Genomic DNA, 461,373 nt, shown 5'->3' with positions numbered 1-461,373 from the left:
GAGGGCGGGCTGGGTGACGTCGGGTGTGGTGAGCGCGTGCGTGCCGCGCAGGACGTCGAGGGGGTTGTGATCCAGGTGCGGGGTGAGGGCGTCGGCGCACTCTTCCATGCGGCGGGCGAACACCGGTGAGGTGTCGAGGAGTTCGCGGGCCATGCCGGGCCACTGTGAGCCGTGGCCGGGGAAGACGAAGACGGGTCCGCCGTCGCGGGCGGTGGGCCGGCCCTCGGTGACGTGGTCGGTGGGGGTGCCGTCGGCCAGGGCGTCCAGGGCCGCGGCGAGGTCGTCGGGGTCGGTCGCGGTGACGGCCGCGCGACAGGGGTGGGCCGGGTCGACGCCGTGCAGCAGGGCCGCCGCGATGCGGTCCGGCGCTCCGGCGCGTACGAGGGTCCGCAGGATGCGGGCCTGTTCCCGTACGGCTCGGGTGCCCTGCCCGGTGAGGAGCCAGGGGCGTGGGGTGCCCGCGAACGGGCGGGTGGCCGAGGTGGAGCGAGCTTGTTCGGACACGTTCTCTCCCGCGGATGACTCGTCGCCACGTCTTCGGATACTGGACCGGGGCCTGTGGGGGGCGTCGGCGTGCGGCGGCCGGGAACGTGGGGGTGGCCTGATCCGTTCGCCCAACTGGTTCGATTATTCGGACGGACGACTGGTGGAAACACAAGGAGATGGAGCGCGCGCCGGGATCATGACGGCGCCGACGGGCCCAGGGCCTGTTCTGAGTTCCCCGGTAGCAGCAGCCCGTGGCCCAGGTCGTCCGTGACGGGCACGCCCTGGCGGGCGAGCAGGTCACGGACGGCGCGCCGCGCCTGCGGCACCCCGGGGAACTCAGAACAGGCCCCTATGGGCCGCGTCGGCGTCGGTGCGGGTGTGCGGGAGGGACCGTCAGTTCGTGGACAGGCGTTCCAGGTGGGTGACGGCGGCGTCGATGGCGGGCAGGGCGAGCATCTCCTTCTGGGCGCTCCGGGCCTCGTCCAGGACGCCCGCGTCGGCCAGCAGACGGCGGCAGGCCTGAAGCATGGGTTCGGCGCCGCGGGTCGCGATGTGTTCGCCGAGGCCGAGGTCGGCGACGCGCAGCGCGTTGTACTGCTGGTCGCCGAACATGGGCCGCACCGCCATGGGGACGCCGGCGCGCACGGCCTCGCGGATGCTGTTGTAGCCGCCGTGAGTGAGGAACAACGCGGCGTGTTCGAGGAGGAGTTGCTGCGGGAAGCGGTCGACGACGCGGACGTGGGGCGCGGCCTTGGCGGTGTCCACGGGCATGCCGAGCGTGGAGACGACGGCGGCGCAGTCCAGCGCGGAGAGGGCCTCGACGACCGTGTCGAGGGGTTCGGCGGGGTCGTAGACGGGGATGGGGGCGCCGAACTCGCGGGCCTTGTCGAGGAATTCGAGCACCGTGCCGGGCAGTCCGGTGCCGAGTGAGGCGAGCACGAGGGGCCGGTCTGTGGGCAGTTCGGCGAACCAGTCGGGCAGGCGCTCACCGCGGGTGACGGTGCGGGGCTGGCGGTAGGCGACGGCGTCGGGGGCGAGGGGGCGGGCGAAGGAGTAGGGGGCGGGCATGCAGTCGAGGCGTCCGTGCCGGTAGACGGCGGCCGGGTCGTCGGTCTCGGGCAGGCCGAGTGCGCGGCGGTGGTCGTTCAGCAGCGGGAGCAGCAGTTCCGGGTCGAGGAACTGGCCCGAGCCGGAGGGCGCGGGCACATGGGGCACGCCGAGGGTCTCGGCGACGAGGAGCGCGGCGAACTCGTAGCCGTCGCGCAGGATCACGTGGGGGCGGAACTCGCGGGCGAGCGGCAGCAGTACGTCGTAGGCGTCAACGAGTTGAGGGCCGGCGCCGAGGGTGGCCCACAGGTCGTGGGCGAAGCGGCTGAACTCCTTGGGGATGGGCAGCTTGCCCTCGAACAGCAGCCGCATGCCCTGGGCGGTGATGTCGGTGTAGACGCCCTCGACACGGGCCCGCTCGCCGGCGAGGACGGGGGCGAGTTTGTCGGCGGTGACGACGAGGACGTCGTGTCCGGCCTCGCCGAGGGCCCGCACGAGCGGCAGGCAGGCGCGCGCGTGGGAGGGCGAGCCGGTGATGCTGCACAGCACCCGCATGGTGACGGACCTTTCCTTGTGGCTCTCTTTGTGTATGCGTCTATACGGCGGTGGGGGCGGGCTCCACCGGGCTGGTGCCGGTGCCGTGCCAGCTGAGGCCCGCGGCGCTGAGGGCGGCCGGGTCGAGGTGGTTGCGGGTGTCGACGACGACCGGGTGGTGCAGGTCGGCGGCGATCCGGGCCCAGTCGAGGCCGCGGTAGTGCGGCCACTCGGTGCACAGAACCAGCGCGGAGGCGCCCTTGGCGGCCTGGTGGGGGTCGTCGACGACGTTGATGTCGGCGGGGAGTTCGGTGTGCCGGGTGGCGGGGACGGCCGGGTCGTGGGCGGTGAGTTCGGCGCCGCGGCGGGCGAGTTCGGCGGCGAGGGCGAGGGCGGGCGAGTCGCGCAGGTCGTCGGTGCCGGCCGTGAAGGTGAGGCCGAGCAGCCCGATCCGGACTCCGGCGAGGGAGCCGTCGGTGTCGCCGCACAGGCGGGCGATCCTGTCGGCGATCCGGGTCCGCTGGTGGTCGTTGGTGCCGATGGCCGCCCGCACGAGCGGGAAGTCGACGCCGAGCGCGTCGGCCGTGCCGAGCAGGGCGCGGGTGTCCTTGGGCAGGCAGGAGCCGCCCCAGCCGGGTCCGGGGCGCAGGAACGCGCTGCCGATGCGGTGGTCCTGGCCGAGGGCGGTGGTGACCCGGCCGATGTCGGCTCCGACCTCCTCGCACAGCTCGGCGAGGGTGTTGACGTAGGACAGCTTGACGGCGAGGAAGCAGTTCGCGGCGTACTTGACGACCTCGGCGCTGGCGGCGTCGGCGATGACGACGGGCGCGTCCACGCCGGCGTACAGTTCGGCGACCTGGGCGGCGGCCCAGGGGCTGTCGGAGCCGATCACGACCCGGTCGGGCTGGAGGAAGTCGCTGACGGAGGTGCCCTCGCGCAGGAACTCCGGGTTGCTGACGACGCCGACGTCGGGTCGGCCGAGGGCGGCGGTGACGCGGGCGGCGGTGCCGACCGGCACGGTCGACTTGGTGACCAGGACGCTGTCGGGTTCCAGCAGGGTCCGGATCTCCTCGACGACCGCGTCGACGGCGGTGAGGTCGGCGCGCCCGTCGGGCCCGGTGGGGGTGCCGACGCAGATGAACACGGTGCGGGCGCCGCGGACGGCGTCGGCGGCGCCGACGACGAAACGCAGCCGGCCCGCGTCGAGCCCGGCCTGCACCAGCTCGGGCAGGCCCTCCTCCAGGATGCGTACGTCGCCGCGGCCCAGCTCCGCGACCTTGACCGGGTCCAGATCGGCGCAGACCACCCGGTGTCCGAGCGACGCCAGGCAGGCCCCGGCGGTGAGTCCGACATAGCCGGTGCCGATGACGGCGATGGTGTGGCGGTGCACGACGGCCACCTCGATTCTCGGTAACTTCGCTGCGGTCAGACGCCGATGAGCCGCGCGCTGATGGACGCCGCGGCACGGACGGCCAGGGCGACGCTGTACAGCGTCGGGTTGACGGCGGTGGCGGTCGGGATGACTCCGTTGCCGCCGACGTAGAGGTTGTCGAAGCCCCAGACGCGGCTGTCGGTGTCGCACACCGAGGTGCCGTCGTCGACGGGGCCCATGCGCACGGTGCCCTGGTAGTGCTTGGAGCTGCCGGCGGGGAACAGCTCGGGCCGTTCCAGGAACTCGCCGCTGAGGGCCTCGGCGACGGCCTCCTGGTCCGCGCGGGCCTGTTCGGCGCCCGCGAGGTCGCGTGGGGTGAGGTCGTAGTGGACGGTCATGTCGGGCATGTCGTAGGCGTCGGCCTCGCTGGTGGAGAACTCGATGCGGTCCTCGGCACGGATCTCCTTGGCGCCGTACCAGACCATGCCGACGAACAGCGCCGGGTCGACGCCTTCCAGGGGCGAGGTGTCGATGGTCATGACCTGGCCGTGGTTGCGGCGGCCGGGGTCGGCGAACGGCACCCAGAAGCGGCCGGTCTCCAGGTCGCGGATGTCGCCGCCGAACTCGACGGTGCCGCGCGCGGCGAGCCCCGCGGTGGGGCCGTCCTTGACGTGGACGGAACTGACGGTCTTGGGCTGGTCGTTGAGGTAGCGGCCGAGGGCGTCGGGGCGGATGCCGGAGGCCCACAGCAGCTGCGGGGTGCGCAGCGCGTCGGCGCAGACGGCTACGGCGGAGGCGCGCACGGCGAACTCGGTGCCCGTCGGGAGGTGTTCGAGGAGGGCGCCGGTGACCGTGCGCCCGCTGAACAGCAGGCGCCGGCACATGGTTTCGTCGGCGATGCGGAAGCGTCCGTCGCCCGCGGTGGCGCCGGCGTGGGCGAGCGGGCCGAGGACGGTGTCGGGGCCGGCCCACAGCGGCCGGCGGCCCGGGCGGGGGGTGCAGGCGAGCGGCATGGTGCCGACGCCGCGGCCGACCGGGTAGTCGCCGTCGAAGAGCCGGCCGAGCGTCTTGAGGACGAGGTCGCCGGCCTCGGTGGCCGGGTAGGCGTCGCGGGTGACACTCAGCAGGTGTTCGGCGACGGACAGGGCGGCGTCGAGGTCGTCGCCGGGCAGGAACGGCAGCCGTTCGCTGTCCAGCGGACGGGGGGCGGTGCAGGCCCAGTGCACGCCCATCCCGCCGATGTTGCTGGACATGACCGCGGCCGGCATGGCGAACTGCTCGGGCTCGTCGTCGCGGCGGGGCCGCAGCAGATGCGTGCCGCGGTCCGCGTACTTCTTCACCAGCGCGCCGTCCTCACCGGGCGCGGTCTCGGGATCGCGCCCCTGGGAACGGGCCTGGGCCGCGGCCCGTTCCGGTGCGGGCAGGTTGCCGAGGTGCAGCCCGGCCCGCCCGGTCAGGCGCGGCCCGAGGTCGGCCATCAGGATCCGTGCGTGCGGTACGGCGTCGTACACGCGGCGGGCGACGGCCGACCCCACCGGGCCGCTTCCGACGACGAGCAGGTCGACCGTCGGCGGAAGTTCGGGACAGCTCATGGTGACGCGACTCTCCTTCTGTACGGCGCATGGGGGGGGTGGCGGCGCCAAGCAGGGCGGACGGATCAGGCTGCGGTCCGGCAGCGCGCCCCGTAAGGTGCGCCGGGCCGTATCGATATGCGGCTACCGCCGCGTGGGCGCGACCAGCCACGACGCTGCCGCAGACGAACGGCGGCACGACGCGGCACTTTCCAGCGGAGCGCTCAGTGCGCCGCGCGGCTCGCGGCGTAGTACTGGCGGACCTGCTGGGCGAAGGCCGGGTTCATCTGGGCCTTGGCGAGGATCTCGGCGGGCGGGGTGTAGTCGTCGTCGAGTGCGTCGGCGAACTTGGCGAATCCGGCGCGCAGTTGGGCCTCGATGACGGCGGGCCAGGCGTTGGGGATCTTCCACTCGTCCTCGTAGCCGGTGGCGAGCAGGTGGGTGACGGCGGTCTCGACGACGTCGGTGCGGCTGTGGGCCTGGGTGGGCTTGCGGACGGGCTGGAACACGGACAGGTCGTGGCGGGTGTCATCGCCGAGGATGCGGCGGGCCATCTCGTCGGCGAGCAGCGGCGACAGGTGCAGGCCGTCGCGGTAGGTGCCGGTCATCATCCACAGGCCGTCGAGGCCGGCGCTGCCGACGAGCGGGAAGCCGTCGAAGGCGACGGGCCGGTTGCCGACCTGGATCTTCTCGATGCCGGCGGTGTCGAGGTCGCGACGCAGCTGGCGCAGGGCGCAGCCGAGCAGGAAGGTGGCGTCGCGGATGGAGGGCACGTCGGCGGGCTCGGGCTCGATGGCGTTGGTGGCGCCGAGGTAGACGTGGCCCTGGCCACGCGGCACGAGGTGCAGGCCGCAGGCGAAGGCGCGGTTGGGGGTGCGCAGCACGCTGGTGGGGCCGGGCACATCGGGGTTGACGCGCGCGACGACGGACACGCCGACCCCGGCGCACAGCCGCGGAATGGTGCCGCCCAGGGCGGGCACGGTGTCGAGGAGGGTCTGGGAGGCGGCGCCGGCGGCGAGGACGACCTGGCCGGCGGTGAGGGTGTCGCCGCTGGTGAGCCTGACGCCGGTGATGCGCTCGCCCTGGGTGGTCAGGCTCTCGCCGAAGCCGTCGAGGAGGGTGCCGCCGGCCTTCAGGAGCGCGCTCTGGAGACGGTCCAGCAGGCGGCCGGAGTCGACGGCGTGCTCGCCGGGGATGAACATGCCCATCAGGGGCCGGGCCAGCGGGTCGGGGTCGAGCCAGCCGAGCTCGGCCGGGTCGATGTCCTCGTACGGCTCCTTGTACTCGTCGAGGGTCTTGCGGATGGCGGTGTAGTTGGCGGAGTCGATGCCGGGTACGCCCACCGAGTTCAGCAGCATCACGGTGCCGTCGGCGCAGCGCAGGTCGTCGTGCTCGCCGGTCTCCTCGGACAGCTGGTCCAGCCAGTCGTCCCACAGTCGGGTGGCCCGGACTCCGAGGTCGAACTTGGCGCGGCCCTGCTCGCTGGCAACGAGGGTGGAGGTGACCTCGCCGAAGGTGCCGAGCATGGCGCCGGCTGCGGTGGAGGCGGCCCAGGGCCGGTCGGTGCGGCCGAGGACGGCCACCTTGGTGCCACGGCGGGCGAGGGTCAGGCCCAGGGACAGGCCGAGCACACCATTGCCGACGACGAGGACCTCGAAGGTCCGGCCGGCCGGGTTGTCGCTGGTCATCGCTTTCGTTCCCATCCTGTGAACCGCCGCGCCGGGCGCGGGGCGTGCGAAGTCGGTGTCGGGTGCGGTGTCGGGGTCGTCGGGTTCCGGGGGCGTCAGACAGCCGGAGGGGCGCCGTTGCGCGGCAGTTCGGCCAGGACCTTGGCGACCGCGGTCGCGACGTCGTCGACGTCCTGGCGGGTGCCGAGCAGGGCTTGGTGCGGAATGAGCACGCCGTCGCGGCCGACGCGTTCGGCGTTGGGGCAGCGGTCGGCGAGTTCCTCGGGCCGGACGCCGCCGGTGGCGCCGGTCCAGAAGGCGTCGGTGCGGTGCAGGGGCTGGTGGCTGCCGAAGGCGGGGATGCCCTCCATCAGCAGCGCGAGGGCGACGGTGTCGCGGTCGAGCCCGCCGAGCTCGTCCTGGTCGAGGACGAACGTCGTCATGTAGTGCGGGGTGCCGGTGCAGCGGGGGTCGCGGCCCTGGAGGCGGATGCCGGGGATCTCGCCGAGCACGGCGGCCAGTTCGGTGTGGCGGGCGGCGCGGCGGGCGTTCTGGTCGGCGAACCGGGCGAGTTGGGCGCGCAGCAGGGCGGCGGTAAGTTCGGAGATACGGAAGTTGGAGGAGGCGGTGGCGAGATGGAGTTCACGGGTGCGGCCGCAGTTGTGCCGTACCCAGGCGTCCTCGTAGGTGTCGTCGTCGGGCAGCAGCAGGGCGCCGCCCTCGCCCGCGGTGATCACCTTGGTGCTCTGGAAGGAGAAGGTGGCGATCGAGCCGAGAGCGCCGAGGCCCTTGCCGCGCCAGGTGGCGCCATGGGCCTGGGCCGCGTCCTGGATGACGGCGACACCGCGGGCCCCGGCCCAGGCGGTGATGGCGTCCATGTCGGCGACATGGCCGCCGACATGGACGGGGATCACCGCGCGGGTGCGGTCGGTGGCGGCGGCGTCGAGGCCGGCGGGGTCGAGACAGAAGGTGTCCGGGGTGACGTCGACGGGCACCGGGACACCGCCGCGCCGCTGGACGGCGGTGGAGGTCGCGACGAAGGTGTACGCGGGGACGATCACCTCGTCACCGGGCTCGATCCCGGCGAGTTCCAGGGCGAGTTCGAGGGCGTGGGAGCCGTTGGTGACGGCGAGCGCTGCGGGCGCCTGGCCGAACTCGGCGAACTCGCGCTCGAACGCCTGGACCTCCTTGCCGCCGTGCCGCCCCCATTCGCCCTGCTGGAGGGCGCGGGCGAGGGCGAGGTTCTCGGTCTCGTCGTACTCGGGCCAGCGCGGGAAGGGTTGTGTCCGCACCTTGGGCCCGCCGTTCAGGGCCAGCATGGGCCTCTCCTTCCGGGGGTGTTCGCCGCGGGGCTCGGCTTCGGCTGGGTGGGTACCGCGGGTCAGGCGGGGAAGTTGCCGAACGCGGTGCGGGTGCCGTAGGGGTCGAGCTGCATGGTGAGGCCGCACTCGTCCTCCCAGCGCTTGGTGATCTCCACGCCCTCGGAGCGGTTGACGTCGTCGAGCATCACGGTGGCTCCGGGCGCCAGGTGCTCCTTCAGGGCGGGTACGGCCGGGTAGCGGGCCAGCTTGCGGCCCTGCTCCCAGCCGGGCGGGCCGTCGACGAGCAGCAGGTCGATCTTGCCGTGCTTGTCGGTGAAGGCGCCGACCTCGTCCTCGACGGTCCCGGGCTCGTACCACTCGACGCGCTTGACGGCGGCCGGGTGCTCGGCGAGCGGGGCGTGCACGACGCGGGCGACCTCGCTCAGACCCTCCTGCGCCAGCTGGTCGTTCACCCACCGGGCCCACTTCTCGTCGTGCTCCAGGGAGAGCACGTTGCCGTGGCCGCGCTGGGCGAGATAGCGGGCGAAGACGATCGTGGAGGTGCCGCTGCCGCACTCGACGAGGACCTTGCGGTCGCCGAGGGCGATGTCGTCGAGCAGCTTGATCAGGGCGCCGGGGCGCAGCGACCACGCGGAGAACGGCAGGTAGGGGCCGTTCAGCAGCGGGGAGAGCCGGATCCACGAGGCCAGGTCGTAGAACGCCCGGAGGAACTGCGTGTCCATCTTCCTGCTCCTGTCTGGATTCCCGTTCAGTGCCCGGCGAGGGCGACGAGGTGGTCGACGGCGGCGGTGACCTGGGGCAGCGCGAGCATGTGGCGCTGAGCGGTGCGGGCCGCGTGGGTGTGACCGGGGTCGGCGAGCAGCCGGTCGACGGTCCCGGCGACGTCGTCGGCGCCCGCGCTGGGTACGCGCAGCCCGAGCCCGAGCTCCGTGACCCGGCTCGCGTTGTGCGCCTGGTCGCTCAGTTCGGGCAGGACGGCCATGGGGACGCCGGCGCGGACGGCCTCGCGGACGCTGTTGTAGCCGCCGTGGGTGAAGAGCAGCTGGGCGGTCTCCAGCAGCAGCGGCTGCGGGATGCTGTCGAAGAGGTGCACGTTGTCGCCGACTGCGGCCGGGTCGACGGGCATGCCGCGGGTGGCGACGACGGCGGTGCAGTCCACCTGGGACAGGCCCTTGACGATGGTGGTGAGCGGGTTGGCGTCACCGGGCATCAACGCGCCCACGACCAGCGCCGGGTCGGCCTCGATGTCCAGGCCCTCGAAGAGGTGTCCGGCGACCACGCCGTCGAAGAACAGGTCGAGGATGCGCGGGAAGACGGAGTGGTGCATCAGCGAGGCGAACACGTTGGTGCTGGAGACCACCACGAGCGGCTTGTCGCCGGGGACGTCGCGCAGCCACTCGGGACCGGTCTCGCTGCGCACGATGGCGGACGGCTGCTGGTAGGCGAAGGTGCCGCCCATCTCGTGCGCGGTGAAGGCGTACTCGGGCGGCATGCAGTCGAAGCGGCCGTGCGCGTGGATCGCCTCGGCCGAGTCGCTCTCGGGCAGGCCCAGTTCGGCGCGGCGCAGGTTCAGCTCGGTCAGGGCCAGTTTCGCGTCGAGGTACTGGCCGCCGCCGGAGGGCGCCGTGACGTGCGGGACGCCGAGGGTCTCGGCGACCAGGTAGCCGGCGAACTCGACGCCGCTGCGCAGGATCACGTCCGGCTTGAACTCCTGTGCCACGTCCAGGAGTTGACGGTATGCGTCGGTGACGTGCGGGCCGCAGGCGGTGGCGAGGAGGGTCCCCGGTGAGAACGGGTCGGAGGGGGCGAAGTCGATGCGCTTCTGCTGGAGCAGGCTGAGCACGATCTCGGCCATGTCGGTGAACAGCGGCAGGACGCGGATGTCCTCGCCCTCGAAGACACCGGCCATCTCCGGCGGGGATACCACGGTGACCTCATGGCCGGCCTCCGCCGCGGCGCGGGCCAGCGGCAGCAGGGCACGTGCGTTGGAGGGCGACAGCGCGAGACTGCAGAGAATGCGCACAACCATTCCTTTCCGTGCGGAAGCGACGTTCGGCCATGTCATGATGCGCCGCCGTTCTCGGTGTTTTCCCGAGTCTTCGGCACGCTTTCCGCGCCGCTCGGCACCGAACTTATGCGATGGGCGCACAAGGACCCAGTTGGGTGTTTCCATCGGCGGGTAATCCGTGGAATGGGCACACGAATTCCACGGCACTGTCGGTCGATTCGGATAATGACGTGCCGCGTATCACGGTCGGGCGGTCAGCTGGGCAGCCGTGCTTTCGGTCCAGGCCTCGGCGCGGCGCCTGCGGTCCTCGCGGACCGTGCGCGGCACCAGCGCGTCGACGGCCTCGCGGGTGGCCGGGTGCCGGAAGGCGTAGCGCAGGGCGCCGGTGGCGGAGGGGTGCCGGGAGCGGCGCAGGAAGTCCCGGCGTTCCAGGTGGTCGAGCCAGTGCGCGGCCTCGGCGCGGTCCACGCCACCGACCGCCGCGACACCGTCGGCGCAGCACACGCCGCCCAGGGCGGAGGCGCACACCAGGACAGCCTTGGCGAGCGGCGGCAGCGTGTCGAGGTGGGCGGCGACGACCTGACGCACATGGCGGGGCATCGCCGGCGGGCCCGCCGGGCGCCCGGGCCCTGCGACGGACAACTCCCGTGCGTACTCCACGGCGTAGAGGGGGTTGCCGCCGACGCGGGCGAGGACGTCGCGCCGCAGGTCGGCCGGCAACGCGCCGCCGCTGTCCGGGAGAAGGGCGTCGAGCAGTGCGGCCGAGGAGGGCTCGTCGAGCGGGTCGAGGGTGAGGGCGAGGGCGTCACGTCGGCCGCCGCCCCAGGTGGGCCTGCGATCGAGGAGTTCGGGGCGCGCGGTGACGGCGAGGAGCAGCGGTACGGGTCCGGCGGCGTCGGCGAGTTCGGTGACGAGGTCCAGGACCGGGTCGGGCGCGGTGTGCAGGTCCTCCAGGACGAGAAGCAGGGGGCGTTCGGCGGCGAGGCCGGTGAGCAGGAGCCGCCAGGCGGCGGCGAGGTCGGGCCAGTCGGCGGGGGCGGGCGGATCGTCGCGCAGCAGGGGGCCGAGCCGGTCGAGCAGCCAGGCTCCGCGGTCGCCGGTGCCGAAGAGGGCGTGGACCGTGCGGGCGAGGGCGTCGTGGGCACGGTCGTCCGTGCCGGTGGCCGAGGCGAGGGTGCGGTCCAGCAGGGCGAGCGGCCGGTCGCGGTCGCACCACGAGCTGTGCCCGGTCAAGACCCGGTACCCGTGCGGGGAACGTCGGGCGAGCCGTGCGAGTTCGGCCATGAGCCGGGTTTTCCCGGCGCCGGGTTCGCCCAGCACGGTGAGCAGGCAGGGGCGCTGCCGGCGCGGCACGTCACCGAGCGCTCCGCCCAGCTGCTCCACTTCACGGTCCCGGCCCACCAGGGCGGGCGGGGTGTCCGTGCGGGCCGTGCGGGCGCCGAGCGGCTCGGACGCGCCGTCGGGTCCCGCGGGACCGTAGACGAGGGAACGTTCGGTGCCGGAGCGGGTCGTGGCGCATACCCTGATGCCGCCGGGCGGCACGGTCTCCAGCAGGTCGGCACAGCTCTTCGGTACGGCGCCGTTCACGATCGGCACGGCACCGGTGCCGTCGGCGGAGCAGGTGACGACGACGACACCGGTGGCCACGGCCACGCGGGGTGCGGAGCCGCCGTGCACGGGGACGGGGCCGCCCGCGCCGTACTGGCGGAGTCTGCGCAGGATCGCTCGGCCGGCACTGACCGCGCGTTCGGCGTCGTCCTCTCGGGTGCGGACGACGCCGAACAGGGCGAAGGTGACCGGTCCGAGCACGCCGGAGACCTTTCCGCCGTGCCGGGCGACCTCGTCGCGGATGGCGACGGCCAGTTCGCCGGAGAGCCGGGCGGCGTCCTCCGGGTCGCCGCCGAGGCCCTTTCCGAGGGTGGTCCGCACGAGCAGCATCGACAGCTGCTTGTGCTGCTCGGTGAGGACGCCTGCCGGCGCGGCCGGATACGGGAAGGCTGCGGCGTGCGGCGGTGCGGGGAGCGCCGGTGGGGCCGGGGCCCCGGGCGCGGGGCGGGTGTCGAAGCCGACCAGGGCGGCCGGGGCGGCGAGGGTGGCCTGGGCGACGGCGGCCGGGCGGGGCGTGACCGGCGTACCGGCTGCGGGCCGGGGCCGGCGGGGTTCGCCGTCGAGGGCCATGATGGCGAGCGCGTCGGGCTGGCCGAGGACCGGGTCGTGGTCGAGGACGGCGCGTTCGACGGCACGCAGTACGCGGCCCGGTTCCAGGCCGAGCCGGGAGGCGAGCGCGGTCCTGGTGCGGCGGTAGGCGTCCAGGGCGTCGGCCTGACCGCCCCGGCGGTAGAGGGCGAGCATCAGCTGGGCGCACAGCCGCTCGCGTTCCGGTTCGCGCTGGGCGTGGGTCCGGAGTTCCTCCAGCACGTCCTGGTGCCGTCCGCAGGCGAGTTCGGCCTCGTACAGGTCCTCGCGGGTGGCCGAGCGGGCCTGGGCGAGGGTGCGCAGTTCGGGCCAGTCGGTTCCTGATTCGGCGAGGTCGGCGAGGACGGGACCGTGCCACAGGTCGAGGGCGGCGCGCAGTGTACGGGCGGCTGAGGACCAGGCGCCGGCGGCGAGGTCGGCGCGGCCACGGTCGGCGAGGGCCCGGTAGGTGGTGAGGTCGAGGTCGTCGCCGTCGACGCGCAGCAGATAGCCGGGGGCGTGGGTGAGGAGGACGGGGCCGCCGCGGGTGTCCTCGGTGTCCTCGGCGGCGAGGAGTCCACGCAGGGCGGAGACCGCGTTCTGGAGCATCTTGCGGGCGGTCGGCGGCGGTTCGCCCGCCCACAGGGCCCGCATCAGGGCGCTGGTCGCGACGACTTCGTTGGCGTGCAGCAGCAGATGGCCGAGTGTGGCGCGCTGTTTGACGCCGCTCAGCGCGACCGGGCCGCTGTCGCCGAGGACCGTCAGCGGGCCCAGCACCTGGAATTTCATGCCGGTGTCGCTCCCGTTCGCTCCGGCCCGGAAACAGACGGAGGACCCGAATGAGACGAAAGAGACGACGAAAAGGGACGGCTCCCTCTCCCGGTTTTCCCGTCCGGTTTCCCGAATGCGCCGAGCCGATTGTCCGGTGCCGTTCTTGCCGTTCTTGCCGTTCTCCGAGATGTTTCCGAGGGACCCGTCCGGCCGTTCTCCGGGTCTCGCACCAGGCCCGGAGAACGGCCGTCGGACATTCACCCTCTCGATCCGGAAAGAATGCTATCGGCGTCCCGATGGGGCGGTCACTGGGGAAAACACTGGTCCTGCGCCGGCGTCAGGATGCGCGCCAGCGCAGCGCCCGGTCGGCGATCCACAGCGACGCCACCGACGCCACGGCGAGGACGGCCACGTCGAGGGCGAACGTGCCGTCGACGTCCCCGGTGACGCTGTGCCGAATGGCGTCGGCGCCGTAGCTGGTCGGCATGACGTAGCTGATGACGCGCAGCACGATCGGCAGGGACTCCAGCGGAATGAGCAGAGGGGCGCCCAGCAGCAGAAGGAAGTTGAGCATGTAGGTGACGATGGAGATGAGCTCGATCTTGTCGATGAGGCTGCCGATGACGAGGCCGAGCGCGGCGAGCGGCAGGGCGGTCAGCGGATACACGAACAGCAGCGTCGGCGACAGTGTGAGTTCGATGTCGTAGAGCACCTCCACGGCGAGCAGGGAGGTGACCAGGCCGGGCGCGATGAGCAGCAGCCGGGCGGCGACGAACGCCGTCACGAAGGCCACCTTGCTGATGGGCAGCGAGGCGTAGTACATCATCGATCCCTCGGCCTTGATGGCTCCGATGCGCTGGGCGATGGCCGTGGTGCCGAGCGCGGCGATGGAGAACACGCCGGAGCCGCTGGCGATGTACAGCAGGCTGGACTGGTCGGTGAGCCCGCTGCCGATGCGGGAGAAGCCGAACACCATCGTCAGCGGCATGAAGATGCCGAAGACCATGTGGACGTGCCAGGACGTGCGCACGATCAGCATGTGTTCGAACCACAGGTACTTGAAGGACGTGCCGAAGGTGGCCAGGCGTGACCCGAGGGTACGCCGGGGGACCCGGGCGGGGGCCGGGGCGGGAGGGGGCGTCGGCCGGGGGTGCGGGCGGCGGGCAGCGGTGTGCGCCGGGCGCGGGCGGGAGGCGTGGCCGCGGGTGCCGTGGTCCCGGGCGGGGTGGCGTCGGGGGCGGCTTCGGGTTCGGCGCCGGCGGCACCGACCGTGGCGAGTTCCTTGACCGGGGGCGGCTGTTCGGGCGAGTCGGTGGTCTCGGGGGCCGCCCCGCTCCCGGACGCCGACTCGGGCTCGGGTGCCGGCTCGGCCCCGGCCGGTTTCCCCGGTTCGCCTACGGGTGCGGGCTTGAGGCTGAGGTAGACGTCCTCCAGCGTGGGCCGGGCGAAGCGGAAGTCGTCGACGCGGGTCACGCCGACGTCGGTGACCAGGACCTCCAGCAGGGGCTGGATCCGGTCGGGCGGCGCGGTCACGAGGTAGCTGCCGCTGCGGTCGCCGGGCGTGACGACGCCGATCCGGCCGAGCCGGGCGGCCTCCGCCTCGGTGAGGCTGCCGCCGTCGCGGACGAACAGCTCCAACCGCGCCTGGGCGCCGGTCTGTTCCTTGAGTTCGCCCGGGGTGCCCATGGCGGTGATACGGCCGCCGTGCATGACGGCGACGCGGTGGACCGCCTTCTCCGCCTCCAGCACGTTGTGGGTGACGAGGACGATCGTCGTGCCGTCCTCGGCGGCCCGACGCTGCACGATGTCCCAGATCAACCGCCGGTTGTGCGGGTCGAGTTCGTTGGTGGGCTCGTCCAGCACGATGAGCTCGGGCCGGCCCATCAGGGTCATGCCGAAGTTCACCAGCCGCATCAGGCCGCCGCTGAGCCGCTCCACCTGCCGGTCCGCGTACGGCCCGAGACCCAGTTCCTCGATCAGTTCGTCGGTCTGACGGCGGGCGTCCGCCTCGCTCTGGCCACGCAGCCGCCCCGTGTAGTGCAGGGCCCGGCGAGCCTCGATCAGCCGCATCGACAGACCGCGCTGCGGCAGGAAGCCGACGGTGGACTTCACCAGCTCGGGGTGGCGCACCACGTCGAAGCCGTTGACGGTGATGGAGCCGGACGTGGGGCGCACCAGCCCCAGCATCTGAAGGACGAGTGTCGTCTTTCCGGCGCCGTTGGCACCGAACAGGCCGAACACCTGCCCGCGCGGCACGCTGAGCGTCAACCCGTCGTTGGCTCTGATGAGTTCACCGCCCCGGCCGCGATAGGCGCGTACCAGATCACGCACCTCGATGGCCGGACCGTCGTCCGTCTTGACCATGCCCACGTCTCATCGCCTCTTCGGCTCAGGGACCCGGCCGTGCCGCTGGTCCGCCGTTCGTGTACCGGTTCGCCCACGCTAGGCGGGGCGCGGCTTGGGACATCAGTGGAAGCTCTCCACCCCTCGGTCACCCATCGCCGAGTTCGTCGTCGAGGAAGGCGAACATCTCGTCGTCCGACAGGTTGCCCATGTCGAACTCCGCCGCCTTCTCGGGGTCGTTCACGTCCACGTCCAGTGCGGCGGTCGCCGCCGTGGCGAGCGCCGACCAGCGTGTACGCAGGACGTCGAGCCGTCCCGCGATCTGCCGGTGCGCGGCGCCGTCGGCGGCCGGCTCCGGCAGTGCCGCGATCATCTGCTCGACGCGTTCCAGGGCGGCCAGCAGGCCGTCGGCCCCGGTCCGCTCGGTCTCGGGTGCGAGCAGCGTGTACAGGTGCCCGGCGACCGCCTCCGGCGTCGGGTGGTCCAGGGCCAGCGTGGCGGGCAGCCGCAGACCGGTGACGGTGCTCAGCGCGTTGCGCAGCTCCACCGACATCAGCGAGTCGAATCCGAGGTCACGGAAGGCCCGGGCCGCTCCCACCTCGGTCGTGCCGCCGGGCCGGTGGCCGAGGACGCGGGCGGCCTGCTCCCGCACCAACTCCATTACGGCCGCGTGTCCTTCGGCCTCGTCCAGCGTCGCGAGCCGTGCGACGAGTCCCGGGTCGGTGGACCGGGCCGCCGACCGGCGTACCGGGACGAGGCCGTGCAGGAGCGCGGGTACGTCGTCGCGGGCGCGCAGCGCGGCCACGTCGATCCGTACCGGCAGCAGGACGGGGTCGGCGGCGGAGGCCGCCCGGTCGAAGAGCGCCAGGCCCTCGTCGGTGCGCAGCGGCGGGAACCCGGCCGCACGCATCCGCTCGACGTCACGTGCGCTCAGCGCGCCGGCCATGCCGTCCGACTGCTGCCAGGGCCCCCAGGCCAGGGACCGGCCCGGTAGACCGGCGCGGTGACGGTGCCGTACGAGGGCGTCGAGGAAGGCGTTGGCCGCGGCGTACGCACCCTGACCGGCGTTGCCGAAAGTGCCGGCCGCGGAGGAGAACACCATGAACGAGCGTACGTCCGGCAGCAGTTCGTGCAGATGCCGGGCGGCGTCGGCCTTGGGCCGCAGGACGGCGGCGACGCGCTCGGGCGTCAGCTGCATGGCGGTGGCGTCGTCGAGTACGCCGGCCGCGTGCACGACATGGCCGACGTGGTGCCCGACGAGGGCGGCGCCGAGGGCGTCCCGGTCCGCGACATCGCAGGCCACAGCCTCGACGCGGGCGCCCTGCCCGGTGAGTTCCGCGACGAGATCCGCGGCGCCGGGCGCGTCGGCCCCGCGCCGGGACAGCAGAAGCAGGTCGCGCACGCCGTGCCGGGCGACGAGATGGCGGGCGAGGAGAGCACCGAGGCCTCCGGTGCCGCCGGTGACGAGTACGGCCCCCCCGTCGGCGAAGTGGGGGCCGACGTCCGACCGGCCATCGCTGACGTCGAGGGGCACGCGCTCCAGCCGTGGCACCAGCACCTCGCCGTCCACCACGGCCACTTCCGGCTCCATGACATTCAACGCACGGGCCAGGCCGGACGGATTCCCGGGCACGTCGAGCAGGCTGATCCGACCGGGATGCTCGCTCTGCGCCGACCGCAGCAGCCCCCATGCCGCGGCGGCACCCGGCTCCGCCCCGGTGGTGGCCCCGCGTGTCAGGACGACGAGCCGTGCCCCGGCGAGGCGTTCGTCGGCCGGCCAGCTCTGGGCGAGGGACAACGCCGCACACGCGTGGGCATGGGCGGAGTCGGCCGGATCGGCGCCGGTCTCCCGTACCGGAGCGAGCACCAGGCTGTGCTGCGTGGCTACGGCGGCGAGTTCGTCGTACGCCACCGCCTTGACGCCGGACGCGGCCAGTTCCCCGGCGAGATCCGCGGGCAGCTCTCCGAGTACGGCGATCTCGGCGGGCGCGTCGGCAGCGTACTCGCCGACCGGAGTCCACGCCGTCCGCAGCAGCGCGTCCGGAGCGGCGGCCGACCCGGCACCAGCCATCTGGTCGGCGTCGACGGGCCGTACGGTCAGCCCGCCGACGCTGAGGACGGCCCCGCCCTCGGTGTCGGCGACCGCGATACGCACGGTGCGCTCCCCCGTCCGCTCCAGCCGGGCGCGCACGGTCCTGGCACCCGACGCGAAGAGGGCCACGTCCTCCCACGAGAAGGGGAGCGCCGTGCCGTCGTCGCCGCCCGCGCCCGTGAAGCCGGCCGCGTGCAGTACGGCGTCGAGGAGGGCCGGGTGGACGCCGTATCCGTCGGTGTTCGTGGCCGTCTCCGTGTCGGCGTCCACGTTCACGCCCGTGTCCGCGTCCAAGGACACCTCCGCGAACACCTCGTCGCCCCGCCGCCAGGCTTGGCGCAGTGCGCGGAAGGACGGCCCGTAGTTGAAACCGGCGTCTGCCAACGTGTCGTAGTGCGCGGCGAGTTCAATGCTCTCAGCGCCCTTCGGAGGCCACGCGTCCGTGCCCGGAACCGCCCCCTCGGCAGGAGCGTGGGTGAGCATGCCGTGCGCGTACACCGTCCAGGAGCCATCGGTGCCGCGCTCGGGGCGTCCGTGCAGCGCGAAGGTGCGCCGCCCGTCATCGTCGGCGCCGCCGATCCGTACCTGCAGTCCGACGGGTGCGCCGTCGTCGGGCAGTACGAGCGGGGCGACCGTCGTCAGTTCCTCGATACGCCCGGCGCCGACTTCGTCACCGGCCCGGATCACCAGCTCGACCAGGGCCGCACCGGGCACCAAGGTGCGGCCGAGCACGGTGTGGTCGGCGAGCCAGGGCTGCGCCTGCGACGACAGGAGGCCGGTGAACACCGCGCCGCCGCCGTCCGCGAGCACCATCGCCGCACCCAGCACGGGATGCCCGGCCGGCACGAGACCGACGGAACGCACGTCACCGCTGCCCAGGCCGGTACGGGGCTCCGGCCAGAAGCGCTGGCGCTGGAAGGGGTAGGTGGGCAGGGCGTCGGTGAGCCGGGCACCGGTCCCGGCGAAGTACTCCGCCCAGTCGACTGGCGCACCCTGCACGAAGAGCCGGCCCAGCGCGACGGCCAGCGCCTCTTCTTCGGGACGGTTCTTACGGAGGGTGGGGACCGTGACGGACGCGTCCGCGGCCACCTGCTCGATGAGGGCGGTCAGGGTGCCGTCGGGGCCGAGTTCCAGGAAGCGCGTGACGCCGTGGTCGGTGAGGGTGCGGATGGCGTCGGCGAAGCGGACTGTGCCGCGGACGTGCTGGACCCAGTAGTCGGTCGTGTCCGGGGTGGTGAGGGCGCCGGTGAGGGTCGAGACAACAGGGATGTGGGGCTCGGCGAAGCGGAGACCGGAGATCGCGGCGCGGAAGTCGTCCAGCATCGGGGCCATGAGCGGGGAGTGGAAGGCGTGGGAGACGCGAAGGCGGGTGGTGCGGCGGCCGGGCAGGGCGCGGGCTACTGCGAGAACGGCCTCTTCCACGCCGGAGAGCACCAGGGACGTGGGGCCGTTGATCGCTGCGATGCTCACGTCGTCGGTGAGGTGCGGGGTGACTTCGGCTTCCGTGGCCTCGACCGCGAGCATCAGGCCGCCCTCGGGCAGGGCCTGCATCAACCGGGCGCGTGCCGACACCAGCGCACACGCGTCCGGCAGCGAGAGCACACTCGCGACATGGGCGGCGGCGATCTCCCCGACGGAGTGACCGGCCACGAAGTCCGGCCGTACGCCCAGGGATTCCGCCAACCGATACAGCGCCACCTCGACGGCGAACAGCCCGGGCTGAGTGAACTCCGTACGGCTCAGGTCGGTTTCGTCGTCGCCCCAGATGACGTCGCGTAGGCGCGGGTCCAGTTCGGTCAGGGTCTCGTCGAGGGCCTGGGCGAACACCGGGAAGCGGTCGTACAGTTCCCGGCCCATGCCGAGGCGTTGGGCGCCCTGGCCGGAGAACACGAATGCCGTCGGGCCCTCGGCCGCCACTCCCCTGGCCACCTCCGTCACCCCTTCCGCGGACGCCAGCAGCACCGCGCGGCGAGCGAAGGAAGCCCGGCCGGTCGCCGCCGTGAAACCGACGTGGACCGACGGCTCGCACGGCTGGAGTTGCCGTATTCGCGCGTCCAGTGCCGCTTCCGAACGTGCCGTGACGACCAGGGGGGCTGTGCGCTCGCTGTCGTCGCCGGCGGGCTCTTGTCCAGGGCCGGCTTCGAGGATGACGTGGGCGTTGGTGCCGCTGAGGCCGAAGGAGGAGACGGCGGCCCTGCGGGGGCGGTCACTGTCCGACCAAAGAACCGGTTCCCGCACCAGCTCCACCGCACCCGCCGACCAGTCCACATGCGACGACGGGGCATCCACGTGCAGCGTGCGCGGGACGACGCCATGCCGCATCGCCAGCACGCTCTTGATCACACCGGCAACACCGGCAGCAGCCTGGGTGTGACCGAGGTTGGATTTCACCGACCCCAGCAGCAGGGGCCGTTCACGATCCTGACCATAGGTGGCGAGAAGCGCCTGCGCCTCGATCGGATCGCCAAGCGTGGTGCCGGTGCCATGGGCCTCCACGACATCGACGTCCCCAGCGCTCAGCCCCGCGGACGCCAGCGCCTGCCGGATCACCCGCTGCTGGGACGGGCCGTTCGGTGCGGTCAGCCCATTGGAAGCACCGTCCTGATTGACGGCACTGCCGCGGACGACCGCCAGGACCCGATGCCCGTTCCGTACCGCATCCGACTGCCGCTCCAGCAGCAGCACACCCACACCCTCAGCCCAGCCGACACCGTCAGCGGAGTCGGAGAACGCCTTGCACCTTCCATCGGCTGAGAGTCCACCCTGTCGGGAGAACTCCACGAACGTCGTCGGCGTCGACATGACCGTCACACCACCGGCCACCGCCAACGAACACTCACCACCACGCAACGCCTGAGCAGCCAAATGCAGAGCCACCAACGACGACGAACACGCCGTATCGATCGTCACCGTCGGACCCTCAAGGCCCAGCGCATAAGCGACCCGGCCCGAAGCGATGCTCGGCGCACTGCCGTTGCCCCGGAAAGCCTCGAACTCCTCCCCCGGCAACAACTCCCGGTAGTCGTTGTACATCACCCCCGCGAAGACACCCGTCCGGCTGCCCCGCAACGACGACGGATCGATACCCGCCCGCTCGATCGCCTCCCACACCGACTCCAGCAACAACCGCTGCTGCGCATCCGTCGCCAACGCCTCCCGCGGACTCATCCCGAAGAAGTCCGCGTCGAAGTCGCCGGCGTCGTACAGGAATCCTCCTTGGCGGGTGGAGGAGGTGCCCGGGTTCTCGGGGTCGGGGTGGTAGAGGCGCTCCAGGTCCCAGCCACGGTCGGACGGGAACTCCCCCACCGCGTCCACACCTTCAGACACCAGCCGCCACAGGTCCTCCGGCGACTCCACGCCACCGGGGTAACGGCAGGCCATGCCCACAATCACCACCGGATCGTCAGCGAGGGGCATAGCGGCCGACGCCACCTCGGGCGCCGACTCGGGGTCTGTCAGCTGCTCACGCAGGTGGGAGGCCAGTTTCTCGGCCGACGGGTGGTCGAAGACCAGGGTGGCGGGCAGGCGAAGCCCCGTCGCCGCGGCGAGTGCGTTGCGCAGTTCCACCGCGGTCAGGGAGTCGAAGCCCAGGTCTCGGAAGGGGCGTCGGGGCTCAATGGAGCCGGAGCCGACGTCGTCGTGACCGAGTACGGCTGCGGCGCGGGCGCGCACCACGTCGAGGAGCAGGGCCCGCTGTTCCTCCATCGTCTTCCCGGCGAGGCGGCGGGCAAGGTCACCTGCGCCGGCAGGGGTCGTACGGCTCCGGAACAGGCCGCGGAGCAACGGTGGGACGTCGGCACGCCGCCGCGGCGCCGTGTGGTCGAGCCGTAGAGGCAGAAGGACCGGGTCCGTACCGGTCGTTGCCGCGTCGAACAGGGCCAGGCCCTCCTCGACCGTGAGGGGGCGGAAGCCGGAGCGTGCGAGGCGTTCACGGTCGGAGTGGTCGAGTTCACCGGTCATACCGTCGGTCATCGCCCACGGCCCGTAGGCGAGGGAGGTGGCGGGCAGGCCGAGGGCACGGCGGTGTGCGGCGAGGCCGTCCAGGTAGGCGTTGGCGGCGGCGTAGTTGGCCTGGCCCGTACCTCCGAAGGTGCCGGCTGCCGAGGAGAGCAGGACGAACGCCCGGACGTCCGGGAGGAGTGCGTGCAGGTGTCGGGCGGCGTCGGCCTTGGGATGGAGAACCGCGGAGAGCCGTTCGGGGGTGAGAGCGGTGAGGACGCCGTCGTCGAGGACGCCGGCCGCGTGGACGACGGCGCCGATGGTGCGGCCGGTGAGCAGGTCCGCCAGTGCGTCGCGGTCGGCCACGTCGCAGGCGGCGAATTCCACGTGGGCGCCGAACTCCGTGAGTTCCGTTCGCAGTTCGGCGGCCCCGGGGGCGCCCGTGCCTCGTCGGGACACGAGCAGCAGGTCTCGGACACCGTGGCGGGTGACGAGATGGCGTGCCACGGCCCTGCCGATGCCGCCCGTGCCACCCGTGATGAGCACGCTGCCCGGGCCCGTCCAGATGTCTCGGGCGTGCTCGTCCGGCGTGCCGGGCTCGTGGCGTGTCAGACGGGGTGCGAGCAGGTCCGCACCGCGTACGGCGACCTCCGTCTCGCCGTCTGTCTCGTAGGCGCTGAGGAGTCGGGCCGGGGAGGGAAGTGGGGACTCGCTCTCGTCGCGGGTGAGCAGGGCCAGGCGGCCGGGGTGTTCGTTCGCCGCCGAGCGGATCAGGCCCCGGACGGCTTCGAGCACCGGGGACTCCTCGCCGGCGGTCACGATGACCAGGCGCGACGTCGCGTACGGCATAGCGGTGAGCCACATGTGGAGGAGCTCCAGGGTGTGGCGGAGTGCGGTGTGCAGTTCCCCGGCGGTGATCTCGGTGAGGACGAGATCCGGTGCCGCCGTGGTGCCGTCGAGGGCGTCGTCCAGGCCGGGCAGGATCTCGGCGTCCTGTGGCGCCCAGGCCGGGACGGAACCTGTGCCGAGTACCGCGAGACGAGGAGTCGGCGACGCTTCGGAGTACGCCACCGGCGCCCAGGTGCGCCGGAACAGCGCGTTGGGGACCGTCGTACTGCTGGCAGGGGACGGCGGCCTGGTGACGAGGGACCCCACGGCGGCCACCGGTGTGCCCGAGGGGTCAGTGACCGTGAGGCGCACAGCGTTCGTATCCGCGTCCACGTCCGCGTCCGTGTCCGTGTCCGTGTCCGTGTCCGTGTCCGTGTCCGTGTCGCGGACGATGTGAGCGCGCAGCACGCGTGCGCCCGTGCTGCCGTGCAGGTCCACGTCACGCCAGGCGAACGGCAGCCCCGGAGTGCCGCCCGTGAAGGCGGCGGCGTGCAGCAGGGAGTCGAACAGGGCGGGGTGCAGGCCGAAGCCGTCGAGGTCCGTGTCGTCGGGGAGGGCGGCCTCGGCGAATACCTCGGCGCCGCGCCGCCAGACGGCGGTGAGCGCCCCGAACGGCGGGCCGTAGGTGAGGCCCGTGTGGGCCAGTTCGGCGTAGAAGGCGTCGAGGTCGACCGGCTCCACGTCGGCCGGTGGCCAGGAGACGGCCGCCGCTGCGGATCCCGACTCCGCTGCGGGTCCCGACTCGAAGCCGGGTGCGGCGGTGTCGGCGGCGAGCCTGCCGACGGCATGGCGCAGCCAGGACGCGTCGGGGTCACCGTCGTTCCGGGAGGAGACGGTGACGGGGCGGAGGCCGGTGTCGTCGGGCTCCGCGACGGACACCTGAAGGGTCAGGGCGTCGCTGTCGGGCAGGACCAGCGGCTGTGCGAGTGTGAGTTCGGTGATGTGTCCGTGGCCGAGTTCGGCGCCGGCTCGGGCGACGAGTTCGGTGAGCGCGGTGCCGGGCAGGACGACCTGGCCGGCGACCCGATGCCCCGTCGTCCAGGGATGGGTCGCCGTCGAGACGCGACCGGAGAACAGGACGGCGTCGGTGTCGGCGAGACGCACCGCCGCTCCCAGCAGCGGATGGTGCACGGCCGTCAGTCCGGTGCCGCGGACGTCACCGCGCGGGACTCCGGCGGCCGGCCAGTAGTGGCGGTGCTGGAAGGGGTAGCCGGGCAGCCGCGTACGGAGGGCGCCGGTCCCGGCGAAGAGCGCGGGCCAGTCGACGGGTACACCGGCCGTGAACACCCGGGCCAGCGCGGTGACCAGCGTGCTCTCCTCGGGGCGGCCGGACCGCAGCACCGGCACGGCGACAGCGTCCAGGTCGCCCTCGGGGCCCGGCCCCGTGCCCGTGCCCGTGCCCGTGTCCGTGTCCGAGTCGGCGTCCTCGGACAGAATCGACTCGACGAGTGCCGAGAGCGCGGCGGTGGGGCCGACCTCCACGTAGGTCCGTACCCCGGTGTCGGCCATGGCGCGGACGGCGTCCCCGAAGCGGACGGTCTCGCGCACCTGCCGTACCCAGTGGCCGGGGTCGGTCAACTCGCCCTCCCCTGCGACCGCTCCGGTCAAGGTCGACACGACCGGCAGGCTCGGCGCCTGGAACACCAGGGTGTCCAGTACGGCGCGGAAGTCCGACAGCATCGGGTCCATGTGCGGCGAGTGGAAGGCGTGGCTGACCGGAAGGCGGGTGGTGCGCCGGCCGGGGAGCGCGGCGAGGGTGGCCTCGACGGCGGCCGGGTCGCCGGAGACGACCACGGCTGCGGGCCCGTTGACGGCGGCGAGGGACGCTCCGGCGGCGAGGTGGGGCCGTACGTCGACCTCGTCGGCCTCGACGGCGACCATGACACCGCCCTCCGGCAGGGCGTCCATCAGGGTTGCCCGGGCCGTGACCAGGCGGCATGCGTCGGGCAGGGTCAGAACTCCGGCGACGTGCGCGGCGGCGATCTCGCCGACGGAGTGCCCGGCCACGACGTCGGGGCGCAGTCCGAGGGACTCCAGCAGCCGGTACAAAGCGACCTCTACGGCGAAGAGGGCGGGCTGGGCGGCGCCGGTCCGGTTGAGCGCCGCCTCGTCGGTGCCCCACAGCACGTCGCGCAGACCAGGGTCGAGCAGCGCCAGCGTCTCGTCGAGAGCGGCACGGAAGACCGGGAAGCGGTCGTACAACTCGCTTCCCGAGCCCAGACGTTGAGCACCCTGGCCCGAGAAGAGGAAGCCCGTCGGGCCGGGTTCGGAGGCGATTCCCCGGGCGAGCTCGACGGAGCTGCCGGTGCTCGTTGCGAGGGCCACGGCTCGGTGGGCGAAGGCGGTGCCGGCGGTGGCCGCCAGGGTGAAGCCGACGTCCAGGATGTCGTCGCGGTGCGCGAGTCGGGCCGTACGAGCGTCCAGGGCGGCGGCGGTGCGGGCCGACATCACCCACGGAACCACGGCCGGTGTCACGGCGGCGGGCTCCCGTTCGGGCTCCTGCCGCTGGGGCGGGGCGGCTTCCAGGATGAGGTGGGCGTTGGTGCCGCTGACGCCGAAGGAGGAGACGGCGGCCCGGCGCGGCCGGTCCGTGTCCGGCCACACGGTGTCCGCACGCACCGGGCGCACGGCACCCGACTCCCAGTCCACGTGCGTGGACGGCATGTCGGCATGCAGGGTGCGCGGCACGATCCCGTGGTGCAGGGCCAGCACCGTCTTGATGACGCCGGCGACTCCGGCGGCGGCCTGGGTGTGCCCGATGTTGGACTTCACCGAGCCCAGCAGCAGCGGGTGCGCGCGGTCCTGTCCGTACGTCGCGAGCAGGGCCTGCGCCTCGATGGGGTCGCCGAGCCGGGTACCGGTGCCGTGGCCCTCGACGGCGTCCACGTCGGCCGGTGAGAGCCCGGCGGCGGCCAGCGCCTGGCGGATGACGCGCTGTTGAGCGGGTCCGTTGGGCGCGGTGAGGCCGTTCGAGGCGCCGTCCTGGTTGACGGCGGAGCCGCGCAGGACCGCCAGCACACGGTGCCCGCCCCGGCGGGCGTCGGACAGCCGCTCCAGCACGACCAGGCCGACGCCCTCGCCCCAGCCGACGCCGTCGGCCGTGTCGGAGTACGCCTTGCAGCGGCCGTCGGCGGCGAGGCCGCCCTGGCGGTCGAACTCGACATAGGTCGAGGGGGTCGCCATCACGGTCACACCGCCGGCCAGCGCGAGGGAGCACTCGCCGCCGCGCAGCGCCTGGGCGGCCAGGTGCAGGGCCACGAGCGAGGAGGAGCACGCGGTGTCGACGGTGACGGCCGGTCCTTCCAGGCCGAGGGAGTACGCCACCCGGCCGGAGGCCACGCTGTGCGCGCTGCCGGCGCCGCGCAGGCCCGCGTACCGCTCGTCGCTGAGGAGCGTGCCGTAGTCGCCGTACATGACGCCGGCGAAGACTCCGGTACGGCTGCCGCGCAGCGTCACCGGGTCGATCCCCGCGTCCTCGACGGCCTGCCAGGAGACCTCCAGGAGCAGCCGCTGCTGCGCGTCCGTAGCGAGTGCCTCGCGCGGGCTCATCCCGAAGAAGTCGGCGTCGAAGTCGCCCGCGCGGCTGAGGAATCCGCCGCGCCTGGCCTCCTCCCAGCCGCGCTCCGCGGGAACGTCGCCGATCGCGTCGACGCCGTCGGTCACCAGCCGCCACAGGTCGTCCGGGGACGCGACGTCGCCGGGGAAACGGCAGGCCATGCCCACGATCGCCACGAGGTCGTCGTCGGTGGCGGTCCGCCGGGCGTCCGCTTCGGCCGCGTCCACGGCCGGGACCGGGCCGCCGGTGAGCCGCTCGTGCAGATGCGCGGCGAGGTCGGCGGCGGTCGGGTGGTCGAAGACAAGGGTCGCGGACAGCCGCAGACCGGTGGCGGTGGCGAGGCCGTTGCGCAGCTCGATGGCCGTGAGTGAGTCGAATCCCAGCTCGCGGAAGGGCCGTCGGGGGTCCACGGCGTCGGCGCGGCGGTGCCCGAGGACGCGGGCGATCTGCCCGCGCACCAGGCCGAGCAGCTCGCGCCGCTGTTCCTCGGGCCTGAGCGGCCCCAGTGTCGCGGCGAGCCCGGCATCGCCGGACGCGGACGGCGCGGCGGTACGGCGCCGGTCGCGATCACGATCGAGGGCACGGGCACTGTCTTTGACGAGTCCGCGCAGCACGGCCGGTGCGGCGGGCCCGGCGGCGACGAGCGCCCGGGTGTCGAGGCTCAGGGGCAGCACGACGGGTTCGTCGTGGGCCAGGGCGGCGTCGAAGAGGGCGAGCGCGGTCGCTGTGGAGAGGGGCAGCAGCCCGGTGCGTGTCATGCGGGCCCGGTCGATGTCGGTGAGCTGCCGAGTCATTCCGGCTGCGGCCTCCCACGGGCCCCAGGCCAGCGACAGCCCCGGCAGCCCCGCGCCACGCCGCTCGCGCATCAGCGCGTCCAGGGCGGCGTTGGCGGCGGCGTAGTTGCCCTGACCGGCGCTTGAGAGCACCCCGGCCGCCGACGAGAACACCACGAACGGCACATCGGCATCGACGAGTTCGTGCAGATGGCGGGCTGCGTCAACCTTCGGCCGCAGTACGGCCGCCACGCGCTCCTCGGTCAGCGCGGTGACCACACCGTCGTCGAGGATCCCGGCCGTGTGCACCAGACCACCGACGGTCCGCCCGACGAGTAGCCCTGCCAAGGCGTCACGGTCGCTCACGTCACAGGCCACGACCTCGGCTCGGGCACCGGCCTCCGACAGTTCGGCGACGAGATCGGCGGCCCCCGGCGCGTCCGGACCTCGACGCGAGACCAGTAGCAGATCCCGCACACCGTGCCGCGCGACGAGATGCCGTGCGACGGCAGCACCGAGCCCTCCGGTGCCACCGGTGACCAGGACACTGCCCCGGCCCCATGCCGGTGACTGCCCTTCACCGACTGGCGCCGGCAACCGCCCCAGCCGGGGCACCAGAACCTCCCCGCCCCGCACGGCGGCCTCGGGCTCGGCCCCGTCCAGGAGCAACCCGAGTGCGCCGCGCAGCGCCAGCGGTTCCGGCTCGGTGAGGGTGAGCACGGCCAGTCGACCGGGATGCTCGGCGGCGGCCGATCTCAACAGCCCGCGCACGGCGGCCCCGGCGGGATCGTCACCGTCCCGGGTGACCAGGACCATGCGGCGCTCGGACTCCTCAGCCAGGACTCCCTGCAACAGCGCCAGGGCATCCGCGACGGCGGACCGCACCTCCGGCACGGGCGTCGGCAGCACCAGGACATCCGCCTCCGCGCCGTCCTCGCGCACGACGAGGCCGGCCTCCCGCATCACCGCGGTGTGCGTGCCGTCACCGTCCCCGGAGACACACAGCGTGCCGGGGTCTCGGGCCACATCTGCGGCCGGCACCACCCACTCGACCCGGTAGAGCGGTCCGGCCGCGCCCCCCGCAGCCAACTGCCCCGCCGTGACGGCACGGACAGCCAGCGCGTCGGCACCGGCCACGGGCCGTCCCGTCGAGTCTGCGAGCGTCACCCGGACACGGTCCGGCGCGACGAGGGACAACCGGGCCCGGACCGCCGGGACCCCTTCGGCATGGAGCGCGACGCCCTCCCACGAGAACGGCACGACACCGTCCCCCACCAGCAGCGAAGTACCCTGCAGAGCGGCGTCGAACAGGGCCGGGTGCAGCACGAAGCCACCCGGCTCCGTACCGTCCGGCAGCTCGGCCTCGGCAAAGACCTCATCACCACGCAGCCAGGCGGCACGCAGCCCCTGGAAGGCAGGCCCGTACCCGAATCCCGTCAACGCCCGGTCGGCATAGAAGGTGTCGAGTGCGACCGGCTCGGCATCGGCCGGCGGCCACACCGCCAACTCCAGGTCGGGCTCCGGTACTTCCTCGCCACCAACCTCCAGCAGCCCGGAGGCGTTGACGGTCCAGGACGCTTCCGGATCACCTTCCGGACGGGACTGCACGGTCACCGGCCGACGCCCGTCGGCGCCCACGGGGCCGACGGTGACCTGAAGGCGTACGGCACCCCCGTCGGGGGTGACCAGTGGCGTGCCCAGCGTCAGTTCGGCGAGGCGTCGGCAGGCGTACTCCTCACCCGCGCGCAGGGCGAGTTCGGCCAGTGCGGCTCCGGGCAGCAGGGAGCGACCGTGCACCGTGTGGTCGGCGAGCCAGGGATGCGAGGCGAGCGACAGCCGACCGGTCAGCACGAGGCCATCCGAACCGGCCAGGGGCACGGCCGCGCCGAGCAGCGGATGTCCAACGGGCTCCACGCCCAGGGCGGTGGCGTCCTTCACCGACAGGGAGGGCTCCGGCCAGAAGCGCTGGCGCTGGAAGGGGTAGGTGGGCAGGGCGTCGGTGAGCCGGGCGCCGGTCCCGGCGAAGTACGCCGCCCAGTCCACGGGCGCACCCTGCACGAAGAGCCGGCCCAGCGCGACGGCCAGCGCCTCTTCTTCGGGACGGTTCTTACGGAGGGCGGAGACCGTGACGGCCGCGTCCGCGGCCACCTGCTCGATGAGGGCGGTCAGGGTGCCGTCGGGGCCGAGTTCCAGGAAGCGCGTGACGCCGTGGTCGGTGAGAGTGCGGACGGCGTCGGCGAAGCGGACTGTGCCGCGGACGTGCTGGACCCAGTAGTCGGTCGTGTCCGGGGTGGTGAGAGCGCCGGTGAGGGTCGAGACGAGAGAGGTGTGAGGCTCGGTGAAGTGGAGGTCCGAGATCGCGGCGCGGAAGTCGTCCAGCATCGGGGCCATGAGCGGGGAGTGGAAGGCGTGGGAGACGCGAAGGCGGGTGGTGCGGCGGCCGGGGAGCGTGGCGGCCACTGCGAGAACGGCCTCCTCCGTGCCGGAGAGCACCAGGGACGTGGGGCCGTTGATCGCTGCGATGCTCACGTCGTCGGTGAGGTGCGGGGTGACTTCGGCTTCCGTGGCCTCGACCGCGAGCATCAGGCCGCCCTCTGGCAGGGCCTGCATCAACCGGGCGCGTGCCGACACCAGCGCACACGCGTCCGGCAGCGAGAGCACACCCGCGACATGGGCGGCGGCGATCTCCCCGACGGAGTGACCGGCCACGAAGTCCGGCCGTACGCCCAGAGATTCCGCCAACCGATACAGCGCCACCTCGACGGCGAACAGCCCGGGCTGAGTGAACTCCGTACGGCTCAGAGCCTGCTCGTCATCACCCCACATAACGTCACGCAAACACGGATCGAGCTCGGCCAAGACCTCGTCCAGAGCCTGGGCGAACACCGGGAAGCGTGCACACAACTCCCGTCCCATGCCAAGACGTTGAGCGCCCTGCCCCGAGAACACGAACGCCAACGGCCCCTCGTCCGCCACTCCCCTGGCCACCTCGGTGACGCCCTCCGCGGACGCCAGCAACACTGCCCGGTGCGAGAACCGGGTCCGGCCGGTCGCGAGTACACGGCCGAGGTCGTGGGCGGAGCCCTCGATACCCGAGCGCAGAAGATCGAGTTGCGCATCGAGCGCTGACCCCGTCTTGCCGGACACGACCCAAGGGACGATCCCGGACGGGTCCGGGGCGCCCTCGGCCTGCGTCTCCACGGGACCCTGTTCAAGGATCAGGTGGGCATTGGTTCCGCTCACGCCGAAGGAGGACACGCCGATGCGGCGCGGGCGATCGATCTCCGGCCACGGAACCGGCTCCCGCACCAGCTCCACCGCACCCGCCGACCAGTCCACGTGCGACGACGGGGCATCCACGTGCAGCGTGCGCGGGACGACGCCATGCCGCATCGCCAGCACGCTCTTGATCACACCGGCAACACCGGCAGCGGCCTGCGTGTGACCGAGGTTCGACTTCACTGACCCCAACAGCAGCGGCCGTTCACGATCCTGACCATAGGTGGCGAGAAGCGCCTGCGCCTCGATCGGATCGCCCAGAGTCGTGCCCGTACCGTGCGCCTCGACTACATCCACCTCAGCAGCCGACAACCCGCCCGACGCCAGCGCCTGCCGGATCACCCGCTGCTGCGAAGGACCATTCGGCGCCGTCAACCCATTCGACGCACCATCCTGGTTCACCGCACTACCGCGAACGACCGCCAGAACCCGATGCCCGTTCCGCACCGCATCCGACTGCCGCTCCAACAGCAGCACACCCACACCCTCAGCCCAGCCAACCCCATCGGCCGCATCCGAGAACGCCTTGCACCGGCCATCCGGAGCCAGCCCACCCTGCCGCGAGAACTCCACAAACGTCGTCGGCGTCGACATCACCGTCACACCACCGGCCACCGCCAACGAACACTCACCACCACGCAACGCCTGCGCAGCCAAATGCACCGCCACCAACGACGACGAACACGCCGTGTCCACGGACACAGCAGGCCCCTCGAAGCCCAGCGCATAAGCGACCCGGCCCGAAGCGATGCTCGGCGCACTGCCGTTGCCCCGGAAAGCCTCGAACTCCTCCCCCGGCAACAACTCCCGGTAGTCGTTGTACATCACCCCCGCGAAGACACCCGTCCGGCTGCCGCGCAGCGAGGTCGGATCGATACCCGCCCGCTCGATCGCCTCCCACACCGACTCCAGCAACAACCGCTGCTGCGCATCCGTCGCCAACGCCTCCCGCGGACTCATCCCGAAGAAGTCCGCGTCGAAGTCGCCGGCGTCGTACAGGAATCCTCCTTGGCGGGTGGAGGAGGTGCCCGGGTTCTCGGGGTCGGGGTGGTAGAGGCGTCCCAGGTCCCAGCCACGGTCGGACGGGAACTCGCCCACCGCGTCCACGCCCTCCGACACCAGCCGCCACAAGTCCTCCGGCGACCGGACGCCACCTGGGTAGCGGCACGCCATCCCGACGACCACCACCGGGTCGTCTGGATGAGTCGTCGTGGATGGCGCTACCTGTGCCGTCGTTCCCGTGGCGGTGTCCGGGAACAGGTTCGGCAGCAGGTGCTCGGCCAGCGCCCGGGGTGTGGGGTGGTCGAAGATCAGGGTGGCGGGCAGGCGCAGGCCCGTCGCCGTGCCGAGGGCGTTGCGCAGCTCGACCGCCGTCAGGGAGTCGAAGCCCAGGTCCCGGAAGGCCCGGCTGGGCTCGACGCGTTGGGCGTCCTGGTGGCCGAGAACGGCGGCCACCTGCTCGCGGACCAGGTCGAGGAGCGCGGTCCTGCGGTCGGCGGGGTCGAGCGGGGCGAGCCGTCGCGCGAGGCCGTCCGTGGGAGCCGTGGCGGACGCGGCCGTGGGCAGCGTCGTGCGGCCTGGCGTGGGGCGGTGGGAGACCAGGCCGCTGAGGAGCGCGGGTACGTCGTCCCGGCGCGCAGCGCGGCGAGGTCGATCCGGATGGGGAGGACGGTGGTGTGTCCGGTGGCGGGGGCGGCGTCGAGGAGGGCCAGGCCGTCCTCGGGCGTGAGGAAGGGGAAACCGGAGCGGGCGAGGCGCGCCCGGTCGACGTCGGTGAGGTCGCCGGTCATGGCGCTGCCCGCGACGTCCCAGGGGCCCCAGGCGAGGGAGAGCGCGGGCAGGCCGAGGGCGTGGCGGTGTGCGGCGAGGGCGTCGAGGAAGGCGTTGGCGGCGGCGTAGTTGGCCTGGCCGGCGCCGCCCAGGGTGCCGGCGGCGGAGGAGAACAGGACGAACGTGCCGACGTCGGGGGCGAGTTCGTGGAGGTGCCAGGCGGCGTCGGCCTTGGGTCGCAACACGGTGTCGAGGCGTTCGGCGGTGAGGGCGCCGACCACGCCGTCGTCGACGGTGCCGGCGATGTGGACGACGGCCGTGAGGTGCTCGCCGTCGAGGAGTCGGGCGAGGGCGTCGCGGTCGCCGATGTCGCAGGCGGTGACGCGGACCCGGGCGCCGAGTTCGGTGAGGTCGGCGGTGAGCCCGTCGGCGCCGGGCGCGTCGGGGCCTCGGCGGGAGACGAGCAGGAGGTCGCGGGCGCCGTGCCGGGTAACGAGGTGGCGGGCGACGAGGGCGCCGAGGCCGCCGGTTCCGCCGGTGACGAGGACGGTGCCGGAGACGTCCCAGGCAGGCGGCTGTTCGGCGGCGCGCGGGGCTCGGACGAGCCTGGGGACGCGCAGGCCCCCGGCGTCGGCGCGTACTTCGGGCTCGGCCGTGGTCAGGGCACGGCGCAGCAGGTCGCCGTCGACGCGGCCGTCGAGGTGGAGGACGGTGATGCGGCCGGGGTTCTCGGTCTGTGCGGTGCGCAGGAGGCCGCGTGCGGCGGCGGCCGGGAGGTCACCGGTGGCCGGGGTGGCCACGACGAGGCGGGAGTCGGCGAAGCGGGGGTCCGCCAGCCACGACCGGACGAGGCCGAGGACGTGTTCGGTGGTGCCTCGCAGGGCGTTGGGGAGGGGCGCGTCGTCGGTCTCGCAGGTGATGCTGGTGAGGACTACGGGGGGTGCCGCTTCGAGCGTGGCGAGGTCGGGAGCGGCGGTGACGGTGATGTCGGTGGCGCGCAGGATGTCGGCCAGGTCGTCGGCGTCGGTGCCGATGACGGCGAGCTGGAGGTCCCTGGCCGTGACCTCGCCGAGGACGGACGGCCAGTCGATGGTGAACAGGGCGTCGGGGACGTTGGGGGAGGTCGCTGTCGCGGGGCGCGTGACCAGGGCGTCCACCGTGAGGACCGGGTTGCCCGCGGGGTCCGTGGCCGTCACGGTGACGGTGTCGTCGTCCAGGCGGGCGATGCGGGTGCGCAGGGCGGTGGCGCCGGTGGCGTGCAGGCGGACGCCCTCCCAGGAGAAGGGCAGGCCGCCCTCGCTGAGGGTGCCGAGGTCGCCGTGGGTGGCGGCGTGCTGGGCGGCGTCGGCCAGGGCCGGGTGGAGCAGGAAGGCCGTGGCGTCGCTGTGCGCAGGGCTCGGCAGGGTGGCCTCGGTGAAGAGTTCGGTGCCGCGTCGCCAGGCGGCGGTCAGGCCGCGGAAGACCGGCCCGAAGTCGAAGCCGAGCTCGGCCAGGTGGTCGTAGCAGTCGGTGAGATCGATGGGCTCGGCACCGGGCGGTGGCCACGCGGTGTCGGGGGACGGGTGGGCCGGGCTGTCCGACGCGGTGTCGAGTCGGCCGGAGGCGTGGACGGTCCACTCGGCCCGCGGTTCGGCGGTGTCGGGGCGGGAGTGGACACTGACGGGGCGGCGGCCGTCGGCGGCGGGTGGGCCGACGCGTACCTGGAGTTGGACGGCCTCGCGTTCCGCGATGTCGAGCGGGGCCGTGAGGGTGAGGTCGTGGACGCGGTCGCAGCCCGCCTCGTCGCCGGCCCGCAGGGCGAGTTCCAGGAAGGCGGTGCCGGGGAGCAGGACGCGGCCGTGGACGACATGGTCGGCGAGCCATGGTTGCCGGGCGGGGGTCAGCCGGCCGGTGAGGACGACGCCCTCGCCGTCGGCCAGGTCGACGGTGGCGGCCAGCAGCGGGTGGCCGGACGCGCCGAGGCCGAGTCCGGTGGCGTCTCGGGCGCGGCCGGTGCCGGTGGGCCAGTAGGGCTGCCGTTCGAAGGCGGTGGTGGGCAGGTCGACGCGGCGGGCACCGGTGTCCTGGTAGAGCGCGGCCCAGTCGACGGTTCCGGCAGCGCTGGCGGTGTGCAGCCGGGCCAGGCCGGTGACCAGGGACAGTTCCTCGCTGCGGTCGGCGCGCAGGAGCGGTACGGCGACCGTCTCGGGGTCGGCGAGGGTCTCCTCGACGAGGGCGCTCAGCACGCCGTCGGGGCCGAGTTCGAGGTGGGCGCGCACGCCTTGGGCGGCGAGGGTCCGTACGGCGTCGGCGAACCGCACGGTGGCGACGGTGTGCCGGGTCCAGTGGTCGGGGTCGCGCAGTTCGCGGGCGGTGGCGGTGCGGCCGGTGACGGTCGAGACGACGGGCAGCCGCGGGTCGTGGAAGGTGAGCCCGGCGACCACGGCGCGGAAGTCGTCGAGGACGGGCGTCATCAGCGGTGAGTGGAAGGCGTGCGAGACGGCGAGCCGGTGGGTGCGGTGCCCGGCGTCACGGAGCCGGTCGGCAGCCGCGAGTACGGCGCCCTCGGCACCGGACAGGACCAGGGAGGCCGGGCCGTTGACGGCGGCGAGCGCGACGTCGCCCCCGAGCAGCGGGCGCACCGCGTCCTCGGACGCCGCCACGGCGACCATGGCGCCGCCCTCGGGCAGCACCTGCATGAGGCGGCCGCGGGCGGTGACGAGGGCACAGGCGTCCTCGACGGACAGCACACCGGCGACATGCGCGGCGGTGATCTCGCCGATGGAGTGCCCGGCGACGAAGCCGGGGCGCACACCCAGCGATTCGGTGAGCCGGTACAGGGCGGTCTCGACGGCGAAGAGTGCGGGCTGGGCGTGTTCGGTGCGGTTGAGCGCGGCCTCGTCGCCGCCCCACATGACGTCCCGCAGGGCGGGGTCGAGGTGGCCGAGCAGCTCGTCGAGTGCTTCGGCGAACGCGGGGAAGCGGTCGTGCAACTCGCCTCCCATGCCGGGACGTTGGCTGCCCTGACCGGTGAAGAGGATCGCGAGGCCGCCCTCTGTGGCGGTGCCGCGGGCCAGTTCGCGCGGTCCGTCCTCGTGCGGCAGGAGTACGGCGCGGTGTTCCAGGTGGCCGCGTCCTGTGGCGAGGGAGTGACCGACGTCCGGTGCGGCCAGGCCGGAGGCGGCGGCCGTGACCCGGTGGAGCTGGGTGTCGAGGCCGGTGGCGGTGCGGGCGGACACCGGCCATGGCGTCAGGGCCGGGGTGGGTGTGACGTCGGGTTCCTCGGCGGGCGGGGCCTGTTCGAGGACGACGTGGGCGTTGGTGCCGCTGATGCCGAAGGAGGAGACGCCGGCGCGGCGTGGGGCGTCGGTGTGCGGCCAGGGCGTGTTGGCGGTGAGGAGCCGTACGGAGCCGGCGGTCCAGTCCACGTCGGGCGTGGGCTCCTGGGCGTGCAGGCTGCGTGGGAGCAGGCCGGCCCGCAGGGCCATGACGGTCTTGATGACGCCGGCGACTCCGGCGGCGCCCTGGGTGTGGCCGATGTTGGACTTCACCGAGCCCAGCAGCAGGGGTCGTTCGCGGTTCTGGCCGTATGCGGCGAGGAGGGCCTGGGCCTCGATGGGGTCGCCCAGTGTCGTGCCCGTGCCGTGTGCCTCGACGGCGTCGATCTGGTCGGGGGTGAGGCCGGCGTTGTCGAGGGCGGCGCGGATGACGCGTTGCTGTGCGGGCCCGTTGGGGGCGCTGATGCCGTTGGAGGCGCCGTCCTGGTTGAGGGCGGTACCGCGGACCACGGCGAGCACGGGGTGGCCGGCTCGCCGGGCGTCGCTGAGGCGTTCCAGTACGAGGACGCCGGCGCCCTCGCTCCAGCCGACCCCGTCGGCGGCGGCGGAGAAGGGCTTGCAGCGGCCGTCGGAGGCGAGGCCGCCCTGGGCGGTGAAGGACACGAAGGTGCCAGGGGTGCACATGACGGTGGCGCCGCAGGCGAGGGCGAGGGCGGACTCGCCGGTGCGCAGCGACTGCACGGCCCAGTGCAGGGCGACGAGGGAGGAGGAACAGCCGGTGTCGACGGTGACGGCGGGCCCCTCCAGGCCGAGGACGTACGAGATGCGCCCGGAGATCACGCCGGCGGCGTGGCCGGTGGTGGCGTAGACGTCCATGTTCTCGCGGGCTGCGGCGACGACCTTGCCGTAGTCCTGGATGGTGGTGCCGGCGAAGACGCCGGTGCGGCTGCCGCGCAGTGCGGTGGGGGCGATGCCGGCGCGTTCGAGGGCCTCCCAGGCGGTCTCCAGCAGGAGCCGCTGCTGGGGGTCCATGGCGAGGGCCTCGCGGGGGGCGATGCCGAAGAACGCCGGGTCGAACTCGGTCATCGCGTCGAGGAAGCCGCCTTCGCGCGCGCGGCTGCGGCCGGGTCCGTCGCCGGTGAGGCGGGCCAGGTCCCAGCCGCGGTCGGTGGGGAACGGGCCGATGGCGTCCCGTCCGTCGACGACGAGCTCCCACAGGTCCTCCGGGGAGGCGACGCCGCCGGGGTAGCGGCAGCCCATGCCGACGACGGCGATCGGTTCGACGGCCGCCGAGATGAGCTGCTGGTTGTGCCGCCGCAGCCGCTCGTTCTCCTTCAGGGAGGTCCGCAGCGCCTCGACGTAGGGGTTGGGTGTGTTCAATGCGGGCTCTCTCAAGTCGGGCGGGACGTCAGTCCGAGGTGGTCTCGGCCGCGAGCCGCAGCAGGCTCTCGCCGTCGAGGGCGTCCAGGTCATGAGGTTCGTGTAGGCCGGTGCCGCCGGCCGGGGTGCCGGTGGTCGCGGGGTCGCCGGCGGCGAGTTGCAGGATCAGGTCCAGCAGCCCGGCCTTGCGCAGCCGGGCGGGCGGGATGGCGGCGAGGGCGGCGCGGACCGTGGCGTCCGGGTCGTCGCCGACGGCGGCGGCCGGGGCGTCGGGGAAGAGTTCGGTGCGCAGGTGGGCGGCGACGGCCGTGGCGTTGGGGTGGTCGAAGACGAGGGAGGCGGGCAGGGCGAGGCCGGTGACGGCCCTGAGCCGGTTGCGCAGTTCGACGGCGCTGACGGAGTCGAAGCCGAGGTCGCGCAGGGCGCGTTCGGCGGGAACGGCGTCGGCGCCGGAGTGTCCGAGGGTGGCGGCGGCCTCGGTGCGGACGAGGTCGAGGAGCAGACGGGTGCGTTCGACGTCGGGCATTTCTGCGAGCCGGTCGCGCAGGCCGGGGCCGTCCTCGGGTTCGGGGGCGTCGGCGGACCCGGGTTCGGTGGCAGGCGCCAGTTCGGACAGCAGCGGGCTGGGCCGGGCCGCGGTGAAGGCGGGAAGGAACGCCGCCCAGTCGGTGGCCGTGACGGTCAGGCCTGTCACGTCCTCGTCGAGGGCGCGTTGCAGGGCGGCGAGCGCGGTGTCGGGGTCCATGGGGTGGACGCCGCGGCGCGCGAGTTCGGCGGCGAGGCCGGGTTCGGTGGCCATGCCGGTCTCGCCCCACGCGCCCCAGGCGATGGAGGTGGCGGGCAGGCCGGCGGCGCGGCGGTGCCGGGCGAGTGCGTCGAGGTAGGCGTTGGCGGCGGCGTAGGCGGGCTGGCCTCCGCTGCCCCAGGAGGCGGCGCCGGAGGAGAACAGCACGAACGCGTCGAGGTCGCGGTCCGCGGTGAGTTCGTGGAGGTGGCGGGCGCCCAGCAGTTTGGCGCTGAGCAGCGCCTGCAGGCTGTCCGGGGTGAGGGCGGTGGTGTCGCTGTCGCCGTCGGAGACGCCCGCGGCGTGGATGACGGTGGTCAGCGGCTGGTCGGCGGGCAGAGCGTCGAGGTGGGCGGCGAGGGCGGCCCGGTCGGCGACGTCGCAGGCGGCGACGGTGACCCGGGCGCCGAGTTCGGTGAGCTGTTTGATGAGGGTGTCGGCGCCGGGGGCGTCGGGGCCGCGTCGGCTGAGGAGCAGGACGTGGGCGGCGCCCCGGGCGACGGCCCAGTGGGCGAGGCGGCTGCCGAGGGCGCCGGTGCCGCCGGTGACGAGGGCGGTGCCGCCGGTACGCCAGGGCTGTGCCGCGGTGGGTTCCCCGGCGGGGACGAGACGGCGGGCGTGGGCGCCCGAGGGGCGCAGGGCCAGCTGGTCCTCGGTGGCGTCGGCGGTGAGCAGCGCGGCGAGCAGGGCGCCGGAGCGGGTGTCGACGGTGTCCGGCAGGTCGGCCAGGCCGCCCCACAGTGCGGGGTGTTCCAGGGCGGCGACCCGGCCGAGTCCCCACAGGGTGCCTTGGGCCGGGTGGCGGACGAGGTCGCCGGGTACGGCGGCGACGGCTTCCCGGGTGAGGCACCACAGCCGGGCTCCGGTGGGCCGGTCGGCGAGTGCCTGGAGCAGGGCGACGGTCGCGGCGAGCCCGGCGGGCACCGCCGGGTGACGGGTGTCGGTGGCGTCCTCGGCGAGGCCCAGCAGGGAGACCACGACCGTGAGGTGTGCGGGCAGCGCCGCGGCGAGGGTGGTGCGGTCGGCGGTTGCGGGGTCGATGTCCACGCGGGCGGTGCCGGGTCCGAGGGCGGCGACGACGGCGGCCACCCACGGGTCGGCGGTGTGCGTGTCCGGGACGACGACGAGGCGGTCGGCGGGCGGGGCCGTGGCCGTGATGGCCGTCGGGTGCCAGGTCTCCCGGTAGCTCCAGGACGCGGCGAGCGTCCGGCGCCGGGACCGCCGCCGCCAGTCGGCGAGGGCGGGCAGGACGGCGGCGAGCTCGGGCTCGGCGGCTCCGGTCTCGGCGGCGAGGCGGGCGGTGTCGGCGTCGTCGACGAGGTCCCAGAACGCGCTGTCCTCGCCGGCGCCGGCCTGCGCGGGGGCCGTGTCGGGGGTGGGCCAGTAACGGCGGCGCTGGAAGGGGTAGGTGGGCAGCTCGACGGCCGGCTCGGAGCGGGCGGCGGAGGGGAAGCAGGGCCGCCAGTCGACGGGCAGGCCCACCGTCCAGCCGGCCGCCGCCGACAGCAGGAAGGCGCGGGCGTCGGGGGCCTGACGGCGCACGGATCCGAGGACGACGGCGTCCTCGGCGCCCGCCGCTTCACAGGTCTCACCGATCGCGCCGGCCAGGACGGGGTGCGGGCTGCTCTCGACGAAGACCCGGTGGCCGGCGGCGAGCAGGGCGCGGGTGGCCGCCTCCATGCGCACGGTCTGCCGCAGGTTGCGGTACCAGTAGCCGGCGTCGAGGGCGGTGGTGTCGAGGCGTCCGCCGGTCACCGTGGAGTAGAACGGGACAGTGGCCGGGCGTGGGTTCAACTTCCCCAGGGCGGCCAGGAGTTGTTCCTTCACGGCCTCGGTCTGGGGGCCGTGCCCGGCGATGTCGGACTTGACGTCCTTGGTGCGCAGGTTCCTGCCCGCGCACATGTCGCGAAGTTCGTCGAGGGCGCCGTTCTCTCCGGAGACGACGACCATGGAGGGCCCGTTGAGGACGGCCACGCCGACCCGTCCGGGCCACGCCTGAAGAAGGGGTTCGACCTGGTCGACGGGCGCGAACACCGTCATCAGGCCGCCCAGTCCACCGAGTTCGAGCATGGTCCGGCCGCGCAGCGCCACCAGCCGGGCCGCCTCCTGAAGCGTGAAGGCGCCCGCCACATGGGCGGCGGCGATCTCACCCTGCGAGTGGCCGACGACGGCACCGGGTTCGATGCCGAGAGAGCGCCAGAGGGCGGCGAGCGCGACCATGGTGGAGAACAGCGCGGGCTGCACGACGTCGGCCCTGTGCAGTACGTCGGGGTCGTCGCCCTCGCCGCGCAGCAGGTCGACGGGCGAGAAGTCGACGTAGGGGGCGAGGGCGTCGGCGCAGTCGTCGACGGTGCTACGGAACACCTGTGAGGTGTCGTACAGTTCGCGGCCCATGCCCCACCACTGGGAGCCCTGGCCGGGGAAGACGAACACCGGGCCGGTGGCGGTGCCGGCGGTCGTGCCGCGGATGACGGCGGGGTCGGCAGTGCCGGTGGCCAGGGCGTCCAGCGAGTCGAGGAGCCGGGCGCGGTCGTGGCCGAGGACGACGGCACGGTGCTGGTGGGCGGCGCGGGTGGTGGCGAGCGACCAGCCGGCCGCCGCGGGCGCGGTCCCGGGCCGGGAGCGCAGGAAGGCACCTGCGCGGGCGGCCTGTTCGGCCAGCGCGGGAGCGGTCCGGGCGGACAGGAGCAGGGGCACGTCGGGGGTGTCGACCGGTGGCGTCACCTCCACGGTGGGCTCCGCCGCGGGCTGCGGGGGTGCTTGCTCCAGCACGAGATGGGCGTTGGTGCCGCTGATGCCGAACGCGGACACGGCGGCGCGGCGGGGCCTTCCGGTGTCGGGCCACTCCTCGGCGGACCGCAGCAGACGTACGGCGCCCGTGGTCCAGTCGACGCGAGTGGAGGGCGTGTCGGCGTGCAGGGTGCGCGGCGCGGTGCCGTGTTCGAGGGCCAGCACCGTCTTGATGACACCGACCGCGCCGGCCGCCGCCTGCGTGTGGCCGATGTTGGACTTCACCGACCCCAGCAGCAGCGGGTACGTGCGGTTGTGCCCGTAGGCAGCGAGGAGGGCCTCGGCCTCGATGGGGTCTCCGAGCCGGGTGCCGGTCCCGTGGGCCTCGACGACGTCCACGTCGGCCGGGCCGAGCCGGGCGGCGGCCAGGGCCTCGCGGATGACACGCTGCTGGGCGGGCCCGTTGGGCGCGGTGAGCCCGTTGGAGGCGCCGTCCTGGTTCACGGCCGAACCGCGGATCACGGCCCGTACCCGATGGCCCCGGCGTCGGGCCTCGCTGAGGCGTTCGACGACGAGGAGGGCGACGCCCTCGGAGTAGCCGGTGCCGTCGGCATCCTCGGAGAACGCCTTGGAGCGGCCGTCGCGGGCGATGGCTCCCAGCCGCTGGATACGGGCGAAGCTCGCCGAGTCGGTCATCACGGTGACGCCGCCGGCGAGGGCGAGAGCGCACTCACCCGCGCGGACGGCGCGCACCGCCTGGTGCAGGGCGACCAGCGAGGAGGAGCAGGCGGTGTCGACGGTGACCGCGGGGCCGTTCAGGCCGAGGGTGTAGGAGACGCGCCCGGACAGGGCGCTGGCGGCGAGGCCGGTGGCGGCGTGGCTCTCGGTGCGCTCGGCGGAGCCGCTGACCACATGGGCGTAGTCCTGTCCGTTGCTGCCGACGAAGACGCCGGTGCGGGTGGAGCGCAGGGTGTGCGGGTCGATGCCGGCCCGTTCCACGGCCTCCCAGGCGGTCTCCAGCAGGAGCCGCTGCTGCGGGTCCATGGTGACCGCCTCGCGCGGGGAGATCCCGAAGAAGGCCGCGTCGAAGTCGTGGGCGTCGTAGAGGAATCCGCCTTCGAGGCGCCCGCCGTCCGCGAACTCCGTCAGGTCCCAGCCGCGGTCGCCGGGGAAGGGCCCGATGGCGTCGCGTTCCTCGGCGAGCAGGTCCCACAGGAGCTGCGGGGAGTCGGCGCCGCCGGGCAGCCGGCAGGCCATGCCGACGATCACGACCGGGTCGTCCGCGTCATCGGCGTCGTCGCGGGATCCGGGCGGGCCGGCGGGTGCGGCTTCCACGGGGTCCTCGCCGGTGCCGGTCAGGGCGGCCAGCAGATGTTCGGCGAGTTCGCGCGGGGTGGGGTGGTCGAAGACGACTCCGGCGGCGAGTGACAGTCCCGTCGCGGCGACGAGCCGGTTGCGCAACTCCACGGCGCTCAGCGAGTCGAACCCGGAGGCCCGGAACGCCCGGTCGGGCGGTACGTCGGCGGACCGCCGGTGACCGAGGGCGCCGGCGGCCGCGGTGCGCACCGCGTCCAGGACGAGCATGGTGTGTTCGGCGGGCGGTGCCGTGCGCAGCCGGTCGGCCAGGGGCGTCGTGGCGGCGTCCGGTGTGTGGGAGGCGTCCGGGGTCGGTACGGCGGGGTGGTCGTCGAGGACCGGGCTGCGGCGCGGGCCGCCGCGCAGTGCGGCGGCGAGGGGGCGAGGTCGGCGACCAGGAGGGCGGGGTGGGGCTCGGTGGTGGCTTCCAGCAGGGCGGTCAGGGCCAGTTCGGGGTCGAGGCCGCCCAGGCCGGACCGTCGGCCCTGCGCGTCGTCGAGCACGGCGGCCATGCCGGCGCCGCGCCAGGCCGCCCAGGCGATCGACACCGCGGGCAGCCCCTCGGCACGGCGGCGGGCGGCGAGGGTGTCGAGGACGGTGTTGGCCGCCGCGTAGTTGGCCTGGCCGGGGTTGCCGAGGGCGCCGGACACCGATGAGAACAGCACGAACGCCGACAGGTCCTGGTTTCTGGTCAGTTCGTCGAGGTGGAGCGCGGCGGTGGTCTTGGCGCGGAACACGTCGGTGAACCGGTCCGGGGTGAGCCGGTCCAGCACGCCGTCGTCGAGGACTCCGGCGGCGTGCACGACGGCGGTCAGCGGCTGCTCGGCGGGGATCGCGGCGAGCAGGGCGGCGAGCGCGTCCCGGTCGGCGACGTCGCAGGCGGCGATGTCCACCTCGCAGCCGGCCTCGGCCAGTTCATGTCTCAGGTCGCCCGCGCCCGGCGCGTCCGGGCCGCGGCGCGAGACCAGCAACAGGCGCTCGGCACCCTCCTCGGCCAGCCGACGCGCGACCTGTGCGCCGAGGCCGCCGGTGCCGCCCGTGACGAGGGTGGTACCGGCGGGACGCCATCCGGTGGGCGTGCCGCCGGGCACTCCCCCGGGCGCCTCGGGCTCCCGTCGAGGCGCCGGCACGAGCCGCCGGACGAGGGCTCCGGTGGCACGTACGGCCACCTCGTCCTCGCCGCGCGAGGCCGTGAGGGCGGCCAGCGCGAGGGCGACGGTGTGCGCGGTGGGGTCGTCGGCCGGCAGGTCCAGCAGGCCGCCCCAGCGGTCGGGGATCTCACGGGCGGCGACCCGGCCGAGCCCCCGGAGAGCGGCCCCGGCGAGGCCACGGGCCCGGTCGCCCTCGGCGGCGGCCACGGCGTCACGCGTCGCACACCACAGGGGTGCCCGCAGCCCGGCGTCGCCGGTCGCCTGAACGGCGGTCAGCGCTGCGAGGAGCCCGGCCGGCACGTCCGCCACGTCGGAGTCTTCCAGTGCCCCGGCAGGCAACGTTCGCCCGTCAAGGAGCGGCGTCGTGGGGGTACCTCCCGCCCGAGGCGTGCGAAGCGCGGTTCGAGGGTGGGGGTGCGTGCTCTCGGCGTGCCGGCCGGAAGACCCCGTTGGTGGACCGGACGTACTTGGGCTTTCGGCCGGTGCGGCGAAGGGGTTCCCCCCGTCCGAGCCGTGCGAAGCCGGTTCGAGGAGGGGGGCGCGTGCCGGACGTCGCGACGAGGCGAACGTTGCCTGTTGGGGCACTAGCGCGGTGAGGCACAGGATGCCCGCCGGCTCGCTGTCGCCCGCCGCGTCCCGCAGCAGTGCGGCGAGCGTGGCGCGGTCGGCGCCGGCGGGGCAGCGGACCGGCACGGCCGCCGTACCGAGGGCGTGGGCCAGCGCGCCTGCCCAGGGGTCGTCGTGCTCGGGCAGGAGGAGCAGCCAGGGGCCGGTCGTCCCACCGGGCGACGGAAGGGTGTACGGCTGCCAGTGCTCGCGGTGGCGCAGGGCGTCCAGGACGGCCCGGCCGCGGTGCCGGGACCGCCAGGACAGCAGGGCGGGCACCACGGATCGGACGGCGTCCTCCGGGACGCCGAGCCGGCCCGCGAGCGCGGCGGGTTCGGTGCGGCCGAGCGCCGACCACAGGTCCGTGCCGTCCGCCTCCCGGTTGGCGTGGCGGAAGGGGAAACGGCTGCGGCGGAACGGGTAGGTGGGCAACGCGACCCGCTCGGCCCCGGTCCCGGCGAACAGGGCCGTGAAGTCGACCGGGACACCGTGGACGTACAGCCTGGCCAGGGCCGTGACGGCGGAGTGCTCCTCGTCCGGACCGCCGTGCAGCAGCGGTGTGACGACGGCGCCGGGCGGCAGGGTCTCCTGTGCGAGGGCCGCGAGGACGCCGCCGGGGCCCACCTCCAGCCAGGCGCCGACGCCGTGCTCGGCCAGGGTGCGCACACCGTCGGCGAAGCGGACGGTCTCGCGCAGCTGGCGTACCCAGTAGTCGGGGGTGGTCAGTTCGCCGGGCCCGGCGAGCCGTCCCGTGACGTTGGATACGACGGGCAGGGTGGGTTCGGCGAAGGACAGCTCCGCGACGGCCGCACGGAACGGGTCGAGGGCGGGCTCCATCAGCGGTGAGTGGAAGGCGTGCGACACCCGCAGCCGCGCGGTGCGGTACCCGGCCCCGGCCAGGCGGGTCGCGACCGCGTCCACGGCCTCGTCGGGGCCGGAGAGGACCACGGAACGCGGCCCGTTGACGGCGCCCAGGACGACGCCGTCGGTGAGCAGCGGGCGGACCTCGTCCTCACCGGCGGCCACGGCGACCATCGCGCCGCCGGCCGGCAGGTCCTGCATCAGGCGGGCCCGCGCGGACACCAGGCGGCAGGCGTCGGCCAGGGACAGCACTCCGGCGACGTGGGCGGCGGCGATCTCGCCGACGGAGTGGCCCATGACGTACTCGGGCCGTACGCCCCAGGAGACCACGAGCCGGTACAGGGCGACCTCGACGGCGAACAGCGCGGGCTGTGCGAACTCCGTGCGGTGCAGCGTCCCTTCGTCCTCGCCCCACATCGCCGACCGCACGCGGGGGTCGAGCCCGGCGAGGACCTCGTCCAGGGCTGCGGCGAACACGGGGAAGCGGGCGGCGAGTTCATGTCCCATGGCGAGGCGCTGGCTGCCCTGCCCGGAGAACAGGACGGCGACGGACGGCTCGTCGCCCGCCACGGCTTCGGCGAGCGGCGGGGCGTCCTCGGCGGAGCCGAGCAGCACGGCCCGGTGCTCGAAGGAGGACCGTCCGGCGGCCAGCGAGTGGCCGATGTCGAGCGGGTCGTGCCCGGTGGCCCGCTCGCGTACGCGGGCCATGTGGTCGGCGAGGGCCTCGGCGCTGCGGGCGGACAGCGGCCAGGGCACCGCGCGTATGGGCGACGGGGCCGGTTCGGGGGCCGGCCTCGACTCGGCTGCCGGTTGCGGGTCGGGGGCCGCCTCCAGGATGACGTGTGCGTTGGTGCCGCTGATGCCGAACGCGGACACGGCGGCCCGCCGGGGTCGGCCGGCGCGCGGCCAGTCGGTGGGCTGCCGCAGTAGTTCGACGCGGCCCGCCGCCCATTCGACGGCGCCCGTCGGCTCTTCCGCGTGCAGGGTGCGCGGCAGCCTGCCGTGCCGCATCGCCAGCACCGTCTTGATCACGCCGGCGACGCCCGCGGCGGCCTGGGTGTGTCCGATGTTGGACTTCAACGAACCCAGCAGCAGCGGCCGTTCGCGGTCCTGGCCGTAGGTGGCGAGCAGCGCGGACGCCTCGACGGGGTCGCCGAGCGTCGTGCCGGTGCCGTGCGCCTCGACGGCGTCCACGTCGGCGGGGCCGAGTCCGGCGGTGGCCAGGGCCTGCCGGATGACCTGCTGCTGGGCGCGACCGCTGGGGGCGGTCAGGCCGTTGGAGGCGCCGTCCGAGTTGACGGCGGTGCCGCGTACGAGCGCCAGGACGGGGTGCCCGTGGCGGCGGGCGTCGGACAGACGCTCCACGACGAGGACGGCGACGCCCTCGGACCAGCCGGTGCCGTCGGCATCCGCGGAGAACGCCTTGCAGCGGCCGTCGGGGGCGAGGCCGCCCTGCCGGCTGAACTCGGTGAGGACGGCAGGGTCGGACATCACCGTGACGCCGCCGACAACGGCCAGTTCGGTCTCTGAGGTCCGCAGGGCCCGGACGGCGGTGTGCAGGGCGACCAGCGAGGAGGAGCAGGCGGTGTCGACGGTCAGGGCCGGGCCTTCGAGGCCGAGGACGTAGGCGAGCCGGCCCGACAGGACGCTGGCGGCGGTGCCGGTCATGGCGTGTCCGGCGCCGTCGCCGGGGCCGGGCCGACCGGAGTCCCACTGGTAGGTGCCCGCGTACACGCCGGTGCGGCTGCCGCGCAGGGACTGCGGGTCGATACCGGCGTTCTCCAGGGCCTCCCAGGCGACTTCGAGGAACAGTCGCTGCTGCGGGTCCATCGTGGCCGCCTCGCGGGGCGAGATGCCGAAGAACTCCGCGTCGAAGGCGTCGGCGCCGCCGAGGAACCCACCGCCGCGCGCGGCGCTCTCGGCGAGCAGCGCGGTCAGGTCCCAGCCGCGGTCGGCGGGAAAGTCGGTGACGGCGTCCTCTCCGGTGTCGACGAGCCGCCACAGGTCGTCGGGCGAGGTCACGTTCCCGGGCAGGCGGCAGCCCATGCCGACGACGGCGACGGGGTCGTCGCCGGATGCTCCGGGGGCGCGGTCCGTCTCAAGTTCCTCGATGCGCCGGTGGGCACGGCGCAGCTCCGCGGTGACCCGTCGGAGGTAGTCGACGACTGTGTCCTGCTGCTCTTCCTGCACGGGATGTCCCATCGCGTCGGCGGAGGCGTACGTGGCCTGCGGGTGGGGGTTGGCCCGCTGGGGTCACTGGCTTCGAGAGGTGGGGGGTGCCGCCCTGGAGCGCCGGTCAGCGGACCGGGAACTCCTTGTCGATCGGGAACTCCTGGTCTATGAGGTCCAGGAGCCGGTCGACGGGGGCGGCGGCGATGTCGGCTGCGTCCGCCGTGGCGCGGCCTCCATGGCCTGCGCCGCCGTTGCTGCCGTGGCCGCCGTCGACGCGGCCTCCCGGCGCGGGCTGCGGGGCGCGTCGGCCGAGGTCGGCCAGCAGGTCTTCGAGGCGGTGTACGGCGCGGCGGCGTGCGGGGTGGTCCCCGGGCAGGTCGCGCAGGGCCTGTTCGAAGCCGGCGGGCCAGTCGGGCAGGGTGTGCGGCTGCTCGTCGAGGTGCTCGGCGAGCCGGGCGGCGAGCGCGGCCGGGGTGGGCTGGTCGTAGAACAGGGTGGCCGGAAGGTCGAGACCGGTGGCCTTGCCGAGGCGCACCCGCAGCTCGGTCTCGGCGTAGGAGTCGAGACCCAGGGAGCGCAGGGCGAGACGGGGTTCGACACGGCCGGGGTCGGCGTGCCCGAGGGCGGCGGCGGCCTCGGCGCGCACCAGGGTGAGCAGCGCGCGGACCCGGCGCGGGCCGGTGAGGGCCCGTAGTGCGTCGGGGTCGGCGGCGGGCAGGTCGTCGGTCCGGCCCAGGGCCTGTGCCGGAAGTGGCGTCGTCCGCCCGGAGGGCGGGCCGGGCGGCGGCGATGGGGGTGCCCCCGCGCGAGCCCGGGTTCGAGCGTGGGGGAGCGTGCTCTCGGCGTGCCGGGCGGAAGACCCCGTTGATGGACCGGACGTACTTGGGCTTTCGCCCGGTGCGGCGAGTGGGGGTACCTCCCACGCCCTTGAGGCAGAGGCGGAGCGTGCCAGGCGTCGCCCGGCAGGCGTCGCTTCCGGCACAGGCCCCAGGGCGGGCACGGGCAATGCGGCCGGGTCTGACGGAGTGGGCCAGTGGCGTTCGCGTTGGAAGGGGTACGTCGGCAGTTCGGTGCGGCGGGCGCCGGTGCCGGTGAACAGGGCGGGCCAGTGCACGTCGCTGCCGGTGACGTGCAACCGGGCGAGCGCGATGAGCAGCGCCGTCTCGGGGTCGGTGCCGGCGCGCTGGGCGGCGACGGTCACCACGCCGCTCCACGCGAGCAGTTCGACGGTGCTCGCGGTGAGGGTGGCGTCCGTGCCCACTTCGAGGAAGGTGTGGACGCCCGCGTCACGCAGGGCGGTGACGGCGTCGGCGAACCGTACGGTGCCGCTCACCTGGCCGCTCCAGTGGGCGGGCGAGGCGAGGTCGGTGCCGGTGACACGGGTGCCGGTCAGGGTGGACACGACCGGGATGCGAGGCGTGCGCGGTTCGAGGCCCGTCAGATCACGGCGGAACTCGTCGAGGGCGTCGGCCACGAGCGGGGAGTGCAGTCCGTGCGGGGCGGGGAGGGCGGTGGTGGCGCGTCCCTCGGCCGCGAGGGCGTCGGCGATACGGGCGACTTCCCGCGCCGCGCCGGAGAGCACGAGCCGGTCGGGGCCGTCGACGGCGGCGACGGCGACGTCCGGGGTGAGCAGCGGTGCCACCTCGGCCTCGGTGACGCGTACGGCCACGGTGGCGGCGGACGCGAGCCGCTCGGCCAGCCGGACCCGGGCGGCGACGACACGGCAGGCGTCGATGAGGGACAACGCGCCGGCGGCATGGGCGGCGGCTATCTCGCCGAGCCCGTGTCCCGCGAGGTGGGTGGGCGTCCGGCCGAGGGACTCCAGGAGCCGGTACAGGGCGATCTCGTAGGCGAACAGGAGGGGTTCGGCGGTACGGGAGGCGCTGGGCGTGCCAGCCGTACCGGACGGGGCGGTGCCAGCCGTACCGGACGGGGCGGTGCCAGCCGTACCGGACGGGGCGGGTGTTCCGTGCGTGCCCGGTGTGCCGGGTTCGTGGGTGGCGCCGCCCACGACGTCGGGCAGCGGTTCGGGCAGCAGCCCGTCGAACGCCTCGCGTACGGCGGCGAAGGCACGCGCGAACACCGGGAACCGTTCGGCGAGGGCACGGGTCTGTGCGGCGTGCGGGCCGCTGCGGCCGGCGAACAGCACGGCGGAGGGGCCGGGTTCGGCAACGCAGCGGGCCGCGGTGGGCGTGCCGTCGGCGGACGCCAGCAGCACGGTACGGTGCGGCAGCGCGGTGGCCCGTCCGGTGGCCAGCGAGTGGGCGATGTCGACGCGGGCCCGGTCGTCGGCGGGGTCCAGCCGGCGCAGCCGGGCGACCGCCGCGTCCAGGGCGTTCGCCGACCGCGCGGAGACGACCCAGGGCACGATGTGCGGGCTGCCGCCGGGCTCCTCGGCCGGGACGGGTGCGGGCGGTGCCTGTTCGAGGACGACATGGGCGTTGCTGCCGCCGATGCCGAAGGAGGAGACAGCGGCGCGGCGCGGCCTTCCGGTGGCGGGCCAGTCGGTGGACTCGCTCAGCAGCCGCGCCGAGCCGGCGGACCAGTCGACGGCCGGGGTCGGCTCGGACAGGTGCGGGGTGGCGGGCAGGATGCCGTGCCGCAGCGCGAGCACGGTCTTGATGAGGCCGGCGATGCCCGCGGCGGCCTGGGCGTGGCCGAGGTTGGCTTTCACGGAGCCGATGAGCAGCGGGTGTTCGCGCTCACGCCCGTAGGTGGCAAGGAGGGCCTCGGCCTCGACGGGGTCGCCGACGCGGGTTCCGGTGCCGTGCGCCTCCACGGCGTCGACGTCGCCGGTGCCGAGCCCGGCGTCGTCCAGGGCCAGGGCGATCAGCTCGCGCTGGGCGGAGCCGCTCGGCGCGGTCAGCCGGTCGGTGGCGCCGTCGGCGTTGACGGCTGTGCCGCGGATCAGGGCGAGGACGGGGTGGCCGTTCAGCCGGGCGTCGGAGAGGCGCTCCAGGACGAGGACGCCGACGCCCTCGGCCCAGGCGGTGCCGTCGGCGTCGGCGGAGAACGGCTTGCAGCGGCCGTCGGGGGCGAGTCCTCCCTGCCGGGCGTAACCGACGAGGCTGCGGGGCGTGGACAGCACGTTGGCCCCGCCGGCCAGGGCGAGCGTGCACTCCCCGGCGCGCAGGGCACGGACGGCACAGTGCAGTGCGGTCAGCGAGGAGGAGGACGCGGTGTCCAGGGTGAGCGCGGGGCCGCGCAGCCCGAGGACGTGGGCGAGGCGGCCGGAGGCGACGCCGGGCGCGGTGCCGGTGACGGCGCCCGCGGCGGCGTCACCGGCGGCGCGCGCGGTGACCAGGGCGTAGTCCTCGCCGCTGACGCCGACGTAGACGCCGGTGCGGGTGCCGTGCAGCGACAGCGGGTCGATGCCGGCCCGCTCCACGGCCTCCCAGGCGGTCTCCAGCAGCAGCCGCTGCTGGGGGTCGGTGGCGACGGCCTCACGGGGCGAGAGCCCGAAGAAGCCGGCGTCGAAGTCGGCGACGCCGTCGAGGAATCCGCCGCGCCGGGGCACGGCGGCCCGGTCCGGACCGTCGAGGGCGTCCGGATCCCAGCCCCGGTCGGCGGGCAGCGGGCCGATGGCGTCGCCGACCCCGAGGAGCAGCTCCCACAGCCCCTCGGGGTCGGTGATCCCGCCGGGCAGTCGGCAGGCCATGGCGACGACCGCGACCGGCTCGGCGGCGACCGGGTCGTGCAGGTCGAAGAACTCCAGTCCGGACAGGATGGTCATGCCGCACCGCCTCCGATGGTTCAAGCACTCAACGAGACTGCTGTGGACGGTAGGTCGGGGCGGTCTCGGTTTTCCTTAGACCTGCCGGGCCGCCGCTCGGGCCTGCGCGGCCTTGGCACGCCGCGCGTCCGCGCACGGCACGTGTCGTGCCGTGCGCGGGTGTGGATGCGGATCAGTGCCCCTCGGACTCCAGTGTCCGCAGCCACTCCTCCATCAGCCGGGCGGTCTCGTGGGACTTCTCGGCGATGAGGGTCTGGTGGGTGGCGTCGATCATGCGGGTGGTGTGGGCCGGCACGGGAGGGGCCTCGTCGCCGCGGTCGACCGCGGGCATGGAGGTGGTGCAGCGGATCAGGAGGCTCGGCACGCCGGTCTTGTAGCGTTCCGCGCCGCCCGTGGTCATCCGCAGGAACCACTGGGCCATCGCCGACAGCCGGGCGCTGTCGAGCTTCACCGCCGGCTTGTCCATGTCGGCGAGGTAGTTCTCGTGGAAGAGGTCCCAGTCGACGCCCTCTCCCGACTTGTACTCAAGGCTGAGCGTGTCGAGCATGATCACGCCCTCGGGCCGGATGCCCCAGGTCTCCTCCAGTACGCCCGCCGCGCGGTAGGCGAAGGTGCCGCCCATGGAGTAGCCGGCGAGGACGAACGGCTCGCCCTCGCTGGCCAGCAGGGCGCTCTCGGCGATGAGCCGTACCGCGGCCTCGCTGTCGGCGGGCAGGGCCTCGCCCTCCGCGAAGCCGAGCAGCGGTAGCGCGCTGACGTGCCGGCGGCCGCGGAACGGGGCCGCCATACGGGCGTACTGGTGCACGCCGCCGGTGGCGCCGGGCGCGCTGACGCAGATCAGTCGGGGCAGCACGGGTCCCTCGGCCAGGGCGACGGGCTGCGGCAGTTCCGGTACCTCGGCGGTCAGTCCGACCTGGGGACGGGTCGCCGCGACCGCCATCAGCAGCCTCATGGCCTCAAGGGTCTTTCCGTTCCTGACGGTGTCGAAGAACAGGTTGACCACCGAGTCGGGGGCACTGTCCCGGGCGTTCGCGGTGAGTGTTCCGGGTCCGGCCGCCGCGCGGTTCCCGAGGGCGGCCAACTGGCCCTGGAGCCACTGGGCGAGCCGGGCGGGGGTGCGGTGGTCGAAGACCGCGGACGTCGGCACCCGCAGGCCGAGGGCCTCGCCGAGCTGATTGCGCAGCTCCAGAGCGATGAGCGAGTCGAAGCCCAGGGTGAGGAATTCGCGGTTCGGGTCCAGGGGCCCTTCCTCGCGTCGGCCGAGCAGCACCGCGGAGGTCTCCACGACGAGGTCGGTGAGCGCCTTGAGCTGCTCGGCGGCGTCGAGCCGGGCGAGCCGGTCGCGGAGCGTGGCGAAGGACCGGGTGGCGGTGGCGGCGGTGCGCCTGGCACCGCCGAGCAGGCCGCGCAGCAGGGGCGGTACATCGCCGCCGGCGCGTGTCCGGTCGATCCGCAGCGGCACGAGGTGGGCCTCGTCGCGGGTGAGCGCGGCGTCGAACAGGGCGAGCCCGAAATCGAGGCCGAGCGGCGGGGTCCCGGAGCGTTCCATGCGCTGCACGTCTGTCTCGGTGAGCTGCGCGGTCATGCCGGTACGGCGGGCCCAGAACCCCCAGGACAGGGAGGTGGCGGGCAGCCCCTGTGCGCGGCGGTGGACGGCGAGGGCGTCGAGGTAGGCGTTGGCGGCGGAGTAGCCGGCCTGGGCCTGGCTGCCGAGGACACCGGACACCGAGGAGTACAGGACGAACGCGGCGAGGTCCGACTCGCGGGTGGCGCGGTGCAGATGCCAGGCGCCGTCGGCCTTGGGGCGCAGCACGGCGGAGACCCGCTCGGGGGTGAGCGAGGGCAGCACGCCGTCGTCCAGGGCACCCGCGGTGTGCACGACGGCGGTCAGCGGGTGTTCCGCGGGCACCGCGGCGAGCAGCGCATCGACGCTGTCGGCGTCGGCGACGTCGCAGGCGGCGACGGTCACCGAGGCGCCGGCGTCGGTGAGTTCGGCCCGCAGGGCGTCGGCACCGGGCGCGCCCTCACCGCTCCGGGACGCCAGCAGCAGGTGGCGTACGCCGTGCCGGGTGACCAGGTGCCGGGCGAGTTCGCCGCCCAGGCCGCCGGTGCCGCCGGTGACGAGGACGGTGCCGTCCGGGTTCCAGTCGGCGACGCCTCCGGTGCTCTCGGCCGGCTTCCGCGCGGTGGCCCGGGCGAGCCTGGGCACGCGCGGGCGGCCGTCGCGCACCGCCCACTGTTCCTCCTCGGCCACGAGCACGGCGGGCAGGGCCGTGGCGGAGGTCTCCGCCCCGTCGAGGTCGACCAGGACGAAGCGGCCCGGGTTCTCCGACTGGGCAGAGCGGACGAGGCCCCATACGGCGGCCGCGGCCGGGTCGGTCACGTCACCACCGTCGGACATGTCACCGCCGTCGGGGGCGACTGCGCCGCGCGTGACCAGGAGGAGCCGTGAGCGGTCGAGCCGTTCGTCGCCGAGCCAGTCCTGAAGCAGCGTCAGGGTCCGGGTGACGGTGTCGTGCACGGCGTCGGGGCCTTCGCCGCCCGTGATGGAGACGAGGAAGCCGTGCGGGACGGGGCCGTTGTCGCCGTCCTCGCCGATGGCGGCGGCGAAGGTCTCGGCGTAGGCGACCACGCTCTCCCCCGCCAGCGCCAGGGCCTGGCCGAGGCCGTGGGCGTCGTCGCCGACGACGGCCCAGCGGGCGCCCGCGGGTGCGGGCAGGTCGGCCGGCGCGGGTTCCCATGTGAGGTGCAGCAGGGCGTCGCCCGGGTCGTCGGCCGGGGTCGCGGTGGGCCGGTCGGTGCCCGCGCGCAGGGTGAGGGTGCCGACGGTGACGACGGGGTCGCCCTCGACGTCCGTCGCGGCGATCGTGAGGGTGTCGGGTCCGGTGCGGACGATGCGGGCGCGCAGCACGGTGGCGCCGGAGGCGTGCAGGGTGACGTCCTGCCAGCCGAACGGCAGCATCCGCTCGTGGTTCTCCTCGCCCGCGTGGACACCGGCGTGCAGTACGGCGTCCAGGAGCGCCGGGTGCAGTCCGAGGCCCTGGGTGGTGCCGGCCGGTTCGGGCAGGACGACCTCGGCGTAGGCGTCGTCGTCGAGCCGCCACACGCCGCGCAGCCCCTGGAAGGCGGGCCCGTAGTCGAGTCCGGCGCGGGCGTAGCGCTGGTAGATGTCGCTCACGTCGACCTCGGTGGCGCCGGCGGGCGGCCACTCGGTGGTGTCGGGCGGGGCCGGGGTGGCGGGGCCGCGGGAGAGGACGCCGGTGGCGTGCAGTTGCCAGGGAGCGTCGCCGCGGGCCGGCCGGGAGTGGAACCGTATGCCGCGCCGGCCCTCCTCGTCGGCCGCGTCGACCCGGACCTGCACCTGGACGGCACCGCGTTCGGGCAGGACGAGCGGGGCGGCGATGGTGAGTTCGTCGACCCGGCCGCAGCCGGCGGCGTCACCCGCGCGGACGGCGAGTTCGAGGAATCCGGTGCCGGGGAAGAACACGGCGCCGGACACACGGTGTTGTCCGAGCCAGGGCTGTGCGGACAGGGACAGTGTGCCGGTGAGGACCAGGTCGCCGGAGTCGGCGACGGTGACGGCGGCGCCGAGCAGCGGGTGCCCGGTCGCGTCGAGGCCGGCACCGGACACGTCGGTGGTCACGGCCCCGGCGGTGGGCCAGTACCGCTGCCGCTGGAAGGCGTACGTGGGCAGATCGACGACCCCGGAACGACCGGGGCCGGCCGCTGCCGCCCAGTCCACGGGGACGCCGCGGACGAAGGCTTCGGCGAGGGAGGTGAGCACCCGGTCCGTGCCGTCCTCGCCGCGCCGCAGCGTGCCGACGGCGACGGCGTCGGTGCCGGCCGCCTCGGCGCACGACTGGACGGCGCCGGTGAGCACGGGGTGCGGTCCGGACTCGACGAATCGTGTGCAGCCCTGTTCGAGCAGCGCGTGCACCGCGTCCGCGAACCGCACCGTCCGGCGCAGGTTGCGGTACCAGTACTCGGCGTCCATCGCGGCGGTGTCGAGGCGTTCGCCGGTGACCGTGGACAGCAGCGGGATCCGCGGGGCGCGGGGGGTGAGGGGCGCGAGGTCGGTGAGCAGGTCGGCGTGCAGGTCCGCGACGTGGGCGGAGTGGGAGGCGTAGTCGACGGCGATGCGCTTGACGCGGACGCCGTCGTCGGAGAGCCGGCCGAAGAACTCGTCGAGCGAGGCGGCGTCGCCGCTGACGACGACGGCGTCGGGGGCGTTGACCGCGGCGAGGGACAGCCGCCCGTCCCAGGCGGCGATGAGGGGTTCGACGTCGGCGGCGGGCAGCGGGACCGCGATCATGCCGCCGCGTCCTGCGAGCCGGCGGGCGATGGCCCGGCTGCGCAGGGCCACGACGCGGGCGCCGTCGGTCAGGGACAGCGCACCGGCGACGACGGCTGCGGCGATCTCGCCCTGGGAGTGTCCGACGACCGCGTCCGGGGTGACGCCGTGCGCCTCCCAGACCGCGGCGAGCGCGACCATGACCGCCCAGGTGGCCGGTTGGACGACGTCCACGCGCTCCAGCGCGGGGGCGCCGTCGGCGCCGCGCAGGACGTCGGTGAGGGACCAGTCGGTGAATTCGGCGAGCGCGGCGGCGCATTCGGCGATGCGCGCGGCGAACACCGGGGACTCCTCCAGCAGCCGGGCACCCATACCGGCCCACTGCGCGCCCTGCCCGGGGAAGACGAGCACGGTACGGCCCTCGCCGTCGGCGGTACCGCGCACGACGCCGGCAGTCACCGCGTCGCCCGCGGTGAGCACGTCCAGTCCGGCGAGGAGGGCGTCGCGGCCGCTGCCGACGACGACCGCGCGGTGCTCGAAGACGGCCCGGTCGGTGGCGAGGGCGTGGGCCACGTCCGCGAGGTCCAGGGCGGGGTCGTGGGTGATGCCGTCGGCGAGCGCGGCGGCCTGGCCGCGCAGTGCGGCGGGGGTGCGGGCGGACAGCACCCACGGCAGCGCACGCCCGACCGACGTCGCGGCGCCCCCGTCGTCATCCGATGCCGACGGGACGGACTGGGCAGCCTGTTCGAGGACGACATGCGCGTTGGTACCGCTGATGCCGAACGAGGACACGCCTGCCCGGCGGGGCCGCCCCGTGACCGGCCAGGGCCGGGCGCGGTCGAGCAGTTCCACCGGGCCCGTCGACCAGTCGACGTGCGACGACGGCGTCTCGACGTGCAGGGTGGGCGGCAGGGTGCCGTGGCGCAGGGCCATGACGGTCTTGATGACGCCGGCGACTCCGGCGGCTGCCTGCGTGTGCCCGATGTTGGACTTCACGGAGCCGAGGAGCAGGGGCCGGGCACGCTCGGGCCCTCCGAACACCGCCATCAGGGCCTCTGCCTCGATGGGGTCGCCGAGCGTCGTGCCGGTGCCGTGCGCCTCGACGGCGTCGATGTCCGCGGGCGTGAGTCCGGCGGCGCCGAGGGCCTGGCGGATGACGCGCTGCTGGGAAGGTCCGTTGGGGGCACTGAGCCCGTTGGAGGCGCCGTCCTGGTTGACGGCGGAGCCACGGACGACGGCGAGGACGCGGTGCCTGTGCCGTTCGGCGTCGGACAGCCGCTCCACGACGAGGACTCCGACGCCCTCGGACCAGCCGGTGCCGTCGGCCGCGTCGGAGAACGCCTTGCAGCGGCCGTCCCCGGCGAGGCCGCCCATGGCGGTGAAGCCGGAGAAGCTGGAGGAGCTGGTCATCACGGTGACGCCGCCGGCGAGGGCGAGTTCGCACTCGCCGCCGCGCAGCGCTTGGGCGGCCAGGTGCAGGGAGACCAGGGAGGAGGAACAGGCCGTGTCGACGGTGGCCGCGGGCCCCTCCAAGCCGAACACGTAGGCGATACGGCCGGAGATGACGCTCGCCGCGAGGCCGGTGCCGAGGTGGGTCGCCAAGTTCTCGGCGGTCCCGGCGGAGCGGGAGACGAGTTCGGCGTAGTCCTGCCCGTTGGTGCCGACGAAAACGCCGGTGCGGCTGCCGCGCAGGGTGTGCGGGTCGATGCCGGCCCGCTCGAACGCCTCCCAGGCCGTCTCCAGCAGGACGCGCTGCTGCGGGTCCATCGCAAGGGCCTCGCGCGGGCTGATGCCGAAGAACTCCGGGTCGAAGTCGGCGACGTCGCCGAGGAAACCGCCCTCCGCGGTGGCGCTGTGCCCGCGGCCCGCCCCGGCGAGGACGTCGAGGTCCCAGCCGCGGTCGGTGGGGAACGGGCCGATGGCGTCCCGGCCGCCCGCGACCAGCTCCCACAGGTCCTCCGGGGACCGGACGTCGCCGGGGAAGCGGCAGGCCATGCCGACGATCGCGAGGGGTTCGTCGGGGGCGGCCCGACCGGCCGGCGGCGGCGCGGCCGCGGCGACCGGCTCGCCGAGGAGCGTGTCGAGGAGATGCTCGGCGAGGGTGCGGGGCCGTGGATGGTCGAAGAGCAGACCGGCGGGCAGCGGCAGGCCGGTGACCCGGGCCAGCCGGGTGCGCAGCTCCATCGACGTCAGCGAGTCGAACCCGAGGTCCTGGAAGGGCTTGTCCGGCCGGATCGCGGCGGGGTCGGGGTGGGCGAGGACGGCGGCGGCCTGGGTGCGCACCAGGTCGAGCAGCAGGGGCAGCCGCTCACCGGGGGCCGTGGCGTGCAGCCGGTCCCGCAGCGCGCGGCGGGCTTCCTCACCGGCGGAGCGTGAGGTGCGGGCGGTGCGCAGGGCCTCCCGGCCGGCCGGGAGGGCGGCCAGGGCGGGCGACGGGCGGAGGCTGAACAGCGCCTGGAGGAACGGCGGATGCTGGAGGTCGGCGACAACGGTGACGGGGTGCGGTTCGGCGACCAGTTCGGCGAGCGCGGTGAGCGCCGCGACCGGATCGAGCAGTGCGGCGCCGGAAGGCCGCTCAGCGTCCTGGACTCCGGCGGCCATGCCTGCGCCGTCCCAGGCACCCCAGGCGACGGACGTGGCGGGCAGGCCCTCGGCCCGACGGCGCTGGGCGAGCGCGTCCAGCACCGTGTTGGCCGCGGCGTAGTTGCCCTGCCCCGGGTTGCCCACCGCGCCGGCCACCGACGAGAACAGCACGAAGGCCGACAGATCATGCTCGCGGGTCAACTCGTCCAGCAGAAGCGCGGGCCGGACCTTGGCGTGGAAGACGTCTGTGAACCTGTCGGGCGTCAGCCCGTCCAGCACGGCGTCGTCGAGGACGCCGGCGGCGTGAATGACGGCGGTGAGTGGCGCGTCGGCAGGGATCGCCTCCAGCGCGGCGGAGAGCTCCGCGCGGTCGGCCGAGTCGCACGCGGCGATGGTCACGCGTACCCCGAGCTCTGCCTCCAACTCCTGTGCGCCGGGCGCCTGTCGGCCACGCCGACTGAGCAGCAGCAGATGCTCGGCACCGTGCTCGGCGGCCCACCGGGCCACATGCCCGCCCAGCGCACCCGTGCCACCCGTGATCAACACCGTCCCGGACGGCTCCCACACCGGAGCCTCCTCCGCACCCGGCGCCGGCACGAAACGGCGACCGAAGACACCGGCGCCGCGCACGGCGGCCTCGTCCTCGTCACCGGGAGCGGCGAGGAAGGCGGTGAACCGGCGCAGTGCGGCGTCATCCGGCTGCACCGGCAGGTCGATCAACCCGCCCCACCGGTCCGGGTACTCCAGAGCGGCGACCCGCCCGAGCCCCCACAGGGCAGCCTGCGACGGATCGACGGGTCCCTCACCGGAACCGGCGGTGGTGACGGCGCCACTGGTCACCGACCACACGGGCGCGTTCAGACCGGCGTCGTCAAGGGCCTGGAGGAGCAGAACCGTCGCGGGCAGGCCGGCGGGCACGTCGCCGGAGAGCGTGACGGTGTCGGCGGCCAGCAGGGATACGACGCGGGTGACGCGGTCAGCCGTCGCGAACTGCCTTAGCTGCGCGGCGAGTTCGTCACGATCGGTGGTGTCCGCGACAAGCAGCGCGGTGTCCGGGCCGAGCGCGTCGGTGACGGCGCGGGCCCAGGGCGCGGCGGCGTGGTCGGCGGGCAGGACCGCGAGCCAGGTGCCTTCGCGGCGACCGGCTGCCGTGGCGGTCAGCGGCTGCCAGGTCTCGCGGTGACGCCAGGAGTCGACGGTCGTCCGTACTCGGCTGCGGCTTCGCCAGGAGGACAGCGCGGGGACGATCGCGTCGAGCGCGTCGGGAGCCACATCGAGGCGCCCGGCGAGGGCGGTGATGTCCGCGCGCTCCACGGCGGCCCAGAACTCGGCGTCCGCGCCGGAGCCCTGCGGTACCGGTTCGGCGGCCTCGGGCCAGTAACGGGCCCGCTGGAAGGCGTACGTGGGCAGGTCGACGCGGCGCGCACCGGTGCCGGTGAAGCAGGCGGGCCAGTCCACGGGAACGCCGGTGGTGTGGAGCCGGGCCAGCGCGGTCACGGCGGCCGTCTCCTCGTCCTGGTCCCGGCGCAGCAACGGCACGGCCTCGATGGCGTCCGGCACGCTCTCCGCAACCTGCGGGGTGAGAACGGCGTCCGGACCGATCTCCAGGTAGTGCCGCACACCCGCGTCCCCGAGCGCCCGCAGCCCGTCACCGAACCGCACGGTCTCACGAACGTGACGGACCCAGTGCTCGACGGAACGCGCGTCACCGCCGGCCAGGTGGGAGACCAGGCGCAGGGTGGGCTCGCCGAAGGTCAGCCCGGCGAGGGCGGTACGGAAGTCGTCGAGCATCGGGTCCATCAACGGCGAGTGGAAGGCGTGGCTGACCGAGAGACGCGTGTGCCGCCGCTCCCCCAGCGCCGCCAACGCCCGCTCTACGCCCTCCTCGGTACCCGAAAGCACCACGGAACGCGGCCCGTTGACCGCAGCCAACGCCACTTGCTCCGTCAGATACGGGAGCGCCTCGGCCTCCGTCGCCTCCACGGCGACCATCGCGCCGCCCTCCGGCAACGCCTCCATCAACCGCGCCCGCGCCGACACCAGCGCGCACGCGTCCGGCAGCGACAGCACCCCAGCAACGTGTGCGGCCGTGATCTCACCGACCGAATGTCCGGCAACGTACTTGGGCACGACACCCAGCGACTCGGCCAGCCGATACAGCGCCACCTCGACCGCGAACAACGCGGGCTGAGCCACACCCGTACGCTCCAACGCCTCCGGGCTCGAACCCCACATGGCCTCCCGCACCCCAGTCGGCAGCTGCCCCAACACCTCATCGAGGGCCTGCGCGAACACCGGGAACCGGCCGTACAACTCCCGTCCCATCCCCAGCCGTTGAGCACCCTGACCGGAGAAGAGGACGGCGACCGGGCCGGGTTCAGCAACCGCCCTCGCGGCCTCGGTGAGTCCGTCGGGGGTGGCGAGCAGGACGGCCCGGTGGGGGAAGGCGGAGCGGCCGACGGCCAGGGAGCGGCCGACGGCCAGGGAGTGGCCGACGTCCACGGGGGCGTGGTCGCCCGCATGGGCGCGGATCCGGGTGATCTGGGCGTCCAACGCGGCCTCGCTGACGGCGGTGACGGGCCACGGCACCGCGCTCGGGGTGACGGCGACCGTCTCCTGCTCCTCCGCCGCGGCCTGCGGGGCCTGCTCCAGCAGGACGTGGGCATTGGTGCCGCTGATGCCGAACGAAGACACGCCCATGCGGCGCGGGCGGCCGGTGTCGGGCCAGTCGGTGTTGGCCGTGGCGATCTCGACGGCCCCCACGGACCAGTCGACGTGGGACGAGGGCACATCGGCGTGCAGCGTGCGCGGGACCACGGCGTGGCGCAGGGCCATGACGGCCTTGATGAGTCCGGCGGCGCCGGCCGCGGCCTGGGTGTGCCCGATGTTGGACTTCACCGATCCCAGCAGCAGCGGCCGTTCACGATCCTGACCGTACGTCGCCAGCAGGGCCTGCGCCTCGATCGGGTCACCCAGCCGGGTGCCCGTACCATGCGCCTCGACGGCGTCCACCTCGGCCGGCCTCAACCCCGCCGACGCCAGCGCCTGCCGGATCACCCGCTGCTGTGACGGACCGTTCGGCGCCGTCAGCCCGTTCGACGCACCGTCCTGATTGACCGCCGAACCGCGCACGGTGGCGAGGACGGGGTGCCCGTGGCGCACAGCGTCCGACAGTCGTTCGAGTACGACCATGCCGACGCCCTCGGACCAGCCGGTGCCGTCGGCGTCGTCGCCGAAGGCCTTGCAGCGGCCGTCCTCGGCGAGGCCGCCGTGGTGACGGAAGCCCATGAAGGCGGCGGAGGTGGTCATGACCGTGACGCCGCCGGCCAGGGCGAGGGAGCACTCGCCGCTGCGCAGCGCCTGCGCCGCCAGATGCAGCGACACCAGCGACGACGAGCACGCCGTGTCCACGGTGACCGCCGGGCCCTCCAGGCCGAAGACATAGGAGAGCCGGCCGGAGATGACGCTGGCCGACAGCATGACGCCGCGGCCCTCCATGTCCTTGGCGCGGGCGATGAGGTGGTGGTAGTCGACGCCGTTGCTGCCGACGAAGACGCCGGTGCGGCTGCCGCGCAGGCTCTGCGGGTCGATGCCGGACCGCTCGAACGCCTCCCAGCCGGTCTCCAGCAGCAGCCGCTGCTGCGGATCCATGGCGACCGCCTCGCGCGGGCTGATGCCGAAGAACTCGGGGTCGAAGTCGGCGGCGTCGTGCAGGAAGCCGCCCTGGCCCTGGATCTCCCAGCCGCGGTCGGTGGGGAAGGCGGTGATGGCGTCGGTGCCGGAGGCGACCAGCTCCCACAGCTGCTCCGGCGTCCGCACCCCGCCGGGGAAACGGCAGGCCATGCCGACCACGACGACCGGGTCCTCGGTGGTGTCGGCCGGCTCGGCGGCGAGCAGCGGGCCGTCCGACTCGTCCTGGCTGCCGAGAAGTTCAGCGACAAGATGCTCGGCAAGGGTGCGCGGCCGGGTGAAGTCGAAGAGCAGGCTGGCGGGCAGGGCGAGGCCCGTGGCGCGGGCGAGCTGGTTGCGCAGTTCCATCGACGTCAGCGAGTCGAAGCCGATGTCGTGGAAGGCACGTTCGGCGTCCACGGCCTCCGGTCCGGCGTGGCCGAGGACACCGCCGGCGTGGGTGCGCACCAGTTCGAGCAGGAGCGGGACGCGCTCGTCCTCGGGGGCGGCGTACACCTTGCGACGCAGCACGGATGCGGCGGAGCGTGTGTCGTCGCGGAGCCTGCGGGCCGCGCTGCGGGCCTCCTCGGCGGTGGGCAGGGCGCTGAGGGCGGCGCACGGGCGGATACTGAACAGCATCCGCAGGGTGTCCTGCTGCTGGAGGTCGGCGACGACGGTCACTGGGGCGGCGTCGACGGAGAGTTCGGCGAGCACGCCGAGGGCGAGCCCGGGTTCGAGGGCGGTGGCGCCGGTTTCGCGCAGCGCATCGGTCAGCGCTGCGGCCATGCCTCCGCCGTCCCAGGCACCCCAGGCGACGGACGTGGCGGGCAGACCCTCGGCCCGACGGCGCTGGGCGAGCGCGTCCAACACCGTGTTGGCCGCCGCGTAGTTGCCCTGCCCCGGGTTGCCCACCGCGCCGGCCACCGACGAGAACAGCACGAAGGCCGACAGATCATGCTCGCGGGTGAGCTCGTCCAGCAGCAGCGCGGGGCTGACCTTGGCGCGGAACACGGCGCCGAAGCGCTGCGGGGTGAGGCCGTTGAGCACGGCGTCGTCGAGGACACCGGCGGCGTGGACGACGGCGGTGAGTGGCGCGTCGGCCGGGATCGCCTCCAGCGCGGCGGAGAGCTCGGCGCGGATCGCCGTGTCGCACGCGGCGATGGTCACCCGCGCGCCGAGCGCGGTCAGCTCGGCCTCCAGCTCCTCGGCCCCGGGCGTCTGTCGGCCACGGCGGCTGAGAAGCAGCAGATGCTCCGCACCGTGCTGTGCCGCCCAGCGGGCCACATGCCCGCCCAGCGCACCCGTACCCCCCGTGATCAACACGGTGCCCGACGGCTCCCACACCGGGGCCTCGTCGGCACCCGGCGCCGGAACGAGGCGACGCCCGAAGACACCACCGCCGCGCACGGCGACCTCGTCCTCCTCGCCTCCACCGGCGAGGTGAGTGGTGAACCGGCGCAGTGCGGCGTCGTCCAGGTGTCCGGGCAGATCGATCAATCCACCCCACCGGTCGGGGTACTCCAGAGCGGCGACCCTCCCCAGACCCCACAGTGCGGCTTGCAGCGGCTGCACGGTGTCGTCCGGCGAGGCGGCGACCGCGCCGCGGGTGGCGGCCCAGATCCGGGTGCGGATCCCGGCGTCGTCCATGGCCTGGAGCAGTACGGCGGTGTCGACGAGGCCGACCGGGACGCTGGTCCAGCGGGTGGCGTCGGTGCCGGCGAGCAGGGAGACCACGCCGGTGAAGCGGGTGCCGTCGGCGGTGAGCCGGGACAGTTCCTCGGCGAGTTCACCACGCGCGGGCCGCTTGCCGAGCCGGACGGACACGGTATCGGGGCCGAGCGCACCGGTCACGGCGTCGAGCCAGGCGCTGTCCGTGTCGGGCCCGTCGGCGGGCAGCACGACCAGCCAGGTGCCCGATGGTCCGGCAGCGGGTGCCGTGGGCAGCGGCTGCCAGGTCTCGCGGAAGCGCAGGGCGTCGGACAGCGACCGGGCGCGGCGTCTGCTGCGCCAGGCGGACAGCGCGGGGACCACGCCGCCGAGCGCCTCGGCGCCGATGTCCAGCCGGGCGGCGAGCGCCGCCAGGTCCTCGCGCTCCACGGCGGCCCAGAACTCGGCGTCCACGCCCGCACCGTCACCGGACACCACCATGGCATCGGCGGGCTCGGGCCAGTAACGCTCGTGCTGGAAGGGGTAGGTGGGCAGGTCGACGGTGCGGGCGCCGGTGCCGGCGAAGAGCGCCGGCCAGTCCACGGGGACGCCATGGGCGTGGAGTCGGGCGAGGGCCGTCACGGCGGCCGTCTCCTCGTCGCGGTCCCGGCGCAGCAGCGGTACCGCGGTCTCGACCAGGGGCGTGAGGACTGCGTCCGGGCCGATCTCCAGGAAGTGCCGCACACCCGCGTCCGCGAGCGCACGGACGCCGTCGGCGAATCGCACGGTCTGACGGGCATGCCGCACCCAGTGGTCGGGCGAGGCGAGGTCGGCCGGACGAACCGGCGCTCCGGTGACGGTGGAGACGACATCGATGTGCGCCTCGTGGGCGGTGAGCCCGGTGAGGGCGGTGCGGAAGTCGTCGAGCATCGGGTCCATCAGCGGCGAGTGGAAGGCGTGGCTGACCGAGAGACGCGTGTGCCCCCGCTCCCCCAGGGCCGCCAACACCCGCTCGACATCATCCTCGGAACCCGAAAGCACCACCGAACGCGTCCCGTTGACCGCAGCCAACGCCACGTCCTCCGTCAGATACCCCCGCACCTCCTCCTCGGCCGCCTCCACCGCGACCATCGCGCCGCCCTCCGGCAACGCCTCCATCAACCGCGCCCGCGCCGACACCAACACACACGCGTCCCGCAGCGACAACACCCCCGCCACATGCGCGGCCGTGATCTCACCCACCGAATGACCCGCAACGTACTTGGGCACGACTCCCAGCGACTCCACCAGGCGATACAGCGCGACCTCCACCGCGAACAACGCGGGCTGCGCCACACCCGTACGCTCCAACGCGTCCCGGCCCTCACCCCACATCGCCTCCCGCACACCAGAAGGCAACTGGGCCAACACCTCATCGAGAGCCCGCGCGAACACCGGGAAACGGCCGTACAACTCCCGCCCCATACCCAACCGCTGCGCACCCTGACCGGAGAACAGCACAGCGAGCGGACCGCCCTGGGCCTCGCCCCGGGCCACCTCGGCCGGCCGGTCCCCCGCGGCGACCAGCACCGCGCGGTGCTCGAAGGCCGAGCGGGCGGTGGCGAGTGAGTAGCCGACGTCCAGTGCCGGGTGCCCCTCCGCCTGCGCGCGGATCCGGTCGAGCTGTTCGTCCAGCGCGACCTCGGTGCGGGCGGAGACCGGCCAGGCGACGATGCCGGGGGTGATGGTGACCTGCTGCGGCTCGGGGGTGGCGGCCGGGGTGTGCTGCTCGACGATGACGTGGGCGTTGGTGCCGCTGATGCCGAAGGACGACACGCCGACGCGACGCGGGTGCCCGGTGTCGGGCCAGTCGGTGGTGGAGGTGAGGAGTTCGACGGCGCCCTCGGTCCAGTCGACATGGCCGGAGGGGCGGGCGACGTGCAGAGTGGGCGGCAGGACGCCGTGGCGCAGGGCCATGACGGCCTTGATGAGTCCGGCGGCACCGGCCGCGGCCTGCGTGTGCCCGATGTTGGACTTCACCGATCCCAGCAGCAGCGGCCGTTCACGGTCCTGACCGTACGTCGCGAGCAACGCCTGCGCCTCGATCGGGTCACCCAGCCGGGTGCCCGTACCATGCGCCTCGACGGCGTCCACCTCGGCCGGCCTCAACCCCGCCGACGCCAGCGCCTGCCGGATCACCCGCTGCTGCGACGGACCGTTCGGCGCCGTCAGCCCGTTCGACGCACCGTCCTGATTGACCGCGGAGCCCCTCACCACGGCGAGGATGCGGCGGCCGGCCCGCACCGCGTCCGAGAGTTTCTCCAGTACGACGACACCGATGCCCTCCGACCAGGTGGTGCCGTCGGCGTCGTCGGAGAACGCCTTGCAGCGCCCGTCGGACGCGAGGCCGCCCTGAACGTCGAAGCCGGCGAAGGCGGCCGGGGTGGTCATCACGGTGACGCCGCCGGCCAGGGCGAGGGAGCACTCGCCGCTGCGCAGCGCCTGCGCCGCCAGATGCAGCGACACCAGCGACGACGAGCACGCCGTGTCCACGGTGACCGCCGGGCCGACCAGGCCGAGGACGTAGGCGACGCGCCCGGATATCACGCTGGCGGCGAGGCCGGTGCCGGCGTGCCCGGACAGGTCCTCCTTCGCGGTGTGCACGAGGCGGACGTAGTCCTGGCCGTTGGTGCCGACGAAGACGCCGGTCTGGCTGCCGCGCAGGCTCTGCGGGTCAATGCCGGACCGCTCGAACGCCTCCCAGCCGGTCTCCAGCAGCAGCCGCTGCTGGGGGTCCATCGCGAGGGCCTCGCGGGGGCTGATGCCGAAGAAGCCCGCGTCGAAGCCGCCGGCGTCGTCCAGGAAGCCGCCGCGGCCCTGGAGGTCCCAGCCGCGGTCCGCGGGGAACGCGGTGATGGCGTCGGTGCCGGAGGCGACCAGCTCCCACAGCTGCTCCGGCGTCCGCACCCCGCCGGGGAAACGGCAGGCCATGCCGACCACCGCGACCGGCTCGTGGCGCCCCGACTCGGCCTCGTCGAGACGTCGCCGGGTCTCGTGCAGGTCAGCGGTGACGTACTTGAGGTACTCGACGAGTTTTGCTTCGTCCGGCATCGTCAATGCCCTTTCCTCGGTGGGAGACCGGTGGGGAGATGTGACCGGTTCAGCGGTCGGTGGGTCGGCCGATCTCGCTGTCGATGAAGGCGATGAGGTCTTCGGCCCCGGCGGCGTCGAGGCGCTTGCGCACGTCGTCGTCCGCCCCCCGCCGTTCGCCGCCGTCGTCGGTGATCCGGGCGAGCAGGGCCCGCAGACGGGCGGCGGCGCCGGTGCGGACGGCGGGGTCGAGGCTGTCGGCGTCGAGCACGCCGGCCAGGGCCGTGTCCAGGCGGTCGAGTTCGGCGTGCAGTGCGTCGGCGGGTGCCGTCGTACCGCGGCCGAGCCGCCGCGCGAGGTGCTCGGCGACGGCCAGCGGGGTGGGGTGGTCGAAGACGAGGGTGGCGGGGATACGCAGGCCGGTGACGGTGCCGAGCCGGTTGCGCATCTCCACGGAGGTCAGGGAGTCGAAGCCGAGTGCGGCGAACTCGTCCTCGGCGCCGATCTGTTCGGGTGTGTCGTGGCCGAGCACGGTCGCGGCCTCGGCGCGCACCAGGTCGGTGAGGTGCCGGGTGCGATCCTGCGGACGCAGTCCATCGAGGCGGGCGGCGAGTTCGGCGGCGCGGTTGCGGCCCGCGGCCGTGCGGCGTCCGCCGATCAGCCCGCGCAGGACGGGGGGCACCGGTCCGGCGAACGGCAGCGCCGCGCCGGTGCGGGCGGCCGTGCGCATCAGTACGGGCCGGGCGTCGTCGCGGGCGGTGGCCGCGTCGAACAGGGCGAGACCCAGTTCGGGTTCGAGGGGCGGAGTGCCGGAGCGGTTCATGCGCCGGATGTGGTCCTCGCTCAGTCCGCTGGTCATACCGGAGCTGTGCGCCCAGGGGCCCCAGGCCAGCGAGTGGCCGGGACGTCCCGTCGCGGCGCGGTGCTGGGCGAGGGCGTCGAGGAAGGCGTTGGCGGCGGCGTAGTTGGCCTGGCCGGCGCTGCCGACGACACCGGCGGTGGACGAGTACGTGACGAACGCGTCCAGGTCCAGATGGCCGGTGGCCCGGTGCAGATGCCAGGCGGCGTCGGCCTTGGGCCGCAGGACGGTGTCGAACCGGTCGGGGGTGAGAGCGTCCAGGACGCCGTCGTCGAGGATGCCGGCGGTGTGCACGACGGCGGTCAGCGGGTGCTCGGCGGGGACGCTCGCGACGAGGGCGGCCACGTCGTCCGGGTCGGCGACATCGGCGGCGGCCACGGTGACCCGGGCGCCGTGGGCTTCGAGTTCGTCGCGCAGTTCCGCGGCGCCGGGGGCGTCGGGGCCGCGCCGGCCGGCCAGTAGGAGGTGGCGCATTCCATGGGCGGTGACCAGGTGCCGGGCGAGGATGCGGGCCAGGCCACCGGTGCCGCCGGTGATGAGTACGGTGCCGTCGGTGCGCCAGCCGGCCGGACCGGCGGCGGATGTGGCGGCGACGTCGGGCACGCGGGCGAGCCGCGCCACGCGCAGGCAACCGTCGCGCACCATGAACTGCTCCTCATCCGTGTCCGGCAGGGCGGGCAGCACAGCCGCGGTGGACGCGCCGCCGTCGACGTCGACGAGGAGGAACCGGCCTGGGTGTTCCATCTGGGCGGACCGCACCAGGCCCCAGACCGCCGCCGCGGCCGGGTCGGTGACGTCCTCGCCGTCCGGTGCGACCGCGCCGCGGGTGAGGAACACCATGCGGGTACGGGCGAACCGGTCCTCGGCGAGGAACTCCTGCGTCAACGTCAGTGCGCGGTGCGTCAGTTCGTGGACGGCTCCGGCGGTGTCGTCGGGGCGGCCCGTGAGCGGGACGGCGAGCAGCCGCACCGGCGCGTCGTCACCTTCTCGTAGTTCGGCCAGGGACTTCACTGGTTCCGCGAGCGACCCGAGGGCGTGTTCCGGAACCCGCCCCAGGTCCGGGTCGGTGTCGTTGGTCGTGAGGGCGTACCAGGGGGCCGGCTCGGCGGGGGCGGCCGGGACGGGCCTCTCCTCCCAGTCCAGGCGGAACAGCGAGGTGCGCAGATCGGGTCCGGCGGCGGGGGCGTCGGCGCGGCGCTGCGCCGGGCGCAGGACGACGGCGCGGGCCGTGAGCACAGGCGCACCCGAGGGGTCGGCGGCGACGAGGTCACGTGTGTCGCCGCTGCCGGTCAGCCGTATGCGCAGTTCGGTGGCTGATACGGCGTGCAGGGACACCTCGCGCCACTGGACGGCGAGCAGCCGCTCGGGGTCGGTCTGCTCGGTCTCGGTGACGAGGTGCGCGGCATGCAGGGCGGCGTCGAGGAGCACCGGGTGCAGTCCGAACCCGGCGTGTTCGCCGGTCTCCTTGGGCAGGGCGAGTTCGGCGTACAGGTGGTCGCCGTGCCGCCAGGCGGCGCGCAGGGCGCGGGCGGCGGGGCCGTGCTCGACACCGGCGTCGGCGAGCCGGTCGTAGAGGTCGTCCAGGGCGAGTTCGGTGGCGTCGGGCGGGGGCCACTGGCCGGCGGCGTACCGGGTGGTGTCGGGTGCGGGGGCCGGTGGCTCGGGGGTGAGCCGGCCGTGGGCGTGCTCGGTCCAGTCGGCGTCCGGCTCCTGGGCGGGCCGGGTGTGGCACCACACGGGCCGGCCGCCGTCGTCGCCGGGGGCGCCGATACGGAGCTGGAGTTGGAGGGCGCCCTGGTCGGGCACGGTCACCGGCTCGGTCAGGGCGAGTTCGGCGACGTGCGGTGTGCCGGCCTGGTCGCCGGCGCGTACGGAGGCCTCCACCAGGGCGGCGCCGGGCAGTCGGCCCGCTCCGTCCACGGCCGACCCCTCCAGCCAGGGGTGGAGGGGTCGCGACAGGGTGCCGGTGAGCACCAGGTCCCCTGCCCCGGCGACGGGCAGTGCGGCGCCGAGCAGGGGGTGGTCGGTGGCGGCGAGGCCGAGTCCGGTCGCGTCGGCGGAGCGCAGGGAGGCGGTGGGCCACAGCCGGCGCCGCTGGAACGGATAGGTCGGCAGTTCGGGCAGGTGCCGGGCGCCCGTGCCGGCGTACAGGCCGGTCCAGTCGACCGTGACGCCCTCGACGTGCAGGGTGGCGAGCGCGGTCACCGCCGACGCCTCCTCGGGGCGGTCGCGGCGCAGCAGCGGTACGGCGACGGCAACATCGGGCGCGAGGCCGGCGACGAGGGAGGTGAGACCGCCGTCGGGGCCGATCTCAAGGAAGGCGTCGACGCCGGTGCCGGCGAGCGTGCGGACGGCGTCGGCGAAGCGGACCGGCTCGCGCAGGTGCCGCACCCAGTACTCGGGCGAGGCGAGGTCGTCACCGGCCGGGGCGCCCGTCGCGGCGGACACGAACGGGATGCGGGGCCGGTGGTGGGTCAGGGTGGCGGTGAAGTTCCGGAAGTCGTCGAGCATCGGGTCCATCAACGGGGAGTGGAAGGCGTGGGACACCCCCAGCCGGCGGGTGCGCCGGTCGCCGAGGCGGGCGAGGACGGCCTCGACGGCGGGCTCGGTGCCGGACAGCACCAGCGCTGAGGGGCCGTTGACGGCACCGATGGCGACCTTGCCGGTGAGGAGGGGCACCACCTCGTCCTCGGTGGCGGCGACGGCCACCATGACGCCGCCGGGCGGCAGTTCGCCCATCAGCCGGGCGCGAGCGCTGACCAGGGCGCAGGCTTCTTCGAGGGTGAGGATGCCCGCGACATGGGCGGCGGCGATCTCTCCGACGGAGTGCCCGGTGACGTACTCCGGCGTGACGCCGAGGGACGCGACGAGGCGGTGCAGGGCGATCTGGAGGGCGAACAGGGCGGGCTGTGCGTGCTCGGTGCGGCGCAGGGTGTCGGGGTCGTCGCCCCAGACGATGTCTCGCAGGCCGGGCGGGAGGTGGGTGAGCACCTCGTCGAAGGCGTCGGCGAACACCGGGAAGCGGTCGTGCAACTCCCGCCCCATGCCCGGCCGTTGTGTGCCCTGCCCGGAGAACACCAGGGCCGGGCTGCGCTCGGCGGCGGTGCCGCGCACGCTCTCGCCGTCGGCGAGGAGCACGGCGCGGTGGGCGAAGTGGGAGCGGGCGGCGAGGGAGCGGCCCACGTCGTGCGGGTCGCGGCCGCGCGCCCAGTCGGTCAGCGCGGCGATCCGGGCGTCGAGGGCCTCCTCGGTGCGGGCGGACACCGGCCACGGCGCTAGGGCCTGTGTCGAAAGTGGGGTCGTCCGCCCGAAGGGCGGGCCGGGCGGCGGCGATGGGGGTGCCCCCGCGCGAGCTCGGGTTCGAGCATGGGGGAGCGTGCTCTCGGCGTGCCGGGCGGAAGACCCCGTTGACGGACCGGACGTACTTGGGCTTTCGCCCGGTGCGGCGAGAGGGCGTGCCGGGCGTCGCCCGGCAGGCGCCACTTTCGACACAGGCCCTAGGGCGGCTGTCACGACGGACGTCGCCTGCTCCGGCTCGGGAGCGCCCTCGATGATGACGTGCGCGTTGGTGCCGCTGATCCCGAACGCGGACACGGCGATCCGCGGCGGCCTGCCCGTCTCGGGCCACTCGGTGGTGTCGGTGAGCAGGGACAGCGCGCCGGAGGACCAGTCGATACGGCTGGAGGGTGTGTCGGCGTGGAGGGTGCGGGGCAGTCGGCCGTGGCGCAGCGCGAGCACCGACTTGATGACGCCGGCGACTCCGGCGGCGGCCTGGGTGTGGCCGATGTTCGTCTTCACCGACCCGAGCAGCAGGGGCCGTTCGCGGTCGCGGCCGTAGGTGGCGAGCAGCGCCTGCGCCTCGATGGGGTCGCCGAGCCGCGTTCCGGTGCCGTGTGCCTCGACGGCGTCCACGTCGGCCGGGGTGAGGCGGGCGCTCGCGAGGGCCTGGTGGATGACGCGCTGCTGGGAGGGGCCGTTGGGGGCGCTGAGCCCGTTGGAGGCACCGTCCTGGTTGACGGCCGAGCCCCGCACGACGGCCAGCACGTCGTGCCCGTTGCGCACGGCGTCCGACAGCCGTTCCACGACCAGCATGCCGATGCCCTCGGACCACACCGTGCCGTCGGCGTCGTCGGAGAACGCCTTGCAGCGGCCGTCCGCCGCCAGGCCGCCCTGGATGCTGAAGCCGACGAAGCTGACCGAGGTGGTCATCACGGTGACGCCGCCGACCAGGGCGAGTTCGCACTCGCCGCCCCGCAGTGCCTGGGCGGCGAGGTGCAGCGAGACGAGGGACGAGGAGCAGGCCGTGTCGACGGTCATGGCCGGCCCTTCCAGGCCGAACACATACGCCAGCCGGCCGGAGATCACGCTGGCGGCGAGACCGGTGCCGAGGTGGCCACCGATGTCCTCGCGGGCGCGGGTGGCGAGGTGGACGTAGTCCTGGCCGTTGGTGCCGACGAACACGCCGGTGCGGCTGCCGCGCAGCGCCTCGGGGTCGAGTCCGGCACGTTCGAACGCCTCCCACGACGTCTCCAGCAGCAGCCTCTGCTGCGGGTCCATCGCGAGGGCCTCGCGGGGGCTGATGCCGAAGAAGCCCGGGTCGAAGTCGGCGACGTCGTACAGGAATCCGCCGCGGGTGGTGGCGCTGCTGCCGGGGCCGGTGCCGTGCAGGGTGTCGAGGTCCCAGCCGCGGTCGTCCGGGAAGGGTCCGGTGCCCTCGCGGCCGGCGAGCATCAGCTCCCAGAACTCCTCGGGGGTGCTGACGTCGCCGGGGAAGCGGCAGGCCATGCCGACGATGGCCAGCGGCTCGTCCTGGGCCACGGGCGCGGGGCGCTGGGTGCTCCGGTCGGCGGTGGCGGAGTCGTCGAGCAGTTCGGCGAGAAGGTGGGCGGCGAGGCGGCGCGGGCTCGGGTAGTCGTAGACCAAGGTCGCAGGAAGCTTGAGCCCGATGCCGGAAGAAAGACGTCTGCACAGCTCCACGGCGGTGAGCGAGTCCATGCCCAGCCTGCCGAACTCGTGGTCGGGGTCGATCCCGTCGCGGCCCCGGTGGCCGAGCACGACGGCCGTCTCGGTGCGCACCAGCCCCAGCAGGTGCCGCTTGCGCTCCTCGGGGCCGAGGGCGGTGAGCCGCGCGACGAGTTCGTCGCGGGAGGCGGAGCCGTCCGTGGCCGGTTCGGTGCGGGGAGCGGGCGGGGCGACGGGGCCGCCGTCGGGCCAGTACCGCTCCCGCTGGAAGGGGTACGTCGGCAACTCCACGCGGCGTGCTCCGGTGCCCGCGCCGACGGCACGCCAGTCGACGGAGACGCCCGCGACATGGAGCGTGGCCAGCGCGCCGATCACGGTTTCCTCCTCGCCCCGGTCGCGGCGCAGCATCGGGGTGGCGACGCCGTCGAAAGGGCCCACGGCGAGAACGATGCCGCTGAGCACACCGGCCGGGCCGGCCTCCAGGAAAGCCCCGGCTCCCGCCGTACGCAGGGCGTCCACCGCGTCGGCGAACCGTACGGTCTCCCGGGCGTGCCGCACCCAGTACTCCGCCGAACACAGCTCCTCCGGCTCGGCGATGCGCCCGGTGAGGGCCGACGCCACCGTGATCCGTGGCGGGCGGAACTCCAGCCCGGCCAGGGCCTGCCGGAAGTCGTCCAGCATCGGCTCCATGAGCGGCGAGTGGAAGGCGTGGCTCACGGCGAGGCGCGTGTGCCGCCGCTCGCCGAGGGCGGCCACGACGGCGGTCACCTGGTCCTCGGCGCCGGAGACGACCAGCGCGGTGGGGCCGTTGGCCGCGGCCAGGGACACACCGTCGGTGAGCAGCGGCCGTACCTCGTCCTCGGTCGCCTCGACCGCGACCATCACGCCGCCCGGCGGCAGCGCGGCCATCAGCCGGCCCCGGGCAGCCACCAGCGCGCAGGCGTCCGCGAGCGAGAGGACACCCGCGGCATGGGCGGCGGCCACCTCGCCGACGGAGTGCCCGGTGACGTGTCCGGCGGTGACGCCCCACGACTCCAGCAGCCGGAACAGCGCGACCTCCACGGCGAACACGGCGCACTGCGCGTGGTCGGTGCGGCCCAGCAGTGCCTCGTCCGTGCCCCACATCGCGTCCCGGACGCCGGCGTCGAAGTGGCCGAGTACCTCGTCGAGGGCTGAGGCGAACTCCGGGAAACGGGTGTGCAGTTCGCGGCCCATACCGAGCCGTTGGCTGCCCTGGCCGGGGAAGACGACGGCGAGGGGACGGTCGGCGCCGAGGCCACGGGCGAGTTCGGTCGTGCCGTCGGAGTGCAGGACGGCACGGTGTTCGAGGGCGGCACGACCGGCCAGCGTCCAGGCCACGTCCCGTGCGTCAAGCCCTTCGGCGGCCGACCTGATCCGGGCGATCTGGGCGTCGAGGGCGGCTTCGGTGCGGGCGGAGATCACCCACGGCAGCAGGGGGGTGGCGGGGGCGGCGCGGTCCGGATCGGGTGTCGTGGCCGAAGCGCGGCCCGACTCCGGCACGGTGGCCCGGGTGCGCTCCGATCCCGGGGCCTCGGCCGACGCGTGATCCGGCCCCGGCGCGGTGGCCGACGCGCGGTCCGGTTGCGTTGCGTTGGGCGGCGTCCGGTTCGGTTCCGGTGCGCCGAGGGGCGGCGGCCCTTCCAACCCGGTAGCGCTGGGCGGCTGTTCGAGCAGGACGTGTGCGTTGGTGCCGCTGATGCCGAAGGAGGACACGCCGGCGCGGCGGGGGCGGCCGGTGTCCGGCCACGGGTGGTTCTCGGTGAGCAGCCGTACGGCCCCGCTCGACCAGTCGACGTGCCGGGACGGCGGGTCGGCGTGCAGGGTGCGGGGCAGGACGCCGTGCCGCATCGCCATCACGGTCTTGATGAGCCCGGCGGCACCGGCGGCGGCCTGGGTGTGGCCGAGGTTGGACTTCACCGACCCGAGCAGCAGGGGCCGTTCGCGGTCCTGGCCGTAGGTGGCGAGCAGGGCCTGCGCCTCGATCGGGTCGCCGAGGCTGGTGCCGGTGCCGTGCGCCTCGACGGCGTCCACGTCGGCCGGGGTGAGCCCGGCATTGGCGAGGGCCTGGCGGATGACCTGCTGCTGGGAGGGGCCGTTGGGCGCGGTGAGCCCGTTGGAGGCACCGTCCTGGTTGACGGCCGAGCCCCGCACCACGGCGAGGACCTCGTGCCCGTTGCGCACGGCGTCCGACAGCCGCTCCACGACGAGGACGGCGACGCCCTCGGACCACCCGGTCCCGTCGGCGCCGTCCCCGAAAGCCTTGCAGCGGCCGTCGGTGGCGAGGCCGCCCATGCGGGAGAACCCGGCGAAGCCCACCGGAGTGGACATCACGGTGACCGCTCCGACGAGGGCGAGACCGCACTCACCGCCGCGCAGCGCCTGCCCGGCGAGGTGGAGGGCGACGAGGGAGGAGGAGCAGGCGGTGTCGACGGTCAGGGCCGGGCCCTCCAGGCCGAACACATACGCCAGCCGCCCGGAGGCGACGCTGGTGTTCAGGCCGGTGGTGGCGTGGGCCTCGACGTCGACGGAGGACTGCATGACGAGGCTGCCGTAGTCCTGGCCGCTGAGGCCGACGAAGACGCCGGTGCGGCTGCCGCGCAGGCTGTGCGGGTCGAGGTCGGCCCGTTCGAGCGCCTCCCAGGCTGTCTCCAGCAGGAGCCGCTGCTGCGGGTCGGTCGCCACCGCCTCGCGCGGGGAGATCTCGAAGAACGCGGCGTCGAACTCGCTCGCGCCGCGCAGGAATCCGCCGGCGACTCCGTCGGCCGAGGCGACGCCGGTGTGCTTCTCCCAGCCCCGGTCGTCGGGCATGCCGGAGATGGCGTCACCGCCGGCCGCCACGAACTCCCACAGCTCTTCGGGCGAGGTGATGCCGCCGGGGTAGCGGCAGGCCATGCCGACGACGGCGAGCGGTTCGTCCGCAAGGCCGGTGCCAGTGCCGGCTCGTGTGCCGGAGGCGGTCCGCGTCACGGGGCCGTCGCCGACGACACCCTCCTCGATGAGTTCGCCGAGCAGATGGATGGCGAGACGGCGTGGCGTGGGGTAGTCGAAGACCAGCGTGGCGGGCAGTTGGAGGCCGGTGGCGGTGGCCAGCCGGTTGCGCAGTTCGATCGCGGTCAGCGAGTCGACTCCGAGCCGGCGGAACTCGCTGTCGGCGTCGATCGCCTCGCTCGTGCCGTGGCCCAGCACACCGGCCGCCTCGGCCCGCACCAGCTCGACGAGGTGGCGGCGCCGTTCATCGGGCCGCTGTCCCGCGAGCCGGTCCACGAGCGTGCCGCGCGTGACGGTCCCGCTGCCGGCGGTGCGTCTCCCGGGGCGGACCAGGCCGCGCAGCAGCGCGGGGACGGGGACGCCCGGGGGGAGGAGCGTGCCGCCGACGGGCAGCGGGGCGAGGACGGCCGCGTCGGTGACGAGCGCGGCGTCGAAGAGGGCGAGGCCCTGCTCGGGGGTCAGCGGCGGGAGTCCGAGAGCCGAGATGCGCCGCTGGTCTCGGTCGGACAGCGCCGCGGTCATGCCGCCGCCGTCCTGCTCCCAGCCGGGCCAGCGCAGCGACAGCGCGGGCAGCCCGTGCGCGCGGCGGTGCTCGGCGAGCGCGTCGAGGAAGGCGTTGGCGGCGGCGTAGTTGGCCTGGCCGGGGCTGCCCATCAGACCCGCGGTGGACGAGTAGAGCACGAACGCGGCCAGGTCCAGGTCGCGGGTCTGCTCGTGCAGTTGCCAGGCCACATCGGCCTTGGGCCGCAGCACGGTGTCGAGCCGGTCCGGGGTGAGTGCGTCCAGCACGCCGTCGTCGAGGACGCCCGCCGTGTGGACGACGGCGGTGAGCGGGTGCGCGGCGGGGACGGCGTCCAGCACGGCGCCCACGGCGCCGGGCGCGGTGAGGTCGCAGGCGACAAGGCCGACCTCGGCGCCGTGCGCCGCGAGTTCCTGCTTGAGTTCGTGGGCGCCGGGCGCGTCGGGTCCGCGGCGGCCGGCGAGCAGCAGGTGCCGTACGCCGTGCCGGGTGACGAGGTGGCGGGCGAGGAGGCTGCCGAGGCCGCCGGTACCGCCGGTGATCAGGACCGTGCCGTCGGGGTCCAGGGCGGGCGGCAGGGTGAGGGCGAGTTTGCCGGTGTGCCGGGCGAGGCTCATGAAGCGGAACGCCTCGGCGGCCCGCCGCATGTCCCAGGAGCTCACCGGCAGGGGCCGCAGGGCGCCGTCGGCGAACAGCGCGTCGAGTGCCGTCAGCATCCGCCGGATGCCGTCGGGTTCCACCCAGCCCAGGTCGAAGGGCTCGTAGCGGATGCCGTCGGGGATGGTGTCCGCGGTGCGCAGATCGGTCTTGCCCATCTCCAGGAACCGGCCGCCGGGTCCGAGCAGTCGCAGTGAGGCGTCGACGAACTCGCCGGACAGCGCGTTGAGGACGACGTCGAAGTCCTCATCTGCCGCGGCGGCGAACCGGTCGGCGAAGCCGGTGTCGCGGGACGAGGCGATGTGGTCGTCCGCGACGCCGAGTTCGCGCAGCACGGGCCACTTGGTCTCACTGGCGGTGGCGAAGACCTCCGCGCCCAGGTGGCGTGCGAGTTGGATCGCGGCCATGCCGACACCGCCCGCGCCCGCGTGCACGAGGACCTTCTCGCCGGGCCTGACGTCAGCGAGTTCGACGAGCGCCCGGTAGGCGGTGAGGAACACCAGCGGCACCGAACCGGCCGTCTCCCAGGACCAGTCGGCGGGTACGGCGGTCAGCTGCCGTTCGTCCACGACGACGCTCGGCGCGAAGCCGCCGGCGACCATGCCCATGACTCGGTCGCCCGGCCGCCACAGCTCGGCCTCGGGACCCGCCTCGACGACGACACCGGCGGCCTCGGAGCCCAGCAGCCCGGCCTCACCCGGGTACATGCCGAGCGCGCTCAGCACATCGCGGAAGTTGATACCGGCAGCCCGCACCGCGATGCGCACCTGCCGCCCTGTCAGCTCTTCGTGCTCGCAGGGTGTCAGGGCGAGCCCGTCCAGGCTCCCGCGGTCGGTCACGTCCAGCCGCCACGGCCCGGTCACCGGTGGCACGAGCGCGGCACCCGCACCCCGCGCCAGCCGCCCGACCCGCAGTTCCCCGTCGCGCAGGACGGCCTGCGGTTCGGCGTCGTCGAGCAGGGCCGGCAGGGTCGGCAGCAGCGCGGCGGACGCGTCGTCGGCGTCCACCAGCAGCAGACGGCCGGGGTGTTCGGCCTGTGCGGACCGGGCGAGTCCCCATACGGCGGCGGCGCCCGGGTCGGGCACGTCCTCGGCGTCCGTCGCGGCGACGGCGCCCCGCGTCACCAGCAGCAGACGGGAGCGGCGGAAGCGGTCGTCGGTGAGGAAGTCCCGCAGCAGGGAGAGGACTTGGCGGGTGGCGGCACGGGCCGCCTCGGCGCCCCCGCCCGACCCGGCGACGGACACCACGAGGTGGCGCGGTGCCCGCTCGCCCGGCAGCGCGGCCGGCGTCGACACGTGCGCGGCGCCCTTCAGATGCGCCGCGAGCCCGAACGGGTCCTCGCCGACCAGGGCCCAGCCGCCCCGCGCGGCGGCCGGTACCTCGTGGTTGTGCCACTCCAGGCGGAACAGCGACCCGGCCGGGTCGGGCAGGGCAGTCGTGGCGGCGGCGTCGGGTGCGGCCCGCAGGGTGAGGCCGGCGATGGAGAGGACCGGGGCGCCCTGCGTGTCGGCGGCGTCGACCACGACGGTGTCCGGTCCGGTGCGCAGCAGCCGGGCGCGCAGCAGTGCGGGTCCCGAGGCGTGCAGGGTCACATCACGCCACTCGAACGGCAGCAGGCGCTCGGCGTCGTGGTCCAGGGCGGCCGCGTGCAGGACGGAGTCCAGCAGGCCGGGGTGCACGCCGTACTCGCCGGTGTCGCGGACCGAGGCGTCCAGGGCGATCTCCGCGAACAGTTCCTCACCGCGCCGCCACAGGGCGCGCAGTCCGCGGAAGGCGGGGCCGTACACCAGGCCGGCGGCGGCGTAGCGGTCGTAGCGGTCGGTGATGTCGACGGGCTGCGCGTCGCGCGGCGGCCACTCGGCGGCGTCGAACCGAGCCGGCTCGGCGGCGTCCGGGGCGAGCCGGCCGGTGGCGTGCAGGGTCCAGGGTGCCTCGGGCCGGTCGGCGGGCCGGGAGTGGAACCACAGCTCCCGGCGCCCCGTCCCGTCCGGTCCGCCGACCTTCAGCTGTACCTGTACGGCGCCCTCCTCGGGCAGCACGAGCGGTACGGCGAGGGTCAGTTCGGCGACGCGGGCGCAGCCCACCTGGTCCCCGGCGCGGATCGCCAGTTCCAGGAAGCCAGTGCCGGGGAAGAACAGCATGCCGCCGACGCGGTGGTGGGCCAGCCAGGGCTGCACGGCGGTGGAGAGGACGCCGGTGAGCACGAGGTCGTCGGAGCCGGCCACGACCATCGCGGCGCCGAGCAGCGGATGCCCGACCGCTTCGAGCCCGGCGCCGGTCACCTCCAGGGTGCGGGCGCCACCGGCGGGCCAGTACCGCTCGCGCTGGAAGGCGTACGTCGGCAGGTCCACGCGGCGTGCGCCGGTGCCGGCGAAGAACGCGGCCCAGTCGACGGCGACGCCGTGGACGTGCAACGCGGCGAGGCCGGTGACGAGCGCGGCCTCCTCGGCCCGGTCCCGGCGCAACAGCGGCTGCACGACGGCCCGTTCCGGCAGGCAGACACGGGCGGCGGCAGCGAGTACGGAGTCCGGGCCGACCTCCAGGAAGGTGGTGGTCCCGGCCTCCGCGAGGGCTGTCACACCGTCGGCGAAGCGCACGGTCTCGCGGACGTGCCGTACCCAGTACTCCGCCGAGCACAGCTCCTCCGGCTCGGCGATGAGGCCGGTCAGCCCGGAGACGACGGCGAGCTGCGGGGCGTGCCAGGTCAGTCCTTCGGCGACCTCGCGGAAGTCGTCCAGGATCGGGTCCATCAGCGGTGAGTGGAAGGCATGGCTCACCGCGAGCCGGGTGTGCCGCCGCTCCCCCAGCGCCGCGAGCAGATCCGCCACGTCCCCCTCGGCGCCCGAAAGCACCAGGGAGCGCGGCCCGTTGACGGCCGCCACCGCCACGCCGGGCGTCAGCAGCGGCCGTACCTCGGCCTCGGTCGCCTCGACGGCGGCCATCACGCCGCCCGGCGGAAGGGCGGTCATCAGCCGGCCGCGCGCCGCCACCAGCGTGCAGGCGTCCGCGAGGGACAGCACCCCCGCCACATGCGCCGCGGCGATCTCGCCGACCGAGTGCCCGGCGACGAACTCGGCTCGCACGCCCCAGGACTCCAGCAGCCGGTACAGCGCGACCTCCACGGCGAACAGCGCGGCCTGGGTGTGGTCCGTACGGTTCAGCAGCGCGTCGTCCGTGCCCCACATCACCGCGCGGAGCCCGGGGTCGAAACAGGCCAGCGCCTCGTCGAGCGCGTCGGCGAACACCGGGAACCGGGCGTGCAGTTCACGGCCCATGCCGAGCCGCTGGCTGCCCTGCCCGGAGAACAGCAGGGCGAGCTTGGGCCGGCCGGTGACCTGGCCGTGGACGGTGCCGGGGCCGGTGGGGTCGGTGAGGGCGGCCAGGCAGGGCGTGTGGTCGTCCGCGGCGGTGACCACGGCGGTGCGGTGGTCGAGGGCGGCGCGGGTGACGGCGAGGGAATAGGCGACGTCGAGGGGCCGCGGCCTCTCGTCACCGACGAGGAGGTCGCGCAGCCGCTCGGCCTGGTCGCGCAGGGCGGCCGGGGTGGCGGCGGACAGCAGCCAGGGCAGGGCGCCGGGCGTGCGGTCGGGGGCCGTCGGCTCGGGCTCCGATGAGGCGGGCGGGGCCTGTTCGAGGATGACATGGGTGTTGGTGCCGGTCACGCCGAAGGAGGAGACGCCGGCGCGGCGCGGGCGGCCGGTGTCGGGCCAGGGCCGCTCGGTGCCGAGGACCTCGACCGCGCCGGACGTCCAGTCGACGAGGCGGGTGGGTGTGTCGGCGTGCAGGGTGCGCGGCGCGATGCCGTGCCGGATCGCCATGACGGTCTTGATGACGCCGGCGACACCGGAGGCGGCCTGCGCATGGCCGAAGTTGGACTTCACCGACCCCAGCAGCAGAGGCCGGGCACGGTCCTGGCCGTAGGTCGCGAGCAGGCTCTGTGCCTCGATGGGATCGCCGAGCGGGGTGCCGGTGCCGTGTGCCTCGACGACGTCGATGTCGGCGGGGGTGAGCCGGCCGGCGGCGAGGGCGGCGCGGATGACGCGCTGCTGGGAGGGCCCGTTGGGGGCGGTGAAGCCGTTGGAGGCGCCGTCCTGGTTGACGGCGGAGCCCCGGACGACGGCCAGCACCTCGTGGCCGCGCCGTTCGGCGTCGGAGAGCCGCTCCAGCAGCAGCACTCCGGCGCCCTCGGCCCATCCGGTGCCGTCGGCGCCGTCTCCGAAGGCCTTGCACCGGCCGTCCCGGGCGAGTCCGCCCTGCCGGCTGAACTCGACGAGGGGTCCGGGCGTCGCCATCACGTTGACGCCGCCGGCCAGGGCCAGGGCGCTCTCGCCGCCCCGCAGCGACTGGCAGGCCAGATGCAGCGCGACGAGGGACGAGGAACACGCCGTGTCGACGGTCAGCGCGGGCCCCTCCAGACCCAGCGTGTAGGAGAGCCGCCCGGACAGGGCGCCGGCGCCGATGCCGCTGCCGACCTCGCCGTCGGCGTCGGCCAGAGAGCGCAGCACCAGGTGGGCGTAGTCCTGTCCGTTGGTGCCCATGAAGACGCCGGTGCGGCTGCCGCGCAGGGTGGTGGCGTCGAGGCCGGCGCGTTCGATCGCCTCCCAGGAGATCTCCAGCAGCAGGCGCTGCTGGGGGTCCATGCGCTGTGCCTCGCGCGGGGAGATGCCGAAGAAGGCGGCGTCGAAGTCGGTGACGCCGTCGAGGAAGCCGCCGCGGGTGCTGAGTTCGTGTCCGTGCTCGTCGACTCCGGCGGTGCTGAGCGCGGTGAGGTCCCAGCCGCGGTCGGCGGGCAGCGCGGACATCGCGTCGGTGCCATCGGCGACGAGCCGCCACAGGTCCTCCGGGGAGCGCACGCCGCCGGGGTACCGGCAGCCGATGCCGACGACGGCGATCGGCTCCGCGGCGGCGGCGGCCAGCTGCCGGTTCTTCCTGCGCAGACGGTCGACGTCCTTCACGGCGGCCCGCAGGGCCTGGACGACCTGCTCGCTGGGCATCGTGGTCATGGCTGGCTCCGTCGCTCGGCGGACTCGTCGGTCAGGCCGTACGGGTCATCGGGTTCGGTGGGGTCGTCGGGGCCGGCTTCGTGTCCCTGGAGTGCGGCGCGAACGAGGTCGTCGAGCGCCATGGCGTCGATGTCGGCGTCGGGTTCGGGATCCGCCGAGGTTTCGGGGGTGTCCGCGGTGCCGGCGGCGAGGGCGAGGAGTTCGTCGAGCAGTCCGGTGTCGCGTAGCCGGTCCAGGGGCAGTCGGGCGAGCGCCGAGCGGATCCTGGCGTCGTCGGGCGGCACGGTGGGTGTGGTGGCCGCCGCGGGTGTGGGTGACTCGGGGACGAGGCGTTCGGTCAGGTGCCGGGCGAGCGCCACTGGGGTGGGGTGGTCGAAGACGAGGGTGGCGGCCAGCGGCAGACCGGTGGCGGCGGTGAGCTGGTTGCGCAGCTCGACCGCGCCGAGGGAGTCGACGCCCAGGTCGCGGAAGAGTCGTTCGGCGCCGATGACGGCCGGGTCGCGGTGGCCGAGGGTGGCCGCGGAACGGGCCAGCACCAGGTCGAGGACGGCCTCGGCGCGGCGTGCGGGGGGCAGCTTGGCGAGCCGTTCCCGCAGCCCGGTGGCCGGTTCGGCCGTCCGCTCGGCGGCGCCCTGCGGCCGGTCGTGGCCGGGCAGGCCGCGCAGCAGGGCGCGGGGTCGTCCGGCGGCAGGTCCGGCGAACGCGCCCGGAGCCAGGCCCGCTACCAGAGCGGTCGGGTGGGGTTCCGTGACGAGCCGGCACAGCATCTCGGCGGCGAGCTCGGAGTCCATGGGCTCGATGCCGACGCGCCGCATGGCCTCCTCGGCGGCGGCACCCCCGGCCATGCCGCCGCCTCCCCAGACGCCCCAGGCGATGGACGTGGCGGGCAGGCCGTCGGCCCGGCGTCGTTCGGCGAGCGCGTCCAGGACGGCGTTGGCGGCGGCGTAGTTGGCCTGACCGGGGTTGCCGACGAGGGCGGTCGCCGAGGAGAACAGGGCGAAGACCTTCAGATCGCCGTCGCGGGTGAGTTCGTCGAGCAGCAGTGCGGAGGCCGCCTTGGCGCGGAAGACCGTGCCGAACCGCTCGGGGGTGAGCCGGTCCAGCACGCCGTCGTCGACGACGCCGGCGGTGTGCACGACGGCCGTCAGCGGCAGGTCGTCCGGTATCCGGGCGAGCAGGTCGGTGAGCTGCCCCCGGTCGGCGACGTCGCACGCGGCGAGCGTGACACGCGTGCCGAGGCCGGTCAGCTCGTCGCGCAGCGCGGCGGCTCCCGGCGCGTCGGGGCCGCGCCGTCCGGCGAGTACGAGGTGCGGGGCACCGGCCTTGGCGAGGCGCCGCGCCACATGGGCGGCCAGGGCTCCGGTGCCGCCGGTGATCAGTGTGGTGCCGGAGGGCTGCCAGACGGCGTCGGCGTCGGCGTCACGGTCGTCGGCGGGTGCCGGGACGATCCGGCCGGCGAAGACGGTGCCGCCGCGGACGGCGGCTTGGTCCTCACCGTACTCGCCGTTGTGCCCGGCGAGCACGGCGGCGAGGGCGTCGAGTTCGCGGCCGCCGGGCACGGCGGCCGGAAGGTCGACCAGGCCGCCCCAGCGGTCGGGGTACTCCAGCGCGGCGACCCGGCCCAGGCCCCAGACGGCGGCCTGCCGCGGGGCAGGCGCCGCATCCGCCGACCCGACCGCCACCGCACCGCGCGTGACGCACCACAGGGGCGCGGTCAGACCCGCGTCGCCGAGCGCCTGGACGAGGGCCGCGGTGCCGACGGTGCCCGAGGGCGCCCCGTCGCGGTCCGCACGGTCGTCCAGGGCGAGCAGCGACAGCACGCCGGCGAATCCGTTGCCGAACGTCCTTATGCGGGCGGCGAGTTCGGCCCTTTCCGTGCTGTCGACGCGCATCCGCACGACGCTCGTCCCTATCCCGTCGAGGATCGTGTCCGCCCACGTGTCGCCGTCCGTCCGGGCGTCGTCGGCGCGGGACGCGGGCAGCACCGCGAGCCAGGTTCCGGTGGGACGGCGGGCCGGGAGGCCGGACAGCGGCTGCCACGCGACGCGGTACCGCCAGCCGTCCATGCGGGCCTCGGTGTCACGGCCACGCCGCCAGTCGAGCAGCGCGGGCAGCACCTTGGCCAGGGCGTCGTCATCGACGTCGAGACGGGCGCCGAGCTCGGCGAAGTCCTCCTTCTCGACAGCCGTCCAGAAGTCACCGTCCCCGCCCTGCGCGGCCCGTCGGGGGGTGTGCTCGGGCCAGAACCGCTCGTGCTGGAACGGATACGTCGGCACGTCGACGCGGCGCGCCCCGGTGCCGGCGAAGTACGCGTCCCAGTCCACGCCCAGTCCGGCGAGCCGCAGCCGGGCCATCGCAGTGCTCAGCGACTCGACCTCGGCGTGGTCCCGGCGCAGCAGGGGCACGGCGAGCGCGGACGCGGCCTCACCGGCGCCGGCCAGGCCGAGCAGCACACCGCCCGGTCCGACCTCCACCAGCACCGACACCTGACGCTTGCTCAGGGTGCGGACACCGTCGGCGAACCGGACCGCCTCGCGCACGTGCCGGACCCAGTACTCGGGCGTCCCGAAGCCGTCGTCGGCTCCGGCGAGGCGTCCGGTCAGGTTGGAGACGACCGGGATCGCGGGCGCCATGACGGTGAGACCGGTGAGCTCGGCGCGGAAGTCGTCCAGCATCGGCTCCATGTGCGGGGAGTGGAAGGCGTGGCTGACACGGAGGCGGCCCGTGCGGCGGCCCAGGACGGCGAAGTGGGCGGCGATACGGAGCACTTCGTCCTCGTCGCCGGAGACGACGACCGCGTCGGGGCCGTTGACGGCCGCGAGCGACACCCGGTCGGTGAGCAGCGGCCGGACCTCGTCCTCGGTGGCCTGCACCGCGCTCATCGCGCCGCCCTCGGGCAGCCGGTCCATGAGGCGGGCCCGGGCGGCGACGAGCCGGCAGGCGTCGGCGAGCGGGAGCACGCCCGCGACATGGGCGGCGGCGATCTCGCCGACGGAGTGGCCGACGACGTAGTCCGGGGTGATCCCCCAGTGCTCCAGCAGCCGGAACAGCGCGACCTCGACGGCGAACAGCGCGGGCTGCGCCGTACGGGTGCGATCGAGGGCGGTCTCGTCGTCGCCCCACATCACGTCCCGCACCGCCGGGCCGAAGTGCCCGAGCACCTCGTCGAGGGCGGCGCGGAAGGCCGGGTGGGTGTCGTACAGCTCCCGGCCCGTGCCGAGGCGCTGGCTGCCCTGGCCGGGGAAGAGGAAGGCGACCCGGCCGGGGCGGGGTGCGTCCGCGCGCAGCACGCCGGGGGCGTCGGCGGTGCCGGACGGATCGGCGAGGGCGGTGAGGCCCGCCGTGAGGTCGTCGTGGCCGGTGACGGTGAGCGCGGCGCGGTGCTCGAACAGGGCTCGGCCGGCGGCCAGCGCGTACGCCAGGTCGGCGACGGCCGGGCGCGGCTCGGCGGTGACCCGGTGGAGCAGTCGGCGGGCCTGGTCACGCAGGGCGGCGGGGGTGCGGGCGGAGAGCACGACCGGCAGCGGGTGCGGGCCACCGAGGACGAGGTCCGGCGCGGGCTCCTCACTCGGCGCCGCGGGTGCCTGCTCCAGGACGACGTGGGCGTTGGTGCCGCTCGCGCCGAAGGAGGACACGCCGGCGCGGCGCGGTCGGCCTGTCTCCGGCCAGTCGGTGGCCTCGGTCAGCAGTTGTACGGCGCCGGATGCCCAGTCGATGTGCGGGGACGGTGTGTCGGCGTGCAGGGTGCGCGGCAGCAGTCCGTTGTGCATCGCCTGCACCATCTTGATCACGCCGGCGACACCGGATGCGGCCTGGGTGTGGCCGATGTTGGACTTCACCGAGCCGAGCAGCAGCGGCCGTTCGCGGTCCTGGCCGTAGGTGGCGAGCAGGGCCTGGGCCTCGATCGGGTCGCCGAGGCCGGTGCCGGTGCCGTGCGCCTCGACGGCGTCGACGCCGTCCGGGGTCAGTCCGGCGTTGGCCAGGGCCCGGCGGATGACGCGTTGCTGTGCGGGCCCGTTGGGCGCGGTGAGCCCGTTGGAGGCGCCGTCCTGGTTGATGGCCGTGCCGCGGACGACGGCGAGCACGGGGTGCCCGAGCCGTTCGGCGTCCGAGAGCCGTTCCACGACGAGCATGCCGACGCCCTCCGCCCAGCCGGTGCCGTCCGCGTCGGCGGAGAACGCCTTGCAGCGGCCGTCGGCGGACAGCGCACCCTGCGCGGTGAACTCGACGAAGCCGACCGGCGTCGACATCACGGTCACACCCCCGGCCAGCGCCACGGTGCACTCCCCCGCACGCAGCGCCTGCACGGCGAGGTGCAGCGCCGTCAGGGAGGAGGAGCAGGCGGTGTCGACGGAAACCGTGGGGCCCTGCAGCCCCAGCGTGTAGGCGACGCGGCCGGAGAGCAGGCTGCCGGACTGCGCGGTCTCCCAGCGGCCGAGGTCGTCCGGGAGCCGGTAGTCGCCGCTGGTGCCGCCGATGAACACGCCCGCGTCGCCGCCGCGCAGCCCGGTCGGGTCGATTCCGGCCCGCTCCAGCGCCTCCCAGGCGGCCTCCAGGACGAGCCGCTGCTGCGGGTCCATCACGAGGGCCTCGTTGGGCGAGATACCGAAGAAGCCCGGGTCGAAGTCGGCCGCGTCGGCGAGGAATCCACCGCGCCGGGTGATGCTGCCGCCCGGGCCGCCGGACAGCAGCCGGTCGAAGTCCCAACCACGGTCGAGCGGCATGTCACCGGTGGCGTCGACCCCGGCGACGACGAGCTGCCACAGGTCCTCCGGGGAGCGTACGCCGCCGGGGTAGCGGCAGCTCATACCGACGATGACGATCGGGTCGTCGGTCACCGGAACAGGGACCACGGGGGTGTCCGTCCGCTCGGACTGCCCGGTGCCGCCGAGGAGTTCGGTGAGCAGGTGGCGGGCGAGTTCGTCCGGGGTCGGGTGGTCGAACACGGCCGTGGCGGGCACCGTGAGGCCGGTGGCGCGGGCCAGCTGGTCGCGCAGGTCGACGGCGGCGAGCGAGTCGAAGCCGAGGTCGCGGAAGGGGCGGTCGGGTTCGATGGCATCGGCTGCCGCCGTGTCGCGGCCGTGCCCCAGGACCAGGGCACTCTTCTCCCGTACGAGGCACAGGAGTTGGTCGGCGCGTTCGGTCCCGGGAAGGGCGCGGAGTTCTTCGCGCAGGCGCGCGGCCGGGTCGTCGCCGGGTTCACTGCCGGCCGCGGCGGCCAGCGCGTCGCGGGCCTCGGGCAGGGCCGCGAACAGGGCGGTGGAGGGGCCGCTCGCGGTGTGCGCGGGGGCGAACGCCGCCCAGTCGACGTCGGCGACGGTCACGACGGGCAGGCCGAGGCCGACGGCCCGGTCGAGGGCGGCGAGCGCGGTGTCCGGGGTGAGGACGGGCAGCCCGCTGAGCCGCAGATGCCCGGCGAGGGAGGGCTCCACGGCGCCGGCCCAGGCGTTCCAGGCCACGGCCACGACGGCCCGGCCCCGCTCCCGGCCACGCTCGGCCACGGCCTCCAGAGCGGCACAGGCGGCGGCCTCGGCGGCACGGCCCCGGGCGCCCCAGGTGGCGGCGATCGAGCCGAACAGTACGAAGGCGTCCAGGTCGCGGTCGGCGAGGTGCTCGTCCAGGGCGAGCACACCGGCGAGCGCGTCGTCGAGGGTGGCCCCGGCGGGTTCCTCCGCGTGGACGACGGCGGTGAGCGCGGCGGCGTCCGGGCTGTCGAGGAGTGCGGTCAGGGCGGTGCGGTCGGCGATGTCGCAGGCGTGGACGGTGAGACGCGCCGTTTCCGTGGTGATGTCGGCGAGGACGCGTTCGGCGGTGTCCGGGGCGGGCGCGCGCCCGACGAGCAGTACGTGGTCGGCGCCGCCGAGCACGGCGCGGCGGGCGACGGCCACACCCATCGGGCCGGTGCCGACGACGAGCACGGTGCCGCGCTGCGTCCAGTCGACGCCGTGCGCGTCCGGGCGTACGCGGACGACGCGGCGAGCCCGCAAGCCGTCGGCGCGCAGGGTCAGTTCGCGTTCGCCTGACGCCTGTCCGGCCGCGTCCGCGGCGAGGGTGAGCAGCGCCCCCAGCCGTGCGTCGGGCGCGGTGTCCAGATCGAGCAGTCCGCCCCAGCGGCCGGCGTGCTCCAGGGCGGCGACGCGTCCGGCACCCCAGGCCGCGGCGGAGGCCACGTCCGGCGCGGGGTCGGTGACGTCGGCCTTGACGCCCTGGTGGGTCGCACACCACAGCGGTGCCGTGACGCCCGCCTCCTCCAGGAGGAGCAGGAGTCCGTCCGGGCCGTGGGCGCGCACCGCACCCGGCAGGGCGAGGACACCGGTCGCTTCGGCAGTGACGTCGGCGAGCGCGTCGATGTCGGCCCACTGAAGACGATGGGCACCCAGTGCCACCACGGCGGCGTCGGCCCATGCCTCGTCCCCTGCGCCGGCCAGCAGGAGCCAGCGCCCGGTACCGGAGTCGTCGGGCACCGGAATCGGCACCCACTCGGCGCGGTAGAGAAAGTCGTCCGCGGCGGCCCGGGCGCGGCGCCTGCGACGCCACGTCGCCAGGGCGGCCGTCGCTTCGGAGCCGAGGTCGGCACCCAGGGTGGCGGCGAGCGCCGCGGGGTCGGACGCCTCGACTGCTTGCCAGAACTCCGCCTCCACGGCGTCGGCCCGGGTCACGGGCGCGGTCTCGGGCCAGTAGCGGCGGTGCTGGAAGGCGTAGGTGGGCAGGTCGACGAGGCGGGCGCCGCTTCCGGCGAAGAAGCTCGCCCAGTCCACCGGGACACCGTCGGCGTGCAGCCGGGCGAGGGCGGTCAGCGCGGCGGTCGGTTCGTCGCCGTCCCGGCGCAGCAGCGGCACCACGTGCGTGGCGTCGTCGAGTTGGGAACGTACGGCGCCGGAGAGCGCTGCGTCCGGGCCCGCCTCGACGATCGCGCCGACGCCGGCGTCCCGCAGTGCGGCGACGCAGTCGGCGAACCGCACGGTCTCCCGGACGTGCCGCACCCAGTAGTCGGGGCTGCCCAGTTCGCCTCCCGTGGCGGCGCGGCCGGTGAGGTTGGAGACGACGGTGAGCGTCGGCGGGTGGAACTCCAGCCGGTCGAGCGCGGCCCGGAACTCGTCGAGCATCGGCTCCATCAGCGGCGAGTGGAAGGCGTGGCTGACGCGCAGGCGGGTGACCTGCGCGGCGTCGAGCCGGTCGAGGACGGCGTTCAGCGCGCTCTCCTCGCCGGACAGCACCACCGCGTCGGGCGCGTTGACGGCGGCGACCGCGACACCGTCGGCATCGGCTTCGCCGAGCAGCGGGCGTACGTCCTCCTCGCGGGCCCGTACGGCGGCCATGGCGCCGCCGGGCGGCAGGGCGTCCATGAGCCGGGCCCGGGCCGCGACCAGGGCGCAGGCGTCGTCGAGGGTGAGGACGCCCGCGACATGGGCGGCCGCGATCTCGCCGACGGAGTGGCCGGCGACGTACTCGGGTGTGACGCCCCAGGACTCCAGCAGCCTGAACAGCGCGACCTCGACTGCGAACAGGGCGGGCTGCGCCATGCCGGTGCGGTCGAGGGCGGCCGCGTCGTCACCCCACATCAGCGGGCGCAGCGGCCGGCCGAGTTCCAGGTCGAGGCGGGCCAGTACGGCGTCGAGGGCGTCGGCGAAAACCGGGAAGCGGGCGTGCAGTTCGCGGCCCATGCCGAGGCGCTGGCTGCCCTGGCCGGAGAACAGGACGGCGAGCGGGCCGCGGCTGCCCCGGGCCCGGCCGCGTGCGGCCTCGGTCGTGCCGTCGGGGCCGGCGAGCAGTACGGCACGGTGCGGGAGGGCGGCGCGAGCCGTGGCCAGGGTGAGGGCGACGTCGGCGGTGGTGGTCCCGTTCAGGTCCGCGGTCCGCAGCCGGTCGAGCTGGGCGTCGAGGGCGGCGGCCGTGCGGGCGGAGACGACCCACGGCCACGGGGCCGCGGACTCGGGGGCGCTCTCGCGCCTCTCCGCGACGCCCTCGCGCCCGCCCTCGGCACCGTCGGGCCCGCCCTCGGTCGGCGCGGCGCCCTCCGGCTCTTCGGGCGCCTGCTCCACGACGACGTGCGCGTTGGTGCCGCTCATGCCGAACGCGGAGACGCCGGCGCGGCGCGGGCCGTGGTCGGCGGGCCATGCGGTCGGCTCGGTGAGCAGGGTGAGGCCGCCGGGTGTCCAGCCGATGTGCGGGGAGGGCTCCTCGGCGTGCAGGGTGCGCGGCAGGACGCCGTGGCGCATGGCGAGGAGCATCTTGATGACGCCGGCGACACCGGCGGCGGCCTGGGTGTGGCCGAGATTGGACTTCACCGTGCCGAGCAGCAGGGGCCGTTCACGCTCTCGTCCGTAGGCGGCGAGCAGGGCCTCGGCCTCGATCGGGTCGCCGAGGGTCGTGCCGGTGCCGTGTGCCTCGACGGCCTGGACGTCGGTGGGCCGCAGTCCGGCATCCGCGAGGGCGTGCCGGATGACGCGCTGCTGGGAGGGGCCGTTGGGGGCGGTGAGCCCGTTGGAGGCTCCGTCCTGGTTGACGGCGGAGCCACGGATGAGGCCGAGGACGTGGTGTCCATGGCGGCGGGCGTCGGAGAGCCGTTCGAGGACGAGGACGCCAACGCCCTCGGACCAGGAGGTGCCATCGGCCGCGGCCGAGAACGCTTTGCAGCGGCCGTCGGAGGCGAGTCCGCCCTGGGTGCTGAACTCGACGAACGCGTCCGGTGCCGACATGACCGACACGCCACCGGCCAGGGCGAGGCCGCAGTCGCCGTCGCGCAGCGCCCGCACGGCCCAGTGCAGGGCGACGAGCGAGGCGGAGCAGGCGGTGTCGACGGTGACGGCCGGTCCTTCAAGGCCGAGGACGTAGGCCAGCCGGCCGGAGAGCACGCTGGCCGTGTTGCCGGTGGCGGCGTAGCCCTGGACGTCGGCGGTGCCGCGCCGCAGGACGGTGGCGTAGTCCTGGCCGTTGGTGCCGACGAACACGCCGGTGGGGGTGGCGCGCAGGCCGGTCGGGTCGATGCCGGCGCGCTCCAGGGCCTCCCAGGACGTTTCGAGCAGGAGCCGCTGTTGCGGGTCCATGGCGAGGGCCTCGCGCGGGCTGATGCCGAAGAAGTCGGCGTCGAAGTCGGCGACTTTGTCGAGGAATCCGCCCTCGCGGGTGGCGGAGGCGCCGTCGGCGAGCGCGGCGAGGTCCCAGCCGCGGTCGTCCGGGAACGGGCCGATGGCGTCGCGGCCGTCGGCGAGCAGCCGCCACAGGTCGTCGGGTCCGGTGACGCCGCCGGGGAAGCGGCAGCCGATGCCGACGACGGCGATCGGGTCGTCGGCGACCGCCCGCGCCTGCGGCACCGGGTCCCCGGGGGTGGACTCGGCGGTGCCGTCGAGGAGTTCGCGGAGCAGGAAGTCGGCGAGGTGCTGCGGGGTGGGGTGGTCGTAGACCAGGGAGGCGGGCAGTGTGAGGCCGGTGGCGGCGGCGATGCCGTTGCGCAGTTCGAGGGTGGTCAGCGAGTCGAAGCCGAGGTCGCGGAAGGTCCAGTCGGCCTCGACGGTCGCCGGGTCGGCGTGGCCGAGGACGGCGGCGACGCGGGCGCGCAGCAGGTCGAGCATTGTCCGGCCGCGTTCGGCGGGCGGCAGGGCGGCCAGTCGGGACCGCGGATCGTCCTCGCCCGGCTCACCCGGTCGTTCGTCGGCCGGTGCGGGCCCGGCGAGTTCGGTGAGCAGAGCAGCCGAGGCGGGCTGAAGGGCCGCGAGGCGGGGCCAGTCGACGTCGGCGACGGTGACGGCGGTGTCGCCCTGGGCGACGGCGTCCAGCAGGGCGTCGACGCCGGCTTCGGGGTCGAGTGGGGTGAGTCCGGCACGGCGCAGCCGGCGGTCGATGTCCTCCCCGGCCGCCATGCCGGATCCGGCCCACGGTCCCCAGGCGATGGACGTGGCGGGCAGTCCGTCGGCGCGACGGCGGGCGGCGAGGGCGTCGAGCCGGGCGTTGGCGGCGGCGTAGTTGCCCTGCCCGGCGGCGCCGAGGACACCGGCAGTCGAGGAGTACAGCACGAACGCGGTCAGCGGCAGATCGCGGGTCAGCGCGTCGAGGTTCTCCGCGGCGGTGACCTTGGCACTCAGTACGGCCGTGAAGTCGTCCGGCGTGAGGGTGTCCAGGACACGGTCCTCGACGACTCCGGCGGCGTGCAGTACGGCGGTCAGCGGCGCGTCGGCGGGCAGATCGGCCAGGACGGCGGCGAGCGCGTCGCGGTCGGCCGCGTCGCAGGCGGCCAGGGTGACGCGGGCGCCCAGTGCGGTCAGTTCGTCCCGCAACTCGACCGCACCGCGCGCGTCGGGGCCGCGACGGCTGAGCAGCAGCAGGTGCCCGGCTCCCTCGCGGGCGAGGCGGCGCGCGGCGTGGGCACCGAGGGCGCCGGTGCCGCCCGTGATGAGGACGGTGCCGTGCGGGTCGGCGAGACCATGGTCCGATGTCGCCGACGTCTCATGGTGCGGGGCCCGCACGAGCCTGCGGACGTACACGCCGGAGTCCCGTACGGCGGTTTCGGTGTCGCCGCCGGCCAGCACGGCCCGCAGTCGGCGCCCGGCAGCGGCGTCGACCTGATCTGGCAGGTCCACCAACCCGCCCAGGCGGCCGGGGTGTTCGAGGGCGACGACCCGGCCCAGTCCCCACACCCCGGCCTGGGCTGGGTCGCGCACGGGCTCGCCGGCACCGAGGACGGAGACGGCGCCCCGGGTCACGCACCACAAGGGGGCGCCGAGTTCGGCGTCGCCCAGGGCCTGGCAGGCGGTGGCGGTGAGCGCGGCGGCGTCCTCGCCCGCGAGCGCGAGCAGGGACAGTACGCCGCTGAACGGGCCGTCGAGAGAACGGAGTTGCACGGCCGCCTGCTCGCGCTCGCCCCTGACGGTGACGCGTACGACATCCGTGCCCAGCGCGGCGAGGATGCCCTCGGTCCACTCGGAGTCGCCCATGTCCTCGGGCAGCAGCGCCAGCCAGGTGCCGGTGAGGCCGGCCGTGGTGGGCTGGGCCGGCCGCCAGACGACGTGGTGGCGCAGGGCGTCGAGGCGGGCCCGGTCGTGGCGGCGGCGGCGCCAGGCGGCGAGGGCGGGTGTGAACGACCGGGCGGCGTCCGCGTCGAGGCCGAGTTGTACGGCGAGGGCGGTGGTGTCCTCGCGTTCGACGGCGGACCAGAAGGCGGCGTCGGCGGGGTCGGCGGTGACCGCCGGTGCGCCGGTGCCGGGTTCGGGCCAGTAGCGCTGCCGCTGGAAGGCGTAGGTGGGCAGGTCGAGGTGATGGCCGGTCACGTCCGCGGCGGCGAGGAAGGCCGCCCAGTCCACGGTCACGCCGTGCACATGGGCGCCCGCGACGGCGGTGGTGAGCTGCGGGACCTCGGCGCGGTCGCGGCGCAGCAGCGGTACGACGGCGGCGGACTCACCCGTGGCGGGATCGTCGTCGAGGACGGCGCGGGCCATGCCGCTGAGGACGGCGTCGGGCCCGATCTCCAGGAAGGTCCGCACACCACGTCCGGTCAGGGTCGTCACGGCGTCGGCGAACCGCACGGTGTCGCGGAGGTGCCGCACCCAGTGGTCGGGGGTGGCGAGTTCGCCGTCGGTGATGACGTCGCCGGTGCGGGTGGACACGAGCGGGAGCACGGCAGGTGCCGACCCGATCCCGGCGACGGCCTCGGCGAACGCGTCGAGTACGGCGTCCATGCGGGGCGAGTGGAAGGCGTGGCTGACGCGCAGCCGGCGGGTGCGACGGCCGCGGGCGGCGAGCGCGGCGGCGACGGCATCGACGGCGTCCTCGTCGCCGGACAGGACCAGCGAGGCGGGCCCGTTGACGGCGGCGACGGACACACGCTCGTCGAGCAGCGGGGTCACTTCGTCCTCGGTCGCCGCCACGGACACCATCGCGCCGCCCTCGGGCAGCCGGGCCATGAGGCGGGCGCGGGCGGCCACCAGGGCGCAGGCGTCGGCCAGTTCGAGGACTCCGGCCGTGTGGGCGGCGGCGATCTCGCCGACGGAGTGCCCGGCGACGTAGTCGGGCGTGACGCCCCAGGACTCGACGAGGCGGTACAGCGCGACCTCGAAGGCGAACAGGGCGGGCTGGGTGTATCCGGTGTGGTCCAGCAGCGCGGCCTCGGGAGTGCCCTCGGACGCGAACATCACGTCCCGCAGCGGCACGTCGAGCCCGGTGTCGAGGTGGGCGAGGGCGGCGTCGAGCGCGTCGGCGAACACCGGGTGGCGGTCGTACAGTTCACGTCCCATGCCCAGGCGCTGGCCGCCCTGCCCGGTGAAGAGGAAGGCGACCCGTCCGCGTCCGGCGCCGGGTGTGGCCGGGCGGACCACGGCGGGGTCGGGCTGCCCGGCGACGAGCGCGCGCAGGCCGCGCAGCAGGTCGTGCCGGTCGTGGGCGACCACGGCGGCGCGGCGCTCGAACGCCGAGCGGTGCAGGGCGAGGGCGGCGGCGAGGCGGCCGACGGGCAGGTCGGGCCGCTCCTCGGCGAAGGCGAGGAGGCGGGTGGCCTGGGCGCGCAGGGCGTCGTCACCGCGGGCGGAGAGCAGCACGGGCAGCGGACCGGCCGGCTCCAGATCCTCGGGGGCGCCAAGCTGTTCGGCATCGGGCGTGCCCGGACCCGGCTGCTCGTCCTGGAGCACGCCGGTTTGCTCCGGGGCCTGTTCCAGGACCATGTGGACGTTGGTGCCGCTGATGCCGAACGACGACACGGCGGCGCGCCGCGGTCGTCCCGTCTCCGGCCAGTCGGTGGCCTCGGTGAGGAGGCGCACGTCACCCGCGGACCAGTCGACGTGCGTGGACGGTGTGTCGGCGTGCAGGGTCGGCGGAAGGACGCCGTGCCGCAGCGCGGTGACCATCTTGATGACTCCGGCGACGCCGGAGGCGGCCTGGCTGTGCCCGATGTTGGACTTCACCGAGCCGAGCAGCAACGGCCGTTCGCGGTGCTGGCCGTAGGTGGCGAGCAGGGCCTGCGCCTCGATCGGGTCGCCGAGGGCGGTGCCGGTGCCGTGGCCCTCGACGGCGTCCACGTCGGCCGGCTCCAGGCGGGCGGTGGCGAGGGCGGCGCGGATGACGCGCTGCTGGGCGGGGCCGTTGGGCGCGGTGAGGCCGTTGGAGGCGCCGTCCTGGTTGACGGCGGAGCCGCGGACGACGGCGAGCACGGGGTGGCCGCTTCGGACGGCGTCGGAGAGCCGTTCCACGAGGACCATGCCGACGCCCTCGGCGAGCGCCATGCCGTCGGCGCCGTCGCCGTACGCCTTGCAGCGTCCGTCGGGGGCGAGGGCGCGCTGGCTGCTGAAACCGATGAAGGTGTTCGGGGTGGCCATGAGGCTGACGCCGCCCGCGAGGGCGAGGTCGCTCTCGCCGTTGCGCAGCGACTGGCAGGCCAGGTGCAGCGCGGTGAGGGAGGAGGAGCAGGCGGTGTCGAGGGTGACGGCCGGGCCCTCCAGGCCGAGCAGGTAGGAGACGCGGCCGGACAGGACGCTGGTGAGCGAGCCGGTCACGGCGTGGCCGTCGGCGCCCTCACCGTGGGCGGCGGGGTAGTCGTGGTAGCTGGCGCCGATGAACGCGCCGGTGCGGCTGCCGCGGATCGTCTCGGGCACGATTCCGGCGCGCTCGAAGGCCTCCCAGGATGTCTCCAGCAGCAGGCGCTGCTGCGGGTCCATGGCGAGGGCTTCACGGGGCGAGATGCCGAAGAACACCGGGTCGAAGCCGGCGGCGTCGCGCAGGAATCCGCCCTGGACGGCGTAGGTGCTGCCGGGGGTGTCGGGGTCGGGGTCGTACAGCGCGTCGACGGGCCAGCCTCGGTCGGCGGGGAAGCCGCTGATGGCGTCGGTGCCGGACATCACGAGGTCCCACAGGGCCTCGGGCGAGTCGACGCCGCCGGGGTAGCGGCAGCTCATGCCGATGACAGCGATCGGTTCGTCGGCGGTGACGGCGACGGGTGCGGCGGGTCCGGCCATTCCGGTGCGGGTGCCGGAGTCGTCGAGGAGGGTGCGCAGGAACGCCGCGAGGGCCGCGGGCGTCGGGTGGTCGAAGACGAGGGTGGCGGGCAGCGTGAGTCCGGTGGCGGAGGCGATCCGGTTGCGCAGGTCGACGGCGGTGATCGAGTCGAAGCCGATGTCGCGGAAGGCGCGCCGCTCGGACAGGTCGTCGGGGCCGGCGAGGCCGAGGACGGCGGCGGCCTGCCCGCGCACGGTGTCCAGCAGCAGCCGGTCGCGTTCGGCGGCCGGCAGCGCGGCGAGCCGGGCGGCGAACTCGCCGTCGGCGGAGCCCTGTTGCCGCTCGACGCTCTCGACGGCCCGCCGGGTCTCGGGCACCTCGTCGAAGAGCCGGGTCTCGCGAACGGAGGTGAAGACGGGGTAGTAGCGGTCCCAGTCGACGTCGGCGACGGCGAGGACGGCCTCGTCGCCGTCCAGGGCGCGGCGCATCCCGGCGAGCGCGAGGTCGGCGTTCATGAACACCAGGCCGCTGCGGCGTACCTGGTCCGGGGCGACACGGCCGACGCCGAGTTCGTTGGCCCAGATCCCCCAGTGCACGGAGGTCGCCTTCAGACCCCGGGCGCGGCGCTCGGCGGCGAGCGCGCCGAGGTGGGCGTTGCCGGCGACGTACGCGGCGTGCTGTCCGCTGCCCCACAGTCCGGCGACGGAGGAGAAGAACACGAATGCGTCGAGGTCGTCGTCGGCGAGCAGCGCGTCGAGGTTGCGGGCGCCGTCGACCTTGGCGTGCAGGACCCGGGAGACGGCGGCGAGGTCGGTGCCGGCGAGAGTGTGCAGCTCGATGACGGCGGCAGCGTGGATCACCGTGCGCAGGGTGTGCCCGTCGGCGCGCAGCCGGTCCAGGAGTGCGCCGAGGGCGGCACGGTCGGTGATGTCGCAGGCGGCGACGGTGACCTGGGTGCCCGACTCGGCCAGTTCGGCGACGAGTTCGCCGGCGCCGGGCGCCTCGGGGCCTCGCCGGCTGACGAGCACGATCCGCTCGGCGCCCTGGGCGGACAGCCAGCGGGCCACGTGCGGGCCGAGGGTGCCGGTGCCGCCGGTGACGAGGACGGTGCCGCGCGGGGTCCAGCCGTTCGCCGGGCGGTCACCGGTACGGTCGCCGGTGCGCTCACCGACGCGGTCGCGGACGACACGGCGGGCGAAGACGCCGGAGGCGCGCAGGGCGAGCTGGTCCTCGGCGCTGTGCGCGCCGCCCGCGAGCAGGGCGGCGAGCCTGCGCGCGGCCCGCTCGTCGAGGGTGTCGGGCAGGTCGACGGTGCCGCCCCAGAAACGGGGGTGCTCCAGCGCCGCGGTCCAGCCGATGCCCACCGACTGCGCCTGCGCGGGCCGGGTGACCCGGTCGGCGCGGCCAGTGGTGACGGCGCCCCGGGTCAGCAGCCACAGCGGACAGTCCGCGTCGAGGTCGCCGAGCACCTGGACGAGGACGACGTTGAGGGCGGTGCCGAGTACGGCACCCGGGTGGCCCGGGCAGTCCTCTTCGGCTGCGGCCAGCAGGGAGACGATGCCCGAGACACGGGTCGTATCGCCGTCGGACTCCCCCTCGGACTCTTCGTCGGCCGAAAGGCCCGCGTCCCGCAGCGACGCGGCGACGGCCTCGCGGTCCAGGTGAGTGTCGTCGAGTACGAGCCGCACGGGTTCGGCTCCCTGCGCGGCAAGGGCTTCGATGACGTCCGTGCCGTCGTTGCCGTCGTCCCCGGCGGCGGTGACGACGAGCCAGCGTCCGGTGACCGTACCGCTCGCCACGGACAGCGGCACCCAACGCACCTTGTACCGCCAGTCGTCCAGCGTGGACTGCTCGCTGCGGCGCCTGCGCCAGGCGGTGAGGCCGGGCAGTACGGCGGCCAGCGCGTCCTCGGCGACGTCGAGGTCCCGGGCGAGCCCCGGCAGGTCGGCCTCCTCCACGGCGCTCCAGAAAGCGACGTCCTCCGTGCCGGCCACCCCCTCACCCGCACCGGGCGTCACGGGCGGCACCCAGAGCCGCTGGTGCTGGAAGCGGTAGGTGGGCAGGTCCACCCGGCGCCGGGCGCCGTCGCCGTACGCGGCGGTCCAGTCGACGCGCACGCCGCGCACGAACGCCCCGGCGACAGAGGTCAGCACGCGTCGCGCGTCGTCCTCGCCACGCCGCAGCGTGCCGCCGGCGTACGCGGCGACGCCCGCCTCGTCGACGGCGCCCTGGATGCCCGGAGTGAGCACGGGGTGGGCGCTGATCTCGATGAACGCCCGGTGCTGTCCGGCGAGGAGTCGTTCGACGGCCGGTCCGAAGCGGACCGTCTGCCGCAGGTTGCGGTACCAGTACGCGGCGTTTGTGCCGCCACCGTCCTTGGCCGGGTCGCCCAGCCACTCCCCCGTCACCGTGGACAGCATCGGAATGCGCGGTTCGCGCGGGGTCACGGGGGCGAGCGCATCGAGGAGTTCGTCGTGCAGGTCCGTCACGTGCGCGGAGTGCGAGGCGTAGTCCACGGGGATCTTGCGGGCCCGCACGCCGTCGGCGGTGAGCACGTCGTGCAGGGCGTCCAGGGCCTCGGGGTCACCACAGACCACGACCGCGCCGGGCCCGTTGACGGCGGCGACGGTCAGCCGGTCGTCCCACGGCTCCAGGCGGGCGGTGGCCTCGGCGACGGGCAGCGGCACCGACATCATGCCGCCGCGCCCGGCGAGGGTGCGGCCGATGGCCTGGCTGCGCAGCGCCACGACCCTGGCGCCGTCCTCCAGGGAGAGCGCCCCCGCGACGACGGCTGCGGCGATCTCGCCCTGCGAGTGACCGATCACGGCGTCGGCGCGGACGCCGTACGCCTCCCACACGGCGGCCAGGGACACCATCACGGCCCAGGTGACGGGCTGGACGACGTCCACCCGGTCGAGTCCGGGCGCGCCGGACTCCTGGCGGAGCACGGCGGTCAGCGACCAGTCGACGAACGGATCGAGGGCGAGAGCGCAGGCGGCGATGCGTTCCGCGAACACGGGCGACTGTGCGAGCAGGCGCGCGCCCATGCCGTCCCACTGGGTGCCCTGGCCGGGGAAGACGAACACGGTGCGCCCGTCGACGTCGGCTTCGCCGTGCACGACGGGCGCGGCGGGCTCCTGCGCTGCGAACGCATCGAGCCCGGCGACGAGTTGGGCGGCATCGCCGCCGAGGACGACCGCGCGGTGGTCGAGCAGGGAGCGGGTGGTGACGAGGGCGTGCCCGGTGTCGGCCGGGTCGTCGCCGGGCCGCGCCGTGGCGTGGGCGGCGAGCGCGGTGGCCTGGTCCCGCAGGGCGGCCCGGGTACGGGCGGACAGCACCCAGGGCAGGGCACCGGTTACGGGGGGCGCGGTGATGACCGCGGGCACGGTGGTTACCGGGGCGGGCGCGGTAGTCACCGATGGCACGCCGGTCACCGGGGGCGCGGTGCCCGGCTCGACGGCCGTGGGCAGTTCCTCCGGCGCCTCCTCCAGGACCGCGTGCGCGTTGGTGCCGCTGATGCCGAAGGAGGACACGGCGCACCGGCGCGGACGCCCGTTCGCGGGCCACTGCCGCTCCTCGTCGAGCAGCCGGAGCACTCCCGAGGACCAGTCGATGTGCCGTGACGGCGTGTCGACGTGCAGGGTGGGCGGCAGGATACCGTGCCGCAGGGCCAGCACCATCTTGATGACGCCGGCGACACCGGCGGCGGACTGGGCGTGCCCGATGTTGGACTTCACCGAGCCGAGCCACACCGGACGCTCCGGGTCCCGGTCCCTCCCGTATGTCGCGACCAGTGCCTGCGCCTCGATGGGGTCGCCGAGCGCGGTGCCGGTGCCGTGTGCCTCGACGGCGTCGATGTCGTCCGGGGTGACGTGGGCGCTCGCGAGGGCCTGCCGGATGACGCGCTGCTGGGAGGGTCCGTTGGGGGCGGTCAGACCGTTGGAGGCGCCGTCCTGGTTGACGGCGGAGCCGCGGATCACGGCGAGCACGGGGTGGCCGCCCCGGACGGCGTCGGAGAGCCGTTCCACGAGCAGCAGCCCGACGCCCTCGCCGAGGGTCATGCCGTCGGCGCCGTCGCCGAACGCCTTGCAGCGGCCGTCGGCGGCGAGCGCCCGCTGCCGGCTGAACGCCACGAACGAGTCCGGCGTCGTCATGACCGTCGCACCACCGGCCAGCGCCAGGGTGCTCTCGCCGGCCCGCAGCGACTGGCAGGCCAGATGCAGGGCGACCAGGGAGGAGGAGCAGGCGGTGTCGACGGTGACGGCGGGCCCTTCGAGACCGAGGACGTACGACAGCCGGCCCGACAGCACACTGGGGCTGGACCCGGTGACCATGTGCCCCTCGGTGCCCTCCCCGGCACCACGCCCGTAGTCCTGGTAGCTGGAGCCGATGAACGCACCCGTGCGGCTGGCGCGCAGCGTGCCCGGGTCGATGCCGGCGCGCTCGACGGCCTCCCACGCGGTCTCCAGCAGCAACCGCTGCTGCGGATCCATGACGAGCGCCTCACGCGGGGAGATCCCGAAGAACCCGGGGTCGAAATCGCCCGCCCCGTCGAGGAATCCACCGTGCGTGGAGTACGTGGTCCCGCTGCGGTCGGCGTCCGGGTCGTACAGCCCGGACGCGTCCCACCCGCGATCGGCGGGGAACTCCCCGATGGCGTCCGTACCGGAGGCGATCAGCTCCCAGAAGGCCTCCGGGGAGTCGACGCCGCCTGGGAAGCGGCAGCTCATGCCGATGATGGCGATCGGTTCGTCGGACACGTCGGCGGCGGTGGCCACGACGTCGGCCCCGTCGTCCTCGGCGAGGATCTCCCCGAGCAGGTGACGGGCCAGGGCGAGCGGCGTCGGATGGTCGAAGACCATGGTGGCCGGCAGCGGCAGACCCACGGCCGCGGTGAGCCGCTTGCGCAGCTCGACGGCCATGAGCGAGTCGAACCCGTGTTCCTGGAAGGCCCGCTCGGGCTTGACGGCGTCCGGCCCGGGGTGCGCGAGCACGGCCGCCGCCTGTGTGCGGACCACATCGAGGACGAACGGCAACCGGTCGTCCGCACGGGCCGCCAGCAGGCGCGTACGCAACTCGGCCGCGGCACCGGCGCGTTCCTGCCGCGCCTGCTGGGCGGCGGCCGCGATCTGGCGGGCGCCCGGCAGTGAGGTGAGGGAGGCGGTGTGCCGGAGCGCGAACATGCCGTCGAGCAGTTCTGCGTCGGCGAGGTCCGCGACGACCGTGTCCGGCGCGCTCTCGGCGACCAGTTCGGCCATGGCCGTCAGCGCGAGCTCCGGTTCCAGGGAACGTCCGGAGGCGTGCCGGCCTAGCCGCCCCTCGGCAGCCATACCGGCTCCGCTCCACGCGCCCCAGGCGAGCGAGGTGGCGGGCAGCCCCGCCGCTACCCGCCGACGGGCCAGCGCATCCAACGCGGCGTTCGCGGCGGCGTAGTTGGCCTGGCCGGGGTTGCCGACGGCGCCGGCGAGCGACGAGAACAGCACGAAGGCGTCCAGGTCCGGGACCAGGTCCCGGGTCAGCTCGTCGAGGACCTGGGCGGCGGCCACCTTGGCCCGGAACACCGCGTCGAACCGCTCCGGCGTCAGACTGTGCAGCACGCCGTCGTCCAGGACACCGGCCGTGTGGACCACGGCCGTCAGCGGCGTCTCGTCCGGGACCGCGGCCATCAGTTCGCCGAGCCCGTCCCGGTCGGCGATGTCACAAGCCGCGACGGTGACGTCGACTCCAAGCGCCGTCAGCTCCGCCTCCAATGCCGCCGCACCGGGCGCCGCCGGCCCACGCCGGCTCACCAGCAGCAGCCGCTCGGCACCGTTTTCGGCGAGCCAGCGCGCGACGTGGGTGCCGAGGGCGCCGGTACCGCCGGTGACGAGTACGGTCCCGGAGGGGCGCCAGGGGACGCGGTGGGGTGCGTCGGGGTGGTTGCCGGTGGGGTGGGCGGCTGTGACGTCCTTGCCTGTGGCTGTGGCGTCCTTGCCCGTGGCCGCGACGTGCTGATCGGCGGGGTGCCCGTCAGAGGGGGCGACAACGAGCCGTCGCCCGTAGGTACCCGCTTCCCGTACGGCGACCTGGTCCTCGCCGTCGGTACGCGCAAGCACACCCAGGAACCGTCCCAGGGTCCGCTCGTCCAGCTCCTCGGGCAGATCGACGAGCCCGCCCCAGCGCTCCGGATGCTCCAGCGCGACCACCCGGCCGAGTCCCCACACGGCGGCGGCACGCGGCTCGGGCAGCCCGCGCACGGCGTCGTCCGCGACCGGCACACTCACCGCACCGCACGTCACCGCCCACACCCGGGCGTCGAGCCCGGCCTCCTCAAGGGCCTGGACCAGCGCTGCCGTGCCGGTCACGGCCACCGGAACTCCCGAGTCCCGTACGTCGGTTCCGGCGGCGAGCAGCGACACCACACCGGCGATCCCGGCACCGTCGTCGAGCCCGGCCAGGGTGTCCCGCAGACGCGGCGCGATGGCGCCCGGATCATCCTCAGCCCTGACCTCCAACGTCAGGGTCTGCGCGCCGAGCGCTGTCACAACGGACCGCACCCAGGCGTCCTCGCCCCACCCGGACGGAACCACGGCCAGCCACGGCCCGGCCTCACGGGCCCCGACCGCGACTCCGTCCCCGAGCGCCTGCCACGTCTCCCTGAACCGCAGTGCGTCCACGGCCGACCGCATCCGCCGCCGCCGGCGCCACGCCGACAGCGCGGGCACCACGTCGTTCAACGCCGCGCTGTCGACGTGCAGTTGGACCGCGAGACCGTCCACATCGGCGTCATCGACGGCCGCCCAGAACTCGGTCTCGGCGGGATCGGAGACTCGGCTGTCAGATGCCGACAGCGCGGCGATCGCGCCGGACTCGGGCCAGTAGTGCCGACGTTGGAAGGGGTAGGTGGGGGCGTCGGTGAGGCGGGCGCCGGTGCCAGCGAAGAGGGCAGACCAGTCCACCGGGACGCCGTGCGCGAAGAGCTGCGACAGGGCGGTGAGGGCGACTGCCTCTTCGGGACGGTTCTTGCGAAGTACCGGCGCGACGACCGCGTCTTCAGCTGTGTTGTGCTCGATCAGCGCGGTGAGAGTGCTGTCCGGGCCGAGTTCCAGGAAGCGGGTGACGCCTTGGTCGGTGAGGGTGCGGATGCCGTCGGCGAAGCGGACGGTCTCGCGGACGTGGCGGGTCCAGTAGGCGGGGTCGCTCAGGTCGTCGGGGGTGGCGAGGGTGCCGGTGAGGTTCGAGACGAGCGGGATGCGTGGGGGTGGAAGTCGATGCCGGACAGGGCCTGGGCGAAATCGGCCAGCATCGGGTCCATGAGCGGGGAGTGGAAGGCGTGGGAGACCCGTAGGCGGGTGGTGCGGCGGCCGGGCAGGGCGGCGGCTACCGCGAGAACGGCTTCCTCCACGCCCGAGAGCACGATCGACGTGGGGCCGTTGACCGCTGCGACGCTCACCTCGTCGGTGAGGTGCGGGACGACCTCGTCCTCGGTGGCCTCGACCGCCAGCATCAGGCCGCCCTCGGGCAGGGCCTGCATCAACCGTGCGCGCGCCGACACCAGCGCGCACGCGTCCGCGAGCGAGAGCACGCCCGCGACATGGGCGGCAGCGATCTCCCCGACGGAATGACCCGCGAGGTACTTCGGAGTGACCCCGAGGGAGGTGACCAGCCGGAACAGCGCGACCTCGATCGCGAAGAGGGCCGGCTGGGTGAACTCCGTACGGTTCAGAGCCTCCTCGTCCTCACCCCACATGACGTCACACAGAGCGGGGTCGAGCCCGGCAAGCACCTCGTCCAGGGCCTGGGCGAACACCGGGAAACGGCCGTACAGCTCCCGACCCATGCCCAGACGCTGGGCACCCTGACCCGAGAACACGAACGCCAACGGCCCCTCGACCACCACTCCCCTGGCAGCCTCAACGATGCCCTCCGCCGACGCCAGCAACACAGCCCGGTGCGCGAACCGCGCACGACCACCCGCCAGCGTGTAAGCGACATCCACCGACGGCTCAGCCGCCCGCACCACCTCGATCTGCGCATCCAGCGCCCGCCCCGACCGCGCCGACACCACAAGCGGCACCACCGACGGAACGGGAGAGTCGGCCGCCGGCTCGCTGTCGGCGTCCCGCCACTGCTCCAGGATGATGTGGGCGTTGGTGCCACTGAGCCCGAATGAGGACACACCGACGCGGCGCGGGCGGTCACTGTCCGGCCACGGAATCGACTCCCGGACCAGCTCCACCGCACCCGCCGACCAGTCCACGTGGGACGACGGAGCATCTATATGCAGGGTCGGCGCGACAGTGCCGTGCCGCATCGCCAGGATCGACTTGATCAGACCAGCGGCACCGGCGGCGGCCTGGGTGTGACCGAGGTTGGATTTCACCGACCCCAGCAGCAGGGGCCGTTCACGGTCCTGACCATAGGTGGCGAGAAGCGCCTGCGCCTCGATCGGATCGCCAAGCGTGGTGCCGGTGCCATGCGCCTCCACGACATCGACATCCCCAGCGCTCAGCCCCGCGGACGCCAGCGCCTGACGGATCACCCGCTGCTGGGACGGGCCGTTCGGTGCGGTCAGCCCATTGGAAGCACCGTCCTGATTGACCGCACTGCCGCGGACGACCGCCAGAACCCGATGCCCGTTCCGTACCGCATCCGACTGCCGCTCCAGCAGCAGCACACCCACACCCTCAGCCCAGCCGACACCGTCAGCCGAGTCGGAGAACGCCTTGCACCGCCCATCCGGAGCCAGCCCACCCTGCCGCGAGAACTCCACGAACGTGGTCGGCGTCGACATCACCGTCACACCACCGGCCACCGCCAACGAACACTCACCACCACGCAACGCCTGCGCAGCCAAATGCACCGCCACCAACGACGACGAGCAGGCCGTATCGATGGAGACGGAAGGGCCTTCCAGGCCGAGGGTGTACGCGACGCGGCCGGAAACGACGCTCTGGGAGCTGGCGTTGCCGCGGAAGCCCTCGAATTCGGGACCCGCCAGCAGGTTGGCGTAGTCGCTGTACATGACGCCCGCAAAGACGCCGGTCTGGCTGCCGCGCAGGGAGGTCGGATCGATGCCGGCCCGTTCGATGGCTTCCCACACCGACTCCAGCAGCAATCGCTGCTGGGCGTCCGTCGCCAACGCCTCCCGCGGACTCATCCCGAAGAACTCGGGATCGAAGCCGCCGACGCCGGTGAGGAAGCCGCCCTCGCGCGCGGATGAGGTGCCCGTGTGCTCGGGGTCGGGGTGGTAGAGCCGCTCCAGGTCCCAGCCACGGTCCTCCGGGAATCCCGACACGGCGTCCCCGCCCTGGGACACCAGCCGCCACAGATCCTCCGGCGACGCCACGTCACCCGGGAAGCGGCAGGCCATGCCCACGACGACCACCGGGTCGTCGGCCACCGCCGTCAACGGGGTCACCGGAGCGGCCGTACGCGAACCGAGCACCTCGTCCAGCAGGAATCCTGCGAGCGCGCTCACCGTCGGATAGTCGAACACCAACGTCGCCGGCAACCGCAGCCCGGTCACCGACTGCAAGCCGTTGCGCAGTTCGACGGCGAGCAGTGAGTCGAAACCCAGATCGCGGAAGGACCGCGAGTCGTCGAGGCCGACCGGGCTGTCGTGGCCCAGGACCAGCGCCACCTGCCCGCGCACGAGGTCAAGCAGCACCTCGCTCCGCTCCACCTCGTCCAGACTGGTGAGCCGCTGGAGCAGACCGCCCGCCGCGACAACCCGACGACGCGAGCGCACCAGCCCCCGCAGCACCGCGGGCACGTCACCGCGGTCACGGATCGTGCGCAGGTCGAGCGGGATGGGAAGGACGACGGGCGTGTCGTGGACCAGTGCGGTGTCGAACAGTGTGAGCCCTTGCTCCGGGGTCACGGCGGGGAAGCCGGTGCGTGCGAGGCGTTCGCGTTCGGTGGGGGTGAGGTCGCCGGTCATGCCGGTGCCGTCGAGGTCCCACGGTCCCCATACGAGGGACGTGGCGGGCAGGCCGAGGGTACGGCGGTGCTCCGCGAGGGCGTCGAGGAAGGCGTTGGCGGCGGCGTAGTTGGCCTGTCCGGTGCCGCCGAAGGTGCCGGCGGCGGAGGAGACAAGGACGAAGGCCCGGACGTCGGGGAGGAGTTCGTGGAGGTGCCAGGCTGCGTCTGCCTTGGGGCGCAGGACGGAGTGCAGGCGCTCGGGGGTCAGGCTGCCGACAAGCCCGTCGTCCAGGACGCCCGCGGCGTGGACGACGGCCGAGATGTGTCGCCCTGCCAGTGCGACGGTGAGGGCGTCGGCCAGCGCGTCACGATCGGAGACGTCGCAGGCCGTCACGTCCACCCGGTTCGCCCCCAACTCCGTCAGCTCGGAGATGAGTTCACCAGCGCCCGGTGCGTCCGTGCCCCGCCGCGACAGCAGCACCAGTTCGCGCACACCGTGAGAGCGCACGAGATGCCGGGCCAGGACCGCGCCGAGGCCGCCGGTACCGCCGGTCACGAGGACAGGGCCCGGGCCGGTCCAGGAGTTTGCCGCCGAGTCTGCGGGTGTGGTGGCCCGCACGACCCTCGGGGCTTCCAACCGGCCTTCGCGCACGGCGGTTTCGGGCTCGTCGAGGGCCAGGACCCGGCGCAGCAGGTCGGGGGCGACCTCGTCTCCCGCCGGCCAGGACAGCAGGCCGACGCGCCCGGGGTGTTCGTTCTGCACCGTGCGGAGCAGGCCGCGTACGGCACCGAGGACCGGCTCGGGCATGCCAACGGTGGTCACGACGAGGCGGGCATCGGGGTGCCTCTCCTGGTCGAGCCACTCCTGAACGAGCTGCAGTACGTGAGCTGTTGCGTCATGCAGGGCTGTGACGAGGTCATCAGCGGTGGGGTTGCCGTCGATGCGGGCGAGGACGACGCCGGGAGAGGTGTCGGTGAGGGACGCGAGATCGGGGTATGCGGTGGCGCCCCATGCCTGGGCCGACCGGGTGATGTCCTCGCCGACGACGGCGAGCGGGCCGCCGTAGGGCTCCGTGGCGGTGACCTGCGTCCACGCCATGCGGTAGAGGTCGCTGCCCGCGCGGCTCGCCCAGAGACGGTCGTCGGCCGGGCGGACGACGAGACGGTTCACCGATGCGATCGGGTTCCCGTCCTGGTCGGTCACGGTCACAGCGATGCTGCCGGTTCCGATTCCGGTGCCCGTGGCGGTGGCGGTACGCACCAGCTTGGCCCTCACCGTGGAGGCGCCGGTCGCGTGCAGGGACACGCCCTCCCAGGCGAACGGCAGCAGTCCGCCCGACTCCTCGGCCTCCTCACCGGAGAATGCGGCCGCGTGGAGCACGGCGTCGAGAAGAGCCGGGTGCAGACCGAATCCGCTGGTCGGAACGTGCTCGGGCAGCTCGGCCTCGACGAACACCTCGTCGCCGCGCCGCCAGGCAGCGCGCAAGCCCCGGAACACCGGGCCGTACGCGAATCCGTCCTCCGCCCGTCCCTCGTAGAAACCGTCGAGGTCCAGGGGCAGTGCCTCGGCGGGCGGCCACGTCGTGACGTCGAACGTCTGCGGAGAGCCGTCCTGCGCGGCGAGGGTGCCGGAGGCGTGCTGCGTCCAGGGCAGATCCTGGTCCGACGTGTCCGGGCGGGAGTGGACGCCGACGGAACGGCGGCCGTCTTCGTCCGGAGCGCCGACGGCGATCTGGATCCGCACGGCCTCACGCGGGCCGAGGATCAAGGGCACGCCGAGGGACAGCTCCTCGACCCGGCCGCATCCGACCTCGTCCCCCGCACACAGCACCAGTTCCAGGAACGCGGTCGCCGGCAGCAGCACATGGCCATGCACCGCGTGATCGGCGAGCCAGGTCTGCGTACCTGCCGAGAGGCGCCCGGCGAGAACCACCCCGTCGGACTCCACCAACGGCACGGCCGCGCCGAGCAGCGGGTGCTCGACGGGTTCCAGGCCCAGGGCCACGGCGTCCTGAAGGGAAGCGGTGACGGCGGGCCAGTAGTGCCGGCGTTGGAAGGGGTAGGTGGGGGCGTCGGTGAGGCGGGCACCAGTGCCGGCGAAGAGCGCCGGCCAGTCCACCGGGACGCCGTGCGTGAAGAGCCGGGACAGGGCCGTGAGGCAGCGGCTGCTTCCTCGGGCCGGTTCTTGCGCAACGTCGGGACGATGACCGCGCCTCGTCGGGCGCCACACTGCTCGATCAGCGCGGACAGCACGCCGTCCGGGCCGATCTCCAGGAAGCGCGTCACTCCCTGGTCGGTGAGAGTGCGAAGTCCGTCGGCGAAACGCACTGTGCCCCGCACATGCCGGACCCAGTAGTCGGATCGCTCAGGTCGTCGGGGTGGTGAGAGCGCCGGTGAGGTTCGAGACGAGCAGGATGCGTGGCTCGGTGGAAGTCGAGGCCGGACAGGGCCTGCGGCGAAATCGTCCAGCATCGGTTCCATCAGCGGCGAGTGGAAAGCGTGCGAGACCCGTAGGCGGGTGGTGCGGCGGCCGGGCAGCGCGGCGGCCACCGCGAGAACGGCCTCCTCCGTGCCCGAGAGCACCATGGGACGTGGGGCCGTTGACCGCTGCGATGCTCACCTCGTCGGTGAGGTGCGGAGCGATCTCGGCTTCCGTGGCCTCGACCGCGAGCATCAGGCCGCCCTCGGGCAGGGCCTGCATCAACCGGGCGCGCGCCGACACCAGCGCACACGCGTCCGCGCAGCGAGAGCACACCCGCGACATGGGCGGCAGCGATCTCCCCGACGGAATGACCGGCCACGAAGTCCGGCCGTACGCCCAGGAATTCGGCGAGGCGGAACAGCGCCACCTCGACGGCGAACAGCGCGGGCTGGGTGAACTCCGTACGGTTCAGAGCCTCCTCGTCCTCACCCCACATGACGTCACGCAGAGCGGGGTCGAGCTCGGCAAGCACCTCGTCCAGCGCCTGAGCGAACACAGGGAACCGGGCGTACAACTCCCGTCCCATCCCTACGCGTTGGGCACCCTGTCCGGAGAACACGAACGCCAGCGGCTCCTCGGCCGCCGTTCCTCTGGATACCTCGGCGACGCCGCCCTCGGACGCCAGCAACACAGCCCGGTGCCCGAACGAGGCCCGTCCCGCCGCCAGCGTGTACGCGACGTCCGCCGACGGCTCGACCGCCCGCAGCACCTCGATCTGCGCGTCCAGCGCCTGACCCCGACCGTGCCGGACACCACCCAACGGCACGATCACGGACGGGTCCGAGCGCGCCGCTCGGCTCTGCGTCGTCCACGGGCCCCTGCTCCAGAATGACGTGCGCGTTGGTACCGCTCAGCCCGAAGGAGGACACGCCGACACGACGCGGCCGCCCCGTCCGCGGCCACGCCACCCGCTCCCGCACCAGCTCCACCGCACCGGCCGACCAGTCCACGTGCGAGGACGGTGCGTCGACATGCAGGGTGCGCGGGACGACACCGTGCCGCATCGCCATGATCGACTTGATGACCCCGGCGACACCGGCAGCGGCCTGGGTGTGGCCGAGGTTGGACTTTACCGAGCCGAGCAGCAGGGGCCGTTCGCGATCCTGACCGTAGGTCGCCAGCAGCGCCTGTGCCTCGATCGGGTCACCCAAGGTCGTACCCGTTCCGTGCGCCTCGACCGCATCCACCTCACCGGCGGACAACCCAGCCGATGCCAGCGCCTGCCGGATCACCCGCTGCTGCGAAGGACCATTCGGCGCCGTCAGCCCATTCGACGCACCGTCCTGATTGACGGCACTGCCGCGGACGACCGCCAGAATCCGATGCCCGTTCCGCACGGCATCCGACTGCCGCTCCAGCAGCAGCACACCCACACCCTCGGCCCAGCCGACACCATCAGCCGAGTCGGAGAACGCCTTGCACCTTCCATCGGCTGAGAGCCCACCCTGCCGGGAGAACTCCACGAACGTCGTCGGCGTCGACATCACCGTCACACCACCGGCCACCGCCAACGAACACTCACCACCACGCAACGCCTGCGCAGCCAAATGCACCGCCACCAACGACGACGAACACGCCGTGTCGATCGTCACCGCCGGCCCCTCAAGGCCCAGCGCATAGGCGACTCGACCGGACGCGATGCTCGGTGAGCTGCCGCTCCCCCGGAAGCCCTCGAACTCGTCGCCGGACAGCAGCACTCCGTAGTCGTTGTACATGACACCGGCGAAGACACCGGTCTGGCTGCCGCGCAGCGAGGTCGGATCGATACCCGCCCGCTCGATCGCCTCCCACACCGACTCCAGCAACAACCGCTGCTGCGCATCCGTCGCCAACGCCTCCCGCGGACTCATCCCGAAGAAGTCCGCGTCGAAGCCACCGGTCTCCTGGAGGAAGCCACCGGACCGGGTGGAGGAGGTGCCCAGGTGCTCCGGGTCCGGGTGGTAGAGCCCCTCCAGGTCCCAGCCACGGTCGGACGGGAACTCCCCCACCGCGTCCACGCCCTCCGACACCAGCCGCCACAGGTCCTCCGGCGACCGGACGCCACCTGGGTAGCGGCACGCCATCCCGACGACCACCACCGGGTCGTCTGGATGAGTCGTCGTGGATGGCGCTACCTGTGCCGTCGTTCCCGTGGCGGTGTCCGGGAACAGGTTCGGCAGCAGGTGCTCGGCCAGCGCCCGGGGTGTGGGGTGGTCGAAGATCAGGGTGGCGGGCAGGCGCAGGCCCGTCGCCGTGCCGAGGGCGTTGCGCAGCTCGACCGCCGTCAGGGAGTCGAAGCCCAGGTCCCGGAAGGCCCGGCTGGGCTCGACGCGTTGGGCGTCCTGGTGGCCGAGAACGGCGGCCACCTGCTCGCGGACCAGGTCGAGGAGCGCGGTCCTGCGGTCGGCGGGGTCGAGCGGGGCGAGCCGTCGCGCGAGGCCGTCCGTGGGAGCCGTGGCGGACGCGGCCGTGGGCAGCGTCGTGCGGCCTGGCGTGGGGCGGTGGGAGACCAGGCCGCTGAGGAGCGCGGGTACGTCGTCCCGGGCGCGCAGCGCGGCGAGGTCGATCCGGATGGGGAGGACGGTGGTGTGTCCGGTGGCGGGGGCGGCGTCGAGGAGGGCCAGGCCGTCCTCGGGCGTGAGGAAGGGGAAACCGGAGCGGGCGAGGCGCGCCCGGTCGACGTCGGTGAGGTCGCCGGTCATGGCGCTGCCCGCGACGTCCCAGGGGCCCCAGGCGAGGGAGAGCGCGGGCAGGCCGAGGGCGTGGCGGTGTGCGGCGAGGGCGTCGAGGAAGGCGTTGGCGGCGGCGTAGTTGGCCTGGCCGGCGCCGCCCAGGGTGCCGGCGGCGGAGGAGAACAGGACGAACGTGCCGACGTCGGGGGCGAGTTCGTGGAGGTGCCAGGCGGCGTCGGCCTTGGGTCGCAACACGGTGTCGAGGCGTTCGGCGGTGAGGGCGCCGACCACGCCGTCGTCGACGGTGCCGGCGATGTGGACGACGGCCGTGAGGTGCTCGCCGTCGAGGAGTCGGGCGAGGGCGTCGCGGTCGCCGATGTCGCAGGCGGTGACGCGGACCCGGGCGCCGAGTTCGGTGAGGTCGGCGGTGAGCCCGTCGGCGCCGGGCGCGTCGGGGCCTCGGCGGGAGACGAGCAGGAGGTCGCGGGCGCCGTGCCGGGTAACGAGGTGGCGGGCGACGAGGGCGCCGAGGCCGCCGGTTCCGCCGGTGACGAGGACGGTGCCGGAGACGTCCCAGGCAGGCGGCTGTTCGGCGGCGCGCGGGGCTCGGACGAGCCTGGGGACGCGCAGGCCCCCGGCGTCGGCGCGTACTTCGGGCTCGGCCGTGGTCAGGGCACGGCGCAGCAGGTCGCCGTCGACGCGGCCGTCGAGGTGGAGGACGGTGATGCGGCCGGGGTTCTCGGTCTGTGCGGTGCGCAGGAGGCCGCGTGCGGCGGCGGCCGGGAGGTCACCGGTGGCCGGGGTGGCCACGACGAGGCGGGAGTCGGCGAAGCGGGGGTCCGCCAGCCACGACCGGACGAGGCCGAGGACGTGTTCGGTGGTGCCTCGCAGGGCGTTGGGGAGGGGCGCGTCGTCGGTCTCGCAGGTGATGCTGGTGAGGACTACGGGGGGTGCCGCTTCGAGCGTGGCGAGGTCGGGAGCGGCGGTGACGGTGATGTCGGTGGCGCGCAGGATGTCGGCCAGGTCGTCGGCGTCGGTGCCGATGACGGCGAGCTGGAGGTCCCTGGCCGTGACCTCGCCGAGGACGGACGGCCAGTCGATGGTGAACAGGGCGTCGGGGACGTTGGGGGAGGTCGCTGTCGCGGGGCGCGTGACCAGGGCGTCCACCGTGAGGACCGGGTTGCCCGCGGGGTCCGTGGCCGTCACGGTGACGGTGTCGTCGTCCAGGCGGGCGATGCGGGTGCGCAGGGCGGTGGCGCCGGTGGCGTGCAGGCGGACGCCCTCCCAGGAGAAGGGCAGGCCGCCCTCGCTGAGGGTGCCGAGGTCGCCGTGGGTGGCGGCGTGCTGGGCGGCGTCGGCCAGGGCCGGGTGGAGCAGGAAGGCCGTGGCGTCGCTGTGCGCAGGGCTCGGCAGGGTGGCCTCGGTGAAGAGTTCGGTGCCGCGTCGCCAGGCGGCGGTCAGGCCGCGGAAGACCGGCCCGAAGTCGAAGCCGAGCTCGGCCAGGTGGTCGTAGCAGTCGGTGAGATCGATGGGCTCGGCACCGGGCGGTGGCCACGCGGTGTCGGGGGACGGGTGGGCCGGGCTGTCCGACGCGGTGTCGAGTCGGCCGGAGGCGTGGACGGTCCACTCGGCCCGCGGTTCGGCGGTGTCGGGGCGGGAGTGGACACTGACGGGGCGGCGGCCGTCGGCGGCGGGTGGGCCGACGCGTACCTGGAGTTGGACGGCCTCGCGTTCCGCGATGTCGAGCGGGGCCGTGAGGGTGAGGTCGTGGACGCGGTCGCAGCCCGCCTCGTCGCCGGCCCGCAGGGCGAGTTCCAGGAAGGCGGTGCCGGGGAGCAGGACGCGGCCGTGGACGACATGGTCGGCGAGCCATGGTTGCCGGGCGGGGGTCAGCCGGCCGGTGAGGACGACGCCCTCGCCGTCGGCCAGGTCGACGGTGGCGGCCAGCAGCGGGTGGCCGGACGCGCCGAGGCCGAGTCCGGTGGCGTCTCGGGCGCGGCCGGTGCCGGTGGGCCAGTAGGGCTGCCGTTCGAAGGCGGTGGTGGGCAGGTCGACGCGGCGGGCACCGGTGTCCTGGTAGAGCGCGGCCCAGTCGACGGTTCCGGCAGCGCTGGCGGTGTGCAGCCGGGCCAGGCCGGTGACCAGGGACAGTTCCTCGCTGCGGTCGGCGCGCAGGAGCGGTACGGCGACCGTCTCGGGGTCGGCGAGGGTCTCCTCGACGAGGGCGCTCAGCACGCCGTCGGGGCCGAGTTCGAGGTGGGCGCGCACGCCTTGGGCGGCGAGGGTCCGTACGGCGTCGGCGAACCGCACGGTGGCGACGGTGTGCCGGGTCCAGTGGTCGGGGTCGCGCAGTTCGCGGGCGGTGGCGGTGCGGCCGGTGACGGTCGAGACGACGGGCAGCCGCGGGTCGTGGAAGGTGAGCCCGGCGACCACGGCGCGGAAGTCGTCGAGGACGGGCGTCATCAGCGGTGAGTGGAAGGCGTGCGAGACGGCGAGCCGGTGGGTGCGGTGCCCGGCGTCACGGAGCCGGTCGGCAGCCGCGAGTACGGCGCCCTCGGCACCGGACAGGACCAGGGAGGCCGGGCCGTTGACGGCGGCGAGCGCGACGTCGCCCCCGAGCAGCGGGCGCACCGCGTCCTCGGACGCCGCCACGGCGACCATGGCGCCGCCCTCGGGCAGCACCTGCATGAGGCGGCCGCGGGCGGTGACGAGGGCACAGGCGTCCTCGACGGACAGCACACCGGCGACATGCGCGGCGGTGATCTCGCCGATGGAGTGCCCGGCGACGAAGCCGGGGCGCACACCCAGCGATTCGGTGAGCCGGTACAGGGCGGTCTCGACGGCGAAGAGTGCGGGCTGGGCGTGTTCGGTGCGGTTGAGCGCGGCCTCGTCGCCGCCCCACATGACGTCCCGCAGGGCGGGGTCGAGGTGGCCGAGCAGCTCGTCGAGTGCTTCGGCGAACGCGGGGAAGCGGTCGTGCAACTCGCCTCCCATGCCGGGACGTTGGCTGCCCTGACCGGTGAAGAGGATCGCGAGGCCGCCCTCTGTGGCGGTGCCGCGGGCCAGTTCGCGCGGTCCGTCCTCGTGCGGCAGGAGTACGGCGCGGTGTTCCAGGTGGCCGCGTCCTGTGGCGAGGGAGTGACCGACGTCCGGTGCGGCCAGGCCGGAGGCGGCGGCCGTGACCCGGTGGAGCTGGGTGTCGAGGCCGGTGGCGGTGCGGGCGGACACCGGCCATGGCGTCAGGGCCGGGGTGGGTGTGACGTCGGGTTCCTCGGCGGGCGGGGCCTGTTCGAGGACGACGTGGGCGTTGGTGCCGCTGATGCCGAAGGAGGAGACGCCGGCGCGGCGTGGGGCGTCGGTGTGCGGCCAGGGCGTGTTGGCGGTGAGGAGCCGTACGGAGCCGGCGGTCCAGTCCACGTCGGGCGTGGGCTCCTGGGCGTGCAGGCTGCGTGGGAGCAGGCCGGCCCGCAGGGCCATGCACGGTCTTGATGACGCCGGCGACTCCGGCGGCGCCCTGGGTGTGGCCGATGTTGGACTTCACCGAGCCCAGCAGCAGGGGTCGTTCGCGGTTCTGGCCGTATGCGGCGAGGAGGGCCTGGGCCTCGATGGGGTCGCCCAGTGTCGTGCCCGTGCCGTGTGCCTCGACGGCGTCGATCTGGTCGGGGGTGAGGCCGGCGTTGTCGAGGGCGGCGCGGATGACGCGTTGCTGTGCGGGCCCGTTGGGGGCGCTGATGCCGTTGGAGGCGCCGTCCTGGTTGAGGGCGGTACCGCGGACCACGGCGAGCACGGGGTGGCCGGCTCGCCGGGCGTCGCTGAGGCGTTCCAGTACGAGGACGCCGGCGCCCTCGCTCCAGCCGACCCCGTCGGCGGCGGCGGAGAAGGGCTTGCAGCGGCCGTCGGAGGCGAGGCCGCCCTGGGCGGTGAAGGACACGAAGGTGCCAGGGGTGCACATGACGGTGGCGCCGCAGGCGAGGGCGAGGGCGGACTCGCCGGTGCGCAGCGACTGCACGGCCCAGTGCAGGGCGACGAGGAGGAGGAACAGCCGGTGTCGACGGTGACGGCGGGCCCCTCCAGGCCGAGGACGTACGAGATGCGCCCGGAGATCACGCCGGCGGCGTGGCCGGTGGTGGCGTAGACGTCCATGTTCTCGCGGGCTGCGGCGACGACCTTGCCGTAGTCCTGGATGGTGGTGCCGGCGAAGACGCCGGTGCGGCTGCCGCGCAGTGCGGTGGGGGCGATGCCGGCGCGTTCGAGGGCCTCCCAGGCGGATCTCCAGCAGGAGCCGCTGCTGGGGGTCCATGGCGAGGGCCTCGCGGGGGCGATGCCGAAGAACGCCGGCGTCGAACTCGGTCATCGCGTCGAGGAAGCCGCCTGCGCGCGCGGCTGCGGCCGGGTCCGTCGCCGGTGAGGCGGGCCAGGTCCCAGCCGCGGTCGTCGGGGAAGGGTCCGATGCCGTGTCTGCCGTCGATGAGCAGGTCCCACAGGCCGTCGGGGTCGGTCACCCCGCCCGGGTAGTGGCAGGCCATCCCGATGATGGCGATGGGCTCATGGGCGGCGGCCTCCAGTTCCTGGACGCGCTGCCGGCTGTGCCGCAGGTCGGCGGTGGCCCGCTTCAGGTAGTCCCTGAGCTTGTGTTCGTTGTCCATCTCACGTCACCTCGACAGCGGTTACCGATGCGGGTTGTGCTCGGCCGGGCCCGGGCCGGGGTGGTCACGGACCGAGCGTCTGCCCGGTGCGGAGGCACGGCGCGGCCACGCGAGTGCACGCAGAGGGCGGCCGCCCCGGGGGATGGGCGGCCGCCCCGTCGGAATGACCTGGGCCTGGACCCGGGTCGGGACGCGGGGCGTCGGCTCGGGTCAGACAGCGTGTTCTGCGGGTTCTCTCGGATGCGGCACGGTGAGAGTCTCGGTCGGCAAGGACGGGAAAAACCCTAGTAACGCCGCCGGAGCACACCGCGAGTCACGAGCCACCTCGGCCGGCTTCTCCAGCACCATCCAGTGAACAACTCCGTGTCATACGGGGTTGTGCAGGGTTGTGCGGGCATCGGCGCCGGAACGCCGCCATCGGCCGCAGGCGGCCCCGGGCGCTCAGCCATGTGCTCCGAGCGGGATGCCGTCGGCGTACCGGGGACACAACAGCAGCCCTGGGCAACCTGTCCAGGCCCTCATCCCCCTCCAGCCTCCTGCACCCTTCCCCGATCATACCCGGCCCGCCCCCACCCGCCCGAGGAGAAGAACCCTTACCCCTGAGACAGCGTCACCCACCATCAGATGACGCCCCACGACAGCGCCCCACCCACCGATGCCTCCATGCCAGTGCCCCCTCACCCCGCCACCCACTCCGACCTGCCCGGAGAACCCCTCGCCAGGCCGAGCCACCCACCGGACCGAACCCGACAAGCCGCAACCGGGTCACGTCGCGGCGGTGCCCGGCGCGGTGATCGCGCCGGGCGGCTGTCCGTCGTTTCGTCGCTGTCCGGGGGTCTACGACCAGGGCAGGACCAGGGCACCCCAGGCGACGACGGGGCCGAGGGCGACGATTCCGCCGGTGTAGCTGATGACCTGGCGGTAGAAGCGGCGGGCGTCGACGCCGCGCGCGTTGGCCAGGACGAGGGCACCGTTCGTGGAGAAGGGGGAGGTGTCGACGATCGTGGTGGACACCGCCAGGGCGGCGATCAGTCCGGCGGCGCTGAGGTGGCTGGAGAGCAGCAACGGCACGGCGATGGGGATGATCGCTGTGAGGATCGCGGTGGAGGAGGCGAAGGCAGAGGTGATGGCCACGGTGAAGCACAGCAGAAGGGCTACGACGATCGGGGCGCCCAGGCCCGCGGCGTGCTCGGAGATCGTCTCGATGATCCCGGCCTTCTCCAGCATCGCGATGTACGTCATCATGCCCGCGACCAGCAGCAGGGTGGACCAGCTGATACCGTCGGCCGCCTTCTCCTGTCGCTTCATGTCCACCAGGGCGAGCAGGGTACCCGCGCCCAGGGCGAGGAAGCCGATCTCCAGCTGGAAACCGAGCGCCCCGACGACGAGGGCGAGCAGGCAGGCGAGGGTCAGCCACTGCCGCCAGTCGGGCCTGCCGGAGACGGCGAGGTCTTCGTTGTCTCTCGTCGCGTCCTCTTGCTCCGCCAGCGGAACAGGACGCTTCGCCAGCAGTACGTAGGTGAGCAGCGACAGCACCAGATTGATCACGAAGCTGGCCGTGAACAGCGCCACGGGAGAGACATGCAGCTCGGTCTTGTCGACCAGGCCCAGCACCAGCGCACCGGAGACGGCGAGCGGCGAGAACGCGCCCGCGTGGCCGCCGCTGATCACCATCATGCCGACCACCAGCGGGTTCAGCTTGTAGCGGTGGGCGAAGTTCATGCCGATCGGTACGAGGATCGCGACGGCGGCGGGGGTAAAGGTTCCGAACGCCGTCAGCAGGGCGGCGACGAGGAAGAGCACCCAGGGGATGAGCGCGACCTTCCCCCGCACCAGCCGCACCCCCGCGGCGACGAGCAGGTCGATGGTGCCGTTGCGGCGGGCGACGGAGAACAGGTACGTGACTCCCACGATCGTCACGAACAGCTTCACCGGAAAGCCTTCGAAGATCTCGTCCTCGGTGAGGCCGAGCGAGGCAGTGCCGACCGCGAAGGTCGCTACGAAGGCAAGAATGCCCAGGTTGATCGGCAGCACGGTGCCGATCACGAACATCACCAGCAGCGCGCCTATGGAGATCACTTCAGGAGACATCTTTGTTCCTTGGTGCAGGAGGGGACAGGAGTGCGCGCCCCGAGGGCGCGAGGCCACCCCGGGGGCGGACGGCTGGGGACCGGCCGCCCGAGGTGAGATTCGTCCCGGTCAGGAAGCCTTGCGCGCTCCCGGATCCGGTACGTAGATGCGTGCGTCGGCGAGCAGCCGGGCGGCCCGCTGCACGGTGACCCGCTCGGGGACGCCTTGGTGGATGTCCGAGCAGCAGACCGCCACGACGCCTGCGGGGGTGCCGAGGCGCAGCCACTCGCCGCGCGGTCCGGCGGCGGCCCGGGAGACCACGGAGTCCTCCAGCAGCCCCGCAGCCGCGACGGCGACAGCGGAGGTGAGACCGATCGCCGGGTGGGGGGCGTTCATGGTGAGCATGCGGACCGAGACGTCGTAATCGCCGGCGGCGATCGGCTCGCCCAGAGTGGTGGTGTACGGCACCGGAGGGCCGATCAGGCCCACCTTGGGCACCGCGTCACCGGGGGTCTCACCCGGCCTGAGGAGTCCCATCAGCGGCGCGGCCGTATGACGGACCGCGCGCAGCCACGGCACGTCGGCACGCATCTGGTCCAGGGTCTCGGCGCCGGTGCGGTCGGCGTCGAGCGCGTCCACGAGAACAACGGGGGCACCCGCGTCCACCATGCTCACCCGCTGCGGCCTTGCTGCGGTACCGAGCCGCAACTCGTCGGCCGCCCGCCCGGTGGGCAGCAGCGAGCCCGTGGTGCCGCCGGCCGGGCGGAGGAAGGTGAGACCGACCGCCACCCCGCCGGCCCGGGTGCCCGGTACGGTCTGGTCGCCGAACTCGTGAACCCTGCCGCCCGTGGTGTCCACCACGCCTTCCAGCAGCGCACCGGTGTTGCTGTTCCGCATCACCACGCGGGTGCGGTCACCGGTGATGGGCACGAGCCCCTTTGCCACCGCGTACAGGGCGATGCCGGTGGCGCAGTTACCGCAGTTGCTGGTCCACTCCACCGTGCCGGTGCCGATACCGACCTGCCCGAACAGGTAGTCGACGTCCACACCGGGTTCGGGTGAGGCGCCGACGACGGCGGCCTTGGAGGTGGTCGGTGTCGCTCCGCCCACCCCGTCCAGCTCCACCGGATCGGTGGAGCCATAGGCGGCAACCAGCAGTTTCTCCAACTCACTGCGGTCGACGGGGACATGGACCTGACTGAACAACCAGCACTTGCTGGTGCCGCCACGTACCAGAGTCGCGGGAGTGTGCACAGCTTCAAGCTCTTCCTGGGTCGCATGGGGAAGGAGAGCGCCGGGCGGACGGTTACGGGCGTGTTGCGATCCGGTGAACCACTCGGCGAATGCGAAGACCTTCGCAGAAGCACGACTTGGGCACAATGACAGATTTCTTCAGGATGGTTTAGGTCAGCTAAACTCTCCTGCATGCTGAACGTGCGCCGTCTGCTGTTGCTCACCGAGGCCACCGAGCGCGGCTCGCTCACCGCCGCCGCGGATGCGATGGGAATGACCACCTCCGCAGCCTCCCAGCAGATGTCCCTGCTGGAACGGGAGGCCGGGCAGCCCTTGATCGAACGGCTGCCGCGCGGCATCCGCACCACCCCCGCGGGCGCCGCACTGGCCGAGCGCGGCCGGGTCATCCGCCGCGAACTGCGCGCCGCCGAGGCCGACTTGGAGGCCTACGCCGACCTCAACCAGGGCACCCTCAGGCTCGGCTCCTTCCCCACCGCCAGCGCCTCGCTGCTGCCGCTCGCCCTCACCCGGTTCAGCCACCGTCACCCCGGCGTGCAGATCGTGGTACGCGCCGGAGTCCTTGGCCATCTGCGCGAGATGCTGCACACGGGCGAGGTCGAGCAGGCGCTGCTGTGGGACTACGAATGGAACCGCGTCGACGACGGTGCCCTGACCCTCACACACCTCCTCGACGACCCGACCGTGCTGGTCGTCCCCACCGACTCCCCGCTGCGCACCCTTCCCGCCCTGCGCCTCGGCGACCTCGCCGATCAGGAATGGATCATCCGCGCCGACAACCATCCGGTCGCCGACGTCCTGCGCCGCAGCTGCCGCCAGGCCGGGTTCGAGCCGCGTATCGCCTATGCCTCGCACGACTACCAGGAGGCACAGGCCATGGTCGCCGCCGGTCTCGGCATCGCCCTCGCTCCCCGGCTCGCCCTCACCAGCCGCCGCAGCGACGTCCGTCTGCTGCCCTTCGGCTCCGACGTACCCGCCCCCACCCGCCGCATCCTGCTCGCCCGCGCCACGTCCCGCACCCCCACCCCACCCGCCCGTACCATGGCCCGCGTACTGCGCGCGGTGGCCCAGAAGTTCACCGATGCCGGCCTGGACCGCACACAGCTCGGTGCTGTGCGTAGAGGCGGGCAGGGGCGCACCTGAGGTTGATCCCTGGGAGTGGGCGGAAGACTTGGTCGCGTCTGGACTTTCGAAGTCCAGCGCCTTCCGTGGAGCAACTCCCGCTTGAGGCCCTGGAAGAACGACTCGGCCAGGGCATCGATACCCCCATGGAGCAGATCCCTTGGCCAGCTTGAACAGCCGCGGCATCTCCACCGGACCGTCGCTCGACTTTGCCGCTGCGGCAGCACGCCCCGACAGCACGGCTCGAGCGGCGGTTTCGGCGTCGAACGAGCGGGCCCAGGAGACGAGTTGGCGATAGCCTTCTGCAGTCGCCGGCAAGCTCCGGCCGTCCAAGGCGCGCTGAGCACGGTGATGACGGCCACGGTGTGGACATTCTTGTGGGTGTCCACACCGAGCAGGATCTCCTCGGCGACGCCTGCCGCCGCTCCGCAGTCACTGCCGCGCACGTGCACTTCCCACCGGCGGCTCGGTACTACGCGACGGCGTCCTTCCGAAACTCCTCCGGGTACGGAGACTGGCGTCCCACCTGGGTATCCCTTCCTGGACCTTCAAGATCCATTGTCAGGGCGTCCACTCCAAAGCCAGCCTCAACGCAACACCCGCCGCGCCCAGCTCACCGAGCCCCAGCGGGCACGCTCGCTGAGCTGGGCGTCGCATGGGCATAGAAGTCACGACCAGCTGGCCGATGAACCCGCCGGACACACCAGTACACAGACAGGCCCCGGGCTGTGACAGTGCTCGGCGTCTCGGGCTGCGTCCGGCTGCGCCCCTGGCCGGGTGGGCTCTTCATCCACTCCGGGAGCCGAGATCGATTGTCAGTGGTGGGTGAGACGGTAGGAGCATCGATTCGGGAAGAGGGGGAGCCGTCATGTCGGGAAACCAGAACTACATCAATCACGTTGCTCTTGTGCTGGATGCCAGTTCGTCCATGTCGCATCTGAGTCGCAAGGTCGTCGAAGTCGCCGATCAGCAGATTGCCTATCTTGCCCGCCGGTCGAGGGAGCTGGACCAGGAGACCCGTGTCACGGTGTACGTCTTCGCGGACAAGGTGGAGTGCGTCATCTACGACAAGGACGTGCTGCGGATGCCGTCGCTGAAGCAGCTGTACCGGGCGGGCGGAATGACGGCTCTGCTGGCGGCCGCGCTGAAGTCACAGCGGGAGCTGGCGCAGACAGCTCAACTGTACGGCGACCACAGTTTCCTGACGTTCGTACTCACCGACGGGCAGGAGAACGCGAGTCATCGCTGCCCGGATGCCCCGACCAGGAATCCGCGTGAACTGGTCGAGGCCGTGGCCAAGATGATCGAGACACAGAAGGACAACTGGACGCTGGCCGTCCTCGTGCCGGACCAGATGGGCAAGCGCGAGGCCATGCAGTGCGGGTTCCCGAAAGACAACATCGCCATATGGGACGCCACGAGCACACAGGGTCTGGAGGATGCCGGACAGGTCATCCAACAGGCCACCGAGAAATTCATGGTGGGCCGCACCCAGGGCATCCGCGGATCGCGGGCGGTGTTCTCCACGGGTGCGGAGACGGTCAACAAGGACACCATCAAGGCGGCCGGCCTCACCCCGGTGAATCCGTCGGAGTACCAGCTGATCCCGGTGGCTCGTGCTGCGGCGATCCGGGACTGGGTCATCGAATCCGGGCACACCTACCGTACCGGTGGTGCGTTCTACCAACTGAGCAAGTCGGAGAAGGTCCAGGCACAGAAGCAGATCGCGGTGCTGGAGAAGAAGACGGACCGGGTGTACACGGGGCCCGAGGCCCGAGCCCTGCTCGGCCTGCCGGACGTGGAAGTCCGCGTCAGGCCGGACCACAACGACGACTTCACGATCTTCGTGCAGAGCACCAGCGTGAACCGGAAGCTCGTACCGAACACGCGGCTACTGCTGATGCACTGACGCCCTGACAAACCCGCCGGGTCCCCGGACACTTCGTCGTTTCCTGTGGTCGCGGCCCGGCGGGGCCGACCCACATGGGCGAGCAGACCGAACAGGGCTGGGGCGTGCGGCTCGCCTTCCCCACCGTCAATGGCCTCAGCGAGGCCGAGACCGCACGCCTCGTGACCGGCCGGCCCTGCACCGGCCTGCAGACGTGTGGCAGCGGGCCCGCCCCTCTCTGCCCCTCGCGCAGCCCCTGGTCCGCATCGGCACGCTCGGTCCTCTCGCGGGCGACCTGACGCGACGGGACGTGTTGGTGCAGGCTGCTGAGCTCCACCGGCAGTCCCGCGCCCGAGCGGCCACCAACAGACAACTGCCGCCCGGTGGCGAGCTGGTGACCGCCAGCCCGAGCGGTCCGCCCGAGATGACCAGGTGGGACAAGCTCAGCGCGGATCTGGACACCCTCCAGATCGACGTCACTCACCATGTAGTGAAGCACCATTTCCGGCTGCTCACCGAGCTCGGCGCTGAGCGCGACTCCGGCCTGTGGGGTCCTGCGTCCGCCTCACACCTTGTCCACGCCCGCGGCACGGGAGCACCGGCTTGCCGAAGCCCAGGCGTGTCATGGGGGTTGACGTCCCGCGCCCGCCGTTGCTTTAAACGTATAAATGCAGCAACGGAGCCGCCCGACGGTGCGTGAAGTGGCGACCCGCGCCGGGGTGTCGGTGGCGACGGTCAGCTACGTGGTCAACGGACGTGACGGCCTGGTCGGCGCCGAGACCCGGGAGCGGGTGCCGGCCGCCGGTGCGGGAACTCGGATACGTCCACAGCAGCTCAGCACGGGGCCTGCGCACGCAGCGCACCTGGGGGCACCTCCCAGGCCCTTTAGGCACTGGGGGGAGGGTCTGCCTGGTCGTCGGCTCCATCGGCGGGCCGACGTACGACGAGGTGGCACGGGAACTGCACGCCGCGGCCGACAGGACCGGACACGGCGTGATCGTGCTCGTCGCCGATTCCCCCGCCCGTGCGGCTCACGCACACGCACTGCTGCGGCGGGGCATCGCCGACGGGGCGTTGATCTGGGCGGAGCGGTTCCTGCCCGCACTCGACCTGGACTCGCTGGTGCGCGGCCGCCAAGCGATGACCGTCATGGACAACAGCGTGGTCCCGAGGGGCTTCGACGTGGTACGCATACCGGCGCGACAGGCCTGCGGCGAGGCACTGGATCACATGATCACGAGCGGGCGGCGACGCGTGGCGTTCGTCGGCCACCGCACCGGCCGGGAGCCGGACGGCGAGGCGCACGAGCGGTACGTGGCCTGCCTGGATGCCCTGGCGCGGCACGGCCTCGCGCGCGACGAGGCGCTCATCGTCGCCGACGCGGACGACACCGTCGCCGGCTACCGCGCCGTCGAGGCCCTGTTGCGGTTGCCGGAGCCGCCGGACGCTGTCTTCGCCACCTCCGACCGGGCCGCGATCATCGCCATGTGGGCGATACGCGACTCCGGTCGCAGCGTGCCCGGCGACGCGGCCGTGGTCGGCGTGGGCAATCTGCCCGAGGGCCGGGTCGTCAAGCCCGCGCTGAGCACGGCCGGCCAGCCGCACCTGGACTACTCGGGCGTGGTCCAGGTGCTCTTCGACCGTCTGACGGCCGATCACCCGCCTACCGAGCGGGAGTTGGTCCTGTCCTGGTCATTCATCCCGCCGCGAGTCGGCATGAGTCACGAGACCGGCGGGAGAGGCGTCACGACCGCACGTTCCCCGTAACCCCCGAGAGGAGCACCACATGTCTGCCAGCAACGCTCCAGGAATCAGCCGCCGCCGTGTGCTCGGTCTGGCCGGGGCCGCTGCCGCGGCCACCGGGCTGACCGCCTGCGGTTCGGGCGCGCCCGAGTCGGACTCCGAGCAGGGCGGTGGCAAAAGCGGCACGTTCACCGCCTACTGGAACCCGGGCCACAACTACGAGGCGTACCAGAAGGTCATCAAGGAGTTCGAGAACGACCACGACGTCACCGTCCGGCTGCAGATGTACCAGTGGGAGGAGCTGGAGACCCGGCTGCTCGCCGATCTGCAGGCGGGCCGGGCACCGGACGTGCTGGAGGAGCCGGGCGGCTGGGCCCAGAGGTACGCGCTGAGCGGGGACGCGCTGTCGCTGCAGAAGTACCTCGACGAGGACGGGAAGGCGATGGGTTTCCCGGACGACTGGCAGCCGGCGGCGGTGAAGCACAACACGCACTCCGGCGAGGTGTACGGCATCCAACTGCACATGACCTGCCAACTTCTCGTCTACAACAAGGAGATGTTCGCTGACGCCGGTGTCCAGCCGCCGACGACCTGGGAGGAGGTGGTTGACGTGGCCACGGAGTTGACCCACGACGGCGTGTACGGACTGCAGCTCAACCAGGACCAGGCGTACGGCTGGCCGTGGATGCTGCAGAACGGGGTGCTGGAGTACGACAACAGGACCAAGAAGGTGATGCAGCCCCAGGACGCCGCGATCGAGGCGCTGCAGTTCCAGGCCGACCTGGTGCACAGGCACAAGGTGTCCCCGGTCCCCGTGCCCAGCAAGGACTACTCCGCTCCGCAGAAGGCGTTCTCGGCCGAGCGGGCCGCCATGATCGTCACCGGGCCGTGGGACCTGCCGGTGATCGAACAGAGCTCGCCGGACCTGCAATTCGGCATCGCGCAGATGCCCACCGGACGCCGTCGGGCCACCCTCCTCGCGGGCACCAGTCTCTTCATCCCGAAGAAAGCGCCCAGGCCGGATCTGTCCTGGGACTTCATCAGGCGCATGACCACCCTGGAAACCGAGTTGGCGGCCACGAAGGAGACCGGCATGCTGATGCCGCGCAAGTCCTGGAGCGGCAATCCCGAGGTGAAGCAGGACGCGGACATCGCCGCGTTCGCCCAGGGCCTGACCTACGCGCAGGACGCCCATCCCCAGACGTACCTCAGCGGCAAGGGCACCGAACTGGACCAGGCGTGGAAGACCCTCTACCAGAGCGTGCTCATGACGGGGAAAGCCGTGCCGACGGCGTACCGGGAATACGCCGAAGCCGCCCGCAAGCTCATCACGGACTGACGGGGGACGGCAGCGTATGCGATCCCGTGCGCCGCGAACCCCGATCACGCACCGGAAGGCCGGAAAGGCCCCGATCACCCACCGCGGGGCCCGGAAAACCTCCATCGCCCGCCGCGAGGCCCGGACCGCCTATCTGTTCCTGGCGCCCGCCCTCGTGTTCTTCGCGGTCTTCTTCTACACACCCATCGCCGACATCCTCAACACCAGCACCCTCACCGGTCCGCACGCCGACCGGTTCGACGGCCTCGGCAACTACGCCGACGCGTTCCGCGACCCGGACGCCCGCAACTCGTTCAAGATCACCCTGATCTTCGCCGCGGCCACCACCATCGGCGCGATCGTGCTCGGCCTGGCCCTCGCCCTGCTGGCCAACCGCCGGCTGCGCGGCCGCGCGCTCTTCCGGCTGGCGCTCCTCGTGCCCTACCTCACCTCGATCGCAGTCATCGGGCTGCTGTGGCAGAACATCCTCGACCCGCAGACCGGCATCCTGAACCGGGTCCTCACCGAACTCGGCCTGCCCACCCAGCAGTGGCTCATCACCCATCCGCTGGCGACCATCGTCGCGGTCACCCTCTGGATGATCACCGGCTACACGATGATGCTCTTCCTGGCCGGTCTCCAGGGCATCCCACAGGAGTACTACGAGGCCGCGACGGTGGACGGCGCCGGGGCGTGGCGCCGGTTCCGCTGCATCACCCTGCCACTGCTCGCGCCGACCACGCTGTTCGTCTCGGTCATGGCCGTCATCTCCGGGCTGCAGGCCTTCGGGCAGGCGTACATCATCACCGGCGGCGGCCCGGCGAAACAGACGGACCTGTACGTCTACCACGTCTACGAAACCGCCTTCCGGGACCGTGACTTCGGCTACTCCTCCGCCCTGTCCGTGCTCCTGATGCTCGTCATCGTGGCCTTCACTCTCGTCCAACTGCGGACCGGACGGCGCGGGGAGGTGCAGTACTGATGGCCCCGGTCACCGACAGGAGCCGGCCGTCCCGCGCGGCCGCCTACGTGCTGCTCACGCTGGCCTGCCTGCTCACCGTCACCCCGCTGCTGTACATGGTGTCGCTGTCGCTGCAGACCCAGGGCGAGACGTTGTCCGGCGGTGCCGTGCTGTGGCCGGACTCCCCGCAGTTCCAGAACTACACGCAGCTGTTCGAGCAGGCACCGTTCGGTCGCTTCATCGTCAACAGTGTGGTCGTGGCCGGCGCCATCACGCTGGCCCATCTGGCCTTCGACCCGCTGGTCGGCTACGTGTTCGCGAAGTTCCGCTTCCCGTTCCGCAACACCCTGTTCCTGGCGATCCTGGCCACCCTCATGATCCCGTTCTTCGTACGGATGATTCCGCTGTACGTGATGATGTCCGACCTCGGCTGGCTGGACAGTTACCAGGCACTCATCCTGCCGTTCCTGATGGACGGCTTCGGAATCTTCCTGATGCGCCAGTTCATCCAGCCGATCCCGGACGACCTCATCCAGGCGGCCCGGGTGGACGGTGCCGGGGAGTTCACCATCTACTGGCGGATCATCCTCCCGCAGACCAAGCCGGCGCTGGCGGTCCTCGGGCTGTTCACCTTCGTCTTCCAGTGGAACGAGTTCCTCTGGCCGCTCGTCACCACCAGCGACGAGGAAATGCGGACCATCCCGGTCGGACTGACGCGGTTCAGTGAAGAGCACTTCCAGCTCTGGCATCTCACCGCCGCCGGCTCGGTCATCGCCTTCCTCCCCACGGCCCTGCTGCTCATCCTCAGCCAGCGCTACTTCGTCCGCGGCATCACACTGACCGGTCTCAAATAACCGGATCACACACGGCACAACGCCCCGCGCCCCGCGTTTCTGCTGGGCGGGCTGCCCGTCGAGACCTTCGGTCGTCTGCGCTCGACCGCGTGACGCACCGGCCGGCACCACCGCGTGCCCACGATCCCCAAGGGCGGCCAACCGCCCAGGCACGGCAGCGAGTTCGGCTTCGACTCCCCGTCCACCGGTGGCGACAAGCAGGCCGTGACGGTCACTGACACCCGTCTCCATGGCAAGGGCCATCTCGCGGGCGTGGGACCGGGTTTCCGCGTCGCATCCCTTGACCACGGCCCGTGTGCTCCCTAAAGTCCTCGCACCTCACGAGGTACATCGATTAACCAATCGTTAACCGCTTGGTTGGAGACCACCGCTGTGCGCTCATCGCTGACCCGGCGCGGCCTGCTCGCCGCCGGCTCCGGTCTGGCTGCGGCCGCTGCCCTGCCTGCTGTGTCCGGCTGCTCGTCGTTGGCCGCGGCGGCCTCCGATCCGGACACCCTCGTCGTCCACACCCAGCTCGGCACCACCGCCCCGGGCTCGGCCACCTATCTGTCCGCCCTGGACCGCTTCCGCGCGCAGAACCCGGGGCTGAAGGTGAAGAACCTCATCAACGGCGACGACCTCGGGCAGGTCTACGAGACCTCGCGGCTGGCCCGCAAGGAGGCCGACGTCGTGATGGTCAACCTCTACGACAAGACCCTCGCGTGGACCGACGTGGACGCCACCGTCGACGTCGGCGGCTACCTCGACGACTGGGGGCTGCGTGAACGCGTCCTGCCCGCCGCGCTGTCGGCGTGGAAGGACGGCAAGGGCAGACTGCGTGCCTTTCCGTACTTCGCCACCAACTGGCCGGTCGCCTACAACCGGGCGCTGCTGGACCGGGCGGGCGTGGACGCGATACCCACCACGGGCGACCAGCTGATCGCCGCCGCCCGCAAGCTGCGCGCCAAGGGGATCGCCCCGGTGACGGTCGGCGGCAACGACTGGACGGGACAGAAGCTGCTGGCGCAGATCATCCAGACCTTCCTCACCCCGGACGAGGCCCGGCACGCCTACTCCACCGGCGACTTCGGCAGCCGGGGCGCCCGCGAGGGCATCGAGTACTTCACCACCCTGCGCGACGCCGGCGTCTTCGCCGACAAGGCACAGGGGCTCACCTCCGACACCATGAACACGCAGTTCAACACCCAGGCGGCGGCCGCGCAGTCGGCCATGTCCTCCGCGCTGGCCAAGGTGCCGGAGAACGTGGCCCGCCACACCGAGGTCGGCGGCTGGCCGCTGGCCGACGGCGCGGCGCACGACAAGCCGACGGTCATCCGCGCGTTCACGCTCATCGGCTTCTGGATCAGCCCGAACGGCGTCCGCAAGATCGAACACGTCGAGAAGTTCATCCGCTTCATGTACGGGCCGGACACCGTGGCGCGGTTCGTCCAGGAGAGCGGCCGTGACATGGCGTTGCACACCGACGCCGTGAGCGCGGACTTTCCGCTGGTCGCCGCCGCACAGCGGCTCGGCTCCGGCGTGAGCGAGGTCCTGCTGCCCGATGTGTACGTGCCACCGGCCGCCACCCAGCCGCTGATCACCGCCACCAGTACCTCGTTCACCCGCGGCACGAGTGCGGCCCGGGTCCGCGCGGCGCTCGAGTCCGCGTACCGGTCCGTATGAACCGGCCGTCCCTTCCCCCTCCCGCCGACTCGATTCCCGAAAGTCACCGCATGACGACGCTGACGACGACACCGGACGGCACCGCGGCCCGCCGGCCCAGTCCGCCCTCCTCCCCCGCCGGGGCGCGCCGCACGCCGCGGCAGGGCGACACCGTACTGGCCGTACCGGCCCTGGTCTGGTATCTGATCTTCATGGTCGGGCCGCTGCTCGCCATCTTCGTGATCGCCGCGCTGCACTGGCCGGGCATGCTCCAGCCGGTGTCGTTCGCCGGCCTCGGCAATATCCGAACGGTTCTGGACGACCCGGTGTTCTGGGACGCCGTACGCAACACGGCCGTCCAACTGTCCGTCGCGCTGCCGGTGATGATCGTGTGCGCGTACATGGTGGGCTACTACGTCGCCCAGCGGCCGCCGGGGCACCGGGTGATCCGCTATCTGCTGTTCATTCCCGGACTGATTTCCACGCCGGCGAAGGCGATGGTGTTCTATGCCGCGCTCTCGCCCGACGGGCTGGTCAACGGAGCACTGCAGAGCGCGGGTTGGGGCGCGTTGACCGATGCCTGGCTGGCGTCCCCGTCGACGGCGCTGGCCTGTCTGATCGCGCTGGACCTCTGGAGCGGCATCGGGTTCACCGCCGTGCTGTTCGCGGCGCGGCTGAGCAGTGTCCCGGACGAACTGGGCGAGGCCGCCCAACTGGACGGGGCCGGGCACTGGCGGACCATGTGGACGGTGCACTTCCCGGTGATCCGCGACTACGTGGGCGTGGTGACGATGCTGCAGTTCCTGTGGACGCTGTTCGGCTCCGCCCAGAACGTGCTGCTCCTGACCCAGGGCGGTCCCGGCACGTCGTCGACGACACTGTCGTTCCTCGTGTACCAGAAGGCGTTCATCGCCGCGGACCTCGGCTACAGCCAGACCGTCGGGGTGTTCCTCTTCCTGACCGGGCTCGCCGGTCTGCTGGTCATCCGCCGTGTCTTCCGCCAGACCTACTGATCGGACACCCTCACCATGAAGCTCGGCAGGCGCTGGCTCCCGGCGCACATCCTGGTGTGGACGTACGCGGTGCTGCTCGTCGTCCCCCTTTACTATTTCCTCGCCTCGGCCTTCAAGACCAACGACGAGATCTTCGCGCATCCCTTCGCGCCGCCCTCCTCGCTCGGTCTGCACAACTTCCGCACCGCGTTCGAGGGTGCCGACCTCGGTCTGGCCGTCGTCAACTCGGCGCTGGTGACGGTGTTCTCGCTGGCGCTGACCCTGCTGCTGGCGGTGCCCGCCGCGTTCGCCCTGGCGCGGTCCACCGGGCGTACCGCGGCCGTCGTCGAGAAGGTGTTCTCGCTGGGGTTCCTCATCCCCACCTTCGCCGCCCTGTTCCCGACGTTTCTGCTGGCGGCCGCCACCGGCCTGTTCCACACCCGCCTCTTCATGGTGCTGTTCCTGCCCGCGACCGCGCTGCCGCTGTCGGTGGTGATCCTCGTGCAGTTCATGCGCACCATCCCGGCCGAGATGGAGGAGGCGGCACGGCTGGACGGCGCCTCGACGTTCGCCGTGCTGCGGCATGTGTACACCCCGATGTGCCTGCCGGGCATCGCGACCGTGCTCCTGCTCAACTTCCTGACGTTCTGGAACGAGTACCTGTACTCCCTGGTGATCATCGGCCCCGACCCCGAGCAGCGCACCGTCCAGGTCGCCCTGCCCACCCTGAAGGCGATCACGGGCACGGACTACGGCGTCCTGACCGCGGGCACCGTGCTGACCCTGGTGCCGGTGTGGGTCGTGTACACCGTCCTGCAGAAACGCATGCAGCAGGCACTGGTCAGTGGCGCGGTGAAGATGTGAGCGCGGCCGCCGAGCGGGCGGGCCGCCGCCCGACCATCAAGGCCGTCGCCACGGCCGCCGGGGTGTCGACCGCCGCGGTCTCCCAGGCCTTCAACCACAAGGGCCGGCTGTCCGAGGCGACCCGTCGCCGGATCCTGGACGCGGCGGCCGACCTGGGCTGGTCGCCCAGCGCGCCGGCGGCGGCGCTGCGCCACGCCCGCACTCGCACCCTGGCCCTGGTGGTACGCCGCCCGACCGATGTGCTGGGTGCCGACCCGCACTTCAGCGAGCTGATCACCGGTATCGAGGGCGAACTGGCGCCGCGTGGCTACGGCCTGCTGCTGCACCTGGTCACCGGGATGCGCGAGGAGAACGCCCTGTACGAGCGGCTCGCCGCCGAGGGCCGCGTGGACGGCGCCGTGCTGACCGACGCCCGCGACGACGACGCCCGCCCTGCCCTGCTGGCCCGGCTCGGGCTGCCCGCCGTGCTGCTCGGCTCCCCCGACGGCAGGGCCGTCGTCCCGCGCGTCGGACTCGGCGACCAGGGCGCCGGCGTCGCGGAGGCCGTGACGCATCTGCTGGACCTGGGACACCGGCGCATCGCCTACATCGCAGGACCGCCCGAGCTCCAGCACACGCGGCTACGCCGAGGGGCCTTCGAGGAGGCCCTGCGAGCGGCCGGGCTGCGTCCGTTCGCGGTGTTGCACACCGACTTCAGCGAGCGCATGGCCGTCGGCGCCACCGAGGCCCTGCTGGCCGCGCCCGGCCGGCCGACCGCCCTCGTCTACGCCAACGACTCGATGGCCGTGTGCGGCATCGGCACCGTCCAGCGCGCCGGACACCGCGTGCCGCGGGACGTGTCCGTCGTCGGCTACGACAACCTCCCCCTCGGCAGCTGGCTGCACCCCCGCCTGACCACCGTCGACCAGCGTGTGCAGCAGGTCGGCGCGGCCGCCGCCCGGCTGTTGCTCGACCTGTGCGGCGAGGAGGTCGAGGACCTCCCGCTGACCGGACGGCCGCGGCTGGTCGTCCGCGAGTCCACCGGCCCGGCCCCGAACTGATCCCGAGCACCCTGCGCACCGCCCGTACCCGACCCCCACGAGAAGGACCATGCGACGCCACAGCGCCCAGCTCACCCACCAGCCCGACGTCCTGCCCTGGCTCGGCGCCAACTTCTGGTCCCGCGCCGGTGGTCCGCTGATGTGGCGGACCTACGAACCCAAGACCGTGCGCGACGAACTGCGCGTGCTGGCCGAGCACGGGCTGACCATGACCCGGTCGTTCTTCTACTGGCCGGACTTCCACCCCGAGCCGCACCGCGTCGACGACGAACTGTGCGACCGCTTCGAGGACTTCCTCGACGCACACACCGAGACCGGCATGGCAACCGTGCCCACGTTCATCGTCGGCCACATGTCCGGGGAGAACTGGGACCCCGCCTGGCGGGGCGGCCGTGACCTGTACGAGGACGTGTGGATGGTGGGCCGTCAGGCCTGGTTCGTGTCCCGGATGGCCCGGCGCTTCAAGGACCATCCGGCGGTCACCGGCTGGCTGGTCACCAACGAGATGCCCGGCTACGGCCGGATCCACCAGATCGACCCGCCCTCGTCCGACGTGGTGACGGCGTGGGCACAGGCCATGTGCAACGCGGTGCGCGCCACCGGCGCCAGCCAGCCGGTGTCGCTCGGCGACGGTGCCTGGGGCATCGAGGTGACCGGCCGCGACAACGGCTTCTCGCTGCGGGAGACGGCCGAGTACGTCGACTTCGTCGGCCCGCACGTCTACCGCTCGGACACCGACCGGCCCCGGCAGCACTACCGCGCCGCGTTCGAGTGCGAACTGGCCGCGGTGACCGGGCAGGCGGTTGTCCTGGAGGAGTTCGGCCTGTCCACCGACACCGTCTCCGCGGCGAACGCGGGTGTCTACTACCGCCAGACCCTGCACAACTCGCTGCTCGGCGGGGCGACCGGCTGGATCGCCTGGAACAACACCGACTACGACGACCTGTGGGACCGGTCGCCCTACGACCACCACCCGTTCGAGATGCACTTCGGCATCACCGACTCCACCGGGGCGCCGAAGGAACCGCTGCGCGAACTCGCCGCGTTCGCCGAGGTGCTGAAGGCGGTGGACTTCGCCCGCTGCCGGCGCGCGGACGCCGACGCCGCCTTCGTGGTGCCCGCCTTCCTCGAACGCGGCTACCCCTACAGCCGGCCGGCCGACCGGCCGCTCATCTTCACGTCCCTGCACCAGGGTTACGTCTCCGCGCGCGCCGCCGACCTCCCGGTGGGCTTCCTCCGCGAGGCCGACCTGCTCCCCGGGCAGGCCGCTCTGTACCTGCTGCCGGCCACCCGGCAGCTCACCACCCGCACCCGCCGGGAACTGGCCCGCCGGGCCGAGTCCGGCTCCACCGTGTACCTGTCGTTCTGCTCCGGCGAGCACCCCGGCACCCGCGGCCCCTGGTTCGACGACCTCGACGGGTTGTTCGGCGTCGAGTCGCAGTTGTCGTACGGCGTCGCCGAACCGATCGAGGACGACGTCCTGGAGATGACCTTCACCGAGGACTTCGGCGGACTCCTGGCCGGCGAGGTCCTGCGGTTCCCGGTCGCCGGGAACGAGGACAGCCGCGCCTATCTGCCCGTGGTGCCACGGGATGCCCGGGTGGTGGCCGTGGACGCGCACGGCCGGCCCGCGCTGACGGTCCGCGAGACGGGCTCGGGACGTACCGTCCTGGCCACCTATCCGCTGGAACACATGGCGGCCCGCACCCCACACGTCAACCCCGACGCCACGCACCGCCTGTACGCGGCGCTGGCCGAGGCCGCGGGGGTACGGCGCCCGGTCACCGTCGACGACCCGCACGTGGGCGCCGACGTCCTGATCCACAGCGACGGCCGCCGTTTCGTATGGCTGGTCAGCCAGAGCCCCGCACCGCTCACCGTCCGCCCCACCGCCGACGGCACCCTGCGCACCCTGCGCGACGGCGCTCCGGTGACCGAGGTGACGCTCGACGCGTATGCCGTCGCCGTACTGGAGCTGCGATGACCGCGACCGCCCTCCCGCGCTACCTCGACCCGGCCGCGCCCGTGCCCGAACGCGTCCGCGACCTGCTGGACAGGATGACCCTCGCCGAGAAGACCGGACAGGTCAACCAGCGCCTGTACGGCTGGCACGCCTACCAGCGCACCGCCGACGGCCACCGCCTGACCGACAGGTTCACGGACGAGGTCGCCGTGTTCGGCGGCATGGGCGCCCTGTACGGGCTGCAGCGCGCCGACGCCTGGTCCGGCGTCGGCTTCGACGACGGACTGAACGCCCACGACGGTGCCCGCATGGCCGCCCAGGTGCAACGACACGTCATGGAGAACACCCGGCTCGGCATCCCCGTCCTGCTGGTCGAGGAGATGCCCCACGGCCACCAGGCCCTGGACGGCACCGTACTGCCGGTCAACCTGTCGGTGGGCGCCACCTGGGATCCGGCGCTGTACACCGAGGCGGCGGCCGCGGCCGGCGCCGAACTGCGCGCCAGAGGAGCACACCTGGCCCTGGTGTCCGCCCTCGACCTGGTGCGCGATCCCCGCTGGGGGCGCGCCGAGGAGTGCTTCGGCGAGGATCCCTACCTGGCGGCCCGGCTCACCGAAGCCCTCGTCGCCGGAACCCGTCAGGCCGGGATGGGCGTCGTACTGAAGCACTTCGCGGGACAGGGCGCCACGGTCGGCGGCCGCAACAGCGCGGCGACCGACCTCGGGGCGCGTGAGCTGCACGAGATCCATCTCGTGGCGGCGCGGGCCGGGGTCGCTGCCGGGGCGAGCGGGGTGATGGCCGCCTACAACGAGTTCGACGGACTGCCCTGTGTCGCGAACCGTCATCTGCTCACGGAAGTGCTGCGCGAAAGGTGGGGGTTCGAAGGTCTCGTCATGGCCGACGGTGGCGCCATCGACCGTCTGACACGGCTGACCGGGGACCCGGTGGCGGCCGGGGCGCTGGCCCTGCGCGCCGGGTGCGATCTGAGCCTGTGGGACGACTGCTTCCCCAGGCTGGCCGAGGCCGTGGCCCGGGAGCCCTCCCTCGAAGCGGAACTCGACACGGCGGTGGCCCGGGTACTCGCCCTGAAGTTCCGCCTCGGGCTCTTCGACCAGGCCCCCGCGGCGGCCGGTGACGGGCGGTCCGGCCGCCGGGACACGGCCTCACTCGCGGAGACGGCCGAACTCGCGGAGCGTGTCGCCCGGGCGTCCGTCACCCTGCTCTCGCACGACGGCGAGGTGCTGCCACTGTCCCCGGCACTGCGCCGGATCGCCGTGATCGGCCCCAACGCCGACTCCGTCGAGCAGCAGACCGGCGACTACACCGCGCCCCAGCGGCCGGGCAGCGGCGTCACCGTCCTCCAAGGGGTGCGTGCGTCCATCCCGCCGGGCACCGAGGTCGTGCACGCGCGCGGCTGCGAGCTGGTCGGTGACGATCTCACGGGCGTGCCCGAGGCCGTCGCGGCGGCCTCCGGCGCCGACGTGGCGCTGCTGGTGCTGGGCGGCTCCAGCGCCCGTCGCCCCGACACCGTCTTCGACGCCAACGGAGCGGCGGTGGCCGGCACGGGCGCCTCCCCCGGCATGACCTGCGGCGAGGGCGTCGATCTGGCGGACATCGCCCTGCCGGCCGGCCAACGGGCCCTGCTCGACGCGGTGACGGCGACCGGCACACCGGTCGTCGTGGTCCTCGTCCAGGGCCGCCCGCATGCCCTGCCCGACCTGCACGGCACGGCGGCCGCGGTGCTGACCGCCTGGTACCCGGGGCCCAGCGGCGGCCGCGCGGTCGCCGAGGTACTGTTCGGCGTCCATGAACCCCGTGGCCGTCTCCCGGTGTCGGTACCGCGCTCGGCGGCCCAACTGCCCGTCTTCTACAACCGCAAGGACCACCGCTACCGGGGATACGTCGACCAGAGCCACCACCCACGTCACGCCTTCGGGCACGGCCTGTCGTACACCACCGTCGAGTACGGCCCGCCACGGCTGTCGCATGACAGCGTCAGCACGCGAGACCCCCGCCTGACCTGCCGGGTCACCGTCCGCAACACCGGAAGCCGGCCCGCCCACGAAACGGTCCAGCTCTACGTACGCCGCGTCTCGGGCACCACCTCATGGCCTCGCGTCCGCGAACTGCGCGGGTTCACCCACCTCCTCGTCGCCCCGGGCGCGCAGGCCGAGGCAGTCTTCAGCATCGACGGCGACACCCTGGCCTCACTGGACCGCGACCTGGCCTGGGCGGTGGAGCCAGGGGTGCTCGCCGTGGAAACGGGTCCCTCGTCGGACCGCACACAGCACGCCCACCTCGACATCACCATCCCAGAGTGAACAACCCCGCCACACAGCCCCGGCCGACCGTGGTCGTCGCCGCCGGACAGCCCGGCGCCGGGAAGACCCAGGTCGCCGACCTCGTGCAGGTAGTGCTGGACCGGCGTGGCGGCGCCGTACGGCTCGGCCGGGCCCTGTACGAGTCGGCACACCGGCACTACGCGGGCGCCCTGGCCGCCGACGTCCGGACAGCCGGAGTGCTGGTCCGTCCCGACACCGCCCGCCGGCAGACCGCCGTCGAAATCCGGGAGCGCATGACACAGCGGGCGGGTTTGGCCGGGCCGTCAGCAGCCCGGCAGCCCGCGGCTGTCGGCGGCCTCCCTGCGTTCAGGGGGCCGCCGACGGCGCTACGTTCTCAGCGGTTGGTCCACAGGTTCCACCGCCAGGGCCAGGTACCGTCGGCGCACTGGTAGGCGTCCCAGTGTCCGCGATCGATGCCCTGCTGGCCGGCCGTCTGGCAGCCGCTCAGGGTGAGGTACTTGCCCCGGTGGACGTTGAGGCCGTCGGCCGCCTGAACGGCCATCACGTGCGAGGAGGCCGCGGCAGGCGCCGCGACTGCGGGCGCCGCTGCGCTCAGGCCGAGCCCCGTCACAGCGATCGCTGCGAGGGCGGCGAACATGGTACGTACACGCATGGTGAAGCTTCCTTTCGGTAGGGGGTTCACAGTCGGCTCATGCGGCTTGTGCCGACACGGCCATGGCCACCGGCCCGCTCACCCTCGGGGGTGATCTGCGCAGCCGGTACGCCGAGTTTGCGGTGATAGATCGCCCTTCACCAGCGGGTCCCGTTTGCTTCACCGATGTCGGGATCAATACATTCCTGACCTGCTGGGACGTATCCGTCCCGGGACATGAAGCAGCCCATGGGACACGGTTGCGGCGCCTGCAGGGAGACCCTTGTCAATGAGTGGCCAACGTCCGCAGGACGCAGCGGCAGCACGGAGGCTGGGCGAGGCGCTGCGGGGACTGCAGCGAAGCTCGGGCCGCACGCTTCGCGCCCTGGAATCCCAGGTCCGCATCAGCGACTCGTCCCTCTCCCGCTACTTCCGCGGCGAGACCGTGCCTCCATGGCCCGTCGTCCGGGACCTGTGCCGGGCGCTGGGAGCAGACCCCAGCGTGTACCGGGCCTTATGGGAGGCCGCCGACCGCAGCCGGCCCGAGGAACCAGCCCCCGCCGCCCCGCCGCCCAAACCCTCCCCCACCAGGCGACGCCGTCTGCGCAAACACCTGTCCGGCCGATGGGGCTTCGCCGCGGCCGGCACCGCCATCGGCCTTGCGGCCGGTCTGACGCTGTTCGGCCTGCGGCACTCACCCACCGCGCCCCCCGCACAGGGCGCCGCCGGGGCGGAGGACACCAGGACCGGCTACGGGGACGCCGGCGTGCTCGTCCACAACGCCGAAGAGAAATGCCAGAAACCCCGTACGCACGAATGCGCGCTGCACCTGGCCTGGGACCCCTACCGTCCCTACACAACGGCCAACTCCGCCGACCGCGTCTGGCACCATGACCTGCTGCACGCCCGCTGCCGGATCGCCGACGGCGTCAGCGTCACCGACGAGAACGAGAAACACAGCAGCATCTGGATCCAGGTCGCACGGAACGGGCAGCGCCTATGGCTCCCCGGTATCCGCGTCGATCCCGACAGGCTGGTCCAGTTGAGCACCGTACTGCCCAAGTGCCCGCCATAAGCGAGCGGTGGCCCTGGATCACCGCTGGCATGGTGCGGAACCGGCCTGAGAGCGGAGGCGGACTCCCCCGCGAAGCCCGGCAGGCACAGGTTGGACTTCCAGTGATCATCTGATCGGGGTGGACGTGGCCGGCCGTGACCTGAGGGCCCTGTTCAGTACGAACGACCGCAGTCCGGAGACTGACGAGGCGTTCACGAACGGGTCCTCGCAATGAGAAACGGTCGCGGCCGCGCTCACCGGGCACCTGGAGCACATCAGCGCTCCCGGCGTCGATCCGGAGGACTTGAGGCGCCCCGTCACCACCTGCTCGTCTTCCACGGTATGGACGGGATCGGCAAAACGCCCCTGTCCCGGATGTTGGAGGCGGCGCTCGCCGACGCCGGACGGCGGCCCTCGCAGTGGGGCGAGCCCGGCTGGCCGACCGACCGGATCCTGCGCACGCATCGCGCTGTGCCGCTACTGGGAGGCCAACCAGCCCGGCGAGTCGCTGGAGCGGTACCTGCGCCGCCACGGGCTCGCCTCCCGGTTCAGGCAGGCACTGCCACAGCAGACGCAGTCCGCCCTCGCCGACATCGCCGAGACGCTCCTGCTGCCCGGCACCATCGGCTCAGCCATCGGCCAGGCCACCGGCGCCCTCATCAGTGCGCCACACGAACGCCGCCAGACCGTACGCGCCCTGGCCGGGTGCGCCGGGCTCGCGAACCTGCTGGAGGCCGAACCCGACCTGGACGTCCTGTCCGCGACCTCTCACCCGACGACTGCGACGACTGCCTCGCCCACCGCCTCAGCCGCGACGGCCAGCCCCTCATCAGCGAACCCATCCGGCAGGTCATCACCGCCCGCTCGCACGGACTGCCCCTCTACCTCGATCTGCCCGGTGCCCGGTTCCCGGAGCTGCGCCGCGCCGGCCGCAACCAGGCGACTCGACCACGGTTTCCCCGCCCTGATCGCCCGCACCCTGTCCGACCTCCCCCCCCTGACGAACGCCGCACTGCAGTACAGGACACAACTTGTCCTCTACCTCCGCCATGGTGGCGTACGAGCCGTTCGGGAGGCATCGCTCCTGGACACGGCAGCCGCCACCAGGACTTGGACGGTCGGCGGCGTATTCGTCACATCAAGGCAAGGAACAGGGCATGTCCATCACGACCACCACCCACCTGAACTTCCGGGGCACCGCACGTGAGGCGCTGGACTTCTACCGGTCCGTCTTCGGCGGACGTACTGTCGCGGTCACCTACAAGGACGCGGGCGCCGTGCAGAACGAGAGCGAGGCGGACTGGGTGATGTGGGGCGAGGTGGCCGGCGACAACGGCTTCCACGTCATGGCCTACGACGTGCCCTCGCAGCTGCCCTGGAACCAGGGAGAGAACCCGTTCTTCGTCTCCGTACGCGGTGACGACGCCGAGGAGATCAGCGTCCTGTGGGACAAGCTCGCCGACGGCTCGACCATCGTGCGTCCGCTGGAACCCGCGCAGTGGGCGCCGCTGTACGGCATGCTCACCGACCGCTTCGGTGTCACCTGGGTCCTGGACGTCACCGCCCCCTACAACGGCTGAACCGGCCGAACCGACATGCCTGCGCCGTCCGGGCCGCCGCAACCACACGGGCGGCCCGGACGGCACGGGCACCGACCACGCACAGCACCGAAAGGAAACGGATCACCGTGCGGATGCGGAAGCTGGGACGGACCGGCATCGAAGTCAGCGCCTACTGCCTGGGCACCATGGTGTTCGGCAAGATGGGCAATCCGGATCACGACGACTGCGTGCGCATGATCCACCGGGCGCTCGACGCGGGCATCAATTTCGTCGACACCGCCGACGTCTACGGCTACAGCGAGACCGAGGAGATCGTAGGAAAGGCCCTCAAAGGACGCCGCGACGAGGTCGTACTGGCGACCAAGTTCAACGGACCGATGGGCAAGAGCCCCAACCGCAGCGGCAGTTCCCGGCGCTGGATCGTCCAGGCGGTCGAAGGCTCGCTGAGGCGCCTACGGACCGACTACATCGACCTCTACCAGATCCACCACCCCGACCCCCACACCGACATCGAGGAGACCCTCTCCGCGCTCACCGACCTCGTGCGTGCCGGCAAGGTCCGCGCGATCGGCTCCTCCAACCTGCCGGCCTCGGAAATCGTCGAAGCCCAGTGGGTGTCCCAGCAGCGCGGCCTGCACCGCCTGCGAACCGAGCAGCCCACCTACTCCATGCTCAACCGCGGCATCGAGCGCGAGGTCCTGCCCACCTGCCGCCGCTACGGCCTGGGAGTTCTGGTGTGGAGCCCACTGGCCATGGGCCTGCTCACCAGCCGCTACCGCAAGAACACCCCGCAGCCCACAGGCGCCCGCATGCAGTGGGTCCCCGGGCACCTCACCGACGAACGCAAACTTGATGCCGTCGAGCAGCTGCTCACCCTCGCCGACGAAGCCGGCCACAGCCTCACCCACCTGGCCATGGCCTTCGCCACCGGCCACCCCGACGTCACCGCCGCCATCATCGGCCCACGCACCATGGACCAGCTCGACAACCTGCTCGCCGGCGCCACCCTCACCCTGGGCGACGACACCCTCGACAAGATCGACGCAATCGTCCCGCCCGGCACCGACATCAGCCCCCTGGACGTCTCCCACACGCCCTTCTCCCTCGCCCGCACGGACCTACGCCGACGCCCGCCCCACGAGCGGGCCGCAGCCTGAGAACGCCATGACCGTCCTCGACAGCCGCTCCCTCAACCGCGCCACCCTCGCCCGCCAGCACCTGCTCACCCGCACCGACACATCTGTGCCCGAGGCGGTGGCCCACCTGTGCGGCCTGCAGGCGCAAGAGCCCCAGGAACCGTTCATCGGGCTGTGGTCCCGCCTTGCCGACTTCAGGCCCGAGCAACTGGACGATGCTCTGACCGGCCGCACCATGGTGCGTACCCACCTGATGCGCCGCACCGTCCACCTCGTCACCTCCGACGACGCGCTCGCCTGGCGAGCCCGCCATGACGCCATGCTGCGCCAGCGAGTGCTGGGCACCTACCGGCGCGAACTGGCCGGCATCGACCTGGACCAGGTCGCCGCCGCCGGCCGCGCGGCCATGGCCGACCAGCAGCCCCGTACCATGCGCGAGCTCGTACAAGCCCTCGAAGACCGCTGGCCCGGCCCACCACGCCGTGTCCTGGGCGAATTGCTCGTCGCAGCCCTCATCCCCATGGCCCAACTCCCGCCCCGCGGCCTCTGGCACCAGAGGGCCGGCGTACGCAACCTGCCGTTGGCCACCTGGCTGGAACGGGACATCGACCCCCTGCCCGCCGGGGACAGCGATCCCGTCGGGCAGCAACTGCTGCGCCGCTACCTCGCCTCCTACGGGCCCGCCGCCAGCGCGGACCTACGCGCCTGGTGCGGCCTCGCCGGACTTCCCACCGCTGTCAGAGCCGCCCGGGAAGAACTCGTCGTCTTCCGCGACGAACGCGGCCGCGAACTGCTCGACCTGCCCGACGCACCCCGCCCCCACCCCGACACCCCGGCCCCCGTCCGGTTCCTACCGGCCTTCGACAATGCCATCCTCGGCTACCACGACCGCAGCCGTATCATCGACGCCCCCCACCTCGGTCTGTCCGTCGCAGGCCACCGCACGGTCCTTGTCGACGGACGCGTCACCGCCACCTGGACCGTGCGCAGCCACCACCTTCACATCAGTCCCCTCCGTCCCCTCACCCCCCTGGAACAAGAAGCCGTCCGCGCCGAAGCCCAGCACCTGACCACCTTCCTGGACGAAGACATCGATCAGGTCCAACTTGACACCGAAAACTGACGAGCACGCCCTCAGTTCCCGACTTGACAGGCTCGTGGTCCGAAGCGGCTGGACGCTCTCCCACGACACCGCAGCATCGCTGCCCACGCTGACTCTCGCCGCCGTCGGATGGATGGCGGCACGCGAGGTCCCACTGTGTGCCGGTGACTTCGTCGACGACCCACCCATCCGGCCCGGCGGATCCGTCATCGTGCACAGGGCGCGCCGATCGCTTCCGGCAAGGTCCAGCGGCTCGCGCCCATCACGGCGTACCGCACGCAGGGTCCGCGGCTCCTGCGCTCTTACGGGCTTCGCACGTTCCCCTGCAACGCCACCACGTTCCAGAGCTGGTACCGCACCTACGGCTGACGCGGCCGGGCCTGCCAAAAGGGAGCAGGCCCGCCGCGCACTCCTGTGCCTCGTGCACCTTTGAATCCTCGGAGAGGAGAAGGGCCCGGCCAGTGCCGGGCCCTCCTTGCTGCTCAGATCGCGACGCCGACGGATACGGAAATACGGGCCGCAGCCGAGTCCTCACAGCCTCACCCTCACACAACTCATCCCGCTCACCTGGGGAAACGGATCGTGAGGCTCACAAGTTCCGCGTCGTCAGGGGAGGGCCAGGCGCTGCTTGCGCGTGCGGGCTGCAGCCCGCACTGGCGGAGGACCTGGGCGCGGTCACCGCACCAAGGAGTGGTGGCGCGGACCGTCCCCTGTCGCGCACCTGGCCCGGGCTCATACAATCCGGTGCCTGGATACGTCCAACTCCCGTGCTCAGCAGGGGGATTTGTGATCGAGGGAAACGCCGCAGCCGCGCCGGGCGCCGGTACGGGCGGCGACCCGCGGCTGCACGCGCTGCGCGCCGAAGTCGAGAAGATCATCGCCGAGGCACAGATCGGCGCCCGCCGGGCGCAGCGCCGGGCCAAGCTCTGGCACGCCATGTACCTCAGCCTCGGTTTTCCAGCCGCCGTCCTGGCCGGCATCTCCGGCGCCGCCGGCCTTGCCTCCGCGGGGGCCCGCGTCCCCGCAGCCATCCTCGCCCTGCTGTCGGCGGGCTTCTCCGCCGGTTCGACTTTCCTGCGCTCCGACGCCCGCCACATGACCAACCTCCGCCGCTGCTACGCCTGGCAGAACCTCGAGACCCGCGCCCGCCTCGTCCTCGCGTACGACGCCTATGAAGGCCCGGAACGACTGCACACCGCCCTTCTCGTCCTGCACGAACTGCGCACCACAGTGCCCTCAAGCGCGCTGATCCTCTCCGAGCAGCAAGGGCCGTACCAGCTACCGACGGCTGGCCAGACCCCACCGGCCATCCAACCGACGACGCCGCCCCCGGGGCCGGGCGCATGAGAGGTGCCGAGCCTGGGTGATGAAATGCTCCGCTGCACCACGACGACCACCAGCGGGACCAGGAGCCCGAGCAGCACCACGGCGGCGAACAGCAGGACCAGGCGCTGCTCGCGCGGTCCAGGGAGCAGCGGGCGCGAGCCGCCGGGCAGCGGTCCGCGGCGGCGGAGGACCTGGGCACATCGCGGCCCCAGGCCTGCCTACAAGCAGCGTGAACAAGGGGATCAGGCCCAGGTGCTCAGGGTCTGTCTGGTGGGTGTGTGACCGCACGTCAACATGCGACTGCGGGAGACACCGATGAGTACGCGGATCGCGAACCTGAAACGCGGGCGACTGCAGAACAACGCGGTGGAGTTCATGCCCGGCACCCGGGACGTCTTCGTGTCGGTGGCCTACTGTCGTCTGCCGGTACGCGCGCCCCTCAAAGGTACAGCTGGACCTGCGTCACTGAAGGCGAACTCGAGTTCGCGCCCTGCCCACCACACATCGCGCACGACCCTGAACTCCGCACCGTCTGGAGCCGACAGAGGCACGGCCTCTGACACTGGCTCAAGCAGCCTGACACACGGGACGGCCTCCCCTACTACCGGGCCCTCAAGCCGCTACTCGACGCCCACGCCGAGCAGCTGGCCAAGGCGATCGACCGCAGCCCTTCGAGGTCGTTGACACCTGATCTTGGTGGTTGACACCACTCTGAGACACGCCGAAGCCATACCGGATTTCTGCTGTGCCTGTTCCCGCGACTCGCACGACGCTAACGTCGAGCTCATGATCGTATGGCTCAACGGCACCCATGGCGCAGGCAAAACGACGACCAGTGCGCTCGTGCAGCAGATGATCCCGGACTCACGGGTGTTCGACGCCGAGAAGGTCGGCGAGACACTCATGGACATCACGCCGGGGCTGCCCGCGACGGACAACTTCCAGCACTGGCCGCCGTGGCGGCCGCTCGTAGTCGAGACCGCCCGACGCGTCCTCGACTACACCGGCGGAACCCTGGTGATGCCCATGACGGTCCTGGTCGAGCAGTACTGGCGCGAGATCAGCTCGGGCCTTGCCCAGCATGCCATTCCGGTCCGGCACTTCGTCCTCCACGCCGACCAGGACACCCTCCGCGGGCGTATCGCGGGCGACACCGTTCTTGGCCCCAACTCCCCGTTCCGTCTCCAATACCTTGAGCCCTATGCCGAGGCTGCCCGCACGTGGTTGCACGCCGAGGCCGAGGTCGTCGACACCACGCACCTCACACCCGCCCAGGTCGCTCTACAGATCGCAGAGGCCGTCAAGACTTGAGAAAAACGGCCTGCCGGCGTCAAGCCTCGCAGGTGACAACGAACCTGCCTATGTACAACTAGCGGGCTTCGGCCCACCAATGCGCCCAGCTGGAATGCCAGGACAGAGCGCTTGCGGGTGCGCGCCTGGAGCTGAATCTCGATGTGCTCCACGTCGGTGAACCGCACGCCCAGGCACTGAGCGAGGGTGTTGTTGGCGCGGAAGTACGTCTCTGCCAGACCCTCCGCTGCGATGCGTTGCGTCGAGGGTCACGAGGTGTACACCGGGCAGCTCTACCTCCCGGAGGAGTACAACGAGGCCATCGAGGCATTCCCGCCCTGCAACCAGCACACCACGCTGCAAACGGCTCCCCAACAAGGACGACCTGGTCTACCGATCCGCCGGGGGGCGGACCTGCTCCTGGACGTGAGCCCGGTGGATTCCGACCGGCTGGAACGCGGACTCACTACATCATTCACCCTGACCGTCGCCCTCCCCTGATACCTGCCGTGCCGCCGCCGGGCGGGCCACATAGCGCATCAGGGGTCGTCCCACCCGTTGGGGCCTGCGGGACCGGCCCTGCCCCCAAGCGCCTGTGCTATCGGGCTGTCGTTCCCGATCCCGGCGAAGGTCCGGGCGGTGTGCTGGATGCCGGGCCCTGTGCGGACGTCGCAGTGAGCGCTGCGGTCGTCACAGCCGGGGCTTGTGCGCGAACATCCACCGGTTCCCCTCCAACGCGTCGTTCGGCTCGGGAAGGGGGCCGCGTCCGTGCTGGTGGGTGAAGTCGAAGGGGGTGTGTACCGAGGTGGACCAGCCCTTGGCCCTCAGGTCGCCCGCGGAGTCGGGGCGTGGTCCCTTGTCGAAGAGGTGGAGCAGGTCGATGCCGATCTGTTCTCGTGTCGCTGTGTAGATCGCGCTGTCGCGGTACTCCAGCAAGTCCTTCTCCAGCTTGGCTTCGAAGGCCAGTGCGCTGCCTTCGGTGGTCAGCCGGTCCACCGTGTCGATGAGGTACGTCTCTGCGGGGCTCGGCAGGTAGAAGAGCAGTCCCTCGGCCAGCCAGACGCTCGGTGCGACCGGGTCGAAGCTGGCGGTGGTCAGCGCCGTGACCCAGTCGCCGCGAAGGTCGACCGGTATGGGGACACGCCTCACCTTCGGGGTGGCCGGCAGGTCCGTGAGCACCTGGTGCTTGAACGCCAGCACTCCCACCCTGTCGATCTCGAAGACCACGCAGTCGGACGGCCAGTCCAGCCGGAAGGCACGGGTGTCCAAGCCCGCGCCCAGCAGGACCACTTGGCGGGCGCTCGTACGGACCGACCGGAGGAGGAAGTCGTCGAGGACCCTGGTCCGCAGGCCGAAGTAGCGGGCGAACCGCCCCCACAGCGGGTTGCCGTCCCCGTCCGGTACCTGCTGGATGCGCACCGGCCAGTCCGCGCACGCAGGGGCGGCGCGCACGAAGTGTTCCGCGTAGACGTCCTGGGCCAGGCTGTCGTGGCGGTGGGTCTCGATCGCCCGTGCCGCGGCGACCAGGAGGGCGGTCAGACCCACACCTCCGTCCACGCCTTCCACGTCCGTGTGCTGCGGCGCCGTGCCGACCATGTTTCCTCCGTTGGCGGGGAGTGGGGACTGCGGGGTGCCTGCTTGTCGGATGCGGTGAGTCTGCGGTAGCGCAGGCGTCGCTATCGGCTTCTTCCCTCCGGGAGCAGGACGGGTTTGACCACGCGGCCCGCGTCGCAGTCGCGTTCGGCCTCGTTGATGTCGGCCAGCGGGTAGGTGCGGATCAGTTGGTCGAAGGGGAAGCGTCCGGCCTGCCACAGCCCGGTCAGCCGGGGTATCAGCAGTCCAGGTACGGCGTCGCCTTCGCAGATGTGGCGGATGCTGCGGCCTCGGTCCAGCGTGCCCGGTTCGAGCGGCAGCGCGGTGTGGAGCCGTGCCACCAGGCCGAGGCTGCCGGTGGGGCGCAGTGCCCGGAGCGCGTCGTTGATGAGCGGGGACGAGGCCGTCGTGTCCAGCGCGTACTGCGCGCCGCCGTCGGTCAGCCGCCGGATCTGCTCGGGCAGCCCGGCCGTTCTTGCGGGCAGCGGGATCGCGCCGAACCGTTCGGCCAGGGCCAGCCGTTGGGGCTGCCGGTCGACGGCCACGGTCAGCGTGCCGGCGGCGGTGGCCGCCATCACCGCGGCCAGGCCCACCGCTCCCGCGCCGAAGACCACGAGGGTGTCGCCGGGGCCGGCGCCGAAGGCGTTCAGCACGGCTCCGGCGCCGGTGAGGAAGCCGCAGCCGAGCGGCCCGAGCAGTTCGACGGGCAGTGCGGGGTCGACCCGGACGGCGTTGCGGGCCGGGACGAGCGCGTACTCGGCGAACGAGGACTGGCCGAACCACCGGGGGGCCAGCGCTTCCCCGGTCGCGTCGGTGTGCCGCGGCGCGTCCTCCTTGCGGCCTCCGAAGAGGTTGAGGGAGGCGAAGGAGTCGCAGTAGGCGGGGGCCGCGCCGCGGCAGTTCCGGCAGTGTCCGCAGGAGTCGAAGCTCAGCACGACGTGGTCACCGACGCCGATCGCGGTGCCCGGGCCGCCGCCCGTACGCACCACGACCCCGGCCCCCTCGTGGCCGAGCACCGCCGGCAGCGGGCTGCGGCCGGCCGATCGCCGGACCGCGAGATCGGTCCGGCACATCCCGCAGCCCGCGATCTCGACCAGGATCTCGCCGTCGGCGGGTTCCGTGCGCAGGGTCACCTCCTCGACCCCGAACGGGGCCTCGTACGAGCGCAGTACGGCCGCCTGGAACCTCATCGTCATGCCTCCTGGGGACGGTGGACGACGAACGGCCGGAGGTTGCCGTAGAGCCCCCACGGTCCGCCCGCGACGCCGACACCGCTGTTCTTGACGCCTGCGAAGGGCTGGGCGAGGGACAGTTCGGCATGGTGGTTGATCCAGGCCGTGCCGCATTCGAGCCGGTCGGCCACCTCCTCGGCCCGGTCGAGATCGGTGCCCCATACGGAGCCACCCAGTCCGAAGCCGGTGCCGTTGGCCGCGTCGACGGCTTCGTCGAGGCTCCGGTACGGCAGCACCGGCAGGACCGGTCCGAACTGTTCCTCGGTCACCACCGGGCTGCCGGGCGGGACATCGGTGAGGATCGTGGGAGCGAAGAAGTAGCCCGGCCCGTCCAGCCGGTGGCCGCCTGCCGCCGCCCGGGCCCCGTCCGCCAGGGCCTGCTTCGCGACCTGCTCGACCCGGGCCAACTGGGGGGCGTTGTTGACCGGGCCCAGCCGGGTGTCCGGGTCGAGGCCGGCCCCGACGACGACGGTCTTCGCGCGCTGGGCGAGGGCTTCGACGACCTCGGCGTGTAGCCGGGCCGGGGCGTAGACGCGTTTGACCGCCATGCAGACCTGCCCGCAGTTGCGGAACGCGGCCCAGAACAGCCGGTCCGCGATCCGGTCCACCTCGATGTCGTCCAGCAGGACGGCGGCGTCGTTGCCGCCCAGTTCCAGGGTGACCCGGGCGAGCGAGGCCGCCGCCGCTTCGGCGACGGCCCGCCCGGTGGGCACCGAGCCGGTGAAGGTGACGTGGCGGATGCCCGGGTGAGAGGCGAGGCGGGCGCCGAGGGGTTCGCGGCCGGTGACGACGGTCAGTACGTCCTCGGGCAGGGCGGTGGCGAGGACGGAGCCGAGCAGTCGGGTGGTGAGGGGGGTGAACGGGGACGGTTTGAGGACCATGGTGTTGCCCGCCGCGAGCGCGGGCGCGAACTTCGCCGCCGCGAGTTGGAGGGGAAAGTTCCACGGCACGATCGCGGCGACGGGTCCGAGGGGTCGCCAGCGGATCTCGCTGCGCACGGGCCGGCCGTCGCTGATCCGCCGGGTTCTGGGGGCCAGGTCGGCAAAGTAGCGCAGGCGGGCCGCCGTACGGGCGATCTCCGCGTACGACTCGGCCAGGGGCTTACCCTGTTCCCGGGTGAGCAACCGGGCGAGGTCGTCGCCGGCCGTCTCCACGGCGTCGGCCGCCAAGCGCAACGCGGTGGTGCGGGCGGCGGGGTCGGCGCGCCAGCCGTGCCAGGCCCGGTGGGCCCGGTCGACCACGGCGTCCAACTCGTCCGGCTGCTGGTCGGGGGCCTCGTCGAAGGTCTCCCCGGTGGCCGGGTCGACGACGGCGAAACGCGCGGCCCGGCCACCGGGGCCGCGGTCGGGCTCACATATCGGCATGCCGGTGGTCAGTTCACGGCGGGGACGCCGGCCGCGTGCTCCCGGGCCTGCCGGTCCATCTCCGCCCGGAAGGCGGCCACCAGATGCGGCTGAATCCTTCCGGCATTGCGGTCGCCGCCCTCGCAGACCGCTCCGCGCACGCCCACAATGTCCGTGCCGATGCGGGTCAGCGGACCCAGGTCGGTCTGTTTGACACTGCCCGCGAGGGCGGCGAGCCGACCGGACGCGTGGGCCAACCGGACGAACTCGGCACAGACGTCAGGCGGAACATGGTCGAACAGCCGCGTCCCGTCCTTGATGGCGGTGTCGAGCATGGCAGCGTCGGCGCCGGAGCGGGCGGCGATGTCGGGCACGGCCAGCGGGTTGACGCAGCCGATGCGCTGGGCGTCGGCGTAACCGGAGGCGACGACGAGCGCTTCGGGGCGGTGGTCCTTCACCGCCCGGACGACGGCGCGCATGACCTCGATGCCCTGATCGGGCGTCGTGCATCCGTAGAGGCCGACCTTGATGTACGTGGCGCCGGAGACGACCGCGCCGAGCGCGGCCTGGGCCACCGTGCCGGGCTTGTACGGGACGTCTCCCACGGTGGCGGACACCGGTTTGTCCGCCGGGACCGCGTCGCGGATCTCTTTGATGACCCAGGGGAAGTTGGCGCCGAGCGAGCCCTCGTCGGGCTTCTTGACATCGACGATGTCGAGGTGCTCCGCCGCCTTCGCACAGTCGAGGGCCTCCTCGACACTGTCCGGGGAGATGAGAAGCAACACCATGGGCCCCTTCCGCCGCATGTCCGCCTGACCGAGGGACAGGGGTGCGGATCACCTGGTTCATGTGCGGTGTGCTCATCATTTCCGCCGCCCGCGGGCACCGGTAGAGCGTGCGGGGTTCCCAGGGGGCGCTCGTACCCACGCGCAGTGCGCCGCGTGCACCGGCCTTTCTGATCATTCCAACATGAGTTCGCCTCAGGCCCTCGGCGGTTGGGCCGGCCGGTCAGGTGGGTGGGTAAGGACAGGTCAGGGCGGTGAGGTCGACGGCGTCCGCCATCGCCTGCATGCCCTTGTCGTTGGGGTGGATGTGGTCGCCGCCGTCGAAGACGGGGAGGATGCGTTCGCGGTCGTAGGGGCTGCGCAGGATGCGGTCGAAGTCGGTCACCGCGTCGAACTCGCCGCCGGTCCGGACGAATTCGTTGACGTCCTGGCGTACGGCCTCGGCCGCGGGGTTCCATTCGGACCAGCCCTTGAACGGGGCGATCGTGGCGCCGACGACGCACTTGCCGGCCGCGTGGGCCCGGGCGATGACCTGCCGGTATCCGGCTATGAGGTCGTCGGCGGTGACGCCCGTGTGGGCCTTGAGGTCGTTGACGCCCTCGAAGAGGAACACGGTGCGCACGCCCGGCAGCGACAGCACGTCCCGGTCGAGCCGGTTCAGGGCGCTCTGCCCGGCGCCGTCGGCGAGGACCTTGTTGCCGGAGATCCCCTCGTTGGCGACTCCTTGGATGTCGGAGCCGGCTCGCTGGAGGCGGCGGGCGAGGTAGTCGGGCCAGCGGCGGTTCAGGTCGCCGCTGGACTGCCAGCCGTCGGTGATGGAGTCGCCGAGCGCGGCCACCGCACCGGTCCGGGCGGCGGTGCGGACCGTGACGGCGTCCAGGTAGAACCAGGAGCCGGTCCGGTCGGTCCAGTTGTCGGCGCGCTCCTCGGCGGTGTGGTCGCCCTGGGTGGTGTACGACGTCTGCATCGCCATGCCGTGGCCGGTGGCCGGGCCGACAGCGTCACGGCTGTGCAGGCTGACGACGAGGTTCGCCCCGGCGGGCCACTTACCGGGCAGCGCGTCGCTGAACACCGTCTGCCCGGCCGGGACGGTCACGGACCGGGCGCCGTCGAAGGTCAGGCGCCGGTTGCTGCCGGACACGAGCCGTGCGCCCGTGTCCTGTGTGCCGGCCCAGACGCTGTCGAGGGTCAGCGGCCGGTCGCCGAAGGCGTTGGAGAGACGGACCCGCAGATCGCTGCCGCCGACGCTGGTGCGCACGACCAGCCGGTAGGCGCGGTCGGGCACGCCGTCGCCGACCCGGTCGGCGCTTGCGGCCCAGGTGACGACGGAGTGTCTGCCGGTCGTGGCGGGGTGTGCGGGCGCGGCGGGTGTCAGGAGGACGGCGGTCAGGACGGCGGTGCTCGCCAGTTGGACCCTCATCACCCGAAGTCCTTCAGCGTGACGGACTCGCCCTGCTTCAGCGAGACCTTGCGGGAGGTCCCGGCGAAGGCGACCGTGGTGGTCCGGCCGCCGGTGGAGCGGACCCGGACCGATGTCGGGGCGCCGTCCTTCCAGGCCAGGTCGACGAGGAAGCCGCCGCGTGCCGCGAGGCCGGTGATCGAGCCGGAGGCCGCCCAGGCGGCGGGCAGGGCGGGGAGGAGTTCGAGGTGGCCGGGGCGGGAGTACAGCAGCATCTCGCTCATGGCGGCCGGGGTGCCGAAGTTGGCGTCGATCTGGAAGATGCCGCGGCCCGGCTCGGTCTGGTAGATGTCGAACAGGTTGAAGGCGGTGCCGTTCGCGCCGCCGGTCGAGGGGCGCAGGTTGTTGACGATGAGCTGGTAGGCGTTGTCGGCGTTCTTCAGGCGGGCCCAGCACAGGGCGCGCCAGGCGTTGGCCCAGCCGAAGCTCTCCATGCCGCGGGCGGTCAGCAGGGCAGTGGCACCCTCGACGGTCTCCTTCGAGGTGGAGCCGTCGGGGCGGATGCGGTCGCCGGGGAAGAGGCCGACCAGCGGGGACAAATGGCGGTGGGTGGTCTCGCCGAGGTTGTCGGGTGACATCCACTCCTGGAGCCAGCCGGTCTTCGGGCTGACCTCGGGCAGGTACAGCTTGTCGCGCAGCGCGGTGATCCGGGCGGCATGGGCACGGTCGCGGTTCAACTCGGCCGCCGCGGAAGCGTAGTTGCCGAACAGCGTCCAGACGAGTTCCTGGGCGTAGGTGATTCCCTTGGCGTCCAGCGGGCCGTGTTCGGGCGACCAGTCGCTGTCGGCGACGAGCACCTCCTTCGTGCCGCCGGGCGCGGTCGTGGTGACCAGTCGCGCCTCCCAGAACTCGCAGGCTCCCTTCAGCAGCGGGTGGATGCGTTCCAGGTGGGTGCGGGAGAGGGTGTACTCGTAGTGCTCGAAGAGGGTGTTGCACAGCCAGGCGTTGCCCGCCGGGTGCCACCACCAGCCGTTTCCGCCGTGGGGGTTGGTGGAGATGGCGACGGTCCAGCCGGCGGTCCTGCCGGAGGAGTTGCGGTAGCGGTTGCGAGGGTCGCCGAACAGCTGGTGGGTGAGGCTGGTCCAGTCGGGGAGCTGGGCGAGGCAGTAGTCGGTGAGGGCGTCGAAGCACGGGGACAGACCGGTGCGGTCGGCCATCCAGTAGTTCATCTGGATGTTGATGTCGGTGTGGTAGTCGCCCATCCAGTCCGGGTCGTTGCCGTCCAGCCACAGCCCTTGCAGGCCCATCGGGAGGCTGCCGCGGGAGCCGGAGATCATCAGGTAGCGGCCGAAGTGGAGGTAGGCGGCCTCCAGTTCCGGGTCGGGGTCGCCGCTGGTGTGGCGGAGGTTGACGCGCTCCCAGGTGTCCAGGTCGCGCTGCCGGTCCGTGGAGGCGCCCAGGTCGAGGTCGAACCGGCGGTAGAGGGCCTGGTGGTCGGCGATGTGTGTACGGCGGAGCACGGACGCGGAGTGGGCGCCCGCGGCCCGGACCTTGGTGCGGGCGAGCTCGGCGGGGTCGAGGGACGGGTCGCGGTACCCGGCCTCGGCGTCGGGCGCGTAGTTCGTGCCGCCGCTGACCACCACCGTGAGGTCCCGGCAGCCCGCGAAGTCGATCCGGTCGTCGTGCACGCTCACCCGGCCGCCGCTGCCGTACGCGGTCACGGCGGCACCGTAGCGCAGGCCGTTGGGGAAGGAGGCGCCGAAGGACACCGCCGGGTCCTCGCCGTGCGTGCCCTCCAGGGTGATCGTGCCGGTGTGGCGGCCCGGCCCGCTCTGCGTGAAGTGCACGACGATCACGTCGTCGGTGCGGCTGGCGAAGATCTCCCGCCGGTAGGTCACCCCGGAGCGGACGTAGGTGGTGGTGACGACGCCCCGGTCGAGGTCGAGGGTGCGGCGGTAGCCGGAGACGGAGCCCAGGTCGTGGTCGGGCAGGTCGACGGTGAGGCGGGCGAGGAGCGTGAGGGAGCCGAAGTCGTCGCGGCCGTAGGGGAACTGGCCGTCGGCGTCGAGGGTGTCGTTGAGGCCGCCGGTCCACATGGTGGCGTCGGTGATCAGGAGCAGTTCGCGGCCGGGGTCGTTGCCGGTGAGGGCGCCGAGGCGGCCGTTGCCGACGGGCAGGCCCTGTTCGATCATCGAGTGGGCGTCGCCGGGGGCCTGCCACCACAGCACGTGGCGGGCGTCGGCGCGCCGACCGGGGCCTCGGCGGGGCGTGCGGGGGCGGCGGAGGCGGTGAAGGCGGGCAGGCCGCCGAGGGCGCCGGCGAGTCCGGCGGTCGCGGCCAGGGAGAGCAGGGTTCTTCTGCTGGGTTCGGGGGCGGGGGTGGTCATGGCGACTCCTGGGCTCGGGGAAGAGGGGGCCCGGCGGGGAGGGGCCGGGCCCCGGAAAGGAGGGTCAGGACGTCTTGGGTACGTCGATCCGGTCGATGTCCGGTGCGTAGTCGGAGCCGCTGTCGATGGTGAGGGTGTTGGAGCCCGCCTTCAGCTGGACCGGGACGGTCGCGGTCGACACGGTCCCCCAGTCACCGGTGGAGGCGAAGGTGTGACGGACCGCGCCGCCGTTGTTCGCGGAGATGGACGCCGTCCGGGCGTCGCCGCTGATGTAGGAGATCCGCACCTGGTAGGTGCCCGCCTTGGGGACGACGACGTCGTTGAAGGTGAGCTTGCCACCCTGGTAGAGGTTGCCGACCTTCTTGCCGTCGGAGCAGGCCGAGCAGTCGCCGACGGAGGCGCTGCCGCCGAGGGTGTTGTCCCCGGACTCGGCCTCGTAGCCGGTCAGGGACACGGCGGCACCCTTCGGGGTGACGGTGAACAGGCGGGAGCCGTGGGCGGGCAGCGCCTGCGTGATCCTGCCGCTGTGGGTGCCGAGGTTCTCGTGGTTCCACAGGTCACGGACAGCCGCCTTGCCCGTGAAGCCGAGGGCCGAGAAGTCGGCGGTGACGGCGGCGGAGGTGTCGGCAAGGTTGAACAGCGCGACCGTGTAGGTGCCGTCGGGGTTCTTCGCGGCCCACACCTGCTGCGGGTCGGAGGCGGTGACCAGGTGTGCGGGCGGGGTGTCGCCCTGGTTGACCGCGATCACCTCCTTGTTCGTCAGCAGGGACATGCCGTAGGAGTCAAGGCGGGTGAGGTCGTCACCCGTGTACAGCGGGGACTTGGCGATGGCCCACAGGGTGGCGTAGCTCTGCCGTTCGGCCTTGGTGAGGCCGTCCATCTTCCCGTTGCCGACGTTCAGGGCGTCCAGGTCGTTCCAGCCGCCGGGGCCGGCGTGCCGGGTCCAGGCGGGGGTGTCGGCCCAGCGGTCGTCGACCGAGTTCTCCCAGCTGACGAGGGTGTTGCAGTAGCACTCGACGTCGGTGTCGATGCGCCAGCCCTGGGAGTACTTCTTCCAGTCGGCAGCATGTCCGATGTCCAGGGACCAGGACAGTTCGAGGTGGATCGGGCGTCCGGTGGCGGCGATGGCCTTCTGCCAGGCGGCGACGTCAGCGACGTTGTCGTAGTTCTCGCCGCTCTTGAAGGAGCCGGGGCCGACGCCGTCGAGCTTGAGGAAGTCGTAGCCCCAGTCGGCGAACATCCGTGCCTGGGAGTCGATGTACTTCTGCGCGCAGGGATCCGAGAAGTCGATCTTGTAGGCGCTGTCCCAGCCGTTGGTGGTGCGCAGGTCGTCGTAGACGATGTCGGCGGTGGTGCAGCCCTCGGCGTTCCAGATGGGCGACTTGCCGTCGTTGTACGCCTCCTTCTCCAGGCCGACGGGGAGGTAGATGCCGGCCTTGAGGCCCTTGGCATGGATGTCGTCGGCGACGGGCTTCATGCCGCGGGGGAAGCGGACCGGGTCGGCCTTCTGCCGGGCGTACTGGTCGAACTCCGGTTTCCAGGCTTGGTCGCGCCACCAGCCGGCGTCGATGTTGACGTACTCGTAGCCGTACTTCTTCAGCTTCGCGGCCAGGGCGTTCGTCTGCTTGAGGACGTTGGCCTCGGTGAGGTAGCTGTAGTCGCCGTCCGGGTTGAGGCCGGGGTACTTCGACGACTGCATGCTCCAGCTGGACCAGCCCATGTAGGGCTTGGCGGCCAGGGCCGGTGCGGCAGTGCTGGCGCTGGTGCTGGTGCTGGTGCTGGTGCCGGCACGCGCGGCCGGGGCGGCCGTCGCGAGGCCGGCGACGAGGGCCAGGACGACCGCGGCTCTCAGAGAGCGTGCGGGCAGGACGGAGTACGAGGATGACCGCATGGGCCGTGCCTCCTGGGGGTGGGTTTCCGGCGGGGAGGGGCGGCTCAGCCCCTCCCCGAGCCGAGGGTGAGTCCGCTGATGAACCGGCGCCGGAGCGCGAAGTGCACCAGCAGCGTGGGGATCGCGGTCATCAGGACGCCGACCGCGATCAGGTTGGAGTTGGTGAAGTACTGGCCCTGGAGGTTGGCCAGGGCGGAGGTGATGGGCTGTTTGTCACTGGTCTCGATGAGAGTGAGCGGCCAGAAGATGTCGTTGTAGATCCAGATCGATTCGAGGGTGGCGAGCGCGGCGAAGGCCGGCCGGCACAGCGGCAGGACGATCTGGAAGAACTGCCGCCACACGGGGGCGCCGTCGTCCGGGTGGCCGAGCCACTCGGTCAGGCCGGGCAGGAAGACGGTGGAGATGAAGCCGGGGTCGCTGTCGCGGTCGGCGCGGATCTCCTCGTCGGTGACCTGCCGGCCGAGGAAGAGCCCGATGACCGCCATGCCGGTCTTCTTGTCCAGCAGCGACCGGGCGGCGTCCTGCCGGGACCGGCCGTCGCCGCTCCTCTGGCAGCGGGGGGTCAGCTCGCGCCACGGGTCCAGGACCCGGGCGGTGCGCTTGTCGGTCCAGGAGGTCTCGCCGCGCAACATCGACGTGCGGAAGTCGTAGCCGTTGGCGCGCAGGTTCAGGTAGCCGAAGGCGCCGAGGACGGACCACCTGTCGCCGCCGCCGTAGCCGGAGGAGACCGGAGAGAGGCAGTCCTTCCGCATCCGCCGGGCCAGGCCGACGAACTCGTCCCAGGTTCTCGGAACTTGATAACCACGCTCGACAAAGAGCCCCTTGCGGTAGAAGACGGCCAACGGGTACTCGTACAGCGGCACGAAGCAGTACTTGCCGTCCTCGCCGCGGGAGAGCTGCTTGGCGGCGTCGTTGAAGCCGTCGCCCATGGTCTCCCACACCTCGTCGACCAGGCTGGCGAGGCCCTTCTTGGCGAAGTACCGGCGAAGTACCGGCGAGGGGTGGCTCTGCAGCGTCATGGCTGCTCCTCGTACGTGCGGGTTCGGTCCGGACACGGGTGTCGGGGCGCTCACTGGTTCGACCCCGAGCCGATGAAGGACTGGATGGCGGTGGCCGCGGCCCCGCGTGCCCACTCCTCGAAGGGCAGCGGGCGGGTCTGTACGTCGCACTGGGCGGCGGAGCCGAACGCCGCCGCCGCGAAGGAGTTGCGGATCTGCTCCGCGAACAGGTCGTAGGCGGCCAGGCCCTCACCGGAGATGATCACGCGTTCGGGTCCGAGGAGGTTGGCCACGGTGGCGATGCCCCGGCCGATTGCCTCGCCCGCCCTGGCGTACGCCTCCTGTGCCCCGGCGACACCCTCGTGGGCCAGTGCGGCGGCCTCGGCGGCGTCGGTGACCTCGGCGCCGGTGGCCGCGCGGACCCGGTCGACGAGTGCGGCGTCGCCCGCGATGGCCTCGACGCAGCCGCGGTTGCCGCAGTGGCACAGGGGACCGGCGGGGTCGACGGTGACGTGTCCGATCTCGCCGGCCACGCCGTGCGCCCCGGCGACCACCCGGCCGTGCACGACCAGGCCGCAGCCGATGCCGGCGCCGACGGTGACGAGGGCGAAGTCGGACAGGCCCACGCCTGCGCCGAACCACTGCTCGGCGACGGTCAGGGCACGGACATCGTTGTCGATGGTGACCGGAAGGCCCGTGATCATGGCGGCCAGTTCGGCGAGCGGCACCTCGCGCCACTCCAGGAACGGCGAGTACCGCACCATGCCCTCCGCGCGGTCCACATCACCGGAGACGGCGACGCCCGCGCCCACGACGTGGACGCCCAGTCCGTCCGCCTCGGCCAGCAGTTCCTGCGTCAGGCCGGCCAGCGTGGCCAGCACCGCCTGAGGTGCGCGGTCGGCCAGCGGCAGGCGCCGGGCGAGCAGCACCCGGCAGCACAGGTCGGTGAGGACCCCGATGACCTCGTCGCCGGTGACCTTGATCCCGACGAACAGGGCCCGTCCACTGTCGACGCGCACCAGGCTGGCGGGCCTGCCCAGCGCCGGGCGGGCGTCGTCGTCGGCGCTCTCCACCAGGTATCCGGCCTCGATGAGGGGCCGTACGGCCTTGGTGACGGCGGCCGGGGACAGCCCGGCCCGCCGGGCCAACTCAAGCCGGGTGAGCGGGCCCTGGGACAGGGCCGTGACGAAGATCTGCGAGACGGCCGGCGTGTTGGCCGGGAACGTCTCTACACGAGGGGGCGAGGACATGGCCGGGAACCTAGGCGGCTTATTTTCCGCTGTCAATGAAAGAAGCAAGATCCCCTTGATGGTTGACTCCGAGCCCGGCTCTACTTTCAAATGACGTGCATAGTCGGACTGTTGTCATGCAATCAAAGGCCGTACCTGATCTGCGACTTCTACACGTGAGGCACGATGCCGATGGTGGGTCAGCGGGGATCGGTGTCCCAGGCGATGTGGAGTTCGTGGGTGGTGTTGACGGGACCGGATGCCATGCGGGGGGGGGCGCCGGGCTTGATGGTGAAGTCCGGGATACGGGCGAGCCGTTCCTGGAGGAAGACCGTGAGTTCGAGCTTGGCGAGGAAGGAGCCGGGACGCCGGTGGGGGCCGTTGCCGAAGGCCGCGTAGTGCCGCTCGGGGTGGGGCCGGGTGAAGTCGGCGGCGAGCGGGTTGTCCACCTGCCGTTCGTGGAGTCCGTAGAGGTGGTTGGGGACGAGGATCTGCTCCCCCTGCTTGAGCCGCATGCCCTGGAACTCGGTGTCCTGGGTGATCAGCCGCGCGGTGTTGATGAGCCCGTGGCGGCGGATGAGTTCCCTGGCGGCGTTGGTCACGAGGGAGGGGTCGTCGATCAGCTGCTGCCGGTCGGGTTCAGTGACCTGGGCGCCACTTCGCCCAGGACCTCGCACGGGCGTACGACCACTGGGTGCATCGTGGGTGCGCCCGCGCGGGGTCCGCTCCTGGTCGGTCAGGGTCGTACATAGCGTCGGAACATGGTTCCTGAAGCGAGGGAACGGTGCTCGACCAGGCGCAGCCGCAGTTTGTCTCTCACGGGCAGGTACGGCTTGCCGCCCCCGACGATCACGGGGAATGCGTACACCCAGAACTCGTCGATCAGGTCCAGCAGGGAGACAGCCAGCTCGGGGCCGCCGAGTTGGAGGGTGCCGTCGATCTCCTGCTTGAGGCGCGTCACCACGGACACGGCGTCCTTGCGACGGACGATCGTAACCCCCTCGGGGACGGTCTGGAGGGTGTCGGAGAAGACGTACCGCGGCGTCTCCTTGTAGAACTGGGCGAACTCCCGCTCGACGGCCGGGGCGCCTTCCTTGCCGAGGTCCTGCGTCCAGGGCTTTTCCATCGCCTCATACAGCCGCCGCCCGAACAGGAACGCCGCGGTCCGGCGAACATGGTCGTTCGCCGTCTGGTGAAAGTCCTCGGCCGGGTCCATAAAGTCCATGCCACCGTCGGGGTCCTCGATGTAGCCATCGATCGAGGTGTTCATCCAGTAGATGACCTTGCCCATAAACTCCTCCTTGGTCGTAGAGGTCGTCCGGAGTGGAGACCCGATGGAACGCCGGAACTCATCGCAGGCAGGGCGGCCAAACGTCGCCATTCTGGATGGACCGGGGCCGTTGGGATACCGGACGGCCAGGCCGGTCAGTGCGGATTCCAGGCCGAGGTGAAGCGGCCTTCCAGGACGTCGGTGTCGTGGCCGGTGAAGTCCGCGTGAGCCAGGACGGTGATGAACACGGCAGTGATCAACGTCACCGGTGCCGGGGCCAACACGCGGCCCGCAAGCGGAGATCGCATCATGATCCTATTTCGTTCTGGTCGAGTAGGCGGCCCTCATGGACATGGTCGGGGGAGCGCAGTATCCGGGCGGGAGGCCGCAGGCGTCCAGGACATGGCTGACATAGGCGCTGGAGGCCGGGGATCGGCCGGCCTTGGTGCCTGGTGACCATCACGTGCGGGTTGCTGGTGCGCTGGGTTTCGCGATGAGCCAGGCACCGCTGCACGGCAGTCCAGCTGATCGGATCCAGGGGCACCGGGTGGAGGCGTTGCCCGGGGCGGACGGTGCGGCTGGTCGGCTGGTGCGGCTGATCGGCTGGTGCGGCTGATCGGATCAGCCGCAGGTGGCGGACCTCTCTGCCGGAGGCGCCGTGCAGGGAGAGAATGCCCAGCAATGCCTCGTGCGGGTGGACGGCGGGACCGCTGGCCCGCCGTCGGAAGAGGCGTCGCTGCTGGTCGAGGGTGAGGGTCTGGCCGATGAAACCCTTGAGCGCCTTCGCCGACAGTCCGCTGGTGGGGTCGATGAGGATCATCTTGTGGCTCTTGGCGAAGCGGAAGAACTGCCGGGCGATGTGCAGCCGCCGCGGCCGGTGCTTGGGCTGAGCGGCCCGGAACGTCTCGATGTCGTGCACGTCGACTAGCTGCGGACCACTTTCGCGACGCAGGCAGCTGGATGTGTTGCATTCCGATACCGCCAATGTGATGCGGACCACTCTCCGGGTGCTTCGGGTCAGGCATGCGCGATCATGATCGGAATGGACGCTGGTTTCCTTGGCATCGCTGAGCTGGTCGAAGCCCCATCCGTGGCGGTCGTAGTCGACGTTATGCGTGCTTTCACCGTGGCTGCCTGGGCCTTTGCCCAGGGGGCGGAAAAGATCGTTCTTGCTGAGTCCCTGGACGAAGCCCTCGCGCTCACGGCTCGCCACCCGGATTGGGTGGCGATCAAAGACGGTCCGCCCGCGCCCGGGTTCGACATGGTCAACTCGCCGGGCCTGCTGCGGTCTGTTGACCTTGGCGGACGGACCGTTGTGCAGAAGACCACGGCAGGGACGGTCGGCGCCCTCGCGGTCAAGGAGGCATCGCTGGTGCTGTGCGCCAGCTTCGTGGTGGCGAAGGCAACGGCTCGGCTCTTGCGGACACGCGAGTGTGACAGTGTCACGTTCGTGGTCACTGGCGACGACGGGCGCGCCGATGAAGATCTGGCGTGCGCTCAATACATCGCTCGGAGGGCCACCGAGGCTGGGACGGATGCAGCTGAATTCCTCCGCCGCGCCGGCGAGTCGCGCGCCGCCGCCGAGCTGAGGGAGGGGGTGCGTCAAGGAGTCCATCCTGATGACGTCGCGCTCTGTCTTGAGCTCGACCGGTTCCCCTTTGCCATGTGGGCGGCCTTGGAAGACTCGCTCATGGTCCTCCGTCCGTGCGCCGTGCCTTCGCTGACCGACGAGGCTTCGACCTGATCGCTGGTGAGGTCCAGCTCTCGCCATGCGAGAGCTGACCTTGCCGACGGCGGCTTCGGTACTGGGCGGCGAGGCGGGCCAGGGCCTAGGGGCAAAGCCCTGACGTCCACGCCGGGGGTTGGCGTCAGGACCGAAGCCCGCATCCTGGTCGAGGTCGGCGACGGCGGCACCTTTCCCACCGTCGGCCACCTCGCCGCCTACGTCGGCCTCGCCCCGGCGAGGCGCAGCTCGGGCTCCTCGAGCCGCGGCGAACAGCCCTCCAGGAGAGGAAACAACAGGAGAGGAAACAAGCAGCTCAAACGCTCCTTCTTCCACTCCGCGTTCGCCGCACTCGCCGCCCCGGACTCCCGTGCTTGCTACGACAAGAAGATCGCCCAGGGCAAACACCGCACCCAGGCACGGCTCTGCCTCGCCAGGCGCCGGGCCGACGTCCTCCTCGTCATGCTCCGAGACGGAACCTTCTACGAATCCCGGCCAGTGGCAGTCACGTGAGTTCCGGTTCGGCGAGCAGCACCACTCGGTCGGCCGCGACATCAAAGCCGAGAACCGGGTGAAGCGGATCCGACTCCGGGGTCACCAGCACCGGCTTGCCCAGCCGTCGCCCGATCGCCCGCAGCAGACGGCACAGCACATCGACTCCCATCTGGTCTTGCAACTCCCGCAGATCCACATCGAAGTCGATCCAGCCGCCCTCATAGGCCCGAAAGATCACCAGGAATCCGGGGACCGGCCGGACCCGCAGCAACGCGTCGGCGCCCTCGCTGCGGGCCAGCATGTCCGCAGCTCGCGGCAGCCGGACCGCGACGCCGTCCTCGGAGTACTCATACGACCACCCCTGCGACCGCACCAGATCAAGCACCGCCTGCCAGTCCTCCACCGAAGTGTCCGGGACACGCACGTCCGGCAGCGAACCCATCAGATCGGGTTCGAAGAAGTTCTTGACGTCATCCCACAACAGGTCAGGCATCAAGCCATGCTGCCCTGCACCTCGCCCGAACGCAGCCCGATTCCCTTGACGGAACCCATAGGGGCACCCCCGCTTCAGGTCCCAGAGCAGTCACTCGGCATCCGTCAGACAACACGTCACGTTCAACGCTCGCCCCGGCTCCCACGGGTAGCCCCGCGCGCTGCTTCCGTCCTCGGATACCGGACCCAGCTCATACGTCACCTGCCGCATCCTGGCCTTCACCCCGACATCCGGGTCCTCCGGCAACTCCCTCGCCAGATGCACCCGCGCCGGGAAGTCCTGGTCTCGCGTCGAGGAATAACCGCGGGCCCAAACCGTGTTGGCGCAAACATGACGACGAATGCGCCGCGGCCCGAGGTACTGCGATACACCGCCTTCTCCAGTGCCCCCGACGGCGGAAACCCCGCCGGCGTCGTTCTGGATGCCACCGCCCTCGACGACAGCGACATGCTGGCCATCGCCGCCGAGCTCGGATACTCCGAGTCCGCGTTCCTGACCGCGCCTCCGGAGGGTCTCGGCGGGCAGGAGGGACGGGCGTACAGCATCCGTTACTTCAGCCCCAAGGCCGAGGTGCCGTTCTGTGGGCACGCCACCGTTGCGACCGCCGTCGCGCTCGCCGAGCGGATGGGCCCCGGGGAGCTGGTATTCGCGACGCGCGCCGGCACCGTACCGGTGGAGGTGGCAGAGGAGGACGGGACGGTCCGGGCCACCCTCACCAGTGTCGAGCCGCACGTCAAGGAGATCGCCGAAGCCGGCCTCACGGAGGCGCTCGCCGCGCTCGGCTGGCCGATCACGGATCTCGACCCGGCCTTCCCGCCCCGTATCGCGTTCGCCGGTGCCCGCCATCTCGTTATCGGTGCTGCGACACGCGCGCGCCTCGCAGATCTCGCGTACGACTTCGCGCGCCTCGAAGCCCTGATGCACCGCCTGGACCTGACCACGGTCCAGTTGGTGTGGCGGGAGTCGGCCACCGTCTTCCATGTCCGTGACCCATTCCCCGTCGGCGGCGTCGTCGAGGACCCGGCAACCGGCGCCGCGGCGGCCGCGTTCGGTGCGTACGCCCGTGAGCTCGGCCTGGTCCCCGAGGACGCCGTCCTCACCCTGCATCAGGGCGAGGACCTGGGCCGCCCTGGCGAGCTCACGGTGACGCTGCGCGCGGGCGACCCGCGCGTCCGTGTCAGCGGCACGGGAACGCGCATCAGCTAAAGCTCCAGCCATGACGGCAGGGCAGACACAGGTCTCCCCGGTGATCACAGAGCGTCGCAACTCCGTGATCACCAGGACCGTGCCCGTCCTGCCGCCGAGGTAGCTAACCTCGCGCTTTCACGAGGTGGAGTGTCCGAGGCTTGATCAAATAAGTGGAGAGTGCCCCTGACCTGCAACGATGGGACTTGTCTAGGGTCCTGTTGGCTGCAGGGAAAGAAGCACTCTCCAGGTGAAGAAGCGTATCGGGTCGTACCCGCGTGTCCGCATCGAGGGCGGCGGCCGGGCGGTGGTCTCGCAGGCCGGGGGCGTGCTGCTGGTCGAGACCGTCCGCAAGGCCGGCCTGGACACCGCGATATCAGCGGCGCTGACGCCGTGGCGGAAGGCTCGGGCGGTGCACGACCCGGGCAAGGTCCTGCTGGACGTGGCCCTGGCGGTTGCGCTGGGCGGCGACTGCCTCGCGGATGTCGCCATGCTGCGGGCCGAGCCGGCCGTGTTCGGGCCGGTGGCCTCCGATCCGACGGTCTCCCGCCTCATCGACGCCCTTGCAGCCTCCGGGGAGAAGGCCCTGCGGGCCATCCGTGCCGCGCGGGCTGAAGTCCGCCGACGTGTCTGGCGGTTGGCCGACCGGGAAGCGCCTGATGCGGGCGGGACGGTGACCGTGGACCTCGACGGGGTGCTGGTGATCGCGCACTCGGACAAGGAGGACGCCGCACCCACGTGGAAGCGAACCTACGGCCACCACCCGCTGATGGGGTTCGTCGACCACGGACCGGGCGGCACGGGTGAACCGGTCGCAGCCCTGCTCAGACCGGGCAACGCGGGATCGAACACGGCCACCGATCACATCACCGCCGCTCAACTGGCCTTGGCCCAGCTGCCGAAGAAGTACCGGCGCGGGCGCCGGACCCTGATCCGCACCGACTCCGCGGGCGGCACCCACGACTTCGTCGCCTGGCTCGCTCAGCGGGGACGGTGGCTGTCCTACTCGGTCGGCATGGTGATCACCGAGGCGATCCACCAGCATGTGCTGAAGGTTCCGGCATCGGCCTGGACGGCGGCCGTCGAGGCGGACGGCGGGATCCGCGACGGCGCCTGGATCGCTGAACTCACCGGCGACGTTCTGGACGGCTGGCCGGAGGGTATGCGGCTGATCGTCAGAAAGGAACGACCGCACCCCGGGGCCCAGTTGCGGCTCACGGATGCGGACGGCATGCGGCTGACCTGTTTCGCCACCAACACCTCGGGCCGGCCGATCGCCGGGCTCGAGCTCCGTCACCGGCTGCGGGCCCGGGCCGAGGACCGCATCCGCGCCGCCCGGGCCAGCGGCCTGCGCAACCTGCCCCTGCACCGCACGGCCCAGAACCGGATCTGGCTGGAGATCGTGCAGATCGCTCTCGACCTGCTGGCCTGGATGTCGACGCTCGCCCTGACCGGCAAGGCCAGGCTCTGGGAGCCCCGCCGGCTACGGCTCCGCCTGTTCACCGCGGCCGGACAGCTCGTGACCACCGGCCGTCGGCGAACCCTCCGCCTGGCCCGGCACTGGCCCTGGACCGGTCACATCACCGCAGCCCTCGACCTGCTCACCCAACTGCCCGACCCTGGCTGACCAGCAGATTCCCCGTCCCTTCGACAGCACCCCAACACCCGGAGCAGTGGAATCCGGCGCCATCCCGAGGCGACACTCGGGCCTTCGGCCTGCACCGCCTCAGCCCACGGCACGAAAACGGTCCACCGACTCCGTCGGCGGACCGTCACGAAACTTCGAGGCTAACCGCGCCTGTCTAAGCGGCGTCTTATCCAGGAACGCTCCGATGCCGTGATCACACCAGTCACAGCGTGATCATTCCATTGCTTCAGGCTCTCCCGCAGCCAGTCGTTTTCCTGAACTGCGTTTCCGGAAGATGGCAGATTCGACTACCGCTTGGCGATGTCGCCGAGCGCGGCCAGAGTTGCCCCCGAGGGGCGGGCGCGGGAGATGGAGCTTCCGGCAGAGGAGCTGTCAACCGAGATCACCCCGTTCCCCCTGAGCGTCGCGTGCTTGTCCACTTCTGTTTGAGGGGTGTCGATGCGGTGGGTTCCGACGGGCGAGTGTGCGCGCACAGTATGAACAGAACTGAGTGATCCATGGTGCTCCGACAAGTGCATTCCTAGCATCGCCTCACTCGGCGTGATGCTGCGCCACTGAGTTCTGGAGCGTTGCCTTGCACAGCTCAAGCAGGAACATGCCTTCCCCTCCACGCCCCCAGTCCCGCATGCGACGGAGGGGGACACTGGTCGCCGGCATCGCCGGCATCGTCGCTGGGTCCTTGAGCGGCATCAGTCCGGTTCAAGCTGCCCAACCGCAGCCTGCATTGACGGCATGCCCCTCAAACGTGGAGAGCAAGGCCACCTGCTACAGGGGCCAGGACGCCAACGGAGCTTTCTACGCAATCGCCGTGCCCAAGCACTGGAACGGCTCACTGATCGTTCACGCTCACGGCGGCCCCGACTTGGGTGAAGGATCAGATCCGGAGAGGAGCACCAGCGACCTGGATCGTTGGTCTGTGATGGTGGACGAGGGCTATGCCTGGGCAGGTTCCTCCTACCGGCGCGGTGGTTATGGAACCCGAATGGCTGCTGCGGACACGGAGAATCTGCGTCGGCTGTTCGTGGACGAATTCGGCAAGCCGGAACGCACATACGTGCACGGTCAGTCCTGGGGCGGGAACGTCGCTGCCAAGGTCGTGGAGATGTACGGCAAGAAGCAGGGTCCCTACGACGGCGCCCTGCTCACCAACGGCGTGCTGGCCGGCGGCTCCCGCGGCTACGACTACCGCGTCGATCTTCGGGCGGTCTATCAGTACTACTGCCAAAACCTTCCCCTCCCCAGCGAGCCTCAGTACCCGCTGTGGCAGGGACTGCGTCCCACGTCGACCCTGACAACTACAGGCCTGCGGGCTCGCCTGCAGGAGTGCACCGGATATGCCTCAGCTCCACAGGAGCGCACCCCGCTGCAGCAACGCAACCTTGACGACATCCTCGCCGTCACAAACATCCCGGAGCGGACGCTGGAATCGCACCTGCGCTTTTCCGTGTTCACCTTCCGCGACATCGTGCACAATCGGCTTGGCGACCGAAACCCTTTCAGCAACGACGGCGTGTGGTACTCCGGTTCACATGACGACAAGGCACTGAACGCGGGGGTCGAGCGTTTTTCCGCCGACCCCGATGCCCAGCGCGATCTGTCCTATGACAGCGATCTCACCGGGCAGGTTTCGATCCCGGTGCTCACCATGCATGCCATCAACGACCCCACCGCATTCGTCGAGCATGAGGCTGCATACCGGGCGACTCTCAAGAACGCACATCGTGACAAGAACCTCGTGCAGACCTTTACCAACGAGAGCGAGCACAGCGAGCTGAGTAACGCTGAGTACGCCAACTCCGTTGCCGCACTGGCTGCCTGGGTACGCACGGGTAAAAAGCCGACGCCGCAGTCCATTGCGTCATCATGTGCCTCCTTCGATCGCACCTACGGCACGGGGTGCTTCTACGATGCAGACTTCCGACCTCTCCCGTACGACTCCCGGGTCCGACCTCGGCCAGGAGGACTGTCATGGCCGGCCATGACAGCCTCTCAGGAAAAGTCCTGGAGCCGGCTCGACGGTGTGGGCATCGTCCCGTAGTACGGGCGATCAGCACGGGCAGTGGTGAGATCGGTGCTCCGAGAAGATCGAGCAATGCTCAGTACCTGTGGATCACTCCTCACGGAAGGAGGCGTACCTTCCCGACGGATCGATCGATAGGTCATCGAGCAAGGCCGGCGTTGTCGCGTCGGCCGGGGAAGGCACGCCCGGGCTTACGGCAGTCAACGGGGGCGGCACCACGCCAAGCGGCAGTTCGCTGCTGGACGAGATTGTCCGGTACGGCGCGCGACGGATGTTGGGCGCCGCACCGGAGGACGAAGTTAACGCCTTAATGGCCGAGTTGGCCGATGAACGCGACGACAAGGGGCGCCGCTTGGTGGTCTGCAACGGCTATCACCAGCCCCGGCAGGTCACCACCGCGGCCGGCATGATCGAAGTGAAGTGCGCCCCGCGAGTGAACGACAAACGCGTCGACGAGGCCACGGGTGAGCGCAAGCGGTTCTCCTCCACCATCCTGCGCCCGTGGTGCCGCAAGTCGCCGAAGATCAGCGAGGTGCTGCCACTGCTCTACCTGCACGGCTTGTCATCTGGCGACTTCGTAGCCGCCCTGGAGCCGTTCCTCGGCTCCTCCACCGGGCTCTCGGCGGCGACGGTCACCCAATCTTCAACGCCGAGGACCTCGAACACTCGGCACAGGCGATCAAAACGTTCGCCAAGCTCTGTGGCGCGAAATTCCCCCAGGCCATCAAGAAGATCACCGGCGACCAGGACCAGCTGCTGGCGCTCTACGACTTCCCGGCCGAGCACTGGACCCACCTGCGGACGACGAATCCTATGCGCACTGGGCAAGGTGGGTTTAACGCATCACCCCGCATGGGAGCGCCGAGTCGGACGGGAGTGCCAAGGGTGGAAACCGCGGAACATGCCCGCTCTGCAGGACCGGGCGGTGACACTCTGCTGACGGGCGATCGGATCACTGCTGAGGTGACCGGATCAGCGCACTGAGCTGCGCTGATCCGGTGTGTTGCCCAGGTCGCTCAGGCGAAGACGTCACAGCGGGGGTTGAGGGGGAAGACGTGACAGCTGAGCAGGCCATCGGCGGTTCTGGCTCCTCCCCTGCCCCTCGTCTCCCAGATGCCCGGGGACCGCGCAGAGTGCCACGTCACGTGGCATGCGTGATGGACGGAAACGGCCGGTGGGCAGCACAGCGATCGCTGCCGCGTACGTCAGGTCACCGCGCTGCGGAGACGACGGTGATCGACATCATCGAGGCGGCGAGGGCGGCTGGAGTCGAATGGTTGAGCCTGTACGCGTTCTCCACCGAGAACTGGCGCCGGCCGAGCGCCGAGGTCGATTTCCTCATGCAGCTGGTGCGCCGCGTGGTACGCAAGCACGCCCCGCTCCTGCACGCGCGCGGGATCCGCTGCCGCTTCCTCGGCGCGACGAACCCACGGATTCCCCCGTCACTGGCCCGGGACTTCGCCGACCTGATGACGCTGACCAGCAACAGCCGGGGCATGACGCTGACCGTCGCGTTCGATCACGGGGGACGCAGGGACATCGTCGAGGCCGCACGGTCACTGATCCACAGCGGAATACCAGCCGACGCCGTAACCGAGGAGAGTTTCGCCGCCCACCTGCCCTTCCCTGACACGCCCGACGTCGACCTGGTCATCCGAACCTCGGGTGAACAGCGCATCTCCAACTTCATGCTCTGGCAGGTCGCCTACGCCGAATGGGTGTTCCCGCCGGTGCTCTGGCCCGACTTCCGCGCGCCGCACTTCCTTCAGTGCCTGCACGCCTATCAGCAACGCGAACGCCGCTTCGGCGGCGTGCTGCCGAAGCAGAACGGAGAACCCTGATCGTGAGCAACGCAGACGGTGGCCACCCCAGCAGCACCGGCGCCGGCGCCACTGATCGCGGCGGCAGCTCTCAACGGCCGGACATTTCTGAAGGAGCGAGGCCCATGTTCGGCCCCGGCTCGCAATTCGACGAACTCTTCAACGACCCGCGCTGGGCCCTGGCCATGATCCGGGCGACCGTACTGGAGGCCGCCTACCCGCAGATCGGCGCCGCCCTGATCGACAACTCCACATTCGTCGCCCATCCCTGGCGACGGCTGCGCAACACCCTCCTGAGCCTGCAGCGCATGTTCGGCGCCGACGACCACGTGCGGCTCAGGGAAGCGGCACGGCTCAACCGCCTGCACGCACGGCTGAACGGAACCGACGCACGAAACCGGCCGTACGACGCGATGGACCCGGGTGCGCGGGCCTGGGTGGTCGCGACGCTGTTCGAGAGCACCGTCACCATGTGCCGGCTGAGCGGACAGCCTCTCGAACAGGCCGTCATGGAGCGGCTGTACCTCGAATTCCAGGCGTTCCTCACCGCCTTGGGAGACGAACCCGGCCACCTGCCGTACACCCTCAACGAGTTCTGGGCCTACTACGACCGCGTGGTCGAGGAGGAGCTGGAGAACACGGAGGCCATGCGCATCATCCTCTACAAGCTCTTCGACCACCTCCCGGCTCCGCCTCTACTGAACGGCCTGCCCACCCTGTGGGCGACCGGCCGCGCCGTAGCCGGCCCGGTCATCGGAGCGATCACCGTGGCTTCCCTCCCGGAGCCCTTCCGCCGACGGGCCGGACTGCCGGAAGTGCCCGGCGCCCAAACTCTGATGCAAGGTGCCTACCTGGCCGTCGGCCTGACCCGCTTCCTCCCCGACAACTGGACCCGGGCAGAAGGCATCGCCGATCTGCTGGCCCTCTCCCCTGAAAGTGACGACCCGCGAGCAAGGACGGTCACTGCCCTGGCCGACCAGATGAAGCGAGCCGGAGCCCTGCTCAGGCTCATCACGCCCCTCCCCTCGTCACTGCAGCCCACAGCACAAACCGCGACGCATCGCAGCGCGCAGGAGTTCTTCCACGAGGTCCTGGACCAGACCGGCGACGGCTATCTGGACTGGCCGGACCTCGCCGCCATGGCCCGCGAGTTGTCCAGCCGCCTCGACCTGGACGAGCCCGAGGAAACCAGGCTCTACAACGCCTACGCCCACTGGTGGCGCGAACTCCAGGCAGACCTCGACACCGACGGCGACGGCCGCATCAGCGCGCAGGAGTACTCCACGGCTGTTCCGTCCCTGGCCGGACCCGCACTGATCAGAGTCGCCGAGGTCCTCTTCGACGTCACTGACAAAGACAGCAACCAGCGCATCGACGCAGACGAATACCGGGCGCTTTTCCGGACCGCGTTCCACCGCGACACCACCGGCGCCGACGGAACGTACACCCGCAGCGCATTCGTCAAAGACTTTCTGTCCTTCATGTCCGGCCGAAAGCGTTCGACTCCCTACGACCCACTGTTGACCGAAGCCTGACCACCCCCGTAGGCCCGCGGCGCTATGACCCACGGACAGTCCAGCAACGCATAACAGAGGTGGGACGGCTACCGCGCCCAGCTCACCGTGCACACGGACGGGGCGGGTACTGCTGCGCTCCCGGCAAGGGACGGACATGACCGGCTCTTTCCCCGAGATCCGGGCGGCGGCCCTCGCGCAACTGCCGGCGGACACCGGGCTGGACGGAAGTTGGTGGTGTGGGAGCGGGAACGGCTGGCGTTCGAGTCAACGTGACCAGCAGTTTCCCATAGCCATAGCCGTCAGCCCGTGGGCGTCGGCGGGTGACTGGCAGCTCGCAGGAGGCGGAGTTGGCCGATCTCCGCAGTGTTCTTCATCAGTTCGGCGTTCACCCAGGCGGTCATGTGTGCGACGGTGTGTCGGGGGTCGTTCTGCCACGGGAACAGGGCGGTTGAGTCCAGGTCAGCATCGGTGAACCGGTCCAGTGCCTCCAGCCAGTCCGCACGCAGACCGCGTAGCCACTCGACAGCCGGCTTGCCCGCGCCTGGCCAGGTGATGTCGCTCCGCTCCCGAGGTGCTCTGCCGTGAGCGTGGTCGATGGCCACGCTCCACCACCAGCCGATGTGCCAGCTCAGCCAGCCGATAGTCGGTACAGGAACGGGGTCGGGCTCACTCTCCGCCCAGTCCGGCACCCATGTCCCGTCGTCGGCCCGGTGTACTGTCCAGCAGTTTGCGGCGGGCTCCCACAGGAAGTCGTCGGGTTCGAGCCTCTCCAGGTGGTACTCGAACAGCGACCAGGTCAGGTCGAACTGCCAGCGCTGCAGGTCGAGTGCGTACCGTGGGGCGGATTCGTTTCGGGAGGCAGTCACTGGCCGACCCTCGCACACCATCGATGCGTTGGGAATCGAGTATCCGGCGGCACGACTGGTCGGGCGGTGTTTGCCTCGTGGCGGTGCCGGCTGTTCGTCAGCTCGTTACCCACCGCAGGGAGTGAGCGCCCACAATCAAGATCTACTTTCGCAACAGGCTCCAGCCGCAGGGCTCATCGACACCAACTTCGCCGTCGGCACCGGGCTCGGTATCGCCATCTGTTCAAGCGTCGCCGCCGCTGGAACGACCGGTGCAGATCCGCGGACATCCGCTCTCATCCCCGGGCAGCAGTCCGCGTTCACCACGGTCAACACCTGCGCCGCTCTCGGCCTGGTCATCGCGCTGACACTCCTCCGGAGGCGATCCCGCAACGCCCCAGCAGCCCTGCGTCCCCTCCGGTCCAGTCAGGACTGGCCTTACGTCCCTTGGCCAGGCGCCTTCCTCTGACCTGGGCAGACAGGCGCGGCAACCTGTTCCTGGTCCGGCATCTCACGGATAGGGGCGCACAGCTGCCAGCCCTCGTCACCCCGCTCGCAGCTCAGAGTGCGATCGGCCGGTATCTCAGGGCTTCGTCGATGATCTCCTCCGCGGAGGCATGCTGGAGGCCTTCCGGGGGACAGAAGATCAGGCCACTGACCCCAGGATGCGGCACATTCGTTTCGAGGAGCAGCAGGTAGTAGTCGCTCTCCGGAGAGGCGGCGAGGACTCTGCGCACGATCTCGACGAGCTCGTCCCGCGTGATGTCCGCAACCCGAGGGCGAGCCGGTCGGGCCGCCTCCCTGGCAAAGTCCTCCACGCTTCGGCTTCCGCCGTAATGGGCGAAATCGAAGGCTACGTAATCGTGGCCGGTCACTTCGTTGAAGGCCCGAATCGCTTCGTCTGCGCGCTCGGAACCGCCGGTCACCAGGTCAGCAATCCGATCGATCGCGCAGCTCAACTCATCCACCCGTTGCCGGCTGACGGGCGGGGGCAGCAACTCCGGTCTCAAGTCCACAGACCGAATTATGTCCACCAGCGCCGACACGCCGGAGCAAAGCCGCATCTGTGCTACCAGCTCTCATCAGAGCGAACGTGGCAGCCGACGGGCAGGCGCGGTGCCACCTTCAGCTGGAGGCCGCAAGGGTCGGTGTCGGGGTGGGCGCAGGAGACGATGACCTACCACTCCCCCACACAATCGAACAAAAGTGCCATCCGGGCAGTTGTCCTGCGGAAGAGGTTACGGGTGCTCGTCGCCCGGAACAGGACACCGATGCCTCGGAGCACCACGGTGCCCAGAGCTGTCAGTGAGGTCGAGCGGACCGGCCTTGCCCTCGTACCCTGTTTCCCGTGCCGTCCTCCCGCCTGCGTCGCGTCGCCGTCCTGGTGCTCGAAGGTGCAAAGCCGCTTGATGTCGGCATCCCCGCACAGGTGTTCACGACCCGGGCGAGTATGCCGTACGAGGTACGGGTGTGCGGCGCGGCACCCGGGCTTGTAACCGGCGGCGATGGCCTGGCCTACCACGTCGCCCACGGTCTCGCCGCGCTTGCGTGGGCCGACATTGTCTTCGTCCCCGGCTATCGGTTCCCGGACCGCGACGACCCGCCACAGGCCGTCGTCGATGCCCTGATCGCCGCACACGACCGAGGTGCACGGCTTGCCGCCATCTCGACGGGCGCCTTCGCTCTCGCCGCCACGGGCCTGCTCGACGGCAAGCGCGCCACGACGCACTGGCACTACACGCGGGCACTCGCGCAGAAGCATCCGCTCGTGCGGGTCGACGAGAACGTCCTGTTCGTCGATGAGGGAAGTGTGCTGACGTCGGCCGGCGCCGCCTCGGGCCTCGACCTGTGCCTGCACATCCTGCGCGGCGATCTCGGGGTGGCCGCGTCGAACCACGCGGCCCGGCGCCTGGTCGCGGCCCCCTACCGCAGCGGCGGCCAGGCACAGTACGTGCCGCGCAGTGTGCCTGAGCCGCTCGGTGAACGGTTCGCCGCCACCCGCGAATGGGCCCTGCACCGGCTCGACGAACAGCTCAGCCTCGAATCCCTCGCTCAGCACGCGGCGGTCTCGCCGCGCACGTTCTCGCGGCGCTTCGTCGAGGACACCGGGTACACGCCGATGCAGTGGGTCATGCGCGCCCGCATCGACCTGGCCCGTGAACTGCTGGAGCGTTCGAAGCGCAGCATCGAGCAGATCGCGAACGACGTCGGTCTCGGCACCGGCGCGAATCTGCGGATGCACTTCCAGCGCATCCTCGGCACCACCCCCAGCGAGTACCGGCGTACCTTCACCCGGGGCGAGTAGTCGACCGCCCGGCGTCTGGCGTCTGGCGTCTGGCGTCTGGCGTCTGGCGTCTGGCGTCTGGCGTCTGGCGCGATCCTTTCGAACCATGGCGCTGACGCCACGGCCGTGGTCGGATCGCGCACGCGAGGCTGGTGACGAACCGAAGGGACACCACACATGACTCGCATCGCCATCAACGGATTCGGCCGCATCGGACGCAACGTGCTGCGCGCCCTGCTGGAACGCGGCAGCGACTTCGAGGTCGTCGCCGTCAACGACCTCACCGAGCCCGTCACCCTCGCCCGGCTCCTCGCCTACGACAGCACAGCCGGACGGCTCGGCCGTCCCGTGACCGTCGAGGGGGACGCCCTTGTCGTCGACGGCCGACGCATCACGGTGCTCGCCGAGCGGGAGCCGGCACGGCTGCCGTGGGCCGAGCTCGGCGTCGACATCGTGCTGGAGGCGACGGGCCGCTTCACGTCGGCCAAGGCCGCCCGCGCCCACCTGGACGCGGGAGCGAAGAAGGTCCTCGTCAGTGCTCCGTCGGACGGCGCCGACGTCACGCTCGCGTACGGGGTCAACACGGCGGCGTACGACCCGGTCGTCCACACGATCGTCTCGAACGCCTCGTGCACGACCAACGCGCTGGCGCCGCTGGCCGCGGTGCTCGACGAACTCGCGGGCATCGAGCACGGTTTCATGACCACGGTGCACGCCTATACGCAGGAGCAGAACCTGCAGGACGGTCCGCACCGCGATGCCCGCCGCGCCCGCGCCGCCGCTGTCAACATCGTGCCGACCACCACGGGCGCCGCCAAGGCGATCGGCCTCGTGCTGCCCAACCTCGACGGCAAGCTGTCGGGCGACTCGATCCGCGTGCCGGTGCCGGTCGGCTCGATCGTCGAGCTCAACACCACCGTCACCCGCGATGTGACCCGCGACGACGTGCTGGCCGCGTACCGCGCCGCCGCGCAGGGCCCGCTCGCCGGCATCCTCGAGTACTCCGACGAACCACTCGTGTCGTCCGACATCGTCGGCAACCCCGCCTCGTCGATCTTCGACGCGGCCCTCACCCGCGTCGACGGCCGCCACGTCAAGGTGGTCGCCTGGTACGACAACGAGTGGGGCTTCTCCAACCGCGTGATCGACACGCTGGAACTCCTCGCCGCACGCTGACCGGTCCCCGATCGTGACCGGGTCTCGCGTGAGCCGGTTCGCTCGATTCAGTGATGGCACCACTCCTGATGCCTTTGTAACGACTCCGGTGGGGCCGGCTGGCCCTGCCAGGCGTTGTTCGAGTGGTGAGGTCTGTTGCATCCTCTACGGTCGGAGCTCCCGGCGTTGAGCTGCGTCAACTCGTCGCGCTTCGTCTCGCACAGCACTCTTCACCCAGAGAAGTGAAGACAGCCGGATCGCAGAGCCTTCGCGGGCGCCGGCGCGTGCTGCCGAACAGGAGGCTGATCGACGAAACGCATGTGGCGGAGCCGGGGCCGACCGTAGTGGAGATCGCGGCGTGCGACGACCACACCGCCTTCGCCGTACAGGAGTTGCGCGCCGCGCGGTGAGCGACCGCGACGCTGGACGTGCGTGCGCCAGGAAGCCACCCATAGGGCCACATCCTGGGGGGACGGCCTTACCTGAACGCGGGTCCGCTGCGGGATCTGCTTCATCGAGCTATTGGGTTCACCGTTCGGATCTGAAATGACGCTCTGCTGCCCGACATGCCGATGGCAGCGGCGACCACCGCCAGGTTCTGCGGCAAGAGGATCTTGCCGCTACGGTCACCCGGCGCCGGTCAGGCGCACGTTGGCCGGATGCATATGACAACACCCCGGGCCGGCCGGTCAGTTGTGGGGGCGGCTGACGGTTTCCTGCCGGGTCGGTCGATGGTGTCGACACATCCTCACCTCAGGAATTCCACATTCCATGAGCGGATTGTTTTTCAATTGCACCCGCCTCCCCCTTCCGCCCCTCAGGGATCTTCCGCCTTTCGTTCGAAAATTCGAGCAAGTTGAAATCGAGTCGCCCAGCCCTCTCGGCACTTTTTGGACTTTGTTCTCCAGGGTGCGCCGCAAAACCGTTTCGGCATATCTACGATCGCAGGCTATGACCGACATTCCACGGGACAACTCCGCCACCCGTGCCCGCTGGCAGACCTGTCTCAGGCTCGCCCGTGAACTTCTCCTCGTCGGACCGGACGGCAAGGACCTCAAGCTCGAATATCTGCACACCCTGATAGACACGGGCCATCTCGGGCCCACTCGTCACCCGCGCAAGAAGGTCCTCGTCATCGGCGCCGGCATCACCGGCCTCGTCGCGGGCCGGCTGCTCAAGGACGCCGGGCACGACGTCACCATCCTTGAGGCAAACGCCAACCGTGTCGGCGGACGCATCAAGACGTTCCGCACCACCAAGCACCACCGGCCCTTCGCCGACCCGGCCCAGTACGCCGAGGCCGGGGCCATGCGGCTGCCCGACTTCCACCCGCTCGTCCTCGCCCTGGTCGACAAACTGGGGCTCGGCCGGCGCCAGTTCTACAACGTGGACATCGACCCCCGCACCGGCAGCGGTCCCGACGTGCCCGTCCCTCCGGTGACGTACACCTCCTTCACCGGCCGGACGTGGACGTACGGCGACGACAGCCCGGACTTCCGCGAGCCCGACAAGCGCGGCAACTCCTGGATCCGCTCCAACCGCGTCCAGGTGCGGCGCGCCGAGTACGCCACCGGTCCCGAGCGGATCAACGAGGGCTTCCACCTCACCGACGACGAGGTCCGGGCCCCCGCCGTGAAGATGGTGGACGAGGCGCTGGAGAGCCTGCGCGACTACTACTCCGACGTCGTCGACGGCAAGCGCGTCAACAAACCCTTCGACGAGTGGGTCGAGGGCTGGGCACGGGTGATCCGCGACTTCGACGGCTACTCGATGGGCGCCTTCCTGCGCGACCACGCCGGGCTCAGCGACGAGGCGATCGAGGCGGTCGGCACCCTGGAGAACATGTCCTCGCGGCTCCACCTCTCCTTCTTCCACAGCTTCCTGAGCCGCAGCGACATCAACCCCGCCGTGCGCTACTGGGAGATACCCGGTGGCAGTTGGCGCCTCCCGCACGCCCTGTATCAGGGCCTGCGTGACGAGGTGCAGCTCGGCCGGCGCATGATCCGCCTCGAGTACCACGACCCCAGCCGCGACACCGACCCCGAGGGCACCGGGGCGGTCGGACCCGACGGGTGGGGCGTGGCCGTACAGACCGTCGACGAGGACGATCCGAAGGAGCTGCCGCGTCTGTGGACGGCGGACCTGGCGATCGTCACCATCCCGTTCTCCGCCCTGCGCTTCGTGGAGATCGTTCCCTCGATGTCGTACAAGAAGCGCCGCGCCGTCATGGAGACCCACTACGACCAGGCCACCAAGGTACTGCTCGAATTCAGCCACCGCTGGTGGGAGTTCACCGAGGACGACTGGCGCGACGCGCTGGAGGGCATCGCGCCCGGCCTGTACGAGTACTACCGGCGGGGGCTCGAAGCGGACGCCGAATCCGTGTCCGTGCCCACGCTGCCCGAGCCGGAGGCCGGGCTGCTCGGCGCCGCCGTCAAGGACAGTGGTGTCACCGAGGAGATGCGGCAGATCGACAGCAGCCTGCCGCTGCGCGGACCAGCCCTCCGGCCCGCCACCCACTGCTTCGGCGGGGGCTCCGCCACCGACAACCCCAACCGGTTCATGTACTACCCCTCGCACCCGATCGGGGACAGCACGGGCGGCGGCGTCGTCCTCGCCTCGTATTCCTGGTCCGACGACGCTGCACGCTGGGACTCCATGCCGAAGACGGAGCGCTACCTCTACGCCCTGCGCAACCTCCAGGCCCTGCACGGCCGGCGCATCGAGGTGTTCTTCACCGGCCGGGGCGCCACCCAGAGCTGGGCCCGCGACCCGTACGCCTTCGGCGAGGCCGCCATCTACGCCGCGCACCAGATGACCAGCTTCCATCTGGACGTCTCCCGGCCGGAGGGCCCGGTGCACTTCGCCGGCGAGCACACCTCCCTCAAGCACGCCTGGATCGAGGGCGCCCTGGAGAGCGCCGTTCGCGCCGCCCTCGCCGTCCACCAGGCCCCGCCGGTCACCGACAGGGAAGGCCCGGGCCCGGACCAGGACGCCTCGGGCGCGGACCGGAAGTGGGAGTCCTCGTGAGCGCGATCACCCCCACCTGCACGGTCGCCCGCTATCTCGCCCTGCGACTGGCCGAGTTGGGTATCACCCATCTGTTCGGCGTGCCCGGCAACCACCTCGGCCCGTTCCTGACCACCCTTCGGGCAGAAGGTGACATCGAGTGGGTCGGTACTCCGACCGAGGGCGGCGCGGGCCAGGCCGCCGACGCCTACGCCCGCATCCACGGCGTGGGCGCGGCGGCGGTGACGTACAGCGTCGGCGCGTTCAATCTGCTCAACTCCTGCGGCGGCGCGTACGTCGAGCAGATCCCGCTCATCGCGGTCAACGCCTGCCCGCCGTACGAACAGTGGCAGAACTTCCGCGCCGTCGGCCTGCTCACCTCGCACATGAGCCCCCGCGCGGAGAGCAACCTGGACGTCTACCGGCAGGTCACCGTGGACGCGCAGGTCATCTCCCACCCGGGCCTGGCACCCGCCCAGATCGACGCCGCGCTCACCGCGTGCATCTCGGAGCGTCGGCCGGTCTACCTGGAGGTCATGGAAGACCTGTGGGACGAGCCCTGCCCCGAGCCGACGGAGCCGATCGTCCGCCGCGAACGGCCGTTCAGCGCGCGCAACCAGGCCATGCTGGAAGACGCCGTGCACGCGATCCTGGCCCTGATCGAGGAGCACCCCGGCCCGTACGGCATGCCCCGCCCGATCGTGTGGGCCGGCGAGGAGATCGACCGGTACCGGCTCGGCGGGGAGCTCACCGATCTGGTGGAGGCCACCGGCGTGCCGTTCTGCACGACCGTCGGCGCCAAGGCCGTTGTGGACGAGGACCTGCCACAATTCCACGGCGTCTACAACGGCAAGGCCAGTCACCCGGACGTGTACGGCGTCTTCAAGGAGTGGGCCACCTGCCGTATCGGGCTCGGGGCCTGGTCCACGTCGAAGAACCTCGGCGGCGAGCAGAGCGTCGGCACGGACTGGGTGATGGCGGCGCACGGCGGCGTCAGCGTCGGCACCTCCTACTTCCCCGACGTCCAGCTCGCCCACCTCCTGCCCGCCCTCCAGGACGCGCTGGTGAAGGCCTACGGCTCCGGGGGCCTGTCCGCCGACTACTACGCCGAGTCCTACAGCCACCGGGGAGCGCCGGCCGACCGCCCCGCCGGCCTCGCGCAGTACCGCGCCTCGCTGAGTGTCAGCGGCGCGCGGTCCGGGCACGCCGAACGGCTCACGTACGACAGCGTGTTCGACCGACTCAACCACTTCCTGGGGCAGGAGAGCGAGGAGAAGTGGACGGTCGTCTCCGACGCCGCGTTCTCCCTCATCGGCTCGATGAACCTGTCCCTGTCCGCAGGCGGCTTCCTGTCCCAGATCAGCTGGCTGTCCATCGGCTGGTCGGTCGGCGCGGCCACCGGCGCCGCACTCGCCCCCGAACGCGCGAACGCCCGCCCGATGGTGTTCGTCGGCGACGGCGCCTTCCAGGAGACCTGCCAGGAGATCTCCACCCACACCCGGCTCGGGCTGCGCTCGGTGGTGTTCGTCATGGACAACGGGCACCTCTACGGCATCGAGCAGATGCTGGTACACCCGGCCTACTACGCAGGGCAGAACTCCGCCGACCCGGACTTCTACAACGTCCTCCACCCCTGGCAGTACCACCGCCTCGCGGAGGTCTTCGCCGGCGAGGACACTCCGGCGAACGGGGTGAGCATCGCGCACCCCTCGGAGCTGGACGGCCTGCTGTCACGCCTTACCAACCCGCACGACCCGCTCAACGCCGGACCACTCCTGGTCCGCGTCCGCCTGTCCCGGCACGACTACCCGCGAGCGATGGCATACAAGGTGCCGAGGGCCTCGTAACCGAAGCTCTCGTGATCGAAGGGGGAAAGAAATGGCAGATCTGAACGTAATGATCGCGTTCGACGCGGCCACGATCGTCGAGCAGAATCCCAACGCGTCGAGGAACCCGGACGCGCCGACCTACGTCGACCAGAGCCTCATCTACATGACGACGCGGCACGACCACATCATCGGCACATCGGGCGCGGAGCTGAACCTGCGGGCCGAGCCCGGGGACACCATCCGGTGGCGGGAGACGACGCTGTCGCTGGGCAGCGACTACAAGGCGCTGCTGTACCGGTACGTGAGCAGCGACCGCGACCACACGCTGATCAGGACGCCCGAGATCGAGGTGGTCGACGGCGTCTATCCGCTACCGAAGGAGGGAAGCGAGGGCAGTCCGGATTTCGTGACGCAGAAGTACGAGGACCACTACTGGCGCACAACGGTGAAAAGCGCCGGCAGCGTCGTGTACCACTTCTACTTCCAGATCCTGGACCGGCATCGGCAGTTGAAGGGGTACTTCCAGTGGGACCCCTTCATCACCATCGAGGACTCCTGACGGCCCGGCCGTGACGGGCGGCGGCGGTCACCACGGCCGCCGCCCCTCGCGGTGCCGGAGACCGCTCCGCTGACAGACCTCACCGGTACCGACGGATCACGGCTCACCGGGCTGGCCGTGGGCGGCTGTCTGCGGAGTGGATCGTCCGTCAGCGGTTGACTTCGAGGTTCGTCAGGCCGAGCAGGGCGCGCAGGAGGTGGGGACGCGGGCGGGGTCGGTGCGGAGTTTGGTAAGGGTCCGCTGGTTCTTGAGGTGGGCGCAGCCGCGTTCGACTCGCGCGCGTCCGGTGGCGAGTACGCGGTTTCGTCACCGAGTAGATGGACAGCGGCATCTATGGGCAGGTCCTGCGCTCCAAGGGATTCTTCGATCGACGGACACCTGCGCCCACGAACACCCCGAACTCGCGACGCGGCCCTGAGACTCCCGGCCGGGCGGTGGACGCAGCCACGGCACCGCTCGGCCCGGATCATCTCCCACGAGATCACCGGCGAGTTCATCAAGGAAGCCAAGGACGACCGGCGCCCCCTGCCCACCGAGACCTTCAGCGGCCGTCACAAGGAAATGGACATCGACGGGGTCAGGTTCGTCCTCGACTACACGGGAGACTGGCACCACGTCGGCAACCTGTTCATCCACCTCCTGGACCAGAAACTCATGGGGGCGATGGACAGCTTCACACCCGAGAGCGCACCGTTCTTCCACCTGTACTTCTCCGCGCACGTGCCCGCGTACGACACCATCGTGACCGGGCACATGGCCCTGCCCGGCACACCCGAGGACGTCGCGACGAACCGCGAGTACATACGCGACCTGCGCACCGCTGCCGCCGAGGCACTGCGGACAGTCGACCTGAAGGGTGAAACCCGCACACGAGGCCGACGCCCCACCGCCTGAGGTTCGACGTCAATGTCATCGGTGCAGTGCGTGTGATGACCGCGTTCCTGCCGTTGCTGCGCCGGTCGCCGGATCCGGTCATCGTCAACGTCAGCAGCGGTATGGGCTCAGTCGCCTACACCCACGACCCTTCGCGGTCTGAATCCAAGGTCATCGCACCGTTGTACACCGCCTCGAAGGCGGCCCTGACGATGCTGACCACCCAATACGCCAAGGCTCTGCCGGACGTCCGGATCAATGCCGCTGACCCCGGCTACACCGCCACCGACCTCACCGGCCACAGTGGCCAGCAGACCATCACCCAGGGCACCGACGCGATCGTCGCCCTCGCCACCGAGAAGCCCGGCGCCGGCTCCGGACGCTTCGTCGACCGGCACGGCGAGATCGCCTGGTCGTAGCAGCCCGGCCGCCAGCCACTGCTGCTACTCGTTCATCTCACCCAGCACCTGCATAGACCCTCGCCACAACAGATCCAACGTGATCACCGCAAAGCCAGCAGCGGCCTCGCCCGATCCACGACGCTTGTGTCCTCCCCTGCCCTGCCCTCACCGGTCCGTGTCCCGTCGGCGAAGGCCGTCGAGGATGACGTTCATCAGAGGCCGTGCCGTTGGTTCCCACTCATCCCGGTCCAGCCGGCCGAGGTAGGCGATGAGCAGGAGGACCCCGTGGGCGTCGACGTCCGTGCGGATGGAACCGGCCGCTTTCCCCGCGTCCAGCAGGTGACCGAGGGCGCCTTCGATGGGGTTCTGGCTGTGGGCCACAAGGTCCTGCCACGCCGCCGGCTCCAGCGCTGCCAGGACGCCGCGCTTGATCTCGGCGTAGTCGATCACCCGGTCGAGCCAGTGACGCAAGGCTTCCACGGGCTCGTGTTCCGCCAGCAGAGCGGAGGCGGCGGTCACGAGTTCTTCGACGTCGCGACGGTAGACCTCGGCGAGGAGCGCTTCGCGGTTGGGAAAGTTCCGGTAGAGCGTTCCCTGTCCTACACCGGCGCGCTTGGCGATCTCGTTGAGGTGGACGTGGTGGGACTCTGCGAGGGCTGCGCGGGCGGCCTCCACGATGCGGGTCCGGTTCTGCACCGCATCCGGACGACGTGCTGACGCGCTCATAGACCTCTCCCGATGGTCGCCTCCAACAAGTGGACACGTGTCCGGTAGGGTGAAACCATGCACCGGACACGTGTCCACTTTACTTGGAGGCAGCAGTGCTCTCTCTTCACAGCAAGATCGTCGCTATCACCGGAGCGAGTGGCGGCATCGGCGAAGCCACAGCCCGTCTGCTCGCCGAGCGCGGCGCCGCGGTCGTCCTCGCAGCGCGCCGCAGCGAGCGCATCGACGCCATAGCGCAGGACATCCGGGAGGAGGGAGGCCGTGCTGCCGCGTGCGTCGTCGACGTCACCAAGGCCGAGGACCTGCAGCGCCTGGTCTCCACCACCATCGAGCGGTACGGCCGTATCGACGTACTGGTGAACAACGCCGGCATCGCCCCGATCAGCCCGCTGGCCGACCTCGACACCGAAGGCTGGTCGGCCATGATCGATGTCAACCTTCGCGGCATGCTCAACGGCGTCGCCGCCACGCTGCCCGTCTTCCGCGAGCAAGGGTCGGGCCACCTGGTGAGCATCGTCTCCGTGGCCGGCCTGTCCGTGGTGTCCCCCTCGATGGCTGTCTACGCCGCGACCAAGAACGCGGTGCGCACCGTCCACGAGGGGCTGCGCTCGGAGTCCACCGACGGGGTGGTGCGCACGACAGCCATCTCGCCGGGATACGTCCGCACCGACCTCGCGGACTCCATGACAGACCCGCACATCCGCGAGCAGACCCGCAAGAACATGGACGCGGTAGGCATCCCCCCGGCGGCGGTCGCCCGAGCGGTGGCCTTCGCCATCGAGCAGCCCAGCGACGTCGAGATCGGCGAGATCAACGTCCGCCCCACTGCCCAGGCATGACACCCGCTGCCACCCGTCAAGCGAGACAGCCGCTCGCGCAACGCCACTGTCCGGGCCCCACATACCGACGAGCACAACACAGCACCGGGTCGCGGAGCTGGGCGGCGGTCACGGCGGTGGCGTCGCCAACCGAACCGAGCCGGACCGGACCGAGCCAAGCCGAGCCAGCCCGCGTCCAGGATCTGCGTCCAGACGGGCAGTCAATGCCCAGGTCAGTGACCCGGCTCGCATGAACATTTCGGCAACGGATGACCCTCGTGACACAGGCGCCGGACCAATGCCACTGGAGTTGAACTGAGCAAGGGCCAGTAGGGTAGTGCTCTTCGGGCTGCTCAACTCCCGGAGTCCCAGAGGCGACTAACAATGAATCTGCGCCCCATGACTGCTGGTTCCGATGCCGCGATACACGACGTGTGCCGGCTTCCGGCTGCTGATGCCGTGCGGGGGCACCGAGCCGGTGGAGCGTCGGGCCCACCGGGGAGCTTGCGGTCCTGTTGGTCCATCGGAGATACCTTGATCACACCCGCTACGTCAAAGGGTGGATCGGGTGGAGGCCGGAAGTCCCGTTCACGAGCGAGCTGGTCACCGTCACGGGACACGAGGAGCGACGCATGCTGGTGAAGGACATTCGGATTCGGCCCAGTCACTTGGCCCTGCTCCCGGATTCCCGATTCCTGCTGGTGAGTGGCCGTACGTTCCGGAAGGAGACCGAGGGCCCTTGGGCGCCCAACGCTGTGGTGTTCTCCTCATCAGGTACGTCTGAGGCCGAGTTCTGCGTCGGTGATGGCATTCCCGCCCTGGTCACCGACGTCCACGGAGGTATCTGGACGGCTTACGGCGACGAGGGCATCTACGGCGACCATACCGAGTCAGGAGCGGGCCTCGCGGGCTGGGACACCCAGGGCCAGACTTCCTGGACTCCCAAGGGGAGGCTGCCCGACCACCCACTGGAAGGTTGCACCGCCGCGACCGAGAACGAACAAGTATGGCTCGTCTGGTACTCCGGAAGCAGCAGCGGCGGCACCTTCCTGACACGGATCACTCCGTCCACCGGCGACGTTGCCAGCTTTCGCAGCCCCGTCCCCGCCCCGGACGGATTCGCGGTCCGCGGCAACAGGGCAGTACTCACCCGCCGACACCACAACAAGCGGTCCGTTGAGGTCATTCGTGCCGAGCTCAACGGCACCACCTGGGCAGTGACCAGCCGCCGTCGGCTGCGGGTACCCGGCCGAGTCGTCATGCACTGCGGCCAAGGCCGTGACGGTTCCCTCTGGCTCCGCACAGGCAACACCTGGGTGCGCATAGCAGCGTGAGCGCCCCGGCAACATCTCGGGCGGTCCAACTGCGATGGCCGTCACAGAGCACCGGAGGTTGAAGAACAAGCTCAGTCTCCGCCAGGTGTCAGATGTTCGCGGAAGAAGGCGGTGGTCGCGGCCGAGGCTTGAGCGAACTCGGTGGTGTACGGGGCGAAGTGTCCACCGGGGATCGTCACCAGCTGCTTCGGTTCCAGCGCTCGGTTGTACGCGGCGAGTCCGGTGTCAGTGAGGGTGACGGTGTCCTGCTCACCGACGATCATCAGCAGCGGCGTGGGAGAGACACGGTCGATGAGGACGCCCGGCTCGTACATGCGTGCCTTGTGGGTGGAGCGGACGGTGACGATGTTGCCCAGCGCGTTCCTTCGGGGAGTTCCTGCAGGTAGAAGTCGACGGCATCCTGGGCGCGGTAGGAGGCGGTGACGGCCGGGTCGGTGCTGGCCAGGGCCTGGGTGCGCGGTGCTTCGCCCGCCAGTTGGGCACGCTCGTCGGTGTCGAGGGCGGCCTCCAGGGCGGCGATGTTGTCGGGGGGGGCGACGCGGCGCCTGGACTGCTCGAAGTCGCTGATGGTGGGCACTTGAGCGACGACGGCCTTCAGGCGGCGCTCGGTGGCCCCGAGCACGATGGCGTGTCCGCCGGCATAGCTGGAGCCCCACAGGCCGATCCGGTCTGCGTCGACTTCGGGTCGCGATTCCAGGTAGGTGATGGCGCGCCGCCAGTCCTCGATCTGTTTCCAGGGGTCGATGTCCTGGCGTGGGGTGCCGTCGCTGGCGCCGAAGGTGCGGTGGTCGTGGACCAGGGCGGCGAAACCGGCCTCGGCGAACGTGCCGGCGAGGCGGAGGAGTGCCATTTCCTTCACCGCGCCGTACCCATGGGCCATGGTGATCGCCGGGTGCCGGCCGGGCCGGTCGGGAACGTACAGCGTCCCGCGCAAGGTCACGCCGTCGGGCGCCGCGAACTCGATGTCGAGGTGAGTGGACTGGCTCATAGCTGCTGCCTCCGGACTGCGCGTCGGCTCCTGGAAAGATCATCCGAGTATCAGCTAATGCCGCCCCGTGTCAGACCGTGCCGGAAAAGTAGAGGTCGCAGCCCTGATCACAGTACTCCGGCTCCAGCTTGGGACTTCTTGAAAATGCCATCGCGCTTCCGTGATGGCTACGCAGTAGGAGGGGAACCTCACTGCAAGCACCCCCCGCCGCTACTACGACAAGCGACGAGCCCGTGACGTCGACTACAACCCCGCCCTGCGGCAAGCCGGCAACCGCCTGGTCGGCATCCTCCACTGCTGCCTCAAAACACCAACCCGCTATGACGAAGCGACCGCATCATCACACCACGCCCAACCCCACGCCGCTTGACGTTCAACGCCATGGGGTGTCTGACACGTCGCCCGTCGGCTCGGTCTCGTCCCGGCACCGTCTTCGCCAAATGCCAGAGCCCTCTGATCCAGGCACTTTTTCCTTCCGCCGCACAACGGTCCGCCACGCCAGGGAGATGACGTGCATTCCACGACGGCCACGAATGCGTCCCGTTCGAACGCCTGCGGTTTCCGGTCGCGTGGGAGGCCGCCGGCGCGGGCTGGCAGATTCAGGCGGAAAGTGCGTGCAGCGGAGCGCCTTCCCAACGCGCCAAAGCCTCGCCCTGGATGACCCGGGGAGCCTCCGCGGCCGTTTTGACAGGCGGGGATGGCGGAGGGCGTTGGTCGACGGCGGAAAAAGGGACTGCCGAACGCGACGAGCTGGGCCGCCGGGTCATTCCCCGGGCCGCCCTCGCGGCCTACGCCCGCGAGACGCACCGGAGGGAGCGGCCCGTGTTCCTCCTGCTCGTCGCCCTGCCGGTCAGGTCCCACGTCGAGTTGCCGCTTCGGCGCACCCTGCTGCAGCCATGACTTAGGATCGGTCCGGCATTCGAAACATTCGTAACTCAGACGCCTGATTCTTCCCGAAAAGTTCCCTAGTCCGGATGGCCAGAACACATTTATTACGCCCTTGAAGCCATCGAAACGTTTCGTAACAGATACCGAAACTATTGACGCTTGACGCGGACGGGTCAACACTGCGGGCCATATCCCGGCCTCAGATGAGGAGGAACCCGCGCATGACCGCTGTACCCGCACACCCGACGTCCCGCAGGGCCGCCTGCGCCATGCTGCTGGGCGCCGCGTCGACGCTGGCCCTGCCCGGTACCGCCCGCGCCGCCACCGTCATCACCACGAACCAGACCGGCACCAACAACGGCTTCTACTACTCGTTCTGGACCGACTCGCAGGGAACGGTCTCCATGACCCTGGACTCCGGCGGCAACTACAGCACGAGCTGGAGAAACACAGGGAACTTCGTCGCCGGCAAGGGCTGGAGCAACGGCTCACGCAGGACCGTGAGGTACTCGGGCACCTTCAACCCGTCCGGCAACAGCTACCTGTGCCTCTACGGGTGGACGTCAAACCCTCTTGTCGAGTACTACGTCGTCGACAACTGGGGCACCTACCGGCCGACGGGCACGTACAAGGGCACCGTCACCAGCGACGGCGGCACGTACGACATCTACCAGACGACGCGGTACAACGCGCCGTCCGTCGAAGGCACCAAGACCTTCAACCAATACTGGAGCGTGCGGCAGTCGAAGCGGACGGGCGGCACCATCACCACCGGCAACCACTTCGACGCCTGGGCCCGCGCGGGAATGACACTCGGCAGCTTCAGCTACTACATGATCCTCGCGACCGAGGGTTACCAGAGCAGCGGGAGCTCCAACATCACGGTGGCGGCATGAGAACCACCGGACCACCTCGGACCGCACGCCCCCTGACGACGACCCTGGCCGCGCTGGCGCTGGCCGCCACCGGCACCCTGACCGCCCACACGGCCCCGGCCCAGGCCGCCGCCTGCAACGGATACGTCGGACTCACCTTCGACGACGGCCCGTCCGGGAACACGCCCGCTCTGCTGGGCGCGCTGCAACGGAACGGGCTGCGGGCGACCATGTTCAACGAGGGGCGGTACGCCGACGCCTACCCGGCCCAGGTCAAGGCCCAGGTCGCGGCCGGCATGTGGGTCGGCAACCACAGCTACACGCACCCGCATCTGCCCCAGCTCGGCCAGTCGCAGATCGACTCGGAGATCTCCCGCACCCAGCAGGCCATCGCGGTCGCGGGCGGCGGCACGCCGAAACTGTTGCGGCCGCCGTACGGCGAGACCAACTCGACGGTCAAGACGGTGGAGGCCAAGTACGGCCTAACCGAGATCATCTGGGACGTGGACTCGCAGGACTGGAACGGCGCCAGTACGGACGCGATCGTGCAGGCCGCCGGGCGACTCACCAACGGTCAGATCATCCTGATGCATGACTGGGCCGCCAACACGCTCGCCGCGATCCCGCGCATCGCACAAGGGCTGGCCGCCCACGGCCTGTGCGCCGGCGCGATCTCCCCTCAGACAGGCCGCGCGGTGGCACCCTGAGCGGACAGAGGGTGGTGGTGCCGCGCCGGGACCAGAGCCTGTCAGGGGCAAGAGCCGGATCAACACGATGCTGACCGCGGTCCGGATTCACCGCAGCCAGCACCGGGCCAGCCAGCTCCCGTTGGAGGAGTTCCTCCGCAGCCCGCGCGTCCGGCCGCTGCCCAGCTTCGACCCATGCGGAGCAGCGGCTTGCTCGAGAGCCCGGACCGGACCAGTTGGCCCTCACCGTCCCGAGTCCGGGAATGCCAGGCCCCCGAAAACGTCATACCCTTCCCCACCGCCAAGATGCTGACCTGAGTCACATTCACATCGGACGTCCACGTGATCCATGTAGATCGCGGTAAACCACCGTAAATCTAAAGCGTGTTGCACAAGGCCGTGAACCGGCAGGTGAATGGCGGCGTCGGCTCCGTTCTGGTCATGCGGCCAGGGCAAGGTTGTGCATGTGGGCGACGGCTTGGACCGCGTGGTGGAGGCCGTCGCCGTGCTGCCGGCCGTCGCGGAGGATCTTGTAGTTCTTCAGTCGACCGATGGCATGCTCGACCCGCGCGCGGACCCGGCGGTGCTCCGCATTGTCGGCTTCTTCTCCGGCCAGCAGGGGCCGGCCGGGTCGTTTGCGGTGAGGGACGACCAGGCCGGTGTTGATGTAGGCGCCGTCGCCGAGCGCGGTGACGCCCTGGCACCGGTCCGGCAGGCCGGAGTTGCGCCACACATGGCCGTCGGCCCTGTTGCCCGGTGCCGGGCGCGCGCTGGCCACGACCAGGCAGGTGTCGGCATCGATGATGACCTGCACGTCTGCGGAGAACCGGTAGTTGCGGCTCGAGGCACCGACCTTGCGGTCGCGGACCGGGACCAGCGTGCCGTCCACGATCCACAGCCGGTCCGCGGCGTCGACGGGATGTGAGGCCGGCTCGAGCGCGAGGAGGGGGCGTAGCCGCTGGATGACCCTGCACACCGTCGCCGGCGACACCCCGAACAACGGCGCGAGCTGTCGCATGGTGAGGTTCGTCCGGTAGTAGACCGCTACCACCAGCACCCGATCGGCAAGCGGCAGGCACCATGGACGGCCGATCCGCGGCCCGTTGCCACCCCGCTCCCGCACCACCTTCAACAACCGCTCGCACTGCTTCATCCGCAGCCCGGTGAACGTCTCCACCCACAACGGATCAGCCCTCAACACCCCACGCAGGCATGGGAGATGCCCAGATCACGGCCTTCTGCAACACGCTTTAGCCGCGATCGTCCGCGAGCGCCTGGGACAACCGGCCAATGCGGAAGCCGCGTCGTACAGGGCTCTTGCCGCCCTGCCCGAGGAGTACCGGCGCAACCGGGCGATGACCACGGTCCACCTTGCCGTCGCCCAGCTCCACCAGGGCGACGCCGAGCAAGCATGTGCGTCCACCGAGGGCGTCTTCGACCTGATGTCCGGCAGCCCGCTACCCGGCCGCCTCCGGGTCCTGCTCGGCGATTACTACCGTGAACTTCTCACCCATGCGCCATCTGCCAAGGTGGCGCGGGAGTGGGCCGACCGTTACCGATCCGAATGGAGCGCCCGTTGAGCACGGCAGTTCAGCTACGCCACTACGGCCATGCCGACTTTCCCGACATCCGGCAAACGCTGCTCGAAGTTCACGCCGACGCCTACGCCGACAGGCGCCATGAGGAGTTCGTACAGCGGTTCCCCTGGTTCGTGGACCACTGGGGCGGCCGGGAAGGGTTCGCATGCGTGGTTGCCTACGAGGACGGCGAACCCGTCGGGTTCACCTACGGGGCGCCGGGCGAGCCTCGCCGCGAATGGTGGCGTGAGTACCTGGACGAGGAACCGGCCGATACGTCCACGTTCTCCGTCTCGGAACTGATGCTCAGGCCGAAGTGGCGCAAGCAGGGTCTCGGGGAGCAGCTGCATGCCGCACTGCTCGCCGACCGGCCAGAGGCCCTTGCCGTGCTCACCGTCGACACCAAACGGCCACGCTTGCAGGCACTGTACGAGAGTTGGGAGTACCGGAAAGTCGGCGAGCGTCAGCCGTTCCCTGATTCCCCGCTGTACGCCGTGATGCTCAAGGAGCTCAAGGCCTCCTGACCACCAACACGACGGCCCGCGCCCCAGGGGTAAGCCGGCCGTCGGCATCCCGGCAACGATCACCACATGGCCGCCCCATGACGGCGCCCAAGCGACCTCCACAGCGCTCAGGCCTTGTAGCCGTTCTGCTTCACGACCGGCCCCCACTTCGCGGCCACCTCGGCGAAGCAGTGCCGCTAGGCAACTATGCAGCTGAGTCGGAAGTCGAGGTCCGAGTCCCAGCCTATGGAGCCTCGGACTCGCACTTGGCCGTCTTCTGGGACGACGTCGTCGACTGACAAGCTGGCGGCACCCTGGAACGGCGTCACAACGCCATTGATGTCACCGACTTCAGTGACCGACGCGACCACGACACTGAAGGGACCAACCGGAACGTTGGGGATCACCCTCTCGTACCCCCCGTGGCCACGGAAGTCTTGGGTGAACGAATCCATCACTACCTCCTGATAATGAGCGGCAGTAGAAAGTTCGGAGACCTCCAGTATCACATTTATGGTCAACTTCCGCATTTGGGGCGAGGAGTGGGCGCGTGCCGGCGGTGCGCGGGCGGCGCACCGCAACTTTGGGCATTCACGAACTCCTTCATTGCCCGCGCTGGAGCACTTGGCGCACACGCCTGCCTCGGCCTCCGTCCGGATCGGCGACGGGCACCGCGCAACTCGATCGCCGTAGATGGGGCTACGGACGGAATTCACTGGCCTGTGGAAACGCGGCCCGCGTTATGTGGATCTCCCCGCGCTGGGCTGTGAAGGCTCCCGGATGGACAGGCATCCGCTGGCGTCGTCGGCATTGACCGCATGTCGTCGGCAGCTCCGCCCGGGGCGCCGTTGTGTCCAGAAGTCACACGGCCGAGAGCGCCCGCTCCCCAACGGGGAACCGACCGCGCCGCGAACACCGCCGAACCCGAGCCGGGCCGCCCGGCTCGCTGGTCCCCCTCCAGACATTCGGTCAACTCACAAGCCGCATTTCGTCGGGAAGGCCGGGGTAGCAAAGTAGTCCGCTGCTGCCCGTGCGGGCAGCCCCCCAAGAGGTTTCTCCTCCTGGGGGGGCCTGGTACTACCTGCCCCGCCTCCGGCGAATCGTGAGCGGGTGCTGGGCCAGGAATCTGGCGGCATCCGCTCGGCGCTTCTCATCGTGGTGAAGCAAGTTGACAAGGACGCCCAACAGGTAGGCGATGGCGTAGATGGGCACGATGCTGATCACCATCAGCATCGGAGCTCGCACCACCATCTCGGAAAACACGGCGCTGGTCACGATCTCTCCTTCTTGACCAGACGCAGTCGGTGTGACCGGGCTGGAAGGCCGCCTAACCACCTGAGGCCCAGCGCAGACGTCGAGCAGGAGGTGGGTGGCGGACTCCACCCGGGCGCGGAAGTCGGGGTCCACCCACCAGAACCCGTTCAGCTCCGCGGTCAGCGGGTGCCCGGTCAGGGTCGGTTGCTTCGCTGCTGTCTTCGGCGAGGGTGCCGGCGGGGTGGGGAACCATAGGGTGAGGCGGCAGTGCTGGCGCGACGCAGCTTAGTGGCCACGGCTTGCCAAACCGTCCTCGTGACGCGGGAAGCGTCAGCGGTGGCTCAGGACGTTGACCACGCGGCCGTTGGGGTCGCGGACGAAGAATCGCCGTACTCCCCATTCCTCGTCCTGCAGGGGGTGAACGATCTCCGCGCCGCTGTCTTGCATGACCGCGTAAGCCGCCTCCACGTCATCGACTTCGACGCTCATGTCGGGGGTGACTGGGGCGGTTTTGTCGCTGGTCATAACGCTGACCTGCGCCGCCGGACTGGACGGCGAGGCCAGCGTCATGATCCAGCCGAGATTCATGACTTCCTCAAAGCCCAGCAGTCCGTAGAACTCCCGGCTCTCCTTCGCAGCCTCTGACTGGATGATGGGCATGACACGGCGAACGGCCATCGACGACTCCGGATGAGAACAGACACGGATCCAGGACTATCCAGGGGTACTACGGCCCGTCCGTCGCCGCACGCAATCTCGCAGCACACCCTTGGGCCGGTCGTCGCCCCTCGCATGTTGCCGTCCGTTCGCCGACGCCGTTCACGGGGTGCGTACAGGGCTGGCTGCGCGGGCGGCAGGCGTGGCGAAGGACGCGGCCACCACGAGTATCAGGACCAGGAACAGTGCGTTGCGGAGTCCGAACTGCTCGCCGAGATGGCCGAGTGAGGGCGGTCCCACGAGGAAGGCGACGTAGCCGACGGTGGCGGCGAGGGAGACCCTTGCGGCGGAGTTGTCGCCGGAGTCGCCGGCTGCGGAGAGTGCGACGGGGAAGCCCAGGGACGCGCCGATGCCCCACAGGACAGCGGCTGCCGCCGCGACGGCCTGGTTGTCCACCAGGATCACGAGTGCGATGCCGACGGCGCCGATGACCGCGCTGGCGCACAGGGCGGCCGCGCGTCCGTAGCGGTCGATGAACCGGCCGCCCGCGAAGCGGCCTACGGTCATCGAGGCCGCGAAGGCCGCGTACACGGCCGATCCGAGGGCGGGGTCGAAGCCATGGCCGTCCACCATGACCAGCGGCAGCCAGTCGTTCGCCGTTCCCTCGGCCATGGCAAGGGCGAGGATGATGCCGCCGATGAGAAGCAGTCTCGGCTCCCTCCACACCGCGGGGCGCGGGGAGGCCTGGGCGTGCATGTCGCTGCCGTTGCCGGTTCGTCGGCCCACCCCGGAAGGGACGTATCGGATCATCGGCACCAGTACGGCCAGTACCACGGCGGCGACGACGGCGAGATGCCACATGACGGGGAACGCGATGGCGGTCAGAATCATGCCGCCGACCGCGCCGACCACCGTGCCGAGACTGTAGAAGCCGTGCATCGCGGGGAGGGCGGAACGGCCGAGCAGCCGTTCCACCTCCGCTCCCTCGACGTTGAGGGCCACCTCGCCGCCGCCCATCCCGAGGCCGATGAGCCCGAGCCCGAGTGCCACCACCGCATCCGTACCCGCCGCAGCCCCCAGACCGATGACGCCGGAACCCGCGGCGGTCGCCAGCGTTCCGGCCGCGATGACAGGCCGGGCGCCCCAGCGGGCCACCAGCGGCCCCGAGCACAGGATGCCCGCCATGGACCCGACCGAGAGCCCGAACAGGACCAGGCCCATGCGTCCGGTGGAGGCTCCGAGCAGGTCGCGCACGTCGGGAGTGCGCGTCACCCAGGACGCCATGGCGAGGCCGGGCAGAAAGAACAGGGCGAACGCGGCGATCCGACGCTGGCCGAGGGTGACAGTCACAGGGAATGCCTCCAGTAGGTGACCGAACACAGAAGTCTGTACAAGCGTACACACTCGGGTGGAGTCGCCCCGTGACACATTGGGTGCGTGAGCGGCACACGGCGCGAGATCCCGAACGACCCCGGACGCAGAGACCGGATTCTCGATGCGGCCCTCGACGTCATCGCCGAGGGCGGCGTTCACAGGACGACCCATCGCAAGATCGCTGCACAGGCCGGCGTCCCTCTGGGCTCGCTGACCTACTACTTCGACGGCATGGACGATCTGCTGGCGCTGGCGTTCGCCCGTCTCTCCGACACGATGTCCCAGCTCTACCGCCGCACCCTGCACAGCGCCGGGTCGACCGCCGAGGCCGAGGCAGCCGTGGTCGAGCTGATCTGCGGGCCGGCCTACGCCACTGACCGCGACATGACGCTCATCTTCGAGATGTACGCCTACGCCAACCACAACACCGCGGTAGCCGCAACCACCCGCTCCTGGCTCGCCCGCAGCCGGGAGAGCCTCGCCCTGCACTTCACTCCCGGAGTGGCCCGAGCCCTCGATGCCCTGATCGAGGGCTGGCCCATGCACCGCCGCTTCGACGCCGCCCCCCTCAACCGGCAACTCGTCGCCGGAGTCGTGCACGCCGTCGTCAACGCCGCGCCTCACCTCCCCGACGAAGAGCTCTGATCTCTCCACCTTCCCCGCCGCATGCGGCTCCGCTCCGACGCCGGCACCCCTCTGGTCGACCAGGTGGCCGCCGCACGACGGGGCCACATCGCCGTACCTCATTTGTCGCGTCCCCGGCCGGGCAAAGCGCCCTGTGAGCGGAGTCATCCGGTCGTTACGGAGGCGCAGGGCACCGGCCTAGCGTCGTTGCTCGCCGCGCGTTTCGGCCGGCCCGCACAGCGAGGGACGATATGAGCTACACGGTCAGCAGCATGCGCACGCCTCCGGAGAGGTACGCCTGGAGCCGGTTCGGTCAGCCCGCCTACATCGCCGGCTCCTACGACGGCGCCGTGATCAGCGACTACTACCGGAGCCCCGTCGAGCGGCTTCATGTGGGCGGACAAGGTCTCAGCCGGCGGCGACCTCGTCGGCGTCGCCACCTCCCGCGGCTACAGCTACTACTACCGGCGGATGCTGTCGCTGTGCACCGTCGACGTCCGGCACAGCGAGCCGGGGACCGAGGTGACCGTCGACTGGGGAGAGCCCGGCGGGCCGCAGAAGGCGATCCGGGCGACCGTCGCCCCCGCGCCCTACAAGCCCGACCGGCGCCGCACCGACCTGCACCAGGCGTGACCACCCCGAAGAAGGACGGCAATCCCATGTCCCGTACGTTCACCCTGAAATTCGCCTGCGAGGACCGCCCCGGCATCGTCAGCCGGGTCACCACGGGTCTCGTCAGGATCGGCGGCAACATCCAGGAAGCCAGCCACTTCAACGACCCGCTTCCCGGCCGCTTCTTCTGCCGCCTCGCCTTCGCGGTCCCGGCCGGAGTGAACGAGACCGTCGTGCGGGAGAACGTGTCCGCCAGTCTCACCCCGCTGGACGCCTCATGGACCGTGACCGGGGACGACGCACGGATGCGGGTTCTCATCATGGCCTCGAAGCTCGACCACTGCCTCGCGGACCTGCTCTACCGCTGGCGCATCGGCGAACTTGCCATGGAGGTGGTCGGCATCGTGTCCAACCACCCGCGCGAGGTGTACCAGCACATCGACCTCGCCGGCATCCCCTTGCACCACCTGCCGGTCACCAGGGACAACAAGCCCGAGCAGGAGGCCAAGCTGCTCGCGCTCGTCGACGAGTACCAGGTCGACCTGGTCGTCCTCGCCCGGTACATGCAGATCCTGTCGAACGAGCTCTCCGCCAAGTTGGAGGGCCGCTGCATCAACATCCACCACTCGTTCCTGCCCGGATTCAAGGGCGCGAAGCCCTACCACCAGGCGTACGAGCGCGGGGTGAAGCTGATCGGCGCCACGGCGCACTACGTGACCGGCGACCTCGACGAGGGGCCGATCATCGCCCAGGACGTCGAGCCCGTCACGCACCGGGACACGCCTCAGCAGTTGGTCCGCAAGGGACGTGACATCGAGCGACGCGTGCTGGCGAGGGCCGTACGCCACCACCTGGAGAGCCGTGTGCTCCTCAACGGGCGCACCACCGTGGTCTTCGCGGACTGACAACCGCCTGTACGGCCGCCCCGGACACGTCCCCGGGGCGGCCCCACAGTCAGGCGGTTCTGCGGACGATCAGCAGGAGGCCAGGGACCGCTCGGCGGCCTCGACGACATTGGTCATGAGCATCGCCCGGGTCATGGGCCCCACCCCGCCGGGCATGGGAGCGAGCATACGGGCGGTACCCGCCACGTCGGCGGCCACGTCACCGACGATGCCGGCCTCGGTCCGCGTGATTCCGACGTCGAGGACGATCGCACCGGGTCTGACGTCGTCGGCGCGCACCAGTTCCGCGGCGCCGGCCGCCGCGACGACGATGTCGGCACCCCGGATGTGCGTTGACAAGTCACGCGTCTCCTCGTGGCACATCGTCACTGTCGCGCTCTCCGTGTGCCGGGTCAGCAACAGCGCGAGAGGACGGCCGACCGTCACCCCGCAGCCCACGATCACGACGTGGGCGCCGGTCAGCGGAACGCAGTACTGGCGCAGGATTTCCACGATGCCCCGCGGTGTGCACGGCAGCGGTCCGGGCGAGCCGATGACGAGTCGGCCGAGGTTTGTCGGGTGCAACCCGTCGGCGTCCTTCCCGGGGTCGATGCTCTCCAGGACCGCTCCGCGGTCGATCCCGACGGGCAACGGCAGTTGGACGATCAGCCCGGTGCACTGCGGATCGGCGTTCAGATCGGCGACCGCGGCGAGCACGTCGGCCCGGGTCGCGGACTCCGGCAGCTCGACACGCAGCGACCGGATGCCGATCTGCTCGCAGTCCCGGTGCTTGCCGGCCACGTACGCCGCACTGCCCGGGTCGCTGCCGACCAGCACTGTCCCGAGGCCGGGCCACACGCCCCGGGAGGCGAGTCGGGCCACCCGTTCCTTGAGTTCCGCCCTGATGGTGCGTGCGGTGGCCCGGCCGTCCAGGAGATGGGCAGTGGCCGGCCGCCCTGCTTGAATCGTCATCGCGCCCATGAGGGCCACCTTTCTGCAGGTGAAGAGGGGTCCGGGTACGGGTACGGGTACGGTGATGAACCGCCGGGAACACGTCGTCGCAGCAGCACGCGCCGCCACTCTCGTCCGTCGCTTTTTTCGTCGCTGCGGCGACGCACCGCGAGCGCCGTCTGTCCGACGGTTTCGACCGTAGAGAAGCGCCCTGGCCTGGTCATCGGGCGTACGACGCGAGGAGCCCGCTGATCGCGGTCTGCCCAGTGAGGACAAATGACGTATGCGTCCGGCGACCGCTAAGGAGCTGCGATGACGGCCAACGGATGGGAATCCGCGCTCGGCGGCGTACCGACGGGCGTGGCTCTGGTGGGCGGCGACGGGACGATCCAGTGGGTCAACCAGGGCGGCCATCCTGGGCGGCACCCGCGAGGAGGTGAACGCCGTCAGGGCTACTTCCGGCTGGAGGACGGTGCCGAGCCGGACGAGAGGATATGCACCTGGTCGGCCGACCCGAAGGCGCCGCGGTGGCTCGCCTGCACGCAAGGGGCGCGGGTCAGGCTCGGTGCCGATGGCACGCGGGTCGGGTTCCGGGACGTCACCGCTCAGCGGCAACAGCACCGGCACACCGCGGCACTGACCAGAGCCGCCGCCAACATGGCCTCGAACAGCTCACTCGAAGAGGTTCCTTCTTCGACCTGTTGATGGCGTCGCGGGACCGGGGCGCCGGCCTGGCCACGCTCCGCAGCATGGGCGAGCGGCGGCAGTGCGTCCTCCCCCACCGCCAGGCGCAGATGCGGCTACGCGACACTGATCCACGAGGAACGCGATGCTGTCCGCCGCGAGGAACGCAAACGGCTCGCCCGGGACCTGCACGACTCGGTGGTGCAGCATGTGTTCTCCGTCGGCATGCAGGCCAAGGCGCTCGGCGGGATGGCACCCCGGCTGACCGACCTGCTCGCGCCTCGCGTGGAGGCGGCCGCCACGGAGGTGACGGAACAGCGAACGGCACGCTGATCTGGGCGAGCGGCGGCCATGGGGTGGACGTGCCGACATGGGAGCCTTGGAAGATGGCCGCAGCGTCAGTGTGGGCGTCGATGCTTTCGTCGCACTGCCGCATCTCTCGCCGGGAAACGCCGAGTGCATCCAGTGCCCTGTCCCAGACGCGGCGGCCGCCGACCCGGCGTTTGCACAGAACGCCCATGGTGGTGTCGGTGCGACCCGAGAAGCCCTACGCAGCCTTCACCCGGCACCAAAGAGGATCTTGATGGGCCATAAGGTCGGATTGATACGGTCTCCAGCATGGCTATGTCGGGGGACACCAAACAGCCGAGCTTCCACCAACTGCAATTGTTTCTGCACCTGGCCGAGGAGTTGCACTTCGGCCGTGCTGCGCGCCGCGCCTTCATCTCCCAGCCCGCCCTCTCGCGCCAGATCTTCGCCCTGGAACGCAACCTCGGCGTGAAGCTGATCGACCGCGGCACCCGCACCGTCGCCCTCGCCCCTGCCGGGCAGGCTCTTCTGGATCAGATACGGCACGTCGTGGACGCCGCCCACGAACTGCGCCAGCAGGCCCGCTGTGCGGCGGAGACCGGGGTCGGCCGCATGGTCATCGGCTCGTTCGAAGCGATCACGTCGATTGACCCGATACCGGAGGTTCTGGATGAACTACGCCGGCGAACGCCCGGCGTGGACATACAGATTCGGCGTGTCGCGTTCGACGCCGCAACTTCTCTGCTCGAAGGGCCGGCGGACGCGACGTTCTGCCCCTGCCGGTCCCCGATGGCATCCAGTACCTGAAACTGGCCAGCGGGCCGCGGTGCGCTGCGATGTGCGCCTCGGACCCACTCGCCCAGCGCGGCAGGATCACCTTGGCCGATCTGTCCGATGGATTGCATCTGGGCTGGTCCCCACGGGTTCCGAAGGTGTTCCAGGACTTCTGGGCGTGTGATCCCCTCCCCGATGGCACCCCTGTCCAGTACAGCAATCATGCCGTCGCCGACTACGAGAGCGCTCTGCTGGCGATCGCGATGGGAGAGGGCATCCAGCTTCCTCCATCCGTGGCCCAGGTTCTCTACCCACGGCTGGGAGTCGCCTACGTCGAGGTGGAGGACGTACCGCCCTGGACGATTGCACTGGCGTGGCTGCCGTCAAAGCGCGACCATCCATTCGTCGAAGCATTGCGGGACACCACACTTCGCGTACTCGCAAGAGATGACGTGATGCCTGTCAGCAGCGGTTTGAGGGCGGCGTGGTCCCGGGCGAGGTAGCGGCAACTCCAGCAGGTGCGAGTGCCTACGCGCGGCCAGCCGTCGTCGATGTGCAGGACGAGGGGTGCCGGCTCTGCCTCGGCAACAACGGCTCCAGCCAAGCCCACTGGCCATTCGTCAGATCACCCACGCCCCTCAAGGCATGATCACCTGGGAGCCCGGCCCCGCAGCGGGCACGCTGAACACGGGGACCATCGGCGTGGCTGCCAGTCCTCGCCAAGTGATCACGAGACCCGTCTGACGAGTCCCGGTTCGGCTCTCGATGTCGCCGACTTCATCCCTGCCGCGGCGGCCGTGGCCCGGTTCTGATCAGTGCGCCCGCTGCCCTGCCCACCGCCGCCGATGCGAGGAACTGTCGAGCTGCGCGGCGGCGTCATTCGTCATGCGGCGCCGGATCAGGTCTGTTCGCTCTCGGTCCACGCCCAGAGCTTCTCCGGGTTGCGAACCGCCCAGATGCGGGTGATGCGGTCGTGGGCGAGCGCGAAGGCGGCCACGGTCACGGTGGTGCCGGTGTGCTGGGCGATCAGGCCGGGCCGGCCGTTGACCGTCCGTTCCCAGAGGGTCAGTCCGGAGGCCTTGTCGGCGATGTGAATCAGGTACTGGGCGATGTTCCGGCTGCCTTCGACCGGGCGCAGGACGGTGCCCACCAAGCCGCCTCCGTCGGCGACCATCACGGCGTCGGGATCGAGGAGGCGGACAAGGGCCTCGATGTCCTTGACCTCCCACGCCTCCTTGAAACGCCGCACCAGAGCGGCCTGCCCGGCCGCCGGAACCGCGGGAGCCTGCGTGGCGCGGATGCGCCGACGGGCCGAGGACGCCAGCTGCCGACAGGCCGCGGGCGTGCGGCAGACGATTTCGGCGATCTCGGTGAAGGGGTAGCGGAAGACGTCATGCAGGATGAACGTCACGCGTTCGGCAGGTGTCAGCGACTCCAGGACAACGAGGAAGGCCATGTTCACCGACTCGTCGAGGGTGATCTGGTCGGCGGGATCGGCCGGTTCGGCGCTGCCGCCGGCCCTCCCGCTGAGCCACTCCGTACGGTTGGGCAACGGCTCGGGTAGCCATGTGCCGACGTAGCGTTCCCGCCGGGCCCGCGCCGAGCCGAGCGTGTCCAGGCAGATGCGGCCGACCACCGTCGTCAGCCAGGCGCCGGGAGACTCGATGGTCTCCTGCTGCTGCCGTGACATCGCGTACCAGCGGGCGTAGGTCTCCTGCACGGCGTCCTCGGCCTCGGCCAGCGAACCGAGCAGCCGGTAGGCGAGATTGATCAGTTGGCGACGCTCGCCGACGATCGCGCTCAGTCCTGTCTTGGACTGATCGTGCGTCGACCCGGACGGTGACAGTGTGCTCATGACCGCGGCCGCCCCCCCCTGGCTCCCCCTGGTTCCCCTCGTCCGCTTTCGCCCTCCGAGCTACGGCGAAACTCCGTACCAGAAGGTGAGGTTGACGCCTCGCCTCACATTTCGCGGGCCTGCGTCGTCGGACTGCCGAGAGAGTACCGAGCACCGCCGCGAGGCAGAAGAGAGGACCACATCATGGCCGTTCAGACGACGACAGCACCGGGCAGATTCACGTTCCTGCACATCGCGATCGCCTTGCAGACCTTGGCCCTCTTCTTCCAGGCAGCCACCGCCGGCCTGCTGCTTTCCTCCTCTCACGGCGAGGTACTGCACAGCGTCGGAGCACGCGTGATGTACGGCGCGTCGATGCTGTACGTGCTCGCCGCGACCCTGGCGTGGCGTCCGGGCGGTGGATCACTCCGCCCCGTCCTGTACGCCTGCGGGTTCCTCGTACTCGCCTCGGTACAGGTGGTCCTGGGTATCGCACACATGCCGGCCCTCCATGTCCCCCTGGGCACCCTGATGTTCGGCCTGAGCGTTCTGGCACTGGTCCAGGTGCTGTCCACCGCCCCTGGCGTCAGCCCACTGCGACGCAGCCGGTGACGCTCACCGGGCATCGAGGCCCGCTGACCCTACAGTCGGCGGGCCCAACACCGACTTCCGCTCGACGTGCCGGCAGATCATCACGCCCGGGGCCGCGATAGCGCTGGTGCCACTCGGTCATCAGGTTCGAGGACCGGGAGCCGAACTTGCCGCTGCGCCTGAACCCTTGGCACAGGCATTCACCCTAGCCTGCGCGTTTCGCTCGTCACGATGTCCGGATCTTGATCAGAAACGCGAAAGTGCCTTCTGCGCTGGGAAGATGAGGCTTGTCGAAGGTCTCTGTCATCCCGGCAGGAAGGCACTTTCTACGTGCACACCACCGGGTCACGCCCCAGGCTCGTTGTCTCGGCCGACGGTCGTGGGGTGGTCAGCCACGCCGGATCCCGCCTGCTGGCCGATCTCGCCGATGCCACCGGCTGCACCGGCGCCTTCACCGACGCGTTGCACCGGCTTCGGTCCCGCGGAATCGGGCACGGCCCGGGACGGATCGCGATCGATCTGGCAGTGATGCTCGCCGACGGCGGCGAGAGCATCACCGACCTGGCGCTGCTGCGCGACCAGCGTGAGGTGTTCGGCCCGGTGGCCTCGACCCCGACCCCCTGGCGGCTGCTGGCCGGCATCGACCCCACCGCACTGGCGGCATGAGCTGACCAGCGCATTCGCCCGCCTCACAGCCCTGCCGCGACCGGCCACCTGAACCGCCGCACCGTCCCTGCCCACCCACGACAACCCCGGAGCACTCGACCCCCCGCTCTTGCGCCCGGGCCCCGCCCGGTTGTCAGGCCGACGCGGGCCGGGCGCTGAGCCGGGCCACGACATCGGCCGTGAAGCTCGCCGTGGTCGCGGTCCCCGCCAGGTCCGGAGTGGCGACGCCGTCGCGCAGCGCCGACTCGAATGCCGTGGTGAGCTGGTGCGCCGCCGCGTCCTCGCCGAGGTGTTCGAGCATCATGGACGCCGCCCAGAGCGCACCGACCGGGTTCGCGATGCCCTTCCCTGCGATGTCCGGCGCCGATCCGTGGACGGGTTCGAACATCGACGGGTGGGTGCGCGGGGGGTTGAGGTTCGCGCTCGGGGCGATCCCGATCGATCCGGCGATCCCCGCGACGAGATCGGAGAGGATGTCGCCGAACAGGTTGGAGGCGACGACGGTCCGCACGCTGAGCGGCTTCATGACGAGGCGTGCGGCGAGCGCGTCGATGAGCACCTTGTCGACGGCGACCTCGGGATGGTGCCGACGCACCGTCCGGGCGACCACCTCGTCCCAGAACGGCATGGTGTGGATGATGCCGTTCGACTTGGTCGCGGAGACGAGTCCTCCTCCCCGTGCCGCCGCGAGTCCGGCGGCGTAGCGGGCGACGCGTTCGATCCCGGGACGGGTGAACACGGCTTCCTGCACCGCAGTCTCGCCCGGAGTTCCCTGGCCAAAGCGACCGCCGATCTGCGAGTACTCCCCTTCGACGTTCTCCCGGACCACGACGATGTCCAGGTCGTCCAGGCCGGGCATCGACCCGGTGACCCCGGGCAGGAGGCGCATGGGGCGCAGAGGCGGCGAAGGTCCTCACCGCCGCCGAACACACCGAGAGGACCTGGTCCGAGTTCGAGGGCAGCACCCTCTCCGTCCTCACCCGGTCGCACCGCGAGGCGGCGGAGATCGTCACGGGCGTCCTCGGACCGCTCGCGGAATCGTCGCCCCGCACGGACGTCCTCCGGAGCACCCTGTTCGCGTATCTGAGGAACGACCGCCGCTGGACCGAGACGGCGGACGAGCTGGACATCCACCGGCAGACACTTTCCTACCGACTGAAGCGGATCGCCGCGGAGACGGGCGTCGACCTGAACCGGACCGCCGACCTCTCGGCACTGTGGATCGCGTCGCAGGCATGGGACTCCCTGCACCCGGACGCCCCGCGCTGATCACCCCGTCACGGGGAGCCTTGACCCGTTCATCAGCCTGATGAGGCTTGTCGAACGTCTCTGTCATCCCGGCAGGAAGGCACTTTCTGCGTGCACATCGCTCCGGAACACCGTCTCGAGCAGCATGTCCCTCCTCGCCGTTTGCGAGCCCTTGAACGGCTGTACATTTGGTGAATGCCCTGGCGGGTGCGGTCCGCCCCATTCGCCGGTTCGTATCTGACCGACCGGGGACACAACCAGGGTGCAGCCAAGCTCCAGGGTTCAAAACAAGCTCTTTACCTTGTCGCTGCCCCGTCGGCCGCGAGGAGGCTGTCCTGTGCCATCGACGTTTCGAGCGGGCAGCGCCGGTGCGTCCGTTCCGCTGGTCAAGGGCGGGGAACTTCAGCTGATCGCGACCGAGTGGTAGCGCAGGCTCATGGCCGCCGAGTGATCGTCGCCATTGAGCAGCCCAAGCCGGACCCGGCCGCGAAGCTGAGAGCCCGTATCAGCACTCGGACGGGTAGACAGCCTCAAGTCCGCACAGATCTGGGCAGTCGGACCTCCGTGCTCTCTCAGCCGGCGTGGAGGATCCGAAAGCGATCGGGTCCCGCCGGATCTCGATCAACGACTTGGATTGGTGTCCAAGCCCATTGCCAAACGCTGATGCCTGGCGTGCGGGAGAACTGGATCTGCCCGCGGGTGCCTTCGACCGCAACGCGCGGCCAGGATTCGGCGGTGCGCGCCCGGTCCGCGCCGTGAGAACGCAGCACATCGGCGAGGACGGCGACTGTGTCATAGCCCTCGAAGGCGACGAAGGAAGGCGCTTCGCCCAGCCGCTCACGGAGGGCCGTCTCGACGCGTGCACCGAGTGGGCTGAGGCGCTCGGGCAGGTAGCGCAAGAACGGGATCGCGGCGCCGTCGTCGCCCAGCAACCTCGCCCATTCGGCGAACTCCGGTTGCCCGGCCGGAGCACCCATCATGATCTCGGCGAGGCGCTGGTCGCGGCGGACCGACTTGACGATCGACACTGCCGGCTCCGGGTGGCCGACCAGAAGAAGGAGGGCTGTCGCGCGATTGCCGACGAGTTCGTCGCACACGGCCGTGGGGGTGAGCGCTCGCATGTCGAGTTCGATGACCGTGCCGCCGCGTGGAGCGAGGTAGTCCCGCAGAATGCGGGCCCCGGATGCCCAGTAGACACTCGACTCGGCCGCTACGGCGATTCGACTGTGGCCCGCGCTGAGGAGGAAGTCCGCGTAGATCTGCCAGCCGTGGGACTGCGCCGGGGCGAGGCGCGCGACCCATTCCGTTGGCTGTTCGGTGAGGGCGTCGAGAACCGCTGACGAGCAGAGGAACGGCAGGCCGAGGGCGTCGGCCCTGGCGGCAGCGGCGCGAGCGACGACGCTGTGATACTCCCCCGCCAAGGCAGCCACGCCCAGGCGAGCCAATTCATCTACGGCCGCCGCGGCCGTCTGCGGATCAGCGGCGGTGTCTCGGACCACCAACTCCAATGGCCTTCCGACGATCCCGCCGGCGTCGTTGACCTCACGAACGGCCAGCTCAAGTCCGGCAAGCAAGTGCTGGCCTGCCTCGACCCAGCCAGGCCGAGTCAGCGGAACGAGAGCGCCGATCTGAACCGATGATCCGTCAGTCCGCTCCGCTCCAGATGGCGATGGCGACGTATTCATGCGCCGCCGTCCCCCGAGCGACGATTCGGTTGCCGTTCGCCCGGATCGCAGAGTGGCAAGGCCCGCCGGTAGTAGGCGTTCATCTCAGCTCATCTCGCCGTGGCGGGCGCACCTGGTGATCATGCCGGACATTGCATCCACCACCATCGCCAACAAGCAACCGATTATTTGTTCGCTGAGCGTCCAGGCCGCCGCCGAACCCCTCGCCCGCACCGAAATCAAGATCGCATACGCCAGGGTCTCGACCGGCGGCCAGAAGCTCGAACGACAGATCGGCGCACTCACCACCGCCGGGTGCCGGAAGACCTTCGACTCCGTATGCACGCATCAAGGCCGGGTACGACGTCTGTCCGGGCATCACGGCGGATCGCCGCGTACAAGTCGACCTTGGATTTCGGCGGCGCCATCGCTGCCTCATCCCGCAGAGCGTTTCGTCCAACTCGGGTATGGCCTGCCTGGTTCTGACGACACCCCGGCACTCGCCAGGAGAGCCTGATCGTGTTCTTGGCGAGAGGTCGCACAACTCATGGAGTATATGTACTTTTCAGTAGCTTTTGATCCAAGTTCCTCCGTGAACGGGATGAGGTTGGGGCTGTGGCGTTCGCGGGGTCGGCCGGTGGCGGTGAGTCCATGCCGTCTCCTGAGGCGGCCCCGGAATCCGAGCGACGGTCCTGGGCACCACTGCTGGCGGTGTGCGCCGGGTATTTCATGGTGATCCTCGATGTGACGGTCATCAACGTCGCCGTGCCGGTGATCGGCCGGGAACTGTCGGCCTCGCTCACTGGCATCCAGTGGATCACCGACGGATACACCCTGGTCTTCGCCGGGTTTCTGCTGACCGGTGGCGCGCTGGGCGACCGGCTGGGCAACCGTCGGATCTTCTGCTCGGGCGTGGCCGTGTTCACTGCGTCCTCGGCCGCGTGCGCGCTCGCGCCGAACGCTCCTTTCCTCGTTGCGGCCCGGCTGGTCGAGGGGCTCGGTGCAGCGCTGATCGTGCCCGGTTCCCTGGCCCTGCTCCAGCAGGCCTACCCGTCGTCGGCCGTACGCTCGCGGGCCTTCGGGCTGTGGGGTTCGATGGCGGGCATCGCGGCCTCCGTCGGCCCGTTGCTGGGCGGGCTGCTCGTCTCCACGGTGGGTTGGCGCTGGGTGTTCCTCATCAACCTGCCCGTCGGTGCGGCCTGCCTGTGGCTGACGTTGCGGCATGTGGCGCGCTCCCCCCGGCGCACCACCCGGGCCCTGGACTGGCCGGCGCAGTGTGCGGTCGTGGCAGCGGTGGCGCTGCTGACCGCGGCACTCAACGAGGCCGGACGGCGGGGCTGGTCCGATCCGGTGTTTCTCGCCGGGGTGGGCCTGGCCGTGCTGGCCGCCGCGGCGTTCGCGGTGCGCGAGCGGCTGGCCCAGTCCCCTGTCCTTCCGCTGAGCCTGCTGGGCTCTCGTGCGATGAGCGGCGGATCCGTCATCGGCCTGCTGTTCAACTTCGCCTTCTACGGCATGCTGTTCACCGCCAGCGTGGAATTCCAGCACCAGCGCGGCTTCAGCGCTCTCGCCACCGGGCTGGCACTGTTCCCGGCGGTGGCGACGACCATGTTCGCCTCCGTCCTGTCCGGGCGGCTGACCCGCCGCACCGGCGATCGTCCGCTGGTGATCTCCGGCATGCTCCTGGCCGCTGTGGGGCTGGCCGGCTGGGCTGCGGCGGGAGCCGACCCCGCCTACCCGCTGCTGGTGGCCCCGATGATGGCGGCGGGATTCGGTACCTCTTTCGCCCTCACCGGTTCAACGGCCACCGTGATGGGTGCCGCACCCCCCGGTTACTCAGGGACAGCCTCAGCCCTGTTCAACACCACCCGCCAGATCGGCAGCGCCACCGGCGTTGCGCTCGGCGGCAGCCTGCTCGCCACAGCCACCGACTACAACACCGGGCTGCGCACCAGCATGGCCATCGGCGCGCTCGCCTACCTGACCGCCGCAGGCCTCGCGTGGCTGTGCGTACCGGCCAAGCCCGAATCAACCGCGCGGTGCCTTTGGGCTCCGGGAAGGCGTCTGCGAACTTCACTGCAGGCCATTCGCGACCTTTGGCCTTGTGAGCGCTGGAGACGGTGACGTCGGCGGTCGACTCGTCAGTCAGTTCATCGACGGCCACGAGGGCGGCGTCGGCCCCGTGAGTGTCGACGAGATCGACGAATGGCTGGACGTCACGGCCAGCCGGGTCGTAGGCAGCGCAGTCCTGCAGTTCGCCCCAGGAAGCGAACAGCACCTGCTCCCGGAGGTTTGTGCAGAGGCCGTCCTCCGGGTCGCGGGCGGCCGTGGCCAATGCGGCCGGTCGTTGTCCTCCCCGGTCAGGGCGACGCGTCGGCCGTCGGCGAGTAGTCGCATGGCTCCGCCACGGCGCCGATGTTGGTGCGGCACAGTACCGCGTCCGGGTACAACCACTCCCCGCACCTGACGACGAAACGGTGTCGGCGCGTCGCGGCCCGGAGGGAGGCGAACAATGTGGAGATCGCCTCCCCTCCCCCGCCCGACCAACAGCTCCTGGCCGACCGCTGCATCATCTGGCGGAACATGCACGCCCAGGACAATCGCCTACGAAAAGTCGTCACCAGGGCCCACGTTGCCTGATGCGGCTCAGGTGGCAGAGGTACGGCGGCCGCCTCGGCGGTCGGAACCACGGCCTCGGGTCCCGGCAGCGCCACCGGTGGCTCCGCCCGCCGCTACCCGTCGGCCGGATCCGCGGGCAGCCTTGCCGGAGGCAGCGCCGGTCGCCGCACCGGCCGCGGCCCGGCGGTCGGGACTGCGGCCGTCCGCGCCGACGGCACCGCCGGATCCCGTCCGGCGGGCAGAACCGCGCCCGCCGGTTGCGGAGGTGCCGCCAGACGGTGTCGCCTCGGCTGCGGCCCGGCGGTCGGAGCCCCGGCGCTGTGTCCTGGTGGTGGCGGCACCTGTCGCTGTTTTGGCCTCGGCGCCGTTTTGGCGTCGGCGGCCGGATCGCCTGCCGGGCTTGGTACCGGTCTTCCCGTCCAGGCGGGAGGCCGTCGGTGTCGCCGGCTGGGGGACCTCGATGGTGACGGCAATGCCGGAAGGCTCGCGGGCGCCGGTGATGGTGGCCAGTTCCGCGTCGCTCGACGTGACGCGGGCCGTACGGGGGCGGATGCCCGCGTCCGACATGAGGCGGGTGACGTCCCGTTTCTGGGCGGGCAGGACCAGCGTGACCACACTGCCGGAGCCGCCGGCGCGGGCCGTGCGGCCGCCCCGGTGGAGGTAGTCCTTGTGGTCGGCAGGGGGATCGACGTTCACGACGAGGTCGAGGTCGTCGACGTGTATGCCCCGGGCCGCGACGTTCGTCGCCACCAATGCGGTGACCTGGCCGTTCTTGAACTGTTCCAGGGTGCGGTTGCGCTGTGGCTGGGAGCGGCCTCCGTGCAGCGCCGCCGCGCGGACACCGACGGCCAGGAGCCGCTTGGCGAGCCGGTCGGCGGATCTCTTGGTGTCGAGGAAGAGGATGACCCGGCCGTCACGGGCCGCGATGCGCGTGGTGACGGCCTTCTTGTCGGTCTCGTCCAGGACGTGGAGCACATGGTGCTCCATGGTGGTCACCGCTCCCGCGGACGGGTCCACGGAGTGCACCACGGGGTCGCTCAGGAACCGCTGCACCAGGCGGTCGATGTTGCCGTCCAGGGTGGCCGAGAAGAGCATGCGCTGTCCGTCGGGCCGTACTTGTTGGATCAGCTTGGTGATCTGCGGCAGGAAGCCCATGTCGGTCATCTGGTCGGCTTCGTCCAGCACCGTGATGCGTACCTGGTCGAGCACGCAGTCCCCGCGTTCCACGAGGTCGTTGAGCCTGCCGGGACTCGCCACAACCACCTCGGCGCCGCGCCGGAGCACACCGGCCTGCTTGGTGATGGACAGCCCGCCGACCACGGTGGCCAGTCGGAGGTTCACTGCCGTCGCGTAGGGGGTCAGCGCGTCCGTGACCTGCTGGGCGAGTTCACGGGTGGGCACCAGCACGAGGGCAAGGGGTGCCTTGGGCTCCGCGCGCAGTCCGGCCGTACGGGCCAGGAGCGCCAGCCCGAACGCGAGGGTCTTGCCGGAGCCGGTGCGTCCCCGGCCCAGCAGATCACGGCCGGCGAGCGAGTTGGGCAGCGTGGCGGCCTGGATGGGGAAGGGGGTGGTCACGCCTTGCGCGGTGAGGGTCTTCAGCAGCCCCGCGGGCATGTCCAGACTGGCGAAGTCCTCGACGGCGGGGAGTGCGGGTGTCGTGCTTTCCGGCAGCCGGAACTCACGCGGTGACGACGCGGACGGCGGGGGTGACGAGGCGCGCCTGTTCGGCTTCTGGGGCCTGCGGGACATGCGGGACATGCAGTGATCTGCCTTCCTGGAAACAGCACAAACCGGGGTCCGCACCATGACGGTGCGGACCCCGGTAAGCGGATACGCGTCCGGCGATCAGGCGGGGACGATGTTCTCCGCCTGCGGGCCCTTCTGGCCCTGCGTGACGTCGAAGGAGACCCGCTGGCCCTCCTGCAGCTCACGGAAGCCCTGGGTCGCGATGTTCGAGTAGTGGGCGAAGACGTCGGGACCGCCGCCGTCCTGCTGGATGAAGCCGAAACCCTTTTCGGCGTTGAACCACTTCACGGTTCCCTGTGCCATGACCTTCTCCTTCTGTAGGCAGAGGCCCCATCCGGAGATGCCGGAAAACAAATAATGCGCCTGAAGGAGTTTCCCGTCAGGCGCACATAGTTTCATGGGTACCACAACTGCAACTACGGAAACCCTAGCACGGCTCGGCGGCCGAAGTGGATCAGCAAGGCGGGCGCCGGGGGTTCCTCATCAGAGCCTCTCGGTGATCGTCACGTTCGCCTGGCCGCCGCCTTCGTCCACAGCCTGGAGCCCGAACCGGCCGCCGGCGGCCCGCAACGGGTGGCCGAGGGCGATCGCTCCGCTGTTGACAACTGCATATGGATGCGACGTGCGGATGCAACGTGCGGGGTGAGGGCGAGCCCATGGTCAGGTCGTCCCGGCGAACGGAGTTCTTGATGGCCTGTCAGGTGATTGTTCCGTCGCGGTCGCCTTCGCCCGCTCCGGGCGGACGACGAGAGACGAAGATCCCCCATGGCACGACTCACCGCGCACGACTACGGTCGGACCGCGAAGCGCCTGCGCGTCCCTGATGCCGCCTTCCGATGGGCACGGCACACGGGCCTCGTCCCGGCTCCCGACTTGTCCTCCGGGCGGTGCCCGCAGGCCGCCGTGGAGGCGATGCACGCGGACGGGATCCAGGCCTCACTCCCCCACGAGCCGATCGCCGTTTCGCGTAGATCACGCCCGATGCCACGGGCAGCCGCACTGCTGCATGGCCGGTTCATGTGCGTGGCCGGTTCATGCGACGTCTGGCGTGGATGCGGTCCGCGAGACGCCGGTCAGCCGCTGTGGCCGAGGATGGCGGTGACGCGGATCTCGACGCGCATCCCGGGGGCACCGAGCGCCGACACCCCGACCTCCGTCCAGATGGGCGCGCGGTCGCCCATGCGTCGGCGGAACTGCTCGACCATGACCCGGTTGTGATCCTCGCCGATGGAGTCCGCGGCACTCGGGATGTGATACGAGTTCACGGCGATGACGTCGCGCCACGTGGCGCCGGCCAGCGCGAGGGTCCGCTCGACATTGTCGAACGCCTGGATGATCTCGCCCTCCAGGGCCTCAGGGAAGTTCCAGTCGTCGTCCCATCCGCCCTGCCCTGAGGTCTCGATACGGTCTCCGGTCCGCACCGCCTGGCTGTAGTGCATGGCGCCCAGTTGTGTCTCGCCGTAGCCGGGGGTGACGAAGAACTCCGGCGTGCTCGTGGCGGCGGCAGACATGGAAATTCCTCTCGATTGACTTCACGTGTGAAGTCAAAATATCACGGCTGCACTTCACGCGTGAAGTCAATCCCGCTTGGTAAGGTGTCCTCATGACCAGCCCCTCACCCCCGGACACCGGCGGTGGCACAGCGGACGAGCCACTGTGGCTCACCGCGGCCGAGAAGGAAGCCTGGACCGGGCTGGTCTCACTCGTCCTGCTGCTGCCGGGGCGACTGGAGTCGCCGCTGCAGCGTGAGGTCGGCCTGACGCTTTTCGAGTACCTGACGCTCAGTCATATCTCCGAGACCCCGGAGCGCCGTCTGCGGATGAGTGAACTGGCGTACCTCGCGAACGGCTCGCTCTCCCGCCTGTCCAACGTCGTCAAGCGCTTCGAGCAGCGGGGATGGGTGGAGCGCTTCCCCGATCCCGACGACGGCCGCTTCACCATCGCCGCTCTGACCGACACCGGCTACGAGGTGGTCGTCGCCGCGGCGCCGACGCATGTGCGCGCGGTGCGTCAGCTGGTGCTCGACCCGCTGACCGCCGCCGACCAGCGGACCCTGGCCCGCATCGCGGCCAAACTACGTACCCGCCCCGTCGACTTGGCATAGGGTCCCGCGGATCACGGCCGACGATACGAGCGGATCGCTTCGTGGCGAGTGCGCCATAAAGGATCGACCAGTCCGGCTGGCAGGGCACCGCTTGTCTCGTATGCGGCCGGCGGAATGTACCGCCTCGAAGGATTCGAACGCGTCGAGCCCAGCGTCGAGACCGGCACCGGAACCTACGCCCAGGAACAGTCCACCGGCCCGGGCAGCACCGCCCACAGCCGCCCCGACGGGCAGCGCGTCAACGTGATCAGCGCCCTCACGCCGCGGTCGGACGCCCTCCAGAGCCTGGTCGAGCAGGCGCGCGGTACACCCGCACCGGCCCGAGCCCCTGCCGCAGCCGCGCCTGCCCGAGGCATCACGGAGCCCCGGAAGAGTGCGGAATGCAGTTGGTGGGCTCGAAGTCGAGTACGCACAGCTTCCCTCCATCGAGCAGGGGTGGTCTGTCTGATCCGCGGCGATGACGAGTTGGCCCATCAGGCGTCCCCAAGGCACGGGCGTCGTCTCTGGCTGCCGGGACAGCTTCCACGCCAAGCTGGATCACCCGGACCGGCCTGGGCTGTGCGGTCTTGGTCGGGGCCGACGGTCAACTGGTACAAGGAACTGCCCGTGCCGTTGGGCTTCAAGGCCGTCCAGCCGATCGTCGGCTACCGGGTTCACCAATTGGTACCGCGGTCGGCGGCCGCGCGCAGGCTTGCCTCCAAGGTGGCGATCAGGTCCTCGGCCGGTTTCGGCTCCACGGGCTGGGTGAGGTCTTCCCCGGCCTGTTTCGCCGCCACCAGTTGTTCGAGGGCGGCGGTGTACTCGTCGTGCACAGTAGCGAGGTCGGGTTCGGGCAGCTGGGACAGCAGCAGGGAGGCGAGTTCCAGTTCCTCCCCGGTCACCGGGACAGCCTGTACCGGGCCGTGGGGTTCGCGTACTTCCTCCGGCCACAGCAGCGTCTGAACCACCAGCGTCTCCCGCCGCGGCCACACTGCCGCCAGACGCTCCCGGGTGCCCAGCGTCACCTTGGCCAGGGCAGCCCGCTCGGCCCGGGCCAGTGCCGCCACCAACAGCGCGTACGGCCGACGGGCCACCTCCTGCGCCGGGGCGGCATAGTAAGCGCGGGAGAACAAGATCGGATCCAGGCCGTCGACCGGCACGAACCCGATCACGTCGATCACCTGCCTGCTGGGCAGGGGCAGCCGCGCGAGGTCCTCCTCGCGCAGCACGACGGTGCGCCCGCCCGATGTCTGGTATCCCTTGACGACTTCCGCCCAGTCGACCTCACGGCCCTCGGCTTCGCACACCCCGCGGTGCCTGATACGGGAGCCATCCACAGCATGAACCTCGCGCAGCTCGACCCCGTGTTCCCTGGTCGCCGGGAACAGCCGCACCGGCATGCTGACCAGGCCGAAGGAGATCCAGCCCCTCCATACCGCCTGCACCGGCTCCTCCATACCTCCAGCGTCCTCCCCCAAGGACACCCGCGCACCATCTACGGCCGCACGCTCCGGCCGGTCGCCGATTCGTAGTACCGCGATGTGTTCACCCGACCGAGAAGTCATCTCATGTGGAAGGGCGACTTCTGCCGCGTCGACGCCCGAGCGTTTCCTCGATGGCCTGCTCAATGAGGCGGGTCTTCTGTGCCGGAGGGCTTCTCTTGATCAGGGCGCTCATCCGCTGGGCTTCTTCGATGGTCGGCAGGAGACCCACCAGGAGGTGTGGCAGCACAAGGCGGCGCCCAAGGATCTCGTTTTCGGAGGTGACCTGCGGCCGACGCACGACCGAGACGTTGACCCGGATGGCGTGTTCGTTGCCCGGCGGGACACCCGGCCGATCCGTCTCGATCGCGGCATAGCGGAAGCCGTGCGCAAGATCGCATGCCGAGCAGCCGACAGGACCGCGGCTGAGCCGGTCACCGCATTCGGAGCAGGCCAGCCTGTCGAGCGCGCCGTCCACCACCCGCCAGTCGTGACGGTCGGGTTCGGCCGCCACCATCTCACCAAGCACCGCAGCTTCTTGAGGGCTGCGAGCGCCCCACTGGTACACAAAGGACGACCACTCGTCTTCAACGATGCTGTCCACCAGCTCGCGGCAGGCAGTACAGGCAGGTGCACCGCTGTACTCGTATCCACCGCATTCGGCACAGCGGCGTAAAGCCGCCCCAACTGCGGGTCTTCCCATGGCCCTCCTCCCGTCGGCGCCGGTGCGTCATGGGAGACGACTGGCGAGCGAGTTGCTCAATGTCCTGGGCCAGTTTCTCCTACCGCGCCTGACGGGAGAAACGGTTGGCCCCCGACCGCCACTGGCCACCGACCACCGACACCACCGACCACGAGGAACAACACATGTGCGGAGGCGGGCGAGTTCTTCGTCGCGCATCAGCGTAAGCCTCGACAACGTCGCCGAACGGCCGGGGCAGGCAGCCGTCCTAATGGCGCGGGTCGTCGCCGAGTTCGCCGCCACCACGAGCAGTTCGAGAGAAAGGGAGATCCGTGCCAGGGGATGTCCGGGAATGTTCGACAGGGCGCCCGGGGCTCCGATCATGCGGAACCCTTCAGCGACTCCGCTGAGGTGCTCGAAGAACGGGGCGGGTCGGCCGTTCTCGGTGGACCGTCGGGTGACGCACGACGCTTCCAGGTTCGGGTCGATCAGGCGCGAGACGCGCTGGAGGTCTCCCAGCCCTTCGAGTGCGGCGATATTGGATCGCAAGTCACTGATTTCGGACATCAGTTGCTTACGTCTTTCACATTCGGATGGGCGCGACGCCCCGCCCCGGCGCTACGCCGATGGCACCTGGATGTCTGAAGTCCGCGGCTGCCGGGCGTCAGATGTCCGGGAAGGGGTCGGTGAGAGACGTGAGCACGTGATCGGCCTCGGCGGCACTCAACTCCTCGACGGTGTAGTGGCCGCTGGCAACGCCGACCGCGGTCGCCCGTGCCGCGTGCGCTGCCTGGATGTCACGAGGGGTGTCCCCGACCACGTAGACCTCGGCTCGGGTCAGATCGCGGCCGTGCAGACGAGCGGCCTTGGCCATCGCCAGGCGGGTGATCTCCGCCCTGTCCGGGGAGTCGGAGCCATAGGCACCGAAAACGAAGTAGCGGCCGAGCTTGCCCGGCTCCATTTTGATCCTGGCCGCGCCCTCCATCGCACCGGACAGCAACCCGAGGATGACCCCGGCGTCCGCAATCCGCTGCAGCGTTTCTTCGACGCCGTCCAGGACCCGGTACCCCTCAGAGGTCCAGATGTCCTCCGACAGGTGCCACAGATACGCGGCGTACAGGCGGGACATCTCGTCGTGACTGGGTTCGCGGCCGAGCACGGCGCGAAATGTTTCCCGGCCGACCTGGGGATCCGTTTCTCCGGATGATGTGTGCTTTCCGATATCGGCGGCTACACCGTGCAACCGATCGAATGCCCAGGCCCAACTGCGTCTTCCCGAGTCTCCCGTGTGGACCAGGGTTTCGTCGATATCGAACAGCACGGCTATCGGTGCGGCCATGACGCGTTCTCCTCCGGTTCGACAGTGATCGCCCGGGTATTGTTCGACGGGGCAGCGACTGTGCCCGCGATTGCGCGTTCCCACTCCCAGAGTGCGCGATGGCTCGCCCCTCGTCTCCTGCAAAACGCCACCCCGGCCGGGCGGAGCGGTCCCTCCACTGCTCGCATACGGGTGGCCAGTTGCGATGGCACGGTGTTGGTGGTGCTGTGGAGAATACGCACGTGGCAGACCCACACCTATGAACATTTGCAAACATCTGTTCGATGAGAATCGCTTGTCTGGTGACCCCTTTCATCTGGTTCATTCACCAGCTATTTCGAAGTGGGAGCGAATATGGGCACCACGGACCGAGACTTTCATGCCGATCTGCTCGTGATCGGATTCGGCAAGGGCGGGAAGACGGTGGCCGCGACGATGGGCCGGCTCGGCAAACGCGTCGTGCTGGTCGAACGGTCGGAGAGGATGTACGGCGGCACCTGCCCGAACGTCGGCTGTGTGCCGACCAAGGCCCTTGTCCACCATTCCCGCAAGCGCAGGCCGGAGGACGTGCCACAGGAGTGGTACGAGCGCTCCATCGGCGAGGTGCAGGCGCTGACCAAGCTGTTCCGCGGCAGCAACTACGACGACCTGAACGGCATGGACACCGTCACGGTGATCACCGGTACGGCCATGTTCACCGACCCGCACACCGTGAACATCGAGACCGGCGACGGCCGCCTGACGGTCACCGCCGAGACGATCTTGATCAACACCGGGTCCGAGCCGATCGTCCTGGACATCCCCGGTCTGCGGGCCAGCCAGTACACCGTGACCAGCACCGAGCTGATCGACACGACCATCCTGCCGGGACGGCTGGCGATCGTCGGAGGCGGGTATCTCGGCCTGGAATTCGCCTCGATCTACGGGCAGTTCGGATCCCGGATCACCGTGCTCGAAGCGGCCCCGAAGGTCTTCGGGCTCGTGGACGACGACGTTGCCGCCGTCGCCGAGAGAATCCTGGTGGACGAAGGCATCGAGATCGTCGTCGCAGCGCACGTCACGGAAGTCCGTGACGGCGAGACCTCCGCGACCGTCGTCTACGAGAAGGACGGCCGACAGCACACCCTGGAAGCCGACGCGATCCTGGCCGCCACCGGTCGCGCACCGGCCACCGGCGGCCTGGCGCTGGAGGCCGCCGGAGTGCGCACCACCGAGCGCGGGGCGGTCGAGGTCGATGAGCACCTGCGATCCAGCCAGCCGCACGTCTTCGCCCTCGGCGACGTCAACGGCGGGCCGCAGTTCACCTACATCTCCCTGGACGACAGCCGTATCGTCCTCGACCAGCTCATCGGCGAGGGCAAGCGCTCCACCGCCGACCGGGTCGCCATCCCCCACACCGTGTTCATCACCCCGCCACTGGCGACCGTCGGGCTCACCGAGGCCCAGGCCCGGGCGGCCGGGTATCGGGTGAAGATCGCCAGCCAGCCGGTCGCCGAGATCGTCGCCATGCCGCGTGCGTACATCGTCGAGGACACCCGCGGGGTGATGAAGTTCGTGATCGACGCCGAGACCGACGAGATCCTGGGCGCCGCCCTGCTCAGCGTCGACGCGCAGGAACTGATCAACACCGTCGCGCTGGCCATGCGATACGGCATCAGGGCGGCCGAGCTCCGCGACGCCGTCTACACCCACCCCACCTCCACCGAAGCCTTCAACGACGTTCTCGCCACGATCGTCCGAGCCGACACGTAACGCCGACACGTAACAAGGCCGCCGACGTACAGCCGTACCGCAGGCGTGCCGCCCGGAAAGTTGGAGGCCCGCGGAGATGCGTGTCTTCCAGCGGCTCCGCGATCACGACGGCGAACGCTCGGCACTGCGACGAGCGGGCCGGGCAGGAATCGTCGTGCCCGCAGTGGTCGCCATCGCCCTGGAGCTCATCGGGAACCCCGAGCTCACTCTCTTCGCGGCGTTCGGCGGATTCGCGACACTGCTGCTCGTCGACTTCTCCGGTCCCATGCGCGCACGGCTCTCGGCGCAGGTCGGCCTGATCCTGGCCGGAGCCGTCCTGATCTGTCTGGGAACCCTGGCGTCCCGGACGCTTTGGGCCGCTACGGCCGCCACCTTCGTCATCGCTTTCTGCGTGTTGTTCGCCGGCGTCGTCAGCTCCGTGCTGGCCAGTGCGACCACTGCGCTGCTGGTCAGTTTCATCCTGCCGGTCACCATGCCCGGCTCGGTGGGTTCGATCCCTGAACGACTGGGGGGCTGGCTGCTGGCCGGCGCGGCATCACTGCCGGCGATCAGCGCCCTGTGGCCCGCGCCTGTTCGAGAACCATTGCGGCTGTCGGCGGCTCGGGCCTGCGCGTTGCAGGCACGGCGCCTCCATGCGGAAGTCGGCTGCGTGCGCACCGACTTCGCATCGGCGAGCGGAACAACCCTCGACGCATCGGCCGACGACGCCACGGCGGCGGTGAAGGCCTTGCGTGCGTCGTTCTTCGGCATGTCCTACCGGCCCACTGGGCTCACCACGGCTGCGCGCGCCCTCGTCCGTCTGATCGACCAGGTGGTATGGCTTGACGTGATCCTGCGGCGAACGCCGCTGACGCCGCAGCCGAGATCGATCGCACTCGCGGTCTGTGACGTCAAAACGCAAGCCGCGACGCTGCTCGAACACGGCGCCGCGCTGCTGGAGGAGTCCGCTGCCGTCGATCCCCGCCTGCTGGACTCCGATCTGGTGCGGCTGCTCCAGGCACGGGAGCACATGGAGCACGCAGTCACCTCCGGGCTTCCGAAGCACCTCACCCGGGTACCGCGAGGGGTGTCCGACGGCGCGGTGACGGAGTTCGCGGGCTCGCTCGAACCGGGCTTTCGCGCGCAGGAGATGACCTGCGCGGTCTCCGCCATGGCGCGCCATATCGGACTCGTTGTCGCCGCCCGCCGACGCAGTTGGTGGCAGCAACTTCTGGGCCACCGCCCCGACGGAACGAGGTCCCCGCTCTCCTCTGCGTGGGAAGACCTCGGCGCACATGCCGAGCGGCATGCGGTGTGGCTCCACAACAGTGTGCGCGGGGCGGCCGCATTGGGCCTGGCCGTGCTCGTCGCGCAACTGACCGGCGTGCAGCATTCCTTCTGGGTTGTCTTCGGAGCCCTGGCCGTACTGCGCTCCACCGCGTTGAACACTGGCCAGAACGCCGTGCGCGGCCTCCTGGGAACCGGCATCGGGTTCCTCATCGGTGGCGGGCTCATCTTCGCTCTCGGCACCGACACCACCGTCTACTGGCTGCTGCTCCCGGTGGCCGTGGCCTGTGCCGGCCTGGCACCCGACACCGTTTCGTTCACCGTCGGCCAAGCCGGTTTCACCACGGCGCTGCTGATCCTTTACAACCTCAACAGTCCGGGAGGTTGGGAAATCGGTCTCGTCCGCGTCGAGGACGTGGCCATCGGCTGTGCGGTGAGCGTCCTGGTCGGGGCTCTGTTCTGGCCACGTGGGGCGAGCTCGGCACTGGGTGAGGCACTGGCCGAGGCCTTCAGCTGCAGCGCCCGCTATCTGCACAGCGCGATCGACTCCGTCCTGACCCGCGGGGACGCGCTCGTGCGGCCGGCTCCCGCTCCGCGCGACGACCGTCAACGGGCGGCCTCGGCGGCCAGCCGCCTCGACGACGCCTTCCGCGGCTTCCTCGCCGAGCGCGGGACGAAGCAGGTCCCCCTGGCAGGCGTGACCGCACTGGTCAACGCGGTCGTGGTGGTCCAGTTCACCGCAGACTCCGTCCTCTGGCTCTGGAAGGGTGCCGATCGTGCGCCTGCGGCGGATCACACCGCGGCGGGCGCGGAGATCCTCCACGCCGGCGGGCCGCTGCTGGAGTGGTACGAGAAGACCGCGCGGGCGCTTGAGGGGAAAGGCGCGGTTCCCGACCCACTCGGCAAGCCACTCGCAGCCGGCCGCCTCGTCGAAGCAGTGTGCCGCGACCTCACCGCGGCGGACGGACACGGAGCCGCGACGGCGGTCAGAACGATCTGGACAGCGGACCACATCGATGTCGTACGACGCCTCCAAGCACTGATCGTGAAGCCCGCACGAGCGGCCTCGGAGCAGTGCCGGCCCTGGTCATGGCTCACCGGGCGCCCACGCAGCACCGGGGCTCGCCGAGTTGAGGGGGATTCCGGGCGAACCTAGGCTGGTGAGTGTGGGTGAGTGGGATGACACGCTCGGCCGAGCGCCCCACACCTTGCCTGCCGAGGCGGCTCTTTCAGACACGGTGACCTGCCTCGTCACATGGTCGCGGCTCCACTTCACTCTTCTCGGCCAGGCTCCTCGACGCGGCGCACACGGTGCAGACATCCATCGAGAGCATGGAGGGCGGCGTAGCGATGACCGACCTGGACACACTGTCGGTGAACACGATTCGCGGTCTCTGCATGGACGCGGTCCAGAAGGCGAATTCGGGACACCCTGGAACACCCATGGGCATGGCGCCCGTGGCGTACACGCTGTGGCAGCGGTTCCTGCGCTTCGATCCCGCCAATCCCATCTGGCCGAACCGCGACCGTTTCGTGCTCTCCGAGGGCCACGCCTCCACCCTGCTGTGGTCGCTGCTGCACCTGACCGGTGTCCGCTCGGTCGACCCCGAGTACGAGGTGCTGGGCCGTCCGGCGGTGACTCTCGACGATCTCAAGTCCTTCCGGCAGCTCGATTCGCACTGCCCCGGCCACCCCGAGTACCGGTGGACGAGTGGCGTCGAGGCGACCACCGGCCCGCTCGGCCAGGGGGTCGCCACCTCCGTCGGCATGGCGATCGCCGGCCAGTGGCTGGCGGCGAGGTTCAACCGTGCGGACCTCACCCTCTTCGACTTCGACGTGTACGCGCTCGCCGGGGACGGCTGCATGATGGAGGGCATCTCCTCCGAGGCGGCCTCGCTGGCCGGGCACCTGCAGCTGTCCAACCTGTGCTGGATCTACGACTCCAACCGGGTCACCATCGAGGGCCACACCGACATCACCTTCACCGAGGACCCCGCCGCCCGTTTCCTGGCTTACGGCTGGAACGTGACCACCGTTGCCGATGCCAACGACCTCGACCAGGTCAGCCGCGCCTTCCACACCTTCCGGGCCGAGACCGAGCGTCCCACCCTGGTTCTCGTCCACAGCCACATCGGCTACGGCTCGCCGCTGGAGGACTCACCGCAAGCGCATGGAGCGCCGTTCGGGCCGGAGGGGGTCAGGGCCACCAAGCGCGTGCTCGGCATTCCGCCGGACGCCGACTTCCACATACCCGACGGTGTGCCCGACTGGTTCGCCCGGGGCATCGGTGCGCGGGGAGCCGAGTTGCGCACCGACTGGGAGAAGACGTTCGACGCCTACCGCGGCGCACACCCCGATCTCGCCGATGAGGTGGAGCGGATCCAGCGCCGGGAGCTCCCGGACGGCTGGGACGCTGCGCTGCCCGACTTCCCCGCCGATCCGAAAGGCCTGGCGACCCGCGATTCGTCGGGCCAGGTACTGGAGGCCGTGGCCAAGGCGGTGCCCTGGGTCCTTGGCGGGTCCGCCGACCTGGCACCGTCGACCAGGACCCGGCTCACATTCGGCGGAGCGGGCGACTTCCAGCCCGGCGACCGGTCCGGGCGCAATCTGCACCTCGGCATCCGGGAGCATGCGGCTGCCGCCGTCGCCAACGGACTGGCGCTGGCGAAGCTCCGCCCGTACTGGTCGGGGTTCCTGATCTTCTCCGACTACGCCAAGGCGGCCATACGCCTCTCGGCGTTGATGGAGATCCCCACCGTGCACATCTTCACCCACGACTCCATCGGAGTCGGCGAGGACGGACCCACTCACCAGCCCGTCGAGCAGCTCGCAGGGCTCCGCGCGACGCCCGGGTTGCTGGTCTTCCGCCCCGCCGACGCGAACGAGGTCGTCGAAACGTGGCGGGTGGTCACCGCCCTCCGCCGGGAACCCGCAGCGCTGGTCCTCTCCCGCCAGGCGCTTCCCACCCTCGACCGCAGCCGGCTCGCGCCGGCCGGCGGAGTCGCACGGGGCGCCTACGTGCTCGCGGACGCGCCCGGGGGCGAGCCCGACGTGATCCTGCTCGCCACCGGCTCCGAAGTGTCGTTGGCCTTGTCCGCGCATGACGAGCTCAGCGCCGAGGGGATCGCGTCGCGGGTGGTGAGCATGCCGTGCTGGGAGCTGTTCGACCGCCAGCCACGGGAGTACCGCGATCAGGTGCTGCCGCCGGCGGTGACGGCCAGGGTCGCGGTGGAAGAGGCGTCCACGTTCGGCTGGGACCGGTATGTCGGTGGCGGCGGGGCCGTCGTCGGTATGCACACCTTCGGCGCTTCCGCACCCCTCAAACAGCTGCTCACCAAGTTCGGATTCACCCCCGAGCGCGTTTCGGAGGTGGCACACGAACTGGTGGCCGCCGGCTGAGGGCGACGACATGAAAGCGACCCGGACCCGCTCTGCGAGCACAGCGTGTTCGCGTACGAAGCGATCCGCCCACAGCGCCGAACCGGACCTCTCGCACAACTGGTCGACCAACGCCCTCATCCGTCACCGCGCCCTGAGACCCCAGGGCCCCGTCCCCCAGGAGAGCAGCCATGGCCACCGACACTCCCATGCAGCTAGGCATGATCGGGCTCGGCCGGATGGGCGCGAACCTCGTGCGCCGGCTCATGCGCGACGGCCACCGCTGTGTGGTCTACGACGTCAACGAGAGCGCGGTGAGGGAGCTGGAGTCCGAGGGCGCCGTCGCCGCCGGCTCGCTCCGTGACCTGGTGGCGAAGCTGGAGCGGCCACGGGTCGTCTGGCTGATGCTGCCCGCCGCCGTCGTACAGCCCACCCTCGACCAGCTGACCGACCTCCTCGCCCCGGACGACGCGATCATCGACGGTGGCAACTCCTACTACCGCGACGACATCACGCGTGCGGCGCAGCTCGCCCCTCGCCGCATTCACTATCTGGACTGCGGAACATCGGGCGGTGTCTGGGGACTTGAGCGCGGCTACTGCCTCATGATCGGCGGCGAGCCCGAGTCCGTCGCCCGGCTCGATCCCCTCTTCCGGACCATCGCGCCCGGCGCCGGATCCGCCGAGCCGACACCGAGCAGACACGCCGACGGGACAGCGCCAGACGGGTATCTGCACTGCGGTCCGAGTGGGGCCGGGCACTTCGTGAAGATGGTCCACAACGGGGTCGAGTACGGGATGATGGCCGCGATCGCCGAGGGACTCAGCATCATCGAGCACGCGGACGCCGGGCTTCGCAAGCGCACCGCCGACGCGGAGACCGCCCCGCTGCGCGAGCCGGAGGCCTACCAGTACGAGATCGATGCCGGCGAGGTCGCCGAAGTATGGCGTCGCGGCTCGGTCGTGGGCTCCTGGCTCGTCGACCTCACCGCGGACGCACTGGCCCGGTCACCGAAGCTGGAGGAGTTCACCGGGCGCGTCTCGGACTCCGGCGAAGGCCGATGGACGGTACTGGCGGCAGTCGAGGAAGGCGTACCCGCCGCTGTGATCAGCACGGCGCTCACCGACCGGTTCCAGTCCCGGGGCCTTGGGGAGTTCGCCGACAGGGTGCTGTCCGCCATGCGCAGTGAGTTCGGCGGACACGCGGAGAAGAGGAGTCGGCCGTGACACGCCCGGACAACCATGTGATCGTGCTCTTCGGCGCCACCGGTGACCTCGCCAAGCGCAAGCTGCTCCCTGGGCTGTTCCACCTCGCCAGGGCAGGCCTCCTCCCGGACGGCTACCGCATCGTGGGCTCGTCCCGCAGTCGGCCCTCGCTGAGCGACGACGCGTTCCGCAAACACGCACAGGACGCGGTCGCCACCTTCGGGCGGTGCGAGCCGTCCGGGCCGGCGTGGCAGACCTTCGAGGAATCCCTGTCCTTCGGCGCGGCGGACGCCCAGGATCCCGGCCCGTTGCTCGCGGCCGTACGGTCGGCCGAGGACTCCCTCGGCGGGCGGCCACGCAGACTGTTCCATCTGGCCATTCCGCCCTCGGCGTTCGCATCCTTCATCGGAATGCTCGGCGACACGGGCCTGGCGGAGAACTCGAAGGTGATCGTGGAGAAACCCTTCGGCACCGATCTCGCTTCAGCACAAGCGCTCAACGAGACGATCCACACCGTCTTCGACGAGTCCCGGATCTTCCGCATCGATCACTTCCTCGGCAAGGAGTCGGTGGACAACATCCTCGCCCTCCGCTTCGCCAACGGCTTGCTCGAACCCATCTGGAACCGGGACCACATCAGCCATGTGCAGATCGACGTGCCCGAGACACTCGGTCTCGAAGGCCGCGGCCACTTCTACGAAGGCACCGGAGCCTTCCGGGACATGATCGTCACGCATCTGGTCCAGGTACTCGGCATCGTGGCGATGGAACCACCGGTCTCGCTCGCCGCCCAGCCGCTGCGCGACGAAAAGGCCAAGCTCTTCGAGGCTCTGCGCCCCATCGAACCCGGGCACGTCGTACGCGGCCAGTACGAGGGCTACCGCGACGAACCGGGTGTCGCGCCCGATTCACCGACCGAGACGTTCGTCGCGCTGCGGCTGGAGGTGGACAACTGGCGGTGGGCGGGAGTGCCGTTCTACCTGCGCTCCGGCAAGAACCTCGCACAGCAGCGCGAGGTCATCACCCTCGGCCTGCGCGAGCCGCCGCTGAGGATGTTCCGTACCGATCTCGGCCGGCAGGAGAAGGACCAGGGCAACAAGCTGGTGATCGACTTCGGGGATCCCGGTTGGATCGCCGCCCGGTTCCTCGCGAAGGAGCCCGGCCCCGCCATGCAGCTCACACCGGCATCGATGACCTTCCGCTACGCCCGCTCCTTCTGCCAGGACAACGGACTCGAAGGCTACGAACGACTGATTCTCGACGCCCTGCTGGGCGACCAGGCACTGTTCACCGGGGCGGACGGCATCGAGCGCATCTGGCAGGCCTCGACCCCTCTCCTGGAGAACCCACCTCCGCTACATCCGTACGCCCCCGGCACGTGGGGCCCCGACCCGGCCGTCAACGAACTCATCGCGCCCCACCAGTGGTATCTGCCGGCCGTTGGCGAAGATGCCATCGATCGGCTGCCCGCCGGTGGGTCGCCTCATGGGTGACCCCCGCTGCCCCTGGGCACTGGGCTCCGACCTGATGGCCGCTTACCACGACAGGGAGTGGGGTCGTCCCGCGCACGATGATCAGTACCTGTTCGAGATGCTGCTCCTGGAAGGCGCGCAAGCGGGGCTGTCCTGGTCGACCGTGCTGAACAAGCGCGAGAACTACCGGCGCGCCCTCGACGGGTTCGATCCCAGGAAAATCGCGTCCTACGACCAGTCAAAGCTCGACGAACTCCTGGCGGACGGCGGAATCATCCGCAATCGTCTGAAGATCGCATCAGCCGTGAGCAACGCCCACGCCTTCCTTCAGGCAAAGGAGGCCTTCGGTTCCTTCGACACCTACCTGTGGAACTGGGTGGAGGGGAAACCAGTCGTGCATCACCCGACGCCCGGTGACCCGCCGCCCGCGAGCACCGACCTCTCCGACCGCATCAGCAAGGACCTCAAGCGCCGTGGTTTCACCTTCGTGGGCACCTCGATCGTCTACGCCTACCTACAAGCAGTGGGAGTTGTCGACGACCACGTCGACGGCTGCCCCGCGAAGTCGAGTTGATACGCACGCGACGACCGGCGACGGCTTGGTGCGTTGCGGTGTGGCGGAGCCGGGGCGGTCCCGCTCTCACCCAAGGGCGGCAACGATGCGAGCCCGGGCTTCGTCAAGCTCCGATGCCGGCACGTCGCTGTGCGCACGGCGGAAGTCGAAGTCGTCCAGTCCCCACGCCGGAAAGACATGCAAGTGGCAGTGCGGGACTTCAAAACCGGCCACCACGAGACCGGCGCGTGGCGCGTCGAAGGCGCGCCGGACCGCGGCGCCGATCCTGGCGCCGACGGTCATCAGGTGGCCCATCAGGTCGGGGTCGATCGTTGTCCAGTCGTCGACCTCTTCGCGCGGAACCACGAGAGTGTGCCCCGTGGTGACGGGAGCGAGGGTCAGGAAGGCGACCGCCTGGTCATCGGTCCAGACGAACCGGCCGGGCAGCTCGCCGTTTATGATCTTGGTGAAGAGCGTGGGCATGATGACATTGTGGCGCGTGCCGGGCCATGTGGATCACAGGGTTCAACTGAGCCAGCAGTGGCTCAGTGGCGTGGTACGGGTTGTCTGCCCGGCGGTTGTGCGGGCTCGGGGAGAGCGGTCGGCCACTCGACGGGACGGGTCTGCGGCGCTCCTTTGGAGAGGCCGATCACTTCGCCGCCGTGGCTGATCTGTACGGGCTCGCCCTCCACCACCGTGTAGGTGACGTGTGAATGGGTGACGTCGATCCGCAGGCAGCGTTGCCGGAACCGCAGGGAGAACGCCAGCCGGCTGAGCTGTTCGGGAAGCCTGGGGGCGAAGTACGGGATGTCGCCGTGGTCGCGCATGCCGCCGAAGCCGGCGACCAGTCCGAACCAGGTCCCTGCGAGGGAGGCGATGTGCAGGCCGTCGCGGGTGTTCCTCTCCAGGTCCTCCAGGTCCATCAGCGCGGCCTCCCCCAGGTAGTCGTAGGCCAGACGCAGATGGCCCACGTCGGCGGCCAGAACGCACTGGACGCAGGCCGACAGCGAGGAGTCCCGGACGGTCAGCGGTTCGTAGTAGGCGAAGTTCCGCGCCTTCTGGTCCTCTTCGAAGGCATCACTGCACAGGAGCATCGCCAGGACCAGGTCCGCTTGTTTGACCACCTGCTTCCGGTACAGGTCGAAATAGGGGAAGTGCAGCATCAGGGGGTACTGCTCGGGCTGTGTGCCCTTGAAATCCCACATGTCGAGACGGGTGTAACCCGCGGACTGCTCGTGGACTCCCAGGGCTCGGTTGTAGGGCACGGACATCGACTTGGCCGCTTCACGCCAGGCCGCGGTCTCCGCCTCGTCGACGCCGAGCTCCGCGGCCCGCGCCGCGTGGCGCCCGGCCGCGTCGGCGGCGGCCCACAGATTCACCCGGGCCATGAGGTTGGTGTAGGCGTTGTCGTTGGCGAGCGCGCTGTACTCGTCGGGGCCGGTGACGCCGTCGATGTGGAAGCGGCCCCCTGAGTCGTGGTGGCCGAGGGAGTGCCACAGCCGGGCGGTCTCCACCAGGAGTTCCAGACCGGTCCGCCGTTCGAAGTCCTGGTCGCCGGTGCCCCGGACGTAGCGCACGACGGCTGCGGCGATGTCGGCGTTGATGTGGAACGCCGCGGTGCCGGCCGGCCAGTACCCGGAGCATTCCGCTCCCTCGATCGTCCGCCACGGGAAGGCCGCGCCCCGCAGTCCGAGCTGGCGGGCGCGGTCACGCGCCGCCGGCAGGGTGGTCTGCCGCCAGCCCAGGGCCTCGGCGACGCAGTTCGGCGAGGTGTATGTGAGTACCGGCAGGACGAACGTCTCTGTGTCCCAGAAGGCGTGTCCGTCGTATCCGGAGCCGGTGAGGCCCTTGGCCGGGATGGCACGGTGCTCGGCCCGGGCACCGGCCTGCAGGACGTGGAAGACGGCGAAGCGGACGGCTTGCTGGATCTCGGCGTCGCCTTCGACCTCGATGTCGGCATACCGCCAGAAGCCGTCGAGAAACTCTCGGTGCTGGTCGACCAGGCCCTGCCAGCCGGTGCTGCGGGCACCGGCGAGCGCGGCCTCGACCTGGTCCCGGACCGCCGGCAGCGATCGCTCCGCCGACCAGCCGTAAGAGACGAACTTCTCGATGCGCAGTGTCTCGCCGGGGTCCAGGACAGCGGTGACGGTGACACGGCCCACGTCGTGCGCGCTCTCGCCGGACGTCTGGGTGGATCCGGGGCCACGCACCACGTGGTCGGCCGCGGCCGCGACACGCTGATGACTGCGTTCCGTGTGGTGCACCAGGCGCAACCGCGTGTCGTGCGCGTAGTGCTCCTCGGGCCGCAGGGGCGACTCCAGGGCAGCGGCCGTCCGGGGATCGCCGGTGAGCGGGGGCAGTTGCTCGTTGGCGACGAGTTCCGACTGGACCACCACGTTCGTCCGGGCGTCCAGTGGCTCCACTTCGTAGGCGATCGCCGCGATGGCCCGATGGGTGAAGGAGACCAGCCGGGTGGAGCGCACACGTACCGTCCTGCCGACCGGCGATGTCCACTCGCACACGCGGTGGAGCAGTCCGCTGCGCAGGTCGAGCACGCGCTCATGGGAACGCAACTGTCCGTAGCGCAGATCGAACGGTTCGTCGTCGACCAGCAGCCGGATGACCTTGCCGTTGGTCACGTTGATCACCGTCTGGTCGGATTCCGGGAATCCGTAGCCCGCTTCCGCGTACGGCATCGGATGCTGCTCGTACACGCCGTTGAGGTAGCTGCCGGGCAGGCCGTGCGGCTCGCCCTCGTCGAGGTTGCCGCGCCAGCCGACATGCCCGTTGGACAGGGAGAAGACGGATTCGCTCTGGGCCAGCACGTCCAGGTTCAGCTCGGTCTCACGCAGGCACCATGGCTCGACTGCGTAGGCGGGGTGGCTGATCACGTCCCGCTCCCCAACAGTTCGGAGAGGTCCGACACCACGATGTCGGCGCCGTGCCGGCGCAGCGCGTCCGCCTGGCCGACGCGGTCGACGCCCACCACGGCCCCGAAGCCACCGGACCGTCCTGCGTCCATACCGGCCAGGGCGTCCTCGAACACGGCCGCAGCCCCGGGTTCGGCCCCCAGGTCGTGCGCGGCTTCCAGGAAGGTGTCCGGGTGCGGCTTGCCGGGGAGCCCGCGCTCGACTGCGACCCGGCCGTCGATCCGCACGTCGAAACGGTCTTCCATGCCGGCGGAGATCAGGATTTCACGGCAGTTGGCGCTGGAGGAGACGACGGCCGTGCCGAGCCCGGCTGCCCGTACGGCATCGACATAGCGGACCGACCCCGGATACGGCTCGACACCTTGCGTGCGGATCTTCTCCAGAAACAACGCGTTCTTGCGGTTGCCGAGCCCGCGCACCGTTTCCGCCTCCGGTGGATCGTCATCCTTTCCCTCCGGCAGCTCGATTCCGCGGGAGGCCAGGAAGACACGTACCCCGTCAACGCGGGGACGCCCGTCGACGTACCGCTCATAGTCGGCCGTCGCGTCGAAGGGACGGAAGTCGGGCCCCTCCCGCCGCCGCAGGAAGCCGTCGAAGGCTTCCTTCCACGCGGCGGCATGCACGACTGCGGTCTCGGTCAGTACGCCGTCGAGATCGAACAGGCACACTCGGACTTTGCCCGGAAGGCCCAGCTTTGTCATATTTGACCGACTACCCCCGCCGCTCTTCCCCATTCACGCCGACGCCGAGGGGAGGCGCGGGGTCGACTCTGGTCGCACCGGGTGCCGGGGCTACTGCTCCGTTCGGCCGACCGCACGAGCTGCTTGGCAGGAGCGTCTGGAGCACGCTGATACGAAGCACCGTGCAACTCGGTGTATCACCCGGCGAGCCGCCGTGCCGGAGCGGCGAGGACGGCGACCCCGTCATGGCGAGCACATCATGGGGACCGCGCAGCAAGGCCGAGCCCGGGCTTCGAGATGTCGATCTCGTCAGCAACGAAAGGATCCGGCCATGACATCTTCACCTGCACCCGCATCTGCATCTGCATCTGCATCTGCCTCCATGCAGGGAAAGGTCGCGCTCGTGACCGGGGCAACCAGCGGCATTGGCGCGGCCGTAGCAGAGGCCCTCGGCAGGCGCGGCGCGCATGTGCTGGTGGCCGGCCGCGACGCCGCTCGCGGTGACGCCGTCGTGGGGGCGATCAGGGAGCGCGGCGGGGAGGCGGACTTCGTGGGCGCCGAGCTGGGTGATGTCCAGGCAGTGCGACGGCTCGCCCATGACGCCCTGGAACTGGGCGGCGGCCGGGTCGACGTTGTGGTCAACAACGCCGGGATCTACCCCTTCGGACCGACGGACGACACGGAGGAGGGCCTCTTCGACGCGGTGTACGCGCTCAACGTCAAGGCCCCGTTCTACCTGGTGGCCGAACTCGCCCCGAGGATGGCCGACCGCGGCAGCGGAGTGATCGTGAACGTGAGCACCATCGCGGCAGCGCTCGGGTTCCCCGGCATGGCGCTGTACGGGTCGAGCAAGGCGGCGCTGAACCTGCTGACGAAGGCGTGGGCAGCCGAGTACGGCCCACGGGGAGTACGGGTCAACGCCGTACAGGTCGGTCCCACGCTGACCGAGACCACCGCTCAGGCCGAGGAGGACCTGCAGAGCCTGGCCGCCAAGGCGCCTGCCGGACGGCCGGCATCCGTGGCGGAGATCGCGGCGGCGATCGCGTACCTGGCCGACGACGAGGCGAGCTTCGTGCAGGGCGCGGTCCTGCCCGTCGACGGCGGTCGCACCGCCGTCTGACGGCACGCCTCAGCCCGCAAGCTTCGACCGTGACGTCGGCCAGACGTCCTCGGTCATGACGGCCGCCCGCCGAACTGCCAGTTGCGCACCTCAAGATCGGCGTACCGGTCCGGGGTCAGGATGGCGCGTGCCGTGTCCGGGTCCGGCGCCCGGACCAACGCCGCCGTGCCCAGCCAGGTGGCACCGTCGTCGGACAGCAGCGGCCCGTAGGCGATCAGCTCGTCCCGGTCGGGCGGCACCTCAAGGTCGGCGGCCTGCCCCGCGCCGAGGCCGAGCACCAGGTACCGGTTGCCGCCGGTCCGGCCGCCGGGGAAGTCCCACATGGTGCGCCCCAGTGTGTTGCGCCACCGTCGCAGCAGCACGTCCCGGTAGACGCCGGCCTGATAGTTCGGCTCATCGAAGGCGAAGGTGCGGGCAGCGGCGGGATCGGGCAGGTCGACGATGTGCACGCTTCCGGTGGGTGTCTCGCCGTCGGCGGCGAGAGTCGGACCCCGGGCGATCATCTCCTTCGCGTACCGGTCCATGTAGGCCCAATGCTCTGCGAGCAGCTCGTAGCGCTGTGGCAGGGAGTCGGTCCGGTCGCGGTGGTAACAGAGGAACTCCATACCCAAGGATCTCTTCACGGGGGTAACGAGGTCGAGCGGGTTTCACAGCGATGACTGCTCGACGGCATGCTTCAGCAGGACAGGGGCAGAGTGCGCGCGTAGCGCATCGCGCGCTGTTCGTCGAGCCCGAAAGCCTCGCGGGTGGGCGCGCGCGTCCACCATGGGCGGTCGACCGGTGAGCGTCCGGCGGCCTCGACGTCTGCTGGGGCCTCGGCGCCTCCGGCGGCCTTGGTGTCGGCAGTGCGAGTGCCCGGTCATGCAGGTCGGGCGGTAATCGGCCCGGTCGCTCCTCGGAGCGTTCCGGGCCGTTTACGCGCTTTGCCGGGCCTCGTGGTGACTCGATGTGCCCCTCCGCGGTGGGTGGATCGGCCCAATCACCCTCTCAGCAGGAGGCTCTGAGAGGACCAGCGCTGGTGCCAGGCCGGGACGTGTGGGAGCCGCCGTCCGCAGCCGCTGGTGCGAGGCGTCGTCACCGTACCTGGATGGTGACCTTGGCCGTGCTGGTCGCGGCCGGCAGCTTGGTGGTGTCCACGGCCAGGAACGCGCCGTCGTCCTGTCGGCCGTCGGGCAGGGTCTTGCGGTGCAGGGTGTAGGGCGCCGTGTCATTGGTGACGCCGTCGATGCCGAAGTCGTTGTCGTTGCTGATGATGACCGTGCGGCCACCGTCGGTGGTGGCGACGCCCTCGATCTTGTCGTGGCCGAAGAAACCGCCGGCCGGGTCGAGACCGGTGACCAGGGCTCCCAGGTCCAGGTACGTGGTCTTGGTGACCGGGGTGATGCCGGCCGTCTTCAGGGCAGCCTGGGCCGTGGCCGTGTCGCCCTCGCCGACGTACGCCTCGATCGTCCGGCGGTCCTGGCCGATGAGCAGCCCGCCCTCGGCTCCGTCGTACGCGCTCCCTTGTACGTTGGCCGAGGGCCCCACGTCGGTCGCGCCGCTGATGTCGATCTTGAACAGCTTCTTGTACCCGCCGGGCTGCATGTTGCCGTCCCGCTCGTCGACCAGGAAGGTCGTGTTGCTGAGCGCGGTGATCTCGCTGACCGCCCCGACGTTCGTCTTGGGGTTGTCGAGCAGGTAGACGTACTCGTGCGTGGCGCGGGTGCGCAGGTTGTACGTCACTATGCGCAGCGCGGTGACGTTCTTGGCCTTGACGCCGGTGGGCAGGCTGGGCTGCTGGAGCGCGGACTGCATCATGCCGACGAGCGTGCTGCCGTCGGGGGTGATGGTCAGGCCCTCCATGCCCCTGTTCGGCATCCGGTTGGCCAGTTCGGCCGGCAGCGAGCCGTCGAAGGGCGACAGGCGCTCGATCGCCCGGCCGTCGGCGGCGAAGTGCGTGATGTACGGCCCGTACTCGTCGGACACCCAGAAGGTGCCGTCGCGCAGGGCGACCAGGCCCTCCGGGTCGTAGCCGTACGGCGACGCCGGCAGCGCATTGCCGGCGAGGCCGATCAGGGATTCGCCGGTGTTCGCCTCGGTGCTGACATGCCCGTTGTACGGGGTGCCGTCGGCGGCGCGCAGCGGGATCGTCTTCACGACCTCCGCCTTGGTGCCGACCATGCGGATCCTGGCGATCGTGGGGGTGAAGTCCGGCAACGGCAGGACCTTCTTGCCGTCGGGGCTGTCCACGTTGGGGCCGCGGTCGGTGAGCCCGTAGAACTCGTTCTTCGAGCCGGGCACCGGGTAGAGCGACGATCCGTACGCCCCGCCCGCTACCTTCACCCCGTCGATCGTGGCGAGCGGCGGAAGATGGGTCTGGTACAGCCGGACGGCGTCACTGACCGTGTAGTCGAAGCTGTCGGTGCCCTTGAAACCGGTGTCCGGGGTGTAGCTGAACGAACCGTCCTGATGCACGGTCAGGGAACCGTGCGCGGTCCTCGTGTGCGAGACGAGGATCGCCGGCTTGCCGCTGTCGTTGCCCAGGAAACCCTGCCCGCGCACGGTCAGGGTCCGGCCCGCGTGGGCAGCGTAGGTGTCGGCGCGTGCCACGAGCGTGTGTTCTCCGCCGTGGTGGGCCGTCTCCACGGCACCCGCCAAGTTGCTGCCGACCATCGACAGCACCACAGCGGTGGCCGCGGCAGTCGCCATTCTCAGACGAGACATGTGTTCCTCCTGGTCCGTGCGTCTGTCCGTGCGTCTGTGCGTCTGTGCGTCTCCTTGCGGGACGCACGACTGGCGAGTTTCGCGAGCCCACATGTCCTTTGCGGCAAAGGGGACTTGCGGGCACCCGCTGATCAAGTGACGCAGAGTTGACCAACGGGTGGAACCCTTGTCATGCGGGACTGAACTGGCATCAGTTGTGTGCGAGCGGTGTCCGGCGCTGCGGGGGCGGTCGGCGGCGGTGAGACGGGCGCCGCGTTCTCACCCCGACATCCCGGGTTCAGGATGTCCTTTCCAGCCGCTCGCCTGATGACCACTCACCGAGCACACGATCTTGGCATGAACATAACCGCTTCGCGGGCCCGTCGCCTGCACGCCTCGTCGGCGATCGCCCTGGCCGCTTCCTTCACCGTCGCTGTCACCGTGCTCGCCCCCGCGCCGACGGCGTTCGCCGCGTCCAACGCTGTGCCGACGTACGAAGTCAAGATCAACCTGACCACTGCCGCGCTCGACTCGTCGCACAACCCGACGTCGGCCGTGAAATCGGCCTTCGGCATCACTGGCTCTGCCAAGGTGCGGTCGTACGAATACTTCGACACCGACGCGCTCGACCTCGACTCCGAGGGCTGGAGCGTCCGCCTCCGCCACAAGTCGGGCTCCTCCTTCGAGGAGACCTACAAGAAGCGGTTCCCCGTGGTCAACGGCGACATCAACGCCGCCCTGGACGAGGCGAACGACGCGGGCTTCGACAGCAGCGACACCAACTACGACGCCGAGGTGGACTGGGGTTACGCCAAGCAGACCCTCAGCTTCTCCAACGAGAAGAGCCACAGCGCCAGCGGCTACTCCGGCACCTCGATGCCACCGAGCAGCACCGGCCGCAACTGGCTGGTCAACGACACCCCCGGCAAGCTCGACGACTGGCTCTACAACAACTGGGGTTCGGACACGCTCAACGCCTCACGCGCCCATGGCCCGGTGACCTCGCAGGTCTGGTCGGGCGCGTGGAAGTCCTCGGACGATGCGAGCATCGAGGTACTTCCTGTCGTGAACGCGAGCGGGACCGGCACCGAGTACGTCATCGAGTTGTCCTTCAAGACCGACAAATACTCTGACGCCGCCCAACTGCACAGCGACGCCATCGCGGTCGCCGAGGCACGCGGCTGGCTGTACCGCGGCGACATCCTCAAGACCCAGCTGATCCTGGACCGTTACTGATCCGCTGTGCCGGCTGCCTTCACCCTGGCACAGCAGTAGCGGGCGTGCGTCCGCAGTAGGGGTCCTGTGTCCGATTGACTGGCGTGCGGCCCAGGGGTTCGGCCGCACGCCGGCCGGTCAGCCCCGCTGCGGGCAGCGGGAATGGGTGACGTCGACGGTCGGCTGACGTTGCCTCAACGCCCGCAAGTGAAGCAGGAAGGGGCCAGTCCGCGAGGACTGGCCCCCCTTCTCGTGTGGCCGGCCGGTCAGAGGCTGCCACCGGTCTTCCCGCGCGGGGTCGATGCCGCTGAGCCACACAGCGTCCCTCCGATCAGGCCGGGCTTGTCCCGTGTGGCCAGGGCCGGGGCGTCGAGCACGGTCGGCTTCCACACGGTGATCCGCTCGTCTTCGGGGCGGTCGACGTTAGGGTGTCCTGGTTGGTCTGGGCCTGGGAGTTCATCTTTCGGCCGGTAGGCGGCTGCCACGGCGTCCAGGGTCATCAGAGCCCGGTTCCCGGGCAGGCATCCCCAGCCGTTGGCCCTGTCGTCGCCGCTGTCCTGGTGCGGCCCGGTGCCCGACCGGCGACTCCGTGTACCGCTGCGCCGGACCGTGCCGTCGATGTGCCCATCCAGGCGGCGCGCTGCTGTGCGCCATCGGACGTGCGGACCATCACAGCCTTGTGGAGCGGGGTGTACGACTGGGCCCGCTTGCCCGGCCTCGCGGCCATGGTCTTTGTTGTTTGTCGCGACTCCGCTCCGCGTTCACGCCGCATTCGGTTCCTCGTTCGAGGCTCAACGACGGTAGTCCCACCCCAGTTGACTGAAGGGCCTAAGGCTGATGGACAAGGGTTTCGAAGGTTCCGAAGGCGCGGCGATCTCGCGCCGCCGGTTGGTCAAGTTCGCCGGCGTCGGGGCGACGCTGGCAGCAGCAAGCCCGTTGGTGGGCGGTGGCCCCGCGGCGGCGGCCGACGATGCCGAGCGCACGAACGGCAGCTCCAGCTCTCGTGGCAGGGTGTGGCGCGCCGGCGACCACCATGTGCACTCGGAATACAGCGGCACGTTCGACACGACGACGAATCCGCCGACGTTCCAGAAGGGCGGGGACGCCGTCTACCCGATCGTCACCAATGCGATCATGGCCAAGCACTTCGGTCTGACCTGGGTGATGTGCACCGACCACGGCGGACCGACGCACTCCAAGGTGAACCTTGAGCAGGCGTACCCCGACCTCCTGCGCTCACGCGTCCTGGTACCGGAGGTCCTTCAGTTCTGGGGAATGGAGTTCGACGCGCCCGCCCTGGACCACCACACGCTGATGATCCCTCACCACCGTGACGAGGCCCAGCAGCTCTTCGAGCTGGAGAGCCGCTTCGCCAAGCGCGACGCCTTCCCCAACGATCCGGGCCGTGACACCGAGGCCAAGATGATCGAGTTCCTGAAGGCCGCGAAGGACATGGGACGCCAGCCGCTGGTCATCGCACACCATGCCTCGCGTTCCGCGACGGGGCTGGGCGTGTACGGGCAGGACACTCCCCGGGAGTTCCGCAACGGCAACAATGTCGCACCGGACATCTACGTCGGTTTCGAGGGGGCTCCCGGTCACCAGGCGGGCCCGCTCATCGGCGAGGCACGCGGGGGTTACGGCAGCTACCCCACCCACGGTGGCTTCGACCAGATGACGGCTCGCGTCGGCGGCCTGTGGGACGCGCTGCTCGGCGAGGGGCGGCGCTGGTGGATCACCGCGACCTCGGATTCGCACGTGCACTGGACGCGCGGCGGCTCCGACTTCTGGCCCGGTGAGTACAGCAAGACCCATGTGCTGGCCCGGCAGGACTACGCCGACATCATGGACGGGCTCCGCAACGGGCGCGTGTGGGTCGGTACAGGGGATCTGATCACCAGCCTCGACCTCACGGCGAGCAACCAGGACCGGGAAGCAGCCATGGGCGAGACGCTCACCGTCAGTGCCCGCAACCGCACCGATGTCGACATAGAGATCAAGTTCCGGCCGCTGGACGGCAAGAACGCCAACGGAGACCGTCCGGAAGTCACGCGCGTCGACCTGATCGTCGGCGGCATCACCGGCCCGAGCGCCGACCTCGACGCGGACACCAACCCCACTACGAAGGTGGTCGCGAGGTTCGGCCCGCGCGACTGGCGCAAGCAGGGCAAGGACTACGTGATCCGCCACACCCTGCGCAATGTGGAAGGCGACCTCTACGCGCGCGTGCGTGGCACGAGCACCGACGAGATCGAGCCGCTCGCCGACGGGCTGGAAAGCCCCTGGGACGATCTGTGGTTCTACTCCAACCCCGTCTTCGTCCACGTCCGCTAGTCAGGATCGGGAACGGGAACAGGGGGGCTGGACACGGAGCGACAGCCATCACGCCAGTCCCCCCTGTTCAGCGGGTGCTTTCGCCGCATGCTCGAAGAGACCGCCATGAGCTATGTCCTGGCCGTCCCGAAGTCCCAGCAGGTGCCTCGCGCGGCCGCATTGACCATCTCTTCACGCAGGCGCCGAATGAGGCATGGGAGAAGCGCTCATGCGGCGGCGACGCCAAAGCCCCGCGCGTCTACCACTGGGCAGCCGTCCAGCTCTCCGTGATCGAGGAGTTCGACGGCGACCAGCCCACACATCAGCGCTGGGCGCTGGCCCGCCGCAGCGTCACCAGGCCCGATGAGATCGCCTACTACCTCGGATACGCGCCGGTGGGCACCGACGTGGACCGGCTCATGCGTGTCGCCGAGCGCCGGTGGGCCATTGAGGAGTGCTTCCAGGCCGCGAAGTACGAATGCGGCCTGGACCAGTACGAGGTCCGCCGATACGTCGGCTGGATGCGGCACGTCACCCTGGCCATGCTCGCCCACGCTTTTCTTGCGGCCACGGCGCCCAGGCGGCCACTTGGCAACTCGCCCAGCACCCCGCACCCGCCCACCACTTCGCATCCACACAGTGAGCTGGTCGCAATGGCGGCGCAGGCGCCAAGCCGTCGCCCGCCATTGCCACTACCGGCGGCGAGCCCACTCGTTGGTTGGGGATCTGGCAAGACCGCCCTGACCCGACATCAGCCAACTACACTCCGGCGTTGGCTCTGACCATGCCACACAGCGAACCGCTGCTGGAGTGGTAGGTAGTGTCTTCAAAGTCCCGTCTGCCTGGCGCTGTGTGGTGCGCACGCTCCCTAGGGCATTCCGGGAGGGACGGCCTCCGCGGTACCGCGCCGCGCCACGAACACAAACTCCCTGCCCGGCCGGTCGGGTGCGTCGCGTACGTCCTCGACGACGAAGCCGTGCTCGTGCAAGTCCCGCTCGATCTCCGGACGTTCGCGAAAGCGAAGTGTCGATTCCGAGGTCAGTACCTCCCCGTCCGCAGCGAACACGTGCGTACCCCGGAAGCTCACCAGCGGCAGGCTCACGTCCGTCAGCTCGGCCCAGGCCTCGACGTGGCCGACGCCCGGGATGTCCGTCATGCGGTAACTGGTCTCGCGCGTCCACTCCGCCCATTCCTCCCACTCGCGCCGCGCCGGATCGCGCGTCTCGAAGACAAGCCGCCCGTCGGGCCGCAGCGCCTCGTACGCGCCGCGCAGCGTCGTACGCCACGCCTGCGGATCGGCGATCGCCTGGGCGACGTTCCCGGTCATCGTCACCAGGTCGATCTGCATGGGCGGCAGGTCCCCCGCGTCGCCGTCGAGCCAGCGCACCCGCTCCGCGCCCGGCTTGCCACGCGCGACGTCGACGGACGCCCGCGCGGGATCGATCCCGGTGACCGTAATCCCGCGCTCGGCGAGCAGCAGCGCGAACACGCCCGTACCGCACCCGATGTCCAGCACGGACCGCGCGGCGAACTCCTGCGCCATCGCGAGATACGCGTCGAGATCGCTGCGGTCCGGATTGAGTGGGTCGTAGATGGCGGCAAGGCGCGGATGCCCGAAAGTTGCGTCAACCATGGAGGCGAACGTATGCGGCCCCGAGCCCGCGCGGCCACTGCTTTTTCGGGTTACGGCGCCAAGCGGGCGCGGCGAAGTGCGCCACTGATCCCGACGCCCCTGTCGGGCGCGGCCGTACCGAAGCGAACCTCGGCCAGGCCGCTCAGGAGTTGGCTTCAAATGTCACGCCCACATCAGGAGCGAGGTAAGGGTGACGGTCGCTTGGTAGGACCCGGCGGTCTTGTCGTAGCGGGTCGCGATGCCACGTCACGCTGAGCCGCATGGCGACTTCGTGGCGTAGCCCCGTGTGCGCGGACATCCCCGCTCGCGCAGGCTCGATTCGGGGGGCGTGATCCGGCCACTGCCCAGACCACTGCCTGGACCAGACATCCGTGTGGCATGCCGGTTCCTGATCGGGTATCGGCAGTCGGAGAGCAATAGAAGGAACGATTGTGAAAGCCGAAGGGGGCGGCTCCTGTCCTGCCGCGAATGCGCCCCCACTCCTGGGCGCCCAGGGATCTGGCGGAGAAACGTTCGCGTGTTGCGCCCCCGAGTGAGGCGAACCCTGATGGCCGGGAATCGCTGATTCGCGCTCTGAAGTCCGGCTCCTGTCGCTCTCGTCGAAGTGTTCGCCCCGCCGTCCGTCCGAGGTGAAAGGGATGGTTCGGTGCCGACGCACCGATTCGGCCCAGGACGATCGACTGCGGCGCAGCGTGGTTCGGCTTTGGGATCCGGTGGGCCCGCTCCGCGCCGTCGACATACGTTCGTCGCTGGATCCGAGAAGGGCACCATGCATTTCAGTCCCCATGAGCAGGAGCGCCTGCTGGTCCATGTGGCGGCCGGTGTGGCGCGGCAGCGCAGGGAGCAGGGAATCAAGCTGAACTACCCGGAGGCGGTGGCGCTGCTCACTGCCTACGTCTACGACCAGGCGCGGATCGGCCGGAGTGTCGGCGAGATCATGGACTCGGGTCGGGGGGTCCTGACCCGGGACGACGTCATGGACGGTGTCCCGGAGATGATCGACAACGTCCAGGTCGAGACGACGTTCCCGGACGGCACGAAGCTGGTGACGATCCACGACCCGTTCGACGCACCGCGCGGTGAGGTCGAACTCCACCCCGGCAAAGTCGACTTCGTCGACGAGTCGGTGCCTTTGAACCCGGAGTCGGGCGTCAGTGAGATCGAGGTGCACAACCCGACCGACCGGCCGGTGCAGGTCGGGTCGCACTACCACTTCTTTGAGGTCAACGAAGGGCTTGAGTTCGACCGGAAACAGGCGTACGGCAAGCGGCTCAACGTCGCGGCCGGCACGTCCGAACGGTTCGAGCCGGGTGATCGCCGCACGGTGGAGCTGGTCCGCATCGAGGGCGAGCGGAAGGTGCTGGGCCTGCGCGGGCAGGTCGGCGGGCCGCTGAAGAAGCGGAGCCCTGGACGAGTCGGACGGTGACGGAGCTGATGACCGTGGTTGAGCGGAAGAACACCAGGACGACCAGGCGCGAGGTGTACGTCGACCTCTTCGGCCCGACGACCGGGGACGAGATCCGGTTGGCGGACACCGCGCTGCGTATCAAGGTCACCGACGACTGGTCCGGCGGTCTGTCCGGAGACCGGCGGGCAGGCCTTCCCGTCGTTCCCGAGCCCGACGGCAAGGACACGCCCGACGGCAAGGACAACTGCCAGGGCGAGAACGAGGAAAAGGTCAGCCCGCTGGTGAGCAGAAGCGGGAACGAGATGGTCTTCGGCGGCGGCAAGGTGATCCGTGAGTCGATGGGCCAGTCGGCTACGCCACGCGGCGACGGGAAGGACGGCCCTCCGGACACGGTGATCACTGGCGTGGTGATCCTGGATCACTGGGGTGTGGTCAAGGCGGACGTCGCTATCCGCGAGGGGAGGATCATCTCCCTCGGCAAGGCGTACAACCCGGAGACCATGGACAAGATCCATGAGGGTCGGACGGACTGGCCGACGCGGGTCCGGCCGACGGACTTCGTGATCGGCCCGGAGACCGAGGTGATCTCTGGGAAAGGCCGCATCCTGACCGCGGGCGGGGTGGACACCCATGTCCATTTCATCTGCCCGGAGCAGGTCGTCGAGGCCCTCGCGTCCGGGGTGACGACCCTGATCGGCGGTGGCACCGGACCGGCCGAGGGGTCCACCGCGACCACGGTCACCCCGGGCAAATGGCACGTCGAGCGTCTCTTCAAGGCCCTCGACGGCTTCCCGGTGAACGTCGGGGTGCTGGGCAAGGGCAGCACCATGTCCCGCACGTCCATGCTCGACCAGGTGAAGGCCGGCGTGATCGGCTTCAAGATCCACGAGGACTGGGGCGCCACCCCGCAGGTCATCGACGCCTGCCTGAAGGTGTGCGAGTCCACCAACGTGCAACTGGCGCTGCACGCGGACTCGCTGAACGAGGCGGGCTTCGTGCAGAGCACCAAGGCGGCGTTCAAGGACCGTCCCCTGCACATCTTCCATATCGAGGGTGCGGGCGGCGGCCACGCCCCGGACATGATCACCCTGTGCGGGGAGAAGAACGTCCTGCCCGCGTCGACCAATCCGACGCGTCCCCTGACGGTCAACACCGTCAAGGAACACATCGACATGATGATGGTCTGCCACCATCTCAATCCGGAGCTGGAGGCCGACCGGGCGTTCGCCGACTCCCGGGTGCGGCCCTCGACGATGGCGGCCGAGGATCTGCTGCACGACATGGGCGCGATCTCGATCATGTCGTCCGACGCCCAGGCCATGGGCCGCATCGGTGAGATGATCATGCGGACCTGGCAGACCGCCCATGTGATGAGGACACGTTACGGCCAGCTGCGCGAAGGCCTCGACGCGCAGCAGAAGCAGCAGCGGGAAGAGGCGGACAACTTCCGCGCCCGCCGCTACGTCGCCAAGTACACGATCAACCCGGCCATCGCCCACGGCGTGGACGACCTGATCGGCTCCGTGGAGACAGGCAAGCTGGCGGATCTGGTGCTGTGGGAGCCGAAGTTCTTCGGCGTGAAGCCGCACCTCGTTCTCAAGGGCGGGCAGATCGCCTACGCGCAGGTCGGTGACGCCAACGCCTCCATCCCCACGCCGCAACCCGTCCTGCCCCGCCCGGTGTGGGGCGCGACGGGGAACGCGCCGGGTGCCAACTCGTTCAATTTCGTCAGCCCACAGGCCACGGTCACCGCGCGGAAACTCGGCATCAACAAGTCCCTGTACGAGATCAAGGACACCCGCCAAGTGTTCAAAGAGCACATGATCCTCAACAGCGCCACCCCGAACATCCGGGTCGACCCGGACACCTACGAGGTGTTCATCGAGGACACCTGCATCACCGAACTGCGCCGACGCAAGGTCAAACAGGCGCAGGCCGAGGAGGCGCGCTGCCCCCAGCGGCCGGCCCCCACGCACTACGCGTCGGAACTTCCCCTGGCCCAGCGCTACTTCATCTTCTGACCGCCTGGCGAGCGACGAGGCGGGCGGCCCGAGCAGGCCGGACGCCGCCCGCCCCGTCCCATCCGCCGCGCCCTCGAAAGGCATGGCCAGTCGTCCATGAGCCGTACCGCTCTCCTCGTCCTCGCCGACGGCCGCTTCCCCGCAGGAGGCCACGCGCATTCCGGCGGCGTCGAGGCCGCCGTCGCCGCCCAAGCTGTCCGTGATCCCGTCACCCTCGACTCGTTCTGCCGTGGCCGCCTGCGCACCGCGGGCCTCACCGCCGCCTCATTGGCCGCCGCGGCCGCCACCGGATGCGACCCGCTCGTCCTGGACGAGGCCGCCGACGCCCGTACTCCCGCCCCGGCGCTGCGGGCCACGTCCCGCAAGCTGGGCCGGCAGATGCTGCGGGCGGCCCGCGCGGCCTGGCCGTGCCCAGCGCTTGAGCGGCTCGCACGCGACCTGCCCGGCGGCGCCCACCAGCCCGTCGTGCTGGGCATCGCCGCCCACGCCGCAGGCCTCACCGCGCTGGACGCCGCACACGCCGCGGCCTTCGACAGCGTCACAACCCCCGCGACCGCGGCCGTACGGCTGCTCGGACTCGACCCGTTCGACGCCACCGCGGTCATCGCCCGTCTCTGCGACGACATCGACGCCGTTGCCTGCCAGGCCGCCGACGCCGCCGCTCGTGTCGCCGACGAGGGAGTCGGCGTCCTGCCGGCCGCCTCGTCTCCACTGCTCGACATCACCGCCGAACAGCACGCCGCCTGGCCGATGCGTCTCTTCGCCTCCTGAGCCTTTCCGTCCCAACATCACAAGGAACCAAGGAACTCACGCCCATGCACCTCGACCACACGCACGACGCCCCCGGCGCCGTCTCCGCCGACGCCCGCCGCGCCGACGGCACCCGCCGCGCCCTCAGGATCGGCCTCGGCGGTCCGGTCGGCTCCGGCAAGACCGCCACCGTCGCCGCACTGTGCCGCACCCTGCGCGACCGGTTTGCGCTGGCCGTCGTCACGAACGACATCTACACCTCTGAAGACGCCGAGTTCCTGCTCCGCGAAGCTGTCCTGCCGCCCGAACGAATTACCGCCGTGGAGACCGGAGCCTGCCCGCACACCGCGATCCGCGACGACATCTCCGCCAACCTGGAAGCCGTGGAAGCGCTCGAAGACCGCCTTGGCGCCGTCGACCTGATCCTCGTCGAGTCCGGAGGCGACAACCTCACCGCCACCTTCTCCAAGGGGCTGGTCGACACGCAGATCTTCGTCATCGACGTCTCCAGCGGCGACGACATCCCCCGCAAGGGCGGCCCCGGTATCACCACCGCCGACCTCCTCGTCGTCAACAAGACCGACCTCGCTCCGTACGTCGGCGCCGACCTGGGCACCATGGCCTCCGACGCGGCCCAGCGACGCGGCGCCCTCCCCGTCGTCTTCACCTCCCTCACCGCCGACGACGGTGTCCGGCCGGTCACCGACTGGGTACTCGAACGCCTCACCGCCTGGCGCGAGCCGACCGCACGGCCCGAACCCGCCGTCACCGCACACTGACCCACCCGGCAGGAGACATGAGCACGCTCGCCGAAGACCGCCCATCCCTCCCGGACACATCCGGCGTCGTGGCAACCGCCCGGGTGCGTGCCGACCACAACGGCCGCACCACCACCCTCCCGCTGCTCAGCAGCGACGGCCCCTTCCACCTTCAAAAGCTCCGCCCCCGCGGCGACCTGGCTCGCGTAGACGTCATCGGCGCCATGAGCGGCCCCCTCGGCGGCGACCAACTCGCCCTCCACGCCGACGTCGGCCCGCACGCCCGCCTCGAAATCACCGCAGCCACTTCCACCATCGCCCTGCGTGGCCCCAGCGATGACGCCGCCACCTACGACATCCGCCTCACCGTCGGCGACGACGCCGCCCTGCACTGGCTACCGCAGCCCCTGATCAGCACCGCCGGCAGCATCCTCCGCCAGACCTGCACCGTCGACCTCGCTCCCACCGCCCGCCTCGTCCTGAGAGACGAACAGGTCCTCGGCCGCACCGGTGAGACCTGCGGCCACCTGACCACCCGCCTCACCGTGCTCCGCGCCGGCCGCCCCCTTCTCGACCAGCACACCTCCTACGGTCATCCCCACCCCGCCTGGAACGGCCCGGCCGTCGTAGGCTCGCACCGCGCCTGCGGCCAACTCCTCGTCGTCGACCCGTCCCTCACCCCGGCCGCCAACCCACCGGTCCTCCTCGGCAATCCCGACACCCCGGCCCACGGTGCGCTGGTCCCCCTCGCCGGACCGGCTCTCCTCGCCACGGTGGTGGCCGACACCGCCACCCGGCTGCGGCACCTCCTGGACCAGGCACTGCACCGAGCGCTCACCCCGTAGGCGAGAGCCCTTGAGGCCATCAGCCCGTCAGCGGCCGCAACCCGCTGTCCGGAGATGAAGGGGTGGCAAGGAGTAACAGGTGGCAATGGATTCCACGGAATGAAGGGACGAACCGCCTGCGTGCCGGGATCGGCGGGGCGAGAAAGCACTCGCCGGCGTGGCTACGAAAGTGAAGCTGCAGGATCAGACGTTCTTCTGGGCTGCGGCGCGGCGCTGCCGTTTGCCCAGTGGCGCCTGGGAGAGGTCCTCGGCCTGGGACCTGAGGTTCTTGTAGCCGTAGCCACGCTCGGTCAGCCACGTCTTCGCCGCCTCCTCAGCGCGTTCGGAGGCCTCCAGGATGTCCTCCTCTTCCTCCCCGGAATCCTGGAAACGGAAGGTGAAGGCGGATCGCGCTGCCAGGTCGTAGCTGAGATGCCCCTCAGGTGTGAAGGCCGCGCGCAGGACATCGTGCTCTGCGGCGCGGGCCAGGAGTTCGGCCCGCTGATCGGCGCTGAGTCCGTCGAAGACACCGCGGACGGTGATACGGAAGGTACGAGTACTCATCCCACGACACTAACCAGCGAGATCGGTAGCGCTCCACCTGGTTTCCGGCGACGGACACGAGGGGACCACCTGTCCGTCGAGGCTCGTGATCGCAACCGGATCACAGCGCATGCAGCGTGGGCGGGCAGGGTCCGAACGGCCCGGCCATAGGTGGTGCCTTGAGTTCTGGGGGCCCTGCTGCCCTGCTGCCTTGCTGCCTTGCTGCCTTGCTGCCTACAGCCCAGCGGAGCCGGAGCCGGGAGCAGAGCGAAGGCCGGACGTGCGCAGGTGCTAGGTGGATGTGAGAGGTGGAACGCGGCTCAGCGCCCGGTGGTGCCGTCGATGAGTTCGCGGAGGATGTCTGCGTGACCTGCGTGGCGACCGGTTTCTTCGATCATGTGGGTGAGTGCCCAGCGAATGCTCGGCGACGGGCCTGAACGCCCGGGTCGGGGCAGAGGTGCGCCGAGATCGGTGCATTCGTCGAGGACCTTGTTCGCGCGGTCGACGGTGGCCTGGTAGCGAGCGACGACATCGGAGACGCTGTCCTGAGGGACAGGCTGGAGTGTCGCTTGCCAGTCAGTGACCTTTTCGCCGAGGAAGGTCGCGCTCTCGACGGCGATCAGATGGTTGAGCAGGCCGAGCAGGCTCGTGCCCGAGGGCACCGCCGGTGTTCGGACTTGAGGTTCCGCGGCTCCTTCGACTTTCGTGGCGATCGAGGCGCGCAGGTAGTCGAGGAATCCGCGCAGGACGTCGGCTTCGCTGTTCGCGGTGCGGGGCGGAGGGGTGTCATGGCGACGGGAGGCGGTGGGCACGGCGTTCTCCTCGGGGGGTGCTTGTTGGGCCGGTATCACTGAGTCCGGCGGATGAGCAGGACGTGGTCGACGACCTCGGCGGTGCGGCCGTCGGGGCCGACCGCAATCCGGTGTGGCGCATCCGCGCGTTCGACCGTCCACCCCGCAGGGGAAAGGCGCATCAGGGCTGCGACCTCTTGAGGACTCGGATACCTCACGTCCGGGTCCTGATTCCATGACCACGGCGCTGTTGATCCGTGATCGACAACCAGGATTCGTCCGCCCCGACGCAGCAGGTGGGCGGCGGAGCGGAGGATGGCTGTCCTGTCCTGCGCGTAGGGGGTGTGGAAGTAGTGGGCGGTAACCAGATCGAATTGCCGTTCGGGCAACGAGTCGCGTACGTCGTGCTGCTGGGCGGTGACCCGGTCGCTCAGGCCGCGTGAGCGGGCCAGCTGGGCGAGTCGTTTGGTCGCCACGGCCGAGACGTCGAGTGCTGTGACCTGCCAGCCGCGCCGCGCGAGCCACAGTGCGTCGCCGCCACCACCACATCCGAGGTCCAGCGCATCCCCTGGGGGCAATGCGGTGGCCGTCTCGACGAGGCGGTCGTTCGGCTGCGGATCAGCGGGCGCGGGCCGCTCCGCATACACCTTGTCCCAGTACCTCACCGCGTCAGCGCGCTCCATCGGGTTCCTTCCCTCGGTTTCGGTGTGGCCAGTCTCAGCCGAGGGGCACAAGGTGGCGAGGAATCTTGCGCTTTCGGCAAGCCGGCCCACATGGACCCTGCGATGGAAGACGTGCTTGGTGGTGCGGTCGGGCCGCGACTGCGTGCACGAGTACCGCCACTGCGCCCCGACCCGCCTCGGTGTGCAGGGCGCCTCGCAGCTGTTGCTCATGGCGAAGTCCCGGCACAAGAAGCCCTACTCGGGCCCGGCGGCAGCACCCGGTGACAACGCTCAATGCGTTTGGGTGAACTGCACCACGGCGTCACCACGTCCCAGGCTCACCGGCGCGTAGTAGTAGCCGAAGCGGAACCGCTTGGGCTGCTTGCCCCTGAGCACCCGGTCGATCGACAGCGCGGCGTGCACCCCGGTCGGCATTCCGCCCTGGCAGGTGCCGTGCATGACGCCGTAGCCCTGGCGGATCGCGGCCGCGTCGCCGATCGCGTCGGCGGCGATGCTCTCCCCGCCTGCCAGTTCGACCGCGTCGGGCCGCACCTTCACCACCTCGACCCCGGCGCGCACCTTCACGCCCAGCCGGTCGAGCGCGGCGTGCACGTACGCCTTGGCCTTGGGGTTCATGGCCGCACCGGGCTCGGCCCGGCCCAGCAGCACGACGTTCAACTCCGGGTGCCGCTCGGCGATCTCCGCGGCCGACTCGATGCCGGTCAGCCCGCTGCCGCCGACCACCACCGTGCCGGTGCCGAGCCGCCCCAGCCGGTCGGCCAACAGTTCGGCGTCCTGGGCACTGCTGAGGGTGTACGCGTGGTCCTCGACCCCCGGCACCGCCGACGTGTCGGCCACAGTGCCCAACTCGTACACCAACGTGTCGCAGGGCAGCACCCGGTCGTCGTCGATCCGCTTTGGCGTCCGCGTCCACCGCCGTCACCCAGCGTACCCAGCCCCCAGAACCACCACACGGTGCGCGGTCGCCGTGCCGTTCTCCTCGGCTCGCTTGCTGACACCCACCAGATGGGAGCAGGTGGCCTGGACGTGACACAGGCAGGATGCGATGCGCGCCACAGCCCGAATCGACGAACGCCGGACCGCAGCCGAAGGGGGCAGCGCGGATCTCGTCGTGGGCTACCCGCTGACGGAGTTGTGTCGGCTGTTCCGGCGACAGAAACCGTCACACAGACGGGACCGGAGTCTCCGGCGGGGCGGGAAGCGTCTGTCCCAGGCGGGCAAGTGGGGACAGGGCCATCAGCGCCGGCGACAGCAGCATGCCTGCGGCTGTTACCAGGAGGCTGGTGCGCGTCCCCCACACTTCCGCGAGAAAACCGCCGAGCAGCGAGCCGAGCGGGGTCAGCCCCATGCCGACAAAGTTGATCGTCGCGGCCACGCGGCCTTGCATCCCGTCCGGAGTAACGGTCTGCCGGACTGCCATGACCGTGACATTCACCAGCTGGCTGAAGATCCCGAAGACGAAGTTGACCGTAAGGAGCGCGGGAACCGTCACCACAGAGGAGCCGTGCAGCGCAGGCACAAACAGGAACACGCCGTCGCCGAGTGCTGCCGCGGACACGAGCACAACGCCATGTCCGAAGCGGCTCGGTAGGCGTGCGGCCAGCAACGAGCCCAGGAGCGCCCCCGGCCCCGTCGCCGCGAGTGCCAGCCCAACCGCGGTGCCCGACAGATGCAGGTCCCGTGGCAGGAACAGCAGATAGACGGTCATCACAGCCGCGAAGAAGAACTGGAAGGCGGCTGATGCGAGGCACACAGTCCGCAGGGAGGTGTCGCCGGCGACAAAGCGGAGGCCCTCATGGATCCGCCGCCAGACCCGAGGAGGACGTTCCGAGCGTTCCGGGATGGATTCGCGGCGACCGATCCGTCGGATCGACAGGAACGAGAGCGCGAAAAACACTGCGCTGGAGGCGGCAGCGATCGGCGCCGACAGCACAGACACCAACGCACCGCCGAGGGCGGGACCGCCGATCTGCGCAGCGGACCGACTGCCCTCGAGCGCGCTGTTGCCCCGCACCAACTGATCGCGTTTCACCAGCCGTACCAAAGACGCCTGGTATGCCACGTCGAAGAACACGGACAAAGCCCCGACGGCAAAGGCGACCACGAACAGCGCGGGCAGGCCCAGCCAACCGAGGAAGCCGGCCACGGCGGCAGCGCCCAGTGCCAGGGTCCGGCCGACGTCCGTCAGCACCATCACCGTGCCGGCCCGCCACCTGTCAACCCACGCGCCGACCAAGAGCGAGAGCAGCAGGATCGGCGCCTGCCCCACCGCGCGGAGGACGCCCAACTGGCCGGCACCGGCGTTGAGCGTCAGGACGGCGAAGAGCGGCAGAACCACCAGACTTGCATGTTCGCCCAGTTGGGAAGCCGTCTGACCCACCCAGAGCCTGCGGAAGTCGCCGTCCCGCCACAGGTTTGACGGAACAGGTCGACCGGAATCGGATACAGCGGAGGAAGAAGACGGCACAGGGACCCCTCGGATGGCCGAAGACGAGACCCGCCAACCGGCGCACGACAGGTGCGCCGACCGTTTCAGTCAGCGGGAAGGGAAGGCTCGCTGTGCCGCGCATCAAGGGCAGCACGCGATGACGGGCCGCTCACGGCCTCAAACGTCAACGCGTGCTCGAACGACCGACCATGTCTTCGCTCCTCGTGGTTCACTCGCTGAGCGAACGCTAGCTCCCGTTCGCCAGGGCACGAAAGGCAATTAAGGGCCGGGCAGACGGCGGGAGGAGTCCGGCTGTGCGCGCCGGGTCACGAGGGTGGGGCGGCTCAACTGGTCGAACAGGTTGCGGGCCTGACCGAGCCGCGGCGCCGTCCGCTACGTGGCGAACATACGCCGTCGAAGGCCACGTCAGCAGAATCAAGACGATCAAAAGGCAGATGTGCGGCCGAGCCTCGTTCGCCCTGCTCAGTGCCCGCATCCTCCTCCAGCCGGCGGCCCGTTGCCGGATCACCCGGGGGCGGGAGCACGGCGACCGGGCTGTCTGGGATAGCGTCCCTCTCACTCCGGACAAGTGAGAGGGACGTCGTGAAGGTTCAGGTACGTGGGCAGGGCGCTCGCCGGTGGATCACGATCGGGACGATCGCGTTCGGGGCGCTGTTCTTCGCCATCGGGCTGATCCTTGCCGGGGTGTCGGTCTCGTTCCTGACGGATGCGGAGCGCGCCCGGGGCGCGGTGGTGGCCCTGGAGTGGCGGAACGACGACTACAACGGCGCATCTCGCAAGACGCGGGGGAACGACAAGCCCTCGGCGTACCCGGTGGTCGAGTTCACGTCGGCGGATGGCACGCCGAGGGAGTTCCGGGACTCCACGGGTTCCAATCCACCGTCGTACGAGGTGGGTGAGCAGGTCGAGGTGCTCTACCGCGCAGACTCCCCCGAGGACGCGCGGATCAACGGGTTCGCCTCACTGTGGCTGCTGCCGCTGATCTTCGGTGGGCTCGGGCTGTTGATCGCGGGGATCGGGACAGGCGTTGCGTTGGCGATGCGAGGACGTTCCTAGGGACTGTCCGGCGGCCAGGCCGCGGGTTCCATGCAGGTGATGGCCACATCAGCGGATGTGGTCGGCCGTCATGGCACGGCGGACGCTCTCATGGAGCAGGGTTCGACGCTGCTCGTGCAGTTCGGGAAGCTCCTGCGCGGTCGCCGCGTAGACGTTGCTGACCGGTGACCACGCCATGGACATGGCGATCACCATGGCCATCACGTCGAACGGGTCTCCTTCGCGCACCAGACCGGCGGCCTGCGCCTCGGCGATGGCGCGCAGCTTGCGGTCGTCGAGGCGGTCGGAGTCGTCGACCAGGTGACCGGCCGGGCGTCGCTCCAGACGCGCCCAGGTGGCCAGTCGGATGAGGTCGGGGCGGCGGAGATACTCGTCGTAGAGGCGTACGGCCCAGTCCGCGAGGTCGGTGGCGTCGATCGGGACGACATTCACGATCCGCTCCAGCGAGCCGAAGAAGATGGCGTCGAAGAGCCCTTCCTTGCTGCCGAAGTAGGCGTAGAGCTGCGCCTTGTTCGTGCGCGCCGCGGCCACGATCCGCTCGACGCGCGCACCGGCGATCCCATGCTCGGCGAACTCCTGGGTCGCCACATCGAGGATGCGTTGGTACGTCGCGGCTCCACGCGAGGTCAGGGGCTGATCAGCCATGCCCCGACGCTATCAGACAGAACAGTCAGTTTGCCTGTACGGGCCGGATGCACTTACGGTCAATAGACCGAACAGTCTGTCTACGAGGAGGCGTCATGAGGAGCACGATTGGCTGGCAGGTGGAAGGTTCGTCGTCGACACTGCGGCGGACGCCACTGGAACGGCGCGACCTGCGCCCCGACGACATCGCGGTCCGGGTCGACTACTGCGGTGTCTGCCACACCGATGTCCACGCCGTCGGCGCCCGGGACGGCGAAGGAGGCCGGCCCCTGGTGCCGGGGCACGAGTTCACGGGCGTGGTGACCGAGGCCGGACCTGCGGTCACCCGCTTCACCGTCGGCGACCCGGTCGCGGTGGGCAACATCGTCGATTCGTGCGGCGAGTGCGCCATGTGCCGGGCCGGTCAGGAGAACTTCTGCCACGCGTTCCCGACCCTGACCTACGACGGCATCGACCGGCACGACGGATCGACCACCCTGGGGGGTTACTCCCGCGAGTACGTCGTCCGCGACCGCTTCGCCTACCCTCTTCCCGCCGGTCTGGATCCGGCCGCCGCCGCTCCTCTCCTCTGTGCCGGGATCACCGTCTGGGAACCGATGCACGCCCTCGGAGTGGGGCCGGGGACCCGCGTCGCCGTGGCGGGACTGGGCGGCCTGGGCCATCTCGCGGTCAAGATCGCCGTGGCGCTCGGCGCCGACACCTCGGTTGTCAGCCGCTCACCGGACAAGGTCGACGACGCTCGTCGTCTCGGCGCCCACGGTCTCATCATCTCCACGGACCCGGAACAGATGGCTGACGCCCGCGACCGGTTCGACGTCGTCATCGACACCATCTCCGCCCCGCACGACCTCGGCCCCTACCTGCGTCTGGTCGCCATGGACGGAACGCTCAGCCACCTCGGGCACCTCGGATCCATCACCGTGGAGACCACCGACCTGCTCGTGGGACGCAAGAAACTCAGCTCCGGAGGCAGCGGCGGCAGGCCCGCGACCGCCGCCATGCTCGACTTCTGCGCCGAACACGGCATCACCGCCGACATCGAGGTGCTCCCCTCGACGCAGGTGAACGAGGCCCTCGCCCGTCTCCGGCGCAACGAGGTCCGCTACCGCTTCGTACTCGACATGTCCGACCTGGACTGAACGGCGAGGACCAGAAACCGCGGCGCGTCCGGGGCTCCCACTGCCCCTCGGCGCGCTTGCGGTCGTCAAACGTCCGGAAGTTGGGTCGTAGCGAACGCTCATGAGGGCGGACATATAGAAGACACGCTCATATAGAAGACACACTGGAGACCCCGGCGGTGGCGACAGGGGAGGTGCAGGTCGCCGAGGTCGACCGCAGTGACTGCAAGGGGACACAGGGAGCGCGTGGCCGCCGCGGCCGCGCCCGTTGCGCGGACCTGTTTGTGCCGCCTAATCGGGGACGATGATGTCGATCCCGTACGCCGCCACCGCCAGGCACGCGGCAAAGCAGAGCACCGCGGCCACCCGCGCCGGTCCGCCACCCGCCGAGTCGTCGCTCGGGCCGCCGGCGCGGCTCCAGGCCGCGATACCGAGCGAGAACAGCACCACCACCACGATCGTGATGCCGAAGCTGGCGAGGGACACATCCACGAGGTCGCCCCATTTGATGCCCATCTCGCGCTCCTTCTGCGACTGCGGTGATCACACGGTGGACGGGCCGGCGAGCTCGCGCTCCCGGGACGGCACCTCGTTGACGTTGTCCGGGGTGACCGGCCGGCGCCGGGACAGGGCGTAGAAGCCGACCGCCGCGGCCACGGCCACGCCCGCCACTATGGCCACCCCCAGGTCGCCCTGGTCGGCCACCCAGGCCGAGACCGCGCCTGCCGCGGCGGCGGCCGGCAGTGTCAGAACCCAGGACACCGCGATCCGCCCGGCGATGCCCCACCGCACCTTGGCCAGCTTGCGGCCGAGCCCCGATCCCAGGATGCCGCCGGTGCAGACCTGCGTGGTGGACAGTGCGAACCCCAGGTGCGACGAGGCAAGGATGACCGCCGTCGCCGTCGTCTCCGCGGCGAATCCCTGCGGGGCCTGGATGTCGGTCAGGCCCTTGCCCATGGTCCGGATGATCCGCCATCCGCCGACGTAGGTACCCAGGGAGATCGCCAGCCCGGCGCTGAGCACCACCCACCACGGCGGTTGCGAGCCGTGGGCCAGCATGCCGGTGGAGATCAGCGCGAGGGTGATGACACCCATGGTCTTCTGCGCGTCGTTGGTGCCGTGGGCCAGGGCCACCAGGGAGGCCGATCCGACCTGGCCCGCACGGAAACCCTTGTTGACCTTGCGTTCGGCGGTGCGCTGGGTGATCTTGTAAGCCAGGTACGTCGCGACCAGGGCCACCCCACACGCCAGGATCGGTGAGGCGATCGCCGGGATCACGATCTTCTCCACCAACTGAGTGAAGCGGATCGCTGATCCGCCCGCTCCCACCCACACCGCACCGATCAGTCCGCCGAACAGCGCGTGCGACGAACTGGACGGCAATCCGAAGAGCCAGGTCGTGAGGTTCCACAGGATCGCGCCGACCAGACCGGCGAAAATCATCACCAGGGAGACCTTGGAGTCGTTGACGAGCCCGTTCGAGATCGTGGCGGCCACTTTTGTGGAGAGAAAGGCGCCGGCGAGGTTCAGTACGCCGGCGACGGCGACGGCCACCCGTGGTTTCAGTGCCCCGGTCGCGATGGAGGTCGCCATGGAATTGGCGGTGTCGTGGAAACCATTGGTGAAATCGAAGGCCAATGCCGTCAGAATGACCGCGATCAGGAGAAAGGAAATACTTTCCACCGCCGACGCCCTCCCGCTTGGCGCGTCGTGCGAATCGTGCGAATCGATGAACGTCCTTCGCCCGTCCCCACGCTGACGCCCGGCCAGAGCTGCCCTGGTACACGACGTGCTGGCCGCAGGGGAATCCGCACATGCGACAACGCCCCGCACGGCAACCTGTGACGAAATCTCTTTCGCTTTCCATCCTGACGGGGCCACCGCGATACGCAACCCGAGCGCCCGGGCCCTGCCTGAACAGGCCCCGGTGAGGCGGAACATGACACCCAGCTGTAGTCGCGCCAGCTCGTGATCTTGTTGGGCCGCCCCGGCGCGCGGTTCGGTGCGCATGTTGGTGGTGGGCTGCTCGTCGGACGAGCGGGGCTCAGGCGAGCGGGTTGAGGACGAGGTATCCGTCCAGGCGGGTGACCTGGCTGCTCTCCGGGTCGGGCGGAAGAACGTGACCGAGAGCCTCTGAGCGGACTTCCCCGATCCACTGGTCGTGCTGGTATTCGTGGTTGATCAGGGCGACCAGCAGGTGAGTCGCGACGACGCTGAGCTGGTCAGGGACCTTGACCCGTCCGCCGGCGATGTCGCCGATGCGTGCGTGGACGCGTTCGGCGACGGTGTCGCGGAAGGCGGTGAGCCGTTCGATGGTGGGTAGTCCTCCCCGGAACTGCTCGGGCTGTGCGGAGTCCATGATGGTGTCCAGCGCGGGGTCGGGGCTGGGCTCCGCCGCGGTCAGGTTGCGGATCATGAAGTGTGCGACGTGCGCCTGGTGGCCCAGGTGCCAGCCGATGGCGCTGGAGTTCTCGTGCGGGCGCCAGACGACCTCGTCCGGGCTGAGGTCCTTCCAGAGTTGGTCTGTGTAGGCGCGGGCTCGGTCGTACTCCCGCAGGAGTGCTTCTACTTCGTACATGGAGGTCACCTGTGTGTGATCGGAGTGGGAGTCTGGCGGGGGACGGTGGATTCGGAGGTGGCCGCGTTCAGGACGGCACGGGCCGCGCGCTCGCCGGCGGCCAGGGCACCTTCGATGTGACCGGCGTGTTCGGCGGCCGCGGTCTCTGTCGACGCCCAGTGCAAGCGTCCTCCGAGAGCCGGCTGCCGGTACAGCACATGCCCGAAGAGGCTGCAGTCGTTGAGGGGTTCCACCCCAGGCGGTGACCGTCCACTGCTCGGCGCTCCAGTCCGGGACGTACAACGCGTCGGGGTGCGACGCTGTCGGGCCGAACAACTCGGTGAGCTGGTCGGTCACGGCCAGGCGGAAGCCGGGGCCGCCGGCGCTCGCAGGGGCGAACCCGAACAGAGCCGCCGGCCTGCCATGCGGCCCCGACATGTCGTGCACCTCCTGCAGCGGTCCGGTCCGTGAGAACGCCGCACCGGCAACACCCTGAGCGCGCCAGAACGCCTCGCGATACACCGCGACGACCGACGACCTTGATCACAGCAATCACGGCACCCATCCATACGGGTGGCACGGGCAAGACCGACGAGCTCGGAGGGAAGCGCGCCACCGAAGTCGATGCGGGCACGGGTCAGAGCGAGCGGCACGGCGAGCACGACGTGCAGGCTGGGTGACCGGCGCGGTCTGGGACGTCGACGGCGGAGTCATGGCCGGCCGCAACTGACCCTCTCCTTCTCCTGGGCGACGGCTGTGCGCACCCATGGGGGCAGCCTGCGGCCCAAACAGCTGCGGCGGATGCCGACTGGCGTTGCCCTGAGGCACGAGTGGCGCTGCCGTGGCAGAGCAGTATCGTGGAGGGGACTCTTCGGCGCGCGCACCCCCACGGCAGGGGCTTCCACAACAACGCTGCTCCGGTGCTCCCGCAACCCCCACCAGGTGCTTCGTAGGCGCACCCTCACGCCCCGGAGCTCGGGACTCGTGGCCACAGGCGACGTGCACAACTGCCAGAAGGCACCGTGACCTGAACTGACCGCCCGCCGCCCTGGTACGCGCCATTCCATGAGGCACAGGCAGCTGAAGGGCACTGAGCGGTGATGGGAGGGATACGCATGACCGCGACTGTGGATCCGGACCGCTCAACGTGGGATGTCATCGTTCTGGGTGGTGCCGCCGCCGGTGAGAATGCCGCTCAGTACGCAAGCCAGTTCTCCGGCCTGTCCTCGGTGATTGTTGAGAACAGCCTGCTTGGGGGCGAATGCTCTTACTGGGCCTGCATGCCCAGCAAGGCACTGCTGCGGCCGGTCGAGATCGTGGACTCGGCTGAGCATCTGCCGGGGTTGTCAGCCCGCCTGGAGGCCGCCGGGGTTCTCGCACGGCGTGACCGTGTGATCAATCAACTGGACGACAGCTCGCAGATATCCTGGGCCCTTTCCACAGGTATCGACGTCGTCCGCGGTTACGGACGGCTGGCGGGCGAGCGCACCGTGGTTGTGGTCCGCCCGGACGGTTCAACCACGACGCTGACGGCCAACCATGCCGTGGTCATCGACACGGGCTCCCGCCCAGCCGTGCCCGACGTTCCCGGGTTACGTGCAGCTCTGCCATGGACGTCGCGCGACGTGACCACGATGCGGGAGGTGCCACGTCGGGTGATCGTCCAGGGCGGCGGCGTGGTCGCCTGTGAGTCGGCAACCTGGCTGCGCGGGCTGGGAGCGAGCGAGGTGTCGATCGTGTATCGCGACGACCGGCTGCTGGCCCGGCAGGAACCCTTCGCAGGCACACTCGTCGGCCAGGCCCTGCAGGACAGTGGCGTGCAGTTGTACCCGAGGCTCAACCTGTCTCAGGTCAAGCGGGCCGATCCCCGTGACACCGGGCACGGTCGCATTCATGGCGGGGAAGTCAGCGTGACGCTCGACGACGGCACGATCATGGTCGCCGACGAGGTCGTCGTAGCCACCGGGCGCATTCCGAACACCGACGACATCGGTCTCGACACCGTGGGCCTACACCCCGGCGGATATCTCGCTGTCGACGACCATCAGTGCCTGCGGCAGGTGAACGGCAGCTGGCTGTACGCCATCGGCGACGCGTGCGGCCGCGCACTGCTGACGCACATGGGCAAGTACCAGGCCCGTATCGCCGGAGAGGTGATCGCCGCACGCGCACAAGGCTCCGCCGAACTGCCCTCTTCCGCCGTCGGACACATCGGGCTTCCCCAAGTCGTCTTCACCAACCCTGAGGTCGGCAGCGCCGGAATGACCGAACAGCAGGCACGAGACGCCGGTATGGACGTGGAAACCGTCGAGTACGACCTCGCCGCACTCGCCGGAACCTACGTCATGCGCGCGGACTACCGAGGTCTTGCCAAGCTTGTCGTCGACCGCAACGACGACGTGGTGGTGGGAGCCACCTTCGTCGGCGCCGGCATCGCCGAACTCGTGCACTCGGCGACCACAGCGATCGTGGGCCGGATTCCTGTTTCCACTCTGTGGCACGTCGTTCCCAGCTATCCGACGGCCAGCGAGATCTGGCTCCGGCTTCTGGAGACCCTCCGCTCGAAGCGGCGTACGGGCGGCGGGAGATGAGTCGGCCCCCGAGCCCAGCATGAGCCGCGAGAGCCGTAGCACTTCTCACCACACAGGCCGGCCCACGCCTCACCCAGGGCACGAGGCCTAAGCGGAGCGCGGGGTGAGGCGGATGACGGGCAGCTCGCGGTCGGTCTTGTTCTGGTACGCGGCGAAGCGTGCCGACGAGTCGGCGATCTTCTGCCAGGCGCGTGCGCGTTCTTCGCCATGGAGTTGTTCGGCGGTGACGGGCACGGTTTGGCCGTCGATGGTGATCTGCGCCTTGTCGGGGTGGGCGGCCAGGTTGTAGTACCAGGCGGGGTTCTTCGGGGCTCCGTTGGCCGAGGCCACGATGAGCCAGCTTCCGTTGTCGCCGGGGAACCAGCACACCGGGGAGACACGTGGCTCTCCGCTCTTCTTCCCCAGGGTCGTCAGGACGAGAGCGTCCAGGCCTCCGAGCATCTTCCCCCCGCCCTTGCGGAGGATGCGCCGCATGGTCAGCTTGTTCAGCCAGCGCACTGCGGTTCCAGGCTGTCGGGCTCCGTAGGTGCCGGGTCGAGAGGTGAAGGTCATGGTGGCTCCGGATGTCACGCCGAGGGATTTACTTGTTCGGACAATTATGCGGGCCGCCTGCCGCGTAGAAGTGCGACGACGGGTCGGCACGGCGGGCTGCGGGGATGCCTGCGCGAGGGTGCACCACGGGTGCGGGTGCCCTTGTCCTGGGCACCCGCACCGGGTTGACCTCAGCGGAGGATGCGGTCAGCCGAGGGTCGGGTAGTCGGTGTAGCCGCGGTGATCGCCACCGAAGGAGGTGGCGCGGTCCGGGGTGTTGAAGGGGCCGCCGACGGCGAGGCGGGCGGGGAGGTCGGGGTTGGCCAGGAAGAGGGCCCCGTAGGCGATCAGGTCGGCGGTGCCGTCGTTGATGAGCGACAGGGCATCGGGGCCCGTGGGCTCCGTCCCCGTGAAGGGGTTGAGGACGAAGGTGCCCGGCCACGCCTTGCGCAGCCGCAGGACCAGGTCGCGAACGCCGGGGGCCTCCATCTGGTGCAGGTAGGCCAGAGAGAGCGGGGCGAGGTCCTCCACGAGGGCGGTGTAGGTGGCCTCGACGTCCGTCGGGTCACTCTCGTCGATGTCGTTGTAGGGGTTGCCGGGCGAGATGCGGAAGCCGACCTTGTCGGCACCGATGGCCTCGGCCACCGCCTTCGCGGTCTCGACGGCGAAGCGGATCCTCCGCTGGGGGCTGCCGCCCCAGGCGTCGGTGCGCTGGTTGGAGTTCGGGGCGAGGAACTGGTGGATGAGGTAGCCGTTCGCGCCGTGCAGTTCCACACCGTCGAAGCCGGCCTCGACTGCGTTGCGCGCCGCGGCGGCGAAGTCCGCGATCGTCTCCGTGATCTCCGCATCGGTCAGTTCGTACGGCGTGACGAAGTCCTGCGGCCCGTCCTGTGTGTACACCTGGCCCGCGGCCTTGACCGTGGAGGGGCCGACCGGCGTGAGGCCCATCAGGCTCGGGTGGCCGACGCGTCCGGTGTGCATCAACTGGAGGAAGATCTTGCCGCCTTCGGCGTGCACGCCGTCGGTGACCTTGCGCCAGGCCGCGACCTGCTCGGCGGAGTGGATACCGGGGGTGTCCGGGTAGCCCTGGCCGACAACAGACGGCTGCGTGCCCTCGGTGACGATCAGCCCGGCGCTCGCGCGCTGCGCATAGTAGGTGGCCATCAGATCGGTGGGGCTCTGCCCGGGGCCGTACGCGCGACTGCGGGTCATGGGAGCCATCACGATGCGGTTGGCCAGCCGGAGGCCGCCGAGGTCGTGGGGGTCGAAGACCGTGGTCATGATCGAGTCCTGTTCGAATCGGTTACGCGGCATCACACAATGCCATTACTTGCTCGAACAGGTAAATCGCTTCGACGATTCCCGAGCGAGTGTGAGCTGCGTCACTTCCGCACTCGTCGTTCCTGGTGAACGCGAACGAAAACGGCAAGAGGGTCGGCGGTAGAATCCACCTGTTCAGGCAGTGACTCCGGGAAGGGCGTGAGGCCACATGGCGAAGGCTTCGGGAGTCGAATCGGCCGCCGAGTCCCATACGGACCTCGCGTGCCCTCCGATGCCGCCCTCGGTTCAGGCCGGGGCCATGACCCACGCCATCTTCCGCGTGGCCCGCCTCCACCGGCTGCTCGCCGCACAGCTTCTGCGGCGCGTGGGACTGCATCCGGGACAGGAACTCGTGATGATGCAGTTGTGGGACCTCGGCCCACAACGGCAGACGGACCTCGTGCGTCTGCTCGGCTCGGACGCCGCCACCATGACCCGTACGGTCAAGCGGCTGGAGAACGCCGGCTTCGTCCGCCGCCGTCCCAGCGAGACCGACAAGCGCGCCACCATCATCGAACCGACCACCGCCAGCCTCGCCCTGCGTAAAGAAGTCGAGCGTGTGTGGGCGGAACTCGAAAACAGCGTCGCCGCCGGCCTGGCCGCAGAGGAACAGGGCTACATGATCCGCGTACTGGACCGGATCGAGGACAAGCTCAGCCAGGCGGTCGGACGCCAAACGCCCCTGGCGTAACACCGCGGCCCGCCAGGCGGGTTGGCATGCAGGTATGCCGCCGTCACGCCGTCGCAGCCCTCCGCGCCGGGGCAGACGAGCACGCGGAGGAAGAAAACGGTGGGTGCCCCGGCCGACGGCTGAGGATCTACGGACCGAGAACGAGGCTCCGCGAGGAGGCTACGAGCTCGCGGACGGTGCACCGCGGCGCTGGGACGGGTGCGCCGCCCCTTGGCGGCCATTGCCGTAGTGCGTTCGTGACGGCCCGAGGACTTTCCGGAGGCTCCGGCGAGGCGTCCGCTCAGTGATCACGCATCCCAGGCTGGGCGGCCTGGTGCATGTGCGTGCGGGGGGGGTTCTGTCAGTACCTGTAACGGCAGACCCTTCTCCACCTTATTGACCTGCGGTTTCCTCGACAGCGGCAGCAGCTGAGGCCATCGGGTGCCACTGGACTCGGGGCTGCGGCTGCCGCAAGCCCGGCTTGGCCACACAGTAGGCCTTACCGGTTCGTACCGTTTTGATCGAGGAGTTCCCATGCCCCAGCAATCCGCACCCCAGGAACTTGCCGAGATCGCGCCGAAGCTGGTCGAGGTAACCAACAACGTCCTCTTCGCCGATGTCTGGGAGCGCCCCGGGCTGTCCCCGCGGGACCGCAGCCTGGTCACGGTGAGCGTGCTGTCGGCCCTGTACCGCAGCGAGCAACTCGGCTACCACCTGGGTGTGGCCCTGGACAACGGCCTGAGTGTCGAGGAGCTGTCCGAGGCGATCACGCACCTGGCCTTCTATGCGGGCTGGCCCAACGCCATGACGGCGATCAACCAGCTCAAGAAGATCACCGACGAGCGCACCGCAGCCTGAACCCCTCTCCCCAGTTGCCTCACGGATCTCCCCAGTACCTCCGGCCAGTACCTCATGGAGCGATACCCCTCATGAGCAAGGTCTTCTTCATCACCGGCGCCGGGCACGGACTCGGCGTGGACATCGCCCGCCGGGCCCTCCAAGCAGGCGACCAGGTCGTGGCCACCGGCCGCCGCCCCCAGAAGGTCGTGGAAACCCTCGGTGGTGACCAGGACAGCCTCCTGGTCACCACCCTGGACATCACCGACCCGGACGCCGCCAAGAGCGCCGTCCAAGCCGCCGTGGACCGCTTCCGCCGTATCGACGTCCTGATCAACAACGCGGCCAAGTTCTACGCGGCTTCTTCGAAGAGCTCTCCGAGGCGCAGATTGGGGCCCAGAACGAACCGAACCTGTTCGGACCCATGAACATCACCCGCGCTGTCCTGCCCGTCATGCGCGCCCAGCGTTCCGAGCACGTCATCACCGTGTCCTCTCTGGCAGGAGCGGTCGGTGTCGCCTTCTGCGTTGCCCACTCGGCGGCCAAGTTCGGCGTGGAGGGCTTCATGGAGTCCCTGGACCACGATGTCGAACCGTTCGGCATCCACACCACGATCATCGAGCCGGGCTTCTTCCGCACCGAGCTGCTGGAGGATGCCTCCACCACCTACGCGGAGCTGAGCATCGACGACTACGCAGCAGCCGCCGCAGCGGTTCGTCGCCGACGACGACTGCCTCGAAGCCGTCGAGGCCAAGGCCAGGCAACTCCTCGCACAGGTTGATGCCTCACGCGAGCTGGGCTCGGACCTCGCCCACGCGAACGCCTCCTGACGCCGGTCCCGCCGTCCTCCGCCGGCCCACCGCCGCCGGCCCACCGCCGCCCACCGTCATCCAGCCCGTTCAAGGAAAAGAGCCATGGAACACATCACCGACACCCCCACCCTCAAGGCCCCGGCCGAACGCTTCACCGGCGATGTCTACCTCAACATGATCGAGGCACCCGCAGAGCCGTCCCGCCTGGCCGCCGGCCTGGTGCGCTTCACACCCGGCGCCCGCACCAACTGGCACTCCCACGCCCTGGGTCAGGTTCTGTACATCACCGACGGCGTCGGCCTGGTCGGCACCCGCGACGGCAAGGCCATCCGGGTCACCGCCGGTGAGATCGTCAAGTGCCCGGCGGGAGAAGAGCACTGGCACGGCGCCACCGACACCAACCTCATGGCCCACATCGCCCTCGTGGTCGGTGACGGCACCGGCGACGGCACCACCTGGCTGGAGCCGGTCACCGACGAGCAGTACAGCACCGCCCTCGCCACCACCGACGACTGACCACTACAGCGCAACGGCTCCCCGACCGAAGGGAGCCGCATCAGCCGGGCTTCGGCATGAACCAGCCTGAGCCCGACGCCTGGCTCCACACCGAAGGAACTGGGACGCCACCGGGCCCGACCCCTGTCAGGCAGTTGTCGTTGGGGCAGGCCCGGTCGAGCTGCGCACCTTCCGGGGACAGGCCTGCCGGGACCGAGAGGCCGAGCTCTACGGCGACGGAGAACGCGCCGACACGGGCCGGGTCGTTGGCGACGAACACCGCCGTCGGGCGAGGCCGCGAGCGGCCCAACAGGCGTACGGCGGGGAGGTATCCGCCGTTCTCGATGGTGTCGCGGGTCTCGACGAGGATGTCGTCCTCATGGCCGTGCTCGCACATGCTCGTCTGGTAGACCCGGTGGCGGATGTCGAAGACGGCTGCGTGGTTGCCGACGATGTGGGCGATCCGGCGGTGGCCGCCGCAGACGGCTTCTCCCCCCAGTATCATGCGCCGCGCGATGCGCGTAGCCAGTCCGCCAGTAGCGCGGCGAGCCCCAGCACCGCGGCGCAGCTACTGCTCACCGCTGGAGTGGCTGATGCATCGACCAGGAGATGGGCCCCCACCGATGCGCCCAGCCAGCCTGTGGCCGCACCCAGGCTGAGCAGAGACAGTTGATCGAACCAAGTCGCTTGGCGATTCCCGCCGTCGGCCCGTCTCCAGCGGAGCAATTGCACAGGCAGCAACAGGGCCAGTACAGAGAGCCAGGTGATCAGCGGCGCGTGCAGGGAACCGGGCAGCGGCAGACGGTAGTCCAGGGTCTGAACCGCGGCAAGCGCCATGAGCAGGGAGCCGAGCACCGCGCCCTGGATGACGGTCGTACGCTGCTGATGGAGGTGCAGACGCTGCTGCACGATCACTGCCGCGGTGCGGGTGATTTCGTCTGCTTCCTGCTTGACCGATTCCCCGTGGGAGATGTCGTCGTCGAGTAGGGCGATGAGGCCGCGGCCCAACTCTGGGTCGCCGCTCGTGTCGTTGACAGGATGAGGTGGGAGAAGGTCGGCCATCGTGTCGACTGTGATCCGTACCGAGTGCCGCATTTCGCGGAGGTCCCGCAGCGCCTGGTTGAGCCCTTGGTCGCCCACGTACAGCGCGCTGATGGCGGCTTCAGCGGTGAGCAGGTCGTCCGGTCCCGCCTCGTTGGCCAGTACTTCGCCGCACAGTTCCGCCAACCGCTGAGAGGCAGCTGACAGGTGCTGACACACGGCATGGAAGCTGTGTTGGTGTGCACGGTGTACCGAAGCCTGGTGGCGTAGGCGTGCCGCACCCTCCAGATAGCGGGTGAACGGAGCCGGAGCCCCGGTGCGGTGAACGTGCCAGGTCCAGGCGTCGAAGGCGTCCTCCCGTGCGGCGGGCCCCACCGCGACTGCCTCCCACACGAAGGGTGCCGGCCCGGGAGGGTCGGAGCAGAGGATCAGGTAGCTGTCGGAGGTCCGTCGCCATGTCCCGTCCAGCGATGCCGCCGGTGAGGGCACCGTGGAAAGGAGCCTCCTCAGACCGCCGGTGCCGTGCCCGGCGCGCCGACCGTCGAGGGCTCGGTAAATGTAGGCGGTCCCGAGGACCGTCTGTTCGGGAAGGGCCGGCGCTGCGGCTTCCCAACGGGAGCGCAGATCGCGCCAGGAGACGTTGGGGGTGGGGAACAGCACCACCGTGATGCCGATGACGTCATGGCGTACGTAGGCGAAAGCCTGCGCCGGACGCGACCCCGTGCACTGGCGGGCCGCGAGCAGTCGGCACCCGTTGGCAGGAAGCGACTGGGCGAGGGGCGCCAGTGCGGGCAGGTCGGCGGAGCCGTAGTGGGGTACCGGGTCACTCATGCCGAGCCGGTCGCACATCCGTGACCACATCTGCCCAACGGAGTTGATGCCACTCTCCTCATCCTCGGCGACACGGGCCAGGGATGCGAAGGTGTGGACGATCAGGGCTTGGCCTTCGAAGCGGTTACGTCGCATCGTCGTCCGCGGAGCCGGTCGAATCGGCAAGGGCGTTCGAGCCGGGTGAGGCGGAGGCACCTTCATCCCTCGCCCCGGGTACTCGGATCCGGTGGACCAGCCGGTCCAGCCGGTCTGCCAGCAGGGGCGGAGGCGGTGTCCGGGTGTCCGGCCCGCCGAGCATCCGCATCCTGTCACCCGCGAGCGAATCCTCCAGCGTGTACAGGGCGAGCCGGAGTCGGTCCGCATCCGCGTCGTCCAGAGCACTCTCCAGATCTGCGAGCGTCACCTCCAGCCGAGCCCAGACCGCAGGTTCCGCGAGGGCTGTCCCGGACAGCGTGCCCAGCAGGAAACGTGCGTCTCGCAGGGCGTCCGACCAGTCGCTCACGTGGGCACTCCTCACGCCTCCGGTTGCCGTGAACCGCGTGCAATCATAGGGAAATTACGCCAGACCGTGCACTTGAGTACCGGTGACAGGGGCTGTTGATGGCACACCCGCAGGGCGACCGGGCGACGGCACAACAGATGGTCAAGGAGGCGGTGGCGAGCTTTGAGAAATGGCAGAGACTGGGCGACCCCGACTCCCTGCGCACCTCCTTACGGCTGTGGTCCGTCCTCGTCGAGGCACTTCCGCCCGCCTCCCCCTTTCGGCCGGTCTGCCTCACGGAGCTGGGCCGGGCTCTGCGTGGATGGTTCCAGCTGACCGGAGACCACGCCGCGCTCGACCAGGCGGTCGAGGCGAGCGCGACCGCGGTGAGGGAGACCGAGGCGCTCGGCGACAAGTTCCTTGACGAGCAGCTGTCCAATCTCGCGCTGGCTCACTGGGAGCGCTTCCGGACAAGCCACCGGCTGCCCGACCTGGAAGCGGGTATCGCCGCGGGGCGCCGCAGCATCGCCGCCACTCCCCCAGGGCACGAACGCCGTCCCCTCCGCCGTAACAACCTCTCCCAGATGCTCATGCAGAGGCACGAGCGTACGGGCGATCCCGCGCACCTCAAGGAGGCCCTCGACGTCACGCGCGAAGCCGTGGCGGACACGCCCCCGGGCCATCCGAGCGGAGCCCTCACCCGCTTTCACCTCGGGGAGCTCCTGCGGGGGACGTACCTGGAAACGCACGCCTTCACCCTTCTCGACGAGTCGATCGACATGGCCCGCAGCGCCGTCGCATTGTCCCGGCCGGGGGATCCGTTGCGCGCCATGGCCTGGGGAGGGTTGGCCAAGGGGCTGTGGCACAGGGTCCAGTCGGCGGAGGAGAGCACCGTGGTCAGCGCCGACCTCGATGACCTGATCGAGTCGGCGCGGCACGCCATGGAACAGGGCGACCGGAACGACCCGGAGCGCGCCGACCATCTCCTCCGCCTCGCCGCTGGATTGCGCCGACGCGGTGAACTCACGGACGATCAGGCGAACCTCGACGAGGCGATCGCCTGCTACGAGAGCTTCCTCACGGAGTACCCCGAGCACGACCACCACAACTCCACGCACGAGGACCTCGCCATCTGCCTCATGCTCCGCCACCAGCGGTCGAACGACGCCCGCGACCTCCACACCGTCGTGGACCTGCTGCGTCTCGCAGCCCGCGACCTGCCGGACTCGTCACCGGCCCTCCCCAGGATGCTGCTCACCCAGGGGATGGCCCTTTACGCGCTCTACGACGAACACACCGCGCAAGCAACGGACCTGGACGAGGCGGCAGACGTCGTTCGCCGAGGCATCTCCCTCTCCACCGAGGGCAGTGAAACGATCTCCCTCCTGCGGTCGGCCCTCAGCGAGATCCTGCGCTGCCGCTTCGAGGACCGCAGTGTTGCCGCTGATCTGGAGGCCGCGGTGGCGGCGGCTCTGCGGGCGGAGCGGGACACCCCCGCCGGCGCGCCGTACCGCCCGCTGGTCGTCAACGCGGTCGGTGGCGTACTGCGGGTTCGTGCCGGACACACCGGAGCCGGGGCCGACTTCACCGCCGCGGTCGACTTCGCACGCGAAAGCGCGCGGGGCACCGGGCTGGGCCGACGTGACAGGGCCATCGCGCTGAACAACCTGGGCAGCGCCCTCCAGGCGCGCTACGAGCATGGCGGCGCGCTCGACGATCTGCACGCGGCCATCGACACCAAACGCGCGGCGACGCGATCCGGCGGGCTCTCCGCCACGCAACGGGCAATGCACCTCAGCGGACTCGGCAACTCGCTGAGAACCCGCTTCGAACACACCGGAGACGCGGCGGACCTGACGGCCGCGATCGACGTCTGCGCGGAGGCCGTACGAACCGTGCGCGCCGGTGACCCGCACCACGATCGGTACCTCGCGAACCTCAGCCTCTCCCTGGGGACCTCCTACCGCCGCCACGGGCAGCGCGATGATCTCCACAAGGCCGTCGAGACCGCGCGGCTCGCGGTCGAAGCGACACCGCGACGGTCTCATCGGCGACCGATGAACCTGTGCAATCTCGCGATCGTCACCCTCGGCCGCTTCTCGGAATCGCAGGACCATGACGATCTGGAAGGCGCGATCCGGGCCATCCGCGAAGCCATCGACGAGGCCTCCGACGACCACCCCGACCAGGCCAAGTTCCTCTCCAACCTCAGCGGGATGCTGCATCGGAGGTACCAACACGGGGCTCAGGACAGCGATCTCGACGAGGCCGTACGCGTGGGCCGGCTCTCCGTCGCACAATGCCCTGCCGATCACGAGAGCCGTGCCAGGTGTCTGGTGATCCTAGGGGATGTCCTCCACGACGCGCGGCGCGTCACTGAGACGATCGACGCCTTCCGGGAGGCCGCCCAGCTCCCCACGGGCCAGCTGAGCGTACGACTCCGTGCGGCACGGAGTTGGGGCGAGGTGGCCTCGGCGGACGAGCGGTGGGAGGAGGCGCAGCGCGGCTACGAGTACGCCATCGAGCTGCTGCCCCAGGCGGCCTGGCACGGTCTGGAACGCGACGACCGCGAGCACTTCCTGTCCATGGCCAACGGCCTCGCATCGGACGCCGCCGCTGTCGCCATCGAGCGTGGGGACCTCACACGGGCCGTGGAGCTCCTGGAGCAGGGACGTGGTGTCCTGCTGGCGCAGGCTTTCGATGCTCGCACGGACCTGGACGAACTCCGAGGCCTGGACGGTGACCTGGCACGGGCCATGGACGGCGTCCGGCGCCGACTCGACTCGGTGGGTGCCGCCGGAGCCGGTGGAGAGGCGCGTGACGTCTCGGCGGGCCAGGCGGCAGTGGAGTCCCAGCGTCGTCGGGAAGCGGCGGCCGAATGGGACCGCCTCCTTGAGCGGGCCAGGACCCTGGTGCCGGACTTCCTCCGTCCGCGCCCCTTTGCCCGCCTCCGTGAAGCAGCGCGCAACGGTCCGGTCGTCATCGTCAACATCGCTCGTTACCGCTGCGACGCCCTGCTGGTGACCGCCGACGCGGAAGAGTCCCCTCTCCTCGTCCGCTTGGAGCGGATCTCCCGCCCTGTGGTCAACGGCCGGGCCCGAGAGCTGATCGCCGCGTTGCGTGGTCCCGAGGTGACGGCCCCACAAGAGCGGAATAACATCCTCCGATCCATTCTCGCCTGGCTCTGGAACGACATCGCAGCCCCGGTCCTGAACAAGCTGGACCTGCCTGCTCAGCCGGCCGAGGGCCAGGAACCTCGCCTGTGGTGGTGCCCCACCGGCGCCCTGACTCTGCTCCCCCTGCACGCCGCAGGTCTCTACGCCGCACCGGACGACGGGCCAGACACACCGTCCCCTACCCCGAACAACAACCTGCTCGACCGCGCCATCTGCTCCTACGCGCCCACGCTTCGCGCGCTCTTGGAGGCCGACAGTCGCCCAACCTCCGTCACGACTGAACTGTTGGGTGTCGCCGTGCCCAGCGCTCCAGGAATGGCCGAGCTGCGTCACGCGGTATCGGAAATCGGTTCCCTGCGCGAGGAGTTCCCCACGATGACAGCCGTCCTCGGTCCTGAGGCGACTCGTGACACCGTTCTGGAACAGTTGCTTTCCCACAGCTGGCTGCACTTCGCCGGTCATGGATCGCAGTACTCCCTCGTCGGTGCCGCATTGCACTGCACGGACCACGTGATCAGCTTGCGTGAGGTGACCGCACTCCGACTGACCACGGCGGAACTCGCCTTCCTCTCCGCATGCGAAACAGCCAGCGGAGTCGCCCACCTGGCGGACGAGTTCGCCCACCTGGCCGGCGGGCTCCACATCGCCGGCTTCCGGCATGTGATCGCGACACAGTGGTCCATCAGCGATCTGCGGGCCCCTCAGGTCGCAAGGGACTTCTATCGAGCACTTCAGGCAACCCCGCGCACCACCGATGAAACACTCCACGCGGCCTCTGCCCTCCGCAAGGCGGTCCGCAGGCTCCGAGACGCCCGCCCCGAGGCTCCCACTCTGTGGGCGCCATACCTTCACACCGGTCCCTGACCAGCGCGCGGGCCAGCAGCCCGGGTGGTACGACGGGGATGTGGGTGAGAGACCGGCCGGACGGGCTGTGATGCGACGAGGATTTCGCCGACTGGCACCCGCGCGACGGACGCCCCAACCTCTCGCCATGGCCGGCGCGCCGGGGCGCGGATTTCGGCGCAGCTTTCGGTGCTCCGGCGGGACCCCACCCCGGCCAGGAGCCTGACGCTGCGGCCCGCCCCTTCTCGCGCGGCGCACTCCTGAACGGCAGCCGAGCGTGCTGCCACCTGCTAGGCGCTACTGAGTGCCTCCATGCGCCGGTTCACCACCTACGTAACCAACCAACGCATCCTTGAACTTCTGCCAGATGCCTTGCAGCGTCAATCAGCTGCCTCTACGCTCACGCGGTCTTTCTCATGAACTCCGTTCACATAGATGATTGGAGAGCTTGATGAGTGCAAGACCTCGATTGGTCGCGCTGCTGGTGGCGGTGGCCACCTTCACGGCGGTCCTCCTCCCCACCGCCTCGGCCCACCCGGCGCCGAGGGTCCCGAAGACGACGGTCCTCGACGGCGTGCGGCTCCAGCAGACGAAGCTCCGGCTCGACCGCGGCGACCACCGACTACGACGTACGCTCCAGCAGTTGACGACGCGCGCCGACACCTGGCTCGACAAGGGCCCCTGGACCGTCGTCGACAAGCCGCGGCCCGCGCCCAGCGGTGACGTCCACGACTACCTCAGCCAGGCCCCGTACTGGTGGCCCTCACAGCCCGGGACCACCGACAACCCCTGGGGCTGCCCGTACGTCCAGCGCGACGGCGAGCGCAACCCGGAGGTCGACACCGGAACCGACCGTCAGGACGTGGAGAAGGTCTTCGACTCCACGTACGACCTCTCCCTCGCCTGGTACTACACCGGGGAACGGAAGTACTCGGAGAAGGCCGCATCGGTGCTGCGCACCTGGTTCCTCGACCCGGCCACCCGGATGAACCCCAACCTGAACCACGCCCAGTTCATCCCCTGCAAGTACGACGGCCGGGCAATCGGCATCATCGACTTCTCGCAGTCCTTCACCAGCGTCCTCGACGCGATCGCGATCCTCAACACGGGGGCGCCGGGCTGGAGCCGTCGGGACCGTTCAGCGATGCACGCGTGGAACGTCGACTTCCGCGACTGGCTGGCGTACAGCGCCTTCGGCAAGGAGGAAGGCGCCGCGAAGAACAACCACGGCACCTTCTACGACATGCAACTCGCCGCCCTCGCCCATGCGACGGGCGACAAGGCGCTGACGCGCCGGATCGTCCTCGACGCCCGCGCCAAACGCATCGACGCGCAGATCGCCGCGGACGGCAGCCAGCCGCAGGAGCTCACCCGGACGCGGAGCTGGCACTACTCGACGTTCGCCCTGGTGGCGTACGTACGCTTGGCCGCCGTCGGACGGCACGTGGGAGTGGACCTGTGGTCGTACGAGGGGCCCGACGGGCAGAGCCTGTTCCAGGCAGTCGACTACCTGCTGCCCGCCGCCTCCGGGGCGGCGCCATGGCCGCATCCGGACCTGGAGTTCCGCCGGTACGCGGCCACCGACGTGGTGCACGCGGCAGCGGACGCCGGGGACCCCGAAGCGCGGGCAGTCGTGGCCCGATTGGAGCCGCCGCCCGGCGGTGACCTCTGGGAGCTGAGGCCCGCGGCGGAGCAGTTGGACTCGATCGCGGGGTGAGCGACCGCGTCGGTGACAGGTGAACGGGTATGTCGGTCGCGCGGCGGCGCTCTCCGAGCACCACCGAGCGACCGGGATACCGGCATACCGGCACATCGGAGGAACACCCGCGACCAAGATCAGCGCTGTCCATCACCAGCAGGACACCGCGCGCTTCGGGAGGAACGGGTCACTGGCTCGCCACAGATCCGCAGCCCTTGAGTGCCAGCGAGCGTGCGACGAGGGCGGCGCAGTGCGCCGGGTAGTGCGCGGCGGCCGCGGGTTCGAGGACCTTGGCGTGGTGGATGCCGCCTACATCGCGCGGCGCCGACCTGGCACCTCCGCACTGAGCAGGGGATTCAAGGTATGCCGCAGGTTTCCGCAAGGTCGACGCAGCAGGGTGGTCGGCATGGACGACGCAAGCACCGGGGGTGCGAAGGCTCAGCAACAGAGGGGCTGCCCCACCCGACCGATGTTCAAAGGAGTCAGCATGCCGAAAGTCACGCGACGCGTAGTGCAGATCCTCGGAGCCTCAGTGCTGGCGCTCGGCGGATCGGCCGCCGTAACGCAGCCCGCCTCGGCCGCAGCCCACACGTGCAACGGGTCGGAGGAATTCGTCTCCTCCACCTCCGGCTCACGGGTCTGCTTCTACGGTGACACGTGGTCATTCAAGATCTGCGACACGGCCTCCGGCAACCACCCGGCGGCCAGGGTCTACATGAGCGGGTCGGCCACGGTGTACCACGAGTACCCCGGCTACAACTCGTGCAGCGCGGAGATCGATCTTCCTTATGGGGTGCCCTTGAACTTCCAGGCCCGCACGTACAGCGGAAGTACACTCGTCAGCTCGGGCAACACCGTCTACGTCATCTAACGGGGCTTGCACGAAACGGCCGGCCTGTCCGACACGTCGCCTCCGCTGAGCCCGGCGAACCAGGCGTACAGCTGCGCTGTTTCCTGGACCTGTGCCAGGAGCGCTACGGGTGCGGGCCGGCCTTCCTGTGACCGGTCCGGGACAGGATTCGGACAACACGCCGAGTAGGCCGGACAAGCAAGGGGTGTCCGGGACAGCCGACTTGTATTGGTCTCCGTGGTCTGCGTCTCCACGCTCTGTGCATCCGCGCCCCTGTGCCCAGCTCGCTCCATGTCTGTGGTTCCCGAGCATCGACGTCCCGTTCAGCATCTCGGTTGGCCGGGAGTCGAGGCCGGCGCGCCTCGCACGGTCCAGACCACGGAACTGCGTCTGACTCAGAATGAAAGGCTCCCACTGTCATGGTTATCTCAAGAAGATCACTCCTGGGCGCAGGAGTCTCCGCACCGCTGGCGGCCACTGTGGGTGGACTTGCCTTACCGGCCCCGGCCGTCGCCCAGGTTCCTGAGGACTACCACCTCACGAAGCGGCTCACCACCAACATCCGCGGCAACCGCGCGCCGTACGCGGCCACGGTGAACGCCCTCACTTCCGTGCTGGGAACGGTCTCCATCGACGCCGTTCTGGCCGACGCGAACCGCTACGGGAGCAGGGTCGAGACCGCCGAGGGCCGGAATATCGCCGAGCAGTACGCTTTCGGCTTCCACTGGGACGTGTCCAGGGACCAACTGGTCCGCGACTGGCGCCCGCAGGGAGTCAGCACCACCTACGACTCCCTCGGCGCGCCGGTCAGCACCGTCATGGTGAGCTGGTACGACCTCCGCAGGCCCCGCGTCAACCAAGGGATGCGCCTGTCCCTTGTGGACTGGAGCTCCCCGCGCCCGGAGTACCGGCACGTCCTGATGGTGGAGCCGTACCGCACCGGTGGCGGCTTCCCCACCTTCGCCCCCATCCGCCGGCATGCGGGCGGTATCGCTTGGTACGGCAACACGCTCTACGTCGCCGACACCTACGCGGGCCTTCGCGTCTTCGACCTCACCCGCATCCTTCGAGTGCGCGACGACCGCCCGAACGTGATCGGTCTCATCGAGAACGGCAACGGCGACGCAGGCGACTACTACGGCTACGACTACAAGTACGTACTGCCGCAGATCGCTGCCTACGACAACACGGGACTGCGGTTCCGCTACTCGGCCGTCTCCGTCGACCGCACCAGTTCCCCGCACACCATGCTGGCCAGCGAGTACACCGCCAGCGAGCGCGCCCGCCCCAAAGTGCTGCGCCTTCCCCTGACGGGTCTGGGCAACGCCCCGAACAAGTTGGTCGGCAAAGACGTCAGGCCGATCACCCGCCGTCGCGGCGGCAGGACCGTGGGCCAGCGGAGCATTCAGGGCGCGGTCAGCGTCAACAACACGTACTACCTTTCGGTCAGCGCGGGCAACGCCCGAGGAAGGCTGTACTCCTGGACACCGGGCGCCGCCCGCCCGACTCCGCGAAGCACTCTGTCCGTCGGGCCCGAGGACCTCAGCTACGACAGGACTGAGAACGTCCTCTGGACCTGCGGTGAGTACGAGTCGTTCCGCTACGTCTACGCGGTGGACCCGACGTCAACACGCTGAGCCCGCATGTCCCGGCAGCGGGCTGACAAAGCGGGCCGTGATACGCACGTACCGTCGGCGTCGGCGTCGGCTGCGTCACCGCGCAGAACGGCTTGGAGTCGCCTGGCCCCCTACAAGCCGGTGAACAACCAGATACTGCGGCCAGGCCTCAGCGTTCGAGAGAGGTCTCCTTGGTGTCGAGGGCCGGCGAGCGGCGGCCCGGGGGCAGGGGCAGAGGTTGGCTCCCGGTCACCAGAAGCGTTCGGCCCACAGGAAAGCGAGTCCGATCAGGCCGGTGCCGATGGCGTAGCAGGCGCCGTGCAGGATCTGGTTGAGCGCCGCGCTCCTACGGCGGGAGCTCTTCGTGCGGCAGTCGGCGAGGCGGTTCGGGCCCCTGCGCGATGGTCGACGGCTAGGGTGCATGGAGGACGTTTCCTTCTGATGGCGTCGTGTTGGGGAGCCCTGTCCGGCCCATGGCCTCGGAACCGGTGGCTGGACACGGCTCCCCTCTCTGTCACTGCGTGTGGTGGGTGCCGTCTCAGCGGCCTGCGGCGAACTCCTGCAGACGAGCGACCAGTTGGCGGTCGGGCCGGGCGACTATCACGGAACAGCCCGGTGTGCGCGCGGCGAGCCGGTCGACCTCGCACTCCAGCAGGCCGGTCGGGGCTATCGCGCGGGAACCGTTGGTACGCACGTACCGGGCGAAGAGCTCCAGGCCCTCGATGAACGCGGCGTCCGGCGGGGCGGTGTCGGCCATGGAGTGGGTGAGCTGGTGGAACCAGTGCCACGCCCGCCGCGACTCGCCCATGGAGAGGTGGTACAGGTGCAGGCAGTAGGCGGCGGCCCGGCTGCCCGCGCCTGCGGCGAGCTGCCACCAGAACTGCGCGGACTCCGGATGCCCCGTCAGATACAGCAGGCAGGCGAAGACCAGGGCCCCCTCGACATCCATTTCCTCTCCGGTCAGCGGCCCGCGGTCCGGCCCTTCGGCGATCCTGTCGACGTGTTCGGCAGCGTCGGGCTCGTTCAGCACCCAGCGGCACACCACGCCCAGGCGCTGCCCGGCCTGCGCCGCGCGGGCGATCTCCACGGTGGGCGTACGGCGGGATGCGTCCGCGGCAAGACGGCGCAGCGCGGCGGCGACATCGAAGCGCCGCGGAGTGGAGACGGGAATCTGCGCGTCGGTCAGCAGGGCCTCGATGGTGGCAGTCACGTTCCTTCTCCCTTCTTCTTCGGCTTCTTTCGGTCGTCGGGCAGACCCAGCTTGATCCGCAGACGTTCCTTGCCGCGCCGCAGATGGTGGCCGACGGTGCGCTCGTCAATGCCCACGAACCAGGCGACTTTGGTGGTGGGGTAGCCCAGCAGGTAGCGCAGCACGATCACCTCGAACTGGCGGTTCGGCAGCTCCGCGATCGCCTCGTACAAGCCGCTGGTGGACTCCATCTTCTGCAGCTTGTCCCGGGTGGCGGCCAGGGCCTGGGCGATGGGGCCGTTGATGACGAACGCCGGTGCCCGCCCCTCCAGCTCCAGGCGGTCGTGCACGGCCCGCCGCACGATCGCCCACGCGCCCTGTTCGAGGTTGCCCGCGCTCAGCAGCTCCGTCCAGCCGGCGTGGATCTCCAGGAACACCTCGTGTATGACCTCTTCCGCGGCCGCGCGGGTGCCGAAGTGGACCTCCGCGTAAGCGTGGAAGGCCGTCTGGTGGCCGAGGTAGAAGGCCTCGAAGTCCAGCGGCAGATCCAGCGGCACGAACATCGACTGGGACAGCCCCAGGCCGTAATCCGAAGGCGGGTCGCCTTCCAGGGCGTCGTCGTGGCTCACGCCGGCCTCCCGTCGACAGGGGACATGGGCAGAGATCCTCTCCATTGAGGGTCAGCAGGGAACCGGCACCAACTCGCTTGCGCCGATGGCCCGTTGGGTCTGCCCACTACCTAAGTGATTCACGAGGCCGATCACTCATCCCTCCCTCAGAAAAATCACCGAGCGTCCCCAGTCGACAGCACTGTGCAATCTTCAACAAGCGCTGCTAGTGACCCTCCGTATCCCTCTGGCCAGGCGTAATCCGGCCGAGGGATGTGGCGAACAGCTCTCCACAACCCCGCCGTGTTCTGCGTCACACCCCCTGTACCCCCGGCGCACTTCCCTCACATACCAGCGCGCTCGCCACGCCACGCGCCCCCCTATCACGCCAATCCACCGAGTCAGCTGCATCTGGGCCCTGCCCGTACCTGGAGTTGTGGCCGTGATCAAGGCCAGTGGGAGGCCGGTGACAGGATGACCGTGTGATTGAGGATCTGGACGACGTACTCGCCAACCCTGTACGGCTGTTGACCGCTGATCGCGCGGCGGTGCGCGATCACATCGCCGCTGCGAACGGCGCGCAGAGTGTGGGGCCCGAAGTCTTCCTGCAAGCCGAAGCGATCTTCGGCGGCGCGGATGTGACGCGGGCCGAGTTCGCCTCCTGGCTGCACTTCGCGGCCAAGGCAACCGGCCATGAGGAGTACGCCGAGCGGATCGCGACGGCCGAACCGGGGATGCCGTGGCGAACCGTGTGGGCGTGGTGGCGGCCGGCCAACTGGTTCATGGCCCACCCGAGCCTGAACGGCGACTACTACCAGGTCCACCGTCGCCTGTACGAGGGGCGGGAGCTCGTCGAGGTGGTCGACCAGCGCGGCCCGCTCTGGCTCGACGCGGAGACGGGCCAGAGGGTGAAGGTCCGGGACGAAGGAGCGCTGGCTGAAGCGTCCACGCCGCCCGAGGCACTTGATGCGCCCGAGCTCTACGACTGGGAGCTGACCGCCCCGGAGAGCTGGGAAGGCGCCGTCGCATTCGCCGCCGAGGGTGGCAGGACCCGCTACCTCGTCGAGGACATGCACGGCATAGCGGTGCTTGAGACGGACGCGGAGGTGCTGCGGGACTGGCCGCGCGGCGAAGGGATCGACCCCACGTCGTCCGAAGATCCACCGCCGGGCTCCGAACCGGCGCGGCGGCGGCCGACGGGGCCGCTCAGCGCGGCCCGGGTCGACGACGCCTTCGGGGAGCGGCACGTCGTGCGCATACCCGGGAGCGCACTGCCAGAAGGGCTTGAACACCCGGGAAGCAGAGGGCACTTGCGGGACATCGGCCTGCCCGCGTGGTGGGTGTGCCACGGGGCCGAGTACCAGGCCTATTCGGCCGACGCCATGCGCCCCCCGGCCGACGGCGCCCTGTCCGAGCGCGGCCTGCCCAGCGGTGTGGCCGCCGAGGACCTGATCGCCTTCGCCGCGTGCGACCATGGCGAGCTGTATCTGCACCGCCACGACGGGACCGTGCACATCTGGAGCCGGCTGGACGGTCCGGCCAACCAGGTGCTGGTGCCGCTCGCGCCGGACCTCGATGTCTTCACTCGTGTCCTTGAGGCCGTCTACCGCTACAGCAATGCCTGCTGGCACCCCTATCCGGTCGAGGAGGACCAGGAGGCAGTGTCGCGAGTGTTCTGTGATGAGATCGACGAACTGGCCCCGGGCCTAATCGACCCGACCACGCCCGGCGGCATGGTGTGGAGCTGGCTCTACGCAGGCATCACCGAACTGGGCGTAGATGGCTTCTGACGCCTTCCACGCGTGACCCCACTGGTTCCCGGGCGCCGACGGCGCCGTACTCCTCTGGCGGAACGACCCCCGGCCCGTACTCCATCCCGCGTACTCCATCCCGCGTACTCCATCCCGAGCAAGCGATGCCCCTATCCAGGTGGCCGGTGCCGCTCCCGGCATGTGATTCCGGCGTCGTCCGGATACGGATGGTGTGCCCCTGCTGGTTCCGCCGGAGACAACCGTCTCCGCTGAGCCAGTCCGGATCGAAGCGCGATGCGAGCGCGGCTGCCGAGTGCGGTACAGGCACTCCACCGGCGGCTCGTTCGAAGCCTGTCAGCACCGAGGAGATGACGATGAGTGAACAGCACAGGGTGCTGGTGGGGAGCGCCCGCCCGGCCAAGGCCGACGCGACCCGGGTGAGGGACGCTGACCCTGAGGCACCGGTGAAAGTGACCGTCTCCCTGCGCGGGAAGGTGGCCACCGAGGGGGTCCCGAAGGAGCGGCGCGAGGACGCCGAGAAGACGAGGACGGTACTCGAGCGGTACGGCCTCACCGTCGACGACGTCAGGCTCCAGCCGGGCAGCATCGAGGCGAGCGGCCCGGTGTCCGCCATGAATGCTGCCTTCCACGCGGACCTCGGCATCTACCGCAGTGCCGAACAGGGCGAGTTCCGCGGCCGCGAGGGCGAGCTGAAGATCCCGACCGAGCTCGACGGAATCGTGACCGGTGTCTTCGGGCTGGATCAGCGGCGGGTGGCCCGGCGCGCCGTCACCAAGGGCTCGGGCTTCATGGGAACGTTCACACCGGACGATCTCGAAAAGCAGTACAACTTCCCGGCCGGCCACGGGAAGGGGCAGAAGATCGGCATCGCCGAGTTTCCCGGCGGCTACTTCGACGACGATCTGCGGGCCTTCTGCACCGGGCACAACCTGCCGACGCCCCAGGTCACCGTGGTGCCTCTGGACTACAACCCGCCGCGAAGCCTTCAGGCCCTCAGGCAGTTGCCGGCCCAGCAGATGCGGGACGCGGCAGAGGGCCTGCCCGAAGTGATGATGGATGTGCAGATCGTCGCCGGCCTCTGCCCGGAGGCCCAGATCTCGGTCTACTTCGCCCCGTTCAGCCAGAAGGGGTGGATCGATCTGCTCGACCAGGTCATCGCGGACAGGCCGGTGTGCCTCTCGGTCAGCTGGGGCTTCCCGGAGGACGACCCCGACTGGGCGCAGATCGGCCCGGCCGAGATCGACAAGCGCCTTGAAGGTGCGGCGAACCTCGGCATCACGGTCTGTGTCGCCTCCGGCGACGACGGATGCGGGGACGGGCTGGCGGACGGGCGGGCGCATGCCGACTTCCCAAGCGTCAGCGCGTTCGTACTGGGTGTCGGCGGCACGATGATCGACACGTCCGGCCAGGAGGTGGCCTGGTGGCAGGCGCCCGGTCACCGGACCAACACGGTCGGCGGCACCGGCGCGAGTGGAGGAGGCGTCAGCGCCCTGGTCCAACGCCCAGAGTGGCAACAGCAGATCCAGGTGGACTCCCTGAACCCGGACGGCATCAGAGGGCGGGTCGTGCCGGACGTGGCCGCCCTCGCCGGCCCACCCGGGTACGACCTGACGCTGCTGGGCAAGCCCGCCCCCAACGGCGGAACCAGCGCAGCCGCCCCAGTGTGGGCTTCCATGATCGCCCGCGTCAACGCCTCACTGCCGGCGGGCAAGCAGCAGCGTTTCCTCACCCCGTTGCTCTACCAGAGCGGCTCCAACGGCCGTCCTCTCGCCCTGGCCGCCTGTCGCGACATCGCGACCGGCCATGACAACCGCTCCCATCCGCCGGCGGTGGGCTACCCGGTGACAGCCGGGTACGACGCCGTCACCGGCTGGGGCGTACCCGACGGCGTGGCCCTGCTGAAGGCACTGCAGAACTCCTAGTACTCCAGTTGAAGTTGGCCGTCTGCGCTCGTCAGGATCCTGTTCCCGGGTGCCGGGAGCTGATGGGCCGTCATGGGGCGGGGACTTGTGTTCGTCGGCGCGCCGCTTGTAGCTGCGGCGTGCCGCGGTGGCGTGCCGCTGTGGCCTGTGACGGTGGCGTGTGGCGTTGGCCTGGTAGCGACGGGGCCCGCGCGGCACCGCCGCCGGGCTCCCCCAGACTCAGACGAACCCCTCGGTCACGCTGCGGGGCGCGGCGTCGTTGACCGTTGCGAGGAGCGGGCGCGCGTCATCGTGTACAACCCTTCGACCGCCCCACGGGTCTCATCACATGTCCGAAGCATTCCCGGTCATCCGGAAAGTGCCATTTCGCGCAACTTGGAACTGCGCCGACCACGCACGACGTCTTCGCGTGTCTCCCGCTACGGACGTTGTGCCTTGGTCAACACCACACCAGGGGGATCACACCATGCGTTACCTGAAGACCGCCGCCGTAGCCTTGAGCTGCGCCTTCGCGCTCATCCCGGCCGGAATCGCCTCCGCCGGGACCGGCCCCGCGCCCGCTCCGGGCGCACCCACCACCACAGCGGCCACGTCCACCGCGCCGTCCCCGGCCGGGAACCCGGCAAGCACGCGGGCGCAGACCGCCGGGGTGTGCGCGGACGCTTACCAGATCGGCACCACCGGCTACATCACGCGCAGCGGCAAAACCATCGCTTCCGTCAAGCAGTTCTACTCGCCGTCCTGCGCCGAGAACTACGGCTACGTCTGGGTCTGGCAGAGCTTCCGCGACATCGCCGGAGACTACGACGTCACCGCCGCCGTCTACAGCTACTCGCGGGACGAAATCCTGGGCAAGCGCTCCTGGACCAACACCACCGCCCAGGAGTTCTGGTCCAACGGCGCCAGCACAGTCACCGAGTGCACGGCCGCGACGGGCTCCGTACGGGCCGCCGGCGACCCCGCACCCGTCGCGGGCCACTCCGACAAGCGCTGCTGAGCCCACCCGGTGACAGCGGCGGCACGGCCCACGGGACCCGCACCGGCCCCCTCCCGCCGCCGCTGTTCACCGCCCACGACCCTCGTGGCCGTTGTTCTTCCAGGGTCCGGCCACGCGGCGCAGGGGCTGCGGAATCCAGGCACGCCCGGGCAGTGACCGCCCCGAGGCAGGCTGTCACCACATGTGGCTACTCCCGTACAGTCCGTGGTGCCAGCACTCCGTTACGGCCGAGCCCAGCGGTTGACCAGGAGAGAGCATGAACCCCGAAGCCACTCCCGACTCCTTTCGTGATGTTCCCGGAACAGAGCGGCCGGTCCCCGAAGCCGAGCCGGGGCTCGTGGAGCGGTGGCGTTCACAGGGAGGCGAACTGGTCGAGTTGCTGTCCCAGGTGCGCGAGCGGTTCGGCGGCGTCGTCTCGTTCCGCCTCGGGCCGGCCCCCACCGTTCTCGTCACCGAGCCGCAGGCGGTCCAGCATGTACTCGCCCGTCACCCGGAGCGGTACGTCAAGCGTTCCCACCGTGCCCGTCTGCTGATCGGCGACGGTGTCCTCGCTGCCAGCGGTGCGGCCTGGAAGCGGCAACGCCGCCTGTTGCAGTCCCAGTTCACCGGTACCGGGATGCGCCGCTACGAACAGCGGATCACCGAGGCTGCCCGGACCGCCGCCGGACGCTGGGGCGAGTACGCCCGTACCGGGGAGACCTTCGATGTCGGGCGGGAGATGCGCCGCTTCGCCCTGGACGCCATCTGGCGCGCTCTGACCGGGCACCCTCTCGACGACGAAACCGAGCGCGACGTGAGCGCCGTGGCAGCGGTGGCGGCGGCCCTTCCCACTCTGCCCGCTGATGTCACCGGCGCCCAGGACGCCGTCGCCGCCGATCTCGCCCGGATCGATGCGGTCGCCCGGCACGCCATCGAGGCCGCCCGCAGCGGGGCGGTCGGCCCCGACGGCCCCGGTCTGCTGCACATCCTGATCGACGCCGCCGACGAACGCCCCGAGTACACCGACCGGTTGATCCGTGATGAGCTGGTCACCCTGCTCGTGGCCGGGCACGAGACCACCGCCACCACCCTGACCTGGCTCTACCTGCTCATCGACCGGCACCCCGCCGCCCGCGAACACGCTCTCACCGCCGGTGACGAAGGCTCGGCGCAACGCCGCCAGGCGATCCAGGCCCTGGTCCACGAGACGCTCCGGCTCTATCCGTCCGCCTGGATCCTGCCCCGACACGCCACCGAGGACGACATCCTCGCCGGCGGCTACGCGGTCGAGGCGGGCACCGACATCCTGATCAGCCCGTACCTCACGCACCGCGATCCCGAACTGTGGCCAGACCCGGAGCACTTCGACCCCCGGCGCTTCATCGCCCCGGACGGCCGGCCCACCCAGCCGGACAGCCGACCCACCCACCCGGGCGCCTACTACCCCTTCGGCCTCGGTCCCCGCGCCTGCCTCGGTCTGCAATTCGCGCTCCGCGAATCGACCGTCCTGCTCGAACACCTGCTGCCGCTGCACACGGTGGCGTTCCGCTCCACGCCCACGAAAACGCTGTACGGCATCACCGTCCGCCCCGACGGCCCCACCCCCGCAACCCTGGAACCGCCACGCACCTGAACGGGCCGTGCCAGGCACGGCCCGGGGACGCCGGCGGCGCATACCCCAGGACAGGGTGCAGGGCCGGGGACTGAGCAGACGGCCGAGCCGCGGATGTTTTCGTGCACGGAGCCTGATGGGACCTCAAGCCCGCTGAGCCTGCTGATCCTGTTCGGCCCCGAATCCCATCGTCACCTCGCCGACGACTGCAACGGCGCCCGCTTCCGGTGGCGCTTCCCCGCCGAGCCCACCACTTGCGCACCCGACTCCCGCGCCACCTCACCTCCCTGCGCGGCAGCAGCCGTCCGGTAGCCGTACAACCCCTGGGCCATGTCGCCCGTCTTCACCACCGAAGGGAAGAATCCGACCTTCCATCCCAACTCACACCAACGGGGGACCACATGAGCTTGCCTCGCACACACGCCCGCCGCGGCGCGGCCGCAGCGCTCACCGTCCTGATGGCTGCTGTCCTCGGAGGCACCGGTGCCGGCGCCTCGAACGCGAACGCGAACACGGACGCGGACGCGCGGCAGACACGTCAGATCGCCTCTTCTGTCCTCGGAACCGACTACAAGATCACCCTGACCGCGCAGCGTTCGGCGGAGGACGAGTACGCCGCCTCTGTGCTCCTGCAGGTCTACACACGGGCCGGTGGCGCCTGGAAGGAGTCGGACCGCGTGACCGTGGGCGACGTGAACGGCTGGTTCTGGTATCCGCTCACGGGCACCGGTGCCGTCTGCCAGTTCTCGACCGCCGGCACCGAGCCCGCCCCGCTCACCGTGAGCCTGCTGCTCACACCGTCCCTCGGCTGCTCACAGCCGACAGACTTCGTCGTGAAGCAGGGCAGGGTGTACGCCGCCTGAGTCACCCGCCACGCAGCTCACCCCGAGGCCCCGGCCCCAGGCGGAGGGCCATGGCGATGCCCCTCCGCCTGGGCCGTGACTCAGCGGGATGCCCCCTTTGCAGGGCGAGCGTCACCGGCTGAAGGCGCCCATCACCACCGCCGCGCCGGGAGCGATCAGCGGAACAGGTGCAGCGGTACCGCCCGGGCCATCGCGGCCATGCCCGCGTCGTTCGGGTGGAGGTGGTCGCCGCTGTCGTACGCCGGGAGCAGTCGGCCGGGGTGCTCCGGGTCGCGTACCGCGGCGTCGAAGTCGACGACACCGTCGTAGGCGCCGCTGGTGCGGATCCACTGGTTCACGGTCTGCCGGGCCGCCTCCCGCTCGGGCGTGTAGAAGTTCAGGGTGTCGCCCTCGAAGGGGAGGATCGTGGCTCCGAAGATCTTCAGACCGTGGGCGTGGGCGCGCTGGATGAGCTTCCGGTACCCGGCGATGAGGTCCGCGGCCGTGACTTCCTCATCGGCGGGGGCGATGTTCCCCGGGTGGCCGAGGTCGTTGACGCCGATCAGGACGATCGCGTAGCGGGCGCCCGGCTGGGAGGTGACGTCGCGGTCGAAGCGCTTGAGACCGGCCTCGCCGAAGTACGCGGCGAACGTCTCGGCCGGATTGCCCGCGGGCGGGTTCGGGTCGTGCAGCAGGCGGTTGCCCCCGATGCCGGTGTTCAGGACGCCGATCCGGGCCAGTGCGGGGTCCTGGCGAAGGCGCTCGGCCAGCAGGTCCGGCCAGCGGTGGTTGGCGCCGGTCTCCGTGACGGCTCCGTCGGTGATCGAGTCCCCGAAGGCGACCAGGGAGGAGCGTGCGGCGCCGCCGGTCACGCTCACCCCGGACAGGAAGTACCAACTCGCCGTGGTCGCGGTCGGCTCCACGCTCGGCTTGCTCGTGACGTTGCCCGCGGCGACGTACGTTCGCTCGAAGGCGCTGGAGTGGACGGTCGTGGCGCGCGTCCGGTGCGGGAGGTGGAAGCTGACGACCAGATCCGCGACGGCTGGGGTGCGCAGGGCGACCGGGTCGCTCCAGCGCCGCTCGCCCGGTGCGAGGGTGACGGACGGGCGGCCGCCGAAGCGCAGGACGCGGTCGCTGTCCGGCACGATCTCGGTGCCCGTCGGTCCGTCGGCGCCGAGCGCGAGGCGTGCCTCGCCGACGACCAGAGGCTTCGTGCCGTACTCGTTGGTCAGTCGGACCCGGACCCTGTGTCCGGGGACGCTCGTGTGCACGATCTGACGGACGGTCTGGTCCGTGAAGACGGTGTCGGCACTGGCCGGAACTCCGCTCACCCCGGACGCCCAGGTGCCGGTCCAGGCCCCGCCCGAGCCCGGCGGCGCGGCGGTCGAGGGGTGCGTGGCCAACAGGGCGAGCAGTCCGGTGAGCAGAGCGGCGGTGAGGGCGAACAGAGTGCCTGGAGTGCGGCGGGGCATGCGTGCGAACACGGGCCGTCGTTCCTTCCGTGTGCGGGACGGGACTCGGAAACCAGGTACCAGGTGTGAGCATGTCAGCTTTGGTCGGCGCAAGGTGCCCGAACGTATGCTCTCGACCGTCGCCGTGGCCGGTTCTCGCACCGCTCCCGAGGCAGCCAGGCCGCCTCGGGAAAGATCGCCGGCTGACAGGATGAAGCCATGGCTCAAAGTCAATCGATCAACTACGTACGGGTTGCTGAAGTCCTCACCGAGCTTGGCATGATCACCCAGGAGAAAGCTCAAAGCGTCGTGGACCGTTTCGGTGACCTCGCACTCGAAGCACTGAGGCCGCGCCCTCATATAGCCGGCGCCCTCGAATCCTTCGGCGTGGCCGTCAAAATCCACGCCGATGACGTCGACCTCGCCGACGAGGAGTACGAATCGCTCCTGCGAGAAGCCGCATCCCTCACGGGAGGGAAGGTCATCGTCGAGAACTTCCGCTTCGAGAAGGACGACGAAGACGACGAGGATGACGAGGATGACGAGGATGACGACGACGATGGCGAGGAGAATGACGAGGACGACGGCTGCGGGACGCTGTACTTTGAGCGCAACGGCAAAGAGCTCTCCTTCGTCGTAGAGCAGATGTCGAACGACTACCTCGACATGTGCGCGGCCCAGGCCGCCATCGAAGCACTCAGCCCCGACGACGATCCCCGGTCCTTCCGCTGCGTCGACCACGGCCCCGATTACCGCCCCAAGTCCATCGACGATGTCATGATCCTGGCCACGGCCGAGCAGCGCGAAGGCCTCCTCCAGCACCTCGGCATCACCTTCGAAGAACCGTGGTGAGCGGTACCCTCCCTCGGTACTTCAAGCGGTCGATCGGTCAGTGCACCAGCAGGTCGATCACGCCCGTCAGGCCCTCCTCGCCGCTGCCTTCGGACAAGCGGCGGCGCATCAGCTCGAAGTAGGGGCTGAGCAGTTCCGGGCTCACACCCTGCTCCCGGGCAGTGCTCACGAAGGTCGGCATACCGGCCACCTGCATCGCGAGATGGGAGACGACGCCCTTGGTGTAGTCGCCGCTTCGCAGTTGGCCGGCGGTCTGGTGAACCGACGGGGCCATCGCGACGAGCCAATCGGCGAGCAGCGGAGCGAGCGAGGCGGGGTCGATGTCCTCCTTTCGGATCAGGGCGAAGGCGTGTGCGGCCCCGGCGAACATCCCGTACATGGCGCTGAGCAGGGCCACGTCGTACAGGGCCGCAAAGCCCGCGTCCTCGCCGACGTACCTGGTGCCGACCGGGACGCCCAGAGTGTCCTGGTGCCGCTCGAACAGCTCCCGAGATCCGCTGCAGAAGACGTACCCGCCGGCTTCAGGGACGCCGATCATCGGAGGGACCGCCATGATCCCGCCGTCCAGGTAGCGGGCGCCGCGCTCGCGGGCCCACTCTGCGCGGGCGCGGGCCTGAGCGGGGGTGCTGGTGGTCAGGTTGACCAGGTCCCTGCCGGCCAGGTCGGTGTCGGCCAGTGCCTCTGCGACCGAGGCGTCGTCCAGCAGGCAGGCGACGACGAGGCTGTTCGCTGCGACGGCTTCGGCGGCGCTGTCCGCGACCCTGGCGCCTTCGGCGGCGAGCGCCGCGGCGCGGGCCGGGGTGCGGTTCCAGACGGTGAGCGGATGGCCGGCGGCAAGCCAGGTACGGGCCAGCGCGGTGCCCATCGCGCCGAGGCCGAGGATCGTGACGGAGGTCCTGGTCTTCTCAACAGTGTTCTGTGTCATGCCGATCAGGCTGGTCACAGGCCCGGAGACGATCAAGTACGTACTTCGGAGTGGGTGGTTACCCTGGGGTTAGCGAGCACGTCGGAAGGCTGCCGAAGGATGCGGAAGGGTGGGGTATGACGACGCTGAACCGGCCGGGCGCACCGGACGGACACGTCTGCGGGATCGACATGGCGATGGAGGTCATCGGCGGCAAGTGGAAGGTGCTGATCCTCTGGGCGCTCCACGAGCAGCCTTTCCGCCGCTTCGGCGAGCTGCGTCGGCTGCTTCCCGGGATCACCGAGAAGGTGCTGGCCTCGCACCTGCGCGAGTTGGAGGCGGACGGAATCGTGCACCGCGTCTCCTACGACGAGGTGCCGCCCCGCGTCGAGTACTCGCTGACCGACGAGGGCAGGCGTCTCAACGACGCACTCCAGCCCCTGGCCACCTGGGGCCGTGAGCGGTCGATCGCTCACGGCATGGAGGAGAGGGCAGGCTAGGGCCTGTTGGGAACGTGCTGGTCACAGCCATTTGTTGAGGACTGAGGCTGATGCTGAGGCTGCGACCGGGAACGGTCGGCCCGGAGAGCCGTTGCCTCACTCACGACAGTATCGCCGCCGGTTCACCCTCCTGGGTGTCCGTCCCTGTCCTTCCTGCCGTCGCAGCGCCTGACGCCGGTGACAAGAGGGAAGACTGGTCGCTGAACACCGAACCAGGCACGCCGGAATGGCAGGGAAGCACCATGACCGCGACGACATCGGCACACAGGCGGCGAGGAGAGCGTTCGTATCAGTGGGGAACGGGCATCGTGGTCGCGGCACTGTTCGCCCTGACGATGACCGGCTGCAGCTCGGGCGAGGGAGACAAGGCGTCCTCACCCAGTTGGTGGACCTCCAAGTCCCCTTCCGGGCAGCCCTCTTCGGGGGAGCCGCCGGTGTCGGCGGGGGACGGGCCTGACGTCGGCACCTGTACGGATGGCAACTGCGAGATCGCGGTATCCGAGCCGGTGACGATCCGTTTCCAGGGCCCGACCGGTCCGGCGACGCTGTCCGTGACCGAGGTCGGCGCGAACAAGGTCGAATACACGGTGCGATCGGGCCACAGCCAGTCCAAGGGTGGAGCGACCGGACCGGGGCAAGGGTGCATCACGGTCCTCCGCAGCAACGGGGGCCGCCATTCCTGCGGTGGACTGGTGAACGCCACCCGGCCGAGCCCCCAGCCCGACGCGGTCGTGATCCAGGCGACGACCGGCGAGGACGGCACGGCGATCCTCCACGTTGTCTCCGACTGACGGCACGGGTGCTCGACACCAGGACGGGCCAGACGGCAGGACGGGCCAGACGGCAGGACGGGCCAGACGGCAGGACGGGCCAGACGGCAGGAAGGTCCAACGTCCGGGCTCGCCGGCGCGGCCCGAGGGTGGGTCCAGTACGTGACTCAGGACGACTGCGGTCGCTGTAGTCCTTGAAGGAGCAGTTCGACCAATCGGCGGGGGTCGTAGCGGGGATCACTGTCACGTCCGATACAGAGGTTGCCGATACCGCGCATCAGTTCGTAGGCGTGCGTTCCGGGCCTGACTTCACCGGCGTCGACCGCGGCGTCGAGCAACTGCTCACAGACGGGCACCAGGCGGTCGAGGAAGTAGGCGTGCAGCGCCTCGAAGCCGCTGCTGTCCGATTGCAGCGCGTTGGCGAGTCCGTGCTTCGTGACCAGGAAATCCACGAAGAGGTCGACCCACTGACGGAGTGCCGCGAGCGGGGAGCCGGCACTGTCCAGCAGGTTCGGGCCGGCCTCGGCGCATGCCTCGACCTGGTGGCGGTAGACGGCGACGACGAGATCAGCCCGAGTCGGGAAGTGGCGGTAGATCGTCCCCATCCCGACTCCCGCCCTGGCCGCGATCTCACGGATCGGCGCATCGACGCCGGAGGTGACGAACACCTCAGCGGCAGCGGCGAGCAGCGTCTGCTGGTTGCGCACCGCGTCGGCCCGCTTGCTTCGGGCCGGCACCTCCCCGGACTGGCTTTCAGGGGACACAGCGCTCTCCTTCCAACGGCCATTGACGAAACGGAACACCGTTCCGTATATTAATCGGAACAACGCTCCGGTTCAGCCTAGCTGAAGCCGGACGCTCCTGACCGCCTCCCCCACCGCCGGCCGAATGAGACCGACAGCTGAGGCAGAGGCCCTCGAAAAGGACACACGCACCATGACTGAACCGGCTTACACAGCCGACCCCTTCAGCTCGCCCACTCCCGTCCTCTCGGTCGGTCCGGTAGTGCTGCCGACCCCCGGCCGGGCCGTGGACCTGGAGCTACGAGTCTCCGCGCCCGTGACCGGGAACGATCTGCCGGTCATCCTCCTCTCACACGGCCAGGGCTACTCGAACCACCTCTCCTCACTGAACGGCTACACCCCCCTCGCCAACTTCTGGGCGGCGCACGGCTTCGTCGTGATCCAGCCCACCCATCTGAGCTCCAGGACCCTGAGCCTGGATCCCGATACCCCCGGAGCGCCTCTGTACTGGCGATCACGGGCCGAGGACATGCAGCACATCCTCGACCGCCTCGACGAGATCGAGGCCGCCGTCCCGCAACTCCCCGGGCGCCTGGACCCCAGCAGGGTCGCCGTGGCCGGGCACTCGATGGGCGGCCACACCGCGAGCCTGCTGCTGGGCGCCCGGCTCACCGATCCCGACGACGGAACGGAAGTGAACCTGGCCGACCCCCGGATCAAGGCGGGTGTACTGCTTGCAGCGCCCGGCCGGGGCGGCGATGCCGTCACCGAGTTCGTGGCCGAGAACTATTCGTTCTTCCTGACCACGGACTTCTCCACGATGACAACGCCCGCGCTCGTGGTCGCCGGCGACAAGGACAGCTCGGCCCACCTGACGGTCCGCGGCCCGGACTGGCACACCGACCCGTACTTCCTCTCCCCCGGCCCCAAGTCGCTGCTCACCCTGTTCGACGCGGAGCATGGACTCGGCGGGGTCGCGGGATACGACGTCGCCGAGACCACGGACGAGAACCCCGAACGAGTGTCCGCGGTCCAGCGGCTCACCTGCGCCTACCTCCGCTCCGAGCTCTACCCCGGGGATTCCGCCTGGCAGGCGGCGTGTGACGCGCTGATGGCCGACCCCAACCCGCTCGGACAAGTCGAGTCCAGGTAACCCGCAAGCCGCAAAAGCACCGTCTCGTGATCCCGGGTACCCCGGAAGGTTTCACGTTCGACGGAGACATGGAAACGCTCGCCAACTCCCCCGGCCTGCGCATGTGCCTGCGCCCGGATGCTGGAACCCTACGGCGGAGTGCCAGGAGCCGAGTGGGCTGCTGAGGCGCCGTCAGGCTCACAGGTTGTGCTCGTCCATCAGACGCATCAGGTTCCGCTTGCGTTTCTGGGCGGTGCGCAGGATGGTGACATACCCGGTGAAATCGTCCGGTGTGCCCAGGCGGCGGTGGCAGTCCCGAATGCTCAGCAGCAGGCCGACAAGCTGCTCGTAGACCGTGTTGCCGGTCTCCCTGGTCAGCGGCTCGGCCAGGCGCAGGTAGACGCCGAGCGCGTCGGCTGGACGAGTGACCCGGGCCTGGTCGGCGAGGGCGAGCCACTGCCGGTCGTGGGCGCCGGTGTCGGTGGCGGCCTGCCAGGCGGCATCGACGTCCTCGTCGTCGAGCAGGGCGTCCACCAGGACCGACCTGCCGTACGGGCCCTGTTGCCACCGCCCCGTGTCGGTCCGCAGCAGGGTCAGTGCGCCCTCGCGCTCGGCCGGCCAGCAGTCTGCGGCACGCGCGGCGGCGCGCAGTTGCTGGTACGTGAGCAGGGAGCGGCGGGCGCTGAAGTGGTCACGGCGCAGGGCGACGGCGTCGGGGTGCCGGGCCGCCTGTGCGTAGCGGTCGCAGAGATAGTCGATGAGCGCGGTGTCGACGGAGGAGAGTTCCCGGGCGCCCCTGGCCTCCCCGGTGCCGCGTTCCGCCCAGCTCAGGGCCTCGTCGGGGCGCCGGGCGGTGTCCAGCTCGCGGGCGATGAGCAGGTGCGTATGGCCGTTCGGCGAGAGGTCGGCCGCGTGCACCGCGATCACCGTGTCGACATCACCCCCCGCCTTGGCCAGACGCTCCATCAGGTACTTCTCCGCCCAGCCGCGGCGGTTGCCCTTCCATGCCTCGACCGCGAGCTTCCGCAGAACGGCCATTCCCTCTTCACCAAGGATGTCCTCGTAGTCGAGCGGATCGAGGTCGGTGAGGCCGTCGTCCATGTCGCCGAGCGCGTGGCCGACCAGCCAGCGGGCCAGTTCCTCCGGGTCGGGGCGCGCCGCGCGACACGCGTCGAGGTGTGCGACGACGAGGTCAGCGCCCACCTCGCCGAGCCGGCCGTCGGAGTCGTCGACGCTCTCGACCGCCTCGGCCAGCAGCCGCATCGCCTCACGCGCCAGAGTGATCGCGTCCGCGGCACGGCCGGAACCGGTGAACCCGCGGATCGCGGAAACCGCCTGCCCTGCCTGGTCGGCATAGGCGCGGGCATCGGCGTACTCGACGTACCCGTACTGTGCAAAGGGGCCGATGTCGAGCAGATCACGGATACGGGCCCGGACTGTGGCGAGATCCCCGCGGGCGCTCGCGACCCGCAGTTCCATACGGCGCCGCAACTGCCGGTCCTCGCCGATCTGTTCCCGCACCAGAGCGAGCAGTTCGTCCTTGGACAGCGCGGACAGCCACCCATCGAGGTCCTGTGCACGGTCCCGGGCCGCCTTCCGCTGCCGCGGCAGACTCTCCCGTTGGGCGAGCACGGTCAGGCCGAGGGCGACCAGATGCTTGCAGAAGTTGCCCTCCATGCCGTACGGGCAGTCGCACTCTCCGGACAACCCGCCGGCCCCCTCCAGCGTCAGCTCCACCTCGTACCGTTCCGAACCGTGGACGCTCGCGGTGACCCAGCCGTCGCCGACCTCGACCCCGGAGACAGCGTCGACGTATCCACGCCCACGCTCGAAGGAACGGGCACCGGCCAGCGTCTTGAGGTTCGCCTCGCTGAGGCCGCGCATATCTCCTATTCCGCCCTGATGTGGTTGTGCACCTGATGGTCCGCCAGCTTAGGGGAAAGCCACGCACCGGCGGCGTGGTACCTGACGGTGGTGCTCCAAGCCATCGAGGACCGTCTCCCGAACGCCGTCGTCGACCACGCATCTGGAGTGGACCCGATCAACCCCAGCGCCCAGGGCCCCGGTTACCGGTGATTGCCCTCGGGCGCCCTGACCGCCGCAGCACCGCGTCCGCCGACGTGGTGACGGTCGAGGTGACCGACGCAGCGGACGGCGGTCCCGCAGGTCCGACGAGCGCTGTCCTGATCGGTGAGGTCGAGTGCGCCTCTCCTGATCTCCCCGTCCGGGTGGCCGAACGCCATCTCAGCGTCCATCGTCTGAAGTGGGCTGCATATAGGACTAGTTGCCGCTGCGTGGCACGGAGCTGTGCAGCTCCCGAGCCCTCTGGTACGGTCCACAGCCTCGCCGACGGCCCGCGCGACCCCGCCCCACCCTCCCGTACAAGCTCCTCCCTCACACCGGCTCGACACCTCTCCGCGGGGCTGACGCCCCGATGCGCACGCCGAGACCACGCAAGGAGGCCGATGATGGACAGGACGCACCGGGTGTGCCGCCGCGTCGCGGCGATGGCCTGGGCCGTCGCGCTCGTGCTGCCGCTCACCGCCTGTGACGCCCTGACCCCCGGCAGCGCGGCCGTGGTGCCGGGGCCCCGCAGCGTGCCGTCCTCGACCGCCGTGCCGGACGGGGACATCACCTTGCGTCTGCAGTTCGCCGACGCTCCGGTGATGGTCGACGCGCTGATCGCCGCGTTCGAGAAGGACCATCCCTCCATCAGTGTCGAGCCGCACTACAAGACGTTCCCGGACTATGTGCAGAACCTGAAGCTCACCATGACCTCGGACACCGCGCCCGACATCGCGCAGTACGCGGTCGGGATGAACGACCTCGCGGCGGACGGCCAGATTCTCGATCTTGCGCCCTATCGGGAGGCGTACGGCTGGGACGACGCCATTCCCCCGGTCAGTCTCGACCAGCTCACCGCCGGGCGGAGGAGTGAGGCCACTGGCGGGCGTGCCCTGTTCGGCGTCCCGGCGGGCCTGTCGATAACGGGCATCTACTACAACAAGAAACTGGCCGAGCGGGCCGGGATCGGCTCTCCGCCCAGAACACTCGCGGAGTTCGAGGACCAGCTCGCCGCGGCCAGGGAAGCGGGCCTGACACCGCTCGGCGTCGGCGCGCTCGACTCCGGCGGCATTCACCTGTGGGCCGCGCTCCTCAACCAGACCATGCCCACGGACGACTACTGGGACTGGGTCAACGGCACCAAGGGCGCCACCATCGAGACACCCGCCGGGATCACCGCCAGCGAACTCGTCGTCGAGTGGGGCCGCAAGGGCTACTACGACGAGTCCGCCAACGGCACCGCGCAGATCGACTCCACCGCCCGGTTCACCGAGGGCGACAGCGTCTTCCTCATCAACGGCAACTGGGCGGCGGGGCAGTTGGCGACCGTCATGGGTGACAACGTCGGCTTCTTCCCGATGCCGGGCGTACAGGCCTCCGACCCCACGGTGGCCTCGGGCTTCAGCGTCTCCTACGCCGTCTCGTCCCGGACCGAACACCCTGAGGCGGCAGGCGCGTTCCTCGACTTCCTGACCTCGCCCGAGGCCGGGCAGATCATCAGCGACAACGGCTTCCTGCCGCCCAACCCCGAGGCCGTGGCGAAGCCGGACGGCGTTCTCGCCGACATCGCGGAGGGCCACCGGCAGGCCGTCGCCGACGACGGGATCACGACGTTTCCCGACTTCGCCGCCCCCGCCATGCTCGACCGGCTGCGCTCCGGCATCCAGAAGCTCATCGCGGACCGCGTGGAGCCGGCGGACTACCTCGACTCGCTTCAGGACCAGTGGGAGGAACACCATGCGCGGTAGGCCGCCGGTCCAGCCCGTGAGCTCCCGCAGGCGCAGTCCCTACCGCGGCTACGTGTACGTGCTGCCCGCCTTCGCCGTCTACCTTGCGTTCGCGGTGCTGCCCGCCCTGCACACGGCGTACCTGTCGCTCTTCGACTGGGACGGCGTCACGCTGGGCGACTGGGTCGGCCTCGGCAACTACCGGGAGATTCTCCAGGACTCCGTCTTGCGTCGCTCCGTGTTCAACGCTCTCGTGCTGGTGGTGTTCTTCTCCTTCGTGCCCATCGTGCTCGGGCTGACGATGACCGGCCTGCTGGGCCGTTACCGGCGGCCCGGTATGGGGGCGTACCGGTTCCTGTTCATGCTGCCGCAGGTCGTTCCGCTCGTCGCGGTGGGAGTGACCTGGCGCTGGCTGTACGGGGACGACGGGCTGGTGAACCAGGCGTTCCGCGTGGTCGGCCTCGACGGCGTGACGCGGGCGTGGCTGGGCGACTTCGGCGCCGCGCTGACCGCCGTGGGCCTCGTGGGTACGTGGGTGCTCAGCGGGCTGTGCATGATGCTCTTCCTGAGCGGTGTGCACAAGGTCGATCCCAGCCTGTACGAGGCGGCCCGGATCGACGGGGCGGGTCCCGTCCGGGAGTTCGTCTCCGTCACCCTGCCCCACCTGCGCGGTGAAATCGCCGTCGCCCTGACCGTGACCACGGTGGCCGCGCTCGCCAGCTTCGACATCGTGTACGTGACCACCAACGGCGGCCCCGGCGAGCAGACCACGGTTCCCGGCCTGCTCGTGTACCGGCTGGCGTTCTCCGAGGGCGAGGTCGGGCTCGCCGCGGCACTGGCGGTCGTCCTCGGCTGCGTGATACTCGCGATCGTCTTCCTCGTGAACCGTCTGTCGAGGTCGCAGTCATGAACACCACGACGAGATCGGAACGCTGGTCGGGTTACGCGCTTCTGACGGTCATGGCGATCGCCGTCGTGATCCCGTTCCTCAGCGTCTTCCTCGCTTCCCTGCAGCCCGCGGGCACACCGGTGGTGGGTCTGACCTGGCCGGAGCGGTGGAGCTGGGAGAACTATGAACAGGCGTGGTCGGTGGCCGGTTTCTCCGCCCTCATCCGCCACAGCCTCACCATCGCGGCCGGTGTCGTCCCCGCCTCCCTGGTCCTCGCCGCACTGGCCGGTTACGCGCTGGGGACCATGAGGCTCCCGGGCGGCAACGCGGTCGCGGCGTTCTTCATCGCCGGTCTGACCATCCCGGTCGAACTGATTGTGGTTCCCCTCTACTTCGACCTGCGGGGGTTCGGTCTGACCAACTCGTACCTGGGCGTGATCCTGGTGGAGATCGCGCTGTTCATGCCGTTCAGCGTGTTCTGGATGCGCACCCACTTCCGGTCCACGCCCGCGTCGCTGGTGGAGGCGGCGCGTATCGACGGCGCCTCGTCGGCCACGATCCTGCTGAGGATCCTGCTCCCGCTGGCCCGCCCGTCCCTGATGACGCTCGGTCTGCTGGTGTTCATGTGGTCGTGGAACCAGTTCCTGCTGGTGCTGGTCCTCATCCAGGACACCACCAAGCACACGGCACCCGCCGGGCTGGGCTTCTTCGTCGGTCAGAACAGCACGGACATCCCCACGCTGGCGGCGGGGACGATCATCGTGATGCTCCCCATCCTGATCCTCTTCGTGATCTTCCAGCGCAGCTTCATCGCGGGACTGCTCCAGGGGGCGATGAAGGGCTGACCCGCACGACGGCGTGCACGCCCGGCGGTGCGCCTGGATGTGCTCCTGGAGGTGGGCGGTGCTCACTTTTCGGTGGGGTTCCAGGGGCCGGTGAACTCGGCGAGGGCCCGGTTCAGGATCTCTGGGCGTCCGGAGGTGTGAGCCAGTTCGCGGAGGCCGTCGACGAGGCCGACGGGTGGTGTGAATCCGAGGTCCCGTCCGGCGGCGGTGATGTCGAACCAGTGCGGGTGCGTGAGTTCGTTCACCAGGAAGCGGCTGAGCATGTGCGTGCGGGTGGAACCGGTGAGACGGGCGGCCGTCTCCTGGACGGTGGCGGCGCCGTGCGCGAGGGCCGGCGGGACGGAGCGCCATGCGGCGCGGATTCCGGTCGCCGCCAGATAGAGGGTGGCCATGCCGGCGAGCGGGCAGGGCTCGCCCTGGGCGATGAAGTAGGCGCGCCCGTTGACGGGCTCTCTCCGGTGGAGGCGGTCGAGGGCGAGCAGGTGGGCGTGGGCGGCCGTGCGCAGGTGGGTGGTGTCGACGAGGTTCATTCCCCTCCCCGGCATGATCAGGTGGCGGCCGCGGGCCGCACGGGTCAGAGCGGGCAGGAAGTGGGGGTCGTCGGGCCCCCAGATGAGGTGGGGGCGAAGGGAGACGGTGGCCAGGTCGGAGCTGTCCGCCCGCAGGACGAGCGCTTCGGCGCGCGCTTTGCTCAGCGGATAGGCGGCCAGGTACCGCTCGGGGTAGGGGGTGCGTTCGTCGGCGTTCTCCAGGCCGCCGGTGCGGAAGACGACGCTGGCGGTCGAGGTGTACACAAGGCTGCGGACACCGTGGGCGCGGCACTGGTCGAGGACGTTGCGTGTGCCGTCCACGTTGGTCGCCCAGTACGGTCGCAGAGGGCCGCTGACCCCGGCGAGGGCGGCGTTGTGGATGACGGCGTCACAGCCGGTGACCGCCTTGCCGACCGCGTCCGCGTCGGCGAGGTCGCCCAGGTGCTGGCGGACGCCGAGCCGGTCCAGGGCGGTGCTGGGGCGGCGGCTGAGGGAGGTGGTCTCGGTGCCGCGCCCGACGAGTTGACGGCAGATCTCCGCGCCGAGGAACCCGCTGCCACCTGTGACGAGAACCCTTTGCGGTCGGGCTCCTTGTGGCCCACATCCTTGTGGGCCGGCTCCTTGTGGTCCAACTGGTCCGGTCATCGCACCCGCTTCAGTCGTCCGGCGGCCCACGCGGCGAGCCGCTCCCGGTTGATCTTGGAGTTGTGCCGGATGTCGGTCGGGAAGCCCGGGTGGACGAGTACGACTCCGACGTGGTGTCCGTCCGGATGCCGCCGCAGTGTCAGGTGCAGTTCGCGCAGAACGTCCTGTGGGTCGCCGCCGTCGCGCTCCAGTTCTACGCACAGTACGGCCTGTTGGTGCCCGGGGGCTCCGACACCCACCAGTGCCGTGCGCCGGACGCCCGGCGTGCTGTCGGTCGTCGTCTCGACGCCCTCGGTCGGCAAGGCGAATCCGGCGCCGGTCACCTGCTGGGACTTACGGCCGTGGAACCACAGCCGACCGTCCTCGTCGAGCCGGCCCAGATCTCCGGTGCGGTGCAGCAGAACCTCAGGGTCCTGGACCTTGGCTGCGGCGGTCGCCTCGGGGCGGGCGTGGTACGCGGGGCTGACGTTGGGGCCGGCGACGGCGATCTCGCCCACGCCGGAGTGATCCTCGTCCAGGATGCGCACCTGAACCGCGGGCAGCGGGTGGCCGAGGCAGGTCCCGGCTCGTACCGGCCGGCCGCCGGCGCCCGCCGCGCACCGCAGTTCGGGGGCGCTGATCGCGCTGACCGGCAGGCACTCCGTGGCTCCGTACACGCTGAGCACCTCGGCGTCCGGCCGCAGTACCGTGTGGAGGGCGTCGGCGAGCCCGGCGCGCAGTGGCGCTCCGAAGGAGACGACACGGTCGACCGAGGGCAGGGTCAGTCGACGGCGGACACAGTGCTGGGCGAGAAGCCCCAGTACGGCCGGCGACGCCGCGACCACCGAGGCGTGGTGCTCCAGCAGAGGGCTCAGCAGGCGTTCGGGCGGTGTGCTCGCCGGGGCACGGTGGCTGACGGCGGGCGCGAGTGTCGTCAGGCCCAGCGCCGGGCCGAGGAGGACGAAGGGCAGGAAGCCGGCGAGCAGTACGTCGCCCGGTCGTGGTGCGAGGACCGGGCCGAGGGCGTCGAGCTGGCCGGTCAGGGTGCTGTAGTGGTACTCCGCCCCCTTGGGCACCCCGGTGGAGCCGGAAGTGAAGGCGATCATCGCCAGGTCCCCCGGGGGCGGTTCCTCCAGCTCCCAGGCCGGTCCGTCCGTGTCCGGCACCGTCACGGGCAGCCCGCGTCCGAGCCCGGGAACAGCCCGGCCGGTGACCAGGGGAAGGCGTACGTGCCCACGGGCCCAGCCCAGCGCGCGGCGTGCCAGATGCGCGAGGGGCTCACCGACGAACGCCTCCGGCGCCACCTCGTCGAGGCATGCGCGCAGCTGGGGCCGGGGCAGCCCAGGATCCACCAGGACCGGCACGGCGCCGACGGCGAACAGCCCGTAGACGAGGGTGAGGAGCTCGTACGGGTCCCGCGTCATCGTCACGGCCTTGTGGCCGCGGCGCAGCCCGGCGTCATGGAACGCCTCGGCCGTGCGGCGGCAGCCTTCGTGGAGCTGAGCGAAGCTGATGACGTGGCCGGATCCGTCGCTACGGCCCCGCACCAGCGCCGTTTCTCGCGGCCGTTGCTCGACCAGGCGCGCCATGCGCGCGTAGAGGCCAGGACTGTCCACGGTGTCACGCCCGAAGCAGGAAGTCGCGGACGTGCCGGTCGAGTTCCCCGGCGGCGTCCTCCATCACGAAGTGGCCGGCGTTCCGGTAGCGGTGTACCCGGGCCTGTGGGAACCGGCGGGTCCATTCGTCCAGCACGGGGGGCGTGAACACGGGGTCACGCATACCCCAGCCGATGAACATCGGCAGACCGGTGAGGCCGCTGGCGACGAGGCCGCTGCCGACGTCAGCAGGTCCGGCGTCAGCGGGCCCGGCCTCGACGGGCCCGGCCTCGACAGGTTCGAGCAGTCGCCATGCCGGGTCGTCGTCGCCCCGTGGAATGCACCGGATGAACTCCACGACGGTGCGGCGGTTCTGTGCGTCGGCGAAGGGCAGCAGGTACGCCAGCCGCTCGGCCGCGCCGAGCCGTCGTACGACTCCGAACCGTACGGCGGCGCGAGGAAAGACGTTGGTGGCCTGCGCGAGGGCGGCGACAGGGGCACTGTCCCTGATCCACCTCAGATACACCGGTAGTCGGTAGCCGGCGGGCCACGGGAAGGCCACGCTGTTGAGGACGACCAGCCGTGCCACCACGCCGGGGTGGCGCAGCGCCCACGCGATGCCGATCGGGCCGCCCCAGTCGTGCACCACCAGGGTCCATCGGCGGGTGGGCGCGCCCTGGCTTCCGGTGAGGTGGTGGAAAAGGTGGTCCAGACACGCGATGTGCCGTTCAAGGCGGTCCACGGGCCCCCGCGCTCCCGGAGAGCCGGTCCCCTGCCGTACCCCCGAGCGGGGGGACAGTCCGAGTCCCGCGAGGTCGGGGGCGATACAGCGGAAGTCCGGTGACAGGGTGCCCAGCAGGCTCCGCCAGATGTAGCTCCAGGACGGGTTGCCGTGCAGGAACAGCACCGGGTCGCCGCTGCCGGTATCGACGTAGTGCTGGTCCGTGACGGGAACCTGGCACCAGTGGCGCGGCCCCGGGTAACCGGGAAGGGCTCGCGCCGGCCGCGTCGGCGGTGCGGCGCCGTGGCGGTGGGTTCCCCTGTCCCGTGTGCTCACAGCCGGATCACCGCCAGCCCCACGCTGAACCCGCTGGCCATGCCGATCAGCGCGACGGTGTCGCCCGGCTCGACGCGGTCGCTCTCCAGCGCGGTGACCAGTTGCAACGGCAGGGACGCGGACGCCGCGTTGCCGTGCTCGGCCACGGTCGGCAGACAGCGGTCGGGAGGCAGCCCGAGTTGCTCGATCGTCTCGTGGAACTGCGGCATGGAGATCTGGTGGAAGGCGACGAACGCGCTCCGGCGCACCAACTCCAGCTCCGCGGCGGCGCGTTCGAGCACCAGAGGCAGGATGCCGATGGCGGCGTCGCGCAACCGGTCGTCGTTGAGGCGCACATAGGTGGGTTCCGGGCTGGTGGGGCGGTAGTGCATGGTGCCGCCCGCCTCCACGACACAGCGGTCCCAAGCGGTGGAATCGGCGGTGAAGGCCGTGGTGAGCACCCCCGGCCCCTCGTCGGTGGCGGGGACCGCCGTCAGCAGTACGGCGGCGCCCGCGTCGGAGAGCGTGTATCCGGGCAGGGCCCGCAGGAAGGCGTCGTGATCGGGCACGGTCCAGCGGGTGGTCATGGTGGGCGCTTCACCGGAGGTGATCAGTACGGTTCGGTAGCGGCCGGATTCGATGAACGCGGCGGCGACCTCCAAGCCGTTGAGCACGCTGTTGCAGGCGTTCTTCACATCGAACACCGGGCAGCCGGCGCCCAGTTTGGCGGCGACGATGTGCGCGGTGGCCGGTTCGATGAGGTCCTGGGTGCAGGACGTGAACAGCACGAGATCGATGTCGTCAATGCCCAGCCCTGCGGCGGCCAGGGCTTTCGCGGCCGCCGCGACGGCGAGGTCGGAGGCCTGTTCCCGGTCACCTCTCTCGTGGACCCCGCGCACCCCGGTGAGGTCCTCCAGCAGGCCGGGCGGTGGCACATAAGGACTCCCCAGGGCGGCGATGCGCGCACGCGCGTCCTCCATGGTGCGGTACGCGGGGGGTAGATGGACGGCGGTGGTCACCAACTGGGCACGTACGGCGGAAAGCACGCGGATCACGGTAGGGCCGATGGTGCCAACTCGCCCCTCTTGCACGGCTTTTCACCTCAACGACGGAAGAGGTGATCAAAGAGGCGAATAGCTGCTTGCCTCCTGCTTGGGCACGCTTGGGGGGACCGGGCTTTTGACGAGGCATCTGACGGGCCTTCGACGGGGCTGTTGACCGGGCCTTTGAGGGGACTTTCACCTGGGGTTCGCGCCCGGTCGACCACTGCGTACGTGATCGAGCAAGAGGGGGAGTGTCCATGGGGCAGGGTGACGAGGCCGTCGCAATTGTCGGCGTGGGTTGTCGGCTGCCGGGCGGGCTGACGGACCTGGCCGGGCTGTGGGACGTGTTGTCGCGCGGCGAGGACATGATCGGCGAGATGCCGGAGGACCGTATGCAGCGGGCGCGCGTCGTGGACCCGGGACCCACGCGCGCCAACCGGAGTTACACGGCGGCCGGAGGGTTTCTCCCGGATGTCGCGGGCTTCGACGCGGGGTACTTCGGCATCGCGCCGGCGGAGGCCATCCGTATGGACCCACAGCAGCGGCTGCTGCTGGAGATGGCCGTCGAGGCGCTGGACGACGCCGGTCTTCCCGCACAGGCGCTGGCCGGTTCGTCGGCCTCGGTGTTCGTCGGCGTCTCCGAGGCTTCCTATCTGCGGCTCCAGGCCCAGGCGACGGCCGAGCTGAGCCCGTACGTGGTGAGCGGCGGCACCCTGTCGGTCATCGCCAACCGGCTGTCGTACTGTCTGGATCTGCGCGGACCGAGCATGGTGGTCGACACCGCCTGCTCGTCCGCGCTGGTGGCGCTGGACCGTGCCTGCCGGTCCCTGCTGGACGGCAGCAGCCGCCTCGCGTTCGCCGGCGGCGTGCACGTGCTCAGCGGGCCGGAGGGCTTCTACGGGTTCTCGGCCGCGTCGATGCTGTCGCGGCGCGGCCGGTGCGCGGCCTTCTCCGCCGACGCGGACGGTTTCGTGCGGGCCGAGGGCGGGGGCGTCGTGGTCCTCAAACGGCTGGCCGACGCGGTGGCCGACGGTGACCGTATCCACGCGGTGATCGCCGGCAGCGGCACCAACAGCGACGGCCGCACCATGGGCCTGGCGCTGCCCAACTCCCAGGCGCAGGAAGCGCTGCTGCGCGATGTGTACGAGCGCGCCGGGGTGGTCCCCGACGACCTGGTGTACTTCGAGGCGCACGGCACCGGGACCCCTGCCGGGGACCCGGCCGAGGCCCGGTCCGTAGGCCGGGCGCTGGGGCAGCGCCGCACCACCGGTCCGCTGCCGATCGGCTCGGTGAAGTCGAACCTCGGGCATCTGGAGCCGGCCTCCGGGATGGCGGGACTGTTCAAGGCACTGCTCGTGCTGCGGCACGGCACGGCCCCGGCGACCCTGCACGCCCTCCCCCTGAATCCGCAGATCGACTTCGGTGGGCTGGGGCTGGCCCCGACGGTCGAGCCCGTCAAACTCCCCCTGCGGCCCGGAGCCGCCGTCGGCATCAACTCCTTCGGCTTCGGCGGCGCGAACGCCCATGTGGTGCTGACCGCGCCGCCCACCCCGCCACTCGCCGGGCCGACACCCACCGGCAGGCTGCCCGTGCTGATCTCCGCGCGTTCGGCGAACGCGCTCAGGGAACTGGCGACGCGGATGTCCGCACGTCTCAGGGAAGCCGCCCCCGACGAGTTCTACGACCTGGCGCACACCTCCACCCGGCGCCGCAGCGCCCACCCGCACCGCGCCGCCGTCCTGGCCGACAGCCCGGACCGGGCGGCCGACGAACTGGACGCGCTGTTCACCGGTACACCGGCGGCCGGAGCGAGCGGCTCGGCAGCGGAACGCGGCGCCGTGGTGTACGCGTTCACCGGCAACGGCTCCCAGTGGCCCGGCATGGCCGCGGATCTGCCGGCCGCCGAACCCGCTTTCCGTGCCGCCGTCGAGGAGGCGGACGCCGCGCTCGCCCCGCACCTGGGCTGGTCGGTGGCCGGGGAACTCGCCCACCCCGATCCGGCTCGCTTCAGCCGTACCGAGGTCGCCCAGCCCGCCCTCTTCGCCGTCCAGGTGGGACTCGCCGCCCTGCTCCGCGCGAACGGGGTGCGTCCGGCGGCGGTCCTCGGACACAGTGTCGGTGAGGTCGCGGCCGCGTACGTCGCCGGAGCTCTCACTCTCGCGCAGGCCGCGCACGTGATCGCCGAGCGCAGCTCGGCCCAGGCCGCCACCGCGGGTACCGGCCGGATGGCGGCCGTCGGACTGCCCGAGCAGGCGGCCCGCGACGTACTGGCTCCCTACGACGGCGCCCTGGAGCTGGCGGCCGTCAACAGCGACCGGGACGTCACCGTCGCCGGGGACCCACGAGCGCTCGCCGCTCTCGGAGCCGAACTGAGCGCCAGGGACGTCTTCTTCCGCGAGTTGGACCTCGACCACGCCTTCCACAGCCGCGCGATGGATCCCCTCGCCGGGCCCCTGCGAACGGCCCTGGCCGGCCTCACGCCCTCGGCTGCCCGTATCCCCTTCGTCTCGACCGTCACCGGCGCCCCGCTCCCCGGCGAGCAACTGACGGCCGACTACTGGTGGCGCAACGTGCGCGAGCCGGTCCGCTTCGCCGAAGCGGCGGCCCATGCCCTCGGCGGGACACCCGGCGTGGTGGTGGAGATCGGCCCCCACCCGGTGCTCCGCCCGTACCTGCGCCGTACCGGCGCCGCTCATGTGCCCACCCTGCAGCGGGACTCCACCGGTCCCCGGGACATGGCCGCGGCCGTGACGGCGGTGATCTCGGCGGGCGCCGAGCTCGACTGGGCCACCCACTTCCCCCACCCCGCCCGGGTGGCCGACCTGCCCTCGTATCCCTGGCAGCGCCGACGGTACTGGTACGGCGAGGCCTGCGACTGGGAGCGGACCAGCGGCACCGGCCGGACGGAACACCCGCTGCTCGGCGAGCGGTTGCCCGGCCCGCATCCGACGTGGGAGAACACGGTCGAACCCCAGCTGGTGTCCTGGCTCGGCGACCATCACGTCGACGGGGCGGTGGTGATGCCCGCGGCCGGTTACGTCGAGATGGCCCTGGCCGCCGGGCGGCGGGCCCTGCACTCGCCCGTCGAGGTGCGCCATCTGGAGATCACCCGGCCACTGCCCCTGTCCTGGCCCGACCCCGGCGACACACGAGTACAGACCAGCGTCCAGCCGGACAGCGGCGCTCTGGCCATCAGTACCAGCGAGCGGCGAGGCGAGGAGTGCCACCCGGTCGCCCGCGCCCAGGTGCGTACCCTGCTCGGCCGTCCTCCGGCACGGGTCGACCTGGGCGCGGCCCGCCGTCGCTGTCCCGACCCTGTCGACGGCGCGGCCCACTACGAGGCGTGCCGACGAGCCGGGCTCGCCTACGGTCCGGCCTTCCAGCTCCTGCGGAATCTGCACGTCGGCGACGGTGAAGTGCTCGCCATGTACACCTACGACGACCCGGACGCGGCCTACGAGGTGTGGCCGGCAGTGCTGGACGCCGCCTTCCAGGCAGGCGCTCCCCTGCTGCGTAACCGGATCGCCACAGGTGATTCCTACTTGCCCTGCGGCCTGGGAAGCGTGCGCGTCTGGCGGGCGCCGGGCTCCTCGGGGGTCATCCGGGTGCGCCAGGGCGTCGTGATCGATCCCGAGGTCTGCTGGGACATCGTGATCACCGACGAGGACGGCACCGTCGTCGTCGAGATCGACCGCCTCCGCATGCGGCGGATGCCCGGCGGCCGTACGCCTCTCTGCGTCCAGCAGACCGTTCTGCGAGCCGCCCCCGGCCCCGGTGACCACGGCGACGCCGCCGCCGTTCCCGTACCCGCCGATCTCGTCGAAGCGGCGCGCGGTCGGATCGCACAGCTGCGACAGGCGTGGCAGGAATCCGGCTGCGACCACTTCGCCGCGGACGCCGACCGCACGATCGCGCACCACTGGGCAACGGCCCTGTCCGGCCTGCTGGGGGAGCCCGCCCGGCCGTTCACCACCGGGGATCTCGTCGAGGCGGGAATGCTGCACCGGCACCGCCGCCTGCTCAAGGTCATGCTTCCCCTGCTTGAGCAGCAGGGCCTGGTCAGCGGCCTTCCCGACGGAAGGTGGGAGTTGACCGGGACACCGCGACGCGACGCGGAACTGTCGGCCGCGCTGATCAACGATCACCCGGCCTTCGCGGCCGACGCGAGCCTGCTCACCCGCCAGCTGCACCACCTGCCCGGCCTACTGACGGGGGGCACAGGCCCCCTCCAGCTGCCGTCGGCCGACCCGACACGCCATCAGCAGTTCTACGACCTCAGCCCCCGGAGCCGCTTCGGCAACCTGATGGTCCGGTGCGTACTGGAGGAGATCATCCGGCACTGGCCGGCCGACCGACCGTTGCGTGTACTGGAGATCGGCGCGGGCACGGGTGGTCTCACCGCCGCCGTCCTCCCGGTGCTGCCGGCCGACCGTACCCGCTACACCTTCACCGACGTCTCGGCCGCCGTCCTCGGCTCCGCCGAACACCGGTTCAGCGCCTACGACTTCGTCGACTACCGCACGTTCGGCCTGGACACCGGGACCGACGGGAAGGAGCTGGCCGAGGCCGGGTTCGACGTCGTCCTGGCCGCAGGCGCCCTGCACACCGCCGCCGATCTGACCGAGGGCCTCCGCCGTGTCAGGCGGCTGCTGGCTCCCGGCGGCCGGCTGCTCGCCGTGGAGTCGCACGATCTGGCCCGCCTCGCCGCGGTCTTCGGGAGCCTCGACGGCTTCTGGCGCCGCAGCGACCACGCACTGCGCCCCGACGGTCTCCTGCTGCGGCGCGATCAGTGGCCGCCGCTACTGGAACGGTGCGGATTCACCGATGTGGTCCGTACCGGGCCCGACACCGATGCCGGGGCGGCCGACCTGTCCGTCCTGGTGGCCGGCGTGGACGACCATACGGCGCCGCCGCCCCCGGCCCTCGCGGCACCGGCCCCCGGAACCGTGTGGAGGGTCGGTGCCGAGGCCCCGTCCGAAGAGCCGCTGGCCCAAGCTCTGGCCGAACTGCTGGGCGGCGCCACGGTCACCGATCTGGAGGGGCTCAGCGGACCGGCCGAACCCGGAGCGGAGGAAGTAGCCACGGTGCTGGTGCTCGGGGAACCCGAGGAGCACCCCGACCGCATCGTCGGGCAGAGCACCCGCAGAGCTGCCGCACTGCGTGCTCTCGCCGCGAGCAGCGCACGTCTGCAGGGCGGTACACGCGCCTCCGTCTGGCTGGTCACCCGTCCCAGCGGTCTGCTGCCCGCCCCCGAGCGCCCGGCCCACCCCGGCGACGCTCCCGTCTGGGGCGCCGCCCGCACTCTGGCGAACGAATGGCCCGACCTGACGGTGCGCCGGATCAGCCTCGACCGCTGTGACGACCCGTCCGCCGACGCCCGGCGCCTCGCGCAGGAACTGCTCAGCCCCTGCGACGAGGACGAGATCGTGCTCACCCGCGGCGGCCGTTTCGTCGCCCGCGAAACCGGCCGCCCCGCGCACGAACCGGCAGCCACGGCCCAGGCGGTTCTTGCCCCGGCAGTCACTGCCCCGGCCTGCTCCTTCGCGTTGACAGTCCGGGACCCCGGACTGTCCTACCGGCTCCTCTGGCAGGAGCGCCCCGCTCCCCGCCCCGGTCCGGGACAGATCGTCATCGAGGTCAAGGCCGCGGCCCTGAACTACCGCGACACCATGCGGGCCAACGGCCTGCTGCCCGCCGAGGCCGTCGAGGGCACCCCCACCGAACATGGGCTGGGCATGGAGTGCGCGGGCGTCGTCACCGACATCGGACCGGGGACCACCACGTGGGCACCCGGCGACCGGGTCTTCGGCCTGGCGGCCGCGGCGCTCGCCTCGCACGCCGTCGCCGACGCGGGGGCGGTCGGCCGTGTCCCGGACGGCATGAGCTTCACGGAGGCGGCCACTCTGCCCGTCGTCTTCGCCACCGTCCACTACAGCCTCGCCCAGTTGGCGCGGCTCGCCCCCGGAGAGACCCTCCTGGTGCACGGCGGTGCCGGCGGTGTCGGCCTGGCCGCCCTGCAGTACGCCGGCCGGCACGGAGCCCACGTGATCGCCACGGCGGGCAGTGACGCCAAGCGTGATCTGCTGGCCGCTCTCGGCGTCGAACACGTCCTGGACTCCCGCTCCCTGGACTTCGTGCCCCGCGTACGCGAACTGACCGGCGGCCGGGGCGTCCACGTCGTGGTGAACTCGCTCAGCGGTGAAGCGGGCGACCGCAGTCTGGAACTGCTGCGCCCCGGCGGACGCTTCATCGAGCTCGGCAAGCGGGACATGTTCGAGAACCGGCCTCTGCCCCGGCGTCCCTTCCTGGACCACATCGCCTACTTCGGCGTCGACATCACCAGGCCCCTGGCCGACCCCGACGCCGCGAAGGAACTCCTGAGGGAGATCGTCGGCCTCGTACACGCCGAGGACTACCGGCCGTTGCCGCACGTCGTCCATCCCGCGGCCCGCGTGGAGGAGGCGTTCCGGCTGCTTCAGCACTCCCATCACACCGGCAAAGTCGTCGTCGCCTTCGATCCGTTGGACGAACCCGTCCCCGTGCGTCACACACCGGTACCCGCGGCACTGGACCCCGACGGTACGTATCTGGTCACCGGTGGTCTGGGCGGCTTCGGTGCGGCCACCGCCGACTGGCTGGCCGACCAAGGTGCCCGCCACCTGGCTCTGGTCGGCCGCCGCGGCGCCGAAGCTCCCGAAGCGGCCGCGGTCGTCGACCGGCTCACGCGGCGCGGCATCACCGCCACCCCCTACGCCGCCGACGTCACCGACGAGGCCGCCGTGCGCCGGGTGTTCGCTGCCGTGGACGCCACCGGGCATCCCCTGCGCGGGGTGGTCCACGGCGCCATGCACCTCGACGACGCCCCCCTCAGTGACCTGACCGACGACCGTTTCGCGGCCGTACTCGCCCCGAAGGCAGCCGGTGCCGCCGTCCTGCACCGGCTCACCGCCGATCGCGATCTGGACCTGTTCCTGCTCCACTCCTCCGTCACGGCGTGCGTGGGCAACGTGTACCAAGCCCCCTACGTCGCGGGCAACAGCTACCTGGAGGCCCTGGCCCGCGCCCGCCGGCACGCGGACCGCCCGGGCACGGCCATCGCCTGGGGTGCCATCGACGGAACCGGCTACGTCGCGCGCAACGATCTGGGCGATGCCGTGTCGGCCCTCGGAATCGACCCGGTGGCCCCCGATGTGCTGCTTCCCGCCGCTGCCGGCGTCCTGGCCGAGGGTGCCGCCGTCGCCGCGATCGGGCGCTTCCGCTGGAGCCGGGCCCGCCATTTGCTCCCCGCGATGGCCGCGCCACGCTTCACGCATCTCGTCCCCGCCCGGTCCGACGCCTCGGCCGACACCCCGGGCGATGTGCTGCGCGCGCTGAGCGCCTTGCCTCCTGACGAGGCCGCACACGCCATCACCGGCATCCTCGCCGGGTTCCTTGCCACGGTCCTGCGCACCGAAGTCGCCGAACTCACTCCGGACCGCCCACTGGCAGAGTTCGGCATCGACTCCCTCATGGGCGCCGAGTTCCTGGTGCGCGCCCGCGAGTACTTCGACGTCCGCCTCTCGCCGGCCGAACTCCTCGGCAACTCGGGCAACCTCACCCAGCTCGCCCGCCTCATCCGGCAGCGTCTGGAGCAGGCCGTACCGGCGCCACGGACGACGACAGAGACGCCGGAGCAGGGCGGCCGGCCGACGGCCGGTCTCACGACATCAGCCACCGCGTAAGCCGACGAGACCGAAGCCGAACACAGTCGCGTGCGGCCCTGGGCAGGGCATCCACCCGCCCAGGGCCGACAGACCGGCTTCCGTCGGCTCGCTCGGGGGTGGCTCATCCCGCCAGGACGACCGACAGGGCCGCGGCGACGATCGTGACGGCGGTCAGAGCGACCATGACCGTCCTCACCGCCCTCACCTGTCGGCCTGCGCAAGACGCCGGAACAGTCCCAGTGGCACCGTCCAGGGCACGGGCAGACGTTTCGCGACGGTCGGCACCTGTCGGGCCACGGCGTCGGCGTCCCGCAGTTGCACGCACCACGCGCAGGGGTCCTCATCGAGACCGGCAAGCCAGTGAGCGGGGCCCGTGTCGGGGCTGTCGCCGAAGAAGTCCATGACCGTTCAACGACCCAACCGCGGCCAGGCTGTCACAGGTCACCCGTTCGCCACACCGCTCGGACGTCACCGCGCTCCGGCACGGGGTTGTGGCCCACCCGAACGGCCCGCCCGTGGATGCCGCTCCCGGCCGTGCCGGTGACGATGACCGGTACGTGATCACGATGGGCCGGGCCGACCGGACGGGAGGTGCGGAACATGCCGGCAACCACGTCGAGGGCACGTCTCATGGGTGAACTCTCGGCCGAGTTCGCCGGCACCATGATCCTCATTCTCTTCGGATGCGGTGCCGTCGCGCAGGTCATCGCCGGCGGCGCACTGACCCACGGTGCACTGGGTGGCCACGACAGCATCGCCTGGGGCTGGGGACTCGGCGTCGTCATGGGCATCTATGTGGCGGCCCGGCTCAGCGGCGCCCACCTCAATCCCGCGGTCACCCTCGCGCTCGCGGCCTTCAAGGGCTTCCCCTGGTACAAGGTCCTGCCGTACTCCCTGGCCCAGACAGCGGGCGCTTTCGTGGCCGCCCTGCTGGTGCGCTGGAACTACACCGAGGTACTGGCGAAGGCCGACCCCCACCACACCGACAAGACACAGATCGTGTTCTCCACACTGCCGGGCAACGGTGTCCTCCCCATCAGCCAACTGGGCGCCCTGCGCGACCAGATCATCGGCACCGCCGTGCTGGTGCTGTTGATCTTCGCGGTCACCGATCTGCTGAACACGCCGCCGCAGGCGAATCTCGCCCCGTTCATCATCGGCCTGATCGTCGTCGTCATCGGCATGGGGTGGGGGACCGACGCCGGTTACGCGATCAACCCGGCCCGTGACCTCGGGCCCCGGCTGGCGTCGTTCCTGACGGGCTATGGAGGTGCCTGGCGTGACCAGTACGGCGACCTCTACTTCTGGGTGCCGATTGTCGGGCCCCTCATCGGGGGCCTGGTCGGTGCGCTGCTCTACCGCTTGCTGATCAGCCGTTACCTGCCGGTCACCGAGCAGGAACCGGGCCAAGTGCCCGCGCCGGACGAGTGAAAGGAAAGGGGCCGCCATGCCCGAGTTCGTCGGTGCGGTGGACCAAGGCACCACCAGCACCCGTTTCATGATCTTCGATCACGACGGCCGGGAGGTCGCACACCACCAACTCGAACACAAACAGATCTTCCCGCGCTCCGGCTGGGTCGAGCACGACCCCGTGGAGATCTGGGAACGCACGAACTCCACGATGCAGAACGCCGTCCGCCTGGGCGGCCTGTCCGCCGCCGACCTGGCGGCCGTCGGGATCACCAACCAGCGCGAGACCACGGTCATCTGGGATCCCACAACCGGTCAGCCGTACTACAACGCGATCGTCTGGCAGGACACCCGCACCGACTCCATAGCGGCCGCGCTGGAGCGGGAGCACGGCGACCTCATCCGGCGCAGGACGGGGCTCCCGCCGGCGACGTACTTCTCCGGCGGCAAGATCAAGTGGATCCTGGAGAACGTCGACGGTGTCCGGGAGGCCGCCGAGAGGGGGCGGGCCGTCTTCGGGAACACCGACGCCTGGGTCCTGTGGAACCTCACCGGCGGTCCGAACGGCGGCGTCCACGCCACGGACGTCACCAACGCCAGCCGCACCATGCTGATGAATCTCGAAACCCTCGACTGGGACGACGAACTGCTCGACGTCTTCGGCATTCCGCGCGCCATGCTCCCGGCCATCAACCCGTCCTCGCACCCGGAGGCGTTCGGGACCACCCGCACCAGCCGTCCGCTGCGCACCGCGGTACCCATCACCGGGGTCCTCGGGGACCAGCAGGCGGCCACGGTCGGCCAGGTCTGCTTCCGCCCGGGCGAGGCCAAGAACACCTACGGCACCGGCAACTTCCTGGTCCTCAACACGGGCACGGAGATCGTCCGGTCCACAAGCGGCCTGCTGACCACACTGGCGTACCAGTTCGCGGGCGCCCCCGCGGTGTACGCACTGGAGGGGTCGATGGCGGTAACCGGGTCCGCCGTGCAGTGGCTCCGTGACCAGTTGCGGATCATCTCCTCCGCCTCCGATGTCGAGGCTCTGGCCCGGCAGGTGGAGGACACCGGGGGCATCTACTTCGTACCGGCCTTCTCGGGTCTGTTCGCGCCGTACTGGCGCTCCGACGCCCGGGGCGCGATCGTCGGCCTTGCCCGGTACCACACCAACGCACACCTCGCCCGGGCGACCCTGGAGGCCATCTGCTACCAGAGCCGCGACGTCGCCGAAGCGATGGAGCGGGACTCCGGGGTGGCCCTCGACGTGCTGCACGTCGACGGCGGCGTCACCGCCAACGACCTGTGCATGCAGCTCCAGGCCGACATCCTCGGCGTACCGGTCAGCCGCCCGGTCGTCGCCGAGACCACCGCGCTCGGCGCCGCGTACGCGGCCGGACTCGCCACCGGTTTCTGGGAGGACACCGACGAACTCCGCTTGCACTGGCACGAGTCGAAGCGGTGGGAACCGCAATGGAACGACGATGAGCGGGAGAAGGGCTACGCGGGCTGGAAGAAGGCCGTGGAGCGCAGCCTCGACTGGGTTGACGTCGAGTAGCCCTCATGCGACCGGCCCACCGACGCTCGCAAGGGGCGTCGGTGGGCCGTGTGGGTGGGACCCGGCTCGAAGGACGACACTCAGCCCGCGGTGTCCCGTTCCCAGCGGTAGAAGCAGCGTGCCATCGCGTCCTTGGGGCTCCGCCACGTCTCCGGGTCGTAGGCGGAGACGAACGGGGCGAGCCGCTCGCTGACGCCGCGGAACTCCGGATGGCCGGCCAGCTTGGCGATGGTGGGTGCGGGGTCGCGCTCGCTCTCGATGAGGTGCAGGTACACGTCACCGAACTCGAAGAGGCTGCGTCGGGTGACTCCCACGAGGTGGGGCAGTTCGCCGCTGTCCGACTCGGAGAAGACCTCGGCGATGTCCGGTGCCGCGCCGGGCGCCATGCGGGCGACGATCAGGGTGTGGTGCATCGGGGTCCCCTTCAGTCGGTGAGGACCGCGGCGCTGCGGCGTTCGTCCGCGGCCCGTTCGATCCGGTCGCGGATGAGGGCCATCTGTTCGCGGGAGTTGCGGTTGATGATCTCTGTCATCCCGGTGTCGTCGACGGGTGCGTCCGGCTTCATCGTGAAGTCCTGGATCCAGTCCATCCGGGTGCCGTGGGGTGTCTCGGTGTACTCCCAGCGGATCTTCATGTACTCGAAGGGGCCGGTCTCGACGCGATGGGCCCAGACGGTCCGCGTCATACGGTCCGCGACGCGTTCGGACACCCAGCTCCACACCCGGCCCTGGTCGTCGGGGAACATGGTGAGCCGGAAGGTGGTGCGGTGGCCGTCGCGGCTGAGCACCTCGACGGAGGCGTACTCGCTGAACAGCCGCGGCCAGTTCTGGATGTCGTTGGTCATGTCCCAGACCAGGTCCAGGGGTGCCGCGATGGTGATCTCGTTCTCGGTGTGGGCTGCCATGTCATGCTCCCTTCATCAGGACGCCGTTCACCACGGCGAGGAAGTCCGCGGGCGTCTTGCAACGCTCCATCTGCTCGGGCAGGCCCATGCCGTGGCGCTTCTCCAGCTCGGCCACGATGCCCAGCAGGCCGAGGGAGTCCAGGCCGAAGGTGTCCCAGCCGGAGCCGGACTCCTCTTCGAGAATGAGGGGGTCGACGCTCACTCCGGCGGTGCGCTTCATCAGCTCGGCCAGATCGTCGATGGTCACCTGGTGGTCCACTTGGTCGGTCATACGGATGCACTCCTTCATTCGGGGGGCGGAACGGAGCCCTGGCGCAGGACGAGCGCCGAGTTGAAGCCCATGAGTCCGCGGCTGAGAACCAGTGCCGTGCGCAGCTCGGCAGGGCGTGCACGGCCGACCACGAGGTCCACGTGGTGGCAGATGTCGAAGACGTTGGGTGTGGGCGGGATCGTCCCGTGCTCCATGGCGAGCACCGCGGTCGCCACGTCGAGCACCGGTGCCGCGCAGTAGGCGCGCCCCATTCCCGTCTTGGGCGCGGTGACCGGCACGCGCCGTGCGTGCGGGCCGAGTGCGTCGGTGAGGGCCAGCGCCTCGGCCTCGTCGGCCTCGGGCACTCCGAGGGCGTCCGCGAACACGACGTCCACGTCCTCCGGGCGGCAGTCGGCCTCCGTCAGTGCGGTGCTGATCGCCCGGGCCAGCCCGGACCGGGAGTCCTCCCAGCGGGAGGCGCCGGTGAACGTCGCCGCGTGGCCGGCCAGTGTCGCTCGTGGGTCGGCCCCGCGTTCGCGCGCCGCCCGCTCCTCCTCCACCACGAGCATCGCTCCGCCCTCGGCGGGCACGAACCCGCAGGCGGCAGTGGTGAAGGGCCGGTAGGCGCGTTGCGGGTCGTCGTTCCGGCTCAGCTCTGGGTAACCCAGCTGGCAGACGATCGAGTACGGGGCCAGTGGGGCCTCGGTGGCCCCGACGACGATCGCGTCGGTGCCGCGCCGTACGGCCTGGGCGGCGTGTGCCAGGGCGTCCAGGCCGCCGGCCTCGTCGCCGGCCACGACACCGCAGGGGCCCTTGAAGCCGTTGCGGATCGAGATCTGACCGGTGCTGGCCGCGTAGAACCAGGCGATCGACTGGTAGGGGCCGACGTGGCGCGGTCCCTGCCCCCACAGTTTCTGGAGTTCGCGCTGGCCGAACTCGCCGCCGCCGGAGCCCGCGGCCGTGAACACGCCCACGGAGTACGGCGAGTCCATGTCGGCACGCCCGAAACCGGCGTCGTTCAGGGCGAGTTGGGTCGCGGCCATCGCGAAGTGCGTGAACCGGTCGGTCTGGACGAGGAAGGTCCCCTCGATCAGGGCGTCCGCGTCGAAGTCGCGCACCTCGCCCGCGATCCGCAGGGGGAGGTGTTCGCAGCCTTCCTTGCCGAGGGGCGCGAGGCTGCTTCCGCCTTCCTTGACCGTCTTCCAGAAGACGTCGGTACCGATTCCGTGCGGTGTCACCACACCGAGGCCGGTGACGACCGCTTGCCTGGGGCGTTGCCTGTTCACTGCCGCCTCCCCTCAGGCCCGGTCAGGACGACCGCGGACTGGAACCCGCCGAAGCCGCTGCCCACCGACAGCACATGGCGCAGCTTCCGCTCGCGTGCCACGCGGGGCACGTAGTCCAGGTCGCATTCGGGGTCCGGGGTCTCGTAGTTGGCCGTTGGCGGTACCACCTGGTGGGACAGGGCGAGTACGCAGGCCGCGACCTCGATGGAGCCGATCGCACCGAGCGAGTGGCCCACCATGGATTTGATCGAGCTCATGGGGATCGCGTAGGCGTGGTCGCCCAGTGACCGCTTGACCGCCGCGGTCTCGTGGCGGTCGTTCTGCTTGGTGCCCGAGCCGTGCGCGTTGACGTAATCGATGTCGGTGCCGTTGATGCCGGCCTGGGCGAGGGCGCCGTCGATCGCCCGCGACATCTCCAGGCCCTCCTTGGTGAGCCCGGTCATGTGGTAGGCGTTGCCGTACGTCGCGTAGCCGGCGATCTCGCAGTACACCTCCGCTCCTCGGGCACGCGCGTGTCCGAGTTCCTCCAGGACGAGTACGGCGCCGCCTTCCCCCATGACGAATCCGTCCCGGTGGGCGTCGAAGGGGCGGGAGGCGTGCGCGGCGTCGTCGTTGTTCGGAGAGGTCGCCTTGATGGCGTCGAAACACGCCATCGTGATCGGCGAGATCGGTGAGTCCGAGGCGCCCGCGAGGCATACGTCGGCACGGCCCTCGGCGATGGCGTGGTACGCGTATCCCACCGCGTCGAGTCCGGATGTGCACCCCGTGGAGACGGTCTGCACCGGGCCGTGGACGCCGAACTCCTCGGCGACGGCGGAGGCGAGGGTGCTCGGGGTGAAGGCCCGGTGCAGTGACGGCTCCGCCCGCCGGTCGTCGACGTCCCATCGCGCGCCGTTCGCGCTGACGAGGACGTAGTCGTGTTCGAGTCGCGTGGTGCCCCCCACCGCGCTCCCCAAGCTGGCTCCCATCCGCCAGGGGTCCGTCTGCTGGAGGTCGAGGCCCGCGTCGCGGACCGCCTCTCTGGCGGCGACCAGCGCGAACTGTATGTACCTGTCGCAGCGCCCGGTGGTCTCGTCGTCCAGTCCGTGTGCCGCCGGGTCGAAATCGCACTCGGCCGCGATCTGTGAGCGCAGACCCACCGGGTCGAAGAGGGAGATCCGGCGCGTCGCCGTACGCCCGTTGGAGAGCAGGTCCCAGAACTGGGATATGCCGATTCCGCCCGGGGCGACGACACCTACGCCGGTGACGGCGACCCGCCGGTTCATGACACCACCTCGGCCTGCGCGGTCCCTTCCGTCTCCTCCGTGTCGACATGACCGAGTTCCGGCCGAGGGGCCAGCGGGCCCAGGTGGAAGACCATGCGCGCCTCGCTGTCGCCGACGTTGCGGAAGCGGTGCCGCGTGTTCAGCGGGATCAGCAGCCCTTGGCCGGGCCGGAGGGCGTGGGGCTCGCCCTCCAGGTCCACTTCGAAGGTGCCGTGGGTGACGTACACGAACTCCTCGGAGTACGGGTGGTAGTGCTCGGCGATGCGTTCCCCGGGCTGCACGATGGCCACGCCCATGAATCCACTGGTCGACCCCACCGTGGTGGGTGTGAGGAGGGCGCGGATGTCGCCGCCGCGCCGGCGGTTGGGCGCGATGCCGCTGAGGTCGACGATGCGTGCGTGCTGTTCTGCCATGTCGGTCTCCGGAGCAGGATGCGAAGGTGGGGGCGAAGGTGGGGGACGGGATGCGGCGTTGGGACGGCAGCCGGGTCAGGAAGCCGACGCCCGGCGGTCGGTGACGTGCTTCATCCGGGCGTGCGTGAGGAGCCGCGGCAGCATCCGGTCGTCCGCCAGGGGCTCGTCGATACCGAGTGCTCCCGCATCCAGCATTCGCCCTGCCTCGGCGATGACGGCGGACGTGCGCAGAGCCAGCGCGGCGCCGGGCGCGTCCTCCGGTTCGCCTTCCATGTCGACGAGCCGGACGACGAGGTCGTCGCGGTGGAAGACGGTGCAGGCGAGGACCGGACCGGCCGGGTCGCCCGTGGCGGCCACGTCCTGCTGCGACAGGAGCAGGGCCAGTGCCTGGCCGGTCCCGGGCCTCGCCGGGTAGTAGAACGCGCACCGCTGCACGTCCGGGCCCACCCGGCGACCGGACTCCACGTGATGGACGGCCGGGACCGCGGCCCGGGTGAAGAACAGCCGGGCGGACTGCGGGTCGCGGAGGTCCCGTTCCTGTTCCAGATACGGGTCGAGGGCCTCCTCGACGGCGCGTACTTCGGGCTGCCGGGCGACGTGCCGCAGCGCGGCCTGCAGCTCGCCCTGTACCTCGACCGCTCTGACGACACGGTTGCCGTGCATGAACAGTGAGGTACGGAGAAGCCTGGTGGTCTCGTCCACCCGGGCCTCGGGCGACGCATAACCGGACAGGATCTCCGCGACCTTGGACTCACTGCCGGGTTTGACGGTGAAGGTCAGCGCCTGCCGGACCGTGTTGCCGCCCACACGCGGCGCGGACTGCAGCCGTTTCCGGGCCACCGCACGCGACTTGTGCTTCTTGCCGAAGGTCTCACGCAGGACGGTGTAACGCATCGACCGGGTGTCGCGGACACAGCCCTGCAGGGGCTTGACCATCTCCAGATGGCCCTCACTGTTGACCCACGCGAGGAAGGGCGGTGCGCTCTCCCACTCGCTGGTGATGAGCCACTGGGTGGGGTTCTCCAGTGACTGGCAGAGCTGGTCGCTGATGTGCCCGGGCACCGCGGCGACCTGCTCGCACATGTGCTCGTAGGCGTCGAGGAACTCCTGCTGTGTTCCGTCATGGATGTCCAGCATCAGCACGACCCGCACTCGGGACCCGTCGAACGCGGTGGTGGACACACCGTCCGGGATCATCGACACGGCTGGGGAGACTGCCATCCGGAGCACCTCTTCCTGTGGAACGGGGCGGACCGTCGCACCACGTGGGGGCGCGTATCGGCCGCATGGCAACGATCGTGTGTCGTGCCGTGCGGCACCGCGAACCAGGCGGGCCATGCGGGTGAACGTCCAGCCCCTCCGTCTCATGCGGCGCGGGTATGCCCCGGGCATCGCCCCCTACAGCCTGTCAGCCCACAGCCCGTCAGCCCCCAGCCCATCGGTCGATGCGCGTGGCGGCGCCGAACAGGTCCGCGCTACGCCACCACAGCCTGTTCTTCCCCTTGCCCGGTGATCGCCGCTGCCGCCTGCTGCTGACAGGGCTGTGGCGCAGGTTGCGGCTTGGGCTACCCTCGCGGGCCCGGACATGCTCAGCGGGCGCATATGCCGCGTCGAGCAGCGAGACGCGAACAAACCTGGCATCTCCGATCGCACGGCGACGGCCCTGGCATACCCTGCCGGGGCCGTCCCCTCATCCCCTGCCGAGGCCGTCACCGGTACCTAGCGGCCCAGGACGGCCATCCGGCACCCTCGCCGGCGAACATCCCTCGCATGCTGGCCGAGCGGCTGCCGAAGCAGGTGCGGGGCTGGCCCACCCACTTCCAGGAGAGGGACGAATCGCTGGATCCGGTCGGCCGCATGCAGTTGACCGATGGCCCGGTCAACCACCGCGTGGACGTGTACGACGTAAACGAATGGCTGGCCGAGCAGCTCGGACTGCGTACCGCCGAGTCGGATTTGACCGTTCGTGAATGGCTGGCCATGCCGCAGCAGCGGCTCGCCGAGACCACCGGTGGCGCGGTGTTCCACGATGAGCTCGGTACGCTCACCGACTGCCGGCGCAGGCTGGAGTGGTACCCGGAGCAGGTGTGGCGGTACCTGTTGGCGTGTCAGTGGCAGCGTGTTTCGCAGGAAGAGGCGTTCGTGGGGCGCTGCGCGGAAGTCGGTGACGACATCGGTTCGGCCCTCGTGGCCGCCCGCCTGGTGCGGGACATGATGCGCCTTTGCCTGCTGCTTGAGCGCCGCTACGCCCCTTACAGCAAGTGGCTCGGCAGCGCGTTCGGCCGACTGCCGGTGGCGGCGTCGCTCACCCCGGCGCTGCGCGGTGTGCTGACGGCGACGGACTACCCGACCCGGGAAGCGCACCTGTGCGATGCCTACGAGGCCGTCGCTTCGCTGCAGAACGCATCCGGACTGATCACACCGATGGACCCGAAACGTCGCCGCTACCACTCGCGCCCTTTCCTGGTCCTGCATGCCGAGCGCTTCGCACAGGCGCTCGCGCGCACCGTCACCGACCCGGACCTTTGCACGCTGCCGCTGGTGGGAAGCGTGGATCAGTGGGCGGACAGTACCGACCTGCTCGCCTTCGTGAGTGAGAAAGGGCAAGGGGCGCGTCATGGGGCTGTCCGGGATTGGTGGAGCGACCGTGGCTGAGGATTCCGGTGCGCGGGGCGGGTGTCTGGCGTGTGACCTCACGATGGGGAATGTTCCGCTGCCGGGCGGAAACGTGCTGCGGACCGAGTCCTGGGTTGTCGAGCACTGCGTCGGACCGCTCGGTCCGGGGACCATTGTGGTCAAGCCGACTCGGCATGTCGTGCACGTCGCCGAGTTGACGGCGCAGGAGTCCAGCGAGCTGGGGCCTCTGCTGCAGAGGGTGAGCGCTGCCGTCACCGAGGTGATGGCCCCGGAGCAGGTGTACGTGTGCCTGTGGTCGCATGCCGGCGGGGTTCCCGGCCACATCCACTTCGTCGTGCAGCCCGTCGGAAAGGACGACCTGGCCCGGTTCAACGCCTTCGGTCCCGCATTGCAGGTGGCGATGGGTGAAGCGGAGTATTTCCCCGGGGCGGCGGAGGTCGAGCGGGTGTGTGAACGGCTGAGGGAAGCCCTCGACTGAACAGGTCCCGCCGGGTCGTCCCTCGCGGCCGTCAACCCCTGTGCGAAGCCCGGTGGGTGAGTACCGGGGGCGGCCCGCGTGTGCGGCGACGCCGGTGGTGCCTCGTTGTCCCAGCCCTGCTCACGGCGGTGTCGGTTCGGTGGGATCAGCTGCCGTCTGCTTGCCGGTGGCCTGCTCCCCGGGGAGCCAGTGGAGGGCGAACCAGAGCTCCATCCGGACATCGAGGTCCTGAAGATCGGCGTCGAGCAGTTCGGCTGACTTGGCGATGCGTCGGCGCACGGTGTTGCGATGGAGTTGGAGAGCGGTGGCTGTGCGGTCCCAGTTGCCGTGGTGGGCAAGCCAGGTGCGCAGGGTTTCCAGCAGGACGGCGGGGCCGGGCGCGGGGGCTTCCGCGAAGGGGGCGAAGCGGGCCTGCGCGAGTGCCGCGGCGTCGCCCGGGCTGACCAGGGAGTGCATGGTCAGGTCCTGGGTGCGGTGCTGTGCCGAGGACGTGCCGGTGGCCACGGCATGGCGCAACATGCGATCGGCCTGTCTGTCGGCGATCGCCAGATCGGCGGCGGCGACGGGCGAGCTGATGCCGAGGGTCCAGCCGAGGCGTGCGACCGAGGCGAGGTCGGGCAGCGGGGAACCGGGGCTGCTGGGTACGAGTGCGCGCAGGCTGGTGCCGTCGATGTCGAGGTAGGGCGTGGTCAGGACCGTGCCGAGGGCGGCCAGTTGGACAGGGTCGCCGCCGAGGCGCGCCGTTGCCCCGGGGCCCGGTCTGGTGAGGCGACCGTGGACCACGACCCAGTTGTCCGCAGCCCGTGCGGCCGGCGACAGGAGCCGGGCCACGTCAACGGGGTGCTGGCCGAGCATCAGGCGGACCAGGGCCGCGGCGCTACGGGTGTCGGTACCCAGGGCGTGCCGGGGGGTGGTGAGCAGCGACAACAGGACCAGCGCGGTGCCGATCACGGAGCGGTGCACGGCGGTGGGCGTGGAGGCGGCTGCGACGCCGAGGACGAACGGGCCGTCGGCGATCTCTGCGGGGAGGCTGTGCACCGTGAGGTGGAACTCGGCGTGATGCTCGGCCGCCGCTGTCGGCGGCTGCGGCCGTCCATCGGCGGAGCGGGATCGCACGCGGGCCGTGGTACGCGCGGCGAGGGCGCGCAGTTGCACTGCGGCGGGCGCCTCCGGCCGGGTGCCGGCGGCGAGGAGTTCGCTGCCGAGCGGGTTCAGGAGGACGACCCAGGCACCGAGACGCGTGGCGAGCTGCTGCAGGACCGCCTTCAGTGCGTCGGGACGGGCCGCGGCCGTGGCGAGGGCGGCCTGCGCCTCGGCGATCTGGCGCAGTTCCTGGTGCCGTGCCTCGGCCATGGCCGCGTGGGCGGCATGGTTGACGGCGACGAACGGCGTCCCGGGCGGGATCCGCAGCAAGGGAAGCCCGTGCCGGTCGCAGGCCGTGACCAGGGCGGACGGGACCTCGTCGTGCACCGGGGCGACACCGAAGCCGAGCGCCGCGATGCCCGCCCGGACGACGCGCTGTACGTAGGTGTCGACGCCCTCGGTGGTCTCCGGGAGGCGGACGCCGGCGATGAGCAGGAGTTCGCCGCCGCGCAGGTAGGGGGCCGGGTCTTCCAGCTCCGTGGTGCCGATCGTGCCGACGAGGCGGTCTTCCGTGGGCCCTGCGACCTGCTGCAGGCCCAGGGCGGCGTCGGCGAGGAGGGTGCTCAGTGGGACGGCGGGGGTGTCTGACGGGGGTGGAGTGGGGCTGGTCGGCGCTGGGGGCGCGCTGGTCGGCGGCATGAGCGATTCCTCGGATCGACGCGTTCCACAGGCGGGATGATTCATCCCTTGGCGGTCACGATATGAGACAGATCCGACAGTGTGGTGTCAAGGCCCGGCGGCCTACGGTGGTCGAACCCCACCGGGCACCGGACACCGGTCACAAACCTTCCGCACCGGCACCAGCGTCACCACTCGTCCCCACCGTGGCCAAGCCCGCCTGTCACCCCCGAGTAGCAAGCCGCCGCCTTACCCGGTCCTGCGCGCAGCCGCTCCCCTCACACGAGTCACAGAGCACACGAGCATCCCGGTACCGCGTTCCCCGGCGCGGGCCGCCAAGGACCTAGGACCGGAGAACGTCATGAGCGTCGACTACGCGGTAATCATCGGATATCTGCTCGGTATCGCCGCCGTCGGATGGTGGGGCAAGAGACGCGCCCGTTCCACCAGCGACTTCCTCGTCGCCGGACGGCGCCTCGGCCCCGGCATGTACACCGGCACCATGGCCGCCGTGGTCATCGGCGGTGCCTCCACCATCGGCGGTGTGCGCCTCGGCTACACCTACGGGCTGTCCGGCGCCTGGATGGTCTTCGCCATCGGCTTCGGACTGCTGGCACTGAGCATCGGCTTCTCCGCGCGCATCGCCCGTCTGCGGGTCTACACCGTCGCCGACATGCTGTCCCTTCGCTACGGCGACTCGGCCAGCATCATCTCCGGCCTGGTGATGTGGATCTACACCCTGATGCTCGCCGTCACCTCCACCATCGCCTACGCCACCGTGTTCGACGTCCTCTTCGACGTGCCCCGCTGGGCCGCCGTCATCATCGGCGGCACCATCGTGGTCGGGTACTCCGCCCTCGGCGGCATGTGGTCGATCACCCTCACCGACATGGTGCAGTTCGTGGTCAAGAGCATCGGCGTGCTCGTGGTCCTGCTGCCGGCAGCGGTCGTCAAGGCGGGCGGCTTCGCGCAGCTCTCCGCCCAACTGCCCGACAGCTACCTGTCGTTCGGCTCCATCGGCGGCGAGAGCATCTTCACCTACGTACTGATCTACACGTTCGGCATGCTGATCGGTCAGGACATCTGGCAGCGCGTCTTCACTGCCCGCAGCGACAAGGTCGCTTCATGGGGCGGCACCGTCGCCGGCCTGTACTGCCTGGTCTACGCACTGGCCGGCGCCGTGATCGGCATGGCCACCAAAATCCTCCACCCCGACCTCGCCGACGCGGACAGCGCCTTCGCGACCATCGTCAAGAGCACCCTGCCCACCGGCGTCAAAGGCCTGGTGCTGGCCGCCGCCCTGTCCGCGATGATGTCCACCGCCAGCGGCGCCCTGATCGCCTCCGCCACGGTCGCCAACAACGACATCTGGCACCGACTGCGCGCCCTCGGCGGACTCACCGCACACCCGCGGACCGGTGACGGCCACGACGAGGTCGCCTCCAACCGGGTCGCCATCATCATCCTCGGCGTGGTGTCCATCGCTCTCGCCTGCCTGCTCGACGACGTTCTCGCAGCGCTCACCGTCGCCTACAACCTGTTGGTCGGCGGCCTGTTGGTGCCCATCCTCGGCGGCCTGCTCTGGAAGCGCGGCAACCTGCCCGGGGCGCTCGCGGCGATGACCGCCGGCAGCGTCACCGTCATCGCCCTGATGGCCGCCGAGGGCATGCTCGCCAACGAACCCATCTACTACGGCCTCGCCGTCAGCCTGGTCGCCTACGTCGCGGTCAGCCTCACCACCCGGCCCACCGAAACACATGTCCTGGGGCAGTGGCGTCGCCGCCTCGCCGGGCAGGCGACCACCGATCTCGACGACAGTCCGACCACGCAACCCAAGACAGCAGTCACCTCCCTCTGACACACCGACAGGAGCCGAGTTCCATGGCCACCAGCGCCACGACCGCTGACAACGCCCCAGCCCCCACCATCGCCGCGGCCAGGCCCGTCCCGGCCGAGCCCGCCCCGGCCGGACTACAGCACCACGGCGACGAAGAGCAACGCCTACGGCGCGAACTGGCAGCCGTCTACCGGCTCGTGGCGCACTTCCGTATGACCGATCTGATCTTCACCCACATCTCGCTGCGGCTGCCCGGCCCCGACCACCACTTCCTCATCAACCCCTACGGGCTGCTCTTCGAGGAAATCACCGCCTCGAAGCTCGTCAAGATCGACCTGAACGGCAACCCCGTCGAGCCGACCCCGTACCCGGTCAATCCCGCCGGGTTCGTCATCCACAGCGCGATCCACGCCGCCCGGTCCGATGCCCACTGCGTGCTGCACACCCACACCAAGGCCGGCTGTGCCGTCGCCGCCCAGCGGGACGGGCTCCTGCCGGTCAACCAGATGTCCATGGAGTTCCACAACCGAGTCGGCTACCACGACTACGAGGGCGTCGCCCTCAACCTCGACGAACAGCAGCGCCTCGTCGCCGACATCGGTGACCACCCCGCGCTCATCCTGCGCAACCACGGCCTGCTCACCGTCGGCGAGACCGCCGCCCAGGCCTTCCTGCGCATGTACTACCTGGAGAAGGCTTGCGAGATCCAGCTCGCCGCACAAGCCGGCGGTACCCCACTCACGCTGCCGCCCGGCGACGTGTGCGAGCTCACGGCTCGCCAACTGCGCGGCGAGGAACACGGATCCGACCTCCAGGACGACCAGGCATACGGCCTGGCCTGGCGGGCCCTGCTCCGTCTGGTGGAACGCATCGCCCCCGACTACGCAGACTGATCGAGGCGGGGTGACGGCGGGAACGTCCCGCACAACTGTCGGTCGCGAGGCCCCGTCCAGCCGAGGTCGAGACTCGTGGGTCGGGTCAGCCCGACGGCCACGGGATTGGATACTGGCCGTGTATACCGGTACGGATCAGGAGCACGGCCAGTGACCAGCGACAATCGCATAGGGCCACCCAGTTTTGGAAGCGAACGCGAGATGCTGCGGGCATTCCTCGACTTCCACCGAGCGACCCTCGCAATGAAGTGCGAAGGGCTGACCGACGAGGAGTTGCGGCAGCAGTCGATGCCACCGTCCACGCTTTCGCTGCTCGGGCTCGTGCGGCACATGGCGGAGGTGGAACGTGCCTGGTTCCGCCGGGTGTTCGAGGACAACGACGCGCCCATGGTCTGGTCCGAGGAGATCGACTTCCAGGCGGCGTACGACGCGAGCGCATCGACCAGGGCCGAGGCGTTCACGGCCTGGGAGGCCGAGGTGGCGTACTCGCGCCGTATCGAGCGGGAGGCCGAGTCCCTGGATCTGGCCGGGTATCAGCCGAGGTGGGCCGAGGAGGTGTCGCTGCGGATGGTCATGGTGCACGTGCTTCTGGAGTACGGCCGCCACAACGGGCACGCGGACTTTCTGCGTGAAGGGGTCGACGGGACCGTGGGCGCCTGATCCGCAGGGTCGTCCACCTCTCTCCTGAAGCGGGTGTCGCAGGTTCGAATCCTGCCGGGGGCGCTGTGCCTTGACCAGGCGCGGAGCATCGAACAGACCCCTCGGAGTGATCTCCGAAGGGCCTGCTTTCGTATCTGCCGGGACAGAACGGGGACACGCCGCTACACAGCCGAGTCGTCTGTCAGCCTGCTCCCCCTGACGCGCCGCCTTGCGCGGAACGAGCGTCACGGGTGCGTCCGCAGCCTCCAGTTCGAGCTGCGAAAGCAAGCTGGTGTACGTGTCGAAGGTGAGCTTGTACGAGGAGCGCTCGATCATGGTCTGGATGGTCTTCATGTGAATGCCGACGGCAAGGGACAGCGTCGCAGCGCAGTGACGCAGGTCGTGGAGTCGGATAGACGGCAGACCGAGCTTCTGGACGAGCCGCGCGCACCGCCGTTCCACACAACGCTCTGCAGGACGTCGACCTCGCTCTCGCTCGGTGGCGGAAGAGCTCGTACAGCGGGGGTGCGAACGACTGTGTGGAGATCGCCGAGTGGGGAGCGTCGGTGGCGGTGCGTGATTCCAAGGACGTGAGGCGTCAGCCGCTGGTGTTCTCGCGCGCGGCGATGCGTGCGCTGGTGAAAGAGCTCACAGGTCGGGCGATTTGAGACCAGCCACCTCATGGGGGTCATCTACGGCCCTCAGCGGCCCGGAAACCAGCCAATGCACTTTCGGGAGGACCGACTTACGATCACGGTGATGACCAGTCGTTTGTCACGCCAAAGGGGCTCTTATGGCCGAGCTTGTCCGGCAGCAACATCTTGATGCGGATGTGGAGTATCACGGCTTCGGGTTCCAGGAGTCCGATGACGGTGATCTGCCCGTCCCGTTCCCTGACGACTTCGCGGGCGGCGTGTTCCTGAACGCCTTCCCGGGTCGTCTCGACATCTACAGTGCCGGCCACACTCACACCGCTGCGGTCACCGTGGAGGTGTGGGACGGGGAGCCGCCCGTACAGGATCCTTCGCGGTGGGACGAACAGGCTGAGGCCGGCTTCGAGTCGACCAGCGGTGAAGTGGCGGTGTGGTCCATGGGCCTGGGGCGGGCCGATGACGTGATCACGCTAGCCGAGTCGGAGGGCTCTTGGCGGGTGCGGGTGAACTGCGCCGGGCGCAGCGAGGCCGCGGCACTCTCCGAGCAGGAAGGTACTGGCGAAGGCGTGGAGAAGTACCTCGTGCAGTTCTGGCCCGCAACGGCCTGAACACGGCAGGGCGGGGGCGCCGACAGCGCGGCACCCCCGCCCTGGGCGGCGTCAGGAGACGATCTTCACGATGAAGCCGTCCTCCATTCCGTCGATGACGCGATTCTTGGAATAGAAGCTGAGCAGCAGATTGCCGCCCGCACCGTTGTCTTCCTTTGCGATCGGTTTCACGGAGAAGTTGAACTTCTTCGCGTCGGCGTCGTAGTCGTGCTCCGCGGCGCCCTCATAGGTGGTGGCGAAGGGGTACTCGTCGCACTCCCGAGTGCCACCCTGTGTGTAGTTGGCGCCCCAGTATCGCTTGCACTGCTTGACCGCCGCCTTGCGGTTGTCGTCCTTGCGAGTCTTGTTGACCGTCCGGTGCAGCGGTTCGTCGGGCGTCCGACCGGGCACCTTCTTCGCCGACATGAACGGCTTCGTGTCCTCCGGCTTGGTGAACGCCGTCTTGATGTGCTGGGCCACCGCACGCTCCTCCGCACCGGTCTTCGTGCTGTAGCTCAGCATTCCGATGTAGGCGAATGAGGCCGCACCCCTCTTGTCGGGGTTGCCGCCGCCGGTGGAGTTCGCCAGGTATGTCGCGGCGTCCCAGCGCGGCGGCAGGAAGAACAGGTCACCCTTGAGATCGCCGCTGATCGTGGCGTTGGGCGGCGGTGTGATGGTGATGGAGGGCTGGTAGGTCGCGGCGATCAGGTCCGTGCTGCCGCCGCTGCCTTGGCCGGGCTTGGCGTTGACGGTTTCCTTGAACGTGCGCAGCGCCTTGAGCTCGGCGTAGGTCTTCGTTCCAGGCATGTCGCCGCCCCGGGTGTAGCGAACCGTGGACGGCCAACTGTGGGGAATCTTGCCCTTGGTGCCGATCTTCATCGCGGCTGCCTCGGTGGTGCCCTGCGATTCCATCTCGGTGAAGTAGTACTTGAAGTTGATCGTGCGGCTGTTCTTGGCAATCGTCCCCACGACTCGGACGTTGAACATGCTCACGCCTGAGGGCCTGCCGTTGACGAGCCAGGTCTGTACGAACGAAGCACCCGAACAGGCCGCGAACCGGGACGTGAAGAAGAACCTGTTGGTGGTACCCAGCCCCTTCTTGCACTCGTCGAGTGTCATCGTGCGGGCCGGTTCCGGTGCCGCGATCATTGGCGTTGGTGCGGCGGGTGAATCGACAGGCGCGGTCTGGGACGGCTGGCGTGCCAGCGGCGCGTACGATGCCGCAGGCCCCACCGTCTCGTACGGCAACTGCGCGATCGGCTCCGCGTTCCGGGCAATGTCCCGCAACCGTTCCATGCCATGCTCGCTCTGCAACTCCTCGAGCGATGGCGTCGCCGAGCCGAGCGGCAGGACGTACGACTCGACCTCGAGATCAGCCGACGCGTCTGCCTGCGCCATGGACGGCACCGACGACAGCAGAGCGACCGCGGTCGCCATGGTGAGCGCCTGTCTGCTGGCGCGCCTGAGCCACGGTATGTGCATCGAAAACCCCCGAACTCATGCGATTCGAATCGATGATCCGAACATTTGGTCGAGAAAAGTTCTACCGATCGAATGGTCGTGGGTATGGGCGACACGCCGCACATGGCGTGTTCATGACTGCTCGTTGGCCGAGATCGTCCGACTGCTCACGTATGCATGAGGGGTTCGGGCAGTCGAAGTTCACCGCCCATCAGGCTCCGCCGATGACGAGACCGAACCGTTTCCAACTGCGCTTCGACGGCTGTTCGTACGCAGTCCCCGTCAATGGACGAGATGTGAGTGAGCAACTCGCCGCCGAGCACCTCGCCGCTATGGAAGTGCACGCATCACCTCACGATCTTCCCCATGTCGTACTGCACTTGCGTCCGACCGGTTCGTGGCCGACTGAACTCGATCTCCGCGGACGGGTGGAAGTCGGGGTGGCTCCCGAGCCCGGCCCCTCGGCCACTGGCTTCCTGGAGGCTCTGGACCCGTTGAAGGTGGAGCGCGCGGCTCTTGGACGCACGGATCTGGAGAACGTGCCGGGTGGTGGCACAGCGGCCGTGCTGCGGCACCCCTGCCGGGTACCGGACTTACGGCCTACCTACCACCACCCCACTACACCTCTTGATGTAACAGGCGCTACATTTAATGATGTGTCGAACACAGAACAGAGCCGCTGGCTCGTCCTCGTGATCAAACTGCCGGCGGAGCCGTCCCGGCACCGGGTCGCGGTCTGGCGCGAGCTGCGCAAGACCGGGGCGCTCTCACTCGGCCAGGGCGTGTGGGCCGTACCGGACGTACCGGTCTTCGCCGACGGCGTCGCTCGGGCGATCACCCTGACCGAACAGGCCGAAGGTCAGGCCGTAGCCCTGAACGCCGCCGGGCGCAGCTCCGAGGACGCCGCCCGATTCCAGGCGCTGTTCACCGCCGCCCGTACCGCGGACTGGACGGAGTTCCTGGCCGACTGCGGCAAGTTCGAGGAGGAACTGGCCAAGGAGATCCGCATCGCCAAGTTCACCCTGGCCGAATTGGAGGAAGAGGAGCAGTCGCTGGAGCGGCTGCGACGCTGGCACCGCGACCTGACCGCGCGCGATGTGTTCGGTGCTCCGGAGGCGGCCGAAGCCGCACAGCGCCTCAAGCAGTGCACCGCCGCCTGCGAGGACTACGCCGAACGCGTCTTCCGCGCCCTGCACCAGGCCCCGGAGGGGGAGTAGTGAGCGCGCACACGGCACCGGCCCGGCAGATGTGGCCGCTGTACGCGGCCGGGTTCACCACCGCCTTCGGCGCCCACGGCATCGCCGCGAACCTCGGCGGCTTCTCCGAAGACGCCGTCACTTCCCTGCTCGTCCTCGGCGGACTGCTCGCCCTGTACGACGGGGCCGAGGTGATCCTCAAGCCGGTCTTCGGCACCCTCGCCGACAAGATCGGCGCCCGCCCGTTGCTGTTGGGCGGGCTGGCCGCCTTCGCCGCCGCCTCCGCCGTGTACGCCGTCGCGGACAGTCCCGGCTGGCTGTGGGCAGCCCGCCTCGGCCAGGGCGCCGCGGCCTCCGCCTTCTCCCCCTCGGCCTCCGCACTCGTCGCCCGGCTCAACCCAGCGGCCAAGCACGGCCGCGCGTTCGGCTCCTACGGCTTCTACAAATCCATCGGCTACACCCTCGGCCCGCTGCTCGGCGGAGTCCTGGTGTGGGCCGGTGGCCTGCGCCTGCTCTTCGCGGTCCTGGCCATGCTCGGTGCGGCGGTCGCCATCTGGGCCGCGCTCGCCGTCCCCGCCGTACCGCCACTGCCCAAAGCCCGGCAGACGGTGCTCGACCTGGCCCGGCGTCTGGCCGACCCGGCCTTCCTGGCCCCCACCGCCGCCCTGGCCGCGGCGACCGCCGCCCTGTCGGTCGGTGTCGGCTTCCTGCCCGTCTCCGGGCGGGCCACCGGACTGGGCACGGTAGCCACCGGGGCCGCCGTCTCGGTGCTCGCCGCCTGCGCGGCCCTCGTCCAGCCTCGGGCCGGACGCGCGCTGGACGACGGACGCCTCACCGCCCGCGGCGGCATCGCGGCGGGCCTGCTGCTCACCACCGCCGGGCTGGGGTGCGCCATGCTGCCCGGCCTCACCGGGGTGCTCCTGGGCGCCGCCCTGATCGGCGCCGGAACCGGCCTGATCACCCCGCTCGGCTTCGCCGCCCTCGCGGCCACCACCCCCCAAGAACGCCTCGGCCAGACCATGGGCGCCGCCGAACTCGGACGCGAACTCGGTGACGCGGGCGGCCCGCTGCTCGTGGCCGGCGTCGCCGCGTCGACCACCCTCACCCACGGCTACGCGGCGCTCGCCGTCCTCCTCGCGTCGGGCGCGGCACTCGCACTCGCCCACCGCCGCACCGCGCCTGCGACGCCCGAGACGGAGACGTGACCGGAAGAGAAACCGCGACGGCCGCTCCCCCGCCCCCCCTGCTTCCCTGCGTCCTGGCCGACATCGCCCCACTGCTGGACCACCGGGGCTACCTGGCCGTCGCCGCCCTGGTGTTCGCCGAGGATTTCGGGTCCCCGTCCCCGGCCAAACCGTCATGATCGCCGCCGCCGTCTTCGCGGGCGCCGGCCGTGAATATCGTCGCGGTGGGCCGCGATCGCCATCGTCTCCGCCGTCTCGGGCGGCAACGTCGGGGACGCCGCCGCCCTGGTCGACATCGACCAGGTGCAGCCAGGCAGACCCTGGAGATCATCGCTCGCCAGGGCCCTGCCCGCTCTCCCTGGCGATGTGCGCAGTTCCGGTCCGGGTAGAGACTCCCGCGCCCCGGCTCATTCCGGTTCGGCCGCCGTCAGGTCGCGTTGCAACAGCAGTGTGTCGATCCACCGTCCGTGCTTGCGACCGACGGCGGTCAGGCGACCTGCCTCCGTGAAGCCGCAGCGACGGTGCAGTGCGGCTGAGGCGTCGCTGCCCGTGTCGGCTATGACGGCGATCATCTGCCGCACTCCGGCCCGGGCGGCTCCGGCGATCACCTCGCGCAGTAGAGCTCTGCCCAGGCCTCGGCCGGTGGCACTCGGGGCGAGATAGATCGTGTCCTCCGCCGTGTGGCAGTAGGCGGGTTTGGGACGCCAGGGAGCCGCGTACGCGAAACCGGCCACCTGGCCGGAGAGTTCGACGACGACGAACGGCAGACCGCGGCCGGTGAGGTCGTCCAGTCGACGCTCCCAGTCGGCGACACCCGGAACGGTTGTCTCGAATGTCGCGACGGTGTGGAGAACGTAGTGCGCGTAGATGTCGGCCACTGCCTCCTGGTCCCGAGGAGTTGCCGGGCGGATGACCGCCTCGGCATCTGCCATATCTGCCACGACCAGCTCATTTCTCTATAGTGGAAGAAGATGCCATTATAGAGTAATGCTTGATCTGTTGGCGCTGGGCAGGCGCATCCAGGGACTGCGGCACGACCGGGGTCTGACCCTCCAGCAACTGGCGGACACCGCCGATGTGAGTGTGAGCATGCTGTCCTCGGTCGAGCGCGGGCAGAAGGCCCCGACGATCACGGTCCTCGCCCGCATCGCCGAAGGACTCCGAGTTCCTCTCCCCGAACTCGTCGCCCAGTCCGCAGACAGCCGCGCCATCGTGCGACGAGCGGCCGACCAGGACACGGTCCACGAGCCTGGCGGGTGGCACCGGACGGTCCTCTCCCCCGTCGTCCCCGGAGTGAACTTCGAATGGATCCGCACCACTCTGCCGCCCGGCTGCGACGCCGGCGCGTTCCCCGCCTACGCCCCGGGCTCCCACGAGTTCATCGCCGTGGAGTCCGGGACACTCCGGCTCACCCTCGGAGACGAGGCACTCGTTCTCGACGCGGGTGACTCCGCCTACTTCGCCGCCGACGTCACGCACGGTTACGCCAACCCTGGCCCGGAGCCGTGCACTTACCACGTTGCCGCGCTCATCATGCGGCCTCGCTCACCACAGCAGCGCAACCGCCAGTCACCGTGATGCCGGGTGCATGTCGTACGACCCGGTTACAGCTCGAACTCCAGGTGCTCCAGGTCGCTGAACTCCACCTCCAGGCCTTGGGCGCGGCGGCCGCTGTCGCGGAAGTACACCTCGCCCAGCGCCTCGGCGGCGATGTCGCGCAGCGCCTGCTCGCCGGCCCCGGCTTCCTGGGCCTCGAAGAGGCGGGCGGCGTGCTGCGGGGGCAGTGCCACGGTGAGGTGGCGGAGCCGGGGGTCGTCGGTGGTGCCCGGGGCGGCGGTGTAGCCGAAACGGGCGCGGGTGTCGATGACGATGCCGCCGGTCGTGGCCGCGGTCTGCTTGGCTTGCGCGCGGATCTGCGGCTGCCACCGCTTGTACACCTCGCGCTCCAGGCGCTCGGCGAGGTCCCGGCGCGGCTTTTTGATCTGGTCCTTCACATACCGCTCCACGGTCCGCTGGGAGACACGCAACAACTGGGCCACCTGCTTGGTGCCCTTGAGCTGTCTGACCAGGTACCGCATCCTGGCACCGGCCGACTTCGGAGCGGGGCGCGTGAACGCCGCCTGCACCGCCTTGTCGAGCCCATCCCCGACCGTGACCATCGGCTTTTCTCCCCTACTCCCCGTCGTCCTTGGCGGTGACCTCGCCCGTCTTGACGTAGCGCGCGAGGTTCAGGGCCCGGTCGTACTTCTCCCGTACTTCCTCGGCCCACAGGGTGGTCCGGGTGCCCTCGTGCTTGACCATCCCCGGCGACACCCCCAGGCGGAAGCTTCCGGGCACCGTCTTGCCGTCGGCGTCGTACGGGAGGACGTCCAGCGGGGAGGGCCCGTCGGCGGCGTACACGGCGCAGTCCGACAGGACCGCCACCGGATACCGGCCGGTGGCCGCGGCCAGGTTGAGCATCTTGCGGTGCATGTTGATCCGGGCCCGCGAGATGACGGCCGCGCGGATGTCGGGCCGCCACGTCGGCCTGGAGAGGGCCGGCCACGCCTGCCCGGGCTTCCAGCCGCCGCCGCGCGCCCGCTCCCGCAGCTTGCCGATACCGCCCTTCACGGTCGCCTTGATCGCGTCCAGGACGATCGCCATCTCCGGGTCGCGCTGCTTGTAGTCGTCCATCACCCGCAGGAACTCCGCCGGAGGCAGCTTCTCGCCCACGCCCAGGTCGCCCATGGTGTCGACGTAGGCGTTGCGCAGCCGCTTGTACCAGCCGTCCAGGAACTTGCCCTTGTCCTGGCGCACCCAGGCCTCGACCGGGGCGACGTCGTAGCCGAGTTCCACCGCGTACGCCACGGTCGGTGTCGCGTACCAGGCCGGCCCCTCCGGCCGCTCGCCGGTCGGTGTGAACGGACTGGGCAGCAGGTCCCCTTCGAGCTGCCTCCACTGTTTGCCGACCAGTACCCGGGAGAGGTCGACGTGTGAAAGGTCGACCAACCACGCCCCGGGCAGTGTCGGATCGAACGGCGGGTCGGTCACGTGAACCGGCGGCTGCGCGAGGCCCACGACAGCGCCGTTCGCCGCCGCGCCGAAGGCGAGGTTGACGTCGATGCCGACCACGAAGCGCATCATGCACTCGGTGTCGGTGAGCTCCCGCGCCCAGTCGTACGCCTCCTCGAACAGCATCTCCGCCGGGCCCCGCTGGTGGAACCGCGGCAGATCGCTCAGCAGCGGGTGCCCGTCCGGGGCCTCGCACGGCGCGCAGTCCATCGCCCGCTCGCCCAGCGATCCGGGACGGGTTTCCTTGTGCCGCCTTCCGTCCTCGTCGGGCCGGCTTGCCCGGGTGGGCGGGTTCAGCGCGGTCATCAGCTCCAGGCCGGTCACGGCGGTGGAGCCGCGCGGCGTCATCACCCGGGCCGCGTACGTGCCGAGCAGCCGGGCGAGCTCGGCCGGCGCAAGCTTCGCCGCGTCGCCCCAGGTCCGTGTGTCCAGCGCGGACCACGACGGGACGCACAGCTGCACGCAACTCCGCTCGCGTCCCTGCGCGGGCCGGTAGATCCGCGCCCACGGCCCCAGCCCTCGCTTCGTCAGCTGCCAGTCCGCGCGATCGAGCTGCTTGATGACCTTATGTCCGTCCGGGAGGCGCCCGGCGAGCCGCTCGGACTCCGACAGCGTGACTGGCAGCCCGTAGCGCTCCAACGCGGCCTCGGTGAGGACGAGGAGTGGGTCGCCGTCCTTCCCGGAGCCGTTCAGCCTCTCCGCCCCCAGCTGCGCCTCCGTCAGCGTCCACTCCACCAGTGCGGGAAGGGACTTGGCGGGCACGTCCAGGATCAGGCCGCCTACGCAGTACGCCACCACCTGGCGGTCGGCGTCGGCGTCGATGACGGCGAGCGGACCATTGGCGAACCGCGTGTCGAGGGCGGCCGCCGCGGTGGTCTGCTGAGGGGCGGCGCTCCTCGCCCGGGGGCGGCGCGATGTCGATGACGGCCTCGGCCCCGCCTCGGCACGCGACGCACTGTGCGGCACCGAGGCGGGGACGGAGACCGGGACCGGGTGCATGGCGCTGCAATGGGGATCGGACTTGACCGCGGCCTCATGTGCCCGGCCGGCGGACGGAGTTGGCGCTTCTGACGACGCCTCCGCAGACGGGGTGGGGCCGCTGACCGTCTCAGGCACCGGCGCCGTGTCCTGCGCGGAAGGGGTCGTGTCGGTGTCAGCGGGGTAGAGCGCCGCGAGTTGCTTCAACAAGCGCGCGTACGCGTCGCGCTCCGGGGGCCTCGGCTCGGTCCTGCCCGCCTCCCAGCCGCTGACGGTCGCTCGCCGTACCTTCAGGGCGGTGGCCACCTCGTCCAGCGTCAGCCCGTGTGCCTGACGCAGCCGTTTGCGCTCGGCCGGCGTCGGCAACGGGGATCGGGACGCGACCAGGGCGTCGACCGCGTCGAACAACTCGGACATGGAGCACCTCCTGGCTCACAGCCTACTCCATGAACCGTCCGGATTCCGTACGGTGGAACATTCATTCTGCGTACGAAACGCGGTCGTAACCGTCGCGGAGTCCGGGAGGACGAGGTCGCGATATGTGATGTACGAGCCGCTCGTCCGTTGCCGATCGACGTGCGGCAGGATGGGTTTATGAGCGTCGTCAAGATCAACGTACTCACCGTCCCCGCCGAGCAGCGGGAGACGCTGGAGAAGCGGTTCGCGTCCCGTGCCCACGCCGTGGAGAGCTCCGACGGCTTCGAGTGGTTCGAGCTCCTCCGTCCCGTCGAGGGCACCGACAATTACCTCGTCTACACACGGTGGCGTGACGAGGCATCCTTCCAGGCCTGGCTGGAGGGTCCGATGAAGGCGGCCCACCAGGGCGGTGACGCCGAGGCCGGCGAGCGGCCCAAGCCGGCGGCGAGCGGGTCCACCCTGTGGTCCTTCGAGGTCGTGCAGCAGGCGACTCCGACCAGCTCGTAGACAGGTCGTCGCGGGCGACAGGGCCAGAGGCCCTGTCGGCTCCGCGGGGACGGCACACGTTCGATCAGTTGGTCCGGTGGAAAACCACTTCCGGATACTCCGACGACGGCCCGTCCAGCAGGGGCCGGCTGCCGCCCTTGAGGTGAAGGTCGAAGAAGGCCGCCACATAACGCCGGGTGATCTGCTGCGACCTGTCGCCCGACAGGGGCTCCTCCGGCGGAAGGAGCCCCAACTGGTCGGCGAGGACCGGAATGTCGGTGAACGTGAAGTGCCCCGAACCGGCCACGGCCAGCCAGCGCTTCCAGCCGTCGAGGTTCGGCCAGTCACGTACCCAGGAGGTGTCCTCGACCCCGGTGCCCAGCACCATGAAGGGTCGGCCGCCGAGACCGCCCGCCGGCACCGGGTCGAAGAAGGAGCCGTCCAGGTTGGCCCCGGCACGCATCCGCTGGTCGCCCATCATGGCGGACGCGGCGGAGGCACCGCCGATGGAGTGGCCCGCCATGCCGATCCGCGCGGGGTCGATCATGCGGGCGTGCCGCCAGGCCGGGGAACGGTCGGTCAGCCGGTCGAGCACGAAGGAGACATCCCGAGCACGGCCGCGGGCGACGGCCCCGTACCCGAGTTCGGGAACCTTGTCGCAGGCGACGCAGGTGAGAAGCCGGTTGCCCGGGAATGTCGTGCCCACCGACTCGTAGGCGTGGTCCACGGCGGCCACCACGTACCCTCGGCCGGCCAGTTCCTCGGCGAGCGAGGTGAGTGTCGAGCGGTTGACGGTGAATCCGGGCGACAGCACGACCAGCGGAAACTTCCCCCGTAGAGGGTTGGCGCCGGGGCGGGCGTGGGTGCGAGTGCCGCTGAGGGTCTCGGCCGGCACCACCTCGGCCACATCCCGGTCCTCCAGGAAGGCGCGGGCCTCGCCAGTGGTCATGTACGGCGCCGTCGGGCCGCGGCCGGAGCGGGCGGGGTAGTACAGCGACACCATCAGCTCGCGAGCGCCGGCCTCGGGCACCCACGGGTCGGGGCGGTCGGTATCGACCAGATGCAGGGTGTCCCGCCCCACCGGCAGCGGCCCTGTGGGGCGCGGCAGTTCGAGGCGGACGCGGTCGCTCTCACTGGCAGTGGACACGTCGGCCGGCGCCGGTACGGGGTGGGCCGTCCCCGTACCGAGAAGCGCGAGGGACAGACCGAGTAACGCGGCGGTGGCGCCGCGGGGCAAACGATTCATGCAGGTGAGGCTAGGCAACAGGAACCCCAGTCACGTCCTGCGGCGAGCTGATCCATGATCAGCCCACGGGCCGATCCGGGGGGCGTGATGTCATGCGGTGGACTGACGGACTCCACGCGACGACGCCCACGCCGGCCGTCAGGAAACACGCCTGCAGCAGCCCAGCCCCCGAGGATGCGGGGACGTCCTGGTCTTCTTCGCGTCCGAGTGCGCGGTCGCCCACGCCTGCGGGCCTCGCGGCTCGTGCGTCACACGGTGCAGTCGACGTACAGGGCGTGCGGGATCTTGCGGTAGTTGGTCCAGTGGGCCTCGCCGTACGCGGCGACGCCCTCGGCGGAGACCCGGGGGTGGACCCAGGTGACGGTGGTGAAGCCCGCCTCGTGCAGGGCGTCCTCGTAGGCTCGCCGCGACCAGCGGTAAGGGAGGAGAGGGAACTCCTCGAATCCGGGCACTTTCATCACTGCCGGGGCCTCGTCGCCGTCCCGGGTGGCCGGGCCGATGGTGAAGTCGATTCCGTAGTGCGTGTACCAGCCGGGTTCGACGGCGACGTCGGGGTTGAGTGTGGCGAAGACGAACCGGCCGCCGTCCGGGCGGAGTGAACGGCGCGCGGTGCGGCAGAAGCCGGCCAGCGCCTGCCGGGTGGGTGCGTAGCACAGTACGTACACGGAGGACACCAGGTCGAAGCGGCCGTCGAGCTGGGGGTCACCCTCGGCGGGTGGGGCGGTGGCTTCCCGTGACAGGTAGGTGATGTCGAGGTCCGCCGCGGCCGCGCGGCGCCGGGCGAAGTCGAGCATGCCGTCGGAGCTGTCGATGCCGGTGACCGTCGAGGCACCGAGTTCTCGCAGCCTGCGGGTGTAGAGGCCGCTGCCGCAGCCCAGGTCCAGAACGGCCCTGCCCGTGATGTCGCCGAGGAGGGTGAACAGGGTGTGGGATTCGATGTGTTCGCGGAAGGGCAGGGCGGTGGCCATACGTTCGTAGGCCTCGGCGAGGCTGTCGAAGTCCGTGCCGTGGTCCTCGTCCATGGTGTGGTCCTCCTGCTCGCGGCCGACGGTCCGCCCCCAGGGGGCGTTGGGCAGGGTCATGGTAGCGCCGGAGGCCCGCCAACTTCCCTTGCAGGCAGGACAGTTGTCTGATGACCCGGAACCCGCTTCCGGGTCAGAGTGGGGCGCCGCCGAACTGGATCTCGTTCCCGTCGGGATCGACGTACGCGGCCTTGCGCACGCCGTTCGGGTAGGTCTCCCGCTTCGTGGGCTCCAGGCCACGATCGGCCGCCTGGGCGACGAAGGTGTCCAAGTCGTCGACGAATACGGTGTGCATGGCGTGGCCGGCGTGTTCCGGTCGTTGTTCGATGAACACCGACCGGTGTTCCGCGAGTTCCCACACGGCTTCCGTGTCGCTCGCGACGAACGTGGGCGGGGAGCCGAGCAGGACTTCGTACCACGCCAGCGCGGCCGCGTAGTCGGCGACGGGGATGCCTGCGTACAGGTCGAGGGCCATGCCGCCACGTTAGTCCCGCGGAGAGCGCGCCCGAGGTCCCGCGGACAGCGCGTCCGGCAGGAGAACGTCGATCAGTCGATGACCGCGGTGACTTCGACCTCGACCAGATGGTCGGGGATGTCCAGTGCCGCGACGCCCAGCAGCGTGGCCGGCGGGACCGGGGTACTCCCCAGCTTCTCGGCCGCCCGGGAGATCCCCTCCAGGAGGGCGGGCATCTTGTCGGGGGTCCAGTCGACGACGTAGGCGGTCAGTTTCGCCACGTCGTCGAAGGAGCCGCCGACCTCGGCCAGGGCGGTGGCAATGTTGAGGTAGCACTGCTCGACCTGAGCGGCAAGGTCACCTTCGCCGACCGTGACCCCTTCGGCATCCCAGGCGACCTGCCCGGCGACGAAGACCAGCTTCGAACCGGTCGCGATCGACACCTGCCGGTACACGTCGATCTTCGGCAGCCCGTCGGGGTTTACGAGGGTGATGGCCATGTTGCTCGCCTTCTTTCCAGGAGAGTCCATGGGCTCGTTTCCAGCGAACCAGGACTCCCGTGCTCTCTTGTAGTTACTGGGAAACCGTAGGAGAGTGAGCGCTGACATGGAAGAACGCACTTTTCAGTGACTGAGGAACCTTATGGTGACCAAGCAGTTCAGCGGCTCGCCCGAAGACGCGGACCTGAGGCGCGCGGACTCTCTGGCGCGGGAGATCTTCTCGGACGTCGCCAACAAGTGGGCGCTGCTGATCATCGAAGCCGTGGGGGAAGACACCCTGCGTTTCAGCGAGCTGCGCAATGAGATCGAGGGCATCAGCCACAAGATGCTCACCCAGAACCTGCGCATGCTGGAGCGCAACGGCCTGGTCGACCGGACCGTGCACCCCACCGTGCCGCCGCGGGTCGAGTACGCCCTCACCGAGGCGGGCCGAGGCCTGCGCCGGACGGTCGACAGCATGTGCGACTGGACCCACCAGTACCTCGGTGACATCGAGGACTCCCGCCGCCGTTTCGACACCTGACAGGGCCTGGCAGGACCTCACGGGGCCCAGGGAGGGAGCGCCACGGGCGGGCGGTGGGGGCGCGCTGCACGCCCACCGGATCGCCGGGCAACGCACGAGGGCCCGCCCCGCGCAATGCGGAGCGGGCCCTTGAATCGGAGCGCCGGGCAGGCCTTGCACCTGCATTTCCCCGCAGGAAGCGGGGCGTCTTTCCTTGGACCACCAACGCACGACCAGACACCGGGAGTTCCGGCGACCAGCTCATGATCCAGTCTAGCCCACGCCCGACAGTGCACCGCCCACGCCCGACAGTGCACCGCCCACGCCCGGCAGCGCCGAGGCCACCTCCCGTATGATCGATTGATCGGTATCATGAACGCATCGCGCGCAACCGATCGCGCGAGCCGCCGCGGGTGGCGCGGCAGGGGCGGACGAGAGCGGTGGGGACATGCGGGAGACGGCGCAGAAGCGACAGGCCCGGATCGCGGAAGTGGTGCGGGACAGGGGCGTCGCACGCATCACCGATCTCGCCGACGAACTCGGCGTCTCCATCGTGACCGTGCGCCGGGACGTCGAGGACCTGGCCCGGCGCGGGGAGGTGCGCCGCGGGCACGGGGTGGCCCGTTCGCTGCGGCCGGTGGCCGAGGAGGTCGCCGCCGGGGGTGACGCCGTCGCCATGATCGTTCGCGAGACCAACACCTACCTCACCGAGGCCGTGCAGGGCGCGCGGGAGGCCGCGGAGAAGGCCGGCCTGCGGCTGGCACTGCACATCGCTCCAGGTGACGACGGGGCCGAGCGCGAGGCGGTGCGCCAGGCACTGGACGCCGGGGCGCGCGGGCTGCTGCTGTCGCCGCACTGGCGCACCCGGGCCGAGGCCGAGGCGGACCACTCGTGGATGGCCGCCCTGGACGTCCCCACGGTGCTGGTGGAGCGGCGTCCCGCACGGACCAGCGGGATCTACTCGCTGGACTGTGTGCGCTCGGACCACGCGTACGGCGTGCATCTGGCGCTCGGACACCTGGTCGGGCTCGGGCACCGGCGGATCGTTCTGGCGGCGCGCGACGACAGCCCCACCGCGCGGGTCATCCGAGCCGAGTTCGCCGAGCAGACCGCCGCCCGGGGACTCTCCGACGGGTGCCGCACGATTCTCAGCTCGCGCACCGCGGGCCCCGACCCGCGCGTCCCCGACCCGCGGGCGGTCGACCTGGCAGAGGCCGTCGAGGAAAGCGGGGCCACGGCGGTGCTGATCCACAGCGACGTGGACGCACTGGTGCTCGTGCAACGGCTGCAGGCGGCGGGCATCGACGTGCCGGGACGCTGCTCCGTGGTCGCGTACAACGACGTGGTCGCCGACATGGGGCCGGTCCCTCTGACGGCCGTCGCCCCGCCCAAGGCTGAGCTCGGCCGGAGCGGGGTCGAGCTGCTGCTGCGCCGGCTCGACATGGGGCGTGGTGGACTGCGGCCCGGCCCCACCCGGCACATGGAGCTGCTGCCCGACCTCGTGATCAGGGAGTCCACGGTCCAGGCGGCCGTCTGATCCGTTGCGGCAGGGGTTCCAGGGGCTCAAGGGAATCCAAGGGCCTCGCAGAGTTTTGTTCGTTTGACCGCTTCAGTTTCTTCTGTTCGATCTATTGACGCTTTTTTCTGAGCCGCTCAGGATGCCCGTAACCCAGCAACGACGCGGGAGGGGCTCATGCGAAGTAGTCGCAAGGCCGGAGCGGCACTGTTCACGATTCTCGCCGTCCTGATGACGGGCTGCTCCGCCTCGGACAGCAGCACTAGCGCCAGGAACGGCCCGGTACATCTCACGTTCTGGTCGGCGCTGCGCGGCACCCAGGAGGTCGTCGACGAGTACAACCGCAGCCAGAACAAGGTGAGGGTCGACTACCAGCAGGTCCCCTCGGGTCCTCAGGGCGGCTGGGCCAAGCTCAGCAACGCCGCCCGCGCCGGCAACGCGCCCGACGTCGCCACCATGGAGTACCCCCAGCTGCCCGGCTACGCCATCGACGGCGTGCCCCGCGACATCACCGATCTCCTGCCCGACTCGGCACGCCGGAAGATCCTCCCTCAGGCGCTGGACCTCACCACCCTCGACGGACGCACGTACGCCGTGCCCGTGGACATCGAGCCGATGATGTTCTTCTACCGCAAGGACGTGTTCACCAAGTACGACATCCCGGTCCCGAAGACCTGGACCGAGTTCGAGAGCGCGGCGCGCCAGCTCAAGAAGGCCCAGCCCCGTTCCCGTATCGCCAGCTTCTTCACCAACGGCTCACAGCACATGGCCGGGTTCTCCTGGCAGGCCGGCGGCCAGTGGTTCAGGACCTCCGGCGACGCCTGGCAGATCTCCCTGGCCGACGCCCCGACCCGCAAGGTCGCCGCGTACTGGCAGGGCCTGGTCGACCAGGACCTGGTGCGGGTGGAGCCGGTGGACAGCCAGCAGTGGCGGGCGCATCTGCAGAGCGGAGAGACCGTCGGCTACATGGCGGGCGCCTGGGCGGCGGGCTCGCTGATGAACTCCACCCCCAGCGGCAAGGGCAAGTGGGCCATCGCGCCCCTCCCCCAGTGGGACCCGGCCAAGCCGTCCCTCGGTACCCAGGGCGGATCGACCTTCGCCGTCACCAAGGACAGCAACCATCCCAAGGAGGCGCTGGAGTTCATCACGTGGATGGTCACCAGCCCGGACGCCCTGCGCGCCAAGCTCTCCAGCGGCATCAGCAGCGCGTTCCCCGTGGTGCCCGAGCTGGTTCCCGTCGCCCGCCAGGAGATGGACACCAGCTACTACTCGGGCCAGGACATCTTCGGCCTCTTCCAGCAGTCCGCCCAGCTGATCTCCCCCCGGTGGAAGTGGGGGCCGCGCATGACCTCCACCATCACCTCCGTCGAGGACGGCTTCGCGAAGGCCGGAGCAGGCCGCGGCAGCATCGTCGAGGCGCTCCGTGAAGGGGAACGCAGGACGCTGCCCGACCTCAAGAGCCTCGGCCTGTCGGTCACTACCAACTGAGGTGCACCCGTGAGCACAGTGATCTCGCCAGGGCGACGCACGGCCACGACGGCGTCGTCCGCGAAACCCGCCCGTCCCCGTAGAGCCGGACGCCGACAGCAGGTACTCGCCTGCGTCACGCTCTTGGCCCCGTTCACGGCACTGCTCATCGCCGTGTTCCTCGTACCCGTCGGCTACGCCATCGGCCTCAGTCTCTTCGGTGAGGACCACAAGGGGCTGGGCTTCGGCGGCGGCACCACCGTCTTCACCGGGCTGCGCAGCTACCTCGCCGTGCTGCAAGACCCCAGCTTCGTGTCCGGGTTCGGCGCCATCGCCCTCTACTGCGTGATCTTCGTACCGGTCGTCGTGATCGGTGCGCTCGCGCTCGCCCTGCTCCTCGACTCCGGACTCGTCCGGCTGCGACGCACCGCGCAGATGTTGCTGTACCTGCCGCACGCCGTGCCCGGCATCATCGCCGCCGTCATCTGGCTGTACCTCTACACCCCCGGCCTCAGCCCGGTGATCAAGCTCCTCGCCCAGGGTGACATCACCGTCGACTTCCTGGGGATGAACACCGTGCTGCCGTCGATCGTCAACATCGCCCTGTGGAGCGGCCTCGGATACAACATGGTGATCTTCTACGCCGCACTCCAGGCAGTGCCGCGCGAGGTGATCGAGGCGGCACGGATCGACGGCGCCGGCGGCTTCCGCACCGCGCTCATGGTCAAGGTGCCCATCATCAAGGGATCCGTTCTGATGGTGTGCATGTTCGCCCTGATCGGCGCGCTCCAGCTGTTCACCGAGCCCATGCTGATGAACCAGGCCACGCCGATGGTCAACTCCCGCTTCACCCCGAACATGTACATCTACGACGCGGCCTTCCGCCGCAACAACTACGGACTGGCCTCCGCGGCCTCCGTCATCCTCCTCATCGTCACCTGCGCTCTGTCGTACGCCGTGACTCGCTGGACCGGCCGCAAGGAACGGAGCGCGCGATGACCACACACCAGCTGATGCCCACGAAGGGGCTGACGGCCACCAACAGATCGACGTTCGCGAGCAGGCTCACAAGCCGTGCCGCCGCCAACACCATCGTCCTCATCGCGGCGCTCTACACGCTGCTGCCCGGTCTGTGGCTGCTGCTGGCCGCCACCAAGAACTCCGACGCGCTCTTCAGCAGCGACATCCTGTCCTTCGGGGACTTCTCGCTCTGGCGCAACCTCACCGACCTGTTCGCCATGGAGGAGGGCATCTACGGGCGGTGGTACGTCAACAGCCTGCTGTACGCGGTCGTCGGCGCCCTCGTCGGCTCGCTGATCAGCGTCTCCGCCGGGTACGCCTTCGACAAGTACGAGTTCCGGCACAAGGAGAAGCTGTTCGGGCTCGTCCTCACCGGCGTCATGGTCCCGCAAACCGTGCTGGCCCTCCCGCTCTACCTGGTGGCCTCCGGGGTCGGCATGGTCAATACGTTCTGGGCGGTTTTCATCCCGGTCCTGTTCAACCCCTTCGGCGTGTACCTCGCCCGACTTCTCAGCAGCGGCTACGTGCCCAACGAGGTGCTGGAGGCCTCCCGGGTGGACGGCGCGGGCGAACTGCAGACGTATATCCGTGTCAGCCTGCGCATGCTCGGCCCCGGATTCGTCACCGTCTTCCTCTTCCAGCTCACCGCCATCTGGAACAACTTCTTCCTGCCCATGGTGATGCTCTCCGACCAGGACCTCTATCCGCTCAGCCTCGGGCTCTACACCTGGAACAGTTCCGCCACCGTCTCACCCGAGTACTACCCGCTCGTCGTCATCGGCTCACTGCTCGCCGTGGTGCCGCTGATCGTCGCGTTCATCACTCTGCAGCGCTACTGGAAGTCAGGTCTCACCGCAGGGAGCGTCAAGTGACCCACCCCGACCTCCGGCCCCACACACGCCCGCGCGCCGTGCTCGCCATGGCGCAGAAGACCGCGCACCAGGTCCTCGACACGGACGTACGGGCCCGGCTGGCCGCCCTCACCGACATCGACCCGAACCTCGTCCTGGACGATCTCACCACCCCCACCGCACACCGCGCGCTCGCCGACGCCGAACTGCTCATCACCGGCTGGGGCTGCCCGCCCATCGACGCGGCGGCACTGGACGCCGCGCCCCGGCTGCGCGCGGTCGTGCACACCGCCGGGACCGTACGCCACCACATCACCGCCGCGTGCTGGGATCGCGGACTCACAGTGTCCTCCGCGGCCGTGGCCAACGCCGTACCGGTCGCCGAGTACACCCTCGCCATGATCCTGCTCGCCAACAAACGGGTCCTCGACACCGCCCGTCTCTACCGCCTCGAACGCCGACGCACCGACTGGAACGAACGGCACCCGGACGCGGGCAACTACCGCAGGACCGTGGGCATTCTGAGCGCCTCGATCATCGGACGCCGCGTCATCGACCTGCTCCGCCCGCACGACCTGACGGTGCTGCTCCACGACCCCTACGTCAGTGACACCGAGGCACGTGACCTCGGGGCGCAGCCGGTTTCCCTTCCGGAGCTGTTCACGGCCGGCGACGTCGTGAGCGTCCACACACCGCTGCTGCCCGAGACGCGAGGCCTGGTCAGCCGCGAGTTCCTGGGCAAAATGCGTACGGGCAGCACGCTGATCAACACAGCGCGCGGGGCCGTCGTCGACCAGGCCGCACTCACCGACGAGGTGGTGTCCGGGCGGCTCCACGCGATCCTGGACGTCACCGAGCCGGAGGTACTGCCCGCCGACTCACCGCTGTGGGACTGCCCGGGTGCCCTCATCACCCCGCACATCGCCGGCTCGAAGGGCGGGGAACTGCGCCGCCTGGCCGACCTGGCGCTGGCCGAGGTCGAGTCGTACGCCCTCGGCCGCCCCTTCGCCCACCCCGTCCGGCCCGAACACCTGGCCCGCCTCGCCTGAGCCCCGACGAAACGAACAGGAGACGTGGCCCCACCCATGCTTGAACACCCCTCCCCACAGCCCCCGAGGAAGACCGCACCCTCAGCCCGCACACCGGATACACCCGCGCCCACTGGGAAGCCACCGCCGACCAGCTGCTGACCGCCGCCCTCCGCTACGCCACCCCCGGCCACGCCCTGATCGACCTGCCCGGACCGCCCTCGAAGTCGGGGGTGCGCTCCGACGGCCTGGAAGGGTTCGCGCGTACGTTCCTGCTCGCCGCGTTCCGCACGGCCGGTGCGTCCGGCAAGGACCCGCACGGCTTCCTGGAGCGCTACACCGCCGGCCTGGTGCGCGGCACCCGCTCCCCGGGCCGGGACGACGCCGAGTCCTGGCCGGAGATCGGGCACCACGGCATCCAGGGCCAGCCGATGGTGGAGTCCGCCTCCGTGGCACTGGCGCTGCGGCTGACCGCGCCCTGGACCTGGGACACCCTGCCCGCCGCCGACCAGGACCGTGTGGAACGGTGGCTGCGCGGCGCGCTCAGGCACACGCCCGCCCCCAACAACTGGTACCTCTTCCCGTTGACCGTCGCGGGCTTCCTGGAATCCGCCGGGCGCGGCGACGCCGAGACACGGCACGCGATCGAGCGCGGGCTCGACCTGCTGGACGGCTGGTACCAGGGGCAGGGCTGGTACTCCGACGGCGACGGCCGGTCCTTCGACCACTACAACGGCTGGGCCCTGCACTTCTACCCGCTGCTCCACGCCCACCTCGTGGGGGACCAGGCGCTGCTCGACCGGCTCGGCCCGCGGCTGCGGGAGTTCCTCGACGGCTTCGCGTTGCTCTTCGACGCGAACGGCGCCCCCATCCACCACGGGCGCTCGCTGACGTACCGCTTCGCCGCCGTCACCGCCGTGGCCCTCGGCGCCCTCACCGGCCAGAGCCCGCTCGCCCCCGGCGCCACGCGGCGCATCCTCAGCGGGGCGCTGCGCCACTTCCTCGACCGCGGGGCGCTGACCTCGGACGGCGTGCTCAGCCTCGGCTGGTACGGCCCGCACGAGGCGACCCTCCAGCGCTACTCCGGGCCCGGCTCCCCGTACTGGGCCTCCAAGGGCTTCCTCGCCCTGCTCCTCCCGCCCGAGGACCCGCTGTGGACCGCGACCGAGGAGAACGCACCCGTCGAGGGGCCCGACAGCACGCTCGCCCTCCCCGCTCCCGGGCTGCTGATCCAGACCACGGGCCGGGACGGCCTGGCGCGCCTGCACAACCACGGCAGCTTCAAGGTGGACCTCCGGGAACCGGAGCGCGCCCCCGGGAACCCGCTCTACTCCCGTCTCGCGTACTCCACGCGCACCGGCCCGACCAGCGCCGCCAACACCCCGGACAACGACATCGCGCTCCAGGCGCGTGGAACCCGCAGTGCCCGGCTGCGCATCAGTCCCCTCGCCGCCGGCCCCGACTGGCTCGCCTCATGGCACAGGCCGGTCTTCCCCGAGGGCGGTCCCGCCCTTCCCTCGGCCCGGATCGAGAGCCTCACACTGGCCCGCGGCCGTCTCGAACTGCGTGTGCACCGCACCGTGGGCGTACCGGCCGGAACGCCGATCCACCACAGCGGTTGGGCCGTCGCCCTCGCGCCGGGCGCGGCCGCCGAAACCGAACAGACCGCGGAGGTACGGCTCGACGGACCGGAGGTGACCAGTCAACTGCTCGGCCTGTACGGCTGGCAGACGCGGCGCGCGGTCCGCGCACCTCAGGGCACGGCCTACGGCCCCTGGGCCCTCGTTCCCGAACTCACCGGAACCGTGGGGGCGGACCCGGCCGGCACGGTGTTCGCCGCGCTGGCCTCCCTCACCGGCGAACCCGGCGCGTCCCCGCTCGCCGGGCAGGCCACCGCCGAGGTGAGCGGCCTCACCGTCGTCGTCCGCTGGGCCGACGGAGCCCGTACGGTCGTGGACTTCGGCACCGAGGTGCCCTCGGTCACCGAGGAGGCGGCGTGAGCGGCGTGATGCCACGCCTCGGCCTGTGCTCCGTCACGCTCCGTCACCTGGACGTGGCCGGGGTCCTCGCGGCGGCGGTCGAGGCGGGCCTGGACTGTGTCGAGTGGGGCGCCGACATCCACGTACCGGCGGGGGACGAGGCCGCCGCCTCCCGGGTCCGGGCCGCCACCGAGGAGGCGGGCCTCGCGGTCGCCTCATACGGTTCGTACTACCGGGCCGGGAGCACCGCCCCCGCGTCGTTCGACGGCGTCCTCCGTTCCGCCGTGCTCCTGGGGGCGCCCCGGATACGGATCTGGGCGGGGACGACGGGCACCGACGAGACGTCACCGGAGGGGCGGACGGCGGTCATCGAGGACACTCGCCGTGCGGCGAAACTCGCGGCCGAAGCGGGCGTCCAGCTCGCCTACGAGTTCCACCGCAACACCCTCACCGACGGAGCCGACCGCACCCTGCGGCTGCTCAACGCGGTGGACCACCCCGACGTCCGCACCTACTGGCAGCCACCGCTCGACCTGCCCGACGCGGAGGCCATCGCCGGTCTCGACACCGTGATCGACCGAGTGGCCGCCGTGCACGCCTTCTCCTGGTGGCCCGGCACCACCCGCCACCCGCTCTCCACCCGCGCCGAACTGTGGCGTACGGTTCTCGCCCGCCTGCGGGCGCGGCGCCGGCCGCTGGACGTCCTTCTGGAGTTCGTCCCCGAGAACGACGAGAAGGTCCTCGCCCGCGAGGCCCGGACCCTGAGGTCCCTCGCGGCCGGAGGCGGAGCGAGCGAGGGCTAGGCCCTGTCGTCAGACGCCGCGCGGCCCGCCCTCCGGGCGGACGACGGAAGTCCGACGACAGGACCTAGGGCGGAACGGGTGACGGAGCTTTCCGGCTCCGTCACCCGCACCGGCTACTCTCCGGCGCGCGGCACGTCCCAGCGGGCGAGGTCTCGCAGCCAGGCCTTCGCCGTACCGTCCGACGGTGCGCGCCAGTCGCCGCGGGGCGACAGGGAACCACCGGCCAGGACCTTCGGCCCGTTCGGCATGGCCGAGCGCTTGAACTGCGCGAACCCGAAGAAGCGGCGGCAGAAGTACTCCAGCCAGTGCCAGATCTCCGGCAGGTCGTACGCCACGCGCTCGGCCTCGGGGAACCCGGGCGGCCAGGCGCCGGCGTCCCGGTCGTGCCAGGCGTGCCAGGCCAGGAAGGCGATCTTCGACGGCCGCAGTCCGTGGCGCAGTACGTGGAAGAGGGTGAAGTCGTGCAGCGCGTACGGGCCGATCTTGGACTCGGTGGACTGCAGTTCCTCGCCCGGTACGAGCTCCGGGCTGATCTCGGTGTCGAGGATCGCGGCCAGTGTCTCGTTGGTCTCCTCGTCGAACTGGCCGCTGCTGATGACCCATCGGATGAGGTGCTGGATGAGCGTCTTCGGCACGCCGGAGTTGACGTTGTAGTGGCTCATCTGGTCGCCGACGCCGTAGGTGCACCAGCCGAGCGCCAGCTCGGACAGGTCACCGGTGCCGAGCACGATGCCCCCGCGCTGGTTGGCCAGCCGGAACAGGTAGTCGGTGCGCAGCCCGGCCTGCACGTTCTCGAAGGTCACGTCGTACACCGGCTCGCCGGACGAGAACGGGTGCTCCATCTCCTGGAGCATGAGCCGGGCGGTCGGCGTGATGTCCAGTTCGGCCGCGGTGACACCGAGCGCGCGCATCAGCTTGTGGGCGTTGCCCTTGGTGTGCTCGCCGGTCGCGAAACCGGGCAGCGTGAAGGCCAGGATGTCGCTGCGGGGGCGGCCCGCACGGTCCATGGCACGGGCGGCGACGATCAGCGCGTGCGTGGAGTCGAGGCCGCCCGACACTCCGATGACGATCTTCGGGCCGCCGATCGCCGCCAGGCGCTGCTGCAGGCCCGCGACCTGGATGTTGTAGGCCTCGTAGCAGTCCTGGGCGAGACGGGCGGGGTCGGCCGGCACGAACGGGAACCGCTCGATGCGGCGGCGCAGTCCGAGGTCGGTCGCGGGCGGGTCGAGCCGGAACGGCACCTGCCGGAAGCCGCTGGTGCGGGCGGCGTGGGCGCGGCGGTTGTCGTCGAAGGTTCCCATCCGCTGGCGGGCCTGCCGCAGCAGGTCGAGGTCGATGTCGGCCACGGCGTACTGATCGCCCTGCGGGAACCTGTCGGTCTCGGCCAGCAGGACGCCGTTCTCGTAGATCATGGTCTGGCCGTCCCAGGACAGGTCGGTGGTCGACTCGCCCAGACCGGCCGCCGCGTACACGTAGGCGCCGAGGTAGCGTGCGGACGCCGAGCGGCACAGCAGCCGCCGGTCCTCGGCCCGCCCGACCGTGATCGGGCTGCCCGAGAGGTTGGCGAGTACGGTCGCTCCGGCCAGCGCCGCCTCCGCGCTCGGGGGCACCGGCACCCACATGTCCTCGCAGATCTCCGCGTGCAGCACCAGGCCGGGGACGTCCTCGGCCGCGAAGAGCAGGTCTGTGCCGAACGGCACGGTCGCGCCGCCGACGCGGATCGTCCCGCCGCGCTCGTCGTCGCCTGCGGCGATCTGCCGCCGTTCGTAGAACTCGCGGTAGTTCGGCAGGTAGGACTTGGGCGCGACGCCGAGGATCCGCCCGCGGTGCACGATCACCGCACAGTTGTAGATGCGGTTGCGGTGGCGCAGCGGGGCGCCGACGACGAGTACCGGCAGCAGCTCGGCCGACCCGGCCACCACGGCCTGGACCGCCGCCTCGACCTCGTCGAGCAGCGCGTCCTGCAGCAGCAGGTCCTCGATCGAGTAGCCGGACAGGCAGAGCTCGGGGAACACCGCGACAGCGACCCCCTCCTGTGCGCACTGGCGCCCCTGCCTCAGGACCGCCTCCGCGTTGGCGGGCGCGTCAGCGATGGCCGCATGGCCTGTGCACGCGGCGATCCGCGCGAAGCCGTGCTGATAGATCGACCAGAAGTTCACGATGCGAAGTGCCCCTTCCCGGCAGCTCCATGTGGCTGAGCATGTCACTCAGCAACGTCAGTCGGCGCGGACCGGCCTTTCGAAGAAGGTCTCCAGTACGACCGTCGCCTGCGTCCCGCTCACGCCCTCGATCAGGTAGAGCCGCCGCAGGACGTCCTGCAACTGCTCCGTGGTGGCCGTGCGCACCTTCACGAGGACGGAGGCGGTGCCCGCGATGATGTGGGCTTCCTGAATCTCGGGGATGGCGGCGAAGGATTCGGTCGCGTCCCCCATCCAGGCCGATGAGTCGACCATGACGAAGGCGAGCACACCGCGCCCGAGGGCGGTCGGGTCGACGTCCACGGTCGTGCGGCGGATGACACCGCGTTCACGGAGCTTGCGTACGCGATCATGAGCCGCGCCGGCTGACAGGCCGACCACTTTTCCGAGCGTCGCGTAGGCCTGTGTGGCGTCACGCTGAAGCTCTGCGATCAGTGCTCTGTCGACGTCGTCCACGATCCCGTTGACCATCCCCATGCCTTCACGATATCCGGTTCGGACACACTAAGATCACACCGAATGAAATTCAGCTGCCCCGAGGGAGGGATAGTCCATGTCCGGCGATCTGGTCAAAAATCTGTACGAGGTTCTGGACGAGCGGTTTCTTACCGGGAGATGCGCCAACGGCGACGCACGGCTGGAGCGGCTGCACTCCGACTGCCGCTGGGCCGAGGGGCCGCTCTATCTGCCCGCCTGGCGGCAGCTGATCTGGAGCGACATTCCCAACGACCGCCTGCTGCGCTGGGACGAGACAACGGGCGTGATCGGGGTCTTCCGCTCCCCGGCCGGGCACGTCAACGGCAACACCCTCGACCGTGAGGGCCGGCTGGTGAGCTGCGAGCAGGGCAACCGCCGGGTCACCCGCACCGAGCACGACGGCCGCCTCACCGTGCTCGCCGACCGCTTCGAGGGCAGGCGTCTCAACAGCCCGAACGACGCCGCCGTACGCTCCGACGGGTCGGTCTGGTTCACGGACCCGGACTTCGGGATCACCAGCGACTACGAGGGGCACCGTGCCGAGAGTGAGATCGGCAGCTGTGACGTCTATCGGATCGACCCCGTGACGCGCGGGGTCGATCGGGTCGCGGACGGTTTCGGCGGACCGAACGGCCTGGTCTTCTCACCGGACGAGAAGCTGTTGTACGTCGCCGACACGAAAGCCGGACAGATCCGGGTCTTCGACGTGCAGGACGATCGCGCCCTCTCGCAGGGCAGGGTTTTCGCCGAGCGCGCCGACGACGGTTTCGACAACATCCGCTGCGACGACCAGGGGCGGCTGTGGGCCGCCGCGTTCGACGACGGGGTGCACTGCTACCACCCCGACGGCACCCTCATCGGAAAGCTGCATGTGCCCGAGCCGGTGTCCAACATCGCGTTCGGCGGCCCGAAGAACAACCGGCTGTTCATCACGGCGACGACCTCGCTGTACTCACTCATGATGTCCGTGACGGGCCTGCCCCGGGTGCTGTGACAGCCCTACGACCGTGCCGCCGGCGCCGTCCCGTCAGTGGGGGATCGAGTCGATCAACTCGCGGGCGCCCTGGCGCAGGAGGGTGACGGCGACCGCGGTGCCCAGGGTGGCCGGGTCGAGACGGCCGGCCCATTCGTGGGCGTTGAGGACGGTCTTGCCGTCGGGGGTGAACACGCAGGCGCGCAGGGACAGTTCGCCGCCCTGCCCGACCTTGGCGAAACCGGCGATCGGCGAGTTGCAGTGCCCCTGGAGGACGTGGAGGAACATGCGCTCGGCGGTGGCCTCGCGATGGGTGTCGGGATGGCCGAGGGCGCTGACGGTGTCAATGAGGCCGGTGTCGTCCTCGCGGCACTGGAGGGCGAGGATTCCGGCACCGATCGGGGGCATCATCACGTCGGCCGGCAGGACCTCGCTGATGACGTCCGGGCGGTTGATGCGTTCGAGGCCGGAGACGGCCAGCAGAAGGGCGTCGGCGTCACCGGCGGCGAGTTTGTCGAGGCGCCGGTTGGCATTGCCGCGCATGGGGACGCAACTCAAGTGGGGGTGGGAAGCGGCCAGTTGGGCGATGCGGCGCACGGAGGAGGTGCCGATGCGAGTGCCGTCCGGCAGCTCGTCGAGGGTGAGCCCGCCGGGGTGGACGAGGGCGTCGCGGATGTCGTCGCGTTTCAGGAACGCGGCGAAGACGGTTCCGGCGGGGAGCGGGCGGTCGGCGGGGATGTCCTTGACGCAGTGCACCGCGAGGTCCGCCTGCCCGGCGAGAAGGGCGGCGTCGACCTCCTTGGTGAACGCCCCCTTGCCCTCGACCTTGGCGAGGTCGCCCATCCACTTGTCGCCGGTCGTCTTCACCGGCACGACCTCGGTGCGGATGCCTGGGTGAAGCGCGGCCAGCTCGGCACGGACGCGCTCCACCTGGGCGAGCGCCATGGGCGAGTCACGGGAGACGATGCGGATCAGCTCGGAGGCGGTCATGCCGTCCACGTTAGGCCCTCACCCGCGGGCCCCGAGGAGCAATCCGGTGGTCCGGCTCGGGTGTGACCCAGAAGTCGGAGTTCTCGATCGGGTGTGCGCTCGACCTCGGAGGCACCCGGCTACTCCGCACCCTCCGTGTCGGCGCCGGCGCGACTGGCCAGTCGTTCGTACCGCTGCCTTGCGGCCTGCGGAGTGCCGAGCCCGAGCCCGAAGGCGATCTCCTGCCAGGTCATGCCGCGGCCGCGCGCCATCTGGAGCAGTCCGGCTTCCAGTTCGTCCATCTCTCCGCGAACCAGCGGGACGAGGCTCAACGCCGCGGTGATATCGGCCTGATCCACCTCCGGTTCGTCGTCATCCGGCTGTGCGGCCCCACTGAGCAGGAACGACACGAGCCGGACGGCTTCATGCGGTCCGAGGACCGAAGGGTGGACCTGGCGGCGGCGTTGCTCGTCTGTGGCCGCGTGCCGTTCGGCGATGCGGAACAGGGACGCGTACACGCGTTGCGCGCGCGCCTGCTCAGGCTGTGGCGGCGTGAAGGGGTCGGTGGGCGGATCAGGGGTGACGGTCATGACCTCAGGATGCGGCAACGAACGTACCGATGTCAACTGAACGTTGTGAACAACTTGTTCAATCGATGGCTGTTTCGCGACCGAGCGGCGCCCGTCCCTCCCAGGACGGACGCCGCTCGGTGATGTGGGGCTAACTGGCCATTGAGGGTGTGTAGGGGGACAGAGCCGGAGCGAGTTGCACTCCCGGGGCCAGGCCGAGGGCGACGAGGGCGTCGGGCATGCCGCGTCCCACGCGGGCCGCCTCCGTGGTTCCCGGGGTGGCCAGCCTGCGGCAACTGGCGGCGACGAGTTCGAACAGATGGTTGACCCGGCCCGGTCCACGGGGGAGCAGCTGCCCGTGGAGATCCTCGTGGTGGGCGAGCACGAGGGCAGCGAGGCCGGCGACATGGGCCGAGGCCGTGCCGGTGCCGTCGAGGGCCGCGTAGCCGCCCTGTGGGGAACACGACAGGACCGCCACGCCGGGGGCGGCCGCGTCGACTCCGGGGCCGTAGCAGCTGAACGGCGCGGCGAACAGTCCTTCCGGTGTCAGCTGCGAGCCCGAATGGGTGGCCTGTGACGTATCCGGCGGGTAGGAGCCGAAGACTCCGAGCGCACCCACGGCGAACACGGTGGGCAGCGAAGCGGGGAAGGCGACCGGCCCGCCCGTGTCGCCCGCCGGGGCGACGCAGGCGATACCCGCTGCATTGGCGTCGGCGAGTTTGCGTGAGACCAGGGCCGACGAGTACGAGGTGGCCAGCGCGATGTGGGCGATATCGATCTCGCGCTCGATGCAGTAGTCCAGGGCGGCGATCAGATCACTGAAACAGCCGTCCGGCAGCAGTTGGCACACCTCGATCTCGGCGTCGACCGCGATGCCGACCAGACCCGTGCCGGTGTCCGCTCCGGCGATGATGCCCGCCGCGTGCGTACCCGTACCCACCCGGTCGCGGGCCCAGCTCGGCTCCTTGCCCGGGCCGAGACCGATCCCGGAGCGCACCCGTTCCTTCAGATCGGGGTGGTCGGCGGCGACACCCGAACCGATGAGCGCGATCTTGACTCCGAAGGCGCGGAACGTGGGAGGCAGCCGGTCCAGCCGCATGGCCTTCTGGCCCCAGCCGTACTGCTGCCTCTCCTCCAGCCCCGGTGCCACCTTGCCCAGCGGTGTGAGGGTGACCAGGTTCTCCTGGCTCACCGACAGTTCCGGGCGATGGATCCAGCGGTCCAGGTAACCGCCCGTGGGCCGGACGTACAGGGACTGGATGGACTCCGGGGTCTCCGTGGCCAGTGCGACGGTGACCTTCCCGTCGGCCCCGGTGATCCCCTGCCCCGGCCATGTCGCTCCGATCAGGAACACCCCCGCTCCGGCCAGCGGTTCACCCTCCGGCCCGCACACCCGCAACGAGATCTCCACGGGTTCGTCCATCGGCATGACCAGCCCCGGGTCGCGAAGCGGCAGGATGCCCGCGGTCGCCGCGGCCGTGGGCCCGGTTCCGGACAGCGGCAGGTCCGGCTCGATGTGTACGTGCAGCGATCGCATCGCCGGCACCTGGGACTCGGCTGCCTCCACCACCGCGATGTCCGGGCAGGAGGGGTGCAGCCCGGCCGCCCGGAGCTTCTCCGACGGCTGGAGCTTGCGGATCACCTTGACCTCGGGCATCCGCTCCAGCCGGTCGCACACCTCGTCCACGCTGAGCTCGGACACTCCGGGTGGGAGCAGATGCTGGGGCAGCGGTGTCACCATGTACCGCTCCCGGCGCGGCTGCACGGAGACCGGTGACCGCGCGCCTTTCTCCCGTGGTTCCGCTTGTCTGCCCTCGGGTTCGCGCCCTCCCCCGGCGCCCCCCTCGGACCCGCTTGCGCGGCTGTTTCCGGGCCTTTCCTTGACCATCACGTCCACCTTCACCACGCTTACGTCGTACCTGGGCGTAACTGACCTTCTGATCGGGCGACGGGGCGGCTCGCGCTCACACGCTGATGCGGTGTGCCCGGTAACTCCGGGCACACCGCATCGCGCCGCCCTCAGGTCAGCCGATACCGAACGGCTGGCCCATCTGGCCGATGCCGAAGCCTGGCTGCTGGTACTGCCCGAACGGCTGCTGCTGGTGCTGCTGGCCCATCTGGCCGAACCCACCGCCCCACTGCTGCTGCCCCTGCTGCCCTTGCTGGCCCTGCTGGCTCTGCTGGAGCAGCGCCACGATCGCGTTCGGCAGCGCCTGCTGCACGGACTGCTCCACCGCGTGCCGCACGCCCGAGGCCAGCGAGCGGTGCAGCGCCAGGGCCAGGTACGGGTGCGCCTGCTGGGCCATGCCCTGCTGCTGGAGCTGCTGCTGGACCTGCTGGATCTGCTGGAACGTCTGCTGCACCTGCTGAGCGACCTGCTGGGCCGTCTGCTGGCACGCCTGCTGGATGGTCTGGTGGACCAGCTGGGCGATCTGCTGTCCCCCGGCCTGCTGCATGGGTTGGGTACCGGTCATGACCGACATGAATGCTCCGTTCAATGCCACCACGCGGAAAGCCGACATCGCATATATCGGCTTTGTCGTATACGACGACTTTCATGAAGCTAAGTCGGCCGCGACACAGCCGCAATCCGAGGACTGCGCTTGGAGGACCGTGCTTGGAGGGCTGCGCCTGCGCGCCCCCCGACCGCAGCGCCGTGACTCAACGGCTGCCGCGGGCGGCATAGGTGATCAGGCCTCCGACAGCCAGAACCGCGGCGACCACGGAGGCGGTCGTGCTGTCCGATGGCTGCATGGGCCAGGTGAGCACCCTCAGGAACGCCGGTTCCGTGAGAGGGGGAACGACCGCGGCGGCTCCCGCCCCTGCGGTCGGCAGGGTCCAGGCGAGTTGGTGGCCCAGCGCGGCAGCCGCCAGGGCGGTGAGTCCGACGAGGCCGGCCGTGGCACGCAGGACGATGGCCGTCGGTGCGTCACTCGAAGCGGCCGCGACCGCGAACACCACGAGGGCGACGGCCACGACATGAGCTGTGCGCCAGTAGGCCCAGCGGGTCGCCGCCGTACGTTCCAGCGCGGCGGCGGCACCGCCGAGGCCGTTGCCGAGCACGCCCAGACCGAGGCCCAGGGCCAGTACGGCGAAGACGCGTGTCTGGAGCGGGCGTTCGGGGGCGTTTCCGAGCAGGGCCACCACGGCGACTGCGACCGCCGCCACGCCCAAGGCGACGGGAACCTGACGTGACCTCAGGTACAGCGTGAGAAGGCGCATCAGGAAGCGTCCTCGGCCAGCGCCGCGGCGAGGTCTCCCCGGCAGGTCAGCCCTGCCTCGCGTACGGCGGTGATCCGGCGCGCCTGCTCCTGGGCGGGCAGCGCCCTCAACTCCCGCCACGCCGTGGCCCGGGCGTCCGCTTCCTCGCCGGGGAGAACGGTCTGGCCCGGCGCCGGATAGCGGCCGTACAGCCACGCGCCTGCGACAGCGCGCGCACCGCAGGCGACGGGTTCGCAGGGGCGGGTGCCCGCACCGGCGAGGATGCTCACGACCAGGGCGTCCTCGCTGTCGGCGGCCCAGCCGCGGCCGAGTACGTAGTTGTCGGAGTGCAGCCACACCTCGCGGGCAGGCTGTGGGCCGGGGCGGTCGCCGGTGACCTCGTGCACCGAGGTGGGTGCGTCGGGCAGCTTCGCCAGCAGTGTCAGCGCGCGGCGGGCCGGTCCGACCAGCTCGGGCAGGCCCCGCTCGTGCGCCTTGGTCACACAGACCGTGGGGCCGCCGTCGTGGGTGCAGACCTTGGCCGTCGCGCCCTCGTCGCGCTGCAGGCCGGCGGCCGGCGCGGCACCCAGCAGCGGCATCGCCAGGACGAGGCCGAGCAGCGCGGGCACCGGCGCGACGGCAGCAGCCGTGCGGCCCCGGGCGGCCATGAGCAGGAGCAGCCCGCTGCCCGCCAGGCCGGTGAACCAGAGCGACTGCGCCAGGCTCACCGAGCCGACGATCGTGGTGAACTCGTCGAAGTTCGTGGTGAGGTTGGGCGCCAGCAGGGAGACGGAGCCGGGCTCCGAGGACTTGGACAGCTGGACCGGAAGGAGCAGCGCCAGGAAGCCCGCCACCACCAGTACCGGAGGGGTGTAGACCGACGGGAGGAGCCGTCCGACACCCATGCCCAGCCATCCGGCCGCGACCAGGGTCAGTGCTCCCACGGCCGTGATGGGCAGCCAGTCACCGGACAGGTAGTCGGTTCGGCCGGCGACCCGGACCGCGCCCGCGGCGAGCGTCAGCAGGTAGCCGAGGATCAGGCAGAGCGCCAGTGCGACGGCGCCGGGCAGCGTTCGCCGCCAGGCCGGCAGCGCCGTGGTGCCGAGCAACTCCTCCATGCCGCAGCGCCGGTCACGCCGGGCCTGCCAGGCACCTGAGCCGAGGGCCAGCGGCCAGAGCAGGACCAGCATGATCCGTTGGAAGGCGGCCAGCATCGTCCACTGCGCGTCCCACAACTCCCCCTGGCTGGACAGGACCAGTGACCACAGTCCGGCGGCCCCGAGTGCGGCGATGAGCGCGCCGCTGACGGGCGCGGCGGAGCGGCGCAGCTCCGTGCCCAGGATCCGCATCGTCATCGGCCCGCCTCCCGCCGTGTACGGGGGCGAGCGAGGAGGGCGGTGTAGCCGCGCTCGATCGGGCTGTCCCCGACGTCCCGCGCGTCGCCGAGGGCGGCCACCTCCTCGGGTGTCCCCTGGAACACCATCCGGCCCTCGTCGACGAGCACGACGTTGGTGCAGGACGCGGCGACGTCCTCGACCAGATGGGTGGACACCAGCACACACGCCTGCTCGCCGAGATCACGCAGGAGCGTGCGGAACTCCAGGCGTTGCGCCGGATCCAGGCCCACGGTCGGCTCGTCCAGCAGCAGCACGTCCGGATCGTTCACGATCGCCTGCGCGATACCGGCACGGCGCAGCATGCCTCCGGACAGCGTCTTCATCCGGTCATGGGCGCGATCGGCGAGTCCGACGCGCTCGATCGCCCGCTGCACCGCGTCGGGAACCTGACGTGCGTCCATCTTCTTCAGCCAGGCCATGTACTCCACGAACTCGCGCAGGGTGAACCGCGGGTAGTAGCCGAACTCCTGCGGCAGGTACCCGATCCTCTTCCGCAGCGGACGCAGGTCGGTCCGGCCACCGATGCGCCGGCCCAGCAACTCCAGTTCGCCGCCTGTCGGTTGCAGCACGGTCGCCAGCGAGCGGATGAGTGTCGTCTTGCCGGCGCCGTTGGGGCCGAGCAGTCCGTGCACGCCTTGGCCCAGCCGTAGGTCGAGGCCGTCGACCGCCGTGCGGCGTCCGGCCCGCACGCGTAGGTCCCGGGCGTGTATGTGCCAGGCGTATGTGGTGGGCGCCAGGTCGGCGGAGGTCACCGCACGCACCATCGTGTCTCCTGTTCGTCGGTTGGTCGGGGGTCTCGTGTGTCTCAGGGCAGTTCGGTGCCGGGCAGGGTCGTGAAGGCACGGGCTCGTACGGTGATCGCGAGCGCGGACACCGTCAGCGCCAGTGCCCAGACAGGCAGGCTCTGCGGTGCCAGCAGCACGGACAGACGGGCGGTGAACAGACTGGGGATGATCGCCACGAACACCCACGCCGTGCCCAGCAGTTCCGCCGCGCGCCGCACGCCGGTCACCGTGCCCAGCGCGAGGGTGCCGACGGTGAAGGCGAGACAGGGCAGCAGGCACAGGGCCGGTGACACTCCGACGACGCCCCCGGCCACGGCCAGCACCGGGATCACCGCCCCCAGCACCACGGCCGTGCGCCGCAGCACCAGTCGCAGCCCCGCACGTGGTGTGGTCACGGTCAACTCGCTCATCGGGTCCAGCCGCTGTGTCCAGGCGGCCGCGACGCCGAGCAGCGGAACCACCGGAGAGAGCAGAAGGACCAGTGAGGGTACGGTCTTGCCTCGGGCGAGCATGTCGATGCCGAGCGCGGAGAGGATCACCAGCACGCTCATCAGCAGCCAGGGCAGCTGCGAGGGCGGCGCCCAGCGGCGTACCTTGTGCAGCAGTGGGGAACGCACCGGTGCGGGCCGGTCGAGTGCCGTCGCGTCCACTTCGACCCACACGTCGTCCAGGAGTGTGTTCACCGCGGGCGTGTGCGTCGTGACCGCCTCGGCCACGTGGCGTCTGCACCGGCCGCAGTTCTCCAGGTGCGCTTCCAGCGCCCACTCCGTGTCCGCGGACAGCGTGGTGTCCCCGGTGACGTAGGCGGTGATCAGGTCGCGCGCGGCGTGTGGTCCCGTGGTCCCGGTCATGACATCGCCTTCCGCATGGCCAACCGCGCGCGCCGGGCCCGCGTCTTGACTGTTCCTTCTGGTATGCCGAGCAGCGCCGACGTCTCCCGGACGCTCAGTCCGTCCAGGACCAACGCCTGGAGTACTTGGCGGAGTTCGGGTGCCAGGGCGGCGAGGGCGTCGCCGACGTCACCGGACAGGGTCGACTCCAGCAGCGTCTCTTCGGCGCTGGGGGTGTCCGCTTCGGCGGAGTCGGCGGAGGCTGCCGCCCGGACGCTGGTCCGGTGTCGCCCCTCGGAGCGGAAGGCGTCGACGAGTCGCCGGGCGGACACCGTCCACAGCCAGCCCAGCGCACTGCCGCCGGCCGCGCCACCGACGAACGAGCCCGCCGCTCGCCACACCACCAGATAGGTCTCCTGCAGCACCTCGCCCACGATCTGTTCGTCGGCGCAACGGCGGCGCAGCCGCACCGCGAGCCACGGTGAGGTACGGCGGTAGAACTCCTCGAACGCGGCGCGGTCGCCCCTGGCCACCCGGCGCAGCAGGCCTTCCTCGTCCAACCGCCCCATGACGGCCGTTCTTTTCCACACATCAGGGCGGTCGTTCAGCACGTCCCCGCGGGTTCACTCCTTGACTGTGATGCCCCTCACAGCGATTCCCCGGGGGCCAGATACCGGTAGCCGTGGTCGGTCTCCTGAGCGAGCCAGCCGTTGACGCTGCTGAGGCCGCGGTCGTTGATCTGGGCGTCGTGTATCGCGAACGCCCGCCGGGGTGCGACCGCCTTGACGAAGTCGATCGACTCGGCGGTCCTCATCCACGACCCCTGGGCCGGAACCAGGAGCGTCTCGATCGGCTGCTCGGGGACGTGCAGCGAGTCACCGGGGTGGTAGACCGCCTCGTCGATGACATAGCCGAGGTTCGGACAGTCCGGTTGGCCGCCGTAGATGAACGCGTGGCGCCCACCGACCGCCCGTACGCGGAAACCGGCGGCGGTGAACTCCTCGCCGGAGGACACCCCGGTGACCCGCAGTCCGGCGATGTCCGCGTCGGCCGGGGCGTGGACGGGCACGCCGAGCCCGGCCAGGCGAAGGACATCGATGTGATCGGCGTGTTCGTGCGTCACCAGTACGGCGTCCGCGCCGGTCAGGGCGCGTGGCTCGCTCCATGTGCCGGGATCGATGACCAGAACCCGGCCCTCGTGTTCGAGCCGTACGCATGCGTGGGTGTACTTCGTGATCCGCATGGCGTCCCAACGTACGCCCAGCGAACGGTATGCGGCCGTACCCTGGTGGCCGTGCGCAGCGAGAACCCGGGGTCAGCGGCGGAGCGGCTCACCGGGCGCCCGGTGAGGGGTGAGCGCCCGCTGTCGGCGACGCTCAGCGAAGTCACCCTCGACGGCGGCCAGGTCGTGATGGTCAAGTACGGGGACGGGCCCGGTGCGGTGCGTGCCGAGGCGGCGGGGTTGCGCTGGCTGGGCGACGCCGGGACGGTCCGTGTCCCGGCCGTGTACGGCCACGACGCCCACTGGCTGGTGACCGAGCGCGTCCCGCACGGCCGGCCCGACCGGCGGACGGCGGTCCGGTTCGGCGGTGATCTGGCCGCCCTGCACTCCGCCGGCGCGGCGGCGTTCGGTGCCGCGCCGCCGGACGGCCCCGGCGAGGCGTACATCGGGCTCGCTCCGATGCGGAACACTCCCGGAGACGACTGGCCCCGCTGGTACGCCGAGCACCGGGTGCTGCCCTACCTGCGCCGCGCGGTGGACGACGGCATCATGCGTGCCGGCGAGGCCGCCGTGGTGGAGCGTGTCTGCGAACGGCTGCCGGAGCTGGCCGGTCCCGCCGAGCCGCCCGCCCGGCTGCACGGCGACCTGTGGAACGGCAACCTGCTGTGGGGCGCCGACGGACATGCCTGGCTGATCGATCCGGCCGCCCACGGCGGACACCGCGAGACCGACCTGGCGATGCTCCACCTCTTCGGCTGTCCCCACCTGGACCTGATCCTGGAGGGCTACCAGGACGCGGCGCCGCTCGCCGACGGCTGGACCGACCGCATCCCACTGCACCAGTTGTTCCCCTTGCTGGTCCACACCGTGCTGTTCGGCCGCGGCTACGCCGAGCAGTCCCTGGCGGCGGCCCGAGCGACCCTGACCCGCTGACGCCGTCACGGCGGATGACAGACTGATCGCATGGATCAGCGTGTAATCGGCAGGTTGGGTCAGCAGGTGTCGGTCGTGGGGCTCGGCACCTGGCAGTTGGGGGCCGACTGGGGGGACATCGACGACAAGGACGCCCTGACGGTGCTGGAGGCGGCGGCCGAGGCGGGGGTGACCTTCTTCGACACGGCTGACGTGTACGGGGACGGGCGCAGCGAGCAGACCATCGCCGCGTTCCTGCGCGCCCGGCCCGATCTGCAGGTGCTGGTCGCGACGAAGATGGGCCGTCGCGTGGAGCAGATCCCGCAGAACTACGTCCTGGACAACTTCCGTGCCTGGAACGACCGGTCCCGGCGCAATCTCGGCGTCGACCGCATCGATCTGGTGCAGTTGCACTGCCCTCCGACGCCCGTCTACTCGTCGGACGAGGTGTTCGACGCCCTGGACACTCTCGTCGACGAGGGGCGCGTCGCCGCGTACGGCGTCAGCGTGGAGACCACCGCCGAGGCGCTGACAGCGATCGCGCGACCGAACGTGGCGAGCGTGCAGATCATATTCAACCCGTTCCGGATGAAGCCGCTGCGGGAGGTTCTCCCGGCGGCCGAGAAGGCGGGGGTGGGCATCATCGCCCGGGTGCCGCTCGCCTCCGGCCTGTTGTCGGGCAAGTACACGAAGGACACGGTCTTCGCCGCCGACGACCACCGGACGTTCAACCGGCACGGGGAGGCCTTCGACCAGGGCGAGACCTTCTCCGGCGTCGACTTCGAGGCGGGCGTCGAGGCGGCGGCCGAGTTCTCCGCCCTCGCGCCGGAGGGGTACACCCCGGCCCAGTCGGCGCTGCGCTGGATCATCCAGCAGCCGGGCGTCAGCACCGTGATCCCCGGGGCCCGTTCGCCCGAGCAGGTCCGGGCCAACGCGGCCGCCGCCGAGCTGGCGCCGCTCTCCGACGCAACGCTCACCGCGATCCAGGACCTGTACGACCGCAGGATCAAGGATCAGGTGGAAGGCCGCTGGTAGGCCACACAAGGGTTGACTCCGTCCGCCCGTGGAAAGGGCTGCTTCGGCCACTTCCGCGGGCGGACGACGTATCTCCGTGTTATCTCCGTGTTTCCCGAGCGCGGCAACAACCCCGCCACATCGACGAGATGACGTCGCGCCCTCTACTCCGAGGCCAGTACGCGCGGTTACTCCCGCCGTCAGACGTCCTCGGCGCTCCCGCCCGGCACCGTGAGCCGGGTGAAACTGAACCGACCCGCACGCCGGGCTCTCCTCGTTGTCCATGTGGCCGCCTCCGCCGGCTGGCTCGGGCTCACGCTCGGGCTGCTCGCGCTCGGGATCGCCGCGGCCACCACCGGGTCCGAGGTGACCGTGGAGTCCTCCGTCCGCGCCATGAAGCTCTTCGCCGACTGGCTCCTGCTCCCCGTCGCGTTCCTGACACTCCTCAGTGGTCTGGTGCTGTCCCTGGGCACCGTGTGGGGACTGGCCAGGCACCGGTGGGTCTACACGAAGTTCTGGCTGACCCTGGCCACGACCACCGCAACGGTCTTCGCGCTGCGCCCCGGGGTGAACTCCGCGGTCGCCGCCGTCGCCGCGGGCCGGCCCCTGCCCGACGCCGGCGACGTCCTGTACGGGCCGATCGTGTCCCTGTCCGCGTACGTCTTCATGACCGTGATCTCCGTCCTCAAACCCTGGGGGCTGACGCGAAGGGGCCGCAGGCTGCGCACGCCCGCCCGCAGGCAGAAAAACATAACAGCACTTATATAAGCACTGTTACGATCCCTTCATGACCGAACCCCAGGCAGCCGACCCCACCCAGCAGAGCCTCTGGCGGCCGTTGCGCCTCCTCCAGGCATCGATGGACGCGGACATCGCCCGGATCTACTCCGAAGGGCAGATCGAAGGGCTCAAGCCGAGCTTCGTGATGGAGTTGCTCCGACTCCATGCCTACGGGCCGATGTCCATCAGGGAACTGGCCGAGTCGGTCGACCGGACACACTCGGCACTCAGTCAGAAGGTGGCCGCGATGCGCGCGGCCGGCTGGGTTCAGACCGTCGCCGGTGACGACGCGCGCAGCAAGAAGGTGACGCTCACAGAGAAGGCCCGTAGTGTCGTCGGCCGACTGGCGGCGGAGTGGCGGGCCACCGAGGCCGCCCTCGCCGAGATCGAGGCGGAGATCCCTTATCCGCTCAGCCGGGTGGTCACCGACATCGAGCAAGCCCTGGAGCGCAAGAGCTTTCACGACCGGATCGCCGAGAAGCTGGCCCAGGACTCCGCGTGGCGCTGAGACACATATGGCTCGATGTGACACCGCTGCGGTCGTCGCCGCCGTTCCGGCGGCTGTGGATCGGTCAGACCCTTTCCGGGCTCGGCAGCCAGATGACGGCCGTCGCCGTGATGTTCCAGATCTGGCAGACGACCGGGAGCACCGCGTGGACCGGCGCGGTGGGCCTGGCACAGGCGATCCCGCTCGTCACGCTCGGCCTCTTCGCCGGATCGGTCGTCGACCGGGTCGACCGGCGGAAGTTCTACCTGTTCACGACCGGCGGGCAAGCCGTCTGCTCGCTTCTGCTCGCGCTTCAGGGCTTCCTCGGAAACGTGCCGGTCGGCGGAGTGCTGTTGCTGGTGGCGGCTCAGTCCTGCTTCACCGCCGGCGGCGGCCCGGCATCCCGTACCTTCATCCCGCACCTTCTGCCCGAGCACCAGCTGGCTGCCGGACTGGCCCTGCGGCGGATCGCCTTCCAGGGGGCCATGCTGGCGGGGCCCGCCCTGGGCGGGCTGATCACGGGTGGGCTGGGAGTCGGTACCTGCTATGTGATCGACGCGGTCACCTTTGCCGCGGCGTTCTACGGTGCGTTCGGTCTGCCACGGATGAAGCCCGGAGGCGAGCCCGCCCGGCCGGGCCTCCGCGGAGTCCTGGACGGCCTGGCCTTCCTGGTCAGGACTCCCGTCATCCGCGGCGCCCTGGTCACCGATCTGGCCACCACCGTGCTGTCCATGCCGATCAGCCTGTTCCCGCTCATCAACTCGGAACGGTTCGGCGGCAATCCGCGGACTCTCGGGCTCTACCTCACCGCCATAGCCGTCGGCGGCACCATCGCTTCCCTCCTCTCCGGAACCTTCACCCGGCTCCCCCGCCCCGGCCTGGTCATGCTCGGCGGCTCCGCCGCATGGGGCGCGGCACTCACGCTGTTCGGCATGTCACCGGATCCATGGACCGGGTTGGCCTTCCTCGTCCTGGCCGGCGCCGCCGACACCGTCTCCGTGGTGTCCCGCAGCACGATCGTCCAGATGCACACGCCGAACGAACTGCTCGGACGTGTCAGTGCCGCTGAGCAGGTCGTCGGGCAGGCCGGCCCCGACATCGGCAACCTGCGCGGCGGCCTCGTCGCGGACGCCACGACGGGAACAACTGCCCTCATCAGCGGCGGCCTGCTCTGCCTCGGCGCTGTCGCCATGGTGGGAGCCACCACCCCGGGGCTGCGCCGGACGCCTGCGACGCCCGCGCCCAGGTGATCGTCCATCGAGCGTCCGACACGCCGTCCTCGGAAACGGTCACCGGTCCGGGACTACCCTGAGGCATCCTCCGGTTGGCACGACTGGATCAGATGGATCAGCTGGGTCAGTTGTTACGACGCAGCATCGAGCGCGGAGGGATCGGAATCGATGTCGGAATCGATCGGGAACGTCACCGCTGTGGATCACGGCAGCGCGGCGAAGGAGGCCGTCGGGCGGTACGGCATCTGGAGCATGGGGCTGCGGGCTGAGGAGCCCGCACGGCGTGGTGAGCTCGCGGAGGCGGTGGCCGAGATCGAGGAGCTCGGCTTCGGGGCCGTGTGGCTGGGCGGCAGCCCCGGGGTGCGGCACGCCGTGCCGCTCGTCGAGGCGACCGAGCGGGTGACCGTCGCCACCGGCATCCAGAGCATCTGGGACTACGAGGCGGCCGACTCCGCCCGGCAGTTCGCCGATCTGGAGGCCGCCCACCCCGGCCGTTTCCTGCTCGGCCTCGGAGTGAGTCACGCGCGGCTGAGCGACCAGTACCGTCGCCCCTACTCCTCCATGGTGGGTTACCTGGACGCGCTGGACGCCGCCGGTGTGCCGGCCGGGCGACGGGTGCTGGCGGCGCTCGGGCCGAAGATGCTGAAGCTGTCCCGCGACCGGGCCGCCGGTTCGCACCCGTACCTGGTCACGCCCGAGCACACCGCGCAGGCCCGCGAGATCCTGGGGGACGGCCCGCTGCTGGCGCCGGAACTGAAGGTGGTCCTGGAGACGGACCCGGGCCGCGCCCGTGCGATCGCCCGCGACTACCTCGCCCTCTACCTGGGACTGCCGAACTACACCAACAGCTTCCTGCGGCTCGGATTCACCGAGGACGACTTCACGGGCGGCGGCAGCGACCGGCTCGTCGACGCCGTGTACGCCTGGGGCGACCAGGACCGTGTGAGGGCGAGCATCGACGCCCTCCACGCGGCGGGAGCCGACCACGTGGCCCTCCAGGTCGTCGACGACCAGCCGCGCGACGCCCTCCCCCGCGCTGCCTGGCGCCGCCTGGCGGATCTGCTGAACTAGACCGGTCCGGTCCCACGACCACGGAAGACCGATCCGGCGACCACGGACGAAGCAGCCGGGGCATGGACGTGATGCTCGCGTTCCGGGTCGCCGGTCACTCGTTCAGAGGACCGCACCGGCTCCTGTCACCCGCACGACCAGACGCCACCCGGATGAGCACACTGGTCCGGACCGGTTGACGCCGGGCCCGCTCCAGCGTCCGTTTCGTTGGCATTCCCGGGGTACTCGGCAGGCGCCGGTACCGAGTCAGGCCGGACACTGGTGTCCTGCCGGTGCGGGCCGGTCCACGAGACCAGGACGCTACTGCCATGAATCACGACACGACATGTACCAGCGGGGCAGCGGACGCCGTCTCCTCCCATTCCGTGTTCGGAGCTCCCTGCTGGGTGAGCCTGACCAGCCGGGACATGCGGGCCACGGAGGACTTCTACCACGCGGTACTCGGGTGGGAGTGGCGGACGGCGAAGCTCGGGGACCGGTTCCGCATCGCGCTGCAGGACGGTGCGCCGGTCGCGGGAATCGCCGGGGTGGCGACGATGTGGCAGGTGGCTGTCGCGTGGACGCCGTACTTCGCCGTGCCCAGTGCGGACGATGCCGTGTCCCGGGCGAGGGAGCGCGGGGGCACCGTGGCGGTCGGGCCGCTCTCCTTCCCACCGGGTCGGGCGGCTCTGCTGGCCGACCGCGACGGGGCCACCTTCGGGATCTGGGAGGGCGACCTCTTCACCGACTGGGAGGCCTGGCGCCGGGTCGCTCCGGCCTTCATCAAGCTGCACACCCGGGACGCCTTCGACGCCGCGATCTTCTACGGCCAGGTCCTGGACTGGGCCACGGAACGGCCGGGCTGCTGCGAGGTCCACTACGAGGGCAACGAGGTCGTGCTGCGCAGCCGGGGCACGGTCGTGGCCCGGATCAGCTCCGGGGCGCTGGAGGCGGCGCCCGACCCCACGATCCGGCCCCACTGGCAGGTCCACTTCGCGGTCTCCGACGTGGCGGCCTGCGCCAAGGCGGTGGAGAAGAACGGCGGCACCGTACTCCGGCAGAGCGAGGCCGAGGCCGTCCTCCGTGACCCGGACGGCGCCCAGTTCACGGTGACCGGGCAGATGGATCAGGACGACTGACCGCCCGCCCACGTTCCGCCCCGCTCCGGCACCCCTCGGTACTCCCCCGTCGTCGCGGCGCTGCTCACCGTCCCCGTACTGTCCTGGACGGCCGGGACAGCAGCACCAGGCCCCGGGCCTCGACGAGGATCTCCGTGTCCGCCTTGCGTTCCGTCTCGTCCGGGGTGCCCTGCGGGGCGGCGGTGTCGATCCGGGTCCTCCAGCGTTCGCCGTACGTGACGTCCGGCAGGCGGAAGGTCATGGGCTCCCAGTAGCCGTTCAGCAGGAGCAGGAAGGAGTCGTCCAGCACACGCCGACCGTACGGGTCGCGTTCCGCGATGGCGTCGCCGTTGAGGAAGACGGCGACGGAGTGGGCGTCGGAGCGCTGCCAGTCCGCGTCGGTCATCTCGCGGGAGTCCGGCAGCAGCCACACCAGGTCGGGCAGCGGCCGGCCGACACGGGTGGAGGTGTCGCCGTGGAAGAAGCGGCGGCGGCGCAGGACGGGGTGGGCCGCGCGCAGGGCGATGAGACCGCGGGTGAAGTCGACCAGCTCGCGCTGTTCGCCGGTCAGCCGCCAGTCGATCCAGGAGACCTCGTTGTCCTGGCAGTAGGCGTTGTTGTTGCCGCGCTGGGTGCGGCCCAGTTCGTCGCCGTGGGAGAGCATCGGGATGCCCTGGGACAGGAACAGGGTGGCGAGGAAGTTGCGTTGCTGGCGGGCGCGCAGGGTGAGGACACGGGGGTTGTTCGTGGGGCCCTCGGCTCCGCAGTTCCAGGAGCGGTTGGTGCTCTCGCCGTCCCGGTTGTTCTCGCCGTTGGCCTCGTTGTGTTTGTCGTTGTACGAGACGAGGTCACGCAGGGTGAACCCGTCGTGCGCGGTCACGAAGTTGATGCTGGCGCGCGGGCAGCGCCTGCTGTGCTCGTACAGGTCCGCCGAGCCGGTCAGACGGGAGGCGAACTCGCCGAGCGTGTGCTCCTCGCCGCGCCAGAAGTCCCGTACGGCGTCACGGTACTTGCCGTTCCACTCCGACCACAGGGGCGGGAAGTTCCCCACCTGATATCCGCCCTCGCCCACGTCCCAGGGCTCGGCGATGAGCTTGACCCTGCTGATCACCGGGTCCTGCTGGATCAGGTCGAAGAACGCCGACAGCCGGTCCACCTCGTGGAACTGGCGGGCCAGGGTCGCCGCGAGGTCGAATCGGAAGCCGTCGACGTGCATCTCGGTGACCCAGTACCGCAGCGAGTCCATGATCAGCTGGAGGACGTACGGGTGGCGCATGAGCAGGCTGTTGCCGGTGCCGGTGGTGTCGTAGTAGTGGGCCCAGTCGCCGTCCACCAGTCGGTAGTACGAGGCGTTGTCGATGCCGCGGAAGGAGAGCGTGGGGCCCTTCTCGTTGCCCTCGGCGGTGTGGTTGTAGACCACGTCGAGGATCACTTCGAGGCCGGCCGCGTGCAGGTCCTTGATCATGGACTTGAACTCTGTGACCTGTTCGCCGCGGGTGCCGTGGGCCGCGTAGGCGTTGTGCGGGGCGAAGAAGCCGATCGTGTTGTAGCCCCAGTGGTTCGACAGGCCGCGGCCCTGCAGGACGCCGTCCTGGACGTACTGGTGCACCGGCATCAGCTCGATCGCGGTCACGCCCAGTGAGGTCAGGTGGTCGAGGATCGCGGGGTGCGCGAGGCCCGCGTAGGTCCCGCGGAGTTCGGCGGGGACCTCCGGATGCGTGCGGGTCAGGCCCCGGACATGGGCCTCGTAGATCACCGTTTCGGCGTAACTCCGCCGGGGAGGCCGATCGTCGCCCCAGTCGAAGGCCGGGTCGGTCACCACACCCAGCATGGTGTGCCCGGCGCTGTCGCCGGGGGCGGGTCCGGCCGGGGCTCGCTCGTAGAGCGAGGGGTGGTCGTCGACCTGCCCGTCCACCGCTGTGGCGTACGGGTCGAGGAGCAGTTTCGCCGGATTGCAGCGGTGGCCCGCGGACGGGTGCCAGGGGCCGTGCACCCGGTAGCCGTAGCGTTGCCCGGGTCCGACGCCGGGCAGGTAGCAGTGCCACACGAAACCGTCGGCCTCGGTGACCGGGACGGAACGGGAGGTGCCGTCGTCGCCGACGAGGACGAGGTCGACCCCTTCGGCGACCTCACTGAACAGGGCGAAGTTGGTGCCCGCACCGTCGAAGGCGGCGCCCAGCGGGTAGGGGTGTCCGCTCCAGACGGGCACCCCTTTCCGGCCTGGTCGCACGGTCACCGCGCCTCGTCCCACTCGTCCGGCACAGCACCCTCGTGGCCGGTCAGGGCCGGAACCGGCACCCCGCCCTCCGGGCCGACGAGCACGGGGACCGGCATCTCGCGAGGCACCCGGAGGGCCTCGCGCTCCGTCGGGGTGGGTGCCGTCGGGACCAGAGGCGCCCGTTCGCCGGCGCGGGCCCGTTGCGAGAACCAGATGACCTTGCTGCCGGCGGCTGTGGCACAGCAGCCCCAGCCGTCGCTCAGCGCGGCGATGCCCACCAGGCACGCCCGCAGGTCCTGGTCGGGCCACAGCTCCCGGTCGTTCTGGCCGAAGGCGGTGATGACGTACTGGCGGTTCCACCACATCTCGATCGACGTGTTCTTGTCCGTGGCGTGCTCGTCGATGGCGCGCAGCAGCAGCTCCGCGCCCTGGCAGACGGGCTCGACGAGGGTTTCCAGATCCCAGTACCGGAGGTGGGCGGCCATGATGCGCCTCACCTGTCCGACCCGTTCCGGGCTCACTTCCACGTCGAGGTGGTAGTAGCAGGGCACTGCGGTCTTCATCGTCGTTGGCTCCTCACCTGCGCAGCTCTCGCCCGTCCTCGCCCTTGCGGACCGAACCCCGACACGGGGCGTGAGCGCCGATCGCTTCTGAGTTACTCCAGAGTGGGAGTGCTACGCCATTCGTGCAACACGAGCGACGAATGGGGTAGTTGAAGCTCCAACAAGACGCTGAGTCGTCAACCATGCACCATGAGTGAAGGTCTCGGCCCCCGTGACGGGCCGGCACCCCTGCCTGCACGGCCTCGGCCCGGTCATCCGGGAGACCGTGCCCGTCGAGAGCGTGGAAAGGTGACCGGCGCCATGCTGCTGCCCGCCAAAGCCGAGGTCGCCCGGCACCTGGAGCGGTACCGGGCGTGGGAACGCGTGATGCTCGCGGCCCCGACCGACCGGACGGCGAGGGCGAGTTTCGAGGACGCGGGCTACACCTTGTGCGTCCTGATGGGCAAGCGCTGCGCCCGGGAGGCCGTTGATGCCGCCGAGCTCTATCTGCGGTCCAACCTGGTCGCGTATCTGCGGGAGAACGGCCAGTCGCAGCAGCGGCACGTGGGCAGACGCGGCCCTCCTCCAGGCCGCCGTTCCCGGCCGGGAGGCAGCACATCAGGGAGGTAGGAACCGTCGGGCACGGCTTTCGGCTCAGAGCCCGGCTCGAACACGGCGGAGGTGAAACGCATGAGGTCGACTCCGGCCATCGGCCGCATCCCGGTACGGGGTGTCCGGCCGGCCGTCGAGTGCGGCAGACGCCCGGCGAAGGCCGTCGAGGGGGAGACCTTCCAGGTCTCGGCGACGGTGTTCCGTGAGGGTCATGACGCCGTCGCCGCCAATGTCGTCCTGAGGGACCCGAACGGCCGTACGGGCCCGTGGACGCCGATGCGTGAGCTGGCGCCCGGCACCGACCGCTGGGGCGCGGATGTCACGCCGCGTGAGGCCGGTCTGTGGACGTACCGCGTGGAGGCCTGGAGCGACCCGGTGACCACCTGGCGCCGAACCGCGGACATCAAGATTCCGGCCGGCATCGACACCGGCCTGGTACTCGAAGAAGGCGCCGAGCTGTACGAGCGGGCCGCCGCCCGAGTACCGAAGGGCGCGGCACGTGACGCGGTCCTGACCGCCGTGGACGTTCTGCGGGACGAGACGCGTCAGGCGGCTGTGCGTCTCGCGGGCGCGTTGACGCCCGAGGTCGATGAGGTCCTCGCGCGGCATCCGTTGCGGGAACTGGTCACCGCTTCGGAGGAGTTGACGCTGCTGGTGGAGCGGGAACGCGCCCTGTACGGGTCGTGGTACGAGTTCTTCCCGCGCTCCGAGGGCACGCCCGAGTGCCCGCACGGCACGTTCCGTACCGCCGCCCGGCGGCTGCCCGCGATCGCCGCCATGGGCTTCGACGTCGTCTACCTGCCCCCGATCCACCCCATCGGGCGCACCTTCCGCAAGGGCCGCAACAACACCCTCTCCCCCGAGCCCGGCGATGTCGGCGTGCCCTGGGCCATCGGCTCCCCCGAGGGCGGCCACGACACCGTCCACCCCGACCTGGGCACCCTCGACGACTTCGTCGACTTCGTGGAGGAGGCCCGGTCGCTGGGGATGGAGATCGCGCTGGACTTCGCCCTGCAGTGCTCCCCGGACCATCCCTGGGTGGACAAGCACCCCGAGTGGTTCCACCACCGCCCCGACGGCACCATCGCCCACGCCGAGAACCCGCCGAAGAAGTACCAGGACATCTACCCCATCGCCTTCGACGCCGACATGGACGGCCTGGTCACCGAGACGGTGCGCGTCCTGCGGCACTGGATGGCCCACGGGGTGCGGATCTTCCGCGTGGACAACCCCCACACCAAACCGGTCGTCTTCTGGGAACGCGTCATCGCCGACGTCAACCGCACCGACCCGGACGTGATCTTCCTGGCCGAGGCGTTCACCCGCCCCGCGATGATGCACACCCTGGCCCAGACCGGCTTCCAGCAGTCCTACACCTACTTCACCTGGCGCAACACCAAGCAGGAACTGACCGAGTACCTCACGGAACTGTCCGGGGACGCGGCCTCCTACATGCGGCCGAACTTCTTCGTCAACACCCCCGACATCCTCCACGCCTACCTCCAGCAGGGCGGCCGCCCCGCCTTCGAGGTACGCGCCGTACTGGCCGCCACACTGTCACCGGCCTGGGGCGTCTACAGCGGCTACGAACTGTGCGAGAACACCCCCCTCCGCCAGGGCAGCGAGGAATACCTCGACTCCGAGAAGTACCAACTCACGCCCCGCGACTGGGAAACCGCCGAACGCGAGGGACGCAGCATCGCACCCCTCATCACGTCCCTGAACCGCATCCGGCGACGCCACCCCGCCCTGCGCCGGCTCAGGAACCTGCGCTTCCACCGCACCGACAACGACGCCCTGATCGCGTACAGCAAGCGCACCGGCTCGGACACGGTCCTCGTGGTCACCAACCTCGACCCCCACCACACCCACGAGGCCACGGTCTCGTTGGACATGCCGCAACTCGGCCTGGACTGGCACGAGCCCATGCTGGTCCACGACGAGCTCACCGGCGAGATCCACCACTGGGGCAGAAACAACTACGTGCGCCTCGAACCCGGCCTGGCACCCGCACACGTCTTCCACGTGCGGCGGTCGTCATCGGCGCAGAGCGGAGGGTCAGGAACTCCATGACCGTGAACAAGCCAGTCCCGGACACTTTCGAGGACACTCCAGCCAAGGACCGGGACCCGGAGTGGTTCAAACGCGCCGTCTTCTACGAGGTCCTTGTCCGCTCCTTCCAGGACAGCAACGGCGACGGCGTCGGCGACCTCAAAGGACTGACCGCCAAACTCGACTACCTGCAATGGCTGGGCGTGGACTGCCTCTGGCTGCCCCCCTTCTTCAAATCCCCCCTCCGCGACGGCGGCTACGACGTCTCCGACTACACCGCCGTCCTCCCCGAATTCGGCGACCTCGCCGACTTCGTGGAATTCGTCGACGCCGCCCACCAACGCGGCATGCGCGTCATCATCGACTTCGTCATGAACCACACCAGCGACCAGCACCCCTGGTTCCAGGAATCAAGAAAAGACCCCACCGGACCCTACGGCGACTACTACGTATGGGCCGACGACGACAAACAGTTCCAGGACGCCCGCATCATCTTCGTCGACACCGAAGCCTCCAACTGGACCTTCGACCCCGTCCGCAAGCAGTACTACTGGCACCGCTTCTTCTCCCACCAACCCGACCTCAACTACGAAAACCCCGCCGTACAGCAGGAAATGCTCGCCGGACTCCGCTTCTGGCTGGACCTCGGCATCGACGGCTTCCGCCTCGACGCCGTCCCCTACCTCTACCAGGCAGAAGGCACCAACTGCGAAAACCTCCCAGCCACCCACGAATTCCTCAAACGAGTCCGCAAAGAAATCGACGCACACTACCCCGACACCGTCCTGCTCGCCGAAGCCAACCAATGGCCCGAAGACGTCGTCGACTACTTCGGCGACTACCAGACCGGCGGCGACGAATGCCACATGGCCTTCCACTTCCCCGTCATGCCCCGCATCTTCATGGCCGTCCGCCGCGAATCCCGCTACCCCGTCTCAGAAATCCTCGCCAAAACCCCCGCCATCCCCACCCACTGCCAATGGGGCATCTTCCTCCGCAACCACGACGAACTCACCCTCGAAATGGTCACCGACGAAGAACGCGACTACATGTGGGCCGAATACGCCAAAGACCCCCGCATGCGCGCCAACATCGGCATCCGCCGCCGCCTCGCCCCCCTCCTCGACAACGACCGCAACCAGATCGAACTCTTCACCGCCCTGCTCCTCTCCCTCCCCGGCAGCCCGATCCTCTACTACGGCGACGAAATCGGCATGGGCGACAACATCTGGCTCGGCGACCGCGACGCCGTCCGCACCCCCATGCAATGGACACCCGACCGCAACGCCGGCTTCTCCTCCTGCGACCCCGGCCGCCTCTACCTGCCCACCATCATGGACCCCGTCTACGGCTACCAGGTCACCAACGTCGAAGCCTCCATGTCCTCCCCCTCGTCACTGCTGCACTGGACCCGCCGCATGATCGAGATCCGCAAACAGAACCCCGCCTTCGGCCTCGGCTCCTACACCGAACTCCCCTCCACCAACCCCGCCGTCATCGCCTTCCTCCGCGAAGCCCCCGCCACCGACGACACCACCGACGACACCACCGACGACCTCGTCCTGTGCGTCCACAACTTCTCCCGCTTCGCCCAACCCACCGAACTCGACCTCAGCACCTACACCGGCCGCCACCCCGTCGAACTCATCGGAGGAGTCCGCTTCCCCGCCATCGGAGAACTCCCCTACCTCCTCACCCTCGCAGGCCACGGCTTCTACTGGTTCCGGCTCTCCCGAGTCGCTCCCCGCGCCCGCCAAGAAGTTTGAGCGAGCTCGCGAAAGGACGCGTCATCATGGCGAAGACCGAGACCGTTTCGCTCCTCCCGAGGGGCCCCGACCGCCTCCACCCGATGGCTTCGCTCAGCGGGTTGCTGCGGGAGTGGCTGCCCCGGCAGCGCTGGTTCGCGGGGAAGGACCGGCCGGTCACCGATGTGACGCTGCTGTCGATGACGGAGCTGTATCCGGGCTGTCTGCATCTGCTGGTCCACGCCGAGCACGCGGGGCCGCGCGCACCGGGTGACACCTCCCCCTCCGGCGACTGTTACCAACTGCTGCTGGGCGTACGCGAGTACCTGCCTCCCCGGCTCGCCGGTGCCTTCATCGGACGGGCGCAGGACGGTCCGCTGACGGGTCTGGCCGTGTACGACGCGTTCCATGACCCGCGCTCGGCGGCACTGCTCCTGGAGCGGCTGCGGCACCCGGGGACAGCGGGTCCGCTGGCCTTCGAGAGGGACCCGTCCGTGCCCCTGCCGGCCGCGCTCGCTCCGCGTCTGCTGGACGCGGAGCAGTCCAACTCCTCGATCGTCTACGGCGACGTGTTCATCCTGAAGGTGTTCCGCCGCATCCAGCCAGGCATCAACCCGGATCTGGAGGTGCCGGGGGCACTGGCCCGGCAGGGCTGCTCCCGTGTGCCCGCACCCGTGGCGTGGATCCGCACCACACGGCCGGACGCCACCCTCGGCGTGCTCCAGCCGTTCCTGCCCGGCGCGTCCGACGGCTGGGCCCTGGCGCTGCGCGCACTCGCCGAGGGCCGGGACTTCACGGCGGAGTCGTACGAGTTGGGGCAGGCCACGGCCGAGGTGCACCTGGCGCTGGCGACCTCCTTCCCCACCGACACCCGGAGCGAGAACGGGCCCCTCGCGGCCGCGATGGCCGAGCGGCTGGGCGAGGCCGCCCACTGTGTGCCCGCCCTCCAGCCGTACGTTCCCGGGCTGCGGACCGCCTTCGACACGTTCGGCGCCTGCGGTGCCGGTCGTACCGTGCAGCGGATCCACGGCGATCTGCACCTCGGTCAGGTGCTGCGGGCGGACCGTGAGTGGTTCGTCATCGACTTCGAGGGCGAACCGTCCCGCCCGCTCGCCGAACGCCGCAGCGCCCAGTCGCCGGTGCGCGACGTCGCCGGGATGCTCCGCTCCTTCGACTACGCGGCCCGCACACGGCGGCCGTGGCATCCCGAGTGGGCGGAACGCTGCCGCGAGGCCTACTGCGCGGGCTACGCGGACGGGGCGGGCTGGGACCCGCGGGCCGAGCCCCAGCTGTTGCGCGCCTACGAAACCGACCGAGCGGTGTACGAGGTCGTCTACGAGGCCCGGAACCGCCCCAGCTGGCTCCCTGTACCGATGGCGGCGATCCGTCGACTCGCCGCCCGAGGAGGCTGACATCGTGGCCCTGCGTGATCCCTCCCGCTCCCCACACGCCCAACGGGCCGAAGCCCTGCGGCCGGCCGGCAGGCCGAGCCCCGACCGCCGCAGGACGGCCGACAGGCACGGCTCCCCCGACCGCCGGGGGTCCACCGGCCGGTCCGACCCCGGCAGCCGGGGGCCGGCCGGGGCCGCTCCCCTGGACGAGGCCGACCGGGCGCGTCTGCTGTCGGGATCGCACCACGACCCGCACGCGCTGCTCGGCGCGCATCCCGGCCCGGACGGCGTGACGTTCCGGGCCCTGCGCCCGTTCGCGCACAAGGTGAGCGTCGTGGTCGACGGGTGTCACACACCGCTCGACAGCGAGGGTGACGGCCTGTTCTCCGCCGTCCTGCCGCTGGACACGGTCCCGGAGTACACGCTGCTGGTGTCGTACGATGACGCCGAGTACGAGGTCCACGACCCGTACCGCTTCCTGCCCGCGCTCGGTGAGTTCGACCTGCACCTCATCGGTGAGGGGCGGCACGAGGAACTGTGGAGGGCTCTGGGCGCGGAGCCGATGGTGCACCAGGGCGTGACCGGCACCCGCTTCACGGTGTGGGCACCGAACGCGCAGGGGGTCAGGGTCGCCGGGGACTTCACGTACTGGGACGGCACGGCGTTCCCGATGCGGTCGCTCGGCTCATCCGGGGTGTGGGAACTGTTCCTGCCCGGGATCGGCGAGGGCCGGCGGTACAAGTTCGAGATCACGACCCGGTACGGCGCCCGGTTCCTCAAGTCCGACCCGATGGCCCGGCGTACCGAGGCACCGCCGGCGACGGCGTCCGTCGTGACTGCGTCCCATCATGAGTGGAGCGACGCGGAGTGGATGACGCACCGGGCCGACCGCCCGGCCCATGAGGCGCCGTTCTCGGTGTACGAGGTCCACCTGCCCTCCTGGCGGCCCGGCCTGACGTACCGGGAGTTGGCGGAGCAACTGCCCGCGTACGTGAAGGACCTGGGCTTCACGCACGTGGAGCTGATGCCGGTCGCCGAGCACCCGTTCGGCGGCTCGTGGGGCTACCAGGTCACCGGCTACTACGCGCCCACGGCCCGGCTCGGCACCCCCGACGACTTCAAGTACCTCGTCGACCGGCTCCACCAGGCCGGCATCGGCGTGATCATGGACTGGGTGCCGGCGCACTTCCCGCGGGACGACTGGGCGCTGGCCCGGTTCGACGGCTACCCGCTGTACGAGCCCGGCGACACCCGCCGCGCCGAACACCCGGACTGGGGGACGTTCGAGTTCGACCTCGGGCGGACGGAGGTGCGGAACTTCCTGGTGGCCAACGCGGTGTACTGGTGCGAGGAGTTCCACATCGACGGGCTGCGCGTGGACGCGGTCGCCTCGATGCTGTACCTCGACTACTCGCGCGAGCCCGGGCAGTGGACGCCGAACGAGCACGGCGGGCGGGAGGACCTCGACGCGGTGCGGTTCCTGCAGGAGATGAACGCGACGCTGTACCGGCGGGTGCCGGGCGTGGTGACGATCGCGGAGGAGTCGACCGACTGGGGCGGGGTGACCTCGCCCACCGACCGGGGTGGTCTGGGGTTCGGGCTGAAGTGGAACATGGGCTGGATGCACGACTCGCTCGGCTACATGTCCAAGGACCCGGTGCACCGCAGGTACCACCACAACGAGATGACGTTCTCGATGGTGTACGCCTACAGCGAGAACTACGTACTCCCGATCTCCCACGACGAGGTCGTCCACGGCAAGGGATCACTGGTGTCGAAGATGCCGGGCGACTGGTGGCAGCAGCGTGCCAACCACCGCGCGTACCTCGGCTTCATGTGGGCCCACCCCGGCAAGCAACTGCTCTTCATGGGGCAGGAGTTCGCCCAGGGAGCGGAGTGGTCGGAAGGACACGGCCCGGACTGGTGGCTGCTGGACCCGGCATACGGGGCGGAGGCGGACCACCGGGGCGTACGGGACCTGGTCCGCGACCTCAACTCCGTCTACCGCGAGGCTCCGGCCCTGTGGGAACGGGACAGCGACCCCGGCGGGTTTCGGTGGGTGGCTGTGGATGCCGCCGAGGACAACGTGTTCGCGTTCCTGCGGTTCGCGGCGGACGGGGCGCCGCTGCTTTCGGTGTCGAACTTCTCGCCCGTGGTGCGGCACGACTACGGGCTCCGGGTGCCCGAGGGGTTCCCGGCCTGGGAGGAGGTGCTCAACACGGATGCCGCGCGTTATGGGGGCAGCGGTGTGCTCGGTCCCGGTCCGGTGCGGGTCGGTGCCGACGGTGCGTGTGCGCGGCTGACCGTGCCGCCGCTGGCTACGGTGTGGCTGCGGCCGGTGTAGGGGGCGATGTTCTCGCCCCCGCCGCACCTACCCGTCCCATCCCAGGGGCTCCGCCCCTTCGACCCCGCCGAGAGGGCTGCGCCCCCTGGAACCCCAGTCCGGGGCTGCGCCCCGGCCCAGTCCTTCGGGGCTCCGCCCCGGACCCCGTTCGGGGGCCAGCCCCCGGACCCCCGCTCCTCAAACGCCGGAGGGGCTGATTGCGAGCCAGTCCGTCGTTTTGAGGACGAGGCCGTCCCCTCAGGCCGGCCCCTGCTCGGCCTCCCGTTGCAGAAAGCTGCTGACCTGGCAGGCCAGGCCCTCTCCCGTCCCGTCCAGGGCGGAGTCACGGCCGAGAACGTCCCCGTGCGCTCCGATACCGCCCGCCCACAGATAGCGGTCGGCCCATTCCTCGTCCGTCCTCAGCTGGATCTGGATGTCCACACGTGCGAGGGAGGAATCGGCGGCCGCGGCATAGACGACGGCCGTGGCTCGCCGCAGGGGATAAAGATCGAAGCCTTCGATGAATTGCGAATTGCGCCAGTCGAGGAATGCGCTCTCGCCATCGGGCCCGGTCCGCACGTCGAACTGTCCGTCCTCCACATGGATACCGAAGGGCGTGCCGGCGCGGTTCTCCACCGTCACCCGGAACCGGAAATAGACGAGTCCTTCGGCGGCGTCGTCACGCCCCCGCGGAGGCTCCGCCCGCTCCACACCGTGGACGCGTACCCGCAGGCCCGCGTGCCCACCGTCGCACTCCTGCCAGTCCCCGATCACATTGGGCACGCGCACTCTCCACCTCCCGACCTCAGCGAAACGCTTCTTATCCACGCGCCGGACACACTGTCAAATGAGCCAGAGATCCCTTTGCCCGGGTAATTCCGCCGAGTGATCAGCGATCAAGCCGTGCCCAGCCACGATTCACGGCGCCAGGACTTCGGCCCCGCTTCCCCACGTGCCACACATCACACTCCGGAAGTAACCCCGGCAGCACCACGGCACTCCGTGCGCACACTGTTCCTGCGTGATCAGGTACGGAGAAACCGGTTGCTGGCAGACTGCACCGCATGGCTTCCATCGCTCCCGCACGCGCCCTGCTCCTGCTCACCACGGGACTGATCTGCCTCATGACCGCCACCGGGGCGATCGTCGGCGCCCTCCTCGGCGGCGCGTTCCTCGCGCTGATCGCGGCGACGAGCGCGGGGGCGGCCGGTCTCGTCGGCTCGGTCCTCGTCCGGAGGCGGGCGCTCACCGGTTTCGCCCTGGCACAGCGGGAGGCCGGACTGCGGGGATACGGGGAGGGGATCGCGCACGGGGTGCTGTTGCACATCAGCGTGTACGAGGCCGCCGTCTTCCCCCGGTCCGGACCTGTGGGCGTCACCCCTGAGGAGCGCCTCGCGCGGCGCACGATCGCCTACCGCATGGCGGCGCTGGAGGAGGTGCCCCGCAGGGTCAGGGAGGCCGCGGCCGACGCGCTCGCCGCGCTCGACGAGGCCGACCGCACACGCTCGGAGGAGACACTGGCCCAGCTCGCCGGCGTCGTGCGCCAGGAGTACGCCCGGCCCTGACGGTCGGCTCCTTGCCCATTCGCCCCACGGGCGGCAACCACATGCGCTACGTTTCGATCACTGCCAGTTCACCACCGGCGACACGCAGGAACGACACATGAAGGGCGCATGCAGACCATCCGGACCGCCGCCCCACCGGTCGCGCCCCTTCTGACGGGAGGGCTCGCCGACAGTCTCTTCGAGACAGCGAGCCGTGATCCCGGCCTCCCGCTGATCGCGCGCCGCCCCGACGGGGCCACCGACACATGGACCCAGGTCAGCGCGAGCGAGTTACGGGACGAAGTGACCGGTCTGGCCAAGGGGTTCGTCGCGAGCGGGATACAGCCGGGCAACCGGGTGGCCATCATGGCGCGCACCCGGTACGAGTGGACCGCGCTCAGCCTCGCCCTGTGGTCGGTGGGTGCCGAGGTCGTACCGATCTATCCGACGTCGTCGCGCGAGCAGGTGCGATGGATCCTCAGTGACGCGGACTGTGCCGGGGTCGTGGTCGAGGACGGGCAGGGGGCGATGACGGTCGGCTCGGTGTGCGCCGGGCTGCCCCGGCTGCGGCACGTCTGGCAGCTGGACGACGGAGGGCTGGAGCAGCTGGCCGAGCAGGGCTCGTCGGTGCCGGAGGCGACCGTCGACTCGTTGCGCCGGATCGTTCTGCCGGACTCGACCGCGGTCATCGCCTACACGTCCGGTACGAGCGGGCGTCCCCGGGGGTGCGCCCTGTCGCACCACGGTCTGGCGAGCCCCTGCGACACGCTGCTGGCCGGCTGGGCGCACACCACCGCGCCCGAGGGTGTCCAGCCCGCGGTTCTCGTCTTCCTGCCCTTCTCCCATGTGTACGGCCTGATGATCCAGGGCCTGTGTCTGCGGGGCGGGATGCTGATGGCGCACGAACCCGAGCTGCGGGAGGAGATTCTCGGCGACGATTTCCTGTCGTTCCGGCCGACGTTTCTCTACGGTGTCCCGTCCGTCTTCGAGAAGATCTACAAGAACTTCCTGATCCGCGCCCAGGAGGCGGGCCAGGGCGCTCTGTTCGAGCGTGCGGTGCGTACGGCTCGGGAGTACGCCCTGGCGGTCGAGCGGCACCGCCTGGAGCGGGGTCACGGCCCGGGAGTGGATCTGCGGCTGCGGCACGCCTTCTTCGAGAAGGCCGTGTACCGGAAACTGCGGGCCTCGCTGGGTGGCCGGGTGTGCGGGGCGGTGTCCGGCGGTTCTCCGCTGCATCGTGACCTCGCCCTTTTCTATGCGGGAATCGGAATTCTCGTCCACGACGGGTACGGGCTCACGGAGACCGGTGGCGGCATCACGGCACAGCCCGTGGGGCGGGAGAAGTCCGGCACCGTGGGGCGTCCGCTGCCGGGTGTGGACGTACGGGTCGCGGACGACGGGGAGATCCTGGTGCGCGGTCCGTCGGTGTTCCAGGGGTACGTCAACGACGAGCTCGGCACACGGACGGCTCTGCGCGACGGCTGGCTGGCCACCGGCGACATCGGGCGGCTCGACACCGAGGGCTATCTGTGGATCACGGGCCGCAGGAACGAAATCTTCGTCACCAACGGCGGGAAGATCGTCGCCCCGGCAGCGCTCGAGGAACTCCTGCGAGTGCATCCGCTGATCCAGCAGGCGGTGGTCGTCGGCGACAACCGGCCCTGCGTCGGGGTTCTGATCACGCTCGACCCCGACTTCGTGCGGCACTGGCGCCGGGGCCGGTTCGACCAGGGTGACGCGTCAGACCTGAGCGCGCGGGAGGAGAACGCCCTACGGGAGGAGGTGCAGCGCGCCATCGCCGCGGCCAACAGCAGGCTGTCACGCCCGGAGTCGATCCGGGTGTTCCGCATCCTGCCGGAGCCGTTCACCGTGGCGGGCGGACTGCTGACCCCGTCGATGAAGCTGCGCAGGGACGCCATCGCACAGCGGTACGAGGTCGAGATCGACGCCATGTACCAGTCGGCGCGCGCCGTCCGCAGGGGCCTTCCCGCGGTGGACACATCGATGAGCTGGGACGACGCGGACGACGTGTTCCGCCGCGTGCGGTGACGTTGCCGGGGCGCTACCGGAGAGGTGGCCGGCGTTGTTCTCGCGGCTGCGGGATGTGTCCGGATGCGCCGACGGGCCGCGGTGGCGCATTCTTGCTGTGTGGGTGGGCCTGTGTGGGTGGGCCGACGGCACGGGGACGAAGGCAGAGCGATGCATGGGAGCTCGGAGCGTGACGCACCGGCGCCCGGAAGGCCGCAGGCCGTGCTCATCGCTGCCGTGGTGGAGGCGATGCGTGCGCTGAGCGGCTGTGCGGGCGGCGTCTACCTGCGGTCGGGCGCGCCCGGACTGCTGCGGCTCGCCGTGCTCGCCGGAGTGCCCGGACTGCTGTTCCGCCCGTGGTGGCAGTTGCACGTGGACCGGCAGTTCCCCGCCGCCGACGCCTACAAGAGCGGCACTCACGTGGTGCTGCCCGACGCCACCGAGACGATGCGCCGTTACCCCCAGTTCGCGGCGGGCCTGCCGTTCCGGTTCGGGTCGGTGTACGTACCCGTGTCGGCGGGCTCGACGACGTACGGGGTGCTGACGGTGCTGCGGCCGGCGGCCCCGGACACCGCGGCCGTGCTGTCCGACGACGCCGTGGTCACCGGGATCGCGGACCGGCTGGGCGCCGGGCTGCGCTCGCTGGAGGTGGAGGGGGCCGAGATCGTCTGGGACGGGGATCCGCTGTGCGTGCGGCCCCCGGCCACAGGTTCGCCGGTCGGCCATGTCGGCCACTTCACCTGGGACGCGGCTGCCGGAACCGTCACGATGGACGACGCCCTGCGGGTGCTGGCGGGCTGCGCTCCTGAGGATCTCCCCGGGACCCCCGAGGCGTTCGCGGAGGCGGTGGCGCCCGACGACGCGCCGCTGGTGCTGGACGCCCTGCACGCCGTGGCCGCCGGACATCCGGCGGGCGGGCCGCTGAGGGTGCGGTCCGCGGACGGGGCGCTGCGCCTGCTGGAGTGCTGGATGCCCCAGGCGCCGCCCGTGGTGCGGGGGCTCGTCGTCGATCCGGGGCCGGGGCCCGCGGCGGACGGTGCAGCCGATCTGCTCCCGGACGGTGTGTTCGCGTTCGACCGGCTCGGCCTGATCACATACGTCAATCCGCGGGGTGCCGAGCTCCTCGGCCGGCCGAGGACGGAACTCGTCGGCCAGCCCCTGTCGCAGGCGGTGCCCTGGCTGCGGCGGCCGTCGTACGAGGACCATCTGCGCGGGGCGCTGCTGTCGCCTGACCCCGTGAACTTCCACGTCCGGCGTCCCCACCCGGTCGCTCCGGGGCCGGGGCGGCACGGGCACGACGGTGACTGGCTGACGCTCTCGGTGCATCCCGGCCCGGACCTCATGACGTGCCGGCTGGTTCCGCTGGGGCAGATCGCGGACGCCGCGGAGGCCGCCCCGGTGGACGAGGCACCACCGACGACGGCGGGGGTCGCCTCGATGGCACCGGTGTACCGGCCGATCTTCCTGGCCATCGCGCTGACCGAGGCTGTGACCGCCCAGCAGGTCTCCGAGGTCGTGATGCGCGAGCTGCTGCCCGCGTTCGGCGGTCGCCGGCTGGCCATCCACCTGCTGCACGAGCGGCACCTGTACCTGGCGTGGGAGACGGGCTACGCGCAGGGGTTCCTCTCCGAGTTCGAGGGGATGGGGCTGGACGCGCGGCTGCCGGCCGTGGATGCGCTCACCACCGGCAAGCCCCTGTTCTTCGAGTCGCTGGGGCAGCTGGAGGCCGTTTATCCCGGCATCCGGCTGGACGGCACCGAGGGCGCCCGGGCTTTCCTGCCGCTGATCGCGTCCGGGCGGCCGGTGGGCTCCTGCGTCCTCGGCTTCGACCGGCCGCGTGGCTTCAGCGGGCAGGAGCGCACGGTGCTCACGGCGCTGGCCGGGCTGATCGCCCAGGCACTGGAGAGGGCGCGGCGCTACGACACGGAGGCCACGATCGCGCGGGCGCTGCAGGAGGCACTGCTGCCGCGCCGGCTGTCGGCGCATCCGCGGCTGGAGACGGCAGGGTGCTATCTGCCGGGTACGCAGGGCATCGACGTCGGTGGTGACTGGTACGACGTGGTGGAGACCGGCGACGGGCTGGCCCTGGTCATCGGCGATGTGCAGGGCCGCGGGGTGCAGGCCGCGGCCACGATGGGCCAGCTGCGCAGTGCGGTACGGGCGTTCGCGGTCGGCGACCATCCGCCGGACGAGGTGATGCGCGGGACGAACCGGCTGCTCATCGATCTCGATCCGGGTCAGTTCGCCAGCTGTTGCTACATCCGGCTCGATCCGGTCACCGGAGTCGTCCGGGCCGCGCGCGCCGGACACCCGCAGCCCCTCCTGCGGCGCCCCGGTGGCCGTACCGACGTGCTGGACCTGCCCGGCGGTGTGGTGCTCGGCGTGGACCCGGAGGCCCGTTACCCGGTGACGGAGCTGTGTCTGGAACCGGGCGCCGTCCTGGCGCTGTACACCGACGGCCTCGTCGAGCGGCCGGGCAGGGACATCGACGAGGGCATCGAGGCGCTCCGTACGGCGCTGTCGCTCACGGCCGTGCCCGCCGAGAAACCGGACGGTGCCTCCCTGGGCGGAGTCGCCGAAGAGCTCACCGACGAGGCGCGCCACACCACCGACCGCCCCGACGACATCGCGCTCCTGCTCGCGACGCTCCACCAGGACGACGAGCGGCACCCGTAGGCCTGCCTGTGCGGCGGGTGAAGTCCACCCCCAGGTTGACGGGACGGGCGTCGAAGTGCGGAGATGCTCTGGGACACGGCACCGCGCCGTGCCCGGCCGGCACACGACCGTGAGGCGAGGGCAGGACACCGATGGCATTGCAGATCAGCGCCACGAACCCGGAGCACCCCGCGCTGCTGCTGGACCTGCCGTGGCACCTGCCCCTGGAGGAGTGGCCCGAGAACCGTCTCGTGCCGTTGCCGCGCGGTATCTCGCGGCACGTGGTGCGCTACGCCCGAGCCGGCTCGGAGGTCGTGGCCGTGAAGGAGCTCGCCGAGCGGCCCGCGGTGCGGGAGTTCGAGCTGCTGCGGGACCTGGACCGGCTGGGCATCCCCGCGGTGGACGCGCTGGCCGTCGTCACGGGCCGCACCGACGCGGAAGGTGACGACCTGGAGCCCGTACTGATCACGCGTCACCTGCGTGGCTCGATGCCGTACCGGTCGCTGTTCGAGACGACGATGCGGCCCGCGACCATGCACCGCCTCATGGACGCGCTGGCCGTGCTGCTGGTGCGGCTGCACCTGGCCGGGTTCGCGTGGGGGGACTGCTCGCTGTCCAACACCCTGTTCCGGCGGGACGCCGGTGCCTACGCCGCGTACCTGGTCGACGCCGAGACCGGCGAGCTGCATCCGAGGCTCAGCGACGGGCAGCGCGACTACGACCTCGACCTGGCGCGGGTGAACATCAGCGGGGAACTGCTCGACCTGGAGGCGTCGGGGGCGCTGCACCCGTCCGTGGACCCCATCGAGTTCGGTACGGAGATCTGCGCGCGGTACCAGGGCCTGTGGGGTGAGCTGACCCGCACGACGGTGTACCCGGCGGGCAAGCACCACTACATCGAGCACCGCATACGCCGTCTCAACGAGCTCGGTTTCGACGTGGCCGAGATGCAGATCACCCACTCGTCCAACGGGGACAGCGTCACGTTCGTGCCGAAGGTCGTCGACGCCGGTCACCACCAGCGGCAGCTGCTGCGGCTGACCGGCCTCGACACCGAGGAGAACCAGGCGCGCAGACTGCTCACGGACCTGGAGAGCTGGGTGGCCACCCAGGACGACTATGCGCCCGGCGATCCCCTCGCGGCCCGCCCGGAGGTGCTGGCCCACCGCTGGGTCCGCGACGTGTTCCGGCCGACCGTGCGAGGGATACCGCTACAGCTGCGCGGTTCCATGGACCCGGCCGAGCTGTACCACGAGTTGCTGGAACACCGCTGGTACCTGTCGGAGCGGGCCCAGCACGACATCGGTCTGGACACGGCCGTGAAGGACTACATCGAGAACGTCCTCCCCAAGGTCCGTGCGACGCTCCCCGAGGCCGCCGTGGCCGGGGCGGTTCAGGAGGGCGGTACGACGGCCACCGGGCAGGGCGCGTGATGCACGAGGGCGTGGGCGACCGAACCGATGCGTGAGCCGACCGCGCGGCGGTGGGCGCGCCGTCCGGCCACCATCAGCTGGGCCCGCCCGGCCACCGACAGCAGGACCTGGGCCGCGCTGCCGATCTCCACGTGCTCGGTCACGGGCACATCGGGGAACCGTTCGCGCCAGGGCCGCAGTGCCTCGCCGAGCGCCTCCTTCTCGTACGGCTCCAGACCCCCGGCCTGGTCCGCGAGCCTCAGCGAGCCGGGGCTGTAGGCGAACACCGGGGGCAGGTTCCAGGCCCGTACGGCGCGTAGTCCGGCGCCGCGGGCGGCGGCCGTCTCGAAGGCGAAGCCGAGGGCGGCGGAGCTGTCGTCGGGGCCGCCGTGCTGGCCGACGACGATCTCCCGGCCGCCCGCCTCGGCCTCGGGGTGGTCGTCGGAGCGGACGAGGACGACGGGCCGCTCGGCCTCGGCGAGGACCTGCTGGCCGACGGACCCGAGCAGGAAGCCGACGATCGCACCGTGCCCGCGCGTGCCCAGCACCAGCGTCTCGGCCTCCGCCGCCGCGGCCACCAGTGACTCGACCGCTCCCCCGTCGAGGATCTCGGCGGTCACGGTCAGGCCCGGGTGCCGTTCGGTGGCGGTCCGCCCGGCCTCCCGCACCAGGTCGCGGGCCCAGCCCGCCTGGGTGTCCTGGTCCGCGGCGACGGCGACGTCGGTCGGCTGCCACTGCCAGGCGTGCACGATCCGCAGGGGCAGGCCGCGGCGGACGGCCTCCCGTCCCGCCCAGGCCGCGGCGGCCCTGCTCTCGGGTGTTCCGTCCACTCCCACGGTGATCGGGCGGATCATTCGGCAGTCTCTCCCTCGACGGGTCGCTTGTCGTGCGCCTTCCTACGGGGCGTTCCTTCCCCGGCCCCCTGGGCGCATCCCCCTTCCGAAGCGAAAACGGGACGACCGACCTTACGATGGCCGAAGGGGAGCACCGGCACTCAGGGTGGGAGACAGATGGCACAGGCCGCAGGTCCGGCACGGAACGTCATTCTGACCGTGGACGACGATCCGGGGGTCTCGCGCGCCGTGGCCCGCGATCTGCGCCGCCGGTACGGCGAGTCGTACCGGATCGTGCGGGCCGAGTCCGGCGAGAGTGCCCTGGAGGCGCTGCGGGAGCTGAAGCTGCGCGGTGACCAGGTGGCGGTGCTGCTGGCCGACTACCGGATGCCGGAGATGAACGGGATCGAGTTCCTGGAGCAGGCGCTCGACATCTACCCCCGGGCCCGGCGGGTGCTGCTGACGGCGTACGCCGACACGAGCGCGGCGATCGACGCGATCAATGTGATCGACCTCGACCACTATCTGCTCAAGCCGTGGGACCCGCCCGAGGAGAAGCTGTACCCGGTCCTGGACGACCTGCTGGAGGCCTGGCGGGCCGCCGACCGGGCGTGCGTGGGCGTGACGAAGGTGGTCGGGCACCGCTGGTCGGCGAGATCGTCGGGCGTACGCGAGTTCCTCGCCCGCAACCAGGTGCCGTACCGCTGGTTCTCGTCCGACGAGCCGGAGGGACGCCGGCTGCTGGCGGCGGCCGGAGCCGACGGTGAGCGGCTGCCGCTGGTGGTCACGCCGGACGGTACGCCGCTGGTGGCGCCCGAGGACGCGGAGCTCGCGGACCGGGTCGGGCTCGCGACGACGCCGGAGGCCGAGTTCTACGACCTGGTCGTCATCGGCGGTGGGCCGGCCGGGCTCGGGGCCGCCGTGTACGGGGCCTCGGAGGGGCTGCGGACCGTGCTCGTGGAGCGGTCCGCGACCGGTGGACAGGCCGGGCAGAGCTCACGGATCGAGAACTACCTGGGGTTCCCCGACGGCGTGTCCGGCACACAGCTCACCGGGCGGGCGCGGCGGCAGGCCGCGAAGTTCGGTGCCGAGATCCTCACCGCGCGCGAGGTGACCGGTCTTGAGGTCGGCGGGGCGTCGCGCACGGTCCGGTTCTCCGACGGTTCCTCGATCGCCGCGCACAGCGTGATCCTGGCGACCGGCGTGTCGTACCGGCAGCTCGAGGCGCCGGGCTGCGGGGACCTGACGGGGTGCGGGGTGTTCTACGGCTCGGCGCTGACCGAGGCCACCGCCTGCCAGGGGCACGACGTGTACATCGTGGGCGGGGCGAACTCGGCGGGTCAGGCCGCGGTGTATCTGGCGCGCCACGCCAAGTCGGTGACGCTGCTGGTGCGCGGGGAGTCGCTGGAGGCGTCCATGTCGCACTACCTGATCCAGCAGATCGACGCGATACCCAACATCTCCGTGCGCACGGGCGCCGTCGTGGACGCCGCCCACGGCACCGAGCACCTGGAGCAGCTCACCCTGCGGGACCTGGCGAGCGGGCGCAGCGAACTCGTCGACGCGCAGTGGCTGTTCGTGTTCATCGGCGCCGCGCCGCTGACGGGCTGGCTGGAGGGCACCCTGCTGCGGGACGAGCGCGGGTTCGTCCTGGCCGGGCCCGATCTGACCGATGACGGGGGGCCGCCCCCAGGCTGGGAGCTGGACCGGCCGCCGTACCACCTGGAGACCAATGTGCCCGGCGTGTTCGTCGCCGGGGACGCGCGGGCGGAGTCCGCCAAGCGGGTCGCGTCCGCGGTCGGAGAGGGAGCGATGGCCGTGATGCTCGTGCACCGGTATCTGGAGCAGTCATGACCGGGCAGCCGCTGCCGTGCGACGCGGCGGAACTCGGCACGCTCTTCCTGTTCGAGAAGCTGAACGAGGAGCAGCTCGCGCGGCTGTGCCGGGAGGGCCGAGTGGAGAGGTTCGCCCCCGGCTACGTCTATCGGGAGGGCGAGCCGGCCACCTGCTTCTACGTCCTCCTCGAAGGCACCCTCGTGATGTCGCGGCGTGTCGGGAACGACGACGTGGAGACCAACCGCACCTCTCAGCGCGGGGTGTACGCGGGCGCCATGCAGGCCTACGTGACCGGTCCGGGCAAGACCACCAGCTACAAGGGTTCCGTACGCGTCACCGAGCCCTCACGGTTCTTCGTGCTGCCGGCCGAGACGTTCGCCGCGGTCCTGCGCGAGTGGTTCCCCATGGCCGTACACCTGCTGGAAGGGCTCTTCTTCGGCACCCAGACCACCCAGCGGACGATCGGGGAGCGCGAACGGCTGCTGGCGCTCGGTTCCCTGTCGGCGGGACTCACGCACGAGCTGAACAACCCGGCCGCGGCGGCGGTCCGGGCCACCTCGGCGCTGCGGGAACGCGTGGCGGGGATGCGGAACAAGCTCGGGGTCATCGCCTCGGGGTCGTACCGGCGCGAGACGCTGGCGACGCTCGTCGAGATCCAGGAGCGTACGGCCGAGCAGGTGTCCAAGGCGACGCCGCTCAGCCCGCTGGAGGCGTCCGACCGGGAGGACGCGCTGGAGGAGTGGCTCGACGACCACGGCATCGCGGGCGGCTGGCAGCTCGCGCCGACGTTCGTGCAGGCGGGCCTCGACACCGACTGGCTGGACCGGGTCGCGGCGGCCGTGGACGAGCAGACGCTCGAAGGCGCCGTGCGGTGGCTCAACTACACGGTGGAGACCGAACTCCTGATGAACGAGATCGAGGACTCCACCACCCGGGTCTCCACCCTCGTCGACGCGGCCAAGCAGTACTCGCAGCTCGACCGGGCGCCGTACCAGGTCGCGGACGTGCACGAACTCCTCGACAGCACGCTGCTGATGCTGTCGGGGAAGATCGGCTCGCGGATCGAGGTGGTCAAGGACTACGACCGCTCCCTGCCGCGCGTCCCGGCCTACCCGGGCGAGCTGAACCAGGTGTGGACCAACCTGATCGACAACGCCGTCGGAGCCATCAACAACGCGGGCGGGGAGGGCAAGCTGACCGTGCGCACGGCGCTCGACCGGGATCAGTTGCTGGTCGAGTTCCGCGACACGGGGCCCGGGATCGCGCCGGACATCCGCGGTCGCATCTTCGACCCGTTCTTCACCACCAAGCCGGTCGGACAGGGGACGGGGCTCGGGCTGGACATCTCGTGGCGCATCGTCGTCAACAAGCACCACGGGAGCCTCGAGGTGCAGTCCGTGCCGGGCGACACGCGGTTCCAGGTGCGGCTTCCGCTGACGGCGACGGAGTCCGACACGCCCGGGACACCCGGAACACCCGAGCCATCCACGGCCCCCGAGGAGGCGTCATGACCCTGCCCGCCGGAATCGACCCGAGCGTCCCGCCGAGCGGACCGGGCTGTACGGAGTGCGACGCAGCAGGCGGATGGTGGTTCCATCTGCGGCGCTGTGCCCAGTGCGGGCACGTCGGCTGCTGCGACAGCTCGCCCGCCCAGCACGCGAGCGCCCACGCCCGCGACGCCCACCATCCGTTCATCCGCAGCTACGAGCCCGGCGAGGCCTGGTTCTGGAACTACGACACCTCGCAGATGTACGAGTCCGGCCCCGACCTCGCTCCCCCGCTGGCCCACCCCGCCGACCAGCCGGTACCGGGACCGGAGGGGCGCGTGCCGCCGAACTGGCTGGAGTCGCTGAATCGGTGACCGGGGCGCCGGGAGGTCACCGCCCCCGCCGTTCCCAGGCATCGTGGACATGGCGCCCCAGCAAGGCGCCGCCGAACACCACGAACCCGACGCCGATGAGCCAGGACTGCACGACCAGAACGGTGCCGACGGCGCCGTAGGTGACCGCGTTGTTCACGATCAGCGGCGAGAACACCAGGTACGAGAACCAGCGCAGGCCCACCAGGCCCACCACGGTGGCCAGGGCGCCCGGCAGCAGCGCCCACCACGACTTCCGCTCACCGAGAAGGAAGTGCTGCCCCCACCAGAAGAACAGCAGGCCGAAGAACAGGGTGAGCGTGATACGGAGAGCGGACCCCACCAGTCCGGCCCGCAGCAGCGCGCCGCTCTGCGCCTCGGCGAACAGGTATCCCGTCAGCGCGGCGAGCCACACCACCTGGCGCCAGACGGCGTGCCACGGGCCCGCGGCGACTTCCCAGATCCTCTCGTAGCCGTTCTGGACGCTGGCCGCGAAGGCCACGCCGAACAGCGCCAGGACCAGCACACTGAACGCGCTGGTGGCGCTCAGGACGATCCGCGGAGCGGAGAACACCTCCCGCACGGCCTCCGCCGGGCGCCCCGACAGGCTCATCCCGTCGATCACCCACAGGGCGAATCCCCGTTCCTGGAAAGGGGCGGCCGCCGCGACGACGATCAGCAGCGGAGCCAGGGTGACCAGGCCGAGCGCCGCGAAACCCATGGACCGGTGCAGGAGTTCCAGGTCGCTGCCGTGCTGCCAGAGCCGTCCGGCGGCCGAGTCGTGCCAGCGGGCCCGCCGGCTTCGATGAGCCACCACACACGCACGGTAAGCAGACCCGGCGCCCGCCCCGGGCATGCCCGCACACCCGCCGCGACAGGCCACCCGACCGGAGTACCGCGGTACCGGGCCACTGGAGTGCGACGGCGAGTACAGCGTTCAGGGCATGGCCCCGTCAGCGCTGTCGCGGATCTCGGCGGCCAGATGAGAGGCGAGCGCGCGGGCCCGGGGCATGAGGGCGTGCCAGTCGTCCGGCTGCTCACCGCGGTAGGCCCCCTGGGGCCAGAGCCGGGCGGTGTTGGGGCGGGAGGAGGCCGAGCGCCCAAGCGGCCGCCGCGTCCTTGGACTTGATGGTGCCGGTCGCGAGGGTCGTCCAGATTCGGGCGAGGGTCAGGAGGACGTTGCGGGTGTCGGACTCCAGGTCGGCCAGGAGGTCCGGGACGCCCGCGACGATCGCGCGGCGCAGGTCCTCGTGCGGGACGGGCGCGAGGACCTCGGCCGCCGGCGGGCCGAGGAGTGCCGTGTCGCCGTTCAGCGTCATCGTGATGAGCGGCGCGAGATCGGGGGTGGCGGCGGGACCTGGCACCACGCCCCGCTCGAAGTCCTCGCGCAGCCATTCCCCGTACAGGAACTCACAGCGCGGCGGGTAGCGCCACGGGCTGATGTCGTCCCGGGCGACGACGGTCAGCTCCACGGGACGGGCCGGGCCGTCCACCGCCTGGGGGCCGGAGAGGCGCATGAGTCCGGCGGTCAGGGCCCGTCGCTCGTCCTCCGTCGTCCGGCGGCTCGTCACGACCAGCACATCCAGGTCGCTGCTCGGGCGCAGGCCGTCCAGCACGGCGGAACCGTGCAGATAGGCGCCGGTGAGGTCGTCGCCGAGTACGCGGCGCACCAGGTGCAGGACGTCGTCGAGCTGTGTCACGGGCGGGATGGTAGGCGGGCGGGGAGCGGACGGGCCACCGGATTTCCGCCGTGCGCGTACCGCCCTTCGGCCTTCGCGTGACCGCGACGTTCGGGATCAGACCACCGAGGTGCCGTACATCTCACCGAGCGGGTCGGCGATCAGTTCGAGGCGGGCGCCGTCGGGGTCGCGGAAGTAGATCGAGGTGCCGCTCTCCTCCTGGTGGTCCACGCCCGCCGCGACGATCTTGTCGCGCAGGCGGTGCCAGGTGGCGGGTTCGACGGAGATGGCGACGTGGTGGAGTCCGCCGAGGACCTCCGCGTAGGGGCCGAGGTCGAGTCCGGGGAAGTCGAAGAAGGCGAGCAGGTTGCCGTTGCCGAGGTCGAAGAAGAAGTGCGTGGAACCCTTGTAGTCGCGGTTCTCGATCATCTCGGTGAGGGGGAACTCCAGCAGGTCCTGGTAGAACCGCACCGTCCGCTCCACATCGGAGGAGAGCAGCGCCACGTGGTGCACTCCGCGGGCGCTGCTCGCCGGCCGGTCCGCCGTCAGGTGGCGGTCCCGGATGCGGGCGCGTTCCGCCTCGATCGCCGCGAGGTCCGCAGGTTCCACGTGAAACTCCTCAGCACAGGCAGTTTGGTTTTCAAGCAGTCGGCGCTCGTTCACTCTAGGGCCGCGCGGCGCGCGGTCAACCAGGCGCGCGGAGGCACACCGGGCAGTACGGGGGTCGTATCCCGGCCTGTTTGGTACAACGGCCCTGATAGTCACGGGACTTGAGGTCGCGGTCCGAGGGACGCCCGCATAATGGCCGGGTGACGACCCCCTCCTCCGTGCCGGTGCAGCATGTTCCCGTCGTGATCGTCGGTGCCGGGCCCGCCGGGCTGACCGTCGCCAACCTCCTGCGGGCCGCCTCCGTCGACTGTGTCGTCCTGGAGATCGAGAGCCGGGAGTTCATCGAGCAGCGACCACGCGCGGGCTTCCTGGAGGAGTGGGCGGTGCGCGCCCTGGAACGGCGCGGCCTGGCCGACCGCATCGTGGAACGGGCGCCCACACACACCGAGTTCGAGTTCCGTTTCGAGCGCATGCGGCAGCGCTTCCCGTACACGGAACTCACCGGCCACCACCACTACGTCTATCCGCAGCCGCTGCTGGTCACCGACCTGGTGCGTGAGTACGCCGACGTGCGGGGCGGCGACATCCGGTTCGGCGTACGCGACGTCGAGCTCCACGGCATCGACGGCGACGAGCCCGCCGTGTCGTACACCGACCCCGAGACCGGTGAGCGGCGGCGACTGCGCTGTGAGTTCGTCGCGGGCTGCGACGGTGCGCGCGGGGTGACACGCACCGCGATGCCGGACGCGTCCACGACCGTCGCCCGGCACGACCACGGCGTGGGCTGGCTGGCGCTGCTCGCCGAGGCACCGCCGTCCTCCGACTGCGTGATCCTCGGTATGCATCCGCGGGGCTTCGTCGGCCACATGGCGCGCAGCCCCGAAATAACCCGCTACTACCTGGAGTGCCCGCCCGGCGACGTCCCGGAGAACTGGCCGGACGACAGGGTCTGGTCCGAGCTGCACACCCGCCTGGCGGTGGACGGCGCGCCGCCGCTCACCGAGGGCCGGCTCATCGAGAAGCACGTGCTCGACATGCACGGCTACGTCACCGAACCGATGGCGTACGGACGGCTGTACCTCGCGGGTGACGCCGCCCACCTGGTGGCGCCGATCGCGGCGAAGGGCATGAACCTCGCACTGCACGACGCGCTGATCCTCGCCGACGCGCTCGCCGCGTACTGCGGCAAGGGCGACGACAGCGGGCTGCGCGACTACTCGGCGGCCTGCCTGCGCCGGGTGTGGCACTACCAGGAGTTCTCGCAGTGGCTGTCCGAGCTGCTGCACGGGCCGTCCTCGGGCGACCCCTTCCGCGCGGGCGCGGCATCCGCGCGCATGCGCCGGATCCTCGGCTCCCCCGCCGCCGCGACCAGCTTCGCGGAGCTGTACCTGGGCAAGGGGACGGATCACTAGGGGGCTTCTGATGGGTCTCCGCGGAGACCCATCAGAAGCCCCCTAGCTGCGTGAGCCGGTGTGCAGGACGGCGAACAGCCCGCGGGCGCGGGTGCCGTCCGGCAGCTGCCAGGTGCCGCCGACGTGACCCGTGGCTCCCTCGGGAAGGAGCGGTGAGCCGTCCGGGGCGGGCCGCAGGACCCGGTGCAGGCGGAGCGTCGTGCCCTGCGGTGCGGGCAGCTCGGTGCCCTCCTGGTCGTCGATGGCGGTGGTCGCGACATCCCAGCGACACCCCCGACCTGGAGGTCACCCGTTCCTACGCCGGTGCGGGCCTCACCTCGCCGGTCGACGCGGGCCCACGCCTCGCCGGGCACCCGGAGCGGTGGTGGCGCGAACTCGCCCGTGTCCTCACCGACGAGGGGCGCGCGGTTGCGCTACTGCCCGAGGCACGCGGACTGGGTCAGGCCCTGGCGCTCGGCCTGGCACCCGTCCACGTGCAGCAACTGAGCCTGTTCGGCAGCCGTCCGCTGCTGGTCCGCCTCGAACGCCCACGCACCCGCAGACGCTCCCCGGGCCGACGGGAGGCGGAGGCCGGCTAGACGCCCGTCCGTACCCGTGAGGGTCGGCCCGTCCGTACCCGTGAGGGTCCGCCCGTCAGTACCCGTGGGGGTCGCAGCAGCCGTCCCTGCGCATCCGCCGCGCCACCCCGAGCCAGTCGTCCTCCGCCGCCGTGGTCCGCCGGGCCGACGGTTCGAAGGCGGTGACCAACTCCTCGGTGGTGTACGGCACTCCGCCCCGCAGGACCGAGACGGTGCGGACGAGCGTGGCGAAGTCCGTGAACGGGTCGCCGTCGACGACGGTCAGGTCGGCGAGCCGGCCCTCCTCGACGGTGCCCAGGTCACGGTCGACGCCGAAGAGGCGGGCGGGCAGCACGGTCGCGGTGCGCAGTGCCTCGGCCGGGGACATGCCGCCCCGGTGGAGGGCGCGCAGGCCCAGGTGGAGGGCTAGGCCGACGGGGACGAGCGGCTGGTCCGTGCCTAGGGCGACAAGGCCGCCGGCGGCGAGGATCCGCCGGTAGATGTCGGTCTCCGTGCGCAGCGTGGCGAGTTGGGCGTCGGTGGGCGGGACGCCGGCCCCCTGCTGGACGGCGGCGGCGTCCCAGGGAGGCATCACGACGGTGACGCGGGGGTCGTCGGCGAGGGCGGGGTCCGCGCCGAGCAGAGGCGAGGACGTGAAGGGGGTGGCGATCAGGGAGAATCCGATCCCGCGTGCGCTGTAGACCTCGACGACGTCCTGATAGGCGCGGCCCGTGGCAGTGATGGCTCGGCCGAACTCGCCACGCTGGGTGGCCTGCAGATGGGTCGTCACATCCTGGCCGACCTGGACGCCCGGCGAGAGCATATGGCCTCCGCTCCGCACGCCGAGGCGCTCGTGTGCGAAGCGGGCGGCCTCCTCCATGACCCACGTGGGCGCCCGCACATAAGTCTTGACGAAGTCCCAGTCCAACGCGGCGGCCCGCTCCAGTGAGCGGCGCAGTCCCTCCCGGGTCCGGTGGGCGCGGCCCATGCTGTAGGCGACGCGTGCCCCGTCGAGGAGTTCGCCCGTGGTCAGCAGCCGGGGTCCGGCGAGCTGTCCGGCGGCCACGGCCTCGCGGATGCGGGCCTGTTCGTGGGCGAAGCCGCCGAGGGAGACGGCCGTGGTGATGCCGTAGGTGAGCTGGCCGGCACTCTGGCGTCCGCCGTAGGTGGTCTGCCAGGGGTGGGTGTGCGTGTCCCACAGTCCGGGGACGACGGTGCGTGTCGAGGCGTCGATCCGCCGGAGGGCGGCGCGCCGGCGGTGGGGCTCCACCGCGGCGATGCGTCCACCGCGTACGACGATGTCGACGTCGTCCCGGACGTCCTCGCCCGTGCCGTCCCACAGGCGTCCTGCGTGCACCACCGTGTCGGCGGGAGTGGGCCGGGAGCCGTCCAGGGGCACGCGGACGGTGCGGGCGGGGCCGCCGTCGACGTCGACGAGCCGCAGTCGGGAGCCTGACAGGTACAGCAGGGTGCGGGAGTCGCCGGACCAGGAGGGGTGGTCGGCCGGTTCGGTGGTGAGGGTGCGCAGGTCGCCTCGTGGGGTGCCGTCGGGTCCGACGGGCAGCAGGCACAGCGCGGACTCCACGATCACCGCCATCCAGCGGCCGTCGGGCGACCAGACGGGCCCGGAGTCGTATCGGTCGGCGATGGACGTGTGGGGCGCGACCGTGTGGAGGCGGTCGGTGCCGGTGGTGCTGTCCACGAGCCGGATGACGTTGTAGCCCTCCCGGAAGCGGGCGTTGAGCCGGTTGCGGTCGCACAGGGCGAGGTGGCGGCCGTCGGGCGACCAACTGGGGCGGCCGGGCACTCCCCCGCCGCCGAGGGGGGCGGCCAGGACGCGTTCCTCGCCGGACGCCAGGTCGCGGACGACGAGTTGCCCGGTGAGGTCGAGGGAGGCGAGGCGCTGCCCGTCGGGTGACAGCGCCGGAAACACCCGGCCGCCGGTCGCGAGGGCCGTCTCCTCGCCGGTGTCGAGATCGTGCCGGTACACGCCGAGGAGCCCGTCACGGTCGTCGGCGTAGACGAGCGACTGCCCGTCGGGTGCCCAGGACGGGGCGAGCAGATACCGCGTGGGCGCCGACCGCCGCAGCCGCCGGGGCGAACGACCGCCCGAACTGCCCGCGAGCCACAGCGAGTTCAGGGCCGCGAAGGCGATCTGCCGGCCGTCGGGCGACAACGCGGGCAGGTGGACGCCCCGCACGGGACGGACCCGGCCCTCCCCCAGGTCGTACTCCTTGGTGCGGTACCGCGGCCGCCGCACGGGGAGCACGCCCTCGAAGGGCACGGTCTCCGGCTCCCCGGGTCTGTCGGGTCGTACGAGGGTGAAGGTGCCGTCGACCGTGAGGAGCAGTTCGCCCTTCGGTGTCCAGCGCGGGGGCACCGGAGCGATGTCCCCGTCGACCGGGACGGGGCGGCCGTCGACGACGAGGGTGCAGGAGCCGTCCGGGGACGCCGTGGTGCGCAGATGGGCGAGACGGCCGTCGGAGGCGAGGGCGGGCGTCATGACCTGGGCGGCTTCGGTCTCGGTGTGCCGGACGGTGACCGGGCCGGTGCCGTCGGCGGGGACGGCGGCGATCGTACGGGCCTGAAGGCTCACGCCCTGGGCGGTGGTGAGCGTCCTCGCGCGGACGAACAGGATGCGGGTGCCGTCGGACGACCAGGTGGGGTCGAAGTCCTCCCACGGGCCGTCCTGCAGGGGCCCGTCCTGGCCGGGCAGTCCGGTGACGCGGGTGATCCGGCCGGTGCGCAGGTGGAGGACGTGGACGCGGTACGGGCTGCCGTCCACCGGGTCGCCGCCGCGCTCGGAGGCGAAGGCGATCCGGGTGCCGTCGGGTGACCAGGACGGGCCGCGGTCGTCCCAGGGGCCGTCCGTGCGCTGCCGCAAGGCGGAGCCGTCGGGGCGGACCGTCCAGATGTGGAATCCGCCGTCCCGGTAGGCGCAGAACGCGATGAGCGTGCCGTCCGGGGCGTGTGTGGGCCGGTTGGGTTCGAGGTCCGAGGGGGTCAGGGCGCGGGCCGTGCCGCCGGAGCGCGGCAGGGACCACAGGACGCTCTGGGCCTCGGCGACCAGGTGGTCGCCGGCGGGTGAGAGGGTCGCCGAGCCGTTGGTGGCGTGGGTGAAGGTCAGGGAGAGGCCGGTGCGCGGTCGTGCCGCCGCCGGGGCGGGGGCCGCGCCCACGAGGGGGACGGCACCTGCGGCGGCGAGGAGTTGACGGCGCGTCGGACGGAAGGCGGCGGTGCTCCGATCACGGTCCATGACAGTGCACGCTGGCGCATCACCCGGCCCACGAGCAACCGGGCTATTCACGCCATCCGGTGAGGCGTCAGTCGGTGGTGTGCCGCTGGCGCACCCACAGGGGCAGGACGAACCAGCACAGCAGATACCAGGCGACAACCCCCACCACCACCCACGGTACGTAGTCGCCGTGGGTGGCCACGCGCAGGATCAGCAGCAGCGCCGAAGTCATCGTGGCCAGCAGGAGCAGAAGGCCGGCCAGGGTCAGCCGGGAGGCCCAGGTCACCGCCTGGGGCTTGATCCGCCGTCCGGAGACGAGCCGGTGGAAGGAGACCGGGCCGATCAGGGCACCGGTGGCGGAGGCCCCGAGAACCACCGTCACGATGTAGATGGTCCGGTCCGTCTGCGACAGCTGCGGGTAGCGGGCCGTGAAGACGACGGTGAGCAGGAAGCCGAAGAGGATCTGCACGCCCGTCTGGGCCACGCGGACCTCCTGGATGAGCTCGCTCCACATGCGGTCGGCCCGCTCGTCCTGCGTCTCGTCGCGGCCCCGGGCCTGGCCCCTGCCCCTGCCCCTGCCCTGCCCCTGCCCTGCCCCTGGCCATGTCGTCTGCGCTGTCGGACACCGTGTCCCTCCCGGCTGCGTCGGTCTCCCTGTGTTGGATGGCGACGGGGTGTGCGTTGTGAAGCGCGTGTAGGGATCAGTTCACTCACACGAGTGAGGCCTTTTGACGGTACGGCTGGGCCTGTCCCTCCGCGCCCAGCGTGGCCGATGTGAACGAGCCTTCGAAGAGTGACGCTCGTGCCGCCTGGTCGCGTCGGGGATTCCTGCGGACGGCGGCGTCCCTGGCCGCCGGCCCGCCGTGCGTACTCCCGGACCGGGCCGCAGCGGCGGCCGGGCTCCCCGGGTTCCCCGAGGGGGTCGAGGTCTACCGGTCCGCCTACCGCAACTGGGACGGCGAGATCACATCGGACGGGCCGCTGTGGGCCTGCGCTCCCGCCGACAGCGACGAGGCCGTCGCCGTGGTCAACTGGGCCCGCGGGCAGGGCTGGACGGTCCGCGCGCGGGGCGCGTCCCACGGCTGGTCCCCGCTGACCGTCCCGGCCGGCACCGAGTCCGGCGCCCCGGTGCTGCTGGTCGACACGGCCAGGCATCTCACCGGTCTCAGGCTTGAGTCCACTGAGTCCACTGAGTCCACTGAGTCCACTGAGTCCACCGGCCCCGCCGCGGTCCGCTCGGGCGCCGGCGTGACGCTCGAAGCGCTGCTGGCCTTCCTGGAGAGCCATGGGCTCGGCGTCACGGCCGCCCCTGCCGTCGGCGTCCTCACCGTCGGCGGTGCCCTGGCGGTCGACGCGCACGGCACCGCCGTACCGGCCCGTGGGGAGCGGCGGCTGCCCGGGCACACGTACGGCTCGCTCAGCAACCTCGTGCTGTCGCTGACGGCAGTGGTGTGGGACGCCGGCAGTGACTCGTACGTCCTGCGCACGTACCGGCGCGACGACGCGGACGGCGCCGCCCTGCTCACCCATCTGGGCCGGGCGCTGGTCACCGAGGTGGTGCTGCGGGTGGGCACCGGCACGAACCTGCGGTGCGTCAGCCGGACCGACGTCTCCGCGGCCGAACTGTTCGCTGCACCCGGCGGCGAGGGGCGGACGTTCGCCAGCTTCCTGGACGAGTCCGGGCGGGCCGAGGCGCTCTGGTTCCCGTTCACCGAGTTCCCCTGGCTGAAGGTGTGGAGCGTCGCGCCCCGGCGTCCGCCCGCCTCGCGACGGGTGACGTCGCCGTACGACTATCCGTTCTCCGACAGCCTGCCGGCTCCCGTGGCGGATCTCGTCGGGCGGATGATGACGGAGGGCGCCTGGTATCTGGCGCCGGTGCTGGGCGAGGCACAGTTCGGGGTGGCCGTGCTCGGGCTGGCGGCGACGCGGACGGCCGACGTCTGGGGGCCGTCGAAGAACACGCTGCTCTATCTCAGGCCGACCACCCTGCGGATCACGACCACGGGTACGCCGTGCTCACGTCGCGGGGCCAGGTGCAGCGCGTCATCGCCGAGTTCACCGCCTTCTACCGGGAGCGGCTCGACGCGTACGCCACGCGCGGGAGCTTTCCCGTCAACGGCATGGTCGAGATCCGGGTGTGCGGGCTCGACGACCCTGCGGACACCGGAGTGGAGGGTGCGCGGGCGCCCCTGCTGTCCGCGCTGCGGCCGCGCGCCGACCGGCCCGAGTGGGACACGGCCGTGTGGCTGAACGTGCTGACCCTGCCGGGGACGCCGGACGCGGAGGCGTTCTACCAGGAGCTGGAGCGGTTCGCGCTCGACACGTACGACGGCGGGCACGCCCTCACACGTGTCGAGTGGTCCAAGGGCTGGGGCTACACGGACGCGGCCGCCTGGAGCGACGAGGACGTCCTGGGCAGGACCGTGCCCGCCTCCTTCGACGAAGGCGACGGTGGCGGTGGCGGTGGCGGTGGCGGTGGCGGTGAGGGGCGGTCGGCCTGGGAGGAGGCAGCGGCCATCCTGGAGCGGCTGGATCCGCATCGGCTGTACGCGAACGCCTTGCTCAGCCGGTTGTTCTCATGAAGGGAGTACGGGCGGCCCGGCCTTCCAGCACGAGCTGCACCTGGACCTCCTGGTCACCGGGGATGGCGCCGACCTCCTGGACGGTGAACGACTCCTCCAGGGCCTCCCGCAGATGCCGCACCGCGAGCGGGCTGCCCTGGACGTCGGCGAGCACGGGGCCGGACAGCGGCACGGGGTGCGGCTCGTGGGGGTGGCCGGTCGGGTGCGCGGGGTCGTCGAGCAGATCGAAGGTGCCCGTCCACACGGTCGGGCGGTCGCGGTCCGCCTCGTGCGGTTCCTCACCGACGCAGCGGTCCGAGGAGAAACAGGTGCACAGGGTGTCGAACAGGAGGCCGGCGTCGTGCGCGGAGCAGTCGCTGAGCACCACCTGGACCTGTGACACGGGCATGGGGGTCAGGTTCACGGGGGTCCTCCCTGGCGTGGGCGGGGCACCGAGCGAGTACCCCCAGCGTGCGACCGAAACGGGATCCCCGCATGTCACACGGCCCGGCGGTCCCCGGACCTCCGGTCGTCGGACCCTGGCCGGGACATCCGGTGAGCCATTTCGCTGCGTTATGTTGAGTGTTCGTGGGAGACGAAGGAGGCACACGGGTGCCATCGCCGCAGCAGGCACGGGCTCAGGCATCGGCGATCACCTCGGGCCGGGCGGCTCCCGAGGCGGAGACGGCCGCCCCCACGGTCCGGCTCCGGGAGCTCTTCGACGGGCCCCGTCTGTCGCCCGGGCAGCGGCGCATCGCCCAGTACCTGATCGAGCACATCACCGAGGCCGCGTTCCTGTCGATCACGGACCTCGCGGAACGCGTCGGCGTCAGCCAGCCCTCGGTGACCCGGTTCGCGGCGGCCGTGGGCTTCAGTGGGTACCCGGCGCTGCGTGAGAAGCTCCAGGCCATCGCGCTCAGCGCGCTCGGCAGCACTCCCGCCACCACCGCCGAGAAGCGCAGCAACGAACTCCAGGCCGCCGTGGACGCCGAGATCGCGAACCTGGAGAACATGCGGCGCGACTTCGCCGACCCGGACCAGGTGATCGAGGTCGGCAGGGCCCTGTCCCGGTCGACGCCGCTCACGGTCCTCGGCCTCAGGATCTCCGGGTCGCTCGCCGAGTACTTCGCGTACGCGGCCCGCCGGATCCACCCCGACGTACGGCTGGTGACCCGGGGCGGCAGCGTCGCGTACGACGCGCTGCTGCAGTCGCGCGAGGCCGGCGGCACCTGGCTGCTGGCGTTCTCGATGCCGCGGCACGGGCAGGAGACGCTCACCGCCCTGCGGGTCGCGCACAGCGCCGGTCTGAAGGTTGCCCTGATCACCGACCTGGCGCTGGGGCCGGTGGCCGACGAGGCCGACGCCGTGTTCACCACGGGGACGGGATCACGCCTGGTCTTCGACTCGTACGCGGCCCCCGTGCTGATGTCCGCGGCACTGCTGCAGGCCATGACCGACGCGGATCCCGAGCGGACGCAGGCCCGGCTGGAGGAGTACGAACAGATCGCGGAACAGCACCAGTTCTTCCTCAAGGACTGAGCGTGCCCAGGCCCGCGGGGGCCGTTCCGCACATCTCCCGCCACTTTCACCACATGGGACTATTCAGCCATATCCTGGTATGAATTTTTTCATGCCCTTGCAAACTCATCGGTATATATAAATACTGCTCGCGGATCGTGATCCGGCCGGGACGCCGGGCCACGTCCTCCGCCCGGGACCGTCCGCTCGTACCCGCCACGGTGCCCGGGTGCGGCGGCCCCGGTCATCCCCTAGCCGGGGCCGCCGAGCGTTCCCCCTTCTGGCGTCGACGTAAGACCGGAGCGATGATCATGGCCCTCGCCTACTCTCCGATCAGCTCGGACTGGCCGTGTCAGGTGAAGACACCGGGCAGTTACGACTGGGAGCGCTCGGCCGCCAGGTGGCTGCGCGAGCTGGTGCCGGCCCGCTACGGCAGCTACCCGACGATGCTCCGCCACCCGGTCCTGCTGGCCCGCCACGCCCAGATCCAGGTACAGCACGAGATACGGGTCGCGCGCACCGCCCTGCAGACCGCGCGGACCGAACTGCCCCGCCTCGGGCTCACCGAGTCGGTCATCGAGCACACGATCAAGATGTACGCCGCCGAGGTCACACAGCTGAACCACATGGCCCGCAGCATCCGTGCCGTCAGCCAGGCCCTCGCGGACAGCAGCCTGGCGCGCACCTCCCACTGACCGGTCCTCTCCCCGTCCTCTCCCGGTCCGCCTCCTGTTGCCCCCTGTGCCTTGCATGTGCCTCCCATATGCTTCCCTGGTGATTCCTCCTGGCGGACGCAACGGCGATACGACCCGCCGTCGCGGGAAGAGGAACAGGAGGAGCAGACCGGCATGGCGAGCGAGGGGCAGGGTTCATGGATACCTGGACGTGGGTGATCGTGGTCGCCGCGGTGCTCGCGGTCGCCGTACTCGCGGCGGCGGTGGCGCTGTTGGTCCGGCTCGTGCGGGCACGGCGTGACCTGACCCGTGCCGGACTGCCGACCGGCCCGCGCTGGGTCTTCTGGGGTGCGGTGCTGTATCTCGTCCTGCCGGCCGATCTGCTGCCCGACCCCGTCTACCTGGACGACGTCGGGGTCCTGCTGCTGGCGCTCAGGTCCCTGCGGACTGCGGGGGCGCAGGCACCGGAGAGCGAGGCGGGAACTCCCCTGCGCAAGTGAGACGTTGCCCCGCTGAAGGTCACTCCGACAGGCGGCGGCAATGAGCGAGCTGGTTCCCGGGGGCAATGTGCCCCTCCCCGGCGGCACCCTGGTTCTCCGGGTACCGGGCCCCTTCGACGTGTCCGCGCTCGTCACCGACGACGGCGGGAAGGTGCGCGGGGACGCCGACTTCGTGTTCTACAACCAGCGGACGGCGCCCGGAGTCCACCTCACGGGCGAGGAGCTCACCGTCGATCCGGCGACACTGCGGGCAGGGGCGAGCCGCGTCACGGTGGTCATCAGCCCCACCGATCCCGGAACACCCCTCGGGCAGCTGCCCGCGCCCTCCCTGCACGTCACCGGTCCCGGCGGACGCGCCGTCGCCCGCTTCACCCCACCGCGCCCGCAGATAGAGACGGTGCTGCTGCTCGCCGAGATCTACCGGCGTGGCCCCGCGTGGAAGCTGCGGGCCCTGGGGCAGGGATACGCGGACGGACTGGCCGGTGTCGCACGGGACTTCGGGGTCGATGTCGCCGAGGACGCGACTCCGACGACGGAAGTCGTGGCCGGTGCCGGGAGCGGGAGCGCTGCCGGTGCGCCGCCGCGACCGGGCGCCGGCCCGGGGCCGGGAGGCCTCCGGACACCGGGAATCGGCAGCGGTCGGGACGGCGAGTTCCGGATACCGGGAGCAGAGACCGGGCGGGGTGGTGGGTTCCGGATGCCGGGAGCCGGGGCCGGGCAGGGCGGTGGGATCCCGCTGACGAGAACCGGGGCCGGACGTGGGGGCGGCCTGCGGATACCGGGCATGTCGTTCTCCTCGCGCGCAAGTGCCCCCGACCCGGACGGTTTCCTGCCTCTGGTGAACTCGGCGCGGGCGAGGGCGGGTTCGCCCGGCGTGGTGCTGGACGCGCGACTCGTGGCGGCGGCCCGTGAGCACGCGGCGGGGATGGCGGCGCAGGGGCGCCTCGCCTCCGAGGGGCCGGACGGGCGGTCCGTGTTCCAGCGGGTCACGGCGGGCGGCTACACGTATCTCACGGTCGGCGAGCATCTGGTGTCCGGCCCGCGCACACCGGCCGAGTTCGTGGAGTACTGCCTTTCCGGCGGGCGAACCCGTGACACGCTGTGCGAGCCGTCGTTCACCGAGGCCGGTCTGGCCTGCGTCTCCGACGGGCGCTCCGGCGACGTGTACTGGACGGCCCTGTGGGCGCGGCCCTTCACTCCGGCCGGGCTCACACAGACGGCGGCCGAGGTCATCGCGCTCACCAACGCCGAGCGGGTATCGGCCGGGCTGCGGCCACTGGCCGACGATCCGCTGCTCGCCAGCGCCGCCCAGGCGCACAGCGCCGACATGGTGGCCCGCGCCTTCTACTCGCACACCTGCCCCGACGGCGGCGAGCCCTGGCACCGGGCCGCCACTGCGGGCTCCACACGACGCACGATCGGCGAGAACATCGCCTGCGGGCAGCGCTCACCCGCCGAGGTCGTCCGCGGCTGGATGGACAGCCCTGGCCATCGCGCCAACGTCCTCAAGCCGGGCTTCACCCACATAGGTATCGGTTTCGTCGGGGGTGGCGCGGCGGGCACGTACTGGACGCAGTTGTTCGGCGGCTGACGGCGCTCACGCCTGGTCGAGTTCCCGTGGTCCGTACAGCGCGCTGTCGGCTCCGGAGGCGAGGGCCCAGTAGCGGTCGCCGTAGGACCAGTGCCACCACTCCGTGGGGTAGTTGACGAGGCCTGCGGCGGTGAGGGCGTCACTGAGGACGCGGCGGTTGGCGCGGGCGTCCTCGCCGATGTTGGCGGCGTGCGTGTAGCAGGCGCCGTCGCTGTCCTCGGGGCTCGCGTTCACGGGGGTGCCCATGTCGAGTTCCCGCCCGTCGGTGGAGACGAGGGTGAGGTCGACGGCGGCGCCGGCGCTGTGCGGGGCGATCTCCGGCGGTGATACGTAGCGGCTCGTGGCGTGGTGCACCCGTGTCGGGGTCCAGTCCGGGTTGGCGGCACGCAGTTCGCCGGCGTAGTCCTCGAAGTAGCGGCGCTGGAGTGCCGGCGGGCGGTATCCCTCGACGAACAGCAGCCGCATGCCGTCCGGAAGCGTGTTCTGGGCTTTGAGGAGACGCGTCAGGACCTGCTCCCGCAGGTGTGCGAAGGCGCCCGAGGGTTCCTCTCTCCGGGTGTCGACGGCGAGGGGCTCCTGGAGCCGGAGGTCGACGAGTGGTTCTCCGCAGTCGGCCACAGGTATCGCCGCGACCCTGGGGTCCGACATCAGTACGATCTCGTTCGTCATACCTGTGATCCTCGCCCAGGGCCGGTCCGGCGGTGCTCGTTCCGCCGATCCTGGCCGGAAGCCTTCACGACGGCGCCCGCCGCGGAACCGGTCCACGAAGGACGGCGAGCGCGGTGTCACCGCGCTCGCCACAACGTCCGACGACGGCATCATGCTCACCGCCACGGCGAGCACGCTGGAACCGGTGTGTATCAGTCGCTCGTCAGGCTGATCCCCAGCACGTCCAGGACGCCGTAGACGCCGAGGAACACGATGGCCGCGCTACTGAGGACGAGGGCCGCGGTGAGCCAGGCGTTGGCGCGGAAGCGGCGTTCGACACCCGTGGCGCGCAGCCGCCAGACCGCGACGACCACGGCCAGCAGGAAGACACCGCCGCCGATGCCGCCGATCTGGACCATGAGGACGGGTGACTGGACGTACAGGAAGGAGGCGGCCCACACGGGCGGCAGGCAGTAGGTGAGGATCTGGATGGTGCGGCGGCGGACCTGGACGTTCTGCCAGTCGATGACGCGGAGCAGGCCCAGCGTGTTGGTCCACAGCCGGGGCACGCTGGCGGTCGAGCCGATGAGGGTGGAGAAGAGGACGGCGATGGCGCCCGCCAGGAACAGGTACTCGGCCCAGGGGCCCATCGTGTCGGTGTAGATGCGGGACAGGGTGGTGATCATCGAGTTGCCCTCGGGCACCAGGTTCTGCGGGTGCAGCACGGCGGCGCCGATGACGTAGAACGAGAGCGTGCACAGGGTGCACACCAGCCAGCCGGCGGCGACGTCCAGGCGCATCACCTTGAGCCAGCCCTCGGCGCGGCGCGCCCGCGCCTCGGTGCCGTCGTCGGGGCCGGTCCAGCGGGCGTAGCCCTTCTCGATGCACCAGTAGGTGTACGTCGTCATCTCGTCGGCACCCACGCCGGTGATACCGAACATGGCGAGCGCGATGCCGACGGTGCCCGCCGGGATGAGGAAGCTGAGGCCCTCGCCCAACTCGCTTCCGCCGTAGCCGAATTCGGTGGCCGGCAGGCCGAGGGCGAGGCCGACCGTGGCGATGGTGAAGACGATGACGCAGGCGACGCAGATCTTCTCGACGACGCCGTACTTGCCGGTGCGCAGCATGAGGACGGCCGAGCCGGTGACGATGACGGTCCATACGGCGAGGGAGCGGAAGCTCAGTGCCTCACCGGTGATCGGCCACAGGATGGAACAGGCTGCCGCGGTGCCGCCGATGATGCCGCCGCGCTGGAACATCTTGGCGAAGTCCATGCCGATCCAGAGCCAGTTGATCCAGCCGATGCGGCCGATGCGAGGAGATACCTCGCTGTAACCCTCCAGTGCGGTACGGCCGTTGAGGATGGTCCAACGGGCCAGCTCCATCTGCACCCACACCTTCACGGCGGTGCTGACGATCACCAGCCAGAGGAGGGCGAATCCCGCTCTGGCGCCGAGCGAGGTGGTGACGATGAGCTCGCCGGAGCCCACCACCGCCGCCGACAGCACGAAGCCGGGGCCCAGGTGGCGCAGCCGCCCGGTGAACGCGGTGGGTGCCTCTCGGACGTCCTCGGCGCGCAGGGCGTACGGGTCGTCGGGGACGCCGGGAGGTGCCGTGGAGCCGGGTGTCGTCCGGGCCGTCGACGGCGTCGTCTTAGACATGACTGGTCCTCGGGATCGGCCCGGCGTCATCGCCGGGCACAAGGGAACGCTTCCGTAGTGGGGGGTGGCTGCGTTCGGGCCGGTCGGTCAGGTGGCTGGGCGGAGCGGGGGTTCGCCCGCGAGGACGCGTACGACGTCCTCGGCGACCAGGACCCCCATGGCGCGGTTGGCCTCGGGGGTGCAGGCCGCCATGTGCGAGGTCAGCAGGACGCGCGGCGCGGTGCGCAACGGGCTGTCCGCGGGCAGCGGTTCGTGGGCGAAGGCGTCGAGTGCGGCGCCGCCCAGGTGCCCGTCCGTCAGCAGCGCGGCGAGCGCCTCCTCGTCGACGAGTCCGCCGCGCGCCGCGTTGACGAGCAGGGCGCCCGGCTTCATGGCGGCGAGGCGCTCACGGGAGAGCAGGGGGCCTGCCTCGGGGTCGGCGGGCAGGTGGAGGCTCACCACGTCGGCGCGGGCGAGCAGCTCGTCCAGACCGACGCTCTCCGCGCCCGGGGTGTCCGTCACGAACGGGTCGTGGGCGAGGACGGTCATGCCGAACGCGGCTCCGTAACCGGCGAGAAGCCGTCCGATGCGGCCGAAGCCGACGACGCCCAGGGTGCGCCCGGCGAGTTCGGGGCCGAACAGCTTGGGCCACTCCCCCGCCACGACCCCGCCGTGGGAGGCCGTGATGCCGCGGGACGCGGACAGGAGGAGTCCGAAGGTGTACTCGGCCACCGCGCGGGAGTTGCTGCCGGGGGCGCACACCACGCGGATGCCCCGGGCCTGGGCCGCGGCGAGGTCGATGGTGTCGACGCCGACACCGTGCTTGGCGATGACCTTGAGGCGGTCGGCCGCCTCGATGACCTCCGCCGTGATGGCGTCCATGCCGACGATGAGCGCGTCCACCGTGCCGATGTGCGCGAGGAGTTCGGCATGAGGCAGTGCGCTGTCCTCGTACGGGCGGAGCGGTCCCGCGCCCGCCGACGCGAGGATCTCCCAGGGGTCGGGCGAGTGGCGGGCGAAGGTGGGGGTGGTGATGAGGGTGGTCGAGGAGGCGGTGGAGGCCGTGGAGGCCGTCTCGGTCATGCAGGGAACTCCCTGTCCGTCCACTGCGGGCTCAGTCGGACGTACTGGATGGTGCGGCGGTGGTGTGTGTACGCGATGTGCAGGGTGCCGTCCGGCGTCTGGGTGATCGACGGGTACGACAGCTCGCGGTTCAGGCCGTCGCGGGAGTTGTTGGTGAGGCAGTGGCCGTCGCCGGTCTCCAGGTCGTGGCGCTGGGGCCAGGTCCGGCCGCCGTCGGAGGAGACGGCGAGACTGAGCGGGGCGCGGGGGGCGCCCCAGAAGGCGTCACCGGAAGGCTCGGCCGCCTCCTTCTGCTCACCCTTCTGCTCGCCCTGCTGCTCATCCGTTCCCTCGTCCTCGATGTCGTCGTACAGCGACACCCTGCGCGCCACGGCGTCCGCCGCGCTGCTGTGGTTGTACGTGAGGGCGAGGCGGCCGTCGGAGAGGACGGCGTACTGGATCGAGGAGTTGTTGTTCGGCAGGGCCAGCGGCTCGGGCTCGCTCCAGGTCTCTCCGTCGTCGTACGACACGCTGCGGTGCACCGCGTCGGCGCGGCGGCTGCGGAAGAGGGCGAGGAGTGAACCGTCGGGCAGGGGGCGGATGTTCATGTGGACGAGCCCGGTGGAACCGGGCACCGGGCGCTCCTGCCATGTGGTGCCGCCGTCGTCGCTGATCATCACCGAGCTGGTGTCGCGGTCGCCCGTCCAGGGGGCGTCGGGTGGTGCGACACAGCGGAAGACGGGCAGCAACAGCCTTCCCGTCTCCGGGAGTTCGGTGACGGGTTGGCGGACGAAGACGCCTCCCTCGATGAGTGTGCGCGTGGGTCCCCAGGTGACGCCCGCGTCGGTGCTGACACGCAGCCGTACCTCCGCGGTCTCCTGCCGGCCGCCGAGCTGGGCGGTGTGCAGGAGCCACAGGTCGCCGGAGGGGGCGGGGAAGAGGAGCGGGTTCTGTTCCGAGCGGCCCGGGTCCTCGGAGAGCTGGACCGGCTCGGACCAGGCGTCCGCGCCCGGGGCCAGCCGGGAGAACCACACCGAGATGTCGGAGACCCCCTCCAGGGTCCCCGCGAACCAGACGCACCCCAGAGCGCCGCCGGGCAGCACGGTGAGGTTGGCGGCGTGGTTCTGCACGGCGGGGGCGGCGAGGTGGGCTTCGGCGCGGCCGGGCCGGCCGGGGTGGGGGCGGAGGACTCCGTCGGCGACGACCGGTGCGGGTGCGTCCGTCTCCGTGCCGGACCCCGTGCTCGCCTCCGTGCCCGCCCCGGTGACCGCTTCCGTGCCCGTCATCGTGCTTCCCCCTTCGCGCGCGCCGCCTCCAGATGCCCGGCGGCCACCTGCTCCAGATGCACCAGGTCGCAGGCGACCGTGGCGAACGTGAAGCCCTCGGCGAGTCGCTTGGCCGCGGCGGCGCCGTCCGGGTTGTGGATGCCCGCCGCGATACCGGCCGCGGCCGCCGCCGTCCGCACCCTGACGAGTGCGGCCTCGAACTCGGCGGCGACCGCGGGGTCTGTGGAGGTCGCCCCGCCGAGCGCGATGCGCAGGTCGGAGGGGCCGACGTAGACGCCGTCGAGGCCGTCGGTGGCGCAGATCTCCTCGACGTTGGCGAGCCCTTCCGCCGTCTCGATCATCGCGAGGACGACGGTCTCCCGGTGGGCGTCGGCCGGGTTGGGGCCGATGCGGAGCCCCGAGCGCATCGGCCCGTACGAACGGATTCCCAGCGGGGGGTAGCGCACGGCGGCCACTGCCGCGAAGGCGTCCTGGGCGTTGTCGATCAGCGGAACGATCACACCGGCGGCGCCCGCGTCGAGGGCCTTGCCGATCGGCATGGGGTCGTTGGCCTCGACGCGGACCAGGCCGACGGCGGTGGAGCCCTTGGTGTCGATCGCCGTCAGCGAGGCCAGCACGCCCGCGTACTCGATGAGGCCGTGCTGGGCGTCGAGGGCGACGTAGTCGTAGCCGAGGCGGGCGATGCGTTCGGTCGAGACCGGGGAGTCGAGGACGCACCAGTAGCCGACGAGCGGTTCACGGGCCCGCAGGAGGGCGGCGAAGGCGGCGGCGGTGCCCGGGGCGGGGGTGCCGGGGACGGCGTTCATGAAGTGCAGGCTCCTTGGAACGAAGAGGCGACAGGGGTGTGGGACGGTGGAGGGCCGGGGTGCTCCCGACGCCGACCGGCTGACGAACCGGTCGGCGGGCCGCTCGGCGAACCGGTCGGCGATCCCGGCGAGGCGTCAGCGGTTGTATGCCGGCATCGGGCCTCTCAGCCGCGCGCCGACCTCGTCGCAGGCGGCGGTCACATCGGCGGGCAGGGGGCCGGCCTGGGCGGCGGCGACGTTGGCGAGGAGGTGTTCGGTCCGGGAGCCGCCGAGGAGCAGGGCGTCCGTGGAGGGGCGGTCGAGGAGCCAGCGCAGGGCGAGCTCGGTGAGCGGGATGCCCGCCCCCTCGGCGATCTCGGTGAGCTGCGCGACGGCGGTGAAGAGGCGCTCGTTCCAGTACCGTTCCCGGTACATCCCGGCGAGCCGGGAGTCGCCGAAGCGGCCCGACCCGGGCGCACTGTCGAACTGGTGACGCCCCGTCAGCAGACCACCGCCGAGCGGGTTGTAGACCATGGTGGCGAGGCCGGTGACGGCCGCGTACTCCACGTACTCCTCCTCGATGCGGCGCGCGAGGAGGTTGTGCAGCTGCTGGGCGACGACGGGGCGCGGGGCGCCGACCTCGTCGGCGGTGCGCACCAGCAGGGCGATCTGCCAGGCCGCGTAGTTGGAGACGCCGAGCGCGCGGATCTTGCCCTCGGCGGCGAACTCGGCGACGGTGGCGAGGGTGTCGGAGATCGGGGTTCCGCGGTCCGGCTGGTGGAGGTAGAAGAGGTCGACGTGGTCGGTGCCAAGGCGCTTGAGGCTGCCCTCCAGGGCGGCACGCAGTCCGGCGGGTGACAGAGGGGCGTGGTCGCCCTGGTCGGGGTGCGGGATGCCCGCCTTGGTGGCGAGGACGATCCGGTCGCGGCGGCCCGGCAGCAGCTCGCCGAGGAGGCGCTCGCTCTCGCCGCCCGCGTAGCCGTTGGCGGTGTCGACGCCGGTGATGCCCGCGTCGAGGGCCGCGTCCAGCATGGCGGCGGCGCCCGCGCGGTCGACCGTGTCGCCGAAGGTCATGGTGCCGAGGACCAGGCGGGAGAGGGGGACGGGTCGGTCCGGCAGGGAAATGGCGATGGGGACGCCGGTGGTCACGTGCGGTTTCCTTCCAGTACGCGGCGCGGTTTCACGCCGTGGATCGCGGTCGGGTCGAGAGCGGCGCGGCGCAGGGCCCGGGTGTAGGGGTCGGCGGGCGAGGCGAGGACGTCCGCGGTGGGGCCGGTCTCGACGACGCGGCCGGAGCGCATCACCACCACGTCGGTGCTGATCTCGCGCACGACGCCCAGGTTGTGCGCGATGACGAGGTAGGCGATGCCGGTCTCCTCCTGCAGCTCCCGCAGCAGACCGAGGACCTGGGCCTGTACGGAGACGTCGAGCGCGGAGGTCGCCTCGTCGCACACCAGCAGGTCGGGGCGGGAGGCGAGGGCGCGGGCGATGCCGATGCGCTGGCGCTGTCCGCCGGAGAAGTCGGCGGGCCGGCGGTCGAGCGCGGACTTCGGCAGGCCGACCTGGTCGAGCAGCTCGGCGGCGCGCCGGGCCCGTTCGGTCCGGTCGGACACGCCCGCCAGGCGCAGCGGCTCGGCGACGATCTGCTGGGCGGTGAGGTGCGGGTCGAGGGAGCCGTACGGGTCCTGGAACACCATCTGGACGCGTCGGCGCAGCGGGCGCAGCCGGCGTTCGGGCAGGGTCGCGATGTCCGTGCCGTCGAGCACGATGCGGCCGGCCGTCGGCTTCAGCAGCCGTACCAGTGCCCGTGCGAGCGTCGACTTGCCGCAGCCGGACTCGCCGACGACGGCGAGGGAACCGCCGCGCGCCAGCCGGAACCCGACCTGGTCCACGGCGCGGAAGGGGCCTTGCCGGGTCGGATACTCGATGACGAGGTCCTCCACGGCGAGCAAGGTGTCGGTCATGAGGCTGCTCCCTCCACGAGGGGTTCGTCCTCGTCCCAGGCGCCCAGGCGGGGCACGGCGGCGAGGAGGTCGCGGGTATAGGGGGCGGCGGGCCGTGCGACGATCTGCTCGGCCGGGCCGGACTCGACGAAGCGGCCGTCCTTCATGACGTGGATGCGGTCGGAGACGAGCCGGGCCACGCCCAGGTCGTGGGTGATCATCAGCATGCCGATGCCGGTGCGCTCCTGCAGTTCCATCAGCAGGTCGAGGACCCCTGCCTGCACGGTGGCGTCCAGCGCGGACGTCGGTTCGTCGGCGACCAGCAGGTCGGGCTCCCCGGCCAGTGCGATCGCGATGAGGATGCGCTGGAGCATGCCACCGGAGAACTGGTGCGGGTACGCCTTCCAGCGGGTCTCCGGCTTGGTGATGCGCACCCGGCCGAGCAGTTCCACGCCCTTGTCGCGGACCTGGGCGCGGGTGAGCTCGGGGTGGCGCAGCCGGATCGCGTCGCCGAGCTGGCGTCCGACGGTGTGCACCGGGCTGAGCGCGGTCATCGGGTCCTGCGGGATCAGCGACACCGTGCGCCCGCGTACGGCACGGGCGGCGTCCGGGTCGGCGAGGACGTCCCGCCCGGCGATCCGCACGCTGCCCGACAGCACGGCGAGCCCTTCGGGCAGCAGCCGCAGGACGCCCATCGCGGTGGTGGACTTCCCCGACCCCGACTCTCCGATGAGGGTGACGGTCTCACCGTGGCCGACGGTGAAGCTCACGCCGTCGACGGCTCGGACGACCCCGTTCGCGGTGACGAGCTCGATCTGAAGGTCGGTGACGTCCAGCAGCGGCTGGCCGTCGTGCCGATCGGTCGTTCTCTGTGTCATGCTCCGGCTCCCTTCCTCCGTCGTGTGCGGTCGCGCAGCCCGTCGCCCAGCAGGTTCACCCCGACGACCAGCAGTGCGATCACCAGTCCTGGCAGTGTGACGAGCCACCACGAGGTGGTGATGTACGCCTGGCCGTCGGAGATGATCCGCCCCCAGGTCGCGAAGGGCCGCTGCGGTCCCGCGCCGAGGAAACTGAGCGCGCTCTCCAGCAGCACGGCCTGCGCCAGCAGCAGCAGTACGACGAGGCTGGCGGGCCGCACGACGTTGGGGATGACGTGGCGCAGCAGTACCTGCCAGGCGCGCAGGCCGAGGACGCGGGCGGCGGCGACGTACGGTTTCTCCCGCTCGACCAGGACGAGCGATCGGGTCAGGCGGGCGACCTCCGGCCACTGGGCCACGGCGATCACACAGGTGATGACGGTGACGGACGGCCCGAACAGCGCGACGACCAGGAGCAGCATCATCAGCAGCGGCAGTGCGAGCTGGGCCTCCAGGAAGCGGGAGACGAGCGCGTCGACCCAGCCGCCGAAGAACCCGGCCGCCGCCCCGGCCGCGATGCCGATGAGCCCGGAGACGAGCACGGCGAGGACGCCGACCGTCAGGGACACCTGGCCACCGTGCAGGATGCGGGACAGCAGGTCGCGGCCGAGCTGGTCGGTGCCCAGCAGATGGCCCTCGCTCAGCGGAGGCAGCCGGCGTCGTGACAGGTCCTGGGCGTTGGCGCCCGGCAGGGGCAGCACGTTCGCCAGCGCCACGGGCACCACGACGAGCGCGGTGCAGACCGCTCCGGCCCACAGCTTCACATGAGCGCTGCGCCGGGTGCGCGTGGCGGTGGCGCGGGCGAGGTCGCGTGCGGTGACGGCGCTCGGCCGTTCGGTTCCTATGGCCGTACTGCTCATGGCTCAGGCCGCCTTTCCGAGGCGTACCCGCGGGTCGAGCAGCGGGTAGGCGAGGTCGACGAGGAGTTGGACGAGGATCGCGAGGGTGGCCGTGACCAGCACGGTCGCCTGGATCAGCGGGTAGTCGCGGGTTTCCAGGGCGCGCACGACGAGCGAGCCGACGCCGGGCCAGCCGAAGACGACCTCGACGACCACGACACCGTTGAGGAGCGCCGCGAAGCGCGTACCGAGCGCGGTGACCAGGGGCACCGCGGAGTTCCCGAGGGCGTAGCGCCAGGTCAGTGCCTGCTCGGAGACTCCGCGCGAGCGGGCGACGGTGACGTACGGGGAGGCCAGCGCGGAGACCATCTCGCGCCTCATCAGCCGTGAGACCAGGGCGAGCTGGAGCACGGCGACGGTGATGGTGGGCAGGACGAGTCCGCTCCAGGTGGTGAAACCGGAGGCGGGCAGCACCGGGAACAGCACGGCGAACACCGTCAGCAGCATCACTCCGGTCCAGAAGTCCGGCATCGACTGCCCCGCGATCGTCATCACGTTGGCGCCCAGCTCCCGCTTGGTGTCGGCGCGGCGCGCCATCCACACACCCAGCGGGACGGCGACGAGGGTCGTGACCGTGAGGGCCGCGACGGCGAGGGTGACGGTGTAGGGCATGCGGTCCATGACCACGTCGAAGGCCGGGGCGTGGAAGGAGTAGCTCGTCCCCAGGTTCCCGGTGAACAGGTCGCGCAGGAAGATCCCGTACTGGGTGAACAGCGGGTCGTCCAGGCCGAACTCCGCCCGGATACGGGCCAGATCGGCGCTGGAGGCGAAGGGGGGCGCGTACGCGGCGGCCGGGTCACCGGGGGCGAGCCGCACCAGCAGGAACACGGTGGTCAGGGTGAGGAAGACGGTCAGCAGGCTCTGCCCGAGGCGTCTGGCGAGGTAGGTCGGCACGGGTCAGCCCTCCAGCCGCACGGCGGACAGGTCGTACGAGTTGAGCGTCAGCAGGTCCAGGTCGCGCACGCGGTCGCGGCGGGCGAGGAGGGTCTTCGGCGCGAACGCCCACAGACAGGGCCAGGTGTCCCAGATGGCCTGCTGCACGGCGGCGAGCTTCTTGTTCCGCTCCGGGGCGTCGACCTCGGTGGCCGCGTCGGAGATCTGCTGCTCGATGCGCGGGACGACGTAGCCCATGTAGGTGTCGCGGGTGCGTTCCTTCTCAGCCGTGCCGGCGTACATGCCCTGGAGGGTGGTGAGGGCCTGGCCGGTGGGGCTGCCGAAGCCGTTGCCGATGACGTCCCAGTCGCCGGCGCGTCCCTGACGCCACTTCAGGATGTCGCCGCCGGGCTGGAACTGCTGGAGCCGGGCACGGACGCCGATGTCCTGGAACATGTTGACCACGGCCTCCATGACGGAGGTGTCGGCGGCGAACTCACCCGATTCCCAGATGATTTTGATCCGTATGTCGTCCGCGCCCAGCGACTTCAACAAGGACTTCGCCTTCGCGGGGTCGTAGGCGTACGAACCGGTACGGGCCGCGCCTTCGAGGGCGAGGGGGACCACTCCGTCGACCTGTTCGGCGGAGTCGGTGAGGACGTCGCGGATGAGGGACTCGCCGTCGATGGCGTACGTCAGGGCGCGGCGGACGCGGGGGTCGGCGAGCGGATGCCCCTTGGGTTTGCGGAAGTTGAAGAAGAGCTGGCAGATGCGGACGCCGGAGGTCTCCTGGACGGTGACGCCGGGCAGGCCCGTGAGCTGTTCGGCCGAGTCGGGAGTGAGGGTGTCGACGACGTCCAGCTCGCCGCTGCGCAGGGCGATGACCCGGCCGGCCTCCTCGGGTACGAAGCGGACGCGGACGGTGTCGACGTGCGGCCGGGGTCCCCAGTACTTGGTGTTGCGGGCGAGGGTGTACTCGCCGGCGCCGCTGTTGGCCTTCACCACCCGGTACGGGCCGGAGCCGAGGCCGCTCTGGAGTTCCTCGGGGCGGTTGGCGGCGGCCGGGGTGATGTGGATGTTGGCCATCAGGCGGTCGAGGATGGGCACGGGGCGTTCGGTGCGCAGCCGGAAGGTGCGTTCGCCGGTCGGCTCGACCGTGGGCAGTTCGGGGAACAGGCCGAGGAGGAAGGAGCCGTTGACCTTGGCGTACATGCGCAGGGCGGTCGCGACGTCCTCGACGGTGACGGGGCTGCCGTCGGAGTAGTGGACGCCCTCGCGCAGACGGACCGTCCACGCGGTGGGCTCCGTCATCTCGAAGCGGTCGGCGAGGACGCGCTGCACCTTCATGCGAGGGCCGATACGGGTGAGGCCCTGGCGGACGGCGCGCTGCACGGTGACCGCCGCGTCGAACTGGTTGAGCTTGTTGTCCAGGCTCACCAGCGAGCGGTTCAGGCCCAGGGTGAGGGTGCCGGGGCCGGCGGCTCCGGTGGGTCCGGCGCACGCGGTGAGGGGGCCTAGGGCGAGCCCGGCTCCGCCGAGCGCGCCCCAGCGCAACAGGGTGCGGCGGCTCGGCGGCTCGTGCTCGGGGGGTGCGCTCTGGGGAGATGGGGTCATCGTCGACCTTCTTGCTTTCCGTGGGCGACCGGCTCCGGCTGTTCCCACCCGGTCCGGCACGTGGTGTGCCGTTCCGGCCAGGGTGATCCGGTTCCGGCGGGCGACCAACAGGTGTCGCGCCGGAAAAGGTGGCACGGCTGCGCGAAGTGCGCAAGGGGTCTCGCGCGAATCGCGCAACTCGTGTCATCATCGGTGCCCGAGAGGCCGTCCCGGTCGTCCGAGGAGGTTCCCGTGTCCCATCATCGTGTGCTCGCGCTCGCCGACGATCTGTCGGGTGCCGCGGAGACCGCGATGGCGCTGCGTCTGCCGAGCCGGATCGTGCTGGGGGCGCCCGCCCGTGGCCTCCGTGCCGAGGACGGGTCCGCCGCGCTCCCCACCCCGGGTGAGTGCGTCGTGGTCGACCTCGACAGCCGGCAGCTGCCCGCCGACCGCGCCGCGCGCTCGGTGCAGGACGCCCTCACCGCGGGCGCCTCGCCTGACGGAGTGCTGTTCAAGAAGGTGGACTCGCTGCTGCGCGGCAATCTCGCCGCCGAGACCGCCGCGTACGCGGCCGGGGCCCGGGGTGTGGTGATCGCGCCCGCGCTGCCGGTCGCGGGACGTACCGTGCGCGGAGGGGTCGTGCACCTGCGGGGTGTCCCGCTGCACACGACGGACGCCTGGCGGGCCGAGGGCCGTCCCCCGCCCCGATCCGTCTCCGACGCGCTGGACGGCGTACCGACGGCACTCGTCCCGCTGTCCGTCGTACGCGGTGGTGCGCTGGCCGATCAACTGCGTGCGTGTTTCGCGCAAGGTCAACACCCGGTGTGCGACGCGGAGACGGACGAGGACCTGAACCTGATCGCCGGGGCGGCCCACGAACTCGGGCCGGACGTAAGAATGTTGGGTACGGGAGGCCTCGCCGCAGCCCTGGGCCGACAGCTCGCGCCTGTCCCGGAGACGACGCCCCGCCCCAACGGCACAGCGGAGCGGCCGCTGTTGGTCGTGGTCGGTACCGCCGAGCCCACCGCCGCCGAGCAGATTGCACGGCTCACCGCCGTGGGTGCCCGGCACGTGCCCCTCGCCGCCGGCGAGCTCACGAGCTCCTCGACCCGCCGTCTGGACATCACACCGAACGGCATCACCGTCGTCAGCCTCACCGGCCCCGTTTCCCCCGCCTCCTCCCGCGAGCTCGTCACCGCGCTCGCCTCGGCCGTGGCAGGCGTGGCGGGCGACAGCGACCTCGTTCTCACCGGGGGCGAGACCGCCCGCCGCGTCCTGGACGCCCTGCGCATCACACAGCTGCGACCCGTCGCCCAGATCCACCACGGCGCCGTCCACTCCCACGCCCCGGACGGCCGTTCCGTCGTCACCCGCCCCGGCAGCTTCGGCGAGGCCGACTCGCTGTCACGCATCGCTCGGGCCCTGCGCCCCGAGCCCCCGCACCCGCCCCCGTGCACCTCGTACCATCCAGTCTTCAAGGAGAAGCCCCGTGAACGCAGCTCCCACCGCCGCCACCGCCGACCGGACCGGCGCCACCCCACGTGCGCTCCCGGTCATCGCGGTGACCATGGGCGACGGCGCCGGTATCGGACCGGAGGTCGTGGTCCCGGCGCTGCTGCACCCCAACACGCTCCGCGACTGCCGTCCGGTGGTCGTCGGTGACGCCGAACGGCTGCGCCAGGCCGCCCGCCTCGTCGGAGTCGACTGCACGATCGTGCCCGTGGAGAGCCCGGCGCAGGCCGAGTTCACACCGGGCCGCGTCAATGTCATCGACCTCGCCCTGCTCCCGGCCGACCTGCCGTGGGGGAAGCTGTCCCCGAAGGCCGGTGACGCCGCGTACCACTACGTGCGGGTCGCCGCCGAGCTGGCGATGCGCGGTGACGTGCAGGGCATCTGCACGGCGCCCCTCAACAAGGAGGCGCTGCACGCGGCGGGCCACCTCTACCCCGGGCACACCGAACTCCTCGCCCACCTCACCGGGGTGGAGGAGGTGTCGATGATGCTGTCCACCCCGAAGGTGAAGGTCATCCACGTCACCACCCACATCGGCCTGATCGACGCCGTCAACCGCATCGAGCCCGGACTCGTCGAGCGCACGGTGCGGAGGGGCCACGAGGCGATGGTGCGCGCGGGAGTTCCGCAGCCCCGGATCGGTGTCTGCGGTATCAACCCGCACGCGGGCGAGAACGGGCTGTTCGGGTACGGCGAGGAGGACGAGAAGATCGTCCCGGCGCTGGAGGTGCTGCGCGCCGACGGCATCGACGCCCGGGGACCGCTCCCGGCCGACACCGCGTTCTTCCTCGCCTCGCGCGGGGACTACGACCTGATCGTGGCGATGTACCACGACCAGGGCCACGGTCCGGTCAAGGTGCTCGGCATCGAGGCCGGGGTCAACCTGACGGTCGGACTGCCCGTGATCCGGACGTCCGTTGACCACGGCACGGCGTTCGACATCGCGGGGACGGGGCGTGCCGACGCCGGTAGCATGGTCGAGGCCCTGCGCCAGGCCGCCGAGATGTCGACCGCTCCCGCTGCCCGCTGACCACCCGGTCGTCCACTCAATCCGTGGCACCACGAGGCACCAGAGGACGTAAGGACTGATGTCTGCGATCGGATCGAAGGCGCGGCGCGACCAGATCGTCCACCTCGCCACCACCACCGGTCTGGCGAGCGTCGACGAGCTCTCGCAGCTGTTCGGAGTGACGGCCTCCACCATCCGCCGTGACCTGGCGAAACTCACCACCGACGGGCGGCTCGCACGGACCTACGGCGGTGCGATGGCGCTGTCGGCCCACCCCGAGGCGTCGCTGCGGCAGCGGACCGGTGAGGCGTTCGAGGCGAAGCAGGCCATCGCACGGTGGGCCGCCGAGCAGGTGCGGCCCGGTGAGACGCTGCTGCTGGACGCGGGCTCGACGGTCGGCGCGCTCGCGCACGAGTTGCGCACCGCGGAGGACGTCACGGTGGCGACGACCGGGCTGACCGCGCTGCAGGCGCTCGCCGATGTGGAGACCGTCCACGTCGAGTGCCTCGGCGGTACGCTCCGCCCGCTCAGCCAGGGCTTCGTGGGTCCGCTGACGGAGGCGGCCCTGGAGCGGATGACGTTCGACCGGGTGTTCCTCGGCACGGACGGTATCTCGCCCGAACTCGGCATCTGCGAGGCGGATCTGCGGCAGACCCGTCTCAAGGAGCTGATGGCCGCGCGCGCCGACCATGTGTATGTCCTCGCACACGCGGCGAAGTTGGGGCGCCGGCCCTTCCACACCTGGACGCCGTTGGGCGAGGGCTGGACCCTGGTGACCGACGTCGACGCCGAACCGGGCGTTCTGGAGGCGTTGCGTGCCAGGGGTGTGATCACGGTCGTGACCGAACCGCAGTGGCACTCCGTCACTCCGGTGTGACCGACCACTCCGGTGTGACCGCCCCCCTCGCCGGGCACGGCGCACACGGCGCGACGGCATCACGTCACCGTCACCGGATGCCGCACCACCGCGTCGAACAGATAGCCCTGTGTGTTGGGCACGGCGGTGACCGGCTGGGTGACGCCCGCCGTGTCGGTGGCGCGGGCCAGCAGGTGCGTCGCGCCCGGCGTTTCGGGCGTCCACGGGAGGGACCAGCGCGTCCAGGTGCCGGCACGCGGCCGGTCGCGGAGGCGGGCGGGCCGCCAGCTCGCCCCGTCGTCGGTGCTGACCTCGACCTGCGCGACGGCTCCAGCGCCCGACCAGGACCGGCCGTGCAGCACCTGCCCGTCGCCCACCGTGAACCGCGCGCCGCTCGCCAGCTCGAAGGCGCTCTTGGGTGTCTGCCGGGTCAGCGGTGCACTGCCCTCCTCCGGGTAGGCGGGGCCGAACAGCCGGTAGAACGTGGTGTTCCACGGCGAGTACAGCGGCTGCGCGGACACCTCGATGTCACCGACCCACTTGATCGACGCGACCCCCACCCACGACGGCACCAGCACCCGCACCGGATACCCGTGGTCGTACGGCAGCGGCTCACCGTTCATCTCGTACGCGAGCAGCACGTCGTCCAGCGCCTTGGCCAACGGCAGCGGCCGGCGCACCCGGCCGAGGTTCTCGCCATCACTGACGTACTCGGCGTCCAGGCCACGCGGCTGCACGTCCACCGCGTGCGGGGACAGCCCGGCCTTGCGCAGCACGTCGGCCAGGCGCACCCCGCGCCAGCGCGCCACGCCGACCGCGCCGAGCGTCCAGGCGGTGCCGGTGACCGTCTCGCCCTGCTGCGTCGAGTAGTAGCTGCGCCCGTTTCCGGCGCACTCGACGGACACGGTACGGGTGACGGCGGGCAGGGAGCGCAGGTCGTCGTACCCGAACTCCACCGGCTTGTCCTCGCCGGGCGCGCCCCGCAGCCCGTCACCCCACAGCCTCAGCCGCCAGTCGTCGGCGTCCAGGACGGGGGTGGCGGTGTGGTTGCGGACGAAGAACAGCTCGTTGGGAGTGCGGTGGCCGGTGCCGCGCAGCGCCTCCCAGCGGGTCTCGGCGTTCGTGCCGCGCTGAATGAACCACTCGGGAGGCAACGGCTTGACGATCGGTGAGTCGGCGGCGCCGGCCGGGGACGTCGTACGGAGCGTGGTGGCAGCGGTCGCGGCGAGCAGGGTGAGCAGCCTGCGGCGCGTGACCCCGTCCGCTCTGGCCTCCCCGGCGAGCCACTGGCGCAGCCTGCGGCGGTCGTAGGCGGTTTCGTGGTGGGCGGTGGAGTCGGCAGCAGACATGGCAGGTCCTCCTCACCTACAGCCTAGGGATACCTGGCTGTGGCAGGGGGCATCCCTGGCCGGCTGCCCGCGACGCGACCAGCGGGACCCGGACGGGGAGGCGGACCGGAGGCCGCGGGGGGCGGGGCACATCACTGCCCCGCGCCGCTTCAGGCGGGCAGCCGCGGCACGCTGTCGATCAGGCGGCGCGTGTACGGGTGCGCGGGGTCGCCGAGCACCTGGGCGGTGTCGCCCTGTTCGACGACGACACCGCGTTCGAGGACGGCGGTGCGCTCGCACAGGGAGGCGACGACCGACAGGTCGTGGGAGACCATGACGAGGGTGAGTCCGCGCTCCTGCTTCAGCTCGGCCAGCAGGTCGACCACCTTGATCCGGGTGGTGACGTCAAGCGCGCTGACAGGCTCGTCGGCGAGCAGCACCCTCGGGTGGCACACGGTGGCGCGGGCGATCGCGATGCGCTGGCGCTGACCGCCGGAGAACTCGTGCGGATAGCGTTCGGCGGCATCGGCCGGCAGCCCGACCCGCTCCAGGGCCTCGGCCACCTTGGGCGCCGCCGTACGCCGCGTGTCGAGGCCGAGGGAGCGCAGCGGCTCGGCGACGATGCCGCCCACGCGCCGGCGCGGGTCGAGCGAGGAGTACGGGTCCTGGAAGACACACTGCACGCTGCGCCGGAAGCGGCGCATCTGCTCGCGGTCCCGCAGGCTCAGCACGTCACCGTCGAAGCGCACGGTGCCGGAGGTGGGCCGGGCCAGGCCGAGCAGCAGCCGCAGCAGCGTCGTCTTGCCCGCACCCGACTCACCGACGAGGGCGAGGCTCCGGCCGGACTCGACGGCGAGCGAGACGTCCCTGACGACCGGGGCGCCACTCCCCCGGTACCGCAGCGAGGTGTCGCTCAGCTCCAGCACGGGCGTCTGCACTTCGGGCGTCACCGCGGGCTCCTCAGGTCCTGCTACGGATGTCATCGGGCGCGCCTCGCGTCCAGGGCGGACTCCAGGCGCCGGGCGCTCCCCACCAGTGCTCTGGTGTACTCCTCGCGCGGTCGCCGCACGATCTCGCGGACGTCGCCCTCCTCGACCGCCCGGCCGTCCTTCATGACCAGGACGCGGTCGGTGACCCGGGCGACGACCGCGAGGTCATGGCTGACGAAGAGGACGGCCATGTCCCGTTCGCGTACGAGCGTGTCGATCAGGTCGAGCATCTCCGCCTGCACGGACACGTCGAGCGCGGTGGTCGGCTCGTCGGCGATGAGCAGCTTCGGCTCGCAGGCCAGCGCCATGGCGAGCGCGACGCGCTGGCGCTGACCGCCGGAGATCTCGTGCGGGTAGGCGCGGGCGATGCGGTCGGGCTCGGGCAGACGCACCCGCTCCAGTGCCCGGGCGACCGCCCGCTGGAGCTCGGCGCCCTTCAGGCCCTGCCGCCGGGCGAGGGGTTCCGCGATCTGCCGGCCCACGCGCATCAGCGGGTCGAGCGCGGTCAGCGGCTCCTGGAAGACGATGGCGGCATCCCGGCCACGCACCCGCGTGAGGTGTTTCTCGCAAGCGCCCACGATCTGGGTGCCCGCGAGTCCGATGCTGCCGGTGACGGTCATGCCGTCGGGGAGCAGTCCGAGCACGGCGAGTGTGGTCAGCGACTTGCCGGAGCCCGACTCGCCGATCAGTCCGAGCCGTTCGCCGCCCGCGACGGTCAGCGAAAGGTCGTCGACCAGGGTGTGCCCGTCCGCCGTGCGGATGGTCAGGCCGCGTATGTCGAGGAGGGTCATGACCGCCTCCGCCTGGTCGCCGGGTCGAGGGTGTCGCGCAGGCCGTCGGCGACGAGGTTCACGCCGATCACGAGCAGGACGAGCAGCACGCCGGGGGCGAGTGCGCCCGCGGGAGCCGTGGTGAAGGTGGCCTGGGCCTCCTGGAGCATGCGGCCCCACGAGGCGTTGGGCGGCGGCGCGCCCAGACCCAGATAGGACAGACCCGCCTCGGCGAGCACGGCCAGCCCGAACTGGAGCGCGAGGTTCACCACGAGGGTGGGCCAGATGTTGGGCAGCACGTGACCGGCCACGATCCACGGCCAGGAAGTGCCCGACGTCCGGGCGGCCGTGATGTAGTCCTGCGCCAGCACGCGCTTGACGAGGATGCGGACGACCCGTGCCACCACGGCGCTCTGGGCGAGGCCGATGGCGAGCACGGCGGATCCCAGTGTGGCCGAGCGTGCGGCGACGATGAGCATCGCGAGCAGCAGCGTCGGGAAGGCGATCAGGATGTCGAGGAACGCGGAGAGCGTGTCGTCGAGCCAGCCGTGTGCGAACGCGGCGAGCACGCCCAGCGTGACCCCTGCGACGGCCGCGATGAGTACCGACCCCAGGCCGGCCTCGACGGCGATCCGGGAGCCGGTCATCAGCTGTGTGAACAGGTCGCGGCCCAGCTTGTCCGTGCCGAGGAGATGGCCTGCGCCGGGCCCGGTGAGCCGCCCGCCGGAGGTGTCGTCGGAGGCGTACGGGGTCCAGAAGAGCGAGACCAGCGCCAACAGGACGATCAGGCCCGACAGGACGCACCCGGTGATCAGCGTGACCGAGCGGCGCCTGCCCGGCCGCTTGGCGGGCGCTGCCTGCGGTGCTTCGGACGAGGTCCGGAGGGTCTGCGTCATGGGGCGCCTCCCGAGAGCCTGCCGCGCAGCCGCGGGTCGATGATCCGCTGCACCAGGTCGGCGGCGAAGCCGATCAGCAGGACGGCGAGCGTGGACACGAACAACACGCCCTGGATGACGGGGTAGTCGTGCTGGGCGATGCCGGTCGCGAGCATCGAGCCGAGACCCGGCAGCGCGTACACCGACTCCACGACGACGGCGCCGAGCAGTGTCGAGGCGAGCTCGATACCGAGGACGGACACCACCGGCACGGAGGCGTTGCGCAGCCCGTGCCGCCACATGGCCCGCCCGAACGACGAGCCCAGGGCCCGCGCCGTGCGCAGATGGTCGCTGCCCAGGACGTCGAGCGTCGCGGACCGTACGTACCGGATCAGCGAAGCGCTCATGACCAGCGCGATCGTCACGACCGGCAGGACCAGGGAGCGGACGGCCTCGCCCGGCTGGTCCCAGCCGTCCGGCGGGAAACCGCCGGCAGGGAGCCAGCCCGCGTTCAGCGCGAACACGGCGACGAGGATCATCCCCAGCCAGAACACCGGTACGGCGATGCCCAGCTGGGACGCCCCGCTGAGCAGCGCGCCGTACCAGGTGTGCCGCTTGTACGCGGCGACGAATCCCGCCGGCACGGCGATGAGGACCGCCAGCAGGAACGCGGCGAGCGTGAGGGGGACCGTCACGTTCAGCCGCGAGCCGACCTCGGGCCCGACCGGCAGCGAGCTGACGAACGAGGTGCCGAGGTCGCCGGTCGCCAACTGGCCGATCCAGTGCGTGAACTGCTCGGGCAGCGGCCTGTCGGAGCCGATGGAGTGCCGTGCCGCCGCGATCTGCTCGGGACTCGCGCCCACCGAGGTGAGCGCGTTGGCGGGGTCGCCGGGCAGCATGCGCAGCAGCACGAACAGCACCACGCTCGCCAGCACCAGCGACACCAGCAGGAAGGCGAAGCGGCGCAGGAGGTAGGGCGCCATCAGCCCTTCTTCTTGATGTCGTATGCGAAGAACTGCGAGTTCAGGCCGTTGAGCGGGTAGCCGGACAGCTTGCTGTTCGCGACGACGATCTGCGGGTACAGGTACAGCCAGTCGCTGGCCGCGTCCTCCGCCGTCCTGCGGTTGACCTTCTTCAGCAGTTCGGTCTGCTCAGCCGTGCTGGATGCCTGCTCGGCCTGCTCGACCCACTTCGTGACCTGCTTGTTGTCGTAGCCCCAGTAGAAGTCGGGGTTGCCGTACCAGACCAGGTCGCGGTCGTTGACGTGCTCCTGGAGCGTGGCCGTGAAGTCGCGGTTCTTGTAGACCTTCGTGTACCACTCGTCGGCCGTGATCGTGTTGATCTTGACGGTGATGCCGACCTTCGCGAGCTGCGACTTGATGAAGGTCGCCGCGGTCGGGTGCGGGTCGTAGTTCGGGGTGTCGAGGGTGAAGGTGAAGCCGTCCTCGTAGCCGGCCTCCTTCAGCAGCTTCTTGGCGCGCGTGACGTCGTACGCGTTGACGCCGGTGAGGTCCTCGTACCAGGGGTCGGTGGGCGGCACCATGGAGCCGATGAGCTTGCCGTAGCCGCCCCAGACCGACTCGAGGAGCTTCTTGTCATCGATGGCGGAGGACACGGCCTGGCGGACCTTGACGTCCGTGAAGGGCTTGGCCCTGTCGTTGAAGGCGAGCAGCAGCTTGGTCGTCGAGTCGCCGTCGTTGACCTTGTAGTTCTGGTTGTTCTTGAACTGGTCGAGGGCGTCGGGCGACTGCTCGCTGGTGACGATGTCGACGGCGTTGGTCAGCAGCGCGTTGTTCAGCGCCGTGGCGTCCTTGTAGTAGTGGAAGACGACCTGCTTGTTGGCCGCCGCGTCGCCCCAGTAACCGGAGAACCGGTCGAGGCTGAGGGCGGAGCCGCGGGTCCACTTGTTCAGTTCGTACGGGCCGGTGCCGTCCTCGGTCGTCTTCAGGTTCTTCGCCTCGGAGTTGATGATCCAGACGTAGGAGAGGTTGTAGACGAACGAGATCGACTTCTGCGACAGCGTGACCTTCACGGTCCTGGCGTCGGGGGTGGCGATGTCCTTGACGACCTCGAGGTTGCTCTTGCGCGCGGACTGCGAGTCCTCGGCGAGCACCTTCTCCAGGCTGTACTTGACGTCCTCGCTGGTCAGCGTCTTACCGCTGTGGAACTTCACGCCGTCGCGCAGGGTGAAGGTGTACGTGAGGCCGTCGCCGCTGACCTTGTAGTCCTGGGCGAGCAGCTTCTCGACCTCGCCGTCGTCCGTGAGCCTGAACAGACCTTCGTAGACATTGCCGTTGAGGGCCTCGGTGACGCCCTGGCCGCCCCCCGCGGTGTTGTCGAGGTTCTGGGGCTCGTAGAGCGAGCCGATGTTGACCGTGGCGTCCTTGTCGTACGAGCCCCCGGAGGCGCCGGTGCCGCCCGCGCCTCCGCCGCAGGCGGTGAGGGTCACGGCCAGGACGGCCGTCGTGGCGGTGCCGAACAGGGACGTTTTCTTGATGCTCATGGGGATACACGCTTTCGTGCTGCCGTGCCGGAAGGCTGCGGGAGGCCCAGGGGAGGTGAAGAGCGGGGGGTGAGCGCGGTGATCGGTCGGGGCAGAGCCCGGTGGATCAGTGCTGCGCGGGGAAGCCGTCGCGGAAGACGGGGCGCGTCTCGCCTGCCTCGACGGGCAGGTGGAAACGGTTCTGCCGCGGCGGCATGGGACAGTTGTACTGGTCGGAGAAGCCGCAGGGCGGAACGAAGGCGCGGTTGAAGTCGAGGACGACGCGGCCTTCGTCGGCGGTCCGCTCGACGAAGAGGAAGCGCCCGGCGCCGTAGGTGGACTCGCCGTTGGTGGGGTCACCGAAGACGAGCAGCAGGGTCCCGTCGTCGTCGAAGGCACTCAGCGTGTAGGCGCGGCCGTCCACGGTGAGCGCTATGTCGCCGGGCACGACGAGGTCGCGGGTGCCGCCGTTGTCCCTGATGTGCTCGAAGGCGACGCGTCGGGCGTCCGTCACCGGGGTGTACGCGGCCTGAAGGACCCACGCCGGGTCGTACCGGAAGGCATCCGTGCGCTCGAAATGCCGGATCGCCGGCGACTGGGCGTCCCAGAACCGCAGGCCGTACTCGGGCTCGCCGGTGACGAGGTCCGTGCGCTCGACCGTGGTGACGCTCACGGTCTCCGGTTGTCCGGCACGGGCCGCGTCGAGGTCGGGGCGCTCACCGGAGGGAAGCCAGCGGGTTTCGACGAGGGCGAGGTTCCCGGTGGGTGAGGTGACCGACCTGTGCCGCTCGGCTCGCCACGCCTGCCAGGCGTCTGCGGGGTCCGGAGCCTGCTGGTCCGGAACGGCGATGTGGGACACGCTGCACTCACTCAGGTAGGACGTTCATCGGCTGTCACGCCACGAAGGTCACGCTGCGTGAATTAATGCCCAAAGCACATTCTTTATCGCCCATAAGGCAAGCTAATGTCAAGTCACGCTGTATCGGTGAAAACGTGGCCTCGCTCACGCCGACACGGCACGACATCACCTCACCCGCTGCCACCGGGTCGTACCCCGCCATCAACCGATCGGATGATGCTCCTTCGAGCGCGATGGCCGATGTCCGCTCCTGCCCCGCCCCGGCACGCTGGTCCGCATGGCAGTCATCGAAGTCAGCGGCCTGCACAAGGCCTACGGGGATAGGAAGGCCGTCGACGGTGTGTCCTTCGGCGTCGAGGAGGGCGAGATCTTCGGGATCCTCGGCCCCAACGGCGCCGGCAAGACCACCACCGTCGAGTGTGTGGAGGGGCTGCGGCGCCCCGACGCCGGCCGCATCCGCGTAGCCGGACACGACCCGGTCGCCGACCGCGGCCCCGTCACCCGCGTCCTCGGCGCACAGCTCCAGGAGAGCGAACTCCAGCCCAAGATCACGGTCCGCGAGGCGCTGGAGCTGTACGCCGCCTGCTATCCGGACCCCGCCGACTGGCGTGCCCTCGCCGAACGCCTCGGGCTCACCGAGCAGCTCGGCAAACGGTTCGCGAAGCTGTCCGGCGGCCAGAAGCAGCGCCTGTTCATCGCCCTCGCCCTGGTCGGCAACCCCCGCGTCGTCGTCCTGGACGAACTGACCACCGGGCTCGATCCACGCGCCCGTCGCGACACCTGGCGGATCGTCGAGGACATACGCGCGAACGGTGTCACCGTGCTGCTGGTCACACACTTCATGGAGGAGGCACAGCGCCTGTGCGACCGGATCGCCCTGATCGACCGGGGAAGGATCACCGCACTGGACACCCCGTCCGGACTGATCGAGCGCACGGCGAGCGGTACGGAGATCTCGTTCCGGCCGTCCGCCGAGCCGGACATGGAGCAACTGGCCGCCCTGCCGTCGGTCGTGTCCGTCACGCACAAGGACGGCCGGGTCGTGGTGGGCGGCACCGACGAGACCGTCAACGCCCTGCTCTCGCTGCTCGCCGCCCAGGGCATCACCGCGCACCAGCTCCGTGTCACCGAGGCCACCTTGGACGACGCCTACCTCGACCTGACGGGAACGGACACATGACCGCCATCACCCACGCCCGCCCCGCCGCCGTCAAGGGCAGCGCCACCGCCGTCCTCAAGGCCGAGGCACGTCTCTTCCTGCGGGAGCCCGGTGCCCTCTTCTGGATCCTCGCCTTCCCCACGGTCCTGCTCTGCGTCCTGGGCTCCATCCCCTCCTTCCGGGAGCCCTCGGCCGATCTCAACGGGCTGCGGGTGGTGGACCTTTACGTCCCCGTCGCCGTCCTGCTCGCCGTGATCATGTCCGGCCTCCAGGCCATGCCGCCCGTCCTCACCGGCTACCGCGAGCGGGGCATCCTGCGCCGTATGTCCGTCACCCCGATGCGGCCGAGCGCCCTCATCGGTGCGCAGATCGCGCTGCACGGCGCCGCCGTCGCGGTCTCGGCTGCGCTCGCCCTCGCCGTGGGCCGGATCGTGTTCGACGTGGCCCTGCCGCGCCAGTTGTCCGGGTACCTGGTGGCCTTCACGCTCGCCGCCCTCGCCGCTCTGGCGCTCGGCAGCACCATCTCCGCCGTCAGCCGTACGACGAAGATCACCCAGGCGGTAGGGTCGGTGGTGTTCTTCCCGGCGATGTTCACGGCCGGTGTCTATCTGCCGGTCTCGACCATGCCCGAAGTCCTCCAGCGCATCGTGGACCTCACGCCGTTCGGCGCCGCCGCGCAGGCCCTCGACGCGGCCGCCGCGGGAGACTGGCCGAGTGGGACGCACCTCGGGGTCACGGCGCTGTGGTCGGTACTGCTGATCGCCGCGGCCCGACGCTGGTTCAGGTGGGAGTAGCGCGTATATGGCGATGACGCTCGAAGAGCGCTGGGCGCAGTTCCTGCGGTACGGCCCGTACGCCATGCTGGGCCTCGCCACGCTCATCGGCGCCGTGACCGCCCAACTGTTCATGTCCCGACGGGAGATGTACGCGGCTGGGGTCCTGTTCCTCGCCTCGCTGGCTCTCCAGGTGTGGTGGACCCGGGCCGTTCCCCGGCTGCTGGCGAAGGAGTCGGCCGACGGCCGCTCCGAGGCCGGGCAGTGCGTCGATGCGGCCGGCGCCGGTGTCGCCGTCGGCGACCGGGTGCTGCCCGAGGGGACCACCGCGGGGCGCGTGTACTTCGTGGTGCGTACCGCCCTCGCCTTCGCCCTCACCTGGCTGAACCCCTTCTTCTCGATCTACGCGTCCGTCGGCTACTTCGAAGCCGGGCGGCTGTTGCCGCCGCGCGCCGCGCGGGCCGGGCTCCTGGTCACCGCGGTCACCCTGGCCGGCTCACAGTCCGGCGGACTGCCGCCCACCTCACTGATGCAATGGGCCGCCTTCGGCGTGCTGCTCGCCGTGAACGTGGTGTGTGTGATCTCCATGATGCACCTGGAGGAGAAGGAGGCCGAGAAGACCGCCGAGCGGGCCGAGAAGACCGCCGCCCTGGAGAAGGCTCTCGCCGAGAACGCCGTCCTGCACGCCCAACTCGTCGTCCAGGCACGGGAGGCGGGCGTCGCCGACGAGCGCCGCCGGCTCGCCGCGGAGATCCACGACACCATCGCCCAGGGCCTGACCGGCATCATCGCCCAGCTTCAGGTGGTCGCCTCCACCACCAACCCGGAGCTGGCCCGCGAGCACCTGGACCGTGCCCAGGCGCTTGCCCGCCAGTCCCTGGGCGAGGCCCGGCGCTCCGTGCACAACCTCTCCCCCGCCGCCCTGGAGCAGGACACGCTCCCCGAGGCACTGAAGACGACGGTCGCCGAGTGGTCCGAACGTACCGGGGCTGCCGCCCAGTTCACCGTGACCGGCACCGAGGAGCCCCTGCACGACGAGGTCGCCGCGACGCTCCTGAGGATCGCGCAGGAAGCCCTCGCCAACACGGCCAAGCACGCCCGCGCCGCCCGCGTGGGCGTCACCCTCTCCTTCATGGGGGATGAAGTCACCTTGGATGTACGGGACGACGGGCACGGCTTCGACCCGCTGGCCGTGGCGCCGCGCAACGGCACCGGTGGCTTCGGCCTCGACGGGATGCGGGCCCGCGCCGAACGCGTCGCGGGCGCCGTCGCCGTCGAGTCGGAGCCCGGCCAGGGTACCGCGATCAGTGCCCGCGTACCGTTGGTGCGCCATGACTGACCGGATCATCACCCTGCTGATCGTCGACGACCATCCCGTCGTACGGGACGGTCTGCGCGGCATGTTCGCCTCCGATCCCGGCTTCGACGTCCTCGGCGAGGCCGGCGGCGGGGTCGAGGGGGTCGAACTCGCCCTGCGCCTCGACCCGGACGTCGTCCTCATGGACCTGCGCATGCCCGCCGGTGGCGGGGTCGAGGCCATTGCCGCACTCACCGGGCGCGGTGCCCGGGCGAAGGTCCTCGTCCTCACCACGTACGACACGGACTCCGACACGATCCCCGCGATCGAGGCGGGCGCCACCGGCTATCTGCTCAAGGACGCGCCCCGCGAGGAGTTGTTCACGGCGGTCCGGGCCGCCGCCGAAGGGCGCACCGTCCTTTCCCCCGCCATCGCCTCCCGCCTGGTCTCCGCCGTCCGCAAGCCCGCCGTGCCCGCGGACGGGGTGCTGTCGGCCCGCGAGCGGGAGGTGCTCGAACTGGTCGCCAAAGGCACGTCGAACCGTGAGATCGCCCGGGAACTCTTCATCAGTGAGGCGACGGTCAAGACCCATCTGACGCATCTGTACGCCAAGTTGGGGGTGAAGGACCGGGCGTCCGCGGTGGCGGCGGCCTACGATCGCGGCATTCTGGGCTGAGCCCCCGATCCGTGCTCCTTCATTCTCTTTCTTGCTCTTTCATTGCCACGGACACCTTGACAGCGTGCGTACTGTTTCGCGAAGTTTGAGCCCGCCGGACAGTTCGGCAGTCCAGGCAGGGGTGGGACGCGGGACATCGCGTCGCGGGGGGAGACCGGGGGGTCGCCATGTGTTCCATGTGTTCTGTGAGCAATGATCCAAACGCCTTGAGAGCCCGCGCCGCGACCGACAGGTCCCGCGCTGAGCGCGCGGAAGGGCGGTTGGCCTGACGTGGAGTTCACCAACCACCGGCCCGAGGAGCTGAACGCCTCGCTGCGCCGGACCTGGCACCGGCTGATGGATGAGTCACCCGACTACGGCAACCCCTTCCTGGGACCGGAGTTCGCGGCCGGGATCGGCGCGCACCGGGGTGGGGCGCACGTGGCGGTCCTGCACGAGGGCGGGGAGCCCGTGGGCTTCTTCCCGTACGAACGCAACGCCTTCGGCGTGGGCCGGGCCATCGGCCTCGGCCTCTCCGACTGCCAGGCCCTCGTCCACCGGCCGGGCGTCACCTGGGACGCCGGGGAACTGCTGCGGGCCTGCGGTCTGTCCGTCTTCGAGTTCGACCACCTCGTCGAGGAGCAGAAACCGTTCGGCAGACATGTCACGGGAACGTTCGCCTCACCGGTGGTCGACCTGAAGGACAGTGGCGACGGCAGTTACGCGGAGTGGCTGCGCGGCACGTACCCGGGGCTGGCCAAGACGACGCTGAAGAAGGAGCGCCGCCTGGGGCGGGACCTGGGCGAGATGCGCTTCGTGTTCGACGAGCGCGACCCGCGGGTGCTGCGCACGCTCATGCGGTGGAAGTCCGCCCAGTACCGCAGGACGGGACGGATGGACCGCTTCGCGCGGCCGTGGATCGTGGACCTGGTGGACCATCTGTTCCAGGTGCGCAAGGAGCACTTCACCGGAGTGCTGTCCGTGGTGTACGCAGGCGACCGTCCGGTGGCCGCGCACTTCGGGCCGAGATCGCGCACCGTCCTCGCGGCCTGGTTCACGGCGTACGACCCCGGGCTCCGCTACTACTCGCCCGGGCTGATCATGCACCTCCGGATGGCCGAGGCCGCGGGCCGGGACGGGGTGCGGGTCATGGATCTGGGGCGCGGCGAAAAGGAGTACAAGGACTGGCTCAAGACCCGCGAACTACGCGTGGGGGAGGGGTTCGCGACCCGCCCCCACCCGGTGGCGGCGGCACTGCGGATGTGGCGCAGACCGGTACGCGGCCTGCGGAACACGGTCCTGGCCCACCCCGCGCTGAGAGAACCGGCCGACCGCCTGCTGAAGACGGTCGGCACGCTCCGCACATCGGGCGGGGCGGAGGCCGGCGGAGCGGGGGCTCGCACACGCTGAACACCACAAGTCACCGTACGAGGCGCACACCTGGGACGGGGGAAACGGGCACGATGAACGTCGAGGGGTTCACCGCGGACGGGTACGGGGAGGTGCGCCGGGTCTTCCAGCAGTTGGTGGACGAGGGAAGTGAAACGGGCGCGGGGCTGTCGGTCTGGCGTGAGGGGCGTGAGGTCGTCCGGCTCAACGCCGGGTGGGCCGATGTCGGGCGGAGCCGTCCGTGGCGGGCCGACACCCTGGTCATGCCGTACTCCCTGTCGAAGACGTTCGTCACGCTCGCGGCCCTGGTCGCGGTGCGCGATGGGGCACTGACGCTGGACGAGCCGGTCGCCGAGCACTGGAGGGAGTACGGAGTCCGGGGCAAGGAGCGGACGACCCTCCGCCACGTGCTCACCCACCAGGCCGGCCAGCCGCGTTTCCCGGCCGAAGCCGCGGGCCTCGATCTGCTGGACGACGCGGGGCTGCGGGACAGCCTGGCGCGGGCGGCGCCGGAGTACGTGCCGGGAACGGCCCTCGGAGAGCACGCCCTGACGTACGGTCACCTGGTCGACGGCGTCCTGCGCTCGGCCGCGGGGACGACGCTGGGGGCGATGTTCAACGACGTCGTACGCCCCGCGCTGGATCTCGATGCCTGGTTCGGGTTGCCGGACCCCGCCCTGGACCGCGTCGCCGACCTCGAACACGCGCACCCCGACTGGCCGCGACAACTCCATGCCGCGCCCTGGCTCGGCATACCCCACGGTGCCCTGGAAACGGAGCGGACGAACTCCCGGACCTGGCGGCAGTCGGTGTTCGGCGCGGTCAACCTGCACACGACGGCCACCACGATGGCGGCCTTCTTCTCCCGCCTCACCAGCGAGCACGGACCCGTGTGCCGACTGCTGGGGCCGGAGCTGCACAGTGAGCTGCTCGCCTCCCAGATCACGGGCCACGACGAGGTGTTCGGCACCCGGATCACATGGACTCTCGGCCTGGTCCGCGACAAGGGAAAGATCGCCAAGGGGGGCATCGGCGGCTCCGCGGCATGGTGGTCACTGCGGCACCACCACGCCTGCGCCTACCTCACCCGCCGTCTGGACGACCACTCCCGCGCCGCCCGGATCGCCACGGCTCTGGGTGACGACCTGACCGTGGTGGGCGAGGACTGAGCAGAGCGCTCGTTTCCCGCGCCGCCCTCCTCCATTGCCAAGTCCTAGGCGCATTCCGCACGTTCGCTGAGCGATCCCTCGACCCGCCACGTACTAAGAGTCCTAGCAGTCAAGGAACCCCCGAGTGCCCAGCGGGACGAACGAGGAAGGGCGAAGATGGGAACTCTGGCTCTGAGCTGGTCCATTGCGACGGTGGCCGCTCTGGTCGCGGCAGTCAGCGCGGTCCGGGTGATGACGACGAGCGGCGACACCCGGTTCGCGGCGGGCGGTGACCTGCTGATGGGGCTGTGCATGGCAGCGATGGCCCTGCCCGCGACGGCGGCCTGGTACGGAGGATCCGGCATGTGGTGGGCGGTCGCGTTCGCTCTCCTCGGGCTCGGCGCCGTCGCGATGGCCGTCAAGCACACCCGGGAACGCGGCTGGAAGCAGGGCCGCCACTGGGTGCACCTCATCGTCGGCAGCGCCGGCATGGTGATCATGACGTTGGCGATGACCACCACGCCGTCAGGTCCGGTGCTCGCACTGGGCCACGGCGCCATGGCCGGCATGCCGGGGATGGCGGGCATGCCGGAGATGGCGGAGACGGCCGGCACGGAGCACGCTGCCGGAAAGGGCGGCATGGCCGACATGGAGTCCATGCCGGGAATGGAGTCCATGCCGGGGATGGACATGGCGGGTATGGGCGCCCGTGGCTCGGCTGTCGGGGCCGAGGCATCGTCGTCATCCTCCGTCTGGCGCTTCCTGATTGCCGCCCTGGCCGCCTACTTCCTGCTGTCGATCGCCGCGTCCGTATGGGCACGCGTCCGCGGTACCTCGGGGAACGGTCTCCCCGGAGGCCGCGAGAGCGGTCGGCGCCGCGGCTGGGGCCGTTGGCTGCTCGCCATGCCTGACACGGTCGTCGTGTTCCTGGTGTCGCTGACGGTCTCCGTGTGGGACAAGGCCCGCACGGAGGAACGAGGCCGCCATGGGGGCCGTCGTCGCAGGGCCGGCGCCGCGCCGGAGGCAGCTCTCGCCGCGCACATCGGCATGGGCGGAACCATGTCCGCCATGCTGCTGATGATGGTGATGTAGCGGCCGCACCCGGCCACCGTGGTGTCATTCCGCCAACTCCGCTAATTCATTTAGCGTTACGCTGCTCCTGGCACCTCGCCAACCGGGAGCCCTCCGCTCGTTGCGGCGGCCCCCCGGCGCACAGGAAGAACGAGCCGGGGCTCCCGGGAGGAGAGGTGCAGCCTGCGGGGGCCTTTCGCGGATCAGAGCCCGCAGGCCACCAGCAGGGGAAGAAACGGCGCGGTGGCAGTGGCCGCCAGGATGCCCAGCCGTGTCGCGCGGCGCGGGCGGGGCTGCGGGGTGAGAACTCGCCGGAGCCGGATCAGCGCGCCGGTCCCTCCGGCCCCCAGAGCCGCCTGCGGCACCCGGCCGGCCGCCACCTCGCACATCGCGGCGGCCAGCACCTCCCGCCGATGGAAGCGCAGGGCGCGGTCGTCCGCGATCATCTCCACCAACAGCGCCGTCTGCTCCTTGGCGTGGCGGGCGAGCGGCAGACCGGGGAAAGCTCGGGAGAACGCGTCCGTCACCAGGTGGAGCAGATAGTGCCTGCCCTGGATGTGCGCGCGCTCGTGTTCCAGAACGGCCTGCAGCTGGTCCTCGGACAGGGCGTCCAGGGCACCCCGGGTGACGACGACCCGACGGAAGCGGCCGGGCAGGCAGTAGACGGCCGGGACTTCGTGGTCGACGACGGTGGCGCCGTACTCGGGCGCCGGCTCTCCGACGAGAGTGAGGAGGTCGACGTGGCGCTGCCGTGCCCGGTGCGCCCGCCAGGAACAGCGTACGAACCAGCCGGCAGGCAGCAGCACGACCACGGCGGGGGCGGCGAGCGCCAGGACGTCGGCCAGGGTGGGCGCGGACCCGCTCGCCGGGGCGCCGGTGACCAGGCCGCAGACGGTGAGCAGCCCGACGATGCCGTTGTGCGCGTGCTGCTCGGCAATGGCCAGGTGGTACACCGCGAGAGTGGTGGCGACGACGAACGTCGCCACCAGGCCCTGCCAGGCGGCGACCGCGAGAGCCGGGGCGCGGTGGGCCCAGCGCGCCCGGGACAGCAGGGCGGGCACCGCGACGCCGACCAGCACGGCGTATCCGGCCAGCGCGACGACTGTGGTCATGCTTCGCTCCGCCTCCTGACCGTTCGCAGGGCCGAGCGCAGGGCGTCCGTCTCCTCCGGCGTCATCTGTTCCAGGAAACTGACGAGGGTCCCGGCCGGGTCCGGGTTGCTGCCGAGGGCCTCCTGCATCAGGGCCGCCGTGTACTGCTGGCGCGTGCACGTGGGCTCGTACACCCAGGCTCTGCCCTCCTTGTGCCGCTTGAGCATGCCCTTGCCGTGGAGGATGTCGGCCACGGTCTTGACGGTGCTGTAGGCGAGGGGCCGCTGTTTGTTGATGTCCGTCAGCACGTCGCGTGCGGTGGCCGGACGTCCCCACGCCCACAGGCGGTGCATGATCTCCGCCTCCAGCTCCCCCAGCCGACGCACGGCCGCTCCTCTCGTCTGCGGAGAACGACAAACCCTCCGGCACCAGTGAGGGTTCATCGTAGGTCGCCGGGTGCGCCCGTCCATCCCCCCGCACCGACAATGCCAAACGGCTTAGTAGTATGGCGGAGTCAGAGAACGACCAGTGACGGGATTCCGGTGAAGGCGAGCACGTACGTACGCGCAGGAGGCGCCCTCGGGCACCTGCTGCTCGTCGTGGTGCTCGCCCTGGGTGTCTTCGCGATGCACAGCATGGGGCATCCTCAGGACTCGTCCGGCTCCGCGACGAGCACCGCGTCCCACGCGACGACGATGGATCCGGCCGCCAAGGCCCACGCCCCCAGGAGTGCTCCCCCGGCTCCGGGCACGGGCGCGGACCGGCATGTGACAGATCCGGCGGATCCGTCACATGCGCCGACGACGCAGACCACGCACCAGCCGGCCATGGCGATGGACATGCTCTCGCTGTGTGTGGCGGTCCTGTTCGGCGCGTGGGTGCTCGCCGCGCTCCTCAGGTCGGCGTTCGCCCGCGACCAGGACCGGCCGGCGGAGCTGCTCGCCCAGGTCGCCGCCGCCATCCGGCCCAGTCCCCCGCCACGCAGACCCGATCTCGCCCGTTTGTCAGTTCTGCGGCTGTAGGCCGAACCGCTCTCGCGGGCGCGCACCAGGCGCGGCCCCGCGGATGCGCGTACGCCTGCACAGCCCACCAGAACCGATACTTGAGGTGAATCGACCATGACTTCCTTCATTCGCGCCCTGCGCCACAGCTCCTCCCGCCGTATCGCCGCCGTGGGCGCCGTCACCGCCGGCGCCCTGCTTCTCACCGCCTGCGGGGGTGACGACATGAGTGACATGGACCACGGCAGCGGCAGCAGCTCGGCGTCGGAGTCGGCGCCCGCCGGGAACGGCGCCGGGGCCGCGAGCTTCAACGACACCGACGTCACCTTCGCGCAGATGATGATCCCGCACCACGAGCAGGCCCTGGAGATGGCCCAGCTCGCCGACGGACGCGCCTCCGACACGGAGATCAAGGACATCGTCGGGAAGATCGAGAAGGCCCAGGACCCCGAGATCGCGACGATGAAGGGCTGGCTCGGCTCCTGGAAGCAGCCCACCGCGATGGAGTCGATGCCCGGCATGGACCACGGCGGTGACGGCATGATGTCCGACACGGACATGAAGGACCTCAAGGCCATGAAGGGAACCGAGTTCGACAAGATGTTCGCCCAGATGATGATCGACCACCACAACGGCGCGATCACCATGGCCAAGGACGAGCAGAAGAAGGGCAAGAACTCGGACGCCGTGAAGATGGCCGGTGACATCGTCAAGGGCCAGTCCGCCGAGGTCAAGCAGCTCCAGAGCGTCCTCGACCGCCTCTGAGGCTCCCGGCGCGCCCATGCTCGGGCGCGCCGCCACACCGTTCGCCCGGGCTCCGCCGCGCACGCGCCCCGCGGAGCCCGGGCGACCCCCTGCCCCTCTGCCTGTGCGCGGGTGCCGTAGCCGGTGCGCCCACTGCCATCCCTCCGAGGAGCCATGCACCAGCACCTCACCACGCCCCATATACCCGTACGGGGTATAGTGACCGCCCAGGCTCACCCACAGTTCGGACGCTCGCGATGACGGTACGAGAGTCGACCTGGTCGCGGACCGGCACCGCCGGCCGTCGGCTGAGCGGCATGCTCCTCACGCTGTGCGCCGTGCTCGCCGTCCTGCTGCACCACGAGCTGCCCGGGACGCCCGTCACCACAGCGTCGGCACCCGCGGTGCACCACGCCATGTCCGGACCCGCCTCGGCCTCTTCCGCCCACACCCGGGCAGGCCCACCCGGACCAGACACTTCCGCGCAGCACACGGCGGCACACGGCGGCGACGGTGCCGTCTGCCCCTCCATGGCCATGGAGTGCTCCGCCGCAGGCGTCAGCGCCGTACAGCTCGCGGCGCCGCCCGAGTCGCCGGTCCCGGCCGTCCCTGCCGAGTACGCGACGGTCGCGGGCGTGGACATCGCGCGGTCCGTGAACCGTGGGCCACCCGATCTGTCCGTCCTCTCCCAACTGCGCATCTAGGCCGTATCCCCCGGCTTCCCGCGTCCCCGGACGCGTGCGAGCCGTGCCCGGACACAGCCCGAACGCCTTTCGCGCATCGACTCGCGCATCGAGAAGAGGACCTCATCGTGAACAGCAGCAACATCAACCGCCGCTCCGTCCTGCTCGCAGGACTGGCCGCGGCAGGCACCGGCATGCTCGCCGCGTGCAGCAGCGACAGCTCCGGCAGCCCTGCGCTCCTCAGCCCGTCCGGTTCCCGCGTCGACCGTGCCGAGAAGAAGCGGGGCGGCACCGGCAGGGTTCACCGCGTCAACCTGACCGCCGCCCCCGGCAGGCTCGATCTGGGCGGCGGCACCACGGTCACGTCCTGGGCCTTCAGCGGCCGGGCCCCCGGCAAGGAGATCCGGATCACGGCCGGTGACACCCTCGCCGCCGAGCTCTCCAACCAGCTGCCCGGCAGGACCACGACGTCCGTCCACTGGCACGGCCTCGCCCTGCGCAGCGACATGGACGGCGTACCGCCGGTCACGCAGACCCCGGTGCGGGCCGGGGCCGGCTTCACGTACCGGTTCATCGCCGACGCGCCCGGCACGTACTTCTTCCACCCTCACGTCGGTGTCCAGCTGGACCGTGGACTGTATGCCCCGCTGATCGTCGAGGACCCCAAAGAGCCCCTGTCCTACGACGACGAGTGGGTCGTCGTCCTCGACGACTGGCTGGACGGAGTGACCGGGACACCGGACGACGCCTTCGCCGAACTCAGCAAGGGCATGGGCGGCATGGACATGGGCGGCATGGACATGGGCGGTTCAGGCGGCTCGTCAGGGCACGACATGGGGAACATGGGAGCGAAGGGCGCCTCGCCGTCGGCGTCCGCGTCCTCCGGTCAGGGCGCGTCCGACGGCGTTCCCGGCGACATGTCGATGAAGTTCATGCTCATGGGCGCCACCAGCGATCTGCTCGGCGGCGACGCCGGAGACGTCAAGTACCCGCACCACCTGGTCAACGGACGCATACCGGCCGACCCGGCCGTCCACACCGGCAGGCCCGGCAGTCGTGTCCGCCTGCGCATCATCAACGCCGGCGGCGACACCGCGTACCGCGTGGCGCTCGGCGGCCACAAGCTGACCATCACCCACACCGACGGCTTCCCCGTGGAGCACCGGCAGGTCGACGCCCTGCTGATCGGCATGGGCGAGCGGTACGACGTCCTGGTCACGCTCGACGACGGCGTCTTCCCGCTGGTCGCGCTCGCCGAGGGCAAGGACGCGAGCGGCATGGCCCTGGTGCGCACCGGATCGGGACGGGCCCCCGGGCCGACCGTGCGGCCGAAGGAACTCGACGGCGAGATCGTCACCGCCTCGCAGTTGCGCGCGGCCGACGACGTACGGCTGGAGGAGAGGAAGCCCGACCGGGTCCACCGCGTCGAGCTGACCGGCAGCATGGCCGGGTACGACTGGGCCATCAACGGCAAACGGTTCGACATGGCCGACCCGACCGCACATCCGCTCCTGGTCGAGGAGGGGCAACGTGTCCGCCTCGACTTCGTCAACACGACCGACATGTGGCACCCCATGCACCTGCACGGCCACACGTACCAACTCGGCGGCACCGGCCCGCGCAAGGACACCACCATCGTGCTGCCCGGGAAGAAGGTGTCCGTCGTCTTCGACGCGGACAACCCCGGCCAGTGGATGCTGCACTGCCACAACGCGTACCACGGCGAGGCCGGAATGATGGCGCTCGTGGCCTACCGGGCCTGAGCCCTCACGGTACGGACCGCCGGACCGTCCAACGCGAAAGTGGTGATCACCGCCGCGTGGTCCGAGGGCCAGTCGTTGCCGGTGACGTCGGGCCACGGCTGCGGGGAGCCGCTGACGCAGGTCGTGGAGGCGAGGACCCGCAGGCCCCTTCCGTTGTGGAGGACGTAGTCGATCCGGTCCTGAGGTTCGGGGCGTCCGCTGCCGTCCTCGTGCTCGACGTGGATCGGGGACCAGGTGCGGCCCGGGTGCTCGGCAGGATCGGGGTGTGCCTCCCGGTAGGAGTCGCGCAGGCCCGCCTCCTCGGCCGCCTGCGTCACCGGCCACGGCACGTCCGTCCGGTCCAGGTGCGAGGGGCAGTTGAAGTCGCCGACGAGGACGACCGGCACGCTGTCGCCCGCCGTCTCGGCGATCCGCCGGAGGGTGTCCCGCATCCCGGCGAGCCGCCGCTCCTCGTGGGCGATGACGTCGGCCGCGGGAAGTCCGCCGAAGGTGAGCTCGTAGGGGCCGTACGGATAGGCGTCGAGGTGGGCCGTCCAGATGTCGATGTGCCGCCGTCCGATCGCGATCCGGACCCCGGCGGCTCCGTAGAAGCCGACGTCCGGGTCGCCGAAGCGGGCCGTGATCGGGTGGCGGCTGATGATGCCGAGGTTCTCGCCGGCCCGGTGGTGGTGCCAGCCGAGCGCCTCGGCCAGTTCACGGGCCGCGGCGCCGCCCGCCTCCTGGAGGCCGACGACGTCCGCTCCCGTCTCCAGGATGGCCTTGATCTGCTTGGACCGGTGATCGTCGACCTTTGTGCCACCGAGCCACAGGTTCCAGGTCATCACCCGGAGTTCGTACGTCAGCAGACCGGCCAGCCGCTGCGGTGTCACCCCCACCAGGCTCGACCGCACGGTCCGCCGGGGGGCTGCGTCGATCGGTGCGAGGGAGGGCACCGCGAGCACCGCGCACCCGGCCGCCTCCGCCGAGGCGACGCCGGTCGCGGTGTCCTCGACGGCCACGCACGCGGCCGGGTCGACGCCGAGGGCCCGGCAGGCGGCGAGGTAGGGGTCGGGGGCCGGTTTGGTGCGCTCGGTGTCGTCGGCCGTGACGGAGACCTCGAAGCGGTGGGCGCCCAGTGCGGCCAGCACGGTGTCGGCGACGGTCCGCGGCGAGGCGGTGACCAGGGCGGTGGGCACTCCTGCCGCGGCCAGCGCGTCGAGCAGGTCGAGGGCGCCGGGGCGGGGCACGATGCCGGAGCGAACACGGTCGGCGAACTCGCGGTGCAGCGCTACGGCGAGGTCCGCGACCGGTCTGCCCATGGCCGTGCCCAGCCAGGCGGCCGTGTGCTCGACGGGCCGGCCGAGCACCTCCGGCTGGTCGGCCTCGGTCAGGGCCCGCCCGGCGACGTGCTCCACCGCCTCCCACCACAGGCGCTCGGTGTCGACGAGCGTGCCGTCCATGTCGAACAGGACGGCCTGGAGCGGGAGTCGGGGTTGGGGGGACACAGTTCTGCTCTTCCTCACTTCTTGTCGCGTTCCGCCACCAGCACCGGCCGTTCCGGCAGTGACACCCGTACGGCCGCCCCCGCGCCGAGTCCGGCCGCCTCGTGGGTGGCCAGGTCGGCCTTCACCTCGGTACCGTCGCCGAGCCGGACGGTGACACGGACGACGGCGCCCAGGAACGCGGTGGCGACGACCCGTGCGGTCCCCGACTCGTCGGGCTGTACCTCGACCGCCTCGGGCCGTACCAGTACGTCCACCTCGGTGGCGGCCGGTGCCTGCCCGTCGGCGGGCAGCCGCTGTCCGAGCACGTCGACGGTGCCGCCCGACAGCCGTCCCGGAATCCGACTCATCGTGCCGACGAACTCGGCGACGAAGGCGGTGGCGGGCCGTCCGTACAACGCGGCGGGTTCGGCGCACTGTTCGAGCTTCCCGGCGCGCATCACCGCCACCCGGTCGGCGATCGACAGCGCCTCCTCCTGATCGTGTGTCACGAACAGTGTGGTGATGCCGAGTTCCCGCTGAAGCCGTCGTATCTCCTCACGCAGCGTCAGCCGCACCTTGGCGTCGAGCGCGGACAGCGGCTCGTCGAGGAGCAGGACGCGGGGGCTCAGGGCGAGCGCCCGGGCCAGCGCGATGCGCTGCTGCTGCCCGCCGGACAGCTGGTGCGGGAACCGCTCCCCCTTGTCCGCGAGACCGACCAGCTCCAGCAACTCGGCGGCGCGGGCGCGCCGTTCGCGTGCGCCCACCTTGCGCATCCGCAGCCCGAAGGCCACGTTGTCGAGGGCGTTCAGATGCGGGAAGAGGCTGTACGACTGGAAGACCATCCCGGCGTCGCGGCGGTGGGCCGGTACGCGGGTGACGTCCTCGCCGTCCACCAGCACCGCGCCGGAGTCGGGGTGTTCGAACCCGGCGAGCATGCGCAGCGCGGTGGTCTTGCCGCAGCCGGACGGGCCGAGCAGGGCCAGGAACTCCCCCGGCCGCACGGTCAGGTCGAGTCCGTCGAGGGCCACGGTCGCTCCGAACTCCCGGCGCAGTCCCCGGAATTCGATGGTTGCGGCCTTGTTGTCAGTGGCTTTCTTCGCAGTGGCTTTCTCAGGCGTGGTCGCGGTCATGTTTCATCCCCGGGAGGCAGCGGTTCGGTTGCGCCCGCCGACACCGGCGAGCGCGAGGAGCAGGGCCCATGTGACGAAGAGGCTGAGCACGGACACGGCGACGGACAGCTGGGCCTGCGATCCGGCGACGCTGTAGATCCACACGGCGAACGGCCGGAAGCCGAGCAGCTGGGCCACGGTGAACTCGCCCAGCACCAGGGCCAGCGTGAGGAAGGCCGAGTTCAGCAGCGCCCCGCGCAGATTGGGCAGTACGGCTCTGACCAGGGCCTGCGGCCAGGACGCACCGCAGCTGCGGGCGGCCTCGACGAGGGTGGGCACGTCGATGGCGCGCAGTCCGGTGTCCAGGGCCCGGTGGACGAACGGCAGCGCCATCACGACGTACGCGAGGACGAGCACGAACGGGAAGTCCGGGTTCTGGAGGGCCACGAACGTCTGGAACAGCGGGGTGCGGGACAGATGCTCGGGTCCCCACTTGAGCACGGTCGAGATCCCGGCGACGAAGGCGATCGGCGGGACCACCAGCGGCAGCGCGCACACCACCTCGACGACCGGCCGCAGCCGGGGCGCACCGAGCCGCAGCGCGACCATGGCGGGCACCATCAGCAGCAGGACGACAGCGATCGTCGCGCCGGCCAGCTCCAGCGACAGCAGCAGGCTGGAGACGAACCCCTCGGTGGAGACGATCTGTGTGTAGGCGTCGAAGGTGACGCCCTGACCGGGCACGTCGACCGTGAAGATCACGGACGCGGCCAGGGGGACGAGGAAGTACAGCGCGGCGAGTGAGAGCACGACCCACCGCCACGGGTTCAGGCGAGCCATCGTGCGCTCCTCCGTTGCAGGGGCAGGTACACCGCCATGACCAGACCGGCCACGAGGACCATGTCGAGGCTGAGGGCGAGGGCCACGTTCTCCTGGCCGACCAGGACGTTGCCGGAGATGGCGTCGGCGATCTGCAGGGTGACCAGCGGTACCGAACTGCCCACCATGGCCGCGGCGGTGGCGTAGGCGGCGAAGGCGCTGCCGAAGAGCAGTACGAGTCCGCCGAGGAGGGACGGCAGCAGCACGGGCAGGGCGACGTGCCGCCAGTACTGCGCGGCCGTCGCGCCGTTGTTCTGCGCGGCCTCGCGCCACTGGGAGCGCAGGCCCTCCAGGGCCGGGGTGATGGTGAGAACCATCAGCGGGATCAGGAAGCACAGGTAGACGAGCACCAGTCCCCAGAAGCTGTAGAGGTCCCAGCCCTTGTCCGTGAGGCCCAGGTGCCGGGTCAGCACACCGGCGTTGCCGAGGGTGGCGACGAAGGCGAAGGCCAGGGGGACGCCGCCGAAGTTGGCGAGGACTCCGGATGCGGTGAGGACGGCCTCCCGCAGCGCACGGGAACGGGACGTCACCACGGCCTGTGCGAGAGGCAGTCCGAGGGCCGCCGCGATGACGGCCGACACGGCGGACAGCTTGACGCTGCCGAGCAGCGCGGTCAGATAGGCACCCTGCAGCGAGGTGGTGACGTTCTCGGCGGTGTAGGACGGGGCGCCGGTGGCCGGGTCCTTCACGGTGAAGGCGCCGTCGAGCATGGCCAGGGCGGGTATCCCGAAGGCGATCGCTGTGAAGGCGAGCAGCGGTACGACGGCGAGCCAGCCGGGGGCGCGGCGCCGCCGCTTCGGGGAAGCGGCGGTCACCACGTCGACGCCTGTGAGGGTCGTGGTCATCCGGAGACGGCCTTCGCCCAGCCCTGCGCGAGCACGGTCTTGGCCTTGTTCTGCTGCTCCTCGGTCGGGAAGGAGGGCGTGCCCGAGACCTTCGGCAGCTTGTCCGCCGCGGCCGTGTCGAGCGTGCCGGCCTTCTCCATCGCGGTCATCAGCGCCGGGCGGGCGTACCCCTTGAGCCACAGGTTCTGGCCGTCGGCGCTGTAGAGGTACTCCTGCCACAGGCGGGCGGCCGCCGGGTGCGGGGCGTCCTTGTTGATGGCCTGGGAGTAGTACTGGGAGAACTTGCCGTCGCTCGGCACCGACACCGTCCAGTCGACGCCCTTCGACTTGAACTCGTCGGCGTATCCGGCGTTGAGGTAGTCCCAGTCGATGCTGATCGGCGTCTCGCCCTTCTCGACGGTGGCCGGGGTCGACTCGACGGGCGTGTAGTTGCCGTTCTTCTTCAGCTCGGCGAAGAAGTCGAGGCCGGGCTGGATGTCGTCGAAGGATCCGCCGTTCGCGAGCGCGGCCGCGTACACCCCGCCGAAGGCAGCACCGGCCTTGGTGGGGTTGCCGTTGAGCGCGACCTGACCCTTGTACTGCGGCGTGAGCAGGTCCGCGAAGGACGTCGGGCAGGCCTTGACCCGCTTGGCGTCACAGCCGATGGAGATGTAGCCGCCGTAGTCGTTGTACCAGCGGCCCTGCGCGTCCTTCTGCCCCTCGGGAATGTCGGCGAAGTCCGTCACCTTGTACGGCGCGAGCAGCCCCTGCTGTGCGGCGCTGAGCGCGAAGGAGCTGCCCAGGTCGAGGACGTCCGGCGCCCGGTCCTGCCCCTTGCGCGAGGTCACGGCGTTGATCTCGTCCTGGCTGGAGCCGTCCGGGTTCTCCACCTCGATCTTGATGCCGTACTTCTTCTCGAAGCCGTCGATGAGGGCGCCGTAGTTGGCCCAGTCGCGGGGCAGCGCGATGGCGTTGAGCGTGCCCTCCTTCTTCGCCGCCTTCACCAGGGCGTCCATGCCGCCGAAGTCGGCGGCGGAGGTGGCGGTGGCGGCGTTCTTGCCGTCGGCGGTGGTCGACGCGTCGTCAGGGGCGGCGCCGCAGGCGCTCAGGGCGAGCGCGGCGACGACGGCGAGGGCGCCGCTGAGGACGGCAGTTCTCGGCAGGGACACGGTCACGGTCTCTCCAGGGGTGCGCACGAAACTTCATGGCGGAGCACTTGTCTGAACAAGTTGGCCTCAGTAGGACCGCCGATGATGTCGCGCCCGTAAACTCTGCTGAAACCCTGACCTCGCTGTTCCTGGAACTTATGGATCCGTTCCGACCACATCCGGAACTCGATTACGCTGCTCACACTGTGCACACGTGCGAGGCAGAGGGGAAACATGGCGGCGCGACACGAGGAGATCGCCGACGAGCTGCGGCGGGCGATCGACCGCGAGGAGTACGCCGTCGGCAGCCTGCTGCCCCCGGAGACCGACCTCGCCGCCCACTACGGCGTCTCGCGCGGCACGGTCCGCCAGGCCGTCGCGGCCCTGACCGCCGAGGGGCTCATCGGCTCCCGGCAGGGCGCGCGCCGCGTGGTCCTGGCCAGCCGCCGCAGCCAGAGCTTCACCGAACTGCGCAGCTTCGCCCAGTGGGCCCGCGCGATGGGGCGCGAGGCGACCGGGGACGTGGTGGCCCAGGAGTACCGTCCGGCGACCAAGGAGGACGCCGGACGCCTCCACCTGCGCGCCGGCACGCCCGTGTTGCACGTCCTGCGCCTTCGCGGACTCGACGGAGAACCGGTACTCCTGGAGCGCACGGTGTACGCGGACTGGATCTCCCCCGCCGTCGAGGCCATCGAGCCGGCCTGCCCGTCGGTCACCCAGCGGCTCTACGACGACACCGGCCTCGTCTTCGCCCATGGCGAGCACCTCATCGACGCGGTGGCGGCCGGGGCCCGGGACGCCGAACTGCTCGGCGTCCGCCGCACCAGCCCGCTGCTGCGGGTCCGTCGGGTCACCACGACGCACGAAGGGCGCCCGGTGGAGTGGTCGGACGACCGCTACCGCCCGGACGCCGTGAGCTTCAGCGTGCACAACTCCATAGGGAACAACGCCCTGGCGCGCACGACATCGGATCGACCGATCGACCAGCGGACGAGCGGCGACTGACCGGCCCCGCCGGCGTGCCGCTCCGTGAGCCTGGAGTCGAGCGGACCTCGGACCAGGGCGCGGGGGGAACCTAGGGGGCTTCTGATGGATCTCCGTGGAAGAAGTGGAAGAAGGAGCGGCGTTCGGTGCGTGCTCTCGGCGTGCGGCGTGGAGGGCGTGCCGGGCGTCGCGACGCCGCGGAGATCCATCAGAAGCCCCCTAGGGCCTGTGTCGAAAGTGGCGCCTGCCGGGCGGCGTCTGGCACGCACTCTCGCCGCACCGGGCGAAAGCCCAAGTACATCCAGTACGAGGGCTTCCGCCCGGCACGCCGAGAGCACGCACCAGACGCCGCCCGGCCCGCCCTTCGGGCGGACGACCCCACTTTCGACACAGGCCCTAGACCAGGGCGACGACGAACAGCGCGAAGGCGAGCACGATGACGCCCACGCGGACGTGGTGGAACCGGTCCCAACGCCCCACCTGCTGCTTCCAGTCCGCGGGCACGCCCTCGGTCGACCAGGTCGCGACACGTGAGTTGATCGGCACGAGCAGCAGGATCGACATCACCACGCTGAGCACGAGCAGGGCGGTGCCCGCGGCGACCAGCGAAGCGCCGTCCCCGCCCCACGCCACTGCGGCCCACACCACGCCGAGCACGACCGAGCCGATGTACCAGAACGGCATGACGCGGCCGAGGACTCGGGCCCCGTCGCTGCGAGCGCCGAGTCCGCCGTCGTTCGGGAGCCGGTCGAGGATCGGGTTGACGAACGCCGCCACCGCGAACTCCACCCCCACCATCACCCCGACCACGACGACCGTGACGACGGCCAGTACATCCTGCATGTCCCCTCCTCAGAACTACCCCAAGACCATTCCTAGCGACGCTAGGTTCTGTGGCGATGCTAGGCATGTCGTCGCTCCATTGTCTAGCGGTGCTAGCATCAAGGCATGTCGGTACGTGAACGCAAGGAACGCGAGCGGGCCAACCGCCACAGGCTGATCATCGCCACAGCCCGCGAACTCGCCGAGAACCACGGTTGGGACGCCGTCACCACGCGCCGGCTCGCCGAGCAGATCGAGTACAGCCAGCCCGTGCTCTACAGCCACTTCCGCGGCAAGAACGAGATCGTGGGGGCGGTCGCGCTGGAGGGGTTCGCCGAGCTCACGACCGCACTGCGCGCCGTGGTGCCGGAAGGACCCGCCGACCGGGAGGCCGTGGCAGCAGTGGCCCGCGCCTACACCGACTTCGCCGCGCGCAATCCCGCCCTGTACGACGCGATGTTCAGCCTCGACAACGGCCTCCCCTTCGCCGACGAGGCCACACCCGCTCCCCTGCGTGAGGGGTTCCAGGCCCTGCTGGACCCGCTCGTCGACCACGCACACCCCGACGAACCGGGGCTGTTCGTCGAGACGTTCTGGGCCGCGCTGCACGGACTGGTCACCCTCACCCGCGCCGGACGTCTGCCCACCGACCGCGTCCCCGACCGCCTCACGCTCCTGGTCGACCGGTTCGCACCGGGCTAGGGCCCGCGTCGAAGTGGCGTCGTCCGCTCTGCCGGAGTCATCCCTCGAAGCGGTGGCCCATCCCTGACTCGGCAGGGAGAGGCCACCATGGTGGCCTCGGGTCTACGCAGGTTCCTGCAGTACGGACAACACGTTCCCGGCAGGATCGGTGAACCATGCGATCAGCGGGCCGCCACCGCGGAAGATCCCCTTGTCGTCCGCCTTGATGTGGTCGTAGCGCTCGAAACGCACGCCTCGCCTGCTCAGCTCGTCAACCGCCGTCTCGATGTCGTCGACGGGAAAGTTGAGAATCGTGTAGGCCGCCGGGGTGTGATCGGGCTTGGGGTAGACCAGGGTGTCCCGGTCGCCCGCGATGTGCAGGGTCAGCAGACCGTTGTGCTCGGACACCCGCAGGCCGAGTGTCTCGCCGTAGAACTTCCTGGCCGCATCGATGTCGTCCACCGAGAAGCCGCTGAACGCCTTGGTCGTGCCGAACATGATCGCCTCATCTCCTGAGATGGTTCCTCAGCCCATGGACCGGCGGGCGGCCGGAAACTCATCGGTCAGGGCCGTCCGCGTCTGCTCAGCGACGCCAGCGCCACCAGCGTGACGCAGCCCACGGCTTCCACGGCGAGGGCCGGCTTGACCAGGTTCGCGTCGATGTACTCCCGGAACCCGAACAGACCCGAGGTCAGGCTGACGATCAGGGCCGCGAGTGTGCCGGCCGTGAAAAGCGCTCCCAGGGGCGCGAGCACGGGAAGGAGGCGGGTGGGTGTGATCAGCAGCGACAGCACGAGCAGTCCGGCCCCGATCGCGTTGAGCAGGAACAACGGGCCGATGACGTGCAGATGCCGGTAACCGCCGTACCAGAGGTAGAGGTGGATCGCCCCCATGGCCGCAGCCGTCCCCGCCGCGGCCAGCCGCAGGGCGACGAGCGCGACCGTGCGCTCAGTGGCCATGGCCGTCGGCCGTGTTGGTGCCGCCGCCCTGTGAGGAGGTGCCACTCACGGTGAGCACGGTCTTCATGCCCAGCTCCTTGTGCGAGTCGATGGGGCAGTAGGCCTCGTACTTGCCGTCCTTCAGCTTGACGGTGAGATTCGCCGACTCGCCGGGGGCCAGCGTCTTCGTGCGCCTGTCCAATCCGTGGCCCTCGATCTCCAGGGCGTGGTCCTGATTGGCGGCGTTCCTGGCGACGAAGGTGTAGACACCGGCCTTCAACGTCGACCGGGACGGCTCCACCTTGTAGTCGACCAGCTTCACGTCCACCCGGATGGTCCCCGGGTCGCCGCTCCGTTCCGGGGCCGACAACGCCGAAGCACCACCGCTGCCGGTTCCGCCTCCGCACGCCACGAGGATGCCCGCCAGTGCCCCGGCGGCCAGCCCGGTCCCGACGTCCCTGCGCATGAACGTCCTGAGCGTCGTCGCCATGTCTCGGCCCTCCGTGAGAAATCGTTCCTGACCAGAGAGATACGGGCGGACGCCGTCAGAGGATTTCCGGCGGGCACAGGCAGGAGAATGGGAGCGTGATCCCGCGTGGAACCGGGGGAATCCGTTCGGCGCGGTCCGCCGTATCCACTGGTATGCGGAGATTGGGCCTACCGGTCGGGCGGGTCCCCGACGAGGCGCTGCTGGCGGGAATGGCGACGGGCGACCCGGAGATCGCCCTCGCGTTCGTCCGCCGGTTCCAGCGCATGGTCTTCGGTATCGCCATCGCCGTCGTCGACGATCCCCAGCTCGCCGAGGACATCGCCCAGCAGACCTTCGAACGGGCCTGGCGTCATGCGCAGGTCTACGACACCCGGCGCGGATCGGTACGGACCTGGCTGAGGACCATCGCGCACAACCTGGCGATAGACGCCGTCCGAGCGCGCAGGGCGACCCCGGTCTCCCCCGAGGACCTCGACGCTCTGCTCGGCATCGTGAACCGGACGCCCGAACAGTGGGCCCTGGCCGACGAGGCGGCGGCCCGGACGCGGGCCGCGGTGGCGGAGCTGCCACGTGAGCAGGCGCGTGCCGTGGTCATGGCCGGGATCTACGGGATGACCGCACGGCAGATCTCCGAGTTCGAAGGGATACCCCTGGGCACGGCGAAGACACGGATCAGGGCGGCGATGGGGAAGCTGCGGACGGTTCTGGGACCCGAGCGAGCCGATCATGACTGACAGGGAATGCGAGCGGCTGAGGGCCATCGCCGAGGAGCTGGCGCTGGGCATCCTCCCCGGTCAGGAGCGCGCCGAGGCCATCGCCCACCTGGACCGCTGTCCCGCCTGCCGGGAGCACGTCGAGCGACTGACACTCGTCGGCGACGAACTGCTCGCCCTCCTGCCGGGCAGCGAGCCGCCGGTCGGCTTCGAGACACGGGTGACGGACGTGCTGGGCCTGAACCGGTCGGCACGCCGGTGGCAACCGCGGGCCGTCGTCTCGGTCACGGCCGCCGCCGTGATCGCCCTCGGGTTCGGCTTCGGTGGCTGGGCCATCCGCACGGCCGTCGAGGGACCGTCGGCTCCCTCCTCGCGGAGTTACGAGGCCACCGGCTCGGAGCACGGCCTGCTCGAAGCAACGTTGCTCGCCCCCGACCGCCACCCGGTGGGCCGGATCTTCGCCTACCCCGGGTCTCCCGGCTGGGTCTACATGTCGGTCGACCTCGGCCACGACGCGCCCGGATACGGCTCCCGGAGCGGGGACGGATATCCGGGGGCCGGGAAGGTCAGCTGTCGGCTGGAGCGTACGGACGGCACGTCGATCCACGTCGGGAACTTCTCCCTCGACGACGGCGGCCGGGGGCACTGGGGAGCTCCCGCGCGGGTCGCCCCGGACAGGGTGTCCGGGGCGAGGCTGCTTGCCGCGGACGGCTCCGTCCTGGCCACGGCCCACTTCGCCGCACCGCGGAACCAGTGACCACGCCCTGTCCGGTTCGGCCGGAGGCTCCCGACGCCGCGCCCCGTCGCTGACGCGTCCTCCGGTCCTCAGCCGCGCAGCGTCAGGACCGGCTCGCCCCGGGCGTCGCCCGCCGGGTCGCCGATGACGGCGGTGAACGCCTCGGTGCGTACGGCCAACCCGTCCAGAACACGCTCGAAGAGGGGGGCGAAGGTGTCGCCGGGGCCGTAGCGGACGGCGAAGACGTCCAGGTCGTCCGGGGTACCAGGGGCCGGGTCCGCCTCGAAGGCCGTGGAGGCCACGAGATGGCTCCAGCCCTCGTCGGGGTTGCCGTAGCCGCGCGGGTCGGCGGCCAGGACGAACGCCGCCTGTTCCTGGGTCGTCTCCGAGCGGGCGTCGAAGAAGTCCGGGCCCTGTATGGGCGGATGGGTCAGCCGTAGCGGGCCCGCCGAGGTCACCTCGGCTTCGGCGGCCCGGCGCAGGTGGTCGCCGTCGTCCGCGGCGTACGGGAGTCCGGCGAGCAAGTACGGTGTGCCGCCGAGGCGTTCGACGGCGACTGTCATCCACAGCCGGGTGCCGTCCGTGACGTACAGGGACTGGACGTGGCGCAGGACGTGGTCGCGGGTGACGACCGGTTTCGTGACCAGCTTGGCGCTCAGGGTTCCCGTGCGCAGGTCGCGGACCCGTACCTCGCCCATGGGGCGGCACAGCAGGAAGCCGTCGATGACCGGTCCGAAGCCGTGCTGGCGGTTGACGGCGGCGGGCAGGAGGTAGCTGCCCGCCGCCTCGATGAGCGACGGGGTCAGCCTGTCGTCGAAGGCCACCGAGACCGAGCCCGCGCGCAGTTGGTGGCGGGCGGGTTCCGGTGACGGGGTGCGGTGCCAGGGCGTCGTGTCCTGGATCTGCCAGACCAGCATGAAGGCGAAGTGGCCGTCGATCCCGCCGTCCGCCTGAACCGCGTGCCTGCCCCAGGGGGTGTCGCCCCGGTAGCGGCCGAGGTCGGCGCTCACTCGGTGGCCGAAGTAGCGCAGGCCGAGGACGGACTCGAAGGCGGAGTGCTGTTCGCTGTAGCGCGGGCCGCCGATGTCGAAGCCGCCGCCGGACAGCCGTGCGTCGAGGTAGCGGGCCAGTGCCTCCCCGTCCTCGGCGAAGACCTCCTCGCCGCTGACCCGGTGGGCCTGGGCGAGGAAGGAGAGGGAGATCGGGCCGTAGTTGTTGTCGTACGCGCCGCGGTGCTCCGGGGGCAGCAGCGCACCCCGGTCGCGGACCCGGTGGGCGCGGATCTCGTCCAGGTACAGGCCCATGGCGCGCGAGCGGACCGTCCCGGCCTCGGCGGGCCGCAGATGCCGGGCCAGCATCAGGCCGCCGACCACGCAGCCGATGGCCTGGTTGCCGGCCTCCTGCGGGTTGAAGAAGGTCGCCTCGGTCAGCCAGCCCCAGTAGCCGCGCGCCAACTCCAGCAGTTCGACGCGCTGTTCGCCGGTGAGGAGTCCCTCCGCCGCGTCGAGGACGTTCACCGTCTGGAGCAGTGCCCACACCGTGCTCGGCCAGTCGCCGATGGGGTGGGCGCCGTCCTCCAGTACGTAACGGGCGTACGCCAGGCCCGAGTCGCGTACCCGGAGGTTCGGGTAGCCCGGGTTGTCCTCGGTGTAGACCCGCTGCCGGAGGTGGAACTCCGTGCTGCGCCGTACCGCCTCCGTCAGGCGCGGGTCCCGGGTGCGCTGCCAGGCGAGCGCCAGCAGCGAGGTGATGCCGAGCGAGGTGTCGCCGATGTCGTCGTGGGCGTCGGGGTGTTCGAGGTTGCCCTCCGGCGTGATGCGCGCGAGGGCCTCCTCGGTGACGGAGGCGAGGACCGTGTCGTATGCCGCGGGGTCGGACGGCAGATCGTGCAGCCGACCGTGCTGGCGGGGAAGACGCATCTGCTCAACCCTTCATGCCGGAGGTCGCCATGCCTTCCACCAGTCTCTTCTGGAAGACGAGGAAGCAGATGAGCGTCGGTGCGAGGGCGAGTGTCGACATGGCGAACATCGCGCCGTAGGAGGAGCCGCTGGTCTGGTCCATGAACAGGGTCAGGCCGAGGGGGACGGTGAAGCGGTCGTTCTGCTGGAGGTAGACGAGCTGGTGGAGGAAGTCGTCGTACGTCCAGATGAAGGTGAAGATCGTGGTGGTGATCAGGGCGGGCTTCATCAGCGGCAGGATGATCTTCCAGTAGATCTTCCAGGGGTTGGCGCCGTCCACCATGGCCGCCTGGTCCAGCTCGCGCGGGATGGAGCGGATGAACTGGACCATCAGGAAGATGAAGAAGGCGTCCACCGCGAGGAACTTCGGCACGATCAGCGGCAGGAACGTGTTGATCCAGGTCAGGTTGTAGAAGATCGTGTACTGCGGGATCAGGACGGCCTGCGTGGGCAGCATCAGCGTGCCGAGCATCAGCCCGAACCAGATCTTCTTGCCGCGGAACTCGAAGCGCGCGAAGGCGTAGGCGGCCAGCGAGCAGGAGATCACGTTGCCGATCACGGCTCCGATCGTGACGATCAGCGAGTTGGTGATGTAGAGGGAGAAGGAGTTGCCGGAGCCGCTCCAGCCCTCGGAGTAGTTCTCGGGACGCAGCGTGTTAGGGATGAGCCCGGGTTGGGTGAAGATCTCGGTGTCGGGCTTGAGGGAGCTGCTCAGCATCCACAGCAGCGGGTACAGCATGACGACTGCCACGCCGATGAGCAGGGTGTGGACGAAGATGCGACGGGAGCCGGTGAGTGAGCGGAGCTTGTGCAGCGGCGACGCGTTCGGGGTGATGGCGGACATGGGGTGAAGGACTCCTCGCTCAGGCGGCGGATCGGACTCGGCACGACGTCAGTCGTCGTAATGGACCCAGTAGCGGCTGGCGATGAAGTTGACCGCCGTGAAGCCGGCGATGACCAGGAACAGCACCCAGGCCAGCGCCGAGGCGTACCCCATCTGGAGGTCCGTGAAGCCCTTCTTGTACAGGTAGAGGGAGTACAGCATGGTCGAGTTCAGTGGTCCGCCGGTGCCGTTGCTGACGACGAAGGCGGGGGTGAACGTCTTGAACGCGTCGATGATCTGCAGGACCACGTTGAAGAAGACGATCGGGGTGAGCAGTGGCAGGGTGATCTTGAAGAACCGGGTGATGTTGCCGGCGCCGTCGATCGCGGCGGCCTCGTAGACGTCCTTCGGCAGCTGCTTCAGACCGGCGAGGAAGATGACCATCGGCGTGCCGAACTGCCAGACGGCCAGCAGCACCAGCGTGTAGATCGCGGTGTCGGGGCTGGAGATCCAGTCCTGGCCCTTGATGCCGAACCAGGCCAGGAAGTCGTTGAACAGGCCCTCGCCGCCGAAGACCTGACGCCACACGATGGCGATGGCCACCGCCCCGCCGAGCAGGGACGGCAGGTAGAAGGCGGCCCGGTAGAGGCCGATGCCCCTCAGGTCGCGGTTGAGCAGCATGGCCACCGCGAGGGCGAGTGCCAGTTTCAGCGGCACGGAGACCAGGACGTAGAGGAGGGTGGCGTGCACCGAGTCCCAGAAGACCGGGTCGTCGGTGAACATCTTGTCGTAGTTGTCCAGGCCGACCCACTGCGCCGGTGTCAGCAGGTCGAAGTTGGTGAAGGACAGGTACAGCGAGTCGAGCATCGGGTAGATCGTCAGGCCGAACAGGCCTACGAACCAGGGGGCCAGGAAGAGGTAAGGCCACCAGCCGCCGCCTCGCCGTCTGGCGAGGCGGCGCCGCATACGGTCGCGCTCCCGCTGGTCGGACGGGGTCGCCTGAGCGGGCGGCTCCTTCATGACCTCGTCGGTCGTCGCGGTGGTCATACTCATCTCTCCCTGGCCCTCTCCCTGACTTGCAGTGGTACGGCGCCACCGGCGCCCCCCAAGGGGCGCGGGGCTGTAGCCATATGCGGCTCCGCCGCGTGGGCGCGACCAGCCACAACGATGCGCGCAGACGAACGACGGCACCTCGCGGCCATTCCAGCGAAGCGCTCCGCGGCTAGCCGCCCAGAATGCCTTCCGCCTGGTCGAAGAACTCGCCGATCTGGGCCTTGATCGACTTCTTGCCGAAGGCGATGGCGAGGTTCGCCTGGAACAGCAGGTCCCAGATCTGGTCGGCGCCCTGCGGCGGCGGCTGGGGGGCGTCGAGGACGTCGGTCGCCTTCCCGACGCGCTGGGAGATGTAGTCGGCGTTCTCCATGTTCAGCTTGTCCGTCTCGGTCAGGCCCGAGGCGATCAGGTTGCGGGCCTTCTCCGTCGGCGGGATGCCGCGCAGCAGCTGCATGTCCTTGATCGCCGTCTCGTCCTGAGCGAAGAACGTCATGATCTTCACGGAGTCGGCGACCTTCTTGCTGGCCTTGGTGGCGCTCAGCAGCACACCGCCGTTGACGAAGTTGCCCTCGCGGGCGCCGGAGAAATCGCCCTGCGGGGTGGGCAGGAAGTCCAGCTGCGCGTCGGTGATGGAGCCGCCCGCGCCGTAGACGCCGGAGTCGAAGGTGAACAGGGCCTTGCCGATGACGACCGCGTTCTTGGTGAGGTCGTTGTGCGCGGCCGAGGTGATCGCCGGCGGCGGGGAGGCGTTGGCCTTGCGCATCTCGGCCCAGTACTCCCACCACTCCTGGAGGGTGTCCGCGGTGAAGCCGACCTTCTTGCCGTCGTCGGAGAAGAACTGCTGGCCCTTCTCCCGGGCGAAGATCTCGAAGCACTGGAGGGTGGAGCCGCCGCCGTCGTCGACGCCGTAGATCTTGCCGCCGCTCTTCTTGTGGACGTCGCTGGCTGTCTTCCTCAGGTCGGCCCAGGTCCATTCGCGGTCGGGCAGTTTCAGGCCGAGCTGCTCAAGGCCGCTGCGGTTGACGGTGAGCTGGTTGACTCCGATGCCGGACGGGACGCCGTAGAGCTTGCCGTCGACGGTGCCGGCCGCGAGGAGCGTCTTGGAGAAGCCGGTGAGGTCCAGGGTCTTGCCGACGTAGGAGTCGAGCGGGGCGAGGACACCCTTGCGCGCGTACTGGGCGACCAGGGCGGTGTCCATCTGGAGCAGGTCGGGGGCGCTGCCGCCGGCGACGTTGGTGTTGAACTTGTCGAAGTACCCCTCGTAGCCCGAGTAGGTCTCCCGGATCTTGATCTTCGGGTTCTTCTCCTGGAAGTACTTCAGCGTCTTCTTGTAGGCGTTGTGGCGGTCGTCGCTGCCCCACCAGGTCATGGTCAGGTCGCTGCTGGTGCTGCCGGCGCCGGTTCCTCCGCTGCAGGCGCTGAGCGAGCTGCCCAGGGCGCCCGCGACGGCGAGGCCGCTCGCGGTGCGGAAGAGGGTTCTGCGCGAGATCTGGTGACCCACCGGGTCCTCCCTGGATGTGCGTGACGGATCCCGCGGCCGGTCAGCGGCTCGGGTATCTGTATGGGTTGCGCTCTTCGGCATGCGACCTCGCCCGGTCGCGCCGCCCTGGCGGCAAGGGGTCCGTGGCCGTCGTCCTGGCCCGGCCCGTACGAGCACGCCCTCGTACGGCTCGCCGTACACCGTACGGTCGAGTACCTCGCCCGGGGCCGGGTCCCGCCGGCCCTAGAAAGCGCTTGTCCGGACATTGACAGACGCCGATGGAGTCCGTCAATGCTTCACTGGCACCCCATCGGTCACGGTTTGGATTCCGCGGGCGACCGCCAGTTCGGTGGCTCCTACAACGGTGCCGCTGTCACCGAGGGCGCTGCTCAGGACCTCGGTGGGCCAGCTCAGCCGGGCCAGTTCCGCCCGGACACCGGGCAGGAGCTGCGGGTTCGAGCCGACGTCGCCACCGAGGATGATCAGGCCGGGGTCGAGGACGGCCGTCGCCGCGGCGGCGAGCCGGCCCACGTCGGCGGCATGACGGCCGACGACGTCGCACGCTCTGGCGTGTCCCGTGTCGGCGAGCGCGAAGAGCCGCTCAGTGGTACGGGGGCACGGGCCGTCGGCCTCCTGCCAGGCGTCGGCCGCCCGGCGCAGCAGGGAGCGCGCTCCCAGGTGCTCCTCCAGTCCCTCGTGGCGTGGCTCGCGGTTCTCGTCCCACGGGTACGGCAGCCGGGCCACCTCTCCGGCGGCGTGGTTCGCTCCGCGCAGCACCCGGCCGCCGATGACGACCCCGAGGCCGATGCCCACGCCGATCCGCAGATAGCCGAAGGTGTCGCGGCCGCGGGCGGCGCCCTCGTGCAGTTCGGCGAGCGCGGCGCAGTTGACGTTGTTCTCCAGGTGGACGGGCACTCCGGGCGGCAGGGCGACGGCCATGGCGTCGAAGGCGGGGCCGGCCTTGGCGGTCGCCGGGCGCTCTCCGGTGCCCTCCCGGTCCTGCGTGGTGACGTCGCCGACGGCGACGACGACGGCGCGCAGCGGGGCGTAGGCCGGGAGTTCCGAGAGGACCTTGGAGACGACGCCGGCGGCGTCCGGCCGGGAGCCGGTGCCCTGGGCGAGCAGGGTGCCGTCCAGGGCACAGCCGCGTACCTGGGTACGGCTGGGCCCGAGGTCGACGGCGAGCACGGCGCCGGCGGCCGACCCGAGACCGTAGACGGCGGCGGAACGGCCGGTGCCGCCGGAGGCGGTACCTGAGCAGGCGGCGAGTCCGGCGGCCTCGAGCTCGGCCACGGCGGAGGAGACGGTCGGTTTGGAAAGGCCCGCCCCGGAAGCCAGTTGGGGTCGGGTGGCCGTGCCCGCCGCGGCCAGTACGGCGAATACGGCGCGGGCGCTCTCGCTCAGGTGCATGGTCTCCCCAGTCGTACCACGGCGTTCGGGCCGCACGGGTTCGTTCGGCATTCGGGTCCGAACGCTTGACGCACCCTAATTGGTTAGTTAATTTCCTAACGAAGTCAAGCGGTACTCGCCTGCCGCACCCAGCAGAGGCCCGTCCCGGGGCTTCCCGAGCACCCCTCAGTCCTGTGTGTCCAGGCACGGTTCGCCCACCGTCGCAGGCCAACGCAACGACGAAAGAGGCTCCGTGCAGGATTCCACGCCCCTCGCGGTCGGTATCGACGTGGGCGGCACCAAGACTCATCTCCGCGCCCGCGCGGGGACGGGTTCCGTCGCCGACCACGTCCGCACGAGCAGCGGATGGCGGCCGCACGACCCGGTGGCCGCCGCCGCGTGGCTGACCGCGCTGGTCCACGACGCCCTGCCCTCCGGCACGCGTCCGTCCGCCGTCGCGGTGGGCGGCCACGCCTGCGAGACACCACGGCAGTGCGAGGCCGTCCGCGTCGCACTCCAGGAGCGGCTCCAGGTGCCCTGTCTGGTCGTCGGAGACGCCGAACTCCTCGTGCCCGCCGCCGGCTTGGACAACGGCGTCGGTCTCGTCGCCGGAACCGGTTCGGTGGCGGTCGGCCGGCTCGCCGACGGCAGCCCGGTGCAGGTCGGCGGCTGGGGTGCCGTGCTCGGCGACGAGGGCGGCGGCGCCGGACTCGTCCGTGAGGCGGTACGCGCCGTCTGGGCGGCGCATGATCGTGGGGAGGCTCCCGACGCGCTGGCCGACCGGCTCGTCGCCGCCTTCGGAGTGAGCGAAGTACCGGCTCTGGGCGCGGCGTTGGAGAGCGCCACGGACGTGTCGGCCGAGTGGGGGCGGCACGCTCCGGCCGTGTTCGCGGCGGCCGAGGACGGTTCCCTGATCGCCCGCGAGGTGATCGCCGACGGGGGCCGCGCACTTGCCGCGCTCGTGGTCCGGCTCGCCGAACGCGGTGTCTTCGTCGGCGACGTCGTGATCGCGGGCAGCACGGTCCTGGCCCAGCCCACCCTCTACGAGGCGTTCGCCTCCGCCCTCGCCGCGGCCCTGCCGTCGGCGCGGCCCCGCCCGCTCGACCTGGCGCCGGTCGAGGGAGCGGTGGCACTCGCGCAGTCCCTCCTTCGACCGGTCACCCGCTGAACACCACCGCGTCGGCGAGCGGCCATGGGCCGGTCAGGCGTCGCCCCCAGTCTCTGCCCGAAGTTCGTTCACCGTGAAAGGAGCGGCACTCGTATGCCGTCATCTGCCGGGCACCACACCGTCGACCGGCGTGGCTTCCTGAGGAACTCACTCGGCGCCTCGGCGGGTCTCCTCGCCGCTCCCACCGTCGCCACCTGGTGGAAGGCCCCCGGAGCCCGGGCCGCCACGGCCCCCGCGGCCTTCGTCGACGACTACACCACCAACGTCGTCTCGAATCAGACCCCCGAGACCAACGCGGTGGTCCGCGCGCTCGGTGGTTTCGCCGAGGTGTGGAAGACCGGCGCCGAGTGGAACACGGGCACCCCGCTCCTGCCCGAGGTGCTGCGCGCCAACATGCGGTACTGCGAGCGTGTCACCCAACGCCGCACGGACGCGCAGGCCCGCGAGGCGTTCGTCTTCGACCGGCAGCACCAGAGCTACGCGATGATCGCCGGCCTGGGCCCGCTCGCCGAGCTGTACAGGTCGGGCGCCAGGGCCGTCACCTCGATCACGAGTGCCCCGGACGCCACCCCCTCGGGCAAGATCAACGATGCGGTGCCCGCCGACGCGCCCGCCGGTTCCGCGCTCGGCGCCGGTTCGTACGACTCCGCGCTCGGCACCGTGGCCCAGCTGGTCGACACCGTGCGCGGCCCGTTCGCCTCGGGCAACCCGGCCAAGTTCGCCTTCCAGTACCCGCGTCCGTGGCGGATGAACGAGGACAGCGAGGTCGTCGACACCGGAGAGAAGGACACGCTCGGTTTCCCGGTGTACGACTCCGCCGTGTTCGTCGCTCCGCAGCTGCTGCGGCAGCGCGGCACGAGCGGCGAGGAGGACGGCGGCTTCCCCAGCGGCCACACCAATGCCTTCCACCTGGCGGCGCTGGCGTTCGCGTACGCCGTGCCGGAGCGCTTCCAGGAGCTGGTGACCCGGGCCTTCGAGCTGAGCCACACCCGCATCGTGTCGGGCATGCACTCCGCGGTCGACGTCGTGGGCGGCCGCGTCATGGCCACGGCCCTGGCCGCCGCCGCGCTCGCCGACCCGAAGAACGCCGAACTGAAGGCCGCCGCGCGGGAGCAGGCCGCCGCCTACTTCCAGCAGCGGACGGGCACGACGGCGGACACCCTGTACGCGTACGCGCACGCGGCGGGCGCGGACAGCGACCCGTACGCCGACCGGGCCGCCAACGCCCGCGCGGTCGCGCCCCGGCTGACGTACGTCCTCACCCGGAACGGCCGCTCCACGCCGCTGACCGTGCCGAAGGGCGCGGAGGTGCTGCTGGAGACGCGGCTGCCGTACCTGGACGCGGCGCAGCGGCGCGAGGTGCTGCGGACGACGGCTCTGCCGTCGGGGTACGTGCTGCTGGACGGCTGGGAGCAGTGGGGCCGGCTGAACCTGTTCGCGGCGGCCGACGGGTACGGCGTCTTCGAGGCGGACGTGCACGTGACGATGGACGCGGCGGACGGCGGCTTCAGCGCGGCCGACACCTGGCACAACGACATCTCCGGGCCCGGCGGCCTGGTCAAGAGCGGCAGCGGCTCGCTGACGCTGTCCGGTGCCAACCGGTACACGGGCGGCACCACGGTGGAGGCGGGCGTGCTGGCGGCGGCCTCGAAGGAGGCGTTCGGCCGCGGTGATGTCAGGGTGGCGGGCGGCACACTGGCGACGGGCGACAACACCGTCCGGGTGCACGGCGGTTACACGCAGTCCGGCACGCTGGATGTCACCCTCGGCCGGGGCACCGACCCCGCCCTCGTCGTGGACGGCCGCGCGGTCCTGGAGCGGGGCAGTGCCCTGGTGGTCCGGTTCGGCCCTCGTCGGTCGCCGCGCCCCGGCAGCACGGTGGCGGTCATCGGGGCGCGGTCCCTTCAGGGCCGGTTCGCCGAGGTCACCGTCGCCGCCGAGGGCTGGCGGGCCGAACAGGTCTTCACGGCGAACGGTCTGTCGGTGCGGCTGACCAGGAGCTGACGCTCCTCCGTCAGGCTTGTGTGCGGGACTCCAGGTCGAGACGGGTGTCGTTGCCGTAGACACCCGTCTCGTCGCCCCGGATGCCGTACCAGAGCTGGAAGCGGGCGACGGCTTCGGTGAGCGTGGCGTCGTACGTGCCGCTGGTCGAGCCGTTGTCGTACACGTTCGGGATCTTGCGCAGCCGCTGCTGGAGTTCGGTGACCTCCGGGCCGGTGTCGCCCTCGCGCAGGGTGCCGGGCCCGTCGGGGTCGACCGCCTGCTGGGGTGGTGGTGCGGCGCTGGGTGTCGTCGCCGTCGGGGCAGGAGTCGGGGTGCCGGTGCCCGCCTCGTCGCTCACGTCGCCGCCGGGCACCAGCAGGGCGACGCCGAAGCCGATCAGGGCTGCCGCGGCCACACCTACGACGACCGCGGCGCGGCGCAGATCCACGCCGCCCGCCCGGCGTGTGGAGGGGCGCTCACGCGCCGGTCCGGGACCTGAGCCCGCGCTGAAGTTCTCCCCCATCTGGACGGGCGGGAGTTCCTCGGTCGCGGACTCCTCCAGTCGGGGCGGGGCGGGTTCCGCCGCCGGCGCCGGTGCGACGGGTACCGCCTCGTAGGCCTCGTCCGGATCGGGGCCCGGGCGGCCCTCCAGTTCGGCCTTCGCGCGGTCCTGCTCCATCTCCCGCAGCAGTTCCGCCAACGCCTCCGTCCGGCGGCGGCGCATGACATACGTGGGCTCGATCGGGCGACGCCTCACCGTCTGTCCCGGTTCGGGCGGTGTCGACACACTGCTCTCCTTCCGTGCACGCGGTCTCCCGCCATCCCCGTGGAGTGATACGAGGCCGCCGACCCGAGAGTTCAAACCGGGCTCGGGTTCCGTCCGTACAATGTGATCCCGAACGAGCGAACAGCACCGGACAGCGTGGAACGGCCGTCTGGACCGGGCGACGAGGGCAGAAGAGCGCCCGTGGCCGGCCGGCGGTCCATCACCGAAGCCGAGCCCGGACGGCGCCGGTCCGAGACCGTGGCGCAGCGGTCGCCGCCCCGGCTCCTGACCCGCGCGAGGGCCGTCATGCGGGCCGACGATCTCGTACCACTGGGCCGGACGGGACTACGGGTCAGCCGTCTCGGTCTGGGCCTGGCGTCACTGGGCGGTCTCTTCGCACCCGTCCCGGAGGACCAGGCCGCCGCCACGCTCGACCGCGCCTGGCAGCTGGGCATACGGCTCTACGACACGGCACCCGTGTACGGCTACGGCCGTTCGGAGACCCGCACCGGCGCGGCCCTCGCGACCCGGCCGCGTGACGCGTACGTGCTCTGCACGAAGGCCGGCCGGATCATCGAGCCGGGAGGCACCGACACCCAATCCATCTGGGCGGATCCGCCGCCCGGCGTGGGGCCCCGCCTCGACTACTCGTACGCCGGGGTGATGCGCAGCGTCGAGGAGAGCCTGGACCGGCTGGGGCTCGACCGCGTCGACGTGCTCCACGTCCACGACCCGGACGAGGACTTCACCACCGCCGTCTCCGAGGCCTACCGGGCTCTGGCGGACCTGCGGGCGCGGGGCGTCATCGGCGCGGTGTCGATCGGCGTCAACCACGCGCCGGTCGCCGCGGCGTTCCTGCGTGCGGCCGCTCCTCCGGGGCCCGACTGCGTCCTGCTGGCCGGGCGGTACAACCTGCTCGACCAGTCGGGGCTCGACGAGCTGCTGCCGCTGTGCGCCGAGCGCGGTGTCGCCGTGATGGCAGCGGGCGTCTACCAGTCGGGGCTGCTCGCCGACCCCCGTCCGGGCGCACCTCACGGGTACGGCACGGTTCCCGCCGAACTGGCGGCGAAGGTGCAGGCGTTGCTGACCGTGTGCGCGGACTTCGGGGTGCCACCGCTGGCGGCGGCCGTGCAGTTCCCCTTCGGGCACCCCGCGGTCACGAGCGTGGTGGTCGGCGCCCGCTCGCCGGAGGAGGTCGCCGACAGCGTCGAATACCTGAACCACCCGCTCCCGGCGGGCTTCTGGCAGGCCGTCAAGGCAAGAGGGCTGCTCCCCGGAAGGACCCCGACACCCCTCTGACGGCGGACACGGGGGCGTGGCGCGGGCGGGTTTCCCCGGGGTCGGCGATAGCGTCGCCACGCCGCTCCCGGGCCCGGTGGCCGCCGGTTTCCTTCCGAAGGGTCACGGCACTCGCGGCCCCGGCGCGGGCCGCGTGGAGGAGAACGATGACCGAACTGTCAGAGCGCGTCGGCGCAGCCCGCCGCCGGACCGCCCCGACCACCCCTCTCGGCCACACGCTCCTGCGCCTGGCCACCACGACCGATCACAAGGTGATCGCCCGCCTCTACATGGTCACGGCCTTCTGCTTCTTCCTGTTCGCCGGACTGCTGGCCATCGCGATGCGGGCCGAACTCATGAGCCCCGGGCTGCAGTTCATGAACGAGCAGACGTACAACCAGCTGTTCACGATTCACGGCACGATCATGATGCTGCTCTTCGCGACACCGATGTTCGCCGGGTTCGCGAACGCGGTGATGCCGCTGCAGATCGGCGCTCCGGACGTCGCGTTCCCCCGCCTCAACGCCCTGTCGTACTGGCTGTACCTCTTCGGCGGGCTGATGGTCGTCGCGGGCTTCCTGGTACCGGGTGGTGCCGCGGCGTTCGGCTGGTTCGCGTACGCGCCGCTGAACAGCGCCTACCGCTCCCCGGGGGCGGGCGGTGATCTGTGGGTGATGGGCCTGGTGGTGACGGGTGTGTCGACGACGCTCGGCGCGGTCAACTTCATCACCACGATCCTGTGTCTGCGGGCTCCCGGTATGACGATGTTCCGGATGCCCATCTTCACCTGGAACATCCTCTTCACATCGATCCTGGTACTGCCGGCGTTCCCGGTGCTGACGGCCACACTGCTCGTGCTGGAGGCGGACCGCAAGTTCGGGGCGCACGTCTTCGACGCGGCGAACGGCGGGGCCATCCTGTGGCAGCACCTGTTCTGGTTCTTCGGTCACCCGGAGGTGTACATCGTCGCGCTGCCGTTCTTCGGGGTCATCTCGGAGATCCTGCCGGTGTTCTCGCGCAAGCCGCTGTTCGGGTATCTGCCGCTGATCGGTGCGACCATCGCGATCACCATGCTGTCGGCGGTCGTGTGGGCGCACCATATGTTCGCCACCGGTGCGGTGTTGCTGCCGTTCTTCTCCGTCATGTCGTTCCTGATCGCGGTGCCCACCGGGATCAAGTTCTTCGCGTGGATCGGCACCCTTCACAAGGGGTCGCTGTCGTTCGAGACGCCGATGCTGTGGTCTCTGGGCTTCCTGGTGACGTTCCTGCTCGGGGGCCTGAACGGGGTGCTGATCGCGTCGCCTCCGCTGGACTTCCATCTCACCGACTCGTACTTCATCGTCGCCCATCTGCACTACGTGCTGTTCGGCACGGTCGTCTTCGCGATGTTCGCCGGGTTCTACTTCTGGTGGCCGAAGATCACGGGGAAGATGCTCGACGAGCGGCTCGGCAAGGTGCACTACTGGCTGCTGTTCCCCGGCTTCCAGCTGACCTTCCTGGTGCAGCACTGGCTGGGCGAGCAGGGCATGCCGCGCAGGTACGCGGACTATCTGCCGGCCGACGGTTTCACGCTCCTCAACACACTGTCGTCCCTGGGCGCCTTCCTGCTCGGCATCTCCACGCTGCCGTTCCTGTACAACGTCTGGCGCACCTCCCGGTACGGCGAGCCCGTGACCGAGGACGACCCGTGGGGGTACGGGCGCGCCCTGGAGTGGGCGACGTCGTGTCCGCCGCCCCGCCACAACTTCGTCGCGCTGCCCCGCGTACGGTCGGAGTCGCCCGCGTTCGACCTGCACCATCCCGAGATCGTCAGGCAGGCGCAGGAGGAGGGGCTGCGATGAAGGTCGAGGCGTTCCTCTTCGGTGGCGTCGCCGCGTTCTTCGCGGTCACCGCCGGACTGTACGGCTGGTGGTCGGGCGATCCGACCGGGACGGCGGCACTGGTGATCGCCTTTCTGATGGGCGGCGTGGTGAGTTTCTTCTGCACGGTGCAGTACCGGCGCAAGGGGCGGCGCCCGCAGGACCGCCGTGACGCGGAGGTCGCCGATGCCAGCGGCCCGCTGGAGTTCTTCCCACCGAAGAGCGCCTGGCCGCTGGTCACGGCTGTCGGAGCCGCGATCGCGGCCACGGGTGTGGTCTACGGGCTGTGGCTGTTCCTCATTGGTTTCGGCGTGCTGGCTCGGGGTGTTCTCGGGATGGTGTTCCAGTACGTCCATCGCCAGGAGTGAGCGGAAAGCTGGGCGCCCCGGGGCGGAACGTGTCGACGGGCCGGTGCCCGCTCTCGTACCCGCCCTCCAGGGTCTGCCGCACCTCGCCGGTCTCGTCCCCCTTCTCCAAGCGCTCGCGTTCGGCGTCCAGCAGGCCGTGGCAGAGCCGCCGCGCGATCAGGAAGGCGAGGATGGGCGCCACCACGAGGGCGATGCGCAGCACCCAGGTCAGCGTGTTGATCGAGATACGGAACGTCGCCGCCGCGATGTCATTGCCGCCGGCCAGCAGCAGGACGCCGTAGAAGGTGACGCCGGCGGCGCCGAGGCCGGTGCGGACGGGACGTTCCCTCGGCCGGTCGCACAGGTGGTGCTCCTGGTGCCACTCCCCGGTCAGCCACTGCTCGGCGAACGGGTACAGGTACAGGACGAGGAAGAGCAGTCCGGGCAGGACGATCGCCGGAAGGAGCACGTTCCACATGAGGGTGTGTCCGGCGAGGTTGGTCTCCCAGGGCGGCACGAGCCGCAGAGCGCCCTCCAGGAACCCCACGTACCAGTCGGGCTGGGAACCGGTCGACGCGATGTCCGGCCGGTAGGGCCCGTACACCCACACCGGGTTGATCTGGGCGAGCCCGCCGAGCAGCGTGAGCACGCCGAAGGCGGTGAAGAACAGGCCGCCGGAGGAGGCCATGAACTGCGGGAAGAAGGGTTTGCCGACGGCGTTACGATTCGACCTGCCGGGGCCCAGCCACTGGGTGTGCTTCAGGTGGACCACCAGGATCAGGTGCACCGTGACCAGGCCGATCAGGGCCCCGGGCAGCAGCAGGATGTGCAGACTGTAGAGCCTGGGGACGATCTCCTCGCCGGGGAACTGGCCGCCGAACGCGAACATGCTCACGTAGGTGCCCACGACCGGGATCGACAGCATGATGCCCTGCGCGATGCGGAGCCCCGTGCCGGACAGCAGGTCGTCGGGGAGTGAGTAGCCCGCGAAGCCCTCGGCGAGGGAGAGCATGAACAGGGTGACGCCGATGACCCAGTTCGCCTCCCGGGGCCGGCGGAAGGCGCCGGTGAAGAAGATCCGCAGCAGATGCAGACCGATCGCGGCGACGAAGACGAGTGCCGCCCAGTGATGCGTCTGCCGGATGAGGAGGCCACCGCGGATGTCGAAGCTGATGGACAGGGTCGAGTCGAAGGCCTCCGACATCGGCACGCCGCGCAGGGGCGCATAGCTGCCGTCGTAGATCACCTGCCCCATGCTCGGCTTGAAGAAGAACGTCAGATAGACGCCCGTGAGCACCAGGACGACCAGGCTGTAGAGCGCGATCTCGCCCAGGAAGAACGACCAGTGATGGGGGAAGGCCTTGCGCAGCAGCCCGCCGGCGCCGTCGAGCACCGGCAGCCGGGCGTCGACGGAGTCGGCGAGACGCTCACCGGGACGCGTGGCGTCGGCCGATGCCGGCTGCGGGGCCGGGGACCGGGGTTCCGCCGTCACGTCGGGTCCAGGACTCGGCGTGCGGACTCCTCATAGTGCTCGCGCTCCACGGATCGCCTCCTCCTGCCCGTCGTGACCGGCTCGGCACACGTCATGCCTTGCCGTGGAGAGGTGGGGCGAGTGCCCCGGCTCCGGGAAACACTCGCGCGGCCCGGGGACGGCACCCGTTCGGGTGCCGTCCCCGGGCCGCGGGTCCAGGGTGGGGGCGTCGTCCTCAGGGTTTGCGGGCGACGCCGCCCAGGGCGATCACCTCGCCCTGGGCGGGGGCGGTTCCGGGGTCGGGGCGCCAGTCGGTGATGGGGACGACGCCGGGGGCCAGCAGGTCCAGGCCGTCGAAGAAGCCGGCGAGCTGCTGCGGGCTGCGCAGGTAGTAGGCGGCCGCGCCGGTCTCGTTGTAGAGCCGGGTCGCCTCGGCGTTCCCCTCATTGGTGTCGACGCTGTCGTTGAACGCGAAGTAGCTGCCCGACGGCAGTGCGCCCATCAGCGTGCCGACGATGGCGCGTGCCTGGTCGTAGTCGGCGATGTGTCCGCTGACCTGCATCAGGGTGAGGGCGACCGGCTGGGAGAGGTCCAGCGTCTTGGCGGCTTCCCGCAGCACCGTGTCGGGGTCGTGCAGATCGGCATCGATGTAGTCGGTCACGCCCTCGGGCGTGCTGGTGAGCAGTGCGTGGGCGTGGGCGAGCACCAAGGGGTCGTTGTCGACGTAGACGACGCGGGCGGTGGGTGCCACCTGCTGGGCTATGTCATGGGTGTTGTCCGCCGTCGGCAGCCCGGTGCCGATGTCGAGGAACTGGCGGATGCCGGCCCCGCCGGCCAGGTGGCGGACGGCGCGGCCGAGGAACGCTCGTGAGTCGCGGGCCAGGTCGGTGATGCCGGGGAACATCTTGATGAAGGCGTCGCCCGCTTCGTGGTCGACGGGGTAGTTGTCCTTGCCGCCCAGCCAGTAGTTCCAGATCCGGGCCGAATGCGGCACCGTCGAGTCGATCTTCGCTAACGCTGCTGTGTCAGGGGCGGACCAATCCTGCGACACCCGACAACCTCCTTGGAGCGAGCCGTTGTTGACGTTGGAAGTACCAGTGGCATACTCCCAAGCGCGGCCGCTCACCGTCCAGTTGCGGGAACCTCAGGGCGTCAGCGAGACACGCAGCCCGACCGTGCCCTCCTTGCCGCGGCGCACACGGCTGCCCAGGAGGACGAGGCGGCCGACGAGTCCGTACTTGCGGGCGAGTAGCCGGCGGTAGTGCTCGGCCGTGGGCGAGTCGACGATCTCGGCCCGGCCGGGAACCTGTTCGCCGGTCGGGTTGCCCCGCAGGTCGCAGGGGCCCACGAGGATGTCGGCACGGTTGCGGATCCGCTTGACCTTCCAGGAGTCCTCGACCGTCCAGACGCCGAGCGTCTCTCCGTCCCGCACCACCCACACCGGTGTCGCGACGGGCGTTCCGTTCTTTCGGTAGCTGGTGATCAGCACGTACTTGCCCGCGCCCAGCGCGTCCAGCGTTGTCTCGTCCATGACGGGAGTGTAGGCGGGCCGGGAGATCACCCGGCCCGTCCGGTCGTGTCGGCCGTCAGGACAACTGGCCGCCGGCGCGCTTGCTGGTCTTGTAGGCGCTGACCTCTTCGAACAGGTCAGGGAGATCGCGCGCGTAGAGACCGGAGACGGGGTAGCCGACGGTCTTGAGGTTCCACTCGGTGAGGCTCTCGATGATGCCCGGCCGGGCGGTACCAGGGGTGGAAGTCGGTCTCCAGCGTGGTGTTGTCGGTGTCGAGGACGACGGCGCGTTTCTTTCCCTCGGTGTCCTGGGTGTGCTGCTGGATGTAGGGCCTGATCTGGCCGATGACGGCCTTGACGTCGCGCTGCCAGGTGTCGTGGTCGGCCTCGGCGGCGGCCTGGGCCGCGGCCACGCTCGCCGTGGCTTCGGCAGGGGCCGCGGCGGCGGATCCCGTGGCGCCGATGGTTCTCGGGGGTGAAGCGGCGGCGGGGGTCCCACCGTCGCCGCGATCGTCATGGTCATGTCCATCGGCGGCGCGGAGCCGACGCGAAAGTTACCGATTGGTAGACGGCGCCTTGTGCATCAGACGGAGAAGGCGTCCCCCGGCCGGGCGGGGACGGTAATTGCCTCGCCAGGCTTCAACTGGTGCGCGATGATGTTTTCGGCGGACAGGCAGGGGGCAGAGCCGTGGCTCATGTGCGCACGGACCCGGTGCGGGCCGTTCCCGGCGGGCGACCCCTCGAAATCGCCTGCGACGAATCGGGATCGGACGGCGAGAACCTCACCAGTGGAAACACGGATGTGTTCGCGCACGCGAGCGTGCATCTGCCCGTCGAATTCGCCGCACATTCCGTCCAGGTGATACGCGACCGGATTCGGTCCCCCGCCGAGGAGTACAAGGCGAACCATCTGCTGCGGGAGAAACACCGGGCGGTTCTGGAGTGGCTGCTCGACACCGACGGCCCGCTGTACGGACATGCCCATGTGCACCTGACGGAGAAGCCGTTCTTCGTGGTGGACCGCATGGTCGACCTGCTCCTCGGGGAGGCGGGAACGGCGGCCGTCACCCTCTACCGGGAGGGCCGGAACGCGTTCGGCGACGAGCAGTGGCGGGCCTTTCTGGAATCCTCGAACAGCCTGCTGCGGGTGCGGAACAGCGGAGAGGCGGGCGCCCCGGTCGATGCCTTCTTCCACCTGGTCGGCGCGCTGTCCTGGACGTATTCCGGTGACGGGAGCGGAAACGGGCTGGGGGACATTCTGGCCGCTCTCCTCGCGGCCCGTTCCCGTGCCGACGCCTATCGGGCGCGGATCGCCGAAACACCCGCCGTTTTCCCCGTGCTCAATCCTCTGCTTCCGGCCATTGTGCGTACGGCGGCCCACTGGACCGGTGAGGGCCGGCCCGTCTCGCTCGTGCACGACCGGCAGAACATGCTCACCGAGGAGCGCATCGCCTGGCTGAAGAAGACGGCCGACCTCGCCGGGCTGCGGCTCGTCGCCGCGCGTTCGGATCCACGGGTACAGCTCGCCGACTTCCTCGCCGGCATCGCACGCAAGATCGCCTCCGACGAGCGGGGCGGCCACGACGACGCCCGGCTCACCACGCTCCTGCGCCCGTACGTCGACCCGTACTCCGTGTGGGGCGACGACCGCAGCTGGGCCGTGCTCGCCCCGGCCGCCGGCAGCGGCCGGACCCCGGCTCAAGCACCTGTGAAGATCCCCGGAGTGCCTCCGGATCCCAACGCGCCCCTCTACATTGCGCGTTGACATCCGCAGTACACAGGAACCACAGGAGCCCAGCCCGTGACGCAGACCCCCGACATCTCCCAGCGCCCCTCCCAGTCGACGACAGCGATCGCGTGGGCGAAGCTCCAACTGGACGTCGACGCCTTCGACCTGGCGCGCTTCCAGCCGTACGTCGACACGTGCCGCACCTCCGGTATCCGGCTGACCACGCTGTCCGAGCTCGGCGACACCCCGGAGCACCGGCGCGCCCTGTACGAGCTCAACAAGGAGTGCTCGGCGGACATCCCGCAGCGCGGCGAGTTCCACACCTACGACGAGTACCACCGGCGGCGCTTCGAGGCGCCCGGCTTCGATCCGCGCGGTGTCGTGCTCGCCCTCGACGGCGAAGCCTGGATCGGGATGGCCGCGTCGTCGGACCAGCGGGCCTCGGGGTTCGTCTTCAACGAGATGACCGGGGTGCGGGCCCCCTACCGCGGGCGGGGCATCTCGGTGGCGATGAAGACGTACGGCATCGGGTTCCCCGGGATCTGCGGGGTGAGCACGGTCCGTACGGTCCACCATCCGCTGAACGTGAGCGCGATCGCCATGAACCGGTCGATGGGATACGTCGACGCCGCGTGGTGAACACACGGGCCATGCTGCACGTATGAGGGAAGGGCGCTCAACGACGGGGGTCCTGGCGGTGGTTGACGCCGTGCGGTTCGGTGTTCGGGAGCCATGGAATGAGGCACGCACGACGACGGGTCGTCCGGCGAGTGGCACGGCTGGCGGCAGTCGGCGGACTGCTCTGCGGAGGACTGATGGTCACGCAGGCCATGGCGAGCGAACCACCGGCCACCGCGACCTCTCCCCCGACGAGCACAGCCCGCACCGTGGCCGACACCGGCTCGGGACTGGTGTCCGAACTCGGCGACTCCCGCACGGCGGGCTCGTGGATCGGGTCCGACGGAGAGCCGGTCGTCGCGGTCACCGACGAGGAGGCGGCGGCCGAGGTGAAGGCCGCGGGGGCGCGCCCGAAGAAGGTGCGTTACAGCATGGAAGACCTCAACTCCGCGACGAAGGAGCTGCGTTCGGCGCCACGGGTGGCAGGCACCTCGTGGGCCATCGACCCCTCGTCCAACGAGGTCGTGGTGCGCGCCGACAAGACGGTCTCCAAGGACGCCTGGTCGCGTATGACCCGCATGGCCGAGAAGATCGGCGGCTCGGTGCGGATGGAGCGCACCGAGGGCACGTTCACCACCCGGCTCAACGGCGCCCAGCCGATCTTCTCGACCAGCGGGCGCTGCTCGGTGGGCTTCAACGTGACGAACGGGCAGAGCAGGTTCATGCTCACGGCCGGGCACTGCGGGCCGGCGGGTTCCGTGTGGTTCGGCGACACTCAGGGCAACCGGCAGGTCGGCCGGACCATCACGTCGAACTTCCCGGGTGCCGACTTCTCCCTCGTGCAGTACGACAACGAGGACGAGAGTGAGGACTCCAACGTGGTGGCCATCGGCGAGGGGCGCGGTGTGCGCATCACGTCGGTGGCCGATGCCACGGTCGGCCAGAAGGTGTTCCGCAGCGGCAGCACCAGCGGGCTGGCCGAGGGCGAGGTGACCGCGCTCAACGCGACGGTGAACTACCCGGAGGGCACGGTCACCGGGCTGATCGAGACCACGGTGTGCGCCGAGCCGGGCGACAGCGGCGGCCCGCTCTTCTCCGAGAGTGTCGCTCTGGGAGTGACGTCCGGCGGCAACGGGGACTGCAAGTCCGGCGGCACGACGTTCTTCCAGCCGCTCACCAAGGCGCTCACCGCACTGAACGTGACGTTGGCCGGGGTGTCCGACACTCCCGCGGATCAGGCCTCGCCGTCGGCGGGGGCGGCAGACGGGGCCGTGGAGCCCGGGGCGGCGCAGCCGGGTGCGGTGCAGCCCGTGGAGCCGTCGGAAGCGGTGACCTCACTGGTGGAGCAGCTCACGAACCCGCGGAACGTGGGGCCGGGGTTGCTGGTCATCGCGGGGAGTCTGGTGGCGCTGGTCGCCACGAGGTACATCCGTACGGAACAGGAGAGGAACGCTTACCGTCGGCAGTATGCGCGTAGCTGGGGATGACTTGCTGTGCTTTCGGGCCTCGTCTGCCGAGCGGGGTCCGCTGCCGTCTGCGGGTCCTCTGTGGCTGGTCGCACCCACGCGGCGGAGCCCAAATGTCACAGCCCCGCGCCCCTACGGTTCGCGCTCAGGCAGCCGACCCAGGAGAAGCCGCGGCCCACTCCCTCACCAGGCGCTGGTAGTCGCGCCGCTGTTCCCCGTTGAGTGTGCCGCCGCTCCGGGACCACAGGGCCCGGATCTCCTCGTTGACCTGGGATGCGGTTCTTTCCGGTCTTTCCAGGACTACTTCAGCACTGGTGGACATGGCGTGAACCATACGTGGTCACACGTGAAGCCGATGTGAGTAAAGCCGACGCTTCGGGCATTACGGAACGTGAAGCTCCTCACTCTGCGTTCGCACCGCCGCCCTGGTCCGTGCCGAGCACCAGCACCTGGATCGCCAGCACCGCGGCCCCGCGCGCCCAGTCGTGGAAGTCCGACACCTTGGTCTCCAGGGGGACCGGTTCGGCGAGCGGATGACGGTGGGCACGGATGGTCTCCCACACCGCGTCGCCGGCGACGTCGATCAGGCCGACGCCCTCGCCGGCGAGCACGATCTTCTGCGGCATGACGAAGTTGGAGATCTGGGCGACCAGTGTGCCCAGGGCGCGCGCCGCCTCGTCGATGACGCGTGCGGGCATGGGCTCGCCCGCGGCGGCCGCGTCGAGGATCTCCTCGTACGTCAGGTCACGGCCGGTGGCGGCCCGGATCTGGTAGCGGATGCTGGGGATGGTCAGCAGGGAGACCGCGCTGCCGCGTACACCTTCGGGGGTGAGCGGGCCGTTGGGGTTGACGATCCAGTGGCGGCCGAACTCGCGGTCCTCCTCGGCGCAGGGCACCCGCCTGCCACCGAGGACGAGTCCGTAGCCGATGCCCGCGCCGATGGTGAGGACGACGAAGCGCTCCAGTCCGCGCCCGCCGCCGAACCAGATCTCGGACTCGACCAGCCCGCCGACGTCGTTCTCGACGACGACCGGCAGCCCGGTCCGCTCCTCGACGAGTTCGGCCAGGCGTACGTCGCGCCACGACAGGAACGGGGACTCCCCGACCACGGCGCTGTCCCGGACCAGGCCGCCCACCCCGATGCCGACACCGGCGAGACCGTGGTGCGCGCGTGCCAGCTCGGCGATCATCTCGCCCAGTTGGTCGGCGACGCGGTCCGGGTCGTGCGTGGTGAGCGGGCGGTCGTAGCGGGCGACGATCTCGCTCCGGAGTGTGGTGACGACGCCGTAGACCATGTCCTCGGTGATC

333 protein-coding genes and 21 pseudogenes (2 of these 354 only partly in view) are annotated in these 461,373 nt (G+C 71.0%); 175 read left to right on the top strand and 179 right to left on the bottom strand.

Annotated elements, in window-relative coordinates; all coding sequences use genetic code 11:
- From E0500_RS44290 to E0500_RS28830, 27 genes and pseudogenes are all read right to left on the bottom strand, one after another.
- Positions 1-504, bottom strand: the 5' portion of a protein-coding gene (locus tag E0500_RS44290; RefSeq protein ID WP_309505177.1) for a type I polyketide synthase. The gene continues 21,696 nt to the left of window position 1, outside the view; 504 of the gene's 22,200 nt are visible here — the first part of the coding sequence; the start codon lies at positions 502-504; its stop codon lies beyond the left edge, outside the window.
- Between the two features lie 375 nt (positions 505-879).
- The gene (locus tag E0500_RS28965; RefSeq protein WP_181587179.1) at positions 880-2,088 is read right to left on the bottom strand and encodes a glycosyltransferase; all 1,209 of its coding nucleotides are present in this window, start codon (positions 2,086-2,088) and stop codon (positions 880-882) included.
- Between the two features lie 40 nt (positions 2,089-2,128).
- Entirely contained in the window at positions 2,129-3,457 is a 1,329-nt protein-coding gene (locus E0500_RS28960) for a UDP-glucose/GDP-mannose dehydrogenase family protein (RefSeq protein WP_181587178.1), read from the bottom strand.
- A gap of 35 nt (positions 3,458-3,492) precedes the next feature.
- Positions 3,493-5,031, bottom strand: coding sequence for a GMC oxidoreductase (locus tag E0500_RS28955; protein WP_131570723.1), 1,539 nt, complete (start codon positions 5,029-5,031; stop codon positions 3,493-3,495).
- Between the two features lie 203 nt (positions 5,032-5,234).
- Complete coding sequence (locus tag E0500_RS28950) at positions 5,235-6,698, bottom strand: FAD-binding oxidoreductase (protein WP_131570721.1); 1,464 nt, start codon at positions 6,696-6,698, stop codon at positions 5,235-5,237.
- Between the two features lie 95 nt (positions 6,699-6,793).
- Positions 6,794-7,996, bottom strand: coding sequence for a DegT/DnrJ/EryC1/StrS aminotransferase family protein (locus tag E0500_RS28945; protein WP_181587177.1), 1,203 nt, complete (start codon positions 7,994-7,996; stop codon positions 6,794-6,796).
- Between the two features lie 62 nt (positions 7,997-8,058).
- On the bottom strand, positions 8,059-8,721 hold the full coding sequence (locus E0500_RS28940) for a class I SAM-dependent methyltransferase (RefSeq protein ID WP_131570719.1): 663 nt from the start codon (positions 8,719-8,721) through the stop codon (positions 8,059-8,061).
- Positions 8,722-8,747: 26 nt separating this feature from the next.
- Complete coding sequence (locus E0500_RS28935; protein ID WP_131570717.1) at positions 8,748-10,022, bottom strand: glycosyltransferase; 1,275 nt, start codon at positions 10,020-10,022, stop codon at positions 8,748-8,750.
- A gap of 225 nt (positions 10,023-10,247) precedes the next feature.
- The gene (locus E0500_RS28930) at positions 10,248-12,971 is read right to left on the bottom strand and encodes a BTAD domain-containing putative transcriptional regulator (protein ID WP_181587176.1); all 2,724 of its coding nucleotides are present in this window, start codon (positions 12,969-12,971) and stop codon (positions 10,248-10,250) included.
- A 319-nt stretch (positions 12,972-13,290) separates the two neighbouring features.
- Complete coding sequence (locus tag E0500_RS28925) at positions 13,291-13,992, bottom strand: ABC transporter permease (protein WP_181587175.1); 702 nt, start codon at positions 13,990-13,992, stop codon at positions 13,291-13,293.
- On the bottom strand, positions 13,986-15,317 hold the full coding sequence (locus tag E0500_RS45130; protein ID WP_181587174.1) for an ABC transporter ATP-binding protein: 1,332 nt from the start codon (positions 15,315-15,317) through the stop codon (positions 13,986-13,988). The genes E0500_RS28925 and E0500_RS45130 overlap by 7 nt, the downstream gene beginning before the upstream one ends.
- Before the next feature lie 127 nt (positions 15,318-15,444).
- Positions 15,445-32,160: an SDR family NAD(P)-dependent oxidoreductase gene (locus E0500_RS28915; protein ID WP_399120273.1), complete on the bottom strand. Its 16,716-nt coding sequence runs from the start codon at positions 32,158-32,160 to the stop codon at positions 15,445-15,447.
- A 614-nt stretch (positions 32,161-32,774) separates the two neighbouring features.
- A pseudogene (locus tag E0500_RS28910) lies at positions 32,775-36,182 on the bottom strand (type I polyketide synthase); the annotation flags it as partial.
- 76 nt (positions 36,183-36,258) lie between these two features.
- Complete coding sequence (locus E0500_RS28905; RefSeq protein WP_181587171.1) at positions 36,259-41,328, bottom strand: type I polyketide synthase; 5,070 nt, start codon at positions 41,326-41,328, stop codon at positions 36,259-36,261.
- Positions 41,217-45,920 carry a type I polyketide synthase gene (locus E0500_RS28900; protein WP_181587170.1) on the bottom strand — a complete coding sequence of 1,568 codons (4,704 nt, stop codon included), beginning with the start codon at positions 45,918-45,920 and terminating at the stop codon, positions 41,217-41,219. Before E0500_RS28900 ends, E0500_RS28905 begins: the two co-directional genes overlap by 112 nt.
- 94 nt (positions 45,921-46,014) lie before the next feature.
- The gene (locus E0500_RS28895; protein ID WP_131565447.1) at positions 46,015-49,623 is read right to left on the bottom strand and encodes a type I polyketide synthase; all 3,609 of its coding nucleotides are present in this window, start codon (positions 49,621-49,623) and stop codon (positions 46,015-46,017) included.
- Between the two features lie 172 nt (positions 49,624-49,795).
- Positions 49,796-64,909 carry a type I polyketide synthase gene (locus E0500_RS44280; protein WP_399120043.1) on the bottom strand — a complete coding sequence of 5,038 codons (15,114 nt, stop codon included), beginning with the start codon at positions 64,907-64,909 and terminating at the stop codon, positions 49,796-49,798.
- 43 nt (positions 64,910-64,952) lie between these two features.
- Positions 64,953-79,892 (bottom strand): type I polyketide synthase, encoded by a 14,940-nt coding sequence (locus tag E0500_RS43210; RefSeq protein WP_131563643.1) that lies wholly within the window; start codon positions 79,890-79,892, stop codon positions 64,953-64,955.
- Positions 79,889-100,747 (bottom strand): type I polyketide synthase, encoded by a 20,859-nt coding sequence (locus E0500_RS28860; RefSeq protein ID WP_181587168.1) that lies wholly within the window; start codon positions 100,745-100,747, stop codon positions 79,889-79,891. Before E0500_RS28860 ends, E0500_RS43210 begins: the two co-directional genes overlap by 4 nt.
- Positions 100,748-100,989: 242 nt before the next feature.
- The gene (locus tag E0500_RS45125; protein WP_309505176.1) at positions 100,990-105,831 is read right to left on the bottom strand and encodes a type I polyketide synthase; all 4,842 of its coding nucleotides are present in this window, start codon (positions 105,829-105,831) and stop codon (positions 100,990-100,992) included.
- A 113-nt stretch (positions 105,832-105,944) separates the two neighbouring features.
- Positions 105,945-106,298 (bottom strand): annotated as a pseudogene (locus E0500_RS45120) (hypothetical protein); the annotation flags it as partial.
- Positions 106,193-106,720, bottom strand: a complete 528-nt coding sequence (locus E0500_RS45115; protein WP_309505175.1) for an acyltransferase domain-containing protein — start codon at positions 106,718-106,720, stop codon at positions 106,193-106,195. The pseudogene E0500_RS45120 and the gene E0500_RS45115, both read right to left, overlap by 106 nt.
- Positions 106,635-112,322, bottom strand: a complete 5,688-nt coding sequence (locus E0500_RS45110; RefSeq protein ID WP_181587167.1) for a type I polyketide synthase — start codon at positions 112,320-112,322, stop codon at positions 106,635-106,637. Before E0500_RS45110 ends, E0500_RS45115 begins: the two co-directional genes overlap by 86 nt.
- A 61-nt stretch (positions 112,323-112,383) precedes the next feature.
- Positions 112,384-113,168: pseudogene (locus E0500_RS45105) on the bottom strand (beta-ketoacyl synthase N-terminal-like domain-containing protein); the annotation flags it as partial.
- 131 nt (positions 113,169-113,299) lie between these two features.
- A pseudogene (locus tag E0500_RS45100) lies at positions 113,300-113,491 on the bottom strand (polyketide synthase docking domain-containing protein); the annotation flags it as partial.
- An 837-nt stretch (positions 113,492-114,328) separates the two neighbouring features.
- Positions 114,329-115,582: an SLC13 family permease gene (locus tag E0500_RS28835; RefSeq protein WP_220140628.1), complete on the bottom strand. Its 1,254-nt coding sequence runs from the start codon at positions 115,580-115,582 to the stop codon at positions 114,329-114,331.
- A gap of 108 nt (positions 115,583-115,690) precedes the next feature.
- Positions 115,691-116,815 (bottom strand): PrpF domain-containing protein, encoded by a 1,125-nt coding sequence (locus E0500_RS28830; protein ID WP_131572214.1) that lies wholly within the window; start codon positions 116,813-116,815, stop codon positions 115,691-115,693.
- Positions 116,816-116,986: 171 nt separating this feature from the next.
- Here E0500_RS28830 and E0500_RS28825 point away from each other — a divergent pair, with 171 nt between their 5' ends.
- The 15 genes and pseudogenes from E0500_RS28825 (at position 116,987) to E0500_RS28760 (ending at position 133,932) form a co-directional block, all read left to right on the top strand.
- Entirely contained in the window at positions 116,987-117,955 is a 969-nt protein-coding gene (locus tag E0500_RS28825; RefSeq protein WP_181587164.1) for a LysR family transcriptional regulator, read from the top strand.
- A gap of 847 nt (positions 117,956-118,802) precedes the next feature.
- A complete protein-coding gene (locus tag E0500_RS28820; RefSeq protein WP_131568994.1) occupies positions 118,803-119,843 on the top strand; it encodes a vWA domain-containing protein in 1,041 nt (346 codons plus the stop codon).
- A gap of 74 nt (positions 119,844-119,917) precedes the next feature.
- Complete coding sequence (locus E0500_RS28815) at positions 119,918-120,121, top strand: hypothetical protein (protein WP_131568992.1); 204 nt, start codon at positions 119,918-119,920, stop codon at positions 120,119-120,121.
- 369 nt (positions 120,122-120,490) lie between these two features.
- Positions 120,491-120,574: pseudogene (locus E0500_RS44270) on the top strand (LacI family DNA-binding transcriptional regulator); the annotation flags it as partial.
- A gap of 52 nt (positions 120,575-120,626) precedes the next feature.
- On the top strand, positions 120,627-121,589 hold the full coding sequence (locus E0500_RS28810) for a substrate-binding domain-containing protein (RefSeq protein ID WP_309505174.1): 963 nt from the start codon (positions 120,627-120,629) through the stop codon (positions 121,587-121,589).
- Positions 121,590-121,608: 19 nt separating this feature from the next.
- Positions 121,609-122,904 carry an extracellular solute-binding protein gene (locus E0500_RS28805; protein ID WP_131568990.1) on the top strand — a complete coding sequence of 432 codons (1,296 nt, stop codon included), beginning with the start codon at positions 121,609-121,611 and terminating at the stop codon, positions 122,902-122,904.
- A gap of 16 nt (positions 122,905-122,920) precedes the next feature.
- Positions 122,921-123,865: a carbohydrate ABC transporter permease gene (locus tag E0500_RS28800; protein WP_131568988.1), complete on the top strand. Its 945-nt coding sequence runs from the start codon at positions 122,921-122,923 to the stop codon at positions 123,863-123,865.
- The gene (locus tag E0500_RS28795) at positions 123,865-124,698 is read left to right on the top strand and encodes a carbohydrate ABC transporter permease (RefSeq protein WP_131568986.1); all 834 of its coding nucleotides are present in this window, start codon (positions 123,865-123,867) and stop codon (positions 124,696-124,698) included. Before E0500_RS28800 ends, E0500_RS28795 begins: the two co-directional genes overlap by 1 nt.
- Positions 124,699-125,070: 372 nt before the next feature.
- A complete protein-coding gene (locus E0500_RS28790) occupies positions 125,071-126,360 on the top strand; it encodes an ABC transporter substrate-binding protein (RefSeq protein ID WP_131568984.1) in 1,290 nt (429 codons plus the stop codon).
- Positions 126,361-126,410: 50 nt separating this feature from the next.
- Positions 126,411-127,352 carry a carbohydrate ABC transporter permease gene (locus E0500_RS28785; protein WP_131568982.1) on the top strand — a complete coding sequence of 314 codons (942 nt, stop codon included), beginning with the start codon at positions 126,411-126,413 and terminating at the stop codon, positions 127,350-127,352.
- A 15-nt stretch (positions 127,353-127,367) separates the two neighbouring features.
- The gene (locus E0500_RS28780; protein WP_131568980.1) at positions 127,368-128,195 is read left to right on the top strand and encodes a carbohydrate ABC transporter permease; all 828 of its coding nucleotides are present in this window, start codon (positions 127,368-127,370) and stop codon (positions 128,193-128,195) included.
- Positions 128,192-129,235: a LacI family DNA-binding transcriptional regulator gene (locus E0500_RS28775; RefSeq protein WP_131568978.1), complete on the top strand. Its 1,044-nt coding sequence runs from the start codon at positions 128,192-128,194 to the stop codon at positions 129,233-129,235. Before E0500_RS28780 ends, E0500_RS28775 begins: the two co-directional genes overlap by 4 nt.
- Positions 129,236-129,284: 49 nt before the next feature.
- Positions 129,285-131,219, top strand: coding sequence for a cellulase family glycosylhydrolase (locus E0500_RS28770; protein WP_131568976.1), 1,935 nt, complete (start codon positions 129,285-129,287; stop codon positions 131,217-131,219).
- On the top strand, positions 131,216-133,519 hold the full coding sequence (locus tag E0500_RS28765; RefSeq protein WP_131568974.1) for a glycoside hydrolase family 3 N-terminal domain-containing protein: 2,304 nt from the start codon (positions 131,216-131,218) through the stop codon (positions 133,517-133,519). Before E0500_RS28770 ends, E0500_RS28765 begins: the two co-directional genes overlap by 4 nt.
- Positions 133,516-133,932 (top strand): zeta toxin family protein, encoded by a 417-nt coding sequence (locus E0500_RS28760; RefSeq protein ID WP_131568972.1) that lies wholly within the window; start codon positions 133,516-133,518, stop codon positions 133,930-133,932. The genes E0500_RS28765 and E0500_RS28760 overlap by 4 nt, the downstream gene beginning before the upstream one ends.
- Here the strand turns inward: E0500_RS28760 and E0500_RS28755 are convergent.
- The gene (locus tag E0500_RS28755) at positions 133,875-134,153 is read right to left on the bottom strand and encodes a hypothetical protein (RefSeq protein ID WP_131568970.1); all 279 of its coding nucleotides are present in this window, start codon (positions 134,151-134,153) and stop codon (positions 133,875-133,877) included. The genes E0500_RS28760 and E0500_RS28755 overlap by 58 nt on opposite strands.
- 268 nt (positions 134,154-134,421) lie before the next feature.
- Between E0500_RS28755 and E0500_RS28750 the strand changes: the two genes are divergently transcribed.
- Positions 134,422-135,207: a helix-turn-helix transcriptional regulator gene (locus E0500_RS28750; protein WP_181587163.1), complete on the top strand. Its 786-nt coding sequence runs from the start codon at positions 134,422-134,424 to the stop codon at positions 135,205-135,207.
- A 607-nt stretch (positions 135,208-135,814) separates the two neighbouring features.
- Here E0500_RS28750 and E0500_RS28745 read toward each other — a convergent pair.
- Complete coding sequence (locus E0500_RS28745; protein WP_165935271.1) at positions 135,815-135,958, bottom strand: hypothetical protein; 144 nt, start codon at positions 135,956-135,958, stop codon at positions 135,815-135,817.
- 385 nt (positions 135,959-136,343) lie between these two features.
- Between E0500_RS28745 and E0500_RS28740 the strand changes: the two genes are divergently transcribed.
- The 6 genes from E0500_RS28740 (at position 136,344) to E0500_RS28715 (ending at position 142,103) form a co-directional block, all read left to right on the top strand.
- The gene (locus tag E0500_RS28740) at positions 136,344-136,766 is read left to right on the top strand and encodes a VOC family protein (RefSeq protein WP_131572189.1); all 423 of its coding nucleotides are present in this window, start codon (positions 136,344-136,346) and stop codon (positions 136,764-136,766) included.
- 107 nt (positions 136,767-136,873) lie between these two features.
- Entirely contained in the window at positions 136,874-137,905 is a 1,032-nt protein-coding gene (locus tag E0500_RS28735) for an aldo/keto reductase (RefSeq protein WP_131572188.1), read from the top strand.
- Between the two features lie 7 nt (positions 137,906-137,912).
- On the top strand, positions 137,913-139,007 hold the full coding sequence (locus tag E0500_RS28730) for a winged helix DNA-binding domain-containing protein (protein ID WP_181587162.1): 1,095 nt from the start codon (positions 137,913-137,915) through the stop codon (positions 139,005-139,007).
- A 765-nt stretch (positions 139,008-139,772) separates the two neighbouring features.
- A complete protein-coding gene (locus tag E0500_RS28725; RefSeq protein WP_131565597.1) occupies positions 139,773-140,333 on the top strand; it encodes a hypothetical protein in 561 nt (186 codons plus the stop codon).
- A 765-nt stretch (positions 140,334-141,098) separates the two neighbouring features.
- Positions 141,099-141,623 (top strand): ATP-binding protein, encoded by a 525-nt coding sequence (locus E0500_RS28720; protein WP_131565600.1) that lies wholly within the window; start codon positions 141,099-141,101, stop codon positions 141,621-141,623.
- A gap of 231 nt (positions 141,624-141,854) precedes the next feature.
- Positions 141,855-142,103, top strand: coding sequence for a hypothetical protein (locus E0500_RS28715; protein WP_131565603.1), 249 nt, complete (start codon positions 141,855-141,857; stop codon positions 142,101-142,103).
- A gap of 189 nt (positions 142,104-142,292) precedes the next feature.
- Here the strand turns inward: E0500_RS28715 and E0500_RS28710 are convergent, their stop codons facing one another.
- From E0500_RS28710 to E0500_RS28650, 12 genes and pseudogenes are all read right to left on the bottom strand, one after another.
- Complete coding sequence (locus tag E0500_RS28710; RefSeq protein WP_131565605.1) at positions 142,293-143,198, bottom strand: class I SAM-dependent methyltransferase; 906 nt, start codon at positions 143,196-143,198, stop codon at positions 142,293-142,295.
- Positions 143,199-143,278: 80 nt separating this feature from the next.
- Complete coding sequence (locus E0500_RS28705) at positions 143,279-144,385, bottom strand: NAD(P)-dependent alcohol dehydrogenase (RefSeq protein WP_131565634.1); 1,107 nt, start codon at positions 144,383-144,385, stop codon at positions 143,279-143,281.
- 2 nt (positions 144,386-144,387) lie between these two features.
- Positions 144,388-145,791, bottom strand: coding sequence for an aldehyde dehydrogenase family protein (locus E0500_RS28700; RefSeq protein ID WP_131565608.1), 1,404 nt, complete (start codon positions 145,789-145,791; stop codon positions 144,388-144,390).
- Positions 145,792-145,799: 8 nt separating this feature from the next.
- Positions 145,800-146,555 carry a (5-formylfuran-3-yl)methyl phosphate synthase gene (locus E0500_RS28695; protein WP_131565636.1) on the bottom strand — a complete coding sequence of 252 codons (756 nt, stop codon included), beginning with the start codon at positions 146,553-146,555 and terminating at the stop codon, positions 145,800-145,802.
- Between the two features lie 223 nt (positions 146,556-146,778).
- Complete coding sequence (locus tag E0500_RS28690; RefSeq protein ID WP_131565610.1) at positions 146,779-147,975, bottom strand: SGNH/GDSL hydrolase family protein; 1,197 nt, start codon at positions 147,973-147,975, stop codon at positions 146,779-146,781.
- Positions 147,975-150,340 (bottom strand): annotated as a pseudogene (locus E0500_RS28685) (glycosyl hydrolase family 95 catalytic domain-containing protein). Before E0500_RS28685 ends, E0500_RS28690 begins: the two are co-directional and overlap by 1 nt.
- Positions 150,341-150,404: 64 nt before the next feature.
- Entirely contained in the window at positions 150,405-152,231 is a 1,827-nt protein-coding gene (locus E0500_RS28680; protein ID WP_131570922.1) for a carbohydrate-binding protein, read from the bottom strand.
- 44 nt (positions 152,232-152,275) lie between these two features.
- On the bottom strand, positions 152,276-153,250 hold the full coding sequence (locus E0500_RS28670) for an extracellular solute-binding protein (RefSeq protein ID WP_258572989.1): 975 nt from the start codon (positions 153,248-153,250) through the stop codon (positions 152,276-152,278).
- A 50-nt stretch (positions 153,251-153,300) separates the two neighbouring features.
- Positions 153,301-154,479 (bottom strand): ROK family transcriptional regulator, encoded by a 1,179-nt coding sequence (locus E0500_RS28665; protein ID WP_131570924.1) that lies wholly within the window; start codon positions 154,477-154,479, stop codon positions 153,301-153,303.
- A 179-nt stretch (positions 154,480-154,658) separates the two neighbouring features.
- Positions 154,659-155,135 (bottom strand): cytochrome P450, encoded by a 477-nt coding sequence (locus E0500_RS28660; protein ID WP_165935224.1) that lies wholly within the window; start codon positions 155,133-155,135, stop codon positions 154,659-154,661.
- Positions 155,136-155,194: 59 nt separating this feature from the next.
- Positions 155,195-155,749, bottom strand: coding sequence for a dihydrofolate reductase family protein (locus E0500_RS28655; RefSeq protein WP_131570927.1), 555 nt, complete (start codon positions 155,747-155,749; stop codon positions 155,195-155,197).
- A gap of 286 nt (positions 155,750-156,035) precedes the next feature.
- Positions 156,036-156,647, bottom strand: coding sequence for a hypothetical protein (locus E0500_RS28650; protein WP_131570929.1), 612 nt, complete (start codon positions 156,645-156,647; stop codon positions 156,036-156,038).
- A gap of 123 nt (positions 156,648-156,770) precedes the next feature.
- Between E0500_RS28650 and E0500_RS28645 the strand changes: the two genes are divergently transcribed.
- On the top strand, positions 156,771-157,472 hold the full coding sequence (locus tag E0500_RS28645; RefSeq protein ID WP_258572986.1) for a 2-phosphosulfolactate phosphatase: 702 nt from the start codon (positions 156,771-156,773) through the stop codon (positions 157,470-157,472).
- A gap of 84 nt (positions 157,473-157,556) precedes the next feature.
- Positions 157,557-157,964 (top strand): annotated as a pseudogene (locus E0500_RS28640) (transposase); the annotation flags it as partial.
- Here E0500_RS28640 and E0500_RS28635 read toward each other — a convergent pair.
- Positions 157,957-158,439 (bottom strand): hypothetical protein, encoded by a 483-nt coding sequence (locus E0500_RS28635; protein ID WP_131570932.1) that lies wholly within the window; start codon positions 158,437-158,439, stop codon positions 157,957-157,959. The pseudogene E0500_RS28640 and the gene E0500_RS28635 overlap by 8 nt on opposite strands.
- Positions 158,440-158,769: 330 nt before the next feature.
- Between E0500_RS28635 and E0500_RS28630 the strand changes: the two genes are divergently transcribed.
- The 6 genes and pseudogenes from E0500_RS28630 to E0500_RS28605 all read left to right on the top strand — a co-directional run bounded on the left by E0500_RS28630 (position 158,770) and on the right by E0500_RS28605 (position 166,647).
- Positions 158,770-159,645, top strand: coding sequence for a PhzF family phenazine biosynthesis protein (locus E0500_RS28630; protein WP_131570934.1), 876 nt, complete (start codon positions 158,770-158,772; stop codon positions 159,643-159,645).
- A gap of 229 nt (positions 159,646-159,874) precedes the next feature.
- Positions 159,875-161,251 (top strand): IS1380 family transposase, encoded by a 1,377-nt coding sequence (locus tag E0500_RS28625; protein WP_181586818.1) that lies wholly within the window; start codon positions 159,875-159,877, stop codon positions 161,249-161,251.
- A gap of 616 nt (positions 161,252-161,867) precedes the next feature.
- Entirely contained in the window at positions 161,868-163,310 is a 1,443-nt protein-coding gene (locus E0500_RS28620) for a hypothetical protein (RefSeq protein ID WP_131558044.1), read from the top strand.
- 217 nt (positions 163,311-163,527) lie between these two features.
- Positions 163,528-164,114, top strand: a pseudogene (locus E0500_RS28615) (transposase); the annotation flags it as partial.
- A gap of 323 nt (positions 164,115-164,437) precedes the next feature.
- Entirely contained in the window at positions 164,438-165,133 is a 696-nt protein-coding gene (gene uppS, locus E0500_RS28610; RefSeq protein WP_131558042.1) for a polyprenyl diphosphate synthase, read from the top strand.
- A 104-nt stretch (positions 165,134-165,237) separates the two neighbouring features.
- Complete coding sequence (locus tag E0500_RS28605) at positions 165,238-166,647, top strand: oxygenase MpaB family protein (RefSeq protein WP_131558040.1); 1,410 nt, start codon at positions 165,238-165,240, stop codon at positions 166,645-166,647.
- Positions 166,648-166,928: 281 nt separating this feature from the next.
- On the opposite strand, the gene E0500_RS28600 is transcribed toward E0500_RS28605, so the two are convergent.
- Entirely contained in the window at positions 166,929-167,495 is a 567-nt protein-coding gene (locus tag E0500_RS28600; RefSeq protein ID WP_131558038.1) for a DinB family protein, read from the bottom strand.
- A 539-nt stretch (positions 167,496-168,034) separates the two neighbouring features.
- The gene (locus tag E0500_RS28595) at positions 168,035-168,490 is read right to left on the bottom strand and encodes a hypothetical protein (RefSeq protein ID WP_309505172.1); all 456 of its coding nucleotides are present in this window, start codon (positions 168,488-168,490) and stop codon (positions 168,035-168,037) included.
- Between the two features lie 332 nt (positions 168,491-168,822).
- On the opposite strand from E0500_RS28595, the gene E0500_RS28590 reads away from it, so the two are divergent.
- The 8 genes and pseudogenes from E0500_RS28590 to E0500_RS28560 all read left to right on the top strand — a co-directional run.
- On the top strand, positions 168,823-169,779 hold the full coding sequence (locus tag E0500_RS28590) for a GlxA family transcriptional regulator (RefSeq protein WP_131558036.1): 957 nt from the start codon (positions 168,823-168,825) through the stop codon (positions 169,777-169,779).
- A 156-nt stretch (positions 169,780-169,935) separates the two neighbouring features.
- Positions 169,936-170,934 (top strand): type I glyceraldehyde-3-phosphate dehydrogenase, encoded by a 999-nt coding sequence (gap, locus tag E0500_RS28585; RefSeq protein WP_131558034.1) that lies wholly within the window; start codon positions 169,936-169,938, stop codon positions 170,932-170,934.
- Positions 170,935-171,197: 263 nt separating this feature from the next.
- Entirely contained in the window at positions 171,198-171,323 is a 126-nt protein-coding gene (locus tag E0500_RS43185; RefSeq protein WP_309505171.1) for a DUF6207 family protein, read from the top strand.
- A gap of 541 nt (positions 171,324-171,864) precedes the next feature.
- On the top strand, positions 171,865-173,943 hold the full coding sequence (locus E0500_RS28580; RefSeq protein ID WP_131558032.1) for an FAD-dependent oxidoreductase: 2,079 nt from the start codon (positions 171,865-171,867) through the stop codon (positions 173,941-173,943).
- Positions 173,940-175,769, top strand: a complete 1,830-nt coding sequence (locus E0500_RS28575) for a thiamine pyrophosphate-binding protein (RefSeq protein ID WP_131558030.1) — start codon at positions 173,940-173,942, stop codon at positions 175,767-175,769. The genes E0500_RS28580 and E0500_RS28575 overlap by 4 nt, the downstream gene beginning before the upstream one ends.
- Before the next feature lie 31 nt (positions 175,770-175,800).
- A complete protein-coding gene (locus E0500_RS28570; RefSeq protein WP_131558028.1) occupies positions 175,801-176,310 on the top strand; it encodes an inclusion body family protein in 510 nt (169 codons plus the stop codon).
- Between the two features lie 333 nt (positions 176,311-176,643).
- Positions 176,644-177,204 (top strand): hypothetical protein, encoded by a 561-nt coding sequence (locus tag E0500_RS28565; protein ID WP_181587160.1) that lies wholly within the window; start codon positions 176,644-176,646, stop codon positions 177,202-177,204.
- Between the two features lie 5 nt (positions 177,205-177,209).
- Positions 177,210-177,602, top strand: a pseudogene (locus tag E0500_RS28560) (SDR family NAD(P)-dependent oxidoreductase); the annotation flags it as partial.
- A 147-nt stretch (positions 177,603-177,749) separates the two neighbouring features.
- Here the strand turns inward: E0500_RS28560 and E0500_RS28555 are convergent.
- The gene (locus tag E0500_RS28555) at positions 177,750-178,310 is read right to left on the bottom strand and encodes a TetR/AcrR family transcriptional regulator (protein WP_131558026.1); all 561 of its coding nucleotides are present in this window, start codon (positions 178,308-178,310) and stop codon (positions 177,750-177,752) included.
- A gap of 95 nt (positions 178,311-178,405) precedes the next feature.
- On the opposite strand from E0500_RS28555, the gene E0500_RS28550 reads away from it, so the two are divergent.
- Entirely contained in the window at positions 178,406-179,149 is a 744-nt protein-coding gene (locus E0500_RS28550) for an SDR family oxidoreductase (protein ID WP_131558024.1), read from the top strand.
- 611 nt (positions 179,150-179,760) lie between these two features.
- The gene (locus E0500_RS28545; protein WP_258572984.1) at positions 179,761-180,462 is read left to right on the top strand and encodes a hypothetical protein; all 702 of its coding nucleotides are present in this window, start codon (positions 179,761-179,763) and stop codon (positions 180,460-180,462) included.
- Positions 180,463-180,533: 71 nt separating this feature from the next.
- Here the strand turns inward: E0500_RS28545 and E0500_RS44265 are convergent, their stop codons facing one another.
- Together E0500_RS44265 and E0500_RS28540 are read right to left on the bottom strand one after the other, a co-directional pair.
- Positions 180,534-180,776, bottom strand: a complete 243-nt coding sequence (locus tag E0500_RS44265) for an alpha/beta hydrolase (protein WP_258572982.1) — start codon at positions 180,774-180,776, stop codon at positions 180,534-180,536.
- The gene (locus E0500_RS28540; RefSeq protein ID WP_258572980.1) at positions 180,725-181,450 is read right to left on the bottom strand and encodes an alpha/beta hydrolase; all 726 of its coding nucleotides are present in this window, start codon (positions 181,448-181,450) and stop codon (positions 180,725-180,727) included. Before E0500_RS28540 ends, E0500_RS44265 begins: the two co-directional genes overlap by 52 nt.
- Before the next feature lie 1,109 nt (positions 181,451-182,559).
- Between E0500_RS28540 and E0500_RS28535 the strand changes: the two genes are divergently transcribed.
- Together E0500_RS28535 and E0500_RS28530 are read left to right on the top strand one after the other, a co-directional pair.
- Positions 182,560-183,234 (top strand): glycoside hydrolase family 11 protein, encoded by a 675-nt coding sequence (locus E0500_RS28535; RefSeq protein WP_131558021.1) that lies wholly within the window; start codon positions 182,560-182,562, stop codon positions 183,232-183,234.
- Complete coding sequence (locus tag E0500_RS28530) at positions 183,231-183,920, top strand: polysaccharide deacetylase family protein (RefSeq protein WP_131558019.1); 690 nt, start codon at positions 183,231-183,233, stop codon at positions 183,918-183,920. Before E0500_RS28535 ends, E0500_RS28530 begins: the two co-directional genes overlap by 4 nt.
- A 418-nt stretch (positions 183,921-184,338) precedes the next feature.
- Here the strand turns inward: E0500_RS28530 and E0500_RS28525 are convergent, their stop codons facing one another.
- Positions 184,339-185,109, bottom strand: coding sequence for a transposase family protein (locus E0500_RS28525; RefSeq protein WP_131558017.1), 771 nt, complete (start codon positions 185,107-185,109; stop codon positions 184,339-184,341).
- Between E0500_RS28525 and E0500_RS28520 the strand changes: the two genes are divergently transcribed.
- Together E0500_RS28520 and E0500_RS28515 are read left to right on the top strand one after the other, a co-directional pair.
- Positions 185,063-185,479 (top strand): hypothetical protein, encoded by a 417-nt coding sequence (locus tag E0500_RS28520; RefSeq protein WP_181587159.1) that lies wholly within the window; start codon positions 185,063-185,065, stop codon positions 185,477-185,479. The genes E0500_RS28525 and E0500_RS28520 overlap by 47 nt on opposite strands.
- Positions 185,464-186,000 (top strand): GNAT family N-acetyltransferase, encoded by a 537-nt coding sequence (locus E0500_RS28515; protein ID WP_131558015.1) that lies wholly within the window; start codon positions 185,464-185,466, stop codon positions 185,998-186,000. Before E0500_RS28520 ends, E0500_RS28515 begins: the two co-directional genes overlap by 16 nt.
- A 1,056-nt stretch (positions 186,001-187,056) precedes the next feature.
- Here the strand turns inward: E0500_RS28515 and E0500_RS28510 are convergent.
- The 3 genes from E0500_RS28510 to E0500_RS28500 all read right to left on the bottom strand — a co-directional run bounded on the left by E0500_RS28510 (position 187,057) and on the right by E0500_RS28500 (position 189,240).
- Complete coding sequence (locus E0500_RS28510) at positions 187,057-187,254, bottom strand: hypothetical protein (protein ID WP_131558013.1); 198 nt, start codon at positions 187,252-187,254, stop codon at positions 187,057-187,059.
- Between the two features lie 309 nt (positions 187,255-187,563).
- Positions 187,564-187,911: a VOC family protein gene (locus E0500_RS28505; RefSeq protein ID WP_131558012.1), complete on the bottom strand. Its 348-nt coding sequence runs from the start codon at positions 187,909-187,911 to the stop codon at positions 187,564-187,566.
- Between the two features lie 141 nt (positions 187,912-188,052).
- Positions 188,053-189,240, bottom strand: a complete 1,188-nt coding sequence (locus E0500_RS28500; protein WP_131558010.1) for an MFS transporter — start codon at positions 189,238-189,240, stop codon at positions 188,053-188,055.
- An 87-nt stretch (positions 189,241-189,327) separates the two neighbouring features.
- Between E0500_RS28500 and E0500_RS28495 the strand changes: the two genes are divergently transcribed.
- The 3 genes from E0500_RS28495 (at position 189,328) to purU (ending at position 191,405) form a co-directional block, all read left to right on the top strand.
- A complete protein-coding gene (locus E0500_RS28495; RefSeq protein ID WP_131558008.1) occupies positions 189,328-189,909 on the top strand; it encodes a TetR family transcriptional regulator in 582 nt (193 codons plus the stop codon).
- A 369-nt stretch (positions 189,910-190,278) separates the two neighbouring features.
- Positions 190,279-190,521 carry a glycine cleavage T C-terminal barrel domain-containing protein gene (locus E0500_RS28490; RefSeq protein ID WP_131558006.1) on the top strand — a complete coding sequence of 81 codons (243 nt, stop codon included), beginning with the start codon at positions 190,279-190,281 and terminating at the stop codon, positions 190,519-190,521.
- A gap of 26 nt (positions 190,522-190,547) precedes the next feature.
- Entirely contained in the window at positions 190,548-191,405 is an 858-nt protein-coding gene (gene purU, locus E0500_RS28485; protein ID WP_131558004.1) for a formyltetrahydrofolate deformylase, read from the top strand.
- A 69-nt stretch (positions 191,406-191,474) separates the two neighbouring features.
- Here the strand turns inward: purU and E0500_RS28480 are convergent, their stop codons facing one another.
- Positions 191,475-192,356: a bifunctional methylenetetrahydrofolate dehydrogenase/methenyltetrahydrofolate cyclohydrolase gene (locus E0500_RS28480; protein ID WP_131558002.1), complete on the bottom strand. Its 882-nt coding sequence runs from the start codon at positions 192,354-192,356 to the stop codon at positions 191,475-191,477.
- A gap of 291 nt (positions 192,357-192,647) precedes the next feature.
- Between E0500_RS28480 and E0500_RS28475 the strand changes: the two genes are divergently transcribed.
- The 4 genes from E0500_RS28475 to E0500_RS28460 all read left to right on the top strand — a co-directional run bounded on the left by E0500_RS28475 (position 192,648) and on the right by E0500_RS28460 (position 194,605).
- Positions 192,648-193,040, top strand: a complete 393-nt coding sequence (locus E0500_RS28475; RefSeq protein WP_131558000.1) for a hypothetical protein — start codon at positions 192,648-192,650, stop codon at positions 193,038-193,040.
- A gap of 105 nt (positions 193,041-193,145) precedes the next feature.
- Complete coding sequence (locus E0500_RS44260; RefSeq protein WP_258573541.1) at positions 193,146-193,352, top strand: histidine kinase; 207 nt, start codon at positions 193,146-193,148, stop codon at positions 193,350-193,352.
- A gap of 291 nt (positions 193,353-193,643) precedes the next feature.
- The gene (locus tag E0500_RS28465; protein ID WP_165934826.1) at positions 193,644-194,135 is read left to right on the top strand and encodes a LysR family transcriptional regulator; all 492 of its coding nucleotides are present in this window, start codon (positions 193,644-193,646) and stop codon (positions 194,133-194,135) included.
- A gap of 29 nt (positions 194,136-194,164) precedes the next feature.
- On the top strand, positions 194,165-194,605 hold the full coding sequence (locus tag E0500_RS28460; protein WP_258572977.1) for a substrate-binding domain-containing protein: 441 nt from the start codon (positions 194,165-194,167) through the stop codon (positions 194,603-194,605).
- A 395-nt stretch (positions 194,606-195,000) separates the two neighbouring features.
- Here E0500_RS28460 and sigJ read toward each other — a convergent pair whose 3' ends face one another.
- On the bottom strand, positions 195,001-195,957 hold the full coding sequence (sigJ, locus tag E0500_RS28455; protein ID WP_131557994.1) for an RNA polymerase sigma factor SigJ: 957 nt from the start codon (positions 195,955-195,957) through the stop codon (positions 195,001-195,003).
- A 183-nt stretch (positions 195,958-196,140) separates the two neighbouring features.
- Between sigJ and E0500_RS28450 the strand changes: the two genes are divergently transcribed.
- A complete protein-coding gene (locus E0500_RS28450) occupies positions 196,141-196,548 on the top strand; it encodes a hypothetical protein (RefSeq protein ID WP_131557992.1) in 408 nt (135 codons plus the stop codon).
- A gap of 279 nt (positions 196,549-196,827) precedes the next feature.
- Positions 196,828-197,187, top strand: a pseudogene (locus E0500_RS28445) (transposase); the annotation flags it as partial.
- A gap of 139 nt (positions 197,188-197,326) precedes the next feature.
- Here the strand turns inward: E0500_RS28445 and E0500_RS28440 are convergent.
- Positions 197,327-198,091 (bottom strand): annotated as a pseudogene (locus E0500_RS28440) (isocitrate/isopropylmalate family dehydrogenase); the annotation flags it as partial.
- 107 nt (positions 198,092-198,198) lie between these two features.
- Between E0500_RS28440 and E0500_RS45565 the strand changes: the two are divergent.
- Positions 198,199-198,462 (top strand): helix-turn-helix domain-containing protein, encoded by a 264-nt coding sequence (locus E0500_RS45565; protein ID WP_131558060.1) that lies wholly within the window; start codon positions 198,199-198,201, stop codon positions 198,460-198,462.
- Positions 198,463-199,013: 551 nt separating this feature from the next.
- On the opposite strand, the gene E0500_RS28430 is transcribed toward E0500_RS45565, so the two are convergent.
- Positions 199,014-200,126: an ABC transporter substrate-binding protein gene (locus E0500_RS28430; RefSeq protein WP_131557988.1), complete on the bottom strand. Its 1,113-nt coding sequence runs from the start codon at positions 200,124-200,126 to the stop codon at positions 199,014-199,016.
- 121 nt (positions 200,127-200,247) lie between these two features.
- Between E0500_RS28430 and E0500_RS44255 the strand changes: the two genes are divergently transcribed.
- Positions 200,248-200,622 (top strand): hypothetical protein, encoded by a 375-nt coding sequence (locus E0500_RS44255; RefSeq protein ID WP_131557986.1) that lies wholly within the window; start codon positions 200,248-200,250, stop codon positions 200,620-200,622.
- 134 nt (positions 200,623-200,756) lie between these two features.
- The gene (locus E0500_RS28420; protein WP_131557984.1) at positions 200,757-202,226 is read left to right on the top strand and encodes an MFS transporter; all 1,470 of its coding nucleotides are present in this window, start codon (positions 200,757-200,759) and stop codon (positions 202,224-202,226) included.
- Here the strand turns inward: E0500_RS28420 and E0500_RS44250 are convergent.
- Positions 202,141-202,549: pseudogene (locus tag E0500_RS44250) on the bottom strand (DNA helicase); the annotation flags it as partial. The gene E0500_RS28420 and the pseudogene E0500_RS44250 sit on opposite strands and share 86 nt — an antisense overlap.
- Before the next feature lies 1 nt (position 202,550).
- On the opposite strand from E0500_RS44250, the pseudogene E0500_RS45560 reads away from it, so the two are divergent.
- Positions 202,551-202,637: pseudogene (locus tag E0500_RS45560) on the top strand (transposase); the annotation flags it as partial.
- A 111-nt stretch (positions 202,638-202,748) separates the two neighbouring features.
- Here the strand turns inward: E0500_RS45560 and E0500_RS28415 are convergent.
- Positions 202,749-204,335, bottom strand: a complete 1,587-nt coding sequence (locus E0500_RS28415) for a DEAD/DEAH box helicase (RefSeq protein ID WP_258572975.1) — start codon at positions 204,333-204,335, stop codon at positions 202,749-202,751.
- Between E0500_RS28415 and E0500_RS44245 the strand changes: the two genes are divergently transcribed.
- Positions 204,334-204,486 (top strand): hypothetical protein, encoded by a 153-nt coding sequence (locus tag E0500_RS44245; RefSeq protein ID WP_258572972.1) that lies wholly within the window; start codon positions 204,334-204,336, stop codon positions 204,484-204,486. The genes E0500_RS28415 and E0500_RS44245 overlap by 2 nt on opposite strands.
- An 80-nt stretch (positions 204,487-204,566) precedes the next feature.
- Here the strand turns inward: E0500_RS44245 and E0500_RS28410 are convergent, their stop codons facing one another.
- The 3 genes and pseudogenes from E0500_RS28410 to E0500_RS28400 form a co-directional block, all read right to left on the bottom strand.
- Positions 204,567-204,770, bottom strand: coding sequence for a cold-shock protein (locus tag E0500_RS28410; protein ID WP_023544341.1), 204 nt, complete (start codon positions 204,768-204,770; stop codon positions 204,567-204,569).
- Between the two features lie 180 nt (positions 204,771-204,950).
- A pseudogene (locus tag E0500_RS28405) lies at positions 204,951-205,070 on the bottom strand (acetyl-CoA C-acetyltransferase); the annotation flags it as partial.
- A 470-nt stretch (positions 205,071-205,540) separates the two neighbouring features.
- On the bottom strand, positions 205,541-205,978 hold the full coding sequence (locus E0500_RS28400) for a RidA family protein (RefSeq protein WP_131557980.1): 438 nt from the start codon (positions 205,976-205,978) through the stop codon (positions 205,541-205,543).
- Positions 205,979-206,070: 92 nt separating this feature from the next.
- Between E0500_RS28400 and E0500_RS28395 the strand changes: the two genes are divergently transcribed.
- Positions 206,071-206,571 carry a MarR family winged helix-turn-helix transcriptional regulator gene (locus E0500_RS28395; protein WP_131557978.1) on the top strand — a complete coding sequence of 167 codons (501 nt, stop codon included), beginning with the start codon at positions 206,071-206,073 and terminating at the stop codon, positions 206,569-206,571.
- A gap of 653 nt (positions 206,572-207,224) precedes the next feature.
- Here E0500_RS28395 and E0500_RS28390 read toward each other — a convergent pair.
- From E0500_RS28390 to E0500_RS28375, 4 genes are all read right to left on the bottom strand, one after another.
- Positions 207,225-208,007 (bottom strand): Ku protein, encoded by a 783-nt coding sequence (locus tag E0500_RS28390; RefSeq protein ID WP_165934825.1) that lies wholly within the window; start codon positions 208,005-208,007, stop codon positions 207,225-207,227.
- A 109-nt stretch (positions 208,008-208,116) separates the two neighbouring features.
- Entirely contained in the window at positions 208,117-208,635 is a 519-nt protein-coding gene (locus E0500_RS28385; protein WP_258572969.1) for a hypothetical protein, read from the bottom strand.
- A gap of 126 nt (positions 208,636-208,761) precedes the next feature.
- Entirely contained in the window at positions 208,762-209,280 is a 519-nt protein-coding gene (locus E0500_RS45555) for a UbiD family decarboxylase domain-containing protein (protein WP_131557972.1), read from the bottom strand.
- A 97-nt stretch (positions 209,281-209,377) separates the two neighbouring features.
- Positions 209,378-210,052, bottom strand: a complete 675-nt coding sequence (locus E0500_RS28375) for an HAD family hydrolase (protein ID WP_131557970.1) — start codon at positions 210,050-210,052, stop codon at positions 209,378-209,380.
- Between the two features lie 333 nt (positions 210,053-210,385).
- Here E0500_RS28375 and E0500_RS28370 point away from each other — a divergent pair, with 333 nt between their 5' ends.
- From E0500_RS28370 to E0500_RS28345, 6 genes are all read left to right on the top strand, one after another.
- Positions 210,386-211,783, top strand: a complete 1,398-nt coding sequence (locus E0500_RS28370; RefSeq protein WP_131557968.1) for an FAD-dependent oxidoreductase — start codon at positions 210,386-210,388, stop codon at positions 211,781-211,783.
- A gap of 76 nt (positions 211,784-211,859) precedes the next feature.
- Positions 211,860-214,205 (top strand): FUSC family protein, encoded by a 2,346-nt coding sequence (locus tag E0500_RS28365; RefSeq protein WP_131557966.1) that lies wholly within the window; start codon positions 211,860-211,862, stop codon positions 214,203-214,205.
- Between the two features lie 155 nt (positions 214,206-214,360).
- Positions 214,361-216,448 (top strand): transketolase, encoded by a 2,088-nt coding sequence (gene tkt, locus E0500_RS28360; RefSeq protein ID WP_309505170.1) that lies wholly within the window; start codon positions 214,361-214,363, stop codon positions 216,446-216,448.
- A gap of 170 nt (positions 216,449-216,618) precedes the next feature.
- Positions 216,619-217,653, top strand: coding sequence for a phosphogluconate dehydrogenase (NAD(+)-dependent, decarboxylating) (gnd, locus tag E0500_RS28355; protein ID WP_131557962.1), 1,035 nt, complete (start codon positions 216,619-216,621; stop codon positions 217,651-217,653).
- Positions 217,650-219,125, top strand: coding sequence for a glucose-6-phosphate dehydrogenase (zwf, locus tag E0500_RS28350; protein ID WP_131557960.1), 1,476 nt, complete (start codon positions 217,650-217,652; stop codon positions 219,123-219,125). The genes gnd and zwf overlap by 4 nt, the downstream gene beginning before the upstream one ends.
- Entirely contained in the window at positions 219,118-219,678 is a 561-nt protein-coding gene (locus E0500_RS28345) for a DNA-3-methyladenine glycosylase I (RefSeq protein WP_131557958.1), read from the top strand. Before zwf ends, E0500_RS28345 begins: the two co-directional genes overlap by 8 nt.
- A 66-nt stretch (positions 219,679-219,744) precedes the next feature.
- Here the strand turns inward: E0500_RS28345 and E0500_RS28340 are convergent, their stop codons facing one another.
- The 3 genes from E0500_RS28340 to E0500_RS28330 all read right to left on the bottom strand — a co-directional run bounded on the left by E0500_RS28340 (position 219,745) and on the right by E0500_RS28330 (position 223,288).
- The gene (locus E0500_RS28340; protein WP_131557956.1) at positions 219,745-220,140 is read right to left on the bottom strand and encodes an HIT family protein; all 396 of its coding nucleotides are present in this window, start codon (positions 220,138-220,140) and stop codon (positions 219,745-219,747) included.
- Positions 220,141-220,202: 62 nt separating this feature from the next.
- Positions 220,203-222,548: a glycoside hydrolase family 65 protein gene (locus E0500_RS28335; protein WP_131557955.1), complete on the bottom strand. Its 2,346-nt coding sequence runs from the start codon at positions 222,546-222,548 to the stop codon at positions 220,203-220,205.
- Positions 222,545-223,288: an HAD family phosphatase gene (locus E0500_RS28330; RefSeq protein ID WP_131557953.1), complete on the bottom strand. Its 744-nt coding sequence runs from the start codon at positions 223,286-223,288 to the stop codon at positions 222,545-222,547. The genes E0500_RS28335 and E0500_RS28330 overlap by 4 nt, the downstream gene beginning before the upstream one ends.
- Before the next feature lie 361 nt (positions 223,289-223,649).
- Between E0500_RS28330 and E0500_RS28325 the strand changes: the two genes are divergently transcribed.
- Complete coding sequence (locus E0500_RS28325) at positions 223,650-224,387, top strand: SDR family NAD(P)-dependent oxidoreductase (RefSeq protein ID WP_131557951.1); 738 nt, start codon at positions 223,650-223,652, stop codon at positions 224,385-224,387.
- 53 nt (positions 224,388-224,440) lie between these two features.
- Here E0500_RS28325 and E0500_RS28320 read toward each other — a convergent pair whose 3' ends face one another.
- Together E0500_RS28320 and E0500_RS28315 are read right to left on the bottom strand one after the other, a co-directional pair.
- Positions 224,441-224,992, bottom strand: a complete 552-nt coding sequence (locus E0500_RS28320) for a YciI family protein (RefSeq protein WP_131558058.1) — start codon at positions 224,990-224,992, stop codon at positions 224,441-224,443.
- A gap of 469 nt (positions 224,993-225,461) precedes the next feature.
- Complete coding sequence (locus E0500_RS28315; RefSeq protein WP_131557949.1) at positions 225,462-227,090, bottom strand: esterase-like activity of phytase family protein; 1,629 nt, start codon at positions 227,088-227,090, stop codon at positions 225,462-225,464.
- Positions 227,091-227,426: 336 nt separating this feature from the next.
- On the opposite strand from E0500_RS28315, the gene E0500_RS28310 reads away from it, so the two are divergent.
- The 3 genes from E0500_RS28310 (at position 227,427) to E0500_RS28300 (ending at position 231,379) form a co-directional block, all read left to right on the top strand.
- Entirely contained in the window at positions 227,427-228,305 is an 879-nt protein-coding gene (locus E0500_RS28310; protein ID WP_131557947.1) for a hypothetical protein, read from the top strand.
- A gap of 816 nt (positions 228,306-229,121) precedes the next feature.
- Positions 229,122-230,618, top strand: a complete 1,497-nt coding sequence (locus tag E0500_RS28305) for a phosphoesterase (RefSeq protein ID WP_131557946.1) — start codon at positions 229,122-229,124, stop codon at positions 230,616-230,618.
- A 266-nt stretch (positions 230,619-230,884) separates the two neighbouring features.
- Positions 230,885-231,379 carry a hypothetical protein gene (locus tag E0500_RS28300; protein ID WP_181587157.1) on the top strand — a complete coding sequence of 165 codons (495 nt, stop codon included), beginning with the start codon at positions 230,885-230,887 and terminating at the stop codon, positions 231,377-231,379.
- An 86-nt stretch (positions 231,380-231,465) separates the two neighbouring features.
- Here E0500_RS28300 and E0500_RS28295 read toward each other — a convergent pair whose 3' ends face one another.
- On the bottom strand, positions 231,466-232,230 hold the full coding sequence (locus E0500_RS28295) for a bifunctional 2-polyprenyl-6-hydroxyphenol methylase/3-demethylubiquinol 3-O-methyltransferase UbiG (protein WP_131557944.1): 765 nt from the start codon (positions 232,228-232,230) through the stop codon (positions 231,466-231,468).
- 769 nt (positions 232,231-232,999) lie between these two features.
- On the opposite strand from E0500_RS28295, the gene E0500_RS28290 reads away from it, so the two are divergent.
- From E0500_RS28290 to E0500_RS28270, 5 genes are all read left to right on the top strand, one after another.
- Positions 233,000-233,656, top strand: coding sequence for an urease subunit gamma (locus E0500_RS28290; RefSeq protein WP_131557942.1), 657 nt, complete (start codon positions 233,000-233,002; stop codon positions 233,654-233,656).
- 8 nt (positions 233,657-233,664) lie between these two features.
- Entirely contained in the window at positions 233,665-235,659 is a 1,995-nt protein-coding gene (gene ureC, locus E0500_RS28285) for an urease subunit alpha (protein WP_131557940.1), read from the top strand.
- 96 nt (positions 235,660-235,755) lie between these two features.
- The gene (locus E0500_RS28280) at positions 235,756-236,430 is read left to right on the top strand and encodes an urease accessory protein UreF (protein WP_131557938.1); all 675 of its coding nucleotides are present in this window, start codon (positions 235,756-235,758) and stop codon (positions 236,428-236,430) included.
- 44 nt (positions 236,431-236,474) lie between these two features.
- On the top strand, positions 236,475-237,188 hold the full coding sequence (ureG, locus tag E0500_RS28275; RefSeq protein WP_131557936.1) for an urease accessory protein UreG: 714 nt from the start codon (positions 236,475-236,477) through the stop codon (positions 237,186-237,188).
- A 17-nt stretch (positions 237,189-237,205) separates the two neighbouring features.
- Positions 237,206-238,012, top strand: a complete 807-nt coding sequence (locus E0500_RS28270) for an urease accessory protein UreD (protein WP_131557934.1) — start codon at positions 237,206-237,208, stop codon at positions 238,010-238,012.
- Between the two features lie 183 nt (positions 238,013-238,195).
- Here the strand turns inward: E0500_RS28270 and E0500_RS28265 are convergent, their stop codons facing one another.
- The 3 genes from E0500_RS28265 to E0500_RS28255 form a co-directional block, all read right to left on the bottom strand.
- Entirely contained in the window at positions 238,196-238,555 is a 360-nt protein-coding gene (locus E0500_RS28265; protein WP_131557932.1) for a DUF6204 family protein, read from the bottom strand.
- A gap of 299 nt (positions 238,556-238,854) precedes the next feature.
- A complete protein-coding gene (locus E0500_RS28260) occupies positions 238,855-239,346 on the bottom strand; it encodes a DinB family protein (RefSeq protein WP_131557930.1) in 492 nt (163 codons plus the stop codon).
- A gap of 35 nt (positions 239,347-239,381) precedes the next feature.
- Positions 239,382-240,008 (bottom strand): class I SAM-dependent methyltransferase, encoded by a 627-nt coding sequence (locus E0500_RS28255; RefSeq protein WP_131557928.1) that lies wholly within the window; start codon positions 240,006-240,008, stop codon positions 239,382-239,384.
- Positions 240,009-240,150: 142 nt separating this feature from the next.
- On the opposite strand from E0500_RS28255, the pseudogene E0500_RS45550 reads away from it, so the two are divergent.
- A pseudogene (locus E0500_RS45550) lies at positions 240,151-240,339 on the top strand (hypothetical protein); the annotation flags it as partial.
- On the opposite strand, the pseudogene E0500_RS28250 reads toward E0500_RS45550, so the two are convergent.
- Positions 240,288-240,933, bottom strand: a pseudogene (locus E0500_RS28250) (FAD-dependent oxidoreductase); the annotation flags it as partial. The pseudogenes E0500_RS45550 and E0500_RS28250 overlap by 52 nt on opposite strands.
- A 237-nt stretch (positions 240,934-241,170) precedes the next feature.
- Positions 241,171-242,475, bottom strand: coding sequence for an MFS transporter (locus E0500_RS28245; RefSeq protein WP_309505168.1), 1,305 nt, complete (start codon positions 242,473-242,475; stop codon positions 241,171-241,173).
- Positions 242,476-243,039: 564 nt separating this feature from the next.
- Here E0500_RS28245 and E0500_RS28240 point away from each other — a divergent pair.
- Positions 243,040-243,513: a DUF3592 domain-containing protein gene (locus E0500_RS28240; RefSeq protein WP_131557924.1), complete on the top strand. Its 474-nt coding sequence runs from the start codon at positions 243,040-243,042 to the stop codon at positions 243,511-243,513.
- Positions 243,514-243,561: 48 nt separating this feature from the next.
- Here E0500_RS28240 and E0500_RS28235 read toward each other — a convergent pair whose 3' ends face one another.
- Positions 243,562-244,158: a TetR family transcriptional regulator gene (locus tag E0500_RS28235; protein WP_131557922.1), complete on the bottom strand. Its 597-nt coding sequence runs from the start codon at positions 244,156-244,158 to the stop codon at positions 243,562-243,564.
- A gap of 95 nt (positions 244,159-244,253) precedes the next feature.
- On the opposite strand from E0500_RS28235, the gene E0500_RS28230 reads away from it, so the two are divergent.
- Positions 244,254-245,297: an NAD(P)-dependent alcohol dehydrogenase gene (locus E0500_RS28230; RefSeq protein WP_131557920.1), complete on the top strand. Its 1,044-nt coding sequence runs from the start codon at positions 244,254-244,256 to the stop codon at positions 245,295-245,297.
- Between the two features lie 270 nt (positions 245,298-245,567).
- Here E0500_RS28230 and E0500_RS28225 read toward each other — a convergent pair whose 3' ends face one another.
- The 4 genes from E0500_RS28225 to E0500_RS45545 form a co-directional block, all read right to left on the bottom strand.
- Entirely contained in the window at positions 245,568-245,792 is a 225-nt protein-coding gene (locus E0500_RS28225; RefSeq protein ID WP_131557918.1) for a hypothetical protein, read from the bottom strand.
- Positions 245,793-245,819: 27 nt separating this feature from the next.
- Complete coding sequence (locus tag E0500_RS28220) at positions 245,820-246,959, bottom strand: inorganic phosphate transporter (protein WP_131558054.1); 1,140 nt, start codon at positions 246,957-246,959, stop codon at positions 245,820-245,822.
- A 361-nt stretch (positions 246,960-247,320) separates the two neighbouring features.
- Positions 247,321-247,854, bottom strand: coding sequence for a DinB family protein (locus E0500_RS28215; RefSeq protein ID WP_131557916.1), 534 nt, complete (start codon positions 247,852-247,854; stop codon positions 247,321-247,323).
- Positions 247,855-247,859: 5 nt separating this feature from the next.
- Positions 247,860-248,051, bottom strand: a complete 192-nt coding sequence (locus tag E0500_RS45545) for an FAD-dependent oxidoreductase (protein ID WP_399120269.1) — start codon at positions 248,049-248,051, stop codon at positions 247,860-247,862.
- An 897-nt stretch (positions 248,052-248,948) separates the two neighbouring features.
- Between E0500_RS45545 and E0500_RS28210 the strand changes: the two genes are divergently transcribed.
- Positions 248,949-250,424 (top strand): NAD(P)/FAD-dependent oxidoreductase, encoded by a 1,476-nt coding sequence (locus tag E0500_RS28210; RefSeq protein WP_131557912.1) that lies wholly within the window; start codon positions 248,949-248,951, stop codon positions 250,422-250,424.
- Positions 250,425-250,511: 87 nt separating this feature from the next.
- On the opposite strand, the gene E0500_RS28205 is transcribed toward E0500_RS28210, so the two are convergent.
- On the bottom strand, positions 250,512-250,976 hold the full coding sequence (locus E0500_RS28205; RefSeq protein ID WP_131557910.1) for a nitroreductase/quinone reductase family protein: 465 nt from the start codon (positions 250,974-250,976) through the stop codon (positions 250,512-250,514).
- Between the two features lie 186 nt (positions 250,977-251,162).
- The gene (locus E0500_RS28200) at positions 251,163-252,236 is read right to left on the bottom strand and encodes an alkene reductase (RefSeq protein ID WP_131558052.1); all 1,074 of its coding nucleotides are present in this window, start codon (positions 252,234-252,236) and stop codon (positions 251,163-251,165) included.
- A gap of 298 nt (positions 252,237-252,534) precedes the next feature.
- Here E0500_RS28200 and E0500_RS28195 point away from each other — a divergent pair, with 298 nt between their 5' ends.
- From E0500_RS28195 to E0500_RS28180, 5 genes are all read left to right on the top strand, one after another.
- Positions 252,535-252,966 (top strand): MarR family winged helix-turn-helix transcriptional regulator, encoded by a 432-nt coding sequence (locus E0500_RS28195; protein ID WP_399120007.1) that lies wholly within the window; start codon positions 252,535-252,537, stop codon positions 252,964-252,966.
- Positions 252,967-253,479: 513 nt separating this feature from the next.
- Positions 253,480-253,803, top strand: coding sequence for a carboxymuconolactone decarboxylase family protein (locus tag E0500_RS28190; protein WP_131557906.1), 324 nt, complete (start codon positions 253,480-253,482; stop codon positions 253,801-253,803).
- 71 nt (positions 253,804-253,874) lie between these two features.
- Positions 253,875-254,210, top strand: a complete 336-nt coding sequence (locus tag E0500_RS45095) for an SDR family NAD(P)-dependent oxidoreductase (protein WP_309505167.1) — start codon at positions 253,875-253,877, stop codon at positions 254,208-254,210.
- The gene (locus E0500_RS45090; protein ID WP_309505249.1) at positions 254,171-254,563 is read left to right on the top strand and encodes an SDR family NAD(P)-dependent oxidoreductase; all 393 of its coding nucleotides are present in this window, start codon (positions 254,171-254,173) and stop codon (positions 254,561-254,563) included. The genes E0500_RS45095 and E0500_RS45090 overlap by 40 nt, the downstream gene beginning before the upstream one ends.
- Positions 254,564-254,696: 133 nt before the next feature.
- Entirely contained in the window at positions 254,697-255,110 is a 414-nt protein-coding gene (locus E0500_RS28180) for a cupin domain-containing protein (protein ID WP_131557904.1), read from the top strand.
- A 40-nt stretch (positions 255,111-255,150) separates the two neighbouring features.
- Here E0500_RS28180 and E0500_RS28175 read toward each other — a convergent pair whose 3' ends face one another.
- Genes E0500_RS28175 through E0500_RS28165 form a run of 3 tightly spaced genes read right to left on the bottom strand, consistent with a single transcriptional unit; the run spans position 255,151 to position 257,463 of the window.
- On the bottom strand, positions 255,151-255,594 hold the full coding sequence (locus E0500_RS28175; protein WP_131557902.1) for a substrate-binding domain-containing protein: 444 nt from the start codon (positions 255,592-255,594) through the stop codon (positions 255,151-255,153).
- The gene (locus tag E0500_RS28170; protein WP_131557900.1) at positions 255,591-257,096 is read right to left on the bottom strand and encodes a CATRA conflict system CASPASE/TPR repeat-associated protein; all 1,506 of its coding nucleotides are present in this window, start codon (positions 257,094-257,096) and stop codon (positions 255,591-255,593) included. The genes E0500_RS28175 and E0500_RS28170 overlap by 4 nt, the downstream gene beginning before the upstream one ends.
- Positions 257,086-257,463: a CATRA system-associated protein gene (locus tag E0500_RS28165; protein WP_131557899.1), complete on the bottom strand. Its 378-nt coding sequence runs from the start codon at positions 257,461-257,463 to the stop codon at positions 257,086-257,088. The genes E0500_RS28170 and E0500_RS28165 overlap by 11 nt, the downstream gene beginning before the upstream one ends.
- Before the next feature lie 98 nt (positions 257,464-257,561).
- On the opposite strand from E0500_RS28165, the gene E0500_RS28160 reads away from it, so the two are divergent.
- The 4 genes from E0500_RS28160 to E0500_RS28145 all read left to right on the top strand — a co-directional run bounded on the left by E0500_RS28160 (position 257,562) and on the right by E0500_RS28145 (position 265,647).
- Positions 257,562-261,482 (top strand): CHAT domain-containing protein, encoded by a 3,921-nt coding sequence (locus tag E0500_RS28160; RefSeq protein WP_131557897.1) that lies wholly within the window; start codon positions 257,562-257,564, stop codon positions 261,480-261,482.
- A gap of 430 nt (positions 261,483-261,912) precedes the next feature.
- Complete coding sequence (locus E0500_RS28155) at positions 261,913-263,178, top strand: alginate lyase family protein (protein ID WP_131557895.1); 1,266 nt, start codon at positions 261,913-261,915, stop codon at positions 263,176-263,178.
- Positions 263,179-263,647: 469 nt separating this feature from the next.
- The gene (locus E0500_RS28150) at positions 263,648-264,031 is read left to right on the top strand and encodes a hypothetical protein (protein ID WP_131557893.1); all 384 of its coding nucleotides are present in this window, start codon (positions 263,648-263,650) and stop codon (positions 264,029-264,031) included.
- A gap of 458 nt (positions 264,032-264,489) precedes the next feature.
- Positions 264,490-265,647: a hypothetical protein gene (locus E0500_RS28145; protein ID WP_131557891.1), complete on the top strand. Its 1,158-nt coding sequence runs from the start codon at positions 264,490-264,492 to the stop codon at positions 265,645-265,647.
- 228 nt (positions 265,648-265,875) lie between these two features.
- Here the strand turns inward: E0500_RS28145 and E0500_RS28140 are convergent, their stop codons facing one another.
- The 3 genes from E0500_RS28140 to E0500_RS28130 form a co-directional block, all read right to left on the bottom strand.
- Positions 265,876-266,049 carry a hypothetical protein gene (locus E0500_RS28140; RefSeq protein WP_165934823.1) on the bottom strand — a complete coding sequence of 58 codons (174 nt, stop codon included), beginning with the start codon at positions 266,047-266,049 and terminating at the stop codon, positions 265,876-265,878.
- Positions 266,050-266,164: 115 nt separating this feature from the next.
- The gene (locus E0500_RS28135; protein ID WP_131557889.1) at positions 266,165-266,836 is read right to left on the bottom strand and encodes a hypothetical protein; all 672 of its coding nucleotides are present in this window, start codon (positions 266,834-266,836) and stop codon (positions 266,165-266,167) included.
- Entirely contained in the window at positions 266,833-267,444 is a 612-nt protein-coding gene (locus tag E0500_RS28130) for an RNA polymerase sigma factor (RefSeq protein ID WP_131557887.1), read from the bottom strand. The genes E0500_RS28135 and E0500_RS28130 overlap by 4 nt, the downstream gene beginning before the upstream one ends.
- A gap of 461 nt (positions 267,445-267,905) precedes the next feature.
- Between E0500_RS28130 and E0500_RS28125 the strand changes: the two genes are divergently transcribed.
- The 5 genes from E0500_RS28125 to E0500_RS28105 all read left to right on the top strand — a co-directional run bounded on the left by E0500_RS28125 (position 267,906) and on the right by E0500_RS28105 (position 274,568).
- Positions 267,906-269,213, top strand: coding sequence for an SUKH-4 family immunity protein (locus E0500_RS28125; protein ID WP_131557885.1), 1,308 nt, complete (start codon positions 267,906-267,908; stop codon positions 269,211-269,213).
- Positions 269,214-269,548: 335 nt separating this feature from the next.
- Positions 269,549-271,117, top strand: a complete 1,569-nt coding sequence (locus E0500_RS28120; protein ID WP_165934822.1) for a protease pro-enzyme activation domain-containing protein — start codon at positions 269,549-269,551, stop codon at positions 271,115-271,117.
- Positions 271,118-271,583: 466 nt separating this feature from the next.
- On the top strand, positions 271,584-272,114 hold the full coding sequence (locus E0500_RS28115; RefSeq protein WP_131557881.1) for a hypothetical protein: 531 nt from the start codon (positions 271,584-271,586) through the stop codon (positions 272,112-272,114).
- 256 nt (positions 272,115-272,370) lie between these two features.
- Positions 272,371-273,726, top strand: coding sequence for a cytochrome P450 (locus tag E0500_RS28110; RefSeq protein WP_131557879.1), 1,356 nt, complete (start codon positions 272,371-272,373; stop codon positions 273,724-273,726).
- Positions 273,727-274,106: 380 nt separating this feature from the next.
- On the top strand, positions 274,107-274,568 hold the full coding sequence (locus E0500_RS28105) for a hypothetical protein (RefSeq protein WP_131557877.1): 462 nt from the start codon (positions 274,107-274,109) through the stop codon (positions 274,566-274,568).
- A 155-nt stretch (positions 274,569-274,723) separates the two neighbouring features.
- Here E0500_RS28105 and E0500_RS28100 read toward each other — a convergent pair whose 3' ends face one another.
- Entirely contained in the window at positions 274,724-276,031 is a 1,308-nt protein-coding gene (locus tag E0500_RS28100; protein ID WP_309505166.1) for an SGNH/GDSL hydrolase family protein, read from the bottom strand.
- A gap of 246 nt (positions 276,032-276,277) precedes the next feature.
- On the opposite strand from E0500_RS28100, the gene E0500_RS28095 reads away from it, so the two are divergent.
- A complete protein-coding gene (locus tag E0500_RS28095) occupies positions 276,278-276,850 on the top strand; it encodes a hypothetical protein (protein ID WP_181587156.1) in 573 nt (190 codons plus the stop codon).
- A 37-nt stretch (positions 276,851-276,887) separates the two neighbouring features.
- Here E0500_RS28095 and E0500_RS28090 read toward each other — a convergent pair whose 3' ends face one another.
- Positions 276,888-277,775 carry an NAD(P)-dependent oxidoreductase gene (locus tag E0500_RS28090; protein ID WP_131557873.1) on the bottom strand — a complete coding sequence of 296 codons (888 nt, stop codon included), beginning with the start codon at positions 277,773-277,775 and terminating at the stop codon, positions 276,888-276,890.
- A gap of 116 nt (positions 277,776-277,891) precedes the next feature.
- Between E0500_RS28090 and E0500_RS28085 the strand changes: the two genes are divergently transcribed.
- Both E0500_RS28085 and E0500_RS28080 read left to right on the top strand, forming a co-directional pair.
- Complete coding sequence (locus tag E0500_RS28085; RefSeq protein WP_131557871.1) at positions 277,892-278,254, top strand: helix-turn-helix domain-containing protein; 363 nt, start codon at positions 277,892-277,894, stop codon at positions 278,252-278,254.
- Between the two features lie 242 nt (positions 278,255-278,496).
- Entirely contained in the window at positions 278,497-279,045 is a 549-nt protein-coding gene (locus E0500_RS28080) for a hypothetical protein (RefSeq protein WP_131557869.1), read from the top strand.
- A gap of 146 nt (positions 279,046-279,191) precedes the next feature.
- On the opposite strand, the gene E0500_RS28075 is transcribed toward E0500_RS28080, so the two are convergent.
- Positions 279,192-279,788 (bottom strand): TetR/AcrR family transcriptional regulator, encoded by a 597-nt coding sequence (locus E0500_RS28075; RefSeq protein WP_309505165.1) that lies wholly within the window; start codon positions 279,786-279,788, stop codon positions 279,192-279,194.
- A gap of 172 nt (positions 279,789-279,960) precedes the next feature.
- On the opposite strand from E0500_RS28075, the gene E0500_RS28070 reads away from it, so the two are divergent.
- The gene (locus E0500_RS28070) at positions 279,961-280,920 is read left to right on the top strand and encodes an alpha/beta fold hydrolase (protein WP_131557865.1); all 960 of its coding nucleotides are present in this window, start codon (positions 279,961-279,963) and stop codon (positions 280,918-280,920) included.
- A 177-nt stretch (positions 280,921-281,097) separates the two neighbouring features.
- Here E0500_RS28070 and E0500_RS28065 read toward each other — a convergent pair whose 3' ends face one another.
- Positions 281,098-282,783: an SWIM zinc finger domain-containing protein gene (locus E0500_RS28065; protein ID WP_131557863.1), complete on the bottom strand. Its 1,686-nt coding sequence runs from the start codon at positions 282,781-282,783 to the stop codon at positions 281,098-281,100.
- Positions 282,784-282,965: 182 nt separating this feature from the next.
- Complete coding sequence (locus E0500_RS28060; RefSeq protein ID WP_165934821.1) at positions 282,966-283,154, bottom strand: hypothetical protein; 189 nt, start codon at positions 283,152-283,154, stop codon at positions 282,966-282,968.
- Between the two features lie 210 nt (positions 283,155-283,364).
- Between E0500_RS28060 and E0500_RS28055 the strand changes: the two genes are divergently transcribed.
- The 3 genes from E0500_RS28055 to E0500_RS28045 are packed head-to-tail and all read left to right on the top strand — an operon-like array spanning position 283,365 to position 286,424.
- Positions 283,365-284,711: an ABC transporter substrate-binding protein gene (locus tag E0500_RS28055; RefSeq protein WP_165934820.1), complete on the top strand. Its 1,347-nt coding sequence runs from the start codon at positions 283,365-283,367 to the stop codon at positions 284,709-284,711.
- Positions 284,712-284,727: 16 nt separating this feature from the next.
- The gene (locus tag E0500_RS28050; RefSeq protein ID WP_309505164.1) at positions 284,728-285,600 is read left to right on the top strand and encodes a sugar ABC transporter permease; all 873 of its coding nucleotides are present in this window, start codon (positions 284,728-284,730) and stop codon (positions 285,598-285,600) included.
- Entirely contained in the window at positions 285,597-286,424 is an 828-nt protein-coding gene (locus E0500_RS28045) for a carbohydrate ABC transporter permease (RefSeq protein WP_131557858.1), read from the top strand. Before E0500_RS28050 ends, E0500_RS28045 begins: the two co-directional genes overlap by 4 nt.
- Positions 286,425-286,486: 62 nt before the next feature.
- Here the strand turns inward: E0500_RS28045 and E0500_RS28040 are convergent, their stop codons facing one another.
- From E0500_RS28040 to E0500_RS28025, 4 genes are read right to left on the bottom strand one after another with little or no spacing between them, the layout of a single operon-like run.
- Positions 286,487-287,599 carry an NAD-dependent epimerase/dehydratase family protein gene (locus E0500_RS28040; RefSeq protein WP_131557856.1) on the bottom strand — a complete coding sequence of 371 codons (1,113 nt, stop codon included), beginning with the start codon at positions 287,597-287,599 and terminating at the stop codon, positions 286,487-286,489.
- Positions 287,596-289,194 (bottom strand): AMP-binding protein, encoded by a 1,599-nt coding sequence (locus E0500_RS28035; protein WP_309505163.1) that lies wholly within the window; start codon positions 289,192-289,194, stop codon positions 287,596-287,598. The genes E0500_RS28040 and E0500_RS28035 overlap by 4 nt, the downstream gene beginning before the upstream one ends.
- A gap of 4 nt (positions 289,195-289,198) precedes the next feature.
- Positions 289,199-290,230, bottom strand: a complete 1,032-nt coding sequence (locus tag E0500_RS28030; RefSeq protein WP_131557854.1) for an alpha/beta fold hydrolase — start codon at positions 290,228-290,230, stop codon at positions 289,199-289,201.
- Positions 290,227-291,255, bottom strand: coding sequence for a 3-oxoacyl-[acyl-carrier-protein] synthase III C-terminal domain-containing protein (locus E0500_RS28025; RefSeq protein ID WP_131557852.1), 1,029 nt, complete (start codon positions 291,253-291,255; stop codon positions 290,227-290,229). Before E0500_RS28025 ends, E0500_RS28030 begins: the two co-directional genes overlap by 4 nt.
- 254 nt (positions 291,256-291,509) lie before the next feature.
- Here E0500_RS28025 and E0500_RS28020 point away from each other — a divergent pair, with 254 nt between their 5' ends.
- Positions 291,510-298,973 (top strand): type I polyketide synthase, encoded by a 7,464-nt coding sequence (locus E0500_RS28020; RefSeq protein ID WP_131557850.1) that lies wholly within the window; start codon positions 291,510-291,512, stop codon positions 298,971-298,973.
- Between the two features lie 183 nt (positions 298,974-299,156).
- Here the strand turns inward: E0500_RS28020 and E0500_RS28015 are convergent, their stop codons facing one another.
- Positions 299,157-299,357, bottom strand: a complete 201-nt coding sequence (locus E0500_RS28015) for a hypothetical protein (RefSeq protein ID WP_131557848.1) — start codon at positions 299,355-299,357, stop codon at positions 299,157-299,159.
- Between the two features lie 32 nt (positions 299,358-299,389).
- The gene (locus E0500_RS28010; RefSeq protein ID WP_165934818.1) at positions 299,390-299,587 is read right to left on the bottom strand and encodes a hypothetical protein; all 198 of its coding nucleotides are present in this window, start codon (positions 299,585-299,587) and stop codon (positions 299,390-299,392) included.
- Here E0500_RS28010 and E0500_RS28005 point away from each other — a divergent pair.
- Positions 299,556-300,386, top strand: coding sequence for an MIP/aquaporin family protein (locus tag E0500_RS28005; RefSeq protein WP_131557846.1), 831 nt, complete (start codon positions 299,556-299,558; stop codon positions 300,384-300,386). The two genes, E0500_RS28010 and E0500_RS28005, sit on opposite strands and share 32 nt — an antisense overlap.
- A 16-nt stretch (positions 300,387-300,402) precedes the next feature.
- Positions 300,403-301,917, top strand: coding sequence for a glycerol kinase GlpK (gene glpK, locus E0500_RS28000; protein ID WP_131557845.1), 1,515 nt, complete (start codon positions 300,403-300,405; stop codon positions 301,915-301,917).
- Between the two features lie 80 nt (positions 301,918-301,997).
- On the opposite strand, the gene E0500_RS27995 is transcribed toward glpK, so the two are convergent.
- From E0500_RS27995 to E0500_RS27965, 7 genes are all read right to left on the bottom strand, one after another.
- On the bottom strand, positions 301,998-302,330 hold the full coding sequence (locus E0500_RS27995; protein ID WP_131557843.1) for a TcmI family type II polyketide cyclase: 333 nt from the start codon (positions 302,328-302,330) through the stop codon (positions 301,998-302,000).
- A gap of 11 nt (positions 302,331-302,341) precedes the next feature.
- The gene (locus E0500_RS27990; RefSeq protein ID WP_131557841.1) at positions 302,342-302,821 is read right to left on the bottom strand and encodes an SRPBCC family protein; all 480 of its coding nucleotides are present in this window, start codon (positions 302,819-302,821) and stop codon (positions 302,342-302,344) included.
- Position 302,822: 1 nt separating this feature from the next.
- Positions 302,823-303,092, bottom strand: a complete 270-nt coding sequence (locus tag E0500_RS27985) for an acyl carrier protein (RefSeq protein WP_131557839.1) — start codon at positions 303,090-303,092, stop codon at positions 302,823-302,825.
- 14 nt (positions 303,093-303,106) lie between these two features.
- The gene (locus E0500_RS27980; protein WP_131557837.1) at positions 303,107-304,357 is read right to left on the bottom strand and encodes a ketosynthase chain-length factor; all 1,251 of its coding nucleotides are present in this window, start codon (positions 304,355-304,357) and stop codon (positions 303,107-303,109) included.
- On the bottom strand, positions 304,354-305,622 hold the full coding sequence (locus E0500_RS27975; protein WP_131557835.1) for a beta-ketoacyl synthase: 1,269 nt from the start codon (positions 305,620-305,622) through the stop codon (positions 304,354-304,356). Before E0500_RS27975 ends, E0500_RS27980 begins: the two co-directional genes overlap by 4 nt.
- Positions 305,619-306,035, bottom strand: a complete 417-nt coding sequence (locus E0500_RS27970) for a cupin domain-containing protein (protein WP_131557833.1) — start codon at positions 306,033-306,035, stop codon at positions 305,619-305,621. Before E0500_RS27970 ends, E0500_RS27975 begins: the two co-directional genes overlap by 4 nt.
- A gap of 75 nt (positions 306,036-306,110) precedes the next feature.
- Complete coding sequence (locus E0500_RS27965) at positions 306,111-307,256, bottom strand: SchA/CurD-like domain-containing protein (protein WP_258572965.1); 1,146 nt, start codon at positions 307,254-307,256, stop codon at positions 306,111-306,113.
- Between the two features lie 534 nt (positions 307,257-307,790).
- On the opposite strand from E0500_RS27965, the pseudogene E0500_RS27960 reads away from it, so the two are divergent.
- A pseudogene (locus E0500_RS27960) lies at positions 307,791-308,690 on the top strand (DUF4037 domain-containing protein); the annotation flags it as partial.
- The gene (locus E0500_RS27955; RefSeq protein WP_309505162.1) at positions 308,683-309,150 is read left to right on the top strand and encodes a hypothetical protein; all 468 of its coding nucleotides are present in this window, start codon (positions 308,683-308,685) and stop codon (positions 309,148-309,150) included. The pseudogene E0500_RS27960 and the gene E0500_RS27955, both read left to right, overlap by 8 nt.
- A gap of 120 nt (positions 309,151-309,270) precedes the next feature.
- On the opposite strand, the gene E0500_RS27950 is transcribed toward E0500_RS27955, so the two are convergent.
- Entirely contained in the window at positions 309,271-310,932 is a 1,662-nt protein-coding gene (locus tag E0500_RS27950) for a PucR family transcriptional regulator (protein WP_181587155.1), read from the bottom strand.
- A 340-nt stretch (positions 310,933-311,272) separates the two neighbouring features.
- Here E0500_RS27950 and E0500_RS27945 point away from each other — a divergent pair, with 340 nt between their 5' ends.
- The 5 genes from E0500_RS27945 (at position 311,273) to E0500_RS27925 (ending at position 315,541) form a co-directional block, all read left to right on the top strand.
- Positions 311,273-312,769 carry a sodium:solute symporter gene (locus tag E0500_RS27945; protein ID WP_131561376.1) on the top strand — a complete coding sequence of 499 codons (1,497 nt, stop codon included), beginning with the start codon at positions 311,273-311,275 and terminating at the stop codon, positions 312,767-312,769.
- A gap of 23 nt (positions 312,770-312,792) precedes the next feature.
- Positions 312,793-313,641, top strand: coding sequence for a class II aldolase/adducin family protein (locus tag E0500_RS27940; protein WP_131561374.1), 849 nt, complete (start codon positions 312,793-312,795; stop codon positions 313,639-313,641).
- 150 nt (positions 313,642-313,791) lie between these two features.
- Positions 313,792-314,301, top strand: coding sequence for a DinB family protein (locus E0500_RS27935; protein WP_131561372.1), 510 nt, complete (start codon positions 313,792-313,794; stop codon positions 314,299-314,301).
- Positions 314,302-314,750: 449 nt separating this feature from the next.
- Entirely contained in the window at positions 314,751-314,948 is a 198-nt protein-coding gene (locus tag E0500_RS27930) for a DUF397 domain-containing protein (RefSeq protein WP_131561370.1), read from the top strand.
- 125 nt (positions 314,949-315,073) lie between these two features.
- Complete coding sequence (locus tag E0500_RS27925; protein WP_131561369.1) at positions 315,074-315,541, top strand: hypothetical protein; 468 nt, start codon at positions 315,074-315,076, stop codon at positions 315,539-315,541.
- Positions 315,542-315,592: 51 nt separating this feature from the next.
- Here the strand turns inward: E0500_RS27925 and E0500_RS43170 are convergent, their stop codons facing one another.
- A complete protein-coding gene (locus E0500_RS43170) occupies positions 315,593-316,957 on the bottom strand; it encodes a hypothetical protein (RefSeq protein ID WP_220140617.1) in 1,365 nt (454 codons plus the stop codon).
- 680 nt (positions 316,958-317,637) lie between these two features.
- On the opposite strand from E0500_RS43170, the gene E0500_RS27915 reads away from it, so the two are divergent.
- Genes E0500_RS27915 through E0500_RS27905 form a run of 3 tightly spaced genes read left to right on the top strand, consistent with a single transcriptional unit; the run spans position 317,638 to position 319,540 of the window.
- A complete protein-coding gene (locus tag E0500_RS27915) occupies positions 317,638-318,198 on the top strand; it encodes a Chromate resistance protein ChrB (protein WP_131561367.1) in 561 nt (186 codons plus the stop codon).
- A 29-nt stretch (positions 318,199-318,227) separates the two neighbouring features.
- Positions 318,228-319,382, top strand: coding sequence for an MFS transporter (locus E0500_RS27910; RefSeq protein ID WP_131561391.1), 1,155 nt, complete (start codon positions 318,228-318,230; stop codon positions 319,380-319,382).
- Positions 319,379-319,540 (top strand): hypothetical protein, encoded by a 162-nt coding sequence (locus tag E0500_RS27905; RefSeq protein ID WP_165934916.1) that lies wholly within the window; start codon positions 319,379-319,381, stop codon positions 319,538-319,540. Before E0500_RS27910 ends, E0500_RS27905 begins: the two co-directional genes overlap by 4 nt.
- Positions 319,541-319,768: 228 nt before the next feature.
- Here E0500_RS27905 and E0500_RS27900 read toward each other — a convergent pair whose 3' ends face one another.
- Complete coding sequence (locus tag E0500_RS27900; protein WP_131561389.1) at positions 319,769-320,293, bottom strand: GNAT family N-acetyltransferase; 525 nt, start codon at positions 320,291-320,293, stop codon at positions 319,769-319,771.
- 55 nt (positions 320,294-320,348) lie between these two features.
- On the opposite strand from E0500_RS27900, the gene E0500_RS27895 reads away from it, so the two are divergent.
- Complete coding sequence (locus E0500_RS27895) at positions 320,349-320,939, top strand: helix-turn-helix domain-containing protein (protein ID WP_131561365.1); 591 nt, start codon at positions 320,349-320,351, stop codon at positions 320,937-320,939.
- A gap of 26 nt (positions 320,940-320,965) precedes the next feature.
- Here the strand turns inward: E0500_RS27895 and tpg are convergent, their stop codons facing one another.
- Positions 320,966-321,520, bottom strand: a complete 555-nt coding sequence (tpg, locus tag E0500_RS27890) for a telomere-protecting terminal protein Tpg (protein ID WP_131561364.1) — start codon at positions 321,518-321,520, stop codon at positions 320,966-320,968.
- A 13-nt stretch (positions 321,521-321,533) separates the two neighbouring features.
- Positions 321,534-323,807 carry a telomere-associated protein Tap gene (gene tap, locus E0500_RS27885; protein WP_131561362.1) on the bottom strand — a complete coding sequence of 758 codons (2,274 nt, stop codon included), beginning with the start codon at positions 323,805-323,807 and terminating at the stop codon, positions 321,534-321,536.
- 177 nt (positions 323,808-323,984) lie between these two features.
- Between tap and E0500_RS27880 the strand changes: the two genes are divergently transcribed.
- Positions 323,985-324,314: an antibiotic biosynthesis monooxygenase gene (locus tag E0500_RS27880; protein WP_131561360.1), complete on the top strand. Its 330-nt coding sequence runs from the start codon at positions 323,985-323,987 to the stop codon at positions 324,312-324,314.
- A gap of 64 nt (positions 324,315-324,378) precedes the next feature.
- Here E0500_RS27880 and E0500_RS27875 read toward each other — a convergent pair whose 3' ends face one another.
- The 4 genes from E0500_RS27875 to E0500_RS27860 all read right to left on the bottom strand — a co-directional run bounded on the left by E0500_RS27875 (position 324,379) and on the right by E0500_RS27860 (position 327,515).
- Complete coding sequence (locus E0500_RS27875) at positions 324,379-325,539, bottom strand: alpha/beta hydrolase (protein ID WP_131561359.1); 1,161 nt, start codon at positions 325,537-325,539, stop codon at positions 324,379-324,381.
- A gap of 248 nt (positions 325,540-325,787) precedes the next feature.
- Positions 325,788-326,621, bottom strand: a complete 834-nt coding sequence (locus E0500_RS27870) for a class I SAM-dependent methyltransferase (protein ID WP_131561357.1) — start codon at positions 326,619-326,621, stop codon at positions 325,788-325,790.
- A gap of 73 nt (positions 326,622-326,694) precedes the next feature.
- Positions 326,695-327,036, bottom strand: coding sequence for a VOC family protein (locus tag E0500_RS27865; protein ID WP_131561355.1), 342 nt, complete (start codon positions 327,034-327,036; stop codon positions 326,695-326,697).
- 71 nt (positions 327,037-327,107) lie between these two features.
- On the bottom strand, positions 327,108-327,515 hold the full coding sequence (locus E0500_RS27860; RefSeq protein WP_131561387.1) for a RidA family protein: 408 nt from the start codon (positions 327,513-327,515) through the stop codon (positions 327,108-327,110).
- Positions 327,516-327,657: 142 nt separating this feature from the next.
- Between E0500_RS27860 and E0500_RS27855 the strand changes: the two genes are divergently transcribed.
- The 8 genes and pseudogenes from E0500_RS27855 (at position 327,658) to E0500_RS27820 (ending at position 336,681) form a co-directional block, all read left to right on the top strand.
- A complete protein-coding gene (locus E0500_RS27855; protein WP_131561353.1) occupies positions 327,658-328,038 on the top strand; it encodes a helix-turn-helix domain-containing protein in 381 nt (126 codons plus the stop codon).
- 427 nt (positions 328,039-328,465) lie between these two features.
- On the top strand, positions 328,466-329,554 hold the full coding sequence (locus tag E0500_RS27850; RefSeq protein WP_131561351.1) for a LacI family DNA-binding transcriptional regulator: 1,089 nt from the start codon (positions 328,466-328,468) through the stop codon (positions 329,552-329,554).
- 156 nt (positions 329,555-329,710) lie between these two features.
- Positions 329,711-331,021: an ABC transporter substrate-binding protein gene (locus E0500_RS27845; protein WP_131561349.1), complete on the top strand. Its 1,311-nt coding sequence runs from the start codon at positions 329,711-329,713 to the stop codon at positions 331,019-331,021.
- Between the two features lie 9 nt (positions 331,022-331,030).
- Positions 331,031-331,999, top strand: a complete 969-nt coding sequence (locus E0500_RS27840; RefSeq protein ID WP_131561348.1) for a carbohydrate ABC transporter permease — start codon at positions 331,031-331,033, stop codon at positions 331,997-331,999.
- A 14-nt stretch (positions 332,000-332,013) separates the two neighbouring features.
- Positions 332,014-332,892: a carbohydrate ABC transporter permease gene (locus tag E0500_RS27835; RefSeq protein WP_181587276.1), complete on the top strand. Its 879-nt coding sequence runs from the start codon at positions 332,014-332,016 to the stop codon at positions 332,890-332,892.
- Positions 332,889-333,920, top strand: a complete 1,032-nt coding sequence (locus E0500_RS27830) for a hydroxyacid dehydrogenase (protein ID WP_399119986.1) — start codon at positions 332,889-332,891, stop codon at positions 333,918-333,920. Before E0500_RS27835 ends, E0500_RS27830 begins: the two co-directional genes overlap by 4 nt.
- A gap of 62 nt (positions 333,921-333,982) precedes the next feature.
- Positions 333,983-335,899: pseudogene (locus E0500_RS27825) on the top strand (DUF2264 domain-containing protein); the annotation flags it as partial.
- Positions 335,896-336,681, top strand: coding sequence for a TIM barrel protein (locus E0500_RS27820; RefSeq protein ID WP_309505161.1), 786 nt, complete (start codon positions 335,896-335,898; stop codon positions 336,679-336,681). The pseudogene E0500_RS27825 and the gene E0500_RS27820, both read left to right, overlap by 4 nt.
- 113 nt (positions 336,682-336,794) lie before the next feature.
- Here E0500_RS27820 and E0500_RS27815 read toward each other — a convergent pair whose 3' ends face one another.
- Together E0500_RS27815 and E0500_RS27810 are read right to left on the bottom strand one after the other, a co-directional pair.
- A complete protein-coding gene (locus tag E0500_RS27815; RefSeq protein WP_131561344.1) occupies positions 336,795-338,840 on the bottom strand; it encodes an NAD(+) synthase in 2,046 nt (681 codons plus the stop codon).
- A gap of 57 nt (positions 338,841-338,897) precedes the next feature.
- A complete protein-coding gene (locus E0500_RS27810; RefSeq protein WP_131561380.1) occupies positions 338,898-339,335 on the bottom strand; it encodes an Lrp/AsnC family transcriptional regulator in 438 nt (145 codons plus the stop codon).
- Between the two features lie 97 nt (positions 339,336-339,432).
- Here E0500_RS27810 and E0500_RS27805 point away from each other — a divergent pair, with 97 nt between their 5' ends.
- Positions 339,433-340,350, top strand: a complete 918-nt coding sequence (locus tag E0500_RS27805; RefSeq protein WP_131561342.1) for an SMP-30/gluconolactonase/LRE family protein — start codon at positions 339,433-339,435, stop codon at positions 340,348-340,350.
- A gap of 33 nt (positions 340,351-340,383) precedes the next feature.
- Here the strand turns inward: E0500_RS27805 and hemC are convergent, their stop codons facing one another.
- The 10 genes from hemC to E0500_RS27755 all read right to left on the bottom strand — a co-directional run bounded on the left by hemC (position 340,384) and on the right by E0500_RS27755 (position 349,323).
- Entirely contained in the window at positions 340,384-341,319 is a 936-nt protein-coding gene (hemC, locus tag E0500_RS27800) for a hydroxymethylbilane synthase (protein ID WP_131561340.1), read from the bottom strand.
- Between the two features lie 119 nt (positions 341,320-341,438).
- On the bottom strand, positions 341,439-341,888 hold the full coding sequence (locus tag E0500_RS27795; RefSeq protein ID WP_131561339.1) for a DNA-binding protein: 450 nt from the start codon (positions 341,886-341,888) through the stop codon (positions 341,439-341,441).
- Positions 341,889-342,018: 130 nt separating this feature from the next.
- Entirely contained in the window at positions 342,019-343,608 is a 1,590-nt protein-coding gene (locus tag E0500_RS27790) for a S8 family serine peptidase (protein WP_258572959.1), read from the bottom strand.
- Between the two features lie 283 nt (positions 343,609-343,891).
- Entirely contained in the window at positions 343,892-344,341 is a 450-nt protein-coding gene (locus E0500_RS27785) for a hypothetical protein (RefSeq protein WP_131561335.1), read from the bottom strand.
- Positions 344,342-344,528: 187 nt separating this feature from the next.
- Positions 344,529-345,089, bottom strand: a complete 561-nt coding sequence (locus tag E0500_RS27780) for a hypothetical protein (RefSeq protein WP_131561333.1) — start codon at positions 345,087-345,089, stop codon at positions 344,529-344,531.
- Positions 345,089-346,423, bottom strand: coding sequence for a hypothetical protein (locus E0500_RS27775; RefSeq protein ID WP_131561331.1), 1,335 nt, complete (start codon positions 346,421-346,423; stop codon positions 345,089-345,091). Before E0500_RS27775 ends, E0500_RS27780 begins: the two co-directional genes overlap by 1 nt.
- Positions 346,420-347,229 (bottom strand): ABC transporter ATP-binding protein, encoded by an 810-nt coding sequence (locus E0500_RS27770; RefSeq protein ID WP_131561329.1) that lies wholly within the window; start codon positions 347,227-347,229, stop codon positions 346,420-346,422. The genes E0500_RS27775 and E0500_RS27770 overlap by 4 nt, the downstream gene beginning before the upstream one ends.
- Before the next feature lie 41 nt (positions 347,230-347,270).
- Positions 347,271-348,101: a zf-HC2 domain-containing protein gene (locus tag E0500_RS27765; RefSeq protein ID WP_131561328.1), complete on the bottom strand. Its 831-nt coding sequence runs from the start codon at positions 348,099-348,101 to the stop codon at positions 347,271-347,273.
- Positions 348,098-348,649: an RNA polymerase sigma factor gene (locus E0500_RS27760; RefSeq protein ID WP_131561326.1), complete on the bottom strand. Its 552-nt coding sequence runs from the start codon at positions 348,647-348,649 to the stop codon at positions 348,098-348,100. The genes E0500_RS27765 and E0500_RS27760 overlap by 4 nt, the downstream gene beginning before the upstream one ends.
- Positions 348,650-348,726: 77 nt before the next feature.
- Positions 348,727-349,323: an MBL fold metallo-hydrolase gene (locus E0500_RS27755; protein ID WP_131561324.1), complete on the bottom strand. Its 597-nt coding sequence runs from the start codon at positions 349,321-349,323 to the stop codon at positions 348,727-348,729.
- 51 nt (positions 349,324-349,374) lie between these two features.
- Here E0500_RS27755 and E0500_RS27750 point away from each other — a divergent pair, with 51 nt between their 5' ends.
- The 7 genes from E0500_RS27750 to E0500_RS27720 all read left to right on the top strand — a co-directional run bounded on the left by E0500_RS27750 (position 349,375) and on the right by E0500_RS27720 (position 355,916).
- The gene (locus E0500_RS27750) at positions 349,375-350,235 is read left to right on the top strand and encodes a fructosamine kinase family protein (RefSeq protein WP_131561322.1); all 861 of its coding nucleotides are present in this window, start codon (positions 349,375-349,377) and stop codon (positions 350,233-350,235) included.
- 30 nt (positions 350,236-350,265) lie between these two features.
- A complete protein-coding gene (locus tag E0500_RS27745; RefSeq protein WP_131561320.1) occupies positions 350,266-351,249 on the top strand; it encodes an aldo/keto reductase in 984 nt (327 codons plus the stop codon).
- A gap of 219 nt (positions 351,250-351,468) precedes the next feature.
- Positions 351,469-351,996, top strand: a complete 528-nt coding sequence (locus E0500_RS27740; protein WP_131561318.1) for a DUF2269 domain-containing protein — start codon at positions 351,469-351,471, stop codon at positions 351,994-351,996.
- 19 nt (positions 351,997-352,015) lie between these two features.
- Positions 352,016-352,516, top strand: coding sequence for a MarR family winged helix-turn-helix transcriptional regulator (locus tag E0500_RS27735; protein WP_131561316.1), 501 nt, complete (start codon positions 352,016-352,018; stop codon positions 352,514-352,516).
- Complete coding sequence (locus E0500_RS27730) at positions 352,507-353,745, top strand: MFS transporter (protein ID WP_131561314.1); 1,239 nt, start codon at positions 352,507-352,509, stop codon at positions 353,743-353,745. The genes E0500_RS27735 and E0500_RS27730 overlap by 10 nt, the downstream gene beginning before the upstream one ends.
- A 150-nt stretch (positions 353,746-353,895) precedes the next feature.
- A complete protein-coding gene (locus E0500_RS27725; protein WP_131561312.1) occupies positions 353,896-354,798 on the top strand; it encodes an LLM class F420-dependent oxidoreductase in 903 nt (300 codons plus the stop codon).
- Positions 354,799-355,106: 308 nt separating this feature from the next.
- Positions 355,107-355,916 carry a VOC family protein gene (locus E0500_RS27720; protein ID WP_131561310.1) on the top strand — a complete coding sequence of 270 codons (810 nt, stop codon included), beginning with the start codon at positions 355,107-355,109 and terminating at the stop codon, positions 355,914-355,916.
- 64 nt (positions 355,917-355,980) lie between these two features.
- Here the strand turns inward: E0500_RS27720 and glgX are convergent, their stop codons facing one another.
- The gene (gene glgX, locus E0500_RS27715) at positions 355,981-358,131 is read right to left on the bottom strand and encodes a glycogen debranching protein GlgX (RefSeq protein ID WP_131561308.1); all 2,151 of its coding nucleotides are present in this window, start codon (positions 358,129-358,131) and stop codon (positions 355,981-355,983) included.
- Positions 358,128-358,676 carry a pep a2 gene (locus E0500_RS27710; RefSeq protein WP_258572957.1) on the bottom strand — a complete coding sequence of 183 codons (549 nt, stop codon included), beginning with the start codon at positions 358,674-358,676 and terminating at the stop codon, positions 358,128-358,130. The genes glgX and E0500_RS27710 overlap by 4 nt, the downstream gene beginning before the upstream one ends.
- Before the next feature lie 300 nt (positions 358,677-358,976).
- Between E0500_RS27710 and E0500_RS27705 the strand changes: the two genes are divergently transcribed.
- From E0500_RS27705 to glgB, 5 genes are all read left to right on the top strand, one after another.
- Complete coding sequence (locus E0500_RS27705; protein ID WP_131561378.1) at positions 358,977-359,285, top strand: DUF5133 domain-containing protein; 309 nt, start codon at positions 358,977-358,979, stop codon at positions 359,283-359,285.
- Between the two features lie 60 nt (positions 359,286-359,345).
- The gene (locus tag E0500_RS27700; protein ID WP_181587153.1) at positions 359,346-361,340 is read left to right on the top strand and encodes an alpha-1,4-glucan--maltose-1-phosphate maltosyltransferase; all 1,995 of its coding nucleotides are present in this window, start codon (positions 359,346-359,348) and stop codon (positions 361,338-361,340) included.
- A complete protein-coding gene (treS, locus tag E0500_RS27695) occupies positions 361,337-363,085 on the top strand; it encodes a maltose alpha-D-glucosyltransferase (RefSeq protein WP_181587152.1) in 1,749 nt (582 codons plus the stop codon). The genes E0500_RS27700 and treS overlap by 4 nt, the downstream gene beginning before the upstream one ends.
- A 26-nt stretch (positions 363,086-363,111) precedes the next feature.
- Positions 363,112-364,476, top strand: coding sequence for a maltokinase N-terminal cap-like domain-containing protein (locus E0500_RS27690; RefSeq protein WP_131572246.1), 1,365 nt, complete (start codon positions 363,112-363,114; stop codon positions 364,474-364,476).
- Between the two features lie 181 nt (positions 364,477-364,657).
- Positions 364,658-366,799: a 1,4-alpha-glucan branching enzyme gene (glgB, locus tag E0500_RS27685; protein ID WP_258573523.1), complete on the top strand. Its 2,142-nt coding sequence runs from the start codon at positions 364,658-364,660 to the stop codon at positions 366,797-366,799.
- Positions 366,800-367,036: 237 nt separating this feature from the next.
- Here the strand turns inward: glgB and E0500_RS27680 are convergent, their stop codons facing one another.
- The gene (locus tag E0500_RS27680; RefSeq protein WP_131567803.1) at positions 367,037-367,567 is read right to left on the bottom strand and encodes a hypothetical protein; all 531 of its coding nucleotides are present in this window, start codon (positions 367,565-367,567) and stop codon (positions 367,037-367,039) included.
- Positions 367,568-367,842: 275 nt separating this feature from the next.
- Here E0500_RS27680 and E0500_RS27675 point away from each other — a divergent pair, with 275 nt between their 5' ends.
- The 4 genes from E0500_RS27675 to E0500_RS27660 all read left to right on the top strand — a co-directional run bounded on the left by E0500_RS27675 (position 367,843) and on the right by E0500_RS27660 (position 374,438).
- Positions 367,843-368,343: a hypothetical protein gene (locus tag E0500_RS27675; protein ID WP_131567805.1), complete on the top strand. Its 501-nt coding sequence runs from the start codon at positions 367,843-367,845 to the stop codon at positions 368,341-368,343.
- A gap of 108 nt (positions 368,344-368,451) precedes the next feature.
- A complete protein-coding gene (locus E0500_RS27670) occupies positions 368,452-370,371 on the top strand; it encodes a long-chain fatty acid--CoA ligase (RefSeq protein ID WP_131567807.1) in 1,920 nt (639 codons plus the stop codon).
- A gap of 150 nt (positions 370,372-370,521) precedes the next feature.
- Entirely contained in the window at positions 370,522-373,026 is a 2,505-nt protein-coding gene (locus E0500_RS27665) for a SpoIIE family protein phosphatase (protein WP_131567809.1), read from the top strand.
- 131 nt (positions 373,027-373,157) lie between these two features.
- Positions 373,158-374,438 carry a DUF4032 domain-containing protein gene (locus E0500_RS27660; protein ID WP_258572955.1) on the top strand — a complete coding sequence of 427 codons (1,281 nt, stop codon included), beginning with the start codon at positions 373,158-373,160 and terminating at the stop codon, positions 374,436-374,438.
- Here the strand turns inward: E0500_RS27660 and E0500_RS27655 are convergent.
- A complete protein-coding gene (locus E0500_RS27655) occupies positions 374,399-375,271 on the bottom strand; it encodes a universal stress protein (RefSeq protein ID WP_131567811.1) in 873 nt (290 codons plus the stop codon). The two genes, E0500_RS27660 and E0500_RS27655, sit on opposite strands and share 40 nt — an antisense overlap.
- Before the next feature lie 156 nt (positions 375,272-375,427).
- Here E0500_RS27655 and E0500_RS27650 point away from each other — a divergent pair, with 156 nt between their 5' ends.
- The 3 genes from E0500_RS27650 to E0500_RS27640 are packed head-to-tail and all read left to right on the top strand — an operon-like array spanning position 375,428 to position 378,947.
- Positions 375,428-377,104 carry an FAD-dependent oxidoreductase gene (locus E0500_RS27650; protein ID WP_131567814.1) on the top strand — a complete coding sequence of 559 codons (1,677 nt, stop codon included), beginning with the start codon at positions 375,428-375,430 and terminating at the stop codon, positions 377,102-377,104.
- Positions 377,101-378,597 (top strand): ATP-binding protein, encoded by a 1,497-nt coding sequence (locus tag E0500_RS27645; RefSeq protein ID WP_131567816.1) that lies wholly within the window; start codon positions 377,101-377,103, stop codon positions 378,595-378,597. The genes E0500_RS27650 and E0500_RS27645 overlap by 4 nt, the downstream gene beginning before the upstream one ends.
- Positions 378,594-378,947 carry a UBP-type zinc finger domain-containing protein gene (locus E0500_RS27640; RefSeq protein WP_131567818.1) on the top strand — a complete coding sequence of 118 codons (354 nt, stop codon included), beginning with the start codon at positions 378,594-378,596 and terminating at the stop codon, positions 378,945-378,947. Before E0500_RS27645 ends, E0500_RS27640 begins: the two co-directional genes overlap by 4 nt.
- Positions 378,948-378,963: 16 nt before the next feature.
- On the opposite strand, the gene E0500_RS27635 is transcribed toward E0500_RS27640, so the two are convergent.
- The 3 genes from E0500_RS27635 to E0500_RS27625 form a co-directional block, all read right to left on the bottom strand.
- Entirely contained in the window at positions 378,964-379,800 is an 837-nt protein-coding gene (locus tag E0500_RS27635; protein WP_131567821.1) for a ribonuclease BN, read from the bottom strand.
- Positions 379,801-379,981: 181 nt separating this feature from the next.
- Positions 379,982-380,644, bottom strand: coding sequence for an aminoglycoside adenylyltransferase family protein (locus E0500_RS27630; protein WP_131567823.1), 663 nt, complete (start codon positions 380,642-380,644; stop codon positions 379,982-379,984).
- Between the two features lie 96 nt (positions 380,645-380,740).
- The gene (locus E0500_RS27625) at positions 380,741-381,232 is read right to left on the bottom strand and encodes a VOC family protein (protein ID WP_131567825.1); all 492 of its coding nucleotides are present in this window, start codon (positions 381,230-381,232) and stop codon (positions 380,741-380,743) included.
- Positions 381,233-381,432: 200 nt separating this feature from the next.
- Here E0500_RS27625 and E0500_RS27620 point away from each other — a divergent pair, with 200 nt between their 5' ends.
- Positions 381,433-382,644 carry a 4-hydroxybenzoate 3-monooxygenase gene (locus tag E0500_RS27620; RefSeq protein WP_309505160.1) on the top strand — a complete coding sequence of 404 codons (1,212 nt, stop codon included), beginning with the start codon at positions 381,433-381,435 and terminating at the stop codon, positions 382,642-382,644.
- Positions 382,645-382,686: 42 nt separating this feature from the next.
- Here the strand turns inward: E0500_RS27620 and E0500_RS45540 are convergent.
- Positions 382,687-382,893: pseudogene (locus E0500_RS45540) on the bottom strand (1,4-alpha-glucan branching protein); the annotation flags it as partial.
- On the opposite strand from E0500_RS45540, the gene E0500_RS27615 reads away from it, so the two are divergent.
- Positions 382,854-383,222 carry a hypothetical protein gene (locus E0500_RS27615; protein WP_131567827.1) on the top strand — a complete coding sequence of 123 codons (369 nt, stop codon included), beginning with the start codon at positions 382,854-382,856 and terminating at the stop codon, positions 383,220-383,222. The pseudogene E0500_RS45540 and the gene E0500_RS27615 overlap by 40 nt on opposite strands.
- A gap of 55 nt (positions 383,223-383,277) precedes the next feature.
- On the opposite strand, the gene E0500_RS27610 is transcribed toward E0500_RS27615, so the two are convergent.
- On the bottom strand, positions 383,278-386,457 hold the full coding sequence (locus E0500_RS27610) for an amidohydrolase family protein (RefSeq protein WP_131567829.1): 3,180 nt from the start codon (positions 386,455-386,457) through the stop codon (positions 383,278-383,280).
- Between the two features lie 67 nt (positions 386,458-386,524).
- Positions 386,525-386,995: pseudogene (locus E0500_RS27605) on the bottom strand (DUF6328 family protein); the annotation flags it as partial.
- Between the two features lie 269 nt (positions 386,996-387,264).
- Here E0500_RS27605 and E0500_RS27600 point away from each other — a divergent pair.
- Positions 387,265-389,018 (top strand): annotated as a pseudogene (locus E0500_RS27600) (cholesterol oxidase substrate-binding domain-containing protein).
- Here E0500_RS27600 and E0500_RS27595 read toward each other — a convergent pair.
- Positions 388,999-389,421 carry a hypothetical protein gene (locus E0500_RS27595; RefSeq protein WP_131568229.1) on the bottom strand — a complete coding sequence of 141 codons (423 nt, stop codon included), beginning with the start codon at positions 389,419-389,421 and terminating at the stop codon, positions 388,999-389,001. The pseudogene E0500_RS27600 and the gene E0500_RS27595 sit on opposite strands and share 20 nt — an antisense overlap.
- Positions 389,422-389,609: 188 nt before the next feature.
- Between E0500_RS27595 and E0500_RS27590 the strand changes: the two genes are divergently transcribed.
- The 4 genes from E0500_RS27590 (at position 389,610) to E0500_RS27575 (ending at position 393,280) form a co-directional block, all read left to right on the top strand.
- The gene (locus E0500_RS27590; RefSeq protein ID WP_131568227.1) at positions 389,610-390,536 is read left to right on the top strand and encodes a MurR/RpiR family transcriptional regulator; all 927 of its coding nucleotides are present in this window, start codon (positions 389,610-389,612) and stop codon (positions 390,534-390,536) included.
- Between the two features lie 290 nt (positions 390,537-390,826).
- Positions 390,827-391,210, top strand: coding sequence for a hypothetical protein (locus E0500_RS27585; protein ID WP_131568225.1), 384 nt, complete (start codon positions 390,827-390,829; stop codon positions 391,208-391,210).
- 176 nt (positions 391,211-391,386) lie between these two features.
- A complete protein-coding gene (locus E0500_RS27580; protein WP_131568223.1) occupies positions 391,387-391,689 on the top strand; it encodes a DUF1232 domain-containing protein in 303 nt (100 codons plus the stop codon).
- 40 nt (positions 391,690-391,729) lie between these two features.
- The gene (locus E0500_RS27575) at positions 391,730-393,280 is read left to right on the top strand and encodes a CAP domain-containing protein (RefSeq protein WP_131568221.1); all 1,551 of its coding nucleotides are present in this window, start codon (positions 391,730-391,732) and stop codon (positions 393,278-393,280) included.
- A gap of 6 nt (positions 393,281-393,286) precedes the next feature.
- Here E0500_RS27575 and E0500_RS27570 read toward each other — a convergent pair whose 3' ends face one another.
- The 11 genes from E0500_RS27570 to E0500_RS27520 form a co-directional block, all read right to left on the bottom strand.
- Entirely contained in the window at positions 393,287-393,949 is a 663-nt protein-coding gene (locus E0500_RS27570) for a M15 family metallopeptidase (RefSeq protein WP_131568219.1), read from the bottom strand.
- A 191-nt stretch (positions 393,950-394,140) separates the two neighbouring features.
- Complete coding sequence (locus E0500_RS27565; protein ID WP_131568217.1) at positions 394,141-395,589, bottom strand: Nramp family divalent metal transporter; 1,449 nt, start codon at positions 395,587-395,589, stop codon at positions 394,141-394,143.
- 87 nt (positions 395,590-395,676) lie between these two features.
- Positions 395,677-396,651 carry a phosphoglycerate dehydrogenase gene (locus E0500_RS27560; RefSeq protein WP_131568216.1) on the bottom strand — a complete coding sequence of 325 codons (975 nt, stop codon included), beginning with the start codon at positions 396,649-396,651 and terminating at the stop codon, positions 395,677-395,679.
- Positions 396,648-397,916 (bottom strand): exo-alpha-sialidase, encoded by a 1,269-nt coding sequence (locus E0500_RS27555; RefSeq protein ID WP_131568214.1) that lies wholly within the window; start codon positions 397,914-397,916, stop codon positions 396,648-396,650. The genes E0500_RS27560 and E0500_RS27555 overlap by 4 nt, the downstream gene beginning before the upstream one ends.
- Positions 397,913-398,722, bottom strand: a complete 810-nt coding sequence (locus E0500_RS27550) for an HpcH/HpaI aldolase/citrate lyase family protein (RefSeq protein ID WP_131568212.1) — start codon at positions 398,720-398,722, stop codon at positions 397,913-397,915. Before E0500_RS27550 ends, E0500_RS27555 begins: the two co-directional genes overlap by 4 nt.
- Positions 398,723-398,857: 135 nt before the next feature.
- On the bottom strand, positions 398,858-399,850 hold the full coding sequence (locus E0500_RS27545) for an aldo/keto reductase (protein WP_309505159.1): 993 nt from the start codon (positions 399,848-399,850) through the stop codon (positions 398,858-398,860).
- Positions 399,847-400,665, bottom strand: a complete 819-nt coding sequence (locus E0500_RS27540; RefSeq protein ID WP_131568210.1) for an ABC transporter ATP-binding protein — start codon at positions 400,663-400,665, stop codon at positions 399,847-399,849. The genes E0500_RS27545 and E0500_RS27540 overlap by 4 nt, the downstream gene beginning before the upstream one ends.
- Positions 400,662-401,522: an ABC transporter ATP-binding protein gene (locus E0500_RS27535; RefSeq protein ID WP_131568208.1), complete on the bottom strand. Its 861-nt coding sequence runs from the start codon at positions 401,520-401,522 to the stop codon at positions 400,662-400,664. The genes E0500_RS27540 and E0500_RS27535 overlap by 4 nt, the downstream gene beginning before the upstream one ends.
- Positions 401,519-402,421 carry an ABC transporter permease gene (locus tag E0500_RS27530; RefSeq protein ID WP_131568206.1) on the bottom strand — a complete coding sequence of 301 codons (903 nt, stop codon included), beginning with the start codon at positions 402,419-402,421 and terminating at the stop codon, positions 401,519-401,521. The genes E0500_RS27535 and E0500_RS27530 overlap by 4 nt, the downstream gene beginning before the upstream one ends.
- 3 nt (positions 402,422-402,424) lie before the next feature.
- Entirely contained in the window at positions 402,425-403,354 is a 930-nt protein-coding gene (locus E0500_RS27525; RefSeq protein WP_131568204.1) for an ABC transporter permease, read from the bottom strand.
- 3 nt (positions 403,355-403,357) lie between these two features.
- Positions 403,358-404,947, bottom strand: coding sequence for an ABC transporter substrate-binding protein (locus E0500_RS27520; protein ID WP_131568202.1), 1,590 nt, complete (start codon positions 404,945-404,947; stop codon positions 403,358-403,360).
- Positions 404,948-405,178: 231 nt separating this feature from the next.
- Between E0500_RS27520 and E0500_RS27515 the strand changes: the two genes are divergently transcribed.
- The 3 genes from E0500_RS27515 to E0500_RS27505 are packed head-to-tail and all read left to right on the top strand — an operon-like array spanning position 405,179 to position 408,324.
- Positions 405,179-406,588: a four-carbon acid sugar kinase family protein gene (locus E0500_RS27515; RefSeq protein ID WP_309505158.1), complete on the top strand. Its 1,410-nt coding sequence runs from the start codon at positions 405,179-405,181 to the stop codon at positions 406,586-406,588.
- Positions 406,494-407,468, top strand: a complete 975-nt coding sequence (gene pdxA, locus E0500_RS27510) for a 4-hydroxythreonine-4-phosphate dehydrogenase PdxA (RefSeq protein WP_131572288.1) — start codon at positions 406,494-406,496, stop codon at positions 407,466-407,468. The genes E0500_RS27515 and pdxA overlap by 95 nt, the downstream gene beginning before the upstream one ends.
- 58 nt (positions 407,469-407,526) lie before the next feature.
- Positions 407,527-408,324: a DeoR/GlpR family DNA-binding transcription regulator gene (locus E0500_RS27505; RefSeq protein WP_131572287.1), complete on the top strand. Its 798-nt coding sequence runs from the start codon at positions 407,527-407,529 to the stop codon at positions 408,322-408,324.
- A gap of 59 nt (positions 408,325-408,383) precedes the next feature.
- Here E0500_RS27505 and E0500_RS27500 read toward each other — a convergent pair whose 3' ends face one another.
- The 7 genes from E0500_RS27500 to E0500_RS27470 form a co-directional block, all read right to left on the bottom strand.
- The gene (locus tag E0500_RS27500; RefSeq protein WP_181587151.1) at positions 408,384-409,652 is read right to left on the bottom strand and encodes a sulfite oxidase; all 1,269 of its coding nucleotides are present in this window, start codon (positions 409,650-409,652) and stop codon (positions 408,384-408,386) included.
- A 149-nt stretch (positions 409,653-409,801) separates the two neighbouring features.
- Positions 409,802-410,569, bottom strand: coding sequence for an ABC transporter ATP-binding protein (locus tag E0500_RS27495; RefSeq protein ID WP_399120264.1), 768 nt, complete (start codon positions 410,567-410,569; stop codon positions 409,802-409,804).
- Positions 410,570-410,610: 41 nt separating this feature from the next.
- Complete coding sequence (locus E0500_RS27490; protein WP_131557424.1) at positions 410,611-411,411, bottom strand: ABC transporter ATP-binding protein; 801 nt, start codon at positions 411,409-411,411, stop codon at positions 410,611-410,613.
- On the bottom strand, positions 411,408-412,286 hold the full coding sequence (locus E0500_RS27485; protein WP_131557426.1) for an ABC transporter permease: 879 nt from the start codon (positions 412,284-412,286) through the stop codon (positions 411,408-411,410). Before E0500_RS27485 ends, E0500_RS27490 begins: the two co-directional genes overlap by 4 nt.
- Positions 412,283-413,248 (bottom strand): ABC transporter permease, encoded by a 966-nt coding sequence (locus tag E0500_RS27480; RefSeq protein WP_131557428.1) that lies wholly within the window; start codon positions 413,246-413,248, stop codon positions 412,283-412,285. The genes E0500_RS27485 and E0500_RS27480 overlap by 4 nt, the downstream gene beginning before the upstream one ends.
- A complete protein-coding gene (locus E0500_RS27475) occupies positions 413,248-414,768 on the bottom strand; it encodes an ABC transporter substrate-binding protein (protein WP_131557430.1) in 1,521 nt (506 codons plus the stop codon). Before E0500_RS27475 ends, E0500_RS27480 begins: the two co-directional genes overlap by 1 nt.
- Positions 414,769-414,874: 106 nt before the next feature.
- Positions 414,875-415,621 carry a DUF1684 domain-containing protein gene (locus tag E0500_RS27470; RefSeq protein WP_131557431.1) on the bottom strand — a complete coding sequence of 249 codons (747 nt, stop codon included), beginning with the start codon at positions 415,619-415,621 and terminating at the stop codon, positions 414,875-414,877.
- 262 nt (positions 415,622-415,883) lie between these two features.
- Here E0500_RS27470 and E0500_RS27465 point away from each other — a divergent pair, with 262 nt between their 5' ends.
- The 7 genes from E0500_RS27465 (at position 415,884) to E0500_RS27435 (ending at position 423,119) form a co-directional block, all read left to right on the top strand.
- Entirely contained in the window at positions 415,884-416,786 is a 903-nt protein-coding gene (locus tag E0500_RS27465; protein WP_131557433.1) for an ABC transporter ATP-binding protein, read from the top strand.
- The gene (locus E0500_RS27460) at positions 416,783-417,559 is read left to right on the top strand and encodes an ABC transporter permease (protein WP_131557435.1); all 777 of its coding nucleotides are present in this window, start codon (positions 416,783-416,785) and stop codon (positions 417,557-417,559) included. The genes E0500_RS27465 and E0500_RS27460 overlap by 4 nt, the downstream gene beginning before the upstream one ends.
- Before the next feature lie 7 nt (positions 417,560-417,566).
- Positions 417,567-418,877, top strand: coding sequence for a sensor histidine kinase (locus E0500_RS27455; RefSeq protein WP_131557437.1), 1,311 nt, complete (start codon positions 417,567-417,569; stop codon positions 418,875-418,877).
- On the top strand, positions 418,870-419,511 hold the full coding sequence (locus tag E0500_RS27450) for a response regulator transcription factor (RefSeq protein ID WP_131557439.1): 642 nt from the start codon (positions 418,870-418,872) through the stop codon (positions 419,509-419,511). The genes E0500_RS27455 and E0500_RS27450 overlap by 8 nt, the downstream gene beginning before the upstream one ends.
- A gap of 270 nt (positions 419,512-419,781) precedes the next feature.
- On the top strand, positions 419,782-420,900 hold the full coding sequence (locus E0500_RS27445; RefSeq protein WP_131557441.1) for a GNAT family N-acetyltransferase: 1,119 nt from the start codon (positions 419,782-419,784) through the stop codon (positions 420,898-420,900).
- A gap of 53 nt (positions 420,901-420,953) precedes the next feature.
- Entirely contained in the window at positions 420,954-422,048 is a 1,095-nt protein-coding gene (locus E0500_RS27440) for a serine hydrolase domain-containing protein (protein ID WP_131557442.1), read from the top strand.
- A gap of 156 nt (positions 422,049-422,204) precedes the next feature.
- A complete protein-coding gene (locus E0500_RS27435; protein WP_258572953.1) occupies positions 422,205-423,119 on the top strand; it encodes a DUF5134 domain-containing protein in 915 nt (304 codons plus the stop codon).
- A gap of 182 nt (positions 423,120-423,301) precedes the next feature.
- Here the strand turns inward: E0500_RS27435 and E0500_RS27430 are convergent, their stop codons facing one another.
- Together E0500_RS27430 and E0500_RS27425 are read right to left on the bottom strand one after the other, a co-directional pair.
- Positions 423,302-424,210, bottom strand: a complete 909-nt coding sequence (locus tag E0500_RS27430) for a M56 family metallopeptidase (RefSeq protein WP_131557444.1) — start codon at positions 424,208-424,210, stop codon at positions 423,302-423,304.
- A complete protein-coding gene (locus tag E0500_RS27425; protein ID WP_131557446.1) occupies positions 424,207-424,575 on the bottom strand; it encodes a BlaI/MecI/CopY family transcriptional regulator in 369 nt (122 codons plus the stop codon). Before E0500_RS27425 ends, E0500_RS27430 begins: the two co-directional genes overlap by 4 nt.
- Before the next feature lie 156 nt (positions 424,576-424,731).
- On the opposite strand from E0500_RS27425, the gene E0500_RS27420 reads away from it, so the two are divergent.
- The 4 genes from E0500_RS27420 (at position 424,732) to E0500_RS27405 (ending at position 428,380) form a co-directional block, all read left to right on the top strand.
- Positions 424,732-425,211 carry a DUF6153 family protein gene (locus tag E0500_RS27420; RefSeq protein WP_131557448.1) on the top strand — a complete coding sequence of 160 codons (480 nt, stop codon included), beginning with the start codon at positions 424,732-424,734 and terminating at the stop codon, positions 425,209-425,211.
- A gap of 96 nt (positions 425,212-425,307) precedes the next feature.
- Entirely contained in the window at positions 425,308-425,955 is a 648-nt protein-coding gene (locus E0500_RS27415) for a DUF305 domain-containing protein (protein ID WP_131557449.1), read from the top strand.
- 236 nt (positions 425,956-426,191) lie between these two features.
- A complete protein-coding gene (locus E0500_RS27410) occupies positions 426,192-426,638 on the top strand; it encodes a DUF6153 family protein (protein WP_131557451.1) in 447 nt (148 codons plus the stop codon).
- Between the two features lie 173 nt (positions 426,639-426,811).
- Positions 426,812-428,380, top strand: coding sequence for a multicopper oxidase family protein (locus E0500_RS27405; protein WP_131557782.1), 1,569 nt, complete (start codon positions 426,812-426,814; stop codon positions 428,378-428,380).
- On the opposite strand, the gene E0500_RS27400 is transcribed toward E0500_RS27405, so the two are convergent.
- Genes E0500_RS27400 through E0500_RS27380 form a run of 5 tightly spaced genes read right to left on the bottom strand, consistent with a single transcriptional unit; the run spans position 428,368 to position 433,830 of the window.
- Positions 428,368-429,864, bottom strand: a complete 1,497-nt coding sequence (locus E0500_RS27400; protein WP_181587150.1) for an HAD-IA family hydrolase — start codon at positions 429,862-429,864, stop codon at positions 428,368-428,370. The genes E0500_RS27405 and E0500_RS27400 overlap by 13 nt on opposite strands.
- A 14-nt stretch (positions 429,865-429,878) precedes the next feature.
- Positions 429,879-430,973: an ABC transporter ATP-binding protein gene (locus tag E0500_RS27395; RefSeq protein ID WP_131557455.1), complete on the bottom strand. Its 1,095-nt coding sequence runs from the start codon at positions 430,971-430,973 to the stop codon at positions 429,879-429,881.
- 3 nt (positions 430,974-430,976) lie between these two features.
- Positions 430,977-431,792, bottom strand: coding sequence for an ABC transporter permease (locus E0500_RS27390; protein WP_131557457.1), 816 nt, complete (start codon positions 431,790-431,792; stop codon positions 430,977-430,979).
- Positions 431,780-432,676, bottom strand: a complete 897-nt coding sequence (locus tag E0500_RS27385; protein WP_131557459.1) for an ABC transporter permease subunit — start codon at positions 432,674-432,676, stop codon at positions 431,780-431,782. The genes E0500_RS27390 and E0500_RS27385 overlap by 13 nt, the downstream gene beginning before the upstream one ends.
- Entirely contained in the window at positions 432,673-433,830 is a 1,158-nt protein-coding gene (locus E0500_RS27380; RefSeq protein ID WP_131557461.1) for an ABC transporter substrate-binding protein, read from the bottom strand. The genes E0500_RS27385 and E0500_RS27380 overlap by 4 nt, the downstream gene beginning before the upstream one ends.
- Before the next feature lie 207 nt (positions 433,831-434,037).
- Between E0500_RS27380 and E0500_RS27375 the strand changes: the two genes are divergently transcribed.
- Positions 434,038-434,808: a GntR family transcriptional regulator gene (locus E0500_RS27375; RefSeq protein ID WP_131557463.1), complete on the top strand. Its 771-nt coding sequence runs from the start codon at positions 434,038-434,040 to the stop codon at positions 434,806-434,808.
- Positions 434,809-435,183: 375 nt separating this feature from the next.
- Here E0500_RS27375 and E0500_RS27370 read toward each other — a convergent pair whose 3' ends face one another.
- Positions 435,184-435,630, bottom strand: a complete 447-nt coding sequence (locus tag E0500_RS27370) for a DUF1772 domain-containing protein (protein ID WP_131557465.1) — start codon at positions 435,628-435,630, stop codon at positions 435,184-435,186.
- Positions 435,631-435,735: 105 nt separating this feature from the next.
- Between E0500_RS27370 and E0500_RS27365 the strand changes: the two genes are divergently transcribed.
- Positions 435,736-436,311 (top strand): TetR/AcrR family transcriptional regulator, encoded by a 576-nt coding sequence (locus E0500_RS27365; RefSeq protein ID WP_131557467.1) that lies wholly within the window; start codon positions 435,736-435,738, stop codon positions 436,309-436,311.
- 102 nt (positions 436,312-436,413) lie between these two features.
- On the opposite strand, the gene E0500_RS27360 is transcribed toward E0500_RS27365, so the two are convergent.
- The 3 genes from E0500_RS27360 to E0500_RS27350 all read right to left on the bottom strand — a co-directional run bounded on the left by E0500_RS27360 (position 436,414) and on the right by E0500_RS27350 (position 437,718).
- Positions 436,414-436,788 carry a VOC family protein gene (locus tag E0500_RS27360; protein WP_131557469.1) on the bottom strand — a complete coding sequence of 125 codons (375 nt, stop codon included), beginning with the start codon at positions 436,786-436,788 and terminating at the stop codon, positions 436,414-436,416.
- 65 nt (positions 436,789-436,853) lie between these two features.
- Positions 436,854-437,249: a hypothetical protein gene (locus E0500_RS27355; protein WP_131557471.1), complete on the bottom strand. Its 396-nt coding sequence runs from the start codon at positions 437,247-437,249 to the stop codon at positions 436,854-436,856.
- Complete coding sequence (locus E0500_RS27350; protein WP_131557472.1) at positions 437,239-437,718, bottom strand: cupredoxin domain-containing protein; 480 nt, start codon at positions 437,716-437,718, stop codon at positions 437,239-437,241. Before E0500_RS27350 ends, E0500_RS27355 begins: the two co-directional genes overlap by 11 nt.
- Before the next feature lie 152 nt (positions 437,719-437,870).
- Between E0500_RS27350 and E0500_RS27345 the strand changes: the two genes are divergently transcribed.
- The gene (locus E0500_RS27345; RefSeq protein ID WP_131557474.1) at positions 437,871-438,452 is read left to right on the top strand and encodes an RNA polymerase sigma factor; all 582 of its coding nucleotides are present in this window, start codon (positions 437,871-437,873) and stop codon (positions 438,450-438,452) included.
- Positions 438,445-439,188, top strand: a complete 744-nt coding sequence (locus E0500_RS27340) for a hypothetical protein (protein WP_181587149.1) — start codon at positions 438,445-438,447, stop codon at positions 439,186-439,188. The genes E0500_RS27345 and E0500_RS27340 overlap by 8 nt, the downstream gene beginning before the upstream one ends.
- 68 nt (positions 439,189-439,256) lie before the next feature.
- Here E0500_RS27340 and E0500_RS27335 read toward each other — a convergent pair whose 3' ends face one another.
- The 5 genes from E0500_RS27335 to E0500_RS27315 all read right to left on the bottom strand — a co-directional run bounded on the left by E0500_RS27335 (position 439,257) and on the right by E0500_RS27315 (position 445,891).
- Entirely contained in the window at positions 439,257-441,086 is a 1,830-nt protein-coding gene (locus E0500_RS27335) for a hypothetical protein (RefSeq protein ID WP_131557478.1), read from the bottom strand.
- Positions 441,087-441,090: 4 nt separating this feature from the next.
- Positions 441,091-441,969 (bottom strand): carbohydrate ABC transporter permease, encoded by an 879-nt coding sequence (locus E0500_RS27330; RefSeq protein WP_131557480.1) that lies wholly within the window; start codon positions 441,967-441,969, stop codon positions 441,091-441,093.
- A gap of 48 nt (positions 441,970-442,017) precedes the next feature.
- Positions 442,018-442,995: a carbohydrate ABC transporter permease gene (locus tag E0500_RS27325; RefSeq protein WP_131557482.1), complete on the bottom strand. Its 978-nt coding sequence runs from the start codon at positions 442,993-442,995 to the stop codon at positions 442,018-442,020.
- Between the two features lie 175 nt (positions 442,996-443,170).
- Positions 443,171-444,502 carry an ABC transporter substrate-binding protein gene (locus E0500_RS27320; RefSeq protein ID WP_131557484.1) on the bottom strand — a complete coding sequence of 444 codons (1,332 nt, stop codon included), beginning with the start codon at positions 444,500-444,502 and terminating at the stop codon, positions 443,171-443,173.
- A gap of 267 nt (positions 444,503-444,769) precedes the next feature.
- The gene (locus E0500_RS27315; RefSeq protein WP_131557486.1) at positions 444,770-445,891 is read right to left on the bottom strand and encodes an ROK family protein; all 1,122 of its coding nucleotides are present in this window, start codon (positions 445,889-445,891) and stop codon (positions 444,770-444,772) included.
- Positions 445,892-446,123: 232 nt separating this feature from the next.
- Here E0500_RS27315 and E0500_RS27310 point away from each other — a divergent pair, with 232 nt between their 5' ends.
- Both E0500_RS27310 and E0500_RS27305 read left to right on the top strand, forming a co-directional pair.
- A complete protein-coding gene (locus E0500_RS27310; protein ID WP_131557487.1) occupies positions 446,124-447,038 on the top strand; it encodes a BadF/BadG/BcrA/BcrD ATPase family protein in 915 nt (304 codons plus the stop codon).
- A 93-nt stretch (positions 447,039-447,131) separates the two neighbouring features.
- Positions 447,132-449,042: a phosphatase PAP2 family protein gene (locus tag E0500_RS27305; protein WP_131557488.1), complete on the top strand. Its 1,911-nt coding sequence runs from the start codon at positions 447,132-447,134 to the stop codon at positions 449,040-449,042.
- 10 nt (positions 449,043-449,052) lie between these two features.
- On the opposite strand, the gene E0500_RS27300 is transcribed toward E0500_RS27305, so the two are convergent.
- Positions 449,053-449,808 carry a peptidoglycan-binding protein gene (locus E0500_RS27300; protein ID WP_181587148.1) on the bottom strand — a complete coding sequence of 252 codons (756 nt, stop codon included), beginning with the start codon at positions 449,806-449,808 and terminating at the stop codon, positions 449,053-449,055.
- A gap of 285 nt (positions 449,809-450,093) precedes the next feature.
- Here E0500_RS27300 and E0500_RS27295 point away from each other — a divergent pair, with 285 nt between their 5' ends.
- The 3 genes from E0500_RS27295 (at position 450,094) to E0500_RS27285 (ending at position 453,292) form a co-directional block, all read left to right on the top strand.
- The gene (locus E0500_RS27295; RefSeq protein ID WP_131557786.1) at positions 450,094-451,086 is read left to right on the top strand and encodes an aldo/keto reductase; all 993 of its coding nucleotides are present in this window, start codon (positions 450,094-450,096) and stop codon (positions 451,084-451,086) included.
- Between the two features lie 146 nt (positions 451,087-451,232).
- Entirely contained in the window at positions 451,233-452,906 is a 1,674-nt protein-coding gene (ctaD, locus tag E0500_RS27290; protein WP_131557490.1) for a cytochrome c oxidase subunit I, read from the top strand.
- A complete protein-coding gene (locus E0500_RS27285) occupies positions 452,903-453,292 on the top strand; it encodes a cytochrome c oxidase subunit 4 (protein ID WP_131557491.1) in 390 nt (129 codons plus the stop codon). The genes ctaD and E0500_RS27285 overlap by 4 nt, the downstream gene beginning before the upstream one ends.
- Here the strand turns inward: E0500_RS27285 and E0500_RS27280 are convergent.
- The 4 genes from E0500_RS27280 to E0500_RS27265 form a co-directional block, all read right to left on the bottom strand.
- On the bottom strand, positions 453,222-454,763 hold the full coding sequence (locus tag E0500_RS27280; RefSeq protein ID WP_131557492.1) for a ubiquinol-cytochrome c reductase cytochrome b subunit: 1,542 nt from the start codon (positions 454,761-454,763) through the stop codon (positions 453,222-453,224). The genes E0500_RS27285 and E0500_RS27280 overlap by 71 nt on opposite strands.
- A 214-nt stretch (positions 454,764-454,977) precedes the next feature.
- On the bottom strand, positions 454,978-455,793 hold the full coding sequence (locus E0500_RS27275; protein WP_131557493.1) for an SAM-dependent methyltransferase: 816 nt from the start codon (positions 455,791-455,793) through the stop codon (positions 454,978-454,980).
- Between the two features lie 93 nt (positions 455,794-455,886).
- Positions 455,887-456,273 (bottom strand): PPOX class F420-dependent oxidoreductase, encoded by a 387-nt coding sequence (locus E0500_RS27270; RefSeq protein ID WP_131557494.1) that lies wholly within the window; start codon positions 456,271-456,273, stop codon positions 455,887-455,889.
- A gap of 116 nt (positions 456,274-456,389) precedes the next feature.
- Positions 456,390-456,665 carry a hypothetical protein gene (locus E0500_RS27265; RefSeq protein WP_399119952.1) on the bottom strand — a complete coding sequence of 92 codons (276 nt, stop codon included), beginning with the start codon at positions 456,663-456,665 and terminating at the stop codon, positions 456,390-456,392.
- Positions 456,666-456,940: 275 nt separating this feature from the next.
- On the opposite strand from E0500_RS27265, the gene E0500_RS27260 reads away from it, so the two are divergent.
- From E0500_RS27260 to E0500_RS27250, 3 genes are all read left to right on the top strand, one after another.
- Positions 456,941-458,017: a hypothetical protein gene (locus tag E0500_RS27260; RefSeq protein ID WP_309505155.1), complete on the top strand. Its 1,077-nt coding sequence runs from the start codon at positions 456,941-456,943 to the stop codon at positions 458,015-458,017.
- A 36-nt stretch (positions 458,018-458,053) separates the two neighbouring features.
- On the top strand, positions 458,054-458,620 hold the full coding sequence (locus E0500_RS44230; RefSeq protein WP_309505154.1) for a GNAT family N-acetyltransferase: 567 nt from the start codon (positions 458,054-458,056) through the stop codon (positions 458,618-458,620).
- Between the two features lie 98 nt (positions 458,621-458,718).
- Complete coding sequence (locus E0500_RS27250; RefSeq protein WP_131557495.1) at positions 458,719-460,086, top strand: S1 family peptidase; 1,368 nt, start codon at positions 458,719-458,721, stop codon at positions 460,084-460,086.
- A 124-nt stretch (positions 460,087-460,210) separates the two neighbouring features.
- Here E0500_RS27250 and E0500_RS44225 read toward each other — a convergent pair whose 3' ends face one another.
- Positions 460,211-460,399 carry a hypothetical protein gene (locus tag E0500_RS44225; protein WP_258572950.1) on the bottom strand — a complete coding sequence of 63 codons (189 nt, stop codon included), beginning with the start codon at positions 460,397-460,399 and terminating at the stop codon, positions 460,211-460,213.
- Between the two features lie 67 nt (positions 460,400-460,466).
- Positions 460,467-461,373, bottom strand: the 3' portion of a protein-coding gene (locus tag E0500_RS27245) for an ROK family transcriptional regulator (protein WP_131557496.1). Its footprint extends 272 nt past the window's final position; 907 of the gene's 1,179 nt are visible here — the last part of the coding sequence; the start codon falls outside the window, past its right edge; its stop codon occupies positions 460,467-460,469.

This window comes from Streptomyces sp. KM273126, assembly GCF_004337435.2.
Lineage (GTDB): Bacteria > Actinomycetota > Actinomycetes > Streptomycetales > Streptomycetaceae > Streptomyces > Streptomyces acidicola.
The sequence above is the reverse complement of the archived record's forward strand: the minus strand, read 5'-3'. Positions and strand labels throughout refer to the sequence as shown.

What these genes read in the sequence shown, in the direction of transcription:
- E0500_RS28965 (WP_181587179.1), bottom strand. Translation starts at nt 2,088, where the DNA reads ATGCGGGTGCTGTGCAGCATCACCGGCTCGCCCTCCCACGCGCGCGCC.
- E0500_RS28955 (WP_131570723.1), bottom strand. Translation starts at nt 5,031, where the DNA reads ATGAGCTGTCCCGAACTTCCGCCGACGGTCGACCTGCTCGTCGTCGGA.
- E0500_RS28950 (WP_131570721.1), bottom strand. Translation starts at nt 6,698, where the DNA reads ATGACCAGCGACAACCCGGCCGGCCGGACCTTCGAGGTCCTCGTCGTC.
- E0500_RS28945 (WP_181587177.1), bottom strand. Translation starts at nt 7,996, where the DNA reads ATGCTGGCCCTGAACGGCGGGCCCAAGGTGCGGACACAACCCTTCCCG.
- E0500_RS28940 (WP_131570719.1), bottom strand. Translation starts at nt 8,721, where the DNA reads ATGGACACGCAGTTCCTCCGGGCGTTCTACGACCTGGCCTCGTGGATC.
- E0500_RS28930 (WP_181587176.1), bottom strand. Translation starts at nt 12,971, where the DNA reads ATGAAATTCCAGGTGCTGGGCCCGCTGACGGTCCTCGGCGACAGCGGC.
- E0500_RS28925 (WP_181587175.1), bottom strand. Translation starts at nt 13,992, where the DNA reads ATGCTGATCGTGCGCACGTCCTGGCACGTCCACATGGTCTTCGGCATC.
- E0500_RS45130 (WP_181587174.1), bottom strand. Translation starts at nt 15,317, where the DNA reads ATGGTCAAGACGGACGACGGTCCGGCCATCGAGGTGCGTGATCTGGTA.
- E0500_RS28905 (WP_181587171.1), bottom strand. Translation starts at nt 41,328, where the DNA reads ATGCTCGTCCTGGACGCGGTGCGCACCGCGGCCGCCGGCGCCCTCGGT.
- E0500_RS28900 (WP_181587170.1), bottom strand. Translation starts at nt 45,920, where the DNA reads ATGGGACATCCCGTGCAGGAAGAGCAGCAGGACACAGTCGTCGACTAC.
- E0500_RS28895 (WP_131565447.1), bottom strand. Translation starts at nt 49,623, where the DNA reads ATGACCATCCTGTCCGGACTGGAGTTCTTCGACCTGCACGACCCGGTC.
- E0500_RS43210 (WP_131563643.1), bottom strand. Translation starts at nt 79,892, where the DNA reads ATGACCACGATGCCCAGCGAGCAGGTCGTCCAGGCCCTGCGGGCCGCC.
- E0500_RS45115 (WP_309505175.1), bottom strand. Translation starts at nt 106,720, where the DNA reads ATGGGACGGGAGTTGTACGCCCGGTTCCCTGTGTTCGCTCAGGCGCTG.
- E0500_RS45110 (WP_181587167.1), bottom strand. Translation starts at nt 112,322, where the DNA reads ATGGCCCTGCGGGCCGGCCTGCTCCCACGCAGCCTGCACGCCCAGGAG.
- E0500_RS28835 (WP_220140628.1), bottom strand. Translation starts at nt 115,582, where the DNA reads ATGTCTCCTGAAGTGATCTCCATAGGCGCGCTGCTGGTGATGTTCGTG.
- E0500_RS28825 (WP_181587164.1), top strand. Translation starts at nt 116,987, where the DNA reads ATGCTGAACGTGCGCCGTCTGCTGTTGCTCACCGAGGCCACCGAGCGC.
- E0500_RS28820 (WP_131568994.1), top strand. Translation starts at nt 118,803, where the DNA reads ATGTCGGGAAACCAGAACTACATCAATCACGTTGCTCTTGTGCTGGAT.
- E0500_RS28815 (WP_131568992.1), top strand. Translation starts at nt 119,918, where the DNA reads ATGGGCGAGCAGACCGAACAGGGCTGGGGCGTGCGGCTCGCCTTCCCC.
- E0500_RS28805 (WP_131568990.1), top strand. Translation starts at nt 121,609, where the DNA reads ATGTCTGCCAGCAACGCTCCAGGAATCAGCCGCCGCCGTGTGCTCGGT.
- E0500_RS28800 (WP_131568988.1), top strand. Translation starts at nt 122,921, where the DNA reads ATGCGATCCCGTGCGCCGCGAACCCCGATCACGCACCGGAAGGCCGGA.
- E0500_RS28795 (WP_131568986.1), top strand. Translation starts at nt 123,865, where the DNA reads ATGGCCCCGGTCACCGACAGGAGCCGGCCGTCCCGCGCGGCCGCCTAC.
- E0500_RS28785 (WP_131568982.1), top strand. Translation starts at nt 126,411, where the DNA reads ATGACGACGCTGACGACGACACCGGACGGCACCGCGGCCCGCCGGCCC.
- E0500_RS28780 (WP_131568980.1), top strand. Translation starts at nt 127,368, where the DNA reads ATGAAGCTCGGCAGGCGCTGGCTCCCGGCGCACATCCTGGTGTGGACG.
- E0500_RS28770 (WP_131568976.1), top strand. Translation starts at nt 129,285, where the DNA reads ATGCGACGCCACAGCGCCCAGCTCACCCACCAGCCCGACGTCCTGCCC.
- E0500_RS28765 (WP_131568974.1), top strand. Translation starts at nt 131,216, where the DNA reads ATGACCGCGACCGCCCTCCCGCGCTACCTCGACCCGGCCGCGCCCGTG.
- E0500_RS28755 (WP_131568970.1), bottom strand. Translation starts at nt 134,153, where the DNA reads ATGCGTGTACGTACCATGTTCGCCGCCCTCGCAGCGATCGCTGTGACG.
- E0500_RS28750 (WP_181587163.1), top strand. Translation starts at nt 134,422, where the DNA reads ATGAGTGGCCAACGTCCGCAGGACGCAGCGGCAGCACGGAGGCTGGGC.
- E0500_RS28740 (WP_131572189.1), top strand. Translation starts at nt 136,344, where the DNA reads ATGTCCATCACGACCACCACCCACCTGAACTTCCGGGGCACCGCACGT.
- E0500_RS28730 (WP_181587162.1), top strand. Translation starts at nt 137,913, where the DNA reads ATGACCGTCCTCGACAGCCGCTCCCTCAACCGCGCCACCCTCGCCCGC.
- E0500_RS28720 (WP_131565600.1), top strand. Translation starts at nt 141,099, where the DNA reads ATGATCGTATGGCTCAACGGCACCCATGGCGCAGGCAAAACGACGACC.
- E0500_RS28715 (WP_131565603.1), top strand. Translation starts at nt 141,855, where the DNA reads ATGCGTTGCGTCGAGGGTCACGAGGTGTACACCGGGCAGCTCTACCTC.
- E0500_RS28710 (WP_131565605.1), bottom strand. Translation starts at nt 143,198, where the DNA reads ATGGTCGGCACGGCGCCGCAGCACACGGACGTGGAAGGCGTGGACGGA.
- E0500_RS28705 (WP_131565634.1), bottom strand. Translation starts at nt 144,385, where the DNA reads ATGAGGTTCCAGGCGGCCGTACTGCGCTCGTACGAGGCCCCGTTCGGG.
- E0500_RS28700 (WP_131565608.1), bottom strand. Translation starts at nt 145,791, where the DNA reads ATGCCGATATGTGAGCCCGACCGCGGCCCCGGTGGCCGGGCCGCGCGT.
- E0500_RS28690 (WP_131565610.1), bottom strand. Translation starts at nt 147,975, where the DNA reads ATGAGGGTCCAACTGGCGAGCACCGCCGTCCTGACCGCCGTCCTCCTG.
- E0500_RS28680 (WP_131570922.1), bottom strand. Translation starts at nt 152,231, where the DNA reads ATGCGGTCATCCTCGTACTCCGTCCTGCCCGCACGCTCTCTGAGAGCC.
- E0500_RS28670 (WP_258572989.1), bottom strand. Translation starts at nt 153,250, where the DNA reads ATGACGCTGCAGAGCCACCCCTCGCCGGTACTTCGCCGGTACTTCGCC.
- E0500_RS28665 (WP_131570924.1), bottom strand. Translation starts at nt 154,479, where the DNA reads ATGTCCTCGCCCCCTCGTGTAGAGACGTTCCCGGCCAACACGCCGGCC.
- E0500_RS28655 (WP_131570927.1), bottom strand. Translation starts at nt 155,749, where the DNA reads ATGGGCAAGGTCATCTACTGGATGAACACCTCGATCGATGGCTACATC.
- E0500_RS28645 (WP_258572986.1), top strand. Translation starts at nt 156,771, where the DNA reads ATGGACGCTGGTTTCCTTGGCATCGCTGAGCTGGTCGAAGCCCCATCC.
- E0500_RS28635 (WP_131570932.1), bottom strand. Translation starts at nt 158,439, where the DNA reads ATGCCTGACCTGTTGTGGGATGACGTCAAGAACTTCTTCGAACCCGAT.
- E0500_RS28630 (WP_131570934.1), top strand. Translation starts at nt 158,770, where the DNA reads ATGACGACGAATGCGCCGCGGCCCGAGGTACTGCGATACACCGCCTTC.
- E0500_RS28620 (WP_131558044.1), top strand. Translation starts at nt 161,868, where the DNA reads ATGCCTTCCCCTCCACGCCCCCAGTCCCGCATGCGACGGAGGGGGACA.
- E0500_RS28605 (WP_131558040.1), top strand. Translation starts at nt 165,238, where the DNA reads ATGTTCGGCCCCGGCTCGCAATTCGACGAACTCTTCAACGACCCGCGC.
- gap (WP_131558034.1), top strand. Translation starts at nt 169,936, where the DNA reads ATGACTCGCATCGCCATCAACGGATTCGGCCGCATCGGACGCAACGTG.
- E0500_RS28580 (WP_131558032.1), top strand. Translation starts at nt 171,865, where the DNA reads ATGACCGACATTCCACGGGACAACTCCGCCACCCGTGCCCGCTGGCAG.
- E0500_RS28570 (WP_131558028.1), top strand. Translation starts at nt 175,801, where the DNA reads ATGGCAGATCTGAACGTAATGATCGCGTTCGACGCGGCCACGATCGTC.
- E0500_RS28565 (WP_181587160.1), top strand. Translation starts at nt 176,644, where the DNA reads ATGGGCAGGTCCTGCGCTCCAAGGGATTCTTCGATCGACGGACACCTG.
- E0500_RS28555 (WP_131558026.1), bottom strand. Translation starts at nt 178,310, where the DNA reads ATGAGCGCGTCAGCACGTCGTCCGGATGCGGTGCAGAACCGGACCCGC.
- E0500_RS28545 (WP_258572984.1), top strand. Translation starts at nt 179,761, where the DNA reads ATGCTGGTGAAGGACATTCGGATTCGGCCCAGTCACTTGGCCCTGCTC.
- E0500_RS44265 (WP_258572982.1), bottom strand. Translation starts at nt 180,776, where the DNA reads ATGTACGAGCCGGGCGTCCTCATCGACCGTGTCTCTCCCACGCCGCTG.
- E0500_RS28540 (WP_258572980.1), bottom strand. Translation starts at nt 181,450, where the DNA reads ATGAGCCAGTCCACTCACCTCGACATCGAGTTCGCGGCGCCCGACGGC.
- E0500_RS28535 (WP_131558021.1), top strand. Translation starts at nt 182,560, where the DNA reads ATGACCGCTGTACCCGCACACCCGACGTCCCGCAGGGCCGCCTGCGCC.
- E0500_RS28530 (WP_131558019.1), top strand. Translation starts at nt 183,231, where the DNA reads ATGAGAACCACCGGACCACCTCGGACCGCACGCCCCCTGACGACGACC.
- E0500_RS28515 (WP_131558015.1), top strand. Translation starts at nt 185,464, where the DNA reads ATGGAGCGCCCGTTGAGCACGGCAGTTCAGCTACGCCACTACGGCCAT.
- E0500_RS28505 (WP_131558012.1), bottom strand. Translation starts at nt 187,911, where the DNA reads ATGGCCGTTCGCCGTGTCATGCCCATCATCCAGTCAGAGGCTGCGAAG.
- E0500_RS28490 (WP_131558006.1), top strand. Translation starts at nt 190,279, where the DNA reads ATGTGGGCGGACAAGGTCTCAGCCGGCGGCGACCTCGTCGGCGTCGCC.
- purU (WP_131558004.1), top strand. Translation starts at nt 190,548, where the DNA reads ATGTCCCGTACGTTCACCCTGAAATTCGCCTGCGAGGACCGCCCCGGC.
- E0500_RS28480 (WP_131558002.1), bottom strand. Translation starts at nt 192,356, where the DNA reads ATGACGATTCAAGCAGGGCGGCCGGCCACTGCCCATCTCCTGGACGGC.
- E0500_RS28475 (WP_131558000.1), top strand. Translation starts at nt 192,648, where the DNA reads ATGACGGCCAACGGATGGGAATCCGCGCTCGGCGGCGTACCGACGGGC.
- E0500_RS28465 (WP_165934826.1), top strand. Translation starts at nt 193,644, where the DNA reads ATGTCGGGGGACACCAAACAGCCGAGCTTCCACCAACTGCAATTGTTT.
- E0500_RS28460 (WP_258572977.1), top strand. Translation starts at nt 194,165, where the DNA reads ATGTGCGCCTCGGACCCACTCGCCCAGCGCGGCAGGATCACCTTGGCC.
- sigJ (WP_131557994.1), bottom strand. Translation starts at nt 195,957, where the DNA reads ATGAGCACACTGTCACCGTCCGGGTCGACGCACGATCAGTCCAAGACA.
- E0500_RS28450 (WP_131557992.1), top strand. Translation starts at nt 196,141, where the DNA reads ATGGCCGTTCAGACGACGACAGCACCGGGCAGATTCACGTTCCTGCAC.
- E0500_RS28430 (WP_131557988.1), bottom strand. Translation starts at nt 200,126, where the DNA reads ATGAATACGTCGCCATCGCCATCTGGAGCGGAGCGGACTGACGGATCA.
- E0500_RS44255 (WP_131557986.1), top strand. Translation starts at nt 200,248, where the DNA reads ATGCCGGACATTGCATCCACCACCATCGCCAACAAGCAACCGATTATT.
- E0500_RS28420 (WP_131557984.1), top strand. Translation starts at nt 200,757, where the DNA reads ATGCCGTCTCCTGAGGCGGCCCCGGAATCCGAGCGACGGTCCTGGGCA.
- E0500_RS44245 (WP_258572972.1), top strand. Translation starts at nt 204,334, where the DNA reads ATGTCCAGACTGGCGAAGTCCTCGACGGCGGGGAGTGCGGGTGTCGTG.
- E0500_RS28415 (WP_258572975.1), bottom strand. Translation starts at nt 204,335, where the DNA reads ATGCCCGCGGGGCTGCTGAAGACCCTCACCGCGCAAGGCGTGACCACC.
- E0500_RS28410 (WP_023544341.1), bottom strand. Translation starts at nt 204,770, where the DNA reads ATGGCACAGGGAACCGTGAAGTGGTTCAACGCCGAAAAGGGTTTCGGC.
- E0500_RS28400 (WP_131557980.1), bottom strand. Translation starts at nt 205,978, where the DNA reads ATGTCTGCCGCCGCCACGAGCACGCCGGAGTTCTTCGTCACCCCCGGC.
- E0500_RS28395 (WP_131557978.1), top strand. Translation starts at nt 206,071, where the DNA reads ATGACCAGCCCCTCACCCCCGGACACCGGCGGTGGCACAGCGGACGAG.
- E0500_RS28390 (WP_165934825.1), bottom strand. Translation starts at nt 208,007, where the DNA reads ATGGAGGAGCCGGTGCAGGCGGTATGGAGGGGCTGGATCTCCTTCGGC.
- E0500_RS45555 (WP_131557972.1), bottom strand. Translation starts at nt 209,280, where the DNA reads ATGTCCGAAATCAGTGACTTGCGATCCAATATCGCCGCACTCGAAGGG.
- E0500_RS28375 (WP_131557970.1), bottom strand. Translation starts at nt 210,052, where the DNA reads ATGGCCGCACCGATAGCCGTGCTGTTCGATATCGACGAAACCCTGGTC.
- E0500_RS28370 (WP_131557968.1), top strand. Translation starts at nt 210,386, where the DNA reads ATGGGCACCACGGACCGAGACTTTCATGCCGATCTGCTCGTGATCGGA.
- E0500_RS28365 (WP_131557966.1), top strand. Translation starts at nt 211,860, where the DNA reads ATGCGTGTCTTCCAGCGGCTCCGCGATCACGACGGCGAACGCTCGGCA.
- gnd (WP_131557962.1), top strand. Translation starts at nt 216,619, where the DNA reads ATGGCCACCGACACTCCCATGCAGCTAGGCATGATCGGGCTCGGCCGG.
- E0500_RS28345 (WP_131557958.1), top strand. Translation starts at nt 219,118, where the DNA reads ATGGGTGACCCCCGCTGCCCCTGGGCACTGGGCTCCGACCTGATGGCC.
- E0500_RS28340 (WP_131557956.1), bottom strand. Translation starts at nt 220,140, where the DNA reads ATGCCCACGCTCTTCACCAAGATCATAAACGGCGAGCTGCCCGGCCGG.
- E0500_RS28330 (WP_131557953.1), bottom strand. Translation starts at nt 223,288, where the DNA reads ATGACAAAGCTGGGCCTTCCGGGCAAAGTCCGAGTGTGCCTGTTCGAT.
- E0500_RS28325 (WP_131557951.1), top strand. Translation starts at nt 223,650, where the DNA reads ATGCAGGGAAAGGTCGCGCTCGTGACCGGGGCAACCAGCGGCATTGGC.
- E0500_RS28320 (WP_131558058.1), bottom strand. Translation starts at nt 224,992, where the DNA reads ATGGAGTTCCTCTGTTACCACCGCGACCGGACCGACTCCCTGCCACAG.
- E0500_RS28315 (WP_131557949.1), bottom strand. Translation starts at nt 227,090, where the DNA reads ATGTCTCGTCTGAGAATGGCGACTGCCGCGGCCACCGCTGTGGTGCTG.
- E0500_RS28310 (WP_131557947.1), top strand. Translation starts at nt 227,427, where the DNA reads ATGAACATAACCGCTTCGCGGGCCCGTCGCCTGCACGCCTCGTCGGCG.
- E0500_RS28305 (WP_131557946.1), top strand. Translation starts at nt 229,122, where the DNA reads ATGGACAAGGGTTTCGAAGGTTCCGAAGGCGCGGCGATCTCGCGCCGC.
- E0500_RS28295 (WP_131557944.1), bottom strand. Translation starts at nt 232,230, where the DNA reads ATGGTTGACGCAACTTTCGGGCATCCGCGCCTTGCCGCCATCTACGAC.
- E0500_RS28290 (WP_131557942.1), top strand. Translation starts at nt 233,000, where the DNA reads ATGCATTTCAGTCCCCATGAGCAGGAGCGCCTGCTGGTCCATGTGGCG.
- ureC (WP_131557940.1), top strand. Translation starts at nt 233,665, where the DNA reads ATGACCGTGGTTGAGCGGAAGAACACCAGGACGACCAGGCGCGAGGTG.
- E0500_RS28280 (WP_131557938.1), top strand. Translation starts at nt 235,756, where the DNA reads ATGAGCCGTACCGCTCTCCTCGTCCTCGCCGACGGCCGCTTCCCCGCA.
- ureG (WP_131557936.1), top strand. Translation starts at nt 236,475, where the DNA reads ATGCACCTCGACCACACGCACGACGCCCCCGGCGCCGTCTCCGCCGAC.
- E0500_RS28270 (WP_131557934.1), top strand. Translation starts at nt 237,206, where the DNA reads ATGAGCACGCTCGCCGAAGACCGCCCATCCCTCCCGGACACATCCGGC.
- E0500_RS28265 (WP_131557932.1), bottom strand. Translation starts at nt 238,555, where the DNA reads ATGAGTACTCGTACCTTCCGTATCACCGTCCGCGGTGTCTTCGACGGA.
- E0500_RS28255 (WP_131557928.1), bottom strand. Translation starts at nt 240,008, where the DNA reads ATGGAGCGCGCTGACGCGGTGAGGTACTGGGACAAGGTGTATGCGGAG.
- E0500_RS28235 (WP_131557922.1), bottom strand. Translation starts at nt 244,158, where the DNA reads ATGGCTGATCAGCCCCTGACCTCGCGTGGAGCCGCGACGTACCAACGC.
- E0500_RS28230 (WP_131557920.1), top strand. Translation starts at nt 244,254, where the DNA reads ATGAGGAGCACGATTGGCTGGCAGGTGGAAGGTTCGTCGTCGACACTG.
- E0500_RS28225 (WP_131557918.1), bottom strand. Translation starts at nt 245,792, where the DNA reads ATGGGCATCAAATGGGGCGACCTCGTGGATGTGTCCCTCGCCAGCTTC.
- E0500_RS28215 (WP_131557916.1), bottom strand. Translation starts at nt 247,854, where the DNA reads ATGTACGAAGTAGAAGCACTCCTGCGGGAGTACGACCGAGCCCGCGCC.
- E0500_RS28210 (WP_131557912.1), top strand. Translation starts at nt 248,949, where the DNA reads ATGACCGCGACTGTGGATCCGGACCGCTCAACGTGGGATGTCATCGTT.
- E0500_RS28205 (WP_131557910.1), bottom strand. Translation starts at nt 250,976, where the DNA reads ATGACCTTCACCTCTCGACCCGGCACCTACGGAGCCCGACAGCCTGGA.
- E0500_RS28200 (WP_131558052.1), bottom strand. Translation starts at nt 252,236, where the DNA reads ATGACCACGGTCTTCGACCCCCACGACCTCGGCGGCCTCCGGCTGGCC.
- E0500_RS28195 (WP_399120007.1), top strand. Translation starts at nt 252,535, where the DNA reads ATGACCCACGCCATCTTCCGCGTGGCCCGCCTCCACCGGCTGCTCGCC.
- E0500_RS28190 (WP_131557906.1), top strand. Translation starts at nt 253,480, where the DNA reads ATGCCCCAGCAATCCGCACCCCAGGAACTTGCCGAGATCGCGCCGAAG.
- E0500_RS45095 (WP_309505167.1), top strand. Translation starts at nt 253,875, where the DNA reads ATGAGCAAGGTCTTCTTCATCACCGGCGCCGGGCACGGACTCGGCGTG.
- E0500_RS28180 (WP_131557904.1), top strand. Translation starts at nt 254,697, where the DNA reads ATGGAACACATCACCGACACCCCCACCCTCAAGGCCCCGGCCGAACGC.
- E0500_RS28175 (WP_131557902.1), bottom strand. Translation starts at nt 255,594, where the DNA reads ATGATACTGGGGGGAGAAGCCGTCTGCGGCGGCCACCGCCGGATCGCC.
- E0500_RS28170 (WP_131557900.1), bottom strand. Translation starts at nt 257,096, where the DNA reads ATGCGACGTAACCGCTTCGAAGGCCAAGCCCTGATCGTCCACACCTTC.
- E0500_RS28160 (WP_131557897.1), top strand. Translation starts at nt 257,562, where the DNA reads ATGGCACACCCGCAGGGCGACCGGGCGACGGCACAACAGATGGTCAAG.
- E0500_RS28155 (WP_131557895.1), top strand. Translation starts at nt 261,913, where the DNA reads ATGAGTGCAAGACCTCGATTGGTCGCGCTGCTGGTGGCGGTGGCCACC.
- E0500_RS28150 (WP_131557893.1), top strand. Translation starts at nt 263,648, where the DNA reads ATGCCGAAAGTCACGCGACGCGTAGTGCAGATCCTCGGAGCCTCAGTG.
- E0500_RS28140 (WP_165934823.1), bottom strand. Translation starts at nt 266,049, where the DNA reads ATGCACCCTAGCCGTCGACCATCGCGCAGGGGCCCGAACCGCCTCGCC.
- E0500_RS28120 (WP_165934822.1), top strand. Translation starts at nt 269,549, where the DNA reads ATGAGTGAACAGCACAGGGTGCTGGTGGGGAGCGCCCGCCCGGCCAAG.
- E0500_RS28115 (WP_131557881.1), top strand. Translation starts at nt 271,584, where the DNA reads ATGCGTTACCTGAAGACCGCCGCCGTAGCCTTGAGCTGCGCCTTCGCG.
- E0500_RS28110 (WP_131557879.1), top strand. Translation starts at nt 272,371, where the DNA reads ATGAACCCCGAAGCCACTCCCGACTCCTTTCGTGATGTTCCCGGAACA.
- E0500_RS28105 (WP_131557877.1), top strand. Translation starts at nt 274,107, where the DNA reads ATGAGCTTGCCTCGCACACACGCCCGCCGCGGCGCGGCCGCAGCGCTC.
- E0500_RS28095 (WP_181587156.1), top strand. Translation starts at nt 276,278, where the DNA reads ATGATCACCCAGGAGAAAGCTCAAAGCGTCGTGGACCGTTTCGGTGAC.
- E0500_RS28090 (WP_131557873.1), bottom strand. Translation starts at nt 277,775, where the DNA reads ATGACACAGAACACTGTTGAGAAGACCAGGACCTCCGTCACGATCCTC.
- E0500_RS28085 (WP_131557871.1), top strand. Translation starts at nt 277,892, where the DNA reads ATGACGACGCTGAACCGGCCGGGCGCACCGGACGGACACGTCTGCGGG.
- E0500_RS28080 (WP_131557869.1), top strand. Translation starts at nt 278,497, where the DNA reads ATGACCGCGACGACATCGGCACACAGGCGGCGAGGAGAGCGTTCGTAT.
- E0500_RS28070 (WP_131557865.1), top strand. Translation starts at nt 279,961, where the DNA reads ATGACTGAACCGGCTTACACAGCCGACCCCTTCAGCTCGCCCACTCCC.
- E0500_RS28065 (WP_131557863.1), bottom strand. Translation starts at nt 282,783, where the DNA reads ATGCGCGGCCTCAGCGAGGCGAACCTCAAGACGCTGGCCGGTGCCCGT.
- E0500_RS28060 (WP_165934821.1), bottom strand. Translation starts at nt 283,154, where the DNA reads ATGGACGCTGAGATGGCGTTCGGCCACCCGGACGGGGAGATCAGGAGA.
- E0500_RS28055 (WP_165934820.1), top strand. Translation starts at nt 283,365, where the DNA reads ATGATGGACAGGACGCACCGGGTGTGCCGCCGCGTCGCGGCGATGGCC.
- E0500_RS28045 (WP_131557858.1), top strand. Translation starts at nt 285,597, where the DNA reads ATGAACACCACGACGAGATCGGAACGCTGGTCGGGTTACGCGCTTCTG.
- E0500_RS28040 (WP_131557856.1), bottom strand. Translation starts at nt 287,599, where the DNA reads ATGACCGGACCAGTTGGACCACAAGGAGCCGGCCCACAAGGATGTGGG.
- E0500_RS28020 (WP_131557850.1), top strand. Translation starts at nt 291,510, where the DNA reads ATGGGGCAGGGTGACGAGGCCGTCGCAATTGTCGGCGTGGGTTGTCGG.
- E0500_RS28015 (WP_131557848.1), bottom strand. Translation starts at nt 299,357, where the DNA reads ATGGACTTCTTCGGCGACAGCCCCGACACGGGCCCCGCTCACTGGCTT.
- E0500_RS28005 (WP_131557846.1), top strand. Translation starts at nt 299,556, where the DNA reads ATGCCGGCAACCACGTCGAGGGCACGTCTCATGGGTGAACTCTCGGCC.
- E0500_RS28010 (WP_165934818.1), bottom strand. Translation starts at nt 299,587, where the DNA reads ATGAGACGTGCCCTCGACGTGGTTGCCGGCATGTTCCGCACCTCCCGT.
- glpK (WP_131557845.1), top strand. Translation starts at nt 300,403, where the DNA reads ATGCCCGAGTTCGTCGGTGCGGTGGACCAAGGCACCACCAGCACCCGT.
- E0500_RS27995 (WP_131557843.1), bottom strand. Translation starts at nt 302,330, where the DNA reads ATGCACCACACCCTGATCGTCGCCCGCATGGCGCCCGGCGCGGCACCG.
- E0500_RS27990 (WP_131557841.1), bottom strand. Translation starts at nt 302,821, where the DNA reads ATGGCAGCCCACACCGAGAACGAGATCACCATCGCGGCACCCCTGGAC.
- E0500_RS27985 (WP_131557839.1), bottom strand. Translation starts at nt 303,092, where the DNA reads ATGACCGACCAAGTGGACCACCAGGTGACCATCGACGATCTGGCCGAG.
- E0500_RS27975 (WP_131557835.1), bottom strand. Translation starts at nt 305,622, where the DNA reads ATGAACCGGCGGGTCGCCGTCACCGGCGTAGGTGTCGTCGCCCCGGGC.
- E0500_RS27970 (WP_131557833.1), bottom strand. Translation starts at nt 306,035, where the DNA reads ATGGCAGAACAGCACGCACGCATCGTCGACCTCAGCGGCATCGCGCCC.
- E0500_RS27965 (WP_258572965.1), bottom strand. Translation starts at nt 307,256, where the DNA reads ATGGCAGTCTCCCCAGCCGTGTCGATGATCCCGGACGGTGTGTCCACC.
- E0500_RS27950 (WP_181587155.1), bottom strand. Translation starts at nt 310,932, where the DNA reads ATGCCGCCGACCAGCGCGCCCCCAGCGCCGACCAGCCCCACTCCACCC.
- E0500_RS27945 (WP_131561376.1), top strand. Translation starts at nt 311,273, where the DNA reads ATGAGCGTCGACTACGCGGTAATCATCGGATATCTGCTCGGTATCGCC.
- E0500_RS27940 (WP_131561374.1), top strand. Translation starts at nt 312,793, where the DNA reads ATGGCCACCAGCGCCACGACCGCTGACAACGCCCCAGCCCCCACCATC.
- E0500_RS27925 (WP_131561369.1), top strand. Translation starts at nt 315,074, where the DNA reads ATGGCCGAGCTTGTCCGGCAGCAACATCTTGATGCGGATGTGGAGTAT.
- E0500_RS43170 (WP_220140617.1), bottom strand. Translation starts at nt 316,957, where the DNA reads ATGGCGACCGCGGTCGCTCTGCTGTCGTCGGTGCCGTCCATGGCGCAG.
- E0500_RS27910 (WP_131561391.1), top strand. Translation starts at nt 318,228, where the DNA reads ATGTGGCCGCTGTACGCGGCCGGGTTCACCACCGCCTTCGGCGCCCAC.
- E0500_RS27900 (WP_131561389.1), bottom strand. Translation starts at nt 320,293, where the DNA reads ATGGCAGATGCCGAGGCGGTCATCCGCCCGGCAACTCCTCGGGACCAG.
- E0500_RS27895 (WP_131561365.1), top strand. Translation starts at nt 320,349, where the DNA reads ATGCTTGATCTGTTGGCGCTGGGCAGGCGCATCCAGGGACTGCGGCAC.
- tpg (WP_131561364.1), bottom strand. Translation starts at nt 321,520, where the DNA reads ATGGTCACGGTCGGGGATGGGCTCGACAAGGCGGTGCAGGCGGCGTTC.
- tap (WP_131561362.1), bottom strand. Translation starts at nt 323,807, where the DNA reads ATGTCCGAGTTGTTCGACGCGGTCGACGCCCTGGTCGCGTCCCGATCC.
- E0500_RS27880 (WP_131561360.1), top strand. Translation starts at nt 323,985, where the DNA reads ATGAGCGTCGTCAAGATCAACGTACTCACCGTCCCCGCCGAGCAGCGG.
- E0500_RS27875 (WP_131561359.1), bottom strand. Translation starts at nt 325,539, where the DNA reads ATGAATCGTTTGCCCCGCGGCGCCACCGCCGCGTTACTCGGTCTGTCC.
- E0500_RS27870 (WP_131561357.1), bottom strand. Translation starts at nt 326,621, where the DNA reads ATGACCCTGCCCAACGCCCCCTGGGGGCGGACCGTCGGCCGCGAGCAG.
- E0500_RS27865 (WP_131561355.1), bottom strand. Translation starts at nt 327,036, where the DNA reads ATGGCCCTCGACCTGTACGCAGGCATCCCCGTCGCCGACTACGCGGCC.
- E0500_RS27860 (WP_131561387.1), bottom strand. Translation starts at nt 327,515, where the DNA reads ATGGCCATCACCCTCGTAAACCCCGACGGGCTGCCGAAGATCGACGTG.
- E0500_RS27855 (WP_131561353.1), top strand. Translation starts at nt 327,658, where the DNA reads ATGGTGACCAAGCAGTTCAGCGGCTCGCCCGAAGACGCGGACCTGAGG.
- E0500_RS27850 (WP_131561351.1), top strand. Translation starts at nt 328,466, where the DNA reads ATGCGGGAGACGGCGCAGAAGCGACAGGCCCGGATCGCGGAAGTGGTG.
- E0500_RS27845 (WP_131561349.1), top strand. Translation starts at nt 329,711, where the DNA reads ATGCGAAGTAGTCGCAAGGCCGGAGCGGCACTGTTCACGATTCTCGCC.
- E0500_RS27835 (WP_181587276.1), top strand. Translation starts at nt 332,014, where the DNA reads ATGCCCACGAAGGGGCTGACGGCCACCAACAGATCGACGTTCGCGAGC.
- E0500_RS27805 (WP_131561342.1), top strand. Translation starts at nt 339,433, where the DNA reads ATGTCCGGCGATCTGGTCAAAAATCTGTACGAGGTTCTGGACGAGCGG.
- hemC (WP_131561340.1), bottom strand. Translation starts at nt 341,319, where the DNA reads ATGACCGCCTCCGAGCTGATCCGCATCGTCTCCCGTGACTCGCCCATG.
- E0500_RS27795 (WP_131561339.1), bottom strand. Translation starts at nt 341,888, where the DNA reads ATGACCGTCACCCCTGATCCGCCCACCGACCCCTTCACGCCGCCACAG.
- E0500_RS27790 (WP_258572959.1), bottom strand. Translation starts at nt 343,608, where the DNA reads ATGGTGACACCGCTGCCCCAGCATCTGCTCCCACCCGGAGTGTCCGAG.
- E0500_RS27785 (WP_131561335.1), bottom strand. Translation starts at nt 344,341, where the DNA reads ATGACCGGTACCCAACCCATGCAGCAGGCCGGGGGACAGCAGATCGCC.
- E0500_RS27780 (WP_131561333.1), bottom strand. Translation starts at nt 345,089, where the DNA reads ATGCGCCTTCTCACGCTGTACCTGAGGTCACGTCAGGTTCCCGTCGCC.
- E0500_RS27775 (WP_131561331.1), bottom strand. Translation starts at nt 346,423, where the DNA reads ATGACGATGCGGATCCTGGGCACGGAGCTGCGCCGCTCCGCCGCGCCC.
- E0500_RS27770 (WP_131561329.1), bottom strand. Translation starts at nt 347,229, where the DNA reads ATGGTGCGTGCGGTGACCTCCGCCGACCTGGCGCCCACCACATACGCC.
- E0500_RS27765 (WP_131561328.1), bottom strand. Translation starts at nt 348,101, where the DNA reads ATGACCGGGACCACGGGACCACACGCCGCGCGCGACCTGATCACCGCC.
- E0500_RS27760 (WP_131561326.1), bottom strand. Translation starts at nt 348,649, where the DNA reads ATGGGGCGGTTGGACGAGGAAGGCCTGCTGCGCCGGGTGGCCAGGGGC.
- E0500_RS27755 (WP_131561324.1), bottom strand. Translation starts at nt 349,323, where the DNA reads ATGCGGATCACGAAGTACACCCACGCATGCGTACGGCTCGAACACGAG.
- E0500_RS27745 (WP_131561320.1), top strand. Translation starts at nt 350,266, where the DNA reads ATGGATCAGCGTGTAATCGGCAGGTTGGGTCAGCAGGTGTCGGTCGTG.
- E0500_RS27735 (WP_131561316.1), top strand. Translation starts at nt 352,016, where the DNA reads ATGACCGAACCCCAGGCAGCCGACCCCACCCAGCAGAGCCTCTGGCGG.
- E0500_RS27725 (WP_131561312.1), top strand. Translation starts at nt 353,896, where the DNA reads ATGTCGGAATCGATCGGGAACGTCACCGCTGTGGATCACGGCAGCGCG.
- E0500_RS27720 (WP_131561310.1), top strand. Translation starts at nt 355,107, where the DNA reads ATGAATCACGACACGACATGTACCAGCGGGGCAGCGGACGCCGTCTCC.
- E0500_RS27710 (WP_258572957.1), bottom strand. Translation starts at nt 358,676, where the DNA reads ATGAAGACCGCAGTGCCCTGCTACTACCACCTCGACGTGGAAGTGAGC.
- E0500_RS27705 (WP_131561378.1), top strand. Translation starts at nt 358,977, where the DNA reads ATGCTGCTGCCCGCCAAAGCCGAGGTCGCCCGGCACCTGGAGCGGTAC.
- E0500_RS27700 (WP_181587153.1), top strand. Translation starts at nt 359,346, where the DNA reads ATGAGGTCGACTCCGGCCATCGGCCGCATCCCGGTACGGGGTGTCCGG.
- treS (WP_181587152.1), top strand. Translation starts at nt 361,337, where the DNA reads ATGACCGTGAACAAGCCAGTCCCGGACACTTTCGAGGACACTCCAGCC.
- E0500_RS27690 (WP_131572246.1), top strand. Translation starts at nt 363,112, where the DNA reads ATGGCGAAGACCGAGACCGTTTCGCTCCTCCCGAGGGGCCCCGACCGC.
- E0500_RS27675 (WP_131567805.1), top strand. Translation starts at nt 367,843, where the DNA reads ATGGCTTCCATCGCTCCCGCACGCGCCCTGCTCCTGCTCACCACGGGA.
- E0500_RS27670 (WP_131567807.1), top strand. Translation starts at nt 368,452, where the DNA reads ATGCAGACCATCCGGACCGCCGCCCCACCGGTCGCGCCCCTTCTGACG.
- E0500_RS27665 (WP_131567809.1), top strand. Translation starts at nt 370,522, where the DNA reads ATGCATGGGAGCTCGGAGCGTGACGCACCGGCGCCCGGAAGGCCGCAG.
- E0500_RS27660 (WP_258572955.1), top strand. Translation starts at nt 373,158, where the DNA reads ATGGCATTGCAGATCAGCGCCACGAACCCGGAGCACCCCGCGCTGCTG.
- E0500_RS27655 (WP_131567811.1), bottom strand. Translation starts at nt 375,271, where the DNA reads ATGATCCGCCCGATCACCGTGGGAGTGGACGGAACACCCGAGAGCAGG.
- E0500_RS27650 (WP_131567814.1), top strand. Translation starts at nt 375,428, where the DNA reads ATGGCACAGGCCGCAGGTCCGGCACGGAACGTCATTCTGACCGTGGAC.
- E0500_RS27645 (WP_131567816.1), top strand. Translation starts at nt 377,101, where the DNA reads ATGACCGGGCAGCCGCTGCCGTGCGACGCGGCGGAACTCGGCACGCTC.
- E0500_RS27640 (WP_131567818.1), top strand. Translation starts at nt 378,594, where the DNA reads ATGACCCTGCCCGCCGGAATCGACCCGAGCGTCCCGCCGAGCGGACCG.
- E0500_RS27635 (WP_131567821.1), bottom strand. Translation starts at nt 379,800, where the DNA reads ATGCCCGGGGCGGGCGCCGGGTCTGCTTACCGTGCGTGTGTGGTGGCT.
- E0500_RS27610 (WP_131567829.1), bottom strand. Translation starts at nt 386,457, where the DNA reads ATGGACCGTGATCGGAGCACCGCCGCCTTCCGTCCGACGCGCCGTCAA.
- E0500_RS27585 (WP_131568225.1), top strand. Translation starts at nt 390,827, where the DNA reads ATGGCCCTCGCCTACTCTCCGATCAGCTCGGACTGGCCGTGTCAGGTG.
- E0500_RS27580 (WP_131568223.1), top strand. Translation starts at nt 391,387, where the DNA reads ATGGATACCTGGACGTGGGTGATCGTGGTCGCCGCGGTGCTCGCGGTC.
- E0500_RS27575 (WP_131568221.1), top strand. Translation starts at nt 391,730, where the DNA reads ATGAGCGAGCTGGTTCCCGGGGGCAATGTGCCCCTCCCCGGCGGCACC.
- E0500_RS27570 (WP_131568219.1), bottom strand. Translation starts at nt 393,949, where the DNA reads ATGACGAACGAGATCGTACTGATGTCGGACCCCAGGGTCGCGGCGATA.
- E0500_RS27565 (WP_131568217.1), bottom strand. Translation starts at nt 395,589, where the DNA reads ATGTCTAAGACGACGCCGTCGACGGCCCGGACGACACCCGGCTCCACG.
- E0500_RS27560 (WP_131568216.1), bottom strand. Translation starts at nt 396,651, where the DNA reads ATGACCGAGACGGCCTCCACGGCCTCCACCGCCTCCTCGACCACCCTC.
- E0500_RS27555 (WP_131568214.1), bottom strand. Translation starts at nt 397,916, where the DNA reads ATGACGGGCACGGAAGCGGTCACCGGGGCGGGCACGGAGGCGAGCACG.
- E0500_RS27550 (WP_131568212.1), bottom strand. Translation starts at nt 398,722, where the DNA reads ATGAACGCCGTCCCCGGCACCCCCGCCCCGGGCACCGCCGCCGCCTTC.
- E0500_RS27540 (WP_131568210.1), bottom strand. Translation starts at nt 400,665, where the DNA reads ATGACCGACACCTTGCTCGCCGTGGAGGACCTCGTCATCGAGTATCCG.
- E0500_RS27535 (WP_131568208.1), bottom strand. Translation starts at nt 401,522, where the DNA reads ATGACACAGAGAACGACCGATCGGCACGACGGCCAGCCGCTGCTGGAC.
- E0500_RS27530 (WP_131568206.1), bottom strand. Translation starts at nt 402,421, where the DNA reads ATGAGCAGTACGGCCATAGGAACCGAACGGCCGAGCGCCGTCACCGCA.
- E0500_RS27520 (WP_131568202.1), bottom strand. Translation starts at nt 404,947, where the DNA reads ATGACCCCATCTCCCCAGAGCGCACCCCCCGAGCACGAGCCGCCGAGC.
- pdxA (WP_131572288.1), top strand. Translation starts at nt 406,494, where the DNA reads ATGGGCGACGGCGCCGGTATCGGACCGGAGGTCGTGGTCCCGGCGCTG.
- E0500_RS27505 (WP_131572287.1), top strand. Translation starts at nt 407,527, where the DNA reads ATGTCTGCGATCGGATCGAAGGCGCGGCGCGACCAGATCGTCCACCTC.
- E0500_RS27500 (WP_181587151.1), bottom strand. Translation starts at nt 409,652, where the DNA reads ATGTCTGCTGCCGACTCCACCGCCCACCACGAAACCGCCTACGACCGC.
- E0500_RS27490 (WP_131557424.1), bottom strand. Translation starts at nt 411,411, where the DNA reads ATGACCCTCCTCGACATACGCGGCCTGACCATCCGCACGGCGGACGGG.
- E0500_RS27485 (WP_131557426.1), bottom strand. Translation starts at nt 412,286, where the DNA reads ATGACGCAGACCCTCCGGACCTCGTCCGAAGCACCGCAGGCAGCGCCC.
- E0500_RS27480 (WP_131557428.1), bottom strand. Translation starts at nt 413,248, where the DNA reads ATGGCGCCCTACCTCCTGCGCCGCTTCGCCTTCCTGCTGGTGTCGCTG.
- E0500_RS27475 (WP_131557430.1), bottom strand. Translation starts at nt 414,768, where the DNA reads ATGAGCATCAAGAAAACGTCCCTGTTCGGCACCGCCACGACGGCCGTC.
- E0500_RS27465 (WP_131557433.1), top strand. Translation starts at nt 415,884, where the DNA reads ATGGCAGTCATCGAAGTCAGCGGCCTGCACAAGGCCTACGGGGATAGG.
- E0500_RS27460 (WP_131557435.1), top strand. Translation starts at nt 416,783, where the DNA reads ATGACCGCCATCACCCACGCCCGCCCCGCCGCCGTCAAGGGCAGCGCC.
- E0500_RS27455 (WP_131557437.1), top strand. Translation starts at nt 417,567, where the DNA reads ATGGCGATGACGCTCGAAGAGCGCTGGGCGCAGTTCCTGCGGTACGGC.
- E0500_RS27450 (WP_131557439.1), top strand. Translation starts at nt 418,870, where the DNA reads ATGACTGACCGGATCATCACCCTGCTGATCGTCGACGACCATCCCGTC.
- E0500_RS27440 (WP_131557442.1), top strand. Translation starts at nt 420,954, where the DNA reads ATGAACGTCGAGGGGTTCACCGCGGACGGGTACGGGGAGGTGCGCCGG.
- E0500_RS27435 (WP_258572953.1), top strand. Translation starts at nt 422,205, where the DNA reads ATGGGAACTCTGGCTCTGAGCTGGTCCATTGCGACGGTGGCCGCTCTG.
- E0500_RS27430 (WP_131557444.1), bottom strand. Translation starts at nt 424,210, where the DNA reads ATGACCACAGTCGTCGCGCTGGCCGGATACGCCGTGCTGGTCGGCGTC.
- E0500_RS27415 (WP_131557449.1), top strand. Translation starts at nt 425,308, where the DNA reads ATGACTTCCTTCATTCGCGCCCTGCGCCACAGCTCCTCCCGCCGTATC.
- E0500_RS27410 (WP_131557451.1), top strand. Translation starts at nt 426,192, where the DNA reads ATGACGGTACGAGAGTCGACCTGGTCGCGGACCGGCACCGCCGGCCGT.
- E0500_RS27405 (WP_131557782.1), top strand. Translation starts at nt 426,812, where the DNA reads ATGCTCGCCGCGTGCAGCAGCGACAGCTCCGGCAGCCCTGCGCTCCTC.
- E0500_RS27395 (WP_131557455.1), bottom strand. Translation starts at nt 430,973, where the DNA reads ATGACCGCGACCACGCCTGAGAAAGCCACTGCGAAGAAAGCCACTGAC.
- E0500_RS27390 (WP_131557457.1), bottom strand. Translation starts at nt 431,792, where the DNA reads ATGGCTCGCCTGAACCCGTGGCGGTGGGTCGTGCTCTCACTCGCCGCG.
- E0500_RS27385 (WP_131557459.1), bottom strand. Translation starts at nt 432,676, where the DNA reads ATGACCACGACCCTCACAGGCGTCGACGTGGTGACCGCCGCTTCCCCG.
- E0500_RS27375 (WP_131557463.1), top strand. Translation starts at nt 434,038, where the DNA reads ATGGCGGCGCGACACGAGGAGATCGCCGACGAGCTGCGGCGGGCGATC.
- E0500_RS27370 (WP_131557465.1), bottom strand. Translation starts at nt 435,630, where the DNA reads ATGCAGGATGTACTGGCCGTCGTCACGGTCGTCGTGGTCGGGGTGATG.
- E0500_RS27365 (WP_131557467.1), top strand. Translation starts at nt 435,736, where the DNA reads ATGTCGGTACGTGAACGCAAGGAACGCGAGCGGGCCAACCGCCACAGG.
- E0500_RS27360 (WP_131557469.1), bottom strand. Translation starts at nt 436,788, where the DNA reads ATGTTCGGCACGACCAAGGCGTTCAGCGGCTTCTCGGTGGACGACATC.
- E0500_RS27355 (WP_131557471.1), bottom strand. Translation starts at nt 437,249, where the DNA reads ATGGCCACTGAGCGCACGGTCGCGCTCGTCGCCCTGCGGCTGGCCGCG.
- E0500_RS27350 (WP_131557472.1), bottom strand. Translation starts at nt 437,718, where the DNA reads ATGGCGACGACGCTCAGGACGTTCATGCGCAGGGACGTCGGGACCGGG.
- E0500_RS27345 (WP_131557474.1), top strand. Translation starts at nt 437,871, where the DNA reads ATGCGGAGATTGGGCCTACCGGTCGGGCGGGTCCCCGACGAGGCGCTG.
- E0500_RS27340 (WP_181587149.1), top strand. Translation starts at nt 438,445, where the DNA reads ATGACTGACAGGGAATGCGAGCGGCTGAGGGCCATCGCCGAGGAGCTG.
- E0500_RS27335 (WP_131557478.1), bottom strand. Translation starts at nt 441,086, where the DNA reads ATGCGTCTTCCCCGCCAGCACGGTCGGCTGCACGATCTGCCGTCCGAC.
- E0500_RS27330 (WP_131557480.1), bottom strand. Translation starts at nt 441,969, where the DNA reads ATGTCCGCCATCACCCCGAACGCGTCGCCGCTGCACAAGCTCCGCTCA.
- E0500_RS27325 (WP_131557482.1), bottom strand. Translation starts at nt 442,995, where the DNA reads ATGACCACCGCGACGACCGACGAGGTCATGAAGGAGCCGCCCGCTCAG.
- E0500_RS27315 (WP_131557486.1), bottom strand. Translation starts at nt 445,891, where the DNA reads ATGCACCTGAGCGAGAGCGCCCGCGCCGTATTCGCCGTACTGGCCGCG.
- E0500_RS27305 (WP_131557488.1), top strand. Translation starts at nt 447,132, where the DNA reads ATGCCGTCATCTGCCGGGCACCACACCGTCGACCGGCGTGGCTTCCTG.
- E0500_RS27295 (WP_131557786.1), top strand. Translation starts at nt 450,094, where the DNA reads ATGCGGGCCGACGATCTCGTACCACTGGGCCGGACGGGACTACGGGTC.
- ctaD (WP_131557490.1), top strand. Translation starts at nt 451,233, where the DNA reads ATGACCGAACTGTCAGAGCGCGTCGGCGCAGCCCGCCGCCGGACCGCC.
- E0500_RS27285 (WP_131557491.1), top strand. Translation starts at nt 452,903, where the DNA reads ATGAAGGTCGAGGCGTTCCTCTTCGGTGGCGTCGCCGCGTTCTTCGCG.
- E0500_RS27270 (WP_131557494.1), bottom strand. Translation starts at nt 456,273, where the DNA reads ATGGACGAGACAACGCTGGACGCGCTGGGCGCGGGCAAGTACGTGCTG.
- E0500_RS27250 (WP_131557495.1), top strand. Translation starts at nt 458,719, where the DNA reads ATGAGGCACGCACGACGACGGGTCGTCCGGCGAGTGGCACGGCTGGCG.
- E0500_RS44225 (WP_258572950.1), bottom strand. Translation starts at nt 460,399, where the DNA reads ATGGTTCACGCCATGTCCACCAGTGCTGAAGTAGTCCTGGAAAGACCG.